The organism is Sphingopyxis sp. MG, from assembly GCF_002953155.1.
Classification (GTDB): domain Bacteria; phylum Pseudomonadota; class Alphaproteobacteria; order Sphingomonadales; family Sphingomonadaceae; genus Sphingopyxis; species Sphingopyxis granuli.
This window is the reverse complement of sequence record NZ_CP026381.1, coordinates 3,163,299-3,624,671: the sequence shown is the minus strand read 5'-3', so window position 1 is coordinate 3,624,671 and position 461,373 is coordinate 3,163,299. Positions and strand designations below refer to the sequence as shown.

The 461,373-nt window shown below is 64.9% G+C and carries 401 protein-coding genes, 5 tRNA genes, 13 pseudogenes and 1 riboswitch (2 of these 420 running past the window's edge); of the genes and pseudogenes, 225 read left to right on the top strand and 194 right to left on the bottom strand.

The genetic code is table 11. The features are described from left to right. Positions 1–1,257: the 3' portion of an L-aspartate oxidase gene (gene nadB / locus C3E99_RS16565; RefSeq protein WP_067186448.1), read on the top strand. 330 nt of this gene lie to the left of the window's left edge; 1,257 of the gene's 1,587 nt are visible here — the last part of the coding sequence; the start codon falls outside the window, past its left edge; it ends in the stop codon at positions 1,255–1,257. A gap of 55 nt (positions 1,258–1,312) precedes the next feature. Here nadB and C3E99_RS16560 read toward each other — a convergent pair whose 3' ends face one another. After that, positions 1,313–1,696, bottom strand: coding sequence for a GxxExxY protein (locus C3E99_RS16560; protein WP_067186446.1), 384 nt, complete (start codon positions 1,694–1,696; stop codon positions 1,313–1,315). A gap of 45 nt (positions 1,697–1,741) precedes the next feature. Then, a complete protein-coding gene (locus tag C3E99_RS16555; RefSeq protein WP_082737383.1) occupies positions 1,742–2,944 on the bottom strand; it encodes a M20 metallopeptidase family protein in 1,203 nt (400 codons plus the stop codon). Between the two features lie 159 nt (positions 2,945–3,103). On the opposite strand from C3E99_RS16555, the gene C3E99_RS16550 reads away from it, so the two are divergent. Further along, the gene (locus tag C3E99_RS16550; protein WP_067186443.1) at positions 3,104–4,375 is read left to right on the top strand and encodes a dipeptidase; all 1,272 of its coding nucleotides are present in this window, start codon (positions 3,104–3,106) and stop codon (positions 4,373–4,375) included. A gap of 9 nt (positions 4,376–4,384) precedes the next feature. Here the strand turns inward: C3E99_RS16550 and C3E99_RS16545 are convergent, their stop codons facing one another. Further along, complete coding sequence (locus C3E99_RS16545) at positions 4,385–4,807, bottom strand: DoxX family protein (RefSeq protein ID WP_067186441.1); 423 nt, start codon at positions 4,805–4,807, stop codon at positions 4,385–4,387. Further along, positions 4,807–6,111, bottom strand: a complete 1,305-nt coding sequence (locus C3E99_RS16540; protein WP_067186439.1) for an FAD-dependent oxidoreductase — start codon at positions 6,109–6,111, stop codon at positions 4,807–4,809. Before C3E99_RS16540 ends, C3E99_RS16545 begins: the two co-directional genes overlap by 1 nt. Before the next feature lie 154 nt (positions 6,112–6,265). On the opposite strand from C3E99_RS16540, the gene C3E99_RS16535 reads away from it, so the two are divergent. After that, positions 6,266–6,339, top strand: a tRNA-Gln gene (locus C3E99_RS16535). A gap of 86 nt (positions 6,340–6,425) precedes the next feature. Here the strand turns inward: C3E99_RS16535 and C3E99_RS16530 are convergent. Continuing rightward, complete coding sequence (locus tag C3E99_RS16530; RefSeq protein WP_067186437.1) at positions 6,426–8,693, bottom strand: FdhF/YdeP family oxidoreductase; 2,268 nt, start codon at positions 8,691–8,693, stop codon at positions 6,426–6,428. Between the two features lie 162 nt (positions 8,694–8,855). On the opposite strand from C3E99_RS16530, the gene fdhD reads away from it, so the two are divergent. Beyond that, the gene (gene fdhD, locus C3E99_RS16525; protein WP_234002516.1) at positions 8,856–9,662 is read left to right on the top strand and encodes a formate dehydrogenase accessory sulfurtransferase FdhD; all 807 of its coding nucleotides are present in this window, start codon (positions 8,856–8,858) and stop codon (positions 9,660–9,662) included. Positions 9,663–9,683: 21 nt separating this feature from the next. Here the strand turns inward: fdhD and C3E99_RS16520 are convergent, their stop codons facing one another. Continuing rightward, positions 9,684–11,012: an ATP-binding protein gene (locus C3E99_RS16520; protein WP_158682344.1), complete on the bottom strand. Its 1,329-nt coding sequence runs from the start codon at positions 11,010–11,012 to the stop codon at positions 9,684–9,686. Between the two features lie 8 nt (positions 11,013–11,020). Continuing rightward, positions 11,021–11,800: a response regulator transcription factor gene (locus C3E99_RS16515; RefSeq protein WP_067186432.1), complete on the bottom strand. Its 780-nt coding sequence runs from the start codon at positions 11,798–11,800 to the stop codon at positions 11,021–11,023. Between the two features lie 89 nt (positions 11,801–11,889). On the opposite strand from C3E99_RS16515, the gene C3E99_RS16510 reads away from it, so the two are divergent. The 8 genes from C3E99_RS16510 to C3E99_RS16475 all read left to right on the top strand — a co-directional run bounded on the left by C3E99_RS16510 (position 11,890) and on the right by C3E99_RS16475 (position 25,226). After that, positions 11,890–14,259, top strand: coding sequence for a TonB-dependent receptor domain-containing protein (locus C3E99_RS16510; protein WP_067186430.1), 2,370 nt, complete (start codon positions 11,890–11,892; stop codon positions 14,257–14,259). Positions 14,260–14,727: 468 nt separating this feature from the next. Next, entirely contained in the window at positions 14,728–17,031 is a 2,304-nt protein-coding gene (locus C3E99_RS16505; RefSeq protein ID WP_067105999.1) for a TonB-dependent receptor, read from the top strand. 26 nt (positions 17,032–17,057) lie between these two features. After that, complete coding sequence (locus C3E99_RS16500) at positions 17,058–18,692, top strand: carboxylesterase/lipase family protein (RefSeq protein ID WP_067186428.1); 1,635 nt, start codon at positions 17,058–17,060, stop codon at positions 18,690–18,692. Then, positions 18,689–20,254, top strand: a complete 1,566-nt coding sequence (locus C3E99_RS16495) for an AMP-binding protein (RefSeq protein WP_067186424.1) — start codon at positions 18,689–18,691, stop codon at positions 20,252–20,254. The genes C3E99_RS16500 and C3E99_RS16495 overlap by 4 nt, the downstream gene beginning before the upstream one ends. A gap of 51 nt (positions 20,255–20,305) precedes the next feature. Next, complete coding sequence (locus tag C3E99_RS16490) at positions 20,306–21,001, top strand: TetR/AcrR family transcriptional regulator (protein ID WP_067186422.1); 696 nt, start codon at positions 20,306–20,308, stop codon at positions 20,999–21,001. 244 nt (positions 21,002–21,245) lie between these two features. Then, a complete protein-coding gene (locus C3E99_RS16485) occupies positions 21,246–22,145 on the top strand; it encodes an SDR family NAD(P)-dependent oxidoreductase (protein WP_067186420.1) in 900 nt (299 codons plus the stop codon). A 72-nt stretch (positions 22,146–22,217) separates the two neighbouring features. Next, positions 22,218–23,882 (top strand): MFS transporter, encoded by a 1,665-nt coding sequence (locus C3E99_RS16480; RefSeq protein WP_067186418.1) that lies wholly within the window; start codon positions 22,218–22,220, stop codon positions 23,880–23,882. A gap of 15 nt (positions 23,883–23,897) precedes the next feature. Continuing rightward, positions 23,898–25,226: a glycoside hydrolase family 1 protein gene (locus C3E99_RS16475; protein WP_234002515.1), complete on the top strand. Its 1,329-nt coding sequence runs from the start codon at positions 23,898–23,900 to the stop codon at positions 25,224–25,226. 201 nt (positions 25,227–25,427) lie between these two features. Here C3E99_RS16475 and C3E99_RS16470 read toward each other — a convergent pair whose 3' ends face one another. Continuing rightward, on the bottom strand, positions 25,428–26,735 hold the full coding sequence (locus C3E99_RS16470) for a hypothetical protein (RefSeq protein WP_067186417.1): 1,308 nt from the start codon (positions 26,733–26,735) through the stop codon (positions 25,428–25,430). Between the two features lie 112 nt (positions 26,736–26,847). On the opposite strand from C3E99_RS16470, the gene C3E99_RS16465 reads away from it, so the two are divergent. After that, positions 26,848–28,485 carry a carboxylesterase/lipase family protein gene (locus tag C3E99_RS16465; protein WP_067186415.1) on the top strand — a complete coding sequence of 546 codons (1,638 nt, stop codon included), beginning with the start codon at positions 26,848–26,850 and terminating at the stop codon, positions 28,483–28,485. Positions 28,486–28,545: 60 nt separating this feature from the next. On the opposite strand, the gene C3E99_RS16460 is transcribed toward C3E99_RS16465, so the two are convergent. Together C3E99_RS16460 and C3E99_RS16455 are read right to left on the bottom strand one after the other, a co-directional pair. Next, entirely contained in the window at positions 28,546–29,724 is a 1,179-nt protein-coding gene (locus C3E99_RS16460; protein WP_067186413.1) for a lipase family protein, read from the bottom strand. A gap of 22 nt (positions 29,725–29,746) precedes the next feature. After that, positions 29,747–32,650 carry a TonB-dependent receptor domain-containing protein gene (locus C3E99_RS16455; protein ID WP_076077347.1) on the bottom strand — a complete coding sequence of 968 codons (2,904 nt, stop codon included), beginning with the start codon at positions 32,648–32,650 and terminating at the stop codon, positions 29,747–29,749. Between the two features lie 203 nt (positions 32,651–32,853). On the opposite strand from C3E99_RS16455, the gene C3E99_RS16450 reads away from it, so the two are divergent. Both C3E99_RS16450 and C3E99_RS16445 read left to right on the top strand, forming a co-directional pair. Then, positions 32,854–33,525, top strand: coding sequence for a TetR/AcrR family transcriptional regulator (locus C3E99_RS16450; RefSeq protein WP_158682343.1), 672 nt, complete (start codon positions 32,854–32,856; stop codon positions 33,523–33,525). Positions 33,526–33,566: 41 nt separating this feature from the next. Next, on the top strand, positions 33,567–34,919 hold the full coding sequence (locus C3E99_RS16445) for an amidohydrolase (RefSeq protein ID WP_067186408.1): 1,353 nt from the start codon (positions 33,567–33,569) through the stop codon (positions 34,917–34,919). Between the two features lie 108 nt (positions 34,920–35,027). Here C3E99_RS16445 and C3E99_RS16440 read toward each other — a convergent pair. From C3E99_RS16440 to C3E99_RS16425, 5 genes are all read right to left on the bottom strand, one after another. After that, positions 35,028–35,103, bottom strand: a tRNA-Glu gene (locus tag C3E99_RS16440). Between the two features lie 89 nt (positions 35,104–35,192). Beyond that, positions 35,193–36,962, bottom strand: coding sequence for a single-stranded-DNA-specific exonuclease RecJ (recJ, locus tag C3E99_RS16435; protein ID WP_067186406.1), 1,770 nt, complete (start codon positions 36,960–36,962; stop codon positions 35,193–35,195). After that, positions 36,959–38,464 (bottom strand): PH domain-containing protein, encoded by a 1,506-nt coding sequence (locus C3E99_RS16430; protein ID WP_076077337.1) that lies wholly within the window; start codon positions 38,462–38,464, stop codon positions 36,959–36,961. The genes recJ and C3E99_RS16430 overlap by 4 nt, the downstream gene beginning before the upstream one ends. Then, the gene (locus C3E99_RS20005; protein WP_067105972.1) at positions 38,461–38,991 is read right to left on the bottom strand and encodes a PH domain-containing protein; all 531 of its coding nucleotides are present in this window, start codon (positions 38,989–38,991) and stop codon (positions 38,461–38,463) included. The genes C3E99_RS16430 and C3E99_RS20005 overlap by 4 nt, the downstream gene beginning before the upstream one ends. Before the next feature lie 24 nt (positions 38,992–39,015). Beyond that, a complete protein-coding gene (locus C3E99_RS16425) occupies positions 39,016–40,977 on the bottom strand; it encodes an alkyl/aryl-sulfatase (protein WP_067186404.1) in 1,962 nt (653 codons plus the stop codon). A gap of 96 nt (positions 40,978–41,073) precedes the next feature. Here C3E99_RS16425 and C3E99_RS16420 point away from each other — a divergent pair, with 96 nt between their 5' ends. After that, positions 41,074–41,559, top strand: a complete 486-nt coding sequence (locus C3E99_RS16420; RefSeq protein WP_067186402.1) for a flavodoxin family protein — start codon at positions 41,074–41,076, stop codon at positions 41,557–41,559. A 46-nt stretch (positions 41,560–41,605) separates the two neighbouring features. Here the strand turns inward: C3E99_RS16420 and glpX are convergent, their stop codons facing one another. The 3 genes from glpX to C3E99_RS16405 form a co-directional block, all read right to left on the bottom strand. After that, entirely contained in the window at positions 41,606–42,577 is a 972-nt protein-coding gene (glpX, locus tag C3E99_RS16415; protein WP_067186401.1) for a class II fructose-bisphosphatase, read from the bottom strand. A gap of 337 nt (positions 42,578–42,914) precedes the next feature. Continuing rightward, positions 42,915–44,234, bottom strand: coding sequence for a homoserine dehydrogenase (locus C3E99_RS16410; protein ID WP_067186399.1), 1,320 nt, complete (start codon positions 44,232–44,234; stop codon positions 42,915–42,917). A gap of 129 nt (positions 44,235–44,363) precedes the next feature. Then, positions 44,364–45,173, bottom strand: coding sequence for a hypothetical protein (locus tag C3E99_RS16405; RefSeq protein ID WP_067186398.1), 810 nt, complete (start codon positions 45,171–45,173; stop codon positions 44,364–44,366). A gap of 344 nt (positions 45,174–45,517) precedes the next feature. On the opposite strand from C3E99_RS16405, the gene C3E99_RS16400 reads away from it, so the two are divergent. From C3E99_RS16400 to C3E99_RS16375, 6 genes are all read left to right on the top strand, one after another. After that, positions 45,518–46,174, top strand: coding sequence for an energy transducer TonB (locus C3E99_RS16400; protein ID WP_067105960.1), 657 nt, complete (start codon positions 45,518–45,520; stop codon positions 46,172–46,174). 123 nt (positions 46,175–46,297) lie between these two features. Then, positions 46,298–47,056, top strand: coding sequence for a MotA/TolQ/ExbB proton channel family protein (locus C3E99_RS16395; RefSeq protein ID WP_067106044.1), 759 nt, complete (start codon positions 46,298–46,300; stop codon positions 47,054–47,056). A gap of 98 nt (positions 47,057–47,154) precedes the next feature. Further along, on the top strand, positions 47,155–47,673 hold the full coding sequence (locus tag C3E99_RS16390) for an ExbD/TolR family protein (RefSeq protein WP_067105958.1): 519 nt from the start codon (positions 47,155–47,157) through the stop codon (positions 47,671–47,673). Between the two features lie 35 nt (positions 47,674–47,708). Next, on the top strand, positions 47,709–48,134 hold the full coding sequence (locus C3E99_RS16385; protein WP_067105956.1) for an ExbD/TolR family protein: 426 nt from the start codon (positions 47,709–47,711) through the stop codon (positions 48,132–48,134). 147 nt (positions 48,135–48,281) lie between these two features. Then, complete coding sequence (locus C3E99_RS16380) at positions 48,282–49,592, top strand: UDP-glucose dehydrogenase family protein (protein ID WP_076077328.1); 1,311 nt, start codon at positions 48,282–48,284, stop codon at positions 49,590–49,592. A 67-nt stretch (positions 49,593–49,659) separates the two neighbouring features. Further along, complete coding sequence (locus C3E99_RS16375) at positions 49,660–50,229, top strand: superoxide dismutase family protein (protein ID WP_076077326.1); 570 nt, start codon at positions 49,660–49,662, stop codon at positions 50,227–50,229. A gap of 199 nt (positions 50,230–50,428) precedes the next feature. On the opposite strand, the gene C3E99_RS16370 is transcribed toward C3E99_RS16375, so the two are convergent. Then, positions 50,429–52,027 carry a spinster family MFS transporter gene (locus C3E99_RS16370; protein ID WP_067186394.1) on the bottom strand — a complete coding sequence of 533 codons (1,599 nt, stop codon included), beginning with the start codon at positions 52,025–52,027 and terminating at the stop codon, positions 50,429–50,431. 118 nt (positions 52,028–52,145) lie between these two features. On the opposite strand from C3E99_RS16370, the gene C3E99_RS16365 reads away from it, so the two are divergent. Next, a complete protein-coding gene (locus C3E99_RS16365; protein ID WP_067186392.1) occupies positions 52,146–52,619 on the top strand; it encodes a low molecular weight protein-tyrosine-phosphatase in 474 nt (157 codons plus the stop codon). Here C3E99_RS16365 and thpR read toward each other — a convergent pair. After that, positions 52,601–53,143 (bottom strand): RNA 2',3'-cyclic phosphodiesterase, encoded by a 543-nt coding sequence (gene thpR, locus C3E99_RS16360; protein ID WP_067187202.1) that lies wholly within the window; start codon positions 53,141–53,143, stop codon positions 52,601–52,603. The genes C3E99_RS16365 and thpR overlap by 19 nt on opposite strands. A 171-nt stretch (positions 53,144–53,314) precedes the next feature. On the opposite strand from thpR, the gene C3E99_RS16355 reads away from it, so the two are divergent. After that, positions 53,315–54,043 (top strand): Bax inhibitor-1/YccA family protein, encoded by a 729-nt coding sequence (locus C3E99_RS16355; RefSeq protein ID WP_067105949.1) that lies wholly within the window; start codon positions 53,315–53,317, stop codon positions 54,041–54,043. Between the two features lie 76 nt (positions 54,044–54,119). On the opposite strand, the gene C3E99_RS16350 is transcribed toward C3E99_RS16355, so the two are convergent. Continuing rightward, positions 54,120–54,755, bottom strand: a complete 636-nt coding sequence (locus C3E99_RS16350) for a glutathione S-transferase family protein (RefSeq protein ID WP_067186390.1) — start codon at positions 54,753–54,755, stop codon at positions 54,120–54,122. A 68-nt stretch (positions 54,756–54,823) separates the two neighbouring features. On the opposite strand from C3E99_RS16350, the gene C3E99_RS16345 reads away from it, so the two are divergent. Further along, positions 54,824–55,582 carry a competence/damage-inducible protein A gene (locus tag C3E99_RS16345; RefSeq protein ID WP_067186389.1) on the top strand — a complete coding sequence of 253 codons (759 nt, stop codon included), beginning with the start codon at positions 54,824–54,826 and terminating at the stop codon, positions 55,580–55,582. Here the strand turns inward: C3E99_RS16345 and C3E99_RS19900 are convergent. From C3E99_RS19900 to C3E99_RS16305, 9 genes are all read right to left on the bottom strand, one after another. Continuing rightward, positions 55,555–55,713, bottom strand: a complete 159-nt coding sequence (locus tag C3E99_RS19900; protein WP_158682342.1) for a hypothetical protein — start codon at positions 55,711–55,713, stop codon at positions 55,555–55,557. The genes C3E99_RS16345 and C3E99_RS19900 overlap by 28 nt on opposite strands. Positions 55,714–55,801: 88 nt before the next feature. Then, a tRNA-Gly gene (locus C3E99_RS16340) sits at positions 55,802–55,875 on the bottom strand. Positions 55,876–56,007: 132 nt separating this feature from the next. Then, on the bottom strand, positions 56,008–58,866 hold the full coding sequence (locus tag C3E99_RS16335; protein ID WP_148650934.1) for a CHAT domain-containing tetratricopeptide repeat protein: 2,859 nt from the start codon (positions 58,864–58,866) through the stop codon (positions 56,008–56,010). Between the two features lie 31 nt (positions 58,867–58,897). After that, positions 58,898–59,491, bottom strand: coding sequence for a hypothetical protein (locus C3E99_RS16330; RefSeq protein ID WP_067186377.1), 594 nt, complete (start codon positions 59,489–59,491; stop codon positions 58,898–58,900). Further along, the gene (locus C3E99_RS16325) at positions 59,488–60,828 is read right to left on the bottom strand and encodes a sensor histidine kinase (RefSeq protein WP_311880232.1); all 1,341 of its coding nucleotides are present in this window, start codon (positions 60,826–60,828) and stop codon (positions 59,488–59,490) included. Before C3E99_RS16325 ends, C3E99_RS16330 begins: the two co-directional genes overlap by 4 nt. A gap of 2 nt (positions 60,829–60,830) precedes the next feature. Next, positions 60,831–61,517 (bottom strand): response regulator transcription factor, encoded by a 687-nt coding sequence (locus C3E99_RS16320; protein WP_067112595.1) that lies wholly within the window; start codon positions 61,515–61,517, stop codon positions 60,831–60,833. 79 nt (positions 61,518–61,596) lie between these two features. After that, complete coding sequence (locus C3E99_RS16315) at positions 61,597–62,475, bottom strand: hypothetical protein (RefSeq protein ID WP_067186376.1); 879 nt, start codon at positions 62,473–62,475, stop codon at positions 61,597–61,599. Positions 62,476–62,588: 113 nt separating this feature from the next. After that, positions 62,589–67,631, bottom strand: coding sequence for a hypothetical protein (locus tag C3E99_RS16310; RefSeq protein WP_104960133.1), 5,043 nt, complete (start codon positions 67,629–67,631; stop codon positions 62,589–62,591). Positions 67,632–67,650: 19 nt separating this feature from the next. Continuing rightward, entirely contained in the window at positions 67,651–68,964 is a 1,314-nt protein-coding gene (locus C3E99_RS16305; RefSeq protein ID WP_076077318.1) for a tetratricopeptide repeat protein, read from the bottom strand. Between the two features lie 175 nt (positions 68,965–69,139). Here C3E99_RS16305 and C3E99_RS16300 point away from each other — a divergent pair, with 175 nt between their 5' ends. Beyond that, positions 69,140–69,688 carry a GNAT family N-acetyltransferase gene (locus tag C3E99_RS16300; RefSeq protein ID WP_067112583.1) on the top strand — a complete coding sequence of 183 codons (549 nt, stop codon included), beginning with the start codon at positions 69,140–69,142 and terminating at the stop codon, positions 69,686–69,688. A gap of 293 nt (positions 69,689–69,981) precedes the next feature. Here the strand turns inward: C3E99_RS16300 and C3E99_RS16295 are convergent, their stop codons facing one another. Further along, positions 69,982–70,452: an Lrp/AsnC family transcriptional regulator gene (locus C3E99_RS16295; RefSeq protein ID WP_067112580.1), complete on the bottom strand. Its 471-nt coding sequence runs from the start codon at positions 70,450–70,452 to the stop codon at positions 69,982–69,984. Between the two features lie 97 nt (positions 70,453–70,549). Between C3E99_RS16295 and putA the strand changes: the two genes are divergently transcribed. Beyond that, positions 70,550–73,642, top strand: a complete 3,093-nt coding sequence (gene putA / locus C3E99_RS16290) for a bifunctional proline dehydrogenase/L-glutamate gamma-semialdehyde dehydrogenase PutA (RefSeq protein ID WP_076077315.1) — start codon at positions 70,550–70,552, stop codon at positions 73,640–73,642. 224 nt (positions 73,643–73,866) lie between these two features. Here putA and C3E99_RS16285 read toward each other — a convergent pair whose 3' ends face one another. Continuing rightward, entirely contained in the window at positions 73,867–74,781 is a 915-nt protein-coding gene (locus C3E99_RS16285) for a tetratricopeptide repeat protein (protein WP_104960415.1), read from the bottom strand. Positions 74,782–75,068: 287 nt separating this feature from the next. On the opposite strand from C3E99_RS16285, the gene C3E99_RS16280 reads away from it, so the two are divergent. From C3E99_RS16280 to C3E99_RS16265, 4 genes are read left to right on the top strand one after another with little or no spacing between them, the layout of a single operon-like run. Then, the gene (locus tag C3E99_RS16280) at positions 75,069–76,508 is read left to right on the top strand and encodes a multiheme c-type cytochrome (protein WP_104960132.1); all 1,440 of its coding nucleotides are present in this window, start codon (positions 75,069–75,071) and stop codon (positions 76,506–76,508) included. A gap of 5 nt (positions 76,509–76,513) precedes the next feature. Next, positions 76,514–78,493 carry a heme-binding protein gene (locus tag C3E99_RS16275; RefSeq protein WP_067186366.1) on the top strand — a complete coding sequence of 660 codons (1,980 nt, stop codon included), beginning with the start codon at positions 76,514–76,516 and terminating at the stop codon, positions 78,491–78,493. 3 nt (positions 78,494–78,496) lie between these two features. Beyond that, positions 78,497–80,395: a hypothetical protein gene (locus tag C3E99_RS16270; protein ID WP_076077310.1), complete on the top strand. Its 1,899-nt coding sequence runs from the start codon at positions 78,497–78,499 to the stop codon at positions 80,393–80,395. 3 nt (positions 80,396–80,398) lie between these two features. After that, on the top strand, positions 80,399–84,631 hold the full coding sequence (locus C3E99_RS16265; RefSeq protein WP_076077308.1) for a hypothetical protein: 4,233 nt from the start codon (positions 80,399–80,401) through the stop codon (positions 84,629–84,631). A gap of 294 nt (positions 84,632–84,925) precedes the next feature. Here C3E99_RS16265 and C3E99_RS20295 read toward each other — a convergent pair whose 3' ends face one another. Then, entirely contained in the window at positions 84,926–85,678 is a 753-nt protein-coding gene (locus C3E99_RS20295) for a cold-shock protein (protein ID WP_067113233.1), read from the bottom strand. Positions 85,679–85,938: 260 nt separating this feature from the next. Here C3E99_RS20295 and C3E99_RS16255 point away from each other — a divergent pair, with 260 nt between their 5' ends. The 7 genes from C3E99_RS16255 to C3E99_RS16225 all read left to right on the top strand — a co-directional run bounded on the left by C3E99_RS16255 (position 85,939) and on the right by C3E99_RS16225 (position 93,172). Next, complete coding sequence (locus C3E99_RS16255) at positions 85,939–86,556, top strand: ribonuclease D (RefSeq protein WP_067186362.1); 618 nt, start codon at positions 85,939–85,941, stop codon at positions 86,554–86,556. Between the two features lie 29 nt (positions 86,557–86,585). Beyond that, positions 86,586–87,224: an LPS export ABC transporter periplasmic protein LptC gene (locus tag C3E99_RS16250; RefSeq protein ID WP_067186361.1), complete on the top strand. Its 639-nt coding sequence runs from the start codon at positions 86,586–86,588 to the stop codon at positions 87,222–87,224. Then, complete coding sequence (locus tag C3E99_RS16245) at positions 87,221–87,805, top strand: LptA/OstA family protein (protein WP_076077307.1); 585 nt, start codon at positions 87,221–87,223, stop codon at positions 87,803–87,805. The genes C3E99_RS16250 and C3E99_RS16245 overlap by 4 nt, the downstream gene beginning before the upstream one ends. A gap of 91 nt (positions 87,806–87,896) precedes the next feature. Beyond that, positions 87,897–89,711 carry an ABCB family ABC transporter ATP-binding protein/permease gene (locus C3E99_RS16240; RefSeq protein WP_076077304.1) on the top strand — a complete coding sequence of 605 codons (1,815 nt, stop codon included), beginning with the start codon at positions 87,897–87,899 and terminating at the stop codon, positions 89,709–89,711. A 109-nt stretch (positions 89,712–89,820) separates the two neighbouring features. Then, positions 89,821–91,461, top strand: a complete 1,641-nt coding sequence (ybaL, locus tag C3E99_RS16235; protein WP_076077301.1) for a YbaL family putative K(+) efflux transporter — start codon at positions 89,821–89,823, stop codon at positions 91,459–91,461. Positions 91,462–91,517: 56 nt separating this feature from the next. After that, complete coding sequence (locus C3E99_RS16230) at positions 91,518–92,009, top strand: hypothetical protein (RefSeq protein ID WP_076077298.1); 492 nt, start codon at positions 91,518–91,520, stop codon at positions 92,007–92,009. A 20-nt stretch (positions 92,010–92,029) separates the two neighbouring features. Further along, entirely contained in the window at positions 92,030–93,172 is a 1,143-nt protein-coding gene (locus C3E99_RS16225; protein WP_076077296.1) for an epoxide hydrolase family protein, read from the top strand. A 228-nt stretch (positions 93,173–93,400) separates the two neighbouring features. On the opposite strand, the gene C3E99_RS16220 is transcribed toward C3E99_RS16225, so the two are convergent. Next, complete coding sequence (locus tag C3E99_RS16220; RefSeq protein ID WP_067107239.1) at positions 93,401–94,651, bottom strand: NupC/NupG family nucleoside CNT transporter; 1,251 nt, start codon at positions 94,649–94,651, stop codon at positions 93,401–93,403. Between the two features lie 126 nt (positions 94,652–94,777). On the opposite strand from C3E99_RS16220, the gene C3E99_RS16215 reads away from it, so the two are divergent. Genes C3E99_RS16215 through C3E99_RS16190 form a run of 6 tightly spaced genes read left to right on the top strand, consistent with a single transcriptional unit; the run spans position 94,778 to position 98,907 of the window. Then, positions 94,778–95,452, top strand: coding sequence for a queuosine precursor transporter (locus tag C3E99_RS16215; protein WP_067107241.1), 675 nt, complete (start codon positions 94,778–94,780; stop codon positions 95,450–95,452). 5 nt (positions 95,453–95,457) lie between these two features. Continuing rightward, positions 95,458–96,357, top strand: a complete 900-nt coding sequence (gene argB, locus C3E99_RS16210; protein WP_076078196.1) for an acetylglutamate kinase — start codon at positions 95,458–95,460, stop codon at positions 96,355–96,357. 45 nt (positions 96,358–96,402) lie between these two features. Next, positions 96,403–96,702, top strand: a complete 300-nt coding sequence (locus C3E99_RS16205; protein WP_067107243.1) for a YggT family protein — start codon at positions 96,403–96,405, stop codon at positions 96,700–96,702. After that, positions 96,702–97,601, top strand: coding sequence for a bifunctional methylenetetrahydrofolate dehydrogenase/methenyltetrahydrofolate cyclohydrolase FolD (gene folD / locus C3E99_RS16200; protein WP_076077293.1), 900 nt, complete (start codon positions 96,702–96,704; stop codon positions 97,599–97,601). The genes C3E99_RS16205 and folD overlap by 1 nt, the downstream gene beginning before the upstream one ends. Beyond that, a complete protein-coding gene (locus C3E99_RS16195; RefSeq protein ID WP_076077291.1) occupies positions 97,601–98,281 on the top strand; it encodes a hypothetical protein in 681 nt (226 codons plus the stop codon). The genes folD and C3E99_RS16195 overlap by 1 nt, the downstream gene beginning before the upstream one ends. Continuing rightward, the gene (locus C3E99_RS16190; protein ID WP_067107249.1) at positions 98,278–98,907 is read left to right on the top strand and encodes a MarC family protein; all 630 of its coding nucleotides are present in this window, start codon (positions 98,278–98,280) and stop codon (positions 98,905–98,907) included. The genes C3E99_RS16195 and C3E99_RS16190 overlap by 4 nt, the downstream gene beginning before the upstream one ends. Before the next feature lie 54 nt (positions 98,908–98,961). Here the strand turns inward: C3E99_RS16190 and C3E99_RS16185 are convergent, their stop codons facing one another. Continuing rightward, positions 98,962–99,651 (bottom strand): OmpA family protein, encoded by a 690-nt coding sequence (locus C3E99_RS16185; protein ID WP_076077288.1) that lies wholly within the window; start codon positions 99,649–99,651, stop codon positions 98,962–98,964. Between the two features lie 217 nt (positions 99,652–99,868). On the opposite strand from C3E99_RS16185, the gene C3E99_RS16180 reads away from it, so the two are divergent. Further along, entirely contained in the window at positions 99,869–101,191 is a 1,323-nt protein-coding gene (locus C3E99_RS16180) for a hemolysin family protein (protein ID WP_104960131.1), read from the top strand. A 15-nt stretch (positions 101,192–101,206) separates the two neighbouring features. Here C3E99_RS16180 and C3E99_RS16175 read toward each other — a convergent pair whose 3' ends face one another. From C3E99_RS16175 to purD, 3 genes are all read right to left on the bottom strand, one after another. Then, positions 101,207–101,500, bottom strand: coding sequence for a hypothetical protein (locus C3E99_RS16175; RefSeq protein WP_104960130.1), 294 nt, complete (start codon positions 101,498–101,500; stop codon positions 101,207–101,209). A 32-nt stretch (positions 101,501–101,532) separates the two neighbouring features. After that, entirely contained in the window at positions 101,533–102,102 is a 570-nt protein-coding gene (locus C3E99_RS16170; protein ID WP_104960129.1) for a hypothetical protein, read from the bottom strand. Positions 102,103–102,246: 144 nt separating this feature from the next. Beyond that, on the bottom strand, positions 102,247–103,524 hold the full coding sequence (purD, locus tag C3E99_RS16165; protein WP_076077283.1) for a phosphoribosylamine--glycine ligase: 1,278 nt from the start codon (positions 103,522–103,524) through the stop codon (positions 102,247–102,249). Between purD and xseA the strand changes: the two genes are divergently transcribed. The 4 genes from xseA (at position 103,523) to C3E99_RS16145 (ending at position 109,520) form a co-directional block, all read left to right on the top strand. Further along, positions 103,523–104,977 carry an exodeoxyribonuclease VII large subunit gene (gene xseA / locus C3E99_RS16160; protein ID WP_076077281.1) on the top strand — a complete coding sequence of 485 codons (1,455 nt, stop codon included), beginning with the start codon at positions 103,523–103,525 and terminating at the stop codon, positions 104,975–104,977. The two genes, purD and xseA, sit on opposite strands and share 2 nt — an antisense overlap. Positions 104,978–105,053: 76 nt before the next feature. Further along, positions 105,054–105,266 (top strand): DUF2093 domain-containing protein, encoded by a 213-nt coding sequence (locus tag C3E99_RS16155; RefSeq protein WP_067107269.1) that lies wholly within the window; start codon positions 105,054–105,056, stop codon positions 105,264–105,266. Further along, a complete protein-coding gene (locus C3E99_RS16150) occupies positions 105,263–106,204 on the top strand; it encodes a M23 family metallopeptidase (RefSeq protein ID WP_076077279.1) in 942 nt (313 codons plus the stop codon). Before C3E99_RS16155 ends, C3E99_RS16150 begins: the two co-directional genes overlap by 4 nt. Positions 106,205–106,472: 268 nt before the next feature. Beyond that, positions 106,473–109,520, top strand: coding sequence for a TonB-dependent receptor domain-containing protein (locus C3E99_RS16145; protein WP_104960128.1), 3,048 nt, complete (start codon positions 106,473–106,475; stop codon positions 109,518–109,520). Positions 109,521–109,734: 214 nt separating this feature from the next. Here the strand turns inward: C3E99_RS16145 and C3E99_RS16140 are convergent, their stop codons facing one another. Beyond that, entirely contained in the window at positions 109,735–110,793 is a 1,059-nt protein-coding gene (locus C3E99_RS16140; RefSeq protein ID WP_104960127.1) for a hypothetical protein, read from the bottom strand. Between the two features lie 80 nt (positions 110,794–110,873). Here C3E99_RS16140 and C3E99_RS16135 point away from each other — a divergent pair, with 80 nt between their 5' ends. Next, positions 110,874–112,067 (top strand): aspartyl/asparaginyl beta-hydroxylase domain-containing protein, encoded by a 1,194-nt coding sequence (locus tag C3E99_RS16135; RefSeq protein ID WP_104960126.1) that lies wholly within the window; start codon positions 110,874–110,876, stop codon positions 112,065–112,067. Between the two features lie 66 nt (positions 112,068–112,133). Continuing rightward, positions 112,134–112,412 (top strand): hypothetical protein, encoded by a 279-nt coding sequence (locus C3E99_RS16130; protein WP_104960125.1) that lies wholly within the window; start codon positions 112,134–112,136, stop codon positions 112,410–112,412. Positions 112,413–112,430: 18 nt separating this feature from the next. On the opposite strand, the gene clpB is transcribed toward C3E99_RS16130, so the two are convergent. Beyond that, entirely contained in the window at positions 112,431–115,010 is a 2,580-nt protein-coding gene (clpB, locus tag C3E99_RS16125; protein WP_104960124.1) for an ATP-dependent chaperone ClpB, read from the bottom strand. Between the two features lie 446 nt (positions 115,011–115,456). Between clpB and C3E99_RS16120 the strand changes: the two genes are divergently transcribed. From C3E99_RS16120 to C3E99_RS16105, 4 genes are all read left to right on the top strand, one after another. After that, the gene (locus C3E99_RS16120; protein WP_199775026.1) at positions 115,457–117,613 is read left to right on the top strand and encodes an acylase; all 2,157 of its coding nucleotides are present in this window, start codon (positions 115,457–115,459) and stop codon (positions 117,611–117,613) included. A 95-nt stretch (positions 117,614–117,708) separates the two neighbouring features. Further along, positions 117,709–120,594, top strand: a complete 2,886-nt coding sequence (locus C3E99_RS16115; RefSeq protein ID WP_076077274.1) for a M16 family metallopeptidase — start codon at positions 117,709–117,711, stop codon at positions 120,592–120,594. Between the two features lie 25 nt (positions 120,595–120,619). Then, positions 120,620–120,922 carry a hypothetical protein gene (locus C3E99_RS16110; protein ID WP_067107285.1) on the top strand — a complete coding sequence of 101 codons (303 nt, stop codon included), beginning with the start codon at positions 120,620–120,622 and terminating at the stop codon, positions 120,920–120,922. A gap of 208 nt (positions 120,923–121,130) precedes the next feature. Next, on the top strand, positions 121,131–122,315 hold the full coding sequence (locus tag C3E99_RS16105; RefSeq protein WP_234002514.1) for a multidrug effflux MFS transporter: 1,185 nt from the start codon (positions 121,131–121,133) through the stop codon (positions 122,313–122,315). A gap of 93 nt (positions 122,316–122,408) precedes the next feature. Here the strand turns inward: C3E99_RS16105 and C3E99_RS16100 are convergent, their stop codons facing one another. The 5 genes from C3E99_RS16100 to C3E99_RS16080 form a co-directional block, all read right to left on the bottom strand. Then, positions 122,409–123,938 carry an amino acid permease gene (locus tag C3E99_RS16100; protein ID WP_076077272.1) on the bottom strand — a complete coding sequence of 510 codons (1,530 nt, stop codon included), beginning with the start codon at positions 123,936–123,938 and terminating at the stop codon, positions 122,409–122,411. 170 nt (positions 123,939–124,108) lie between these two features. Continuing rightward, positions 124,109–126,244 (bottom strand): penicillin-binding protein 1C, encoded by a 2,136-nt coding sequence (gene pbpC / locus C3E99_RS16095; protein WP_076077269.1) that lies wholly within the window; start codon positions 126,242–126,244, stop codon positions 124,109–124,111. A 65-nt stretch (positions 126,245–126,309) separates the two neighbouring features. Next, positions 126,310–132,135, bottom strand: coding sequence for an alpha-2-macroglobulin family protein (locus C3E99_RS16090; RefSeq protein WP_420854279.1), 5,826 nt, complete (start codon positions 132,133–132,135; stop codon positions 126,310–126,312). A 532-nt stretch (positions 132,136–132,667) separates the two neighbouring features. After that, the gene (locus tag C3E99_RS16085; protein WP_076077266.1) at positions 132,668–133,045 is read right to left on the bottom strand and encodes a histidine triad nucleotide-binding protein; all 378 of its coding nucleotides are present in this window, start codon (positions 133,043–133,045) and stop codon (positions 132,668–132,670) included. A gap of 11 nt (positions 133,046–133,056) precedes the next feature. Next, positions 133,057–133,377, bottom strand: a complete 321-nt coding sequence (locus C3E99_RS16080) for a phosphoribosyl-ATP diphosphatase (RefSeq protein WP_442800483.1) — start codon at positions 133,375–133,377, stop codon at positions 133,057–133,059. A 239-nt stretch (positions 133,378–133,616) separates the two neighbouring features. On the opposite strand from C3E99_RS16080, the gene C3E99_RS16075 reads away from it, so the two are divergent. The 4 genes from C3E99_RS16075 to C3E99_RS16060 all read left to right on the top strand — a co-directional run bounded on the left by C3E99_RS16075 (position 133,617) and on the right by C3E99_RS16060 (position 138,470). Beyond that, positions 133,617–136,838 (top strand): TonB-dependent receptor domain-containing protein, encoded by a 3,222-nt coding sequence (locus C3E99_RS16075; protein ID WP_104960123.1) that lies wholly within the window; start codon positions 133,617–133,619, stop codon positions 136,836–136,838. 113 nt (positions 136,839–136,951) lie between these two features. After that, positions 136,952–137,665 (top strand): uracil-DNA glycosylase, encoded by a 714-nt coding sequence (gene ung / locus C3E99_RS16070; protein WP_076077261.1) that lies wholly within the window; start codon positions 136,952–136,954, stop codon positions 137,663–137,665. A 106-nt stretch (positions 137,666–137,771) separates the two neighbouring features. Then, positions 137,772–138,026 (top strand): DUF2061 domain-containing protein, encoded by a 255-nt coding sequence (locus tag C3E99_RS16065; RefSeq protein WP_076077259.1) that lies wholly within the window; start codon positions 137,772–137,774, stop codon positions 138,024–138,026. A gap of 12 nt (positions 138,027–138,038) precedes the next feature. After that, a complete protein-coding gene (locus C3E99_RS16060) occupies positions 138,039–138,470 on the top strand; it encodes an OsmC family protein (protein ID WP_076077257.1) in 432 nt (143 codons plus the stop codon). A 10-nt stretch (positions 138,471–138,480) separates the two neighbouring features. On the opposite strand, the gene C3E99_RS16055 is transcribed toward C3E99_RS16060, so the two are convergent. Together C3E99_RS16055 and C3E99_RS16050 are read right to left on the bottom strand one after the other, a co-directional pair. After that, positions 138,481–139,068 carry a hypothetical protein gene (locus C3E99_RS16055; protein ID WP_104960122.1) on the bottom strand — a complete coding sequence of 196 codons (588 nt, stop codon included), beginning with the start codon at positions 139,066–139,068 and terminating at the stop codon, positions 138,481–138,483. Positions 139,069–139,143: 75 nt separating this feature from the next. Continuing rightward, positions 139,144–139,524 carry a glycine zipper 2TM domain-containing protein gene (locus tag C3E99_RS16050; protein ID WP_104960121.1) on the bottom strand — a complete coding sequence of 127 codons (381 nt, stop codon included), beginning with the start codon at positions 139,522–139,524 and terminating at the stop codon, positions 139,144–139,146. 176 nt (positions 139,525–139,700) lie between these two features. Here C3E99_RS16050 and C3E99_RS16045 point away from each other — a divergent pair, with 176 nt between their 5' ends. After that, complete coding sequence (locus C3E99_RS16045) at positions 139,701–140,588, top strand: arylamine N-acetyltransferase family protein (protein WP_083675174.1); 888 nt, start codon at positions 139,701–139,703, stop codon at positions 140,586–140,588. A 40-nt stretch (positions 140,589–140,628) separates the two neighbouring features. Here C3E99_RS16045 and C3E99_RS16040 read toward each other — a convergent pair whose 3' ends face one another. Beyond that, on the bottom strand, positions 140,629–141,534 hold the full coding sequence (locus C3E99_RS16040; RefSeq protein WP_104960120.1) for a hypothetical protein: 906 nt from the start codon (positions 141,532–141,534) through the stop codon (positions 140,629–140,631). 114 nt (positions 141,535–141,648) lie between these two features. Here C3E99_RS16040 and C3E99_RS16035 point away from each other — a divergent pair, with 114 nt between their 5' ends. Further along, on the top strand, positions 141,649–142,305 hold the full coding sequence (locus C3E99_RS16035; RefSeq protein WP_104960119.1) for a DUF2726 domain-containing protein: 657 nt from the start codon (positions 141,649–141,651) through the stop codon (positions 142,303–142,305). 32 nt (positions 142,306–142,337) lie between these two features. Here C3E99_RS16035 and C3E99_RS19895 read toward each other — a convergent pair whose 3' ends face one another. The 4 genes from C3E99_RS19895 to C3E99_RS16020 form a co-directional block, all read right to left on the bottom strand. Further along, complete coding sequence (locus C3E99_RS19895) at positions 142,338–142,481, bottom strand: hypothetical protein (RefSeq protein WP_158682341.1); 144 nt, start codon at positions 142,479–142,481, stop codon at positions 142,338–142,340. 175 nt (positions 142,482–142,656) lie between these two features. Then, a complete protein-coding gene (gene thiC / locus C3E99_RS16030; protein ID WP_104960118.1) occupies positions 142,657–144,549 on the bottom strand; it encodes a phosphomethylpyrimidine synthase ThiC in 1,893 nt (630 codons plus the stop codon). 40 nt (positions 144,550–144,589) lie between these two features. Beyond that, a riboswitch (TPP riboswitch) is annotated at positions 144,590–144,701 on the bottom strand. 45 nt (positions 144,702–144,746) lie between these two features. Continuing rightward, the gene (locus C3E99_RS16025; RefSeq protein WP_076077247.1) at positions 144,747–146,312 is read right to left on the bottom strand and encodes a flavin-containing monooxygenase; all 1,566 of its coding nucleotides are present in this window, start codon (positions 146,310–146,312) and stop codon (positions 144,747–144,749) included. A gap of 647 nt (positions 146,313–146,959) precedes the next feature. Beyond that, positions 146,960–147,967 (bottom strand): MipA/OmpV family protein, encoded by a 1,008-nt coding sequence (locus tag C3E99_RS16020; protein ID WP_158682340.1) that lies wholly within the window; start codon positions 147,965–147,967, stop codon positions 146,960–146,962. Positions 147,968–148,258: 291 nt separating this feature from the next. Here C3E99_RS16020 and C3E99_RS19890 point away from each other — a divergent pair, with 291 nt between their 5' ends. Together C3E99_RS19890 and dxs are read left to right on the top strand one after the other, a co-directional pair. Next, a complete protein-coding gene (locus C3E99_RS19890) occupies positions 148,259–148,507 on the top strand; it encodes a hypothetical protein (RefSeq protein ID WP_076077242.1) in 249 nt (82 codons plus the stop codon). 61 nt (positions 148,508–148,568) lie between these two features. After that, positions 148,569–150,497 (top strand): 1-deoxy-D-xylulose-5-phosphate synthase, encoded by a 1,929-nt coding sequence (gene dxs / locus C3E99_RS16010; protein WP_076077239.1) that lies wholly within the window; start codon positions 148,569–148,571, stop codon positions 150,495–150,497. An 18-nt stretch (positions 150,498–150,515) separates the two neighbouring features. Here dxs and C3E99_RS16005 read toward each other — a convergent pair whose 3' ends face one another. From C3E99_RS16005 to purE, 11 genes are all read right to left on the bottom strand, one after another. Beyond that, positions 150,516–150,785: a type II toxin-antitoxin system RelE family toxin gene (locus C3E99_RS16005; protein WP_076077237.1), complete on the bottom strand. Its 270-nt coding sequence runs from the start codon at positions 150,783–150,785 to the stop codon at positions 150,516–150,518. Continuing rightward, a complete protein-coding gene (gene relB / locus C3E99_RS16000; protein ID WP_067111430.1) occupies positions 150,769–150,987 on the bottom strand; it encodes a type II toxin-antitoxin system RelB family antitoxin in 219 nt (72 codons plus the stop codon). The genes C3E99_RS16005 and relB overlap by 17 nt, the downstream gene beginning before the upstream one ends. A gap of 71 nt (positions 150,988–151,058) precedes the next feature. Further along, positions 151,059–151,478 (bottom strand): DUF3035 domain-containing protein, encoded by a 420-nt coding sequence (locus C3E99_RS15995; RefSeq protein WP_067111427.1) that lies wholly within the window; start codon positions 151,476–151,478, stop codon positions 151,059–151,061. Between the two features lie 27 nt (positions 151,479–151,505). Continuing rightward, a complete protein-coding gene (gene lspA / locus C3E99_RS15990) occupies positions 151,506–152,039 on the bottom strand; it encodes a signal peptidase II (RefSeq protein WP_067111424.1) in 534 nt (177 codons plus the stop codon). Then, the gene (ileS, locus tag C3E99_RS15985) at positions 152,036–155,005 is read right to left on the bottom strand and encodes an isoleucine--tRNA ligase (RefSeq protein WP_104960116.1); all 2,970 of its coding nucleotides are present in this window, start codon (positions 155,003–155,005) and stop codon (positions 152,036–152,038) included. The genes lspA and ileS overlap by 4 nt, the downstream gene beginning before the upstream one ends. A gap of 234 nt (positions 155,006–155,239) precedes the next feature. Next, positions 155,240–155,530, bottom strand: a complete 291-nt coding sequence (locus C3E99_RS15980) for a GIY-YIG nuclease family protein (RefSeq protein ID WP_104960115.1) — start codon at positions 155,528–155,530, stop codon at positions 155,240–155,242. 47 nt (positions 155,531–155,577) lie between these two features. Beyond that, positions 155,578–156,507: a bifunctional riboflavin kinase/FAD synthetase gene (locus C3E99_RS15975; protein WP_076077234.1), complete on the bottom strand. Its 930-nt coding sequence runs from the start codon at positions 156,505–156,507 to the stop codon at positions 155,578–155,580. Positions 156,508–156,622: 115 nt separating this feature from the next. Continuing rightward, a complete protein-coding gene (locus C3E99_RS15970; RefSeq protein ID WP_076077232.1) occupies positions 156,623–157,804 on the bottom strand; it encodes a dipeptidase in 1,182 nt (393 codons plus the stop codon). 12 nt (positions 157,805–157,816) lie between these two features. Then, complete coding sequence (locus C3E99_RS15965) at positions 157,817–158,311, bottom strand: dihydrofolate reductase (RefSeq protein ID WP_076077229.1); 495 nt, start codon at positions 158,309–158,311, stop codon at positions 157,817–157,819. Continuing rightward, on the bottom strand, positions 158,308–159,405 hold the full coding sequence (locus C3E99_RS15960) for a 5-(carboxyamino)imidazole ribonucleotide synthase (protein ID WP_076077226.1): 1,098 nt from the start codon (positions 159,403–159,405) through the stop codon (positions 158,308–158,310). The genes C3E99_RS15965 and C3E99_RS15960 overlap by 4 nt, the downstream gene beginning before the upstream one ends. Positions 159,406–159,411: 6 nt before the next feature. After that, positions 159,412–159,921 (bottom strand): 5-(carboxyamino)imidazole ribonucleotide mutase, encoded by a 510-nt coding sequence (gene purE / locus C3E99_RS15955; RefSeq protein WP_076077224.1) that lies wholly within the window; start codon positions 159,919–159,921, stop codon positions 159,412–159,414. 182 nt (positions 159,922–160,103) lie between these two features. Here purE and C3E99_RS15950 point away from each other — a divergent pair, with 182 nt between their 5' ends. The 4 genes from C3E99_RS15950 to C3E99_RS15935 all read left to right on the top strand — a co-directional run bounded on the left by C3E99_RS15950 (position 160,104) and on the right by C3E99_RS15935 (position 162,326). Further along, positions 160,104–160,748 (top strand): GGDEF domain-containing protein, encoded by a 645-nt coding sequence (locus tag C3E99_RS15950; RefSeq protein ID WP_067111400.1) that lies wholly within the window; start codon positions 160,104–160,106, stop codon positions 160,746–160,748. 79 nt (positions 160,749–160,827) lie between these two features. Continuing rightward, entirely contained in the window at positions 160,828–161,157 is a 330-nt protein-coding gene (locus C3E99_RS15945) for a hypothetical protein (RefSeq protein ID WP_067186337.1), read from the top strand. A gap of 44 nt (positions 161,158–161,201) precedes the next feature. After that, on the top strand, positions 161,202–161,753 hold the full coding sequence (locus tag C3E99_RS15940) for a hypothetical protein (RefSeq protein WP_234002513.1): 552 nt from the start codon (positions 161,202–161,204) through the stop codon (positions 161,751–161,753). Between the two features lie 117 nt (positions 161,754–161,870). After that, the gene (locus C3E99_RS15935; RefSeq protein WP_083675227.1) at positions 161,871–162,326 is read left to right on the top strand and encodes a Dps family protein; all 456 of its coding nucleotides are present in this window, start codon (positions 161,871–161,873) and stop codon (positions 162,324–162,326) included. 272 nt (positions 162,327–162,598) lie between these two features. Here the strand turns inward: C3E99_RS15935 and C3E99_RS15930 are convergent, their stop codons facing one another. Beyond that, positions 162,599–164,692, bottom strand: a complete 2,094-nt coding sequence (locus tag C3E99_RS15930; RefSeq protein WP_076077219.1) for a RelA/SpoT family protein — start codon at positions 164,690–164,692, stop codon at positions 162,599–162,601. 156 nt (positions 164,693–164,848) lie between these two features. Between C3E99_RS15930 and C3E99_RS15925 the strand changes: the two genes are divergently transcribed. From C3E99_RS15925 to C3E99_RS15915, 3 genes are read left to right on the top strand one after another with little or no spacing between them, the layout of a single operon-like run. Further along, positions 164,849–165,370, top strand: a complete 522-nt coding sequence (locus tag C3E99_RS15925; RefSeq protein ID WP_067111391.1) for a winged helix-turn-helix transcriptional regulator — start codon at positions 164,849–164,851, stop codon at positions 165,368–165,370. A 45-nt stretch (positions 165,371–165,415) separates the two neighbouring features. Beyond that, positions 165,416–166,540, top strand: coding sequence for a sensor histidine kinase (locus C3E99_RS15920; RefSeq protein ID WP_104960114.1), 1,125 nt, complete (start codon positions 165,416–165,418; stop codon positions 166,538–166,540). Then, on the top strand, positions 166,537–167,343 hold the full coding sequence (locus tag C3E99_RS15915) for a LytR/AlgR family response regulator transcription factor (protein WP_076077213.1): 807 nt from the start codon (positions 166,537–166,539) through the stop codon (positions 167,341–167,343). The genes C3E99_RS15920 and C3E99_RS15915 overlap by 4 nt, the downstream gene beginning before the upstream one ends. 181 nt (positions 167,344–167,524) lie before the next feature. Here the strand turns inward: C3E99_RS15915 and ribA are convergent, their stop codons facing one another. The 4 genes from ribA to C3E99_RS15895 form a co-directional block, all read right to left on the bottom strand. Beyond that, the gene (gene ribA, locus C3E99_RS15910; RefSeq protein ID WP_076077209.1) at positions 167,525–168,589 is read right to left on the bottom strand and encodes a GTP cyclohydrolase II; all 1,065 of its coding nucleotides are present in this window, start codon (positions 168,587–168,589) and stop codon (positions 167,525–167,527) included. Next, complete coding sequence (locus tag C3E99_RS15905; RefSeq protein WP_076077207.1) at positions 168,586–169,371, bottom strand: exodeoxyribonuclease III; 786 nt, start codon at positions 169,369–169,371, stop codon at positions 168,586–168,588. The genes ribA and C3E99_RS15905 overlap by 4 nt, the downstream gene beginning before the upstream one ends. Before the next feature lie 405 nt (positions 169,372–169,776). Continuing rightward, positions 169,777–170,433, bottom strand: coding sequence for a LolA family protein (locus tag C3E99_RS15900; RefSeq protein WP_076077204.1), 657 nt, complete (start codon positions 170,431–170,433; stop codon positions 169,777–169,779). Between the two features lie 119 nt (positions 170,434–170,552). Then, positions 170,553–172,865, bottom strand: coding sequence for an FtsK/SpoIIIE family DNA translocase (locus C3E99_RS15895; protein ID WP_076078180.1), 2,313 nt, complete (start codon positions 172,863–172,865; stop codon positions 170,553–170,555). 392 nt (positions 172,866–173,257) lie between these two features. Between C3E99_RS15895 and C3E99_RS15890 the strand changes: the two genes are divergently transcribed. Then, the gene (locus tag C3E99_RS15890; protein WP_104960113.1) at positions 173,258–174,487 is read left to right on the top strand and encodes an FAD-dependent monooxygenase; all 1,230 of its coding nucleotides are present in this window, start codon (positions 173,258–173,260) and stop codon (positions 174,485–174,487) included. Positions 174,488–174,667: 180 nt separating this feature from the next. Then, entirely contained in the window at positions 174,668–175,336 is a 669-nt protein-coding gene (locus tag C3E99_RS15885) for a sigma factor (RefSeq protein WP_104960112.1), read from the top strand. Between the two features lie 104 nt (positions 175,337–175,440). On the opposite strand, the gene C3E99_RS15880 is transcribed toward C3E99_RS15885, so the two are convergent. Both C3E99_RS15880 and C3E99_RS15875 read right to left on the bottom strand, forming a co-directional pair. After that, positions 175,441–176,091, bottom strand: a complete 651-nt coding sequence (locus tag C3E99_RS15880; protein ID WP_076077196.1) for an LON peptidase substrate-binding domain-containing protein — start codon at positions 176,089–176,091, stop codon at positions 175,441–175,443. 7 nt (positions 176,092–176,098) lie between these two features. Next, complete coding sequence (locus tag C3E99_RS15875) at positions 176,099–177,010, bottom strand: tetratricopeptide repeat protein (protein WP_076077193.1); 912 nt, start codon at positions 177,008–177,010, stop codon at positions 176,099–176,101. 207 nt (positions 177,011–177,217) lie between these two features. Here C3E99_RS15875 and C3E99_RS15870 point away from each other — a divergent pair. The 17 genes from C3E99_RS15870 to C3E99_RS15790 all read left to right on the top strand — a co-directional run bounded on the left by C3E99_RS15870 (position 177,218) and on the right by C3E99_RS15790 (position 189,399). Beyond that, positions 177,218–177,292 (top strand) — tRNA-Gly (locus C3E99_RS15870). A gap of 725 nt (positions 177,293–178,017) precedes the next feature. Further along, on the top strand, positions 178,018–178,182 hold the full coding sequence (locus C3E99_RS20000) for a hypothetical protein (RefSeq protein WP_006964003.1): 165 nt from the start codon (positions 178,018–178,020) through the stop codon (positions 178,180–178,182). A gap of 105 nt (positions 178,183–178,287) precedes the next feature. Continuing rightward, positions 178,288–178,767, top strand: coding sequence for a hypothetical protein (locus C3E99_RS15865; protein ID WP_104960111.1), 480 nt, complete (start codon positions 178,288–178,290; stop codon positions 178,765–178,767). 379 nt (positions 178,768–179,146) lie between these two features. Further along, on the top strand, positions 179,147–179,464 hold the full coding sequence (locus C3E99_RS15860; protein ID WP_006964005.1) for a DUF736 domain-containing protein: 318 nt from the start codon (positions 179,147–179,149) through the stop codon (positions 179,462–179,464). Positions 179,465–179,557: 93 nt separating this feature from the next. Beyond that, positions 179,558–179,776 (top strand): helix-turn-helix domain-containing protein, encoded by a 219-nt coding sequence (locus tag C3E99_RS15855; protein WP_013831674.1) that lies wholly within the window; start codon positions 179,558–179,560, stop codon positions 179,774–179,776. A 226-nt stretch (positions 179,777–180,002) separates the two neighbouring features. Beyond that, positions 180,003–180,266: a DNA -binding domain-containing protein gene (locus C3E99_RS15850; protein WP_066283448.1), complete on the top strand. Its 264-nt coding sequence runs from the start codon at positions 180,003–180,005 to the stop codon at positions 180,264–180,266. A gap of 137 nt (positions 180,267–180,403) precedes the next feature. Beyond that, a complete protein-coding gene (locus C3E99_RS15845; RefSeq protein WP_104960110.1) occupies positions 180,404–180,601 on the top strand; it encodes a transcriptional regulator domain-containing protein in 198 nt (65 codons plus the stop codon). Between the two features lie 118 nt (positions 180,602–180,719). Further along, entirely contained in the window at positions 180,720–181,175 is a 456-nt protein-coding gene (locus tag C3E99_RS15840; protein ID WP_104960109.1) for a DUF2285 domain-containing protein, read from the top strand. Positions 181,176–181,294: 119 nt separating this feature from the next. Then, a complete protein-coding gene (locus C3E99_RS15835) occupies positions 181,295–181,546 on the top strand; it encodes a helix-turn-helix transcriptional regulator (RefSeq protein WP_104960108.1) in 252 nt (83 codons plus the stop codon). Then, positions 181,546–182,430, top strand: coding sequence for a replication initiator protein A (locus C3E99_RS15830; RefSeq protein ID WP_104960413.1), 885 nt, complete (start codon positions 181,546–181,548; stop codon positions 182,428–182,430). Before C3E99_RS15835 ends, C3E99_RS15830 begins: the two co-directional genes overlap by 1 nt. Positions 182,431–182,677: 247 nt before the next feature. Next, positions 182,678–183,199, top strand: a complete 522-nt coding sequence (locus C3E99_RS15820) for a DUF2840 domain-containing protein (protein ID WP_104960107.1) — start codon at positions 182,678–182,680, stop codon at positions 183,197–183,199. Next, a complete protein-coding gene (locus C3E99_RS15815; protein ID WP_104960106.1) occupies positions 183,196–183,789 on the top strand; it encodes a S26 family signal peptidase in 594 nt (197 codons plus the stop codon). The genes C3E99_RS15820 and C3E99_RS15815 overlap by 4 nt, the downstream gene beginning before the upstream one ends. Then, positions 183,786–184,118: a DUF736 domain-containing protein gene (locus tag C3E99_RS15810; protein WP_104960105.1), complete on the top strand. Its 333-nt coding sequence runs from the start codon at positions 183,786–183,788 to the stop codon at positions 184,116–184,118. Before C3E99_RS15815 ends, C3E99_RS15810 begins: the two co-directional genes overlap by 4 nt. A 144-nt stretch (positions 184,119–184,262) precedes the next feature. Next, positions 184,263–184,895, top strand: coding sequence for a lytic transglycosylase domain-containing protein (locus tag C3E99_RS15805; RefSeq protein ID WP_104960412.1), 633 nt, complete (start codon positions 184,263–184,265; stop codon positions 184,893–184,895). Between the two features lie 235 nt (positions 184,896–185,130). Further along, entirely contained in the window at positions 185,131–186,885 is a 1,755-nt protein-coding gene (locus C3E99_RS15800) for a relaxase/mobilization nuclease domain-containing protein (protein ID WP_104960104.1), read from the top strand. Positions 186,886–186,919: 34 nt separating this feature from the next. Further along, positions 186,920–188,980: a conjugal transfer protein TraG gene (locus tag C3E99_RS15795; protein ID WP_104960103.1), complete on the top strand. Its 2,061-nt coding sequence runs from the start codon at positions 186,920–186,922 to the stop codon at positions 188,978–188,980. Next, positions 188,977–189,399 carry a ribbon-helix-helix protein, CopG family gene (locus tag C3E99_RS15790; RefSeq protein WP_104960102.1) on the top strand — a complete coding sequence of 141 codons (423 nt, stop codon included), beginning with the start codon at positions 188,977–188,979 and terminating at the stop codon, positions 189,397–189,399. The genes C3E99_RS15795 and C3E99_RS15790 overlap by 4 nt, the downstream gene beginning before the upstream one ends. Positions 189,400–189,685: 286 nt before the next feature. On the opposite strand, the gene C3E99_RS15785 is transcribed toward C3E99_RS15790, so the two are convergent. Genes C3E99_RS15785 through C3E99_RS15765 form a run of 5 tightly spaced genes read right to left on the bottom strand, consistent with a single transcriptional unit; the run spans position 189,686 to position 193,514 of the window. Continuing rightward, the gene (locus C3E99_RS15785) at positions 189,686–190,525 is read right to left on the bottom strand and encodes an alpha/beta fold hydrolase (RefSeq protein WP_104960101.1); all 840 of its coding nucleotides are present in this window, start codon (positions 190,523–190,525) and stop codon (positions 189,686–189,688) included. Positions 190,526–190,562: 37 nt separating this feature from the next. Beyond that, entirely contained in the window at positions 190,563–191,645 is a 1,083-nt protein-coding gene (locus C3E99_RS15780; protein ID WP_104960100.1) for an alkene reductase, read from the bottom strand. 28 nt (positions 191,646–191,673) lie between these two features. Beyond that, positions 191,674–192,075 (bottom strand): nuclear transport factor 2 family protein, encoded by a 402-nt coding sequence (locus tag C3E99_RS15775; protein ID WP_104960099.1) that lies wholly within the window; start codon positions 192,073–192,075, stop codon positions 191,674–191,676. 33 nt (positions 192,076–192,108) lie between these two features. Further along, a complete protein-coding gene (locus C3E99_RS15770; protein WP_104960098.1) occupies positions 192,109–192,711 on the bottom strand; it encodes an NADPH-dependent F420 reductase in 603 nt (200 codons plus the stop codon). Between the two features lie 44 nt (positions 192,712–192,755). Beyond that, positions 192,756–193,514 (bottom strand): SDR family oxidoreductase, encoded by a 759-nt coding sequence (locus C3E99_RS15765; protein WP_104960097.1) that lies wholly within the window; start codon positions 193,512–193,514, stop codon positions 192,756–192,758. A 107-nt stretch (positions 193,515–193,621) separates the two neighbouring features. On the opposite strand from C3E99_RS15765, the gene C3E99_RS15760 reads away from it, so the two are divergent. After that, entirely contained in the window at positions 193,622–194,551 is a 930-nt protein-coding gene (locus C3E99_RS15760) for a LysR family transcriptional regulator (RefSeq protein WP_104960096.1), read from the top strand. A gap of 62 nt (positions 194,552–194,613) precedes the next feature. Here C3E99_RS15760 and C3E99_RS20150 read toward each other — a convergent pair. Then, positions 194,614–194,727 (bottom strand): annotated as a pseudogene (locus C3E99_RS20150) (integrase); the annotation flags it as partial. Between the two features lie 85 nt (positions 194,728–194,812). After that, on the bottom strand, positions 194,813–195,712 hold the full coding sequence (locus C3E99_RS15750) for an AraC family transcriptional regulator (protein ID WP_104960095.1): 900 nt from the start codon (positions 195,710–195,712) through the stop codon (positions 194,813–194,815). A gap of 95 nt (positions 195,713–195,807) precedes the next feature. Here C3E99_RS15750 and C3E99_RS15745 point away from each other — a divergent pair, with 95 nt between their 5' ends. Beyond that, entirely contained in the window at positions 195,808–196,548 is a 741-nt protein-coding gene (locus C3E99_RS15745; protein WP_104960094.1) for an SDR family oxidoreductase, read from the top strand. Positions 196,549–197,024: 476 nt separating this feature from the next. Here the strand turns inward: C3E99_RS15745 and C3E99_RS15740 are convergent, their stop codons facing one another. Continuing rightward, the gene (locus C3E99_RS15740; protein WP_104960093.1) at positions 197,025–197,885 is read right to left on the bottom strand and encodes a nucleotidyl transferase AbiEii/AbiGii toxin family protein; all 861 of its coding nucleotides are present in this window, start codon (positions 197,883–197,885) and stop codon (positions 197,025–197,027) included. Beyond that, positions 197,878–198,564 carry a type IV toxin-antitoxin system AbiEi family antitoxin domain-containing protein gene (locus C3E99_RS15735; protein WP_104960092.1) on the bottom strand — a complete coding sequence of 229 codons (687 nt, stop codon included), beginning with the start codon at positions 198,562–198,564 and terminating at the stop codon, positions 197,878–197,880. The genes C3E99_RS15740 and C3E99_RS15735 overlap by 8 nt, the downstream gene beginning before the upstream one ends. Before the next feature lie 316 nt (positions 198,565–198,880). Between C3E99_RS15735 and trbB the strand changes: the two genes are divergently transcribed. From trbB to C3E99_RS15680, 11 genes are read left to right on the top strand one after another with little or no spacing between them, the layout of a single operon-like run. Then, a complete protein-coding gene (trbB, locus tag C3E99_RS15730; protein ID WP_442800475.1) occupies positions 198,881–199,816 on the top strand; it encodes a P-type conjugative transfer ATPase TrbB in 936 nt (311 codons plus the stop codon). Continuing rightward, positions 199,813–200,145 (top strand): TrbC/VirB2 family protein, encoded by a 333-nt coding sequence (locus C3E99_RS15725; protein WP_104960090.1) that lies wholly within the window; start codon positions 199,813–199,815, stop codon positions 200,143–200,145. Before trbB ends, C3E99_RS15725 begins: the two co-directional genes overlap by 4 nt. Further along, positions 200,145–200,414 carry a VirB3 family type IV secretion system protein gene (locus C3E99_RS15720; protein ID WP_006964035.1) on the top strand — a complete coding sequence of 90 codons (270 nt, stop codon included), beginning with the start codon at positions 200,145–200,147 and terminating at the stop codon, positions 200,412–200,414. Before C3E99_RS15725 ends, C3E99_RS15720 begins: the two co-directional genes overlap by 1 nt. Next, positions 200,411–202,867 carry a conjugal transfer protein TrbE gene (trbE, locus tag C3E99_RS15715; protein WP_104960089.1) on the top strand — a complete coding sequence of 819 codons (2,457 nt, stop codon included), beginning with the start codon at positions 200,411–200,413 and terminating at the stop codon, positions 202,865–202,867. The genes C3E99_RS15720 and trbE overlap by 4 nt, the downstream gene beginning before the upstream one ends. Then, positions 202,864–203,583, top strand: a complete 720-nt coding sequence (trbJ, locus tag C3E99_RS15710; RefSeq protein ID WP_066652640.1) for a P-type conjugative transfer protein TrbJ — start codon at positions 202,864–202,866, stop codon at positions 203,581–203,583. Before trbE ends, trbJ begins: the two co-directional genes overlap by 4 nt. Before the next feature lies 1 nt (position 203,584). Further along, positions 203,585–203,839 carry a putative entry exclusion protein TrbK-alt gene (trbK-alt, locus tag C3E99_RS15705; RefSeq protein WP_066652642.1) on the top strand — a complete coding sequence of 85 codons (255 nt, stop codon included), beginning with the start codon at positions 203,585–203,587 and terminating at the stop codon, positions 203,837–203,839. Next, on the top strand, positions 203,836–205,116 hold the full coding sequence (gene trbL / locus C3E99_RS15700; RefSeq protein WP_104960088.1) for a P-type conjugative transfer protein TrbL: 1,281 nt from the start codon (positions 203,836–203,838) through the stop codon (positions 205,114–205,116). Before trbK-alt ends, trbL begins: the two co-directional genes overlap by 4 nt. 21 nt (positions 205,117–205,137) lie before the next feature. Then, positions 205,138–205,821 carry a conjugal transfer protein TrbF gene (gene trbF / locus C3E99_RS15695; protein ID WP_054109445.1) on the top strand — a complete coding sequence of 228 codons (684 nt, stop codon included), beginning with the start codon at positions 205,138–205,140 and terminating at the stop codon, positions 205,819–205,821. Next, complete coding sequence (gene trbG, locus C3E99_RS15690; RefSeq protein WP_066652649.1) at positions 205,818–206,735, top strand: P-type conjugative transfer protein TrbG; 918 nt, start codon at positions 205,818–205,820, stop codon at positions 206,733–206,735. Before trbF ends, trbG begins: the two co-directional genes overlap by 4 nt. Next, positions 206,732–208,057, top strand: coding sequence for a TrbI/VirB10 family protein (locus C3E99_RS15685; protein WP_066652651.1), 1,326 nt, complete (start codon positions 206,732–206,734; stop codon positions 208,055–208,057). The genes trbG and C3E99_RS15685 overlap by 4 nt, the downstream gene beginning before the upstream one ends. Then, positions 208,054–208,281 carry a DUF2274 domain-containing protein gene (locus tag C3E99_RS15680; RefSeq protein ID WP_006964542.1) on the top strand — a complete coding sequence of 76 codons (228 nt, stop codon included), beginning with the start codon at positions 208,054–208,056 and terminating at the stop codon, positions 208,279–208,281. The genes C3E99_RS15685 and C3E99_RS15680 overlap by 4 nt, the downstream gene beginning before the upstream one ends. Here C3E99_RS15680 and C3E99_RS15675 read toward each other — a convergent pair. After that, complete coding sequence (locus C3E99_RS15675) at positions 208,269–209,165, bottom strand: LysR family transcriptional regulator (protein ID WP_066652654.1); 897 nt, start codon at positions 209,163–209,165, stop codon at positions 208,269–208,271. The genes C3E99_RS15680 and C3E99_RS15675 overlap by 13 nt on opposite strands. A gap of 205 nt (positions 209,166–209,370) precedes the next feature. On the opposite strand from C3E99_RS15675, the gene C3E99_RS15670 reads away from it, so the two are divergent. The 11 genes from C3E99_RS15670 to C3E99_RS20360 all read left to right on the top strand — a co-directional run bounded on the left by C3E99_RS15670 (position 209,371) and on the right by C3E99_RS20360 (position 224,967). After that, positions 209,371–210,135: an NYN domain-containing protein gene (locus C3E99_RS15670; protein ID WP_104960087.1), complete on the top strand. Its 765-nt coding sequence runs from the start codon at positions 209,371–209,373 to the stop codon at positions 210,133–210,135. 143 nt (positions 210,136–210,278) lie between these two features. Next, the gene (locus C3E99_RS15665) at positions 210,279–210,446 is read left to right on the top strand and encodes a type II toxin-antitoxin system Phd/YefM family antitoxin (RefSeq protein ID WP_104960086.1); all 168 of its coding nucleotides are present in this window, start codon (positions 210,279–210,281) and stop codon (positions 210,444–210,446) included. Beyond that, positions 210,439–212,295 carry a class I SAM-dependent DNA methyltransferase gene (locus C3E99_RS15660; RefSeq protein WP_104960085.1) on the top strand — a complete coding sequence of 619 codons (1,857 nt, stop codon included), beginning with the start codon at positions 210,439–210,441 and terminating at the stop codon, positions 212,293–212,295. The genes C3E99_RS15665 and C3E99_RS15660 overlap by 8 nt, the downstream gene beginning before the upstream one ends. Before the next feature lie 86 nt (positions 212,296–212,381). After that, positions 212,382–213,701: a restriction endonuclease subunit S gene (locus tag C3E99_RS15655; protein ID WP_104960084.1), complete on the top strand. Its 1,320-nt coding sequence runs from the start codon at positions 212,382–212,384 to the stop codon at positions 213,699–213,701. Beyond that, complete coding sequence (locus tag C3E99_RS15650; protein WP_104960083.1) at positions 213,698–215,524, top strand: DUF262 domain-containing protein; 1,827 nt, start codon at positions 213,698–213,700, stop codon at positions 215,522–215,524. The genes C3E99_RS15655 and C3E99_RS15650 overlap by 4 nt, the downstream gene beginning before the upstream one ends. Before the next feature lie 2 nt (positions 215,525–215,526). Next, entirely contained in the window at positions 215,527–218,664 is a 3,138-nt protein-coding gene (locus tag C3E99_RS15645; protein ID WP_104960082.1) for a type I restriction endonuclease subunit R, read from the top strand. Positions 218,665–218,742: 78 nt separating this feature from the next. Further along, positions 218,743–220,581: a hypothetical protein gene (locus tag C3E99_RS15640; RefSeq protein WP_104960081.1), complete on the top strand. Its 1,839-nt coding sequence runs from the start codon at positions 218,743–218,745 to the stop codon at positions 220,579–220,581. 1 nt (position 220,582) lies between these two features. Next, a complete protein-coding gene (locus C3E99_RS19885) occupies positions 220,583–221,359 on the top strand; it encodes an OmpA/MotB family protein (protein ID WP_013831710.1) in 777 nt (258 codons plus the stop codon). Then, entirely contained in the window at positions 221,359–222,765 is a 1,407-nt protein-coding gene (locus C3E99_RS15635; RefSeq protein ID WP_104960080.1) for an EH signature domain-containing protein, read from the top strand. The genes C3E99_RS19885 and C3E99_RS15635 overlap by 1 nt, the downstream gene beginning before the upstream one ends. 673 nt (positions 222,766–223,438) lie before the next feature. Next, a protein-coding gene (locus C3E99_RS15625; RefSeq protein WP_104960063.1) for an IS3 family transposase occupies positions 223,439–224,610 on the top strand; the annotation gives its coding sequence in 2 pieces (ribosomal slippage) (positions 223,439–223,703 and positions 223,703–224,610; 1,173 coding nt in all). Between the two features lie 30 nt (positions 224,611–224,640). Then, entirely contained in the window at positions 224,641–224,967 is a 327-nt protein-coding gene (locus tag C3E99_RS20360; RefSeq protein ID WP_442800482.1) for an Arm DNA-binding domain-containing protein, read from the top strand. Positions 224,968–225,091: 124 nt separating this feature from the next. Here C3E99_RS20360 and pcaF read toward each other — a convergent pair whose 3' ends face one another. From pcaF to C3E99_RS15610, 3 genes are read right to left on the bottom strand one after another with little or no spacing between them, the layout of a single operon-like run. After that, a complete protein-coding gene (gene pcaF / locus C3E99_RS15620; protein ID WP_104960078.1) occupies positions 225,092–226,303 on the bottom strand; it encodes a 3-oxoadipyl-CoA thiolase in 1,212 nt (403 codons plus the stop codon). 36 nt (positions 226,304–226,339) lie between these two features. Beyond that, complete coding sequence (locus C3E99_RS15615; RefSeq protein ID WP_104960411.1) at positions 226,340–226,981, bottom strand: 3-oxoacid CoA-transferase subunit B; 642 nt, start codon at positions 226,979–226,981, stop codon at positions 226,340–226,342. 14 nt (positions 226,982–226,995) lie between these two features. Further along, positions 226,996–227,685 (bottom strand): 3-oxoacid CoA-transferase subunit A, encoded by a 690-nt coding sequence (locus C3E99_RS15610; protein WP_104960077.1) that lies wholly within the window; start codon positions 227,683–227,685, stop codon positions 226,996–226,998. A gap of 101 nt (positions 227,686–227,786) precedes the next feature. Here C3E99_RS15610 and C3E99_RS15605 point away from each other — a divergent pair, with 101 nt between their 5' ends. Both C3E99_RS15605 and C3E99_RS15600 read left to right on the top strand, forming a co-directional pair. Beyond that, positions 227,787–228,557: an IclR family transcriptional regulator domain-containing protein gene (locus tag C3E99_RS15605; RefSeq protein WP_104960076.1), complete on the top strand. Its 771-nt coding sequence runs from the start codon at positions 227,787–227,789 to the stop codon at positions 228,555–228,557. A 427-nt stretch (positions 228,558–228,984) separates the two neighbouring features. Next, positions 228,985–231,594, top strand: a complete 2,610-nt coding sequence (locus C3E99_RS15600; protein ID WP_104960075.1) for a TonB-dependent receptor — start codon at positions 228,985–228,987, stop codon at positions 231,592–231,594. Between the two features lie 76 nt (positions 231,595–231,670). Here the strand turns inward: C3E99_RS15600 and C3E99_RS15595 are convergent, their stop codons facing one another. Beyond that, positions 231,671–232,591 (bottom strand): LysR family transcriptional regulator, encoded by a 921-nt coding sequence (locus C3E99_RS15595; protein ID WP_104960074.1) that lies wholly within the window; start codon positions 232,589–232,591, stop codon positions 231,671–231,673. Between the two features lie 324 nt (positions 232,592–232,915). On the opposite strand from C3E99_RS15595, the gene C3E99_RS15590 reads away from it, so the two are divergent. The 6 genes from C3E99_RS15590 (at position 232,916) to C3E99_RS15565 (ending at position 238,577) form a co-directional block, all read left to right on the top strand. Continuing rightward, on the top strand, positions 232,916–233,518 hold the full coding sequence (locus tag C3E99_RS15590) for a flavin reductase family protein (protein ID WP_158682338.1): 603 nt from the start codon (positions 232,916–232,918) through the stop codon (positions 233,516–233,518). Next, complete coding sequence (locus tag C3E99_RS15585) at positions 233,515–233,919, top strand: nuclear transport factor 2 family protein (RefSeq protein WP_104960072.1); 405 nt, start codon at positions 233,515–233,517, stop codon at positions 233,917–233,919. Before C3E99_RS15590 ends, C3E99_RS15585 begins: the two co-directional genes overlap by 4 nt. Before the next feature lie 17 nt (positions 233,920–233,936). Continuing rightward, positions 233,937–235,532, top strand: coding sequence for a 4-hydroxyphenylacetate 3-hydroxylase N-terminal domain-containing protein (locus C3E99_RS15580; RefSeq protein WP_104960071.1), 1,596 nt, complete (start codon positions 233,937–233,939; stop codon positions 235,530–235,532). A 146-nt stretch (positions 235,533–235,678) separates the two neighbouring features. Further along, positions 235,679–236,743, top strand: coding sequence for a maleylacetate reductase (locus C3E99_RS15575; protein WP_104960070.1), 1,065 nt, complete (start codon positions 235,679–235,681; stop codon positions 236,741–236,743). Between the two features lie 16 nt (positions 236,744–236,759). Continuing rightward, positions 236,760–237,671, top strand: a complete 912-nt coding sequence (locus C3E99_RS15570) for an intradiol ring-cleavage dioxygenase (protein ID WP_104960069.1) — start codon at positions 236,760–236,762, stop codon at positions 237,669–237,671. Positions 237,672–237,713: 42 nt separating this feature from the next. After that, entirely contained in the window at positions 237,714–238,577 is an 864-nt protein-coding gene (locus C3E99_RS15565; RefSeq protein WP_158682337.1) for an FAD synthetase family protein, read from the top strand. Between the two features lie 24 nt (positions 238,578–238,601). Here the strand turns inward: C3E99_RS15565 and C3E99_RS15560 are convergent, their stop codons facing one another. Further along, complete coding sequence (locus C3E99_RS15560; RefSeq protein WP_267894976.1) at positions 238,602–239,309, bottom strand: aminotransferase class I/II-fold pyridoxal phosphate-dependent enzyme; 708 nt, start codon at positions 239,307–239,309, stop codon at positions 238,602–238,604. A 36-nt stretch (positions 239,310–239,345) separates the two neighbouring features. Here C3E99_RS15560 and C3E99_RS15555 point away from each other — a divergent pair. The 8 genes and pseudogenes from C3E99_RS15555 to C3E99_RS15520 all read left to right on the top strand — a co-directional run. Next, positions 239,346–239,743: pseudogene (locus tag C3E99_RS15555) on the top strand (transposase); the annotation flags it as partial. Positions 239,744–239,868: 125 nt separating this feature from the next. Next, the gene (gene tnpA, locus C3E99_RS15550) at positions 239,869–240,252 is read left to right on the top strand and encodes an IS66-like element accessory protein TnpA (protein WP_104960067.1); all 384 of its coding nucleotides are present in this window, start codon (positions 239,869–239,871) and stop codon (positions 240,250–240,252) included. Further along, complete coding sequence (gene tnpB / locus C3E99_RS15545) at positions 240,249–240,596, top strand: IS66 family insertion sequence element accessory protein TnpB (RefSeq protein ID WP_104960066.1); 348 nt, start codon at positions 240,249–240,251, stop codon at positions 240,594–240,596. The genes tnpA and tnpB overlap by 4 nt, the downstream gene beginning before the upstream one ends. Before the next feature lie 102 nt (positions 240,597–240,698). After that, positions 240,699–242,210 (top strand): IS66 family transposase, encoded by a 1,512-nt coding sequence (gene tnpC / locus C3E99_RS15540; RefSeq protein WP_104960410.1) that lies wholly within the window; start codon positions 240,699–240,701, stop codon positions 242,208–242,210. Positions 242,211–242,233: 23 nt separating this feature from the next. After that, positions 242,234–243,028, top strand: a pseudogene (locus C3E99_RS15535) (IS3 family transposase); the annotation flags it as partial. Positions 243,029–243,150: 122 nt separating this feature from the next. Further along, positions 243,151–243,540 (top strand): MbcA/ParS/Xre antitoxin family protein, encoded by a 390-nt coding sequence (locus C3E99_RS15530; protein ID WP_104960065.1) that lies wholly within the window; start codon positions 243,151–243,153, stop codon positions 243,538–243,540. Beyond that, positions 243,521–244,237, top strand: coding sequence for an RES family NAD+ phosphorylase (locus C3E99_RS15525; protein WP_199775024.1), 717 nt, complete (start codon positions 243,521–243,523; stop codon positions 244,235–244,237). Before C3E99_RS15530 ends, C3E99_RS15525 begins: the two co-directional genes overlap by 20 nt. Positions 244,238–244,599: 362 nt before the next feature. Continuing rightward, positions 244,600–246,840, top strand: a pseudogene (locus C3E99_RS15520) (strawberry notch-like NTP hydrolase domain-containing protein); the annotation flags it as partial. 107 nt (positions 246,841–246,947) lie between these two features. On the opposite strand, the gene C3E99_RS15515 reads toward C3E99_RS15520, so the two are convergent. From C3E99_RS15515 to C3E99_RS15505, 3 genes are read right to left on the bottom strand one after another with little or no spacing between them, the layout of a single operon-like run. Next, entirely contained in the window at positions 246,948–247,952 is a 1,005-nt protein-coding gene (locus C3E99_RS15515) for a site-specific integrase (protein WP_009823939.1), read from the bottom strand. Continuing rightward, positions 247,949–249,304, bottom strand: coding sequence for a tyrosine-type recombinase/integrase (locus C3E99_RS15510; protein ID WP_009823940.1), 1,356 nt, complete (start codon positions 249,302–249,304; stop codon positions 247,949–247,951). The genes C3E99_RS15515 and C3E99_RS15510 overlap by 4 nt, the downstream gene beginning before the upstream one ends. Continuing rightward, positions 249,301–250,533, bottom strand: a complete 1,233-nt coding sequence (locus C3E99_RS15505; protein ID WP_007015824.1) for a site-specific integrase — start codon at positions 250,531–250,533, stop codon at positions 249,301–249,303. Before C3E99_RS15505 ends, C3E99_RS15510 begins: the two co-directional genes overlap by 4 nt. 130 nt (positions 250,534–250,663) lie before the next feature. Here C3E99_RS15505 and C3E99_RS15500 point away from each other — a divergent pair. The 5 genes and pseudogenes from C3E99_RS15500 to C3E99_RS15480 form a co-directional block, all read left to right on the top strand. After that, a pseudogene (locus C3E99_RS15500) lies at positions 250,664–250,987 on the top strand (hypothetical protein); the annotation flags it as partial. A gap of 147 nt (positions 250,988–251,134) precedes the next feature. Then, positions 251,135–252,061 carry an MFS transporter gene (locus tag C3E99_RS20290; RefSeq protein WP_324787682.1) on the top strand — a complete coding sequence of 309 codons (927 nt, stop codon included), beginning with the start codon at positions 251,135–251,137 and terminating at the stop codon, positions 252,059–252,061. Continuing rightward, positions 251,965–253,076 (top strand): IS3 family transposase gene (locus C3E99_RS15490; RefSeq protein WP_324787723.1). Its coding sequence is split into 2 segments (ribosomal slippage): positions 251,965–252,169 and positions 252,169–253,076, totalling 1,113 coding nucleotides; the frame shifts between segments, so codons are not numbered across the junction. Before C3E99_RS20290 ends, C3E99_RS15490 begins: the two co-directional genes overlap by 97 nt. Before the next feature lie 30 nt (positions 253,077–253,106). Then, a pseudogene (locus C3E99_RS15485) lies at positions 253,107–253,703 on the top strand (DUF7146 domain-containing protein); the annotation flags it as partial. A gap of 319 nt (positions 253,704–254,022) precedes the next feature. After that, positions 254,023–254,964: a DUF2493 domain-containing protein gene (locus C3E99_RS15480; RefSeq protein WP_104960062.1), complete on the top strand. Its 942-nt coding sequence runs from the start codon at positions 254,023–254,025 to the stop codon at positions 254,962–254,964. A 44-nt stretch (positions 254,965–255,008) separates the two neighbouring features. On the opposite strand, the gene C3E99_RS15475 is transcribed toward C3E99_RS15480, so the two are convergent. After that, positions 255,009–255,539 (bottom strand): helix-turn-helix transcriptional regulator, encoded by a 531-nt coding sequence (locus C3E99_RS15475; protein ID WP_104960061.1) that lies wholly within the window; start codon positions 255,537–255,539, stop codon positions 255,009–255,011. A gap of 103 nt (positions 255,540–255,642) precedes the next feature. On the opposite strand from C3E99_RS15475, the gene C3E99_RS15470 reads away from it, so the two are divergent. Next, the gene (locus C3E99_RS15470) at positions 255,643–256,449 is read left to right on the top strand and encodes a COG4705 family protein (RefSeq protein WP_104960409.1); all 807 of its coding nucleotides are present in this window, start codon (positions 255,643–255,645) and stop codon (positions 256,447–256,449) included. Between the two features lie 44 nt (positions 256,450–256,493). On the opposite strand, the gene C3E99_RS15465 is transcribed toward C3E99_RS15470, so the two are convergent. Further along, the gene (locus C3E99_RS15465) at positions 256,494–257,177 is read right to left on the bottom strand and encodes an RES family NAD+ phosphorylase (protein ID WP_104960060.1); all 684 of its coding nucleotides are present in this window, start codon (positions 257,175–257,177) and stop codon (positions 256,494–256,496) included. Positions 257,178–257,180: 3 nt separating this feature from the next. Then, positions 257,181–257,591 carry an antitoxin Xre-like helix-turn-helix domain-containing protein gene (locus tag C3E99_RS15460; RefSeq protein WP_199775022.1) on the bottom strand — a complete coding sequence of 137 codons (411 nt, stop codon included), beginning with the start codon at positions 257,589–257,591 and terminating at the stop codon, positions 257,181–257,183. 438 nt (positions 257,592–258,029) lie between these two features. On the opposite strand from C3E99_RS15460, the gene C3E99_RS15455 reads away from it, so the two are divergent. Next, entirely contained in the window at positions 258,030–258,350 is a 321-nt protein-coding gene (locus C3E99_RS15455) for a DUF736 domain-containing protein (protein ID WP_006966713.1), read from the top strand. A 390-nt stretch (positions 258,351–258,740) separates the two neighbouring features. Here C3E99_RS15455 and C3E99_RS15450 read toward each other — a convergent pair whose 3' ends face one another. Further along, positions 258,741–259,136, bottom strand: a complete 396-nt coding sequence (locus C3E99_RS15450; RefSeq protein ID WP_104960058.1) for a type II TA system antitoxin MqsA family protein — start codon at positions 259,134–259,136, stop codon at positions 258,741–258,743. 153 nt (positions 259,137–259,289) lie between these two features. Here C3E99_RS15450 and C3E99_RS15445 point away from each other — a divergent pair, with 153 nt between their 5' ends. Continuing rightward, positions 259,290–259,661 (top strand): helix-turn-helix domain-containing protein, encoded by a 372-nt coding sequence (locus C3E99_RS15445; RefSeq protein ID WP_104960057.1) that lies wholly within the window; start codon positions 259,290–259,292, stop codon positions 259,659–259,661. Then, positions 259,661–260,893 carry a type II toxin-antitoxin system HipA family toxin gene (locus C3E99_RS15440; RefSeq protein ID WP_104960056.1) on the top strand — a complete coding sequence of 411 codons (1,233 nt, stop codon included), beginning with the start codon at positions 259,661–259,663 and terminating at the stop codon, positions 260,891–260,893. Before C3E99_RS15445 ends, C3E99_RS15440 begins: the two co-directional genes overlap by 1 nt. 166 nt (positions 260,894–261,059) lie before the next feature. Here the strand turns inward: C3E99_RS15440 and C3E99_RS15435 are convergent, their stop codons facing one another. Beyond that, complete coding sequence (locus C3E99_RS15435; protein WP_104960055.1) at positions 261,060–262,325, bottom strand: tyrosine-type recombinase/integrase; 1,266 nt, start codon at positions 262,323–262,325, stop codon at positions 261,060–261,062. A gap of 501 nt (positions 262,326–262,826) precedes the next feature. Here C3E99_RS15435 and C3E99_RS15430 point away from each other — a divergent pair. Beyond that, positions 262,827–264,410 (top strand): ISL3 family transposase, encoded by a 1,584-nt coding sequence (locus C3E99_RS15430; RefSeq protein WP_104959409.1) that lies wholly within the window; start codon positions 262,827–262,829, stop codon positions 264,408–264,410. A 21-nt stretch (positions 264,411–264,431) separates the two neighbouring features. Here C3E99_RS15430 and C3E99_RS15425 read toward each other — a convergent pair. From C3E99_RS15425 to C3E99_RS19875, 10 genes and pseudogenes are all read right to left on the bottom strand, one after another. Beyond that, positions 264,432–264,656 (bottom strand): annotated as a pseudogene (locus C3E99_RS15425) (transposase); the annotation flags it as partial. Positions 264,657–264,716: 60 nt separating this feature from the next. After that, positions 264,717–264,929, bottom strand: a complete 213-nt coding sequence (locus C3E99_RS15420; RefSeq protein ID WP_234002510.1) for a transposase — start codon at positions 264,927–264,929, stop codon at positions 264,717–264,719. 393 nt (positions 264,930–265,322) lie between these two features. Continuing rightward, complete coding sequence (locus tag C3E99_RS15415; RefSeq protein WP_158682335.1) at positions 265,323–266,444, bottom strand: tetratricopeptide repeat protein; 1,122 nt, start codon at positions 266,442–266,444, stop codon at positions 265,323–265,325. An 80-nt stretch (positions 266,445–266,524) separates the two neighbouring features. Next, complete coding sequence (locus C3E99_RS15410) at positions 266,525–267,199, bottom strand: hypothetical protein (protein ID WP_104960053.1); 675 nt, start codon at positions 267,197–267,199, stop codon at positions 266,525–266,527. Next, positions 267,196–267,627, bottom strand: a complete 432-nt coding sequence (locus C3E99_RS15405) for a hypothetical protein (protein WP_158682334.1) — start codon at positions 267,625–267,627, stop codon at positions 267,196–267,198. Before C3E99_RS15405 ends, C3E99_RS15410 begins: the two co-directional genes overlap by 4 nt. Positions 267,628–267,667: 40 nt before the next feature. Next, the gene (locus C3E99_RS19880; protein ID WP_158682333.1) at positions 267,668–268,201 is read right to left on the bottom strand and encodes a hypothetical protein; all 534 of its coding nucleotides are present in this window, start codon (positions 268,199–268,201) and stop codon (positions 267,668–267,670) included. A 45-nt stretch (positions 268,202–268,246) separates the two neighbouring features. Next, the gene (locus tag C3E99_RS15400) at positions 268,247–268,783 is read right to left on the bottom strand and encodes a hypothetical protein (protein ID WP_104960051.1); all 537 of its coding nucleotides are present in this window, start codon (positions 268,781–268,783) and stop codon (positions 268,247–268,249) included. Between the two features lie 44 nt (positions 268,784–268,827). Then, positions 268,828–269,388: a hypothetical protein gene (locus C3E99_RS15395; RefSeq protein ID WP_104960050.1), complete on the bottom strand. Its 561-nt coding sequence runs from the start codon at positions 269,386–269,388 to the stop codon at positions 268,828–268,830. A gap of 39 nt (positions 269,389–269,427) precedes the next feature. Continuing rightward, entirely contained in the window at positions 269,428–275,697 is a 6,270-nt protein-coding gene (locus C3E99_RS15390) for an autotransporter-associated beta strand repeat-containing protein (RefSeq protein ID WP_158682332.1), read from the bottom strand. 53 nt (positions 275,698–275,750) lie between these two features. Further along, positions 275,751–275,897, bottom strand: a complete 147-nt coding sequence (locus C3E99_RS19875) for a hypothetical protein (RefSeq protein WP_158682331.1) — start codon at positions 275,895–275,897, stop codon at positions 275,751–275,753. 482 nt (positions 275,898–276,379) lie between these two features. On the opposite strand from C3E99_RS19875, the gene C3E99_RS19870 reads away from it, so the two are divergent. Further along, positions 276,380–276,775 (top strand): hypothetical protein, encoded by a 396-nt coding sequence (locus C3E99_RS19870; RefSeq protein WP_158682330.1) that lies wholly within the window; start codon positions 276,380–276,382, stop codon positions 276,773–276,775. 32 nt (positions 276,776–276,807) lie between these two features. On the opposite strand, the gene C3E99_RS15380 is transcribed toward C3E99_RS19870, so the two are convergent. The 4 genes from C3E99_RS15380 to C3E99_RS15365 form a co-directional block, all read right to left on the bottom strand. Beyond that, positions 276,808–277,857, bottom strand: coding sequence for a response regulator (locus tag C3E99_RS15380; RefSeq protein ID WP_104960047.1), 1,050 nt, complete (start codon positions 277,855–277,857; stop codon positions 276,808–276,810). Between the two features lie 15 nt (positions 277,858–277,872). Then, a complete protein-coding gene (locus C3E99_RS15375; protein WP_104960046.1) occupies positions 277,873–279,654 on the bottom strand; it encodes a sensor histidine kinase in 1,782 nt (593 codons plus the stop codon). Continuing rightward, a complete protein-coding gene (locus C3E99_RS15370) occupies positions 279,651–280,115 on the bottom strand; it encodes a molybdopterin-dependent oxidoreductase (protein ID WP_104960408.1) in 465 nt (154 codons plus the stop codon). Before C3E99_RS15370 ends, C3E99_RS15375 begins: the two co-directional genes overlap by 4 nt. A gap of 249 nt (positions 280,116–280,364) precedes the next feature. Next, positions 280,365–281,512, bottom strand: a protein-coding gene (locus C3E99_RS15365) for an IS3 family transposase (protein ID WP_104959270.1) whose coding sequence is annotated in 2 segments (ribosomal slippage) — positions 280,365–281,254 and positions 281,254–281,512 — 1,149 coding nt in all. Because the reading frame shifts where the segments join, the coding sequence is not laid out codon by codon here. 16 nt (positions 281,513–281,528) lie between these two features. On the opposite strand from C3E99_RS15365, the gene C3E99_RS15360 reads away from it, so the two are divergent. Then, a complete protein-coding gene (locus C3E99_RS15360; protein ID WP_234002509.1) occupies positions 281,529–282,134 on the top strand; it encodes a hypothetical protein in 606 nt (201 codons plus the stop codon). Positions 282,135–282,438: 304 nt separating this feature from the next. Here C3E99_RS15360 and C3E99_RS15355 read toward each other — a convergent pair whose 3' ends face one another. Genes C3E99_RS15355 through C3E99_RS15345 form a run of 3 tightly spaced genes read right to left on the bottom strand, consistent with a single transcriptional unit; the run spans position 282,439 to position 285,132 of the window. Beyond that, entirely contained in the window at positions 282,439–283,110 is a 672-nt protein-coding gene (locus C3E99_RS15355) for a DUF1275 family protein (RefSeq protein ID WP_234002687.1), read from the bottom strand. A gap of 43 nt (positions 283,111–283,153) precedes the next feature. After that, positions 283,154–284,815 carry a SulP family inorganic anion transporter gene (locus C3E99_RS15350; protein WP_104960044.1) on the bottom strand — a complete coding sequence of 554 codons (1,662 nt, stop codon included), beginning with the start codon at positions 284,813–284,815 and terminating at the stop codon, positions 283,154–283,156. After that, positions 284,812–285,132, bottom strand: coding sequence for a helix-turn-helix domain-containing protein (locus C3E99_RS15345; RefSeq protein ID WP_104960043.1), 321 nt, complete (start codon positions 285,130–285,132; stop codon positions 284,812–284,814). Before C3E99_RS15345 ends, C3E99_RS15350 begins: the two co-directional genes overlap by 4 nt. Positions 285,133–285,260: 128 nt before the next feature. Between C3E99_RS15345 and C3E99_RS15340 the strand changes: the two genes are divergently transcribed. The 7 genes from C3E99_RS15340 (at position 285,261) to C3E99_RS15310 (ending at position 293,143) form a co-directional block, all read left to right on the top strand. Then, on the top strand, positions 285,261–285,752 hold the full coding sequence (locus tag C3E99_RS15340) for a DUF983 domain-containing protein (protein WP_199775021.1): 492 nt from the start codon (positions 285,261–285,263) through the stop codon (positions 285,750–285,752). Positions 285,753–286,136: 384 nt separating this feature from the next. Beyond that, positions 286,137–287,177 (top strand): helix-turn-helix transcriptional regulator, encoded by a 1,041-nt coding sequence (locus C3E99_RS15335; RefSeq protein WP_104960042.1) that lies wholly within the window; start codon positions 286,137–286,139, stop codon positions 287,175–287,177. Between the two features lie 209 nt (positions 287,178–287,386). Then, positions 287,387–288,571 carry a sel1 repeat family protein gene (locus tag C3E99_RS15330; RefSeq protein WP_234002508.1) on the top strand — a complete coding sequence of 395 codons (1,185 nt, stop codon included), beginning with the start codon at positions 287,387–287,389 and terminating at the stop codon, positions 288,569–288,571. A gap of 15 nt (positions 288,572–288,586) precedes the next feature. Further along, the gene (locus tag C3E99_RS15325) at positions 288,587–289,486 is read left to right on the top strand and encodes a tetratricopeptide repeat protein (RefSeq protein ID WP_234002507.1); all 900 of its coding nucleotides are present in this window, start codon (positions 288,587–288,589) and stop codon (positions 289,484–289,486) included. Beyond that, positions 289,483–290,307, top strand: a complete 825-nt coding sequence (locus C3E99_RS15320) for a hypothetical protein (protein ID WP_104960040.1) — start codon at positions 289,483–289,485, stop codon at positions 290,305–290,307. The genes C3E99_RS15325 and C3E99_RS15320 overlap by 4 nt, the downstream gene beginning before the upstream one ends. Positions 290,308–290,320: 13 nt before the next feature. After that, positions 290,321–291,520: a hypothetical protein gene (locus tag C3E99_RS15315; RefSeq protein ID WP_104960039.1), complete on the top strand. Its 1,200-nt coding sequence runs from the start codon at positions 290,321–290,323 to the stop codon at positions 291,518–291,520. A 168-nt stretch (positions 291,521–291,688) separates the two neighbouring features. Further along, positions 291,689–293,143, top strand: coding sequence for a tetratricopeptide repeat protein (locus C3E99_RS15310; RefSeq protein ID WP_234002686.1), 1,455 nt, complete (start codon positions 291,689–291,691; stop codon positions 293,141–293,143). 176 nt (positions 293,144–293,319) lie between these two features. On the opposite strand, the gene C3E99_RS15305 is transcribed toward C3E99_RS15310, so the two are convergent. Together C3E99_RS15305 and C3E99_RS15300 are read right to left on the bottom strand one after the other, a co-directional pair. After that, positions 293,320–293,829 (bottom strand): sigma-70 family RNA polymerase sigma factor, encoded by a 510-nt coding sequence (locus tag C3E99_RS15305; RefSeq protein ID WP_104960037.1) that lies wholly within the window; start codon positions 293,827–293,829, stop codon positions 293,320–293,322. Continuing rightward, positions 293,826–294,275 carry a hypothetical protein gene (locus C3E99_RS15300; protein ID WP_104960036.1) on the bottom strand — a complete coding sequence of 150 codons (450 nt, stop codon included), beginning with the start codon at positions 294,273–294,275 and terminating at the stop codon, positions 293,826–293,828. Before C3E99_RS15300 ends, C3E99_RS15305 begins: the two co-directional genes overlap by 4 nt. 148 nt (positions 294,276–294,423) lie before the next feature. On the opposite strand from C3E99_RS15300, the gene C3E99_RS15295 reads away from it, so the two are divergent. After that, complete coding sequence (locus C3E99_RS15295; RefSeq protein WP_104959562.1) at positions 294,424–295,836, top strand: IS4 family transposase; 1,413 nt, start codon at positions 294,424–294,426, stop codon at positions 295,834–295,836. Between the two features lie 10 nt (positions 295,837–295,846). On the opposite strand, the gene C3E99_RS15290 is transcribed toward C3E99_RS15295, so the two are convergent. After that, positions 295,847–297,190, bottom strand: coding sequence for an ISL3 family transposase (locus C3E99_RS15290; RefSeq protein WP_104960035.1), 1,344 nt, complete (start codon positions 297,188–297,190; stop codon positions 295,847–295,849). A 72-nt stretch (positions 297,191–297,262) separates the two neighbouring features. Here C3E99_RS15290 and C3E99_RS15285 point away from each other — a divergent pair. The 3 genes and pseudogenes from C3E99_RS15285 to C3E99_RS15275 form a co-directional block, all read left to right on the top strand. Next, positions 297,263–297,927, top strand: a pseudogene (locus C3E99_RS15285) (IS3 family transposase); the annotation flags it as partial. A gap of 47 nt (positions 297,928–297,974) precedes the next feature. Further along, positions 297,975–298,763, top strand: a pseudogene (locus C3E99_RS15280) (TrbI/VirB10 family protein); the annotation flags it as partial. Next, the gene (locus tag C3E99_RS15275; RefSeq protein WP_104960034.1) at positions 298,760–298,981 is read left to right on the top strand and encodes a DUF2274 domain-containing protein; all 222 of its coding nucleotides are present in this window, start codon (positions 298,760–298,762) and stop codon (positions 298,979–298,981) included. The pseudogene C3E99_RS15280 and the gene C3E99_RS15275, both read left to right, overlap by 4 nt. Positions 298,982–298,998: 17 nt before the next feature. Here C3E99_RS15275 and C3E99_RS15270 read toward each other — a convergent pair whose 3' ends face one another. Genes C3E99_RS15270 through C3E99_RS20145 form a run of 3 tightly spaced genes read right to left on the bottom strand, consistent with a single transcriptional unit; the run spans position 298,999 to position 300,236 of the window. Beyond that, entirely contained in the window at positions 298,999–299,307 is a 309-nt protein-coding gene (locus tag C3E99_RS15270) for a hypothetical protein (protein ID WP_104960033.1), read from the bottom strand. A 2-nt stretch (positions 299,308–299,309) separates the two neighbouring features. Next, positions 299,310–300,002: a LysR family substrate-binding domain-containing protein gene (locus tag C3E99_RS15265; RefSeq protein WP_234002506.1), complete on the bottom strand. Its 693-nt coding sequence runs from the start codon at positions 300,000–300,002 to the stop codon at positions 299,310–299,312. Beyond that, the gene (locus tag C3E99_RS20145) at positions 300,003–300,236 is read right to left on the bottom strand and encodes a LysR family transcriptional regulator (RefSeq protein ID WP_234002505.1); all 234 of its coding nucleotides are present in this window, start codon (positions 300,234–300,236) and stop codon (positions 300,003–300,005) included. A 322-nt stretch (positions 300,237–300,558) separates the two neighbouring features. Between C3E99_RS20145 and C3E99_RS15260 the strand changes: the two genes are divergently transcribed. Genes C3E99_RS15260 through C3E99_RS15235 form a run of 6 tightly spaced genes read left to right on the top strand, consistent with a single transcriptional unit; the run spans position 300,559 to position 307,723 of the window. After that, positions 300,559–301,167 (top strand): TetR/AcrR family transcriptional regulator, encoded by a 609-nt coding sequence (locus tag C3E99_RS15260; protein WP_104960032.1) that lies wholly within the window; start codon positions 300,559–300,561, stop codon positions 301,165–301,167. Further along, positions 301,164–302,195: a secretion protein HlyD gene (gene hlyD / locus C3E99_RS15255; protein ID WP_104960031.1), complete on the top strand. Its 1,032-nt coding sequence runs from the start codon at positions 301,164–301,166 to the stop codon at positions 302,193–302,195. Before C3E99_RS15260 ends, hlyD begins: the two co-directional genes overlap by 4 nt. Before the next feature lies 1 nt (position 302,196). Continuing rightward, positions 302,197–303,972 carry an ATP-binding cassette domain-containing protein gene (locus C3E99_RS15250; RefSeq protein WP_104960030.1) on the top strand — a complete coding sequence of 592 codons (1,776 nt, stop codon included), beginning with the start codon at positions 302,197–302,199 and terminating at the stop codon, positions 303,970–303,972. Continuing rightward, entirely contained in the window at positions 303,969–305,138 is a 1,170-nt protein-coding gene (locus C3E99_RS15245; RefSeq protein WP_049771264.1) for an ABC transporter permease, read from the top strand. Before C3E99_RS15250 ends, C3E99_RS15245 begins: the two co-directional genes overlap by 4 nt. A 6-nt stretch (positions 305,139–305,144) precedes the next feature. Beyond that, positions 305,145–306,269 carry an ABC transporter permease gene (locus C3E99_RS15240; protein WP_012049893.1) on the top strand — a complete coding sequence of 375 codons (1,125 nt, stop codon included), beginning with the start codon at positions 305,145–305,147 and terminating at the stop codon, positions 306,267–306,269. Continuing rightward, positions 306,266–307,723 (top strand): efflux transporter outer membrane subunit, encoded by a 1,458-nt coding sequence (locus C3E99_RS15235; RefSeq protein WP_012049894.1) that lies wholly within the window; start codon positions 306,266–306,268, stop codon positions 307,721–307,723. Before C3E99_RS15240 ends, C3E99_RS15235 begins: the two co-directional genes overlap by 4 nt. Before the next feature lie 44 nt (positions 307,724–307,767). On the opposite strand, the gene C3E99_RS15230 is transcribed toward C3E99_RS15235, so the two are convergent. The 8 genes from C3E99_RS15230 to C3E99_RS15195 form a co-directional block, all read right to left on the bottom strand. Next, complete coding sequence (locus tag C3E99_RS15230; protein ID WP_012049895.1) at positions 307,768–309,003, bottom strand: TolC family protein; 1,236 nt, start codon at positions 309,001–309,003, stop codon at positions 307,768–307,770. Next, on the bottom strand, positions 309,003–309,302 hold the full coding sequence (locus tag C3E99_RS15225; protein WP_012049896.1) for a DUF3240 family protein: 300 nt from the start codon (positions 309,300–309,302) through the stop codon (positions 309,003–309,005). The genes C3E99_RS15230 and C3E99_RS15225 overlap by 1 nt, the downstream gene beginning before the upstream one ends. Continuing rightward, a complete protein-coding gene (locus tag C3E99_RS15220; RefSeq protein WP_104960029.1) occupies positions 309,295–312,366 on the bottom strand; it encodes an efflux RND transporter permease subunit in 3,072 nt (1,023 codons plus the stop codon). The genes C3E99_RS15225 and C3E99_RS15220 overlap by 8 nt, the downstream gene beginning before the upstream one ends. A gap of 9 nt (positions 312,367–312,375) precedes the next feature. Further along, positions 312,376–313,473 carry an efflux RND transporter periplasmic adaptor subunit gene (locus C3E99_RS15215; protein ID WP_234002504.1) on the bottom strand — a complete coding sequence of 366 codons (1,098 nt, stop codon included), beginning with the start codon at positions 313,471–313,473 and terminating at the stop codon, positions 312,376–312,378. Between the two features lie 71 nt (positions 313,474–313,544). Next, positions 313,545–314,561 carry a sensor histidine kinase gene (locus C3E99_RS15210; protein ID WP_104960027.1) on the bottom strand — a complete coding sequence of 339 codons (1,017 nt, stop codon included), beginning with the start codon at positions 314,559–314,561 and terminating at the stop codon, positions 313,545–313,547. Next, complete coding sequence (locus C3E99_RS15205; protein WP_104960026.1) at positions 314,558–315,235, bottom strand: response regulator; 678 nt, start codon at positions 315,233–315,235, stop codon at positions 314,558–314,560. Before C3E99_RS15205 ends, C3E99_RS15210 begins: the two co-directional genes overlap by 4 nt. Before the next feature lie 74 nt (positions 315,236–315,309). Continuing rightward, positions 315,310–315,999 carry a cytochrome b/b6 domain-containing protein gene (locus C3E99_RS15200; protein ID WP_104960025.1) on the bottom strand — a complete coding sequence of 230 codons (690 nt, stop codon included), beginning with the start codon at positions 315,997–315,999 and terminating at the stop codon, positions 315,310–315,312. A 25-nt stretch (positions 316,000–316,024) separates the two neighbouring features. Continuing rightward, on the bottom strand, positions 316,025–316,771 hold the full coding sequence (locus tag C3E99_RS15195; RefSeq protein WP_104960024.1) for a VIT1/CCC1 transporter family protein: 747 nt from the start codon (positions 316,769–316,771) through the stop codon (positions 316,025–316,027). 118 nt (positions 316,772–316,889) lie between these two features. On the opposite strand from C3E99_RS15195, the gene C3E99_RS19995 reads away from it, so the two are divergent. Next, complete coding sequence (locus C3E99_RS19995; RefSeq protein ID WP_234002503.1) at positions 316,890–317,474, top strand: hypothetical protein; 585 nt, start codon at positions 316,890–316,892, stop codon at positions 317,472–317,474. Positions 317,475–317,538: 64 nt separating this feature from the next. Here the strand turns inward: C3E99_RS19995 and C3E99_RS15185 are convergent, their stop codons facing one another. The 4 genes from C3E99_RS15185 to C3E99_RS15170 all read right to left on the bottom strand — a co-directional run bounded on the left by C3E99_RS15185 (position 317,539) and on the right by C3E99_RS15170 (position 321,812). Then, complete coding sequence (locus tag C3E99_RS15185; RefSeq protein ID WP_234002502.1) at positions 317,539–318,252, bottom strand: energy transducer TonB family protein; 714 nt, start codon at positions 318,250–318,252, stop codon at positions 317,539–317,541. Between the two features lie 6 nt (positions 318,253–318,258). Continuing rightward, entirely contained in the window at positions 318,259–320,484 is a 2,226-nt protein-coding gene (locus C3E99_RS15180) for a TonB-dependent receptor (RefSeq protein WP_104960023.1), read from the bottom strand. Positions 320,485–320,548: 64 nt separating this feature from the next. Continuing rightward, positions 320,549–320,953 (bottom strand): hypothetical protein, encoded by a 405-nt coding sequence (locus tag C3E99_RS15175; RefSeq protein ID WP_234002501.1) that lies wholly within the window; start codon positions 320,951–320,953, stop codon positions 320,549–320,551. Positions 320,954–321,054: 101 nt separating this feature from the next. Further along, positions 321,055–321,812, bottom strand: a protein-coding gene (locus tag C3E99_RS15170; RefSeq protein WP_104960022.1) for an IS5 family transposase whose coding sequence is annotated in 2 segments (ribosomal slippage) — positions 321,055–321,479 and positions 321,479–321,812 — 759 coding nt in all. Because the reading frame shifts where the segments join, the coding sequence is not laid out codon by codon here. Between the two features lie 62 nt (positions 321,813–321,874). On the opposite strand from C3E99_RS15170, the pseudogene C3E99_RS15165 reads away from it, so the two are divergent. Both C3E99_RS15165 and C3E99_RS15160 read left to right on the top strand, forming a co-directional pair. Further along, positions 321,875–322,006 (top strand): annotated as a pseudogene (locus C3E99_RS15165) (P-type conjugative transfer protein TrbG); the annotation flags it as partial. Continuing rightward, entirely contained in the window at positions 322,003–322,878 is an 876-nt protein-coding gene (locus C3E99_RS15160) for a hypothetical protein (RefSeq protein WP_234002500.1), read from the top strand. The pseudogene C3E99_RS15165 and the gene C3E99_RS15160, both read left to right, overlap by 4 nt. Here C3E99_RS15160 and C3E99_RS15155 read toward each other — a convergent pair. From C3E99_RS15155 to C3E99_RS15135, 5 genes are read right to left on the bottom strand one after another with little or no spacing between them, the layout of a single operon-like run. Further along, positions 322,851–323,798: a LysR family transcriptional regulator gene (locus C3E99_RS15155; protein WP_104960402.1), complete on the bottom strand. Its 948-nt coding sequence runs from the start codon at positions 323,796–323,798 to the stop codon at positions 322,851–322,853. The genes C3E99_RS15160 and C3E99_RS15155 overlap by 28 nt on opposite strands. 55 nt (positions 323,799–323,853) lie before the next feature. Beyond that, positions 323,854–324,183, bottom strand: a complete 330-nt coding sequence (locus C3E99_RS15150) for a carboxymuconolactone decarboxylase family protein (protein ID WP_007405944.1) — start codon at positions 324,181–324,183, stop codon at positions 323,854–323,856. A 41-nt stretch (positions 324,184–324,224) separates the two neighbouring features. Further along, positions 324,225–325,490, bottom strand: coding sequence for a TolC family outer membrane protein (locus C3E99_RS15145; protein ID WP_007405958.1), 1,266 nt, complete (start codon positions 325,488–325,490; stop codon positions 324,225–324,227). Then, positions 325,487–325,690, bottom strand: a complete 204-nt coding sequence (locus tag C3E99_RS15140; protein ID WP_007406016.1) for a YgaP family membrane protein — start codon at positions 325,688–325,690, stop codon at positions 325,487–325,489. The genes C3E99_RS15145 and C3E99_RS15140 overlap by 4 nt, the downstream gene beginning before the upstream one ends. A 26-nt stretch (positions 325,691–325,716) precedes the next feature. Beyond that, positions 325,717–326,994, bottom strand: a complete 1,278-nt coding sequence (locus C3E99_RS15135; RefSeq protein WP_007405978.1) for an NAD(P)/FAD-dependent oxidoreductase — start codon at positions 326,992–326,994, stop codon at positions 325,717–325,719. Between the two features lie 83 nt (positions 326,995–327,077). Between C3E99_RS15135 and C3E99_RS15130 the strand changes: the two genes are divergently transcribed. The 6 genes from C3E99_RS15130 to C3E99_RS15105 all read left to right on the top strand — a co-directional run bounded on the left by C3E99_RS15130 (position 327,078) and on the right by C3E99_RS15105 (position 333,425). Beyond that, positions 327,078–327,416 carry a rhodanese-like domain-containing protein gene (locus tag C3E99_RS15130; RefSeq protein WP_007405942.1) on the top strand — a complete coding sequence of 113 codons (339 nt, stop codon included), beginning with the start codon at positions 327,078–327,080 and terminating at the stop codon, positions 327,414–327,416. A gap of 24 nt (positions 327,417–327,440) precedes the next feature. After that, a complete protein-coding gene (locus C3E99_RS15125) occupies positions 327,441–328,520 on the top strand; it encodes an efflux RND transporter periplasmic adaptor subunit (protein WP_007406015.1) in 1,080 nt (359 codons plus the stop codon). Continuing rightward, entirely contained in the window at positions 328,517–331,723 is a 3,207-nt protein-coding gene (locus C3E99_RS15120; RefSeq protein ID WP_007405968.1) for an efflux RND transporter permease subunit, read from the top strand. Before C3E99_RS15125 ends, C3E99_RS15120 begins: the two co-directional genes overlap by 4 nt. Further along, on the top strand, positions 331,720–332,043 hold the full coding sequence (locus C3E99_RS15115) for an ArsR/SmtB family transcription factor (RefSeq protein ID WP_007406003.1): 324 nt from the start codon (positions 331,720–331,722) through the stop codon (positions 332,041–332,043). Before C3E99_RS15120 ends, C3E99_RS15115 begins: the two co-directional genes overlap by 4 nt. A 93-nt stretch (positions 332,044–332,136) precedes the next feature. Then, positions 332,137–332,664, top strand: a complete 528-nt coding sequence (locus C3E99_RS15110) for a Tll0287-like domain-containing protein (RefSeq protein ID WP_007406026.1) — start codon at positions 332,137–332,139, stop codon at positions 332,662–332,664. Between the two features lie 50 nt (positions 332,665–332,714). Continuing rightward, entirely contained in the window at positions 332,715–333,425 is a 711-nt protein-coding gene (locus C3E99_RS15105; RefSeq protein WP_007405935.1) for a hypothetical protein, read from the top strand. Positions 333,426–333,461: 36 nt separating this feature from the next. On the opposite strand, the gene C3E99_RS15100 is transcribed toward C3E99_RS15105, so the two are convergent. Continuing rightward, on the bottom strand, positions 333,462–333,782 hold the full coding sequence (locus C3E99_RS15100; protein ID WP_007405950.1) for a hypothetical protein: 321 nt from the start codon (positions 333,780–333,782) through the stop codon (positions 333,462–333,464). Between the two features lie 51 nt (positions 333,783–333,833). Next, positions 333,834–334,298 (bottom strand): ferritin-like domain-containing protein, encoded by a 465-nt coding sequence (locus C3E99_RS15095; protein ID WP_234002499.1) that lies wholly within the window; start codon positions 334,296–334,298, stop codon positions 333,834–333,836. A 109-nt stretch (positions 334,299–334,407) separates the two neighbouring features. Here C3E99_RS15095 and C3E99_RS15090 point away from each other — a divergent pair, with 109 nt between their 5' ends. Then, positions 334,408–335,928 carry a catalase gene (locus C3E99_RS15090; protein ID WP_053555247.1) on the top strand — a complete coding sequence of 507 codons (1,521 nt, stop codon included), beginning with the start codon at positions 334,408–334,410 and terminating at the stop codon, positions 335,926–335,928. A gap of 71 nt (positions 335,929–335,999) precedes the next feature. Here C3E99_RS15090 and C3E99_RS15085 read toward each other — a convergent pair whose 3' ends face one another. The 6 genes from C3E99_RS15085 to C3E99_RS15060 form a co-directional block, all read right to left on the bottom strand. Next, the gene (locus C3E99_RS15085) at positions 336,000–336,188 is read right to left on the bottom strand and encodes a YgaP family membrane protein (RefSeq protein WP_007406004.1); all 189 of its coding nucleotides are present in this window, start codon (positions 336,186–336,188) and stop codon (positions 336,000–336,002) included. Positions 336,189–336,266: 78 nt separating this feature from the next. Then, the gene (locus C3E99_RS15080; protein WP_050794208.1) at positions 336,267–336,746 is read right to left on the bottom strand and encodes a Dps family protein; all 480 of its coding nucleotides are present in this window, start codon (positions 336,744–336,746) and stop codon (positions 336,267–336,269) included. Between the two features lie 20 nt (positions 336,747–336,766). Beyond that, complete coding sequence (locus C3E99_RS15075; RefSeq protein ID WP_104960021.1) at positions 336,767–337,555, bottom strand: TlpA disulfide reductase family protein; 789 nt, start codon at positions 337,553–337,555, stop codon at positions 336,767–336,769. Between the two features lie 11 nt (positions 337,556–337,566). Continuing rightward, entirely contained in the window at positions 337,567–337,677 is a 111-nt protein-coding gene (cydX, locus tag C3E99_RS15070; RefSeq protein WP_012049918.1) for a cytochrome bd-I oxidase subunit CydX, read from the bottom strand. Between the two features lie 14 nt (positions 337,678–337,691). Next, positions 337,692–338,840, bottom strand: coding sequence for a cytochrome d ubiquinol oxidase subunit II (gene cydB / locus C3E99_RS15065; protein WP_007405983.1), 1,149 nt, complete (start codon positions 338,838–338,840; stop codon positions 337,692–337,694). 12 nt (positions 338,841–338,852) lie between these two features. Further along, entirely contained in the window at positions 338,853–340,439 is a 1,587-nt protein-coding gene (locus C3E99_RS15060; protein WP_007405998.1) for a cytochrome ubiquinol oxidase subunit I, read from the bottom strand. 91 nt (positions 340,440–340,530) lie between these two features. Between C3E99_RS15060 and cydD the strand changes: the two genes are divergently transcribed. Together cydD and C3E99_RS15050 are read left to right on the top strand one after the other, a co-directional pair. Then, on the top strand, positions 340,531–342,111 hold the full coding sequence (gene cydD / locus C3E99_RS15055) for a thiol reductant ABC exporter subunit CydD (protein ID WP_007405954.1): 1,581 nt from the start codon (positions 340,531–340,533) through the stop codon (positions 342,109–342,111). Beyond that, positions 342,108–343,742: an amino acid ABC transporter ATP-binding/permease protein gene (locus C3E99_RS15050; protein ID WP_007405943.1), complete on the top strand. Its 1,635-nt coding sequence runs from the start codon at positions 342,108–342,110 to the stop codon at positions 343,740–343,742. The genes cydD and C3E99_RS15050 overlap by 4 nt, the downstream gene beginning before the upstream one ends. Here the strand turns inward: C3E99_RS15050 and C3E99_RS15045 are convergent. From C3E99_RS15045 to C3E99_RS15035, 4 genes are all read right to left on the bottom strand, one after another. Then, entirely contained in the window at positions 343,727–345,475 is a 1,749-nt protein-coding gene (locus C3E99_RS15045; RefSeq protein ID WP_007405960.1) for a chloride channel protein, read from the bottom strand. The genes C3E99_RS15050 and C3E99_RS15045 overlap by 16 nt on opposite strands. Positions 345,476–345,478: 3 nt before the next feature. After that, a complete protein-coding gene (locus C3E99_RS19865) occupies positions 345,479–345,673 on the bottom strand; it encodes a hypothetical protein (RefSeq protein ID WP_007405956.1) in 195 nt (64 codons plus the stop codon). A 78-nt stretch (positions 345,674–345,751) separates the two neighbouring features. Beyond that, entirely contained in the window at positions 345,752–346,126 is a 375-nt protein-coding gene (locus tag C3E99_RS15040; RefSeq protein WP_007406020.1) for an ArsR/SmtB family transcription factor, read from the bottom strand. Beyond that, positions 346,123–346,788: a peroxiredoxin gene (locus C3E99_RS15035; protein ID WP_037569313.1), complete on the bottom strand. Its 666-nt coding sequence runs from the start codon at positions 346,786–346,788 to the stop codon at positions 346,123–346,125. Before C3E99_RS15035 ends, C3E99_RS15040 begins: the two co-directional genes overlap by 4 nt. A gap of 106 nt (positions 346,789–346,894) precedes the next feature. Here C3E99_RS15035 and trxC point away from each other — a divergent pair, with 106 nt between their 5' ends. The 6 genes from trxC to C3E99_RS15005 all read left to right on the top strand — a co-directional run bounded on the left by trxC (position 346,895) and on the right by C3E99_RS15005 (position 351,124). Then, the gene (trxC, locus tag C3E99_RS15030; RefSeq protein ID WP_104960020.1) at positions 346,895–347,338 is read left to right on the top strand and encodes a thioredoxin TrxC; all 444 of its coding nucleotides are present in this window, start codon (positions 346,895–346,897) and stop codon (positions 347,336–347,338) included. Positions 347,339–347,546: 208 nt separating this feature from the next. After that, complete coding sequence (locus C3E99_RS15025) at positions 347,547–348,191, top strand: peroxiredoxin (protein ID WP_037569318.1); 645 nt, start codon at positions 347,547–347,549, stop codon at positions 348,189–348,191. Between the two features lie 80 nt (positions 348,192–348,271). Further along, positions 348,272–349,192, top strand: coding sequence for an MBL fold metallo-hydrolase (locus C3E99_RS15020; protein ID WP_007406028.1), 921 nt, complete (start codon positions 348,272–348,274; stop codon positions 349,190–349,192). A 4-nt stretch (positions 349,193–349,196) separates the two neighbouring features. Then, a complete protein-coding gene (locus tag C3E99_RS15015) occupies positions 349,197–349,985 on the top strand; it encodes a sulfite exporter TauE/SafE family protein (protein WP_007405941.1) in 789 nt (262 codons plus the stop codon). 29 nt (positions 349,986–350,014) lie between these two features. Next, the gene (locus C3E99_RS15010) at positions 350,015–350,875 is read left to right on the top strand and encodes a class I SAM-dependent methyltransferase (protein WP_007405999.1); all 861 of its coding nucleotides are present in this window, start codon (positions 350,015–350,017) and stop codon (positions 350,873–350,875) included. A 27-nt stretch (positions 350,876–350,902) separates the two neighbouring features. Next, the gene (locus tag C3E99_RS15005) at positions 350,903–351,124 is read left to right on the top strand and encodes a hypothetical protein (RefSeq protein WP_007405995.1); all 222 of its coding nucleotides are present in this window, start codon (positions 350,903–350,905) and stop codon (positions 351,122–351,124) included. A gap of 74 nt (positions 351,125–351,198) precedes the next feature. Here C3E99_RS15005 and C3E99_RS15000 read toward each other — a convergent pair whose 3' ends face one another. Then, positions 351,199–352,467 carry a tyrosine-type recombinase/integrase gene (locus tag C3E99_RS15000; RefSeq protein WP_007406035.1) on the bottom strand — a complete coding sequence of 423 codons (1,269 nt, stop codon included), beginning with the start codon at positions 352,465–352,467 and terminating at the stop codon, positions 351,199–351,201. A gap of 472 nt (positions 352,468–352,939) precedes the next feature. Here C3E99_RS15000 and C3E99_RS14995 point away from each other — a divergent pair, with 472 nt between their 5' ends. The 5 genes from C3E99_RS14995 (at position 352,940) to C3E99_RS14975 (ending at position 360,323) form a co-directional block, all read left to right on the top strand. Further along, positions 352,940–353,488 carry an RNA polymerase sigma factor gene (locus C3E99_RS14995; protein WP_076077191.1) on the top strand — a complete coding sequence of 183 codons (549 nt, stop codon included), beginning with the start codon at positions 352,940–352,942 and terminating at the stop codon, positions 353,486–353,488. Next, the gene (locus tag C3E99_RS14990; RefSeq protein WP_076077188.1) at positions 353,485–354,441 is read left to right on the top strand and encodes a FecR family protein; all 957 of its coding nucleotides are present in this window, start codon (positions 353,485–353,487) and stop codon (positions 354,439–354,441) included. The genes C3E99_RS14995 and C3E99_RS14990 overlap by 4 nt, the downstream gene beginning before the upstream one ends. A gap of 85 nt (positions 354,442–354,526) precedes the next feature. Further along, positions 354,527–358,858, top strand: a complete 4,332-nt coding sequence (locus C3E99_RS14985; RefSeq protein ID WP_104960019.1) for a TonB-dependent receptor domain-containing protein — start codon at positions 354,527–354,529, stop codon at positions 358,856–358,858. A 63-nt stretch (positions 358,859–358,921) separates the two neighbouring features. Further along, positions 358,922–359,407, top strand: a complete 486-nt coding sequence (locus C3E99_RS14980) for a GNAT family N-acetyltransferase (protein WP_076077185.1) — start codon at positions 358,922–358,924, stop codon at positions 359,405–359,407. Then, on the top strand, positions 359,391–360,323 hold the full coding sequence (locus C3E99_RS14975) for a sulfotransferase domain-containing protein (RefSeq protein ID WP_083675172.1): 933 nt from the start codon (positions 359,391–359,393) through the stop codon (positions 360,321–360,323). Before C3E99_RS14980 ends, C3E99_RS14975 begins: the two co-directional genes overlap by 17 nt. Positions 360,324–360,420: 97 nt before the next feature. On the opposite strand, the gene C3E99_RS14970 is transcribed toward C3E99_RS14975, so the two are convergent. From C3E99_RS14970 to C3E99_RS19860, 3 genes are all read right to left on the bottom strand, one after another. Further along, entirely contained in the window at positions 360,421–362,664 is a 2,244-nt protein-coding gene (locus tag C3E99_RS14970) for a TonB-dependent receptor (RefSeq protein WP_104960018.1), read from the bottom strand. Positions 362,665–362,762: 98 nt separating this feature from the next. Then, positions 362,763–364,076, bottom strand: coding sequence for a hypothetical protein (locus C3E99_RS14965; RefSeq protein WP_076077178.1), 1,314 nt, complete (start codon positions 364,074–364,076; stop codon positions 362,763–362,765). Then, on the bottom strand, positions 364,073–364,813 hold the full coding sequence (locus tag C3E99_RS19860) for a GntR family transcriptional regulator (RefSeq protein ID WP_067108136.1): 741 nt from the start codon (positions 364,811–364,813) through the stop codon (positions 364,073–364,075). The genes C3E99_RS14965 and C3E99_RS19860 overlap by 4 nt, the downstream gene beginning before the upstream one ends. 130 nt (positions 364,814–364,943) lie before the next feature. On the opposite strand from C3E99_RS19860, the gene C3E99_RS14955 reads away from it, so the two are divergent. Beyond that, positions 364,944–365,993 carry a serine hydrolase domain-containing protein gene (locus C3E99_RS14955; protein WP_158682325.1) on the top strand — a complete coding sequence of 350 codons (1,050 nt, stop codon included), beginning with the start codon at positions 364,944–364,946 and terminating at the stop codon, positions 365,991–365,993. A 37-nt stretch (positions 365,994–366,030) separates the two neighbouring features. Here the strand turns inward: C3E99_RS14955 and C3E99_RS14950 are convergent, their stop codons facing one another. Genes C3E99_RS14950 through C3E99_RS19855 form a run of 7 tightly spaced genes read right to left on the bottom strand, consistent with a single transcriptional unit; the run spans position 366,031 to position 370,806 of the window. Then, positions 366,031–366,462 (bottom strand): hypothetical protein, encoded by a 432-nt coding sequence (locus tag C3E99_RS14950; RefSeq protein WP_158682324.1) that lies wholly within the window; start codon positions 366,460–366,462, stop codon positions 366,031–366,033. After that, entirely contained in the window at positions 366,443–366,922 is a 480-nt protein-coding gene (locus C3E99_RS14945; RefSeq protein WP_076077171.1) for a hypothetical protein, read from the bottom strand. Before C3E99_RS14945 ends, C3E99_RS14950 begins: the two co-directional genes overlap by 20 nt. After that, positions 366,919–367,350, bottom strand: coding sequence for a hypothetical protein (locus C3E99_RS14940; RefSeq protein WP_104960017.1), 432 nt, complete (start codon positions 367,348–367,350; stop codon positions 366,919–366,921). The genes C3E99_RS14945 and C3E99_RS14940 overlap by 4 nt, the downstream gene beginning before the upstream one ends. Then, the gene (locus tag C3E99_RS14935) at positions 367,347–368,027 is read right to left on the bottom strand and encodes an SHOCT domain-containing protein (RefSeq protein ID WP_104960016.1); all 681 of its coding nucleotides are present in this window, start codon (positions 368,025–368,027) and stop codon (positions 367,347–367,349) included. The genes C3E99_RS14940 and C3E99_RS14935 overlap by 4 nt, the downstream gene beginning before the upstream one ends. Positions 368,028–368,063: 36 nt before the next feature. Next, the gene (locus C3E99_RS14930; protein WP_104960015.1) at positions 368,064–368,699 is read right to left on the bottom strand and encodes an SHOCT domain-containing protein; all 636 of its coding nucleotides are present in this window, start codon (positions 368,697–368,699) and stop codon (positions 368,064–368,066) included. Positions 368,700–368,702: 3 nt separating this feature from the next. Beyond that, positions 368,703–369,995 carry a lysozyme inhibitor LprI family protein gene (locus tag C3E99_RS14925; protein ID WP_158682323.1) on the bottom strand — a complete coding sequence of 431 codons (1,293 nt, stop codon included), beginning with the start codon at positions 369,993–369,995 and terminating at the stop codon, positions 368,703–368,705. Beyond that, positions 369,988–370,806 (bottom strand): hypothetical protein, encoded by an 819-nt coding sequence (locus C3E99_RS19855; protein WP_076077164.1) that lies wholly within the window; start codon positions 370,804–370,806, stop codon positions 369,988–369,990. Before C3E99_RS19855 ends, C3E99_RS14925 begins: the two co-directional genes overlap by 8 nt. Positions 370,807–371,157: 351 nt before the next feature. Between C3E99_RS19855 and C3E99_RS14920 the strand changes: the two genes are divergently transcribed. Then, positions 371,158–372,117 (top strand): helix-turn-helix transcriptional regulator, encoded by a 960-nt coding sequence (locus C3E99_RS14920; RefSeq protein WP_076077161.1) that lies wholly within the window; start codon positions 371,158–371,160, stop codon positions 372,115–372,117. A 125-nt stretch (positions 372,118–372,242) separates the two neighbouring features. Here the strand turns inward: C3E99_RS14920 and C3E99_RS14915 are convergent, their stop codons facing one another. The 3 genes from C3E99_RS14915 to C3E99_RS14905 are packed head-to-tail and all read right to left on the bottom strand — an operon-like array spanning position 372,243 to position 374,804. Further along, positions 372,243–373,130, bottom strand: coding sequence for a hypothetical protein (locus tag C3E99_RS14915; protein ID WP_076077159.1), 888 nt, complete (start codon positions 373,128–373,130; stop codon positions 372,243–372,245). Continuing rightward, entirely contained in the window at positions 373,127–374,092 is a 966-nt protein-coding gene (locus tag C3E99_RS14910) for a TPM domain-containing protein (protein WP_076077156.1), read from the bottom strand. The genes C3E99_RS14915 and C3E99_RS14910 overlap by 4 nt, the downstream gene beginning before the upstream one ends. 22 nt (positions 374,093–374,114) lie before the next feature. Beyond that, the gene (locus tag C3E99_RS14905) at positions 374,115–374,804 is read right to left on the bottom strand and encodes a hypothetical protein (RefSeq protein ID WP_076077153.1); all 690 of its coding nucleotides are present in this window, start codon (positions 374,802–374,804) and stop codon (positions 374,115–374,117) included. 231 nt (positions 374,805–375,035) lie between these two features. Here C3E99_RS14905 and C3E99_RS14900 point away from each other — a divergent pair, with 231 nt between their 5' ends. Then, positions 375,036–376,010: a DUF4424 family protein gene (locus tag C3E99_RS14900; protein ID WP_076077151.1), complete on the top strand. Its 975-nt coding sequence runs from the start codon at positions 375,036–375,038 to the stop codon at positions 376,008–376,010. 19 nt (positions 376,011–376,029) lie between these two features. On the opposite strand, the gene C3E99_RS14895 is transcribed toward C3E99_RS14900, so the two are convergent. Further along, complete coding sequence (locus C3E99_RS14895; protein WP_234002498.1) at positions 376,030–378,174, bottom strand: TonB-dependent receptor plug domain-containing protein; 2,145 nt, start codon at positions 378,172–378,174, stop codon at positions 376,030–376,032. A gap of 74 nt (positions 378,175–378,248) precedes the next feature. Between C3E99_RS14895 and C3E99_RS14890 the strand changes: the two genes are divergently transcribed. Beyond that, positions 378,249–378,794 (top strand): hypothetical protein, encoded by a 546-nt coding sequence (locus tag C3E99_RS14890; protein ID WP_234002684.1) that lies wholly within the window; start codon positions 378,249–378,251, stop codon positions 378,792–378,794. After that, a complete protein-coding gene (locus tag C3E99_RS14885; RefSeq protein ID WP_076077143.1) occupies positions 378,791–379,765 on the top strand; it encodes a cytochrome-c peroxidase in 975 nt (324 codons plus the stop codon). Before C3E99_RS14890 ends, C3E99_RS14885 begins: the two co-directional genes overlap by 4 nt. Here C3E99_RS14885 and C3E99_RS14880 read toward each other — a convergent pair. Together C3E99_RS14880 and C3E99_RS14875 are read right to left on the bottom strand one after the other, a co-directional pair. After that, positions 379,760–380,152, bottom strand: a complete 393-nt coding sequence (locus C3E99_RS14880; protein ID WP_076077140.1) for a winged helix-turn-helix domain-containing protein — start codon at positions 380,150–380,152, stop codon at positions 379,760–379,762. The genes C3E99_RS14885 and C3E99_RS14880 overlap by 6 nt on opposite strands. 89 nt (positions 380,153–380,241) lie before the next feature. Beyond that, positions 380,242–380,655, bottom strand: a complete 414-nt coding sequence (locus tag C3E99_RS14875) for a hypothetical protein (protein WP_104960013.1) — start codon at positions 380,653–380,655, stop codon at positions 380,242–380,244. A 181-nt stretch (positions 380,656–380,836) separates the two neighbouring features. On the opposite strand from C3E99_RS14875, the gene C3E99_RS14870 reads away from it, so the two are divergent. Then, positions 380,837–383,062 carry an adenosylcobalamin-dependent ribonucleoside-diphosphate reductase gene (locus C3E99_RS14870; protein ID WP_076077135.1) on the top strand — a complete coding sequence of 742 codons (2,226 nt, stop codon included), beginning with the start codon at positions 380,837–380,839 and terminating at the stop codon, positions 383,060–383,062. A gap of 53 nt (positions 383,063–383,115) precedes the next feature. Here the strand turns inward: C3E99_RS14870 and C3E99_RS14865 are convergent, their stop codons facing one another. The 4 genes from C3E99_RS14865 to ubiT all read right to left on the bottom strand — a co-directional run bounded on the left by C3E99_RS14865 (position 383,116) and on the right by ubiT (position 386,461). Beyond that, positions 383,116–383,838: a cyclic nucleotide-binding domain-containing protein gene (locus C3E99_RS14865; protein ID WP_067108159.1), complete on the bottom strand. Its 723-nt coding sequence runs from the start codon at positions 383,836–383,838 to the stop codon at positions 383,116–383,118. 162 nt (positions 383,839–384,000) lie between these two features. After that, entirely contained in the window at positions 384,001–384,927 is a 927-nt protein-coding gene (gene ubiV, locus C3E99_RS14860; RefSeq protein ID WP_234002683.1) for a ubiquinone anaerobic biosynthesis protein UbiV, read from the bottom strand. A gap of 5 nt (positions 384,928–384,932) precedes the next feature. Next, the gene (gene ubiU / locus C3E99_RS14855) at positions 384,933–385,934 is read right to left on the bottom strand and encodes a ubiquinone anaerobic biosynthesis protein UbiU (protein ID WP_067186268.1); all 1,002 of its coding nucleotides are present in this window, start codon (positions 385,932–385,934) and stop codon (positions 384,933–384,935) included. Next, positions 385,931–386,461 carry a ubiquinone anaerobic biosynthesis accessory factor UbiT gene (ubiT, locus tag C3E99_RS14850; protein WP_082737365.1) on the bottom strand — a complete coding sequence of 177 codons (531 nt, stop codon included), beginning with the start codon at positions 386,459–386,461 and terminating at the stop codon, positions 385,931–385,933. The genes ubiU and ubiT overlap by 4 nt, the downstream gene beginning before the upstream one ends. A gap of 58 nt (positions 386,462–386,519) precedes the next feature. Between ubiT and C3E99_RS14845 the strand changes: the two genes are divergently transcribed. Both C3E99_RS14845 and mobA read left to right on the top strand, forming a co-directional pair. After that, entirely contained in the window at positions 386,520–386,717 is a 198-nt protein-coding gene (locus tag C3E99_RS14845) for a hypothetical protein (RefSeq protein WP_067186266.1), read from the top strand. 196 nt (positions 386,718–386,913) lie between these two features. Beyond that, the gene (mobA, locus tag C3E99_RS14840) at positions 386,914–387,510 is read left to right on the top strand and encodes a molybdenum cofactor guanylyltransferase (RefSeq protein WP_158682322.1); all 597 of its coding nucleotides are present in this window, start codon (positions 386,914–386,916) and stop codon (positions 387,508–387,510) included. Here the strand turns inward: mobA and C3E99_RS14835 are convergent. Genes C3E99_RS14835 through C3E99_RS14780 form a run of 12 tightly spaced genes read right to left on the bottom strand, consistent with a single transcriptional unit; the run spans position 387,491 to position 401,684 of the window. After that, on the bottom strand, positions 387,491–388,675 hold the full coding sequence (locus tag C3E99_RS14835) for a molybdopterin molybdotransferase MoeA (RefSeq protein ID WP_076077128.1): 1,185 nt from the start codon (positions 388,673–388,675) through the stop codon (positions 387,491–387,493). The genes mobA and C3E99_RS14835 overlap by 20 nt on opposite strands. Next, positions 388,672–389,148 (bottom strand): cyclic pyranopterin monophosphate synthase MoaC, encoded by a 477-nt coding sequence (moaC, locus tag C3E99_RS14830; RefSeq protein ID WP_082797251.1) that lies wholly within the window; start codon positions 389,146–389,148, stop codon positions 388,672–388,674. The genes C3E99_RS14835 and moaC overlap by 4 nt, the downstream gene beginning before the upstream one ends. Beyond that, positions 389,145–389,681 carry a molybdenum cofactor biosynthesis protein B gene (gene moaB / locus C3E99_RS14825; protein ID WP_067186261.1) on the bottom strand — a complete coding sequence of 179 codons (537 nt, stop codon included), beginning with the start codon at positions 389,679–389,681 and terminating at the stop codon, positions 389,145–389,147. Before moaB ends, moaC begins: the two co-directional genes overlap by 4 nt. A 3-nt stretch (positions 389,682–389,684) precedes the next feature. Then, entirely contained in the window at positions 389,685–390,158 is a 474-nt protein-coding gene (locus tag C3E99_RS14820; protein ID WP_067186259.1) for a molybdenum cofactor biosynthesis protein MoaE, read from the bottom strand. Next, positions 390,155–390,424: a MoaD/ThiS family protein gene (locus tag C3E99_RS14815; RefSeq protein ID WP_076077125.1), complete on the bottom strand. Its 270-nt coding sequence runs from the start codon at positions 390,422–390,424 to the stop codon at positions 390,155–390,157. Before C3E99_RS14815 ends, C3E99_RS14820 begins: the two co-directional genes overlap by 4 nt. Position 390,425: 1 nt before the next feature. Beyond that, on the bottom strand, positions 390,426–391,457 hold the full coding sequence (gene moaA / locus C3E99_RS14810) for a GTP 3',8-cyclase MoaA (RefSeq protein WP_234002497.1): 1,032 nt from the start codon (positions 391,455–391,457) through the stop codon (positions 390,426–390,428). Further along, entirely contained in the window at positions 391,454–392,266 is an 813-nt protein-coding gene (locus C3E99_RS14805; RefSeq protein WP_067186257.1) for a peptidylprolyl isomerase, read from the bottom strand. The genes moaA and C3E99_RS14805 overlap by 4 nt, the downstream gene beginning before the upstream one ends. Then, positions 392,259–392,960, bottom strand: coding sequence for a respiratory nitrate reductase subunit gamma (narI, locus tag C3E99_RS14800; protein ID WP_067186255.1), 702 nt, complete (start codon positions 392,958–392,960; stop codon positions 392,259–392,261). The genes C3E99_RS14805 and narI overlap by 8 nt, the downstream gene beginning before the upstream one ends. 3 nt (positions 392,961–392,963) lie before the next feature. Continuing rightward, entirely contained in the window at positions 392,964–393,662 is a 699-nt protein-coding gene (narJ, locus tag C3E99_RS14795; RefSeq protein ID WP_067186253.1) for a nitrate reductase molybdenum cofactor assembly chaperone, read from the bottom strand. Further along, positions 393,662–395,188, bottom strand: a complete 1,527-nt coding sequence (gene narH / locus C3E99_RS14790; protein ID WP_067111361.1) for a nitrate reductase subunit beta — start codon at positions 395,186–395,188, stop codon at positions 393,662–393,664. Before narH ends, narJ begins: the two co-directional genes overlap by 1 nt. After that, entirely contained in the window at positions 395,185–398,922 is a 3,738-nt protein-coding gene (locus tag C3E99_RS14785; protein ID WP_067186251.1) for a nitrate reductase subunit alpha, read from the bottom strand. The genes narH and C3E99_RS14785 overlap by 4 nt, the downstream gene beginning before the upstream one ends. After that, positions 398,919–401,684, bottom strand: coding sequence for a nitrate/nitrite transporter (locus C3E99_RS14780; RefSeq protein ID WP_199775019.1), 2,766 nt, complete (start codon positions 401,682–401,684; stop codon positions 398,919–398,921). Before C3E99_RS14780 ends, C3E99_RS14785 begins: the two co-directional genes overlap by 4 nt. A gap of 209 nt (positions 401,685–401,893) precedes the next feature. Here C3E99_RS14780 and C3E99_RS14775 point away from each other — a divergent pair, with 209 nt between their 5' ends. Beyond that, positions 401,894–402,586 carry a helix-turn-helix domain-containing protein gene (locus C3E99_RS14775; protein ID WP_067111353.1) on the top strand — a complete coding sequence of 231 codons (693 nt, stop codon included), beginning with the start codon at positions 401,894–401,896 and terminating at the stop codon, positions 402,584–402,586. Between the two features lie 116 nt (positions 402,587–402,702). Here the strand turns inward: C3E99_RS14775 and C3E99_RS14770 are convergent, their stop codons facing one another. The 4 genes from C3E99_RS14770 to C3E99_RS14755 all read right to left on the bottom strand — a co-directional run bounded on the left by C3E99_RS14770 (position 402,703) and on the right by C3E99_RS14755 (position 406,829). Then, positions 402,703–403,980, bottom strand: a complete 1,278-nt coding sequence (locus tag C3E99_RS14770) for an alginate export family protein (RefSeq protein ID WP_148650927.1) — start codon at positions 403,978–403,980, stop codon at positions 402,703–402,705. 79 nt (positions 403,981–404,059) lie between these two features. Next, positions 404,060–405,322, bottom strand: coding sequence for a TolC family protein (locus tag C3E99_RS14765; RefSeq protein ID WP_234002682.1), 1,263 nt, complete (start codon positions 405,320–405,322; stop codon positions 404,060–404,062). Next, complete coding sequence (locus C3E99_RS14760; RefSeq protein WP_067111344.1) at positions 405,322–405,525, bottom strand: YgaP family membrane protein; 204 nt, start codon at positions 405,523–405,525, stop codon at positions 405,322–405,324. The genes C3E99_RS14765 and C3E99_RS14760 overlap by 1 nt, the downstream gene beginning before the upstream one ends. A gap of 26 nt (positions 405,526–405,551) precedes the next feature. Beyond that, positions 405,552–406,829, bottom strand: coding sequence for an NAD(P)/FAD-dependent oxidoreductase (locus C3E99_RS14755; RefSeq protein ID WP_067111341.1), 1,278 nt, complete (start codon positions 406,827–406,829; stop codon positions 405,552–405,554). An 81-nt stretch (positions 406,830–406,910) separates the two neighbouring features. Between C3E99_RS14755 and C3E99_RS14750 the strand changes: the two genes are divergently transcribed. The 4 genes from C3E99_RS14750 to C3E99_RS14735 are packed head-to-tail and all read left to right on the top strand — an operon-like array spanning position 406,911 to position 411,850. Continuing rightward, positions 406,911–407,249, top strand: a complete 339-nt coding sequence (locus tag C3E99_RS14750; protein ID WP_067111338.1) for a rhodanese-like domain-containing protein — start codon at positions 406,911–406,913, stop codon at positions 407,247–407,249. A 28-nt stretch (positions 407,250–407,277) separates the two neighbouring features. Beyond that, the gene (locus C3E99_RS14745; RefSeq protein WP_067186246.1) at positions 407,278–408,330 is read left to right on the top strand and encodes an efflux RND transporter periplasmic adaptor subunit; all 1,053 of its coding nucleotides are present in this window, start codon (positions 407,278–407,280) and stop codon (positions 408,328–408,330) included. Then, positions 408,327–411,539, top strand: a complete 3,213-nt coding sequence (locus C3E99_RS14740; RefSeq protein ID WP_104960012.1) for an efflux RND transporter permease subunit — start codon at positions 408,327–408,329, stop codon at positions 411,537–411,539. Before C3E99_RS14745 ends, C3E99_RS14740 begins: the two co-directional genes overlap by 4 nt. Beyond that, on the top strand, positions 411,536–411,850 hold the full coding sequence (locus C3E99_RS14735; RefSeq protein WP_067186244.1) for an ArsR/SmtB family transcription factor: 315 nt from the start codon (positions 411,536–411,538) through the stop codon (positions 411,848–411,850). The genes C3E99_RS14740 and C3E99_RS14735 overlap by 4 nt, the downstream gene beginning before the upstream one ends. A gap of 419 nt (positions 411,851–412,269) precedes the next feature. On the opposite strand, the gene C3E99_RS14730 is transcribed toward C3E99_RS14735, so the two are convergent. Further along, the gene (locus C3E99_RS14730; RefSeq protein ID WP_067186242.1) at positions 412,270–412,644 is read right to left on the bottom strand and encodes an ArsR/SmtB family transcription factor; all 375 of its coding nucleotides are present in this window, start codon (positions 412,642–412,644) and stop codon (positions 412,270–412,272) included. Then, on the bottom strand, positions 412,641–413,297 hold the full coding sequence (locus tag C3E99_RS14725) for a peroxiredoxin (protein ID WP_199775119.1): 657 nt from the start codon (positions 413,295–413,297) through the stop codon (positions 412,641–412,643). Before C3E99_RS14725 ends, C3E99_RS14730 begins: the two co-directional genes overlap by 4 nt. 178 nt (positions 413,298–413,475) lie before the next feature. Here C3E99_RS14725 and C3E99_RS14720 point away from each other — a divergent pair, with 178 nt between their 5' ends. Further along, complete coding sequence (locus C3E99_RS14720; RefSeq protein ID WP_067187187.1) at positions 413,476–415,290, top strand: DUF885 domain-containing protein; 1,815 nt, start codon at positions 413,476–413,478, stop codon at positions 415,288–415,290. Positions 415,291–415,347: 57 nt separating this feature from the next. On the opposite strand, the gene C3E99_RS14715 is transcribed toward C3E99_RS14720, so the two are convergent. The 3 genes from C3E99_RS14715 to C3E99_RS14705 all read right to left on the bottom strand — a co-directional run bounded on the left by C3E99_RS14715 (position 415,348) and on the right by C3E99_RS14705 (position 418,136). Next, entirely contained in the window at positions 415,348–415,779 is a 432-nt protein-coding gene (locus C3E99_RS14715; protein ID WP_067186239.1) for a DUF2497 domain-containing protein, read from the bottom strand. 165 nt (positions 415,780–415,944) lie between these two features. After that, positions 415,945–417,423: a TolC family outer membrane protein gene (locus tag C3E99_RS14710; RefSeq protein WP_234002496.1), complete on the bottom strand. Its 1,479-nt coding sequence runs from the start codon at positions 417,421–417,423 to the stop codon at positions 415,945–415,947. A 50-nt stretch (positions 417,424–417,473) separates the two neighbouring features. Beyond that, entirely contained in the window at positions 417,474–418,136 is a 663-nt protein-coding gene (locus tag C3E99_RS14705; protein ID WP_067186235.1) for a protein-L-isoaspartate O-methyltransferase family protein, read from the bottom strand. Positions 418,137–418,382: 246 nt separating this feature from the next. Between C3E99_RS14705 and C3E99_RS14700 the strand changes: the two genes are divergently transcribed. The 5 genes from C3E99_RS14700 (at position 418,383) to C3E99_RS14680 (ending at position 424,817) form a co-directional block, all read left to right on the top strand. Further along, positions 418,383–418,456 (top strand) — tRNA-Cys (locus C3E99_RS14700). A gap of 166 nt (positions 418,457–418,622) precedes the next feature. After that, the gene (locus C3E99_RS14695; protein WP_104960010.1) at positions 418,623–419,804 is read left to right on the top strand and encodes a tyrosine-type recombinase/integrase; all 1,182 of its coding nucleotides are present in this window, start codon (positions 418,623–418,625) and stop codon (positions 419,802–419,804) included. Further along, positions 419,801–420,868: a hypothetical protein gene (locus C3E99_RS14690; protein ID WP_234002495.1), complete on the top strand. Its 1,068-nt coding sequence runs from the start codon at positions 419,801–419,803 to the stop codon at positions 420,866–420,868. Before C3E99_RS14695 ends, C3E99_RS14690 begins: the two co-directional genes overlap by 4 nt. Positions 420,869–420,886: 18 nt before the next feature. Then, positions 420,887–423,124, top strand: coding sequence for an ATP-binding protein (locus C3E99_RS14685; protein WP_104960009.1), 2,238 nt, complete (start codon positions 420,887–420,889; stop codon positions 423,122–423,124). Between the two features lie 109 nt (positions 423,125–423,233). Next, positions 423,234–424,817, top strand: coding sequence for an ISL3 family transposase (locus C3E99_RS14680; protein ID WP_104960008.1), 1,584 nt, complete (start codon positions 423,234–423,236; stop codon positions 424,815–424,817). 54 nt (positions 424,818–424,871) lie between these two features. Here the strand turns inward: C3E99_RS14680 and C3E99_RS14675 are convergent, their stop codons facing one another. Then, the gene (locus C3E99_RS14675) at positions 424,872–425,423 is read right to left on the bottom strand and encodes an IS3 family transposase (protein ID WP_104960007.1); all 552 of its coding nucleotides are present in this window, start codon (positions 425,421–425,423) and stop codon (positions 424,872–424,874) included. Between the two features lies 1 nt (position 425,424). Continuing rightward, positions 425,425–425,775: a transposase gene (locus C3E99_RS14670; protein WP_104960006.1), complete on the bottom strand. Its 351-nt coding sequence runs from the start codon at positions 425,773–425,775 to the stop codon at positions 425,425–425,427. Positions 425,776–425,933: 158 nt separating this feature from the next. Between C3E99_RS14670 and C3E99_RS14665 the strand changes: the two genes are divergently transcribed. Beyond that, positions 425,934–427,517, top strand: coding sequence for an ISL3 family transposase (locus C3E99_RS14665; RefSeq protein ID WP_104959409.1), 1,584 nt, complete (start codon positions 425,934–425,936; stop codon positions 427,515–427,517). Between the two features lie 146 nt (positions 427,518–427,663). Here C3E99_RS14665 and C3E99_RS14660 read toward each other — a convergent pair. Next, positions 427,664–427,984 (bottom strand): annotated as a pseudogene (locus tag C3E99_RS14660) (ATP-binding protein); the annotation flags it as partial. A gap of 283 nt (positions 427,985–428,267) precedes the next feature. On the opposite strand from C3E99_RS14660, the gene C3E99_RS19850 reads away from it, so the two are divergent. From C3E99_RS19850 to C3E99_RS14640, 3 genes are all read left to right on the top strand, one after another. Then, a complete protein-coding gene (locus tag C3E99_RS19850; protein WP_158682321.1) occupies positions 428,268–429,593 on the top strand; it encodes a ComEC/Rec2 family competence protein in 1,326 nt (441 codons plus the stop codon). A gap of 367 nt (positions 429,594–429,960) precedes the next feature. Next, positions 429,961–432,660, top strand: a complete 2,700-nt coding sequence (locus tag C3E99_RS14645) for a TonB-dependent receptor (protein ID WP_104960003.1) — start codon at positions 429,961–429,963, stop codon at positions 432,658–432,660. Between the two features lie 142 nt (positions 432,661–432,802). Continuing rightward, positions 432,803–433,570 carry an endonuclease/exonuclease/phosphatase family protein gene (locus C3E99_RS14640; protein WP_158682320.1) on the top strand — a complete coding sequence of 256 codons (768 nt, stop codon included), beginning with the start codon at positions 432,803–432,805 and terminating at the stop codon, positions 433,568–433,570. Between the two features lie 32 nt (positions 433,571–433,602). Here C3E99_RS14640 and C3E99_RS14635 read toward each other — a convergent pair whose 3' ends face one another. Beyond that, positions 433,603–434,418, bottom strand: coding sequence for an IclR family transcriptional regulator (locus C3E99_RS14635; protein ID WP_158682319.1), 816 nt, complete (start codon positions 434,416–434,418; stop codon positions 433,603–433,605). Positions 434,419–434,534: 116 nt separating this feature from the next. On the opposite strand from C3E99_RS14635, the gene C3E99_RS14630 reads away from it, so the two are divergent. The 16 genes and pseudogenes from C3E99_RS14630 to C3E99_RS14550 all read left to right on the top strand — a co-directional run bounded on the left by C3E99_RS14630 (position 434,535) and on the right by C3E99_RS14550 (position 453,758). After that, a complete protein-coding gene (locus C3E99_RS14630) occupies positions 434,535–435,551 on the top strand; it encodes an aldo/keto reductase (protein ID WP_104960000.1) in 1,017 nt (338 codons plus the stop codon). A gap of 6 nt (positions 435,552–435,557) precedes the next feature. Then, complete coding sequence (locus C3E99_RS14625; protein WP_199775018.1) at positions 435,558–436,751, top strand: amidohydrolase family protein; 1,194 nt, start codon at positions 435,558–435,560, stop codon at positions 436,749–436,751. Beyond that, positions 436,748–437,962 carry a UxaA family hydrolase gene (locus C3E99_RS14620; protein ID WP_104959999.1) on the top strand — a complete coding sequence of 405 codons (1,215 nt, stop codon included), beginning with the start codon at positions 436,748–436,750 and terminating at the stop codon, positions 437,960–437,962. Before C3E99_RS14625 ends, C3E99_RS14620 begins: the two co-directional genes overlap by 4 nt. 11 nt (positions 437,963–437,973) lie before the next feature. Then, the gene (locus C3E99_RS14615; protein WP_104959998.1) at positions 437,974–438,714 is read left to right on the top strand and encodes an SDR family oxidoreductase; all 741 of its coding nucleotides are present in this window, start codon (positions 437,974–437,976) and stop codon (positions 438,712–438,714) included. 84 nt (positions 438,715–438,798) lie between these two features. Beyond that, positions 438,799–440,055 carry an L-fucose:H+ symporter permease gene (gene fucP / locus C3E99_RS14610; RefSeq protein WP_234002494.1) on the top strand — a complete coding sequence of 419 codons (1,257 nt, stop codon included), beginning with the start codon at positions 438,799–438,801 and terminating at the stop codon, positions 440,053–440,055. After that, on the top strand, positions 440,055–440,390 hold the full coding sequence (locus C3E99_RS14605; protein WP_104959996.1) for an L-rhamnose mutarotase: 336 nt from the start codon (positions 440,055–440,057) through the stop codon (positions 440,388–440,390). Before fucP ends, C3E99_RS14605 begins: the two co-directional genes overlap by 1 nt. 11 nt (positions 440,391–440,401) lie before the next feature. After that, entirely contained in the window at positions 440,402–441,247 is an 846-nt protein-coding gene (locus C3E99_RS14600) for a fumarylacetoacetate hydrolase family protein (RefSeq protein ID WP_104959995.1), read from the top strand. Between the two features lie 2 nt (positions 441,248–441,249). Beyond that, the gene (locus C3E99_RS14595; protein ID WP_104959994.1) at positions 441,250–442,413 is read left to right on the top strand and encodes an alpha-hydroxy acid oxidase; all 1,164 of its coding nucleotides are present in this window, start codon (positions 441,250–441,252) and stop codon (positions 442,411–442,413) included. 79 nt (positions 442,414–442,492) lie between these two features. Then, positions 442,493–445,963, top strand: a complete 3,471-nt coding sequence (gene pyc / locus C3E99_RS14590; RefSeq protein WP_104959993.1) for a pyruvate carboxylase — start codon at positions 442,493–442,495, stop codon at positions 445,961–445,963. A gap of 63 nt (positions 445,964–446,026) precedes the next feature. Next, positions 446,027–447,640 carry an acid phosphatase gene (gene acpA, locus C3E99_RS14585; RefSeq protein ID WP_104959992.1) on the top strand — a complete coding sequence of 538 codons (1,614 nt, stop codon included), beginning with the start codon at positions 446,027–446,029 and terminating at the stop codon, positions 447,638–447,640. Positions 447,641–447,748: 108 nt separating this feature from the next. Next, a pseudogene (locus C3E99_RS14575) lies at positions 447,749–449,064 on the top strand (IS3 family transposase); the annotation flags it as partial. A 62-nt stretch (positions 449,065–449,126) separates the two neighbouring features. Beyond that, positions 449,127–450,274 (top strand): IS3 family transposase gene (locus C3E99_RS14570; protein ID WP_104959270.1). Its coding sequence is split into 2 segments (ribosomal slippage): positions 449,127–449,385 and positions 449,385–450,274, totalling 1,149 coding nucleotides; the frame shifts between segments, so codons are not numbered across the junction. A 170-nt stretch (positions 450,275–450,444) separates the two neighbouring features. Continuing rightward, positions 450,445–450,924, top strand: a pseudogene (locus C3E99_RS14565) (nucleotidyl transferase AbiEii/AbiGii toxin family protein); the annotation flags it as partial. After that, complete coding sequence (locus C3E99_RS14560) at positions 450,921–451,427, top strand: hypothetical protein (protein WP_104959990.1); 507 nt, start codon at positions 450,921–450,923, stop codon at positions 451,425–451,427. The pseudogene C3E99_RS14565 and the gene C3E99_RS14560, both read left to right, overlap by 4 nt. Positions 451,428–451,786: 359 nt before the next feature. Then, positions 451,787–452,689, top strand: coding sequence for an ArdC family protein (locus C3E99_RS14555; protein ID WP_104960397.1), 903 nt, complete (start codon positions 451,787–451,789; stop codon positions 452,687–452,689). Between the two features lie 148 nt (positions 452,690–452,837). Continuing rightward, the gene (locus C3E99_RS14550) at positions 452,838–453,758 is read left to right on the top strand and encodes a nucleotidyltransferase and HEPN domain-containing protein (RefSeq protein ID WP_104959989.1); all 921 of its coding nucleotides are present in this window, start codon (positions 452,838–452,840) and stop codon (positions 453,756–453,758) included. Between the two features lie 372 nt (positions 453,759–454,130). Here the strand turns inward: C3E99_RS14550 and C3E99_RS14545 are convergent, their stop codons facing one another. Beyond that, a complete protein-coding gene (locus C3E99_RS14545; RefSeq protein ID WP_104959988.1) occupies positions 454,131–454,322 on the bottom strand; it encodes an excalibur calcium-binding domain-containing protein in 192 nt (63 codons plus the stop codon). A 433-nt stretch (positions 454,323–454,755) separates the two neighbouring features. On the opposite strand from C3E99_RS14545, the gene C3E99_RS14540 reads away from it, so the two are divergent. The 5 genes from C3E99_RS14540 to C3E99_RS14520 all read left to right on the top strand — a co-directional run bounded on the left by C3E99_RS14540 (position 454,756) and on the right by C3E99_RS14520 (position 457,475). Next, the gene (locus C3E99_RS14540; RefSeq protein WP_234002492.1) at positions 454,756–455,280 is read left to right on the top strand and encodes a hypothetical protein; all 525 of its coding nucleotides are present in this window, start codon (positions 454,756–454,758) and stop codon (positions 455,278–455,280) included. After that, the gene (locus tag C3E99_RS14535) at positions 455,277–455,786 is read left to right on the top strand and encodes a sigma-70 family RNA polymerase sigma factor (protein ID WP_104959987.1); all 510 of its coding nucleotides are present in this window, start codon (positions 455,277–455,279) and stop codon (positions 455,784–455,786) included. The genes C3E99_RS14540 and C3E99_RS14535 overlap by 4 nt, the downstream gene beginning before the upstream one ends. Next, complete coding sequence (locus tag C3E99_RS20355) at positions 455,780–456,355, top strand: RNA polymerase sigma factor (protein ID WP_104959986.1); 576 nt, start codon at positions 455,780–455,782, stop codon at positions 456,353–456,355. Before C3E99_RS14535 ends, C3E99_RS20355 begins: the two co-directional genes overlap by 7 nt. Positions 456,356–456,609: 254 nt before the next feature. After that, entirely contained in the window at positions 456,610–457,110 is a 501-nt protein-coding gene (locus C3E99_RS14525) for a hypothetical protein (RefSeq protein WP_067186234.1), read from the top strand. Between the two features lie 62 nt (positions 457,111–457,172). Then, on the top strand, positions 457,173–457,475 hold the full coding sequence (locus C3E99_RS14520) for a hypothetical protein (RefSeq protein WP_158682318.1): 303 nt from the start codon (positions 457,173–457,175) through the stop codon (positions 457,473–457,475). 64 nt (positions 457,476–457,539) lie between these two features. On the opposite strand, the gene C3E99_RS14515 is transcribed toward C3E99_RS14520, so the two are convergent. Beyond that, complete coding sequence (locus C3E99_RS14515) at positions 457,540–459,135, bottom strand: tetratricopeptide repeat protein (RefSeq protein WP_067186230.1); 1,596 nt, start codon at positions 459,133–459,135, stop codon at positions 457,540–457,542. Positions 459,136–459,213: 78 nt separating this feature from the next. After that, on the bottom strand, positions 459,214–461,373 hold the 3' portion of the coding sequence (locus C3E99_RS14510) for a primosomal protein N' (RefSeq protein WP_067186228.1). 9 nt of this gene lie beyond the right edge of the window; the window shows 2,160 of its 2,169 coding nt (coding positions 10–2,169); the start codon falls outside the window, past its right edge — the gene reads right to left on this strand; it ends in the stop codon at positions 459,214–459,216.

Here is a 461,373-nt window from a genome sequence, read left to right as displayed (position 1 = left end):
CTGACGCGCGAGGGCGGGCATTCGCACCGCCGCATCGTCCATGTCGACGACGCGACCGGCTGGGCGGTGCAGGCGGCGCTGCTCAAGACGGCGGAGGAGCACCCGAACATCACGCTGCTGCCGGGACAGGCGTGCATCGACCTGATCACCGGCCGGCACGAGGAACGCTATTCGGGGTCGGGCCGCGTCTGGGGCGTCTATGCGCTCGACGAGGCGACCGGGCAGGTCCACGCGCATGTCGGCCGCGCGACGATCCTCGCCAGCGGCGGGGCGGGGCGCGTCTATCAATTCTCGACCGCGCCGCGCGGCGCGACCGGCGACGGCATCGCGATGGCGTGGCGCGCGGGCGCGCGCGTCTCCAACATGGAGATGATGCAGTTCCACCCGACCTGCCTCTACAATCTGGAGGTCAAGAATTTTCTGATCACCGAGGCGGTGCGCGGCGAAGGCGGGATATTGAAGCATCCGGTGACTGGCCACCGCTACATGCCCGATTACGACCCGCGCGCCGAACTGGCGCCGCGCGACGTCGTCGCGCGCGCGAACGACGACCAGATCAAGCGCTACGGCCTCGACTATGTCCACCTCGACATCAGCGACCGCGATCCCGCTTTCGTCGCGGGGCATTTCCCGAACATCCACGAAAAGCTGCTGACGCTCGGCATCGACATGACGACGGGGCCGATCCCGGTGGTACCGGCGCAGCATTATACATGCGGCGGAGTATTGATCGACCTCGCCGGGCGCACCGACCTGCCCGGCCTCTACGCCGCGGGCGAATGCACCGAAAGCGGGCTGCACGGCGCGAATCGCCTCGCGTCGAACAGCCTGCTCGAATGCTTCGTGTTCGGCGAGGCGGCGGCACGCGACATCGTCGCGCGCTGGGACGCACTCGACGCGCCCCCGGCGATCCGCCCGTGGGACGAAAGCCGCGTCACCGATTCGGATGAAGAGGTGGTCATCAAGCAGAACTGGACCGAGATTCGCCGCTTCATGTGGAATTACGTCGGCATCGTCCGCACGACCAAGCGGCTCGAACGCGCGCAGCACCGCATCAACATGCTGACGCACGAGATCGAGGATTATTACGGCCATTTCCGCGTGACGACCGACCTGATCGAACTGCGCAACCTGCTACAATGCGCCGAACTGATCGTCCGCAGCGCCCTCCACCGCAAGGAAAGCCGCGGGCTGCACTATACGCTCGACTATCCCGACATGCTGCCCGAGGCGGTCGACACGGTCTTGGTGCCTTGAGGTTGGCGTAGGAAAATCTCACGCAAAGGCGCGAAGGCGCAAAGAAGAAAATATGTCAGCCGCGATAATTGTTCGCGACGCGCCGGATGCCCTCTTTGAAGGTTTCACCGCCAAAGTTAATGAGCAGGCCGAGCGGAAGGTCGAGCAGGCGAAGATAGGTCAGCACCTGTTTGCCGTGCAGCGGCGATAGCCGCTCCACCGATTTGAGTTCGACGAGCAATTTTCCGTCGATCAGAAGGTCGGCCCGAAAGCCTTCGGGCAATTCGACGCCATCATAGCGGATCGGAATCGGCGCCTGTCTCTGAACGCCGAGGCCACGACGTGCGAGTTGGTCGAACATGATCGCCTCATAGACCGATTCGAGCAGTCCCGGACCCAGATTCTTGTGCAAATGAAATCCGCAATCGACGGTGATTCTCGCCAATTCCTCGATATCCAATATCGCCCCTCCTTTGCGCCTTCGCGCCTTTGCGTGAGATTTTCTCTATCCGAACCCCTCGCTCAGAAACTGTTCCGCCAGCGCCGCGTGGAGCGCCGCGCCGCGTGCCATGACCTTTTCGTCGAGCACCATGCGGTTCGAATGCAGGCCGCAGCACGACCGCCAGTCGCTGCCTGCCTCGCTCGCGCCCAGCCAGAACATCGCGCCGGGCACCTTTTCGAGGACGTAGGAGAAATCCTCCGCGCCCATCACCGGATTGTCCATCGTCAGCCACGCCGCCTCGCCGAACGTCGATTCGACCACCGACTGGCCGAAGGCGACGGCGCGGCTGTCGCAGATGGTGACGGGGAAGCCTTCCTCGATATCCACCTCGGCGGTGCAGCCGTGCGCTTCGGCGATCGCGGGGGCGAGGCGCTTCAGTTCCTTCGCGACCATCGCGCGGCAGTGCGGCGACAGGGTGCGGATCGTGCCGAGCATCTCGGCCGTTTCTGGGATGATGTTGTACGTCGTACCCGCCGCGATCTTCGCGACGGTGACGACCGCGGGGTCGAAGACCGAGACGCGGCGCGTCACCATCGTCTGGATCGCGGTGACGATCTCGCAGGCCACGGGAATCGGGTCGACCGCGTCCTGCGGCATCGAGGCATGGCCGCCCGCGCCCTTGACGGTGATCTGGAGCACGTCGGACGAGGCGAGCAGCGGCCCGGCGCGCCCGGCGAAGACGCCGTGCGGTGCGTTGGGCATGATGTGGAGCGCGAAGGCAGCATCGGGCAGCGGATCGAGCAGGCCGTCCTCCAGCATGAAGCGCGCGCCGTGGTGCCCCTCCTCGCCCGGCTGGAACATGAACATCACCGTGCCGGCCAACCGCTCGCGCGCCGCGCACAGCAGCTTTGCCGCGCCGACGAGCATCGCGACATGGGTGTCGTGCCCGCAGGCGTGCATCGCGCCGCTGGTTTCGGACGTGAAATCGAGTCCGGTGTCCTCGACCAGCGGCAGCGCGTCCATGTCGCCGCGCAGCAGCACGGTGCGGCCGTTGGCGGGGCCGCGGAGGATGGCGACCAGGCCGGTGGTCGACGGCCCCTCGCGCAGTTCGAGCGGCAGTCCGGCGAGTGCATCCTTGATCTTCGCGAGCGTCTTCGGATTCTGCAGGCCCAGCTCGGGTTCGCGGTGGATCGCGCGGCGCAGGGTGACGAGGTCGTCGAGAAGCGTCTCGGCTTCGGTGGGCCAGCCTCGGGCCATGTCGGTCATGTTGATATTTCTCCAGACGAAAGATGCGCGGCGAAACGGCAATGCTGCGCCGCGCGGACTCGCGCGTCAAGCCGGACCGCCGCGCCGCGGGGTGCGGCTGGCATCGACGATCGAAATTGGGGCTCGATTTCCGCGTCGCGGCGCTTAAGGTCGCGCCCCATGACCAGAACCATGCTCCTCGGCGGCCTTGCCGCCCTCGCCCTTGTTTCCGTTCCCGCCGCGGCGCAGTCGTCGCCCGAGGCGGTCGCCGAGGCCGCGCTCAAGGCCGCGCCGGTGTTCGACGGCCACAACGACGTGCCCTGGGCGCTGCGCGGGCGCGTGGGCAACATGATCAACGATTTCGATTTCCGCGACACGCAGCACACCGCGAAGCCCGGCGCGACGCCGCCGGTTCAGCCGATGCACACCGATCTTGCGCGGCTGCGCAAGGGGCGCGTCGGCGCGCAATTCTGGTCGGTCTACGTCCCGTCGAACGACGATGAATCCGAAGCGGTCGTGCAGACGCTCGAACAGATCGACGTGATGAAGCGGCTCATCGCGCGCTATCCCGACGACCTCGCTCTGGCGACGAATTCGGCCGAGCTCGAAAAGGCGATGAAGGCGGGCCGGATCGCCGGCATGCTGGGGATGGAAGGCGGCCAGTCGATCGCCTCCTCGCTGGCGGTGCTGCGCGACATGTATGCGCTCGGCGCGCGCTACATGACGCTGACGCACGGCCGGGCGACCCCGTGGGGCGACAGCGCCACCGATGCGCCGGTGCACGACGGGCTGACCGATTTCGGGCGCCAGGTGGTGCAGGAGATGAACCGCCTCGGCATGATCGTCGACCTCAGCCACACCAGCGAGGCGACGATGAAGGACGCGCTCGAAGCGTCGCGCGCGCCGGTGATGTTCAGCCATTCGGGAGTGCGCGGGATCAACGATCATCCGCGCAACGTCCCCGATTCGGTGCTCCCGCTCGTCAAGGCGAACGGCGGCATCGTCATGGTCGTGCTGCTGCCCGGCTTCCTCGATGCCGACGTCCGCGCGCACGGCCTGTCGCGCACCGCCGAGCAGGCGCGGCTGAAGGCGCAGTATCCGGGCGATCCCGCCGCGGCGAAAAGGGCGCTGGCCGACTGGGACAGGGCGAACCCCGCGCCGACGACCGATGTCGCGAAGGTGGCCGACCATGTCGACTATCTGAAGAAAGCGATCGGGGTCGACCACATCGGGCTCGGCGGCGATTATGACGGTATGGATTCGGCGCCGGTCGGGATGGAGGACGTGTCGGGCTATCCGGCGCTATTCGTCGAGTTGGCGAAGCGCGGCTACACGCAGGCCGAGCTTCAGAAGATCGCCAGCGGCAACATGCTGCGCGTGCTGAAGGCGGTCGAGACCTATGCCGCGAGCCGCAAGGGGCAACCGCCGATCGAAACCCCGGTCGTGAAATAGCGCTGCGCGCTATGGTCGGCGTGCGCGCTCGCGGGCGTGCCGTCGCCCGAACGGCCATTCGATTGCGCCGCTCGTCCATAGCGCCCACCAGATGATCAGAGGTTGTGCGGCGAGGCGCGGCGCGTGATATCCCCAGCCCAGCGTCGTGCCGTCGATCGCGATATGATGAACCGCATGATGCACATTGGCGGGCCAGACGCACAGCGCATAGAGGGCGAGCGCCCAGCCGGCCGTCCGGCGCATGGCGGGAAAAAGCAGCCCCGCTGCCCCTGCAATCTCCGCAACGCCGGTCGCCGCGACGACGAAAGCGGGCTGCGGCACCCACGGCGGGGTGATGGCGAGGAAGGGCGCGGGCGTCGCCAGATGTCGGTAGCCCGCATAGGCATAAGCGAGCGCGAGCAGCCAGCGCAGCGCCGCGCGGGCGTGCTCCATCAGCGGCCGATAGCGGCGAGCATCGCCTCGACGCTGGTGAACTTCTCGCGCGGATTGCCGTCGAGCGCGGCCTTGACCTCGGCGTCCTCGATCCGCCGCCAGTCGCGGAAGGTGACGGGCGTCACGCCGCGGCTCGCGAGCAGCGCGTCGAGGCCGGGTCGCCCCGCCTTGCCGGCGCCGCGGCCGATGTCCGCGAGCACCATCTCGGCGATGTGCATGCCGTCGGGCTTGTTGGTGCCGATCGTCCCGCTCGGTCCGCGCCGCGCCCAGCCGACGCAATAGAGGCCGGGCAGGATGCGCCCCTCGTCGTTGGCGAAGCGGCCGCGGCCATGCTCATAGGGGACGCCGGGGATCGGCGGCGTCTGGTAACCGATGCAGCTGATCACCAGCCCCGCCTCGATCGCGTAGCGCTCGCCGGTGCCGTGGCTGCGCAGTTCGGCGTCGAGTTCGGTCTTCTCGACGATGACGCGCTGGACGCGGCCGTTCCCGCTCTCGGTGCCCTCGATCGCGACTGGCATGGCGAAGAAGTCGAAATCGATCGTCACCGGCTTGGCGACCGGATTGGCGGCGAAACTGCGCAGATGCGTCACCGACTTGCGCATGCCGGGTTCGAGCATCGCATCGTCGCCCTCCTGCGGCAGGTCGGCGGGGTCGACGCGCGGGCTGGCGCGCTCGAGATGGCCCAGCTCGCCAAGCTCCTTCGGCGTCATCGCGATCTGGTGCGGGCCGCGGCGGCCGAGGATGTGGATATGCCGCACGCCGCTCGCCGCCAGCGCTTCGCGCGCGTGCGCGACGATGTCGCTGCCGGCGAACTCGGCGGGCGTCTTGGCGAGGATGCGCGCGACGTCGAGCGCGACATTGCCGTTGCCGATCACCGCGACGCCGGGGGCGTCGAGCGGCGGATTCAGGTCGGCGAAATCGGGGTGGCCGTTGTACCAGCCGACGAAGGCCGCGCTGCCGATCACGCCCGGGCGGTCGGCCCCCGGAATCGCGAGCGGCCGGTCGTGCGGCGCGCCGGTGGCGAGCACGACGGCGTCGTAAAGATCGGTCAGTTCGTCGATGCCGACATCGCTGCCGACCGCGACATGGCCGACGAAGCGGACATTGTCGGTCAGCGCGACGCCTTCATAGCGCCGCGACACCGCCTTGATCGACTGATGGTCGGGGGCGACTCCGGTGCGGATCAGGCCATAGGGGACGGGCAGGCGGTCGATGACGTCGATCGCGATATCGTCGGCTTTCTGCAAGGTTTCGGCGGTATAATAGCCCGCCGGGCCCGACCCGACGATCGCGACATGACGCATCAGTCCACCTCCATCGGCGGGGCCTGCACCCGGGGAGCGGCCCCATTGTTATCGACGCGATGCTAGCGGCGATTCGCGCGAGGGCAAGCGTGCTTGTGCATGGGCGTACCGGCCTTGACAGGACGGTCGCGCAATCATATTGCGCCCGCCTCATTGCCCCGTCGTCTAATGGTAAGACTACGGATTCTGATTCCGTCTATCGAGGTTCGAATCCTCGCGGGGCATCCATCGCAAATGCTGCATGATCGAATGCTCGGCCCGCTGCGAAATCGGGCGTCGCGGTCGCCATGGGAATCTCCTGCCGGTGCGGAGGTTCAGGCGGGCACCACGCGGACCGGAATCGATTTGGCCGCTGGCGTGCCGCTCATCCGGTCGTAATGGTCGAGCGGCAGCAGCGGATTGAGTTCGGGGTAATAGCCTGCGACCGCGCCGCGCGGCATCGGATAGTCGATGATCGTGAGCGCATCGACCCGCCGCCGAACCCCGTTGGTGCTGATCGTTTCGAGCGCGACGGTCGCGCCCTTTTCCAGCCCGCGCGCGATGCGGTCGTCCGCGTTCATGAACAGGATCATGCGATCGTTGTAGACGCCGCGATAGCGGTCGCTGTAGCTGTAGATTGTCGTGTTGAACTGATCGTGCGAACGCACCGTCGCCAGCCTCAGCATCGCGGGGTCGTCGACCCGCGCGTCGACTTCCAGACCCGGCAGCAGCAGGAAATTCGCCTTGCCGTTCGGGGTCGGCCAGACCAGCCGCCGCGGCGGGATGTCGAGATGGAATCCCTTCGGGTCCCGGATCCGCGCCGGGAAGTCGGCGTAGATTTCGGGATAGACGTCGGCGATCCGGTCACGGATGAGGCCATAGTCGTGGATATAGGATTCCCAGGGAATCCGGCTGTCGGGAAGCGTCGCCATCGCGATGCGGCAGACGATCTCCACCTCGGACTTCAGATGTTCGCTCGCGGGCTCCAGCACGCCGCGCGACGCCGTGACGTTCGACATCGAATCCTCGATCGTGACGAACTGCTCGCCCGCCGCCGTCTCGATCCGTTCGGAGCGTGCGATCACCGGCAGGATGAGCGCGTCGCGGCCATGGACGAGGTGGCCGCGGTTGAGCTTGGTGGCGATGCCGACGGTCAGCGCCAGCCCGCGCATCGCCGAATAGGCCAGATCGGTATCGGGCACGGCGCGGACAAAATTGCCGCCCATGCCGATGAAGACCTTCGCGGTGCCCTTCAGCATCGCCTCCACCGATTCGACGGTGTGGTGCCCATGCTCGCGCGGGGGTTCGAACCCGAAGACATCGCGCACGCGGTCGAGATAGGCCTGCGAGGGCCTTTCGTTGATGCCGACGGTCCGGTCGCCCTGGACGTTGGAATGGCCGCGGATGGGGGAGATTCCGGCGCCCGGCCGCCCGAAATTGCCCTTGAGGAGAAGGATGTTCGCGACCTGCTGGACGAGCTGCGAACCCAGTTGATGCTGAGTCAGTCCCATGCCGTAGCAGATGATGGTCGCCTTCGAGCGGATGTAGATTTCGGCGCATCGCCGGATCTGGGCTTCCTCGACGCCGGAATGGGCGACGATGTCGGCCCAGTCGAGCGCCATCACCTCGTCGCGCACCGCCTCCAGGCCCGACGTATGCTCGGCGATGAAGGCGTGGTCGAGGACCGGCTCGCCCTGCGCCTCGCGCTCGAACATGACCTTCATCATGCCCTTGAGTATCGCCAGATCGCCGCCGATTCGGACGTGGACGAATTCGCTGGCGATCGGCGTCGAACCGAATGTGGCCATCTGGACGACGTCCTGCGGCTCGGTGAACTTGATGAGCGCGCGTTCGGGCATCGGATTGATCGCCACGATCGGGATGCCGCGTTTGCGCGCCTCGACCAGATTGGTCATCATGCGCGGCGAATTGGTGCCGGTATTCTGTCCGATGATGAAGATCGCCTCGGCATGCTCGAAATCCTCGAGCACGACCGTGCCCTTGCCGACCCCGATGGACGGCGGCAGGCCCCGGCTCGTCGGCTCGTGGCACATGTTCGAGCAGTCGGGAAAATTGTTGGTGCCGAACTGGCGCACGAAGATGGAATAAAGGAAGGCGGCCTCGTTGGGCGTTCGGCCGGACGTATAGAATTCCGCTTCATGCGGGCTGTCGAGCGCGCGCAGATGCTCGCCGATCAGCGCGAAGGCCTCGTCCCATGGGCAGGGCACATATCTGTCGCTCGCCGGATCGTACCGCATCGGCTCGGTGAGGCGTCCCTGCATTTCGAGCCAATAGTCGGATTTCTCCATGAGCGCGGTGACGCTGTGTTCGGCGAAGAACTCGCGCGTCACCCGGAACTTCGTGGCCTCATGCGCCAGCGCCTTCGCGCCGTTTTCGCAGAATTCCAGCGTCTTCTTGCAGTCGGCGTCGGGAAAGGCGCAGCTCGGGCATTTGAAGCCGCCCGGTTGATTCATGGCGAGCAACGCGCGCGACCCCTTGGTGACGACGCTCTGTTCGAGGAGCACCTTGGCGGTCGCCGCGGCCGCGCCCCAGCCTCCGGCCGGGCGGTCGTAGGGCTTGTAGCGCGGAGTGTCGTCAGCCATGATCAGCCATGTCCCATATGTCGGGGCAACTAAGCACGTCGGGCGCTCCTTTTCCACCGGCTATCGCATCCCGGTCTCGTGCGAGAATGGGGAAGCTGCGGCCCCGCGCGCGCCGAACCACGGCCGGTCCGCCAGACGATGCGTGAACGAGGTACGACGATCTTGCCCGAATTACGGACCATCGAACTTGCGGTGCGCCGGATCGGCCTGGCCGATCCGGGCGATTCCGAACTGCGGCGCAGCATTGCGATCGAGATGCCCGTCTCGATCGAGATATGCGGAATCGGCTATGCGGTCATGATGGCGACGCCGTCCGATCTGCGGGATTACGCCCTCGGTTTCGCGCTCAGCGAGGGCATGATCGAGCGGATCGACCAGATCCTTTCGGTCGATGTTCACGCAGTCGAAGGGGGGATGGTCGCCCGCATCGCCTTGCCCGCCGAACATGCCGACCGGGCCTTCGATCGCGCGCGGCTGCGCGTCACCGAAAGCAGTTGCGGCATCTGCGGGATGGAGAATATCGCCCAGGTCCTGAGGCCGCTGCCCGAGGTGAAGGCGCGGATCGCGACCGATCGCGGCGCGATCGCCCGCGCGCTGGCGGCGCTGCACGATCATCAGCCGCTGGGGCAGGCCACGGGCGCGGTGCACGCCGCGGCATTCTGTACGCCCGACGGCGCGATCCTGCGCGCCCGCGAGGATGTCGGGCGGCACAATGCGCTCGACAAGCTGATCGGGGCGCTCGCCGGCGAAGGCATCGACCCCGGCACCGGTTTCATCCTGCTCACCGCGCGTTGCAGCTACGAGCTGGTGGAAAAAACCGTTCGCGCCGGCTGCCCGGTGCTGGTCACCATCTCTGCGCCGACCAGCCTCGCGGTCGAACGCGCGGCGAAGGCGGGCCTGACGCTGGTCGCGCTCGCGCGGCCGGACGCGGCGCTCGTCGTCTGCGACCGTCACGGCAATATCGGATGACGATGCCGGAATCCGTCAGCCTCAAGCCCCTTCGGTGGAATTCGGAAAGGCCAGACGAGCCTTCAGGCCCCCGAGCGGACTGTTGGCGAGGATCAGCTTTCCGCCCATCGTGGCCATGGCGCGGTCGGCGGCCGCGAGGCCGAGACCGGCGCCGCCGGGCCGTTGCGCTGCTCCGACCTCCAGACGCCGGAACGGCAGCACGGCTTCCGCGCGCAGCTCGGGGGCAATGCCGGGTCCGTCGTCGTCGATGTCGATCGCTATGGCTTCGGGGTCGGTGTGCATCGATACGTCGATCCGCCGCGCATGACGGCGGGCGTTGTCGATCAGGTTGGTGATCGCGCGCTTCATCGCCACCGGCCTCGCCATCGTCTCGAACCTGTCTGGCCCCTGATAGCGGATGTCGGCCCCCAGATCCGCGGCCGTGTCCACCGCGGTCGTCACGATGGCCGCAAGGTCGACGAGCCGGGGCGCTTCCTCATCGCCGCTGCGGAAATAGGATAGCGTCGACCCGATGAAATGTTCCATCTCGCGAAGGTCCACGGCCATCGCTTCGCGCGTCTCGGGGTCGTCGATCAGCGATGCGCGCAGATGCAGGCGCTGGATCGGCGTGCGCAGGTCGTGCGACACGGCGATCAGCGATTGCGTATGATCGTCCATCGTCCGGATCAGCCGCGCCTGCATCGCGGAAAAGGCGGCGGCGACGCGGCGGACCTCGGGCGGCCCGTCGATGCGGAAGGCGCCGGTGCGGCCGTGCCCCGTCGCGTCCGCGGCTTCGGCGAGATCGCGCAGCGGTCGAATGAGCGCGCGAACCATCAGAACCGCGACCAGCAGCACGCTCAGCGTCAGCAGCAGGTGCATCGCGACGACCATGTTCGGACGCGGCGGGGCGCCCAGAAAGGGGCTGATGCGAAATGTCACGAACGAGCCGTCGGCAAGACGGCGCGCGCCGAGAAGGTCGCGCCGCCCCGGCGCGGTGGAGGGAATCAGGGTCAGCCGCAACTCGCCCGCGGCCAGGCTCGGCTCGCTGCGGGTCATCCGGTCGCGCATCGCGCCGAGCCGGACCGGCGCCGCGCCGATGTCGGTGATCACGGTCCGCGCCACCCAGTTGAGCGTCATGCCGTCGCCGGCGAGCGCATGCATCGCACGCCCCCGGTCGGGCACCGGCGCGGCGACCGCGACACGCTCCGCCTCGACCAGCCGCGCGGCGATGCGGCGAACCTGGTCCGCCGAAACGAGTTCGGGTTCCTGCCAGCGGTGCAGCGCGATGTTGCCGAGCAGTTCGAGCAGCAGCGCCGCCGCCACGACGAGCGCGATCCGCCCGACCATCCCCATCGATCGCAGGTGCCGCATCGCCATCGTCAGTCGGCGCGGACGTCGACCGCGAGCATGTAGCCGCCGCCGCGGATCGTGCGGATGATCGGCCGCGATTTCCGTCCGTCCCCCAGCTTGCGGCGCAGGCGGCTGATCAGCACGTCGATGCTGCGGTCGTTCGGCGTGCCGATCCGGCTGCGCGTCATCTCGATCAGCCGCTCGCGGCCGATCATGCGCTGCGGATGGCGCAGGAGCGCCAGCAGCAGTTCATGCTCCGCCGCGGTCAGCTCGACCTCCGCGCCCGACGGCGAAATCAGCTCGCAGCGCCGCGAATGATAGCGCCAGCCGGCGAAGTCGAATTGCTCCGGCGCCGGAATGTCGAGCGGCACGTGCGGGTCGCTGACGCGGCGCAGCACCGCGCGCACGCGTGCAAGGACCTCCGCCCGGCCGAACGGCTTGGCGATATAGTCGTCGGCGCCCATGTCCAGGCCCGTGACGCGGTCGCTTTCCTGCCCGCGGGCGCTGATCATGATGATCGGGACTTGGCTGCGCGCCCGCACCATGCGGCAGATGTCGAGGCCGCTTTCGCCCGGCAGCATGATGTCGAGCAGGACCAGATCGACCGGACGCTCGGTCATGGCGGCCTCCAGTTCGCGGCCGTCGGCGGCGCCGGTCACGTCGTAGCCGCATTCGCGCAGGATGCGGGCGAGCAGCGTGCGGACGCCCGCATCGTCGTCGACGATGACGATGTGGTGCGCGATAGCCGGTATCCGGACCGGCCGGTCGCCTGGCGCCAATTGTAACAAAGTGTTGCTCCTGCCTGTCATTCGCGCATTCCGGATTGACCGGACGCCCGCTTGGCATCAGGTCGCGCCCCGACATTCTTGCTAATTATTCGCAATATCGGGGGAATACAATGACCACTATTGTTCGCGCTCGCACGCTCCGCCTCGGCGAAGGCGCAGCCCTGTCCGTTCTGGCCGCGCTGATCGCCGTTCCGGCCTGCGCGGTCGAGGCGGACGATCAGTCCGACGCCATCGTCGTCACCGCGGCGGGCTTCGAGCAGAAGATCACCGATGCGCCCGCCAGCATCACCGTGGTGACCGAGGCGGAGCTGCGCCAGCGTCCCTACATCACGCTGATCGACGCGGTGCGCGACATCGAGGGGGTCGACGTCGGCGAGACGTCGGACAAGACCGGGCAGCGGACGATCAGCATCCGTGGCATGGGGTCCGACTATACGCTGATCATGATCGACGGTCGGCGTCAGAACAATCATGGCGACATCTACCCCAACAGCTTCGGCGGCAACCAGTTCAATCATATTCCGCCGCTCGACGCCATCGAACGGATCGAGGTCATTCGCGGTCCCGCCTCGACGCTCTATGGCGCCGACGCGCTGGGCGGGGTGATCAACATCATCACCAAGAAGGTTCTCGATCGCTGGAGCGGGTCGGCGACGATCGGCCGCAGCATCCAGGAGGATACGGCCTTCGGCGACGACATGACGTTCGACGCCAATCTCAGCGGCCCGGTGGTGCCCGGCGTCATCGGCCTGAAGCTGCGCGGCTCGATCTACAAGCGCTATCCGTCCGAGCCCGATTTCGCGCCGGCGGTCGACCCGGCCGGCGTATCGCACGTTCGCGGCCTGGGTTTCGGTACCGGCGGCAAGACGGTGAAGAACACCAACCGCAGCTATGGCGGCTCGATCAGCTTCACTCCGTCGCCCGACCACAGCTTCGTCTTCGACATCGATTATTCGAAGCAGGTCTATGACAACACGCCGATCGTCAATCCCGGCACCGGCGCGATCACCTATCCGCTCGGGACGCTCGACGGGATCGAGAGCATCTGGCGCGCGAGCGGCGGCGTCGTGCAGCCGCGCGTCGGCTATACCGAAGAACAGGTCTTCGACCGGCTCAACTGGGCCGTCACGCATCATGGCGACTGGGGCTTCGCGCGCAGCTTCGTCTCGCTCGCCTATGTGAAGACGAACAACAAGGGCCGCACCATGCCCTTCTCGGTCGCCGAGCGCCTGCTGCTGCAACAGATGTACAGCGGGACCGGCGCCTATGCCGGGCTGACGACTGCGCAGCGCCGCGCGCTTGCCGAATCCACCTTCCTGCCGCGCCCGCTTCGCACGCTGGAAAGTGCGCAATATACGCTCGACGCGCGCGTCGACATCCCGGTCGAGAATTTCGCCGGCCGGCATCATTTCGTGATCGGCGGCCAATATATCGACGGGGCGCTCGACGACGGGGTCTTCGGCCTCGAAGCATCGGTCGGCGGGATCGACGCCGTGCAGGACCACAAGATCTGGTCGCTGTTCGCCGAGGACAACTGGACCATCGTCGACGGGTTCACGGTCACCGGCGGGCTGCGCTACGACGACCATAATCTGTTCGGAGGGCATCTCAGCCCGCGCCTCTATGCCAACTTCGAGATCAACCCGACCCTGACGCTGAAGGGCGGGGTCAGCACGGGCTACAAGACGCCCAAGACCACCGATCTCTACGACGGCATTCGCGGTTTCGGCAGCCAGGGCACCAGTCCCTTCATCGGCAACCCCGATCTGAAGCCCGAGACCAGCGTCAACAGCGAGATCGCGCTCTACTGGAACCCGTCACCGCACAGCGGCATCAACGTCACGCTGTTCCACAACAAGTTCAAGGACAAGATCGCTTCGACAGTTGTCCAACCCTGCGCGGTGACCAATTTCGTGCGGCCCTGCGCCAATCTCGGCGACTATTGGGCCGTGCTGGGGCTCGGCGGCACGATCAGCGTGCCGATCAACATCGACAAGGCGCGCATCAAGGGCGCCGAGGTGGCGGGGCGCTACCAGTTCTTCCCCGGCCTCTCGATCCGCGCCAACTACACCTATACCGACAGCAAGCAGTTGACCGGCAATTCTGCGGGGCAGCCGCTGACCCAGACGGCAAAGCATATGGCCAATGCGACGCTCGACTGGCAGGTAGCGGATGGCCTGTCGGCGCAGCTTTCAGCCGAGCATCGCTCGCGTCGATATCGTGGTCTTGATGGGAGCGGCAATCATCTTTTCTACAAGAGCTATCAGGTGCTGAATCTGGGTGCGCAATATCGCATCAACGATCACCTGACCTTCGCCGCGCGCGTCAACAACCTGCTGGATCAGGACTTCCGCGCCTATGATGTCGATTTCGGTGTCCCGGATCCGGTGAGCGGTGCCTACTCGCCGACCTACGTTGATCACTACAACAACAAGGACAAGGCGCGCAGCTACTGGGTGAGCCTGAACGCGCGCTTCTAGGACAAGGGGGCCAGGTCCCCGTCGAGAGCAAGGCGAACGCTCCGCCGGTCGGCCGATTCCTTCCTGGGGATCGATCGACCGGCGGTTCTTGTTTGGGGCGTGCTCGTCCTTGAACGAAACATCTTCGTGTCCCCGCCTCCGCGGGAGCGCATGGTTGTCCGCCGTAACGATCACTCCTCGCTTTCGCGCTGGACCCGGAAGTCATTCAGTTCGCAGACCGCATCCGTGAGCAGGGTCCGCCCACCGATGCTTGGAGCGCAAGAAGCTCCGATTCCCGAACCACCCCCAATCCCCGATCGCGACGAATTCCCGGCCGCTCGCCTCATGATCGGCAGGGCTGCGAAGCGCAAAATCGCTCCACGAGAAATTTATTCACGCGCGTGATAGTGAATGTTGACTCATTCGAGAATGTGACGGATAAGAAGGACGGTTCGGCGGCAACGACCGCCAACGGGAGGGAGAGTTTGTATGAAGGCTCAGCTTTTCGCGTCCGCCTCGGCGGTCGCCCTGTTCGCGCTTCCGGTCTCGGCCATGGCGCAGGTCACGGAGGATGAGGCGCCGGCCGCTTCCTCCGCGCAAAGCAATCGCGGCGACAACGACATCATCGTCACGGCGACGCGCCGTACCGCGCGGCTTCAGGACGTGCCGCTCAGCGTCTCTGCCTTCGGGCAGGAGGAACTCGATGATCTGGGCATCGTCGGTTACGAGGGCATCGCCCAGAACACGCCCGGCATCGTCGTCAACCGGCCGACGCAGAATTTCAACAATTTCACCAGCCGCGGCATCAACACCAACGGTTACAGCGCCGGCCTGCAGAGCGCGGTCGCCATCTATGTCGACGAACTGCCGATCTCGGCGAACGGCAACTCGACCATCCTCGATCCGAATCTCTACGACGTCGAACGCGTCGAATTCCTGCGCGGGCCGCAGGGGACGCTGTTCGGCTCCAACTCGCTCGCCGGCGCGATGCGGATCATCACCCGCAGTCCCAACCTCAGCAAGTTCGAGGGATCGGCGAGCGTCGACCTGGGCGTCGTCGGTTCGGGCTCGCTGCGCCAGCGCTACAATGCGATGGTCAACCTGCCGATCATGACCGACGAAATGGGTCTGCGCGTCTCGGGCTATTATCGGAACGAGGACGGCTGGGTCGACAATATCGGCACCGGTATCAAGGATTCGAACAGCCTCGAAGCCTTCGGCGGACGCGCGATCCTGCTAATGCGGCCGAGCGACCGGATGAAGGTGAAGCTGCTCGTCTCCTACGAGAACAGCAAGCCGGCCGATTCGGCGCTGACCAACCCCACCCTTGGCAAGTTCGTGCGCAACTCCGACCGTCCCGACCTGTTCCAGGGCAAGCTCACCAACTATAATATCACGGTCAATTACGAGTTCGATTTCGCCGAGCTGGTCAGTTCGACGACGCTGTCCGACTATGACGCGTCCTTCTATGTCGACCTCGCCGGAACTTTCGCACAGGCTTTTCCCTTCGCGCTCGACGCCTATGGCTATGACGATCTTTTCGTTCAGGAGACACGGCTGGTGTCGCGCCACAGCGGGCCGATCGAATGGGTTGCGGGCTTTTTCTACTACGACAAGCGGCGGACCGTCGATTTCGCCTATCGCTCGTCACTCGAATTCATCGCCCAGCGCAATATCATCGGCATGGAAAATGAGTATTATCAGCGTTTCAACAGCTATACGGACCAGAGGGAGATCGCCGGCTTCGGCGAGGTGACGGCGCATCTCAGCGACAATTTCTGGGTCACCGGCGGGCTGCGCTATGGCAAGACGGACGTCCAGACCTTCACCCGGGGCGGCGGCTATAATTATGTCGTCGCTGCGCTTCCGCAGTTCGGCTATCTGGCGGTCGGCGCCACGCCCGGCTGGAACAATGTCGTCATGCGCAGGGACCCGATTCCCTACGCCGAAGGGCTGAAAGTGTCCGACGACCGCCTGTCGTGGAAGGCCAGCGTCTCGTGGAAACCAGTGCCCGAACTGACCGCCTATGCGACGGTTTCGACGGGTTTCCGTACCCCGGTGGTCAACGCGCGCGCGGGGCTGGTCAGCACGATCAACCCCAGCGACATCGTCATACCCGACGGCGCGAAGTCGGACAGCGTGACCAATTATGAGGTCGGGCTGAAGGGGCGCTGGCTGGGCGGCAATCTGACCGCCAATCTTGCGGGCTATTATATCGACTGGAAGAATATCCAGGTCCAGGCGAACCGCGTGTCGGATTCGATCCAGTTCGCGACCAACATCGGCGCTGCGGAAAGCTATGGCCTCGAGTTCGAAGTGATGGCGCGGCCGCTTTCGGGGCTGAGTCTCGTGCTCAACGGCTCGTTCAACGAGGCGAAGGTGACGAAGCTGTCCGCGATCGAGGCGGCGATCTCCGGTGCCGAGCTGGGCACCCGGCTTGCCTCGCCGCATTTCCAGGGATCGGGAACGCTGCGGTACGATTTCCCGATCGGCAACGGGAAAACCGCCTTCGGGTCGGTCAACGTATCGCACGCCGGGTCCTTCCCGAACCAGTTCCCGAACGTGCCGGGCAATCCCAACGCGGTCAGCCCGACGTATGACCATACCGAGGCGTGGACCAATGTGAACCTGTTCGCCGGGGCGAAGCTGGGGGCGCTGAATCTGACCGCCTATGTCGAGAATCTCTTCGACGACACATCGATCACCTATGTCCATCCCGAAGCCTTCCTCGACGGGCGCTACGCCCGCCTGCGGCCGCGCACGATCGGCGTTCGCGCCGACTATCGCTTCTGATCGGCGCCGGAAGAAGGAAGCCGCCCATGCGTCGCCTGCGGACCCTCGCTCTCGTTCTGGCCGTCCTCCTCCCGGGGGCGGCCGCCGCGGCCGCGGAACCGGTGGTCGATGCGCCCGCGGGCGTCGTGCACGGCGTGCAGGACCGCGATCTGCGCGTCTTTCGCGGCATTCCCTATGCCGAGCCGCCCGTCGGCGAGCGCCGCTGGCGTGCGCCGGCACCGCTGCCGCGTTGGGACGGCGCCCGCGATACTACCCGCTTCGGCGCCGCCTGCATGCAGCCGAAGCCGCAGGCACCCAGCATCTATGGCTGGGACCTGCCGGCGATGAGCGAGGATTGCCTGTCGCTCAACATCTGGGCGCCGCAGGATGCGCGCGGCGCGCCGGTCTTCGTCTGGATCCACGGCGGCGCGCTGGCGTCGGGGTCGGGCGCCGACCCTATTTACGACGGCAGCGCGCTCGCGCGGCGCGGCATCGTCGTGGTGTCGATCAACTATCGCCTCGGCATGTTCGGCTGGTTCGCGCATCCGGGGCTCAGTGCGGAATCGCCCGACCATGTCTCGGGCAATTACGGTCTGCTCGACCAGATCGCGGCGCTCGAATGGGTGAAGCGCAATATCGGCGCCTTCGGCGGCAATGCGGGGAACGTCACCATCGCCGGGGAATCGGCGGGCGCGCTCAGCGTCATGTATCTGATGGCGGCTCCGGCGGCGCGCGGGCTGTTCCACAAGGCGGTGGCGCAGAGCGCCTATATGGTCTCCGCGCCCGGCCTGCGCGACCGGATCAACGGCATGGTCCCTGCAGAGGTGCAGGGCGCCGAACTTGCGGCGAAGCTCGGTGCCGCCGACATCGCGGCGCTGCGCGCATTGCCGGCGGCCGACATCCCGGCCCGGGTCGCCGCGACGGGCTATTTCCCCTTTCCCAATATCGACGGCAAGACGCTGTCGCGCCAGCTCGTCGACACCTTCGATCGCGACGAACAGGCGCCGGTGCCGATCCTCGCCGGCTTCAACAGCGGCGAGATTCGCTCGCTGCGATTCCTGCTGCCCAAACCTCCCGCCGACGCGGCCGCCTATGAAGCCACGATCCGCACCGCCTATGGCGAGTTCGCCGATGCCTTCCTGACCCGCTATCCGGCGAAGGATATCGGTGAAAGCATGCTCGCCGCGACGCGCGACGCCATGTATGGCTGGACCGCGGAGCGGCTGGTGTCGAACCAGGCGGCGCTGGGGCAGGGCGCCTATTTCTATCTTTTCGACCATGGCTATCCGGCGACCGCGCAGTGGAATCTCCACGCTTTCCATGCCGCCGAGCTGCCCTATGTGTTCGGGACCGCGGCGCGGACGCCGCCCCTGTGGCCGAAGATTCCCGACAGCCTGGCAGAGCGCAGGCTGATCGCCGCGATCGGCGATTACTGGGCGAGCTTCGCCACCACCGGCCGACCCGTTGCAAAGGGCGGGCCCGACTGGCCCGACTATGCCGACAATCGCGGTTTTCTGCACATCGCCGACACGCCGCGCGCCGGGCACAATCTGTTTCCCGGTACCGCGGCGCTGCACGAGGCGGTCGTCTGCCGCCGTCGTGCCGCCGGGGACGTGCCGTGGAACTGGAATATCGGCGTCGCGTCGCCGCCGCTGCCGCCGAAGACCGAGGGCTGCCAATGATCGACGGTTCGATGCAATATTACGGCCTGACGCTCGACAAATTCCTATCCCACGCCGCCAAATGGCACCCCGATGCCGAAGTCGTGTCGGCGACGGCGGCGGGCGGCGTGCGGCGGACCGGATACGCCGCGCTGCACGATCGTGCGCGCGGCGTGTCGGGTGCGCTGCGCGCGCTCGGCATCGGCCGCGGCGACCGCGTCGCGACGCTCGCCTGGAACACGCAGGGGCATGTCGAGGCTTGGTACGGCATCATGGGCATGGGGGCGATCTGTCACACGCTGAACCCGCGCCTGACCGCGGCGCAGCTTTCCGCGATGCTCGCGCAGTCGGGGGCGGCGCTGCTGCTGGTGAGCCCCGACCTGCTGCCGCTGGCGCGCGAGGCGAGCGCGAATCTGCCGTCGCTGCGGCGCATCCTGCTGCTCGACACCGACGCGGACGAAGACGGCGCCGATGCCTTCGACCCGCTGGTCGCGGCAGCGCCGCGCGACGCGGTCTGGGGCGATTTCGCCGAGGACACGCCATCGGGGCTCTGCTTCACCTCGGGCAGCACCGGCGCGCCCAAGGGCGTCACCTATACCCATCGCGGCTGCTATCTGCACACGATGCGCCAGCTCCAGGCCGACGTGCTGGGGCCGACCGCGCGCGACGCGATCCTTGCCGTGGTGCCGATGTTCCACGCCAACGCATGGGGATTGCCCTTCGCGGCGCCCGCCGTGGGGGCGAAGCTGGTGCTTCCGGGGCGCCAGAGCGACGGCGCGCATCTCGCGCGGCTCATCTGTTCCGAAGGCGTGACCGCTGCCGCGGGGGTGCCGACCGTCTGGCTCGGCCTCGTCGAGCATCTGGAGGCCGAAGGCGGCGATGTGCCGTCGCTCGAGCGTATCCTGGTCGGCGGGTCGCCGATGCCGCCGGCGCTGATGGACCGGATCGAGCGCCGCCTCGGCGCCGAGGTGCAGACAAGCTGGGGAATGACCGAATTGTCGCCGCTCGGCACCGCCGCGCCGCCGGGCGATCCGCATCGCAGTGCGGCCGTTTCGGGCCGTCCGGCAATCGGCATCGACCTGCTCGTCGCCGACGCCGACGGCCGCCCGCTGCCCGAGCAGCGCGGGACCGAGGGGCATCTGCGCGTGCGCGGCGGCTCGGTCGTCGAACGCTATTTCGGCCAGAGCGAACCCGCCACCGACGCCGACGGCTGGTTCGACACGGGCGATCTCGCGCGGATCGACGACGCGGGTAACCTCGTCATCACCGGCCGCGCGAAGGACCTGATCAAATCGGGCGGCGAATGGATCAACCCGGCGGAGATCGAGGCGATCGTCGGCGCGCTGCCGCAGGTGTCGCTGGCCGCCGTCATCGGGCGCCCGCATCCCAAATGGGGCGAGCGGCCGGTCCTGCTCGTCACCTGCGATGCGGCGATCAGCGACGCCGAACTGCTCGAGCCGCTCGCCGGGCGGGTCGCGTCCTGGTGGGTCCCCGACACGGTCGTGCGCCTCGACGCGATGCCGCTCGCGCCGACCGGCAAGATCGACAAAATGCAATTGCGGCTCGATTACGGACAGGTGTAGGCCGAAAGGCCCCGCCGCCCTGCGAACGAAGGTTTCGAGAGGAATAGAGATTTGGAGTCCAAGGCAAAGAGTCGGACGAAACGGCCATCGAAAGCGGAGCAGCGCGCCGAAACGATCGAGCAGATTCTCGACACCGCCGAATATCTCTTTTCGCGCAACGGACTCTACGGGGTGACGCTCAAGGATGTCGCCAAGCGGGTGGGCGTGCATCACACGCTGCTCAACTATTATTTCGAGGACAAGAAGAAGCTGTTCGATGCGGTGTTCGCCCGCCGCGCGGTGGTGACGAGCGAGCGCCGCATGAAGGTGCTCGACGATTACGAGCGGGCGTCGGGGGGAAAGCCGACGATCGAGGGCGCGCTCCATGCCTTTCTGGACACCGACCTCGACCTTTATATCGAGGGTGGCGAGGGCTGGCGCAACTATGGGGCGCTCAGCGCGCAGGTGGCCAACACGCCCGAATGGGGCGCCGGGATGATGGACGCCCATTTCGACCCGGTCGTGCTGCGGCTGATCGGCATATTGAAGAAGGCGCTGCCAGAGGCGGCGGAGGAAGACATCTTCTGGGGCTATCACTTCGTCACCGGGGCGCTGATGCTGACGCTCGCGCGCACCGGCCGCATCGACAAATTGTCGCAGGGGCTCTGCCGGTCGGACGATTATGCGGCGGTCAAGCAGCGCATGGCGCGCTTCATGGCGGCGGGCTTTCGCGATATCTGCGAACAGCGCGCGAAAGACGGGGACTAGGGCATGATGACGTGGGAAAGACTCGTCATTGCGAGCGGCGAAGCCGCGCGGCAATCCAGAGCGTGCGGTAACTGCTCTGGATTGCTTCCTCCGGATCAGGTCCGGGGTCGCAATGACGAAGTGGGGCAATCCAAAGTCATCAGAGTATAGCAAAGGGCAGGCGGGCGCTTTCCGTCTCCCGTCTGTTTCAATTTTCATTCACTCACAAGTGAGTTATAGTAATTCGGATAGCGAGAGGGGCAGGATGACGAAGGCATTGCAGGACCGGGTGGCGATCGTGACGGGCGCGGGCGGAGGGCTCGGCCGGGCGCATGCGCTGATGCTGGCGCGCCATGGCGCGTGCGTCGTCGTCAACGACAGCGAGGGCGCCGCCGCCGAGCGCGTCGCTGCCGAGATCGAGGCCGCGGGCGGCCGGGCGATGGCGGCGCCGGCGTCGGTCACCGACGCGGAGCAGGTCGCGGCGATGGTCCATGCCGCGACCATGGCCTGGGGCGGCATCGACATATTGGTCAACAACGCCGGCATCCTGCGCGACAGGAGCTTCGCCAAGATGGACCTCGCCGACTTCCGCCTCGTCGTCGACGTCCATCTGATGGGCGCCGCCACCTGTTCCAAGGCGGTGTGGGACCAGATGCGCGAGCGCCGCCACGGCCGCATCGTGATGACGACATCCTCGTCGGGCCTCTACGGCAATTTCGGGCAGGCCAATTACGGCGCCGCGAAGATGGCGCTCGTCGGGCTGATGCAGACGCTCGCGCTCGAAGGCGAGAAATACGGCATCCGCGTCAACTGCCTCGCCCCCACCGCGGCGACCCGGATGACCGACGGCGTGCTCGCGCCCGACGCGCTCGCCCACCTGGCGCCCGAGGCGGTGAGTCCGGGCCTGCTCGCGCTGGTCGGCGACGATGCCCCGACGCGCAACATCCTGTGCGCGGGCGCCGGTCATTTCGCGACCGCGAACGTCACGCTGACCGACGGCGCCTTCATCGGCCGCGCCGACGATGCCGCGCAGCGCGTCATTTCCGAATGGGACCGCATTTCGGATCGGCGGGGAGAGATCGTTCCCGCTTATGGTTTCACGCAGGCCGAGCGCGAACTGGCGAGCGCCGGCTTCACCGCGCCGACGATGGCGGTCAACCGCTGACAACCCCCGGGAGCAGGGCGAACGGGCCGGTGAAAGAGCCCGCCGCCGCTGCCGGGAGAAAGGGAGAAGGATATGGCAACCGACAGCGAAACCCTGCCCGCCGAAGGCAAGGGCCAGAACGAGACTCTCGTCATCGCCGCCTCGTCGCTGGGGACGGTGTTCGAATGGTATGACTTCTACCTCTACGGCCTGCTCGCGAGCGCGATCTCGATGCATTTCTTCGCGGGCGTCAACGAGACGACGGGGTTCATCCTCGCGCTGATGGCGTTCGCCGCCGGCTTCGCGATCCGGCCGTTCGGGGCGCTCGTCTTCGGGCGGGTCGGCGACATTGTCGGGCGCAAGAACACCTTCCTCGTCACCATGGCGATCATGGGGCTGTCGACCTTCGCCGTCGGCTTCCTGCCGTCCTACGACACGATCGGAATCGCCGCGCCGATCATCCTGATGCTGCTCCGCCTGCTCCAGGGGCTCGCGATCGGCGGTGAATATGGCGGCGCGGCGGTCTACATCGCCGAACATGCCCCGCCGGGAAAGCGCGGCTTCTACACCAGCTTCATCCAGACCACGGCGATGATCGGCCTAATCCTCGCATCGACCTTCGTCGTGTCGCTGCGCCTGTTCATGGATGCCGACAGCTTCAATGCCTGGGGCTGGCGCCTTCCCTTCATCTTCTCGATCGTGCTGCTGTCGATCGCGCTCTGGATCCGGCTCCAGCTAGAGGAAAGCCCGGTCTTCCAGCGGATGAAGCAGGCGGGCGCCACGTCGAAGGCGCCGCTGAAGGAGGCCTTCGGCGAATGGCGCAACCTGAAGATCGTGCTGATCGCGCTGTTCGGGGCGGTGGCGGGGCAGGCGGTGATCGGCTTCGCCGCGCATCTCTATCCGCTTTTCTACCTTGAGAAGATCGCGAAGGTCGACGGGGCGACGTCCAATTTCCTCGTCGCCACCGCGCTGCTGATCATCATTCCCAGCTTCGTTTTCTTCGGCTGGCTCAGCGACCGGATCGGGCGCAAGCCGATCATGATGACCGCCTGCGTCATCGCGGTCTTCACCTATTTCCCGCTCTACAAGGCGCTGGTCGCCGCGGCCAATCCGGCGATGGCGGCGGCGGTCGAGCATGCGCCGGTGCAGGTCGTCGCCGACCCGCGCGAATGCTCGTTCCAGTTCGACCCGATCGGCAAGAACAGCTTCGACCGGACGAGCTGCGACATCGTCAAGGCCTATCTGGCGCGCGGTGGGATCAACTACGCCAATATCGATGCGGCCCCGGGCACGGTCGCGACGGTGCGGATCGGCGAGGAGAGCCACACCGCGCCCGACCCCGCGAAGCTGAAGGGCGAGGCGAAGGCCCAGGCGATCGCGGCGTTCCAGGAAGAAGTGCATGCCGGGCTTTCGCGCGCGGGCTATCCCGCCGCCGCCGATCCGGCCGCGGTCGACAAGGGGCGGGTGATCGCGATCCTCTGCGTCTTCGGCCTGCTCGCGACGATGGTCTATGGCCCGCTTGCGGCGCTGCTGGTCGAACTGTTTCCGGCGCGCATCCGCTATACCTCGCTGTCGCTGCCCTATCATATCGGCAATGGCTGGATCGGCGGCTTCATGCCGACGATCGGCTTCGCGATGGTCGCGGCGACGGGCAATATCTATCAGGGACTGTGGTATGCGGTGGTGATCGCCGCCATCACCGCGGTCGTCGGCATCTTCTTCCTGCCCGAAACCTACAAGCGCGATATCGAAGCCTGACGAGGGAGAAGGGTCGTGGCCGAAGCGGACGGATCAATCGGGCGGCGCGACCTGATGCGGGCGGCCGCAGGGGCGGCGGCGGCGCCCGCGCTGCTGGGAAGCGCGCCGGCGCTGGCGGCGCGACGGCCGGCGCCGCCCGGCTTCCTCTGGGGCACCGCGATCTCGGCGCATCAGAGCGAGGGCAACAACACGAACAGCGACGCCTGGCTGGCAGAGAATGTCACGCCGACCCTGTTTCGGGACCGGTCGGGCGACGCATGCGACAGCTATCATCGCTTCGACGAGGATTTCGCGCTTGCCGAACGGCTGGGTTTCAACTGCTATCGGTTCGGCATCGAATGGGCGCGCATCGAACCGAGCAAAGGCCGTGTCTCGAACGCCGTGCTCGACCATTATGCGCGCATGCTGGAGGCGTGCCGCGCGCGCGGGTTGCGACCGATCGTCACTCTCAACCATTTCACGACGCCCCTGTGGTTCGCCGCCCGCGGCGGTTTCGAGGTCGACGACGCGCCGCGCCTTTTCGCGCGCTATTGCCGTATCGTCGCCGAGCGGCTCGGCGGCCTGATGCATCTGGCGACGACATTCAACGAGGCGAACATCGGCCTGCTGGTCGCGCTTTTCCCTGGGTCCGAAGCGGCGATGAAGCTGACCCGCGACGCGAATGCCGCGGCGGTGGCCGCCACCGGGTCGCCGCGCTTCTCGCGCCTCGCCTTCGCCGATCCCGCGATCGCGACGCCGATCCTGCAGGAAGCGCACCGTCAGGCCTATGACGCGATCAAGGCCGCGCGGCCCGACCTGCCGGTGGGTATCACGTTGACCACGCAGGATATTCAGTCGACGGGCGCGCCGTCGCTGGTCGCGCATTACGAGCGGCAGCTTTACGGCGACTGGATCGACGTCGCGCGCAGCCATTCCGATTTCTTCGGCGTGCAATGCTACACCCGCCTGCGGTTCGACGAGCGCGGAATGGTCGCGCCGCCGGCGGGCGCCGAACTGACACTGTCGGGCTATGAATTTTATCCGCAGGCGCTCGCGAACACGATCCGATGGGCTCACCGCGCGATCGGCAAGCCGATCTATGTGACTGAAAGCGGCGTCGCCGTGAACGACGACCGGCGCCGCATCGCCTTCATCGACCAGGCGCTCGACGGGGTGAGGGCCTGCCTCGACGAGGGGATCGCGGTCCACAGCTATATCTATTGGTCGCTCCTCGACAATTTCGAGTGGACGTCGGGCTATTCGATCCCCTTCGGGCTCGCCACAGTCGACCGGCAGAGCTTCAGGCGCACGCCGCGCCCGAGCGCCTGGCACCTGGGCGCGATTGCCCGCGCCAATCGCATCTAGATTTCGATTGGCTTGGGATTGCCCCCTTGCGTCATTGCGAGCGGAGCGAAGCAATCCAGAGCGGTGACCGCCTGCTCTGGATTGCCGCGCGGCTTCGCCGCTCGCAATGACGAAGCTTTCCGGTGGCACCACACCAAAGATGCTGCGTCGAATATCCGACTCGCCATCCTGCTCGACACGAACGGATTTGGGTGATGCAAGCTAGCGCGCGCTGTTTCGGCCGACTGCCACCAGCAGCAGTTCGCGAAAAGCCGCCGCCGCTGCGGCGACGCTTGCCGCGTCGACGCAGCGTTCGTCGTCGCCCTCGACATGGTGGAAGCGATGGACGCCGAAGACTCCCGCCACCGATGGATAGCCTGCCGCGATGATCGCGGTCAGTTCGCCCGCCGACAGCGCTTCGCTGGAATAGGGGTTTTCGAGTCCCGCCAGTCCCGCGAACAGCCGGCGCGCGGCGGGCAGCAGCGGCGGGCTAGCGACCAGATAGCGCTGCGAATCCGCGCCGCTCAGCGGGGCCAGCCCGAACAGCCCTTCGTGCCAGTCGCGCGCCGCGACATTGGCGCCGAGGTGGAGCCAGAAATGCGTCTCCGTCGGTTTCGGCGCCACCGCCTTCAGCGATTCCTCGGCGCCCAGATTCTCATATTCATGCCCGCTGTTGCACAGGAAGGCGAGGTCGTGGTCGGGCAGCAGCGCGGGGGCGGCGCGGGCGAGGTCGAGCCACGCTGCGATGCCGCCGCCGCGCTCGCCGGCACAGCCGAACCAGCCCGAACGCGGCGTCGATATGGTGATCCAGCGCCCCTTGCCGCGATCGAGCCGACCGATGATGTTGAAGGCGGGTCTGCGGCCGCCGCGCCCGGTCAGCGTTACCGTGGCTGTGTCGTGTCGCATCGCCGCGTCGAGGAAGGGGGCGGCCCGAGCGGGCGCGAGCAGACCGACCGGCCCCGCGAACATCGGCGCGCGGCCATCGGCGTTGAGCGCGATGACGCCGCCGGTCGGACCGTTGGTGACGATCACCGCGGCCTTCGCTCCGCCTGCGAAGGCCGCATCGACGGGTGCGCGCACCGGCCTGGCCAGCGCCGAGGACCAGCGGCCATAGGGCAGATCGACCAGCGCGACCGCCCCGGCCAGCGGCGCATCGGCGCGGCCGTGGGCATCGACGCGGACCAGCGGCCCCGACACGCCGCCTGCGGGCGTCGGGATCACGATCGGCTGGGGATGGAGCGGCGCGCGCGCGTCGCCGGCGGCGATCTCGCATCTGCCCGGTTCGAACCAGGGGACGGACAGGGCCGGCTTTTCGGTCGCGAAACCCGCGCGCGCCAGTTCGTCCGCGAGCCAATGACCGCAGGCGTCGTCACCGGGGCCGCCCGATTGTTTGTTGCCGAAGCCGATATAGGTCGCCAGATCGGCGGCGATCGAGTCGGACGCGCCCGCGTCATGGGCCGCTGCGGCCGGGGCGGTGAGGGGCAGCGCCGCCGCCCCGACCAGGAAGCCGCGTCGCGTCGGGTCCGTCATGCTGCACCTCTCCCGTCGTCCATTCGTCCGCACTTGATATTCACTCTCTTGTGAGCGTAAATCGACGGGCGGGCGATGGCAAGCATCGCCGCCGGGAAGAGGAACGAAAGACATGCTGCTGTCCGGACGGGCCTTCGCCCTCGTCTTCGGCGCTCCGCTGCTCGGCGCCCTGGCCGCATTCGCCGTTCCCGTCGCCGCCGCGTCCGGCCGACCGGCGGCCACCGTCGCCGAGGGCCGCGTCGCCGGCAGTCTGGAGGACGGGGTCCGGGTCTTCAAGGGGCTTCCCTATGCGCTGCCGCCGGTCGGGGCGCGCCGCTGGCGCCCGCCCGCTCCGCCTGCTTCGTGGCAGGGTGTGCGCGAGGCCCACGCCTTCGGCCCCGATTGCGTGCAGCCGCCCTATCCCGCCGACAGCGTCTATTTCGAGCCGCCGCGTCCGACGAGCGAGGATTGCCTGACGCTCAACGTCTGGGCGCCGCGCAACGCGGCGCGCGCGCCGGTGATCGTCTGGATTCACGGCGGCGCGCTCCAGCATGGCGGCAGCGCGAGCCCGATGTACGACGGGCGCGAATATGCGAAGCGCGGGATCGTCTTCGTGTCGATCAACTATCGCCTCGGCATCTTCGGCTGGCTCGCGCACCCGGGGCTCAGCGCCGAAGCGCCCGATCGTGTCTCGGGCAATTATGGTCTGCTTGACCAGATCGCCGCGCTCGAATGGGTGAAGCGCAATATCGCGGCGTTCGGCGGCGACCCGGCCAATGTCACCGCGATGGGCGAATCGGCGGGCGCGCTCAGCGTCACCTATCTGCTCGCCGCCCCGCGCGCGAAGGGGCTGTTCGGCCGCGCGATCGTCCAGAGCACCAATATGCGCGCGGTCCCGCGGCTGCGCGATCCGGCCTATGGCCTGCCGTCGGCCGAAGTGATCGGCGCCGCCTTCGCCGAAAGCGTCGGCGCGAAGGATCCCGCCGCCCTTCGCGCCCTCGACGCCGAAACGCTGACCGCCGCGGCACTGCGTGCGCGCTTTGCAGCGCAGCCGACGATCGACGGGGCGCTGCTTCCGGCGCAGATCGTCGACGTCTTCGATCGCGGCGAGCAGATCAAGGTGCCGGTCCTCGCCGGTTTCAACAGCGGCGAGGTGCGGAGCCAGCGCGGCCTGTTGCCCCCGGTGCCCGTCGATGCGGCCGCCTATGCCGCGGGAGCCGCCCGTCGCTACGGCGATCTCGCGCCGGCCTTCCTGCGGCTCTATCCCGCGTCCGATATGGAAGAGAGCCTGATCGCCGCGACGCGCGACATCGTCTATGGCTGGGCCGTCGAGCGGCTCGTGCGGCAGCAGACCGCGGCAGGCGCTCCTTCCTATCTCTATCTGTTCGACCATTGCTACGACGCCGCGCGGGCGCGGAAGCTGTGCGCATTTCACGCCAGCGAGATTCCCTTCATGTTCGGCAGCATCGGTCGCGCCGTTGTACAGGCGGCAAACTGGCCGGCGGCGACGGGGGACGACGATCGCCGGCTTGCCCGGCAGATGGTCGATTATTGGTCCAGCTTCGCCGCGCGCGGCATTCCGTCGGCGGTCGGTGCGCCCGACTGGCGTCCCTATGGAGAGGAGGAATATTTCCTCGAGCTTGGCGCATCGCCGGTGCTGCGCCGCGACCCCATGCCCGGAATGTTCGAATTCCGGGAGGAGATCATGCGGCGTCAGCGCCAGAGGGGCGAACAATGGTTCGTCAATACCGGTCCCGTCGACCGCGAATAGCGCCCGCTTCGTCGGGTCATCCCGATCCGTCCGGTGCCCTCACGCGGCGAGAGCGAACGCCTAGCCGGCGGCCTGCGGACAGGTCCCCGCGATGGCGTGGCCCGCCATGACATGCTGGGCGAAGAGGCGCGAATCGGTGAAGGAGCGGTTGACCGTCCCCGAATGGTCGAGCCCCGGATAGACGTGCCATTCGATCGTCGATCCGGCGTCGCAGGCCCCGTCGACGACCGATTTCTGCATCGCGGCCGGCGTATCGACATCCTCCGCGCCGGTGCCGATGAACACCGGCGTCGCGATGTGCAGCGTCGGATAGCCGGCGTGGGTCAGCATCGGCGCATAGGCGCGCCAGAAATCGGTCTTGAAACTGTTCGCGCGGGTCAGCCCCGCCTCGACCACCGCACCGAACATATCGACGACGCAGGTGTCGGCCGCGCGCCGATAGAGCGGCATCGCGCGATCGGTCAGCACCGCCGTGGGATCGTATCTGGGATCGATCTGTTCCGCCGCGGAGGCGATGTAGAGCAGATAGGCGATCAGGCGATCGACCTTGTCCCCGTCGCCGCCGCTCGTCGCGCCCGCGACGGCGAGGTTGGGCAGGCCGGTGGCGATCGTCCCGCGCACATTGACGTCGGGCGCATAGTCGGCGGCATAGCCCGCTGTCGCGAAAGCCGCACCGGCGCCCTGCGACTGGCCGACGAGCAGCACCTTGTTGGCGAGGCCGAAATCGCCCCCCAGCACCGCGCGCACCGCGTCGAGGGTCGAATAGGCGGCGGCGCGGCTGTTGAGATAGGGATGCGGCCCGGGCCCGCCGAGCCCCTGATAGTCGGTGGCAACGATGGCATAGCCCTCGCCCAGCCAATGGTCGAGATAGGTGCGGTCGCGCGCCGAGCGCGGGTTGCGCGACGGCGCGCAATCGTCGCCGATGCCGACGGTGCCATGCGCCCAGGCAATCAGCGGCCAGCCCCCCGCGGGCGGCGTGCCCTTGGGGATGAACAGCGCGGCGGTCACCGGCACCGTGCCGCTGCCGACGACGCCGTCGGTCGAGCCATAGCGGATCGCGAAGGCCTGCGCCGCACCGTCGAGGCCGAACTCGGGCGCGAGCGGGCCGCTTTCGATCAACGCGCCCGCTGCCGGTGCGGGCGCCGCCTGCGCGGCGGGCGCTTGCGCCGCGAGCGCCGGGGTTGCCGCTGCGAGGCCGAATGCGGCGAGAACTGCCGCCGATCGCATCCATTTCGACATAATCTGTCTCCTGTCCCGTTCTTCAGAAGCGCGCGGTGGCCGCCAGATAATAGGTGCGGCCGAGCACGTCATAGGTGCTGGCGTCGGTCTGGCCGAGCACGCCGCTGACCACTGGCGGCGTCTTGTCGAACAGATTGTTCACTCCGAAGCGCAGGCTGAAGCGCTCGGCCGGGTCGACGCGCAGCGACAGGTCGAAATAGTCGTAGGCCTTGACCCCCGGCGTCGTGCTCGCCGCGTTCGTCACCTTCGACGCGTCGATCATCGCGCCGATGTGCCGCCAGCGCACCAGCGCGTTGAAGCTGTCGGTGCCGAAGGTGAAGGAGGTCGTCGACCGCCAGCGCGGCAGCGTGGTTCCCGATCCGATCGTGCGGCCGAAATCCTGGAACGGCCCGCCGGGAAGGTTCTGAATCTCGAACTTGTCGAGATAGTTGATCACCGACGAAATGCCGAAGCGCCCCGACCCGTCGCCGGCCCCGATATCGGCAAGGCGCACCGACCAGTCGAGCTGCACGTCGACCCCGGCGGTCTTGTAGCCGCCTAGGTTCAGATAGGGCTGCAGCGCGTTGGTGATGCCGCCCGAATTGACGTCGCGGCCGATCAGCGCGCAGAAGAAATTGTTCGCGTCATAGCCGGGGTTGCTGCCATCGGCGTTGAAGCATTTGTTGAGCGACACCGACACCGGGATCGTCGCGATCGCGTCGTCGATCGCGATATTATAATAATCAATCGACGCGCGCAGGTTCGACAGCCAGGGCGAGGCGGCGCGCGGCGACAGCACCGCGCCGACCGTCCAGGTATCGGCCTTTTCGGGCTTCAGATTGGCGTTGCCCGACAGGAAGGCCGCGACCTGCGTGACGTTGTTGATATAGGAGTCGGCAAGCACGTCGGGCATTCCCTGCGCGACGCAGATCGCGCGCACCTGCGCCCCGTTAGCGCCGGTACGGAACGCGCTGCGCGTGTCGCACGGATCGCCGGCGCCGTTGGCGACCGAACCGATGGTCGGGAACAGGCCGGTGGTCGCGGTATAAAGCTCGCCGACGTTCGGCGCGCGGATCGCGCGCTGATAGCCGCCGCGCAGGCGCACGCCGTCGACGACGGTCCAGTCGACATCGACCTTGTAGGTCGAAACCCCGCCGCTCTGCTTGTAGTCCGAATAGCGATAGGCGGCGTCGATCGTGAGGTCCTGAATCAGCGGAATGTCGTGGAGCAGCGGGATCAGCAGTTCGGCATAGGCTTCCTTCGCGCTCGTCGAACCCGCGGTCGGTGAGGTGCGCGCGATGGCGACGATGTTGCCCGTGATCTGCTCGGGATCGGGGGTGAAGGCGAATTCATTGTGGCGATAGCCGACGCCCGCCGCGAAGCGCAGTTCGCCCGCGGGAAGCTGCGCGATGCCGCCCTGCAGGTTGAACTCGACCACGTCCTGCTTCGTTTCGGTGCGGTTGCGCGTCACGCCGCTGATGAAGGCGACGCATTCGGGTGAGTTGGTGACCGCGAACGGATTATAGCCGCCGGAGCAGATCGACGCGCCGCCGTCGGCCGCCGATGCCAGTTGCTGCACCTTGCTGGTGAAGACCGAGCCGTAGGAGATGTCGTCAACGATGCTCTTGCCGGTCGATCCGTACAGCTCCCAGGTGATGCCGCTGCCGCCGAAGGACCCTGATGCGCCGCCGAGGATCTGCCACGTCGTCGCCTCATGATCGACGCTGCGCGGACCGGCTTCGCTATAGCGCTTGGTCACGACGACCGGCGCGGTCGGGTCGGTGCGCGAATCGAGGATGGGGTTCAGCGCGGCCGGGATGAAGGGATTCGACCGCGGAACGCGGATCGTCCACAGCCCGGCGTTCGGGGCGGGGTCCTGGATCGTCGTCGACGTATAGTCGGTATAAAGGCCCTGGACGAACAGCTTGATAGTATCGCTCGCCTCGAAGGTCGCGCGGCCGAAGGTCGAGATGCGCTCGAGCGGAATCTGGGTGTAGGTCGTCGACGGCACCTGCAGCAGCGCCTGCCCGTTATTGTAGAGATAGGGCTCATCGTCGCGATAATTATAGACGCCGCGCCCGTTGGCGAAGAGCGTGCCGTCCGCATTGACCCCGATCCCCGACGAGGGGAGCACCGATCCCGGCGCGATGCCATAGGCGGCGAAGGCGTCGTTGAGCGCGCCCTGGCTGGCGGGGTTCGCGCCCGGGGTGAAGATACCGAACGGAATCGTCCCCGACACGCCCTGATTCCGGCGGAAGAAGGCGCGGCTGTTGATGTTGACCGCATCGCGGTCGGTATAGGCGGCGCCGACGATGATGCGGCCGCGGCCGTCGGCGAAGCGGGTGCCGGCGCCGATCGAAATCTCGCGAATGCCGCCGTCGCCGCGCTCGGTCAGCGTGTTCTGGCCCGAAATCTCGATCCCGTCGAGGTCGCGCACCTTGAAGTTGACGACGCCGGAGATGGCGTCAGAGCCATAGACGGCCGAGGCGCCGCCGCTGATGATCTCGGTCCCGCCGACGAGGATCGATGGGATGGTGTTGATGTCGATGACCTGGCTCGAGTTCGACGGCTGCAGGCGACGGCCGTCGAGCAGCACGAGGTTGCGCTGCGCGCCGAGGCCGCGAAGATTGAGCGTCGCCTGCCCGGTCGCGTTGAGGTCGTTCGAGAAGGCGGTCGAGCCCGCCGAGAATTGCGGAAGCTGGTTGAGCGCGCCTTCGAGCGTTGCCTGTCCGGTCGCCGCGACGGCGTCGGCGCCCAGCGTGACGATCGGGCTCGCCGCCTCGAAGTCGCGCCGCGCGATTCGCGATCCGGTGACGACGATCTCGCTCGGGGCCGCCCCGGCCGTCGCTTCGCCGCCGCCCGGCCCATCCTGCGCGAGGGCGGGGGCGCCGGTGAGCGCCAAGGCCGACGCCGAAACCACGAGCAACAATTTGCGATTGTCCAACATTTTGAAGAGCCCTTCCCTGTTTGCCGGCAACGGCGGTGCGGGCTTGGCCGGTCGGGCGCGCCCCTCGTCATTATCGGTCGCTGCCATGCATGATTACGATACAATCATGCATCGAAAGGGGCTTTGGCGTAGAATCGGTGCGGGTGTCAAGCCTCGAACGGGGGAGGGCGGGGGCCCCGAACCGGCATTCGCGGGCGAAGCCCTTGACCCGCCGCGATATTACGATACATCTATGTATCGATATTATTCGTTCGCCTGGAGCGGTGCGATCGGGCATTGCGAGTGCGGTGGAGATGGAAGTCACGATATTGGGCGACAGGGACACGACGGCGGGACGGCCGCGGCAGGCCGAACTCGACGAGCGGATCAAGGCCAGCGCGGTCGCCATATTGGGCGAGTTCGGCTTCGCCGGCCTGTCGATCAATCGCGTCTGTCGGCACGCGGGCGTTCCCCGCCCGACCTTCTATCGCCGCTGGCCTTCGGCCATCGCGGCGTTCATCGATGCATTCAACGATCGCTTCGACGATGCGCTGCTCGGCGATACCGGCGACGTGGCGGCCGATCTGCTTGCCTTTGCGACCGCTGTTCGCAACCGCTACCATGATCCGGTCATCGCGACCTGCCTGCCCGCCATATACGAGGCACGTCGCGTAGCGCCCGATCTGATCGCCCCGATTGCCGATGCCCAGCATATACGACGCAAGGCCAGTATCACAATCCTCACGCGCTCGCTCGACGTGCAGGACATCCACCCTGTCCTGCCGCCGTTCGAGATCATCTTCACCCTCGCTGCCACCATCGACCAGGGCTATCTCACCGGCCGGCCGCTCGGCGACGATTTCCTCCAGCGTCTGGTGATCGCGCTCCTGCGCTGAGCCAGCCCGCCGCCTTTCCATCCCACAGCGGAGACCGCCCGATGCACAAGATATTGCTCACCCTGACCGCCGGCCTCGCGGCGCTTCCTGCCCTGGCGCAGCCCGCACCGACCGCCCCCGGCTTCGACGTCGCCGCCGCGCTGGCGCGCATCGACGCGACGATCGACAGGCAGTATCCGCATCTCGACGCGCTCTACAAGGATCTCCATGCGCATCCCGAGGTCGGCTTTCAGGAGGTGCGCACCGCCGCCCTGCTCGCGGCCGAGATGCGCAAGCTGGGCTTCACTGTCACCGAAAAGGTCGGCCAGACCGGTATCGTCGCGATCCTGAAGAACGGCGAAGGGCCGACCCTGCTCGTGCGCACTGAAATGGACGCGCTGCCGATGGAGGAAAAGACCGGTCTCCCCTATGCCAGCCGTGCCCAGCAGACCGTCGACGGCAAGCTGAGCTTCGTCGACCATAGCTGCGGCCACGACAGCCACATGGCCTGGTGGGTTGGTGCCGCCGCGGCGCTCGCGGCGATGAAGGATCAGTGGAGCGGCACGCTGATGTTCATCGGTCAGCCGTCGGAGGAAAATGTCAGCGGCGCGAAGGCGATGATCGCCGACGGGCTGTTCACCCGCTGGCCCAAGCCCGATTTCGGCTTCGCCGCGCACGTCGGCCCGATGCCGGTCGGCACGGTGGTGGTGAAGGACGGCGTCGTCAGTTCGGCCTCGGACGCGATCGACATCACCTTCCACGGCGTCGGCGCACACGGATCGATGCCCGACAAGAGCATCGATCCGGTGATGATGGGCAGCCGTTTCGTCACCGACATCCAGACGATCATCAGCCGCGAAAAGGATCCCAAGGCGTTCGGTGTGGTGACCGTCGGGGCCTTCGTCGCGGGGACGGTCAACAACATCATTCCCGACCACGCCGACCTGAAGCTGACCCTGCGCTCGCACGACGAGGCGACGCGCAAGCTGCTCGTCGAAGGCGTCGAGCGCACCGCGCGCTCGGTCGCGGCGATGGCGCGCGCGCCCGAACCGACGATCGCGCAGCCGACGGGCACGAATGCCGTCCGCAACGACGCGGCGCTGTCGGCGCGGTCGGCGGCGATGCTGACGACGGCCTTCGGCAAGGATGTGCAGTTCGTCCCCGCGAGCGCGGCGGGCGGCACCGCCAGCGAGGATTTCTCGGCCTTCATCGACGAAGGCGTGCCTTCGGTCTTCTTCGCGATCGGCGGCTACGATCCGGCGATGATCGCACGGTACGAGGCGGAAGGAAAACCGCTGCCGGTCAACCACTCACCCTATTTCGCGCCCGTGCCCGAACCGACGATCAAACGCGGCGCCCAGACGCTGGCGCTCTCCGCGATGATGATCCTAGCCCGCCCCGATCCGCGCAAATGACGCCACTCGCAACCACGATCCGGGCCGTTAAAACGAGCCGATAAGGGCGCTGGGGCAACCGAATCAAAGGGATCGCTTCATGATCCCAGAACGGCGAAAACTCGCCAATGGTGACCCCTACGGGACTCGAACCCGTGTTTTCGCCGTGAAAGGGCGACGTCCTAGACCGCTAGACGAAGGGGCCGTCAGTCGGTGAAGCGGCGCCTTAGACGCGCGTGTTCCTACGGTCAAGCGCGCCGGTGGCCGGCAGGGCAGAAATATTGCCGGCGCCGGTCAGTCGGCCCAGGCGGCATCCTCGAGGTGCAGTTCGGCGGCGGGGCGGCTGCCCCAGTCGTCGCGTTTCGCGCGGCCTGCGAGCCACAGCTTGCGGCCGCCGCGCGCGTGGAGCAGCGTCTGGCCGAGCAGGCCTTCGGCGCTGCGGAAGGCGATCGCCTTGAAACGCGCACCGTCGTCGCCCGCGACGATCAGGCGCAGGTGATCGGTGCCGACGATCCCCGCCTCGACGATACGCACCGGGCCGGTCGCGACGCGCGGCGCGGGCCAGCCGGCGCCATAGGGCCCCGCGCTGTCGATCGCTTCGCACCACAGCGGGCTGATGCCGCGCGGCGCGAGCACGGCGTCGATCAGCAGCGCCTTGTCGCCGCTCGCCCGCTCGACGTCGGCGGCGAGCCGGTCGCTTAGGAAGGCGCCGAGCGCGTCGATGCGGTCGGCGGCGACGGTCAGTCCCGCCGCCATCGCGTGACCGCCCCCTGCGACGAGCAGCCCCGTCTCCTTCGCGGCGAGCACCGCAGCGCCGAGGTCGACGCCAGCGATCGAGCGGCCCGACCCCTTGCCGATGCCGTCGTCGCCCAGCGCGACGACGATCGCGGGGCGGTGCAGCCGTTCCTTGAGCCGCCCCGCGACGATGCCGATCACGCCGGGGTGCCAGCCCGATGCGGCGACGAGCGCGACGGGGGCGTTGGCACAGGCGATGCTCGCCTCGATCGCCTGGTCGAGCACTGCCGCCTCGATCGCGCGGCGCTCGTCGTTCAGGTGATTCAGTTCCTGCGCGATATCGGCGGCTTCCTGCGGGTCCGAGGTGGTGAGCAGTCGCACGCCGAGGTCGGATTTGCCGACGCGGCCGCCGGCGTTGATGCGCGGGCCGAGCGCGAAGCCCATATCGCTCGCGGTCGGGGGTTTGGTGAGCCGCGCCGCGTCCATCAGCGCCGCGAGACCGATGTTGCCGCGCCGTGCCATTACCTTCAGTCCCTGCGTCACCAGCGCGCGGTTAAAGCCGGTCAGCCGCGCGACGTCGGCGACGGTGCCGAGCGCGACGAGATCGAGCAGGTCGATCAGCGCGGGTTCGGGCCGCGATCCGAAGAAGCCGCGCGCGCGAAGCGTGCGGAGCAGCGCCGCGCCGAGCAGGAAGGCGACCCCGACCGCGGCGAGATTGCCGTGGAGTGCCGCGTCGGGCGCCTCGTCGAGCCGGTTGGGGTTCACGACGGCGAAGGCCTGCGGCAGCGTCGTCGCGCATTGGTGATGGTCGACGACTATCACCTCGACCCCTGCGGCCTTGGCCTCGGCAATCGCGTCGAAGGCCTGCGCGCCGCAATCGACGGTGACGACGAGCCGCGATCCGGCCGCGCCGATCCGGACCAGCGCGGCGCCCGAGGGGCCATAGCCTTCCATCAGCCGGTCGGGGATATAGGCGCCGACGGGGACGTCGAGCGCGCGCAGCAGGCGGACGAGCAGCGCCGCCGAGGTCGCGCCGTCGACATCATAGTCGCCGAAGACGGTGACCGCCTCGCGCGCCTCGACCGCGTCGGCGAGCCGCGCGGCGGCGGCGTCCATGTCGCGGAACAACGACGGATCGGGCATGAAGGCGCGCAATGTCGGCGCCCGCTGGCGCTCGATATCGTCGCGCGGCACCCCGCGCGCGAGCAGGAGCTGGGTGACGAGATCGTCGGGTGCGAGGCTTTCGCCGCCCATCTGTGCGCTGGTCCGCCGCCAGCGCCATGGCTGGCCGAGGATGGACTGCGCGATGCCGAGCGCGGTGTCGGTCATGCCGCGCCTCCCGCCGCGAGGATGCGCGTGCGCAGCGCCTGCGCGACGCCGGCTGGGATAGCGGGGATCGCATGGCTGCCGAGCGCGCTGCCGCCGGGCACCCCGAACACCAGCGTCGCGAGGCCGAGCGGGCGGAGGACGAAGTCGGTCCTGAGGTCGATGCTCTGCACCGAGGCGTGCGGCAGCAGGGTCAGCTTCGGTTTCCACCAGCCGCGGCGGATCGCGACCCGGTCGCCGAGGTCGGCCCACAGGCGGAAGCGCGCGCCGACCAGCGCGACCAGCGCCACAAGGACGGCCGCCGCAATCGTGAGGCTGCCGAGCGGTTCGCCGAGTGCGATCGCCACCGCGCCGCCGAACGCGGCTATCACGGCGCCGAGTAGCCCGCCGAGCGCAACGATATGGTGACTGCGTTCCCAGCGCGTTTCCCCGGGCGGACGATCAATCGCCACGGTCGCGAGCACCGGATCGATCTCGCGCAGCGTACCGAAGGGCACCACCTGGTGGTCGCGCTCCTTCCCGCCGTCGCTTGCCAGGCTCTGGAGCCGCAGCTCGTGCCAGCCAAACCGCTCGCGCAGCCAGCCGGTGACGAGGATCGCGGCCTGCACGCGGCGCACCGGCATCGCGACGTCGGTGCGCGTCGTCAGCCCGCGGGTGCGGCGCAACGCGCGTGTTTCGCGCGTCAGGCGGAAACCCCAGTTGGTGAAAAACATCGTCGCGACCCCGCCGGCAAAGCCGATGAAGAGCAGCGAGATCGCCGCGCCCAGCCCGGCGACCCAGCGATGCGCGACGAGCCAGGCGTCGAGGCCGTAGGCTTCGGCGACATCGATCCAGTCGACCGGGTTGAAGATGTTGAAGTCGAAGGGCAGCAGATTGTCGAAGAACTGCATGGCCGCGCCAAAGACCGCGAGCGCCGCGAGCGAGAAGTTGAACAGCCCGGCGATCAGCAGCCGGCGCGCGCCCATCGCGAAGAGCAGCCGGTCCTCCGCTCCCGGCGCATCGGCCGGGGCAAGCGCGGCAGCCCGTTCGCTGCGGTGCGCGCGGATCGCGCCGCGCAGCGCTTCCGCGGCGTCGAGGCCGACCGCGTCGAGGCTTGCGTCATGGTCCTTTCCGCCGCCCGCTCCGGTCTCGAACTCGACCTTCGCGATGCCGAGCGCGCGGGCGATCAATCCCTGTTCGATGCTGACGTCCTGGATGCGATCGAAGGGGATGGTGCGGTGCTGGCGCGCCAGCACGCCGCTTTCGATGACGACTTCGTCCGCCCCCACCGCGAAGCGGAAGCGCAGCCAGTGAAGCCAGGCCGCGAGTAGCGAGAAAAGCAGGAAGAGCAGGAAGGCCGGCACGATATAGGCCCAGTTGCCGGTGACCCCCAGCGCCGCGATCGCGGGCAGGAAATTGAGCGAGCGCGGCCCGAGCTTCGCGATCGACAGCGCGAGCGTCGCGGGGTGGAGGCGCAGCCAGTGCGGCTCGGCTTCCGCGGCGGGCGGGGCGGCGGCGTCGGTCATGCGAAATCGGTGTGGATATGGCGGCGGATCGTCTCGCGCATCGCGGCGGCAAGGTCGGCGGGCAGGCCGGGCAGCGTCACCGTGCTGTTGTGGGTGCCTGACGTGTGGACGACCAGATGCGCGAGGCCGAACCAGCGCTCGACCGGGCCCTGCCCGACGTCGATATGCTGGACGCGGACGAAGGGGACGATCGTGTCGGTGCGGAACAGCCAGCCGTGCGCGACGCGAAGCTGCCCCTCGCCGACGCGGTAGCCCCAGCGCTGCGCGCGCCGCGACGGCAGGATGGCGACCGCCAGCGCGCCGAGCAGCCAGCCGAGCACGGTCAGCAGGCCATAGGGCCCGTCGATCGCGCGGACGAGGAAGATGTCGGCCAGCATCGCGGCGATCGCCAGCGGCAGCGCGTTGAGCAGCGTCGCGATGCGCAGCACGTGGCGAAAGGCGGGATCGACCGGCGTCAGCCCGTCGACGGCGTTGATCGCCTCGGGCGCGAAGGGGTCGGTGGGGTGGGGGATGGCGGCGTCGCTCATCCCCCTCGATAGGCGCATGCGCCCTTAAGGCACAACCACATTGAAGCGCGGATCGGCGGGCGGATGCAGCGCGAACCACGACAAGAAGGCGGCGCGGTCGCCGTCGATGCGGATCGCACCCGACTGGAGCAGCGCCGGGAATTGCGCCTGCCCCAGCATTACGTCGTCGAGCGTCTTGCGGTCGATGGTGATCGTCGCGGTCGGCGCGGGGTCGGTGACGCCGTGGCGCGGGAATTCGACCCCGCCGCCGACGACCACCGCGACGGCTTCCCGGCTGTCGGGCAGCACGAACTGGAAGGTGCCGGCGAGCGCAGCGCCCTTTGCCGCGTCAAAGCGCGTCGCGAGCGCGTCGAAGAAGACCGCGGTGGGAATCGCGCTGACGAAGCTGCGGCTCTGGCCGTTGCCGGTGAGCGTGTCGAGCTCGGTCCCACGCAGCGTCGCGGCGGCGGCGAGATAATAGTTGCGCCACGCCCCCGATTCGGCCTGATAGCCGAGCTGGTCGTAGGCCGAGGCCAGCGCCGCGCGCGCGTCCTGGCTGTCGGGCTGCGCGAAGACGAGCTTGTCGAGCAGTTCGGCCGCCCAGCGATAGTCGCCCGCCGCGATCGCCGCCTTCCCGGCGGCGAGCAGCTTGTCGGGCCCGCCGGCGAGCGCGACATATTTGGGTGCCGATTGCTCCGGCGGCAGCGGGTTGAAATGCGCCGGATTACCGTCCCACCAGCCGAAATAGCGCTGATAGGTCGCCTTCATATTATGGTTGAGCGTGCCGTAATAATCGCGGGTCGAGAAATCGCGGCCCTGCACCGGCGCCTCGGCCGTCTGGTCGGCGAGTTCGTGGAGCGTCGCGCCGCGGTTGGCGAGGAACAGCGTGCGGTCGTGGACATAGCGATAGGCGTCGCGCTGGTCGGCCAGCCACTTCGCCACCGCGCCCTGCCCCCAAGTGGGCCAGTGGTGCGAGGCGAGCGCGACCTCGGCCGTGCCGCCCCATTTGAGCAGCATCGCGTCGATCACCTTCGACCAGTGCAGCGCGTCGCGCACCTGCGCGCCGCGCAGCGTCAGGATATTGTGGAGGTTGTGCGTGACGACCTCGGTCGTGTGCAGTGCCTTGTAGGCGGGGATGTAGAAGACGAATTCGGCGGGCGCCTCGGTGCCGGCGGCGTCGAGGAAATCGAATACCAGCCCGTCGATCGTCAGCGTCGCGCCCGCGGCGGGCACCGTCTCGGTCGGCTCCATATAGCCGATGGTGCCCGACGACAGCTTCGGCCCCAGCCCGGTGTCGACCTGTCCCGTCGGGCCGGGCGGCAGGATCGCGCCGAACATGTAGAGCGCGCGGCGGCCCATCGCATTGCCAGCGAGGACGTTCTCCGCGGTCGCTTCCTCCGAAAAGCCGTGCGGGGCGATGATGCGGATCTTCTCCCGGCGCACCTGTTCGGGGGTGACGACGCCGCCGACGCCGCCGAAATGGTCGCTGTGGCTGTGGGTGAAGATGACCGCACGGATCGGCCGCTTGCCCGCCTTCGCCTCGACGGTGTCGGCGAACAGCTTCCAGCCCGCCGCCGCCGCCTCTTCGGTCAGCAGCGGATCGACGACGATCCAGCCCGATTCGCCGCGGATGATTGTCATCACCGAGATATCGTAGCCGCGCACCTGCCAGATCTTGCCGGGCACCACCTCGAACAGGCCGTGCACCGCGTTGAGCCGCGCCTGCCGCCACAGCGAGGGATTGACCGTATCGGGCGCCTGGTCGGCGGCGAGGAAGGCGTAGGGGCGGCGGTCCCAGACGATCCGGCCGTCCTTGCCGAGGATCACGCCGTCCGCGATCTCGGCGATCTTGCCGCGGGTCGCGTTCGCCATGTCGGCGGGATCGTCCAGCGGCAGGCGCGCGGCGAGTTCGGCCTGCGCCGCGCGGGTCGCCTCGCTCGCCGCGTCCTGCGCCACCGCACCGCTCGCCCACAGCAGCATTGGTATCAGGCCGATCGCACGCTTCATCGCATCCCCCCTCGCTTTTCGTCCAGCTTGCGCCTCGCCCGGGGAATTGGCAAGCCGATGCCCCCGCACGCCGCACCCCGCGTAGAGGATTCGCCGATGTCGAAATGCAAACTTCTTGTCATTTGGCACAGCCGTACCGGCGGCAGCCGCGCGCTGGCCGAAGCGGCGGCAGAAGGCGGCGGCGCGGCGGCGCGGCTGGTCCCCGCCGGGCGGGCGGCGCCGGCCGACCTGCTGGCGGCGCAGGGCTATCTGTTCGTCGGCCCCGAAAATCTCGCGGCGCTGTCGGGGACGATGAAGGAGATGTTCGACCGCTGCTATTACCCGTGCCTCGGCCGGCTGGAGGGGCGGCCCTATGCGACGATCATCTGCGCCGGATCGGACGGCGAGAATGCGCAGCGCCAGCTCGACCGCATCGCCACCGGCTGGCGGCTGCGGCGCGTCGCCGATCCGCTGATCGTGAACACCGACGCCCAGACGCCCGAGGCGATCCTCGCGCCCAAGACGATCCCCGAAGACCGGCTGGCCGAAGCGCGCGATCTGGGCGCCGCACTGGCCGAGGGGCTGGCGGCGGGGATTTTCTGAAAAAGCAACGCTCCCTTCCCGCAAGCGGGAGGGGAGAATGAGTCGCTCACCCCTCGCGGTGTTCGCCCTTGACCCAGCGCACGGTGCCCGACGAGGCGCGCATCACGATGCTTTCGGTGGTCAGGATGCCGCCGCGGCGATGCTTGACGCCGCGCAGCAGCGATCCGTCGGTGACGCCGGTCGCGGCGAAGATCACGTCGCCCTTCGCCAGATCCTGAAGGTCGTAGACGCGGTCGAGATTCTCGATCCCCCATTTGCGCGCGCGCTGCCGCTCGTCGTCGTTGCGGAACAGCAGCCGGCCCTTGAACTGGCCGCCGACGCAGCGCAGCGCCGCGGCCGCCAGCACGCCCTCGGGCGCGCCGCCCGACCCCATGTAGATGTCGATGTTGGTTTCGGGGTTGGTCGTCGCGATCACGCCGGCGACGTCGCCGTCGGGGATCAGCGCGACGCCGCAGCCGATCGCGCGCAGCTCGGCGATCAGCGCCTCGTGGCGCGGCCGGTCGAGCACGCAAACGATGATGTCGGCGGGCGCCACGCCCTTTTCGCGCGCGATCGCCTCGACATTCTCGCGCACGCTGTTGTCGAAGTTGACGATGTCGGGCGAATAGCCGGGGCCGACCGCCAGCTTGTCCATATAGACGTCGGGCGCGTTGAGCAGGCAGCCTTCCTCGGCGATCGCGAGCACCGCGAGCGCGTTCGGCCCGGCCTTTGCCGTGATCGTCGTGCCTTCGAGCGGGTCGAGCGCGATGTCGATCTTCGGCCCCTTGCCGGGGGCGGCGCCGACCTTCTCGCCGATATAGAGCATCGGCGCCTCGTCGCGCTCGCCCTCGCCGATGACGACGGTGCCGTCCATATAGAGCGTGTTGAAGGCCGCGCGCATCGCCTCGACCGCGGCGGCGTCGGCGGCCTTTTCGTCGCCGCGCCCGATCAGCTTCGCGGCAGCGATCGCCGCGGCTTCGGTGACGCGCACCATTTCGAGCACGAGCACCCGGTCGAGGTTGCTGCTGCTGTTCGTCATTGTCCTGACTCTCCGTCTGTATCCGTGTCGCGCCGCGCGGGCCTGCTGCGCGCCATATGGTCGCCCGCGCCGCTTGTCGAGAAGGCTTCGCCCGATTCGAAGCCGCCTTGACGGCTTTCCCTGCCAGCTGGGTGATGGGCCTTCCGGTGCCGGCGCATGTGGTCGGCACCGCGCCATATGGGTTTCACGCGAAGACGCGAAGGAGAAGAGTTGGGCCGTAAGGCCCCCTTTTCTTTCAGCGGCGCGTCTTGCCGCATGGCTGGACAAAAAGCCGCTTCGCGGCAAGAGCGACTTCTTCGCGCCTTCGCGTGAGATTTTCCTGCACGCCTCCGGCGTGTCAGAGCGCCAGGATCGGCATGTGCATCGGCGTCCCGACGACGTGGTCCGACGCCGACAGCGTCGCCAGCGCCGCGTGGATCGCGCTGGCCGGGCCGGCGTGGGTGACGAGCGCGATCACGACGCCGCCGTCCGCGTCGTCGCCGCGCTGGATGAAGCTTTCGATCGACACACCCGCGTCGCGCATCGCCGTCGCGATCTCGGCGAGGACGCCGATGCGGTCCTCGACGACCAGGCGGACATAATGCTTGCCGACGCGCGCGCCCGCGTCGGCGGTGGCGGCCCGATCGAGCGCGTCGACCGGCATCGCGAAAGCCGGCCCATATTCGTCGCGCGCGATGTCGATGATATCGGCGACGATCGCCGATGCCGTCGGCCCCGCGCCCGCGCCCGCGCCCTCGAAGAACAGCCGCCCGACGAAATTGCCCTCCGCGACCACGGCGTTGAGCGCGCCGGGGACATAGGCGAGCGGGTGGTCGGCGGGCACGAGGCACGGCTGGACATGCTGATAGAGGCCGGTCTCGTCGCGCTCGGCCATGCCGATCAGCCGCACGCGATGGCCGAGCGCTTCGGCCTCGCGGATATCGGCGGCGATCAGGCCGCGGATGCCGGTCGCGGTGACCGCGCCGATATCGAGCTTCGTCCCGAAGCAGAGCGCGGCGAGGATCGACAGCTTGTGCGCGGCGTCGATGCCGTCGACGTCGAAGGTCGGGTCGGCCTCGGCATAGCCTTCGGCCTGCGCGGCGGCGAGCGCGTCGGCGAAGCTCGCGCGCTCGCGCTCCATCAGCGTCAGGATATAATTGCAGGTGCCGTTGAGGATGCCGTAGACGCGCGCGATCTGGTTCGCCGACGCGCCTTCGCGCAGCGCCTTGATCACCGGGATGCCGCCCGCGACCGCGGCTTCATATTTGAGCGGCGTGTCGCGCGCCTCGGCCAGCCGCGCGAGATCCAGCCCGTGATGCGCGATCATCGCCTTGTTCGCGGTGACGAGCGCCTTGCCCGCGCCGAGCGCGGCGCGCGCGAGGGTCAGCGCCGGGCCGTCGGCGCCGCCGACCATCTCGACGACGACATCGACATCGTCGGCAGTGACCAGCGCGCCCATGTCGTCTTCCCAGCGATAGGCCGACAGGTCGACGCCGCGGTCCTTGTGGCGGTCGCGCGCCGACAGCGCGACGATCTCGATCGCCCGCCCGGCGCGGCGCGCGATCAGCTCGCGGTTTGCCTCGAGCAGCCGGACGACGCCGCAGCCGACCACGCCGATGCCCGCCAGCGCCACGCGCAGCGGGGGGCGGGACGCGGTGGGAGAGGGAAGGGGGGACATGCGGCTACTCCGTCGATGGCGCGGGCCATCGCCCGCCGTTGCCAGCGCCCCCTATCGGCTTTTCCGGCGGAAACAAGGGAACAAGCGCGATAGAATTTCTGTTCGCGCCGTCGCGGCGGCTACGGGGCGTCAGCCGCCGACGGGTGCGCGGGTCCGCGTGCATTCGCCGAGCGCGCCGAGGATCATCGCATAGTCGGCGGCGGCCTTCTTGCGGTCCTCGGGCGCGGTGCCCGCCAGCTTGTCGAGCGGCAGCGCCTTGGGCAGGCCGCAGGCGAGGCGGTACCAGGCGAGCGTGTCGCGGCGCGGCACCGCCGCCGACCCGTCGACGATCTCCCCGAAGGCGGCCGCCCAGCGGCGCGATCCATCGGCGGCGGTGATGACGGTCAGCGAAACCGGATCGCCCGTCGCGGTGTTGAGGAACAATTGCGTCTCGCCCTCGCCAGGTAGCGTGCCGGGGACGTGGAAGCCGTTGGCGATGCCGGTGATCGCGGGCGGGGCGCCGGGTTTGACGAGCTCGGTCAGGATCGCGCGCAGCCGCGCCTCGGTCGCGGGGTCCCACGCGAGCTGCGCGTCGGGCGCGACGAGGCGGACGCTGCCGGTGTCGGTCGTCGTGCCGCTTGCGACCGGGCGCGCGAAGATCAGGACGGGCTGCTTGCTCTTCAGCTTCGGCGCCTTGCCGTTTGCCGCGAGCGGCAGGTCGACGAGGTAGGAGATGCGCGCGGCGAGCGGTCCGGAGCCGCGAATCAGGCTGACCACATCGGCTTCGATGAAGAATCGCACATGGCCCGCGGCGAGCCCCGGGGCCTGTTCGGGCTTCAGCGCCGCGGCCTTCCGGATGCGCGCGTGGATCGCCATCGGCGCCGCGACGGCAAGGTCGGCGAGGTCCGCATAGCTGTAGGGACTGGCGGCGGCGGCGACCGCGGGTGCCGGTTGCTCCATGGCAAAAACGCTAGGGATTCCGGAGCTTATCAAAGCGAGGAGAGCGGCGATGGCGGGCGGAGTCATGCGCATGGATCGATCCGTTTCTGTTTGTCGGGGCGCTCGAAAGGCGCGCGGAAACCCTGCATTGGGCTATGGCACATTAACCGCTGATAAAGGGTTTGCGAACTTGCCGCCACCACGATAGGACGGGCGACGAAGCGTCCGGCAAGAACAGAACATGCCGGCTGCTAACCGTCGGGTCTCGCGGAATGGATCGGAAATTATCCGGGCATGTTGGCAACCCAACCCGTCGGGAAGGATTTTTGGTGTCAGGATGATCTAGCAAGGAGCGTCGTCCCTGAATGGCTTATGGTGATAATGTCGACCCTAAAAACAGGGTAGTGGCGATTGTCTTGGTTGGTCTGTTTACGGCAGTTCTGGGTTATGGCCTGGTCAACGGCCTGAATATCAGCATCGTCAAGAAACTCGCCGAGAAACTGGACGTCGTGGACGTCAACGAACCGCCGCCGCCGGAAGAACCGCCGCCGCCGCCGCCGCCGGACAACAAGCTTCCGCCGCCGCCGCCGGTGGTGACGCCTCCGTCGCCGATTCCGCCGCCGGTGACGTCGAACGTGATCCAGTCGGTGCCGAAGGCTCCGCCGGCTCCGCCGCCGCCGATCTATGTTCCGCCTGCGGCTCCGCCGGCTCCGCCGGCCCCCGATCTCAGTCAGGAAGGGACGCCGAAGGGCAACCCCGGGCGTTGGGCGACCAACGACGACTATCCGGCGCGCGCAATGCGTGAAGGCCGCGAAGGCACCACGGGTTTCCGCGTCAGTTACGGTGCCGATGGTCGCGTGACCTCGTGCGACGTGACCTCGTCGAGCGGCCATTCCGACCTCGATGCCGAGACCTGCAAGCTCATCACGCGCCGCGCCCGCTTCAACCCGGGCAAGGACCGCGAGGGCAATCCGAAGGGCGGCTCCTACAGCAACCGTATCCGGTGGCAGATTCCGCAGTAATCCTGCGCGTGTCGGCCACAGGCAACATCAGCTTTCATGAATATCACGATTTTTGAGAGGGAATAACCAATGCTTAATCTGATCGCAAATGCCGCTGCGGCGGGTGGCCATGCCCCGACGGGGATGACCCTGATGCCGGCATCGATGTGCACCGTCGGCGAGGGCGAGAGCCCCTACGGCCTCATCCCGGCGCTGTGCGAAGGCGGCATCGTGTCGCAGCTCACCTTCCTCGTGCTGCTGATCATGTTCGTCGGATCGCTCTACATCCTGTTCACCAAGCTGTTCGAGCAGAACAAGGTGATGAGCCAGGGCAAGACGGTCACCGCCAATTTCTGGCGCGCCCCGACGCTCGCCGAGGGCGCCGCGAAGCTCGAGAAGAACAGTGCCTACCGCCAGGTGGTCGAGGACGGCCTGCGTGCGCATGAAGAGCATGGCAAGCTGACCAACCCGATCGAGGCGCACGACTGGATGCACGGCACGCTCGAGCGGTCGCAGGGCCACATCAACTCGAAGCTCAACGGCGGCCTGTCCTTCCTCGCCACCGTGGGTTCGACCGCGCCGTTCGTCGGCCTGTTCGGTACGGTTATCGGTATTCTCCGCGCGCTGGTGAAGATCGGTGCGTCGGGCCAGGCCTCGATCGACACCGTCGCCGGCCCGGTCGGCGAAGCGCTGATCATGACCGCGATCGGTCTGATCGTGGCGGTTCCCGCGGTGCTCGCGTTCAACTGGCTGCAGAGCCGCAACAAGGCGATCTCGCGCAGCCTGTCGACCTTCTCGAACGACGTTCTCGGCTCGATCATGTCGGGCGGCCAGGTGCGCCCCGTCGCGCCCGCCCCGGCCGGCAAGCCGGCTGCTCCGGCTGCGGCGCCGAAGAAGGCCTGAGGATTCGGCGAACCGACGTCCGGCGCTCCTGCCGTCAGGGCAGGTCGGCGGGCGCCGGGTCGTCCCACGAAATCAATTTGTGACAGGATGCTGATCCTATGGCGATGAGTGTAGGTGAAATTAGCGATGAGGCCCCGATGTCGGAAATCAACGTGATTCCGCTCGTGGACATCATGCTGGTGCTGCTCATCATCTTCCTCATCACGGTTCCCGTGGTGTTGGAGACGGTGAACCTCAAACTGCCCGACGTGCCTTTCGAACCCACGACGACCAAGCCCGAGAACGTCAATATCTCGGTCCGCTCGGCGGACACCGACGGCGATGGCCAGCCCAACGCCGACAGCGCGTCGTGCGAAGTCTATTGGGGCCGGACCCCGGTCGATTCGCGGCAGCTGCTCGAACGCGGGCAGAAGAAGCTCGAGGATCTGATCGAGAAGATCGGCGGCGTGCAGAACATTACCGAAGAGAATTTCCCCGAAGTGCATATCCGCGGCGACGTCAACACGCCGTACCAGTGCATCGGCGGGGTGATCTACACGATGCAATATGCCGGTTTCCAGAAGATCGGGTTCATTTCCGAGCCTGCGCCTGGTTCGGCCACGCTGGGCCGCCTCTAAAGGCGCGATCCCCCCTAGTTTGAAGGAATAACGCCATGTCCGCAGCTGTGAGGGAAGACGGCAATGACGAACCGATGATGGAAGTGAACATGACGCCGCTGATCGACGTCATGCTCGTGCTCCTCATCATGTTCATCATCACCATCCCGGTCCAGACCCACGCGGTAAAGATCGATCTGCCGGTGCCCAACGACGCGCCGACCAATGTTGATCCGGAAAAGAACAAGATCATGATCGACCCGGCCGGGACGATCACCTGGAACGGGACGCCGGTCGATCTGGCGCAACTCACCCAGTATCTCGAGCAGACCAAGACGTTGCCGGTCGAGCCCGAGTTGCAGGTGCAGCCCGACCCCTATGCTCGCTATATCGTCGTCGATCGCGTGATGGCTGTCATCAAGCGCAGCGGCGTCGGCAAGCTCGGCTTCGTCGGCAACGAGCAATATGCCCGCGCCTTCTGATCGCTGATCGGCGCGAGCCGCAAAGAGAACGGGGCCGCGAAGTCATTCGCGGCCCTTTTTCTTTGCGTCTTTTCGCCTTAAGGACGCGCCATCCGCCCGCACCGGTGCGGGGCATCCCACGGCAGTTAGGACAAGAGGTAAGCGCCCATGAAGATCGCCATGATCGGAACCGGCTATGTCGGTCTGGTTTCCGGGGCCTGTTTCTCCGATTTCGGGCACGACGTCGTCTGCGTCGACAAGGACGAAAGCAAGATCGATGCGCTGCACGCGGCCCGTATGCCGATCTACGAGCCTGGTCTCGACGCGCTCGTCGCCGCCAATGTCGCGGCGGGGCACCTATCCTTCACCACCGATCTGGCGACGGCCGTCGCCGGTGCCGACGCGGTGTTCATCGCGGTCGGCACGCCGTCGCGGCGCGGCGACGGCCACGCCGACCTGTCCTATGTCTTCGGCGCCGCCGAGGAACTGGCCGCAACACTTGACCATGACTGCGTGATCGTCACCAAGTCGACCGTTCCCGTCGGCACCGGTGATGAAGTCGAGCGCATCCTGCGCGAGGGCGCGCCGGCGCGTGCGCACAGCGTCGCTTCCAACCCCGAATTCCTGCGCGAAGGCGCGGCGATCGGCGACTTCAAGCGCCCCGACCGCATCGTGATCGGTACCGAGGATGCGCGCGGTGAGGCGGTGCTGCGCGAAGTCTATCGCCCGCTGTTCCTCAACGAGGCGCCGATTCTCGTCACGCGCCGCCGCACCGCGGAATTGATCAAATATGCCGCCAATGCCTTCCTCGCGACCAAGATCACCTTCATCAACGAGATCGCCGATCTGTGCGAGGCGGTCGGCGCCGAGGTGCAGGACGTCGCGCGCGGCATCGGGCTCGACAACCGCATCGGCGCGAAATTCCTCCACGCCGGACCCGGCTATGGCGGAAGCTGCTTCCCCAAGGATACGCTTGCGCTGCTCAAGACCGCGCAGGACCACGACGTGCCGCTGCGCCTTGTCGAGGCGACGGTGCAGGCGAACGATCTTCGCAAGCGCGCGATGGGTCGCAAGATCGTCCAGGCGATGGGCGGCAGCGCGCGCGGCAAGACCGTCGCGCTCCTCGGCCTGACCTTCAAGCCGAACACCGACGACATGCGCGATTCGCCCAGCCTCGCGATCGTCCAGACGCTACTCGACGCGGGCGCGCGGGTGACGGCCTACGATCCCGAAGGCATGGCCATCGCGGCGCCGATGATGCCCGAGGTCGAGATGCAGCAGAGCGCCTATGCCGCGGCCGACGGCGCGCATGCGGTCGCGATCGTCACCGAATGGGATGCGTTCCGCGCGCTCGATTTCGGCCGGCTCGGCGGGGTCATGGCCGATCGCCTGCTCGTCGACCTGCGCAATATCTATCGTCGCGACGAGGTGCTGCGGCACGGTTTCCGCCATATCGCTATTGGAAGCAGCGCCGAATGAGGGCATGATCGCGGACCGAAGCCGTCCGTCCACGCCGGCGGCACCGTGGCAGCAAGGGAGCATCGGAATGATCGAGCATCGGCGGATCGCGCATAGTCTGGTCTGGAGCACGGTCGCGCTCGGCGCGCTGGCGCTGACGGGGTGCGCCACGACGGACAAAGGCGGGTCGAGCAACCTCCCGACGCCCGATGCCTATGCCGAACTGCGCGACGCGCGCGGCGCGGACCGCGGGCGCGTCGACATCTTCCGCGATTCGTCCGGTCTACGGCTGGAGGTCGTGGCACGCGGCTTCGGACCCGGCACCTATGGCATGCATGTCCATGCGGTCGGACAGTGCGCGGCGCCCGATTTCAGCAGCGCCGGACCGCACTGGAACCCGACCGGCGCGCAGCACGGCCGCGACAATCCGATGGGTGCCCACCATGGCGACCTGCCCAATCTGGTCGTCGAATCGGGCATGATCGGCCGCGCGACGCTGCACATGGTCGGATCGCGGCTGACCGGCGAGGGCGGGCTGCTCGACGCCGATGGCGCGGCGTTCGTCATCCACGCCGGCCCTGACGACATGCGGACCGACCCGGCGGGCAACAGCGGCGGGCGCGTCGCCTGCGGCGTGATCGCGACACCGGCGGGCTGAGCGCGTCGGTCTGATTTCCGCGCCTCGCCGATCGGCCTCGCGCCACGCTCCCGGGGCGTGACCTTCTAAATTTTCCGAGCTTCGTGCTCACGCGAAGGTGGGAGCTTGGAGCGGCGAAAGACCTGCGCAGGCGTCAGAACGCTCTGGGTCCCCGTCTGCGCGGGGACACGGCGCTATCCTATTCGAGGATGATCATTCTCTAAACCGGTTCGCCCGCCGAGCGCGCGCGCTCGATGACGTGGGCGGCGGCGTCGGGAACGCGCCGATAGGCGATGACGAGCGCGACGAGGCCGAAAGGCACGATGACCAGCGTCGACAGCACCCCGGTCGACAGGCTGCCGGTCATCGCCGACACCTGTCCGGCCATATAGGGGCCGAGCGCGAGGCCGACGAGCGTCGTTGCGAGGAAGAAGGTCGCGGTTGCGGTGCCGCGCATCCGCGGCAGGACGAGGTCCTGCGTCGTCGCGGCTGCGGCGCCGAGCGCGCTGCTGGCGAGCAGGCCGCCCAGCGAGGCGAAGACGGTGAAGCGGATGAAATCGCCGTTGCCGGGCGTCGACGGCGTCGTGAAGGCGATCACGATCGGGACGATCGGCGCGATCAGGCCGAAGGCGACCACGAGGATGCGGCCCGCTTCGTTGCGCAACCGCAAGCGGTCCGACATGCGTCCGCCGAGGATGACCCCCAGGAAGCCGGCGAGCGCGCCCGAGCCGCCGACCCAGAAACCGACCGTACCGGCATCCTCGCCGAGCGCCTCGAGCGCATAGACCGGCGCGAAGGCGCTCGACGCATAGGAGATGAAGGCGACGGTGCCATAGCCGAGGATGGTGGCGAGGAACGCCTTCGATTCCCAGATCAGGCGAAAGGTCGGGGCGTCGCGGCTGCGCAGCGAACTGGCCCAGGAAAAGACCGCGTAATAGCCGAAGGCGATGCAGATCCATTGCAGCGTCGCGCCGGTCAGCCGGATCATCGCCAGCGCGCCGAGCGCGAGCAGCGCCGCCGCGCCGAGGTTGATCGCCAGCGCCCGCCCGCCGCGCGCCATCGCCGATAGGATGGTGAAGGGCGGGATCACCGCGTATAATTCTTCGAAAAAGCCCTTGAACGGCGTCGGCGAAGGCTGGGTCGGCACGCCGTCGACCAGCCCGCGCACCGGTTCGCGCAGCGTCGCGACCCACGCGGCGAGCAGCAGACCGGGGATGCCGACCGCCATGAACGCCGCCTGCCAGCCGACGAGCCCGAAGGGGCCGCCCTGCGGATAGGCTTCGTTCCAGCCTTCGACGATGAAGCCGCCGATCATCAGCGAAATGCCGCCGCCGAAATAGAGCCCGGCCGAATAGATGGCGAGCGCGGTCGCGCGCATATTCTTCGGGAACAGGTCGGAGATCAGCGAATAGGCCGAGGGGCTGGCGGTCGCCTCGCCGATGCCGACCCCCATGCGCGCCCCGGCAAGCTGGAACTTGTTCGCCGCGAGCCCCGATACTGCCGTCATCGCCGACCAGATGGCGAGGCCGGCGGTGAGCAGCCGGACGCGGTGCCAGGCGTCGGCGAGCCGGCCGAGCGGGATTCCGAACAGCGCATAGAAGACCGCGAAGGCGGTGCCGTAGAGAAAGCCGATATCGGCGTCATCGAGCCCGAGGTCGCGCTTCAGGTCGGGCGCGAGGATCGTGATGATCTGCCGGTCGATGAAATTGAGCACATAGACGAGAAAGAGGATGCCGAGCGCATACCAGGCATAGGAGCGTGAAGGAGGAAGCGGCGCTACGCCAGCGGTCGATTCTGTGTCGCGCGCGGTTTCGACCATCTGGCAAGCCTCTCCCTGACCCGTTATCGCTTTGTCGCCTTCGCTAGCAGAGCCATGGGGGCGCGCAAAGTTGAAAACCGGTTCAACTTTATTTTCTTTCCAGGAGCCAACACAGACCATGATCGACCGGCCCGCAATCCTTTTTCTTTGCCTCGGCAACATCTGCCGCTCTCCACTGGCGGAAGGGGCGGCGCGCGCGGCCTTTGCCGCGGCGCGGATCGAGGCGGCGCTCGATTCGGCGGGCACCGGCGACTGGCATGTCGGCCGCGCCCCCGATCCGCGCGCGCAGGCAGAGGCACGCCGCCGCGGGATCGACATCGGCGACCTGCGCGCCCGCCAGCTCGGGCGCCTGGATTTCCGGCGCTTCGACCTGATCCTCGCCGCCGATACGGCCAATCTGCGCGATGCGCGCGCACTGATGCCGATCGACGCGAGGGCGCGGCTGGCGTTGATGCTCGATCTTGTCCCGGGGCGCGCGGGGCAAAGCGTCGCCGATCCCTATTATGGCGCGGAGGATGGTTTTGCCGCGACCTGGGACGATGTCAGCGCAGTGGCCGCCGCGCTGGTCGCGACCTATGGTTCGAGCGAATAGCGCGCGACCGGATGATAGCGCGAGCCGTCATGGCCGAGTTCGCTTTCGTAGAGGACGACATGGTCGAAGGCGAAGGCGGGGCTCGCCAGATCGCCGTGTTGCGCGAGGAAGGCCGCGACCGGCCCCGCCGCACGGTTCAGGCGCGCGATGGTGATGTGCGGCACGAAGGCGCGCGGTTCGGGGGCGAGACCGACGCGCGCGAGGCGCTGGTCGACCTTGCGATGCAGCGCGGCGAGCGGCGCATGCGGCTCGACGCCGACCCATAGCGTGTGCGCTCGTCCCTGCCGTTCGAACAGTCCGACCCCGGCGATGCGTGCGGTCACGGCGGAGGCGTGCAGGCCGCCGAGCGCCGCGGCGATGTCCTCGGCGCGATGGTGGTCGACCTCGCCGATGAAGCGCAGGGTGAGATGCAACTGGTCGTCGTCCTGCCAGCGCGCCGCCGAAACGCCGTGCATCGCCGCGAGCAGCATCGCGCGAATCGGGCGCGGTGGGCGCAGGGCGACGAACAGGCGATGCGTGGACATGGCGCCAGCATAGGCCGGGCGGCGGCCGATGCCATCCCGCTCGTCGCGCGGCAGCGGGCGCGGCGGGGAATGTCCGATGGCGTCTTGTCCGGTTTCGCTTGAAACGGCGGCGCGAAATGCCGATATTGCCCCCATGGCCGGTATGCCCTGGCCAGATATGGAGTAACAACAATGGCTAATTGGAACGACCCCAATATGGCGGCGTCCGGCTTTCCTGGCACCGCGCGCGGGATGGATCAGGCCGTCGATGCCGGCCTGCGGTCGTACATGCTGTCGGTCTACAACTATATGGGATCGGGCGTCCTGCTGACCGGTATCGTCGCAATGCTAGCCTATTCGACGGGCTTCACGCTGTCGCTGGTCGGCAGCCCGCTGATGTGGGTGGTGATGCTGGCGCCGCTGGCGTTCGTGATGGTGCTGAGCTTCGGCATCAACAAGCTGTCGACCGGCGCGGCGCAGGCGCTGTTCTGGGCTTATGCCGCGATCATGGGCCTGTCGATGTCGACGATCTTTCTGGCCTTTACCCAGACGTCGATCGCGACGACCTTCTTTGCGACGGCCGCGGCCTTCCTGGGCCTCAGCCTCTACGGCTATACGACCAAGAAGGATCTGTCGGGCTTCGGCACCTTCCTGATCATGGGCGTGGTCGGCATCCTGGTGGCGATGCTGATCAACCTGTTCGTCCAGTCGAGCGCGCTGAGCCTGGCGATCAGCATCATCGGCGTCCTGCTCTTCGCGGGCCTGACCGCCTATGACACGCAGAAGATCAAGAGCATGTACTTCTATGTCCGCGGGACCGATTTCGTCGGCAAGTCGGTGGTGATGGGCGCGCTGACGCTCTACCTCGACTTCGTGAACATGTTCACCTTCCTGCTCAACCTGCTGGGCAACCGCGAATAAGCGGACGCACGAGGCAAAAGGAGAAAGCCCGGCGGAGCGATCCGCCGGGCTTTTTCTTTCGGGTCGGGCGTGGCGCTCAGGCCGGCCCCGCCGCCTGCATGTCCGCGATCAGCGCATTGTCGATCTCCTTCGCGCGCTTGTAGCCCGTGCGCTCGCGCAGAGGCGCGATATAGGCTTCGAACGCCGGGCGCGATGGGATGGTGCCGAATTGCAGGCCCCAGTCGATCTGGCTGCCGACATAGACATCGGCGGCGCTGAAGCGGTCGCCGGCGACGAAGGCCTTGCCCGCGACCGCGCCTTCCAGCGCTTCGAGCACGGATGCGAGCGAGCCGAAACCCGCCATCCGTTGCTGATCGGCCTCGGGTTCGAACCCGAACTGCTTTGCGGTGATCGCCTGTTCGAGCGGCCCGGCGGCGAAGAAGAGCCAGCGGTAATAATCGGCGCGATCGACCGGCGCGGGCGCGAGGCCCGCGTCCGGGAAGGCGTCGGCCAGATAGGCACAGATCGCCGCGCATTCGGTGACGGTCCTGCCGGCATGGACGATCGCCGGAACCTTGCCCATCGGATTGATCGCCAGATAATCGGCGCCCTTCATCGTCGTCCCATAGTCGAGCAGCCGCGTTTCATGGGGCGCGCCGACCTCTTCGAGCATCCATCGGACGATCTGCCCGCGCGACATGGGGTTGGTGTAGAAGATCAGTTCGGCGGCCATCGCGCACCTTCCTTTCATGGCATATCCGGCACCCTTGTTTTGTCATGGCAGCAGGTTAAGGCAAGGGGATGAGCGACGAACGCATCTGGACCGCCGCTGTGCTGGTGATCGGCGACGAAATCCTCTCCGGCCGCACGCAGGACAAGAATGTCGCGCAGATCGCGACCTGGCTCGACGTGCAGGGGATCCGCCTGCGCGAAGTGCGCATTGTCCCCGATGACGAGGCGGAGATCGGCGACGCGCTGAACGCGTTGCGCGCGCGCTACGACTATGTCTTCACCACCGGCGGCATCGGGCCGACGCACGACGACATCACCGTCGATGCGGTGGCGAAGGCGCTGAAGGTCGCGGTGGTGATCCATCCTGAGGCGCGCGCGATCCTCGACCGCTATTACACCACGCGCGGCGGGCTGACCGAGGCGCGGCTGCGCATGGCGCGCGTTCCGGACGGCGCCGAACTGATCCCCAACCGCATGTCGGGCGCGCCGGGCATCAGACTGGGCAACCTGTTCCTGATGGCGGGGGTTCCGCACATCACCGCGGGGATGCTCGATGCGCTGACCGGTACGCTCGAGGGCGGCGCGCCGCTGGTCGCACACACGATCGGCGCCTGGGCGCCCGAAAGTGAGATCGCCGACGTCCTGCGCGCGGCCGAGCGCGATCATGCCGGCGTCGCGATCGGCAGCTATCCCTTTTTCCGCGAGGGACGCACCGGCGCCAATTTCGTCATCCGCTCGACCGACGGCGCGGCCGTCGCCGCTTGCGTCGCGGCGCTCACCGTGGCGATCGAGGCGGCGGGCTATGCGGTGACCGACGGCGGCATCTGATCGCCCGTCTCGCCCGCCGACCGCGTAACGCGCGGCAGGCGGCGCAGCATCGCGACGGCGAGCAGGCCGAAGGCCGCCGCGACGAAGGCGCCGAACGTCGCGGCGTCGCGGTCGCCGAAGCGCGCGACCATCGGCAATCACCGGGAGCCAGAGAATGCCCAAAAATAGTCAGTTTTCTGGGTTTTTTCAACCATCAGCGCCCGCGCGCAGTCGTCAAGATGGAGCGGGTGAAGGGAATCGAACCCTCGTCGTAAGCTTGGGAAGCTTCTGCTCTACCATTGAGCTACACCCGCGTTTCAAAGGCTTAACCGTTAGCTCGCTTGCTGTTTCACAGTGCGTTTCACGGTTGCCTTCGCGATGCGTCGCCTTTGCCGCCAAAGCGGGCGCCGGTCAATCCACAGAATGCGGCTGCGGCCCGCACCCGTTCAGCGCGAGAAGAGCTCGAAGGGGGCCCAGAGCGCGGGGTGATCGGCGCGGGGTTCGCCGTCGCGGCCGGTGCGGACCGCCGCGATGGCGGCGCGCAGCGCGGCGGGGGGATCCTCGCCCGCGCGCATCCCCTTGACCATGCCGACCGACAACCGCCGCGCGATATCGTCGCGGACCGGCCAGTGACTGGCCATCACCCGCTCGGCCCCGGCGAGAAAGAAGCCCTCGACCAAGCCCGACAGCTGCGGGCGGTCGGTTCCCGCCGCCCCCGCGGTGTTGCATGCCGACAGGATGACGAGCCGGGCCGGCAGAGTCATCCCGCCGATCTCGCTGGGCTTGAGCAGGCCGTCGTCGCCGCCCGCCGGGGTCAGCAGCAGCGCGGGTTCGTCGAGCCCGTCGAGCTCGCCCGACAGCAGGCCGTGGGTGGCGAAGGCGAGCACCGCGCCCTGCGGTACCGGCATCGCCCGAAGCTGCGCCTCGGTCGCGTCGTCGCCGATCAGCAGCCGCGCGCCGTCGTCGCCCAGCGCCGCGGCCAGCGCCGCCAGTTCGCGCGGCGCGCCGGGCAGTGCGGGCAGCTCGTCGATCGCGCGCGCCGTCCCTGCCGACCGCATCGCCATCAGCGTCCCGGCGCGCCCGCTCTCGACCCCGCCGAGGCCGATCAGCACCGCACCCGCCGGCCCGGCATCGGGCCCGGCGTCGCCCGCGCGCGGCGCGCGCACCATCCGGCTGACCGTCGTCCGGTCGGCCAGATAGCCGGGCTTCCCGGCGTCGGGAACGAGCAGCCCGAACGGCAGGGCGCCGAGCGATCCGTTGGCGATCACGGCCAGCCTGCGCGTCGCGGCGAGCCATTTCGCCGTCGCGCCGGGAAAGAGGCGGGCATGAAGTTCGGCGGCGGCAGCGCGGTCGAAGGCGTCCTTCTCGCCCGCGTCGATCGAGGCACGCAACCGGCCGACGAGCGCGTCGACCGGTGCGTCGGCGGCGATCAGATATTGCTGCGCCTTGCCGCCGCCGGCCGCGGTGACGAGCCAGGGTCCGCCAAGGTCGGTGATCATGACGGTTGCGGCCGCGCGCGAACCCGCCGCTTCGAGATCCGCCAGCCGCGACGGCATGAAGAGGAGCGCCGCCCGCTGATCGAGCGTCAGCGTGGCGTCGAGCGCGGCGATCGCCTGCCGGTTACCGTCCAGCTCGCGGGTCAGGCCCGCGAGGTCGAAGGCGGCATCCGGGCGCATCAGATTGGCGTCGAGCTTCGCTTCCAGTCCCTGGCGCGCGGCGAGGAGCTGGCGGCGCTTCCCCGCGATGGCGGCCAGCGCCGGATCGGCGGCGGCGGCGCGTTCGCTGGCGGCGACGGCGAGCGCATCGTCGAGGCTGCTGCGCGCCGCCCATTGCTGCGCCTCGAACGCATCCTCGACCGCGCCGCGCCGTGCGAAAATCTCCGCCAGCCAGCCATAGGCCGGGCGCTGCCGCTCCGCCTGCGCCGAGCCGCGCGCGAGATGGGCATTGCCGGTTAGCGCATCGAACAGCGCGCGCGCGTCGGCGACCAGATCGGTGGCCGGCCGGGCATCGCCGCGATCCTCGGCGCGCAGCAGCAGCGCGCGGCCGAGCAGCAGGTCGGGATGATCGGGCGGCAGCATCCCGGTGCGCAGCGCCACCGCTTCGCGCGCGGCGCCCGCCGCCGCGGCCCAGTCGCCGTTCGCGAAGGCCGCCTTCGCCAGATTGTCGCGGGCGTTGGCGCGGTCGCGGTGCCCCTCTGGCAGGCGCGCGTCGCGGACGGCGATTAGGCCGCGCGCCAGCGCCTCAGCCTCGGCGCCATGGCCGGTGGCGATCAGCGCGATCAGCCGCGTGTCGCGCGCGGCGAGCGCGCGGTCGCTCTCCGCGCCGAGCTGCGCATCGATGATCGGCGTCGCGGCGTCGAGAAAGGCGATGGCGTCGTCATATTGGCCGGCGCGGATCAGCGCCTGCGCGAACTGCACGCGCATCGCCGCGCTGTTCTGGTTGGGGCCGCCGCCCGCTTTCTCGATCAGCTCATAGGCGCGGCGGATCATCGGCATCGCATCGTGCGGCCGGTTCAGCCGGAACAGGATCGCGCCCAGATTGGCATAGAGGTTGGCCATCATCGGGTGATCGGCCCCGATCGCGTTGCCGAGGCGTCCGATCGCCTCCTGCGCGGTCGCGATCGCTTCCTCGGTGCGTCCCGACGAATAGAGGTAGACGACGCGGTTGGCGTTCCAGATCGCGACGTCGCCCGGCACCGGATCCAGCGTCAGACCGACCGCGATCGCTTCGGCATTGCGCTCCAGCGCATCGTCGAGCCGCCCATGCTCCAGATAGGAGGCGGCGAGATTGGACAGGGTGGTGGCATGGTCGCGCGGCGCGACGCCCGCGGGATTGGCGGCATAGTCCGCGACCAGCCGTTCGTTGATCGCCAGCGACGCGGCGTGATCGCCCTTGAAATTGAGGATATAGGCCCGCAGGTTCAGCGCGTTGCGCCAGTCCGCGCGATAGGCGGGGGCGGCGGCGAGGATCGGGATGATCCGGTCCGCCTCGGCAAGCGCCTGGTCCATCTCCCCGGCCGCCGCGCGTCCCATCGCGACGTAGAGCGAGCGCGCGGCGATTTCGGGATGGTCCGGGGGATAGAGCCGGCGCGCCTCGGCGAGCGCGTCGGCCGCGGCGGCGCGATAGGCGGCGGGGTCGGCTTCCGAATCGGCGGCCTCGAAACGCGCGATCAGCGCGTCGAGCCTTGTGCGGTCGGGCGGGCGGTCGAGCGCGGCGGCGGGGGCGGCCGGCGCGGCGGCGCTCCATGCCAGGCCCACCGCCAACAGCGCCGCGCGCGCGGGCCTCTTGCCCATTCCCCTGGTCATTGCGTCCCCCCTTTTGGTCCCCGTGACGGCCTCAATCGACCACCAGATAATAGCGCGCGGCTGCGGCGCCCGCGTTGTTGAGTTCGATCCGATAGCGCTGCGTGAAGACCGGCGTGAAGCGGCAGTCGCGCGCCGACGCCGGCGCGCGTTCGCAGACCAGCTTGCCTGCGGCGTCGTAAAGCCGCAGCCGCAGGTCGTCCCGCGGCCGCGAATTGGCGGCGACCGTCGCCGCCTGCCCCGACAGGAAGAGCTGTTCGAGCTGCGTCGCCGCCCCGGGCGCCAGCGTGCCGCGAACATAGCCGGGACCGAGCGCGCGGCCGCGCAGCGGCGGGACGTCGCCCGGCACCGCCGCGCGCCACAGCGGCACCGGATCGGGCGCCCCGGGGTCGAGCGGGCGGGCGCTGCGCCGCGTGATGCGCGTCAGCGCCGCGACGAGCGCCGGCCTGTCCTGCGCCTCGAACGCCGTATCGGCGGCGGCGAGGTCGGCGGCGAGCTGGCTGGCCCGCGATTCGGCGGCCGCGGCGGTGCGCGCCGCCGGCGGCTCCGAGCCGTGCGCGGCGCATCCGGACAGCGCTGCCCCCGCAAGGCCGATGCCCCATGTCCGTCCCCATTGGCGTCCGTTCATGCCGCTCCCTCTTTCACGACGAACCTGGCGCCCCGGTCGGATGGCATCAGGCGGATGGTCAGATCGTGGCGCTCGGCGATCGCGCGCGCAAGCGCGAGGCCGAGGCCGCTTCCCGGTATATCGTGCCGGGTGCCCGCGACGCGGTGGAAGCGCCGGAAGATTTTCTCGCGCTCGGCCTCGGGGACGCCCGGGCCGTCGTCCTCGACCGTCAGCACCGGCCCGGGCGCGAGCCCGAGCCGCACGCTGCCGCCTGCGGGGACGTATTTGAAGGCGTTGTCGAGCAGGTTGGTGACGAGCTGGCCGAGCTGCGTCTCCTCGCCGTCCATCGTCACGCCGGGTTCGACGACCCAGGTGAAATCATGCCCCGATTCCTCGGCGCTGTCGGCGTAAAGCTCGCAGATGCGCGTTACCATCTCGCTGAGGTCGACGGGCTTCAGCCCGTGCCGGTCGCCCTGCCGCGCCTTGCTCGCGGCGATGTCGAGCAGTGATTCGAGCATCGCGACGAGCCGCTTGATGTCGACGCGCGCCTCGATCAGCCGTGCCGCGACCGTCTCGCCCGGCCCCGCGGCGAGCGCCTTGGTCAGCCGCCCGTCGAGATGCATCAGCGGGGTGCGGATCTCGTGCGCGATCTGGTCGGTGGTTTCGCGATAGGCCTCGATCAGCCGCTTCTGCCGCGCCAGCGCCGCGGCGCTGTGCCCGGCCAGCTCGTCGATCTCGTCGCTTTCCGCGTCGGCGGTCATCGCGATCAGCCGCTCTTCGTCGGGATCGCGGAAGGCGTCGTTGATGCGCTCGATCCGCCAGTGCAGCCGCCCCGCCGCGATCTTGCCGAGGGTGCCGACGAGCAGCACGAACAGCGCGCCGCCGGCGAGGAAGACCAGCGCGACGCGCCAGCGCAGCGGCGCGCCGCCGCGCGTCTCGCGCGCGACGATCAGTTGCAGGTCGGGGCCGAGCCGCGTCGCGCGGGCATGGGCGCGCGTGCCTTCGCCGAGGCGGATCGACCCGCTTTCCGAGATCGCCGGGTCGAGCCGCGGCCAGGTGCGGATATCGCCCGCGATCCATCGCCCCCGCGCGTCGGCGAGCATATAGTGCGGCGCGCCGCCGTCCGACGGCGTGATCGCGAGCCGGTCGCGAATCCGGCGTTCGAGTTCGGCCCGGCCGCTCGTCGCATGGATGTCGGCAAGCCCCGCGAGATCAACGTCGACCGCCTTGTGCGCCGATTCGGCGACCGTCGCGCGGATGGTCTGGTCGGTGAGCGCCCACAGCGCGGCGAGCAGCACCATCGACAGCAGGATCGCGGCGAGGACGATCCGCGAAAAGATCGAGCGGCGCGCCGCCACCCTCAGCGCCCGTCGAGCAGGCGGTAGCCCGAGCCCCAGATGGTTTCGAGCGCGGGGGCGCCGAAGCCGTCCTCCAGCTTGCGGCGCAACCGGCCGACATTGACGTCGACGACGTTGGTCTGCGGGTCGAACGACATGTTCCACACGTCGCGCAGCAGCATCTCGCGCGTCACCACCTCGCCCGCATTCTCCATGAAATAGCGGAACAGCTCGAACTCGCGCGGGCTGAGCGCGAGGTGGCGGTTCTGGCGAAAGGCGGTGCGCGCCTTCACATGGCATTCGAAGGCGCCGTAGAGGATCACCGCGCTATGTTCGCGCCCCGACGCACGGCGATAGAGCGCGCGCAGCCGCGCCATCAGCTCCTCGGCCTCGAACGGCTTGGCGAGATAATCGTCGGCGCCGGCGTCAAGCCCTTCGGCGCGGTCGCTGGTGCGGCCGAGCGCCGACAGCATCAGCACCGGGGTGCCGACGCCGCTTTCGCGCAGGCGCCGGAGGATGGTCAGCCCGTCGAGATCGCCAAGCATGCGGTCGAGGATGATGACGTCGAACTTTTCCATCCCGGCGCGCAGCAGCCCGCCGGTGCCGCTATTCTCCCAGACGAGCGTATCGCCGCGCGCCGCCGCGAGTTCCTGAATCTCGCCGGCCGCGCGCTGGTCATCCTCGACATACAGGATCTTCAGCGTTTCCATGCTGTTGGCGCCATCTTCCCCCAGGATAAGCGACCCCGGCCCTTCTGGCATAGCCAGGGGGCCGGGGCAAGCGGGGCGCTCAGCCAAGGTCCTCGACCGACACCCAGCCCTGGGTGCCATAGCTGTCCTTGACCTCGATGAAGAGGCCGTTGCGCTGGCCGGTGGGGACAAGGTCGGTCCCGGCGCGCAGCGCGCGCACCGTGGCGGCGTCGGCGGCGGGGGCCGCGCGCATCACCGTGTCGATCGCGACCTGTGTTCCCGCTGACGCCGCGGCGGCCTGCGCCGGCCGGGCCTTCGGGATCGCGGCGATTGCCGAACCCTGTGCCGAGACGGCGTTGAACGCCTTGACGAAGGCCTCGACCAACATCTTGCCGTCCTTGCTGCCGGCGTAGCCGCTCGCGTTCGCCGCGGCGGACCAGGCGTTGGCGCCGCCGAAGCTGATCGACGTCTTGCGCACTTCGCCGGTGCCCGCGACGATCGCCTGGCCGGTCGCGGGGCTGAGCAGCTTGATGCCCGCCGCGACGCGCTTCTTCTTGCCGCCGAGGCCGCCGAAGGCGCCGAACAGGGCACCGCCCACCGGCACCTTGGAGATGATGCTGGTCGCGGCGCCCGATCGGACGAGACCCTCGACCGCCGCCGACTTCGCCATCTCGACCGACTTGTCGACCTCTTCCGAATCGCCCGCAACGACGTTCATCAGGAAATCGGCGGGGGTGCCGCTCGCCGGGCTGTGCGGGGTGAAGCAGCCCGATTCGATCGCGAGCGAATTGATCAGCTCGCGCGGGGATCCGAGGCCGTAGTCGGACCAGCCCTGCGTGTCGCCTTCGACCACGGCGATGGAGCCATAGCTTTGCGCGCATTTGTTGAGCGCGACCGCTTCCTGCTCGGCGGCCATCGCCGATGGGGCGGTGCCGGCGAGCAGCGCGGCGGCGGTGATCAGCGTAACCTTCGTCTTCATGGAAATTCCCTCCCTTGGCTTGTGGGTCGCGCCGATCATGCCGGGCACGGCCGGCGCGGCCCACACACCAAGGCTGTCAGAGAGATGACAATCGCCGTTAGGGACCGGCGATCTCAGGGCACCGGGGGCGCGGGGGGTTGCGCGGCGAAGGTCGCGACGCCGCTGACCGCCAGGCTTCCGTCCTTGATCGCATAGCCGAGGCCGACATGCGATGCCCCCGGTCCGAACAGGGCGCCGCGCACATCGCTCGAACAGCTGACCGTGCAGCTCGCGGCGGTCGTTCCGCTGATCATCGGGGCGCCTTCGAACGCGGTCCGGTCGAGTCCCAACAGGTTCTGGCCGCCGTTGGCCGGGTTGGCCGCGCCGCCAGCGGTTCGGACTTCCCATCCATATTGATCGATGGCGACGGCGAAATCGAAACCGACCTTTTTCGTCGCGAAATCGACCGCAAGGTTGCCGGTGAAGGTGCCGGGTTCCAGATTACCCGCGCGGTCGACCGGCCGCGTCTGGCCGATCAGTTGATATTCGACCCCGCCGCTGGTCGGCAGCGCCGATGCCAGCGTGCCCGTCAGGATTGGATTGCCCGAATTGGGCAGCTTGGGGTTGCCGGCCCCGATATTATTGACGTCGAGCCAGCGTGCCCAGCCGATCACGCCGTTGACGCTGCCGCTTTCCTCTGCCGGCCCGCGATGCTCCGGCAGGACGCCGACCGGCGATCCGTTGCTGCGCGTCCATTGGGTGACCATCCCGTTCGCGTCATAGGTGACCTTTGAATTATAGGCGGAGTCGTTGGTCCGGGCGTAGGTCACGTTGAGCACATATTGGTTGGTATATTCGCCGGTCGAGAAGGTCGGGGCGGGCTGTGCCTCGAAGGCCGCGACGCCGATCACCTCGTTGGTCGAGGTTCCCAGCTGGACGACATATTCGAGGCCCATTTCCTTGCCCGCGGGGCCCGCGAGGAAGCCGCTCCAGATCGCCCGGCAGCTGGTGGTGCAGGTGCCGCCCGTGCTCGTCACATTGCCGTTCGCGCCAATGGCATAGAAGGCCCCGTTGGAGAGCGAAAGCTCGCTCGCCGACAGATTGGCGAGCCCCCCGGCGGTCCGGGCCGTGAAGCGATCGCTGTTATAGTCGAACACCAGGTCGATCCCGACCTTGGCCTGCGTGCCGAACTGCACCGCCGCGGCGCCGCTGACCAGCGTGCCCGGCGCAGCCGCGCCATAGCCCTGCGTCGGCCGTGTGCCGCCGACGAGCTGATAGTCGACGCGCCCCGAAGCGGGCAGGTTGGTGGCCGGGGCTCCGACGATGAAGTGATAGCCCTGGTTGTCGGACAGCGTGACGGGCCCGCGACCGCCGGTGCCGGCGTTGCGCCGCATGTCGAGCAGGCCGCCGGTCCAGCGCGTCCATTGCAGGACGCCGCTGTCGCTCGCCCCGCTGTCGGCGTGCGTCGCGGTGCCGATCCGGTCGTACCCGCCATAGGTGCCGATCGTGCGCACGCCGACGATCGCGCCGCTCGCGTCGATCTCGTACCCCTGGTTCGCATTGGGGCTGGAGGTGACCGACAGGTTGATCGGGTGGATGGTATAGGCGTCGTAGGTCGAGCTGAGCCGTGCCTCCGAACTCAGAAGGTTGGCGGTCACGAAGGTCGGCTCGGGCGGCGGACCGCCCGAAAGCGTGCCGTTGCCGAAGATCGCCGCGCCGATCGCCGCCTTGGCGCTGCCCAGATCATTATGGGCGGCATAGGTCAGGCCGAGCTGGTTCGCGTTGCCGGCAAAGACGCCGCTGGCGTCGAACTGGCAATTGGTCGTCTGGCAATCGGCCCCGGCGACGCCGGGGACGAGGATGCGGAAATTGCCGCCGCTCGCCAGGGTCAGCGCGGTCTGGGACTGGGTCGGGTCGGTCACGCCGCCGGCGGTCGCATAGCGGAACGTCCGGTCGGGCTGACCGACGAGGCCGGGCATCGTCACCGTGGCGTCGAAGGCGACCTTGGGCGCGGCGCCGAGGACGATCGCCATGTCGCCGGCGAAGCCGCCCGCCGGCAGCGAGCCGTCGACCATCGTCGGCCGCGTCGCGGCGAGCAGGTCATAGGCGATGACGCCCTGCGCAGGCAGCGCGAAGCCCGCATCGACCGGCCGCGCGAGCAGATAGTGGAAGCCTTGGGCTGCGCTGAGCGTGAAGGGATTCGCGCCCGTGCTGACGCCGTCGCTCCAGCGGCCGATCACGATGTCGGCGTTGCCCGATATGTCGGTGACCGTCGTCGTCCCCCTGGTGCGTGTGACGCCGCCCGCCCGCGTGTAGCTGGTCAGGCCGCCGTCGCCGTCCAGCGCATAGGCGGTGGTCGTGAAGCCGGCTTCGCTGCCGGGCACCGTCTGCCCGTTGCCGACGTTCAGCGTGGTGACGAAATTGACCGCCGCCGTCGCCGGATTGAAGCCGCCCGCATAGGCAAGCCGCGGCGGCTGGGGGACGCTATTATATTGCGGGTCCGGGGGCGTGTTGACCGGCAGGCCGGCGAACTGGTCGGGGTCGGCGCCGGTGCCCAGCCAGGCGAGATAGTCGGTCAGGAAGACGAGCGCCGTGTCGGAAAGCTGCGCCTGAAGCACCCCCGCGTCGCCGAGCAGCGCCAGATAGGTTTCGATCTGTTCGGGGGTCAGCGCCGCATAGTCGGACGGCCGCCCACCGCCGAGAACGAAGGCGTACCAGGCCTGCACGGCGGCGAGATAGTCCGAATAGACGGGCAGGGCGGCATATTTCAGCGGATCGCCGCCGGCGCGCACGAAGGCGTAATATTGCGCGAAGAAGGCGTTGAGGCTCGCGTGCGAGGCGAAGCCACCCGCCGCGTCGAGCGCCGCGAGATAGGCGTTGATCTGCGCCTGCGTCAGCGCCGCATAGCCCGTCGGCAGGCCGCCGCCGGCGAGATAGGCGTAATAGGCGTTCAGCGCCGCGACATAGTCGGCATAGACGGGCAGCCCGGCGAAGCCGTTGGGCGCGCCGCCGCCGGCCAGATAGGCGAAATAGGCGTCGAGCAGCCCGGCATTGGCGCCGAGCAGGTCGCCCGTCTGCCCCGCCGCGGCGATCGCCGAGAGATAGGCGCGCAGCGTCGCGAGGCTCTGCGCGTCATAATCGGCGGGCAGTCCACCGCCCGCGAGGAAGGCCGCATAGCCGTTGAGCGCGGCGGCGAAGGCGGGATAATCGGGCGGCACCGGCAGTCCGGCGAACAGGTCGGGATCGCCGCCGCCGGCGACGAAGGCGAAATAGCCGGCATAGAAATCGGCGAGGCTGTCGAGGAAGGCCCCGCTCGCCCCCGCGCTGTCGAGCGCGGCCAGATAGGCGCGGATTTGCGCCTGCGTCAGCGCAGTATAGCCCGACGGCACACCGCCGCGCGCCAGATAGTCGTAATAGGCCGCGAGCGCCTGAGCATAGCCCGTAAAGACGTTTGCGTTGAGCCCCGCGAAGGCATCGGCCTGGCCGCCTCCCTGAAGGAACGCCAGATAGGCGGCGAAGAAATCGGCCCGCTCGCCGAGGAAGCGGTCGAGCGCGCCCGCCGCCTGGAGCTGCGCGAGCCAGGCCTGGAGCTGCGCGAGATCGGCGCCGCTGTAGGCCGAGGGCAGGTTGCCCGCGGCAAGAAAGGCGAAATAGGCGTCGAGCTGGCTGGCATAGCCCGCGAAGACATTGGCGGGCAGGCCGGCAAAGGCGTCGGGCGCGCCGCCGCCCTGGAGGAAGGCGAGATAGGCGGCATAGAATTGCGCCTTGTCGCCCGCCAGCGTCGTCAGCAGCCCGGCGCTCGACAGCGTCTCGAGATAGGCGCGCAGCGTCGCCGCGTCGAGCGCGGCATAGCCGCTCGGCAGGCGGCCGCTTGCCAGCCATGCGAAATAGGCGTCGAGCGCGTTGCGATACTGGCCTGCGAAGGCGAGGCCGCCCTTGTCGAGATAGGCGGCGAGCAGCGCGCGGTCGGCCGCGCTCAGCGCCTCGGCCAGCCCGCTGTCGGACAGGAAGCGGATATAGGCATCGAGCGTCGCGGCGCTCGCCTGCGTGAAATCGGCCGGCACGCCGCCGCCGCGGATGAAGGCGAAATAGGCCTGCGTCAGTTCGGTGAAGCCTTGCCCGAAGCGGTCGGGATCGCCGCCGCCGCGCAGGAAGGCGAGATAGGCGTCGACCAGCGTCCGGTCGCGTGCGGCGAGTTCGGCGAGCCGTCCGCTGCGCGCCGCATAGGCGAGGAAGGCGTTGATGTCGGCAAGGCTCGCGCGTTCGAAGCGCGACGGCGCCGCGCCTGAGCGGATCAGGTCGAGATACTGGCCGAGGAAGCCGGCATAGGCGGTGAGGAAGTCGGCACCGCCGCGCCCCGAGGCGAGCCAGCCCAGATAGGTGCGGATGATGTCGGCCTGCGCGGCGGGGAAGGGCGTGCCGCCATAGGCGCGCTCCAGCCCGCCCGCGGCGGCGACCAGCCGCGCGAGGTCGCCGCTCGGAAAGCGTTCGATCGCGGGGTTGGCGACCGCGGCGTCGACGCGTCGTGCCGCCGCCAATATGTCGCTCGACGCGCCCGCTGCGGCGAGCGCGTCGCCCAGCGTCACCGGCACGCCGTTCTGCGCCGCCGCCGCCGGGCCGTCCGCCGCCATGTCGGCGACCTGCGCCGCATCATCGCTCGCGTCGGGGGTGGTCTGCGCCCCGTTTGACACGACTAGCTCGGGCTTCCTGCCCGGCGCGACGGCGAACATCTCGCCGGTGCCGAAACGGCGCAGCGCGTCGGCGCGGCCGATGAAGGCCTGTCCGGTCAGCACATGGCCGCGCGCGGCGCCGTCGGCGGCGACGCTGAAGCTCGCCGCCGATCCGCGCCCGGTCACGCGGCCCTCGACCCCGTCGGGCATCCGCACGATCGTCGTGGCGTCGCCCCCGGCGACCGTCACGCTGCCGGCATAGAGGTCGACCGACCCGTCGGCATTGATGCGATAGTCGGCGGTGTCGAGCACCGACACGACGGCGCCATTGTCCAGCCGGACCTGCTTCAGCCCCGCGATCTGGTTGACCCGCTCGCCGATCTGCGGCTGCGTCTCGCCTTTCGACGAGAAGAGGATGTGCGCGGCGAACGCGGGGGTGGCGAGCGACAGGCTGGAGGCGGTGACCATCAGCGCGGCGCCGAGGCGAAGCTTCGGATTAGGGGTCATGGCGATATTCTCCCGCGGATCAGAATTCGAGGCGGAGGCCGGCCGACACGGTCCAGCGCTCGTAATCGTAAAGGGCGATGTTGCTCCAGTTGCGCGACCAGGTGGCGCGCGGCTGGAAGAAGAGGGCGTCGGTCAGCGCGACCTTGACCCCGGCGGTCAAATCGACCCGCTCGTCCTTGCGGCGGGTCAGGAACAGCGCGTCGGGCTGGTCGTAGCGGCGCAGGTCGAAGGCGGCGCCGGCGACCAGCGCCACCTTGGCCGCGACGGGAAATTCACCGCCGATGTTCGCGCCGGCGAACCAGTTCGATTCGGCGTCGCCCACCTGCCGGCGCGTCTCTTCCTTGCCGCCCGACACGCCCGCGGCGAGCGTGCGCGTCACATAGCCGACGCCGACGGCATAGCGGTCGGCGTCGCGCAGCGGCGCGCCGTCGTAATCGAACCGGTTCCACTGCGCCGACAGGGTCAGCGCGCGGCCGCCGGCGAGCGGTTTCGTATATTGGCCGATGACGCCGTAAGAGGTGCGGTAGCCGTCGTGGCCGAGCCAGAATTTCTGCACCTGCCCCGACAGCGAGACGACGTCGCGGTTGGCGAAGCTGTGGGCATAGCCCGCGGTGCCGGTCAGCGCCGCCTGGTCGAAGGCGCGGCTGTCGACATTGTCGCGCCAGTTGCCGAGCGCGCTGGCGAACAGCCGGTCCTGCCGCCCGATCGCGGTGACGCCCGATACGCCGCCCTGTATCTCGTAATATTCGTCGCCGCGCGCCACCGCGCCCGGCCCGAGCGTGCCGGGGCCGAGGAAGCTGAACAACGGGATGACGATGGTGGTCAGGTCGGTCGCGGCGTTGATATTGTCGTCATAGCCGGCGCGGACGTCGAGGAACCCCGACACGTCGGACCCGCCGCCCCCGATCTGCCGGTCGAACTGGCGAACGAAGCCGGTGAAGCGCTGGCGCACCGGATCGGGCAGGCTGGGATCGTCGACCACGGTCGCGAATTCCTGCCGCGCGGTGTCGATGTCGCCCGCCATCGCATAGGCGCGCGCCAGTTCGGCGCGCGCCGGCGCATTGCCGGGCTGCACCGCGAGGACGCGCTGCAGCGCGATCACCGCCTCGCCATAATGGCCCGCGTCGAGCGCGGCGATGCCGAGCCGATAGTCGAAATCGGGATCGCCGGCACGCCGGTCGGCTTCGGCGGCAAGTTCGGCATAGACGCCGGCGGCCGGGTTGGCGGGGGCGGCGGTTGGGGGCGCTTGGGCCGCGAGCGCCGGCTGCGCGGCCAGCGGCGCGAGCAGCGCCAGCCCGATCGGCGCGGCAAGGGTCAGGAATCTGTTCGGCATAGGGTGAATCCGTCCGGTCGTTGGGTCCGGCACGATCTAGGATTCGGGCGGGGGTCCTGTCCGGTGACGATGTTCGTCGCAATGATGACAAAGGCTGACAGGAGATGGGAAAACGGGGCTTGCGGGTCGCGGTCCGAAGGCGCAGGGCGGTTTCCTCTTCCTCCCGATGGCTGCCATGTCCGACCTGTCCTGCCGCCTTGCGACCTTCGACGATCTTGCCGCGATGCGCGGGGTGATGACCCGCGCGATCGACGAGTTGCAGCAGGGTTTTCTCGATCCCGCGCAGGTCGCCGCGAGCCATGCGATCATGGGGCTCGATCGACAGCTCGTCGAGGACGGCACCTATTTCCTGGTCGAGATCGACGGATGCGTCGCCGGGTGCGGGGGCTGGAGCCGGCGCGCCACCCTCTATGGCAACGACGCAAGCGCGGGGCTGCGCGAACCGCGCCTGCTCGACCCGGCGCACGAGGCGGCGCGGGTACGCGCCATGTATACCCACCCCGATTTTACGCGGCGCGGGGTCGGACGCCATATCCTGGCGGCGGCGGAGACGGCGGCGGCCGCGGCGGGTTTCCGCGCGGCGGAGCTGATGGCGACGATGGCGGGCGAGCCGCTCTATCGTGCCTGCGGCTATCGGCCGAAGGAGGCGGTGCTCGACCGCGTCGGAAGCGTCGACATCCCGCTGCTGCGCATGGTCAAGCCGCTTACCCCTGCGGCGCCCTGACGCCTTTCGCTGCGGCCTCCGATGCGCGTCGGAGCGCGTGAATCAAAACCGGTATCTTATGATCTGTCCTGTCCAGGTTGAGGCGGCCTGATAAGCCCCTCCCCTTCAGGGGATGGGTTCGATTTCAAGCCAGACAGGACAGAGTCTGGCGGCGTCATCATGTCTGGATGAACCACGCCGTGTCCCCGCGAAGGTGGGGACCCAGAGCGATGTGATGCCGGCCCCGGCTCTTCGAAGCTCTGGGCTCCCGCCTGCGCGGGAGCACGCGGCTCTGCAAGCCAGGACGATCCGTCCTAGCGCGCCGATTCGCAGATCGTCTCCATCGCGACGAAGGTCGATGTGCTCGCGACGTGCGGCAGGCTCGAAATCTTCTCGCCCAGCACGATGCGATAGCGGCGGATGTCGGGCGTGCGGACCTTGAGCAGATAGTCGAAGCCGCTCGCGATCATGTGGCATTCCTCGACCTCGGGAATCCGGCGTACCGCCGCGTTGAATTCGCGCAACGCCTCCTCGCGCGTGTCGGAAAGCTTGACCTCCGCGAAGGCGACATGGTCGAGGCCGACCTTGGCGGGATCGACGATCGCCCGGAAACCGATGATCAGCCCGCTGTCGACCAGGCGCTTGACCCGCTGCTGACAGGGCGTCTTCGACAGGCCGACGCGCTGCGCGAGCTCGGTATAGGTGATGCGTCCGTCGCGCCCCAGGATCGCGATGATCTTGCGGTCGAACTCATCCAATTCCACTATGATGCCGTCTTTCTTCATCCATTTTGCCTAACTTCTGTCCATATTTTGGTCAAACCGTAAAATAATTGCTTCATATCAGGGCAGATCGACCAATGGCTTTCTGTTATGACGGGCCATGACCATCGCCCCCGACCGCGCGGCTCTTCGCGCCCTCGCTCGCCGTCCCGAAACCGAAATCGTCACCGATCTGCGGCGTGCGCTGGCGGATTCGCCCGCGACTGTCGAGGCGACGACGCGGCGTGGTCTCGCGCTGATTCGCAAGGCGAAGGCCGAGGGCGAGCGCGAGACGCTCGTCGCGCAGCTGATGAATCGCTACCGTCTTTCGACCGAGGAAGGCGTCGTGCTGATGTGCCTCGCCGAGGCGCTGCTGCGCGTTCCCGACAGCGCGACCGCCAATGCGCTGATTCGCGACAAGATCGCCGGACGCCGCTGGAACGAGGGCGAGGACGAGGACAGCCCGCTGATCGTCGCGCTGTCGGCGCGCGGCCTGTCGCTCGGTTCTGCGACGCTGATGCTCGACGCGCTCGGCAGCAAGGCGAACCCGCTGACCCTGCTCAAGGCGATGGTCAGGCGCTCGGGCGAGCCGGTGATCCGGCAGGCGGCACTCGCGGCGATGAAACTGCTCGGCCAGCAGTTCGTGATGGGCCAGACGATCGATGCCGCGGTCAAGCGCGCCGACAAGGCGAAGACGGAGCTCGCGAGCTTCGACATGCTGGGCGAGGCGGCGCGCACCGCGGAGGATGCGCGACGCTATTACGACAGCTATGCCGCGGCGATCGCGCGCATCGGCCGCGACGCCCGACCGGGCGATCCCTTCGCCAACCACGGCATATCGATCAAGCTGTCGGCGCTCCACCCGCGCTACGAATATCTGCAGGGCGATCGCGTCCGCGACGAGCTGGTCCCCAATGTCGTCGAACTCGCGCGCGCCGCGCGCGCGGTCAACATCCCGCTGATGATCGACGCCGAGGAAAGCGACCGGCTCGAACCGCATATGGACGTTTATGCCGCGCTGATCGACGCGGGGCTGGCCGACGACTGGGCCGGGCTCGGCATCGTCATCCAGGCCTATCAGCCGCGCGCGCCCGAAGTGATCCGCTGGGTCGCCGCCAAGGCGCGGGCGCGCGGCGTCAAGCTGTCGATGCGGCTCGTCAAGGGGGCCTATTGGGATACCGAGATCAAGCGCGCGCAGACGCTGGGCCTCGATGATTTCCCGGTGTTCACCGCGAAGAATCACACCGATCTCAACTATATGGTCTGCGCGCAGATCCTGCGCGAATGCCAGGACTGCCTGTTCCCCGCCTTCGCCAGCCACAATGCGATGACGCTGGCCTTCGTCGCCGAACTGTTCGACGGCGCCGATTATGAATTGCAGCGCCTGCACGGCATGGGCGAGGGCGCCCACGACGCGATCCTCGCGCTGTCGCCGCCGCCGCGCCCGGTGCGCGTCTATGCGCCGGTGGGCACGCACCGCGACCTGCTCGCCTATCTCGTCCGCCGCCTGCTCGAAAACGGCGCCAACTCCAGCTTCGTGCACCAGTTCTCCGATCCTGAGGTGACCGCGGAAGACCTTGCGGTCGACCCGCGCAGCATCGCGAGCGTCCCGACGACCATCCCCACCGGGCTGCACCTGTTCGACCCGGCGCGGCGCAATTCGCGCGGCTACGACCTCGGCGATCCGGGGGTGCCCGAGGCGCTGATGGCCGCGATCGCCGGGGCGCGGCGTGGCGACGTGGTCGCCGCGCCGATTGTTGGCGGCGCGGTGCGGGATGGCCGGCCCGAGCCGGTGCGCAATCCCGCGACCGGCGCGACCGTCGGCCAGGTGATCGAGGCCGATGCCGCGGCGGTCGACGCAGCGGTCGCGACGGCGCGCGCTGCGCAACGCGACTGGAGCCTCGCCGGCGGCGCCTTCCGCGCCGAACGGCTCGAACGCGCCGCCGACCTGTTGGAGGAGCGCGACGCCTTCTTCCTCGGCCTTGCGATGGACGAGGCGGGCAAGACGCTCGCCGACGCGATCGCCGAGGTACGCGAGGCGACCGATTTCCTGCGCTATTACGCGGCGCAGGCGCGCGCCGATTTCGCCCATCCCGTCGCGCTTCCCGGCCCGACGGGCGAGCGCAACGAACTGATGCTCGAAGGCAAGGGCGTCTTTGCCTGCATCAGCCCGTGGAACTTCCCGCTCGCCATCTTCCTCGGCCAGGTGTCGGCGGCGCTCGCCGCGGGCAATGCGGTGCTCGCCAAGCCCGCCGAACAGACCCCCCTGATCGCGCATGCCGCGGTGGCGCTGCTGCTCGAAGCCGGCGTGCCGGGCGACGTGCTCCATTATCTGCCCGGACGCGGCGAAACGGTCGGCACGGCGCTGACCGGGCACCCGGACCTGATCGGCGTCGCCTTCACCGGGTCGACCGAGGTCGCGCGGATGATCAACCGCGGCCTTGCCGGGCGCGACGGCCCGATCGCGACGCTGATTGCCGAGACCGGCGGCGCCAACGCGATGATCGTCGATTCGACCGCGCTGCCCGAACAGGTGGCGCGCGACGCGGTGGCGTCGGCCTTCCAGTCGGCAGGGCAGCGCTGCTCGGCGCTGCGCCTGCTGTGCGTGCAGGAGGATGTGGCGGAAACGATGATCGCGATCGTCGCGGGCGCGATGGCCGAACTGAACGTCGGCGACCCGGCGATCCTCTCGACCGACGTCGGCCCGATCATCGATGCTGAGGCGCAGACGAATATCGCCGCCTATGTCGCCGAGGCGCGCAGCGCCGGCCGCGTGATCGCCGAAGCCGCGCGGACGGTGCTGCCCGATGGCGGAACCTTCGTGCCGCCGGTGATGATCCGGCTCGACCATGTCACCGACCTCAAGCGCGAGATTTTCGGCCCCGTGCTGCATGTCGCGACGTGGAAGGGCGGCGAACTCGACGCGCTGATCGATGCGATCAACGCCTCGGGCTACGGCCTGACGCTCGGCATCCACACCCGCATCGACGCGGTCGCGGCGCATGTCGCGGCGCGCGCGCAGGTCGGCAACGTCTATGTCAACCGCAACCAGATCGGCGCGATCGTCGGCTCGCAGCCCTTCGGCGGCCGCGGTCTGTCGGGCACCGGTCCGAAAGCCGGCGGCCCGCACTATCTGCACCGTTTCGCGGAGGAAAAGTCGATCTCGACCGACATCACCGCCGCAGGCGGCAATGCGGCGCTGATGGCGGGGTAATATACGGCGCCCCGGCGAAAGCTGGGGCCGCTATCGGCCTGCTACGACGCCAGCGATCCCGGCTTTCGCTGGGATGACGTGGCTGGCTAGACTCTGATGACTTTAGATTGACCCCCTTCGTCATTGCGAGCGGAGCGAAGCAATCCAGAGCGGTTTGCGCACACTCTGGATTGCCGCTTCGCTTCGCTCCTCGCAATGACGATTCCAACTCATGTCATCATCTTCTAGGCCCCCGGCACGCCCAGCATTCGGGCCTGCGCCTTGATCCGCGCCGCCGCCGCGGGGTTGGCGGCGACGCCGTCCTTCAGCGCCTGCGCCGCCTTCGCCGTCTCGCCCAGCGTCATGCGGCTGCGCATCAGCATGATCCAGCGGTCGACGTCGGACGGGTCGGCCTTCAGCTTCGCTTCGAGGCTGGCGACCATGCCCTCGATCATCGCGTCCTGCTGGCCCTTGGGAAGCTGCGAGGCGGCTTCCATGTCGGCGCGGCTGGGGCCGGGGATCGCGCGCGCGGCGACGGGCATCTCCTCGGCTTTCAGCGGGCGCGCCCGCGTCGCGGCAAGGCGCGGCGCGACGTCGATCTTGTGGATCGCGCCGACCTGCTCGATCGTGCGGCGCAGATCGGCTTCCCACGGTGCGCCCTGCGGCGTGTCGGCGAGCAGCGCGAACCAGGCGTCGATCGCGCCCCGGTGGTCGCCCGCCAGATCCTTTTTCACCGCCATGAAATAGCGCGCGCGCGGGTCCTGCGCATCGAGCGCGATCGCCTTTTCGAACGCTTCGAGTGCCGCAGGGGGCAACGGGTCGCGCTTGCTCGCATAGGCGCGCGCCTCGCCGAGCGCCGACCACAACCCCGCCGATTTCGGCGCGAGGGCGACGGCCCGTTCATAGGCTTCGGCGGCCCCCGGATAATCCTCGAGGTCGAAGCGCGCCGCGCCAAGCGCGGTCCATGCCTCGGCGTCGCCGGGGTTGCTTCGGGTCCGCGCCTCGAGCGCGACGAGGCGGTCGGATGGCGGCGCGTCGGCGGCGGTCATTCCCGCCGGGACGCCGGCCGCGGACCGCGCATCGCGCCACAGCGCATAGCCGACGGCGCCCGCGAGCAGCAGGAAGGCGGCGATCAGGATCGCACGATTGGTGGCCGTCATCTTCTTGCTCTCGTTCATTTTTGCCCCTCGAAAATCCCGGCTGTGATCGCAGGCATATTGCCTTTGCGCGGCGATGGTGTAGCCTTTGAGGATCAAGGTCGGTCAACGATAAAATCGCAAAACAAGGGGTCGCACCGGATTTCCCGATTTGCAGGGGGCAGGTGCCATGGCAGTTTCAGACCACGTCGATCGATCGACGGTGACGGAGGGCGACTCCGCGACCCGGTCGCTTGCGCGGCGCCGGTCCAGACCCTAGGGCACGAACGGGGCAACGGGGGATGGCGGGAATGAGGATGCACGCTGGCACGGGGCGCAGCGCCCGGCCGTGGGCCGCGATGGCGGCCCTTGCGGCGCTGCTGCTCGCGCTGACGGCGGCAGCCCTGATCGCCGCGCCGCCCGCGCGGTCGCAGGGCGAAAGCGGCGGGCGCTTCCTGGGCGTCGCGTCCTGCGCGGGCTCGACCTGCCATGGCCGGATGGAAGGCGACGGCACCGTCGTTCGCCAGGACGAGCTGATGCGCTGGCAGGACCCCTCCACCCCCGGCGGCGCGCACAGCCGCGCTTGGGCGGTGCTCGGCAATGGCCGCAGCCAGTTCATCGCGCGCAACCTCGGCATCGGGGATCCGGCGCGGGCGCCGATGTGCCTCGGCTGTCACAGCGACGCTGCCGTCAGCCGCGGCACCGCGCCGCTCGCCGACGGGGTGAGCTGCGAATCGTGCCACGGTCCGGCGGGCGGCTGGATCGCGAGCCATTATGCCGGCGTCGGCACCAACGCCAATCCGGGGGCGGAGATGCGCGAGAAGCATCTGGCGAATCTGCGTGCTGGCTTGCGCAAGCTGGAGGACCCGGTGGTGCGCGCCGGCGTATGCGTCGATTGCCATTTCGGCGCGGCGGGCGAGGGGCAGTTCGTCACTCACCGCATCATGGCCGCGGGGCATCCGCGCATCGCGTTCGAACTCGACCTCTTTTCCTCGCTCCAGGCGCATCATCAGGAGGATGAGGACTATGGCTGGCGCAAGTTCGGGGCGCCGTCGGCGCGCACCGACCATGTCCAGATGTGGGCGGTGGGGCAGGCGACCGCACTCGAACGCAGCCTCGCGCTGTTCCAGTCGAAGCGCGGGACCGAAGGGATTTTTCCCGAATTCTTTTTCCTCGACTGCCACAGCTGCCACCGCCGCATCTACGACCAGGCGAAGCCGGTGAAGACGGGCCTCGACAATCCGGGCCGCCCCGGCATTCCCGAGGGCATGCCGCCCTATAATGACGAGAATCTGATCATGCTGGCGGCGGCGGCGCGCGTCGCGGCGCCGGCGCTGGCCGACCAGCTCGCGGTGCGCAGCGCGGCGTTCCACCGGGCGATGGCGACCGACCGGCCGAGCGCCGTCGCCGCGGCGGCGCAGCTCGCGCAGACGGTCGCGGCGCTCAAGGGCGCCTTCGCCGCGCGCCGTTTCGCCGGCACCGATACGTTCACGATGGTCGACGCGATCGCCGCGAAGGCGGTCAGCGACCGCTTCACCGACTATGCGGGGTCGCAGCAGGCGGTGATGGGGGTCGACACGCTGCTCGGCGCGATGGTCTCTTCGGGGCGCGTCACGGTCGGCGCGGCGGCGGGCATCCGCAGCGACATCGACCGCGCCTATACCGCGGTCGCCGACCCCAACAGCTACAAGCCGTCCGAATTCCATGCGGCGCTGGGCCGCGCGGTGCAAGCGATCCGGGCGCTGCGGTGAGGGCGATGACGATCCGCGCGCGCCTGTTCCGCGCCTCCGCGCAGGCGGTCATGGCCTCGCTGCTGCTCGCTTCGTGCGGGGGTGGTGGCGGCAGTTCGACGCCGACCCCGTCGCCCGCTCCGACCCCGGCCCCCACGCCGACGCCGACCGGCGTCTATGTTCCGCCCGCCGCCGAAGCGCTGAGCGTCGCCGACGTGCAGACGATCCTCGCGCAGGCGATTGCAGAGGCACAGGCGCGCGGCCTGCCGTCGGTGATTGCGGTGACCGACCGCGTCGGCAATGTCCTGGGCGTCTTTCGCATGACCGGCGCGCGCGCGACCGCGACGACCTCGCCGGCGCCGAACGGCGACAGCATCGACGCGCAGAACGTCACCTTCCCCGCTGAAGGCGGCGCGATCGCCAAGGCGATCACCGGCGCCTATCTGTCGAGCGGCGGCAACGCCTTTTCGACCCGCACCGCGAGCCAGATCGTCCAGCAGCATTTCCCGCCCGCGCCGACCACCGTGGGGCTGGAAAGCGGGCCGCTGTTCGGGGTGCAGTTCAGCCAGTTGCCGTGCAGCGACCTGTCGGCGCGCTTCGGCGCGGCGGGCGGCGCGGCGCTGATCGGGCCGAAGCGCTCGCCGCTCGGCCTCGCCGCCGATCCGGGCGGCTTTCCGCTCTACAAGAATGGCGTGCTCGTCGGCGGCATCGGCGTGATGGGCGACGGCGTCTACGGCAGCGATCCCGACATCCTCGACATCGACGACGATGCCGAGGAGGCGATCGCGCTCGCCGGCACGCGCGGGTTCGAGGTGCCGGCCGGCATCCTTGCCGACCGGATCAGCATCGACGGCACGACCCTGCGCTTTTCCGACGCCAGCTATGCGGGGCTGAAGGCGGGCGGCGGCGCGAGCTTCGCGAGCCTGAACGGCACCGCCGGCAATCTCGTCGCGGTCATCGGCTATGCCGGCGCGGCGGTCGTCGCCGGGACCGCCTATGGCAGCGAGGCGTCGGGCATCCGACCATCGACCGGCGCCGAATTTTCGAACCGCGACGCGTTCGTGCTGTCGGACGGCAGCGGCGCTAACCGTTACCCGATCCGCGCCGGCACCGACGGCGCGACCAACGGCGCGCCGCTCACCGAGGCCGAGGTGCGCGCGGTGCTGGAAGAGGCGTTCGCGGTGATGAGCCGCGCGCGCGCGCAGATTCGCCGTCCGCTCGACAGCCGTGCACAGGTGTCGATCAGCGTCGTCGACACGCACGGCGCGCCGCTCGGCATCGTGCGCTCGCCCGACGCGCCGATCTTCGGCACCGACGTCAGCTTGCAGAAGGCGCGCACCGCCGCCTTCTTTTCCGGGGCGCAGGCGGGCGCGGAACTCAGCGCCAACGCCAGCGCCGACGTGCGCCAGTTCGTTCCCGCGCTACGCAGCTTCCTGAACGATCCGGCGGCGCTGACCGGCACCATCGCCTTCCCCGACCGCGCGAACGGCAATCTGTCGCGCCCCTATTTCCCCGATGGCGAGGTCGGGCGGCCGAACGGGCCGCTGTCGCGCCCGATCGCGCAGTTCAATCCCTTTTCCACCGGGCTCCAGTCGGCGCTGATCATCGGCAATCTCGGCCAGCACCTCGGCTTCGTGTCGGGGGCGAGCGCGACCGACACGCCGCAGCGCTGCACGACGCTGCCCGATGTCGCGCCGGGCATGAACCGTCTGCAGAACGGCATCCAGATCTTTCCGGGTTCGGTCCCCATCTATCGCGGCGACCGGCTCGTCGGGGCGATCGGGGTGTCGGGCGACGGCATCGACCAGGACGACATGATCAGCTTCCTCGGTGCGCACAACGGCGGCGCGCGCGCCGGCGGCATCGGCAATGCGCCCGCCGCGATGCGCGCCGACCGGGTCGTCGTGCGCCTCGCCGACGGCAAGACGGTGCGCCTGCGCTACATCGCCTGTCCGTTCGCGCCCTTCCTCGACACGGCGCAGCAGAATGTCTGCGACGGGCTGTAGGCGATGAGCGCGGGGGCAAGCCTTTGGCCGATCGTCGCCAGCCTGGCCGCACAGGGCGCGCCCGCCGGCGAGCCCCCCTCGGCCCCGCCCGCCGCCGCAGCGCCGCAAGCCGACGAACCGGTGCCGCCCCCGCCGCCGGTCGAGTGGAAGGAAATGCTCGACGACGATTTCGTCACCCGGATTCTCGACGGGCGTCGCCGGCCGGGGTATCGCCCCGACCTTCCCGAACGATCCAGCCAGGACAATGTCGGCGCGCTGCGGCCGCCGCCGCCGCAGGCCTTTCCGGGGATCGAGGATCAGCTTCCGATCCCCGACCGCTGGCGGCTGATCGAGACGCTGGGGGTGGTCAAGGAACGCTGGTTCGACCCCTATCACCAGAACACGCTGAAGGGCGACCGGCCGATCGACCGTGACAAGGTGAAGTGGCTGCCGATCCGGGGCGACGACTGGTTCTTCGTCGCCAACCTGATTTCGGACGCGGTAGTCGAACCGCGCACCTTCCCGATCCCGAACGGCATCCAGACGTCGGCGCGCCCGGGCAGCCTCGATGTGTTCGGCAAGAACCGCAGCGTCGTGCTGTCGCAGACGCTGATCGGCGGCTTCGCGCTGATCAAGGGCAACACCGCATTCAAGCCGCCCGACGTCGAATATCGCCTGACGCTCGCCTATAATGTCAACCATGTCGACGTGCCCGAACGGCGCGTGCTCGACGTGCGTCCGTCGCGGCCCAGCCATCGCACCGACGCGTTCCTGGGGGTGCAGGAAGCCTTCGTCGACAAGCATCTGGGCAACGACAGCGATCGCTACGACTTCCATTCGATTCGCGTCGGCATCCAGCCGTTCCAGAGCGATTTTCGCGGCTTCCTGTTCAACGACAGCCAGCTCGGCATCCGGCTGTTCGGCAACCGCGACAACAACCGCTTCCAATATAATCTCGCGGCCTTCTGGCGGCTGGAAAAGGATACCAACAGCGGCCTCAACGACGTCACCCAGACGCCGCGCGACGATTTCGTCCTCACCGCCAATCTCTATCGGCAGGATTTCCCGTTTGTCGGCCTGACCAGCCAGATCAGCGCGACGTGGAACATCAACCGCGAACGCGACGACATCCAGATCGACCATAACGGCTTTCCCGTGCGACCGGCGCTGCTCGGCGATCTGCGCGGGCGATCCTACGACGTCGTCTATTTGGGCTATGGCGCCGACGGGCGTATCGGGCGCCTCAACCTGACCGCCAGCCTCTATGCCGCGCTGGGACGGGATCGCAACAGCATCTTCACCAGCCGCCCGGCGCGGATTCGCGCGGGGTTTGGGGCGGCCGAGCTCAGCTACGATCAGGATTGGATGCGGTTCCGCCTCTCGGGCCTCTATGCGACCGGCGACGGCGATCCCTATGACGACGTCGAAGGCGGCTTCGACGCGATCTTCGAAAACCCGGTCTTCGCCGGCGCCGATACCAGCTACTGGATCCGCCAGACGATTCCGTTCGCGGGCGGCGGGCGCGCGATCTCGATCAACGGCCGCAACGGCATCCTCAATTCGCTGCGCTCGTCGAAGGAAGAGGGGCAGTCGAATTTCAACAACCCCGGCACGATCCTGGTCGGCGCGGGGGGCGATTTCGACCTGTCGCCCGAGATGCGGGTCAGCACCAATTTCAACCATCTGTGGTTCCAGGATACCGCGACGCTGCAGGTGCTGCGCAGCGAAGGGTCGATCCCGACCGACATCGGCTGGGACCTGTCGGTCGCCGGCATCTGGCGGCCCAGGGCGACGCAGAATATCGTCGGGCGTCTGAGCGCCGCGGTCCTGCTCCCCGGCAAGGGGTTCAGGGACCTGTTCGAAAATAAGGCGCGGGACGATGCCTATGTGTCGATCCTCGCCAATCTGGTGCTGAGTTTCTAGCCGATGATCCGCACGCTCCTCGCCCTCTTCGCCTTCGTGCTGACGATGCTCGCGGTCGGCCCGCATGCCGCGCGCGCGTCCGAGGGAGAAAAGCCGGTCAAGGTCGAGTATCGCTTTACCCCGCCCGCCCCGCGCGAACAGAGCGAGGCGGAGATGATTGCGAAGTCGGAGGGCTGCTACAGCTGCCACGTCCGCACCGACCGGCCGACGATGCACGCGAGCCCCGCGGTGCGGCTCGGCTGCACCGACTGCCACGGCGGCGACGCGGCTCAGGTCGGCGACCCGCGCCTTGGCTACGACGATCCGCGCAACCGGGCGGTGATGGCGCGCGCCCACCCGCAGCCGACGCTGCCGGGCGCGTGGGGCGACACCTCGGCGAACCCGAAGCGCAGCTACACGCTGCTCAACAAGGAGGCGCCCGAATTCATCCGCTTCGTCAACCCCAGCGACTATCGCGTCGCGCGCGAGGCGTGCGGCGCCTGCCATCAGGAGACGATCGAGGCGGCCGAGCGGTCGCTGATGGCGACGGCGGCGATGTTCTGGGCGGGCGGCGCCTACAACAACGGCATCCTGCCGTTCAAGAACTCGCTGTTCGGGGAAGCCTATACGCGCGAGGGCGTGGCGGCCTGCCTATTGTCGCCCTCTTCGCTGCTGACCGCTGAAGAGTATAAGGAGGCTTGCAAGCCGAACTTCGGCTTCGACAAGATATTGACCGACGCGGAAAAGAAGCGCGGCGCGCTCGCCAAAATCTATCCGCTGCCGCGCTGGAACGTCATGCCGCCCAGCGACGTGTTCCGCGTCTTCGAGCGCGGCGGGCGCAACGTCAGCACCCAGTTCGCCGAGGTCGGGCTACCCAACCCGACGGGGCAGATCCAGCGGCTCGAGGAGCCGGGGCGCCCCGACCTCAAACAGTCGAACCGCGGGCCGGGCACCGGGCTGCGCGTCGCGATCGCGGTGCTCAACATCCACAAGACGCGCCTCAACGACCCCTATATGTGGTTCATGGGCACAAACGACCAACCCGGCGACTACCGCCATTCGGGCTGCGCGGGGTGCCATGTCGTCTATGCCAACGACCGCGAGCCGCGGCACAGCCTGATCTATGCCCAATATGGCCGCGACGGAGAGAGTGCGACGATCGACCCGACGATCGCCGGCAAGAAGGCGAAGCCCGAAGGCGACGGCCATGATAGCGGCCACGGCGCGCTGATCGACCCGGCGGCCCCGGCGCGCGAGCGGGGCGAATCGGGGCATCCGCTGACCCACGCCTTCACGCGCGCGATCCCGACCTCGCAGTGCATGACCTGCCACATGCACCAGCCGAACATCTTCCTGAATTCCTATCTCGGCTACACGATGTGGGACTATGAATCGGACGCGCCGCAGTTGTGGCCCGGCCCGGACAATACCGCGCCGCGCCCGCCGGGGATGAGCGACGCCGACTATCAGCGCCTCTACAAGCAACAGCATTATCCGACCGCGGCCGAGGTGCACCGGACGCTCGAACGCAACCCGGAAGGGGCGGGACCGCGCGGGCTGTGGTCCGACGTCGAGTTCCTGCGCGACGTTTATGACGTCAACGACACGAACAGGGTGACGCAGTTCGCCGACTATCACGGCCACGGCTGGAACTTCCGCGGCGTCTTCAAGCGCGACCGCAACGGCAATCTGCTCGATGCCGAGGGCAATATGGCGACCTACGGCACCGACACGGCGCATATCGTCGACCCGAACGATCCCGAGAAATGGCGCAAGAACTGCGCGAGCTACAGCGATGCGAAGCAGCGCGACCTCTGCCTGGCGAGCGCCGATCTGGGCCGGCCGGGGGTCGAAGGCAAGTTCGTGCCCCCCGGCCTCAACCCCGGCAAGACGGTCCACATGATGGACATCCACGCCGAAAAGGGCATGCAGTGCGCCGACTGCCATTTCGCGCAGGATTCGCACGGCAACGGCTATATCCAGGGCGAGGTCGCCAATGCGATCGAGATCGGTTGCAAGGATTGCCACGGCACCGCCGACGCGCTGCCCAACCTGCTGACCTCGAATGTCGCGGCGCGGCCGCAGGGCACCAACCTTGCGCTGCTCCGCAACCCCGATGGCCGGCGCCGCTTCGAATTCCGCTATGACGACGACGGCGAGGTCACGGGCCTGATCCAGCGCTCGATCGTCGATCCGAAGCTCGAATGGCAGGTCAGCCTCGTCAAGCAGGCGGTGACGCCGGGGCCGCATTTCAACGCGAAGGCGGCGCGCGCCAAGCTGATGTCGCGGTCGGGCGCCGACGACGGCAGCTTCGCCTGGGGGCCGGGGGTGGCAAAGGCGGATCGCGCGCATGGCGACGACCGCATGACCTGTTTCACCTGCCACCTGTCGTGGACGACGAGCTGCGGCGGCTGCCACTTGCCGATCGAGGCGAACTGGAAGACCAGCTCGCACCATTTCGAAGGGGAGGAATCGCGGAACTTCGCCACCTACAACCCGCAGGTGGCGCGCGACGAGATGTTCCAGCTCGGCCGGCACCAGCTCACCAAGCCGGGCGAGCCCGACACCGACGGCAACCCGCGCGGTATCATCGCGCCGGTGCGCTCGTCGTCGGCGCTGATCCTGTCGTCGACCAACGTCAACCGCGAGCGCATCTATGTGCAGCAGCCGCCGATCTCGGCCGCGGGCTTCTCCAGCCAGGCCTTCGCGCCGCACTTCCCGCACACGGTCCGCCGCCAGGAAACCAAGCAATGCACCGACTGCCACCTGTCTGCGGCCGACGACAATAATGCGATCATGTCGCAGCTGCTGCTGATGGGCACCAATTTCGTCAACTTCGTCGGGCTCAACGTCTGGTCGGGGCTGGAGGACGGTTTCCAGGCGACGCGCGTCACCGAATGGGACGAGCCGCAGGCGGTGATCGGCAGCTATCTGCAGAAATACGCCTATCCCGACTATTGGCGCCTGCACGTCGAACGGAACGGGCGCGAACTGAAGAACTGGGTGCGCGGCAAGACCTTCGACAGCAAGGGGTCGGGCGAATCCCGCGCACTCGAGGAATTCCGCAATATCGTGCAGGGGACGAGCGGCCGGGTGAACTGCCTCCAGCAGCGCGGCGAATATATGTTCGTGGCAGAGGGCAAGGGCGGTTTCCGCGTCTATGACGTCGCCTCGATCGGCAACAAGGGCTTTTCCGAACGCATCACGCGCGCGCCCTTCTCGCCGCTCGGCCACGACACGCATGTGAAGACCCGCAATGCGACCTGCATGGCGATCGGCACCAACCAGCCGATCAGCATGGAACGCAACGATTTCATCCGGAAGCACTTCCCGCAGAATCACGAGCAGGCGCTGCACCCGCTCTATCGCTATGCGGTCGTCACCGACAGCGTCGAGGGGCTGATCCTCGTCGACATCGACACGCTGGCCGACGGCGAGTTCCGCAACAACAAGCTGTCGCGGGCGCTGACCTGGAACCCCGACAATCTGCTTGCAGGGGCGCGGCACGTGACGCTGGCGGGCGACCACGCCTATATCGCCGCCGACAGCGGGCTCGTCGTGGTCGACCTGTCGACGCCGCTCGAACCGAAGGTGACGGCGCGGCTGCCGCTGACCGGCGCGCGCGCCAGCGCGGCGCAGTTCCGCTATCTGTGGGTGAGCGATGCCGAGGGGGTGAAGCTGTTCGACATCACCCGCATGGACCGGCCGGTGCCGGTGCCCGAAGGGACGGTGCGGCTCGCCGATGCGCGCAAGCTCTATGTCGCGCGCACCTATCTGTATGTCGCGGCGAAGCAGGACGGGCTGGTGATCGTCGACGTGACGCGGCCTGCGGCGCCGGTCGCGTGGCCGGGGCTGACCTTCGGCGGCGCGATGAGCGATGCCGAGGACGTCATCGTCGGATCGACCAACGCCTCACTCTTCGCCTATGTCGCCGACGGGCGGAACGGCATCAAGGTGCTCCAGCTCACCAGCCCCGACAATCCGGGCCTCTACGGCTTCTCGCCGAAGCCGACGCCCGAGCTGATCGCGTGGGCGAAGACGCCGGCGCCCGCGCTCGCGCTGTCGAAGGGGCTCGACCGCGACCGCGCGGTCGATGAAAGCGGCGGTCAGATCGCGATCTTCGGCCGCATCGGCTCGCGCCCCTTCACCCGGCCCGAGATGGAGAAGCTGTTCCTCAACGGCAAGGGCCTGGTCTACAAGGTCAGCGACGCGGTCGACGAAGCGGGCTGGCGCCCGCCGCTGCGCTGGGGCGATTAGGGCCGGGGTCCGAGCTGGAGCGTCGAGCCCTATATCTGACTCACCCGATCGAAACGGCGCAGATTTAGAGCATGATGACATCGGTTGAGTTCGTCATTGCGAGCGGCGAAGCCGCGCGGCAATCCAGAGTCGCGTAAACCGCCCTGGATTGCTTCGCTCCGCTCGCAATGACGAAGCGGGTCAATCCAAAGTCATCGCTCTATATGCTCCGCGCAAGACCCGCCAGCGAGGAGCCCCGAAACGCAAAAGGGCGGCCCGCAGGCCGCCCTTTCGTCGTTTCGCTGTGGCGAAGGCTTATTCGCTTGCGGGCTGGAGGTTGACCGCCGCGAACTTGCCGCGATCGTCGACCTCGATGTCGAAGGCGACGCGGTCGCCCTCTTCGAGGCCGGCCATGCCGGCGCGCTGTACCGCGCTGATGTGGACGAAGGCGTCGGCCTGTCCATCATCGCGCGCGATGAAGCCGAATCCCTTGGTCGTGTTGAAGAACTTGACCGTGCCCGACGTGCGCTCGCCGGTAAGCTGGCGCCGACCGCGCGCGCCGCCGGGGCGCTCGCCGCCGCGATCGTCGCGCCGCGGCGCGAATTCCTCGACCGGCATCGGTTCGCCCTCGATCTTGAGGTCGATCGCCGACACCTTGCCGTTGCGCTCGACGAGCGTGAAGCCGAGCGGCTGGCCCGAGGCGAGCCCTTGCAGCCCCGCCTGCTCGACCGCGCTGATGTGGACGAACACGTCCTCGCCGCCGTCGTCGCGTGCGATGAATCCGAATCCCTTTGCCGGGTTGAAGAATTTCACCTGGCCCTGGCCCTCGCCGACGACCTGCGCGGGCATGCCGCCACCGCGTCCGCCGCCGAAGCCGCCGCGATCGCCGCCGCCGAATCCGCCGCGGTCACCACCGCCGAAACCACCGCGATCCCGATCGCCGAACCCGCCACGGCCGCCGCCATAGCTGTCGCCGCTGTAGGGCGCCGGTTCGAAACTGTCGAAATTGCCGAAGTCATCGCGCTTGCCGCGTCCCCGATGGCCGCGGCGATCCTTGTTGAAACTCATTGCTTAGTAGTCGCTTTCGGTTCGTCCACACCCCATTTACCGGCTCATTGCGCCGGACGGGGACGCAGTTCACCATGAGCACAGACTCGTCCCGTGCCGCTTGCGGCGCAATATATAGCCTATATGAATGGCTTCTGCGAACAGAAAATGCACGGCGTCGGTGCCCGGTTTCGCACGCTTTGCCGCGCGACGCGGAAAGCCCGGCGCGGCCGCGCAAACCAGTCATTGAGCGACGCGGCCGCTTCGCCTAAGGCGGGCGCATGAGCGTATATTTCCACGAAGAAGACCTGCCCGAAGGCGTGCTGGGGCCCGGCGCCGTCGCGATCGATACCGAAACGATGGGGCTCAACCCGCTGCGCGACCGGCTGTGCCTCGTCCAGATCAGCGACGGTTCGGGCGACGAGCATCTCGTCCGCTTCGGCCCCGGCAGCGCCTATGACGCGCCGGTGCTGAAGGCGATACTGACCGACCCCGGCCGCCTGAAGCTCTTTCATTTCGCGCGTTTCGACATCGCCGCGCTGCAGCATGCGCTGGGGGTCGTCACCGCGCCCGTCTATTGCACCAAGATCGCCTCGAAGCTGGTGCGCACCTACACCGACCGCCACGGGCTCAAGGAACTGGTGCGCGAACTGCTGGGGCAGGAAGTGTCGAAGCAGCAGCAGTCGAGCGACTGGGGCGCCGCCGAACTGACCGAGGCGCAGCGCGACTATGCCGCGAGCGACGTGCGCTTTCTCCACGCGATGAAGACCGTGCTCGACGCGCGGCTCGCGCGTGAGGGGCGTACCGAACTGGCGCAGGCCTGTTTCGACTTCCTGCCGGCGCGCGCGGCGCTCGACCTCGCGGGCTGGCCCGAGGTCGACATCTTCGCGCATACGTGATGACGATGAGCGAGCGAGCCGGCTGAGCCATGTCCGAACGCGCCGACCTTGATCGCACGATGCGCCGCATGTGGGCGGCGCGCGGGTCGAACCACGACCGCGTCGTGCGCCTGCTGCGCTTCGCGCTGCCGGTCGTCATCGGCGTCATCGCCGCGGTGCTCGTCTTCTCTCCCTTCACCCAGCGCGCCGAGGTGAGCTTCCTGCTCGCCAAGGACAAGGTCGAGGTGGCGCAGGAACGGATGCGCGTGACGCGCGCCGAATATCGCGGACAGGATGCGAAGGGACAGCCTTTCGCGCTGGTCGCGGGCAGCGCGGTGCAGAAGTCGAGCGCCGAGCCGATCGTGCGGATGACCGACCTGTCGGGTGCGATCCGCCTCGCCGACGGGCCCGCGACGATCGCCGCGCGGCAGGCGCAATACGACATGGACAGCGAAAAGGTGTCGGTGCCCGGCCTCGTGCAGGTCAAGAGCGCCGACGGCTATCGGATCGATGCGCAGGGCGTCGCGATCGACCTCAAGAACCGCAGCCTCGCCGGCGGATCGGGGGTCGACGGGACGCTCAACATCGGTCATTTCTCCGCCGATGAACTCTATGCCGATCTGGACCGGCGGATCGTGCGCCTGTCGGGCAACGCGCGGCTGAGGATCAACCAGGGAGTGCTCAAATGAACCGTCCGTCATCCGGCTGGAAGGGTTTCGCGCTCGGCGGCGCGAGCTTCGCGCTGACCAGCCTTGCCATCCTCGCCGCGGGGCAGGGCGGCGGCGCCGCGCATGCGCAGGCGCTCGCGAATCACAACAGCGGCGCCCCCGTCGATTTCTCGGCCGGCAGCATCGAGGTGCAGGATCGCGCCGACCGCGTCGTCCTCGCCGGCAATGTCCGCGTGACGCAGGCCGGGCTGACCGTCACCGCGCCGCGCATGACCGTCGCCTACACGCGGCAGGGCGGCACCGACGTCAACCGGCTCGACGCGACCGGCGGCGTCACCGTGACCAAGGGCGACGAAACCGCGAAGGGCAATGTTGCCATCTACGACCTCGACCGGCGGCTGATCACGATGGTCGGCAATGTCGAGTTGCGCCAGCGTGGCAACCGCCTGTCGGGCGGGCGGCTGCTGATCGACCTCAATTCGGGGCGCGCGACCGTCGACGGCCGTGGTGCCGCGCGCGGCCCCGACGGCACCGCGGTGCAGGGCGGCACTGGCGGCCGCGTGACCGGTACCTTCACCGTGCCGGAGCGCAAGGGGCAGTAACCGGGCAGGCCGGCGGAGCCCCCTTCCGGTAGGGGAGGGCGGTTTATCCGTGCCTTGGCGTTCGCGCCCCGCGCCCCTACATGGGGCATTCATGCCGCCCGACACGATCTCCTCTGCCGATGCGGCACGCGAACCGCCCGTTCTTGCGACGCTGAAGCGCTTCCTGCCCTATCTGTGGCCGGTAGGGCATCGCGGGCACAAGGTGCGCATCGTCCTCGCCGCGCTGATCGTGCTCGCGTCGAAGGGGGTGCAGCTTTCGATGGGCTTCCTCTACGGCGCCGCGATCGACCGCATGGCGCCGGGGATGGAGGAAGGCGTGGCGCTCGCGATCGGGCTGGTGCTCGCCTATGCCGGCGCGCGCTTCGCGGGCGTGCTGTTCGACAATCTGCGCAACGTCGTCTTCGAGCGCGTCGGGCAGGACGCGACGCGCGAACTGGCGACCGCGACCTTCACCCATCTTCACGCGCTGTCACTGCGCTTCCACCTCGCGCGGCGCACCGGCGAGGTGACGAAGGTGATCGAGCGCGGGACCAAGAGCATCGATACGATGCTCTATTTCCTGCTGTTCAACATCGCGCCGACGCTGATCGAGCTGGTCGCGGTGCTCGTCATCTTCTGGAGCAAGTTCAGCTTCGGCCTCGCGGGCGCGACCGCGCTGATGGTCGTCGTCTATATCGTCTTCACCCGCCGCGTCACCGACTGGCGCAACGCGCTACGGACCCGGATGAACGATCTCGACACGCTGACCGTCGGGCGCAGCGTCGACAGCCTGCTCAATTACGAGACGGTCAAATATTTCGGCGCCGAGGCGCGCGAGGCGGCGCGCTATCGCGACGTCGCCGACCAATATGCACGCGCCGCGGTGAAGAGCGAGAACAGCCTCGCCTGGCTCAACGTCGGGCAGAGCCTGATCACCAACGCGGCGATGGCGGGGGCGATGGCCTATACGGTGTGGGGCTGGTCGAAGGGGCAGTTCGCGGTCGGCGACGTGGTGCTAGTGAACACGCTGCTTGCGCAGCTCTTTCGCCCGCTCGACATGCTCGGCATGGTCTATCGCGTCATCCGCCAGGGGCTGATCGACATGGAGGCGATGTTCCGCCTGATCGACACCCCGCCGGAGATCGCCGATGCCCCCGATGCCTGGCCGCTGGTGGTGGCCGGCGGCGCGGTGACGTTCGACAATGTCGTCTTCGGCTACGAACCCGACCGCACGATCCTGAACGGGGTCAGCTTTGCGGTCGGGGCGGGCGAGACGCTGGCGATCGTCGGGCCGTCGGGGGCGGGCAAGTCGACGATCGCGCGGCTGCTGTTCCGCTTCTACGATCCGCAGCAGGGGCGCGTCCTGATCGACGAACAGGATATCGCGCAGGTCACGCAGGCCAGCCTGCGCGCTGCGATCGGCATCGTCCCGCAGGATACGGTGCTGTTCAACGACAGCATCGGCTACAATATCGCCTACGGCCGCGAGGGTGCGAGCGCCGGGGCGATCGCGGCGGCGGCCGAGGGTGCGGCGATCGACGGCTTCATCGCGCTGCTGCCGCAAGGCTATGACACCGAGGTGGGCGAGCGCGGGCTCAAGCTGTCAGGCGGCGAAAAGCAGCGCGTCGCGATCGCGCGCACCCTGCTCAAGAACCCCCCGGTGCTGATCCTCGACGAGGCGACGAGCGCGCTCGACAGCCGGACCGAAGCGGCGATCCAGGCGACGCTCGACCGCATCGCCGAACGGCGCACGACGCTGGTCATCGCGCACCGCCTGTCGACGGTGACGGGCGCCGACCGCATCATCGTGCTCGAAAAGGGGCGGGTGGCGGAAACCGGGACGCACGACCAGCTGCTGGCGATGCGCGGCCTTTACGCCGACATGTGGGCCCGCCAGCAGGCGGAGAAGGAAGAGGGGACGGTCTAGGGCCGATATCCGAAGCGACATTGATGCCTTGCCGCGGGCTTTCTGCCCAATCGCAACGGAATCACTTGAGTTGCTTGACCGGCCGCCGCGCCGCCCTTTAGGCTGGGCCATGCCGCACGACACCAGCCTGATCGGAACCATCGTCGCCGGGCTCGGCGTGGCGTTCCTGATGGGCGCGCTCGCGCATCGGCTGCGCGTCGCGCCGATCGTCGGTTATCTGCTCGCCGGGGTGATCGTCGGGCCGTTCACGCCGGGAATCGTCGCCGACACCGGACTGGCGCTTCAATTGGCCGAGATCGGCGTGATCCTGCTGATGTTCGGGGTCGGGCTGCATTTCTCGCTCAAGGACCTGCTCGCGGTGCGCGGGATCGCGGTGCCCGGGGCGATCGTCCAGATCTCGGTCGCCAGCGCGCTCGGCATCGCGCTGGGCCTGTGGCTCGGCTGGCCGTTCGCCGGCAGCGCGATCTTCGGCCTCGCGCTGTCGGTCGCGAGCACCGTGGTGCTGCTGCGCGCGATGCAGGCGCAGGACCTGATCGAGACCGAAAGGGGGCGGATCGCGGTCGGCTGGCTGATCGTCGAGGATCTGGCGATGGTGCTGGCGCTGGTGCTGCTCCCCGCGATGCTCGGTTCGCGCGGCGACGAGGCGAACGCGATGGGGCTGCTGCGCTCGACCGCGATCGTGCTGCTCAAAGTGACGGGCTTCGTCGCGCTGATGCTCGTGTTCGGGCGGCGGGTGCTGCCCGCGGTGCTGCACTGGGTCGCGCATTCGGGATCGCGCGAGCTGTTCCGGCTGTCGGTGCTGGCGATCGCGCTGGGCGTCGCCTTCGGCGCCGCGGTGATCTTCGACGTGTCCTTCGCGCTCGGCGCCTTCTTCGCCGGGATGATCCTGGGCGAGACGCAGCTTTCGCGCCGCGCGGCGGAGGAGACGCTGCCGCTGCGCGACGCATTCGCGGTGCTGTTCTTCGTGTCGGTGGGCATGCTGTTCGACCCCCGCGTGATCTTCGAACAGCCGGGGCCGCTGATCGCCACCGTCGCGATCATCATGGTCGGCAAGTCGGCGGCGGCGTGGGGGATCGTGCGCGCCTTCGGCCATTCGAACCAGACCGCGCTGACCATCGCCGCCAGCCTCGCGCAGATCGGCGAATTCTCCTTCATCCTCGCCTCGCTCGGCGTCGGGCTGAAAGTCATGCCCGACGCGGCGCGCGACCTGATCCTCGCGGGGTCGATCCTCTCGATCCTCTTCAACCCGCTCGTCTTCACGCTCGCGATCCGGTGGACGCGCGGCGAGGAAGCGGAGGCGCCGCCCGATGCCCCCGATTCGCCCCCGCCCGAACGCGAGGCGGCGCGCACGGTGCTGATCGGCTACGGCCGCGTCGGCAGCCATATCGGCACGCTGCTGTGCGGGCGCGGCGAGGCGCTGACGGTGATCGAGGACCAGAAGGACCGCGCGGCGGCGGCCGGCGAGGCGGGGGCGATCGTGATCGTCGGCAACGCCGCGAGCGAGGCCGTGCTGCGCCAGGCGCGGATCGACAGTGCCGCGACGCTGCTGATCGCGATCCCCGAGGGGGTCGAATCGGGCGCGATCGTGCGGCGCGCGCGCGCGATCAACCCGAAGCTGCTGATCGTCGCGCGCGCGCATTCGGACGAAGAGGTCGATGATCTCGTGCGCCGCGGCGCCGATCATGTCGTGATGGCCGAACGCGAAACCGCCGCGCGGATGGCCGAGCGGGCGCTGCGAGCGCGCGGTTAGGGAGCCGAATCGCGCCTTCGTGCGTTGATCGGCCGAGTCATCAGGGAGATCATGTCATGCTCAAGGCCGGGGTTTTCGCATTCGCCGCCGCCGCGCTGTCGCTATCCGCCGCGTCGGCGCTCGCGCAACAGGGCGCGCCCGACGAACCGACGCTCAAGAAGACCGGCGATTCGGTCACCGAACCCTTCGACGGCAAGGAAGCACCGGAGAAATTGAAGGCGATTCAGGACGATCCCTATTCGCTCGCCGGTCTGGGCAAATGCGCGGCGATCATCCGCGAGGTTCAGGAACTGAACGCCGTCCTCGGCCCCGACGTCAACGAGCGCGTCGACAAGAGCCTGGCGAAGAAGCGCGAGGAAACCGCCGGCCGCGTCGCGGGCACCGTCGCCGGCTCGGTCATCCCCTTCGGCGGACTGATCGGCGAGGTGACGGGCGCCAATGCCGAACGGCGGCGCTATGCCGAGGCGGTCTATGCCGGCACCGTCCGGCGCGGCTTCCTGAAAGGCGTCGGGCTTCAGCGCGGTTGCAAGGCGCCGGCGCGGCCCTAGGATCGGGGGAACGGGGGAACATGAACGTCGAGGATATCCGTCCGTTCCGCGTCGCGGTGCCGCAGGCCGCGATCGACGACCTGCGGGACCGGCTCGCGCATACGCGCTGGCCGGAGAAGGAGACCGTCGCCGATTGGGACCAGGGCGTTCCGCTCGCCTATGCGCAGGAGCTTGCCGCCTGGTGGCGCGATCGTCACGACTGGCGCGGGGTCGAGGCGCGGCTCAACGCGTTGCCCAATTTCCTCGCGACGATCGACGGGCTCGACATTCATTTCCTGCATGTCCGGTCGGCCAATCCCGCCGCGCGGCCGCTGGTCCTGACGCACGGCTGGCCGGGGTCGGTGCTCGAATTCCTCGACGTCGTCGAACCGCTGTCGGCCGACTATCATCTCGTGATCCCGTCGCTGCCCGGCTACGGCTTTTCGGGCAAGCCCGATGTCGCGAAATGGGATGTCGAGCGGATCGCCGCCGCGTGGGACGCGCTGATGCGCGCCCTCGGCTACGACCGCTATTTCGCGCAGGGCGGCGACTGGGGCAGCGCGGTGACCTGCGCGCTCGGCATGCATCATGCGGATCATTGCGCCGGCATCCACGTCAACATGGTCGTCGGCCAGCCCGATCCCGCGACGATGGCCGACCTCACCGATGCGGAGAAACGCTATCTCGCGCGCTTCGGCTGGTATCGCGACAAGGACAATGGCTATGCGACCCAGCAGGGGACGCGGCCGCAGACGATCGGCTACGCGCTCACCGATTCGCCCGTCGGCCAGATGGCGTGGATCGTCGAGAAATTCCACGGCTGGACCGATTGCGGGCACCGGCCGGGCGAGCAGTCGGTCGGCGGCCATCCCGAAAAGGCGCTGTCGCGCGAAGCGATGCTCGACACGGTCAGCCTCTATTGGTTCACCGCGAGCGCGGCCTCTTCGGCGCGGCTCTATTGGCACAGCTTCCGCAGCTTCGCGGCGGGCGCGATCGACGTGCCGACCGGGTGCAGCCTGTTCCCGAACGAGATCATGCGCCTGTCGCGCCGCTGGGCCGAGGGGCGTTATCGCAACATCGTCTACTGGAACGAACTCGACCGCGGCGGCCATTTCGCGGCGTGGGAACAGCCGGGCCTGTTCGTCGCCGAGCTTCGCGCCGCCTTCGCCCTGATGACGCTCTGACGCGCCTTTCGGAAGAGGCATCACCCTTTCTGCCGTTCGTGCTGAGCTTGTCGAAGCACCGTCCTTCTTCTGGCGTCCCCGAAAGAAAGGACGGCCTCCTTCGACTGCCTTGCAGGCGCTCAGGACAGGCTTCGACAAGCTCAGAGCCTGCCCCCGCGAAAGCGGGGGGCAAACGGTTCAGATTTAACGCACGATGCTTTGAGGGGCGGTGGAGCGCCGCGGCGGCGGCTACAGCGGCGCGGTGAAGGACAGCATCAGCCCGGCGAGCGCCGCCGACATCAGGTTCGACAGGCTGCCCGCGAGCAGCGCCTTCAGGCCCAGCCGCGCGATCATCGGGCGCTGGTTCGGGGCGAGGCCGCCAGTCACCGCCATCTGGATCGCGATCGAGCTGAAATTGGCGAAGCCGCACAGCGCGAAGGTCGCGATCGCCACCGAGGTCGCCGACAGCCCGCCCTGTATCTTGCCGAGGTCGATGAAGGCGACGAATTCGTTGAGCACGACCTTGGTGCCGAACAGCCCGCCCACCGACGCGCTCTCGTCCCACGGCACCCCCATCAGCCACATTACCGGGCGAAAGATCGCGCCGATGATCGCCTGGAACGACAGGTCGGGTTGGCCGAACCAGCCGCCGACCCCCGCGAGCAGCCCGTTCGCCAGCGCGACCAGCGCGACGAAGGCGAGCACCATCGCGCCGACCGCGACCGCCAGCCGGACGCCGGTCTGCGCGCCCTGCGCCGCCGCCATGATGATGTTCGCGGGCTTCTCCTCGTCATGGCTCGCCTCGGGCATGATCACGGGTTCGATGCCGATGTCCCTGGGGTCGTCGGGCATCATGATCTTCGCCATCAGGATGCCGCCGGGCGCCGACATGAAGCTCGCGGCGAGCAGATAGGGCAGCAGCTGCTCGCCGATCATGCTCGCATAGGCGCCGAGGATCGTCCCCGCGACCCCCGCCATCCCCACGGTCATCACCGTGAAGAGCTGCGACGGCGTCAGCCCGGCCAGATAGGGGCGGATGACCAGCGGGCTTTCGCTCTGCCCGACGAAGATGTTCGCGGCGGCGCCCAGGCTCTCGACCTTGGTGATGCCCGTCACCTTCTGGATTGCGCCGCCGACCCATTTGATCACGAGCTGCATGATGCCGAGATAATAGAGGATCGAGATCAGCGAGGCGAAGAAGATGATCACCGGCAGCGCGGCGATGGCGAAACTGTTCGCGCCCATTTCGGGCGAGGCGAGCGGCCCGAAGATGAAGTCGGTGCCCGCCTTCGCATAGCCGAGCAGGTTGGAAACGCCGTTCGACATCGCCTGGATCACCGCGCGCCCCCACGGCGTGCCGATCACCAGCAGCGCGAACCCCGCCTGCAGCAGGAAGGCGGGGACGACGACGCGCAGGCGGATCCAGCGGCGGTTCGAGGAAAAGAGCACGGCGATCGCGAGCAATGCGACGATGCCGAGCAGACCGATCAGGCGTTCCATGGATAGAGTGCGTCCCCCGCAAGGTTGTTTCGCCTGTCTAGCGGGCTTTGGCGGCGGGGCAAGGGGCGCGCGCCGAGCCGTGTTTCTCGGCCTTCCCTGTCCTGGCAAAACCGACTATCGGGCGGCATGACCGACACCACATCGACGGCGTTGCCGCGCACGCTTTCCCCATCGCTGTTCCTGTTCTCGATCCTCTACGGCGGGATGGTGGTGCTGGCGGGCGTGCTCGGGAACAAGCAGGTGGCGCTGGGAAGCTGGCTGGCGGTCGAGGCCGGAATATTCGCCTTCCTGCTGCTGGTCGCCCTGTCGAGCGCGGTGTCCGAACTGCACGGACAATCGGTCGCCAATCGGCTGGTGCTGTGGGGGTTCGTCCCGCTGGTGCTGTCGATCATGCTGACGGCGCTGGTGCTCGCGCTGCCCGCGTCGCCCGAAATGCAGCCCGAACGGCTGGCGGCGTTCGACATGATCCTGGGGCAGAGCCCGCGCCTGATGGCGGCGGGCATCGTCGCCTACGGGACGTCGCAATTCCTGAACGTCACCATCTTTTCCCGGCTGCGCGGCAGCGTCGGGACAGGCACGTCGACATGGCTGGCGATCCGCGGCGCGATCGCCAGCGCGCTCAGTCAGATCGTCGACACGCTGCTGTTCGTCACCATTGCCTTTTACGGCGTGTTTCCGATCGCGAACCTGATGGGCGGCCAGATGCTCGCCAAGGTCGCGCTGTCGGTGCTCGTCATCCCGTTCGTGATTACCGGCCTTGTCGCTCTCGGCCGCAACCTCGATGCAAAGACCGCTGGATGATATCGATGACCGACCCTTCGAAAATGCCCGACCTGCTTGCCAAGGCTGAAACGCTCGTCGAGGCGCTGCCCTATCTGCAACGCTATGCAGGCCAGACCTTCGTCATCAAATATGGCGGCCATGCGATGGGCGATCCGGAGGCGCAGCGCGACTTCGCCGAGGATGTCGTGCTGCTGAAAGCCGTGGGGATCAACCCGGTGGTCGTCCATGGCGGCGGCCCGCAGATCGGCCGGATGCTGAAACAGCTCGGGATCGAATCGACCTTCGTCGGCGGACTGCGCGTCACCGACGCCGCGACCGCGGAGGTCGCGGAAATGGTACTCGCGGGCAAGATCAACAAGGAGATCGTCGGTTGGATCGCCGGGCTCGGCGGCCGCGCGGTCGGCCTGTCGGGCAAGGACGCCAACCTCGTCCTCGCCGAAAAGGTGCGCCGGACCGAACCCGACCCCAATTCGGGGATCGAGCGCCATGTCGACCTGGGCTTCGTCGGCGAGCCGGTGGCGGTCGATCCGACGATCCTGACCAATCTGGCGAACGACAATTTCATTCCGGTGGTGGCGCCGGTCGCGCTCGGCGCCGACGGTGCGACCTACAACATCAACGCCGACACCATGGCGGGGGCGATCGCCGGCGCGCTCGGTGCGAAACGCTTCTTCCTGCTCACCGATGTCGCGGGAGTGCTGGGCAAGGACGGCGCGCTGCTCACCGATCTCGACCGCGGCGGGGTCGAGGCACTCAAGGCCGACGCGACGATCACCGGCGGCATGATCCCGAAGGTCGACACCTGCCTGGCGGCGGTCGACGCGGGGGTCGAGGCGGCGGTCATCCTCGACGGTCGCATCCCGCACGCGATGCTGCTCGAAATTTTCACCGCAAGGGGTGCGGGCACGCTCATTCACCGCTAAGAAAGCGGACCAACGCCTCTAGACGGAGACCCTGCCTTGCTTCTCATGCTCCTCCAGATCGTCGACATCCTGCTGACGGTCCTGTGGTGGTTCATCATCGCGCAGGCGGTGATGTCGTGGCTGATCGCCTTCAATGTGATCAACACGCACAATGATTTCGTCGGCCAGCTGTGGATGGTGCTCGACCGGATCACCGAACCGCTCTACCGGCCTTTCCGCCGCATCATGCCCGATTTCGGGGGCATCGACCTGACGCCGATGCTGGTGCTGATCCTGATCATCATCCTGCAGGGACCGGTGCTCGGCTATCTCGCGCGCTTCGCCTACACCAACGGGCTCGCGTGATGGGGGCGGGGGCGCACATCATCGACGGCAAGGCGTTCGCGGCGGGCCTGCGGGCCCGGATCGCAGAAGCGGTGCCGGCGTTCCGCGCCGCGACCGGGCGCGCGCCCGGACTGGCGGTCGTGCTCGTCGGCGACGATCCGGCGAGCGCGGTCTATGTCGGCTCGAAGGGCAAGGCGACGGTCGCCGCGGGCATGGAAAGCTTCGAGCACCGCCTGCCCGCCGATGCGACGCAGGAAGAGGTCGAGGCGCTGCTCGCCTCGCTCAACGCCGACGACGCGGTCGACGGCATCCTGCTCCAGCTTCCGCTGCCCGGCCATCTCGACGAGCAGCGCGCGGTGGCGACGATCGATCCCGACAAGGATGTCGACGGGCTGACCCCGGTCAGCGCCGGGCGCCTCGCGCTCGGCATAGCCGGCATGGTGCCGTGCACGCCCTATGGCTGTCTGCTGCTGCTGCAGGACCGGCTCGGCGACCTCAGCGGCAAGGATGCGGTCGTCGTCGGCCGCTCGATCCTGGTCGGCAAGCCGATGGCGGCGCTGCTGCTCGGCGCCAACTGCACCGTCACCGTCGCGCACAGCCGCACGAAGGACCTGCCCGCGCTCGTCCGCCGCGCCGACATCGTGGTCGCGGCGGTCGGGCGGCCGGAAATGGTGCGCGGCGACTGGATCAAGCCCGGCGCGGTGGTCATCGATGTCGGCATCAACCGCCTGCCGCCCACCGACGGCGCGGCGAAGGGCCGGCTGGTCGGCGACGTCGCCTATGCCGAGGCGGCCGCCGTCGCCGACGCGATCACCCCGGTGCCGGGCGGCGTCGGTCCGATGACCATCGCCTGCCTGCTCCGCAACACGCTGGTCGCGGCGCACCGCCGCGCCGGCCTCGCCGACCCGGAGGGATTCTGATGCGGCGGCTCTGGGTCGCGGGCGCCGCGCTCGCGCTGCTCGGCGGCTGCGCCGGGCCGGGGTCCGACATGCGGAACCGGCCGCTCGCGCCCAATCCGAGCGGCTTCGTCGCCGCCGAACTCGCCTTCGCGCGGCTTGCGCAGGACAAGGGGCAATGGACGGCGTTCCGTGAGACCTCGGCGCCCGATGCGGTGATGTTCGTGCCGGCGCGGGTCAATGCGAAGGCCTGGCTCAAGGGGCGCGCCGACCCGCCGGCGTCGGTCCGCTGGCAGCCGCACGCGATCTTTTCGAGCTGCGACGGCAGCGCAGGCGCGACGACCGGGGCGTGGCAGCAGCCCGGCGGCAGCACCGGCTATTACACCACCGTCTGGCTGCGCGACCCATTGAAGGGCGAACTGCGCTGGGTGCTCGACCATGGCGACGGGCTGGCGTCGCCGCGCGAAGCGCCCGAGTTCATCGCATCGAAGCAGGCGGCGTGCGGCGCCCGCCCGGCGGTGGGAATCGAAGCCGGCGGTGAGGGCGACGATACCGCGGTCGGCCTCTCGCGCGACCAGACGATGAGCTGGACCTCGACCGTCCGGCCGGACAAGTCGCGGCGCGTCACCATCCGCCTCTGGGACGGCGAGGCGATGGTGCCCGTCGTCGACGACGTGGTCGCGGCGCCCGGCGCGGCGGCATGATCGACCTCTTCATCTCCGCCTTCGTCACGCTGTTCGTGGTGATCGACCCGCCCGGCTGCGCGCCGATCTATGCCAGCCTGACGACCGGCGCGGGCGCGGCGCAGCGGCGCTCGATGGCGTTCCGCGCGGTCGCGATCGCGGGCTGCATCCTGATCTTCTTCGCGATGTTCGGCGAGGCGCTGCTCAGCTTCCTGCACATCGACCTCGACAGTTTCCGCATCGCCGGCGGGATCATGCTGTTCATCATCGCCATCGACATGGTGTTCGAGAAACGCACCGAACGACGCGAACAACGCGCCGAAAAGGTCAAGGCCGCCGCCGAGGTCGACGATGTGTCGGTGTTCCCGATGGCGATGCCGATGCTTGCGGGTCCCGGCTCGATCGCGTCGGTGATGCTGCTCGTCGCGCAGAACAACGGGCTCGACCGCGCGCTGGTGATCTTTGCCGCGCTGCTGCTCGTGCTGCTGCTGACGCTGGCGGCGCTGCTGATGGCGGGGCCGATGATGCGGCTGATCGGCAACAAGGGCGAAGCGGTGATTACGCGCCTGCTCGGCGTGCTGCTCGCCGCGCTTGCCGCGCAGTTCGTGATCGACGGGCTGAAGGCGAGCTTCCCGACGCTGGCCTGACGCAGGCCCCGCCCGGCATCCCGAAGCGCGGGAGGCCGGACGGGGGAGCAAGGCTTACCGCGCGGCGTTGACGTCGTTCTGCGTCACCGGCGCGATGCGGATTTCGACGCGGCGGTTGCACTGATAATCGGCCTCGCTGCGTTCGGGCGCACATTTGAGCTGCGATTCGCCATAGCCGATCGTCGCCATGCGCGCGCGGTTGACGCCCCGGCCAGCGAGATAGTCGGCGACCGACGAGGCACGCCGTTCGGACAGGCCCTGGTTATAGCTGTCGCTGCCGGTCGAATCGGTGTGGCCGTAGACGTCGACATAGGTGCTGGGATATTCGGAGAGCGTCGAGGCGACGCTGTCGAGCGCGCTGCGGAACTGCGATTTCACGACCGCGCTGTTATAGTCGAAGGTCACGTCGCCGGGCATGTTGAGGACGAGCTGGTCGCCCTGGCGCTCGACGTCGATGCCGGTGCCGGCGGTGCGTTCGCGCAGCTTCTTTTCCTGCTGGTCCATGTAATAGCCTGCGCCCGCGCCCGCCACGGCGCCGATGCCGGCGCCGACGATCTTTTCGGTGCGGTCGCGCTTGCCGCCGATGAGGTCGCCGAGCAGATAGCCGCCGAGCGCGCCGCCGACGCCGCCGATCGCGGCCTTGGAAATGCGCTGCTGTCCGGTCTCCGGATCGGTCACGCAGCCGGTGAGCATCAGCGCGCCGACGGCGGTAAACATGGTGAGCTTGATCGTCCTGTTCTTCATGGGTCGCTCCCTTTCATGGGCGCCGCCGGCTGGTCTTGCGGCGGCCGCCCTCCATGGCGATAACATATGGCCGCGCATCTGGTTCCAGAATCTTGCTGAACGGCGGCTGAGCCGGCCGGTGGAGCATATTGTTGTGCAACGCGGCGGCTTTGCCGTATAGGGGCGCCATGACCGATCCTTGCAGGGGCCAGGCGCCGGAGCGCCCGTTGCCCGTCCCATGACGCCCTTCCCCTGGTCGGACGTCGCCATCATCGCGATCCTCGTCCTGCTCAACGGCGTTTTCGCCATGTCCGAACTGGCCATCGTGTCGTCGCGCGACCCGCGGCTGCAAGCAGCCGAGAAAAGAGGGAGCAACGGCGCGCGGATCGCGCGTCAGCTCGCCGCCGATCCGGGCCGCTTCCTGTCGACGGTGCAGGTCGGCATCACGCTGATCGGCGTTCTGACTGGCGCCTATTCGGGCGCCAGCCTGGGCCAGCCGGTCGCCGACCGGCTGGCGGCGCTGTTCGGAATCGACCCGCAGACGGCGTTGAGCGCGGCCTTTGCCATCGTCATCGCGCTGACCACCTATGCCTCGCTGATCGCCGGCGAACTGGTGCCCAAGCAGTTCGCGCTGCGCTCGCCCGAGCGCGTCGCGATCATCGTCGCGCCCTTCATGTACTGGCTGTCGCGCATCGCCGCGCCGCTGGTCTGGCTGCTCGACACCAGTTCGAGTCTCGTCTTTCGCCTGCTCGGCCTCAACCGCGAATCGGAGGACCGGGTGACGGCGGAGGAATTGCACCTGATCGTCGCTGAGGCGTCGAAATCGGGGGTGATCGAGGAAAGCGAGCGCGCGATCATCTCGGGCGTCGTGCGGCTGGCCGACCGGCCGGTGCGCGAGGTGATGACGCCGCGCAAGGACGTCGACTGGATCGACGTCGCCGCCGACGCCGCGGCGGTGCGCGCCAAGCTGCTCGAAACGCCGCACACGCGGCTGCCGGTGGCGCGCGGATCGGTCGACGACATCGTCGGCGTCGTGCAGGCGCGCGACATCGCCGCCGCGCTGTTCCGCGGCGAAACGCTCGCGCTCGAGACGCTGACCCGCCATGCGAGCGTCATCCATGATCAGATCGACGCGATGGACGCGCTGGAAGGCCTGCGTGCGGCCGACGTGCCGATGCTGCTCGTCCACGACGAATATGGGCATTTCGAGGGGCTGGTGACCCCCGCCGACCTGCTGTCGGCGATCGCCGGCGAATTCGCGTCCGACCAGGATATCGGCAGCGAGCCCTTCGTCGTCGAGCGTGACGACGGCAGCCTGCTGATCGCCGGATCGATGCCCGCCGACCAGATGGCCGAGCGGCTGGGGATCGAACTCGACGACGACCGCGATTATGCGACCGCCGCCGGTCATGCGCTCGCGGTGCTCAAGCGCCTGCCCGAGGAGGGCGAGCATTTCACCGACAGGGGCTGGCGTTTCGAGATCGTCGACATGGACGGGCGCAAGATCGACAAGCTGCTGGTCAGCGAAGCGCGGGCGCGGGAGGACGACAGGGAGGAGTGATGCGCCGCAGCGGCGCTACGGCTCCCGCCAATGTTGCAGTTCATGGGGCTGGGCGCGAATGGCTTTCCAGACCGCGCGCAACGTGCGGAGGGTGGAATAGGTCATCCGCGCGAACATCATGCCGATCGACAGCCAGAATATGGGCCACAGGATCGCTTGCCATATCGGCCTGTTTCCGATGAGCAGCAGCAGCATCAGCGCCATCATGCCGGGTGCCAGCAAGGCCGCGTAGACCGCCAGCGGCCGCGAGAGGGCCCAGCGGCGGCTTGCGCCTTCCCATCGATAGAGCCGGTCAAACAGGCCGAACATCACGCGCCCCTTTCATTGCGGGAAGAGGATGGTCAAAGCTCCCCGCCCAGCGCGCCATATTTCGCCTCGAACCCGGCTTTGTCGCCGCGCGCCAGATAACTTGCCTGATCGACCAGATTGTCGCGCGCGATGCGGCCCTGAAATGCACCAAGCTGCGCGTCGATCGCGGCGATGTCGGCGTCGCTCCAGTCGGCGATCTGCTGGAAGCGGGTGATGCCGAGGCCGCCGAGCAGCGCGGCGAGTTTCGGGCCGACGCCCTTCAGCAGCCGCAGATTGTCGCTGGTCGCCGCCGGCTGGGCGGGCGGCGGCGGGGCTTCGACTGGAGCCGGAGCCGGGAGCGGCGCTTCGGCGGTCGGGGCGGGCGGCGGGGGCGGTGCGGGGGGGATGGGGGCCGGGGCCGGCTCGACGGGCTTGAAACGCGCGGGCTCGGCGGCGACGATGTCGGGCTTCGCCGGTTCGAGCGGCTTGCGCGGCTCGGCGGGCGCGACGGTCGGCGGCGCGGCCTCTTCGGCTTTCGATCGCCCGAACAGCCACCAGAGGAGCGCGATCGCGACGACGAGCCCGACGACCGCGATGATCCAGTTTTCCTGTAGCCACGTCATGATGATCTCCCTGCTTCGCCGTCAGTTTATGCGGCGGCGCGCGGCGCGTCCAGTCCGGGAGGGGGCTTGCCGATGGCTGGAGATTGCTTCGTCGCCTGCGGCTCCTCGCAATGACAATTGTCTCTGAGGTGCACGCACAGCCCCTTAGCGTGCCTCGCGCGCGACCTCGCGCCAGCCGATGTCGCGGCGGCAGAAGCCGCTCGGGAAATCGAGCCGGTCGACCGCGGCATAGGCGCGCGCCTGCGCCTCCGTGACGCTGTGGCCGGTCGCGGTGACGCTGAGCACGCGGCCGCCGGCGGCGACGATCGCGCCGTCGGTGCGTGCGGTGCCGGCGTGAAAGACGCGCACGCCGCCCGCCTCCGCATCGGCGATGCCGCGGATGGCGCCGCCCTTTTCGGGGGTGCCCGGATAGCCGTTCGCGGCCATGATCACCGTCAGCGCATAGTCGCCCGAAAAGGCCGGCGGCGGCGCGTCGGCGAGGCCGCCGGTCGCGGCGGCGTGGAGCAATCCGGCGAAATCGCCGAGAAAGCGCATCATCAGCACCTGGCATTCGGGGTCGCCGAAGCGGCAGTTATATTCGATGAGCTGCGGCCCCGTGTCGGTCAGCATCAGCCCGGCGAACAGCACGCCGACATAGGGGGTGCCGTCGGCGGCGAGCGCCGCGACTGTCGGGCGGACGATGCGGTCCATCACCTGCGCCTCGAGATCGGGGGTCAGCACCGGCGCGGGGCTGTAGGCGCCCATGCCGCCGGTGTTGGGGCCGGTGTCGCCGTTGCCGACGCGCTTGTGGTCCTGCGCGCTGCCGAAGGCGATGACGTCGGTGCCGTCGGACAGCGCGAAGAAGCTCGCCTCCTCACCGGTCAGATAGTCTTCGAGGACGACCTCCGCCCCCGCGCCGCCGAAAGCCCCGGCGAACATGTCCTCGATCGCCGCCTCTGCCTCGGCGCGCGTCGCGGCGATGATCACGCCCTTGCCCGCGGCGAGGCCGTCGGCCTTGATGACGACGGGAATCGAAAAGCCGTCGAGCAGCGCCAGCGCCTCCTCGGCCGAGGTGGCGCGGGCGTAGGCGGCAGTGGGGATGCCGGCGCGCGCACACAAATCCTTGGTGAAGCCCTTCGACCCTTCGAGCCGCGCCGCGGCGGCCGAGGGGCCGAAGACCGCGACGCCGATCGCGCGCAACCGGTCGGCGAGGCCGGCGACGAGCGGCGCTTCCGGTCCGACGACGACGAAGTCGACGGCGTGCGTCCGGACGAAGGCGACGAGGCCGTCGAGGTCGTCGGCGGGAATCGGCACGCATTCGGCGTGCGCCTCTATCCCCGGGTTGCCGGGGGCGGCATAGAGCTTGGCGCAGCTTGGCGATTGTGCCAGTTGCCAGCTCAGCGCATGTTCGCGGCCCCCCGACCCGATGAGCAGGATATTCATGGCAGTCCCTTTTCCCGATCCGGCGTCCGACAGCGAAGCGCCCGCGCGGCTGTTAGCCGAGGCAGGCGCGCGCGACAATGCGTCCGCGGCATCCGGGGCATCTGGCGCGCCCGCGATGACGGTCAGCCAGTTGTCGGCGGCGATCAAGCGCGCGGTCGAGGATGGATTCGGCCGCGTCCGCGTTCGCGGCGAGCTGTCGGGCACCAAGCGCGCGGCGTCGGGGCATTTCTATGCCTGCCTGAAGGACGACAATGCGCTGATCGACATGGTGATGTGGAAGGGGCAGGCGGGCCGCCTCGCCTTCCGGCCCGAGGACGGGATCGAGGTGATCGCGACCGGCAAGCTCACCACCTATCCCGGCCGCTCCAAATATCAGCTCGTCGTCGAATCGCTCGAGGTCGCGGGCGAGGGTGCGCTGATGCTGCTGTTCGAGAAGCTGAAGGCGCGGCTCGGCGCCGAGGGGCTGTTCGACCGCGAGCGCAAATATGACCGGCTGCCCTTCCTGCCGCGCACGATCGGGGTCGTGACATCGCCGACCGGCGCGGTGATCCGCGACATCCTCCATCGCCTCGCCGACCGCTGCCCGACGCATGTGATCGTCTGGCCGGTGCTGGTGCAGGGCGAGGGCGCGGCGGCGCAGGTTGCGGCCGCGATCCGCGGCTTCGACGCGCTGGAACCCGGCGGTCCGATACCGCGCCCCGATCTCGTCATCGTCGCGCGCGGCGGCGGCTCGATCGAGGATTTGTGGGCGTTCAACGAGGAGGTCGTGGTGCGCGCGATCGCCGATTGCCGCATCCCGACGATCAGCGCGGTGGGGCACGAGACCGACGTGACGCTCGCCGACTATGCCGCCGACGTGCGCGCCCCGACCCCGACCGCAGCGGCCGAGATGGCGGTGCCGGTGCGTGCCGAGCTGATGGCGCAGCTGGCGACGTGGCGCGGTCGGATGCTCGGCGCGGCGAATCGCCATCAGGGGCTGGCAGGCGAGCGGCTGACTGCGCTGGCGCGGCACCTGCCGCGGCGCGAGGCGCTCTATGCGCCGCAGCGTCAGCGGCTCGACGATGCCGGGGACAGGCTCGACCGCTGTCAGCGCCACCGGCTCGCGGTCGTCGGCGAGCGGCTGGCGAGCCGGTCGGCGGCGCTGCGTCCGGCGCTGCTGGCGCGGGCATGGGATCGCGACCGGGCGCGGCTGTCGGGGCTGGCGCGGCTGCTCGCCTCGCTCGACCCGCGCGCGCTGCTGTCGCGCGGCTATGCGATGGTGCGCGATGCCGGCGGGACGATCGTGACGACCGCGGCCGGCGCGCGCGCGGCAGGGCATCTGCGGCTCCAGTTCGCCGATGGCGAGGTGCCGGTGCAGGCGGCGGCCGACGGAGCGCCGCCGCCTCCCGCGCCGAAACCCGCCCGCAAGCCGCCGCCCGCTGCGCCCGGACGCGGGCAGGGCGAGCTGTTCTGACGGCGGCGGGGGTGGCCGCCGGGGCCGGAGCTGCTATAAGCTCTGCCATGATTTACGCTCGAACGGACATCGAATCATGCTGATCGCCAGCCGCAACCGCCTCGCCCGCCTGCAATACGGCCCGAACGGCTTTCGCACCCTGTCGCCCGGCGACCATGTGCTGTGCGCGGTCAGCGGCGCGCCGATCGGGCTCGACGAACTGCGCTATTGGTCGGTGGCGCGGCAGGAACCCTATGCGAGCGCCGCAATCGCGACGCGGGCGATGCTGGACGCGGTGCCCGGCGCATGACGGCACGCGGGGCGCGGCCCCGGGGCCCGGTCTTCCTGTCGCTGCTTGGCGTGATCGCCGTCGCCGGCTGCGTTCCGGTGGCGGAGGACGCGCCGCCGGCCCCATCTCCGCGACCGCCTGCGCCTGAAGCGCCCGTCCCGACGACACCCGCCCCACCGCCTTCCGTCGCCGGGCCCGCCGATTTCCATTTTCGCGGTACCGCCATCCAGGGCGGTGCGCTGATCGGGCAAGCGCCCGGCGGCACGCGCGCGCTGGCGCTCGATGGCGAAGCGGTGGAGCTCGCCGCCGACGGGGCATTCCTGGTCGCCTTCGACCGCGACGCGCCCGCGACCCAGCGCCTCGTCGCGACGCTGTCCGACGGGCGCCGGGTCGAACGGACGCTGGCGGTCGCTGCGGGGCAGTGGCGGATCGAGCATGTCAACGCACCCTGGCGCGGCAGCGCGGCGAGCGACGCGGAGTTCGAGCGGCGGCGCCCCGACGAGCTGGCGCAGATTCGCGCGGCGCGCGCGGTGCAGGCCGATTCGGACGGCTGGCGCCAGACGTTCCGCTGGCCGGCGACCGGCCGCCTGTCGGGTTTCTTCGGATCGCAGCGCGTCTATCAGGGCAAGCCGGGGAGCTATCACAGCGGCACCGACGTCGCGGTGCCCACCGGCACCCCCTTCCACGCCCCCGCCGCCGGCATCGTTGTGCTGGCGGCCGCGGTCCCCTTCACGCTCGAAGGGCATCTGCTCATCGTCGACCACGGCATGGGCCTCAACAGTGCCTTCCTGCATTGCGAGCGGCTCGACGTGGCGGTCGGCGACCGGGTGGCGCAGGGGCAGGTGCTGGGAACGGTGGGCCGGACCGGCCGCGCGACGGGGCCGCATCTGCACTGGGGCCTGATGTGGCGCGGCGCGCGGCTCGACCCCGGCACGCTCGCGGGTCCGATGCAGCGCTGACCAACGGGAGCCGGGCCGCAAAATCGTAACCGTTGAAACAAAATAACGCAAAGCGGCCGCCCCGGCGCATAGTGTTTCGCGGCGTCTCCGGGTTGTTGCAAATACGTCACAATCGCTGGCGAAACGGCAGAAAGCGCCGGGAATTTCCTTTACTCCAGATGAATGACCGGCCATCCCGCACGCTATCGGGGTGTCTATGCGGGGGCGTTGAATCGTCCACGCCGTGTATGCCCGGGTATCTCGATCCATCAGAGCAAGGGACTGCACTGTGAAGAAAACCCAATATTCGAAGCTGAAGCTGGGCGCTGCGCCGCTGGTGCTCGGCGTCGCCCTCGTTTCGGCTCCTGCCTATGCGCAGGACGAAGGCGCGACCAGCAGCTCGGAAATCGTCGTGACCGGCACGCTGATCCGCAACCCCAACCTCGAACAGGCCATGCCGGTGTCGGTCATCGGTGCCGACGCGATGGAACTGCGTCAGGCCTCGGTCGCCGAAGAGCTGCTGCGCGAGCTTCCGGGCGTCACCCCGTCGATCGGCTCGGCGGTCAACAACGGCAACGGCGGTGCGTCGTTCGTCAACCTGCGCAACATGGGCTCGAACCGCAACGTCGTCCTGCTGGACGGTGTTCGCATCGTTCCCGCCGAACTCGGCGGCCGTTTCGACCTTAACAACGTTCCGCTCGCGCTGATCGAGCGCGTCGACGTCCTGACGGGCGGCGCTTCGACGACTTATGGCGCCGACGCGGTCGCGGGCGTGGTCAACTTCATCACGCGCAAGAATTTCGCCGGTGTCGAAGCTAATCTGTCGACCGGCATCACCGAACGCGGCGATGGGCATAGCTTCCGTGCCGACGTGACGATCGGCGCCAATTTCGATGACGGTCGCGGCAACGCCGTGCTGAGTATCGGTTATCAGGAATCGGACGCCGTCTATCAGGGCTCGCGTCCCTGGGGCGAAGTCGCGATCTTTTCCGACGACGGCGGCGCCGGCGGTTCGGGCACGTCGGTTCCGACGCGTTTCTCGCTGCCCGGCCTGGGCTCGCCGCAGCTCAATCCCGACGGTCAGTCGTTCAACATCGGCGGCGGGGTCATTCCCTATAACTATAACCCGCTGAACGTCTATCAGACGCCGTTCCAGCGTTTCAACATGTATGCCGCCGCGAATTACGAGGTTTCGGACAGCGTCGAAGTCTATACGCGCGGTATCTTCTCGAAGCAGACGGTTTCGACCATCATCGCGCCGTCGGGCGCGTTCGGCCTGCCGGTCAATCTGCCGCTCAACAATCCGTTCCTGTCGGATTCGGTCCGTAACAGCTTCTGCGCCGCCAACGGCATCTCGGCGGCTGCCTGTGCTTTGGCGGCCAATGCGTCCGATCCGTCGGTGCCTGCACGCATCCCCGATCCGGATGACCCGGAAGCGACCATTGCCAACCCCGCTTATCGGCCCGGCTATCAGACGGTCCGCACGGCTATTTCGCGCCGCGCGGTCGAAGTCGGTCCGCGTATCAGCGATTATGACACGACGCTGTTCGACTATCGTCTCGGCTTCCGCGGCGACCTCAGCAGCTCGCTCAGCTGGGACGTTTTCGGTAGCTACGGCCAATCGGAAAATATCCAGACGATTCAGGGCTACACGCTGAACTCGCGCGTTCAGGACAGCCTGATGGCCAACACCACCGACAGCTGCTTCAGCGGCACGGCTGCCGGCTGCGTTCCTGTCGACTGGTTCGGTCCGACCGGCAATGCGACCTGGACGCCGGAGGCGATCGACTTCCTCAGCGACAATTCGACGGTTCGCACCAAGGTGTCGATGGCGCAAGTTCGCGGCACGCTCAGCGGCGACGTCGGCTTCACCAGCCCGCTCGGCAGCGAACCGATCGCCTTCGCGGTCGGCGGCGAATATCGTCGTTACACCGCTTCGCAGCAGTCCGATACGCTCGCTGCGGCGGGCGATCTGGGCGGTTCCGGCGGTGCGTCTCCGAACATCAGCGGCGGCTATGACGTCTATGAAGCGTTCGGCGAACTCATCGTTCCGCTGATTCAGGACAAGCCCTTCTTCGAAGACCTGACCATCGAAGGCGGCATCCGCTATTCGAGCTACACGGTCGACACGGCCGGCAAGCCGGGCTTCAACACGACGACGTGGAAAGTCGGCGGCAGCTGGACGCCGGTTCGCGACATCAAGTTCCGCGGCAACTATGCCCGTGCGGTTCGCGCGCCGAACATCAAAGAGCTGTTCTCGCCGATCAACACGAACCTGACCAACCTGGCGGACGATCCCTGCGCCTCGCGCGACGGCAACTTCAACGTCATCCGTGACGTGCCGACCGGGACGCTGCGCGAGGTCTGCCTTGCGCAGGGCGCGACGGCCGCCACGGTCGACACCATCATGGTTCCGACGTCGGGCCAGGCCAACTATACCGGCGGCGGCAACCCCGCGCTCAAGCCGGAAGTGGGCACGACCTGGACGGTCGGCGCCGTGATCGAGCCGTCGTTCATTCCGCGGCTCGCGCTGACGGTCGACTATTACAACATCAAGATCACCAAGGCGATTTCCGCGCCGGTGCCGGGCGACGCCATCACGGCCTGCTTCGGCGATCCGACGGGAACGAATGCCTATGGTCGTCTGACCTATACTCCGGCGGCCGGTGCCGCCCAGTCGGAGGCTTGTACGTCGATCGACCGCAGCGACAGCGCGGGCGCTCTCAGCGGCGAATATTCGGAAACCAAGGGCCTGCCGCTCTACAGCTCGAACCTCGGCAAGATCAAAGCGAGCGGTATCGACGTGTCGCTGAACTATGCGCATGACATCGGCTTTGCCGATCTGCGTTTCAGCGGCATGTTGAACTGGACTGAAAAGTCGGTGTTCCAGTCGAATCCGATGTCCGTCCCGCTCGATTGCGTCGGCTATTACTCGGCCGACTGTGGCCAGCCGATTCCGGAATGGAACTGGTCGCTGCGCACGACGCTGGCGTTCGATGCGGTCGATGTTTCGGTGCTGTGGCGCCACATCGGCGGCACCAAATATGACGGCACCGGCATGTTCGCGGGCACGCTGGACGAAGACGTCGGCACGCTTGCTGGCAAGCAGGTCGATTTCGGCCGCATCAAGGCGCATGATTATTTCGACCTGACGACCCGCTGGTCGATCGGTGACACGGTGACGCTCGTCCTCGCTGTCAACAACCTGTTCGACAAGAAGCCGCCGCTGGTTGGTGGTGAAGCCGGTTCGACCGCTTACAACAGCGGCAACACCTTCCCGTCGACTTACGACGCGCTGGGTCGCCGTTACACGGTTTCTGCCCGCCTCCGCTTCTGATCGGACGGACAGACTGAAAAATCGGGGGCGGACCTTCGGGTCCGCCCCTTTTTTTGCCAAAAAATTCCTCCCCGGAACGGGGAGGGGGACCGCGAAGCGGTGGAGGGGTCGGGACGGTGCATCAGAACGAGAGGTTTCGACCCCTCCGTCAGCCCTGCGGGCTGCCACCTCCCCGTTCCGGGGAGGAGCGATGTGTCCTGCCCGCCGCCCGGCGTCAGCGCAACAACAGCCCCTGCGCCGGAAAGTCGAACATGATCCCCGCATTATCCGCTACGGCGGCCGCCCATGGCATGACCGCATCGACTTCCTCGCCATAGGCTTTTTCGGCGGCGGCGCGTTCGGCCAGCCGGTCCTGCGCGTCATAGCGGTCGCCGGACTTGCTGTGCCGCGTGAAGGCGGGGCCGCTCGCGATGCGGGCGGCGGCGTCCGCGTCGATCGGCAGGCGGAACAGGGCTCCCGCCGCCGCCAGCGCCTCGGCCGGGCGGTCGAGCAGCTTTTCGCTGTCGATGATCCGCACGCGCTTGCCGTGCGTGGCGATCAACTGGGCAAAGATGCGATGCTGCACCAGCCAGCCGACGGCGGCGACCTGCAAGTCGGTCAGGCCGAAATAATCGCGCGCGTCGAACCCCATGTCGATCACCTGATCGGTAATCTGCCCTTCCAGCAGCTTGCGGACCCACAGGCGGCACGACAGCCCCTTGCGCGCCACCCCGACCAGAAAGGGCCGCAGCGGCGAATAGAGCAGGATCGCCCCGGCATCGGGCCGCAAGGACAGCATCAGATGCGCCAGCGGATTGAGAATACTCGACGGCTTGACGACCACGGCCCCGCCCTTTTCCTCCCCGTCCTTGTCCCAGGGCCGCGCCAGCAAGTGCAGCGCATCGTCCATCAGCCGCGCGACTTCGGGCGGCGGCATCTCGCCCCGGCGGCGGATGCCGACGACATCGTTCAGCAGCACGGGCTCCGACAATCCCATCGAAACGCCCTCTATATCCAGCGCTCGCGTCAACAGCGTCGAGGCGCAGAAGGCGGAATGGAACAGGAAATGGATCGGCCCGCTCGCCAGCCGCGCCGCCGCGACGGCCCGCGCGCGCGGCCAGTCCACTTCGGGCGCGGCGCCGACCAGCTCGTCGGTCAGGAACGGCCCTTCGCCATGCCGCGCGCGCGGCACATGGCGATAGCGGACGGCGTCCCCGGCGCGGTCATAGCGATGCGCCAACCATGCGGGGTCCGCGGGGTCGAAGTGGAGATCGGGGGGCGGGGCGGCGGCCATGGCGATTCCATGCCCCAAGCCCGCTTCGCCCGCAAGCTTGCCTCTTGTCGCGGGTACCGAACCTGCCTAGTCCTGCTCGCATGACCAGCATTGCCACACCCGATGTCCGGGACATTAACAGCCGCGGCATCGCCGCGATGCGCGCCGGCGATTTCAAGGCGGCCGAGCAATTGTTCGAGCAGGCCGTGGCGCTCGATCCCAAGGGCGGCGGGCTGTGGCGCAACCTCGCCCATGCGCGGCGGGAGCAGGGCGATGACGCGGGGGAGCGCGCGGCGCTGCAATCGGCGCTCGACCTCGACCTGCACGACCTGTCGGCGCTGATCCGCATGGCGGAGCTGCTCGAACGGACGAAGGAGACTCGCGACGCCATCGTCTCGTGGGAAGGCGTGCTGCACATGATCCGCGCCATGACGCCCATTCCCGACAATCTGAAGCCGGTGCTGGACCATGCGATCGCCTATTGCAGCGCGGAGCGGGACCGCATCGCCGCCGGTATCGAGGTGGAACTGGGCGATGCCGTCGACGGTCTCGACCAGACGGCGCGGCGGCGCGCGCGGGCGTTCATCGAACATGCCGTGGGCGGGCGGCCCATCTATCGCAACGAATGCCTGGGCCTCTATTATCCCTTCCTGCCTGCCGACGAATTTTTCGACGATCGGCATTTCCCGTGGTTCGCCGACATGGCCGCGGCCGCCCCGGACATCAGGGCAGAGCTGGAGGCGCTGCTCGCCGACCCCGGCGACCTGATCAAGGCCTATGTGCGGCAGGACAAGGGGACGCCGGAAAATAAATGGACGTCGCTCGACCATAATCTCGACTGGAGCGCGATTTTCCTGTGGGAGTTCGGGGTTCCGAACCAGCCGGTTCTCGACCGCTGCCCGCGCACGGCGGCGGCGCTCGATGCGATTCCGTCCGTCCGGGCGCGGATTCCCGCACGTGCGCCCAGCGCGATGTTCTCGCTGCTCAAGCCGCATACGCGCATCCCGCCGCACACCGGCGTCAGCAACACGCGCGCGGTGGTCCACTTGCCGCTGGTCGTGCCGCCCGGCTGCGGCTTTCGCGTCGGCGGCGAAACCCGGCAATGGGTGGAAGGCGTGCCCTTCGCCTTCGACGACACGATCGAGCATGAAGCGTGGAACGACAGCGACCTGCCGCGCACCGTCCTGATCTTCGACGTCTGGAACCCGCATCTGACGCGTGAGGAGCAGGACGTCATCGCGCGCTATTATGCGGCGACCGACCGGCTGACGGCAGGCGGGGCGGCGGTGGAATAGATTTGCGCCGCCCTGCCGGTCGCGATAAAGTCGCGCTATGACGACAGCTTGTCGGATGGAGATATTATGCGCTTGTTTCTGATGGCCGCTGTTCTGGCCCTTTCCCCGGCAACGGCGGCGCAGGCCGCATCGGGCGGCAAGTCCGACGCCGAGGCGAAACCCGTTGCGGCGACAGCCGTGTCGGACGACGACAAGGAATGTCGGCGCATCGCCATTACGGGATCGCTCGTGCGCAAGGCGCGCGTCTGCAAGTCGCGCGCCGAATGGCGCCGCCTCGACGCAGAGGGCAATGACGGCGCCCGCGACATCATCGACGCGAGCCGCGGGCGCCCAAGCGGCCAATAAGCCGCCTGCCGGCCCCGGCTATTCCGGGGCCAGCACCAGCGCGCCGTCGCCTTCGTCCACTTTCACCGTCGCGCCGTCCCTGATCTCGCCTTTCAGGATCAGGTCGGCGAGCGGGTCCTGCAGATATTTCTGCACCGCGCGCTTCAGCGGGCGGGCGCCGTAGACGGGGTCGTAACCGACGCGGCCGAGCCAGCTGCGCGCCGCGTCGGTGAGGTCGAGCGTCACCTTGCGGTCGGCGAGCAGTTTCTGCACGCGCGCGACCTGGATGTCGACGATGCCGCCCATATGCTGCTGGCCCAGGCGGTGGAACAGCACGATCTCGTCGAGCCGGTTCAGGAACTCGGGCCGGAAATGGGCGCGGACGACCTCCATCACCGCGGGTTCGGCCTGTTCGACCGGCGCGTCGTCGGGAAGCGCGGCGATCGCCTGGCTGCCGAGGTTCGAGGTCAGGATGATCAGCGTGTTGGTGAAATCGACCGTGCGGCCCTGCCCATCAGTCAGCCGCCCGTCGTCGAGCACCTGGAGCAGGATGTTGAACACGTCGCCATGCGCTTTCTCGACCTCGTCGAACAGCACGACCTGATAGGGGCGGCGGCGCACCGCTTCGGTGAGCACCCCGCCTTCCTCGTAACCGACATAGCCGGGGGGCGCGCCGATCAGCCGCGCGACGCTGTGCTTTTCCATGAATTCGGACATGTCGATGCGGACCATCGCATTGTCGTCGTCGAACAGGAAGCGCGCGAGCGCCTTGGTCAGTTCGGTCTTGCCGACACCCGTCGGACCGAGGAACAGGAAGCTGCCGAGCGGGCGGTTCGGGTCCTGCAGCCCGGCGCGCGCGCGGCGCACCGCGGTCGAGACCGCGCGCACCGCCTCGTCCTGCCCGATCACGCGCTGGCCGAGATGCGCCTCCATGCCGAGCAGCTTCTCGCGCTCGCCCTCCAGCATCCGGTCGACCGGGATGCCGGTCCAGCGGCTGACCACCGCGGCGATGTCGTCGGCGGTGACCTCCTCGCGCAGCATCGCATTGCCCGCGACGGCCTGCGCTTCCTCTAGCTGCTTTTCGAGCGCGGGGATGGTGCCGTAGCTGAGTTCGCCCGCCTTGCCGAGGTCGCCCGCACGCTGCGCCTGGTCGAGCGCGACGCGCGCGGCGTCGAGCTGTTCCTTGATCTTCGCCTCGGCGTGGATCTTCTCCTTTTCGGCCTGCCACTTCTGAGTGAGTTCGGCCGACTGCTGTTCGAGGTTGGCGAGTTCGGCCTGCAGATTCGCAAGCCGGTCGCGCGACGCGTCGTCGCTTTCCTTGCCGAGCGCGGCTTCCTCGATCTTCATCTGGATGATGCGGCGGTCGAGCGTCTCGATCTCCTCGGGCTTCGATTCGACCTCCATGCGGATGCGGCTCGCGGCCTCGTCCATCAGGTCGATCGCCTTGTCGGGCAGGAAGCGGTCGGTGATATAGCGGTTCGACAGCGTCGCCGCGGCGACGATCGCGCCGTCGGTGATCCGCACGCCGTGGTGCAGCTCGTATTTCTCCTTGAGCCCGCGCAGGATGCTGATCGAATCCTCGACTGTCGGCTCGCCGACGAACACCGGCTGGAACCGCCGCTGGAGCGCGGGGTCCTTCTCGACATATTTGCGATATTCGTCGAGCGTCGTCGCGCCGATGCAGTGGAGTTCGCCGCGCGCGAGCGCGGGCTTGAGCAGGTTAGAGGCGTCCATCGCGCCCTCGCCCTTGCCGGCGCCGACCAGCGTGTGCATCTCGTCGATGAACAGGATGATCTCGCCCTCGGCCGACTTGACCTCGTCGAGCACGCCCTTGAGGCGCTCCTCGAACTCGCCGCGATATTTGGCGCCCGCGATCAGCGCGCCCATGTCGAGCGCGAGCAGGCGGCGGTCCTTGAGGCTGTCGGGGACGTCGCCGTTGGCGATGCGCAGCGCGAGCCCTTCGGCGATCGCGGTCTTGCCGACGCCGGGTTCGCCGATGAGGACGGGGTTGTTCTTGGTGCGGCGCGCGAGAATCTGCACGGTGCGGCGGATTTCCTCGTCGCGGCCGATGACCGGGTCGAGCTTGCCCTCGCGCGCGACTTCGGTGAGGTCGCGGGCATATTTCTTGAGCGCTTCGAAGCTGTCCTCGGCGCCCGCGGTGTCGGCGGTGCGGCCGCGGCGAAGCTCGTTGATGACGGCGTTCAGCGCGTCGGCCTTCACGCCGGCGTCGGCGAAGGCCTTGCCGAGCGGGGTCGTCGCGGCGAGCACCATGGCGAGCAGCAGCCGCTCGACGGTGACGAAGCCGTCACCGGCCTTGGTGGCGACCTGTTCGGCCTGATCGAGCAGGCGCACCGCGTCATTGTCGAGCCCCGGCGTGGCCTGCGCGCCCGATCCCGACACGGCGGGCACCTTGGCGAGCAGGGCGTCGATGCCCTGCACGGCGCGCGCGGCGTCGCCGCCGGCGCGCTGGATCAGGCCGGCGGCCATGCCGTCCTTGTCCTCGAGCAGCGCCTTGGCGATGTGCTCGGGGCCGATCCGCTGGTGGTTCATGCGGATCGCGATCGTCTGCGCCGACTGGAGGAAACCCTTGGCGCGGTCGGTGAATTTTTCGAGGTTCATGTAAAGGATCCCCTTTCTTGCCGACAGAGATAGTGTTGCCGTTATGCAACACAAGAGCGCGTTTCGAGATTCGCGTGGAGAGGGGGAGGTGCGGCGAAAATCGGCCGGGAGGAGCGCAGGGTTGGGGAAGATTCGCGCAGAGGCGCAGAGATCGCAGAGAGTTTGAATCGGGTTCACGCGGAGCCGCGGAGACGCGGAGAAATCGCGCTTGCCGCGAAGCGGCTTCTTCTCGCCCACCTTGTCGTCAGGCGCCGAGATCGGGAAAATATGGGGCCTGTCGGCCCTAACCATATCTCCGCGCCTCCGCGGCTCCGCGTGAACATGATCTCTGCGATCTCTGCGCCTCTGCGCGAATCGTTTCCGAAGCCCCCAGGCGACACAGCCGCTTGCCTTCGCACCGTTCGCCCGCCACACCATCGCGGCCGAAGACAGGAAGGATGGCGGACATGCTGCGACGGGCTTTGCTGGGATTGCTCCTGCTGCTGGCGGCCGCCGCGCTGGGGCTGGCCTTGTGGGAGCCGCTGACGGCGCAAGCGCCCGCCGCGCCCGCCTTCCGACCGACCGACGTCCAGATCGCGCGCGACAAATTCGGGGTGCCGCACATCTTCGGCAAGACCGATGCCGACGTCGCCTATGGCGTCGCCTATGCCCATGCCGAGGATGATTTCTCGACCCTGCAGGAGGTGCTTGCGATGACCCGCGGGCGCGCCGGGGCGATGCTGGGCGAGGATGGGGCGAAGATCGACTATGTCGCCGAACTGCTCGGCGTGCGCGCGACCACCGCGCGCGACTGGCCGCGCCTGCCTGCGGACGTGCGGGCGCTGTTCACCGCCTATGCCGCCGGGCTCAATCATTATGCCGACAAGCATCCGGGCGAGGTCCGCCTGTCGGGGCTGTTCCCCGTCACCGGCGAAGATGTCGTCGCAGGCTTCGTGCTGCGGTCGCCCTTCTTCTTCGGGCTCGATTCGACGATCGGCTCGCTCGCCGAGGGCACGCCGCTGGCGCGAGAGGGCGGGCCGGCGCTCGACCCCAAGGGGCAGCCGGTCGCGCGCGACCTGACCCCGGTCGGGCGCGATCCCGACTACAATGGCTCGAACGCGATGGCGGTCGCACCGTCGCGCTCGACCGACGGCGCGACGCGGCTCGTCTCCAACTCGCACCAGCCGTGGACGGGCGGCGTCGCCTGGTACGAACTGGTCGTCCATTCGGGCGAGGGCTGGGATTTCGCCGGGGCGAATTTTCCGGGGTCGCCCTATCCTTTCCTCGGTCACAACAAGTATCTCGGCTGGACCAACACGGTGAACCGGCCCGACCTGATCGACGTCTACCAGCTGGCACTCGATGACAGCGGCGAGAATTACCGCTTCGACGGGAAGTGGGTGCCGCTGGAAACGAAGCGGGTCTGGCTGCGCGTCAAATATGGTCCCTTCGTGCTGCCGGTGCCGCGCACCGTCCATCGCTCGGTGCACGGGCCGGTGATCGTCGGTGCCAAGGGCGCCTTCGCCATCCGCTATGCCGGGATCGACCAGGCGAACATGGTCACGCAATATTACCGGCTGAACAAGGCGCGCGATTTCGCCGAGTGGCGTGCGGCGATGGCGGGGCAGGGCGTGCCGGCGACCAATTTCGTCTATGCCGATGCCAGGGGCAATATCGGCTTCTTCTATAATGCGATGTTCCCCGACCGGCCCGCCGGCTATAATTGGCGCGGCGTCCTGCCGGGCGACACATCGGCGAATTTGTGGACGAAGGCGCTGCCCTTCGACCGGGTGCCGGCGCTGGTCAATCCGCGCTCGGGCTATGTGATGAACGCGAACAACACGCCGTGGGTCGCGGCGGGGCCGGGCGACGAGCTCGACGCTGCGGCCTTTTCGCCCTTGCTGGGGATCGAGGACGACATGACCAACCGCGCGGCTCGGCTGATCGAGCTGTTCGAGGCGTCGGGGCTGATCGACGAGGCGCGGCTGAAGGCGATCAAATACGACACCAGCTATGCGAAGACCGGCTATGCCAAGGCGTGGATCGACCGGCTGCTCGCGCTCGACGTCAGCGGCGACCCGGCGCTGGCCGAGGCGCAGCAGCTGCTGCGCAAGTGGGACTGGAACCTCGACGGCAAGGGGCATGGCGATGCGCTGGCGCTGATGCTGCTGCGCCCCGCGGGCGGGCGCCATTACCAGCGACGCCCGCCGCCCGACCCGCTGACCGTGCTCAAGCAGACGGTCGTGCATCTGCAGGACCATTTCGCGACGCTCGATCCGAAGCTGGGCACGGTGCTGCGGCTGCGGCACGGTGAGGGACCGCACCGTGTCGACCTGCCGCTCGACGGCGGCAACGACACGATCCGCGCCTCGACGCTGTGGGACGTCGAGCCCGACGGACGGCTGAAAGTGCGCCACGGCGACAGCTTCATCCTGTTCGTGACGTGGGACCGCGACGGGCGGGTGCATTCGGAATCGATCCAGCCCTTCGGGGCCGCGACGACGCGGCCGGACAGTCCGCACTATAACGACCAGGCGCCGCTGTTCGTGGCGCACAGGTTGAAGCCGGTGCTGTTCGACCCGGCGGCGCTGCGCGCCAGCGGGGCGCGTTTCTATCGGCCTTGAAAGCCCCGCACGGCCGTCCTACACCATTGATACACTGCCGTTCGGCACGGCCGGTCCGCAGGCCGGCCGGTTTCTCCCCGTTCGAGAGGATGTCCATGCCGCGTCTTTCCCGTCTCGCCGCCGCCCTTGCCCTGTCGACCGCGCTGGTCGCCGCCGGTCCCGCGCTCGCCAAAAGCAAGGCGGCGCAGCCTGCGCCGGTCGCCGAACTGGTGAAGGCGGTCGACATTCCGTGGCAGGCTTTCACGCTCGACAACGGCCTGCGCGTGATCGTGCACGAGGATCGCAAGGCGCCGGTGGTCGCGGTGTCGGTGTGGTATCGCGTCGGGTCGAAGCATGAGCCGAAGGGCAAGACGGGCTTCGCGCACCTGTTCGAGCATCTGATGTTCAACGGATCGGAGAATGCGCCCGGCGATTTCTTCGAGCCGCTGCAACAGGTTGGCGCGACCGATTTCAACGGCACCACCAGCATGGACCGCACCAATTATTTCGAGACGGTGCCGACCGGCGCGCTCGACCGCGCGCTGTTCCTCGAAAGCGACCGCATGGGGCATCTGCTCGGCGCGGTGACGCAGGACAAACTCGACAACCAGCGCGGTGTCGTCCAGAACGAGAAGCGGCAGGGCGACAACAATCCCTTCGGCCTGCTGCGCTACGAGATTTTCGAGAATCTCTTTCCCACCGGTCATCCCTATCATCACAGCACCATCGGTTCGATGGTCGACCTCGATTCGGCGTCGCTCGACGATGTGAAGCGCTGGTTCACCGACCATTACGGGCCGAACAACGCGGTGCTCGTGCTCGCGGGCGACATCGATGTCGCGACCGCGAAGGCGAAGGTGACCGAATGGTTCGGCGACATTGCGCAGGGCCCCGCGGTGACCGCGCCGCCGGTGTCGGTGCCGACGCTGCCCGCGCCGCTCGCCAGGGAGGTCCGCGACCTGATCCCGACGACGCGCCTCTATCGCATGTGGGCGATCCCCGGCCTCAACGATCCCGAGGCGGTACCGCTGCAGATGGCGGCGACCGTGCTCGGCGGTCTGTCCTCTTCGCGGCTCGACAATGCGATGGTCCGCAAGGACCCGGTCGCGGTCGCGGTCGCCGCCTTTGCCCAGACCTTTGAGGATGCCGGCATATTGATCGTCCAGGCCGATGTGAAGGAAGGCGTCGATCCGGCGCTGGTCGGTCAGCGGCTCGATGCCGAGATCGCCAGATTCCTCGAAACCGGGCCGACCGCCGACGAACTGCAACGCGCGGCGGCGAGCTATCTGGGCGGCACGATCGCCGGGCTCGAATCGGTCGGCGGCTTCGGCGGCAAGGCGGTGACGCTGGCCGAGGGCGCGCTCTATTCGAACGATCCGGATCATTACCGGACCGAGCTCGACCGGCTGGCGAAGACGACCCCCGAGCAGGCGGCGGCGGTGGCGCGCAAATGGATGGCGCGACCGGCCTTTTCGCTCACCTACACGCCCGGCGAGCGGACCGAGGGCGGCGAGAATCGCGGCGGCGCGGTGACGGCGGGCAAGGCCGCGGTGGCTGTCGCGCCCGACCGCTACTGGAACGCGGCGCTCGGCGACGTCGGACCCGACACGGGCGCGATGGGCGCGACGGCGATCGCCGACCGGTCGCAGCTGCCGGCGGTGAGCGGGCTCACCGCGCTCGACTTCCCGGCAATCGAGCGCACGACGCTGCGCAACGGGATCGAGGTCGTCTTCGCGCGGCGGACCGCGGTGCCGACGGTGCAGGTCGCGGTCAGCTTCGACGCCGGCTATGCCGCCGACCCGCACGATGCGCTGGGCACCCAGTCGCTGATGCTCAGCCTGATGGACGAGGGGACGACCAGCCTCGATTCGATCGCCTTCGCCGAGGCGAAGGAGCGGCTCGGCGCGCAGATCGACGGCACCGCCAACGCCGACGAGACCGTGTTCAGCCTGTTCGCGCTCAAGCCCAACCTCAGCGCCTCGCTCGGCCTGCTCGCCGACTATATCCGCCACCCGGCCTTCGACGCGCACGAGCTAGAGCGGGTGCGCGCGCAGCAGCTCAACCGCCTGAAGGCCGAACTCAACAACCCGAACGCGATCGCCTCGCGCGTGCTGCGGCCGGCGCTTTATGGCGCCGACCATCCCTATGGTATCCCGCCCTCGGGCCTCGGGAATGCCAAGGCGGTCGCGGCGGCGACGCGCGACCAGCTCGTCGCCTTCCATTCGGCGTGGATCCGCCCCGACAACGCCCGCATCTTCGTCGTCGGCGATACCACGCTCGCCGAAGTGCGGCGGCAGCTCGACGCGACGCTCGGTCAGTGGAAGCCGCCCGCGGCGCCGAAGGGCGAGAAGCATTTCGACATCGCCATCCCCGCGCCGCAGCCGCGCATCCTGCTGGTCGACCGGCCCAAATCGCCGCAATCGGTCATCATGGCGGGCAAGGTGCTCGCCGCAAAGGGCTCCGACAGCCTCGAGGTGCTGCGCGCCGCGAACGACATTTTCGGCGGCGACTTCCTGTCGCGCTTCAACATGAACCTGCGCGAGACCAAGGGCTGGTCCTATGGCGTGCGTTCGGCGGTCTCCGCCGACAAGGATCGGCTGACCTGGGTCGTGGTCGCGCCGGTGCAGGCCGACCGCACCGGCGATTCGATCCGCGAGTTCCGCAGCGACCTCCAGACCTTCCTCGGCGACAAGGGGGTGACGGCGGCGGAGCTGGAGCGGACGGTCAACGGCAGCGTCCGCGAATTGCCCGGCAGCTTCGAGACGTCGGGCGACGTGCTCGGCGGGCTGCGCTCGATCGTCAAGTTCGATCGCCCCGACGATTATTACGAGACGATCGCCGCGAAATACGAGGCGATGTCCATGCCCGCCGTCGACGCCGTGGCGCGCGAGGCGCTGAGCGTCGACGATCTCGTCTATGTCGTCGTCGGCGACGCCTCGATCGTGAAACCACAGCTTGACGGACTGGGTTTGAACGTCGAAACAGTGGCTCCAGCTAATTGACATTAGTTTCAGTAGGAGGGTTTCGATGTCTCAAGTCGACGGCAGCTATGATTGCGTGACCAAGTCGCCGATGGGCGACCAGAAGTCGGTCTTCACCGTGAAGAGCGAGGGCGACAGCTTCACCGGCCAGAACGCCGGCACGATGGGATCGCTCGACGTCGAGAACGGCAAGGTCGACGGCAACAAGCTGAACTGGACGATGAACATGAAGGTGCCGATGCCGATGACGCTCGAATGCGAAGCGACCATCGACGGCGACACGCTGACCGGCACGATCAAGGCCGGTCCCTTCGGTTCGATGGCGATGACTGGCACCCGCCAGGCCTGACCGTCCGGTCCGGACCATATTTCCGGCGAAGGGGCCGTCCCGGGCGATCGGGGCGGCCCTTTGCTTATGGGGCCGTCCAGTCTTTCGCCGGCCGGCACGTGGATAGGGGCTATCCAAAGCGGCGGCATGTGCATACATTGTTGCAATGCACAAAATGACAGAGCCTTCGCCGCGGTTGAGCCTCCCCGGCGATCGTGAAATGGTGATCATGATGGCGATGGTTATGGCGCTGAACGCGCTCGCCATCGATTCGATGCTGCCCGCGCTGCCCGCGATCGGCCGCGGGCTGGAGGTCGCGGTGGCGAACCACCGCCAATATGTGATCTCGGTCTATCTGCTCGGCATCGGGATCGGTTCGCTCGTCTATGGCCCGCTCGCCGACCGCTTCGGGCGCAAGGGGGTGCTGGTGCCGGCGCTGGTCGGCTATGTGATCCTGTCGATCGGCTGCGGGCTCGCGATGAGCTTTCCGATGCTGCTCGCGCTGCGTTTCGGGCATGGGCTGGTCAGCGCTGCGCTGGGCGTGATCGTCGTCGCGGTGATCCGCGATCTCTTTTCGGGCGATGCGATGGCGAAGCGCCTGTCGCTGATCTTCCTCGTCTTCATGGTCGTGCCGATCATCGCCCCGACGATGGGCGCGGGGGTCGAGGCGGTCGCCGGCTGGCGTGCGATCTTCATCGTCCTCGCGGTGATGGGGGTGGTGATGATCCTCTGGCTGCGCCGGCTGCCCGAAACGCTCGCTCACGCCGACGTGCGCCCGCTCGACTGGCGCACGATGGTTGCGGGCTGGGCGACGGTGACGCGGCACCGCCGCGCCGCGGGCTACATGATCGCCTCGGGCATGATGCAGGCCGCGCTCTATGGCTATCTCAATAGTAGCGAGCAGATCATCGCCGACGTCTTCGACGCGCGAAGCCTGTTTCCGTTGGTCTTCGCCTGCGTCGCCATCGGCATCGCGGCGGCGAATTTCTCGAACGCGGCGATCGTCGAGCGCTTCGGTGCACGGCGCGTGTCGCAAAGCGCCGTCTTCGCCTTCATGGCGACGTCGATCGCACAGATCCTCGTCGCGCTGAGCGGCGGCGAGACGCTGTGGATGTTCACGGTTCTGATGATGATCAACGTCGGCCTGATCGGGTTCATCGGCAGCAATTTCGGTTCGATCGCGATGGAGGATTTCGGCCATATGGCGGGCGTCGCCTCCTCCTATCAGAGCTTTGCGAAGACGCTGCTCGCCGCGGGGGCGGGGGCGCTGATCGGGCAATTGTACGACGGGACGACGCTGCCGCTCGCCTATGCCTTCTGCGCCTGCGCCGTGATCGGCCTGGCGCTGGTCCTGTGGGCCGAGCGCGGCAAGCTGTTCACCCGGCCGGGGACGGCGGCCAAAACCCCCTTCTGATGCGCCGGACGGCGCCCCCGCACAACAGAATAGGACACGCAAGAGAAAGGGGGCGCGAGGCCCCCTTTCGTCTTTCGAGTTCCGATCGCCGGCTCAGGGGATCGGGGGCACCGGCTGCGGCGGTGCGTCGGGGTCGTCTTCGTGCACGTCGATGATCCCGCGGCCGACATAGCTGCGCGAGCGGCTGTACATGAAATAGACGACGAGGCCGACCGCCGCCCAGATCAGGAACAGCGTGATGCTCTTGTGATCGAGGTTGAAGAACAGATAGATGCAGCCGAGGACCGCGATCGGCGCCGTGACGAAGATCATCGGCGTCTTGAACGGCCGGTGCCGGGTCGGATCGGTGCGGCGGATCGTCATCACCGCGATCGACACGGCGGCGAAGGCGAACAGCGTGCCCGAGTTGGAGATGTTGGCGAGCTGTCCGACCGGGAAGAAGGCGGCGAACAGCGCCACGGCAATGCCCGTGATGATCGTGATGACATGCGGGGTGTGGAACTTCGGGTGAATCCGCGAGAAGGCCTGCGGCAGCAGCCCGTCGCGGCTCATCACGAAGAAAATGCGTGTCTGGCCGAACATCATCATCAGGATGACCGACGGCAGGGCGAGCCCGGCGGCGAGGCCGATCAGGTTGCCGATCTGCGGCCAGCCGATCTCGCGCATCGTCCAGGCCAGCGCCTCCTTCGAACAGACGACCGCCTGGTCGCCGATCGCGCCGCATGCCGACGCCAGCGCGCGGCTTCCGGGTTCGAGCGCTTGCCCGGTGGCGGCGTCGATGCCGACCGGCTGCGCGCCGACGGTGCCGATGACGCCCGCGGCGACGAGGAGGTAGAAGATGGTGCAGATCGCGAGGCTGCCGATCAGGCCGATCGGCATGTTGCGTTGCGGGTTCTTGGTTTCCTCCGCCGCGGTCGACACGGCGTCGAACCCGACATAGGCGAAGAAGATGGAGGCGGCGGCGGCGCCGATCCCCCCGATGCCGAGCGGTGCGAAGGGCTCGAAATTCTCCATGTTCATCACCGGCACCGCAAGCGCGATGAACAGCGTTAGCGCCGCCACCTTGATGACGACGAGGATCGCGTTGACGGTTGCGGATTCGCGCGTGCCGATCACCAGCAGCCAGGTGACCAGCCCCGCGATGGCCATCGCCGGCAGGTTGATCATCCCGCCATCGAACGGCCCGAGCACCCATGTGGAGGGTATGTCGATCCCCAGCGCATTCTCCGCCAGCCCGACGACATAGCCCGACCAGCCGACCGAGACCGCGCCCGCGGCCACCGCATATTCGAGGATCAGCGCCCAGCCGACCATCCAGGCGATCAGTTCGCCCATCACCGCGTAACTATAGGTATAGGCCGATCCCGAAACCGGCACCATCGCCGCCATTTCGGCATAGCAGAGCGCGGCAAAGGCGCAGACGAAGCCGGCGATGATGAAGCTGACCATCATGCCCGGCCCGGCCTTTTGCGCCGCCTCGGCGGTCAGCACGAAAATGCCGGTGCCGATCACCGCGCCGATCCCCAGCATGGTGAGCTGGAAGGCGCCTAGCGAACGGTGCAACGATTTCTTTTCCGCCGTCGCCAATATGGCGTCCAGCGGTTTGACACGACCAAATATCATGCGAGTGTCCCCTTGTCGGGCGGCAAGGGCCGCCGCCCGTCTCCTGGCGGCGCAGACTAACCGCTCCGCCGGTCAGCGCAACATAATTTCATGGGGAATGGCTTAACTTCGCTTCCATCGCTCCGCCGTGAATTCGGCGGCTCCGGGCGGGGTTCGGTGGCCGGCCTGTCCTATCGCACCGTGAAGCGCACGCGGTCGATCGTCCGCCCGCCGGGATCGGTGAGGGTCAATATATGGCTGCCGGGGCGCGGCACGATCTGCTGTCCCGCGTCGGCGTCGCCGAGCACCTGCTTGTCGAGAATCAGGCGGAAACCCGTGACCTCGCCGCTGACCATGACCGCGAGTTGCTGGCGGCCCGCCGGGATGTCGGGGTCGAGCGCATAGACGCTGCCGCTGACCGGGCTGGTGATGCGCGGGCGGCGCGCGGCGGCTGGGGCGGCCGCCATCTCGGCCTGCGCGGTGCCGCGCAGGAAATATTCGCGGCGCGGCGGCTCGCGCGTGCCCGGCAGGCTGACCCGGCGCGCCTCGACATCGGCGGGCGGCGCGGGCGGCCTGCCGGGGCGGCCGGCGTGGAGCGCGAGCATCACGTCGCGCCACACCGGCGCCGCGCCCGACGTGCCCGACACCGCGCGCATCGAATCTCCCTCCAGATTGCCGACCCAGACCGCGACCGTGTAGCGGTCCGAAAAGCCGACGCACCAATTGTCGCGCATCCCCTTCGACGTCCCCGTCTTCGCCGCGGCCCAGAAGGGCAGGCGCAGCGCGCTGTCGGCGCCGAAGGCGTCGGCGCGCGCCGAGGCGTCGGCCATGATGTCGGCGACGATGAAGGCGGCGCCGGGATCCACGATCAGGCGCTCCTCCCCCCGTGCCGTGCCCTTCACGAAACGGACCGGCGACCAGCGGCCCTGGTTGGCGAGGGTGCGGAAGGCGTTCGCCTGTTCGACGAGGCTGACCTCGGCCGACCCGAGCGCGAGGCTGAAGCCGTAATAATCGCCATCCTCGACCAGCCCGCGATAGCCGAGCGCCCACAGCCGGTCGCGGAACTGCTGAACGTCGTCGATCACAAGCGCGCGCACCGCGGGGACGTTGAGCGACGCCGCGAGCGCGTGACGCACGCTGACCGGCCCCTTGAAGCTGCGGTCGTAATTCTTGGGGACATAGAGGCCCGAGGCGGTGTCGAGCTGCACCGGGCTGTCGTCGAGGATCGAGGCGGCGGTGAGCCAGCCCTTTTCGATCACCTGCGCATAGAGGTGCGGTTTGAGCGTCGAGCCCGCCTGCCGCCGGGCGTTGGCGCCGTCGACCGCGGCGGCGGTCGATTTCAGCCCAACCCCGCCGACATAGGCGAGCACGTCGCCGGTGGCGTTGTCGAGGACGACCACCGCACCGTCGCGCACCCGATCGGCGCCGAGCCCGGCGAGCTGACGGCGCATCGCGACAATCGCCGCGCCCTGGATGCGGCGGTCGATCGTCGTCGTCACGCGCTTGCCCGGCGCGTCGAGCAGGCGCACGGCGAGGTGCGGCGCGAGCGCGGGGTCGAAGCGCGCGGCGCGCTCGCCCGACACCAAAGTCGCGGCGGCGGCGCGCAGCGGGGCGCAGTCGGCGGTGCGCGCGAGGCGGCACGCGCGCCGCCCGAGCGCCCCGGCGTCCGCCGCCGGATTGGGGAGCAACGCCGCGAACAGCACGGCGTCGGTGCGCGTCATCTGCGCCGGCGGCTTGCCGAACAGGCTGCGCGCGCCGGCGCCGACCCCTTGGACCTCGCCGCGCAGCGGCACGAGGTTGAAATAGGCCTCGAGCATCTGTTCGCGGGTCCAATGCGATGCGAGCGCCTGCCCGGCGCGCATCTGGCGAAGCTTCGCGCGCCAGCCGCGCTGCCCCGGCTGCGCAAGCTCGGGCGCGAGGAAGGCGGCGAGCTGCATCGGCAGCGTCGAGGCACCGCGCGACCGGCCGCCACTCCAGCGCGCGCGGGCCGCGCTTGCTATCGCGAGCCAGTCGACGCCGCCGTGCGACCAGAAGCGTTTGTCCTCTGCCGCGACCACCGTGTCGCGCAGCGCGGGATTGATCGCCGCCAGCGGCACCCACGCCGTCCGCCGCCGCTCGAAATCGACGCGCTCACTGTCGAGGAGGCGGCCGTCACGGTCGTAGAGCCACGCCTCGCTCGGCTTCCAGCCGGCGCGCACCGTTTCGTAATCGGGCATCGCGGGCGGGCGGGTGAGAAGGTGCGCGATCGTGACGAGGACGAGCGTGGCGAGCGCGGTCCACAGCAGGGCGTTGCGCCAGCGGCGTTTGCGGGGGACGTGCTCAGCCATTGCCAGACTGCGAGCTTGCGATGCGTGCCATCATCACGGCGATTGAAGGATGTGTTCCGGCTCCATCACTTCGCCGCCACCGTCAGCGGCGCGTTCGGCCACTGGCCGCGGATCGCGGGCGAATACATCGCCTCGACCCGCGTCGCGGGCAGGGTGAAGCGGCCCGAGCCGTTGAGACGCACGACATATTCGACCGCGTGCGTGCCCGCGGGCATCCAGCCGAAATAGCCGCGCCAGCTGTCGCGCCCGCGCTCGACATAGCTTGGCTGCCAGTCTGTCCCGCTGGCCTGATCGGCAAGCATTTCGGACTGGCCGCCGAGATTGCCGACGATCGTCGCGCCGGGCGGGATCGGATCGTTGACGATCACCCATGTCCGGCCCGCGGCCGCGGTGATCTCGATCCGCACCTTGACGACGTCGCCGCGCGTCAGCCGGTCCTTGTTCGCCGCCTTGACGATGTGCATCGACCGCTTGATGCGATAGCCGGCGTTGAGCGGTTCCTTGAGCGGCACTGCCGCCCGGACGCGGACGGTCGCCCATGGCGCTCCGCTGCCCTGGTGGGCGAGCGTCATCGGCGCGGCGGCGAGCGGAAGGCGCAGCGGCGCGGCGTCGGCGGGCAGCGGCCAGCCTTGCGACGCGCTGGCGCCCGCGAGGCCGACGGTGGTGGTGCCGGTGATCGCGCTCGCCGGATAGAGATCGGCGAAGCGGCGCACCGTCACTGCGCCCCAGGCGTTGGCGGGAGTGGTGTCCCAATGGCCCTTGCGCTGGCGCTGCGCGACGCCGACCATCAGCCGGCCCGCGTCGTCTTCCCAGCCCTTGCGGCCGAGCACGGCTTCGAGCGTCTTGATCGCCATCTCGTCGCCGCTCGTCATCATCCACCATGGCGCCTTCGCGTCGTCGACGAGGTCGAGACGCATGCCTTCGTAGACGAGCCGCTTGCGCAGTTCGGCCTCGGCGGCGGTGCGCAGCGCGGCCGCGCCCCGGACGCCCGGCGTCCGCTCGATCGCGACGAGCCAGTCGGCGAGCGTGCCGGTCGCCATGTCGGCGGGCGCCATGTCGATCGCGGCCACCAGCGCGGGGCTGGCCGCATTATTGCGCGCGAGCGCCGCCAGCGCGGCAACGCGCACCGGCCGGATGTCGTAGGGACCATATCCCTTCCGGGTCAGCCGTCCCTCGACGACCGCCTGCAGCGCCTTGACCATCTTTGTCTTCGATGCCTCGGGGATCGCGAAGCCGTTCGCTGCGGTAATCGCGAGGACATAGGCGGTCAGCTCGGGCGAGCCTTCCAGCCGGCTGCTCGGCCAATAGCGCAGCAGGCCGTCGTCATCGAGATAGGTCGGCATCGCGCCCGCGAGCGCTTGCCAGCGGCCGAGGTCGCCGAGCGCGACCGCGCGCGAAGTCGATTGCTCGAAACAGTCGTAGGGGTAGATCGCCATATAGTCGCGCACCCCGGCAAGCGGCGGCGCGAGCGTGCCCGCCAGCGCGATGTCGACGGTGCCGCCGGGCAGAGCCCCCGCCGGAATGGCGATCGGCAATGACGTGTCCGACCCGACGCGCAACAGGCTGGCGGCCCATGTCTCGACCGGCACGGCGGGTTCGACCTGCTGCGCGAAAACCAGCCGGTCGCGTTGCCGGCCGTTCTTCGACACCGCCTCGATCGTCCATTCAAGCGGTCCCGATTCGGCGGGGGCGGTCATCGACCAGCTGATCGGCACCGCGCCGCCCGCCGGGATGGTGACGGTCAGCGACTGGCCGGTCGCCACCGCGGGCGACAGCGTCGGGGTCGCAACGACCTCCATCGGTCGGTCGGTGCCGTTGCGCAGCGTGAAGCGCGCGTCATAGGTGTCGCCGGTGCGCACCAGCTCGGGAAGCCCGGCAAAGACCGCGAGGTCCTGCACGGTGCGCACGCTCGTTTCGCCGGTGCCGAAATATTGCGCGCCGTCGGTGGCGATCGCGACGAGGCGGAAGCCCGACAGATTGTCGGACATGGGCACCTCGACCGTCGCACGGCCCTTTGCGTCGAGCGGGACATGCCCCTTCCACAGCAGGACGGGACGGAAATCCTCGCGCGTCAGGCCGCTGAGGTCGCCGCCGCCTCCGCCGGGGGCGAGTGTTTTGCGGCCATAGTGGCGTTTGCCGACCACCTGCATCTGCGCGGTCGAGGTCAGCACGTCGAGCGTGCGGTCGCCCATCATCGCGTCGAGCAGCGCCCAGCTGTCGTTCGGCGCGAGCTGGAGCAGCGCCTCGTCGACCGCGGCGAAGGCGACGTCGGCGCCCGCGGCGGGCTTGCCGTTCGGGGTCCTGACCTCGATCGCCACCTTCGCGGTTTCGCGCACCGCATATTTCTCCTTGTCGGCCTTCACCTTGACGCCGAGCCGGTGGCCTTCCCAGCCGACCTTGATCCGCGCGATTCCCATGCGATAGGCGGGCTTGGCGAGATCGACGAGCGCGGTCGGCGGCGCGCCCTCGCTGTTTTCGATGCGGAAGCCGACCGCGCGCTTCATCTTGCGGAACCAGCTTTCGCCGCCGGTCACGCGCCCGCGCACCGCCATCACCGAGACATAGACGTCGGGGGCATAGGTCGCGGGCAGCTTGACCTTCACCACCGGGTCGGTGCCCTTCAGCGGCGTGACGAAGCTCGACAGCACGCCCTCGCGCTCGACAGTGACCAGCGCGGTCGCCTCGCGGAACGGCATGCGGACCTGGAAGGTCGCGGTGTCGCCCGCGGCGTAGCGCGGCTGTTCGGCGATCACGTCCATGCGGTCGCCATTGTCGCCGCCGAACCACCAGTCGTCGTCGCCCGCGAGCCAGACCGAGCGAACCGCGCGCGCTTCGTTGCCGTCGGCGTCGGTCGTCGTCGCGACCACCGTGACCTCGCCCGAGACGCCGGGCGCCATCGCGCAGCTCGCGCGGCCGAGGCTGTCGGTCGTCGTGCTGCACGTGGCATCGAGCTTCGTCGTACGCATCTGGTTGTCATAGGCGTAGAAACCGCCGATCAGCCGCCGCCGCGCGGTGATGATCTCGCGATTGTAGAGGGTCACCGCGACGCGCTGGCCGCGGATCGGCTTGCCGTCCAGATCGAGCGCGATGAATTTCAGGCGCAGGTCGTTGTCGCGCATCAGCCAGCCGTCGGTCCTGACCCCCAGCCGCACCGCCGACGGATAGAGGGTGATGCGCCGGCTGCTGGTCAGCGTCTCGCCGTTCGCGTCCTGATAATCCATCTCGACCGCCATCTGGGTCGGCCGGACGATCGGCTGGTCGACGATCACGTTCGTCGATGCGGTGCCGTCGGCGCCGAGGGTGATCGGCACCGACCGCGCGAGTGGCATGTCGGCTTCGGGTTCCTCGCCGCTGTCGTCGAGCTGGACCACCCCTTCGCGGACCGGCTGGCCGTCGAAATCCCAGTCGCGATAATCCTCCGGCGGCGACCAGCGCGGGGTGAAGGCGGTGCGCACCTCGACGGGCAGGTTCCCGGCGGGGCCGCCCGACAGATAGCCGACGAACAGCGCGAGCGGGACCGCGGTCGGGCGGACGAGCGCCGATTTGGGCCCGGTGACCGTCGCCTTCATCGTCGGCAGGCGATATTCGTCGACGCGGATCGACGCGTCGCTCCAGATCGTCTTGTCCTCGCCATCCTTGTCCTTGGTGACGAAGACGAGGTCATAGTCGCCCATCGGCGCCGAGGCGGGGACGTTCCATATCGTGTCGCCGCTGCCGCTCGCGTCGATGGCAAAGGGCATTTCGAACTCGGTGTCGGAGCCGCGATGGACGAGGCGGAGCCGGCCCGCCATCGGCTGCGGAACCGCGAAGCCCGTGCCCACGGGGCGGCGCAGGACATGCTTCATGTTGACCGTCTCGCCCGCCTTGACGAGCGCACGGTCGAACAGGGTGTGGAGGATGTCGCCGCGTTCGGACCAGCCATAGGGCAGGTCGAAATCATAGGGGCGGATGCCGCTGCCCCAGTCGGTGAGGGTGAAGCTGAAATCGTCGCCCGCGCGCGCGGTGACCATCAGCGCATGACCTTCGCTGTTCGACGGGTCGGCGTCCGTGTCGCAGCTCGACCAGGTTTCGGGCTGCGGCAGGCCGTTCGGGAAGGCGAGGCGGCCCGCCTTGTCGGCGGTGCCGCGTGCGAGCAGGCGGCCGGTGCAGCTGTCGCTGACGCGAATTTCCGCACCCGCGACGGGCAGGCCGGTGTCAAGCGCCGTCACCCAGGCGAGCGAGCTTTCGCGGCCCCATTTGAAATGCACCGCCATGTTGGTGACGAGCGCGGCGGTCGCGACATAGCGCGTCGCCTTGCGCCCGAGCAGCGCGGCGCCGAGTTCGGGGCTCGCGATCTCGACGACGTGAAAGCCCTTTTCGGTCAGGGGGATGCCGACGACCTCGAAGTCCTTGCCGCCGCCGGGGGGCGACAGCGTCAGGTCGCGGCGCTCGCCGCCCGCCGGCGCGCCGTCGAACACCGATGTCGTGCCGGTGTAATTGACGGTGACCTCTTCGCCGCGCGCGTTCTTTTCCTCGCGATAGTCGGTGTCGTCGGCGTCGTCGACGCGCTTCAGCCAGCGCGCGACCGCCGCATCGTCGTCGCCGACCTTCAGCGCGGTCGCCGGTATCCTGAGGTTCGCCTGGACGAGCGACGATTCGACCCCGCGCACCGTGACGGGCAGCACGCCGCCCTCCTTCGCCTCCAATATGCCGAAGCTCGCGGCGAACTTGACCAGCGGCGGGGCGCGGTCGATGTGGAATTTCAGCGGGAAGTTCGACGCGTTGGCGAGCTTGCGGCCGCTCTGGTCGACGACGTCGGCGGGCAGGGTCAGCGTCGCGTCGACATTCTGCGGCAGCGGCCCGGCGAAGCGGACCTGGGTCAGCCACCGATCATTGGCATCGTCGGCGTCGGCTTTCGCGGTCAGGCGCTTGCCATCGGCGGTGGCGAGCGTCGCGGCGAGTGCGGTCTCGCGCGCCACCGGCGAGGCGAACTTGACCACGACGTCCTTGATCGGGTTGCAGCCCGCCTGCGGATTGACGCGGCTGCACGCCATCTTGGCGGTGAAGGCCGGGCGCACATTATAGTCGAAGCGCTGGTCGCGACCGGCGGTACGGCCGGGGACGCCGGCCTGCTGGATGCGGGCATCCCAGACGAGCGCCATCTCGCGGCCCGGCGGCAGCGGCCGGCGGCACTTGACCGGCACGATGCGATCGAGCGCGGCGTCACGATCGGCGCCGGCCGCGGGCAGGCGCAGCGGCAGGCCGGCGTCATAGGCGAAGGACTGGCGCGACCAGTCGCCATCGCCAAGCCCGGTCAGAATCCGCTCTGCGGTATCGCGCGGCAGCACGTCGACCGGAATCTTCTCTCCGATCCCGTCGACCGCGCAATAGGCGAAGCGGCCGACCGAAGCGCGGTCGGCGGCGACGTTGGTGGCGACGAGGAAGAGCTGATCCTCCTCGATCCCGTCATAGGTCCCCCCGGCGAGCACGGCGCGCGCCGACGGACCGCCGGTGTCGATCGCGAAGCGGCCGTTGCCGACGACCGAAACGCCGCGCGCGGTGACGAGGTCGGAGCGCAGTTCGACGTGGCAACGCTTGCCGCCGGGCAGCGGCGCGTCGAATTCGAGCACCCACGTCCGCGTATCGACCCAGCGTCCGGTGCCGGGTACCTTGCAGTCATGGGTGGCGGGCGCCTTCGCGCGCGGATCGCCGAGCGGCACCATGTCTTCGGAGAAACGCAGTGTGAAGCGGCTGATCGCGCCGTCACCGCCGCTGGCGCTGCCCGGCGTCGCGAGCGTGACCTGCGGCACCGTGTCGCCGCCCGCCGCCGCGAGCGCGAGACCGAGCGGAACCAGCAGGGCCAGCCGCATCTTTCCGGCCAGGCGTGTGCCCAGGCCCTGCCATCGCTGCATCATCGCCTCAACTCTCCTGCGCCGGCTGGCGTATCTATCCTGCTGGAAACAGGGGCAGGAGTCCACCCGCTGCCGCGCGGTGCACAGGATCCGCCACGCGCGGCGTCATCGCTGTGATCGCGATCATTGCGAGGCGGTGGGGGTGCTGTCCTGGAGCGTGATGACATCGAATGGAGATGACATCGAATGGAATCGTCATTGCGAGCGGCGAAGCCGCGCGGCAATCCAGAGCAGGCATAAACCGCTCTGGATTGCTTCGCTCCGCTCGCAATGACGAAGGGGGTCAATCCAAAATCATCAGAGTTTAGAGCATTGAGCCTTAAATCTGCCGGATAAGGGTCGTTGCAGGTTTATGGCACGCCGCGCTATGGCCTGTGGAGATTCAGTTTTTCCGCAAAACAAAACCAGGTTCTCCCGCGAAGGCGGGAGCCCAGAGTGGAGGAAATCAGGGTTTGCGTCCCACCGCACTGGGTCCCCGCCTTCGCGGGGACACGCCCCTATGCGTCCGCAAGCGCCCGAATCCCCACAGGCCCTAGCGGACGAGCATCGGGCCGAGCCCATGTCCGCCGAACAGGTGGACGTGCAGGTGCGGCACCTCCTGCCCGCTGTCGGGACCGACATTGGCGAGCAGGCGATAGCCGGGTTCGACGAGGCCGAGGTCGCGCGCGATCTTTCCCACCGCGCGAACGAAGCCCGCGATTTCGACGTCGCTCGCGCGCGCCGAGAAATCGTCCCAGCTGACATAGGCGCCCTTGGGAATCACCAGGATATGCGTCGGCGCCTGCGGGTTGATGTCGTGAAAGGCGAGTGCATGCTCGTCCTCGTAGACGGTCTTCGCGGGCAGTTCGCCGCGCAGGATGCGGGCGAAGATGTTACCGTCGTCGTAGGGCAGCGTCGCGTCGATCGCCATGTCGGGGGCTCCTATGATTGTCGGGCGGCTTTTTCGGCGTGGCCCGAGACGCCGTCGCGCCGGTCGAGCTCGGCGGCGATCGCATCCCAGCCGAGGCCCCGCTCGGCGAGCAGGACCGTCAGGTGAAAGACGAGGTCGGTCGCCTCTCCGGCCAGCGCCGTCCGGTCCTCGGCCAGCGCCGCGATGACGGTCTCGACCGCCTCTTCCCCCAGCTTTTGCGCGATCTTCGCCGGACCTTTGGCGGCGAGGCTGGCGACATAGGAGGTGTCGGCGGTGCCCGAATCGAGCCGCTCGCGCACGGTCGCCTCCAGACGCGACAGCGCGGCGCCGATCAGCGGCGTGTCGGTTCTCAGGCTTGTGGTCGCGCTGCTCATGGTGCGACCGTTAGCGGCGCCGTCGCGACACAGCAAGGCGGCTGGATCGACGCCAGGAAAGCAGGTGTCGCATTTCGGCCACACCCGCCACTTTTTTTCCGGCGAAACGGATAGTCAACCCGCGTTAGGCATTTATACCGAAGTCGTGGGGCAAAACACGGGATCGCGCATGCGATTCAGACAACCGGGGATGCAGTATGAAAATTGGAACAAGGACGTCGGCGATCCTGACCGCAACGGCATCGCTGATCGCGATCACCATGTCGGCCGCGCCGGCACAGGCGCAGCAGGTCGAGGATTGCGCGGCCTATGACACGCAGGCCGAGCGTGATGCCTGCGCCGATCGCGTCAACACGACCGTTGCGAGGCCGGACAGCGTCAGCAGCGACGACGGGGCCATCATCGTCACGGGCTCGCGCATCCGCAAGAGCGAGTTCAACAGTCCCGACCCGATCCAGATCATCAACCCCGACCTGGGGCAGAAGCAGGGCCAGAACCAGCTTGCCGATATCCTCCAGTCGTCGCCGGTCGCGGCGGGCTCGATCCAGATCACGTCGGCGATTTCGAACAGTTTCGTCACCAATGGCGGCGCCGATGCGCAGACCGTCTCGCTGCGCGGTCTCGGCGCCGAGCGCACGCTGGTGCTGCTCAACGGTCGCCGCGCCGGCCCCGCGGGCGTCCGCGGCGCGGTGTCGTCGTTCGACCTCAACGTGCTGCCGCTGTCGGTCGTCAAGCAGGTTGAGGTGCTGAAGACCGGCGCCTCCTCCATCTATGGCTCCGACGCGGTCGCGGGCGTGGTGAACATCCTGACCAAGACCGACACCGACGGCTTCGAGGTCGGCGGCTTCACCTCGGTTCCGGTGCACGGCGGCGGCGAGACCTATGATTTCAACGTCACCTGGGGCAAGCGCTTCGACCGCGGGCATGTGCTGGCGACGGTCGATTATTACCAGCAGCAGAATCTGCGCCGGAACGACCGCAAGTTCCTGGGCTGTCAGGAGGAATATCTGACGCGCGAGGACGGGACGCGCGCCGACATCGTCGATTTCCGCACCGGCAAGCCGGCGTGCAACGGCATCATCGGCAACCTGATCCTGACCAACAATGATTTCAGCGGCGACCCGATCGTCAACGATGACGGCGACCTTGTGGGGTTCCAGCCGACGCTGCTGGCCCCCAACGGCCAGCAATTGTTCATCGGGCAATATGGATCGCAATTCGGTCAGGTCGGCATTTCGTTCAACGATTACGGGGCGTTCGGCATATCCGCCCCGACCGATTTCTTTGGGCTGAACTTCGACGGTCCGTCGACCGGCGCGACGAATCAGTATCTGCCGCTCGAGCAGATGTCGGACGTGTTCTCGAAGGTCACGCGTCTCACCGGTTATCTCGACGCGTCCTACGAACTGACCGATAATGTCGAAATCTACACCGAACTGCTGTTCAACAACCGCAAGTCCTACAACAACAGTTTTCAGCAGGTCAGTGTGTTCCAGTTCACGGGCGATTCGACCCGAACCGGGGCCCTGCCGGTTCCCATCACCCTGCTGTTCTGCGACCCGTCGGTGTATAACTGCACGCCCGGCGACCTCGGCGATCCTTTCAACACCGAATTTACCGGGGCTTTCCTGCTCCGCCCGCTGGTTCTGACCAAATCGGACTTCAGCACCGACGTCGACTATTATCGCGGCGTGCTGGGTCTGCGCGGCGACTTCGGCGGCTTGCTGTCGGGCTGGAACTGGGACGTCTACGGCCAGTACAGCCGGTCGGACGCCAAATATACGCAGGACGTCGTCTATCAGGATTCGCTCGATTCGCAGACCTTCCGCACCCGGTCGTGCGTCGGGCTGACGACGGCGATCCGCGGCGTGCCGTGCATCGACATCGACTTCACCGATCCCAGGGTCCTGAACGGCGATTTCACGCCGCAGGAACGCGCCTTCCTGTTCGGCAAGGAAACCGGCCGCACGCTGTTCACCCAGACATCGGCCGAAGCCACCTTGGCGGGCGATCTGTTCGAACTGCCCGCGGGCAAGGTCGGCGCGGCGTTCGGCGCGCAGATCCGGCAGGACAAGATCAACGATACGCCGGGCGAGGTGACGCTGGCGGGCAATGCCGCGCTGCGCACCTCGTCGGGGATCACCGCCGGCAAGACGGTCAGCAAGGAAGTCTTCGGCGAACTCCAGATTCCGCTGATCCACGACACGCCGCTGATCCAGCGCCTGACGCTGTCGGGCGCCGGCCGCTATACCAGCGTCGACGCCACGCGCCGCGACGGGGTGAAGGACAGCTTCAGCGACGCGACCTGGAAAGCCGGGCTCGACTGGGAGGTCACCGACTGGCTGCGCTTCCGCGGCACCTGGGGCACCTCGTTCCGCGCGCCTGCGCTGTTCGAGCTGTTCCTCGAGAACCAGACGGGCTTCCGCGATCAGCAGGACATCGACATCTGCCTCAACGCCGCGACCAAGCTTGCCGCGGGTACGATGAGCCAGCGAGTCTACGACAATTGCATCGCGGCGGGTGTTCCAGCCAATTTCACCGGCGCGACGGGATCGGCGACCGTGGTGTCGGGCGGTGGCATCGGGCAGCTCAAGCCCGAAACCTCGACCGCCAAGACGGCGAGCGTCGTCCTGACGCCCGACCTGTCGGGCGTGCTGTGGAGCGGCCTCAAGACCAGCCTCGCGGTCGATTATTTCGACATCAAGGTGAAGGACGAGATCACCACGCTTGGCGCCGCGAGCATCATCAGCGGCTGCTACAATTCCGAGTTCGGGCTCGACGATCCGCTCTGCGACCTGATCACGCGCGCGCCGTCGGGTCCCGAGGAGCATAATATCACCGATGTGCGCGACACCTATGTGAACATCAACCGCCAGCGCAACCGCGGCATCGACGTGACGCTGCTGCTCGATCAGGACCTCGGCAACCTCGGCTCGCTGGCGTTCCGCGCCCAGATGACGTGGCAGATCGAGGACAAGGTCGCGCTGTTCGACGGCTTCGTGATCGACGACAATGGCGAGGCCGGCGATCCGAAATGGGTCGGCGATTTCAACCTCGCGTGGGAAAAGGGGCCGTGGACGCTCTTCTACGGTCTCGACGTGATCGGCGGCACATCGAACCAGCAGGACCTGCTCGACGAGCAGGGCAGCGCATGCCGTACCTCGATCTTCCGCCCCGGCGGCACCTTCTGCCCCGACACGCGGCTGGCGCCGACCTTCTATCATTCGATGTCGGTGACGCGCGATGTCACCGACCGTTTCGAGATCACGGTCGGCGTGGCGAACATCTTCGACACCGCCCCGCCGCGGGCGTCGACGATCTACACCAGCGTTTCGGCCCTCGGTCAGGCGCCGGTGTTCGGTTCGCAATATGATTATCTCGGCCGCCGGGTGTTCCTGCGCGCCAGCGGCCGCTTCTGACGCGCGCCGACACGAAAGCATCGGGCGGCGGGAGCGATCCCGCCGCCCTTTTTATGCCCGCGGCGGGCGAAGCATGCTGGACAAGCGGCGCCGGCTCTGGTCGAACGGCGCGCATGGCGGACGTCAAGCTTCATCCCGACTGGCTCGCACGGATCGGCGGCGAGTTCGATCAGCCCTATATGGGCGCGCTCAAGCAGTTCCTCGCCGACCAGCGGGCGAAGGGCAAGCGCATTTATCCGCGGCCGCGCGACTGGTTTGCGGCGCTCTACGCGACGCCGCCGCAGGACGTGCGCGTCGTCATCCTTGGGCAGGACCCCTATCACGGCCCCGGGCAGGCGCATGGCCTGTGCTTCTCGGTCCAGCCGGGGGTCCGCGTGCCGCCGAGCCTCGTCAACATCTACAAGGAGATGCAGAGCGACCTCGGCATCCCGCCGGCGCGCCACGGCTATCTGAAGCACTGGGCCGAACAGGGCGTGCTGCTGCTCAACAATTGCCTGACCGTCGAGGCGGGGCAGGCCGCCTCGCATCAGGGCAAGGGGTGGGAGCGTTTCACCGACGCCGCGGTCGCCGCGGTCGCCGCCGATCCGGCGCCCAAGGTCTTCATCCTGTGGGGCAGCCACGCGCAGCGCAAGGCCGCGAACGTGCCGGGGCTGGGACCGGGCACGCCGCACCTGATCCTGCGCGCGCCGCACCCGTCGCCGCTGTCGGCGTCGAACGGCTTTTTCGGATCGCGGCCGTTCAGCCAGGCGAACGCCTTCCTGGCGGAGCACGGCCGCGGTACCATCGACTGGCGCCTGCCCGAGACGGCGGAGGTCGCCGTCGGCTGACCGCCGCGCCGCGCGGACGAATCGATCAGAGTGAGCGAAAGCGTGCGTTGGCGCGGCGCCGTGCATCGGGTCTATCCCATGCCCTTGCCCCGCTGGAGACGCGCCGATGCCGACCGACCTGATGAAGACGCTGACCTATTTGTCGCTGCACCTCGCGATCGGCTTCGGCGTTGCCTATGCGCTGACGGGATCGGTCCGGGTGGCGGGCGGGATCGCACTGATCGAGCCGTGCATCAACGCCGTCGCCTTCTTCTTCCATGAGAAGGCGTGGCACCGCGCCGATGCGATACGAATCGCCGTGCCCGCCCGGCCGCGCGGGAACCCCGGCCGCCCCGGCGCCGTTGCACTGCTGTGTCGATGAAGGAGAAGAAGCATGACGGTGAACAGCGCAAGCGCCCGCTACGAAGGGCTGGGCAAGGACGGCAAGGGCCATATCTGGACCAAGCGCGGCACGCTCGACGGCGCGCCCTACGGGTTCGTCTCGCGCTTCGAGGACGGGCCGGGCACCAACCCCGAGGAACTGATCGCCGCGGCGCATGCCGCCTGCTTCACCATGGCGCTGTCCTTTGCGCTGGCGCGCGCCGGCCATAGCGACGGTCAGCTCGACACGCGCGCCGACGTCACGCTGGGCAAGGACGGCGATGGCTTCGCGGTGACGAAATCGGCGCTGACCCTGACCGCGAAGGTGCCCGGGATCGACGCCGACGCCTTTGCCGCGATCGCGGCCGATGCCAAGGCCAATTGCCCGATCTCGAAGCTGCTGAACTGCGAGATCACGCTCGAGCACAGCCTCGAAGGCGGGTGAGCGCCGCGGTTCAGCCGGCGCCGAACTGGCAGTTGCCCTTGCGCCTTTCCTCCTTGCCGCCGGCGAGGAACCAGCGCGCATCGCTCGCCGACGCGGCTTCGTCATAATAGCAGACGTCGGTCGCGCCGGTCGCGGGATCGACCAGCACCGCCCATTGGTGCGGTCCGCAATTATGCTGCTGGCACGCCCAGGCCATGACCTTGCCGTCGTGCATCTCGATCGGCGCCGCCGGACCCTCCAGCGTCTGGATGGCCTTCAGCACCTTCGCGTCCTTCACCGTCGCGGCGAGCCCCGCCTTGACCGCGGGATGATCGTTCCATGCGACACCGTCGACCTTGTCGAACGGATAATTGCCGACATAGGCGGCGAGGCCCTTCGCGTCGCCGGCTTTCGCGGCGGGCGCCGCGTCAGTCGGCGCGGGCAACGCGGCAGCTTCCGACGGCGCCGCCGGTCGGTCGGCAGCGGCTTGCGCGTCCGCACCTTGCGCATCGGCGGGGGACGGCGGAGCGGCATCGTCGCCCGAGCCGCAGGCGGCAAGCGCAAGCAAGGCGGCCCCGGCGAGCACGGGAAAGAGCGGAAGGCGGCGGAATGGCGTCATGGCAGGTCCCCTTTCGCGGGCGATCATGCCACGGCCCGGCGGCCGCCGATACTCTTTTCCACCGGCGGCGGTGCGTCAGCGACAGCGCACGTCGTCATCGCCGCTCTTGTCGATCGCACGGCCCGCGACCGCGCCGCCGATCGCGCCGAGCACGGTGCCGAGCGTCTTCGAATCGCCCGGCGCGATGACGTTGCCCAGCGCGCCGCCGGCGATGCCGCCGATGATCAGCCCGGTCGTGCCGTCGGAGCGCTTGCAATAATAGCGTCCGTCGCGCCCGCGATAGATGCGGTCGCCCTTGCCGAGGCGGCGCTCGCGGTAATCGCCGTCGCGATAATGGTCGTCGGCATACCAGCCGCCGCCGCGGCGCGGTCCGTCGTCATAGCCATAGCCGGTCGAGGCGCAGCCGCCGACGAGCGCGGTCGCGGCGACGAGCGGGGCGAGCAGAAGCTTGTTCATGGGACATTCCTTTGCAGGTGGGCCGCGGGACGGCGGACTTTCTGCCTGATAGACACGCGGGGGCGGCCCGAAGTTCCGGCGGCGGCCGCTTTTCGCCCCGCGCCCTTATCGCTTGACCTCAAGCGCGGTTGAGCTTGCATCAGGGGGGCAGACGATTCGCGAGACGGAGATCTGCCATGCTGTACCGCCCGACATTCGAAGCCTCCGACGGCCCCGCCGCCGCGCGCCCGACGCCGGGCGGCGACCTGTTGCCGCGCTATTTCGCCCGCATCGGCTACGACGGGCCGGCCGAGCCGACGCTGGCGGTGCTGCGCGCGCTGCACGCCGCGCATATCGCGGCGATTCCGTTCGAAGCGATCGACGCGCTGGTCGAGGGCCATGTCGACATCGGCGCCGAAGCGGTGGCCGCGAAGCTGATCGAAGGCGGGCGCGGCGGCTATTGCTTCGAGCAGAACGGCCTGTTCCTGCGCGTGCTGCGCGCGATCGGCTTCGAGGCAGAGGGCCTGCTCGGCCGCGTGCGCTGGCTGCGCGACCCGGCCGCGCCGCCCGCCCCGCGCAGCCATATGGTGGTGCACGTCCGCGTCGACGGTCGCGCCTGGCTGGCCGATGTCGGTTTCGGGTCGGCGGTGCCGCCCGCGCCGCTGGCGATGGACGGCGCGGCGCCGCAGCCGACCGCGCACGAGACCTATCGCGTCGCGCGCGGCGATGCGGGGCCCGGCATCTGGGCGGTGTCGATCGCGATCGGCGACGACTGGGCGCCGCTCTACGACATCGACGACGCGCCCGCGCCCGCGATCGATTACGAGGTCGCCAACTGGTACACGTCGACCCACCCCGATTCGCATTTCCGCCACCAGCTGATCGCCGCGCGCACCACCGCCCGCGCGCGCTATGCGCTGCGCGACAACCGGCTGACGATCCGCCACGCCGACGGGGCGAGCGAGCGGCGCTATCTGACCGCCGACGCGATCGAGGCCGCGCTCGCCGAGCTGTTCGGCCTGGCGGTGCGGCCGCACTGGCGCGCGGCGATCGAGCGCGCCGCGACCGCGGAGGTCGATGGGTAGGCGGTCCGAAAGGTCACGGCGAAAGGTCACTAAGGTCACGCTACGTGGTATCTCTTTCGGCTCTCTCTGCCGAGGGAAGGTTATCGGGGCCGGAGGCGGCGCGGCGTGCCTGTTCGTGGTCGGCAAGGCGGTTGAATTCCGCCTCCGATACTCCGGCGGGATCGATCCCCAGCCCCTTCAGCCAGCCCAGCACCGCGATGGAGGCAAGCAGGCGGGCATCGGTCTCCTCCTGTGTCGCGGGCGGCGGCAAGGCGGCGGCGCGGTCGACCAGATCGGCCTCTGCATCGGTCAGCCAGCGGACGCCGTCCTCCTCGCGCTCTCGATCGACGATCGCCCCGAAGCTCGTGTCCCATGCATCCTCTGCGACATGGTTCGTCCAGCTGTCGAGGGCGATCGCCCGTGCATCGGGGCGGCGGCGCGGTTCGCGCCGGTCTCGCCATGCGCCATAGGTGTCGGGGTCGCGATAGCGAAGCAGGAACATCGTCAGCCGTTCATCATAATATTGCCGCTCGCCCACCTGTTCGCCCTGAAAGAAGACAGGGCGGGTGACGCCGTACAAAGCGCGCGAAAAAGCAGCGTCGGACAGGCGGCGAACCGCATAGTCGAGCGCCGCGTCCCACGCCGCGCGAAAGCTGTAGGCATCGACGCGGCGGCGCAGGCGATAGGCGGTGGAGGGCGACAGGCCGACGCGCTCGCACGCCTCTGTCACGCAGGCGCATTCGGCCAGCGCCTCGATGAACGCGACCTGCTTTTCAGGCGTCCAGCCGTCGTGCCGTTCGCGCGGCGAGGCGGGGATGAAGGCGGGGGCCGACCCGATCTTGCGGCTGTCGTCGGGTGGCGGCCGGCGCGCCTTGGTGATGCGGATCGGCCCGCGCGGCTTTTTCGCATGGGTCAGGGCGTGGGTCCGGACGCCCTCAGGCGTCGGGGGTACGGTTTCCTGCTTCATCCGACAGGGTGAACCAGAGCGAAGTAATGTAGGAAAGGGATTTCTGTCAGCGATGTGTAAAATAGGATTTGGGACCTTACGCGATGGTAACCATCGTCGCGCTATACGGCGATCATGCCGCCCGAGATCGCAGCCCTGATCGATGAGCCGATATTGCTGGCCATGGTGCTGGCCGTCGGGTCAGCCATCGGTGTCGGCGCCGAGCGGGTTGTCGAGGGCTGGAAGCGCGCCGAACGACGCGAGCGATGGCAGAAGCGCGGGAAGCGAGGCCATCTGACGGGCGGTAAGTCGAATGCGGTGTCGATCGCCCCGACGCCGGGGGCAAGGAACCCGGTCGCGGTTGCCACCGAACAATTGCGCGTCGTGATGGAAGCCGATTTCACGGCGCGGCCGTTACTCAATCGTGGCGAACGCCGCTTGCTCACCGTGCTCGACAAGGTGCTGGCCGAGGAAAGCCCCGGCTGGCGCGCGATGGGGCAGGTCTCGCTGGGCGAGATATTGGCAAGCCCACATGAGGCGGCCTTTTTTGCGATCAATTCGAAGCGTGTCGACCTGTTGATCGTCGATGCCGAATTCCGTCCGCTTCATGCGGTCGAGATGCAAGGTGAAGGGCATCACAAGGGCAGCACAACTGCTGCGCGCGATGCGGTGAAACGCGAGGCGCTGCGCCGTGCGGGCGTCGGTTATGTCGAGGTGGTCAGCGGCGATACCCCAGCAGAAGTGCGGACGATGGTGCGAAAGCTGGTGGGGCGGGTTGGCGCGGTGGGGTAAACTGTCGCCGAAACGGGGGTGGCAGTGACGGTTCAGTAATCCTGTATCAGCGAGGGCAGGAGATAGGCAGGCGGGCGCGTATGCTTGCTTTGCCCAATCGACACGTTCGGTGGCCGGAAATTACCGGCATGGCTCGACAATCCGTCGAGCGCGATGCGGTGCAGGCCGAAGATCATCGACGTCCGCTACCGGGAGGGGCGGATATCACGTACCACTTCGTCGATCGGCTTCCTTCTTGCACCAGGATCTGCCGATCAGTCCGGCAGGTCAGGCGGATAGCGACAAATAATGGTAGCATTGGGCCGGTTTAGCCTTGCCAGACCAATTATCGCTTCCATGGGTTGACGTCGTTCAATCATGCTCCCGACCACCCGCGCCCATGTACAACTCCCTTCCCGTTTCCTCATAAACCTCGCTCATCTGCGCCATGCCCTTCTCGGCCTCTTCCGCCGCAAGGAAACCCGCGCTGTCCTGATTTTGCAGCTTCGCGAACTCGCGCACTTCCTGGCTGATCTTCATCGAGCAGAATTTGGGGCCGCACATGCTGCAGAAATGCGCCGACTTGGCGCCTTCCGCGGGGAGGGTCTGGTCGTGGTATTGCTCGGCCGTGTCGGGGTCGAGGCTCAGGTTGAACTGGTCGCGCCAGCGGAATTCGAAGCGTGCCTTCGACAGCGCGTCGTCGCGGACCTTGGCGGCGGGGTGGCCCTTGGCGAGGTCGGCGGCGTGGGCGGCGAGCTTGTAGGTGACGACGCCGACCTTCACATCGTCGCGGTCGGGCAGGCCGAGATGCTCCTTGGGCGTGACGTAACAGAGCATCGCGGTGCCGTACCAGCCGATCATCGCGGCGCCGATGCCGCTGGTGATATGGTCGTAGCCCGGCGCGATGTCGGTGGTCAGCGGCCCAAGCGTGTAGAAGGGCGCCTCGCCGCACGCCTCCAGCTGCTTGTCCATATTCTCCTTGATCTTGTGCATCGGGACATGGCCCGGCCCCTCGATCATCACCTGCACATCCTGCTCCCACGCGCGCTTGGTGAGTTCGCCGAGCGTGTAGAGTTCGGCGAACTGCGCCTCGTCGTTTGCGTCGGCGATGCTGCCGGGGCGCAGGCCGTCGCCGAGGCTGTAGGCGATGTCATAGGCCTTCATGATCTCGGTGATCTCGTCGAAATGGTCGTAGAGGAAGCTCTCCTTGTGATGCGCGAGGCACCATTTGGCCATGATGCTGCCGCCGCGGCTGACAATGCCGGTGACGCGCTTCGCGGCGAGCGGGACGTAGGGCAGGCGGACGCCGGCGTGGATGGTGAAATAGTCGACGCCCTGCTCGGCCTGCTCGATCAGCGTGTCGCGGAAAATCTCCCACGTCAGCTCCTCGGCGATGCCGCCGACCTTCTCCAGCGCCTGATAGATGGGGACGGTGCCGATCGGCACCGGGCTGTTGCGGATGATCCATTCGCGCGTGTCGTGGATGTTGCGCCCCGTCGACAGGTCCATGACGGTATCGGCGCCCCAGCGGATCGACCAGACCATCTTGTCGACCTCGGTCGCGACGTCGCTCGCGACCGCGCTGTTGCCGATATTGGCGTTGATCTTGACCAGGAAGTTGCGGCCGATCGCCATCGGCTCGCTTTCGGGGTGGTTGATGTTGCTGGGGATGATCGCGCGGCCGCGCGCGACCTCTTCGCGGACGAATTCGGGGGTGACATAATCGGGGATGCTGGCGCCCCAGTCCTGCCCGTCGCGGACATATTCGGCGAGTCGCTCGCGACCGAGATTCTCCCGCGTCGCGACATATTCCATCTCGGGCGTGACGATACCGCGGCGGGCATAGTGCATCTGGCTGACGTTCGCGCCCGGCCTGGCGCGCAGCACGGTCTTGCGGACGTTGGGGAAGGCGGGGACGCCGCCCGAACGGTCGGGGCCGAGCTGGCCGTTGTCCTCCGGCCGCACCTCGCGCTGCGCCACCTCCTCGACGTCGCCGCGCGAGCGGATCCAGGCGCTGCGCAGTTCGGGAAGGCCCTGCGCGATGTCGATGCGGGCGTTCGGGTCGGTGTAGGGGCCGCTGGTGTCGTAGACGCGGACGCTGGGCTCGCCGCTGTGCGGGTCGAGGTCGATCTCGCGCATCGCGACCCGGATGCCGCTGCCGGTGGGGCACGCGACATGGACCTTGCGGCTGCCGCGGATCGGGCCGGTGGTGACGCCGATGCGGGCGGCGGTCGTCTTGTCGAGGCGGGAATCGATATCGGCCATGGCAGTCGCTCCATTGCTACGGAGCAAGGCCTGGGATTCCGCGCGGAACGCCAACCCTCCCTCCGCCCGAGTTACCGGGATCAGGTTCGACGGGTCGCGGTCTATTCCGCTCTCAACCTGCGTTTGCGCGCCAGGCTCCCCGGGGATGGCATCACCTTAGCCGCGCGGGCGCGCGCTGTCCATCGGGCGGTTCCGGGTTACTCCGCCGCCACCGCCTCGCGCTTCGTCGCCCGCTGGCCGTCGTAGACGAAGGCGGGGTCCGTCAGGTCGATGTGCGGGAAGGCGTCCTTTTCGGCCCAATAATCCTGGTTGTGGCGCCATTCGGACTTGTCGCCGCGCTTCGGCATCTTCGACAGGCCGCGCATCAGATAGCCGGGGTTGAAATTATCCTCCTCGATCCACGGCAGGATGTCCATGCCCTGATCCTCGGGACGCAGCGCGACCTCGACCTTCTTTGCGCCGATGTCGTCCATGTGACCCAGCAGGTTGCAGACGAAGTCGCCCATCATATCGACGCGCAGCGTCCAGCTCGCGCGGAAGTAACCCATCACCCACGCCAGATTGGGCACCCCGGTCATCATCATGCCGCGATAGGTGACGGTCTCCCCCCAATCGACCGTCCGCCCGTCGACGCTGAAGGGAATGCCGCCCATCACCGACAGGTTGAAGCCGGTCGCGGCGACGATGATGTCGGCCTCGATCTCGGTTCCGTCCGACGTGCGGACGCCCGTTTCGGTGAAGCGGTCGATGGTGTCGGTGACGACGGTCAGCTTGCCCTCGGTCGCCGCGCGGAAGATGTCACCTTCGGGGCAGAAGGCCAGCCGCTGCTGCCACACGCGGTAGCGCGGGGTGAAGTGCGGTTCGAACTGGAAGTCCGGGTTGCCCGAAAAAAGGCGGATCAGCTCTTTCAGATCCTCGAACACGGCATCGGGTTCGGTCTGGGCGCGGCGGGTGAGCTGGTCCTGATCGTACATGATCTGCGCGCGCACGACGCGGTGGATCGTCGGTTCGTCGATCCCGACCTCGCGCAGCCGGTCGGCGAGCTCGTTCTTGTTCTCGGAACAGAAGAAATAGGTCGGCGAGCGCTGGAGCATCGTCACATGCGCGGCCTTTTCGGCGAAGGCGGGAACGACGGTCGCGGCGGTCGCGCCCGACCCGATGACGAGGATGCGCTTGCCCGCATAATCGGTGTCCGGGTCCCACAGCTGGGCGTGGACGAACTGGCCCTTATAGTCCGACAGGCCCGGCCAGTCGGGAACATAGGGCTTTTCATGGTCGTAATATCCCTGGCACATCCACAGGAAATCGGCGGTGAATGTGACGGCGACGCCGTCCGCCTTGCGCACCGCCTCGACCGTCCAGCGATTCTCGTCGCTCGACCAGCGGCAGGCGGTGATGCGGTGGCCGTAGCGGATATGATCGCCGATGCCGTTTTCCTCGATCACCTCGCCCAGATATTTGAGGATCTCGGCACCGCTGGCGATCGGCGCGCCGACCCACGGCTTGAAGCGATAACCGAAGGTGTAGAGGTCCGAATCGGACCGCACGCCGGGATATTTATGCGTCTCCCACGTGCCGCCGAAACTGTCCTTCATCTCGAGGATCGCATAGCTTTTGCCCGGGCATTGCTGTTGCAGGTGCCAGGCCGATCCGATGCCCGAAATGCCCGCGCCGACGATCAGCACGTCGACGTGAGTCGGTTCGGCGGCCGTGCCGGGGGTGGAGGTGGCGGCGGCCGACGCCGCCCCGATCGCTGTCGTCATGGTCTGTTCCGCTCCCATATTATCTGGCTAGGGTTTATGCCCTAATCTGTCGCGCGAGTCACGTCTGTGCATTGATCGAGGTCAAAGCCGGGGTGAGGTTCAGCCTTCCGTAGGCTGACCCGTTCCTTCGTCATGCTGAACTCGTTTCAGCATCCATGGCCAGGCCTTCCTTTTTGCGTCGCCTTTTTATTGGAGGGCAGACCATGGACCCCCGGATCGGGTCCGGGGCAGGCTCTGAAACAAGTTGGCAATTATCCCCTTTCGACGGGTGAGCGTTCCCCGGCGAAAGCCGGGGTCCAGATGACACAGCGCTGCATCGCATGGACCCCGGCTTTCGCCGGGGATCACCAGCGTTCCTGTCTCAAGGGTATAAACGCCAAACAAGTTCAGGGTGACGGAAATAGAGTCATCACAGCCTGGCGCCACACTGATGGGTGTCTCGACTTCGCTCGACACGAACGGGTTCGGGTCGGGTCTTTCCCTAGGACGGATCGACATTCAGCTCTGGCGGCCTGCAAATGGCGGCTTTTCGCGCTTCCGCTGCTCACGTGCCGTCAGCACGCTGCGCTCCGGGTCCCGAAAATCCACCATTTTGACCTGTGGTCGTCTTCGACTCCGGCTCGCCATCTTCTGAATGTCGATCCGTCCTAGAATTGATAGGCGATGCCGACGCCGCCGACCCACTGGTCGGCGCTGCCGGCGTCGCGGACGATCGGCGAAGCGGCGAAACGGCCGGTCATGCGGCCGTATTGTGCGCCGCCGAGCAGCACGAATCCCTTCCGCAGATCGCCCGACAGCGCCCAGGCGCCGGCGAGGCCGATCGTATATTTGCCCGCGGTCGCCTTGCGCCCGGCGCGGTCGTAGACGGGCAGGCCGCTCGCGGCGCTGCCGAGCGGATCGACGTCGTAATAATAACGGCCGAAGCCCTTGCCATAGATGTTCAGCGACGCCGAGACGCCGACATAGGCGCGCTTCGACAGCGGAGTGCCATAGTCGATCGTCGGCGAGACGAACCAGCTTCCGTGCCGCCCCGAAACATCGGCGAGCCCGACGACGCGGACGCCGAGCTGGTCGTAGCGGCTGGTGAAGATGCCCTGGCGGGTGACGCCCATCGCCAATCCCGCCTCGACCGCCAGCTTGCGTTCGCCGAGCGCCTCGACCTGCGCATCCTTGATGCGGCCGGTGCGGTCGCTGCGCAGGCCGATGATCGGGCCGAACTTGAAATCGGTGCGCTGGCCGCGCTTCTGCCGGATCAGGTCGACCTGGAAATTGGTGCCGCGGGTCGAAAAGGCGAAGCCGCTGACGCGCCCGCGCAGATAGAAGGCGGGCAGGACGGTGCGCTCGTCGGAGCCGTTGTAGCTCGGCACGCTGATCACTCCGGCGGCGACAGCGAAATGGTCGCGCGCCCATCGGCGGTCGCCGTCCTCGTCGCGGTCGCGCGCTGCGGGTAGCAGGATCGAGTCGTCGATGTCGCCGCGATCCTGCGCATAGTGGGCGGGGGCGGGATCGCGCCCAGTGCTCAAGCTGCGGTCCGCGGGCGGCAGGTCGTAGGGCAGCGCGGCTTCGTCCGCGGCGGCGGGCGACGTCGTCCCGATCGCGGCGGCGAGGAGGGCGAGGAACGGCAGGCAAAACAAGCGAAGGGCGGGCGCGACCATGGACGGTTTATCTTCCTGTCGTGGTGCCCCTCTCGGCGCAATGTGTAAGTCATTGACGCCGCAATGCAATGGGGTAGCGGTGACTGGAATCGGGCCGCCGATCTCCGCATCCGCGTGCATCGGACGTCATTGCGAGAGGCGAAGCCGCGCGTCAGTCCAGAGCAGGTGCAAGCCGCCCCGCCGGCTGCCAAGGCTTCGCCTTGCGATGGCGGGCTTTTCGTTCCACCATGGCGGCATGTCCGATCGTCGCGCCTTCGCTTTTCCATGTCGCGTCCGCGGCGCCGGTGCGGCATGAGCCGGGCGCCGCGCCTTGCCGGCTATGCGCTGATGGCGGCGGCGGCGCTGCTCGCGCTGGCGATGCGACGCGCGGGGCTGGAGGCGGTCGGGCCGTTTCCCGCCGTCGCGGTCGCGCTGTTCGCCGGAATGATCGGTGTGATGCTGGTGTTCACCGACCTGATGGTGCGCGGCCTCTATGCGCAGATCGACGCGGTCAAGCGCGGCACGGACGTGGAGACCGACGAAAAGGCTCCGCCTCTTTAGGGGGAGAGCGGGACCGGCTTTTCGTTCGACAGTTTCGGTGCTTGGCGGTATGAGGCGGCAAATGACCGACCGTCCGCATACGCCGCTGCTCGACACGGTGGATGTCCCCGCCGACCTCCGCAAGCTGAAGCCCGAACAACTCCGCCAGTTCGCCGACGAACTGCGCGCCGAGACGATCAGCGCCGTCGGCGCGACCGGCGGGCATCTCGGCTCGGGGCTGGGCGTCGTCGAACTGACCATCGCGCTCCACTATGTGTTCGACACGCCGCGCGACAAGATCGTGTGGGACGTCGGGCACCAATGCTATCCGCACAAGATCGTCACCGGTCGCCGCGATCGCATCCGCACACTGCGCCAGGGCGGCGGGCTTTCGGGCTTCACCAAGCGCAGCGAGAGCGAATATGACCCGTTCGGCGCCGCGCACAGCTCGACCTCGATCAGCGCCGCGCTGGGCTTCGCGATCGCGAACAAGCTGAAGGACGAGCCCGGCCGCGCGATCGCGGTGATCGGCGACGGGTCGATGTCGGCGGGCATGGCCTATGAGGCGATGAACAATGCCAAGCAGGCGGGCAACCGGCTGATCGTCATCCTCAACGACAACGACATGTCGATCGCGCCGCCGGTCGGCGGGCTGTCGGCCTATCTGGCGCGGCTGGTGTCGTCGCGGCCGTTCCTGGAACTGCGCGAGGTCGCGCGGCGCTTCGCGCGCCGGCTGCCGCAGCCGCTGCACAAGGCGGCGCGCAAGACCGACGAGTTCGCGCGCGGGCTGGCGATGGGCGGGACGCTATTCGAGGAACTGGGCTTCTACTATGTCGGGCCGATCGACGGGCATAATCTGGAGCATCTGATCCCGGTGCTGGAGAATGTCCGCGACAGCGACCATGGCCCGGTGCTGATCCACGCGGTGACGCAGAAGGGCAAGGGCTATGCCCCCGCCGAGGCGGCGGCCGACAAATATCACGGCGTGCAGAAATTCGACGTTATCACCGGCGAGCAGGCGAAGGCGCCGCCGGGGCCGCCCGCCTATCAGAATGTGTTCGGCGAGACGCTGGCGAAGCTGGCCGACAGCGACCCGCGCATCGTCGCGATCACCGCCGCGATGCCGTCGGGCACCGGGGTCGACAAGTTCGCGCGCGCGCACCCGGACCGCGCCTTCGATGTCGGGATCGCCGAACAGCATGCGGTGACCTTTGCGGCGGGCCTCGCGGCGCAGGGAATGCGGCCGTTCGCGGCGATCTATTCGACCTTCCTCCAGCGCGCCTATGACCAGGTCGTGCACGACGTCGCGATCCAGAACCTGCCGGTGCGCTTCGCGATCGACCGCGCCGGGCTGGTCGGCGCCGACGGATCGACGCACGCGGGCAGCTTCGACGTCACTTATCTGGCGACGCTGCCCAACATGGTGGTGATGGCGGCGGCCGACGAGGCCGAACTCGTCCACATGACCTATACGGCGGCCGAATATGACGACGGCCCGATCGCTTTCCGCTATCCGCGCGGCAACGGCGTCGGCGTGCCGCTGCCCGCGGTGCCGGAGAGACTGGCGATCGGCAAGGGGCGCGTCGTGCGCAGCGGCAAGACGGTCGCGATCCTGTCGCTCGGCACTAGGCTTGCCGAGGCGCTGAAGGCCGCCGACACGCTGGAGGCGCGCGGGCTGTCGACCAGCGTGATCGACCTGCGCTTCGCCAAGCCGCTCGACGAGGAGCTGATCCGCCGCACGCTGGCGAGCCACGAGGTGTGCGTGACGATCGAGGAAGGCAGCATCGGCGGGCTGGGCGCGCACGTGCTGACGCTGGCGAGCGACGCCGGGCTGATCGACGCGGGGCTGAAGCTGCGCACGATGCGGCTGCCCGACAGCTTTCAGGATCAGGACGCGCCGCACGCGCAATATGACGCGGCGGGGCTCAACGCGCCGCAGATCATCGATACGGTGCTGAAGGCGCTGCGCCACAACAGCGCGGGCGTGGAGGAAGCGGGCGCGCGGGCTTAGTCCGGCCCGCTTTCCATCTCAAGCGCGTCGATAAATCTCGCGCCGGTGGCCGATCGCGACGACGAGGATCACCATTCGGCCGTCCTCTATCTTTGCGATCACGCGATAATCGCCGATGCGATAGCGCCAATAGCCGGTGCGTTCGCCGACTAGCGCCTTGCCGCGCTGGCGCGGGTTTTCGAGTGCGGCGACCTGCTCCAGCCCGGCAAGGATGCGCTCGCCGGCGCTGCGCGGCAGCTTGCGGAGTTGCCGCCGGGCCGCCGCGTCGAACTCAAGCGTCCAGGCCAAGCTCGCGTCGCATCTGTTCGATCGAAACGGTCTTGCCTGCGTCGGGCTGATTCAACGCTTCTTCGAGAAGCGCGATATCTTCGAGGTCCTCGATATATTCCTCGATCGCCTTGCGCGCGAGGGCGGTCTTGGTCCGGCCCGACCGCCTGGCGGCGGCGGCGAGCCGTTCTTCCAATTCCTTGTCGAGGCGGATGGCCAGCATGGCAAAGCTCCTTTGCTATACATGTATAGCAAAGTTGCCAATTCTGCAATCCGACGGTGTGAAAACCGCGGCTACGCCCCTGGGATCGCGGCGCTGGCGTCGCGGCCGTCGCCTTCGGGGGCGGCGATGATGTCGCGGGTGACGAGGCCCTTGTCGACCACCTGCGTGTCGGGGCTGCCGATCTGGCTGCGGATGCCGGCGTCGGCGCGCGGGCCGTCGGCGCTGCCGATGATCGCCGATTCGGTCGCGCTGCGCGGCGAATCGCCGCCGAACAGCGCGCGCAGCGTCTGCTCCGCGGTGGTTTCGTTGCCGGGGCGCGCGGCGCCGGGGGCGGGCGGGGTCAGCGCGAAATCGGGCGGCACGACGAGCGGCGCCTGGCGCGACACCGCGAATTCGTCGGGCCGGTCGCGGCTGAACAGGCTGTTCGACCCGCAGGCCGAAAGCGTCGTCGCGAGGAGCGAGGCGGCGAGGATGACGGTGGTCCGGTTCACGTGAAAAACTCTCCTGATGCGCCCCGTTTAATCCGCGGCCGTGCCGTTCGCCGAACGGTCGGCGGCCGAAGGCGCCTTTTCGCGCAAGAGCAGCGCGCGCGCAACCAGCAAAAGCACGCCGATGGTGATGCAGGCATCGGCGACGTTGAAGATCAGGAACGGCCGGAAATCCCCGAAATGCAGGTCGGCGAAATCGACGACGAAGCCGTGGCGGACCCGGTCGACGATGTTGCCGAGCGCGCCACCGAGGATCAGCGCGAGCGCGACGACGTCGCCCTTCGCCTGCTCGCGCGTCATCCAGAAGGCGACCGCGGCGGCGACGAACGCAGTGACGGCGACCAATGTCCAGCGCGTCGTGTCGTTGCAGTCGGAGAACATCGACAGCGAGATGCCGCAATTCTCCGCCCAGGTCAGGTTGAAGATCGGCAGCACGCCGATGACGCGCTTCGCCTCGAGCGACATCGGGCCGATGACGACCCACTTGCTGACCTGGTCGAGCAGGAAGGCCGTCGCGGCGACGAGCAGGCCGAAGCGCAGATAGGGGGAGCGTTTTCCGGTCATCCCCCGTCCAATACCGTCTCGCAGCGATTGCACAAGCCGCCGTCCTGCGCGACCTCCGGCAGGTGGCGCCAGCAGCGGCCGCATTTGTGGTCGGTGGTGGGGACGATTTCGATCTGCCCGTCCGGTCCGTCCCGCCGGACCGCGCCTGTGATGAAAATTTCGGCGAGCTGGGCATCGCTGCCGTCATCCGGCGCCACGAAGCCGCCGCCCATGACGACCTCGGCTTCGAGACTGGAGCGGATGATCTTCTCGCGCCGAAGCGGTTCGATTGCTTCGGTCACCTTGGTCCGTGCGTTGCGGATGCGCGCCCACTTCCGTTCGATATTGTTGAGGCCGTCCATGTCTCGCGAGCCGACGTCGCTCTGCGGCAGGGCGGGAAGCGCGGGCCATTCGAGCAGATGCACGCTGCCCGCGTCGGGATAGCGCGTGCTCCACACCTCTTCGCTGGTGAACACCAGCACCGGCGCGGCGTAGCGGACGAGCGCGTGGAACAGCGTGTCGAGCACGCTGCGATAGGCGCGGCGGCTGTCGGTGCCGAGCGGTGCGGCGGGGCCGAGGTCGCAGTAGAGGACGTCCTTGCGGATGTCGAAATAGAAGGCCGACAGATCCTCGTTGCAGAAATCGGCGAGGCTGCGCGTGTAGCTGTTGAAGTCGAAATCATCGACCGCCTGCGCCAGCTTCGCATCGAGTTCGGCGAGCAGCGACAGCATGTAGCGTTCGAGCTCGGGCATCGCGGCGACGTCGGTGACGCGCTCCGCCTCGCTGAACCCGTCGAGTGCGCCGAGCAGGTAGCGGAACGTATTGCGCAGCTTGCGATACTGGTCGGCGACCCCGGTCAGGATCTCCTTGCCGATGCGGTGATCCTCGGTGAAATCGACCGACAGCGCCCACAGGCGGAGGATGTCGGCGCCATAGTCGCGCATCAGGTCGATCGGGCTGATTGTGTTGCCGAGCGACTTGGACATCTTCATGCCCTTGGCATCCATGGTGAAGCCGTGGGTCAGCACCGCGCGATAGGGGGCGTGGCCGCGCGTGCCGCAGCTTTCGAGCAGCGACGACTGGAACCAGCCGCGATGCTGGTCCGATCCCTCCAGATAGAGGTCGGCGGGGAAGGGCGAGCCGTCGTGGCGGACGAGCGCGGGCCAGCGGCCGCTTTCGAGCACGAAGGCGTGAGTCGATCCCGAATCGAACCAGACGTCGAGAATGTCGGTGATGCGCTCGTAATCGGCGGCATCGCGATCGGGGCCGAGATACTCCTGCGCGCGCGCGTCGCTCCACGCATCGACCCCCGATTCGCGGATCGCCGCGACGATGCGGTCGCCCACCAGCGGATCGTTCAGATACTGGCCGGTCTTGCGGTCGACGAACAGCGTGATCGGCACGCCCCATGCGCGCTGGCGCGACAGCACCCAGTCGGGGCGCGTTTCGACCATGCTGCCGATGCGGTTGCGGCCCTTGGCGGGGACGAAGCGCGTATCCTCGATCGCCTGCATCGCCGCCTGCCGCAGCGTCGGCGCGTCGCACCGCCCTTCCTCGGCCGGGTTGATCGCGCCGCCCTCATTTTCCCAGCGCTTTTCGCCGGGGGACTTGGGCGAGATGTGGGCCATCACCTTGTCCATCGGCACGAACCATTGCGGGGTGCAGCGATAGATGACCTTCGCCTTCGAGCGCCAGCTGTGCGGATAGCTGTGCCGGTAGTCGGCCGACGCCGCGAGCAGCGCGCCGGCTTCGCGCAGGTCGGAGCAGATCGGGCCGTCGGGGGCGTTGAACTTCGGGTTGATGACGCTGCCCTGGCCGCCGAGCCACGCCCAGTCGGCGCGATACTTGCCGTCGCCCTCGACCGCGAATTGCGGTTCGATGCCGTTCGCCTTGCACAGGTCGAAATCGTCCTCGCCATGGTCTGGCGCCATGTGAACGAAGCCGGTGCCGCTGTCGGCGGTGACGAAATCGCCCGTGAGCAGGGGACGGGGCCGCGCGAAAAAGCCGCCGAGATGGTGCATCGGATGGCGCAGTTCGATGCCTTCGAAATCGGCACCGCTGTAGAGGCCCGCGCCGACGTTCCACTTGCCGCCGGTTCCGTCAAGATCGCCGAGGCGCTGCATGACTGACGCGGCAAGATCGCGCGCCACGAGATATTCGACCCGCTGGACATGGCCGGCGTCATCGGTCCATCCGTAATCGATGAGGATATATTGCAGCTCAGGATTGTAGGCGACGGCCTGGTTGACCGGGATCGTCCAGGGGGTGGTCGTCCAGATCAGCAGCTTCTGACCGGGAAAGATCTTTCCATTGCCTTTGGTTACTTCGAACGCCACGTCGATTTGGGTCGAGACGATGTCCTCATACTCAATCTCGGCCTCGGCGAGGGCGGTCTTTTCGACCGGGGACCACATCACGGGCTTGGCGCCGCGATAGAGCATGTCGTTGGCAGCGAATTTGAGCAGCTCGCGGACGATGGTCGCCTCGGCCTCGTAATCCATCGTCAGATAGGGGTGGTCCCAGTCGCCGCCGATGCCGAGGCGCTTGAGCTGCTCGCGCTGGGTATCGACCCAATGCTGGGCATAGGCGCGGCATTCGGCGCGGAATTCCTCGACCGGAACCTCGTCTTTGTTGAGCTTCTTCTTGCGATACTGTTCCTCGACCTTCCACTCGATCGGCAGGCCGTGGCAGTCCCAGCCGGGGACGTAGGGCGCGTCCTTGCCCTTCAGCGTCTGGGTGCGGACGACCATGTCCTTGAGGATATGGTTGAGCGCATGACCGATGTGCATGTCGCCATTGGCATAGGGCGGGCCGTCGTGGAGGATGAACTGGTCGCGACCCTTGCGGCTTTCGCGAATCTGCCCCTCGAGATTGCCTTCGAGCCATTTGGCGAGAATTGCCGGCTCCTTCTGCGGCAGGCCGGCCTTCATCGGGAAGTCGGTCTTGGGCAGGAAGACGGTGTCGCGATAGTCAGGAGCGTCGGTCATGGCCCGGGCGCTTAGCGCAGTTTTGCGGGCGCGCAAAGAAGGGCGAGCGGCTGCTTTTGGAAAAGATTCGCGCAGAGGCGCAGAGAAAAGGAAGAATGAAGGCGGCGGAGCCCCGATCTCTTGTCAGTGCTATCCTGCCGAACTTCGCTTTCGGACGCTGGACCCCGGCTTTCACCGGGGAACAGCTCACGCCTAAAGGATTACGTTCCCCGGCGAAAGCCGGGGTCCAGAGCTCTAACGCATCACGTCCGGATAAAGATCGCGCCATGTGGGATTCAGGGCTTCGATCGCCTCGACCTTCCAGGCGCGTTTCCATTCCTTCATCTGCACCTCGCGGCGCCTCGCATCTTGGAGATCGTCGAAATGGTGATACCAGACGAGCGTCTTGAGGCCGTATCGCTTTGTAAAGCCTTCGATCAGACCTTCGCGATGTTGCCAGATGCGCTGGCCAAGGTTGCTGGTGACGCCGATATAAAGCGTGCCGTTCCGCTTGTCGGTCAGGATATAGACCCAGCCGGACTTCATGGACGCGGTGTCGCTACTGGACCCCGACTTTCGTCGGGGAACAGGTTTCAGACATGGGCCAGCAGCGTCTTCGCCTGATCGCAGTCCGCCGCGATCTGGGCCATCAGCGCGTCCATCGTGTCGAATTTCGCCTCCGGGCGGAGGAAGGCGTGGAAGGCGACGTCGATCGGCTGGCCGTAGAGGTCGCCCGAGAAATCGAAGAAATGCGGTTCGAGCAGTTCCCTGGGCGGGTCGAAGCTGGGGCGGATGCCGAGGTTGGCGGCGCCTTTCAGCACGCGGCCATCGGACAGCGTGCTGGTGACGGCATAGATGCCGTAGCGCGGGCGCAGATAGCTGCCCATGTCGATGTTCGCGGTCGGGAAACCCAGCAGGCGGCCGTTCTTGTCGCCGTGCTGGACGATGCCGCGCACGGTGAAGGGGCGGGTGAGCAGCCGCGCGGCGGTGGCGCAGTCCCCGGCGCGCAGCGCATCGCGGATGCGGCTCGACGAGACGGCTTCGGCGGCGTCGTCGACCGGCGCCACCATCTCGGTGAAGAAGCCGAGGCGGCGGGCGTGGTCGGCGAGCGTCACGACATTGCCGCCGCGCCCCTTGCCGAAGACGAAATCGGCCCCGGTCACCACCCCCGCCGCGCCGTAGCGATCGAGCAGCAGTTCGGTGATGAAATCCTGTGCGCTGGTGTTCGCCAGCCCGGCATCGAAGGGGAGGACGAGCATCGCGTCGGCGCCCGCGGCGGCGAACAGTTCCTGCCGCTGGTCGAGCGTGGTCAGGCGGAAGGGCGGCGCGTCGGGCTTGAAGAAGCGCACCGGGTGCGGATCGAAGGTTGCGACGATCGCCGGGCGGCCGTCATCCTTCGCATGATGGACGGCGCGGCCGACCACCGCCTGATGCCCGGCGTGGAAGCCGTCGAAATTGCCGAGTGCAATGACGCCGCCGCGCAGGGGGGCGGCGATGCGGTCGTGGCCGTCGAGGCGGATCACGCGCTTTCCTCTCTCCGTTTGCCCTGAGCGTGTCGAAGGGCCGCTCTTTCTTGCCACGGTGAAGGAAAGAGCAGTGCTTCGACAAGCTCAGCACGAACGGACTGAGAAGGCGGGGTCATTTCGCGGCGGCCAGCGGGACCAGCCCCGCGCGGATGACGCGGATCGCGTTGCCGCCCATCGCGGCGCGGATTTCGTCGTCGGTGAAGCCCGCGTCGATCAGCGCCTGCGTCACCTGCACCAGCTTCGACGTGTCGAAGCGCACCGTCGTCGCGCCGTCATAGTCGCTGCCGAGCGCGACATGGTCGATGCCGACGAGGTCGCGGACGTGTTTCATCGCCTTCGCGACGCTCGTGGGCGAGGTGTCGCAGACCGCGGCGTCCCAATAGCCGATGCCGATCACGCCGCCGGTCGCGGCGACCCCGCGAATCTCGTCGTCGGAAAGGTTGCGGTTGACCCCGCACGTCGCCTGCACCCCGCCGTGGCTGGAGACGACGGGGCGGCGCGCCATCGTCAATATGTCGGCGACGCAGGCGTGGCTGCAATGCGCGATGTCGACGATCATTCCCTTGGCCTCCATCCGCTGCACGACCTGTCGGCCGAGCGGGGTGAGGCCGCCCTTTTTCAGGCCGTGCATCGACCCGGCGAAGATATTGTCGAAGAAATGGGTGATCCCCGCCATTCGGATGCCGGCGGTGTAGAGCTTGCCCAAATTGTCGATGTCGCCTTCGAGATCGTGGAGCCCCTCGACGCTGAGCATCGCGCCGACCGGCGGCGGCGCCTTGGTGCGCCGCGCCGCGAGCAGCGCGTCGAGCTGCGGCTGCGTCGCGACCGCCATCAGCCGGCCCTGCGACGCGGCGACGGCGCGGTGCAGTTTCTCGGCGTGCCACAGCGAGCGTTCGAGCAGCGAGTTCCACGTCCGCACCGGTTGAAGCTGCGCGATGACGAGACTGGTGACGATGTCGGTGTCGTCGCCGTTGGCGTCGTAATTCTGCCCCTTGGGCGCCTTTGTCGTGCTCGACAGGATCTGGAGCGCGACGTTCCCTTCTTCGAGGCGCGGCAGGTCCATGTGGCCGCGATCCGCCCGCTTCAGGAAATCGCGGCTCCACAGCAGGCTGTCGCTGTGCAGGTCGACGATCGTCAGCGTCTTGTGCAGCGCCTTCGCGTGCTCGTCGACCTGAAGCAGCGGCTTGCCGTCGATCTTGTTCGTGCCGCGCTCGATCATGCCCGGCGCGAAGAGGAAGAAGGCCGCCGCCGCGACGAGCAGCAGCGCGAGAAGTCCGATCAGCCAGCGGCGCATTCTTCTTCTCCCTTATCCGGTCCTGCGGGTGAAGGTGACAAAGCTGTAGGCCGGCCGTCCGGCTTCGCCCGGGTGATCCTCGCGCGCGATTTCCTGCCATTCGCGGGCGTCGGGATAGGCGATGGTCGCGTCGCCCGCGGGTTCCAGCACCACCTCGGTCAGCTCGATGCGCGTCGCAAGCGGCAGGAACAGGCGATAGATGTCGGCGCCGCCGATCACCATCGCCTGCGGCGCGTTGGCGAGGCGCAGCGCCTCTTCGACCGACCCGGCGGGCTCGGCGCCCTCCTCGTGCCAGTCGGGATCGCGGGTGAGGACGATGTGGCGCCGCCCGTCGAGCACCGCGGGCAGGCTGTCGAAGGTCTTGCGCCCCATGATCATCGGACGGCCCATGGTGAGCTGCTTGAAGCGGCGCAGGTCGGCGGGCAGGTGCCACGGCATCTTTCCGTCCGCGCCGATGACGCCGTTGGCGGCGCGGGCGAGGATCAGCGTGATGTCGGGACGCTTCATCGGGGCGCGGCCTCCGGACCGACCCCCGGGCCGACCCACGTGACGTGACCGAGCTTGCGCCCCGGGCGCACCTCGGTCTTGCCATAATGGTGGACGTGCGCGGCGCCGTCGGCCAGCAGGTCGGGGACGCGGTCGATGTCGGCGCCGATCAGATTGTGCATCGTCACCGGCAGCCGCGGCACGGCGGTGCTGCCGAGCGGCAGGCCGGCGACGGCGCGGACATGATTTTCGAACTGGCTCGCCACCGCGCCCTCGATCGTCCAGTGGCCGCTGTTGTGGACGCGCGGCGCCATCTCGTTGAACAGCGGCCCGGCGTCGGTCGCGAAGAATTCGCCGGCGAGCACTCCGACATAATCGAGCGCGTCGGCGACCTGCGCCAGCAACGCGCGCGCCTCCGCCTGCTGGTCGAGGACGATCGGCGGCGGCGGCAGCGTCGAGGCGCGCAGGATGCCGGCTTCGTGGACGTTGAGCGGGCTGTCCCAGACGCGCGTCTCGCCGTCGAGGCCGCGCACCAGGATCACCGAGAATTCGTGCGCGAAGGCGACGAAGCCTTCGAGGATCGCGGCGCGCGCGCCGATCGCCTGCCACGCCGCATCGGCGTCGGCCGGGTCGGACGAGGCGATCCGCGCCTGCCCCTTGCCGTCATAGCCCATGCGCACCGTCTTGAGGATCGCGGGCGCGCCGATCGCCGCGAGCGCGGCGTCGAGCACGGCGCGGTCGGGCACCGCGGCGAAGGGCGCGGTGCGGCCGCCGAGACCGGCGACGAACGCCTTTTCGGCGAGCCGGTCCTGCGCGACCTCCAGGCTTTTCGCGCCGGGGCGCACCGCGACATGTCCCGACAGGAAGCGCACCGTGTCGACGGGAACATTCTCGAACTCGAAGGTCACGACGTCGCAGGCGGCGGCGAAGGCGGCCAGCCGTTGCTCGTCGTCCCACGCCGCGCGCGTATGCATCGCCGCGACTTCCGCTGCGACGCTTTCGCGGTCGGGGGCATAGACATGGGTGCGATAGCCGAGCCGGGCGGCGGCGGCGGCGAGCATGCGGCCGAGCTGGCCGCCGCCCAATATGCCGATGGTCGAGCCGGGCGGCAGCATCCGCGATCAGCCCTCGCGCACCGGAACCGGGGCGACGCCCCCGGTTTGCGCGGCGCGCCAGGCGTCGAGCCTTTGCGCAAGGCCGGCGTCGGCGTTCGCAAGCAGCGCGGCGGCGAACAGGCCGGCGTTGGTCGCGCCCGCCTTGCCGATCGCGAAGGTCGCCACCGGCACCCCGCCGGGCATCTGGACGATCGACAGCAGGCTGTCCATGCCGTTCAGCGCCGCCGACTGGACGGGGACGCCCAGCACCGGGACGCGCGTCATCGATGCGATCATGCCGGGCAGGTGCGCGGCGCCGCCGGCGCCGGCGATGATTGCCTTCAGCCCGCGGTCCGCCGCTTCGCGGGCATAGGCGACGAGCCGGTCGGGGGTGCGGTGCGCGGAGACGATCCGCACCTCGTGCGCGATTCCCAGTTCCTCGAGGACCTGCACGGCATGCGCCATGGTCGGCCAGTCCGACTGGCTGCCCATGATCACGCCGACGCTGATGCCGGTGTCCGGCGCCGCTTCGCCCATCACCCCAATCTCCCTGCCGCGGCGATTCACCGCCGTCCGGTCCCCCTAGCGGGTCGGGAAGGCGGGAGCAACGCCGGCTTGGGACCCCGTTTACCGATTGGTATCAAGTGGCGGCTATCGTCGATCCACGCAGCCCGCCGGCGCCCGGCCGGGGGGGCGGGGGTTCGCTTCGGGGACGATGGATGGACAGCATGGGGGGGGCACGGATCGCGGTCGACCGGACCGGCGTCATATCCGTCGACTCCATCGAAGATCAGCTCCGCGACATGCGTCGCGAACGCGACGCGCTGCGCCGCGAGAACCGCATCTTGAAGATCGCCGTCGCCGAGCTCGAACGCGTGTCGGAACGCGATACGCTGACCCCGCTGTTCAATCGCCGCTATTTCCTGACCGCGATCCACCAGCGCATCGCCCGTTTCGAGCGCCATGCGGAGAGCGCGGCGATCGTCTTCGCCGACCTCAACCAGCTCAAGCGGATCAACGACAGCCTCGGCCACGCCGCGGGCGATTTCGCGCTGCTCGAAGTGGCGAAGCGGATGCAGGAATCGATCCGATCGACCGACGTCGCGGCGCGGATCGGCGGCGACGAGTTCGGGCTGATCCTCGACCAGTCGAGCGAGGCCGGCGCGCGCGCGCAGGTCGAACGGCTGCAGCATGTGCTGGCGGCGACGCCCGCCGTCTACGATGGGCATGCGATCACCCTGTCGGCCTGTTTCGGGGTCGCGATGCTGCGGACCGGGATGACCGAATCGGACATACTGGCCGCCGCTGACCGCGACATGTACAGCTGCAAGCTGGCGCTCGGCAGCGCCATGGGACACCGCTGAACCGTCTCGCGGAGCGGCCGCCTCAACCGCCTGTTAACCAAAAGCGCGCATGATCCGCCCGAGGGGGAGGGGATGCGTCATGCACGGCCATAGCGACCCGGTTCATCACATCCAGCGCCGGATCACCGGCCAGATCGGCGCGCTCGCCGACGCGCTGCCGCATTGCGCGCTGTCGCAGTTCGTCGAAGGCGTCGACGATATCCGGCGCCTCGCGCGCGACCATGGTTTCGCGATGGTCGAAACGCTGGCGAGCCGGCTCGAATCGGCGGTGGCGGCGGGCGGCTTCCAGGCCGCGATCCGCACCTATCTCGACGCGATGAGCGACGCCGCCGGCGCGCCGCCGGGACCGCTTCCCGCCGCGGCGCAGGAGGCGTGGCTCGCTTCGGTGGCGACCCGGCTCGGGCATTGACGCCGCGCCGCTGACGCCGCACATCGCCTGTCATGGATGCCATCATGCTCGCCCTCGTCGCGGTGGCGCTCGCCAATGCCGACGGGCGCGCGGGGCGTTTCCTGTCGGACCTGCTGGCCCGGCGTGCCGACCGGCGCCGCACCGTCGCCATCGCTTTCGGGGCCTTCGGCGCCAACGCGCTGATCGCCGCGGTCGCGGGGAGCATCGCCAACCGCATGGTCGGACAGGGCGTCGTCGCGCTGCTGCTGGCCCTTGCCCTGCTGACCGCAGCGGGCGCGCTCGCCTGGCGCGGCGCGGCGGCATCTCCGGCGGAGCGCGAGGCGGAACTGCCGGCGCCGCTGCTGGCGGCGCGGCTGTTGCTGGTCCAGTTCGGCGATCGCAGCCACGTCCTGATCGGCGCGCTCGCGGCGACGAGCGGCGCGGGCGTCTGGGCCGCTGCGGGCGGCTTCATCGGCTGGGTGCTGGCGCTGCTGCCCGTGCTGGCTTTCGGTCCCGGGCTCACCGCGCATCGCTCCGCATCGGTCATCCGATGGGGCGCCGCCGCGATCCTGCTGCTGTGGGGCGCGCGCGCGGCGATGACCGCCTTCGGCTTGTAGGTTTCTCCCGTTTTTCCGTCGGTCATCGAATTTTTCGATGACAGCGGCCAAGAGGTTCCATGGGAACTTTTGACCGGCTTCGGCTATATGAAGGAAAAGCAGACGAAAGGACGATATATGCCCCAGAAGAACCAGCCCGCGATCGCCGACGCGCTCAATGCGCTCCTCGCCGACAGCTTTGCCCTCTATCTCAAGACCAAGAATTATCACTGGCACGTTCAGGGCCCGCATTTCCGCAGCCTGCACCTGCTGTTCGACGAACAGGCGGCCCAGATTCTGGCGACCACCGACCTGATCGCGGAGCGGGTGCGCAAGAATGGCGTCACGACGCTGCGCTCGATCGGCGATATCGGGCGGCACCAGTCGATCAAGGACGACGACAAGGCCGGGGTCGACGCCGACACGATGGTCCGCACCCTCGCCAAGGACAATGAGACGCTGCTCGAACGGCTCCACGAAGCCAAGGACGCGGCGGAGGCCGAAGGCGACATCGCGACCAGCGGGCTTGTCGACGGCTGGGCCGACGAGACGCAGCAGCGCATCTGGTTCCTCAAGGCGACCGAGGGTTATTGAGCCCCGGGGCGCCCCTCTTCTTCGTGGTGCGAGCGCGGCAATCTCCGGTCCCGGCAGGGCCGGAGGATGGCTGGAGATTGCTTCGCTTCGCTCGCGATGACGATGCGGGCTGAGGGCGGCGCCGTTAGAGCCTGATCATCTTGGCTTGCAAGGCCACGTGCTCCCGCGAAGGCGGGAGCCCGGAGCTTCGAAGAGCCAAGGTCGGCGCCATGTCGCTCTGGGTCCCCGCCTGCGCGGGGACACGGCGTGGTTCATCCAACATGATCGCGCTGCTAAAGCCGCTCCGCCTGCACCACCGTGTCCGAGGCGCGCAGCGCCGACAGGATGCGCATCACATGATGGACGTCGCGCACCTCGACGACGACGTCGTAGGTGTGAAAGCCGCCCTCGCGGTTCGATAGCCGCAAATTGGTGATGTTCGCCGAATTGGCGGCGAGGATGCCCGACATTTCGGCGAGCGTCCCCGGCTCGTTCATGATGACGACGCACAGCCGCGCGTTGCCGCCCTCGCTATTCTCCTGCCAGCGCAGGTCGATCCAGTCGGCGTCGATCCCGTCGGCGAGGCTGGGGCAGTCGATGACATGCACCTCGATCCCCTCGCCGGGCCGCGCGAGGCCGACGATGCGGTCGCCGGGAACCGGATGGCAGCAGGCGGCGAGCTTGTAGGCGACCCCCGGCGTCAGCCCCGCGATCGACACGGCGGCGCCCTGTCGCAGCTTGCCGGGCTTGGTCTTCATCTCGGCGGTGATGCCGGGCACCAGCGCCTCCATGACGGCGTTGTCCGATAGCTGGCGCTTGCCGATCGCGACATAGAGCGCGGTGTCGTCGTCGAGCTTCAGCCGCTCGACCGCGGCGGCGCGCGCCTTGTCGCCGATGCGGCCGGGCAGGCGCTGGACGATCTCCTCGTAGATCTTGCGTCCCAGCGCCGCGAGCTCGACGCGCTCCTTCGACCGCACATGGCGGCGGATCGCCGCACGCGCCTTGCCGGTGACGGCGAAGCCCAGCCACGCGGGCTGCGGCGTCTGCTTGTCCGACGTCAGGATTTCGACCGTGTCGCCGTTGACGAGCTGGGTGCGCAGCGGGACGAGGCGGCCGTTGACCTTGGCCCCCACCGTCCGGTCGCCGAGCCCGGTGTGCACCGCATAGGCGAAATCGACCGGCGTCGCGCCCTTGGGAAGCTGGAACAGGCTGCCCTTCGGCGTGAAGGCGAAGATGCGGTCCTGATACATGGCGATGCGGGTGTTTTCGAGAAACTCGTCCGGATCGTGCGTCTGTTCGAGGATTTCGAGCAGGTCGCGAATCCAGCCCGCCTGCCCGTCGGGGCCGCTGCCGCCCTGCTTGTAGGCCCAGTGCGCCGCGAGGCCATATTCGGACTGCTGATGCATTTCGCGGCTGCGGATCTGGATTTCGATCCGCATGTTCTGCTGGTGCATGATCGTCGTGTGCAGCGACTTGTAGCCGTTGCGCTTCGGCGTCGAGATATAGTCCTTGAAGCGGCCGGGGACCATCTTCCACTTGCGGTGGAAGAGGCCGAGCGCGGCATAGCAGTCGGCGTCGGTCGGGGTGATGACGCGAAAGGCGATGATATCGGTCACCTGTTCGAAGCTGACGTGGCGTTCCTGCATCTTGCGCCAGATCGAATAGGGATGCTTCTCGCGCCCCGACACGTCGGCCTCTATGCCGTTCTTTGCCAGCAGGTCCTTGAATTCGCGGCTGATCGCGGCGACCTTGTCCTTGCCGCCGGCGGTCAGCTTGGCGAGGCGGCCGGTGATCGTCGCATAGGCCTCCGGCTCCAGCTCGCGAAAGGCGAGCAGCTGCATCTCGCGCATATATTCGTACATGCCGATCCGCTCGGCGAGCGGGGCATAGATGTCCATCGTCTCCCGGGCGATGCGGCGGCGCTTTTCGGGCTTCTGGATGAAATGCAGCGTGCGCATGTTGTGCAGCCGGTCGGCCAGCTTGACCAGCAGCACGCGGATGTCGTCCGACATGGCGAGCAGGAACTTGCGCAGATTCTCGGCCGCGCGCTCATTCTCGGTCTGCGCCTCGATCTTGCTGAGCTTGGTGACGCCGTCGACCAGCCGCGTCACGTCGGGGCCGAACAGCCGCTCGATCTCTTCGGGGGTGGTCAGCGTGTCCTCGAGCGTGTCGTGGAGCAGCGCCGTGACGATCGTCTCGCTGTCGAGATGCAGGTCGGTCAATATGCCCGCGACCTCGACCGGGTGGCTGAAATAGGGGTCGCCCGACGCGCGCTTCTGGCTGCCGTGCTTCTGGACGGTGAAGACATAGGCGCGGTTGAGCAGCGCCTCGTCGACGTCGGGATCGTAGGCGCGCACGCGTTCGACAAGTTCATATTGCCTGAGCATTGCCGTCAATGTCGTGCAAGCGCCGCCAATTGCAATGCGAAAATGCGTCGCGGCGTTCGAACGGGGTATCGGTCGGGCGGCGGCGCGCGCCATAAACTTTTGGCGTTGGCACGGATAATGCGTTAGTGCCGAGTCATGGGAAAAAGTGCTGGGTCCATGGAAAAGCTGCGCGAACCGTTGAACGATCTGGTCGGGGGGCAATGCGCGTTGCCGCTGGCGCTCGAAGCGATGGGCGAGAGATGGTCGTTCATGATCCTGCGCGCCGCCTTCAACGGCGTGCATCATTTCGAGGAATTCCAGCACGAACTGAACATCGCGCGCAACATATTGTCCAACCGGCTGTCGCGGCTGGTCGACCATGGCATCATGGCGCGCGAGGTGATGGCCGAGGATCGCCGCAAGGTCCGCTACGAGCTTACCGAAAAGGGTCTGGAACTGCTGCCCGCGATGATCGCGCTGCGGCAATGGGGCGAAAAATGGGGCGCCGGCGTGCCTTCGACCCCGGTGCTCGTCGACGTGCGCGACGAACAGCCGATCGGCCCGGTGACGATCACCGCGCACGACGGCAGGCCGCTGGGGTACAAGGAGCTGCTGTGGAAGCACCGGTCCGAACTGCAACCGCTCGGCCAGGCGCGGGTGCGGGCCGACGCGCGCGTCGATCCGGTCGCGGCCGAATGAGCCGCGCACGCGCCGCCCGCTGATCGTCCGGACTCCGCCTCTCTCATGCCGCTGTTCGGACTGACCTCGCCGGGGCCCTTTTTCGGCAACAAGATTCGCGCCTTCTGGAACCTCCAGATTCTGGGCTGGCTCGCCTGGTTCGGGCTGCGCGCGATGTCGGGGTTTGCGGGCGGGCAGACCTTCGATTTCCTTGTCCTCGTCGTCGTTTCGGCGGTCACGGGCTTTTCGCTGACGCTGCTGCTGTCGGTCTGCTATCGCGCGCTGATCAATCGCCGCACCATCCTGATGTGGGGGGCGTGCTTCGGGGTGCTGGCGATCGCGACCGCGATCTGGGCCTTCATCGACGCCTGGTTCCTCCAGATATTGAAGCCCGACAGCGACACGAGCTTCACCGGCCTGCTGCTGGTCGCCATCTATATCGACGCGACGACGCTGGCCGCCTGGTCGGCGCTTTATTTCGCGATCAACTATTTCCTCCAGCTCGAGGAGCAGAGCGACCGCGTGCTGCGGCTGGAGGCGCAGGCGGCGTCGGCGCAGCTCGCGATGCTGCGCTATCAGCTCAATCCGCATTTCCTGTTCAATACGCTGAACAGCATTTCGACGCTGGTGCTGCTCAAGCAGTCCGAACCGGCGAATGCGATGCTGTCGCGCCTGTCGGCCTTCCTGCGCTACACGCTCGCCAACGAACCGACGGCGCAGGTGACGCTGGCGCAGGAGATCGAGACGCTGAAGCTGTATCTCGATATCGAGAAGATGCGCTTCGAGGACCGGCTGCGCCCGCATTTCCACATCGATCCCGGCGTCGCGCGGGCGCGATTGCCCTCGCTGCTGCTCCAGCCGCTGATCGAGAATGCGATCAAATATGCGGTGACGCCGCAGGAAGAGGGCGCCGATATCACCATTTCCGCACAGCTTGCCGGTCAAAAGGTTCGGATTACCGTGTCCGACACCGGCGCGGGATTGTCAGCCGACGGCGCGAACCCCACGACGGGCATTGCAACGGAATCGACGGGCGTGGGTTTAGCGAACATCAGGGACCGGCTGGCCCAGGCGTTCGGCGACCAGCACAGGTTCGATGCGCAGTCGGGCGATGACGGCGGTTTTACGGTGACGATCGAGTTTCCGTTTCAGCCCGATGGACAGGCAAGGATTGGAACCGAAGCGACATGACGATCAGAACCATCCTGGTGGATGATGAAAAACTGGCGACCCAGGGCCTGCAACTCAGGCTCGAAGCGCACCCGGATGTCGAGGTTGTCGACACCGCCCTGAACGGCCGCGAGGCCATCCGAAAGATCAAGACCCACAAGCCCGACCTCGTCTTCCTCGACATCCAGATGCCGGGGTTCGACGGCTTTTCGGTGATCCAGGGGCTGATGGAGGTCGAACCTCCGCTGGTGGTGTTCGTCACCGCCTATTCGGACCATGCGATCCGCGCCTTCGAGGCGCAGGCGGTCGACTATCTGGTCAAGCCGGTCGAACCCGAACGGCTCGCCGACGCGCTCGACCGCGTCCGCCAGCGGCTGACCGAGAAGCGCGGCGCCGCCGAGGTCGAACGGCTGAAGACCGTGCTCGCCGAGGTCGCGCCCGAGGCGGCGGAGGAATTCGAGGGCGAGACGGCGGCCGAGGCGCCCGCCGCCGACCGCTATGAAAAGATGATCAACATCAAGGATCGCGGCCAGATTTTCCGCGTCGACGTCGACAGCATCGAGCGGATCGATGCCGCGGGCGATTACATGTGCATCTATACCGCCGACAACAGCCTGATCCTGCGCGAGACGATGAAGGATCTGGAAAAGCGGCTCGACCCGCGGAATTTCCAGCGCGTGCATCGCTCGACGATCGTCAACCTCAGCCAGGTCAAGCAGGTCAGGCCGCACACCAACGGCGAATGCTTCCTGATCCTGGGGTCGGGCGCGCAGGTGAAGGTCAGCCGCAGCTATCGCGACGTGGTGGCGCGGTTCGTGCATTGAATCGGCTCGCACGAAGACACGAAGACACCAAGACTGGACACCGATCGCCCTGAGCTTGTCGAAGGGCCGTTCTTTCTTTTGGGCGCCGCAAGAAGGACGGTGCTTCGACAAGCTCAGCACAAACGGGTCGAGGGAAATCCCTTCGTGTCTTCGCGCGACCCATGTGGCACGAGGGGCCGCGTTAAAGTTGATGCCCCGTCCGGTCGCGCTTGGTCGCGAGATAGTGTTCGTTGTGCGGATTGGTCGGCAGCGCGAGCGGGATGCGTTCGACCACCTCGACGCCTTCCTTTTCCAGCCGCGCGACCTTTTCGGGGTTGTTGGTCATCAGCCGGATGCGCGCGATGCCCAGCAGGTCGAGCATCCGCCCGGCGATCGCGAAGTCGCGCGCCTCGACCGGAAAGCCTAGCCGCAGGTTGGCGTCGACCGTGTCGTAGCCCTGATCCTGCAACGCATAGGCGCGCAGCTTGTTGACGAGGCCGATGCCGCGCCCTTCCTGCCTGAGGTAGAGCAGCACCCCCCACGGCGCGTCGGCCATCGCGTGGAGCGCGGCGTGAAGCTGCGGCCCGCAATCGCATTTGAGGCTGCCGAGCACGTCGCCGGTCAGGCATTCGCTGTGCAGGCGGACGACCGGCGGGTTGGCGTCGCGCTTGCCGATGACGAGCGCGACATGGTCCGACGCCTCCTCCGGGCTGCGGAAGGCGACGATCTCGGCGGTCTCGCTCGCCGCGACGGGCAGGCGCGCGCGCGCCGCGATCGCGAGACGCGCGGGGTCGAGCAACGCGGCGACGTCGCCGTCGGTGCATTCGGCCTCGACGTCGCCGGCGGCCGGGCGCACGAAGAAGGCGGGAAGCAGGCCGGCGTGGCGCGCCATCGTCATCGCCGCGGCGGCGGCCGCTTCGCCGCCGGTCGCGACGGTGCGGAACGGCCCCTTGAGCGGATGCGCGAGGTCGAGCGCGGGATCGGCGACGGCGAGCGCGGCGGCGACGCTGTCGCCCGCCCCGGCGAGCCGTACCGGCCCCGGCGTCGCGGCCGCGCGCTGGTTGGTGAGCTTGAGCGTCACCGCGCGCTCGCCCGACAGCAGCATGTCGGTCCCGCCGAATTCGGCCAGCGCCGCATCGGATGCGCTTTCGACCGCGAGCAGATCGAGCGTCCCGTCGGCGCCGCCGACGCGCAGCGGCCAGCCGCGGCGCAGCGCGTCGATCGCACGCGCCGCGCGGCGCGCGCCCGCGGCGGCGGCGTCGTTCAAAAGGCGAACTCCGTGATCAGCGGAATATGGTCCGACGGCCGCTCCCAGCTTCGCGCCGGCTGGACGACGCGATGCGCCTGCGCGCGGTCGCCGAGGTCGGGCGTCACCCACATATGGTCGAGCCGGCGGCCGCGGTTCGACGCCGCCCAGTCCTTCGCGCGGTAACTCCACCAGGTGTAGAGCGGGGTCGGGGCGGCGATGAAGCGGCGGCCGAGATCGACCCAGTCCGACGCCGCCTGCAGCCGCGCCAGCGTCTCGACCTCGATCGGGGTGTGGCTGACCACGTCGAGCAGCGCCTTGTGGTTCCACACGTCGCTTTCGAGCGGCGCGACGTTGAAGTCGCCGGTGAGCACGGTCGGCTGGTCGAGCGCGCCCGCCCAGTCGGTCATGCGGCCGAAGAAGTCGAGTTTTTGCCCGAACTTGGGGTTGAGCGTCCGGTCGGGAATGTCGCCGCCCGCGGGAATGTAGACATTGTCGACCCGCACGCCCGACGGCAGCGTCACGCCGACGTGCCGCGCCTCGCCATTCGCCTGCCAGTCATATTTGCGCACGTCGGTCAGCGGCAGGCGGCTGACGATCGCGACGCCGTGGTGCATGCGCTGGCCGTTGGTGACGATGTGGGTGTAGCCGAGCCGGTGGAACATGTCGGCGGGGAAGAGGCCGCATTCGACCTTGGTTTCCTGAAGGCAGAGGACATCGGGCGCTTCTTCGCGCAGCAGCTTCTCGACGATGCCGATGCGGGCGCGGACGCTGTTGATGTTCCAGGAGGCGATGCTTGTCATGCGGCGGCTCTATCGGGGGCGGATGCGGTTCGCAATGCCGGGCAGCCCGAAGAAGAGCGAGAGCCATGGCCCGGAAAAACATAAACCCCCGTCCCAGGGGCGGTGGGACGGGGGCTCAAGGTCAGCGTTCGTCACGCTCTTGAAAGAAGGTGCCGGGCCATCCGGATGGGGCAACAGGGGGAAACCCAAAACCGGGAGCCGTGTTGGCGCCTTCGAGGGTTGGAATAGCCGCTTTTCCCTGTCGCCAAGCTGAACGAAACGGTGCGCCGCAAGCCCGTGCCTTCCGTTCGTCGGCGCCAGAACGCCGCTCGTCGAACATCGGCCCGCCTTCCCGTGAGGAAAGCGGGCCGGTGCCGCGCGACGATGGGCAGATGGGGGGGCGGGATGGGCCGGAAAGAGTGCGCGTCAGCGGCCGCCGCGCTTCTTCGGGCGCGGGTCGGTCCAGCGGAAGGCCGAATCGGCCACCGCGACGTTGAACTTCTGGTTGCTGAGGTCGATGCGGGTGCGGTTGTTCTGCGAATCGAGCGCGACCCAGCCGCGCAGGCGCAGCCCCGCCGGCGCCGCCGCGTCGCGGATGAACACCATCGTGATCGTGCCATATTCGGGGCGCTTCGGATCGTGCACCTCGACGCTCAGCACGTCGCTGCTGTCGGTCGGCAGGACCTTCGCATATTTCGACAGGTCGCGGTCGGGGTCGAGCAGCGCGCCGAGCGGCGAATTCTTCACCGGCCAGCGCTGCACCTGCTTCACCTCGTAATCGATCATCGTCAGCGCGCTGCCGTCGCCGACGATCAGCATCGGCACGCCCTTCTGATACTGGAAGCGGATCTTGCCGGGGCGCTTGAGGGTCAGCGCGCCGGACAGCCGCTGGCCGTTGCGGTCGGTCTGCACGAAATCGGCGGTCATCGAGCTGGTCGACTTGAGGTGCGCCTGCACCGCCGCCAGCGTGCTCGACGCCTGCGCAAGCGCCGGGGCGCCGGCGGCAAGGCCGACGACCGCCGCGGGCGCGAGCGTCCAGGCGGCGAGGCGGGTCAGGCGGCGGCGGAAGGTCTGTTCGGTCATCGGGCTCTCGTCATTGTGGAATCCGGGCCTTCATTGGACGACGGGCCTTGAACCCGTCCTGAACCCCGGTTTTACCTGTCGTTCAAATCGCGGGCGGGCGCTTCGGTTCCCGCGTTCCGCTATCGCGGCTGGCCATATTGATCGGTCAGCACGTCGCGCCGCCCGACATGGTTGGGCGGGCTCACCAGCCCTTCCTCCTCCATCCGCTCGATCAGCCGCGCCGCGCTGTTGTAGCCGATGCGCAATTGTCGTTGCAGCCAGCTCGTCGAGGCCTTCTGGCTCTCGGCGACGATCTGGCACGCCTTCGCGTACATGCGGTCCTCGGCGCTGTCGCCGCCCGCCGGGGCGCCCTCCATCGCGAAGCCGCCGTCCTCGGGTTCCTCGGTGACGCTCTCGACATAGTCGGGCGCGCCCTGGCCGCGCCAGTGATCGGCGACCGCGCGCACCTCGTCGTCGGAGACGAAGGGGCCGTGGATACGGGTGATCTGCTTGCCGCCGGGGACGTACAGCATGTCGCCCTTGCCAAGCAGTTGCTCGGCGCCACCTTCGCCCAGGATGGTGCGGCTGTCGATCTTCGAGGTGACGTTGAAGCTGATGCGCGTCGGCAGGTTCGCCTTGATGACGCCGGTGATGACGTCGACCGACGGGCGCTGCGTCGCAAGGATCAGGTGGATGCCCGCCGCGCGCGCCTTTTGCGCGAGGCGCTGGATCAGGAACTCGACCTCCTTGCCCGCGGTCATCATCAGGTCGGCGAGTTCGTCCACCACCACGACGATCTGCGGCAGCGGCTGATAGTCGAGCGTCTCCTCCTCATAGACCGGCTGGCCGGTGTCGGGATCGTAGCCGGTCTGGACGCGGCGCCCGAGCGATTTGCCCTTGGCGAGCGCAGCGCGGACCTTGTCGTTGTAGCCCGCGAGGTTGCGGACCGACAGCGACGACATCATCCGATAGCGGTCCTCCATCTGCTCGACCGCCCATTTGAGCGCGCGGATCGCCTTCTTGGGCTCGGTGACCACCGGTGCGAGCAGGTGCGGGATGCCGTCGTAGACGCTGAGTTCCAGCATCTTCGGGTCGATCATGATCAGCTTCACCTGATCGGGGCCGAGCCGGTAGAGCAGCGACAGGATCATCGCGTTCAGCCCGACCGACTTGCCCGAGCCGGTGGTGCCGGCGATCAGCAGGTGCGGCATCGGCGCGAGGTCGGCGATCACGGGATCGCCGCTGATGTTCTTGCCGAGGATGATCGGCAGCGACCCCGTCTGTTCCTGAAACAGCGCGCTGCCGATCATCTCTGACAGCACGACCGATTCGCGGTGCGCGTTGGGCAGTTCGATGCCGATCACGGTGCGCCCCGGGATCGGCGCGATGCGCGCCGACAGCGCCGACATGTTGCGCGCGATGTCGTCGGCGAGGTTCGAGACGCGGCTCGCCTTGGTACCCGGCGCCGGCTCCAGCTCGTACATGGTGACGACGGGGCCGGGGCGGACTGCGGTGATCACGCCCTTGACCTGAAAATCCTCGAGCACCGATTCGAGCAGGCGCGCATTGCGTTCGAGCCCCGCCTTGTCGACCTGGCCGGTCGGGCCCTCGGGCGCCGGGGCAAGCAGGTCGATCGAGGGGAGCTGGTAGTGGGTGAACAGCTCGGTCTGCGGCTTGGGCTTGGGCTTCGACGGTGCCGAGCGCTGCGCGGGATCGGCGATCTCGGGCGGCGCGCGGTCGCTCGGCTCGGCGCGCGGGCGCGGACGGATAACGCGCTCGACGAGGTTCGGCGCCTTCGCCTCGGGCTCCTTCACTCGCGCCGGTTCGAGGATGCGGCCGCCTTCGGGCGCGGGCAGGCGGAAGCGCTGGTGCCAGCCCTTTTCGAGCCGCAGCGCGCGCCATGCGAGCCACAGGCCGAGCACAACGAGCAGCAGGATGGTGCCGAAGCGGATCAGCGCCGCCGCCGGCTCGCCCGCCTGATCGAACAGCGGCGCGATGGCGCCGCCGACGACCAGCGCGAGCAGCCCGCCCCAGCCGGCGGGAAGCGCCGCACCCGAAGCGGGCGCCCACAGCTCGATCCCCAGCCCGACGAGCAGCACGCCCGCGAAGGCGTAGGCGAGTTGGCGCGGCCAATAGGGCTGCGGCTCGCCGATCCACAGCCGCCACGCGATCAGCCCGAACAGCGGGACGAGCAGCGCGATCGGTGCGCCGCCGACCGACAGGCCGAGGTCGGCGAACCAGGCGCCGGTGCTGCCCATCCAGTTGGCGGCGTGGCCGCCCGCGGCGGTGTTGAGCGCTGCGTCGGTGCTGTCGTAGGTGAGGAGCGCGAGCGCGAGGAACAGGGTGAACAGCGCGAGCGCCGCGGCGGCGGCGATCACCAGCGATCGTGCGATGCTCTGCTTGAAAAGGGTGCGCCAATCGGCCTTTGCGGCGACGGGCTTGCGGCTGGCCATGCTGGTTTCGGTCCCCATCAGAGTGAATTCCGGCGATATGCGCATGCGCCGGACTCGCCGTCAAGCAGCCCACGGCGAGGTGCGCGGGGTCGCGGCGCGGAATCGGAGCGTGTCGCCGGGCGGGGCGAGTGCCGAGTGTCAGTCCGGAACGGACAGGGATCGCTGAAGCGGCTGCTTTTGAAAGTAGGAAGCCGTCGTTCGTGTCATCCACTGGTTTCCCCTCCCGCCTGCGGGAGGGGCAGCGAGAGTTGCGAGCTTGCTCGCTACTCGCAGCGGGGTGGGCCTCTGCGCCGCCGCTACCCACCCCCGCCCCCTCCCGCAAGCGGGAGGGGATGCAAAAGGGGACAATGCGCCCGCTTCCCAATCGCGCCGTTGCGGTCTAGGGCAAAGGCATGAGCGAACCCCTGCGCAGCGATGTCCTGATCTCGGGCGGCGGCCTCGTCGGCCAGGCCCTTGCCCTCGCCCTCGCCCATCACGGCCTGTCGTCGCAGATCGTCGACCCCGCCGACCCGGTCGCGACGATCGCGCCGGGCTTCGACGGGCGCGCCTCGGCGATCGCGAGCGCGGTGTGGCAGATGTTCGGGGTGATCGGCGTCGCCGACCGGCTGGCGGCGCACGGCTGTCCGATCCGCGCGATCAAGGTCAGCGACGGCGGGCAGGCGGGCGAACTCGATTTCGTCGCCGCCGAGGATGCCCCCGCGCTCGGCACGATGGTCGAGAATCGCCAGCTTCGCCTCGCGCTCGCGGCGGCGCTCGCCGATGCGCCGCTGGTGCGGCTGTTCATGCCGGCGAAGGTCGTCGACCGCGCGGTCGACGCGCACGGCGTGACGCTGACGCTCGCCGACGGCACGCGGCTGACGGCACCGCTGCTGATCGTCGCCGAGGGACGCCGCTCGCCGACGCGCGACGCGGCGGGCTTCACTATCGCCAATTGGTCCTATCATCATCACGCGATGATCGGCGCGGTCGCGCACACGAAGCCGCACGATCGGGTCGCGCACGAGATATTCTTTCCCTCGGGTCCGTTCGCGCTGCTGCCGCTCGTCGACGACGAGCAGGGCCGCCATCGCTCGGCCTTCGTGTGGACCGTGTCCGAAAAGGACGGCCCCGCCTTTGCGAAGCTGGGCGACCGCGGCTTCCTTGCCGAACTGGGCAAGCGCGCCGGCGGCATTCTCGGCGACATGGATCTGGTCGCGCCGCGCATGACCTATCCGCTCGGTTTTCACCACAGTGCACGGATCGTCGCCGACCGGATCGCGCTCGTCGGCGACGCCGCGCACGGCATCCACCCGATCGCGGGGCAGGGGCTCAACCTCGGGCTGCGCGACGTCGCGGCGCTGACCGAGGTGCTGGTCGAGGGGGCGCGGATCGGGCTCGACCTCGGCGATGCGGCGCTGCTCGCGCGCTACCAGCGCTGGCGCGGGCTCGACAATCTGATGGTCAGCCTCGCGACCGACGGGCTGACCCGCCTGTTCGGCATTCCCGGCCGCCCCGCCTCGCTCGTCCGCCGCGCCGGGCTGGGCGCGGTGCAGCGCATGCCGCTGCTCAAGCGCTTCTTCATGGACGAGGCGCGCGGCGAGGCGGGCGACCTGCCGCGCCTGCTCGCGGGGGCGGAGATTTAGCGGGCTGGGCGGAAGCTGGCGCGCGATGGTTTTGGACGGACTCCTGTCCATCCGCTCGACACGAATGGGTTTAAGTCAGGTCATCCGGTTCTACGTATTATCCCTTGGTCGCATGGCAGGCCGCGATTCAGCATGATGGTCTATCCCCACCGGTAACGCAGTCGTTGCCGGGAGGGGCGCATGTCGGCGAAGAGCGAGGCGATCGAGGCGGCGGCGGAGGCGCTGATCGCGGCGCGCGCCAAACAGGAGGCGGCGCCCGGATCGCGGACGCGCGCCGGGGTCGACCGCGCCTTCGCCCGGTTGATGGTGCTCGCGGCGCCGCGCATCCGCTATTTCATCCGCGCCCATGGCCTTTCCGACGTCGCGGAGGATGCCGAACAGGCGTGCGCGATTGCGCTACACTGCGCCATCGAGCGCTACGATCCGCGGCGCGCGCGCTTCGCCACCTATATGGCGTGGCCGATCCGCGCCGAGTTGCAGGCGCTGCGCCAGCGGCTGCGCGGCGGGTCGGCACGAGCGGGCGTCCCGCTCTCGCTCGATACATTGGCGGGGGAGGGGGCCGACGGCTGGCTCGTCGACCCGCGGGCTGAGGCGGCGACCGAACGGGCGGCGGCCGACCGCCTCGCCGATGCCGCCGCCGACCGCCTCGTCGCGGCGTGGTCCGCGCGGCGGCGGCTGGCGCCCGGCGCGCGGGCCCCGCACCGGACCGACACTCGCCTCGCCGCCGAGGAGGTGCTCGTCCGCCGTTATCTCCTGCCTGTCGAGGCGGGGCCGCGGCTCTGCGAAAGCGACCGCCACATCGTGCGCCGCGCGCTCGCCGACATCGCGCGCCACGCGGCGGCGGGCTGAGCCGCTAGAGTACCGGTTTTGATTCAATCAAAACCGGGCACTCCAGATTGTTTTTTACCGCGTTTTCCGAGTCGTCAGGCGGTTCCGCCTGACTTGAAAACACTCTATTGCAGCGTCGCGCGGCCGTCGTCGCTGTCGAAGCGGCCGAAGAATTGCATGAACTGGATGACGAGTTCGGCGCGCGCGCCGACCGGCGTCACCTCGAGCAGCGCCTGCTTTGCCGCGGCGTCGAAGGGGGCGACCTGCGCGATGCCGTTGACCAGCGTCGCATCGTCGAGCTGGCCGACCGAATCCCAGTCGACGACATAGCCCTGGCGCTGCGCGAAGCGCTTCGCCTCGCGCTCGAGGCTGGCGCGCTCGACGCTGGACAGCACCGCCTCCTCCTCGCCTTCGGCCTCGATCTCGGCTTCGACCTGACGAAAGGGGGTGGTGACGTCGAGCTCGCGGCGGATGCGAAAGCGCGCCACGCCCTCGAGGACGAGGTTGAAGCGCCCCTCGTCGAGCGCTTCGACATCGACGATGCGGCCGACGCAGCCGATGTCATAGAGCGCGGGGGGCTCGCGATCCTCCTCGCCCGGGATCTGGCGCGGCTGGATCATCCCGATCTGCCGGTCGCGCGCCAGCACCTCCTGCACCATCGCCTTGTAGCGCGGCTCGAAGATGTGGAGCGGCAGGTGCAGCCCCGGGAACAGCACCGCACCGGGCAGCGGAAAGATCGCGATCCGCTGGATGGTGAGGGGCGCGGTCTCGTCCATGCCCGGCCTAACCGAACAGGATCAGCGACAGGCGGCGGCGCTGCGCCGCGACCCACGCGTCTTCGAGCCCCACCGCCTCGAACAGCGACAGCAGCTTCGCGCGCGCCGCGCCCTCGTTCCATTCGCGGTCGGCGGCGATGATGTGGAGCAGATTGTCGGCGGCCGCGTCGCGCTGTCCGGCGCCGATCTGCGCCACCGCGAGATCGAAGCGCGCCTGATGGTCGGCGGGGTCGGCGGCGACCGCGGCTTCGCGCGCGCCGAGCTCGCCCGCGTCGGGCGCATCGGCGGCGAGCGCCAGCGCGCTGCGCGCCTGCGCAATCGCGGGGTCGCCGGCGATTTCGGCGGGCAGCGCGTCGAGCACGCCCTGCGCGCCCTCGCGGTCGCCCGCGAGCAGCATGGCGCGGATCAGCCCGCCGTGCGCGGCGGCGTTGTCGGGCGCGATCTCGACGATCTGGCCGAAGATGCCGACGGCGCGCTGGCCGTCGCCCTCGGCAAGCACCGCCTCGCCCATTTCGAGCAGCGGCGCGATCTCGACCGCGCGGGCGCCCGCATCGCTTTCGATCGGAAGCTGCGCAAGGAGCTGGTCGAGCATGGCCTTGAGCTGGCTCTCGCTGCGCGCATTGGTCAGGTTGGCGACCGGCTGGCCCTGGAAGATCGCATAGACGGTGGGGATCGACTGGACCTGGAACTGGCTGGCGATGAAGCGGTTCGCGTCGACGTCGACCTTCGCCAGCACGACGCCCTTGTCGGCATAGTCGGCGGCGACCTTTTCGAGCACGGGGGCGAGCTGCTTGCAGGGCCCGCACCATTCGGCCCAGAAATCGAGGATGACGAGCTTGCTCATCGAGGGATCGACGACGTCGCGGCGGAAGGCTTCGACGGCTTCCTTGTCCTGCGCATTGAGACCGAGCGTGGCCACGGATGATTGCTCCTGCTTTTGTCGTTCTGCCGGGCCCGGTGCGGCTGATGCAGCGCCGGGCCGGACTGTGTCGATCCGCTTATGTGGGAATTGGAGGCGGCTTGCCAACCCTTGCGCGAAAAAGCGCAAACAGGGCTTGCCGACTCTCCGAGCCGATGCTAATCGCGCGCCTCACCCGCTGGCACCACCCGGTCGCCAGCCGCCAGAGCGGGCGTAGCTCAGGGGTAGAGCACAACCTTGCCAAGGTTGGGGTCGAGGGTTCGAATCCCTTCGCCCGCTCCAGTTTTTCCAAGCAAAATCAATACTTAACGGCGCAAGCCGAGATTGATTTTCTTATTACGCGCCTCAAATTTGGCCCCGCGTAACAGTGACGTAATATGCCGGGAAGAAATGGCCGGATGGCCGTAGCGCAGGTTCGGACAGCCGTTTCGGCGTGACCAAAACTCTCCCACTCATTCTCGAACCCCATCGCCTGATAGCGGTCTGGGTTTTCAATCGCCGCCCGCAACGGTTTCGGTTCTGGACGCTGCTGTTGGAAGGTCACTCTGTCCCCAGCGCGGATGCGACTCGATAGGAGCTGAGCGCTTGCTGACCACAGGCAGGTTGCATCTTCCCGCCATGCTTCCACGCAAAGCTGCGGCGCTCAATCGGCATAGGTGCTGGGATGCTCGATCATATGAACCTCAATGCCGGATATGACGGTCATGCAATGGCTTCGCGACTGCGATACCGGTCATCATCGTTTTGAAGTGATGCCTAGATCAGCATCGGAGAGAACCGCGAAATTAGCTGGTCGCAATTGGCATAGCTCGAACCGCCGCAGAACCACTCGCTCGCAATAGCCGCTGATCCCTGGGCTCGAAGCCTGTCCTCCTTCAATCAACCCGTAAAGGGTCCGCTACGCGTGCGCGTGCGGCCGCAGCTTTGCTGCGGTGATTGCGGCCAGCCCCCGGCCTGTGGGGCGACTGTCGAGCGGGGTGGTCCCGCTCCTAGGCAGGAGCCGCAACATGCCACTGGCAACCGCACAATCGCTTGGCTGGAACCTCTCCCGGACGCTGATGACGGTCATCGTCCTCATCGAAACCAATCAGGGCTACTTCGTCATCCCCGCTGACGAATTTGACGGTGACCCCGAACAAGTAGTTCGCGAATATGACCCCTTCAGCCGCTAATCTCAGGCACATTTCGGCTTTTCGGCCTGCGCCCTGCCGTGCTATTCTTGCACCGCAGATTGCGCTGAGGAGGTGGTGGCGAGCGCGTCCAGACAAGGGACGCTTATGACCATTTTTCTCATCCTCGGGGCCGTTGCTGGCCTTTATGTGCTCGCGCTGCTCTTCCGCCTCGCCAGCTACGCGCTGCCTGTCTATGCCGGGCTCACTTGTGCTTTCCTGCTGCTCGGCCACAATGTTGGCCATCTCGGAGCAATCCTAGGCGGACTGGCGGCAGGCATTGCCACGCTTCTGATTGGGCAGGGCCTCATTGCCTTCATCCGCTCTCCCATGATCCGTGTCGGGATCGCGTGCCTCTTTGCCATACCCGCGGGCTTCGCCGGTTTTCAGGCCGCGCACGCGCTTGGATCACTGGCAACGGACAACAGCATGCTGCTGGCGATCCTTGGCTCCATCGCTGCTATGGCGACATCCCTCTCGGCATGGCGAAGCGTGACGATGTCGGAGCGTGATACGCACGTCACCTCACAGTTTGCCGGTCCCGTGGCTGGGCAAGCCTCTACAGGCCAATCCATGTCGGCCGAGTGATGGCGTGAGGGGGCAATACCGGCGGTCCAGACGCTTCCTTTGCTTGGCCGATTTTGAACCGAGGGTTCAGGGCCAGCATTCACCCGAGCCAGTGCATGCGATCAGCAAATGGCGTCCTTCCCGGCAGAACCGACCAGTGCGGCCTCTTTCGATCCGCGCCCATGTCAGCAAGACGCTTCGCTTGGCAGGCTTGCCGCAACGGTGCTTGCCGAACTTTCTTCCCCCGGCGTTCCGCCGTTCCTCGCGAGACAAGAAAGCCCGGCCACACCGTCCTTCGCTAACGCTGCGGGCTGACGCTGCGGCGCCTGCCACTGGCTGCCCCTTATCCGCGCATCGAGGCCGCACTGGCGCGGTCCCGTCCAACGGAAAGGAAATACCCATGGCAAAGATCGGCAACTTCAAGATGGTTTCGGGCGAACTCCGGGGCCAGATCGTCACTCTCGCCCTTCAGGCCAAATCGGTCAGGATCGTCGCGGAAGAAAACACCAGCGGCAATGCCCCGACCCACCGGGTCCTCATCGGCGAAGTCGAAATCGGCGCAGCCTGGAAAAAGCACACCCAGGACGACCGGCCGTACCTCTCGGTGAAGCTCGACGACCCCAGCTTCATGGCGCCCATTTTCGCCCAGCTGTTCGAAGCCGAAGACGGCAGTCACGATCTGGTCTGGAACCGCCCGAGCCGCCGCAACGACCATTGAATCGGCCAAGTCATCGCCCGGGCCACTCCGGGCGATGACGAATCCCTAGTATATTGGGTGGCAGTATATTAGGGTTACGCCGACCCACGAAGCATGAGGCTTCGGGAGATTTTTGGGACGAATTTAAGGCGATTGCGACACGCCAGTGGGCTTTCGCAGGAGGAATTGGCGCATCGTGCCGGAATCAACCGAAACTATGTCGGCCTTCTCGAACGCGCAGCCAATTCGCCGACGCTCGACACTATCGAGCGACTCGCAGAAGAACTTGCCGTCGATCCCGTGCGATTTTTCGAGAAACCTGGCGGTCGTTGAACGCAAACCCACCGCCATCCACCGAATCTCAGCAGCAATTTTACAATTTCTGAACTACAACAGGCAGATCATTGCCTCTGGGAATGTTTTGTCCCGGCAATCTGGGCTCGGCATTATCCCGTGCTGGGGATAGCGCACTGCCTGATTGGGGATAAGTTCACCCTGCTTCTCTGCGCGTGTTGCAGGGGCGCAGTCACTAAACAGGTTTTGCTACAAGGAGAGACCCATGTCGGCTCCTGAGTTTGCCGATGAACCACCGCAGTCAGACCGATTGAGCGCTTATGATGAGCGCCACCTTGTCACCTATCTTCGCCTGCTGGATGCCGAAAAGGACGAGGCATCATGGGAAGAGGTGGTTTCGATCATCTTCGCCATCGATCCTGCCAGTGAGCCGGATCGCGCGCGAAGGGTCTATGATACCCATCTCGCCCGCGCCAGGTGGATGACGCAACACGGCTACAAGCACCTGATGGTCCCGCGAACCCAATAAAACTGGGCATTTAGCACCAATCTGGCGCAATCGATTGTGCCTTGCCGCGGGGGAGCCCGGAACTGACTCGAGCACTTCTCTCGTCACGGCTCCGACGTGATCGTTCGACTCCAAAAAAACCTCATAGGAGAGGTGCGATGGAGAAGCCGCCCGACTGGCGTTCGGAGAATTACGCCAAAGCGTATGAAAACTATGACCGCACGGATTTCGCGCAGGAATTCCTGCGCCGCAATCCTGAATACCGCGACCAATATGCTGAAGCCGTTGACGCTGCGCCTCTCGCGCTGAGTCGTCTGGCCCGGCACTGGGGGTTGGTCTTTCGCTGCGGACCCTGACCTCCCGGCCCACCATCTCCCGATCATCTGGCACCCATCTACAGCGGCCAGCGTCATCCTTCTGCGCCCGGCACCATTCCCTTGTGACGGTTGCAGCCAAGCCGAAATTGTCGGGAGCATGGATATCGCGGCCGAGCACCGCGATGATGAAGGGCGGCATCTCGTCCTCTCGACGGCGAAGCGCCGCTACCGCCTGAATATTTGCGGCGAGACAACAGAGACCGAACCGCTCGCCTATGTTCTTCCGGGCGACGCATTTTGGGAAACACGGCAGGCCGCTGTTTCCGACTTTCATGAGCATCGCCATCTCGGACATGTGAAGAAGCTCCCGTTCTGCCTTGCGCCCGGTCCGTCAGAGCACTGGCGTCTGGTCCAATGGCTTCGGTTGCTCGATGCGCTGTCCAGCGGTGCAACCACACGCGAATTGGCCATCGAACTTATCGCCCGCGATGCCCGTCGATATTCGGCCGCCGAATGGGACACGTCGAGCGAGCGTAAGCGGATTGCGCGCTGGCAGCGACAGGCGCTCGCTATGCGCGACGGCGGCTATCTCGCCCTGTTGAGCGGCCACTGATCGGGACATTCGGCAGGGCTGCCCTATGTCCGTTCACCGACAAGCTGCAAGCATCCAAATCTCACCTCCCGCCCGCCTGACCTGTCGCCAGTGTCCGGCATACCATCAGGAGGTTCTCGATGATCGAAATTGCCACATCTGCGGTCCAGCGGTTTCTCAAGACGCCCGACGCAGCTATCCATCTTGGCCTGTCCGCCCGAACGCTCGAGAAACATCGCTGTTACGGAACCGGCCCCGTCTACCGAAAACTGGGTGGGCGTATCGTTTACGCGATTGCTGACCTCAACGCCTGGGCCGAAATCGGCCGACGAAATTCGACGTCAGATCCCGGCACAGGTGTTTGCCTCCCCGCGCGTCCGGTGCGGCGCTGATGCGAAGTTCTGCTGCCTCTTCCGCGCATGAAAAATGTGCGCAGCTCGACCTGTTCTACACGATGCCCGGTGACATTGCCGCGCGCGATGCTCAGGATCTGATGTCCTGGCCCTTCTTCAGCCTTGCCAAGTCGCGGCGCTCCGCACCGATCGACTTCGCAATGGGGGCCACATGGATCTCGGTCGAAGCCGTAGCCGAACACGGCATGGCGACCATCTGGGATGCCGACATTCTGATTTGGGCGGCGAGTCAGCTCGTCGAAGCGCGCGACGCAGGCTGCCCGACATCTCGGTACATCGCCGCCCGTCCGCACGAGATTCTGACCTTCATCGGGCGTGGGACTGGCAAGGACCATTATGAGCGGCTGCGCGCAGCGCTCGACCGCTTGCAATCGACGACCGTTGCCACGTCGATCCGCCAGCAACACCAGCGCCGACGCCACCGCTTCTCCTGGATCAACGAATGGCGGGAGACACTCGACGACCGTGGCCGAGCCGTTGGCATCGAGCTCATCCTGCCCGATTGGTTCTATGCGGGTGTGCTCGATCGCGGCCTGATCCTGACAATCGACCGCGCCTACTTTGCGCTGACTGGCGGCGTCGAGCGCTGGCTCTACCGTATCGTGCGCAAGCATGGTGGACATCAGCGCGGTGGCTGGAGCTTCGACGTTCCGCACCTTCATCTCAAATCAGGTGCGCTTTCGCCTCTCAAGCAATTCGCATTCGAGCTGCGGACCATCGTCCGGCGGCAGTCTCTCCCGGGCTACCATCTGAGCCTCGAGCACAGCTTCGGCCGCGAGCGGCTGATCTTCAAACCCATCCCCGTCGACCCGTTCGTTGCCGCTGCCCGGCGCGTCGGTTTCCCTGTGGAGAAGTTGGCATGACATTCGGCCTATTAAAAACCGTCGGACTCGGCCCATCGGAAACCCGATCCTCGGCCTATCGAAAACCGGGACCATGCGGAAACCCGCAGAATTCTGCGGCAAATCGGCGCTCCTCTAACGATGCTAATAGAAAAGAATCCTTCGGATTCTTGCTAACCCTTTTTCAGCCTGTGGATAATCTCGGTGCGACGGGCCTGCTCAACGTCCGCGTCAAGCTTGTCGGGTTCGCGGTGGCAAGAGCGCGGCCATGAGCGAGCCAACTGCGCAGCGGCACAGCTCCTCGCACGCCATCAGGTCAGCAACAGCCAGCGCCCTGACCGAGGTCGAAGTGACCTGGATCGAGAAGCGCTACGAACAATGGATCCGCTTCGGGCGCATCGCGGCTGACACGATCATCAACCGCCGCACGCGCGTCATCGCCTTCCGTCCCGGCGCGGTCTTCGCCTTCGTGCGCTGGTCCTCGAACGACTATGGCACCATCCATTCATGCATCGACATCGTGACGGCAGTGGCACCGGGCGAGGCCTACACGACGTTGCCTTTTGTCCGTCCCGGCGCTGACATTCTGCTGCACATCGAGGGCTGGCCCAAGGTCGCACAGGTGTTGCAAGCCATCGATGCGGTCGAAGCCGCCGGGGTTGATCCGTGCGACGCATCGCCCGATCACTGGCGCCACGTCGGCAACCGGCTGAACGCCGGAATGCCGTTCCGGGCTTACACAGCTGAACGGCACGCAGCCTGGCTCCGGCGCAAGGCGCTCGAAGCATGAGTCGCCGCCGCTATGTTCGCGCCACGATACTGTGGGCAGGTTTGTTCAGCGCCGGGTTCGCAGCAGTCGCCATGCTGTCGCCGCGACCGAGACTGATGTGGAACGCGAGCGCCAGTGCGCCCGTCGGCCTCTATCGCCTCGTGAGCGACACACGCCCAAGGCTCGGCGAACTGGTCGCCATTGCGCCGCCGACTGCGACCGCGCGGATGATGGCCGATCGCCACTATCTGCCGATCGGCGTACCGCTCATGAAACATGTCGCGGCTCTGCCCGGGCAATGGGCGTGCCGCGCCGGCGCTGTCGTCTCGGTGGACGGCAAGCGTGTCGCCATAGCCAAATCGCACGACAGAATGGGTCGGCCTTTGCCAAGCTGGCAGGGCTGTCGCCGCGTTCGGACAGACGAATTGTTCCTGTTGAACCCGGCGCCCGACAGCCTTGATGGGCGCTATTTCGGCGCTCTGCCAGCAGCCGGTCTTATCGGCACGGCACACCCCATCCTTACCCGTGATGCACCTGACCAGCCCCTGCGCTGGCGAGGCTTTGGTGCATCCGCCGCTTCCCCAACCACCAACCAGGAGCACAGGCCATGATGATCGGCGTCTTTCATTCCGCGCAGGACAGTTTCACCGGGCAAATCCGGACCCTCACGCTCGATGCTGTCGTGGCGCTCGTCCCGGCTCCATCGAACGACAGCGACAATGCACCCGACTGGCGCGTGCTGCTCGGCGATGCCGAAACCGGCACTGAAATTGGTGCTGGCTGGAACCGCACAGGCGAGCGCGCCGGTGCCTTTGTCGCGGTGCAGATCGACGACCCAGCCTTTGCCCAACCCCTGCGCGCCAACCTGCTTCGCTCCATGTCCCGTGACGACGAGCATCACCTGCTCTGGTCGCGTCCGACCAATCGCGATCGGAAATAGGCCATGACCGTTGCTTCGCTTCGCCGTCGCAGGTGTTCCGTAGTCCGGATTGCCGTTCGGCTGCGCCTTCACCTTCTCCTTCCCGGCACTTGTTTCGCTCTCGGTCTGGCAGCGGCGACTTCTCCGGTTGCCGCAGTTGCGACGGTGCCTGACCAGTTTGCAGCGCATCCCTATGCGCCGCATGTCGCAGAGGCATCGCAGCGCTTCGGCATTCCCGAGCTCTGGATATGGGCGGTGATGCGGGCGGAAAGTCGCGGCAATTCGCGTGCGGTTTCTCCTGCAGGAGCCATCGGGCTGATGCAGATCATGCCCGGCACTTGGTCGATGCTGAGCGCGCAGCATGGCCTTGGCTCTGACCCGTTCAATGTGCGTGCGAACATCCTTGGAGGTGCGGCCTATCTGCGCGCCATGTGGGATCGGTATCGCAATGTCAGCTTGATGCTGGCGGCCTACAATGCGGGACCAGGCCGTGCCGATGACTATGCTGCCGGTCGTCGCAGTCTTCCGGCAGAAACCGTCAACTACGTCGCCCAGATCGCGCCAAGTCTTGGAATGGCTAGCATCGCTTCGCCTGCTGCCATGCCACCTGCCAATGCTCATCCCTGGCGTCAGGCTACATTGTTCACACCGCGCGGCGATGGAGAAACGAGCAGCAATGACGGTGCTGCCGATGTGCAGCCACAGCGCACCCAGCTTACGTCGCCGTCGGCCTCTTTGCCGTCACCGAACCCCGCGCCGCACCCCCTGTTCGTCTCGCTTTCACCGCGAAATCCGTGATGGGTTACACCAGCGCATCTCTGACGGTTCGGGCGTCGTGTCGGAAAGGTACGGCGGGGAAGCATGTGTTTAAGCGAGATGGCAATTTTGGAGGGCAAGATAAAAGGAGTGCCAGCACCTGGCCCTCATGTGGTTGTTGTAGCGCGAGAATTTCGTATGGCACCGGACATAACCGGCCATACAATGTTTCCCACGCGCCCGGAAATCTGCCGCGTAATCGTCTGGCACCTTCAAAATGAGCCGCGACGACAATGAATTTCGGGTGCGGCCGGGAAGAAGCAGGGACAGCGGTGCAGCCTCTGGACGGCGAAGCCAGAAGCTGGCGGCTCAGGTCCAGCGTGCCGCCAACAAGGCGGGCCATGCGGGTTCACGGCGAGCGGGTCTGAAACGCGGCAGTGGTAGCGGCAAAGCCGCGCGCGGGCGTCGGACGGTTGCCGCGATGCGCCGCACACCTGGCCGACGCCGCGTTACTGTTATGGCGCGCATCGCTCGCCATAAAGGTGCGCATTACCGCGCCGCACCGCTGGCAAAGCACATCAAGTATCTTGAGCGTGACGGCGTGTCCCGCGACGGGCGCGATGCCTCGATGTTCGATGCCCAGACCGACAGGGCTGATCGGGATGCCTTTGCAGGGCGTTGCGAAGATGACCGGCACCACTTTCGTTTCATCGTCTCGCCCGAAGATGCAGGGGACATGGAAGACCTGCGCAGCTTCACCCGCGAATTGATGGCTGACGCGGCCAAGGATCTGGGCACCGAACTGGACTGGGTCGCCGTTGACCATTGGAACACCGACAATCCGCACATCCATGTGCTGGTGCGCGGCGTTGCCAGTGACGGCACCGATCTTGTCATTGACCGGGGCTATATCAGCGAAGGTCTGCGGTTCCGGGCGGAAGAGCGGGTGACGCTCGAACTGGGGCCGCGCACCGAGCTGGACATCCGCACCGCGCTCGAACGCGAGGTCGATGCAGAGCGCTGGACCAGTCTTGACCGGCAGCTTGAACGCTTGGGTCAGGATACCGCAGGCCTTGTCGATCTGCGTCCAGGCGGCGACGCCGATCCCGAAATGCGCCGGCTGCTGCTGAGCCGCGCCGCCAAACTAGAACAGCTGGGACTGGCCGCGCGCGAAGGGCCTGCGGTGTGGGCTCTGGAGCCCGGTGCAGAAACCACATTGCGCGACCTTTCGGTGCGCAACGACATCATCAAGACGATGCACAATGCCATAAGCCGCGACGGCGGGCGGTTTGATGTATCGGTATTGGCCCTGCATCAGGACGTTCCAAGCGAACCGGTCATCGGACGCCTGGTCGAACGTGGCCTCCACGACGAGCTAACGGGCAGCGCCTATGCCATCGTCGACGGTGTCGATGGTCGAACGCACCATCTGCAGTTCAAGGACATGGAGATGACCGGCGATGCCAGAGCCGGATCTATTGTCGAACTGCGCTCATGGGAGGATGCCAAAGGGCATGACAGGCTGTCGCTCGCCACACGATCAGACACACCCCTTGAGGCACAGATTAAAGCACCTGGCGCGACGTGGCTTGATCGCCAACTTGTGGCCCGCGATCCCATAGCAACGGGCAATGGTTTCGGGCGCGAGGTGCGCGATGCACTCGATGCCCGCGCCAGCCATCTCGAATCGCAGGGGCTTGCCCGTCGGCAGGGCCAGCGGGTCATCCTTGCTCAGGATCTCGTTGGGACGCTGAAGAATCAGGAACTGACGGCCGCCACTCAGGCCATCGCCGCGCGCACGGGGCTTGAGCACAAACCTTCGAGCGCAGGCGAATATGTCAGCGGCATCTACCGGGAGCGCGTGACGCTTTCGACGGGCCGCTTCGCGATGATCGACGAAGGGCTGGGCTTCCAGCTCGTGCCCTGGCGCCCGGCGCTCGATCAGCACCTCGGCCAACACATCACCGGCACCATGTCGCCGGGCGGTTCTGTCGACTGGGCCTTGGGCCGCGGACGCGGGATCAGCCTTTGACCCTCATTCACCCCCTCATCAGGAGCAACCTTCAATGAACGCCACCCGTATTCTCTGGGGTCAGGTCATCGCCGTCATCAGCGTCACCTTGCTTGGCATCTGGTCTGCCACCCAATGGACGGCCCACGCCCTTGCGCATCAACCCGAGCTCGGCGAGCCGTGGTTCTGGCTTGGACCTTGGCCAATCTACCCGCCTTATGCCTTCTTCTGGTGGTGGTTCTCGTTCGACGCCTATGCGCCAAAGATCTTCCAGACCGGGGCATTCATCGCGGTCTCGGGTGCCATGGCCGCCATAGTCATCGCGATCGCAATGTCGGTGTGGCGCGCGCGGGAGGAGAAGCAGTCAGAGACCTACGGTTCCGCGCGCTGGGCGACCGACAGGGAAATCCGCAAGGCTGGCCTTCTGAAACAGGACGGCGTGGTGATCGGCTCGCACAAGAACCGGTATCTGCGGCACAATGGCCCCGAGCATATTCTCTGCTTTGCGCCGACCCGTTCCGGCAAAGGCGTTGGTCTCGTCATCCCGTCGCTGCTCGCCTGGCCGGGCAGTTGCATCGTCCACGATATCAAAGGCGAGAACTGGGATCTGACGGCGGGCTTTCGCGCCCGGCATGGCCGCGTCCTGCTGTTCGATCCGACCAACCCCGCATCCAACCCCTACAATCCGCTGCTCGAAGTCCGGAAGGGCGATTGGGAGGTGCGTGACGCCCAGAACATCGCAGACATATTGATCGACCCCGAAGGATCACTGGAAAAGCGCACGCATTGGGAGAAGACCAGCCACTCGCTACTCGTCGGCACCATCCTGCACGTCCTCTATGCCGAGAAGGACAAGTCGCTGGCCGGGGTCGCTGGCTTCCTTTCCGATCCGCGCCGTTCGATCGAGACCACGCTGCACCGCATGAAGACGACCCCGCACCTCGGTAAGGACGGTGTCCACCCCGTTGTAGCAGCCGCCGCGCAGGAACTGCTGAACAAGTCCGACAATGAGAGGTCTGGCGTCCTGTCGACGGCCATGTCGTTCCTCGGCCTCTACCGCGACCCTGTGATTGCGCAGGTGACCGGAGCCTCTGACTGGCGCATCACCGATCTTGTCGATTCAGCGGCACCTGTGTCGCTCTATCTGGTCATACCTCCTTCCGATATCAGCCGGACCAAGCCGCTCGTGCGCCTGATGCTCAATCAGATCGGTCGCCGCTTGACCGAAGAACTGAGAGTCAAGGGTCGCCGACAGCGCGTGATGTTCATGCTCGACGAATTCCCGGCTCTGGGGCGGCTAGACTTCTTCGAAAGCGCACTGGCCTTTGTTGCAGGCTACGGGATCAAGGCATTCCTGATCGCGCAGTCGCTCAACCAGATTGAAAAAGCCTACGGATCGAACAACGCCATTCTCGACAACTGCCATGTCCGCGTCGCGTTTGCGGCCAATGATGACAACACCGCCAGCCGCGTCTCAAATGCGCTCGGCACCGCCACTCAGATGCGGGCGATGAAGAATTATGCCGGACATCGGCTCTCGCCATGGCTCGGCCATATCATGGTCTCACGGACCGAGACCGCGAGGCCGTTGCTGACGCCAGGCGAAGTTCAGCAATTTTCGGAGCACGAGGAGATTGTTCTGGTGGCCAGCACGCCGCCGATCCGCGCGGAAAAGGCAAAATACTTTCTCGACCCACGGTTTCGCGCGCGTCTTCTACCCGCACCCACCCCGAAACCGCTGCACCCGAAAAAACGGCCAAAGGACGACTGGTCTGCGCTCGCACCCATTGCGGCACCGCTGCCGACCAAACCAGCCAAGGCAGAAGTGAAAAGCTCCGAACAGCCGTCAGCCCCTCAGCCAAAGCCGGATGTGCCGTCAGATGCAGATGGGGCCGAATCCGAAAATGATACGGCGAACTCCGGGATCAGGCGAGAGCCCGAACTGGGGGAACATGAGGATGTCGCTCCCGCCCCCAAGCCACCGGTCAACGAGTTCGATCTTGATCGCGATGCGCCCGAGGATGACGCAGCCAGGGCGAAACGGGAAGCTGATCGCACTATGAACCGCAATGCCCGCAATGCATCGCTTGACCCCGATGACGGCATCGACCTGTGAGGAAGAAGCCCCACAGCAAACAAACCTTCCGGCTCGATATCGAACTGGCCAAATTGCTGGAGGAACGCGCTCTTGCCCGCGGCGTCTCGCGCACCGAAGTGGTGGAGGCGGCGTTGATGTCCCTGCTGCAGTCCGATCAGGATGAGCGGATGGAAGCCGCTCTGGCGAGGCGGCTCGATCGCCTGTCGCGGCAACTGGATCGGCTCGAATGGCATGTGGAATTGACGAACGAAGCGATTGCCCTGTTCGTGCGCTTCTGGCTCACCAGCAATCCGCCGTTGCCCGACGCAGCAATGAAGGCGGCGCAGGCGACCGGGAAGAAAAGGTGGCAAGGGTTTGTGGAATCACTTTCGCGGCGGATGGAGGCGGGGCCGAAGCTGCGGGATGAAGTCGGGCGCGTGGATCAGGAAACAGCCTGATCTGTTGGACACTCCGAAACGGCAGGTGCCGAAATGCGGAGGCGCGCAAACTGACGTTTCAGAGGCCAAATGACGGGGTCAGCTGGCGACTACCTCCGGCCATTCACCCGAAGGCTGGCGATTGACCGCTTCCGTTGGAAGCAGTCATTGGGAAGCTTTGACAGGATATGCAGGGGCGCGCCTCCACTTTGTTGGTCGGGATGGTGCCGCATCACCCCGTGGGCGGACTTCCTGTGGCCATTGCACTTTGTCTCGACACGCAAATTGGCCAACAGCAAATTTTTGATCAGCGCTTCACGAATTCCAGCATGTCGGCATTCAAGATATCAGCATTCACCGTCAGCATGCCGTGCGAATAGCCTTCATAGATCCGCAGGGTGGAATCGAGGAGAAGTTCTGCCTGCAGCACGCCGGCATTGCGATAGGGCACGACTTGATCCTCATCGCCGTGGAGCACCATTGTTGGGACGCTCACGGCCTTGAGATCGTCGGTCTGGTCCGTCTCCGAGAACGCCTTGATGCCATGATAGTGGGCGAGCGCGCTGCCCATCATGCCCTGGCGCCACCAGTTATCGACGACAGCAGGCTGTATTTCAGTCCCGTTGCGATTGAACCCATAGAATGGCCCCGAAGCAACATCGCGGAAAAATTGCGCCCGGTTGGCGGCGAGGCCGGCACGCAGGCCGTCAAAGACCTCGATCGGAAGGCCGCCGGGGTAGCGATCAGTCTTCAGCATGATCGGCGGCACAGCGCTTACCAGAATCGCCTTGGCTACCCGGCCCTGCGGTATACCATAGCGGGCGACGTAGGCTGCAGCTTCACCGCCGCCGGTTGAGTGGCCGATATGGATCGCATCGCGAAGATCGAGTTGTTCGGCCAGCGCAGCGGCATCGGCTGCATAGTGGTCCATGTCGTGGCCGAAATCGACTTGTGCAGACCTGCCGTGCCCGCGCCGGTCATGAGCGATCACTCGATAGCCTTGCGCCAGGAAGAACAGCATCTGTGTGTCCCAGTCGTCGGATGACAGCGGCCAGCCATGGTGGAAGACAATAGGCTGCGCATCTTTCGGACCCCAGTCTTTGTAGAAGATTTCCGTGCCGTCAGACGTGGTGATGAAGTTGGTCATGATGGTTCTCCTGATTCAAGATTGATGATCCGGGTTGTCAGCGGCGCTGATCTTTGGCGGCATTTTCTAGGGAAGGATAATCGACATAACCGGCATCGCTGCCGCCAAAGAAGCTCGCGCGGTCGCCTTCATTGAGAGGTGCATCGGCCTTGATGCGTTCAACGAGATCGGGGTTCGCTAGCACCATGACGCCGTAGGATTCGAGGTCGGCCAGGCCTGAGGCGACGTCGGAACCAATCGTATCGCGCGCCCGTCCGGGGCGATTGAGGATGAAGGTCTGGTGCCATGCCGTCCGCAATTCCCGCAGCAGGTCATCGGGTACATCATGCGTAATGTGCAGATAGGCGAGGCCAAGGTTGTCGAGTTCCGCCACCAGATGGCGATAGAGGTCGGCGCTGTCCGGTCCCTCATCAATGCCCCACATCGCCATGCCGGGTGACAGGCGAATGCCCGTGCGATCGGCGCCGATTTCGTCCGCCACTGCCGCTGCAACTTCGATGGCGAACCTAGCGCGGCTTTCGATCGATCCGCCGTAACGGTCGGTCCGGGCATTGGCGCTGGGTGCCAGAAACTGATGGATCAGATATGCATTGGCACCGTGGATCTCGACCCCGTCGGCTCCTGCTTCGATGGCGCTGCGCGCGGCGTGGCGGAATTCGGCAATAATCTGGTCGATGTCGGTCTGCGTCATGGCGCGCGGCACGGGAATGTCCAACATGCCCTTTGCAGTGAACATGGGCGTACCCGGCGCGATGGAGCTTGGGGCCAGCGCCTGACGGTGATGCGGCGTGTTGTCAGGATGCGACATCCGGCCGACATGCATGAGCTGGATGAACAGGTGACTGCCCCGGGCATGCACGGCATCGGCAACTTTGCGCCATCCGGCAACATGGGCAGGCGTGTAGATGCCGGGCGTGGTCAGATAGCCCTGCCCATCGTCGGACGGCTGCGTGCCTTCGCTGATGATGAGGCCAATGCTGGCGCGCTGGCCATAATAGAGCGCGGCGCTGGCGCCGGGGGTGCCGTCGCTTTGCGCACGGCTGCGCGTCATCGGGGCCATGACGAGGCGATTGGAAAGCTCAAGTCGGCCGAGGCGATAGGAGGAGAAAACATCGGTCATGACAAACGTCCTTTATGGAAAGTGTGTTTCAGCTGTTCGGGGCGAGATCAAGCAGCACCCAGAGCCGGGCAATACGGCCGTCGATGATCTCGGCGGTGTCAGCCCCCATGACCGTTGCGGGATTGGCGGGGGTGCCGGCGTGCCAGCGCAGCATTGCCATCCCGTGATGGCCCAGACCCTTGCCTTCGGGCACAAAGGTGAATTCCGGGCCGAAGTTTTCAAGCAGCTTCCCGGCGATGTCCGAGATCGCGTGACGTCCGGTCACGATGGCGTCCGGCTCGTACATCACGGGATCGGCCACATAGAGGTCTGCGATCGCCGCGTCGCGCCGCACCGGGTCCCGCTCGTTAAAAACACGCTGAAGATTGGCGCGAAGCAGGGCGTCATAGTCCGGCACTGCGTCGGGGTTGGTGGCTGTGGTTTCGGTCATGGCGCATTCCTTTCTTTCTAGGTGGCCTAGAGGTCAGCCAAACTTGACAAGGTTGAGGGCGGGCAAGGGACCACCCGGAAACTGCACGAGGCGGGCACCGATTGCGAGCGAACCCAGATCGATTCCAGCAAAGCCAAGCCGGTCGATGAGTGCGCCGACTTCTCCCTTGGCTGCCACATCGTCGCCCGAGTAGAACAGCACGCGCTTGCCGCCTTCGCTCTGCGGATCGGCGGACAGCAGTTGAGGCTGCAGATGGTTGAATGCTTTGACCAGTCTGGCGCCACGCGCCAGCCCGGCTACCACCTCCGATGAGGCGACCCCGCCCAGATCGAATGGCTTGAACAGCGGTGCCTCAATGGGATTGTTGGCGTCCACCACGACCCGCCCGCCAAAATCGGGCAGGGTGGCGAACAATTCGGGTAAGCGCGACCAGTTCACCGCGACGAAGACGATGTCCTTCGTGGCGGCCTCTGCGACGGTGCCGGCTGTGATAGCAGGTCCGACCTCGGACAGAAAATCCCGAAGGCTTTCGGGTCCCCGGCTGTTGGCGATGGTTGCGGGAATGCCCTTGTTGGCCAGCGCACAGGCGATGGCGCTGCCGATCTGCCCCGCGCCGATGATTCCGATGCTTGTCATACTTCTTATCCTTCAATTTGCGTAAACGGAGGGGGAGCGCGCAATCAGGCGATCTGACCGCCATCGACGTTGAGCGTGGCACCGGTGATATAGCTGGCGTCCGGTCCGACCAGGAACGCGATGGCGTTGGCAATATCTTCTGGCTGCCCATAGCGGCCCAGCGCAGCAAGGCTGCTCAGCATGGCCGCAAAGTCGCCGGTTTCCGGATTCATGTCGGTGTTGATTGCGCCGGGCTGGACCACGTTGACGGTGATGCCACGCGGACCAAGATCGCGTGCCCAGCCACGGCTATAGGCTGCGACCGCCGCCTTGGTTGCGATGTAATCCGCCGCGCCGGGGAACGGGATATGGACCGCCCCGGTCGTGCCGATCGACACGATACGTCCGCCATCGCTGAGGAGTGGCACGGCCGCCCGCACGGCGGTCGCGACGCCTTTGACATTGACCGCGATCTGACGGTCGAACGCCGCAAGGTCAGCCTCGGCATCGTCGACCATTCCGGTCACAAAGATGCCTGCAGAATTGATGAGAATGTCGAGCTGGCCAAATGCGGCATGGGCAGCCTGCACAAGCGCAGTGACCTCAGCGGCGACTGCCTGATCGGCGCGGATGGCCAGAGCGCGACGACCGAGCGCCTCGATTTCCTGCACGAGAGCGGTGGCCTGATTCGCCGAAGCGGCATAGCTGAACACCACGTCAGCGCCATCGCGAGCAAGGCGGCGGACAATGGCTGCGCCAATACCGCGCGTGCCGCCGGTGACCAGGGCGACCTTGCCGATGAGGGGTTGGGAATAAGCTGTCATTGTCTTCACTCCATCTGTGTTGGTGAAGCCAATATGACCCATGTTATAATCAAGGATTAGCCGTATATGGCTTGCATTATCTTCAATGAATGGTTGAAGATGGGATTATGGAGACGCTTGCCAACCTCGAGTCCTTCGTGCGCAGTGCCGACCTTGGCAGCTTTTCGGAAGCGGCGCGTCGACTCTCGCTGACCCCGGCAGCGGTCAGCCGCAATGTCGCGATACTGGAACGCAATCTGGGCGTTCGCCTCTTCCACCGATCGACGCGCAAGCTGACGATGACGGAAGCAGGCGAAGCATTCCGGCAGGCGATTTCAGGGAACCTGGCCGACATACAGGCGGCAATTGCAGGCATCGCCACCGCCAATGGCGAGCCATCGGGCGTGCTCAAGGTGAGTATGGCGCCGACCTTTGGCACCATGCACATCCTGCCGCTCCTGCCCGGCTTCATCGCGCGCTATCCCGCCATCCGTCCCGAATGGCATTTCGAAAACCGGCCGGTCGACATCATCGCCGAGGGCTATGATGCGGCAATCGGCGGCGGCTTTGACCTGTCGCCTGGCGTCGTGGCGCGCAATCTGGGGCCCGCCCACATCATCGCGGTGGCATCGCCCGCATATATGGAAGGCCGCAGAATGCCCGCGGGTCCGACTGATCTGGCGCAGTTGGACGGCATCGTCATGCGCTCGCTCCAGTCAGGGCGGATACGGCACTGGACAATGCGTGACGCAGCGGGAGAGCAAATTCCGGCACCGCTCAAGGAGGCGTTCGTGGTCAACGACCCGGCAGCAATGCGCCGTTCGGCTTTGCTGGGCCTGGGCGTCACAATGTTGGTAGTGGCAGATATCATCGATGATCTCGAAAGCGGCGCCCTCATTCGTCTTTTGCCGCGTTGGTACGCCGACGCGGGAGCGATCTCGATCTATTTTGCCTCGCGGACCCTGCTACCTGGTAAAACACGCGTATTCGTCGACTATGTGGTCGATGCCTTCAAACAGCGCCGACTGGCGGAGCGATTTGCCGGCAGCCTGGGATGATCGGGCGATGGCCGTAATTCGCCGTGAAGTTGGCCCCCGCCCGGAGGCGAGGAGCCAGCGGGTCAAATTTCTGCATTTTCGCCACGGGCAAGCGCGTCTTCCACGTCGATCCCGAGATAGCGCACCGTATTTTCGATCTTGCTATGACCTGGCAGTATCTGGACTGCACGAAGGTCAACCGCCGGATCCGACAATGCGGCCGCTCGCCATACCGTCCCGCACCGTTCGGCAGTCCCGTTTTTCTATCTCGAGCGGATGGGCTCAAGCCTCGGCACGTGCGAACTTGCCGGGCGGGCATCCGAGTCGCTTGCGAAACGCAGTGCTGAAGGCGCTTGCTGACTCATAGCCTATATCTTCTGCGATCTGACTGAGCGTCATTTTGCCGCGAACCAGCGCGTCCTTCGCGATCGCCATGCGCCAGCGCAGAAGATACTCGATTGGCGCGCATCCGATCAGTTCACTGAACTTGGCCGAGAAGACAGAGCGCGACATGCCCGCCACGCTTGCGAGTTCTGCCACTGTCCAGTTGGAGCGGACATCGGCATGGATCGCCTGCAATACGCGGGTGATCGCCGGGTCCTGCATCCCGTTCAACAAGCTCGCTGGCGTAGCCTCGTTGCCAAGGCTGCGCCAGCGAAGCGCCTCGACAAGCAACGCCTCCAACATTCGCTGAATGATCAGCTCTTTGCCAGGGTAATCGGTGGCGCATTCCTCCGCCATCAGGTCGACAAAACGCCCGAACCGTGTCGAACGGCCTTCAGATGCCGGAATGTGGATACGCTCGGGCAGAAGTGAGAGCAGAAGAGGAGCATTCACTCGCTCGAAAGCGAAGCTCCCGCCCAACGCCATGAAGTCAGGCGCACCATCAGGGTCGCCATGCCGGACGGCTTCGTCACGCGGCGTGACGCGTGTGCCGGGAATATGACGTTCGCTTGCCAGCGAGAAGGGCGGCGTGGTCGGCAGCAAGAGAAAATCTCCTTCACTCAGGCGAAGCGGTTCCTTGCCATCGAGGGTCAGCCACGCCTCGCCCGAGAGGACGATCGTAAAGCCAGGCGCGTCATGCGCGTCATAATGAACAGCCCAGCGCCCCTTTCCGGAGATCGGCTTCGACACTGCAGCGCTCGGGCGCAACAAGGCGATCATGTCGCTGAGAGGATCCATATTCCTGGACGATTCATAAACAAATACAGATCATCGATTATAGATCATGCGGATCACCTCGTCTACTTCTGATCAACGAACAGAAGGAGACTGATATGACCAAGACCATCCTCATCACCGGAACCTCGTCGGGCTATGGCAAGGCGATCACCGAACATTTCCTAGCGCAGGGCTGGAATGTGATCGCCACGATGCGGCGGCCTGAGGCGGCCAATTTTGATGGCGACACCAGCCGTTTGCGTGTTCTGCCGCTCGACGTCACTGACGAAGCGAGCATTGCGGTGCTGATTGAGACCGCTGGTCCCATCAATGTGCTGGTGAACAATGCTGGCATCGGCGCGGTCGGGGCCTTTGAAGTGACGCCAATGTCGCTGGTGCGTCAGCTGTTCGAGACCAACACGATCGGCGTGATGGCGATGTGCCAGGCGGTCATCCCACAAATGCGTGCGCGCCGCTCAGGCATCATCGTCAATGTAACATCGAGCGTCACGCTCGGCTCCTTCCCGCTGGCAGCCGCCTATACCGCGAGCAAACAGGCGATTCAGGGCTTCACAGGCTCGCTTGCGCATGAGCTCGCCTACTTCGATATCTCGGTGAAGCTGGTCGAGCCCGGTTACGCCCCAACCACCAACTTCGGCGCGAACGCCATCATTCCGTTCGACCAGTTGCTCCCGGGCGAGTACGCCGATTTCGCAAAGCCAATCATGGAAGGCTTCGCCGCGCCGAAGCTGACCACTCGTGAGAGTGATGTGGCCGAAGGCGTTTGGAACGCTGCGCATGATGTAACTGATCGGCTTCGGTTTCCTGCGGGGCCAGATGCTGTAGCGCTCGCGTAAGCCAACTGACCGCCATCCTGTGCCGCGTCTCGGGACAGGCATGGAACCATCCTGTCCTGACGGTGGCTTGGGGCGCTAGGGACTAGGCCGCGGGGAACCCCGGCTTGCTGCCGAGATCAGACCGGGTCGGCAGCAGATCGACTGCTTGATCGCCGTTGTAATCGGAAAGTCGGCTCCCGCCCGGCTGCCGCGGCCGTGCTTAGCCCGCAAATCGAACGCTGGGTGTCGGGTATTGGCAATGTCCCTGCCGCAGGACACCTCGCGTCGGAACGGCAGAATTGTCCCAGACCAAGTCCCTCAGGCCGACCCTCTGCCCGATGATCGTATGGCAAATTCTGAACGCTCCATCCTGAGCCCTGAACGTCCAGAATGTCAGCGGAAGCTGCCAACTAGACCGTTCGCTTGAAGGACGCACCGGATTTTGACAGCCAATACTGCCGTATCCGTTAGCATTTTGCGCATGAGCGAGCTTTGCCTTAACCGTCGGCAATCCTGGCCAGCTTATCGACCTTGGCGAGGAAAAAGCGCTCACTCCACAGATCAACCGATTTGAGATCGGCAGGACGCAGGAAGCGCTCGACATCCTTTGCCGCTTCCTTCCACTCGATCCGAGTGATTGCGCCAGAAAGCGCAGCATTCAACCATGACATGTCGACGTGGAGCGACCCGTCACCGGCCCATGGTCCTGCCTGAACGAGCGCGTTTTGCAAAAGGACGAAATTGGGTTCGAGCCCGCGCGAAACATACCAGGAGAAGTCGAACCAGTCGCGACCTTTGAGGAAGCCTCGGCATAGAAGGGCATGAATCTTCAGCGCGAAATTGGATGCCAGATCCTGATGGCGCACCTCATAATCTGCTGGAAAATCAAGATACGTGGTCACCTCGGCCGATCCTGCGGGCGGGTTCACATCAATTTCCAGCTTGATCTTGATCGCCTTGCGATGGCCGGTGCCTGCGAATGACAAGTCGAGCTGGCTGGCGATGGAATCGTCCTTGAGCAGCGCTTGGCGAATGGCCGTATCCATACGCGGCTTGGGCTGAGCTTCCAGTGCCAGCCCGAACTGGCCGAACACCTCGGTCATCCCCTCGAGGTAAGGGGACCAGTCGAAGTCCATGTTCGGCACGCGCAGGAGAAAGTCCAAGTCCTCGGAAAAGCGTGGCAGGCCGTGCAGAATGCGCAGGCTGGTGCCGCCCTGGAACAAGGCACAATCGAAGAAATCGGCGCGCCACAGCGCGTATAACGCAATCTCCTGGAGGATCTCCTTGAGCGCGTTGTCCTCTTCAAGCGCATTGGTGGCGCCATAGCGGCCGAGCTTTTCCTTGATGATGTCAATCATGCAGCGATCCCCTGCCTTGAGCCCGTTTTGTCGTCAGAACCACATCTTCAAGCTCGGAAAGGAAGGCGTTGACTGCCTTGTGCTTGTAGACCGACTTCACTGCGGCAAAGTCTTTTTGCGTCAATGCCAGAAGCGCCTCGTCATCGATCCGCATGCCACTGGTCAGCCAATCGAGGCTAGACCATTCCACCTTGCGCAGGGCGACAAGATCCATAAGGGCGCGCAGCGGCCTAGCGACAAAGGCGGTGAGCTTGTCGAAGGTCACCCGTTCGACGCCGCCAAGGAAGCAATAATCGGCAATGGCGAGCGGATGATATTTGAAGGAGCCGAATTCGGTAGCCGGGATCCCCAGCGTTTTACGCCCCGGCGTCACGCTGGCAGTGACAAGCACGGCTTCAGGAATCCAGCCATGGTAAGCCAGCGCGCTTTCAAAGGAAATATAGCTCCCGGGAAGCAAAGCCTGCGCCACCGCGAAGGGATGCACAGGAGCGCCCCGATACGCCTTGGCAAGCGTATAAACCCCGCGCTTCAAGCGAATGAGCGACCCGTCCTTGAGGGCGCGGTTGACGAGGCCATAACGCCGCGCATCGCCTCCCCCCAGCAGTTCGCTGAGCTGGCGTTCATTGAAGACCCGATCGCGCAGCGCGCTTGCGGATACCTGTTGCGCTAGGCTGGACATAAAATTCTCAATACTTCCTAATAGTGAAAGTTTCAAGAATTTCTCTATCTCCGCCTTTGCGCACCGTTCGCGCTGCAATTGACTCCCTCAGGCGTGCGTCGGCGGCGCACAGGCCATCGTCAAAGCACTGCGAACTACGCTCCTCCCTGTTTTTCTATCCCCCACTGCTACGACGCTAAATCCTTGTTGAACTAGCCCCTTTTCTGCGTCTCTTACTCGTCCCCGTCGAGCCGGACGAACCTGTCCCGCTCCCGAAGCGGGGTATCCGATGGGCGCTGAGCCAGTCCGAATTGAAGCACGTTCACGCGGCGCTCGCATGCTGCGCACGGCGATGGGCGCATCGATCGCGACCTGGCTGGCTGACCCCAAGGTCATCGAGATCATGCTCAATCCTGATGGACGCCTTTGGGTCGACCGGTTGGGCATCGGACTGTCCGACAGCGGTGAACGCCTGACCGCAGCCGATGGTGAACGCATCATCCGATTGGTTGCCCATCATGTGGGTGCCGAAGTTCACGGCGATGCACCGCGCGTGTCAGCGGAGCTGCCGGAAAGCGGAGAACGGTTCGAAGGCCTCCTGCCACCGGTGGTGGCGGCTCCCACCTTTGCCATCCGCAAGCCCGCCGTCGCGGTATTCCTGCTCGAGGACTATGTCAGTGCAGGAATCATGTGCGCCTCTGCAGCGGACAGGCTTCGTTCGGGCGTTGCAGAGCGGCTGAACATTCTTGTCGCTGGGGGCACTGGCACCGGCAAAACGACGCTCACGAACGCCCTGCTCGCCGAGGTCGCCAAAACCACCGACCGGGTCGTTCTGATCGAAGATACCCGCGAGCTTCAATGCCGCGCGCCAAACCTTGTGGCGATGCGGACCAAGGATGGCGTTGCCTCGCTATCCGATTTGGTCCGCTCGAGCCTTCGACTTCGCCCTGACCGGATTCCGATTGGCGAAGTGCGCGGCGCCGAGGCGCTCGATCTCCTCAAGGCCTGGGGCACCGGCCACCCCGGAGGAATCGGGACGATCCACGCCGGAAGCGCGATTGGTGCCCTGCGGCGGATGGAGCAGCTGATCCAGGAAGCGGTCGTCACCGTCCCGCGCGCCCTGATCGCCGAGACCATCAACCTCATTGCCGTGCTGGTGCGCGATGGCACCGGGCGGCGCCTCACTGAACTGGCCCGCGTCGACGGGCTGGACCCGGTCACCGGCGACTATCGCCTGATTTCCGCCAACCAAACCCAAGGAGACTCCCTATGATCCATGCCCTCCGGCGCGGCACCAATCGTGTTGCGCTCGCTGCGACTGCTGCTTTCGTGATGGTGGCCACTGCCACTCCAGCGCATGCCGGCGGTTCGTCGATGCCGTGGGAAGCTCCGCTGCAGTCGATCCTCGAGAGCATCGAGGGGCCAGTCGCCAAGATCGTGGCGGTGATCATCATCATCGTCACCGGCCTCAGCCTTGCCTTTGGGGACACGTCGGGCGGCTTTCGCCGGCTGATCCAGATCGTGTTCGGCCTCTCCATCGCCTTTGCCGCATCGAGCTTCTTCCTGAGCTTCTTCAGCTTCGGCGGCGGAGCGCTGATCTGATGACATCAGCAGACGACATCCCTGGCTTCTATGCCCCGGTCCACCGCGCACTGGCCGAGCCGATCCTGCTCGGCGGTGCGCCGCGTGCACTCGCTATCGTCAATGGCACGCTGGCGGGCGCGATTGGCCTCGGCTTGCGGCTCTGGCTCGCTGGCCTTGCCATCTGGGCAATCGGCCATGTGCTTTCGGTCTGGGCTGCACGCCGCGATCCGCAGTTTGTCGATGTCGCGCGCCGCCATCTCAAATATCCGACCTGGGTGCGGCCATGATGTCGCTTCAGGAATATCGGACCAAATCCGCCAGTCTCGCAGACTTCCTCCCCTGGGTCGCACTGGTGGGGCCGGGTGTGGTGCTCAACAAGGACGGATCGTTCCAGCGGACAGCGCGCTTTCGCGGTCCCGATCTCGACAGTGCCACGCCCGCCGAACTCGTGGCCGTCACCTCCCGGCTCAATAATGCCCTGCGGCGGTTGGGCTCGGGATGGGCGGTTTTCGTCGAAGCGCAGCGCACCGCGGCGCAAGCCTATCCGCAATCCCGCTTTCCCGACCCCGTATCGGCGCTGGTCGACAGGGAACGCCGCGAACAGTTTCGTGAGGAAGGCGCGCATTTCGAAAGCGGCTATTATCTGACTCTGCTGTGGATGCCGCCGCCCGAGGAAGCGGCGCGCGCCGAAGGCTGGCTCTACGAAGGCAAGGCGTCGACCGGGGTCGATCCCAAGGAACTCGTCAAATCCTTCGCCGATCGTACCGACCGCGTGCTGCATCTGGTTGAGGGTTTCATGCCCGAGGCAGCGTGGCTCGATGACGCCGCCACGCTGACCTATCTCCACAGCACGGTATCGACCAGGACGCAGCGCGTCCGCGTGCCCGAAACGCCGGTCTATCTCGACGCGCTGCTGGCCGATGAGCCGCTGACCGGCGGTCTCGAGCCCATGCTTGGCGCCCATCATTTGCGCACACTCACCATCACCGGCTTTCCGACGGCGACCTTTCCCGGGCTGCTTGATGAGCTCAACCGGCAGGCCTTCCCATACCGCTGGTCGACGCGGGCAATCATGCTCGACAAGACCGATGCCACCAAGCTGCTCGCGAAGATTCGGCGGCAATGGTTCGCCAAGCGCAAATCGGTTGCTGCCATCCTCAAGGAGGTGATGACCAACGAGCAGTCGGTGCTGATGGATTCGGACGCCTCGAACAAGGCGGCTGATGCCGACATGGCGCTGCAGGAACTCGGCGCAGATCATGCCGGCATTGCTTATGTCACTGCGACGGTCACGGTCTGGGACCGCGACCCGGCGCTGGCGGCGGAGAAACTAAGGCTGGTCGAAAAGGTCATCCAGGGCCGCGACTTCACCTGCACGATCGAAGGCATGAATGCGATCGAGGCATGGCTCGGATCGCTCCCCGGCCATGTCTACGCCAACGTCCGGCACCCGCCCATTTCCACACTCAATCTCGCCCACCTGATCCCCCTGTCAGCGGTATGGGCGGGAGCGGAACGGGACGAGCATTTCGGTGACGCCCCCTTGCTTTACGGCAAGACCGAAGGCTCGACCCCGTTCCGCCTTTCCCTTCATGTCGGCGATGTGGGCCACAGTCTGATCGTCGGCCCGACAGGGGCAGGCAAATCCGTACTGCTGGCGCTGATGGCGCTGCAGTTCCGGCGCTACAAAGGCAGCCAGATCTTCGCCTTCGATTTTGGTGGATCGATCCGCGCTGCCGCGCTTGGCATGGGCGGTGACTGGCAGGATCTCGGCGGCGCGCTGTATGCCGAAGAAGGCGACAGCGCTGCCGTCGCCCTGCAGCCGCTTGCTCGGATCGACAACGCCGGCGAACGCGCCTGGGCCGCCGAATGGCTGGCGGCGATGCTGGCCGGCGAAGGCGTGGTGATTGACCCTGCTTCTAAAGAACATCTCTGGTCGGCCCTGACATCGCTTGCGTCCGCACCACCTGCCGAGCGTACACTCACCGGTCTCGCGGTCCTGCTGCAATCCCAGGAATTGAAGCAGGCCCTCGCCCCATATCTCATCGGCGGTCCATGGGGACGGCTGCTCGATGCTGAACAGGAACGTCTGGGTGAGGCGTCCGTGCAGGCCTTCGAAACCGAAGGTCTGATCGGCGCGTCATCGGCCGCAGCTGTGCTCGCCTATCTGTTCCACCGAATCGAGGGGCGGCTCGACGGCTCGCCGACCATGATCATCATCGATGAAGGCTGGCTCGTGCTCGACAGCCCGGCCTTCGCCGCGCAGCTACGCGAATGGCTGAAGACGCTGCGCAAGAAGAATGCGAGCGTCATCTTCGCGACCCAGAGCCTTGCCGACATCGAGACGTCGGCCATCGCGCCTGCCATCATCGAAAGCTGCCCGACGCGCATCTTTCTGCCCAACGAGCGCGCGGCCGAACCGCAGATCGCACGGGTCTATGAGCGGTTCGGCCTCAATGATCGCCAGATCGAAATCCTGAGCCGGGCTACCCCGAAACGCGATTATTATTGTCAATCGCGGCGCGGCAACCGGTTGTTCGAGCTGGGACTCGGCGATGTCGCACTCGCCTTCAGCGCCGCCTCTTCCAAAACCGACCAGATCCGCATCGCCGAGATTGTCGCAGCCCATGGCCGCGAAGGATTTGCAGCGGCCTGGCTCCAGAACCGCAGCCTCGGATGGGCGGCCGAGCTGCTTCCTCCCCCGCCGCCCGCACTAACGGACAAGGAAAACCGCCCATGAAAATGCCCTTCCTCCGCCGCGCTATCATGGCGACGGCGATCGCCACTTCGCTGGTATCAGGCACCATGATCGCCGCGCCAGCGCAGGCCCAGTTTGGCGGGATCGTCTATGATCCCAGCAACTACGCGCAGAACGTGCTGACCGCCGCCCGGACGCTGCAGCAGATCAACAATCAGATCCAGCAGATCCAGAACCAGGCGACCAGCCTCATCAACGAGGCCCGCAATCTTGCCAGTCTGCCGGTCTCGACGATCCAGACGCTGCAGCAACAGGTCGACCAGACCCGCCAGTTGCTGAACCAGGCCCAACGCATCGCGTATGACGTGACCGACGTGCAGCAGGTGTTCAACGGCCGTTACAAGGGGGCGGCACTGACCGGCGGGCAAGCCCAGATGGTCGCCAACGCCAATGCGCGCTGGCAGGACAGCGTCGGCGCCTTCGAAGATGCCATGAAGGTGCAGGCCGGGATCGTCGGCAATCTGGGTGCGACCCGCAGCTCGATCACGACATTGGTCGGTGCCAGCCAGTCAGCGACCGGGGCTTTGCAGGCGGCACAGGCCGGCAATCAGCTACTGGCTTTGCAAACCCAGCAACTGGCCGATCTGACCGCCGCCATTGCGGCGCAGGGCCGCGCGCAGTCGATCGAGGCCGCGCGCAATGCCGCGACCGAGGCCGAGGGCCGCGAGCGTTTCCGCCGCTTCCGGACCCGGAACTGACATGAGCCGGTCGGTCAAGCTGGCGGCAGCCGCTGCTTTTGGCGGATTGCTGATCGCGGTCGCGGTTGTTTCGGCAACGCGGCCGCCGGCTCGGCACGACACAACGACCTATGTCGCGGACGAGTCAGGATCTCCGAACCCTCACGCCGCAGAACTCAAGCGCTGCAGCACGATCACCATGCCGGAATCGGGATGCGATACGGTCTGGGAAGCTGAGCGCCGCCGATTTTTCCATGGAAGGGACCGGCAGCCATGAATGATACCGGCGTCATCGACCAGTTTCTGACGGTCTTCACCCAGTATATCGACAGCGGCTTCGGCCTGCTCGGCGGCGAGGTCGGCTTCCTGTCGACCACTCTCATCGTCATCGACGTGACCATAGCTGCCTTGTTCTGGGCCTGGGGCACCGATGAGGATGTGCTGCAGCGCCTGATCAAGAAGACGCTCTACATCGGCACTTTCGCCTTCATCATCGGCAACTTCTCGAATCTCGCTGGCATCATGCTCCAGAGCTTTGCCGGGCTTGGCCTGCAGGCCAGTGGCAGCGGCATGGCCATTGGCGATTTCATGCGCCCCGGCGTTGTGGCCGCGACCGGTCTTGATGCCGGGCAGCCACTGCTCGATGCGACCGCCGATCTTGTCGGGCCGGTGGGCCTATTCACCAATTTCGTGCAGATCCTGATCCTGCTGATTTCCTGGCTGATCGTCGTCATCGCCTTCTTCGTGCTGGCGATCCAGGTCTTCGTCACCATAATCGAGTTCAAGCTGGTGACGCTTGCAGGCTTCGTGCTGCTGCCGTTCGCCTTTTTCGGGCGCACCGCCTTCATGGCCGAGCGCGTCCTTGGCCACATCATTTCCTCCGGCATCAAAGTGCTCGTGTTGGCCGTCATCACTGGCATTGGCACGACCCTGTTCTCGCAATTCATCAACGCCGGGATCGGGGTTGAGCCAGACATCCAGCAGGTGATGGCGATTGCGCTTGCTGCCCTGACCTTGCTCGGCCTCGGTATCTTTGGTCCCAGCATCGCCAACGGCATTGTCTCGGGCGGCCCGCAGCTCGGCGCAGGCGCGGCAGCAGGTACGGCGATCGCCGCTGGCGCGACGATTGCGGGCGGTATCGCAGGTGCCAAGCTCGCCGCAGGTGCCGCTGGCTCGGCTATGGCGGGCACGGCCACGAGCGGTGCCCGCGCGGCAGGCGGCGCGTCGGGTGCCTATGCAGCCGGAGCCGCTGGCAAAACCGGACGGGCTGCGGCTGCTTCGGGTCTCGCCAACGTCGCAAAATCAGCCGCAAGCAGCGCGGCGTCACCGCTTCGCCGGGCCGCGGACAGCCTCAAAGCGAACTATGCCGCTGGCAAGGCCGGGACGCCCACCAATTCGGCAGCGACCGGCGCCGCCGATGGCCCTCCTGCATGGGCCACCGCGATGAGGCGGCGTCAGGCGATGACGCAGGGCGCCAACATGGCCTCGCATACCCTCAAGGGCGGCGACAGCCACGGCGGCGGCTCTGGCCCCGACATCTCCGACAAAAGCTGAAACTTCCGAAAAGGATCCGACATGTTTCGACGCCCCTCTATCCGCTACGGGACCAGTCCCGAGCCCGTCACGCCCTATCAACGCGCGGCCCAGGTCTGGGACGACCGCATCGGTTCAGCACGGGTGCAGGCGAAAAACTGGCGGCTCGCCTTCTTTGGTTGCCTTGCGCTTTCGGGAGGGCTGGCAGGCGGTCTCGTCTGGCAATCGGCGCGCGGCACGATCACGCCCTGGGTGGTCGAGGTCGACAAGCTTGGCCAGGCACAGGCCATCGCGCCTGCCGATGTCGATTATCGCCCGACCGACCCGCAGATGGCGTTCCACCTTGCTCGCTTCATCGAACAGGTGCGCGCCATTCCCGCCGATCCGATCGTGCTGCGGCAAGACTGGCTCAGGGCTTACGACTTTACCACCGACCGCGGCGCGCAGGCGCTCAATGACTACGCGCGCAACAACGATCCCTTTGCCCAAGTCGGCAAGGTGCAGGTCGCGGTCGATGTGTCGAGTGTCGTTCGTGCGTCGAACGACAGCTTTCGCGTCGGCTGGACCGAGCGGCGTTACCAGGATGGCGCCCTTCTCGAGACTTCGCGGTGGTCAGCGATCCTGACCACCGTCGTGCAGCCACCTCGCACTCCCGATGCCCTGCGCAAGAATCCGCTCGGCCTGTTCATCAACGCCATCAACTGGTCAAAGGAGCTTAGCCAATGATCCGCCCGACGCGCGCCCTGCGCACATCGATTATGCTCTCAGCGGTAACACTGATCTGCATACCTGCCCAAGCCATGGCGCGCGAACAGCGCGCTCAGCCCCATCCAATTCCTGCTACATCGGCGCAGACCGTTGAGCCTGCCGACCCGCGCACCCGTGTTGGTAGAGCCAACGCCGCAGCGCGGGTGGAACCGGAGCGCACCAGCTATTTCAATGCCATCCAGCAATATGCCTACTCCGATGGAGCCCTGTTCCAGATTTACACCGCACCGGGGCAGATTACCGACATCATGCTCCAGGAAGGCGAAGAACTCGTTGGACCGGGGCCGGTCGCATCGGGCGATACGGTCCGCTGGATAATCGGCGACACGGTGAGCGGTGCCGGAGCAGCGCGCCGGGTTCACATCCTCGTCAAGCCGACGCGGGCCGACATTCGCACCAACCTCATTATCAATACCAATCGGCGCACCTATCATCTCGAACTCAGTGCGACGAACTCGACCTATATGGCCGCAGTCTCCTGGACCTATCCGCAGGACGCCTTGATCGCCCTGCGTACTGCCGAGGCCGAGCGTGAACGCACGGCACCGGTGGCCTCGGGTATCGACTTCTCAAGCCTGAACTTTCGCTACCGCATCGGGGGCGATCATCCCGGATGGCGACCAGTGCGGGTGTTCGATGATGGCCGGCAGGTGTTCATCGAGTTTCCGGGCGACATTGCGAGCGGCGATATGCCGCCGCTGTTCGTGATCGGCGCGGACCAGGCAGCTGAGCTGGTGAACTACCGTGTGCAAGGCCGCTATATGGTTGTCGACCGGCTGTTTGAGCGTGCGGAATTGCGGCTTGGCGCAGGCAACAGCGCCAAGCAGGTTCGCATTGAGCGTGAACGCGCACGCCGCCGGAGCCGCTCATGAACACGAGACCGCAGGATGATGGCGTGCGACCGGTCTCCAACCGGATTGTTGAGGCTGAAGTCGAGACTGACGTTGAAACAGACGTTGAGGTCGATGCCGAAGGCGACGAGCCTGACGGCGAGCGCCCGGTTGCACCGGCCAACCCCGACGGGTTTCGCCTTGGCGGGGAGCCGCCGCGCGTCATGCGCTTGTCGCGCAAGGCATTAGCGACTCTTGGTCTCCTCGCCAGCGTCGGGATTGGCGGTGCGCTGATCTACGCACTGCAGCCCCAGAACCACCTGCCAGCAGAGAATCTCTACGACACGAACAGCCGCAACCGCGCGGACTCGGTCAACGGCGCACCCGCCAATTACGGCGACGTGCCCAAGTTGGGGCCTGCACTGCCCGGCGACCTCGGCGGCCCGATCGTTGCCGCACAGCGTGGCGGACAGAATGTCCCGATCCCGCCTATTGGTGCCGCCCCGGCCGCAGGACAGCCCGATCCGCGGATTGCCGCCGCCGAGCAAGCGCGTGAGCGCGCCGCGCAGGAGCGTGACAGCGCCCGGACCAGTCGCCTGTTTCTTGCCGGAGAGACCGGAACGACCGACAGTCGGTCTGCAACCGCAGTAGGGCCAGCGCCATCAGCTTCGATACCGGGTGCCGATCCGGCTCTACCGTCTGCACCAACAGCCACGTCCAGTCGCCGCGCCTTTCTCGATCAGCGCGGCAACCGCAGCACGGAAAGCCCTGAGCGCATCATGCGCCTTGCATCGCCTTACGTTGTGCAGGCCGGCAGCGTCATACCGGCGGCACTCATAACCGGCATCCGGTCAGACCTTCCAGGCCAGATCACGGCGCAGGTTACGCAAAATGTCTATGACAGCCCCACCGGCAGGATCCTCCTGATCCCCCAAGGCTCAAGGCTGATCGGTGAATATGACAGCGAGGTAGCCGCCGGACAGAACCGCGTGCTGCTGGCGTGGGACCGCCTCATCCTTCCCGGAGGTCAATCGATCCTGCTTGATCGCCTGCCCGGCGCTGATGCTGCTGGTATGGCCGGCCTTGAAGACCAGACCAACTATCATTGGGGCAACATGCTCAAGGCCGCGCTCATTTCGACATTGCTGGGCGCTGGTACAGAGCTCATCTCGAACGGTGATAGCGATCTCATTCGGGCGCTGCGTTTCGGCACGCAGGACACCATAAGCCAGACTGGCAGGCAGGTCGTGCAGCGGCAATTGAACGTGCCGCCGACACTGACCGTGCGCCCCGGATTTTCGCTGCGCATCATCGTGACGCGCGATCTGGTGCTCGAACCGATGCCTGCGGGAGGAACTCGATGACCCGTCTCAAACTGGCTGATCTGGCCGATGAAAAGCCAGTGCGGCTGACCTTGGAGCTCTCTGCACGACTTCACCGCGATCTGGTAGCTTATGCGCTCGCGGTAAACGGCGGGGATGCCAAAGGTGCGCCGACCGCCGAGCGGCTCATTCCGCCCATGCTTGAGCGGTTTATCGCAACCGACCGGGCTTTTGCCAAAGCGCGCAAGACACCTCAGACGGGGTAACGCTCGTTGATCAGGGTGAAGAAGCGTTGCAGCGCCGGATTGTCATTGTCTTCGCGCCAGTAAACCGAAAATTCGAGGCGCGTCGTGCCGTTCTGATCGTGGATATCGCGGAAATGGAGATCCGGCCATGTCACCCCCTGCGAGGCTTCGGTTGCGATTGATATAAAGCGGCCGACCGACACAATGCTCAGCACGCTCTCGAGGCTGGTATTCTGCACGATGATGTTCGGCCGCCCGCCTTGCCCGGTCAGCCGCGCAGCAAGCAGATTGGCTAGAGTCGGACCAATGCCGCCGCCCGGCACCACGAACACTTCGCGGCGCAGATCACTCCAGTAGATCCGGTCGCTTTCGAGAAGCCGGTGGCCCGACTGCAAGGCGACCATCAGCCTGTCAGACCAGACCGAGCGCGCCAGAATGCCGCTCTCTTCCATTCCCGCCGGTGCCACCGCGACATCGATGGTCCGCGACTGCAAGGCATTCAGCAGCTTTTCGGGAGCGGCTTCCTCGCCATCGAACTGGACGTCAGGAAATCGGGTCAGATACTCGGAGAAGGTCTGCTTCAGATTGCCTGCCATCAGCGAGGAGCTGTAACCGACGGCGAGACGTCCTTGTTCACCGTAGCTGACCGCTCGAGCGGTGGTTTGCAGATTGTCGATGTCGGTGATGATGCGCCGCGCGGACTCCAGGAAGACCTGGCCCATCTCGGTCGGCTCAGCTCCCCGCGTCGAACGCGTAAACAACTTGATGCCGAGTTTGTCCTCAAGTTGCGTAACCCGCAGGCTCAGCGTTGCCTGCTTCATGTTGAGCGCCGTGGCAGCACGGGAAAAGCTGCGGGTATCTGCGGTCAGAACGGCGTATCGGAGTTGCCGGACCTCGATCGTCATGCTGCCAATGCTCCCCATTCTCTTTCTTGACGACATTGAGGCGCAATCAGACTGAAATCGCAATATAAATTCGCGATAATGGAATGAGGTCAGAGATCGATCCGTAAATTTACTTGCCCAGTCAGGCGGATGCCGGAATTTAACTTCAAATCTGTTTGATCTATTTTGGAGACAAATCTTAACGGCGGCGTGGTAAGGATTCGACATGTCGAATGAACCCCGTGCTCCGCGTCTTGCTGTCCTCATCGACGCTGACAATGCCTCCTCCCGTATCGCTACCCGTCTGTTCGAAGAGATCGCCAAGATCGGTGAAGCCAGTGTGCGCCGGATTTATGGCGACTTTTCTGGAACCCGCCTCAAATCCTGGGCAGAGGTGCTTTCAACCCACGCAATCCGGGCGCAGCAAAATTTCGCCTACACCACCGGCAAGAATGCGTCTGACATTGCGCTCGTGATCGACGCCATGGACCTGTTGCATACCGGGCGCTTCGACGCCTTCTGTCTGGTATCGTCTGACAGTGATTTCACAGGGCTGGCGGCACGAATCCGCGAGCAAGGCATCGATGTCTATGGCTTCGGCGAGCAGAAAACTCCCGAGAGCTTCCGCCAGGCTTGCCGACGCTTCATCTACACGGAAAATCTTCTTCCTGAGGCTCCAACCTCGGAAGAGCCAGAACGCGCCGACCTGCGTCCCGCGGCAGCCAAACAAGCCCCAAGCGCGGCCGCCCCGCTTATTCGCAAGGCCATCGCGCAGCTGGACGATGACGGTGGCTGGGTTCCCTTGGGCCGAGTGGGCCAGCGTCTCGCTGAACTCGCGTCGGATTTCGATCCGCGCACCTATGGTCAGGCCAAGCTCAGTGATCTCGTCGACAAGGCGGGTGTGTTTGAATCGCGCCGCACTGAATCGGGCCACGTCCAAATTCGCTTGAAGGTGTCGGGCGGCAAATCAAAAGCTACGCCTCCCAGATAGCAAGCACAATCTAAGGACAGAGATCTGCCGCTTTGAAACGGCGGCAAGGACTGTTGCCATTTGATTTTGTCAGCAAGGCAAAATGCCTTTGCATTTATGGCCACTTTGGCCAAAAGTGGCGCATCGAGCGCGGGCGTTAAACCATGCAAATTCTATCTGCCAAGGATGCGAAGTATAACTTCGGCAAGCTGATCGACATGGCGCGGGCTGAACCCGTTACTGTCGAGAAGCATGGTCGGGCTGTGGTTGTTGTACTGGCGGTCGAAGAATATGAACGCTTGAAGGCAATTGAAGTGGGGCAGAATGGTTGATCAGGCGAACAAGGACGGGTTTCTGGAGGCGTTGACGCAGCTTGGCGGCTCAGCCGGGAATGTGCGCCTGCGTGACACTCTGCAATGGGACGAAGAAGTCTACTCCAACGTCAAAGACGCACTGATCGAATCTGGCACGATCCTGACCGGGCGGGGACGCGGTGGGTCCGTTTCATTAGCAATCATAGACAGCAGTGAGGTTCAGGCACGCTCCCCGTCCGTACCTAAGCCCCAGAAGGCCAAGGCGGCTAACGCAAGCAGCAATTCCGGCGGCGATCTTGGCTTCGAGGCGGATCTGTTCAAGGCGGCGGACAAGCTGCGTGGCAATCTGGAACCGTCAGAATACAAGCATATCGCGCTTGGACTGATCTTCCTGAAATACATTTCTGAGGCCTTCGAAGCTCAGCACACCAGGCTCTCGGGCGAAGACTACGCCGACCCGGAAGACCCCGAGGAATACCTCGCCGCCAATGTCTTCTGGGTGCCCCCAGAGGCGCGCTGGGCGCACCTGCAGGCCAATGCCAAGCGGCCCGAGATCACCTTTGTTGATGTTACCACAGGGCGCGAGAAGAAGGGCGACATCGGCGGGCTGATCGACAACGCCATGGAAGCGATCGAACAAGCCAACATCAAGGTCCTGAAGGACGTCCTCCCAAAGAGCTATTCACGGCCCCAGCTGGACAAGACCATGCTGGGCGAGCTGATCGACCTGTTCTCCAACGTCGACATGCGCGGCGATCACGGTCAGGCCCGCGACCGCCTGGGTCGGGCCTATGAGTATTTCATCTCGCAGTTTGCGGGTGCCGAAGGCAGGCGTGGCGGCGAGTTCTACACGCCCCGTTCGGTCGTTCAGACCATTGTCGAAATGTTGGAGCCCGGTCAGGGGCGCGTCTACGATCCCTGCTGCGGGTCGGGCGGCATGTTCGTGCAGTCCGAGCGGTTCATCGAGGACCACCAGGGTCGGCGCTCCGACATCGCCATCTATGGGCAAGAGCGGAACCACACCACTTGGCGCCTGTGTCGGATGAACCTGGCGGTTCGCGGCATCGACGCCGACATTCGCTGGAACAATGAAGGCAGTTTCCTGCGTGACGAGTTCGCCCAGACCAAGTTCGATTTCGTCATGGCCAACCCGCCGTTCAACATCTCCGACTGGTGGCAGCCGCAGCTGGAGGGCGACGCCCGCTGGACTTTCGGCACGCCGCCGCAGGGCAATGCGAACTTCGCCTGGCTGCAACACATCCTTCACCACCTTGCTCCGCGCGGCATGGCCGGGGTGGTGCTGGCTAACGGCTCGATGTCGTCGCAGCAGTCCGGCGAAGGCGAAATGCGCAAGGCCCTAATTGAGGCTGATCACATTGACTGCATGGTCGCGCTGCCGGGCCAGTTGTTCTACTCGACTCAGATCTCCGCCTGCCTGTGGTTCTTGGCGCGAGACAAGAGCGCCAACGGCCACCGTGACCGCCGAGGTGAAATCCTTTTCATCGACGCCAGCAAGCTGGGTCATCTTGTTGATCGCACGCGGCGGGAATTTTCCGATGCCGACATTGCCCTGATCTCGGATACCTACCACCGCTGGCGGGGAACGCCGGATGCGTTAGCGGCGGCGGGCCTGGAGCCCTACGCCGACGAACCCGGCTTCTGCCGCTTGGCGACGCTGGAGGAGGTGCGTTCGAGGGGCCACGTGCTGACGCCCGGCCGATTTGTGGGCACGGCGGACGTCGAAGATGACGGAATATCCTTTCCTGAGAGGATTGCAGGTCTGAGGGAGCAACTGTTGTCCGGCTTCGTGGCAGGACGCGACCTCGAAATCAGGATCAGTGAATTGCTTTCTGGGGTGTTCCGGTGACGCAAACGGAGCGCGAAGGTCGCCGCCTTGGTGGACGCGAAGCCACCTCTGCGCGTATTGAAGGGGCCTATGCTCTCGCTGTAGGCATGCCAGAATTGCCTGCGCCCGAAGGTTGGAAGTGGCGGCTCCTGACAGACCTAGCCCGGCTGGAAAGCGGACACACGCCGAGCCGGCGGCGGCCGGACTATTGGGGCGGCGATATTCCATGGATTGGCATTAGAGACGCCACTGGAAACCACGGACTAACGCTCGCCGAAACAAATGAAAATACAAATGAGCTCGGCATTGCTAATTCAGCGGCGCGGGTGCTGCCGACAAACACTGTCTGTCTCTCGCGAACTGCGTCTGTAGGATACGTAGTCGTCATGGGAAGGCCCATGGCTACCAGCCAAGACTTCGTGAATTGGGTTTGCTCTGATCAGCTAGACCATCAATTTCTCAAGTACGTGCTGATCGCCGAAGGAGACGCGTTGCTGCGATTTGCCAGCGGAAGCGTTCACCAAACCATCTATTTCCCCGAGGTGAAGTCATTCCACATCGCGCTGCCCCCAATCCATGAGCAACGGGCAATCGTCGATACTTTGAAGGCCCTTGACGACAAGATCGAGCTGAACCGGCGGATGAACGAGACGCTGGAGGCGATGGCCCAGGCGATCTTCCGCGACTGGTTCGTCGACTTCGGCCCCGTCCGCCGCAAACTGGAAGGCACCACAGACCCGGTCGCGATCATGGGCGGGCTGGTGCCTGATCCCGCACGCGCGGCTGACCTAGCGGAGTTGTTTCCGGATGGGTTCGGTAAAGATGAGCTTCCGGTGGGGTGGAGCGAACGTCCGCTGGATCAGATCGCCGAGTTCTTAAACGGCCTTGCCCTACAGAAATTCCCCGCTCGGCCCGGAGAGCCAAGCCTTCCGGTCATCAAGATCGCCGAGCTCCGGGGCGGGCTCACCGAAAAATCAAACCGTGCAGCGACAGACCTCCCAGAGCGGTTCATCGTGCGCGATGGCGACTTCATTTTTTCTTGGTCAGGAAGCCTGATGGCGAAGGTCTGGACCGAAGGCGCCGGGGCTCTGAACCAGCACCTCTTCAAGGTGACGTCGACAGCCTACCCGCAGTGGTTCTTCGCGCGATGGGTGCTCCACCACATGCCAGAGTTCCAGAGCATCGCCGCGTCGAAGGCAACGACTATGGGTCATATTCAACGCGGGCATCTAAGCTCGGCCGCAACGGTATGTCCTCCGGAGGCGCTGCTCAACAAGATGTCTCAAGTCATCGGGCCGCTTTGGGAACGCACGATCCATAATGACCTCGAAAACCGCACCCTCGCCGAAACCCGCGACTACCTGCTGCCCCGCCTGATGTCCGGCGAAGTCCGGGTGGGTGACGTTCAATCGGAGACCGCCGCATGACCGAGCCGAGCATCGTCTCCCAGGACATGACGCTCAAGCGCCTGTTTCAGGACTTCTATCGCGTCCCCGATTATCAGCGGGAGTATGTCTGGGGTGAAAGCGACGCCCGGGGTGAAGGCGGCGATCAGGTCAATCAGTTCCTGGCCGACATCCACGCCGAGTTCGAAGCCGCGACCCAGCATTTTGCCCCGGAGTATTTCATCGGCACCATCGTTGTCTGTGCCGGCGATGATCAGGTCTTCGAGCTGATCGATGGGCAGCAGCGGACGACCACATCCTATCTGACGCTTTGCGCAATCCGCGACGCTCTGCAGGAAATTGGCGGCGCCTTGCCCGATGATCTGGCCAGCCAGATCGCGGCCAGCTCCACCGATTGGCAGGGCGTGACGACGCACCGGTTCCGGCTGGACGTGCAGTATGACGACGCCGGCGGCGTGTTGGCTGAATACGCCAATGGCAACGCAGCTCAGACTGTCCGGGATGGGTCACGATCGATCCGCAATCTGGGCGGCGCCTATGACACGATCCGCGAGTTTCTCGCGGCCACCTTTGAAGGTGATCGTGCATCGATCCTGCGGTTCTACGGTTACCTGACCAACAAGGTGAAGGTCATCCGGATTGAGACGCCGACCATCGCCAAGGCGCTCAAGATCTTCGAGACGATCAACGATCGCGGGGTCGGGCTCGATGCTATGGACCTGCTCAAGAACCTGCTGTTCATGAACGCTAAGGACCAGGAGTTCGCCGAGCTCAAGAGCGTCTGGAAAGCGCTGACCGACGAGATTTACGCGGTCGGGGAAAAGCCTCTTCGTTTTTTGCGCTATTACCTGCTCTCCACCTTCGATCTAGACAGCAAGATTCGCGAAGACGGGATCTACGACTGGTTCCAGAAGAACGCTGGCCTGACCGGCCACACCACTGCGCCGGTGGCTTTCGCAAAACGACTGCGCGAAGCGGCCAAAGCCTATGCGCATCTTTCCAAGGGGCAGAATCCCGCTGGCACCGCGGAGCCGGGCATCGAGAACACCCGGCTTCTGGGCGGGCAATCAATAAAGCAGCACTTCGTATTGCTGCTGGCGGCACGTCATTTGCCAGCGGCGCTGTTCGCTCGGCTTGCGACCGAAATCGAAAAGACGATGTTCGTCTGGCTGATCACGGGTACGCCGGCGAAAGATTATGAGCGCAGCATCGTCGATGCCGCCCGCAAACTCCGGGCGGTGGGTCCGGACAACTTCGATGCCTTCGTCGATGAGACCTTCGCCAAGGAGCGAGCCGATCTCGCGCACAGGTTCGATCGGGCGATGAAAGGGCTGCGGACCTATTCGGTGCGTCAGTTCCGCCTGCGATACCTGATTGCCAAGATCACCCAACACATTGATCTGCAAGCCTACGGTTCGAGTGAGTCACGCGATCGGCTGGCGGACTACACGGCAGGCGGCAACGATATTGAACATATCCTGGCAGGCAGCGCCGATGCGGACGCGGTCGAGGAGTTCGGCGATCGCGGGCAGGATCAGGAGGTGATCCAGAGCCTAGGCAACTTGCTGCTCATTGAGAAGTCCATCAACAGGTCGATCTCAAACCGGCCGTACTCCGAGAAGATCAAGAGCTACGGGCAGTCCAAGTTCCTACTGACACGGTGCCAGGCCGACACGGATGCCCAGATGGTTGGCGTCGCCGACAAGATCACCAAAGCGGTGCAGGCGCTCGACCATTGGCCGAGTTGGTCTGCTGCAGGTGTTGAGGTTCGTCAGTCCTTCCTGACGAAGCTCGCTTGCCAAGTCTGGGATGTACCTACCATCCCCGAACCCAAGGCCAATTGAGCATGGCCGGCATCTCCGAGGACATAGTCGAATATGCCGGGATCGAGATCCTCAAGGACCTCGGTTGGGAGTATCTGCACGGAATGGTGATTGCGCCCGACGGCGCGAATCCCGAGCGGCAGGCGTTTTCGGATGTGATCCTGCTGTCGCGCCTGGAAAAGGCCGTTGCAGACCTGAACCCAACTCTTCCTGAAACGGCCAAGTCAGAAGCCATCCGGCGGCTGCTGACCAGCGACACCGGGTCATTGGTGGAGGAAAACCGCCGCATCCACCGGCTGCTGACCGATGGCGTCGCGGTCGAATATCGGGCTCCGGACGGCCGCATCGTCGGAGACAAGGTCTGGCTGCTCGATCTGGACAAGGTCGAGGCCAACGATTGGCTGGTTGTCAACCAGTTCACCGTGGTTGAAGGCAACCAGAACCGCCGGCCCGACGTGGTCCTGTTCGTCAATGGACTGCCCTTGGCGGTGCTCGAGCTCAAAAACGCGGCAGCAGAGAACGCCACGATCGCGGATGCCTTCAACCAGCTGCAGACCTACAAGACTCAGGTTTCCAGCCTGTTCCGCTCTAATGCCGTGCTGGTGACCTCAGATGGGATCGAAGCACGAATTGGTTCTCTGACTGCCAACCAGGAGCGTTTCATGCCTTGGCGAACGGTGACCGGCGAGGACTTCGCCCACCGCGGCCAGCCGGAGCTGGAGACCTTGCTGCGCGGGGTGTTCAACCGCGCAAACTTCCTGGCCCTGATCCGTGACTTTGTCGTGTTTGGCGATGCGGGCGCGGGGCCGTTCAAGATCATCGCCGGCTACCACCAGTTCCATGGCGCGCGCAAAGCCATCCGCGAGGCGATCGATGCGAGCGGTCCGGACGGCGACCGCAAGATCGGCGTGATCTGGCACACGCAGGGATCGGGAAAGAGCTTCCTGATGGCGTTCTTCGCCGGGCTGGCGGTTAAGTCGCCGGAGCTTTCGAACCCGACGATCGTCGTGCTGACCGACCGCAACGACCTGGACGACCAGCTCGCCTCTACATTCAGCCTCTGCAAGGACCTTCTCCGCCAAAACCCCGAACAGGCCGAGAGCCGCGAAGATCTGCAGCGTCTGCTGGCGCGGGCCTCTGGCGGGGTCATCTTCACGACGATCCAGAAGTTCTCGCCCGAACGCGGGGAAGAGAGCTTCCCGATGCTGACCGATCGCCGCAACGTGATCGTCATGGCCGACGAGGCGCACCGGAGCCAGTACGGCTTCGACGCCAAGCTGGACGCCAAGACGGGCGCGAGACGTTACGGCTATGCGCACTACATCCGCCAGGCAATGCCGAACGCCTCGTTCATCGGCTTTACCGGCACGCCGATCGAGGCGGCGGACGTCAACACCCCGGCGATTTTCGGCCAGTACATCGACATCTACGACATCAGCCGTGCGGTCGAAGACGGCGCGACGGTGCCCATCTATTACGAGAGCCGTCTTGCCCGGATCGAACTGGACGAGGACGAGAAACCGCTCATCGACGCCGAGATCGAAGCTCTGGTCGAGGATGACACCCTGACCGAAGCGGAGAAGGCCAAGGCCAAATGGTCAACGGTCGAGGCCCTGGTCGGCTCGGACAAGCGCTTGAAGCAAATCGCCGCCGACATGGTGACCCACCTTGAGGCGCGCACTGACGGCACCGAATACAAGGGCATGGCTGTCTGCATGAGCCGGCGGATCTGCGTCGCCCTCTACAACGAGATCATCGCCCTTCGTCCGGACTGGCATTCCGATGACGATGCGACCGGTCTGATCAAGATTGTCATGACGGGTGCGGCATCTGACCCGCTCTCCTGGCAGCAGCACATCGGCAACAAGCGTAGGCGTGACGGTCTGGCCAAACGAGCCCGGGACCCGAAAGACCCGCTGCGACTTGTGCTGGTGCGAGACATGTGGCTGACCGGCTTTGACGCGCCGTGCATGAACACGATGTATGTCGACAAGCCGATGCGGGGCCATGGCCTGATGCAGGCGATCGCGCGTGTGAACCGGGTGTTTCGTGACAAGCCCGGCGGGCTGATCGTCGACTACATTGGCATCGCGCAGAACCTGAAGAAGGCGCTCAGCGACTATACCGACTCCGACCAGGAGAAGACCGGTATCGATGAGGCTGATGCCGTCGCCGCCTTGCTGGAGCGATACGAGATCGTCAGCGGCATCTTCCATGGCTTCGATTACCTGCCAGGCATCCACGGCGCACCGATGGAGCGCCTGCAGTGCCTCGCCGGCGCCATCGACTGGGTGCTCAAGTGGGCTGAAATCGAGGCGGGCAAGGCCCAGTCACCGGAGGACAAGAAGAAGGCTCATCGCCGCTATCTCGATCTCGTGCTGGAGCTGACCAAGGCCTATGCTCTCGCTTCGGCCAGTGACGAGGCCCGAGAAATCCGAGACGAGATAGGGTTCTTTCAAGCTGTCCGTGCTGCGATCGCCAAAAGCACGGCCACCGGCAAACTTAGCCAGGCGGACAAGACGTTCGCTGTCCAGCAGCTCATTGACCGCGCCGTCGCTTCGGCGGAAATTGTCGATATCCTTAAAGTTGCAGGCATCGACTCCCCAGACATCTCCATTCTGTCCGAAGAGTTCCTGCTGGAAATCCAGGGCATGGAGAAAAAGAACCTCGCCTTGGAAGCGCTCAAGAAGCTGTTGGCCGGAGAAATCACCAGCCGCATGCGGACCAACGTCGTTGAGAGCCGCGCATTCTCCAGACGGCTTGAGGATGCTGTGGCCCGCTACCATGCGGGTGCTTTGTCGGCCGCTGAGATGATCAATGAGTTAATCGCGTTAGCCAAGGACATGAAAGCTGCGCAGCGACGCGGCGAGGACCAGGGTCTCTCGCCTGAAGAAATTGCCTTCTATGACGCGCTTGCCGAGAACGAGAGTGCTGTCGAGGCTATGGGTAGCGAACAGCTACGCCTGATTGCTCATGAGCTGCTGGAACAGCTCCGACAAAACGTGACAGTCGACTGGCACCATAGGGAAAGTGCCCGTGCCCGAATGCGGGTTCTAGTGAAGCGCATTCTCAAACGGTATGGTTACCCACCCGATCTTGCTGACGAGGCAGTGCAGACTGTGCTTGCCCAAGCAGAAGTACTTCTCAAAGAGGTTTCATAATAAAGTGCGACACTTATCGCACCTCTTTGTTGGCTGCATTTTCATGCAAGCGAGCGGATCATTAGACAGGTGAATGGAATGGATGGCTTGCTTGAAAACGTCTTGGCTGGTGTTGGGGCACCTATTCACTGGGCCAGTCAGGCGCTTCTATTCTTTCTGCGCTATGACGCCAGCGTTTTCGTTTTGTGTGCCTTGGGGGCCTTCTGGTGCTGGCGTTTCATCAACCGCAATAAAAAATTGCATTATGACGAGGCAATGGCTGCGCTGCAGAGCCGGGAGGAGGCCTTATCGAAGATAAGCACCGCACAGGATCCTGTTGAGGCCCAAGTCTGGTTTTCAGAAGATTTCGACAGCATCGCTGAGGTCATGGCGCGACCAGATCGACGGGAACTGGCGCTCGCATGGGAGCAATTCCGTGAAACATTCATCGACGAGAGCGAACCGACCATTCGGACGACGGCCAGAGCAGAGTCCTATTTTCTGCATCTCGCGGATGACACACGGGTGCTCGCTTGGGGAGCTAATATCGCCGTTGCCATAGGGCTAACAGCCACTTTCTTGGGTCTAATCGCCGCCCTCACCTCGGCGATGGGGACACTTTCAGGTGCTACGAACGGCACCGAGACGACCCAAGCTCTTCAAGGCCTCCTACAGATAACTGCTGCCAAATTTTGGACTTCGGTTACCGGCATTATCTGTTCAATCGTTTTGAGGCGGACTGACCGGAGTTGGCACGAGAAGCTTCAGCATCGTCTTGAAAATATTTGCCAACTGCTGGACAGGGCGACCCTGTATACACCGCCGCAACGGATCGCAGTTGATCAGCTCCGTGAAATGAAGCGCCAAACTGAAGCGTTCCAGGTTCTGGGTACAGATCTGGCCACAGCTATCGATAATGCGCTGAACAATCGCATGTCACCAGTCGTGCAAGTCCTCGGTGACATCAGCACCAACATCGAGCAGTTTCGCAGCGGTGGGTTTGATCGCATCAGTCAGGACCTGGGATCAGCTCTGCGCGAGCACGCTGGACAAGAGATGCAGGCGTTGGCGCAATCGCTGACGGGCATGACAAGCAAGTTTGAGACGCTGTCGAGCGGGCTTGCCAGTGTGCCACAGTCTCTGGAAACAAGCCTTCGTGACATTCGTCAGTCGTTCGAGACAGAACAGGAGGAAACGCGCCGTCGCCAGCGCGAGGCAGGCGAGCAAATGGCTGGTCAGCTGGAGCAGGTTGCCGCAAAACTGGAAGGCGTCACGGGTCAGTTCTCCGAAGATCTGGCGGGAAAGCTCAAAAATACCATCGAGACAGCAGCCGATACCAGTGGCGCAGCTCTTTCAGGCGCATTTGCGAAGTTCGGGGAGCAAATGTCGCAGTCCGCAGATGAACTGGTTAATCGCTTGGCCCTTCTTGCAAACAACGCAGGGCCCCTCAGCGAAGCCATGGCGCGCGCAGCGGATTCCACAAATCAGCAGGCACAAAGACTGGAGATTGCCGGACGATCTACTGAAGAGGCCGGGACCAAACTGTCAGCGGCAATAACTGAGCTGAACGCAGCTCTGGCACCAGTGGCCTCGGCAACCCGCTCTGTCAGCGAAGCCGCTACCTCGATTTCTTCGGCTTTGAAATCGCACGAGTCCGCTACTGAAGAGCTCACTGGTCAGTTGATCGCTACAGCGAGTTCCGCGGAGAAGGCTTGGGAAAACTACGAAGGCCGTTTTGCCGGCGTCGACGATGCGTTGGGCAAGACGCTCGATGGACTGGTGTCTGCAACTGCCGAACATGCCACAGCCGTCAACCAACAAATCGGTGAGCTAGATAGCGAGCTGGCGAAGGCAGTAAGTAATCTCAGGGACGCACTTGAGCCGCTCGAGGAGCTTGCCGACGAAATTTCAGCCCTCCTTGAAAAGCTGAAGTCCTGACATGAGCGACACTTCGTTCCGACGCAGGCAAGGAGAGCCAGAAGAAGAGAGCTACTTCATCTCCATGTCCGACATGTTGGTAGGCCTCCTTTTTGTATTCATAATTTTGCTTGTTTATTTTGCAGTTACATTCAAGCAAAAAGAAGATTACTTAGTTGGTGCTGGAGAAGCCCGACGACGGCTATTGGAGCAGCTTGAAAAGGACATCGAGCAAAAGCTTCCAGGCGTGGATATATCGATTAATACAGAGACAGGCATTCTAAGACTGCCTGAAGAGGTACTTTTCAATTCTAACGAGTTTGAGCTTAGTGACCGCGGACGCGAGGCAGTTAGCCTCGTGGCGCAAGTACTCGCCATGCGCTTACCTTGCTACACAAGATCCACAAACTCAGCGCTGATTCGGTGTAACGGCCGAGAAGAAGAGCACAAGATCGATACACTTCTTGTCGAAGGGCACACTGACCGCGACCCCATCCGGGGGGACACGACTGGACTGGGCAATCTCGATCTTTCTGCCCGACGAGCTACACGGACCTATCTTGCCCTGACCCAAGCCCAGCCCGGTTTGGCGATACTGACAAACGGCGATGATGTTTATCCCACGCCAGTTCTCGGCGTTGCAGGCTATGGTCCATATCGACCAGTTTTGGGAGCAGGGGGGCGACCTTTGCCGGAAACGGAGAAGGCACGTCATCGCCGCATTGACCTTCGCTTTATCATGGTAACGCCTAAGAGCGATGCTGCCCAGGAAGCTGCCCAAATGCTGAGGTCCAAATAATGGCTGGCTTGCTCGCTGTTAGTGCGAAAATCACTAGCGATTGGGCAATGCCCCGCCCGCCGCAGATCCGGGCTCTGGCAAAGCTGACACGTGAATGGGGCGCGATGGGCATTGACGAGCGCGTCGACGCAGAGCCATGGCATCAATTTGTTCTGCGGGTAAATCCGTACAAGCCGTCCGAACTGGCTCGAAGAGATCTCAGGCGCTTGGCCAGCGAAATTTGGGACCACCCAGACTTAGAAGACTGTGTTCCCGACCTTCTTAGACACTGTTCTGCAATCGCGAAACGGACACTGGATCGACGGCTTGCCCGCGCATATTGGAATCGATTCAAAGTCGGCGTTCCATTATTTGTAGAACTCGGATTGTACTGCAAAAGTCGGCAAAAGCAGTTGGGTTCTCCATGGAGCGAACTCTCACACACTATTCCAATTTGGGATTCCGAACTCGGTCCTGCTCGACTGGGCGACAGACTTTTGCGAGCCGAGGATCGCGAAGCATTCCTGGCAATGGCAAATCTACGCGTCCAAGACCTCAGCGGCGGCTTTGTCGACGCCGCGTTCGGTGCCCTCCTAAAGTCTCTCGCTGCAAAGCAGAATGTCCCACAGTCGCGGTCGGTCGGTCAGGTCGAGGGAGAGGGCATTCTGAGCCTGGGTGCATCACTCGGTGAAAGCACGATCAAGGCGAATGCCGAGTTACTCGCATATGTTCTGCTAAAGCCCTGGATAGCGATGGATCCCGACGATGCCTATCGGGACAAAGTCATGGCGCTACTCCTGGACAGGCTTGGCGACCCCCGGACGTCCCAAAACAATTGGGATACCTTGGCTGAAAGGCTGTCACGCATCCAAGGCCTTCGTGATGCGGCCGAAGTTCTAAGGGTGCTGCATCAGTGGATCACCGAGAAAACAGTCCGACTCTTTTTTGATCTCATTGCTCGGACGACGGATCGCCCCGATCAGTGGAAAGAGAGGCGCGCATTCTGGGAGGCTTATCTCGACAATAAGTTTGTCGAACGTGCCTGGTTCGCTCTCGGCCAAGATGCGCGAGGTCTGGCCCAGATCGCAAAGTCATCGCATGGACTGCTATTCGGTCGGGTAGGCGGCAGCGGTGCAGCATCCAGCCAGTCCGTTCTGCTCATGAAAATCGGCGACCTTATTGTTGCCGAATGGAGCGACAACGGCCGCGCGCGCTTCTGGGTCGATGCGGCAGAGAACTCGAGATTTTTGCCAAAATTCAACAGCAAATACTATGAAGGCCAGACGCTGCGTTCGATGAGTGGTGGAACGGGGTTTGAAGCGATCGCTCACCAAGGCAAATGGTACAGAAAGTTTGCAGATCACATCGCGACCACAACACGCATACCTTACAAAGGACCAAGGCCAGTATCGCTATGGGGATGGTAGGATTTTCGTCGAAGGCGGTTCCTGAAGGCGAACTGCTCACACTGATCGGCCATACTGGCGAAACTGTGCCATTCGACGATTGGACACTCAAAGCACCAGCGCATTCGCGCGGCATCGCTGCTGACTTGCTCGATCGTTGGGCCAATGATGCTCGCGGCGTTGACGGGGCGCCTTTGATCACCCCAACAGATGATGGCTCTGTGCTCCTCCACGGTTCCGTTGTTGCGGCATTTTCGGAGCAGGAAGCAGCAGCTCTCGCACTCCCACCTGCAATTCGCATTCAGTTGGAGATCGAAACATCAGGCGTGTTTGGTCGTCCAGGATTCCGACTGGAAACACGATGGGTTCGACCAGGTGGTCTGGCTGCCCGCGTAACTCCGGTTGCTGGTCGCCTGCGCTTCAATGCCCAGGATTGGCGGTCACCCGTAATGCTTCGGCGCATGAAGAGCGAAGTCCTTGACGGTCTGCCCCAGAAGCGGATCGTCAAGCATCAGATCTATATGCCGCCCGCCCAGGCGGACCGCTACTCTCGCGCAATCGAACAAGCGGTAGCACTGCGCGGAAGTGGTCAACGGGGCTTGATGCTCAAGGTGTTACACGAACTGCGGAGTGACCTGCCCCCTGCTGAGTGGCCCAGAGACTATGATAGTCAGGACCACGAAAGGGACGATGAATGCCAAGCAAGAAGCACAAGCCGGAAGAGATTATCGGCAAGCTGCGTGAAGTTGAGATTGTGCTGGCGCAGGGTGCATCGACAGCAGAAGCCTGCCGGCGGATTGCGGTCAGCGAGCAGACCTATTATCGCTGGCGCAAGGAATATGGCGGCCTGAAGACCGATCAGGCGCGCCGTATGAAGGACTTGGAGAAAGAGAATCAGCGGCTTCGCCGGGCGATCTCCGATCTGACATTGGACAAGTTGATCCTTCAGGAAGCTGCACGGGGAAACTTCTGAGCCCCGCGCGGCGACGGCGCTGCATCGATCATGTGCGACGAGAGCTTCCGGTGTCCGAGCGACGGATCTGCCGGGTGCTGGGTCAGCATCGATCGACGCAGCGCAAAGTGCCACGCGGGGCGGATGACGAACAGGCGCTGACCCAGGACATCATCGCGTTGGCGAAGCAATATGGTCGCTACGGCTATCGCCGGGTAACGGCGTTGCTGTGCCATGCGGGATGGACGGTGAACCATAAACGGGTCGAGCGGATCTGGCGACGTGAGGGGCTCAAGGTCCCGCAGCGCCAACCAAAGCGTGGCAGGCTGTGGCTCAATGACGGATCATGCATCCGCCTGCGCCCGGAGTATCCGGGGCATGTATGGGCCTACGACTTCGTCGAGGGTCGTACGCATGATGGCCGCAAGTTCCGCATCCTGACAATCATCGACGAGGCCAGCCGAGAATGCCTGGCGCTCATCGTGGCACGTCAGCTGCGTCATGAGGATGTGCTGGCCGCCTTGGCGGAGTTGTTCATCATGCGTGGCCCGCCCGCGCACATACGCTCGGACAACGGCGCCGAATTTATCGCCAATGCCGTCCAGAAATGGCTCGGCCAGATCGGTGTGAAGACGCTCTACATCGCACCGGGATCACCATGGGAGAATGGCTATAATGAAAGCTTCAACGGGTCGCTTCGCGACGAACTGCTCAATGGCGAGATCTTTTACAGCCTTGCCGAGGCAAAAGTGCTCATCGAAGCATGGCGGCGTCATTACAACACCGTCCGTCCACACAGCAGTCTGGGCTACCGGCCACCGGCGCCAGAAACGGCTTCACCGCCATATCCGGCCTCCGGTTCCGCTTCGCTCCACCTCCACCCGGATATGGCGGCGGTGAACATAATCCACTAACACAACAACCGGTCCACTCGGTGGGGGCAGATCATTGGGGGGCGCTGTTCCGATGGCAACGGATTGATTCTCAACGTCGGCCCCACTGCCAACAAGAATTGGGTCTTGCGAGTGCAGATCAACGGCCGGCGCGGGGATATAGGCCTTGGCAGCGTGGAGAATGTCTCACTGCGCGAGGCGCGTGAAGCGGTGGCCGAAAACGCAAGGTGGCGCGCACGGGCGTCGATCCGCTCGAGGCGCGCAACAATGCCAAGTCCGAGCGGGTCGTCCCAACGTTCGAGGAAGCATCAAAGCGGGTGCACGCCGAACACAAAGGGAGCCGCGCAAGGTCCAGCTTTATCACATGGCGGGATATGAACAGCGCATAATGAGATAGGTGACCGGCACAAACCGTTACAAGTCCACGCGGCCTCCCTCTCCGTCGTGGTGGTCGCCGATGTCGTAGCTTACGAATATGCCGACACTATCCCAGCTGCGGATATCATACTCGTTGAACGGCAAGTGATAGACCCATCCCAACCCCGACGCATAAGGTCGCGAGGCCCAGCCGCCCACCGGTGCGCTCGAGCTGGCGGACCAGTGTCATTGCTATTCTGGCCCCTGACATTCCCAACGGATGGCCAAGGGCGATGGCGCCCCCATTGGCGTTCACATGAGGGGCATCGTCTGGAATCCCCAGACCGCGAAGAACGGCCAGTGACTGACTGGCGAATGCTTCATTGAGTTCGATGGCGTCAAAATCCTCAATCTTCAGCCCCAGTCGTGCCAGTAGCTTTTCAGTGGCGGGGATTGGACCGACGCCCATGATCCGCGGCTCCACCCCAGCGGAAGCCAGACCCAGGATCCTGGCACGAGGCGTCAGACCCTGTGCCCTTGCCGCCGCTTCGCTCGCGATGAACATCGCCGCTGCGCCGTCATTGATACCGGAAGCATTGCCAGCGGTTACACTGCCTGCTTCCCCGAACAGAGGCTTCAACTTCTGAAGATGCTCTAACGTGGCACCGGCGCGGATGTGCTCATCGGCGCTGAATTGCCTTTCTTCGGTGGATTTTGCTTTGGCCGGGAGTCTGACCGGCACAATCTCCTTGGCGAGAAAGCCCGATGCGTCGGCCGCAGCGGCACGCTGCTGGCTACGCAGTGCGAATGCATCCTGATCCTCTCGGCTGATGCCATATTGGGCTGCCACGTTATCGGCGGTGCGCGGCATCGAATCGGTGCCATAGAGCGCATCGAGGGCAGGATTGACGAAGCGCCACCCCATTGTCGTGTCTTCGATCACCTGGCTGCGTGCAAAGGATGTCGATGCCTTACCCATGACATAAGGCGCGCGCGTCATGCTCTCTACACCCCCAGCGAGCGCGAGCGCCATTTCCCCTGAGCGGATCGAGCGCGCAGCAGCACCGACCGCTTCCAACCCGGAAGCGCATAGGCGATTTAGCGTCACACCCGGCACCGTTGGCGGTAGCCCTGCGAGCAGGAGGCTCATGCGGGCGACGTTCCGATTGTCCTCACCCGCCTGATTGGCGCAGCCGCAAAAGAATTCCTCGACAGCGGCCGGATCGAGGTCAGGATTGCGCTTCAGGAGCGCCTCTATCGGGACTGCCCCCAGATCGTCGGCGCGCATTTCGGCGAGGCTACCGCCAAACCGGCCAATCGGAGTGCGTATGGCGTCACAGATGAATGCTTCCGTCATCAGGCTTCCTTGTCCATTCTGTCTGGTGCCCGTGCGTTATGCCGCGCTGTCGATAGCGACGCCGGTCAGCCTGCGAAGTTCATCGATAGCCAGTCCGTCGACCATTTCGACGACCCGGGCACCAAATGGGCCAACATCGATAACCGCCAGATCAGAGTAGATCCGGGATACACATCCCAGACCCGTCAGCGGATATGTGCATAGGTCGACCAATTTGCTTTCACCCTGCTTGGTGAGCAGGTCCATCATGACGAAGGTCTGTTTTGCACCAATTGCGAGGTCCATGGCACCGCCGACAGCGGGAATGGCGCCAGCTTCACCAGTGTGCCAATTCGCAAGATCGCCCTTTACCGAAACCTGGAAAGCGCCAAGCACGCAGATGTCGATATGGCCCCCGCGCATCATGGCAAAGCTGTCAGCATGATGAAAAAAGCATCCGCCCGCCAGTAGCGTTACGGCCTGTTTCCCGGCATTTATCAGCTCCCAGTCTTCATCGCCCGGCGCGGGTGCTGGCCCCATCCCGAGAAGGCCATTCTCGCTTTGAAGAAAGATGTCCCGATCTGTCGGCAGATAATTGGCGACCTTAGTCGGTAAGCCGATGCCCAAATTGACATAGGCTCCTTCGGGAATATCCTGGGCGACGCGGGCCGCTATCTGGTCGCGGCTGAGGCGTTTCATGCGGCTCATCGCGTTCATGCCGCGGCGGCCAGAGTGGTGGCGGATGCTATTTCAACCAGCCGTTGAACAAAGATGCCGGGCGTAACGATTGCTTCCGGGTCAAGTGTGCCGAGCGGTACTACCTGTGACACCTGAGCGATGGTGCAGTTGGCGGCCATCGCCATGATCGGGCCGAAATTGCGGGCGGTCTTGCGGTAAACCAGATTACCCCAGCGGTCCCCCTTATGCGCCTTAATCAGGGCAAAATCAGCGCGGATAGGAAGCTCAAGCACATAGTGTTTACCGCCGATTTCCCGGGTTTCCTTTCCTGCGGAAAGTTCAGTTCCAAAGCCTGTCGGCGTGAAGATCGCGCCAAGGCCTGCACCAGCGGCATGAATGCGCGCCGCAAGATTTCCTTGCGGCACGAGTTCCAGCTCAATTTCACCGGCGCGGTACCGCGCATCGAAATGGTGCGAATCTGACTGTCTGGGAAAGGAGCAGATGATTTTGCGGACGCGGCCTGCTTTTACAAGCGCGGCAAGACCGCCTTCGCCGTTTCCTGCATTATTGCTGATAATTGTGAGATCACCGACCTGCCGAGCGATGAGCGCTTCAATCAGTTCGTCAGGCATGCCGGCTGTTCCGAACCCACCAACCATCACTGACGCGCCATGGGGGATGTCCGCAATGGCTGCTTTGGCCGATCCGACTTCTTTATCGATCATCGCGCGTCTCCGTTGACGTATTGACGCAATCGAAATTTCACGACTTGGAGTCAACCGATTATCGATCTACTATCCGATAATCGGTTATAAAAAGGTATGCTATGATTGAACCCGAAAAACTTGAGCGCCCGGATGACCCGGAGTTTATGACGTCTCTGGCACGGGGACTGGCGGTCATGCGTTGCGTGGCAGAGGCCGAACGACCGGTAACAATCGCCGAGGCAAGCCGCCGCACGGGGATCAGTCGTGCCGCGACGCGACGTTGCCTCTACACGTTGATCGTCCTGGGATATGTCGGTCAGGAAAAGCGCGGTTATTCCGTGCGCCGACAGGCATTGGCCCTGGGCCACCCCTATTTGTCGCTGACCGCGCTCGCTGCCCGCGCGCAGCCGATGCTCGATCAGCTTCGGGACGCGCTCGGAGAATCCTGTTCCCTTGGGGTGCTGGAGGACGACCACCTTTATTATGTGGCGCGGGCGGAGGCATCGCGGATCATGTCGGTCGGCCTCAAGGTGGGCAGTCGATTGCCGGCTTACCCGACGTCGATGGGGCGTATCCTCCTCGCCGGTCGCTCTGAAGAAGAGCAAAGGGCATATCTTGATCGGGTTGAGCTGATCGCGCAAACGCCGATGACGGTCGTAAATCGCGAGGCGCTGAGTTTCTCTATCCGAACCGCCGGAGCGCAAGGCTATACCATCGTCGATCAGGAGTTGGAGATCGGACTTCGCTCGGTGGCCGTATCGGTGACGGTTCGCGGAAAGGTCGTCGCCGCACTCAATGTCGGAACGGCGGCGGCCCGCATATCCCTTGCCGATATCCATGAGCGCATCTTGCCTGCGCTTCTCGATGCCGCCAGAAAAATGAGTGGATAAGGCTTCGGGCGCCCCGACCATAACAGGACTGCCTTTGGCGCGGATATTCTGTCGATCAGCATCGGCGATATCGGAAAACGCGGTGCAAATTCGGGTATCTGGTTATCATTGTCGACCAGATAAGGTATCGATGATGTCGATAGCTTCCATGATTAATATTGGTTGGACAGGAGGTTCGCGCCGTTCATAAGTAAAGCGATCGGCCGACTAGTTGGTCCTTTTTCAACGGATCCAGCAACTAGGCCTTCGGGGTAGTAAACTCAAGTCTAGACTTTCACTCGTCTTTGGAGTGATCGTCGCGATGTGTACTTTAATTATCGAATTCAGCCAGTAATGCACCGTTCCCGACAGAACGGCGTGCATCTTGCTGTGGACTCAAAAACAAGAGGAACGTGATCAGGCGCAATTAAAAGCGAAAGGGGAAACAATGTTGATCAAACACATATTGCTGAGAAGCGTGAGCATTTTTGGACTCGGGGTGATGGGAGCATCCGCGGCGCTGGCGCAGGAGGCCGGCGGCATTGATGAAATAGTCGTCACCGCCCAGAAGCGCGAACAGAGCGTACAGCAGGTACCTATCGCCATCTCCGCTTTCGGCGACAAGGCGCTTCAGGAGCGCGGGGTCAACAATGTCGGTCAGCTATCTGCAATCTCGCCCAACGTCACACTTGATTCCAGTGCCCCCTTCTCCGGTTCAACCGCTGTACTATCTGCCTTTATTCGCGGTATTGGCGCGGACGACTTTGCTTTTAATATCGACCCGGGAGTCGGCATTTATGTCGACGGCGTCTATCTCGCCCGTTCGGTGGGCGCAAATCAGGATCTCCTCGACGTCGAACGAATTGAGATATTGAAAGGGCCTCAGGGCACCCTGTTCGGCCGCAATACAATTGGCGGCGCGGTTTCAATCGTCACCCGCAACCCCGGCCGCGTCTTTGCTGCCCGCGGAGATGTGACCGTTGGCAGCTATCATCTGCTACAGGCACGGGGATCAGTCGATATCCCGCTTTCCGACTCGCTTTTCTCATCGGTGACGTTCGGGCTGAAATCACGCGATGGCTTTGTCCATCGTGTACCCTATCCCAGCGCACTGACAGGCAATACACCGCCCTATACGTCTTTTGCGGCGGCCGGGTACCATTCTCCGGATCGCGAGGGCGACGAAGATAATCGCAACGTCCGCATCAAGTTGAACTACGACAATGGCGGGCGGCTGACGGCGACCCTGTCGGGTGACTACACCTATAGCACTGGCGGGGCGCCGAATACGCTTCTTGGCACGGCAGAAAACCTTCCCGGACCTTTCGCGCCATCAAGTGGTGCCATCCCGGGTACTGCATTTGATCCGACGCAGCAAAACGGGTTCCTGTTTGCCGGTCTTTACAACTTCTGCATCTCCGCTACGTCCGCACAGATTGCTGGCCGGAATGCGCAGGCTCTCTGCGGCCGGACAGGCACCCAATATCCTTCGCTCAATTTCGGAAGCTCGACGCCGGTAAACAACCTGCCCGGGTTCGGGGCTGCCAACTCGGGTAATCCGCTGGCGGCTCGCCTGCCGTATGACGCGCGCTTCATCACCAATGATATCGACAAGAGCTATGCCACGGGCAACAGCTTCTCGCGCCTCGAAAATTGGGGGCTGAACGCCACTGTCAATTATGAGTTCGGGGCGAACGCGTCACTCAAGTCAATCACGGCCTATCGCAAGCAAAAATGGTCGAGCGGCATTGATGCCGATGGATCACCCCTCAATATCCTTCAACTCAGTTTCCGGCAGAACCAGTGGCAATTCAGTCAAGAACTTCAGTTGGTTGGTACGGCTGTCGATGACAAGCTGAACTACGTTCTGGGCGGATATTATTTCAAGGAAAAGGGCGGTATCCACGATTTGGTCACCTTTGGCGAAGGGCTGCTGCAGGTGGACGGGCCAAACAAGCTCGAAACGGAAAACTATGCCGTGTTCGGCCAAATCGATTTCAAACCGGTGGAGTGGCTCGGCTTTACAGCGGGAGGGCGCTACACCCATGAATCAAAGCAGTTCGAAGCGGGCCAGCAGGATCTAAATGGCCTGTTGTATAAGGCGTTTAACTGCGTCGATGCACAGGGCAACATTACGCCAGGCGCTCAGGCTTCCTTCGCACCGCCGGGCGTTACCTGCCAGCAGGCGCTCCATTATCCGAATCCAAACAACCCGCTCCAAATGTATCCGGGTGGGGTTAACTATCTGACGTTCAACAACTTTTCCCCTAAACTGGGTGTCCAGATCCATCCTGAAGAAGCCATCATGCTCTATGGATCATGGTCCAAGGGGTACAAGACGGGGGGGTGGACAACGCGCTATACCGCCCCACAGACCACGGTGAGCAGCTTTAAGCCCGAAAAGGCCGAGACTTGGGAGGTGGGTGTCAAGTCAACCTTCCTCGATCGCCGATTGCAGATCAATGCGGCTGCCTTCAGCACGACGTTCAAGGATATCCAGCTCAATTTCCAGGTGGGCACATCGCCTACCATCGGCAATGCGGGCGATGCCAAGATACGCGGCTTCGAGATCGAAACGGTCTTGCGGCCGTTCCGCTCGCTGACTCTGACGGGATCGGTTGGCTACATCGATGCGCATTACACCTCTTTGACGCCGGCCGTTCTCGCCGTCAGCGGTGCAAATCCGTATCAGGAAGGCGCCGCGGTGGGCGGTGACTTACCAAAGACGCCGCATTTCAAGGCGAATTTCAGTCCCCGTTATGAACTCCTGTTGGCCAACGGCTCTCGGCTGGTTCTAACCGGCGACTATACTCACACGTCAACGCTGGGCAATGATGTCGCTTTGACCTACTTGTTGAGACGCCAAGCCCTCGACCAAATCAATGCAAGCGTGATGTACAGTCTCCCCGGCGACCGCATTACCCTCACGATCGGCGGCACGAACCTGACCAACCAACGGTATCTGGTGTCCGGGGCCAGCAACCTTGCGGCGGGTGTCGTCTACGGAACGTATAATCGCCCGGCCGAATGGTACGCCAGGTTAGCGTTTAAATACTGATCGGGTCGCGCAGCCGGACATCGTGCCAAACCCCAGGCGCGGTGTCCGGTTGTGTGTTTGCACAAAACCCGGACGGTCAGCCAGCGACGACATCGGCGGCAACAGCCGCGAGGCGCTCTCGAAGCCAGCGATGACCGGCATCGCTCGTGTGGCGGGAATGCCAGTACATCGTCTCCAAAATTTCGGGCAACGGGTATGGCGGCTCTATTGTTTGTATCTTCGCCAAGCCCGGAAAAAGCTGGGCGACCCGTTCAAGAGCGAGTGCCATAAGCTGAGTCCCCTGGATCAGCATCGGGACCAGCAGAAAACTTTCCACAGTCACTTCGATCCTGCGCCGCACGCCGATCTGCAGCAGATATTGGTCGGCCAGGCTCAATTGTCGGTCGGCACCGATGCCATAGACCGCATGAGGGGCGTCCAGGAACTGAGCCTTGGAAATGCGCTTCTGTGCTGCCAGCGGATTCCCTGCCGCGACCGCGCAGAGCCAACGGTCCTTCATCAGTGGTTGCGAAGGAAAGTCAGTCTCGCCGAAGAGAACATCAGGTTCGATCACGATATCGGCTTGGTTGGCTCTCAACATTCCGGGCGCATCGCGCGATCGCGGCAAGAGATGGATCGTGATGTTCGGCGCCTCTTCCGAGAGCGCTCGCACCAAGGGCGAAAGCAGCACGAGAATAGCATAATCGGAAGCGGCAATCGAAAAGGATCGCGCATCGGATTTGGGATCAAACTCCCGATTGAGCAGTAACGTATGTTCTATCGCCGCCAAGGCCTCGCGTAGCGGGATGATCAGCGCCTCGGCATTCTGTGTGAGGATCAGACCGCGCCCCACCCTTACCAACAGAGGATCGTTAAACAGATCCCGCAATCGTGCGAGGGCGGCGCTCATCGCTGACTGGCTCAACCCGATTCGCTCGCCGGCGCGACTGACGTTCTGCTCGGCAAGCAGGGCATCGAGGATCACCAGCAAGTTAAGGTCTACATTGCGCAGGTTCATTCCCAATCTCCTGATTTGCGAAACTGCGCCTGCGCCTCTGCATGAGGCGGACGGAACCACGTTCGCAGGCCTGCACCAAAGCCCTGCAAAACCGGCGGACAGCTTGGGCGCACATCACAATCTGGCCGACGGAAACACGGTAATTCACTATCCATCAGAATCATAGTTGAAATTTTAAATATCGATTAGACGGATGGTTGGTCGCCCCATATCGTCACTCATGCAGCGGGAGGAGAGCCCGCAGCCAACGTCGGCAAGCTCGACGTCAACCGCTCAACAAAAGCGCGTGCAGTTGCATCAACAACAGACGTGAGGATGGCGCCAATGCTGAAGGAACACCAATCCCCAGTCCAGGTCATCGCCCCCGCGGCCGACGAGGCCGAACCCTATTGGCACGTGGACAGCGGGCAGGATACGGATGCGTTTCGGGAAGCCATGCGCCGGGTCATAACCGGTGTCACGGTGATTACGACGGTGCATGACGGCAAGCCGTGGGGTATGACGGTCAGCGCCTTCACACCGGTTTGCATGACGCCCCCGACCCTTCTGGTGTGCGTCAACGAGAACACGGTGACGGCAAATGATATTGCCGAAGATGGACGTTTTGGGGTGAACCTTCTCAGCCAGTCGCAGCTCCACGTCTCGCAGTTCTGTTCGCGGCCGGGCGAAGACAAGTATCTTCACGGGCATCTTGTCGACGATGGCGAGCTGCCGGAACATGTATCGGTTCCGGTCCTGAGGGATTCGATCGTCACATTTCAATGTCGTGTCGCGAACATGTCCGTTGTCGGTACGCACCATGTAGTCATCGGAGCCATCGAGGCGATCCTCGCGCCCCGCCTCCTGCCGCCCCTGCTATATGGTCAGGGCGCGTATCTTCACGGTATCGCACTGGATACTACAGTGATGCGGAGCCCCGGGGCATGATGCTCGAGGGCATCGCTGCTTCGTTATACGAAGCCTATAATCGCCATGATGTCGATGCCGTCGGCGGGCTCTACGCTGCTGATGCCTCTCATCAGGATATTGCGCAGGCCCATGGGCGGATCGGCCCCCAGGCCATTTCGGCAGGCCTACAGAAATTCTTCAGCTGGTTCGCGGACGCTCACTGGGCCCCCGAGCTCGTATTGCATGGTGCCCACGGCGAAGTGGCGGTGAGCTATCTGCTCACCGCTACCTTGACCGCGAACATGGGCCCCTATGAAGCGCGCGGCCAGCACATCTCCTTGCGAGGCGTCAACATCCTCCGAGTGACCGACGGATTGATCCGTCGCAGCGAAGATTATTGGGATGGGGAAACTTTCAAGCGTCAGCTCAACACGGTTTAAAGGTCGGAGGAATAATCATGAGGACTGGTAAGGAATATCTCGAATCCCTGCGCGACGGTCGCAAGGTTTATGTCGGTGGCGAGATCATTGAAGATATCACCACGCACCCGATGACAAAGGGCTATGCTCACGCGATCGCCGAGTATTACGATCTCCATCTCGCGCCCGAAAACGAGGAAATCTGCACTTTCGTCGATGAAAAAGGTCAGAAGCAGTCGATGCACTGGTTCATTCCGCGGTCGAAAGAAGACGTTATCAAGCGTCGGAAATATACCGAGTTCCTCTGCCGCCATTTTAAGGGAGGCATTTTCACCCGTCCGCCCGCCGGCATGAATGTGGTAATGATCACGCAGGTCGACGATCAGGAACCATGGGCACAGAATTCGCGCTTCAAGAACGGTCAGCGTAACTTGTCAGGCAACATCCAGCGCCAGTGGGACGAGGTGACGTCGAAGGACCATGCGATTTCGCCAATGTTCCTCGACGTTCAGTATGATCGCGGGCGCGACGATGCGATGGCCGAGACGCCGATGCTGAGCATTCTTGAGGAGCGTGAGGACGGCATCGTTGTACGCGGCTGGAAGGCCATCGGCACGTCCGTTCCCTTCGTCAACCATCTCCTGATCGGCAATCTGTGGCGCCCGGGCCAAACCCCGGAGCAGACGGTCTATGCGCTGGTGCCGGTTGCTACACCCGGTGTCGTCATCGTTGCCCGGAAATCGAACGCACAGCCGGACGCCGATCCCTATGACCGGCCGCTCGCGACCATTGGCGACGAGCTCGACGCAATGGCATATTTTGATGATGTTTTCATCCCATGGGCGCAGGTGCAGCATGTCGGCAATCCCGACCATGCGAAATGGTATCCGCAGCGTCAGTTCGACTGGGTGCATCTTGAGACGCAGATACGTCATTGCGTCCACGCCGAACTCATGGTCGGCCTGGGCCTCCTGTTGACGCAGTCGCTCGGCACCAGCACGAACCCGGTTGTCCAGGTCCAACTCGCCGAACTGATCCGTTTCCGCGAGACGTGCCGCGCATTCATGATTGCAGCCGAAGAAACCGGTTTCGCGACGCCGGGCGGCCTGTTTAAGCCGAACAATATCTATATCGACTTCGGCCGTGCACATTATCTGGAAAATCAGCACAAGATGGTGAACACGCTGATCGACTTCTGTGGTCGCAGCGCGGTGATCCAGCCGACGAAACGTGAATTGGACGACCCTTATATCGGTCCGAAGTTGGCCGAGGCGCTGCGGGGGTCGGAAATCAGCGCACGGGATCGGATCAAGATTTTCCGTCAGATCAGCGAGCGTTTCCTCACCGAGTGGGGCACCCGCCACGAGATGTTCGAAAAGTTTAACGGAACACCTCTCTATCTGGTCAACCTTCTGACGATGCAGCGCACCGAGTATCAGGTCGATGGTCCGCTTACCCAGCTGGCACGGGACGTCCTCGGATTTGGCGATACCGCTGATCTCGGCAAGCGCGCCAAGGAAGCGGAGCTGGCATCGCATTATGCGAGCGTTCGCTTCCAGCCTGAATATGCCCGTGCGCAGGACGTGCGAGATGGCTATATCGGGGATGATCACGACGAAATCGCGGCCGAATAAAGTCCAGGGCCTCCGAAGGAAAATCCCTTCGGAGGCCTTGTTCTCATTTTTCTTATAGCAATGCGATGAGCCGCGAAGCTAGCTGATCCGTGTTCCTGCCATCTTTCTGATTTACCAGTGATGGCCTGACCATATGCGAGGCAGATATGCGCCCATTTGAATACTCGCCTCTCCCCAGCCGGGTCATATTCGGTTCTGGAACCCTCACCCGGCTGGACGAGCTGCTCGGTGAACTGGGTGCAACGCGGGCTATCGTCCTCTCGACGCCGGGGCGTCGCGATCTCGCGCTAAAAGTCGCCGCGCAGATTGGCGCGCGCTGCGTCGGCATTTTCGATGGCGCCGTCATGCATACGCCCATCGAGACAACCTTACAGGCGCTTGAGCGAGTAACCGCGCTCGGTGCAGACATCGTCATCGCCATTGGCGGCGGATCAACGATCGGACTTGGCAAGGCGATCGCGTTACGCACCGATCTTCCACAGATCGCGATCCCAACGACCTATTCGGGATCTGAAGCGACACCTATCCTGGGCGAAACAGTTGCGCGCAAGAAGACAACTCAGCGATCACCCAAAGTTCAGCCGGAGGTCATTCTTTACGATGTAGAGCTGACTTTGGCGCTGCCTTATGCGCTGAGCGTCACATCCGGGTTCAACGCAATCGCCCACGCGGTGGAAGCCCTTTATGCCCGAAATGGAAACCCGGTCGTAGACTTTTTGGCCGAACGTGGAATAGCAGCATTTGCGACGGCATTGCCCGCCCTCCAGAAAGATCCCGGTGACCGGACGGCCCGTACTGAAGCGCAGTTTGGTGGATGGGCATGCGGCGTTTGTCTGGGCAGCACCGACATGGCTCTGCACCACAAGCTCTGCCACATCCTCGGCGGGGCGTTTAATCTGCCGCACGCAGAAATGCATACAATACTCCTGCCCCACGCACTCGCTTACAACGCGGCGGCGGCACCCGACGCGATGATGCGAATAAGCAGGGCATTGGGCACCGCTGATCCGGTCGCAGGATTGGTGCGTTTGCTGGATCGCCTTGGTGCTCCCCGTGCACTCAAGGACATCGGCATGCCGTCAGACGGTATCGATCTGGCCGCAAAACTCGCGGTCGAGAATTCTTATCCAAACCCGGAACCACTGACAGAGATCGGTCTGCGGGGCTTGCTGGCACGAGCTTTCGACGGCCAGCCGCCCGCTGCAGCTTGACACACAGGAGGAATAAATGCGCGACTTCGACGAACAGACGATCACCCAGGCAGTCCTCACGAGCTTTGAGAACACCCCGGATCCGCGGCTGCGGCAGATATTGACGAGCCTGACGCGTCACATTCATGATTTCGTTCGCGACATCGAGCCGTCATTCGCCGAGTGGCGCGACTGCGTTGATTTTTTGACGCGTACCGGCCAGATTTGTGACGAAAAGCGGCAGGAATTCATCCTGCTGTCGGACACGCTCGGCATCAGCATGCTGGTCGATGCAATCAATCATCGCATGCCAGAGGGTACGACCGAAACGACTGTGCTTGGGCCGTTTTTCGTTGTCGGCGCACCGGCGCTGCCGCTGGGAGCTGACATTTCGGACGGCATGAGCGGAGAGCCGCTCTACGTCGAAGGAAAAGTGGTTTCGGCGAGCGGTATCCCGCTTGCAGGGGCAACGATCGACGTCTGGCAGTCCGACGGCGAAGGTTTTTATGATGTCCAGATGCCGGAGCGGGACAACATGGCTTTGCGCGCGCAATTCTCCGCTGATGCTGACGGACGCTTCCATTTCTGGTCGGTGAGGCCGTCATTCTATCCTATCCCCTATGACGGTACGGTCGGCGACATGCTCAAGGCGACATCGCGCCATCCCAATCGTCCGGCTCATATCCACTTTATGATCAGGCATGACGGTTATGAACCTTTGGTGACCCATTTGTTCGACGCCGAAAGCCTTTATCTCGACAACGATACGGTCTTCGGCGTGAAGGACTCGCTGATTGTTCCTTTCGAGCACAAAAGTTCCGGTACTGCGCCAGATGGCAAGGCGATGGACGGAAGCTGGCATGCGCTGAACTATGCGTTCGGACTGAAGCCAGCCGCCGGCAGCGTCGCTGCGTCTGTGGCGAGTGCCTTGGCTCCGGCAGCCGCTTGAATGTGCATGGCGGCTCCGGTGCCCGTCAGCGGAAGTAAGCCGGTGGTAGCGCTGGGCAACTTCGACGGCTTCCACCGGGGGCATCAGGCGGTGCTTGAACGCGCCATGACCCTAGCCCGCGCGACCGGCGCGCAACTGGTGGTGGCGACGTTCGATCCGCATCCGGTCCGCTATTTCAGGCCGGAAATGCCAGGCTTCCTGCTAACGACGATTCCCCAAAGATCGATGCTTTTCTCTGCCTTCGGCGCAGATAGTACGGTGGCTATTCCGTTCGATGAAAAGCTCGCCGCTTTGTCGCCGGATGCCTTTGTTGAGGAATGGCTGTCCAGCAGGCTGAATGCTCGGGCCGTGGTAACAGGCGCAAATTTCAAGTTTGGTTGCCATCGCTCCGGCAACACGACAGAATTGAGAAAGCTCTGCGCCGAGCGCGGTATCATGGCCGATGTAGTAGACACGTTCGAGGCGTGTGGTGGGGCTGCATCCTCCACGCGCGTGCGGCAGCATTTGATGGCAGGCGAAATCGAGCGCGGGTCGGCGCTGATGGGGCGACCCTATGTTATTCAAGGGGCTATGGAACGATGCCGCACTGGCGCTCGCAACGTCCCGGTCGTCAGCCTGGCGGAATATCTTTCGCCCATGCCCGGTACATATTCGGCGCTCTTGTCGCTGCCCAATGGTCGAACCCGTACCACCATCGTCGAAGTCCGCGGCCCGACCGGCGGGCATGAACCGTGTATTTGCCTTGCTGACCTGCCCCAAGGATTGGCGACATATGGGCAAACGATTTGTGTGGAACTGGGAGTACTTATGGACCCTAGCAATCGTCGGGCTGGCGATTGTGACGGGAAGTCATTGCCTGATTATCCGCCTGCCAAGATACCGGTTGAAACGGCGGTTCACAGCTGAACTGTCCAGGATCGAGATACTGAATTAAACCAGCGAAATTCTTCTGGAAGCGTCGGACGCAGTCAGCGCACCCAGTAAGCGCAAGCCGCGTTCCAGCCGGTCGCGCGAAATTGCGCCGCCGATCGATACGCGCAAAGCGGGCGTTGCTATTGATCGATCGACGGCGAAGACGTCGCCGCTCACGATGGCTAGTCCATGTGGACGCAGCGTGTTCACGATCTCTCCCGGATTGGCGTCGTGATGCAGCGGCATCCAAAGATGGTAACCTTCGGGCTGAGCCGTGAAGCTCGCGGCATCCAGAAAGCGGGCCGCGATGGACTGTCGGGCGACGGCTTCGGCACGGACGGCATCGGTCAGCTGTCGAAACACACCGCTCCGGACCCAGTCCGCGACAATTGCGGCATTCAACGGCGGTGCCATTATCGCCGTTTCATGCATATCGGCAGCAAGTCGCCACGCCTTTGCAAGGGATGGAGCCCGTAACCACGCCACACGAAGACCCGGCGACAGAATTTTGGAAACGCTCGCGATGTGCCAGGTCAGTTCGCCGGCAAAGGATGCAATTGGCGGTAACGGCTGCTCGGGCAACAGGCCGTAAGCGTCGTCCTCAATCACCATCAGTCCGTGCCGCTGAGCGACGTCCGCCAATTCCTGGCGCCGCTTCACGCTCATCGTAGCGGTCGTCGGATTATCGTTCGTCGGGACTGACCTGCCCCCTGCTGAGTGGCCCAGAGACTATGATAGTCAGGACCACGAAAGGGACGATGAATGCCAAGCAAGAAGCACAAGCCGGAAGAGATTATCGGCAAGCTGCGTGAAGTTGAGATTGTGCTGGCGCAGGGTGCATCGACAGCAGAAGCCTGCCGGCGGATTGCGGTCAGCGAGCAGACCTATTATCGCTGGCGCAAGGAATATGGCGGCCTGAAGACCGATCAGGCGCGCCGTATGAAGGACTTGGAGAAAGAGAATCAGCGGCTTCGCCGGGCGATCTCCGATCTGACATTGGACAAGTTGATCCTTCAGGAAGCTGCACGGGGAAACTTCTGAGCCCCGCGCGGCGACGGCGCTGCATCGATCATGTGCGACGAGAGCTTCCGGTGTCCGAGCGACGGATCTGCCGGGTGCTGGGTCAGCATCGATCGACGCAGCGCAAAGGTAAGCGGGGTCTGACGGCCGCCTTGCATGCCGGGCATTCGCCGGGATGATTGCCGCTCTTTGAGCGGGGTGGCGGGTGTCGGACGAGATCGGGGATTCAGCGAGCTGTGCAGCGACTACTCATACGAGCGGTCGTATGAGTAGTCGGATAGAAGTCGTTAGCCGGGTGTCGGGCCGGCGGCGCTGGACGGTGGATCAGAAGCTGGCCGTGCTGCGGGATGCATTTGGCCCGGAGGGCTGCGTGCGCGCGGCCTGTGAACGCCATGATGTCGGCAGCGGATCGATCTACACGTGGCGGCGACAGGCGATGTCCGGTGAACTGGCCGGGGTACGCAAGCCGATCGAGCCCGTTTTTGCGGAGGTGCAGATCAGCGAGCAGCCAGCCTTGCCCGCCCCAACGCTCGCGGCGCGCAGCGGCAGCGTGATTGGCATCGAGCTGCCGTCAGGTATCAGGGTGAGCGTGGATGCCACCGTCGATGCCGATGCCCTGTCGCGGGTGATCGGTGTCCTGACACGATGATCCCGCTGCCACCATCGACGCGGATATTCCTGGCCTGCGGCGCGACAGATATGCGCAAGGGTTTTGACGGCCTTGCCGTGATGACGCAGCAGGTCCTGGAGCAAAGCCCGCATTCCGGCGCGCTATTCGTCTTTCGCGGCAAGCGCGGCGATCTGGTGAAGCTGCTCTGGTATGACGGCCAGGGCATGTGCCTGTTCTCCAAGCGGATGGACCGAGGGCGCTTTGTGTGGCCGTCGACGAAGATGGGGTCGGTGGTGATGACCGCAGCCCAGCTTTCGATGCTATTGGAAGGCATCGACTGGCGGCGACCGGAACGCACTTTCACCCCTTCATTGGCGGGGTAAAGCGCCCATTTTCTGGCACTTTTATTAGCATTTTTGCTGCTGATCTGCTATGTAAATGCAGTGTCGGACCCAGGCCTTTCCACCCCTGATAAAGACGCTCGGATCGCCGAGCTTGAAGCCGCATTGGCCGCCGCCCATGCCGATATTTCCGCCCGCGACATCCTGTTCGACACGCTGCGCGTGCAGATCGCGCGCCTCAAGCGGATGCAGTTCGGCAAGTCGTCTGAGAAGCTCGATACCCAGATTGCTCAGCTTGAGCTGGCCCTTGAAGAGCTCGAAGGCGAGGCCATCGTCGCCGCCGCGCGTCGAGGCGATCCGGTAGCCGTCGATCGGCCATCACCGGTTCGGACGCTGCCAGCTCATTTGCCGCGCGAGGAGCAGCGGATCGAGCCCGATCAGGGTAACTGCACCTGTCCCGACTGCGGCGGCGCGTTGCGGCCGCTGGGGCAGGATAGCGACGAGATGCTCGATGCCGTGCCGGTGCAGTGGCGCGTCGTTCGGACCATCCGCCCCAAGTATAGCTGCCGGTCCTGCGAGAAGATCGTGCAGGCGCCCGCGCCGGTAAAGGCGATAGCGCGGGGCAAGGCGACCTTCGGCACGCTGGCCCATGTCGTCGTCTCCAAGTTCGACCATCATCTGCCGCTTTACCGTCAGGCCGAGATAATGGCCGCCCAAGGCATCGAGATCGACCGCTCGACGCTGGCAGGGTGGGTCGGGCAAGCATCCGTGCTGCTCGACCCGATCGTCAGTCGCATCCGCGAGGTCGGACTGACGGCTTCAAAGATTCACACCGACGATACGCCGGTCCCTATGCTCGATCCGGGACGTGGCAAGACGGCAACCGGCAGGCTCTGGGCCTATGCCGTCGACGATCGCGGTTCTGGTGCGACCTCACCGCCGTTGGTCTGGTATGAGTTCACCACCGACCGGACAGGCGCACATCCCCAACGGCAGCTGGCCAGTTTCACCGGCTATCTTCAGGCGGACGGCTATGCCGGATACGACAAGCTCTACGACACCAACCGCGTCACCGAGGTCGCCTGCTGGGCGCATTTCCGCCGCAAGATATTCGACATCCACGCGACCAAGCCGACACCGCTCACCACTGATCTGCTGGAACGCATCGGCCAACTCTATGAGATCGAAGCAGAGGTTCGCGGCCATCAGCCTGATATCCGACGACGAAGCCGACAGGACCGCACCAAGCCATTGATCGACGAACTGCACGAGGCGCTCGACGATGCGCTGCGCCGTCTTTCGCCCAAGTCGGAGATGGCCAAGGCGATCGCTTATGGCCGCAAGCGCTGGGTCGCGCTCACGCGCTTCCTCGACGATGGCCGACTGGAGATTGATAACAACATTGCGGAGCGCGCCATGCGCTGCGTGGCCCTGGGCCGCAAAAACTGGCTGTTTGCAGGATCAAAGGCGGGCGGTGATCAGGCCGCTGCCATCTACTCCATCATCGAGACTGCCAAGCTCAATGGCCTCGAACCGCAGGCCTACATCGCCGATGTCATCGCCAAGATCGCTGGCGACTGGCCTGCCGCGCGCTGGGATGAACTCATGCCTTGGAACTGGCAGCCAGATCAGCAACCGATCGCCGAAGCCGCCTGATCTGCGGCCTCCAGCCCACGCTTACGCGCAAAGTGCCACGCGGGGCGGATGACGAACAGGCGCTGACCCAGGACATCATCGCGTTGGCGAAGCAATATGGTCGCTACGGCTATCGCCGGGTAACGGCGTTGCTGTGCCATGCGGGATGGACGGTGAACCATAAACGGGTCGAGCGGATCTGGCGACGTGAGGGGCTCAAGGTCCCGCAGCGCCAACCAAAGCGTGGCAGGCTGTGGCTCAATGACGGATCATGCATCCGCCTGCGCCCGGAGTATCCGGGGCATGTATGGGCCTACGACTTCGTCGAGGGTCGTACGCATGATGGCCGCAAGTTCCGCATCCTGACAATCATCGACGAGGCCAGCCGAGAATGCCTGGCGCTCATCGTGGCACGTCAGCTGCGTCATGAGGATGTGCTGGCCGCCTTGGCGGAGTTGTTCATCATGCGTGGCCCGCCCGCGCACATACGCTCGGACAACGGCGCCGAATTTATCGCCAATGCCGTCCAGAAATGGCTCGGCCAGATCGGTGTGAAGACGCTCTACATCGCACCGGGATCACCATGGGAGAATGGCTATAATGAAAGCTTCAACGGGTCGCTTCGCGACGAACTGCTCAATGGCGAGATCTTTTACAGCCTTGCCGAGGCAAAAGTGCTCATCGAAGCATGGCGGCGTCATTACAACACCGTCCGTCCACACAGCAGTCTGGGCTACCGGCCACCGGCGCCAGAAACGGCTTCACCGCCATATCCGGCCTCCGGTTCCGCTTCGCTCCACCTCCACCCGGATATGGCGGCGGTGAACATAATCCACTAACACAACAACCGGTCCACTCGGTGGGGGCAGATCAGGATCGTCCTCGAGTCCCGATGTGGACTATCTATATCGGGACTATTTTTGGTTTCAAGTCCAAATTTGGATGAGAGGGAGAATTATGCGTGGTTAAGCTCAAACCCACCGCCCAAGCGGGCGAGGGGCAATCTGTGATTCCGGCGGCAATGGAGGCATTTCAGGGGCTGGCGGATTTGTGGCAGCTGTCGACTGAGGACCAGTTGCTACTGCTTGGATCACCCGGCCGATCGACCTTTTTCAAATGGAAGAAGGATGGCGGATCGCTCCCGCGCGACACGGTTGAACGGATTTCTCACCTTCTAGCGATTCATAAGGCGCTCGAGATTTTGTTGCCCGAAACCCGCGCCGCCGATGGTTGGATTCGGCGACCCAACGCACAGTTCAATGGGCAAAGCGCCCTTGATGTCATGCGGGGCGGCCAGGTGATAGATATCTATCGCGTGAGGCAATATGTGGATGCGCAACGTGGCGGATGAATTTGTAGCCGAAGATATCGAGAAGCTCTTCTTCACTCTCATTCCATCGCGCTTTCCGACGATCGACGTGTTCGCGCGCGTCGCAAATGATCGCAGCAGTGAGCTGGCTGAGATTGAGTCGCTCACCAATCCGCGCCTACGGGAACGCGACCGTATAATGAACGGTGCTCAGGTGGTGGACGACAACGGCTCCCTTCTGCAAAACTGGAACCACGCGCCATTTACTTATCCTAACCCGGACGGGACGCGTTTTTTCGACGCAGATCGTCCCGCACTTGAGCTAGCTGCAGACATGCAGACAGCCTTGGCGATCTCGATAAGAAGGCGCGAGACATTCCTCAGCAAGACAGGTGAAGCGCCAATAGGCTTGGAAATGCGTGAGCTCTCGCGACGCGTGAAGGGACGGTTTGCGAACGGCCTTGATTGGGATCCCCAACTTGACTTTGACGAACGCCGTCGTCGCGGGCGCCTGATTGCCGACGCAGGCTTTGATGGGGTAGTCTTCAGACCTGTGGAACGACCGTCAGGATTATGCGTAAGCGTGCTTAAGGGGCATGTTTTGGAGCGCGCCGTTCAGCGCGATCACTTCAAATTTGTTTGGGATGGTAGCCGCGTTAGCACAGTCTACTCGTTTGGTTCCGGCGTCCAATATTCCCCGAAGGACTTGTGCGGGATGGACCAAGTTCTTGCGGCTTAACCAAGATGCGATGGATTGATTAGGCAGTCCTGATAACCCTGTTCCTAAAATGCTTCCCGTGAGAATGCGACGAATCCGGCAAAGATAGAATCTGACTGGAACTGGATGACGACCAACCGGCCATTTCAACCAACGACCGGTTTGGACGGCATGATCTACTGCCACGAACGTCTGCTCTGTCAGCGAATCCTTCCGCAAAATGCTAATCCCCTCTTGTTGGCCACACACAATTTTCGCCAACCCGACGGAGTAGGATCGTCAAATTAGAGCCAGAGCCTTGCCGGGAGCGGGCGAACCGCCCGGGTTTGAGAGAGAGTGTCCGGGCGTGATCCGCCCTTTCTTCTCTCCCGGAGATCCCACCAATGGCCCACATCCTTACGGACGCAGCGCTTGGCGCTGCGCCGCTCGCCCCGCATTGCGCATTTGATGAGCGTGCGCGTGCGCTGCTGACCGCAGCAACCTCGCTTCTACCCCTGCTCGAAATCGGGCGGCCCGTTGAATCCGCACATTTGCGCGATGCGATGTCGGTAACCTTTGGCGGCACCGATGCTGAAGGCGCATGGGATTGGAAGAGCGCCTACGATGCCTGTGAGGTTGCACAAACCCTTTTCCTGCGCCGTTTTGGCCCGGCAATCTTGGCGCGCAATGGCTCCCGATCTCGCTCCCTTGCGCTGATTGAGCGGGTATCGGCTCTCATGCCGACCCACACCCGGCGCTCTGAAACCAGCCAGGCCTTGCAACAGTATTCGACGCCCGCTGGCCTGTCCTTCGTGGCCGTTGTCGCTGCTTCGATTAGCGCAGGTGAAACTGTGCTCGAACCTTCTGCTGGCACAGGCATGTTGGCGATTCAGGCCGAACTGGCCGGTGCACAGCTCGTGCTGAATGAACTCGCTGAAGGCAGGGCAGCGCTGCTGTCGCACTTGTTCTCAGGCGTGGCCGTCAGCAGACATGACGCCGCGTCGATTGATGATCGTTTGCCCATTTCGGCACGCCCCAGCGTTATCCTCATGAACCCGCCATTTTCGGCAGTCGCGCATGTTGAACGGACGATGAAGGACGCTGCGCTTCGCCACATCGCTTCCGCCCTGGCCCGGCTCGAACATGGGGGCCGTCTGGTGGTCATTACCGGCGCTGGCTGTTCTCCTGATGCTCCAGCATGGCGCAATGCTTTCATCCGGTTGCAAGGGGCCGGACGTGTGGTCTTCACCGCCGCCATCGACGGCAAGGTCTATCGCAAGCACGGCACAACGATCGACACCAGATTGACAGTGATCGACAAGTTGCCCGCTTCCGATCCCACGACTTTCATTCCGAGTGCAGGGACTGCTTCTGATACCGCGACCTTGCTCAAATGGGTCGAAGCGCAAGTGCCACCGCGCGGACCGATTGCCCCATTGCCCGGTGCAGGACTGCATTGCGCTTCTTCGCCGTCGCCCGCGAGCCCCGCGGTTGCTCGAACTGCCCCGATCAATCCCGTGGTCGATGCCGATGCGCCCGAACTCACTTATTCGACTGCTGACTGGGCTCCGCCCGAGGGGCAACTCGGTGACAGCATCTACGAACGATATGGACTTCAATCGGTCGTCATTCCCGACGCATTGCCGCACCCGACGCCGCTGGTTCAATCCGCGTCAATGGCCTCGGTGGCCCCGCCAAAACCAACCTATCGCCCGCACCTGCCCGAGCACCTGTTGGGTGACGGCGTGTTGTCCGACGCGCAGCTGGAATCCGTAATCTACGCTGGCGAGGCCCATACCGGGCATCTGGCAGGCGCATGGACCGTTGACGGCACATGGGATCTGGTCTCGGCGGCAGCTGAGGAAAACGATGCTGCCGTCCGCTTTCGCCGGGGCTGGTTTCTGGGTGACGGCACGGGCGCGGGCAAAGGCCGTCAGGTCGCAGGCATCATTCTCGACAACTGGCTCAAAGGCCGCCGCCGTTCGCTCTGGGTTTCGGTATCGGACCGCCTGCTTGAGGATGCTCAGCGCGACTGGTCGGCTTTGGGGCAGGAACGTCTGCTGGTGACGCCCTTGTCACGCTACCGGCAGGGTTCACCCATCAAGCTGGCGGAAGGCATCTTGTTCACGACCTATGCGACCCTGCGTTCGCAGGAGCGGGGTGGCAAGGCGAGCCGGGTCCAGCAGATTGTCGAATGGCTTGGCCGTGACTTTGACGGTGTCATCATCTTTGACGAGGCGCACGCCATGGCCAATGCCGCAGGCGGCAAGGGCGCGCGCGGCGATGTCTCAGCTTCGCAGCAGGGCCGGGCGGGCCTGCGGCTGCAACATGCCCTGCCCAATGCCCGCATCGTCTATGTCTCGGCCACCGGTGCCACGACGGTACAGAACCTTGCCTATGCCCAGCGGCTCGGGCTGTGGGGCGGCGAAGACTTCCCTTTCGCCTCACGCGCCGACTTCGTGGCCGCGATTGAGGATGGCGGCGTTGCTGCTATGGAGGTGCTGGCCCGCGATCTGAAGGCGCTCGGCCTCTACGCTGCCCGCTCTTTGTCATTCGACGGCGTCGAATATGACCTGCTCGAGCACCAACTGACCCCTGAGCAGGTGCGGATCTACGACTCCTATGCCGGGGCATTTCAGGTCTTATGCGCAGCTCGCCATAAGATGCCTTATCGCGAGGAAGCGGTAATGCGGAGGAACGCGGCGTAGTCCTGCAAAGCTGCGGAACATTTCGCCACGTCCTTCACATTATTCTATAGGGTGTCGAGCCATCCCATCAGATTGGCATCTCGCTTCCACGAAGGTGGCACGTTGCTCGCCGCCGGGGCGCCAACCTGTTCCAGCGCCTTTCGTTTGGTCTCCAGATTGGCCTGAGCATAGTGATTGGTCGTATCGAGACTGACGTGCCCGAGCCAACTGCGGATGACGGTGATATCGACCCCGGCGGCAACGAGGTGGACGGCGGTCGCGTGCCGGAAGCTGTGAGGCGTAACGTGTTTTGACTGGAGGGTCAGCGTCGATTTCGCGGCTTGTTCCACGTAGGCGTTGAGCTTGAACCGCACCCCTGACGCCCCTAGCGGTTCACCGTATCGATTGACGAAGATCCGCTCATCGGGCGCACGCGGCTGTCGCTCCAGTAGCTTCCTGAGCAATGCCACGGTTTCTGGCCAGAGCGGGCAGATGCGTTCCTTGCGCCCCTTGCCGTAAAGACGCACGAAGTTCGGTGCATCGAACCGGATTGCTTCGGGACAGAGGTCAAGCGCCTCTTGGATTCGCGCGCCACTGTTATAGAGGAACGAGAGCAGTACATGGTCGCGCAGCCCTTCGAGTGTCGATCGGTTGGGCTGGGCGAGGATGGCCTCGACCTCCTCGGGCTCGAGGTAGCACGGCGCGGAGGTGGGCTCCCGCTTCAACGGAACAGCCAGGACCTCTGAGCACTGCGCGATGTATTCCGGATTCTTGTCCGCCACGAAGCTGAAGAAGCTGCGGATGGCGGCCAGTCGGCAGTTCCGCGTGCCGATCGTGGTCTTGCGGCCATGCTCGGTATGATGAAGGAACGCGCGCACCTCGCCGGCCGAGACGTCGGTGAGCGTCAGCCGCGCGACCCCGCAGCCTTTTCGCTCCGCGACGAACCGAAGCAGCAGCCGCCAGGTGTCGCGATAAGAGCGGATCGTGTGGATTGACGCGCTGCGCTGCTCGGCCAGCCACTCCTGGAAGAACGCCCGCAACAACGCGGGCAATGGATTGCCTTTCCTCATGGCCGCGCCTCCGTGACAAGGCACGGGGCGCCGAGCGCGCGGAACCGTTCACTGGCTTCCTGCAACAGATCCTGCGTGACGGTGATGTAGACCAGCGTGGAGTGGAGATCCCGGTGCCCCATGTAGGTCGAGAGGAAGTGCAGTTTTTCCTGAGGGTTAATGCCGGACCGGTACCACTGGAGGATGCGGTTCACCACCATCGAGTGACGAAGGTCATGGACCCGCGGCCCGGTCCGGCCCGAAGCGGGCTTGAGCCCAGCACGGCGCATGACGTTGGTAATCATTGTCGTAACCGCCTCGGGCCTGTAGCGGTCATTTAAGTGGGCATGCCAGAACAGCCCTGATTTCGGGTTCTGTGGGCCGCCAGCGCGCCGCCTCGCATCGATGTACGCGCGCAGTTCGACCGCGACACTGTCGGATAGAGGCAAGATCCTGGTCTTGTAGAACTTCGTTTCCCGGATCGTGATCGTGCTTGATTGCAGGTCCACGTCACCAAGATCGAGCCATGCCAGCTCGCTTCGCCGTAGCCCGGCACAATAGGCCAGCATGATCATGGTGTAGAGGGTCAACGGCCGCAGCGGAGCGTCCGGCGACGGATAAGTCCGTGCGGTATCGAGCATACGCCGAACGTCAGCCGGGCTGAAGATATGCGGTTGCCGATGCTCCCGCGCTACTTCCCGCTCTGGCCGGGGATTGAAGCGCTTTGGCGGGATAGTCGGATCGAGGCGGAACCGCGCCTTGGTCAGGATGCGCGCCAGCTTCTGGCATTCAGCCGCGTGGTTGCGGGTCGGCTTGGCAGCCGCCCAGCTCGCAATCATTGCCTCAAGTGGTTGCTCCGCGAGGTCGGGACGGGCCTGAAGGAACCGATCGAACCGCAGCAGCCAGTGAGCCTGCGCTTCATATTGATATCCCCGGCTGCGCATCAGCATGACATGGTCTTGCATGAAGTCACCCAGCACGCTGCCGAAGGGCGCAGGCCGTCGTAACGCGGCCAAGGATTCGTCGGGATTCGGGGAAGCCAAGGCCCGCCAGATCGGCTTGCTTTGCTTGACGTTGTACCGACGGCGAAGTGCAGCAACAGGGTTGTCGGCGATCAGCCCGATTTCGACGAGGTGGTCGAGGAAGCGGTCGACAATGCAGACCTGATTGAGCAGCGTCGACAATCGCCAACGTTTTTGCATCTCCTTCAGCCAGGCGTCGAGCATCTGCCGGTCCACCGCCGGATGCCGGCGGGCAACATCTTCGAAGGTGCAAAGGAACCAGCGATATGTCGGTACGCTTCCCGGCCGGAACTGCGATTTTACCAGGAAGGCGTCGACGACGGTGCGATCGGGATCGTGCCAGGCGCTCATGACAGCACCTCCATTCCAGGCACCTCGAGTGCCACGGCTCGGAGATCATCTGTTGCCAGTTTGAGATAAGTATTGGTGGATTCGGTGGATCGATGCCCGAGCACGTCGCCGATGATCTTTTGCGGGACCGATGCCCGCAGCATTTCGACCGCACGTGCGTGGCGGAAGACATGCGGCCCCCGCTTTCCTGCTGGCACTACGCCTGCGGCGGCCAACCGACCGCGGATCATGCCGTACAGGTTCGTCATTGCGATATAGGGTGCGCAGGATCGGACGAAGATTTCCCGCACTTCAACCTGGGGCCGCCCAAGGCGCAGATAATCCAGCAGCGCTTCACCAACAGTCACCATTAGCGGCATGTACGAGTACGCGTTGGTCTTGGTGTGGCAGATCCGGAGGGATTCTGCGCGCCAGTCCACGTCATCGAGCCGAAGGCGGCATATCTCACCTTCGCGCAGCCCATACGTGGCAAGCAGCTGAAGTATCGCATAATCGCGTAGTCCGCGTGGCGATCTGTCCTCCTGCGTTGTCGCCAGAACCGCGGCGATTTGGCTCCTTTCCAGCGTCGACGGCACATCTTCGTAGGCATAGAGCATGGGGCCGATGATGTGTGGCGTCAGATCGGTCGGGATGCGACCCGTCCGATGCAGATGGCGAACCACCGAACGGAGACGCTCAGCGACATCGGCCAATGATTTGCGCCGTAAACCAGGCGCGCGCATGTCCATGTAGAGATCGATGTCCACGATGCTCAACGTTTCGAGGCTGGCGGCACCGGCCCGGTCGAACTGCCATCGCAGGAAGTTTCGCGCCTCCCACATCAGCGCCGCAATGGACGCGCTTGCCAAACCGCGCTCCTCGCGCAGCCATGCCTCGTATTCGCGGCAAATTTCATGTCGATGCTCGTCATCGGGACCGATCATTTCTGCGTCCGGGGGCCAATTGCCTTGAGCAAGCCGGAGGAGCTTGGCGATCGCGGTGCGGGGCAACATGTGCCAACGCGCACTGGGAGGCCGACCGTACTGGATCTCAAAATCCTGAACCGCATAGCCAAAATACTGATCGACCTGCTGCGGCGTCACAGTCTCGACCTGTATATCGCACTCGGCCAGATAATCGAGAAACGCGCGGGCGTAGAGACGGTGGTTCGCCACGACCACGGGATTGTAATTCTGTGTGGTGAGCGAATTCGAGAGTTCGGTGATCAACTCGTCATGCAACTTCAACATGATTGCCTCCTCAGCTGGTCCAGGGACCGCCGAGGTTCGCAACCAATATAATGCGCAGCAACTGCGCACACTATCATGGGAATTCGCCGGTTACGCCGCGCTCCTCCGCATTACCGCTTCCTCGCGATAACAGGTCATTCACACCCATCTCGATGCGGCGCTCGAAGCATCGGGCGTTACCAGTGCATCCCATGGGACCTTGAACGCACAGGCCCGGTCGGCAGCGCGATCAGCGTTCGAAAGCGCCAAGCAACGCTTCTTCAATCACCTGATCACCGCAATGCAGACGCCAAGCACCATTCAGACGATGCAGCGCGATCTTGAGGCCGGCCATGCCTGCGTTGTTCAGATCGTCTCGACGGGCGAAGCTCTGCAGGAGCGGCGGCTTGCCGAAATCCCGACCGACGAATGGGACGACGTTTCCGTGGACATCACGCCGCGTGAAACGATGTTATCCGGAGATCCGGATAACACATATTCTTTGCAGTCGAGATTTATGTCGAGCGGTTCGCGCGCAGGCGCAGAATTGCGAGATGAAGACATCGATTCTACTCCAGATAATTAAGGTGATACCGCGCTGGACGCGAGGTCAGGAGCGGTGATGGAATTTGAGATTCGGAGAGGTTGGGGATGGCTGCTCCTTGCGGCGTTGGCTGTTTCAACGGTCGGCGATGAGGTCACGCTGATCACGTTGATGTTTCGGACTGCTGGTGACCAAGCTTCACTCGCAGTGCCGCTATTGCTGATCGCACAGCTTGTTCCGGGGCTCATTGCCGCGCCCTACATCGGAAGGCTGACCGATCGTCGGGACGCTGGGCTGCTGCTAATTGTTGCCTCGCTTCTGCAGTCGGTGGTGATCGCATGGATTGCTTTCAGTCCAGGCCTCGTCGCCACCATTCTCGGGGCGGCCGCCCTTGGCCTGTTGTTCGCCGTCAGCGGTACGGCGACATTCGCCCTCATCCCTGTCCTGGCTCAAAGATTGGGCATGCCTCTTGCCCGAGCAAATGCGGCTCTGGAGATCGTGAGGAGCAGTGGGATGCTGATAGGCCCTGTGCTCGGCGGACTGTTGGTGGCTTGGGGAGGAAGCTCAAACGCGTTGCTGCTTGATGCCGCGAGCTTCATTGTTCTGGCACTAGTCGTCCGGGGCAGTGGGCTGTCGCGGCGTATAAGTCCTCCCTCCGAATCTTCTACTACCCCACCAACCCTACTTTCCGAGTATCTTCCTCTTCTTCACGACCGACGTATCACGATCATGGTGGGTGCCTTGTCGTTGGAAGTGTTCGCAACGGCGATTGCCGATGTAGCGTTTGACCTGCCCCCTGCTGAGTGGCCCAGAGACTATGATAGTCAGGACCACGAAAGGGACGATGAATGCCAAGCAAGAAGCACAAGCCGGAAGAGATTATCGGCAAGCTGCGTGAAGTTGAGATTGTGCTGGCGCAGGGTGCATCGACAGCAGAAGCCTGCCGGCGGATTGCGGTCAGCGAGCAGACCTATTATCGCTGGCGCAAGGAATATGGCGGCCTGAAGACCGATCAGGCGCGCCGTATGAAGGACTTGGAGAAAGAGAATCAGCGGCTTCGCCGGGCGATCTCCGATCTGACATTGGACAAGTTGATCCTTCAGGAAGCTGCACGGGGAAACTTCTGAGCCCCGCGCGGCGACGGCGCTGCATCGATCATGTGCGACGAGAGCTTCCGGTGTCCGAGCGACGGATCTGCCGGGTGCTGGGTCAGCATCGATCGACGCAGCGCAAAGTGCCACGCGGGGCGGATGACGAACAGGCGCTGACCCAGGACATCATCGCGTTGGCGAAGCAATATGGTCGCTACGGCTATCGCCGGGTAACGGCGTTGCTGTGCCATGCGGGATGGACGGTGAACCATAAACGGGTCGAGCGGATCTGGCGACGTGAGGGGCTCAAGGTCCCGCAGCGCCAACCAAAGCGTGGCAGGCTGTGGCTCAATGACGGATCATGCATCCGCCTGCGCCCGGAGTATCCGGGGCATGTATGGGCCTACGACTTCGTCGAGGGTCGTACGCATGATGGCCGCAAGTTCCGCATCCTGACAATCATCGACGAGGCCAGCCGAGAATGCCTGGCGCTCATCGTGGCACGTCAGCTGCGTCATGAGGATGTGCTGGCCGCCTTGGCGGAGTTGTTCATCATGCGTGGCCCGCCCGCGCACATACGCTCGGACAACGGCGCCGAATTTATCGCCAATGCCGTCCAGAAATGGCTCGGCCAGATCGGTGTGAAGACGCTCTACATCGCACCGGGATCACCATGGGAGAATGGCTATAATGAAAGCTTCAACGGGTCGCTTCGCGACGAACTGCTCAATGGCGAGATCTTTTACAGCCTTGCCGAGGCAAAAGTGCTCATCGAAGCATGGCGGCGTCATTACAACACCGTCCGTCCACACAGCAGTCTGGGCTACCGGCCACCGGCGCCAGAAACGGCTTCACCGCCATATCCGGCCTCCGGTTCCGCTTCGCTCCACCTCCACCCGGATATGGCGGCGGTGAACATAATCCACTAACACAACAACCGGTCCACTCGGTGGGGGCAGATCAATCTGTCCGGCATAGATCAGCTGCGTTTCCATCCGCGCTGCTACTATCGGCCTGCTGAAGATGATGTCCCTGGTGTGCGGGAGGCATGGCCCGCCATGATCGCTGCAGTCACCGACAATGAGGGCACTATCACGGGGGTTCACCGCACTTGGCTTGATCCACAATCCCACGACAAAGCCGCTGTCGCATATCCACGACGCGCCATGGGGCACTTGCTCGGCTCGGGCGTCCGGTTCGGCAAAGCGGATGGTGTCATGGTTGCCGGTGAAGGCCTCGAAACCCTGCTGTCACTGCGACAGGTGATGCCATCCATGGCGATGATCGCAGGGCTATCGGCCGCCCACCTCGCTGCCATCCAGTTCCCTGCCGCGCTGCGCTGCCTCTATGTCGCGCGCGATGATGATCCAGCCGGGGCAACGGCATTGTCGACCTTGACCGAGCGATGCGAGCCGTTGGGCATTGCGGTCATACCGCTTGAACCCCGGCTCGACGATTTCAACAGCGACCTTACCGCCTACGGCCACGAGCGGTTGGCAGCGGCCATTCGGGTGCAGCTCTGCGCCGCCGATGCCGTGCGGTTTCTCAAAGAGTGAGCGAAGCTGGCCGGTAAGCGGGGGATTTTCCGGGGCAGTGGGGCGCATGGCTACCTCTCCCGGTCCTTGAAGGTCGCCACGCCCTCGGCCTTCGGGAGGGGGCGACTGCGGCAGCGAACACGGGCACCGCAATGGCTGCGCTGCGGCTATTTTCCGCCGGGGCTGCGCCCCTTTGCATCGCGAAACAAAATTGCCTTGCTTCGCCATCCTCCGCTGGCGCTCCGGCCGCGCGTTTCCGCGCGGTGCAGACCCGTGCCCGCCGCCGCTGGTCGTCGCCACGAAGGCCGCGAGAGGCGCGGCTCAGGACACGGAGACCATCATGGCAAGCGCCCCAGATCTTCCCCTTGAAGACACCACCCCCGAACTCGGCTCAACCGCCTATCTCCTCCAGGAAATGCAACTCTACGGCTATCGACCCTTCGAAGACGAACCTGATGGCAGGCCGCTCCCCGATGCCCGCCTTGCAGGTGGCGCGGTCGCCGACATGTTCGACGGGCTTGTCTCGGCTTTGATCGACACCCGCATTGAACCCGATCTCGAAGACCTGCTCTGGAACGTCGTCAACATCTTCCACCGCGCCGGCGAGCGGATCGAACGCGATCTTGACGACAATGAACAGGCGCAAAAACGCCTTCAACGCGAACAGGATGGCAGCGAAGTGCGCTCTGTCGAACTTGAGCGCCAGATCGCCGAAGGCATCTCACTCATCGAACGCCGAGACACGATGGAATTCTTCCGCGAAGCCGCCGCCGATCAATTCCGCATCCACGCCCGCAAGGCCTGGACGCCCCGCACCGGATCCCGCGTCAACCGGAAGGCCATGACCTCAGCCATCATCGACAGCCGCGACTTTCTCGACAAGCGTGCCAGAGAAAATGCGCGTGTACTATTGCCCGAAGGCACGCGTATCGCCTTCACCGGTGGCCCCGATTGCAACGATCACTCGGCCATCTGGGATGTCCTCGACCGAGTTCATGCGCGTCATGCCGACATGGTCTTGCTCCACGGTGCCACACCCACCGGTGCCGAACGCGCCGCCGCTTGTTGGGCTGATACGCGCCGCGTGCCGCAGGTCGCCTTCCGGCCTGACTGGAACCGACACAAGAAGGCCGCGCCGTTCAAGCGCAACGACCGGATTCTTGAAGCTCTGCCAGTAGGTCTGGTCGTATTTCCGGGCACCGGCATCCAGGACAATCTGGCTGACAAGGCGCGCAAGATGGGCATTCCGCTCTGGGATTTCCGGGAGCGTCGGTCAGGATAAGCGCCGCTTGGACGCCGGTCTAAAGCCATTCGCAGTTCAACATTCTAGGGCCTGGTTGGAGCGTCCAGAAGGTCTTCGATGAAGAGTGATACCAGCATCGCCTGGCTGGTAACTCCAGCCTTCGAGTAAATCTGACTTAATTGCGAGCGCACGGTGCCTGTAGCGACTCCTCTCAGCTCTGCAATTTGTGCGACATCGCACCCTTTCAAGGCAAAAAGGGCAACATCGCCTTCCCCCGGCGTCAATCCCCATTCCTGAAAACGCACGGCCATATGGTCCATGAGCGCGCCCTTCGCGCGGGCGAGCGAATGCTCGTTCCAGCGCAACTCTCTGGTCAAATGAACGACGTAGCGCGAACTCAGGAAAATACCGCCGAGCAAGGCCACGGCGATGAAAAATTCGATCGCCGTCGCGAGACTGAAACCATGCTTTGCCTCAACGAGATAGTCCTCGATAGCGTCCACCGCGAAGAAGGCGGCCGCAACAATTTGCAAAACAGTGATCGCCACCGGGAAAGCCCGGCGATCTGTTAGTTTTCGGACCTTTTCGGGTATGGTTGTTTTGCGTTGGGGCATCGGGCATTCGTTGATGGTGGGGATATAAGCGCCTGCTTATAGGCAGATGCCTCGCGACGGCCTAGCCGCGAACGCGACTATCGTTCGAGGCAGGTACGAAACCATGACTGAAGATTTGAAAACTGCATTGACCAAAGTCCCTGCACTGACGCTGGGCTTCTGGATTATCAAGATTCTGGCGACGACCTTCGGCGAAACCGCCGGAGATACCGTCTCGATGTCGTGGCTGGGCGAAACCACCGCCAATGCAGCAACTTCCTTCTGGCAAGGTGGCTATCTGATTGGCACCGCGATTTTCGCGTCAGTGCTGGCGGTGCTGGTTATCCTGCAAATCCGCGCAAGCCGCTTCAATCCCTGGCTCTACTGGGCAACGATTATAGCTTCGACAACAGCCGGGACGACTCTGGCCGACTTCGCCACCAGATCGCTGGGCATTGGCTATCCCGGCGGTTCGATCTTGCTGCTCTCACTCGTACTGCTTTCCCTGTTCGTCTGGCACCGTGCGCTCGGCACGATCTCGGTCAGCTCGGTGCATGAACCTAGGGCCGAACTCTACTACTGGCTGACGATAACCTTCTCGCAAACGCTCGGCACCGCGCTCGGGGATTGGATTGCCGATGGGCCACTCGGCTATCTCGGATCAGCCTTGATTTTCAGTTCTTTGCTCGCGTTGCTCGCTTTGGCTTATTGGCGCACGAGCATCAGCCATGTCGCGCTTTTCTGGGCAGCGTTCATCCTTACCCGTCCGCTCGGTGCAGTTGTTGGCGATTTTCTCGACAAGCCGATCGCCAAAGGCGGCTTGGAGCTGAGCCGAGTGAGCGCATCGGCAGTTTTGATCATCGCTATCGTGGTTCTCATTTCAACAATCAGGCAGAGGGCAGCTAGCACCGGCACCAGTCAGGCGGCTTGAGTTGAGTAAGAGCGGCCGACGCTAGGCGCGATCTTGTCCACGCATCAGCTCTCCAGCAAACGCTTTTCATAGACCGTCCTGATCTCGCTACCGTCCCACACATAGCACAAATGCCGTTCCTGGCGGCAGTTCGATAACAACCGAGGCCCGAACACAGCGGCACATTCGCCGCCGGGATCGCGGACGCTTTCATAGACAATCCCGTCCGACCCTGCATCGCGCAAGGTCCGCGCGGTTTCCTGCGACAGGGCATAACTGCTCGGATGGTACAGCGCGGGCAACGCCTCTCGCTGCCCGCGGATGTCATGAAGGCTCGCGTCGAGATCGACGGCATAAACCCGCATGTCCAGTTCCTGCGCCGGTTCGTCGGTCGCCTCAAGGAACTGCGTGCGGTGATGCCTGGTTTCGGCAATTGCGGTTGCCAGTGTCAGTCCAGCATAGAAGACACCGTAGCTACCGTCGGTGAAGCGGTCGCCGACTGGATTGAGATGGGTGAATGCCGCCATAATCGGCGAGGAGCCGGGGCCTGAGACGCGGTCCTCGGGCGGCACTAGGGACAATTCGCCTGCCTCGTCGCGCAGGCGGTCATTGGTCATCGCCTCGATGGCGTAGACCGCTTCAAGATCTGCAGGATCGGCAACCGCCTCAAACAGCGAGATCGGCGGAAATCGGCTCGGGATGATGCGGTAGCAGGGCGTCCAACGGACTTCAGACGTGGGAATGTCCACGGGTCAGCCGCGCTGCCCGTCAACATACTGGCGCACGACATAGAGGTCGGCGACATTGCCCGACATCATCCGGTCAAGCGCCGAGGCGCCGCCGAAAACCTGCGCTTTGTTGGGTTTGCGCACCCACTCATCGGCTGTCTTGGGCAGCAGGATTTGGAGGCCTTTGTAGATGCCCATGACATAAGAAATCCGCTCCAGCGCATCCTTGGGCAGCGCCGCGACCACACCGCGTTTCCATGACTGGAAGGTCGAGCGGCTTTCCAGGCCGAGCAAACGCATTTGCTCTTGCTCTTTCAGGCCCCAGGCATCGGCAATGCGGAAGAACGTCCGCAGGGCTGGTCCCGTCAGATCCTTGCGGTCGAGGCTCTTGGCAAGTCCCTTTGCAGGCGGTTTGGCTGCAGCTTGGATACCCATGGCGGCACGTCCTTTCATGGCTCCATATGCTTATATTCTGCACAAAAGTCAATATGAGGGCTGATATTGCACATTACAACCTGTGTGCTGCAGCGAAAACTTTCCGCTGTTGCTCGTCCGCTGCCCAAGGCAACGACGCCTCTCGATCAGCCATTGGCTGCGTGTGAGGGATGATTGCTGCTGCGCTCCATGCAATGATCCGGAGGAGAGGAAGCCTCCGACTTTTGGTCGATGAAAACGGCGATTGCCCACTGACATTCGTTCTCGGGCGGAGCGAAAACCACCCCTCCTTGTCGCCTGCCTGCGGGTCTCGTCTCGCCTAATACCGTCAACCCCGTGCGGGGTTCGCCCTTCGCTGACGCTGCGGTGACGGCGGCTCCCGGCCCCTTCTTTTGGCGCCATCGGGGATGGTCCCCGACCACCTTTAGGAGAAACAACATGGCTACCATCGCAAACCTCACCGTGAAGTCCGACGACAGCTTCGAAGGCAACCTCGCAACGCTGACCGTCTCCGCACCGATCGCCATCATCCCCAACAACCGCAAGACCAAGGACAGCGAACCCGACTACCGCATCGTCAGCCGCAAGAACGGCTTCGAGCTGGGCGCAGGCTGGAAGCGCTTCTCGCAGAACACCGGCGCCGAATATGTCTCGGTCTCGCTCTCAGCTCCTGAATTCGGCACCATCTATGGCAACATCGCCAACGCTCCCGGCGATGACCCTTCGAAGAAGGTCATCATCTGGAACCCGCCGAGCTAAGGCGCCAGCGTCGGCCCCGCCTTCGTGCGGGGCCGAGCTAACGCCAATGCAAGAAAAGCAGCATGTTCGACGCCACGCGCATTGCCTGGAAATAATGGGCGATGCAGAGCGAATGGCGACTATGACGGCGTCTGCATCGACATATAGGTCTCGCGCGAATTGGACGAGATCGTCGGCTTGCGCGCGCTTGGCATCGATCGCCTTGCCAGCCAGATGTATGGTCGCGGAATTATCTCGCATCTCACATGCGCGATAATTCCGAAATCTGGAGCGCGCCGAGCTGGGGCATCGGCCCCGCCTTCGGGCGAGACCATCTGTGCTTGGTCCCGCTGCATGTCCGAAATACGTGTGCGTTTTTCGGACAGCGCCCTGGAAGCGCCTCTTACTGGCCTACCGTCGGATATTGCGGAGAGTTGTCACCTCTTCCGGATGGCGATCAAGAATCTCAATCAAGCCGACCGCAGCTTCGCTGGGCTGCATTGTACCACGCTCATACTTTTGGAACGCTCGCCGTCCGCCTCCAATGATCCGGCCAGCTTCCTCCTGGGTCAGACCCAGCTTCTTACGAACGGCCTTGATCCGCGCCGCATAAGCCACGCGCAGTTCGCGATAGGCGCAATCTACAGCTTGCAAATCTTCGCCGGAGTGGACCGAATCGCTATCGTCCTCCGGATACCAGCCGTGGACATCGACATCTCGCGACAAAGATCCCACGCAAACCGTTTGTGCGCGGGCATCGCGGCGCAGGAGTTTGCCGGTATCAGGGTGAATTCGCGTTTGGGCCATAGGTCACGAATACACCTTCAAGGTTGTTTCGGCCATTGGAAATCGAAGTGCCGTGTTGCCTCAGTTTGCACCATGGCATCCCGACTTGCGACAGATTACAGTATGTCATATATGGATATTAAAATCTTTTAGAAGTTCATATATGGGTGTTTTATGGGTTCTCCGAAATCGAAGTTGGCCTTGGAGCGGCTGGGACAGGACATTCGTGGCGCTCGTCTCAGACGCGGCATAGCCATTGCCGATCTCGCCGTAAGGTCCGGAACATCGCCGAGTTCCATCGCGCGCTTGGAAAAGGGGGATTCAGGTGTCGGGATCGGCACACTGGCCGACGTTCTTGTGGCACTTGGCCTCATCGAAAGGCTCAGCGATCTCGTGGATATCCGCAAAGACGATTTGGGCTTGGCGCTGGCAACGCAGCAACTGCCCAAACGGGGCAAGACCTTTGCGTCTTCAATGCGCAAGCAGAAGTCGCAGAGCGATGGCAATGGCAACACGGACTCTGATCCCGAAGGCATTGGGTTTTGATGGCTCAGTTTCATGCCCACGTCGCACTTGGCGAGTCGTTGGCGCCCGTCGGCCAATTGCGCTTTACCCAAGCAGGTCCGCGTCAATTTTCAGCATTCATGTATGACAAATCATGGGTCGACGATCCACGAGCTTTTGAAATCCAACCCGGCTACTCGCTTGATAGCGGGCCATTCCACACTTCCGGGCAGGCGGGTTTGTCCCGCGACGCCCTTGCTGGCGTTTTTGCGGATGCTGCACCCGATAGTTGGGGACGACGCCTTCTTGAATTGGCCTATGGCAAGGGCTTGTCCGAGTTTGAGTATCTGACGCTAACCGATGATCACTGCCGCCAGGGCGCGCTTCGTTTTCTGGGTGACAATGGTGCCATCATTCGCGGAGCCGCTGTTGATGCCGTACCCAGGGTCATCGATCTTGAAACGATCACCACCATTGCCCGCGCCTATGAGCAAGGCCATGATATCAGCCACGAGGAAATGCGGGCGCTGGCCGGAGCTGGCGGGTCAGGGGGAGCGAGGCCCAAGGCAAATGTGAGGGATGGAGAAGATCTCTGGCTGGCGAAATTCACCTCAGTCCACGACCAGCAGCCGATCGAACGGGTGGAGGTGGCAACAATCAGACTGGCGAAGGCCTGCGGTATCAGAACGCCTGATGTGCGGCTGGAACTAGGAGACACCCCTTTTCCGGTCGCCTTGGTCAAGCGCTTCGATCGCCGAGGCACAGCCCGTATACCCTACATTTCGGCGCGCACTGCTTTGGGCAAGACTGGAACCGAACTTGGGTCATACACTGAAATCATAGACTTCATGCGCGCCAACTCGGCGGATCCTGCCGCTGACTTCCGCGAACTTTTCCTCCGCTTGGTATTCACGATCCTCGTATCCAACAAAGATGACCACCTAAAAAATCATGGGTTTCTGTACGTGGGCAACAACCGTTGGCGCCTGTCGCCAATGTTTGACGTGAACCCGGCGCCGGACCGGAACCCGCATCTTGAAACTGCCATCCTGGAAGGCGGTACGCACGAGCGCTCAATCGCAATGGCGCTCGAAGCCTGCGCATTTTTCGAAATCGAAGAACCTGTTGCTCGAACGATTATTCGGCAAACAGCAGAGCAGATATCGCAAAGTTGGCGCGTTGCCTTACGAGAGGAAGGTGTTTCTGGGGCTCTTGCACGGGCGTATGAACCAGCCTTTGCAAACGATCAGATGGCAACAGCACTCACACTATAACGCCATATTTGAAAGATAAAATGCCACTATAATTCACATATGATGGACAAATAGCTTTGCGGACCTGTCGTGGTCATGCGGTCCCATATGGGTGACGGCGGCGCAGCATTGGTTATAAGATCATCACGCCAGCGCCGCGGGCATATCCGCTAGCTTTCGCTATGGATTAGGCTTGAGGCAGCTTTTCCAATCGCTTTGCACCCATTTCGAGCAACCGGGCGATTTCATCGGATGTCCGCTGGACGGCAAGCTTGAGTGCGTCGTCAATGTGGATGTAATCCTGCGTCACATTCTGCGAGGCATGGCCCAACATGGCGCGGATCGTCAGTTCGGAGAACCCGAGTTCGCCGGCCATACTGCCGAATGTGTGCCGCAATGTATGAGGCGTAACGCCTTTCAATTCGACGAGCTGACAAACACGCTGGAGCACCGAGCCGACGGCGGTAAACGGTCCGTCTGATGACATGGACGGGAACACATAAGGGCTGCCCGCCACCTCTGGCTGCGTCATAACGACTTTGGCGGCTTCGGGTCCTAGCGCGCGGATCTGCGCATCGCTTTTCGTGTCAGGGAAGGCCACATAAAGGCCATGTGCATTGACCCAGGCGCGCTGCATCGCCTGCGCCTCCTCTCGCCGGTAGCCGGTAAGAATAAGGGTGCGGATGACCGCAAGGCCTGTCGGACTGTCTCCTCTGCGTTCGGCGTAGGCTAAGCCCTTGCCAAGCATTTCGATCTCTTTCGAGCTCAGGCGCCGGGTCCGCTTCTGGGTCGCAAGCTTTTTAGCGCCCTTGGTAGGATGCTGATCAATCAGGCCCTTGTGCTTGGCGTGGCCAAGGATCGCCTGCAATGTGCCGACGCAGCGGCCTGCTACGCCGGGGCCACCGGTGGCTTTCCCACCGCGGCCGCCAGATCGCAGCTTCGCGGTTTTGCCGTGCAGAACGTCGGTCTGCATCTTCTCGACATCGGCAATCGTCAGGTGCCGCGCTTTGCGGTTACCGAGCAGCGGCTTGATGTGCGTCTCAATGCGGCTCTCATCCATGTTCAGGGAAGACGTCTTGATCGGACGGTTCCGGCGGCCAAGCAGATTTCCGGCGCGAGCCTCCTTCAGATACCAGTCGCACATCGCCGTGACCGTCATCTCTGCGCGCGCCGCGATCACCTCTTCTGCTGGGTCCAGGCCCGCCGCAACTTCACCCAGTTTGATCTTGGCCAGATCGCGGGCCTGCTCGACGGTGATCAAACCAAAACGCCCGATCTTGACCCGGCGAATACGCCCTTCCTGGTTCACATATTGGATGACGAACGACTTCACGCCGCTCGCTCCAACCCTAATTCCGAACCCTTTGATCTCGGTGTCCCAAAGGAAGCTCTGTCCGGATGCCGGAATCGATAAAGCGTCGATATTCCGCTTGTTTAGCTTCGCCAGTGCCATTCAGACCTCCAAATCATATTACGCGGACCCTGCCGGAGGGCAAAAGTAACAGTAACGTAATAGGATTTTATCGTTTCGAGGCCAAGAGACGGAAATGCGCTTCGGCGTAAAAACTCATAAACCGTTGTTTTATAGTAATATCTACAACCGCCGGATACTGCGGAAAAGGCTGACCCTAACGTTGCCAAGGTTGGGGTCGAGGGTTCGAATCCCTTCGCCCGCTCCAGTTTTCCATATAATATCAGCCATTTAGGCAGCGCGGCGTCCGGCGCTGTTTGATGCGTATTTCATCGGGCTACCACCGGGCTACCACGGCGGCGGGCCGTTCACCGCTGTCTCGCGTTGTGTTTTGGTGGCCGAGCAACTGTTTGTAATTGGCTCATCTTCACGGCAGTATTATCTCTTGCCCGAGGATGTGGATCGGCGTGCAAAAAGGGCTCTGACTCACTTTTGGTGCAAGTGCGTTGATAATGGCGAGTTTCCCCGAAGGAGGATATCGCCATGCATGGGAGCGGTTTTCGCGAAGCCATTGCGCCAATAGGATTGGTGATCGACAAGGTCGAGTATGCCGCCGATCAGATACTGATCACCGGGCGATCCCGATTTCGAGTTTCGATCTGCCCGAACTGCTGCCGCCCATCTGCGCGTGTCCACAGTCGATATCACCGTACACTCGCCGATCTACCATCTCATGGCCGGCCGGTTCGGATTACTCTTGTCGCCCGGCGTTTTCGTTGCGCCACATCCCGCTGCACCACGCGTATCTTCGTTGAACGCTTTCCTCCGGATGTGACTGCAACATTTGCCCGGCGTACGACCCGCCTGGATTCTATCGTACATCACCTTGGGCTGGCGCTGGGTGGGCGTCCGGCGGCCAGCTTGGCGCGCCGCCTTCTGATGCCGGTCAGCAAGGACACATTGCTTCGAACTGTGCGTCGGCGCTTCAAGGGCGCTCAGGTTAAGCCTACGATCATCGGCATCGACGACTGGGCGTGGAAGCGCGGACAGCGATATGGCACGATCGTCTGTGATCTGGAGCGCCGACAGATTATCGACCTCCTCCCCGATCGTGGCGTCGCCACCGTAGAAGCGTGGCTCAAGGCCCGGCCGGAGATCTGCATTATCTCGCGTGATCGCGGTGGCGGGTACCGGCATGCGGCCGCGCGCGCCTTGCCTGACGCCCTGCAGATTGCCGATCGCTGGCATTTGATGGAGAATGCCAGCCAGGCGTTCCTCGACGCTGTCCGTAAATCTATGCGCGCCATTCGCCAGGCACTTCAATCCGCCGAACCCGATCCAGAACTCCTCACCTGCGCTGAGCGGCTTCAATACGAAGGCTTCAAGCGGCGTCAGGATGCCGATGATGCGATCCGTGTGCTGCTTGGAAAAGGGGCGTCCATCAAGGCGGTCGTTCGCGCGACCGGCTATGCCCGCAAGACCGTACGCCAGGTCGCTCGTGGCGGACGATCCGATATGTTCCGCACCCGGCTTAGCTCTCTCGACCCGTGGCTCGGGACGCTCGATGCCGAATGGCGTTCCGGTTGCCAAAATGGTGCCGAACTCTGGCGGCGGCTCAAAATCATCGGCTTTAACGGAAGCCTGCGTGTCGTTGCAGAATGGGCGACGCGGCGGAGGCGCAACGAGGCAGCTCCGAACAACGTGTCGCGCGTCATTCCATCAGCCCGTGTGATTGCCCGGCTTATGACGATGGCACGCGATCAACTCTCGCAATCAGAAGCCACGCTTATCGCGACGATTGAAGCCGCCGTCCCGGCGCTCGTCGTCGTTCGAAATCTTGCCGACCGATTCCACCGGATCATCAGGCAACAGAAAGACTTCGAGCTCGCCACATGGATCGACGAAGCCCGGAAAACGCCGCTTCGTTCGTTTGCCAATGGCTTGAGCGACGACTGGAATGCGGTGAAGGCCGCTATCGTAGAGCCCTGGTCCAACGGGCAAACGGAAGGGCAGATCACGAAGTTGAAGCTCGTCAAACGCCAGATGTATGGGCGCGCCAAGCTCGATTTGCTGCGGGCGAGGCTGATGCCACCTCTCGATCATCCCTCTTTATTGCACCAAAAGTGAGTCAGAGCCCCTTTTGCGCGCCGATAGGGGGTCCCGTTTGCACGCCGATTGACACTCCAGGTCCTTCATCCGGCGCGCCTGATCGGTCTTCAGGCCGCCGTATTCCTTGCGCCAACGATAGTAGGTCTGCTCGCTGATCGCGATCCGACGGCACGCCTCGGCGGTCGTGGCGCCCTGCGCCAGCACAACCTCCGCTTCACGCAGCTTGCCAATAATCTCTTCCGGGCGATGCTTCTTGCTCGGCATTCCGTATCTCCTTCGTCGTCCAAAATATCATCAATTTTGGACCACTCAGAAGGGGGCAGATCATGCGGCAATCCGCGCCTCATATTCCTGGATCAGATCTGCCGCCCGCGCATCTTCATCGAGAGCACCGGCCTCGTACTTCTCCACCCAGATGCGGATCAGCTGCCGGGAAATGTCATGGCGCTTGGCAAGGCCGTGAAGCGTCTCTCCGCTGAGAAACTCCTGCGCGACCTGACGCTTGAACTCGACGCTATGGGATCGGTGTCTTGCCATGGGCTCTTCTCCAAAAGCCCGGCCAACCGGTCAATCCAACTATGCTCCCCTGTCCGGCACAAGGGGCCCACTCCAATCGGGGGTCCCTTTTGAACGCCGTTTGACACCTCGGTCATCGGGAACTCCTCTTCGTCACGGTTGAAGTGTGCAAACTCCACCATAACGATGAGCCCGGTGGCCACCAGCGACGCCGTATTCCGGGGTGGGGCATGCCCCACCCCGGAATACACCATCGCCTACACCGGAAATTACACCACGAGCGCGGACGCTAACCACCGCTATCTCAGCTAGACGCCGGAACTCTTGTGCGGATGTGTGTGCCGATGGGCGGACCAAGGTAGCGATTGACGACGATGGTCTGAAGTATCCATGCGATCACGGTCAGTCCCCCAGCTAGCAATTATTCACGTAGCGCCATTGTTGGCGACCGCGTGTTTGCGCCTCGGTTGATCGCGCAACACGGCGCAGGCATTCACTTCGCGCGCGCGCTTGCGACCAGAATTGCTCATCGTTCTGGCCGCTGCCGTAGAGGCTCCAGATCCGGGCCATATTCGCCGCTTCCGCACGCGCATTGTGATCACGCCGCCACTGGTTCTCGCGCGCCCGCAGGGCGGTGCAGTTCGGCCCGCGCAGGGTGCAGTATTGGGCGACATCGAAAGAAAAGCTTTGCAGGCTCGACGCATCCGGCCCGTAGCGGTCGATGTGATCGATATAGCGGGCCTGGGCGATATTCGGCGTGATAAGGACAATCAGATCCTGCGCATGCTCATATCCCTGTTCGGCCGAACGCGTGAGCCAGTCAGCCGCCGCCAGATAATCGCGCGAGACGCTCTGCCCATAGGCGTACATGAAACCCACCGCATATTGCGCCGCCGACTCGCCACCTTCCGCATGGGGGCGCAGGAGACGCATCGCCTCGCCAAAGCGGTCAGCGTCAAAGGCCTCCAGCCCGGCACGCAAGCTTTCGGCCGTGACCGGCCCGGCATCGAACTTGGCGAGGTTTTCGCACGCCGGCGCTTCACCCGCATTGCAGGCCTGCTGATAGAGCGAGCGGGCACGCGGCTTGTCCGCCGGGCCGCCCTGCGCTTGTTCCAGCATGACGGCAAAGCCGTTACAGCCATTCGCGATTCCCGCATTGCATGACGCCTCGAACCCCGTTCGGGCGACAGCGAAATCGACCGCGCCCCCTTGGCCATTAAAGGCCATACGGGCAAGATTGAAACATCCTGCCACATGGTCGAACTGGCAGGCCTTGTCGTAGAGCCAGCGCGCATGTTCCAGATCCGGCTCGCCCCCGACCAGTCCTTGATAGGATATCACTCCGTAATTGTAGCATCCCCGGCCATGTCCGAGATCGCAGGCGCGGCGGAAATGGTCACGCGCGGTAGTCATGTCCTGAGCACGATAGGCACGCGCGCCCTGATTATACGACTGTTCGGCCGATTGCGCCTGCGCGGGATAGACGAAGCCTACGGTCATGAGGGCGGAGATGACAAGCAGGGTCAAACGATACATTGGCAGCTCCTTTAATCGAATCCTATTCGATGAGTATCCGAATCCGGGGGTTCCCATGTCTCTCTCCCTTCAGCCGCGAATTATTGCGAGAACCAGGCGACATCTTCCGGCAGCACGTCGACAGTGTCGATAATCATGTAGGTTTCCTGATCGGCGCCGGACCAGGATTCGATGAAATCGACGATACGGTTGCGGATGAGATTCCAGCCGGGTCTGAAACGGATGGCATATTCAACCGTCACCTCTGCATCTCCGGACGGAACAAGGATTTCCCATGAGCAGATTCCCTGAACCTCGGCCTCTCCCTCGGCATAGACAAGCTGGAGATACGTGCCTTTGGTCATGGGCGCCTGTCCGTGGTTCAATCTCCACACGGCCATCTCCTCGGAATCCGCGATTGCCAATGCGCGCTCGTTTCCGTCCCCCGACAGGGCGAGGGGCACAATCGGTGTTATCCCGGTGCTTCCATTGACGATCTGAACCGTATTCGCGCGGCATGTATCGAAGGTTTGGGAAACGGTCTGTTGCGATGGCGGGGGAACGATCGGCTCCATGACAATCTGGCCCTCGGCATCGATGGTCCCGATGTTCCTCAAAGCGCTGCTGTCCTCGAAATCCATGATCGCCAGGGCCTGCGCCCCGTGAATCCAGTTTCGAATCTTTCCGGCGGCAATGTCCGTATCAGCCTGCGCCCGTCCTTCGCTCGCCATAACCCCGGCAATCAAGGCAATGCTGGCGAGGCGCAGCGCACTCACTGCACCTGCCGGCTGATGTCGATCTGGATCATATAATCATCCGCCCCTTGAGGTCTGGATATGGCGATCTGGCCGCTTTCCACATCGAGACCATTGAAGAGCAGGCCGCCATTGGAAGCACTCTCGGTGACGGAATAGCCAGCTGTTTCGAGGGCCGCCTTCCAGCCCGGAACTTGCGCCGATGGATCGTCGGGAACGCTGACTTGCAGGAGTTGCGTCCTTGTCCCGATACTGCTGTTCTGAAGCACGGTATGCGGCTCAGGCAAGGCAAGGCCCGCCGGAAGCCAGTCGATGTCTTGGGAACCACCGGCAATCGCGCTTCCATTGTCATCGTCGACAATGCCATTGGTATCGGTGTCCGTCCCGCAGGCCGACAGCAGGAGCAAGGCGGCGACCGAAGCGATTTTCGCCAAGGGAAGCTGTTTCACAGAAATCTCCTCAGTAAAATCCGGGGCCAGCTTTCGCCAGTCACCCGCCCAGAATGGTGTTTGCATTGTCAGGGCACGCCGAACGCACTTTCTCCCCGACCAGATCGGTAATTCGCTTGTCATAGTCGGCCACATCTTCCCCGGTGCCTTCGAAAAAGGATCCAAGCGAACTGCGGTGAACAGGCAAAGCCCTCAGCAAACTGATGCATTGCTGCGGGCCGGGATTTTCGATGGATAAGGTCGTATCGACAAAGCGGGCCATCGAACGCACATAACAGGCATCGAGTGCCGCAATCGCATCCGCGCGATCGTGTGCTGCGACATCCGCATTGTTCAGGACGGTGGTTGCTTGCCCCACAACACCCGCGCAAGCTCCTGAGGGGGACGTCCCTTCGCCTGCCTTCCGCCACGCCTCGTCAAGCGATGACCGATAGGTTTCGGCGACGGCGGGCACACCTGATCGGGCAGCCGCAGTCATCCGGGTATCGCTATTGTTTTCTTCGGCATTGCCTTGTTCGCTGGAGCAACCGGCAATCAGCAGGCAGACCGGAACAAGAGTCATGAAAATTCGCATATTGCCTCCTCCATGTATCTTTCGTGTGACAATTGGGCGATCGTCCTAGAGGCGGCTCATGATCCGCTGGGCGAGCAGCTTCAGCCCGGTCGTGCCCTGCTCACGCGTCAGCAGGTTTTCCTCTTCGATCGCAGCCGGCGACAGACCCAGGGACAGTGACTTCCCGCCCGCGTTCAGCGCGATGACATGGATGCCATTAAATACATGCGCTTCCGTTCCGGCATCGAACGCTTCATGCGTTCCGCCAGTCTGGCGCATTTGAGAATCCTTGCGCGAGGCGAAGTCCTCGGCATCGCCGATGTTGAAGTTGATCCGGTTGTTTGCGCCCTCGTCCAGAAAGAGCATGCAACCGGCCACCTCATCTCCCATAGCCGCTACGGTCGTATCCTTCACGGTCAGGAGGCCGCCGAAGGCTTCCGCGACATCGGCGCTGCCGAGCAGGCCGCCGCATTCTTCGCTGGCGACGGCGCCAGCATCCTCTGCGGCTATGGTATCGCCCTGGCTATCCCCGGAACAGGAGATGGTGAGCGGCATGATCGCGGCAGCCGCAAGGATGGTTTTCAGGTGATGATATCTGCTCATGATCGTAAGAACCCCTGTTCAGGAATAGTCGATTTTCGAACCCGTCACGCTTGCGGTGACGCCTGCATGTTTGCCAGAACCTCACCGCCAGCTCTTTCGATGCCGGCCGCAATCTCCTCGCTAGAAAGGGGCGGTTCTCCGCCAAAGACGACAAGCGACAGGCCGAGTGAGATGGAGCGGTTCTGATCGTCGATGGCGATGAGTTGCGCATCGTTGACCACGAAGGCTTCCCTGCCCAGGTTCACAGGCACCAATTTCAAGCCCTGCGAGTGGTAGGCATCCTTCCGGACCGCGTAATCTGCGGCATCACCGACCTGAAGGATGACCTGGCTTTCTTCGCCCTGTGCAACGGACACGGTGCATCCGCCTCCACGCGCGCCCCGACCGCTCATCCCCGTGAAAGTCAGCTTGCCTGCGAAAGTCTGCGCGAGGGCATCGAGATCGAGTAGATCGCAGTCACCCTGTGCCGCTTGTGGGGGAGTTGGCGACACCTCGGTATCGCTTGCGGAATCCGCCAGGGCGGATTGCGAGTTATTACCGTCGGAACAGGCCGCTAAAACAAGCGCGAGAAGCCCGGTAGCCAGTGTCGCCTTTCTGCCTTTCACGTCTTGCCTTTCCTGCCGGACAATTCGGAGTTCTCCCGGTCAGAAGGCAAAGGATATGCCAGCCCTGAAGGCGTGGTTTTCATATTGGTTCGCGAGATCGGCATTGTAGCCGAATGACAGGCTCGCCCGGTCGGACAACGCCAACCTGCCGCCAAGACCCAGCGACAGGGCATTCTCCGCGATCGGAGCGCCCGCCACGGCGAAGGGGGCGCCGCCTGCACGCAGCGCTTGGACCGATGCTTCCGGCTGATCGAAAGCGTGCCGCCAGCCGATCTCTGCGCCGAATTCCGCGCGGGACTGGCCAAGATCGATCTCTGTTCCCATCCGCAGGCCGAGCGTGGAGAACGTCACGCTGGTATCTACCTTTTCCGCATCCAGCGCCGCCGGGCCGCCCGTTTCCGCAAAGCGTTCCGACGAGTGCCAGACATGGGCGATCTCGCCGAACGGCGTGAAGGTCACGGAACCGGCGCTTAAGGCATAGGACATTCTGCCGTAGAGTTGGCCCGTGCGCGCCGAATAGGCGCTTTCCAGACTGTCCGAATAACCCGGGAAATTCACCTGCCTGCTGGCGTCGATATCGTGCCAGCTTATGTCGGCACCGACTTGCAGGCCGAAGCCGCCCCACTGGCCGGCCCCATATGCCCCCAGATGGGTGCTGCCCAAAGATGCGGTTGAACCCCTGTCGGTAGCTCGGACGTCGGAATCGGTATAGCCGGCAAAGGCGCCAACACGCAGATTGCTCCCGATATTCGTATCTGCGCCCAGCAGGAAGCCATAGCGGTTGTTTTTCAATGCCGCGGTGTTGGCCGTTCCATCGGTCCGCTGGTTGCCGGCAAGCCCTTCGATCCACAGTTCCACGCCTTCCCGGCGCGAGATCCGGTTGCCTCTTGCAAAGGCAGCATCGCGGGTGACGCGGCTTTGCTCCACCAGCGTGGCGGTTAGCGAGGCATGAAGCTCGCCGGTCAGGCTGTCTAATGCATGGCGGGCCGCGCCCTCGTCAGTCTGACCGAGCAGGGCGCTGACGATGTCATTGCCGCCATCGAGCGCGTCGAGCGTCGCCGCGATGCCCGCCTGGTTGGCCGTCAGCGCAACATCGGAGAAATGAGCGATCCTGTTCGAGATCAGATAGACGGCCGAGAGGTCGTAATCGAGGGCGAAATCGAGGAAGACGTAATCGTCCGTCACCCCGTCGAAGGCTCCGCTAACGCCGCCATCCGCCGCCAATATCGTATATGTGCCCGGCAGATAGGTTTCGCCCGTATCGGTTCCGTTATCCGGGGTGACATGCACGGTCCCGCCAATCAGGGTCGCGCTGCCCGTGACGTGGATCGCGTCATGGTTGACGCCGGGCACGAAGCCGCCATCGTTCAGTTCCACTTCGAAGACCGATCCGGCCTCGAACGTCACGCTGGCCGCATTGCTCTGGCCGATCGAATTGCCCGGCGCGAAGGTGCCGCCTTGCCCGGTCGTGACGTTCCCGAAGGTTCCCGTTCCCTTCAAGGCCCCGCCAGACACGGTGATGTTTCCGCCAAGGCTGCCATTGACGGCCAGCACACCGGCCAGAATGTCGGTCTGCCCGGTGAAGTTCGACGCATCCCCCGTCAGCGTGACGGCCCCGGTGCCATCCTTGATCAGGCTGCCGGTTCCCCGCAATTCGCCATCGAAGCTGCCGTTGCTATCCTGATCGAACTCCAGCCTGCCATTGTCATAGACCACGATAAAGTCCCGCAGGTTGTCAGTCGTGCCCGACAGGGTGCCTCCGAGAATATGCGTGCCACCTGTGTGGCTGGTGGTCCCGGCAAGGTACACCTCACCAGTGCCATCCTTTATCAACCTTCCGTCCCCGCTGACGCTGCCTGCAAAGGTGCCATTGCTGTCCTGATCGAAGATCAGGTTGTTGGAAGCGGACAAGCCCGTATCGATATTCCCATGCAGGCTATCCGTGTCGCCGCGCAAACCGCCCTCGTGGATGACGGTGCCGCCGGTATAATTGTTGGAGCCGGTCAGATGCAGTTCGCCGGTGCCGACCTTGTGCAGCATTCCGAAGCCAAGGATCTGGCCGGAAAAGCTACCGTTCCCGCTCTGACTGAAGATCAGCGCGGTATCTTCCAGCATGGTAATCATGCTGCCTGTCAGGCTCTGCGTGTTGCCGTGCAGCGCACCTTCGCGGATATCGGTCCGCCCGGCAAAACTGTTCACGCCCGTCAGGCGCAGGATGCCATCCCCTTCCTTGATGAACAGACCGCCGCCATTCCCGGACAGACGCCCCGCATAGGTCGCATCGTCATTTCCCGTGATCGTCAGCGTGCCGTTGGCAGCGATATCGCCGACAAGCGTATCCGCCGTGCCTTTCAGATGTCCGGGTGATCTGACGACAAAGCCGCCCCGGCCAATCGCCGCCTCCGCCACTAGCGTGCCATTGCGAACCTGCACTTCGCCCAGGAAGCTATCGTAGGAATTTGCCTGACCCGTCACGGTCAGCACGCCTTCGCCCGCCTTCGCCAGATTGCCGCTTCCCGCCAGCTCGCCATCGAAGCTGCCGTTGCTGTCCTGATCGAACAGGAGCGTGGCGTTGCCAGAGATCCCGATACCGCCTTGGAGGCTATCGGTCGTCCCCGACAATGTCCCTGCAATGACCTGCGTTCCGCCATCATAGGTGTTGGTGCCCACCAGCTGGACCAGACCTTCCCCTTCCTTGCGGAGACGTCCGCCTCCACTGATGTCGCCGAAATAGGTGCCGTTGCTGTCCTGATCAAAGATCACGATGATATCCGAGGAGAATTCGGTTTCGATATCGCCTCGAAGGCTGTTCGTATCACCGCGCAAGAAGCCCTCATGGATAACGGTGCTGCCGGTATAATAGTTGGCGCCCGTCAGATGTAGTTCGCCTGCGCCAGCCTTGTGCAGCGTTCCGAAGCCCAGAATCTCGCCAGCGAAAGTGCCATCCCCGCTCTGGTTGAAGATCAGCGCGGTATCTTCCGACATGTTATATACGCTGCCTGTCAGGCTCTGCGTGTTGCCGTGCAGCGCGCCTTCGCGGATATCGGTCCGCCCGGCAAAACTGTTATCGCCCGTCAGGCGCAGGATGCCATCCCCATCCTTGATGAACAGACCGCCGCCGTTCCCGGACAGACGGCCCGCATAGGTTGCATCGTTATCTTCCGTGATCGTCAGCGTGCCGTTGGCAGCGATATCGCCGCCAAGCGTGTTCGCCGTACCTTTCAGATGTCCGGGAGAACCGATGACAAAGCTGCGCGGGCTGATCACCGTTTCTGTCACCAGCCTGCCGTTGAGGACCTGGACATCGCCTGTAAAGAAGCTGTTATCCCCTGTCATGGTAACGGTTCCGAGGCCGGTTTTCACCAGGATAGCTCGGTTTCCTCCCAGTATGCCCGCGAATCTTCCGTCGGCCTCCTGGTCAAACACCAGCATCGTGCCATCCATCATCACGATCTCGCCCTGAAGGCTGTCGGTCGTGCCCGACAGCGCGCCCTCGGTCAACTCGGTGCCGCCAGTGTGGCTGGTAACCCCGTCAAGATGCACGAGGCCGGAACCATGTTTCTCCAGCCTGCCTTGTCCCGTGATGTTGCCGGAAAAGACGCCATCGGCATCCTGATCGAAAATCATCTTGCCATGAGTGCCAATCTCGATTTCACCCTGAAGGCTGACCGTATGGCCTATCAAGGCGCCATCCTGAATGAAGGTGCCGCCGGTATAGCTGTTGGCACCTGCGAAGGTGGTCTCGCCGGCGCCGGTCTTCGTGACGGCCCCGGTGCCGATCATGTTACCCATGTATACCGAGGCGGTATCCTCGCTGAATTCGACGATGCTCTGGTTGACGATATCGCCTGGCAGGCTGTTTCCATTGCCCACCAGCACACCGGCAATAACCCTGGTTCCGCCGCGATAGCTATTGCCTTCGCCCGTCAGGACGAGCGTGCCGAGATCGTCCTTTATCAGCATGCCCCAGCCGGTCAGGTCGCTGTCGATGTGCGCGGTATAGGCGGCGCCTGCCGCTGTGCCGTCACCGACCCGGATCGTGACAGCGCCATCCAGCGCGATTGCATCGCCTGCGATGGTATAGTCCGGCACGGCGAACTGCATCCCGCTTGTCGTGATCGGGCCTTCGCTGCCATCCACGGTCACGGTGTAGCCAGGCGTCCCGGCGAAGATCAGCATCGCATCAGGGTCATACACGCCGGACTGCGAGCCATCCGCATTGGTCCAGTTGGTTCCGGTGGCGGACCATGTGCCCGCTCCGCCCGCGATGCTGCCGTTCGGGGTCGTCTGTGTCCCGTTCCAGAACTGAAATGCGCCCGGATCGCCACCCGGATCATTGCTTTCGCCGACAAGCAGGTTGATTTCCCCGGCAATGGCCGTCTGGACGGTGAGGTTGGTGTCATCATAGCCTGTGGGCAGACGGCTGCCGATGGCCAGCCCGTTATCGGTCAGCGCGCCGCCATAATCGATCAGGCGATACAGCCCTTCGCCAAAGCCGCCGACATCGGTGACTTCCAGCGTGCCGTCGAGGACAAGATCGCCCCCTACCACCAGAAGATCGCTGTCCACGCCCGGCGTGCCGGACGGGGCGCCCAGATCATAGCGCAGCGTCGCCCCGCTTCCCAGCGTGAGGTTGCCGTCTATCGTCAGTGTGCCTTGCTCGAGACCGGGCCGCAGCAACCCGCTCGTAACGGTCAGATCGCCGGTCAGCCTGCCGGTTCCGCCCAGCCCCGCAAGATCGGGACCAAGGCTGTCCAGCGAAACGGAGCCGCCCAGCACCCCTGTCAGCAAGACGGTTCCACCCGATACCTGTGTCGCGCCGGAAAATCCCGAACTGTCGCCGGTCAGGACGGTGGTGCCAGCGCGATGGGACAGGCTGCCTTGTCCGTCGGCCACACTGCGAAGCGACGTATCGAACAGATGCGCGGTGCCGGTGTGATTGAAGACCAGCGTGCCGTCGCCCTGTCCAAACAGGATTTCGTCTGCACTCACCGTTCCGGCCGCGGCAGGTGCCGTATCGCCGCCGATATAGACTGTGCCGGTGCTGACGCCCAGTTCAGCGATTTGGAGGGTTCGGCCGACAGCCACATGACCACCGTCGCTCACTGTCAGCGAGCCTTCGCTCGCCTCTGTGAACGACGAACTCCGTCCTCCAACTTTCAGATCGCCAGAGATATTCCATTGCGACTGCGCGCCGTCAACCAGCGCCGTGCCAGTTCCTCCGGCGCTTTCCCCCAGAAGTCCCGTCGTCGCCGTCACCACCGCGCCATCGGTTATGGCAAGCGTTCCGGCGTTGTATATCCCGACACGGATCATCCCGTCGATGTTCCAACTTGTTCCCACCCCGCTGACCGATGCGGCGCCAATACCCCACATCCCGATATTGGTTGACAGGCTGTCCACCTTGCCGCCGTCACTGATGGCGAGAGTGCCGGTCCCGCTTCGACGGATTGCACCGTCTCCACCGATGAAAAAGGTGCCGGACCTCAGATATGAATTCGCGCCGGTAACGGTGACGGTGCCCTCACCGCCTCCCTCCCTGCCGACATAGACAGTGGATGGACCTGCGCCGAGAACGGAACCCCCATTCTCGATCGTCAGAGAGCCGTTGCCAGCGCTGCCGACTATCATTACGGAGCCGTAAGCTGGGTCATCTTGCAGCATTGCCCAGGTCGAATTCGACCCGCTGACCGTAACATGCCCCTCGCTCCCGGCATAGCTGCCGATCAGGGTATCCGTGCTTTCAAAGGTCGCCCCTCCGTCAATGACAAGCGAGCCTTCACCATATCTACCGATTTCGACCGGCGATCCCCCATTGTCCAATCGAAAGTTCGACCCGTCGCCGCTGACGGTGAGCAAGCCGCGCGATCCAGCCTGTTCACCTATCCTCAGCCGACCTCTACCCGAACCACCTCCCGAATAAGAGCCGCCGTTACGAACGGTCAGTTCGCCATTTCCCGTCGAGCCGATGGTGATACGGGCGGACTCTGCCAGGCGGTCGGGATTGCTGAAGAATTCGATCACCGGCGATTGCGGGCCTTCGGCATCGATAATCACGTGAAAGCCGTCGCCGGTTGGGCCATTGTGGGGGTGCACGCCCTCCGACCAGTTTTCATCCTTATACCAGTCTTGGTCCGCATCGCCCTGCCAGACATTCTCTTGCGCCCAGGCGGTGGAAGGATGGAAGGAAGCCGCGGCGACAAGAGCGGCTGCGCTTGTCATCAGGTGTGACCGGACGGAACGCCCCTTGCGCGCCCGACATGCCGCTGCGCCATGCTGCCTGCTTACCTGCTTCACAAACTTCCCCATATCTTCACGTCCCATGATGCAATCGTGCCAAAGGCTGGTGCGCCTGTCGGTTTTCAGTCGGGCCTGTTGCCGCGCGGCGGCCCGTCATACATGTCGCCCGGCAGGGCAGAGGGGTTCGCGGGGCGCGGCTCGTACATGTCGCCCGGCAGCGTTCGCCCGCCCTGCCGAATGCGCGGGTCATCCAGCCGGGGGACAGGCATTTCCGCCTGTTCGCCGGCTGGCGGCCTGTCGGACGATGGTTGCCCCCGCGTCGTTCTGGTGCGCGACGTTCTGCCGGTCGCCGCAGGGGCGGGGTCCTTCGTTGAAGTCGCGGACCGGTCCGCACGGGCGGGATCGGCGGTCCGCTGCGCCAAGGCGGCACCCGGCGCCGCCAGGGCAAGGACCGAAAGGCCAATGACGGCAAGTTTCAGACTGGTCATGCGATCGTCCCCCAAGACACGCCTGCTGACAGGCATTGGTCCAAACAGCGATACATCGCGCCGGACTGGCGCGCCCCGTTCGTTTGAAGGGGATGGACAATTTCTGCCCCTCAAAGGTCAGCGTCATATTGAAACGCCAGCCGTCCCGCATCAGGGAAACAGGCGGGGACTCGCCCTTTCGCATCGCCATACACATGGGATTAAGATGTCCGGACTAAGAGTAGAAAGCAGATCACGGAAAAATCTTGATGAGGGAGGCTCTCTTGGCAAATATCCTTTACCCACGCCTCGGCCTTTCGGTGCGGCCACTTGTGGCTATCGCATCTTTACTGGCATTTTCAGCCAGCAGTCCGGCCACGGCCCATCAGGGCGAACCCGAAAATGCAGCCGCCAATGCCAGTGCGACAAGGCAGGCGCACGACAGCGACGCCGATGGCGACGGTCACGCATCGCGGGCGAAATTCAAGGGGGGCAAGGCGCTCGCCGATACGGTCAAGCATCATAGAGACCAGCCTGCAAGTCCCGAACAGCCCGGTGGCAGCGGGGCAGCAAGCCCGCAAACGAGCCGCACTGTGGAGCGCGAACCAGCCCGTAGGGCAGGCGATCCGATCCCCGGCATCGACATTACCGTATCGCAATCGCCCGACACCGCAGAGTAGACCGCAAGCGCAGGGAGACGTGAACAGACGGTTTACAGAATACTCGCCGGTGACGTCAGCAACAGGGCAACCAGCTGCGCCTGCCGGTTGACGCCCGTTTTCTGAAAAATGTTGCGCATATGAAAGGCAACGGTCGTCTGGGCGATATCCAGCGAAGCGGCAATATCGACCGGGCGCTGCCCCCGCGCCAGTTCCACGGCGATGAGGCTTTCCGTCGCCGTAAAGCCGAACATTTCGGACAATATGCCCGTCGCCAACATGGCCGATTTGTTCGCCTTGGCGATGAACAGGGCCAGTTGCAGCCCCTCCTCTCCATCGCTTCCCAGACGGCACCCGACCATCCTGAAGTCCTCATCGCCTGTGTGGCAATGCATTGTGAAGGTGGAGACATTGTCCTCATCACCTTGTTGAAGCAAGGCATCCACCCATGCCGCGAACCCGTGTTTCGCAGACACCGTTCCCGCACAATTGGAAAGAGCGGAAGAAAGTTCGATGCAACTGTCTTTCATCTCACGTGCAGCGCGATTGAGGAAAACCGGCACCGCATGGGGGTCTATCAGCACGATCGCTGTCGAGATCAGGTCGAGCACAGCTCCGAACCCTGATGAAGGAGAGATATCAGTCCCTGAGAGCACGGCAAGCTGCCGCTCCACCCTGTCGCCCGCCGGCATCGGGTGTGCCTTCATCCGCCGTATCTGGCGCAGGCGGGCCTGAACCGTGGCCAGCAGAAGGTCGAAATCGATGGGCTTGGTCAGATAATCGTCGGCGCCGCGCAATTTGCCTTTCACCACGTCACGACGATCTGCCAGCGCGGACATGAACAGGAACGGGATTCCCGCATAATCGTCCGGCCTTTCCTGCGTCGCGCGCAGAAGATCGTAACCGTCCATGTCGGGCATGCAGATATCGCACAGGATAAGGTCGGGCCGCACCGCCTCCAACTGGGCCAGCGCATCCCTGCCATCTGCCGCCTCGATAACGCGATAGCCGGCTTCGACCAGTTCCTCGGCAATATCTCGTCTCAGCGTATCTTCATCCTCGACACACAAGATAAGCGGGTGGGCAGTGGCAAGCTCGTTCATCGCAATACCGGGCCTTTACAGGCCGGCCGGGCAGGCTGCTTCCGCCAGCGGCAGGACAAGCGTGAACGCGATCCGGCTATCGGGTAAAATCTCGAAAGAAAGCTTGCCATACTGCAATTGCGCAAGGCTGTGCGCCATATACAAGCCAATTCCCACGCCTTTCTTATCACTGGCATTCTTCCCCCGGAAAAAGCGTTCAAAAAGATGTTCCCGATCATCGGGATCGATATGCCCCTCGTTGATGATCCGGCAACCGGCGTAGCCATCAACCGACACCATCTCCACATCGACAGCCGTTCCTGGAGGGGCATATTTTGCTGCGTTCGACAGCAGGTTCACGACGATGTGTTCGGTATATACCGGATCGCAAAGGACAAGGCTTGGGCCACCACTCACATAGCGAACTGTCCGGTCAGGCATTTCGTTCGCCTGCCGATCGACCACGTCCGCAATCAGCCTGTCGAGATCCCAGGCCACGCTGTTCTGCTCAATCTGTCCGGCCTCAAGCCGGGCGATATCGAGCGTGCTGTCGACAAGCTGCACAAGGTTGCGGATCGCCGACCGCGCCTGTCCACCCCGTTCCAGCACTTCGTCCGGCTCAAGACGGTTCGACCGCCTCATCAGCCGCTGCAAAGAGGAATCCACAATCGCAAGCGGAGTGCGGAACTGGTGCGAGATCATCGCCGCGAAATTGCGATAGATCGCGGTAGCGGAACGTTCCCGTTCAAGCGCAGCGTGCAGTTCCTTCGTCCTGAGCGCAACCTGTTCTTCCAGATAGTCGCGCCGCTCGCTCAGATCGCGCCTAGCATAATACTGTTCCGTAACGTCCGAAAAGAACATGATCGCCCCGATAACTCCGGTCCCATCCCGCAGAGGAAAACAGCGGAGTTCGAGATAGATCGCGCTGACATCGGCCTTACGGGAAAATGGCAGGTCTCTCAGCACTACTGAATGGCCATCCAGCGCCCGGTTGATAACGGATTCGACCCTTTCCTCGCTGAAAATCCCGGATATAGCGGTCAGGCGGCGATGCAATGTTTTCTCTGCGGTGATGGCAAACAGTGTCGCTGCCGCGTCGTTCAGAAGCGTTGAGCGCCGCTCTCGGTCCACGGCGATGATTGCCTCTCCGCTCGATGTTACGAGCAACTGCGACAATGCCTTTTCGCTTTCCAGCAGCTGCGCCCTCGACCGGGCAGATCGTGTGGCCCTAACCAGATAAAACGTCATGCCCGCGCCGGTCAGCGCGATCACGATCAGCGACAGGATGATGTGCGAAACTTCCTGCCGCGAATTGTCCAGCTTGCTTCCAAGGCTATCCCACTCGGCGGTCATGGCCTTGTTCGCGGCACGCGCTAGATCTGCGTCATAGGGCGACAGGATCGCATGAAGCCGGGACAGCGAAGTTTCATCGCCAGTTTCAAGCTCCGACACGATCTGCCGTAGCTCTGCCTGTTGCGCCTCTATTGTATCCAATGCATCGGCAAATCCCATTTCGACCATCTGCCGCCGTTGCGGTCCATGGTTGAGAATATTGTGATGACTGAGGAAATTGTTGAGGCGGCGTTCTACCTCAACAGGCGTGTCCATGCCCCTGACATGTGTTGAGGCTGCTGTCTGCAATTTCAGGCTGGCAACCTGCGATCGCGCGATGACCCACAGCATGTTCTGCGTCGCCTCGATCCGCATGTCTTCTTCGGTCGCCGAGAGGCGCACGAGCGAAAAAGCGATCAGGACGGCAAATATCCCGATCGTAACCGACGGGAGCACTATACCGAGTGCGCCCTTGCGGATGATCATTGGACTTCCAGAGCATTCAATTGCCAGACCCACCGGTAGTCGTAACGAATATCCTGCAACTCCGGATGGGCATCTCGCGGGTAGACGATCCAGAGAGGCCCCTTGTCCTGGAGGGACAGCGGCTCTCCATCCATGCTGTGCGCGACAATGACATCGAAGCGTTCAATGTCTGACATGGGGATGTCGACGACATAGTCGTTCAGGGCACTTGCGCGGACGATCGTGCCCGTGGCGCCCAGCCCGGACAGGAAGTCACGCAGCAGGAAGCCTTCGAAATCGCTGCTTCCGTCCGTAACCGAAGTGCCTGTGGAAAGACTGACGGTCGACAGCCCGCGCAGCATGGCCATGTCAAACTGCGCGCCATTCTCGCCGTTGCGAACGGCGATGGCACCGGAAACCTCCAGGACAATATCCCCCGCCGGTTGGGAAAGATCGAACAGCTCCGTATTCCCCTCGCTCACGGGGTCACATGCCGTCACCGTGCCGCCCGTAAGCACCAGGATTACAAGTAATAATACCCTATACATGCAGACTGATCACTCCATGGTTGAGCTTGCCTAGATTTGCCTGCCACGCCTGCTCCGCCAATGATCCTACCAGACCATACATCCTGTTGTAAGCGGAGGCGTGACCCCACCTTGCGGGAGTGACGCGCAGCGCCGAGTGTCCGTGGCCTGCTGCCGGTTTGATGGACACCGAGATAGGTTCATTCAGGCTACCCCAGCTTCGCGTTCGAAGTCGATAGGACTGAGGTAACCCAGGGTCGAGTGACGCCGGGTCGGGTTGTAGAAGCATTCGATATAATCGAACACGTCGGCCTTCGCCTGCGCCCTCGTGCGGTAGACCTTCTTCCCGATCCGCTCGGTCTTGAGCGAGGAGAAGAAGCTCTCCATGGCGGCATTATCCCATACATTGCCGGACCGGCTCATCGAGCAGGTGACCCCATTATCGGCCATGAGCCGCTGGAACTGCTCGCTGGTATATTGGCTTCCCTGATCCGAGTGATGCAGCAGCGCGTCGGGCTTGCCGCGCCGCCAGATCGCCATGATCAGCGCGTCGGTGACGAGCTGTGCCGTCATGTTGACGCTCATCGACCATCCGACCACCCGGCGCGAGAACAGGTCGATCACCGCGGCGACATAGAGCCATCCCTCGGCTGTCCAGATATAGGTGAAGTCGGCCACCCACTTCTGGTTCGGCCTGTCGGCCGTGAACTGGCGATCGAGCACGTTGCCGGCGATGACCGAGCGATCGCCATGATCCTTGGGAAGCCCGCGTCGCCGCGGCCTGGCTCGCAGACCCTGTGCCCGCATGAGCCGTTCGATCCGGTGCAGGCCGCAGGATATCCCGTCGGCCAGCAGGTCGTGCCAGACACGGCGCGCACCATAGGTGCGATAGCTTCCTACATGGCTGGCGCGGACCTTCGCACCGATCACCTCGTCGTCGCGGGCACGCTGCGACGGCGGGCGGATCAGCCAGGCATGGAAGCCGCTTCGCGAGACACCGAGCGCCCCGCACATCCATGCCACCGGCCAGATCCCTCGGTGCTTCGCGATGAACTGGAACTTCATATCGAGTCCCTCGCGAAGTAGGCGGCGGCTTTTTTTAGGATGTCGCGCTCCGCCTTCAGCTTGGCCAGCTCGCGCCGCAGGCGATCGATCTCCATCTGCTCCGGCTTCATCTGACCGTGACCGGGAAAGGCATGACCCGGATCGGCGGCAAGCTCCCGAACCCATTTACGCAGCACGTTCGCATGCACATCCAGATCGCGCGATGCCTGGGCGATCGTCACCCCGCGTTCGCGGATCATCCTCACCGCCTCAAGCTTGAACTCGCGGCTGAACTTCCTTCTTTGCATTGTGGACCTCCGATAGGTGGAAACACCCTATCTCGGTGTCCACCAAACCGGCAGCAGGCCAGTGTTCAACGAGATGCACTTCTACGACCTGCCCTGGCCCACTGCGCTGCTGCAGGGACTTGAGAACGAGATCGTCACTCTGAAGGTGACGTTGTCCTACTTCATCGAACCCAATCTTTCCGGCCGGGCCGCGACCCGCCCCGACACCTACCGGTCATTCGCCCTTCGCTTCGAAATGAAGAAACGCACCGAGACCGCGGTGAGCTTTCGCAGGCGGCTCACCCAGAAGCGCGAAGGGAGTGAACCGGCGCCGAACGAGGGCAGCCACTGGCTACTGGGTCCCAACGCCTTCCAGGCAGGTTCGTTGCACTGTGACCTTTGGAGAGGCGCTGCCGTCGATCTCGCGTCCCATGACGAGATCGCTGTCTATCCGGTAGGGGGGTGGTGGAAATCGCACATCGGGCAACAGCGGATGAACGACAAAGGGCGATATGCGCTGGTGCTGTCGCTTTCCGCGCCAGGACAGGCCGTGGACCTCCATGCGCAGATTGCCGCTCAAGTTGAAGCTCAAGTCGCTGCGGTCGAAGCCGGCCAGATCTCGATCGCGGGTGAAGACTCATAATGACACGTCAGTGCTGATTGTCTTTCGGACTTCGACACACCGTATCGCCAATCTCGCCATGCCGGTCGATCTGCGGCAGTCTCAATCCTCACTGTGGATTAGCGTCAGAGTGGGACCCCGCCCTCACGGAGGCTATGACTTTGATTTTTAATCCTAAACTGGCGCATGAAAGGGGTCCCGATAGGCGCCGTTTGGAACCCCAATCAAAACCGGCTTGTTACGCCAATTCAAGATGATAGATCGCAAAATGGGAGGGGCCCGCTCCAACGCCGATCCACAAACATAATCATTATCGTTGGTCATTTCATGCTCCATTGGGGTTGGACGGTCCGTCGTTCGATCGAAGCCGCTCGATTTGCTGTGCGCCGATGGCCGCGCAAAAGGCGAGGCCCGCCGCCAGCGCAAGCGCCCAGCGCCCGGCCAGGTACCAGGCGCCGGCACCAAGCATCCCGCCGACGACGAAAGCGAACCAGAACGACAGCGGCCGCCTTGCCTCGCGCAGCCTGCCAGCGGCGAGTGCCTCGCCCAGACGCACCGCCTGGACCGAGGGCAGCAAGGTGTCGCGGAGCGGCTCCGCATCCCGTTCGAACACGCAATGGGCCGCACCCATCGCGGCGGCGATGAGGAGGATGGCCCCATATGTCGGGCCGGCGTAAAGGAGGAAGAAGCCGCAGCTTAACAGCAGACCGGCAACCAGCAGCACGAGGCTGCGGCGGAAGCGCGTCGAACGACCGGTCATCAAGCTGGTCAGCACGACCCCCGCGAGCAGGGCCAGCACCGCACCGCCAGCATGTAATGCGATGCGGCCGCCGTCTGCCAACGCAACCGCGGCAACAATGCTGTTCGCATCGGGCGAGGCGAGAAACAGACCGCCGAACGCGAGAAAACCCAAGGCATCGGCAAAACCGGCGAGCGCCGTCGCGGCAAAAGCAAGCCGTAGCAAGCCGCGCTGGGATAGCGCTTGAACAATGGGCATGGTCAATGTTCCCGTCCTCGCTTCAACGGAGCACCCACCGCGTTCATGTCTGCTCGAGCAGCTCGACGGCGAGCGACTGCGCGTGCGCATAATCGACCGCGTGCGAGAGCCTGGTCGACGTTTCGCCAAGTCCGACGCGATCGAGCATCGAATGGGGCTGCGGCTGCACGCCTGAAAGGATAATCTGGGCACCGGCGAGCCGCGCCTGCTCGACAAACTCCTCGAGCGCCTGCGCCCCGCTCGCGTCGAGAAGCGGCACGAGCCGCATGCGCAGGATGATGACGCGCGGCGACTGCCCCACCCGGCGCAGCGTGTCGAGCAATTCGCCCGCAACGCCGAAGAAGAAGGGACCGGCGATCCGGAACACTTCCACTCCCGGCGGCAAATCGTCGCGCTGGTCGAGATCCTCGGCATCGAGTTCGGGATCGCGCTTGCCGCTGCCATCCACTTCAACCGTTTCGGCCATGCGCGCCATGAAGAGCAGCGACGCGAGCGTCACGCCGACAGCGATCGCGACCGTCAGGTCGACGAGCACCGTCAGCCCGAAGGTGAGCAGAAGAACGGCCCGGTCGCTGTTCGGCATGCGCAGCAAGGCGAGGAAGCGCTGATACTCGCTCATGCCCCAGGCCACCATGAACAGGATCGCGGCGAGCGCCGCCATCGGCACATAGGCCATCAGGTCGGTGCCGAAGAGGATGAATAGCAGCAGGAAGACCGCGTGCATGATGCCCGCGACGGGGGTCTTCGCGCCTGAACGGATATTTGTCGCGGTGCGGGCGATCGCCCCCGTCGCCGGGAGGCCACCGAACAGCGCCGAGCCGAGATTGGCGACGCCTTGGCCGATCAGTTCCTGGTTCGATCGGTGCCGCGTCCCGGCCATGCCGTCGGCGACGACCGCGGACAGCAGCGCCTCGATCCCGGCGAGAAAGGCGATGGTGAAGGCCGACGGCAGGACGGCCGTGATCTTCGCGAATGAAATCTCCGGGAAAGACGGCATCGGCAGGCCCGCCGGCATGTCCGGAAAGCGCGAGCCGACCGTTTCGACCGGAAGCTTCAGCAGCACCACGACGAACGCGCTGACCACCACGGCAATCAGGAAGCCGGGAAGTCGCGGCGCCAGCCTGCGAAGGCCAATGATGATCGCGAGGGCACCGATGCCGACGCCGATGGCGGCCCAGCTCGCACTTGGCAAGGCCGCCCAATAGGCCTGCCATTTGGGCAGGAAGTCGGCGGGCACCTTGTCGATGGCGAGACCGAGGAAGTCCTTGACCTGGCTCGAGGCGATAATCAATGCGATCCCCGCGGTGAAGCCGGTCACGACCGGATGCGGGATATATTTGATCATCTGTCCTAGGCGCAGCACCCCGGCGAGGATCAGGATGAGCCCCGCGAGCAAAGTGGCGACGAGCAACCCGTCATAGCCATGGATGGCGATTACATTGAAGATCACGACGACGAAGGCGCCGGTCGGGCCGCCGACCTGGACGCGCGATCCACCAAACGCCGAGATCAGGAAGCCGGCGACGACCGCGGTGATCAGCCCCTTGTCGGGCGATGCGCCGCTGGCGATACCTAGCGCCATCGCGAGCGGCAAGGCGACGATCGCGACGGTCAGGCCGGCGATCGCATCGGCGCGGAAGGCGGCGGCGGAATAACCCTCGCGAAAGACCGTCAGGAGCTTCGGCGTATAGGCCTCGGGTTTCACCGAATTTCGGGCCGGCTCGGAAATTTGGCAGAAAGAAGCCCGCGCCCGGGCCGCTTGGGATCGGTATCAGCCGCTTCACGCAACCGCACGCCGCGTCCCGTCCCGGCGCTCGAAGAATATTCACCAAGCAGTTCGATGCCGTTGCTTTCGAGCGCGCCGATCACCTTCACCAGCGTATCGACGACACCGCGAACCTGGCCGTTTGATGCTTCCATCCGTTGGATCGTCGGAAGCGAAAGGCCTGCCAGTTCGGCGAGCTCACGCTGGTCGATCCCGAGAAGGGCACGCGCGGCGCGCATCTGCTGCGACGTGATCATATCAGCTCCTTGATGTTTCAGACATCATTTATCAATCTTAACACCATCATCTAATACTGTATATATGGATGATGCCAAGCAATCGATCAAATCGCGCGCCATCCAGACGCGGGCAGCGGGCATAGCCGATGCCCAATTTCATGCAGACGCCCTTCGACCGGCCCATTGTAAGGAAGACGCCTCCCCCCGCACCCGACCATATCCCTGAAGACGCGTGCCCCGCACTCCCTGCCACGGGCCGCGAGGCGATCGTCCGCGGCATTCGAGGCCGCTGCCCGCGTTGCAACGAGGCAAGGCTGTTTACCCGCTTCCTCAAGCCGGTCGCGCACTGTCCCCACTGCGCCCAAGACTGGACGCGCCAGCAAGCCGACGATTTCCCGGCCTATGTGTCGATCTTCCTCACCGGCCACATCATGGCGCCGGTCATTATCGCGCTCGTTCAGGAAACAGCGCTGTCGCTAGCCGCGCTGGCCGCAATCATCGTCCCGCTGATGCTCGCGCTGATGATCGCCTTCCTTCAGCCCGCGAAGGGTGCGATCATCGCCCTGCAATGGTGGTTCGGCATGCACGGGTTCCAAAAGGAGAGGCCAGCCGTGCGTGACGGTGGAAACGACGAATAGCGCATTTCGTGGGAACAGCGGTGCGGCGCCTTCGGACAGAATTGGGTTTGGTGTCGGCGATATAGGGGTTTGAGTAGCAACGGAACAGAAAACCTACATAAGGCGCGCCTTCAGGTGTGGATTAGCGTCAGAGTGGGACCCCGCCCTCACGGAGGCTATGACTTTGATTTTTAATCCTAAACTGGCGCATGAAAGGGGTCCCGATAGGCGCCGTTTGGAACCCCAATCAAAACCGGCTTGTTACGCCAATTCAAGATGATAGATCGCAAAATGGGAGGGGCCCGCTCCAACGCCGATCCACACGCCAGATAGAAGAATGCTGTCGATGGTGGGGAGTTAAAAATGCAAGATGAACTTGTTGATCGAATATATGAATGTTCCGTCATGCCGGAGGCATGGCCTGCGGTTCTGGATGAGGTCGCCGGGCTTTCCGGATCAGCGGGTGGCCTGCTGTTTTCCGCCCGCAAGGCGCTGAACTGGACTGCGTCAGAAAGCGTCGCCGACGTTTTTGCAGCCTATGTTGAGGATGGCTGGTTCGGCAAGTGCAGCCGCCGCGTCTGCCTGATGGGGCAGGAGTCGCCCTCCTTTTTCTCCGAACATGATTTCTGGAGCGATCAGGAGCTGGACGCCGACCCGATTTATCGCGACTTTTTCCGGCCGCGCGGATTGGGGTGGTCGGCGGGAACGGCCGTGTCGGTCCCGACCGGCGACAATATCGTATTCAGCGTCGAGCGCGCCTTCGACGATGGGCCTATCGATTCGGCAACCATCGACCAGCTCAACATGCTTCGCCCGCATCTCGTCCGCAGCGCGCTGATCAGCGCCCGCCTGCAATATAAGCGCGCGCAGGGCGCAGCCGAGGCGCTGGCGGCGCTGCAACTCCCCGCCTTCCTGCTCGGTATGGGGGGCGAAGTGGCGGAAAGCAGCCCGCTAGCGAGCACAGCGGAACCGCATGTGATATGGGGAGCGCAAGGGCGGCTGCGCCTTGCCGACCGCCAAGCCGACCGCATTTTGAGGGAAGCGCTGGAAGCGCTGGCCGCTCAATCGGACGACGGGGTTCGATCATTTCCGATCCGCGACAGCCTAGGCGTGCCGCAGCAGGTCGCACATATGATTCCCGTTCGCCGCAGCGCGCATGACGTGTTCGGCGACAGCTATGCCCTGCTGTTTTTAGTCCCCGTGGCGTCCGACCGCGTTCCGTCGGCGACGCTGATGCGATCGCTGTTCGATTTGACGCCATCGGAAGCCCGCGTCGCCAGCGGTATCGCCCGCGGTGACACGCCCGACGACATCGCCGCTGCCGGCGGAGTCGCGATCAGCACGGTGCGAAGCCAGCTTCGCCGGGTGCTGGAAAAGACCGGCGCGTCGCGGCAGGCCGATCTCGCGGGCCTGGTCGGCCGCATCGGCGCGACGACACCGAACTGAAATTCTGCGAATAAATCTTCGGCTTCCTCCATATGGAGGATGAAATGAACGGGCAATTCGATTGAATTGCGATCGCTGACGGCGACCTGCGACCCATAGCCGGCAGTCGGCGACGTCGTGACCAATGCGGACCACGACGTCGCTGTCTCAACACCAGCATCCATCGTCGCATCCTGTCGGTTGCGGGTTTGCGGCGGCCTTCGACCAGCTTGGTCGGTGCCAAATTTCAAGCTATTCTGGGGGGGCGAGCGATTTTTAGCATATTGTGGAGGATTGCGACCTGCGTCCTGACTTCGGTCGCTGTTCCTGTCCTGCTGTGGAACGGACCGGCAAACGCCGCCTCGTTCAATCCGGACCTGACGGCCGTCGGCCAACTTTGCGATGCGGGCGACGCCTCAGCCTGTTGGACGGCGGGTCGCACTTTGTCCGATCCCGCGCACGCCGACTATGATCCGTTTTTGAGCCTACGCTACCTGCAAACGGCCTGCGCCGCCAACGAAGCGGCGGCATGCGGGCGACTGGCGCTGATTTTCTTCGCCGGCGAAGGCGAAGTGGAACGCAACCTGGCCAGCGCCGGAAATTTCGCGGTCCGCGCCTGTTCGTCGCAGGACCGCGACGGCTGCGAGGTCGCCGAAGCCATCTTTACCGACGGCGCATCGGAGCAGTTCGACGCGGCAAAGGCGCTTCGCTATCGCCGGGTGAATTGCGACTTTGGAAATCGGCAGTCGTGCATCGACCTGGCCCGCATCCTCTACAATATGGACGATTACCTGCCCGCCGAGCAGATAGCGTTGAACGCCTGCAAACCCGGCGACCCTTCCAGCCGCGAGAGCTGCCAGTTCGGCACGCAACTCCGCGATCGCAGGCACGCCATCGAAGCGCGACAGCAAGCCTCTCGCCGGGCGGCGCAGGAAGCACAGGCAAAGAAGCAAGCGGTATTCGAAAGCTTCATGGCCGAGCGCAATTATGACAGCGCGCTCTATTACGCACTCTATTACAGCCGGTCGAAGTCGCAGGCCGAAACGGCCACGCTGGCCGCCGCGCGCGCGGGCGCGATGTCGGGCATATTCAAAGATCATCTTTACGTGCTGGAATATTGGTTCCCCTCCGGGCCGGTCGCCGGAATCGCCGCATCGGAGATCGCGAAACGCAAACGCGGGCAAGATTGCGGGATTTACAATTGTACCAACATGCCGGGCGCCAGCACGCGGCGCTGGCAGGCTCAGAACGGGTCGGCGGGCGGCAATTATTCGTCCGGCAGACGGTCGCCGTCTTTCGAGCCCGTTCGCACCCCCAGCAGCGCCGAAATCGCGAAGCAAACCCGCGATCGATACCGATCATATAATTGCACCGGAAGCCGCCGCCTGAGCAGCAGCCACCCGGTTTGCCAATAACAGGGGACTAAAGACATGAGAGCATTTACAATCGCGCTGGTGGCATTGGCCGCGATGACGGGGGCCACGATGACGTCCGGTACGGCGACCGCGCAGGCCAGCGACAAGGTGACGGTCGAAGCGGGAGGCAGTGGCGCCAGCATGGAAGCGCAGGCAGCCTTTAATGCGGGCGATTTCGCTACCGCTCGCACGAAATATGAGCTCGGCTGCTTCACCGATGGCAATGGTGCAGGATGCAACAATCTCGGCGCGATGGCATTCAAAGGCCAGGGCGGCGCCAAAGACCTGCCGCTGGCGCGCCGCGCTTATCGGCAAGGCTGTGCCAAAAGCATCGCCAAATCCTGCGAAGTCTATGGATCGATGCTGAAATCCGGATCGGGCGGAGCACCGGATCCGGCTGGCGCGATCGCACCACTGACAGCGGCGTGCAACGCCAGGCTCGCCAACGCCTGCTACGACCTTGGGACGACCTATTTCCATGGCCGGGTCGGCGGCGGACCCGACTTGGCAAGGGCGCGGCAATATCTGGCCCGGTCCTGCCCGGGCAACTCCGCGGACGGCTGCTATGCGGTGGCGCTTCTGCAGCGGGACGGACAGGGCGGCCCAGTCGACGCAGCGGGCGCAGCGAAATCGTTCGACCTGTCGTGCAAGGCGGGGAAATCCGACGGGTGCCTCGAATATGGCGTGGCGCAATATAATGGCGCCGGTGTCGCGAAAGATCTGACGGGCGCGCGGTCGAGCTTTGGCAAGGCCTGCAATACGGGCAATGCCGGCGCGTGTATGAACGCGGGGATCATGTCGCGCGACGGCCAGGGCGGCCCCGCCGACAAGGCCGCCGCGAAGCGCTATTTCGGACTGGGTTGCAAGCTCGGCATCAAGGACGGCTGCACATTGGCCGGACAGATCACCGCATGATCGCTCTGAGGGGGGTGAGGCTGGCCGCCGTGGCGCTGAGCGTCATGGCGGTCAGCGCCAGCGCCCAGGGAGATGCCGACGCGGTCGATATCCCGCAGGAATTCAACGAGCCGACCATATATGTTTGTCCGGACGGCAAATATCAGAGCGACTGCACCGCTGAAGACGTCGAGCGCGCTGTCCGGATCGATCAGGACATGGTGGCTAAGCTCGAGAGCCAATGCCTCTATCGCAGCGAGGCACGTTGCTACCCGATGGCGTTCGGCGGCATCATGTCGGTCGAACAGGGGCGGCCGTTGACATGGCAGCATATGGCCCTGTTTCCGAAAGATGGTCCGCGCGTCGAAATGCTGGTGATTGCCGAAGGCGCCGGTGCGCTCGACTGGACGATCCTTGCCGCGCGCCAGACCGATGGCTGGTTCGCACCGCCGGCGCTGGTCGAGAACAGCAAGGCGTTGATGCTGCTCCACGCACCCGGCCGACGGGCGGGCAGCGGGTCGGGCAATGCCGACATATTGTTGTCGCGCCATGACCAGGGCTGGACCAGTTTCGACGTCAACGACCTGCTCGACGAAGCCGCCGCGCTGCTTCCGGACGGCTTTTCGCGGGGCGGCGGGGTGCAGTTCGATTTCCGCGAGATGTTCGCTGCGGTTCCGGTGAAACGGGCCAGCGACGGCGGCTGCTGCGCGACCGGCGGCACCATGTTCATCGACTTCCACATGCCGCGGGGCAACTGGATGGAGGTCGCATCCATCCGGTTCGAGGAAACGCAGCCGGTCAACACGCACCGGTCGCGCCCTCCGCGCGCCACGCCCGACTGACAAAGGAAAGATCGTGAATAAAATTGCCGCGATCGTCGCATCGCTCGCCCTCGTCGGACAAGCTCCACCGGCTGTCGCGCAGGCGGGCAATGCTCAGCACGTTCAGTCACTCGCCAATATTTACGCCCTCACCGACTATGCGCTCGGCGCGAATGAAGGCTGCGACCTGTTCACCCTGGGCGCATATCGCGCGCTCGCACAACTGCGCTTGACGGTGAAATCCGATTTGCGGCGCGCGCTGAAACCCGAACAATTGGCCAAGATCGCGAGTTTCGATAAGGGCAAATCCGAATGGCGCGGATGCCTGGCGCGCGCGGCCCGACCCGACCCATGGAAGCTGATAGACAGTGCCAAACTGGTCGCCGACGCCCTGATCGCGGCGCCGAGCAAGGTCAGCGGCGAGCCGAAGGATTGCCAGGTGGACGGGGAATATGCCGCGCTCAGCAAAATAGAATGGTCCTATCCCGCCAACGCCGTCCTGCGCCACTATGTCGATGCCCCGCGCAAGGCGGAGTTCGAAGCGCTGTCGAAAGACTTTGCCGCAATGATCGACGCCGAGTGCAAACGGACGAAATATTCGGCGCTGATGCAGGCCGGATATGAATCGCTTTTGCACAGCGAAGACCTGCTTTTGATGTTTCAGAAAGGGCCGGGACCGAAGCGCGTGTTAACCTCGGCCGGGACGCGCGTGGCGCTGCGGCCATTGTCGCTCGAACTGGGAGTATGGCGGTCGCGCCGGGGTGGATTTACGGGATCGCGGCTGTCGGCGGGATTGAACGTCTATCGCATCCTCGACCGGGCGGACAAAGACGTCGTCTTCTTTCACCTGTCGCGGCCCGGCACCTTCGACCCCCGCGGCATGATGTACATCACCCGAACCGGGCGCTGGGTGGCGCGGATGAAGAGCAATATCGACGAGCTTGAACTGCGCCTGTCCGACGGCAGCCGCCTGCCGTTTACGAAGCAAAACGGGAGCGGCAACACGGCGGTTGGCGCGGCAGAATTCACCCTGCCTGCCGTCCACCAGGCCCGACTGGGCCGCGCAGCCGATGATCACACGGCCACGCTGGCTTATCGCGTTAGGGGCAAGGAGTGGACCGAGTTCCTGGACATCGGCCGCGACCCTGGCGTTCAAAAGCAGAAGATCGGCGACATCAGGGCGAGCCTCGCGTGGGCCAATGCCCCCATGCCGGCGAAGGAGGATCGGCAATGACGGTATCAATCGCACGGCTCGCCATCCTATTGTCGCTATTGGTCGCCGGCTTTGGTGCCAACGCCGAAGCAACCGCTGCGGAGAAGGTTGAAGCGACGGACAATGCAGCAGTGTGCAACATCCAGCGCGACGCAAAAACGGCATTCGCAAGGGCGTGCAGCCTTGGCCATGACCAATCGTGCCGCAGCACAAACGGCGCTTCGGCGACGCAGGAAACACGCGCAACGGGCGCAAACAGGGAGTGAACGGGCAATGGCTATTCTAAACGGACGCGTGGCCCTCGGTCTGGCGTTAGCGATCGTCGCCGTCCCGGCGCATTCGCAGTCGGGCGATCTCGGGATCGGCATAGGCAGCGTTTCGCCCGAAGCGCTGAAAGCGTCGGAGGCACGGGTCAAGGCCTGGTACGCCAAGCCCGATATTCTCGCGCTGAAGGCCGAAGCCGACGCGGGAAAGGCCGCCCCGCAGGTGCGGTTCGCCGACCGCATTCGCGATGACCTGCTCGGCGAAAGCTGGTCGCGCGACAAGATTCGCGAAAATATGATGAAATATTACGCGATGGCGATGGGCCAGAAATATGCGCCCGCCTTCGCGCGCGTCGGGCTGCTCGCCGAGTCGGTCGAATATGGCATGCGCGACCTCGATGAATCGCTCGATTATTACCGGCAAGGGGCCGAGGCCGGCGATCGCGACGCGGTCGCCGGCTATGTACGCCTCGCCTTCAAGCCCGGCTTTTGCAGCTTTTGCGAAGATGGCGGCGAGCTCAAAACCGATCATAAAAAGCTGATGAAACTAGGTCATGGGAGCAAGAAGCGGCCCGAGATCTTCGCGCTCTACCGCACAGAGAAGCGCGATATGATCGTCAAAGCGGTCGCGTTTGCATTGGTGGCGCGCCCGCGGCCCGGCGATGAAGCCAGCCATTTACTGGCGGGCGCCTTGCAAACCGGCATTGCCGTCCCTCAACTCGCCCGCGAACAGCAGGGCGCAGACAAGCCGTTCAGCTTTTCCGACTACGCCGCGAACAGTGCCGAGCGCGGAAAGCCGCAATGGCTGCTCGAGCCTGACCTCGACCAGGCGGTCACCATTCTTTCCAACCTGTCCGGTCGCGGCGACATTCTGGCCAGCCGAAAGCTGGCCGACATATATCTCACCGGGCGTATCGGCAGCGGCGGGAGGGTCGTCAAAGACCCTGGGAAATATGTCTTCTACATGAAACGCGCTGTCGATGCAGGCAGCATATTGGCGGCCTATGGCCTCGGCTTCGAACTGCTTTCGGGACGCACCATCCCGGCCGATCATGTCCAGGGCTTTGAATATGCCGCCAAAGCTGCACTGGCGGGATTCGGCCCCGCCCAGGTGACCGCCGCCTACGCCTACCGCGAAGGGCGCGGCGTGGCAAAGAACGAAGCCTTTGCACTCGCGCTGTTCGAAAAGGCCGCCAACAACAGCCAGCTCGATGGCGCCGAACAGGCCGCCGCCATGCACCGTGCGGGACGCGGCACGCCGGGCGGGCGGGTCCAGATCCCGGACGCGGTCTTCTGGGAAAAGAAAGCCGCCGCGATCAAGGCGCTCAATCCGGTAATGGCAGAGGCCGTCCGCCGCGCGCATTTCGACAAATTCGAATAGGGAATAGTCGTGCGTGTGATCGGGCTAACGCGGCGGAAAGCAAGTCACGGTCGAAGCATTACCTAGGCGCTTCCCGAACGCCCCAATGTAGGATAGCCAACGACCGATCTTAAGCTTTGTGCAGCACTGGCTTGAACGGCTGATCTCAGGCGCTAAGCGGTCGAAAGGTCGATCGCTTATTCCAGACGCGCAGCCGCCCGCCGACACCGACTCAAAGCCCGCATCATATGATATTCAACGCCTTTTTCGCCGACGCCGACTTCCTCCGCGATTTCCCGATAGGACATGTCCTTGAGCCGATGCATCAGGAATATCCGCCGCGTTCTGCGCGGCATCGCGAGAAGCGCCCGTCGATACGCCCGACGCAATTCCGCCGACTGAATTCCACATTCCTGGTCAGGCCGGACCGCAGCATCCCGCGCTTCATCCAAAGGATATAAAACGCACCCCTTCCTCCGCCAGGTCCGGTATCTTTCGATGAGCAAATTTCGGGCCGTCCGGGTCAGATATGCTTGAGGGTTCTCGACTCTCTCAAACGCCCCACAGCGGAGCATTCTCATGAAAGCTTCCTGCACCAAGTCTGGCGCCGCCTCGCGGCCGACTTTGCGTCTGAAGAAGTGGAACAGCCGTACATTCTGCGATCGGTAAAATTCGTCGAACGACGTGAATGGTCCGGGGGCGGTCATGGCCGTTCCTCCCGCTGGTCGCGCGAGGGCAGCGGCGCATCGCGCGAAGCGCGGTAAAGGGTGATGCCGGCCTCGATCCGATCGAGAATGAAAGTGTCCCGCTCGGCCTTCGCGTTGCGAATGTCGGACTTCAAATAGATCTCGATATCCACGGCGCAGCGATTGCCGAGTTCCCGGTCGATCGTCGCCCGTGCCCGCCGCCAACAGCGTTCGTCCGTGAAGAGGGGATGATTGACGACGACCCAGAATTCGTAATCGGAAAATTCGATCGTCCGGCTGTCTTCGTACCAGGATCGCCGCGCATAGGGACCGATGAGGATGATCCGCTTGATCCGTCCCGGCTCGGGTGCCTGGACTTGCGAAGGATCGAACAGCCCGCGCAAAATGCGGGTGATCCGTTCGATTTCTCGCTGCTTGCGCCGGATGAGATGGCCGACGCGCGCCATCACGACTTCGCGCGCGTAAACGTCGTTTAGATCTTTCAATTACCCACAACTCGTCGTTGGCGTGATTCCGTTGGTCGCATGGCCGTTGCTTGCCCGGAATCGGACATGATTCCTTTCCTGGCACCTGAAACGGTTGGTGGGGTGCACAATGAGCAATTCTGTTTTCGATGCGGTCAAATGGGCCGATGAGGAAGTCGATCTCGGCGCATTTCGCGATAAGCGCTTGGGCGAGCGGCTGCGCACGATGCTGGGACAGATGGCGGGAGCGATTGGCGCGCCGATCCCGATGGCCTGTCAGGACTGGGCAAATACCAAGGCAGCGTACCGCTTTTTGTCGAATAGTTCGGTAAACGAAGGCAATATCCTCGCGGGCCATCTCCAGGCGACGCGGGCCCGCGTTGCCGCGACTGATGGGCTTATCCTCGTTCTGCAGGACACCACTGAATTCTCCTATCAACGGCGCGATCCCGAAAGAATCGGTGCCATTAGCCTGGTTCCCAGCCGACGCGATGAAAATGGTCGGCTGCGGCTTCATACGGTCTGCGGGCTGCTCATGCACTCCAGCCTTGCGGTCACGCCCGAAGGATTACCGCTTGGGCTGACGGCGGCGAAATTCTGGACCCGCACCAAGTTCAAGGGCACCAACGCGCTGAAGCGCCGGATCAATCCCACCCGCGTGCCGATCGAGGAAAAGGAGAGCTACCGCTGGCTCGAAAACATGCGCCAGTCGGCCGCCCTGCTGGGCGAGCCCGATCGCCTGGTCCATATCGGCGACCGCGAGAACGATATTTACGAATTCTTCTGCGAGGCCCAAGCGATCGGCACGCATTTTCTTGTCCGCACCTGTGTCGATCGCCTGGCCGGCGACGGTGATCACACCATTGCCGACGAAATGAGCGAAGTGTCCGTACAGGCGATACATCGGGTCGCCGTCAGCAAGGATGATCATGCCGACATCGAGCTACGCTATCGGCGTATCCAGGTCTTGCCGCCGATCGGGAAGCAAAAGCGCTATCCGCCCCTCAGTCTGACCGTCCTGCATGCCCGTGAATGTGGGGCCCCCGAAGGCCGGGCTCCTGTCGACTGGCGGCTTATCACCGATCTACCAGTGACGACGCCTGACCAGGCCATCGAAAAGCTCGACTGGTACGCCCAGCGTTGGAAGATCGAGCTCTTCCACAAGATACTCAAATCCGGCTGCCGCGCCGAGGATGCACGGCTCCGGACCGCCGATCGCCTTGCCAATCTGATCGCGATATTCTGCATCCTATCCTGGCGACTGTTCTGGGTGACCATGATCAACCGCGCCGCGCCTGCCGCATCCCCCAAACTCGCATTGACTGATGATGAAATCGCCCTGATTGATCACCTTGCGGCTTCTCGAAATAGGGCGCCCATGGGCAGAACCCTCTCCGATTACCTGACCCAGATCGCGCGGCTCGGCGGTTACCTGGCCCGAGCCCATGATCCGCCGCCTGGCAACATCGTGATCTGGCGCGGATGGTCCCGGCTTATGGATATCAAAATCGGCGCTAACGCCATCCGTTCGACTTATGGGTAATTGAAAGCGTTTAGATGTGGGGTAGCCATTTGCAGCTCGCACCGCGGCGGTCCGCGCATCGCTGCGCTGATGGGCAAGCGGTGTTCGCTGTCGGGCCGCTGGTGCGGCTAAGCGTGGCTTCTGATTGCGAGAGTTGATCGCGTGCCATCGTCATAAGCCGGGCAATCACACGGGCTGATGGAATGACGCGCGACACGTTGTTCGGAGCTGCCTCGTTGCGCCTCCGCCGCGTCGCCCATTCTGCAACGACACGCAGGCTTCCGTTAAAGCCGATGATTTTGAGCCGCCGCCAGAGTTCGGCACCATTTTGGCAACCGGAACGCCATTCGGCATCGAGCGTCCCGAGCCACGGGTCGAGAGAGCTAAGCCGGGTGCGGAACATATCGGATCGTCCGCCACGAGCGACCTGGCGTACGGTCTTGCGGGCATAGCCGGTCGCGCGAACGACCGCCTTGATGGACGCCCCTTTTCCAAGCAGCACACGGATCGCATCATCGGCATCCTGACGCCGCTTGAAGCCTTCGTATTGAAGCCGCTCAGCGCAGGTGAGGAGTTCTGGATCGGGTTCGGCGGATTGAAGTGCCTGGCGAATGGCGCGCATAGATTTACGGACAGCGTCGAGGAACGCCTGGCTGGCATTCTCCATCAAATGCCAGCGATCGGCAATCTGCAGGGCGTCAGGCAAGGCGCGCGCGGCCGCATGCCGGTACCCGCCACCGCGATCACGCGAGATAATGCAGATCTCCGGCCGGGCCTTGAGCCACGCTTCTACGGTGGCGACGCCACGATCGGGGAGGAGGTCGATAATCTGTCGGCGCTCCAGATCACAGACGATCGTGCCATATCGCTGTCCGCGCTTCCACGCCCAGTCGTCGATGCCGATGATCGTAGGCTTAACCTGAGCGCCCTTGAAGCGCCGACGCACAGTTCGAAGCAATGTGTCCTTGCTGACCGGCATCAGAAGGCGGCGCGCCAAGCTGGCCGCCGGACGCCCACCCAGCGCCAGCCCAAGGTGATGTACGATAGAATCCAGGCGGGTCGTACGCCGGGCAAATGTTGCAGTCACATCCGGAGGAAAGCGTTCAACGAAGATACGCGTGGTGCAGCGGGATGTGGCGCAACGAAAACGCCGGGCGACAAGAGTAATCCGAACCGGCCGGCCATGAGATGGTAGATCGGCGAGTGTACGGTGATATCGACTGTGGACACGCGCAGATGGGCGGCAGCAGTTCGGGCAGATCGAAACTCGAAATCGGGATCGCCCGGTGATCAGTATCTGATCGGCGGCATACTCGACCTTGTCGATCACCAATCCTATTGGCGCAATGGCTTCGCGAAAACCGCTCCCATGCATGGCGATATCCTCCTTCGGGGAAACTCGCCATTATCAACGCACTTGCACCAAAAGTGAGTCAGAGCCCTTTTTGCACGCCGATCCACAGACCTGGAGAAAGAGAATGCGCGGCTTCGCCGTGCGATATCCGACCTGACGCTGGACAAGCTGATCCTGCAGGAAGCTGCCCGGGGAAACTTCTGAGCCCCGCGCGCCGAAGGCGCTGTATCGACCACATCAGAAGGATGATGCCGGTGTCCGAGCGGCGGCTCTGCCGCGTGCTCGGGCAATACCGATCGACACAGCGCAAGGCGCCTCGCGGGGCGGATGACGAAGCCGCTCTCACCGAGGATATCATCGCGCTGGCGCGGCAATATGGTCGTTATGGCTATCGCCGGGTGACGGCGTTGCTGCGCGATGCGGGGTGGCATGTGAACCGCAAGCGGGTTGAGCGTATCTGGCGCCGCGAAGGGCTGAAGGTACCGCAAAGGCAGCCGAAGCGCGGGCGTCTGTGGCTGAACGACGGATCGTGCATCCGGCTTCGGCCCGAGTATCCCGGCCATGTCTGGTCCTACGACTTCGTCGAAGGGCGGACCCACGATGGTCGCAAATATCGGATCCTGTCGATCATCGACGAGGCGAGCCGGGAGTGCCTGGCGCTGCCGGTCGCGCGCAAGCTCAGGAGCGATGACGTGCTGGCGGCACTCTCCGAGCTGTTCGTCACGCGTGGGCCGCCGGCGCATATCAGGTCGGACAACGTCCTATGTTGGGAAGCAGCGGCGGGAACAGGCCAGCAGATCTCGTTGCGCCGAGTGTGAGCGGCGTGTTCCTTGGAGGAAGCAGCGCCGGGGCTGCCGCGATGCCTTCCATCCCGGCGCTGCCGAATCTCGCAGCGGGAGGAGCAGGCGTTATCGAGGCTCCGCGGGCGCCGGTGTCTGCACAGACCGACCAGGGTGCAAAGAGCGCTTTCATGGCGCAGGCCTCCAGTCAGCGCACTGTCAGCGTTGAGCGCCTGACCGCGCCAGCATCGCCCAACACCATCCAGGCGGGCAGCATCATCCCGGCCGCGCTCATCACCGGCATCCGTTCGGATCTGCCCGGCCAGATCACCGCCCAGGTGACGCAGAATGTCTATGACAGCATCACCGGCCGCATCCTGCTCATTCCGCAGGGCGCCCGGCTGATCGGTGAATATGACAGCGAGGTCGCCGCCGGGCAGACCCGCGTGCTGCTGGCCTGGGACCGGCTGATATTGCCGGACGGCCGTTCGATCGTTCTGGAACGCCAGCCTGGAACTGACGCCGCAGGATTTGCGGGGCTGCAGGATCGCGTCAATCAGCATTGGGGCAATCTGCTCAAGGCCGCCGCCGTCTCGACGCTGCTCGGCCTGGGAGCCGAGCTGGGCGCGGACAGTGAGGATGATCTCACCCGCGCGGTGCGGCGAGGCTCGCAGGACACCATCAATCAGACCGGCCAGCAGATCGTGCGGCGGCAGCTCAATGTGCAGCCCACGCTCACCATCCGGCCGGGGCACCCGTTGCGGGTGGTCCTGACACGCGACCTCATATTGGAGCCGGTTGGAGGCGTACGATGAGTAAATTGAAGCTTGGGCCGCTGGCTGACGATCGGCCGGTCAAACTCTCCGTGGAGCTGCCCGCCGCCGTGCATCGCGATCTTGTTGCCTATGCCGCCGCGCTCGCCGCCGAGACCGGAGGAGCACCGGTCCCGCCCGACAAGCTGATCGCGCCGATGCTCACCCGGTTTATGGAAACCGACCGCGCCTTTCGCCGGCACCGCGCGCAAGGGAAGTGAGCGCACGCCGCGGGCCGTCAGTTGCCCATGAACTTCTTGAAGCGGTCACGGCCTTCCACCTCGATTACCGCTTGCTCGGCGTTGGCGCACTCGTCGCCGCGCACAGAACCTTCCGCGCATTGCGTCACGATTTGTCGCGCGTCATCGAGATGCGCCGCGAAATACTGCTTGCCGCGCGCCTCGGCCGGTATCGGAGCGATAGGAACTGGTGTTGCGAGTACGGGCGCGCTTTCGACGGGGACGATCACCGGCCGCAGTACGAAGCCCGCACCAAATCCGATGACCAGCGCGACCAGCACGATGATGAGTGTCTTGCCCTCTGCCATGGCTATTCCTTTTTCGGTTGCGGCGTCGGAATAGACGGCAGCGAATAGCGACCACCCACCAAATCGAGAAACCGGTGCAAGACCGCATTGTTGTTGTCGGCACGCCAATAGCCCGAAAACCCGGTCCGTATGTGGCCGCCGGTCTCATGGACCTCGCGGAACACGACGCCTGGAATCTGGATGCCGAGCGCCGATTCCGCGACGATCGAGATATGGCCGCCCAGCGCGATGGCGCTTAGCACTGTATCGCGGCCGATGTCGTCCATTTCGATTTCGGGCGTGTAGCCCGGCATCCCGATCTTCCCCAGCAGCATGTTGCGGGTCTCAGGGCCGGGATCACGCTTGGTCAGCAGGAAGCGCTCACCGCTCAGGTCCGGCCAATGGATGCGTTCGCGCGCGATAAGAGGATGGCCTGCGGGCATCGCTACCAACATGCGCTCGCTCCAGAAGGGACGGCTCATCAACCCCCGATAAGGCGTCTCCCCGGTCATGATCGCGATGTCGAGCAGGCCATTTTCGATCCCGGCCAGCAGCATATCCCGATCGCGTTCAAAGCCGGATACTTTCACCTCGGGATAGCGTTCGCCGAACTCACTCAGCGTTGCCCGCAAGTTGCCGGCGGAGAAGGACGTGTAAAAGCCCACCGCCAGCTTACCGACATGGCCGTTGTTCGTGGCGCGGACCCAGGCATTCAACTACTCGAACTCCTTGATGATGCGCTGCGCGGTCCGGAGATAGGTTTTGCCATTCGGTGTTAGCGTAGCGCCACGCGTCTTGCGGTCGAACAGCGCCATGCCCAACCGCTTCTCGATTTCGAGGATATGTCGACTGAGCGTTGCTTGTTTGATATTCATGTTGCGCGCTGCGCGACTGAAGCTCCCTGCTTCTGCAGCTGCCATCAGATAACGAAGCTGCCGGAGCTCGATCACCTATCATCTCGCTTCAGTTTACGCTGTTTTCTGATCGGCCGATCGACTCGAAGCTAATGGTAGGCTCTTGCAGCGCCACCGCGCCGTCCGCGTGTGCATATTGCAGTCTGGACGCTGATCGAGATGAGAATGTCATGGCCATTTAGGCTCGGTCACGCTCACAGTGAATCAGGAACGTGGCCAACAGCGCAGCCCAGCCGACCGCGGGTGATTTCCATACATTGTCGACAATTGCCCCCCTCGCTTCCCACTCTTCCGTCTTGCAACTGCTATGCATCGCGGATAGATAGTAATAGATTACTTTCTTTTGAAAGGGCAAGCAATGAGTGGACGCCCCAAGCATCTCCCCGCAGATGAGCGACGCGCGGCAACCGTGGAGGCGGTGGTCGATCTGGCAGCAGAACAGAACCCGAGCGACATCACCACGACGGCCATCGCGCAGCGAATGGGGCTGACCCAAGGGGCGCTGTTCCGCCATTTCCCGAGCAAAGACGCCATTCTGGAGGCCGTCATGTCGTGGGTGGCCGCGCGTTTACTCGCCCGCGTTGATGAGGCGGCGGATGGAGCCACATCTCCGAAGGCCGCTCTTGAGGCGGTCTTCATGACGCATATCGATTTCGTGTCGGATCATCCCGGTGTCCCGCGAATGCTTTTCGGGGAGTTGCAGCGACCGGGTGAGACTCTTCCAAAGCGCATGGTCCAAACGCTGATCCGGCACTACGGAGAGCGGCTTCGTAGCTTGCTTGAGGCGGGAAAGGCGCGAGGCGAGTTGCGCGCGGACCTCGATCCGGATGCCGCAGCCACCCTTTTTATCGGCACGATCCAGGGACTCGTCATGCAATCAATGCTGGCGGGCGATGTAACCCGTATTCGTGGTGATGCCCCCGGCGTGTTCGCTATTTATCTGCGCGGTATCGGAGCCTCGCAATGAAGCGCATCCGTCTGTCGGGCGTTGCAAGGTGGATTGTCATTGTTGCCATCGTCGTCGCGATCGCGACTGCCGGATGGCTGTGGATGCAGCGTGGCGACCGAAGCGACGAAGCATTGCGCCTCTATGGCAATGTCGACATTCGCGAAGTGCAACTGGCCTTCCGGCAATCGGGCCGTGTGGCACAGATGCACTTCGATGAAGGGGACCACGTCGAAACGGGCGCCCACATGGCCACTCTTGATGCGCAACCCTATCGCGAGGCGTTGGCGGCGGCTGACGCGGCCGTCGCAGTTGCGCAGGCAGATGTCGACAAATTGCACCGCGGCCTACGCCCGCAGGAAATCGCCCAAACGCGCGAGGCGCTCAATCAGGCGCTGGTGGGCGTCCGGGAAACTCAGCGTAACTTCGATCGCCAGAGCCAGTTGCTCGCGTCAGGTGCGGCCAGCCAGAAAACGGTCGATGCCGCCCGTGCCGCGCGCGATCAGGCCGCGGCTGGCGCCAGTGCCGCCCGCGCCGCCCATTCGCAGGCGGCGGAAGGCTTTCGCAAGGAAGATGTCGCCGCAGGGCAGGCCCGGCTGGCCGCCGCCCAAGCGGCACGGGCGCAAGCCGCCACTGCGCTTGCCGATACCGTGCTGCTTGCGCCGCGCCCCGGCACTGTGATTGCCCGCGTGCGCGAACCCGGCAGCATGGTCATCAGCCAGACCCCGATCTACAACGTGAGCCTTAATGCGCCGGTTTATGTGCGTGCCTACATCGGAGAACTGGATCTGGGGCGCATCGCGCCCGGGATGCGGGTGCGCGTCCGTAGCGACTCGTCCGACAAGGTTTATCAAGGCCAGATCGGGTTTATTTCACCGCGCGCCGAGTTCACGCCAAAAACGGTAGAAACCACGGATCTGCGCACGGATCTGGTCTATCGCTTGCGGATTGTGGTCACCAATGCAGATGCCGCGCTGCGCCAGGGTATGCCGGTGACCATCGACGTGGATGCCGGGCAAGTATCCAGCGCCCACACCAAAGGTCGGTGACGTGGCATCCGCTTGCGCAACATCGCACCCGCCATCTGATCCGAACGCGGTCGTCATCGACGGGGTGAGCAAGCATTTCGGCAGCGTGCAGGCATTGCAGGGCCTGAACGCCCGTATCCGGTTCGGCCGCCTTACCGGGCTGGTTGGACCGGACGGTGCGGGCAAGACCACCCTGATGCGCATTCTGACCGGTCTGCTGGCGCCGAACAGCGGCCACGCCACGGTGGCGGGCTTTGACGTGGTGGACGACAATGATGCCATCCATGCCGCGACCGGTTACATGCCGCAGCGCTTTGGTCTCTACGAAGACTTGTCGGTCATGGAGAATATGCGGCTCTATGCGCAGTTGCGCGGCATGGATGCTGACCGGAACGTCGAACTATTTTCCGAATTGCTCGACTTCACGCGCCTGGCTCCCTTTACCCAACGCCTCGCGGGCAAGCTCTCCGGCGGCATGAAACAGAAACTCGGCCTGGCCTGCGCCCTGATGGCGCGGCCTGCCGTTCTGCTCCTGGATGAACCAAGTGTCGGCGTCGATCCCGTCAGCCGTCAGGATCTGTGGCGCATGGTACAGGCGCTGACCGACGAGGGCATGGCCGTGGTCTGGTCGACCGCCTATCTCGACGAGGCCGAGCGTTGCGACAGCGTGCTGCTGCTCAACGAAGGGCGGCTTGCCTATGACGGGTCGCCCGGAGAACTGACCGGGCGCCTTGCCGGCCGCAGCTTTCGTCTGGAACAAGTTGGCGATGAACGTCGGACCGTGCTGGCCGAGGCGCTGGACCTGAGCAGCGTGGGCGATGGCGTGGTTCAGGGCGCCGGTGTTCGCATCGTGTTGCGCCCCGGCGCGGGAACGGGCCAGATAACCGCTCTTGCCGATCGGATCGCGGCGCAGCTAAGGGCGGTGCCCGCCCGTTTCGAGGACGCTTTTATCGATCTGCTTGGCGGCGGCCCGGGCGGTACATCGGCTCTCGCCGAGGGGCTCCCGCCTGTCCAGCTTGAGTCGGACATCGCCGTTTCCTGCCGGGACCTGACCAAGCGCTTCGGCGATTTCACGGCCACCGACAATGTCAGCTTCGAGGTGCGCAAGGGCGAAATCTTCGGTCTGCTCGGTCCGAACGGTGCTGGCAAATCAACCACCTTCAAGATGCTGTGCGGCCTACTCAAACCTACCAGCGGTGAGGCGCATGTGGTGGGGCTTGATCTGCGCCGCGCGACCGGCGCGGTCAAAGGTCAGCTTGGCTATATGGCGCAGAAGTTCTCGCTCTATGGCTTGCTGTCCGTGCGACAGAATCTGGAGTTCTCCGCTGGCGTCTATGGTCTGGACGGCGCGACGCAGCGGGCGCGGATCGAGGAAATGATCGAAATCTTCGGCTTGCAGCCCTGGCTGTCGTCAGCGCCGGACTCTCTGCCGCTCGGATACAAGCAGCGCCTGGCGCTGGCCTGCGCGGTGATGCATCGCCCGCCGGTGCTGTTTCTGGATGAGCCGACTTCGGGCGTCGATCCGATTACGCGGCGGGAGTTCTGGACCCACATCAACGGCCTTGCCCGCAAGGGCGTGACTGTGATGGTCACCACCCATTTCATGGACGAGGCGGAATATTGCGACCGGGTAGCGATGCTCTATCGCGCCCGGCTGATCGCGCTGGACACGCCGGACGCTCTCAAACGCGGTGCCGCCAGCGATGCCCGGCCGGACCCGACCATGGAAGACGCGTTCATTCATCTGGTCGAAGCCGAAGATCTCGCCGATGTCGCCCGTAGCGAGGTCGCCGCATGAACGACGCGGATGGATCGCGCCGGGATCGCCGAATGCCGCCGGAGGCCATGCGCCGCTTCGACCCGAAACGCCTTTGGGCGCTGGTGGTCAAGGAGAGCCTGCAGGCGGTCCGCGATCCGTCCACGCTGCTGATCGCCTTTGTCCTTCCGGTGGTCCTGCTGCTTCTGTTTTCCTATGCGGTGTCACTGGACGTGCGGGCAGTGCGTATCGGCGTCGTGCAGGAATCCGAATCTGCCTCGGCGCAGTCACTGGCCGCCGCATTCGCCGGAACCCGTTATCTGGACGTGACTTTCGCCCATGATCGGCGCGAGGTGTCCGACCGGGTCGTTTCGGGCGAATTGCGCGGATTTGTAGTCATTCCGCAGGATTTCGAGCAGCGCCTGGCCGATCGCGGCGCGCGGCCCCTCGTACAGATCATCGCCGATGGCTCGCAGCCCAATACCGCCAACTATGTCACCAACTACGCACAGGGCGTCGTCCAGACTTGGCGGGGCGGCCTCGGTATCGAGGCATCTCAGGCGGGCGTAACACTGGAGCCGCGATACTGGTTCAACGCCGAACTGGAGAGCCGCCGTTCGCTCGTGCCCGGCGCCATCGCCATCGTCATGACCATCATCGGCACCATGTTGACCGCACTGGTGGTAGCGCGCGAGTGGGAGCGCGGCACGATGGAGGCGGTACTCTCCACGCCCGCATCGGTCGCGGAAATCCTGATCGGTAAGCTCCTGCCTTATTTCGCGCTCGGGATGCTCGCCACGCTTGGGGCCACGGCGCTGGCGGTCTTTGCGTTCGGCGTGCCGCTGCGCGGGTCACTGGCCGCACTCCTTTTGCTTTCGGCGACATTCATGGTGCCTGCGCTGGGCCAGGGACTGCTGATCTCCTCCATCACCCGCAATCAGTTTCTGGCCGCGCAGATTGCCTTGTTCTCGGGCTTTCTGCCCGCATTCATGCTGTCGGGCTTTCTGTATGAGATCGACGCCATGCCGGCGCCGATCCGGGCTATCACCTGGTTTATCCCGGCGCGCTATTTCGTTTCTTCCTTGAAGACCGTGTTTCTGGCCGGGGACATCTGGGTGGTCTTTGTGCCGAACCTGCTGGCGATGGCTGCCATCGGCTTTCTGTTTTTCGTCCTGGCAAAACGCGCCACGCGCAAGAATCTGGAGTGAGGAGCCATGGCGCAACACAATAGCCATTTCGCTTTCACCCGGCTGCGGGCGCAGTTCATCAAGGAAGTGCTGAGCATCCTGCGCGACCCGCGCAGCCGCATGGTGGTGCTTGTGCCGCCGCTGTTGCAACTGCTGGTGTTCGCCTTCGCCGCGACGCTGGAAGTGCGCAATGTCGATATCGCCGTTCACAATCAGGATTCGGGGCGCTGGTCCTATGAACTGATCACGCGGCTCGACCGGGCCGACTTCATTACGCAGGTCTATCGCGTGAACGACAGCCAAGAGCTGCGCGATCTTATCGACCAGGGCAAGGTGATCGCGGCGCTCGATATCCAGCCGGACTTTTCGCGCGCAATCGCCACCGGCGACAATGGTCGCGTTCAGATGCTGATCGATGGCCGGCGCAGCAATTCAGGGCAGATCACCGCTTCTTATCTCTCCGCCATCGCTGCCGAGGTTGGCGCGGAAGCAAACGCCGGCAGTGCGCCCGCATCGGCGGTGGCGGTGCGCAACTGGTTCAATCCCAACCTGACCTACCGCTGGTTCATCGTGCCCGGCCTCTCCGGTATCCTGGCGTTCTTCAGCGCGCTGCTCATCACCTCGCTGTCGATCGCGCGGGAGCGCGAACTGGGAACATTCGACCAGTTGCTGGTGTCACCAACCTCCACGCCGGAAATCATTATATCCAAATCCCTGCCCGCTCTGGTCATCGGCACCATGCTCGGTCTTCTGATGATGGCGGCCGCTGCGGGTCCGTTCCAGATTCCGTTCAACGGCTCGTTTGGGCTGCTGTTCGTCAGCCTGGTTCTGTTCATCCTGTCGGTGGTGGGCATCGGCCTGATGATATCCGCGATCAGCGCGACCCAGCAGCAGGCCATCCTTGGCGCCTTCGCCATCGGCGTGCCATCCGTTCTGATGTCGGGCTTCGCTACCCCGGTCGAGAATATGCCCACGCTGCTGCAATGGCTGGCTCAGGCGATCCCCCTCACCCATTTTCTGATCATCGTGGAAGGCAGCTTTCTGAAAGCAATGTCGCCCGGCGATATTCTTGCGAGCCTTTGGCCATTGGCGCTGATCGCCCTGGTGTCGCTCACCACGGCCACCATCTTCGTTCGAGGACGTCTGCAATGATATTTCCCCCTCATCGACAGTTGCGTCTTGCGGTGGTGCTATTCAGCTGCATTTCGTTGACCGCCTGTGTCGTCGGCCCCGACTATCACGCGCCGCCTTCCGTGGACACGGGCAGCGGCTGGACCCAGGCAGCGGCGGGGGCGTCCGCCCCTGCCGACCTTGTCCGCTGGTGGTCAACGCTGGGCGACCCTGAACTGGAGAGACTGGTCGACACTGCACTGGCGCAAAATCTCGATATCCGTCAGGCAGCGGCGCGGATCGATGAAGCGCGCGCTCTGCGCGATCGGGCCGCTGGTCAGCAACTGCCCGCTGTTTCCGCAGGCGCCAGCGTGAACCGCCGCCGACAAAGCGAGAATGGCCCACTGCCGGTTGGTTCCATTCCGGGACTAGATGCGTCGCAGACAATCTATGATGCCGGCTTCGATGCTGCGTGGGAAGTCGACCTGTTTGGCGCCAATCGCCGGGCGCTGGAAGGCGCCAGCGCGCGGTTGCAGGCGACCCAAGCCGAAGCGCAGGGTGTACGTATGCGGATCGCGGCGGAGGTCGCTCGCACATGGTTCGAGGCGACTGGCGCCGGGGAAGAATTGCTTACGCAGCAGGCGACGGTCGCAACGTTGCAACAGACGCTGGACCTCATGCGCAGCCGTGCCGCTCTCGGCGATGTTTCCCGCGCCGATGTGGACGCAGCCTATGAGCGGTGGGCTGCCGCCAATGCCATGCTACCGGGCATTGCGGCGCGTCAGCGCGGAGCCGTGCTCGGTCTTGGCGTCCTGCTCGGCGCACCCCCGGAACGGGAACTGAAGCTGCTCGATACCGCCGCGCCGGCGCGCGTCCTGCCGGCACTGCCCGTAGGGGAACGCGCCGACATATTGCGTCGCCGCCCCGATGTTCTGGCTGCTGAACGGCGGCTTGCTGCCAGCACCGCTGATATCGGCGTCGCCACCGCGGAGCTTTTCCCCAAGCTGTCCATTGGTGCCGGCGGCGGCTTCCAGGCGCTCAGTCCGGGCGACTGGTTCGATTCGTCCAGCACCCGCTACTCCATCCTGCCGCTCATCTCTTGGCGATTGTTCGACGGCGGCCGTGTGCGCGCGGAGATACGTGTCCGGGAGGCTGCCCAGCGGCAGGCCGCGCTGGGTTATGAGCAGGCCGTGCTGGCGGCACTGGGAGATGCCGAGCGCACCTTGGGCGATTATAATGCAAGCTTGGATACATTGACACGTCATCAAGCGGCGCTGGATGCCTCGCGCCGCAGCTTTGATCATGCTGAAGCGCGCTTTGCCGCAGGCGATATCACGCGAATTGAGCTGCTTGCGGCCCAGCGCCTCCTTCATGAGGCCGAAACCGCAAATCTGCGCGCGCGGACGACAGCCGCTGTGCAGATGGTCGCATTATACAAGGCGATCGGAGGGGGTTGGAACCTGGCCGATACAGCTTTCGCTGCTCCCGGTTCGTGATCCTCGGACGTCCGACAACAGAGGGTGAAGCCACCGTGGTTCGATCACTCCCTGTCGACCGCCGCCCAGATGCTGTGCGAGTCGATTTCGAGCCTGAGTAGCGCCCGGTTTGCTTCGGAGCGGGCATCGATCTCCATGCGGCGCGCGTCATTGGTCTGCCGCTGCGCATAAAGGAGATCGGCCAGGTCGATCTGGCCAAGTTGATAGCCGCGAGCCGTCCTTGCGGCGGCATCGCCGGCGCTGCGGGCGGACGCTTCGGCGTTGGACCAGGCATTGAACCGGGTACGGGCGTTGGAAAGACCAGCATTGGCCATCGCCTCGACGGTGCGTGTCACGGCCGCCAGTTCCATGCGCGCGGCATTGGCCTCGGCCGAGGCCTGGTCGGCCGCCGCACGGCGATAACCGCCGCCCAGCGAGATCGAGGCGACGACACCCGCCCCTGTTTCCGTACCGCCGCGCTCGCTGAACAGGCGGACGCCGAAGGAAGGATCGGCGACGCGGTCGGCGCGAACCCGGCGTGCGGTGACGTCCAGCCGTTGCGCCTCCTTATCGGCGGCACCGATTTCGTGGCTGCGTTCGATCACCAGATCGCGCATGGCTTCCAGCCCATCGGCAGGCAGCACGGGTATCGCCAGCTCCGGCGGCTCGGGCGGAAGTGGAATGTCCGGAAAGGTCGCCACAAGCGTAACGCGCGCCTGTTCGCGTGAGGCGAGCGACGAGGCCGCCTGCGCGCGTGCCTGTGCCAGCGCGGCGGCAGCCTGATCGAGGTCAAGCTGCGCGGCATCCCGCAGCGCCACGCGCCGCGCTACGGCCGCCATCGATGCCTCCAGCCCCCGGACGGTGTCGAGATCGTTGCGATAATGGCTCCCGGCGGTCAGCCAGTCATGCCACAGGCCGGACAGGATGAGCGCCGTCTGGTGGCGGACATCCTCCATCTGGTTCTGAGCCACCTCAACGCCCAGCGCGCCCACCTGACGATCGAGCGCCGCCTTGCCGGGCAGGCGGAAGGGACGGCTGATCGTCGTGTCGAACTCATTGAACCCGCCTTCCCGATCGACGGTGCGGCGAACATAGCTGCCGCTGACAGTCACCTCATGCGATCCTCTGCGCAGCATATCGCCTCGTGCCCGCGCTGCCTCGACGCGGGCGGCGGCTGCGGCAACGCTGGGATGATTGTCCAACGCCTCGTTCACCTTGTCGGCGGGCGGCAGATCGGTGCGCTGTGCCAGGGCTGGCGATGCGGACAGCAGCAGGCCGCAGGCGAGGAGCATGGCCCGCATCAGGCGATCCTTCCATGATCGAGCAGGCAGGTGGTTCGCCAGCGGACCGGCAGGTCACGCCGGGCTTCCTCCACGGCCTGAAGAAGATCGGGCATCCTGTCCGCGCCGAAGATCAGTTCGAGCGTAGTCCGCTTGAGCTCGCCGGACACTTTCTCCGCCGTTCCGGCATCGCCATAGTCCTGGCCGCGGACCGATTCCGCGCGGATGTGGATCGGCGCTGGAGACACGGTGCGGATGGCGCCCAGCACCGCTTCGGTATCGCGGACGGCGCAATGGAGGGTGAACAGAAGGTCAGACATTCGCGATTTCCTCAACGCTTTCGCCGAAGCGCTCGAACAGGATCGGCAGCAGGATCAACGTCAGCAAAGTGGAGGTGATGAGACCGCCGATCACTACGATCGCCAGCGGCCGCTGGATTTCGGATCCCGGTCCGCTGGCGAACAGCAAGGGTACGAGGCCGAAAGCCGTGATGCTGGCGGTCATCAGGACGGGCCGCAGTCGCCGCTGCGCACCCAGCCGCACCGTTTCGGCCATGCTCAGCCCCTCGGCGCGGAGCTGACGAAAATAGGCGACCAGCACCAATCCGTTGAGCACGGCGATGCCGAGCAGCGCGATGAACCCCACCGATGCGGGAACGGAGAGATATTCACCCGAAAGCCAGAGCGAGAGCAGCCCGCCGACCATCGCGAACGGGATATTCGCGAGGATGAGCAACGATGCCCTGAGCGATCGGAGCGTTGCCAGCAGGACGAAGAAGATCAGTGCCAGCGCGATCGGGATCACCAGCATAAGCCGCGCCGACGCGCGCTGCTGGTTCTCGAACTGGCCGCCCCAGACGATGCTGTAACCCGCAGGCAGCCTGACCCTGGCAGCGACGGCTGCCTTGGCCTCATCGACATAGCCGACCAGGTCGCGTCCCGAGACGAACGCCTGCACCAGAGCGAAGCGCGAGCCGTTCTCATGGTCGAGCTTCACCGGACCCTGTGTCCGTTCCACCCGCGCCATGTCACTGACCCGCGCCAGCGTGCCGCCCGGCGTGCGCAGTTGCAGATCGGCGAAGCGGGCCGGGTCATTGCGGATGGCATCATCGCCGCGGATCACGATAGGCACGCGCTTCTGCCCATCGGCGACGATCCCGGCGTGAACACCTTCAACCTGCGCGCGGAGCGCATCCTGCATCTGGTCGACCGGCATTCCGAACCGTCCCGTCGCCGCGCGATCGATATCGAGCTGGAGATAATCCACGCTGTCATTGGCGACCGTCAGCACTTCCGAGGCGCCCTGGATGCCGGACAGCGTGTGCTGGACCTGGCCCGCCAGATCGGCGAGCATCTGTGAATCTGGACCAAATATCTTCACCGCAAGATCGCCGCGCGCGCCGGTCAGCATCTCCGAGACGCGCATTTCGATCGGTTGGGTGAAGCTGGCCTCAATGCCGGGCAATCCCTCGAGCGCCTTGCGGATTTCCTCGACCACGAAGTCCTTGTTGCCCCGCCACTCAGATCGCGGCTTCAACTGGACGAAACTGTCGGTCTCATTGAGGCCCATGGGGTCGAGCCCGATCTCGTCGGAACCGACGCGCGCGATCACATCCTCGACCTCCGGCACGGTGAGGAGCGCGCGCTGCACGGCCATGTCACCGGCGACCGACTGACTAAGGTTGATCGACGGCAGCTTGGTGAGCTGGACGATCACCGAACCCTCGTCCATCGTCGGCATGAACGTCTTGCCGACCGCGCCATATGCCAGACCCGCCAGCACCAGCCCGGCGGCGGACAGGCCATAGACCAGACGCTTGCGCGCGAACGCGCCGTCCAACAGCGCGCGATAGCGCGGGCCAAGCTGGCGCATGATCCACGGATCGCCATGATGGCCGCTCCTGAGGCCGAAGGAGGCGAGCACCGGCACAAGCGTCAGCGCGAGCAGCAAAGACCCGAGCAGGGCAAAGACGATAGTGAGCGCGACCGGCGCGAACAGCTTGCCCTCCAGCCCCTGCAACGACAGCAGCGGCAGGAACACCAGCGCGATGATGACGATGCCCGCCGACACCGGCGCGATCACCTCGCTGGTCGCGCGGAATACAAGGTTCAGCCGGGGCGTATCCTCGCCATGCGCGTGCCCCAGCCGCTCGACGACATTCTCGACCACGACCACCGCGCCATCGACCAGCAGCCCGATCGCGATGGCGAGGCCGCCCAGGCTCATCAGATTGGCGGACAGCCCCATGCCGCGCATGAACAGGAAGGTGATGAGCGCCGCCATCGGCAAGGTCACCGCGACGATCGCGGCGGCTCGCCAGTCGCCGAGAAACAGGATCAGCAGCACGACGACCAGTACGGTCGCCTCCAGCAACGCCTTCTCGACCGTGCCGACCGCGCGCTCGATCAGATCGGAGCGATCATAGAAAACGTGGATCTCCGTGCCTTCAGGCAGGCCACTCTGCATCTCGGCGAGCCGTGCCCGCACGCCATCGACCACCTGGCGAGCATCCGCGCCGCGCAGCGCGATGACGAGGCCCTGCACGGCTTCGGCCTTGCCGCCGCGCGTGACCGCGCCATAGCGGGTGAGACTGCCGGTGCCGACGGTGGCGACATCGCCGAGCCGGACGATCCGTCCGTCGCGGCTGGCGATGACGAGCGACCCCAGATCCTCGACGGTGCGGATCGCGCCCACCACGCGAACAATCAGGGCTTCCTCGCCGCTCGCGAGGCGGCCCGCGCCGTCATTGCGGTTGCCGCTTTCGATTGCGGTGCGCAGATCGGTCACGGAGAGTTTCGCGCTCGCCAGCGCGACCGGATCGGGCCTGACCTCGAACGTGCGGACATAGCCGCCCAGCGCGTTGACATCGGCGACGCCGGGCACGGTGCGCAGCGCGGGCCGGATCGTCCAGTCGAGCAGCTCGCGCTTCTGCTGGAGCGACAGTGGCCCTTCGATGGTGAACATGTAAACGTCGGAGAGCGGTGTCGAGATCGGGGCAAGGCCGCCGCTCACGGATGTCGGTAGATCGCCCATGACGCCCGAAAGACGTTCGGTGACCTGCTGCCGCGCCCAATAGAGGTCCGTGCCGTCGGTGAAGTCGATCGTGATGTCGGCAATGGCATATTTGGCGGTCGAGCGCAGGATCGCCTGATAGGGGATGCCGAGCATCTCCGTCTCGATCGGTGTGATGACGCGGCTTTCGACCTCCTCCGGCGTCATGCCGGGAGCCTTGAGGATCAGCTTCACCTGCGTCTGCGCGATGTTGGGATAGGCATCGACGGGCAAAGTGGTGAAGGCCCAGACGCCAAGCCCCGCCGTGATTGTGGCGAGCACGAGAACAAGCAGGCGGTAGGAAAGCGCCGTAGCGACAAGCGAACGCAGCATGGGCCGGACCTATTGCGCGGTGGCGAGCGCTTTCAGCGCGCTCGTGCCGGAAACGACGATCTGTTCTCCCGGCCTGACGCCGGAGAGCAATATGGTGCGACCATTGCTGTTCCCGCCGCTTATTACGGGCCGGACCGCGAAGCCGCCGCGCTCGGCGACAAATACCATGGACTTGCCGTCGATCATGGTGACGGCCGCATCAGGCACGCTCACCGCACCCGCTGGCGCCGGGCCGGCGATCACGATGCTGGTGGCGCGGCCCGCGACGACACCTGGACCGGCGGAAATCTCCGCCTTCAGGCTCGCCGAGCGGGTCGCCGGGTCGATGGTAGAGCCTACCGCAACGATGCGGCCCGTAAGATCGGGAAGCAGCCGCACGCTCATGCCGGGGCGGACCTGGCCGATCAGCCGCTCGGGCAATTGCCCTACCACTTCATAGCGATCCGCTGCATCGATCACGTAAGGCGCGGTGGTGCCATCGACCGGATTGCCCGCCTGGATCGCAGCGCTGGTGATCCGGCCGGCAATGGGAGCGGTGAGCGTGTAGGAGCCGCTGCCGCCATGGCCATTGACCATCGCCAAAATGCGGGATTTCTCGGAAACGTCGGCGCGCGCTTCAGCGGCGATCGCGTTCGCTTCATCCGCACGCGCGCCGGCGATAATGCCTTCCCGGCTGAGCTGTGATAATCGCGCCGCATTGGTCTGCGCCACGCCGCTGCGCGCGCGTGCGCGGTTGAGATCGGCGCCGATCGTAAGCACGTCACGGCTCGCGATGACAGCCAGCGGCTGACCGCGCCGCACGCTGTCGCCTTCGACAACCAGGGTCCGCACGACCGTGCCGGGAAACGTCGCCGCAACCGCTACGCGGGCATTGGCGGGAGGCTGGATCATCGCGGGGATGGTAGCGAGCGGCGCTTCATCGGCTGCTACCGCTGGTGCGAGGCGGATGCCCATTTGCGCCGCACGGCGAGCATCCACGGCCAGAATCCCGCGTTCAGGCCGGGCAACGCTTTCTGGCGCGGCGGAGCTTGATCCGCTTGGCTGCGAGGACAGCCACCACAAGCCGGTGAGGATCAGGGCAAGCGTGGCGGCGCCCGAAAACAGCATAGTTCGTCTGGACATGTTGCCAGACTAGAGAGCGTCCCTGACCAAAGCCTGACGAGGTGCTGACCGGAAGATCAGGGAGCGGGGAAGCGTAAAGCGAGTTCGCGGATGGCCGGATCTGTTGTGAGTCTGCCACCATGGGCGCTCATGATCCGCTCGACGATGGCAAGACCAAGCCCCGCGCCGGTCTTGCTCGCATGGTCGGCGCGGCGGTGACGCTGCACCAGGTCGCGTAGCCGGTCCGGCGTTAGTCCCGGCCCTTCATCGCGCACCGCCAAGGTTGCGTCCGGGCCGACCCGGACCTGGATCGTGCCGCCAGCGGGGGTGACGCGCATCGCATTTTCGATGAGGTTGCGTAGCGCCGCCGCGACCGCCTCACGCCGGACATTCACGATCGGCGCGTGCTCATCGGCATCGAGCGAGATCATCTTACCTTCGGCGATAATCCCCGGTGCGATGGAGCCGACCACGTCACTCGCCACATCGGCAAGCGACACCAGCTCTGGCGCGATCTGTGCCGCCGCTTCGGCGTCGATCTGTGCCAGCAGCATAAGCTGGTCGATCAGTCGGCGCATCGCGGCGACATCTGTCTTGAGCCGGACGGCATCGTCACGATGGAGCCGGTCGAGTTCGAGTGACAGCAACGCCAATGGCGTGCGTAGTTCGTGCGCGACATCGGCCGCGAACGCCTCCTGCCGCATTGCGGACTCATCGAGACGCGTGAGCAGGTCGTTGACCGCTTCGGTGAAGGGCACTGCCTCAGCTGGCATCTGCGAGGCGTCGATGCGAAAGCCCCGTTCGTGTCCGCGTGCCGCCTCGATCTCAGCGGCGGCTTCTGCCAGTGGCACGAAAGCCTGACGGATCACCCGCAGCACCATGATCGTCACGGGCACCAGCAACACGATCAGCGGCAGCGCGACATGCTCCAGCATCTCCTTGATCGCTCGCATCATCGCGGCTTGCGGATCGAGATGGGTGAAGGTGAAGCTGTAGAAGAAGGCGACCGCCGCCAGCAGCAGGACGGTGCCGATCAGGCCTATGATGCCCAGTCCGCGCCGTAAACGCCGGGAAACCGATCGGCGCTGCGTCATGCGGGAATGTCCTTCAGCATATAGCCGACGCCCCGAACCGTTTGGAGCGTGCCGGTCACTCCCGCCTCTTCGAGTTTGCGGCGCAGCCGCGAGACAGCGGCTTCCACTGCATTGGGGGTTACCGGGTCGTTGAAGCTGTAGAGGGCGTTTTCAATGACGTCGCGGCGGACCACTGTTCCCGCCCGGCGCATCAACAGCTCCAGCAGATCAGCTTCGCGGCGGGAGAGGTCGACCTTGCGATCCGCGATGCTTGCGGATCGGCTCGCCGTATCGAAGCGAAGCGCGCCTACCTTGATGATCGGCTGCGTCCGGACGCCGGGGCGGCGCAGGAGGGCGCGGATACGCGCGGCGAGTTCGTCGACTTCGACCGGCTTGACGACATAATCGTCCGCGCCCGCATCAAGCCCGGTGATACGATCTTCCAATGCCCCGCGTGCCGTCTGGATGATCGCGGGCGGCATCTGGTGATATTTACGGCGACCGGCGAGCCAGTCGATCCCGTCACCATCGGGCAGACCGAGATCGAGCACGATCGCGTCATATTGCGCGCCGGCCATGGCATCGTCAGCTTGTGCAAGGTTCAATGCCACATCGCAGACGAAACCCCGGCGCTGGAGGCCATCGGCGATCAGCGCCGCCATCCGGTCATTATCTTCGACGACGAGAAGGCGCATGTCTTTGCGGGCTTTCAAGGACGGATGATCAGGATCAGGCATGACGTCTTCTATCAAGTCATGACCATAAGTCGTTAGTCCCGTTCGTCATGGGCGCCGTGATGCGCCTCGCGGTGCTGGGGTGAAAATGCCATCGGCTCGACCTGAAGGATCGCGAGGCTTGTCAGGACGATCGCCACGAGGCCAAGCAGCATTGCGAAGACACCCGGTGACCGTGCATCCCGTGCGCCGGGATGGAGGTCGCGTTTCTTGCGGCCGCCGATCATGGCGCGAACCAGGTTTTCGCGGGTAAGCAGCGACATTAGCAGCACCGCGCCGACATGGATGCCGACGAGGACGAGCAGGCCATAGGCAAGGACCTCGTGGAGATCCTCGTCCATGCGGCCTGCCGCGACAGTGATCCCGCTCCACAAAACGATCCCGGTAAGCCCAAGAAGAGCGATCACCGCGATCCCGCCCAACGGATTATGTCCGATGGCGCGCTCGGGCCGGCCCACCAGCAGTTCGCGGACGTGCGAGGCGATTGCCGAGGGCCTGACGAAATCCGCGAAGCGGGCATGCTCGCCGCCGATCAATCCCCAGACCAGGCGAAAAGCGATCAGCACGGCCGCGCTCCATCCAGCGACCATGTGCCAGGCGGCGATCGGGCTATCGCCTTCGGACGACAGGAAGGCGATCGTGATCGCCGCAACCAGCAGCCAATGGAACAGCCGCAGCGGCGCGTCCCAAACCTTGAATGTCTCTGCGCGATCAAAATGTGTCATGATGTTCGCCTTTCCAGGCGAAGGGCTAGGAACATAGGCTGACCGAAACCTGACGAAATCCGATGCGATTCCTAAACCACGTTCCGAACAGCCGCCCGATCCCTGCGGTCACCGCCAGCGCCAGCGCACCCCAGAAGGTGACCCGCAGCACTGATCGCACAGGCGGGGCACCACCGGCCCAGGCCCCAAGCGCACCGAGAATGGCCAGAAACAGCAATGTGGCCGCAACCTCGATCGGCACAAGGCTGGCTTGCGGCGCGATGGTGACGAGAAGCAGCGGCATGAGCGCGCCGGCGCTGAAGGTCAGAGCCGAGGTCAAGGCGGCCTGGAGCGGACGGGCGCTCACCACTTCGGAAATGCCCAGCTCATCGCGCGCGTGCGCACCCAGCGCGTCGTGAGCCATAAGTTGATCCGCGACTTGCCCGGCCAGACTCTCATCCAGCCCACGCGCGATGTAGATGTCCGCCAGTTCCTGGCGTTCGGAATCGGGCAGACCGGCAAGTTCACCCGTCTCGCGCGCGATATCGGCTTTTTCCGTGTCGGCCTGAGAGCTGACCGAAACATATTCGCCGGCCGCCATCGACATGGCCCCTGCTACCAGCGCCGCGGCGCCAGCGACATAGATGCTGGTCTTGTCAGCTCCGGAAGCCGCGACACCGACGATCAGGCTCGCGGTCGAGACGATCCCGTCATTGGCGCCCAGCACCGCCGCGCGCAACCAGCCGATGCGGGATACCGTATGGCGCTCGGGATGGGATCTCAATCGGCTCATATGCCCCTCATGGAAAACAGCAAGCGCACCAGCCTTTGCTGACAAGACCCTGACGACGAATATATTGCTTCGCTCTTACAAATCTCCGCCTATATCGCTCAGCTATTGGTCAATTTGGATGATTATGACGTCCTGCCTCATCCTGTTTCTGGTTGTTCTGGGTATCAATCTCTTGCCCGCGTTCGGCCCTCCGACCTGGTCGATCATCGTCTTTTATGGCCTCAACAGCGATCTGCCCTTAGCCTTGATCGTCGTCGTCAGCGCGTTTGCTGCGGCAGCCGGACGCTTGCTGCTCGCTTACGGGTTCCGGTTTCTCGGGCGGTGGTTGCCCCAGAAGCAGAAGCGCAATCTTGCCGCTGCGGGCGAGGCTCTGGAGGCGCGGCAGAGCAACGTGATCCTTGGTCCGGGACTGTTCGCACTCTCGCCGCTGCCTTCTGCGCAATTGTTTGCCGCGGCGGGGCTGGCGCGTGTGCGCCTGCTGCATTTTACCGCAGCCTTCTTTGCGGGACGCCTCGTCTCCTATTCCCTCTACGCGGCGAGCGCCAAGGGGCTACGTGGAACGAGCTTCGGCGACGCCTTTGCGGGCACGCTGAAAAGCCCATCGGGGATCGCTCTTCAGGTCGGCATGATCCTCCTGCTGATCCCACTTATGCAAATTGATTGGAGCCGGTTCCTGCCCATGACTCCCACATCGGAAACGTAGGCTTGGGCAAAAGGGTGCGCGTTACGTTGATGACGATTGAGAATGTGTCGCCTGCCTCGCATCGTCAATGAAAGCTGAAGGGTATCGTAAAAACGAGCTGCTCCTCTTCTACCGTCGCAGGAGGCGGAGGAAAGGGGCTAGCATTGCGCACCGTTCGGAGCGCCAAACGATCCAGTGCTGTGTTTCCGCTGCTTGCGGCCAGTTCGACGGCAACCAGCGCGCCGTCACCTCCGACAGTGAAGCGGACCGCCGCGACCCCGACGAGGCGAATCCCTACGGGCTTGCGCGCCGCTATCCGTGCCCAGAGCTGCCGCTGATAGGCCGCGAGCGCGGTTTGGTTTTTATCGTTTTGAGCCTGTGGCGGCGCAACAGGAGGTTCCGGCGTCGAGGGTCTGCTTGCCGTCGTGACGGTGAGCAAAGGGACGATTGCCGGAGGAACGGGCAAAGGCGACGCAATCGATCCGCCCTTTTCGTTCGTCGGGACCGGTTCGGTCGGGCGAGAAGGACGCGGTTCCGGCGATCGCGGAGCCTCGCTTGTCCGCAAGCGCGGCTCCGCTGAAGGCGGCTGCGGAGGCGACGGAGTGAACAGCGTGAAGCTGCTCACCCCAGCCGGCTGTGTCGGCCGCAGAAGTCCCGAGAGATTGGCATCGAGCACCGCCAGCATCAGCAGGCAGCAGGTCGCGGCCGCCAGGCCCGCGCCGAGACGTCGCGACCAGGCGGAGGGCTGACCATAGCCCGCCCTCCGTCCATCATCCTTGCCGGTCCAGCGCGGACGCATCGGTTTTTAGAACGCGACCGTGACGCCGGCGTTGACCGACCGCCCACGGCCCGGGACCGGACGAACCACGCCGGTCGCCTTCAGATCCCCGAGCGACATGCCCCCGAGTGGAGCATAATAGGCCTTGTCGAACAGATTGTCCGCGCCGAGCGTCAGTCGCACATTGTCGATACGATAGGCAAACTGGACGTTGAGCAGCGCATAGCTCCCCGTCCGCGGTTCGTTGCGGGTCGGATCGGCACGATCCTTTTCTGTCACGATGTCGAGGTCAATCCGGGTTTCGAGGCCGCCGATCCGATGTTCGAGGCCCAGCGCGGCGTTGAACGGCATCTGGTGATAGAGCGGTCCATGATCGGTGAGGTTCTGCCCACGCAGCCAGCTCGCGCGCCCGGTTAGGCGCGCGGTGCCCGCCGAAGAGGACGTCCAGAGCGGCACGGCGCCCGATATGTCGATGCCGTAGATTTCCGCCTTCTGGTTGACGAACTGCAGCTGATCGAATCCGGTCGGATTACCCATCATGTCGGTGAAGCTCGCTAGCTTCACGGCATCGATATAGTCGTCGACATGGGTGTAATAGGGCGCGATCTTGAACGACCAGCCATCCTTGCCGCCGCCGGAGATCGATAGGGCGGCGCTCAGTGTATCGGCCTTTTCCGGACGAAGCGCGAGGTTGCCGACATAGCCGTTGCCGTCGCCGAACCATCCGATCATCCGGCTCGCCATGCCGCCCCGGCCCCAGCTATAACGTTCGTAGATATTGGGCGAGCGTACCTTGCGGGCATAGCCAGCCTCGATTTCCACATTGTCTGAAAGAGCATAGCGGGCCAGCACGCTGCCGCTCCAGTTGCTATCGTGGCGTTTGCGGTCGGCCGCGTTGAACGCGGCCGCCGCCATGACGTCGGCCATCTGCATCATTCCCGTGCCATAGGGCGCGACCGTGCCGGTGTTCATCCAGAGCTGATCGTTGCGGATCCCGGCGATCAGCGTGAACCCGCGATCCCAACTCTTTTCCCATTCGAGGAAAGTGCCGAGGCGATCCCGCTTCGCGCCGTTGATGTTGATGAACACATTCGGCCCCATCATCATATTGCCCGCGACGGGCGGCCAATAATCGTTGAGCCATTGATGCTGGAATTCGTTGCCGACGCGCAGCGTGCCGGCGGCGCCGAGCAATATGTCCGCCTGCACGGCATAGCCCGCGCTGTGAACCTCCGTGTTCATGGGCATCCCGCCGGTCGCGGCCCCCCCCTTGTCGTCGAGGAAGTTCATGACGTGATCGGTGTCGCGCCAGTTCGCCCGCAGATCGAGATTGCCCCAATCGAAGACGCCTGCATAGTGCCCGTTCAGGAACCAGGACTTGTTGGACGTCATGTCCATATATTGGTTGGGGAACCCCTCATAGGGCGCGAAGTGATAACCGCCTTTCAGCTCGATCAGCCCGCTGCCGACCTGTGCGGCGAGATTCAGGCTGTGATCGGTCTTTGCATATTCGCTCGACCGCACGATGCCCAGCGCATCGCCGCCCTTGAAATTGTCGGCCTGGGTATAGGATCCGTTATAGGTCAGGCTGATCCTGTCGCTCGCCGCCGTCACCGAGAGCGAGCCGCCAAAGCCGTCACCATTGCTGCGGTAGAAGGCCGATGCTTCGCCGGTCAGCAGCGTTTCGCCTTCCTGTGCGAACCGGGGCGGGGCGCTTTCGACACGGATGATGCCGCCGATGCTGTCACCGCCATAGCTGACGGGCGACACGCCGGTAATGACGTCTATCGCGCCCACTGTCTGAGGATCGGTATAGGACAGGGGCGGATTCATATCGTTCGGACAGGCCGAGGCGATCGCCACGCCGTCGACCAGCACGGTCAATCGCTGCGATTCCAGGCCTCGGATCACCGGCAAGGTCGAGAAGCCCCCGGCTCCATAGCCGCTGACGCCGGGCACAGTTCGCAGGATCGCGGCGGTATCGCTCAATCCGGTCTGAAGATCGCGCAGGCGAGAGGCGGAAACCCGTTCGCCCGAAATCGTTGGTGCCGTGTCGTCGGCCGAACCGACGTCGATCTCGGGTAGCGTAATGCTGTCCTGTGCATAGGCCGGCGAAAGCGGGCAGCACGCTAGCGCGGCGACGAAGGCGGGGGCAGCAATATTGAGTGCCAGGCGGGTCTTGCATGCGCTAGCGCCGGTAGAAGCACGCGCCATAGGGGCCGCGCGCCGCGCAGCATAAAGCAAAGTCGTCATGTCGAAATCCTGATCACATGGGACGCCCGATAGGGCGCCAATCAACGCGGAAATGTTGAGTGGATCAGGTGGAAGGCGGTCCGATCGCCGGTGGACGAAGGTAGATGCCGCGCCAGAGGACTATGCGCGGCGGAAGACGGAAACCCGTGGCGAGAATGAAGGCGATGACGAGCGCGAGCAGCAGAGGGTCGGCCGCCGCCAGCGTCGGCGACGACAGGCCGGTAAAGGCACAAGGCGCGTCCGCTTTCTGGTGCCCGTTCCCCTCGTCCTCATGCTCGCCGATCTTGCCCGGCAACTCCAGGGCGATTGTCTGCGGCCCCTGACCCGAGCAAAGCTGAACGAGGATCACGCCATTGGAAACAACGGGCATGAAACCCGCTGGCATCAACGCCTTGACGATCAGTGTGGCGCACAAAAGAAGCGCGCACAGCCAATGGTGCCGAACAAGGAATTTGCGGGCGCGAGTCACGAGGCACCGTCTATGCAGATATTGCCTCCATGTCGAGAATGCTGCGCGATGAGACGCTTATGCTCCGCACTATTGAAGTTGTTAGGGTCAGGACTCACTGATCAGAGCCAGAAGATGACGGTGGCTGCCAGGGCGATGGCGGAGAAGAAGACCGTTGGACAGCGGTCGTAGCGGGTAGCGACGCGGCGCCAGTCCTTCAGGCGCCCGAACATGATCTCGATACGGCTGCGGCGTCTGTACCGGCGCTTGTCGTATTTGACGGGTTTGAGTCGAGATTTTCGACCTGGGATGCAAGCTTCTATACCCTTTGCTTGTAAGGCATCCCTGAACCAGTCGGCGTCATAGCCACGATCGCCCAGCAGCCATCGCGCCTTCGGCAGATCATCCAGCAGCGCCGCCGCACCCGTGTAATCGCTGACTTGACCAGCGGTCATGAAGAAGCTGAGCGGGCGGCCGTTTGCGTCGGTGACGGCGTGGAGCTTCGTGTTCATGCCGCCCTTGGTGCGGCCGATCAGCCTCCCGAGATCCCCTTTTTAACCCGCAGGCTCGATGCCGTGCGGTGCGCCTTCAAATAGGTCGCATCGATCATGACTGTCTTCGGATCGGCGCCCTCGACAGCCAGTCCTTCCATCATGCGGAGGAAGATACCCATCTCACCCCAGCGCTTCCAACGGTTGTACAGTGTCTTGTGCGGACCGTAGTCCTTGGGCGCATCCCGCCAGCGCAGCCCATTGCGATTGACGAAAACGATGCCGCTCAACACCCGCCTATCATCAACGCGCGGTTTGCCGTGGCTCTTGGGAAAATAGGGCCGCAGACGCGCCATTTGCTCGTCCGTCAGCCAATACAGGTCGCTCATCTTCGGTCTCCTCACGGAGCCTGAATCAGATTGTGCGCCTCACATCAATGGGTCCTGACCCTAATTACCGCGTGCAGGGCCGCTACATGGTGGTGGACCGGCTGTTCGCCGCCGCCGAGCTGCGCCTGGGCGACCGCCGCAGCGAGCAGCGCGTCCGCATCGTGCGCGACGAAGGGCGCAGGGGGCGGCCGTGACCGATCCCGCCGACAATTCCCCGCCCGAGGCGGCCGCACCGCAAGCGCCGCGCCCCGATCCGCAAGCCTTCCAGCTTCGCGGCGACCCGCCGCGGGTCATGCGCCTGTCGCGCAAGGCGCTGGCCGCCCTCGGCGTCGTCGCCGGCCTCGGGATCGGCGGCTCGCTGATCTATGCGCTCAAGCCGGCCGGCGAGAAGGAGGCCAAGGAGCTTTACAACACCGACAGCCGCGCCACGTCCGAGACCATCACGTCGGGACCGCGCGACTATAGCCAGGCGCCGAAACTCGGCCCGCCGCTTCCCGGCGACCTCGGCCGCCCGATCGTCTCGGCCCAGCAGCGCGGGGAGAATGTCCCGGTCCCGCCGGTCGGCGCCCAGCCCGATCCGCGCGCGCAGGCTGAGGAAGCCGCCCGCCAGCGCGCGCAGCAGGAGCGCGACGCGGCGCGCATGAGCGGCGTGTTTCTCGGCGGCAGCAGCGCCGGGGCGTCTGCGATGCCGTCTCTGCCGAACCTCGCGATGGCGGCGCCCGACGCTGCCGCTCCGCAGCTCGCCGAGGCTGCGCAGGGCGACCAGGCCGCCAAGCGGGCCTTCATGGCGCAGGCGTCCAGCCAGCGCACCGTGAGCGTCGAGCGCCTGACCGCGCCGGCCTCGCCCAACATCGTGCAGGCGGGCATGCGCCGCGAAATACTGCGTCCCGCGCGGCGCGGCCGGCGCCGGGGCGGCGGCAGGCGGGCCGGCGACGATCGCCGTCCGTTCGACGGGAACGATCACCGGACGGAGAACGAAGCCCGCTCCGAATCCGATGATGAGCGTGACCAGCACGATGATGAGTGTCTTTCCTTGCGTCATGACGGCTCCTTTCCCGGTTGCTGAGAAGATGGCTGCGGCCCAGGCACGGACGGCATCGAATAGCGGGCGGTGACGAACTCAAGAAACCGGCGCAGCACCGGATTCTCATTGTCCTCGCGCCAATAGCCGGAGAAGCCGATCCGCGTGTGCCCGTTGGTCTCGTGGACCTCGCGGAAGACCACGCCGGGGACGTGGATGCCGAGCGCGGATTCCGCGACGATCGAGATATGTCCGCCGAGCGCGATGACGCTCAGCACGGTATCCCGCCTGATGTCGTCCATGTCGATCTCCGGCGAGTAGCCCGGCATCCCGAGCTTGCCCAGGAGCATGTTGCGCGTCTCCGGGCCGGGATCTTGCTCGGTGAGCAAGAACCGCTCGCCGGTCAGGTCGGTCCAGTGGATGCGTTCGCGCGTCGCAAGCGCGTGCGCTTCCGGCATCGCCACCAGGATGCGCTCGCTCCAGAAGGAGCGGCTCATCAGCCCCGGATGGGGCGCCTCGCCGATCATGATCGCGATGTCGAGCAGCCCGCTCTCGATGCCGGCCAGCAGCATATCGCGGTCGCGTTCGAACCCGCGCAGCTTCACCTCGGGATGGCGCCCACCGAACTCGCTCAGCGTGGCCCGCAGGTTGCCGGCCGAGAAGGAGGTGTAGAAGCCCACCGCCAGCTTGCCGGCATGGCCGTTGGTCGTGGCGCTGACCCAGGCGTCCAGCTCGTCCCACTCCTTCATGATCCGCTTGGCGACCCGCAGATAGGTCGCCCCGTCCGCCGTCAGGGTGGCGCCGCGCGTCTTGCGGTCGAACAGCGCCATGCCCAGCCGCTTCTCGGTTTTGAGGATGTAACGGCTCAGCGTCGGCTGCTTGATGTTGAGGTTGCGCGCCGCTCGGCTGAAGCTGCCCGCCTCAGCCGCCGCGATCAGGTAGCGGAGTTGGCGCAGCTCGATCATCGACGGCATCCGCTGCTGGACATCGTAAGCGGGCTGTAGGTTCCATCTACCGATCTCAGGTTCGATCCCCAGCGAATTGATCGAAGGCTTCCACGGCCTGGGCGGCATACATGAGGCTGGGACCGGCGCCCATGTAGAGGGCCATCCCCATCGTCTCCATCACCTCGGCGCGGGTCGCGCCCTTCTTGACCGCCGCCTTGGCATGAAAGGCCACGCAACCGTCGCAGCGGATCGCCACCGAGATGGCGAGGGCGTTCAGCTCCTTGGTCTTTACATCGAGCGCGCCGGCCTTGGTCGCCGCCTCCGCCATCGCGGAAAAGGCCGTCATCACTTCGGGGGTGCCGAGCCGCACTTCCTTGATGGCGCCGTTCAGTTCGGCGGCCATCTGAGGCCAATCCTTGTGCATAATGTCTCCCTTGGAAAAATTCAGCGCCCGAGCAGGGCGAGCAGCCGGTAGGCGGCAACGATACGATCACCCTGCGCCCTGGTTTCGCTCACGGCGGCCGCGGTCGCTTCGCGTTCGGCGTCGAGCAGATCGATTTGTGGCTTCATGCCGACGCGGACCTCATGGCGAACGCTGTCGCGGGCCTGCGCGGCGGCAAGGGCCTGCTGGCCTGCGGCGGTTTCGACCAGCATGGCGGAGCGCACGCCCTGAAAGGCGCTGATCGTCTGTTCGTCGACGGCGGACCGCGCCGCGCGCACGCGGGCGTCGGCGGCTCTGACCGCGCTGTCGGACTCGGTGATCTTCGCCGAGACGCGCCCGCCCGAGAACAATTGCCAGCGCGCCCGCACGCCCACCGTAGCACCATCGGCGCGATAGTCGGGGAAGAACTGATCGCGGATCGTCGAGCCTTCGGCGAACGCGCCGACCGTGGGGAGGCGTTCCGCTCGCGCACCTCTCGCACCAGCGCGAGCGGCCTCCAATGCAGCTTCAGCCTGGGCGAGAGCCGGGTTGTTTGCCCGCGCAATATCGAGCGCTTCATCGAGCGATCCGGGCATGGCCGGGTTTGCCGGAAGGGGCTGCAAATCCTGCGGCGCAAGGCCGGTCAGGTTGGTGAACCGCGCATCGGCCGAGACGGCAATCCCGCGCGCCGCTTCAAGCGCGGCCTGGGCTTCGGCGAGACGCGCGGTGGCCTGGGCGACGTCGGTGCTGGGGCTTTCGCCGGCCTTGAACCGAAGTCGGGCCTGGCGCTGGATCTCCTCCATCTGACCGACCATCTGTTCGTAAAGCGCGACCATCCGGTGCGTGGTCAGCACGTCGCCATAGGCTTGAACCGTCGCGACGACGATCTGGCTGCGCGTCATGCTCTCGCCAGCGTGCGCGGCCTCGCTCCCGGCTTTCGCCTGCGCGATCCCGGCGCTGACCCTGCCGCCCATGAACAAGGGTTGCTCGATGGTGAGCTGCGCGGTGCGGGGGGTGACGTTCGCAGCCGGAAGCCCGAAATAGCCCTGCGGATCGAGACGGCCATAACCGATCGTCCCGCTCAGCGTGGCGCTGGGGAGGCCCTGGCCTCTGGCTTCCTTGATCCGGGCATCGGCGGCATCCGCATCCGCACGCGCCGCTTCGATTTCGGGCGCATGGTTCATGGCGGCCGCGATCGCCTCTTCGAGCGTCGTCGCCTGGGCTGGCATGGCGACGCTCGCGAGCAGGAAGGCCAAGAGGGGGAAGGGGATCGCCCGCTTGCGGATCATTTGAAGGCGGTCCCCGGACGGATGCCCAGCGCCTTGAACACCATCGCGGCGGGGCAGAAGCCGGTGAAACTCGCCTGGATCATGTTGAGGCCGGCGAAAGCGGTGAGCGCGATCCACCATGGATGGACGGTCAGCGACAGGACCACACCCAGCAGCACGACACATCCGGCGAACGCCATCACGGCACGATCGAGAGTCATCTTTGCACTCCTTCGCTAAACGACGATCAGAAACGCAGCTTGCGGATGCCCATGACGTGGAGCGCCAGCTTCTCGTAGAAAGGCTCGCTCTCGCCCTTGCGGACTTTGCGCAGGAAATATTTCTCGAAGCCGATCTTGGCCAAATGGACCCATTTGCCACTGGCGGACCAGTTGACGTTGCGCGGCGGAATCTGGGGCTGGGCGACGAAGGCCACGCCGCCATCGCCGAAATCGGCGAGGCAGACCGCGTTCCATGTCGCTTCGGCGGTCGGCTCCTTGCCTTCGAGGACCGAGGCGAGGTTGGCGGCGATCGCCGTCACCATGGATTCGATCATGAAGCCGGTCTTGGGCACGCCCACCGGCACCGGGGTCGGACCCGTCGGGGGAATGGCGACGCAGACGCCGAGCGCGAAGACTTCGGGGAAGGCGGGATTGCGCTGGTGCTTGTCGACGATGATGAAACCGCGCGGATTGGTCAGGCCCTCGATGTCGCGGACGGCGGGGACGCCGCGGAAGGCGGGAAGCAGCATCGAATAGCCGAACGGCAGATCATGCGCCTTCTTGACCGAGCCGTCATCATTCACTTCCTCGACGTGCATGACGCCGGCGTCGACCTTGTTGACGCGGGCATTGGTAATCCACTTGATATGACGGTCGCGCAGCTCGCTTTCGAGCAGCGACTTGGTGTCGCCGACGCCATCGAGGCCGAGATGTCCGATATAGGGTTCGGCGGTGACGAAGGTCATCGGCACCTTGTCGCGAATCTTGCGGCGGCGCAGCTCGGTGTCGAGGATCAGCGCGAATTCATAGGCAGGGCCGTAGCAGGACGCGCCCTGGACCGCGCCGACGACGATCGGGCCGGGATTTTCCACGAAGGCGTCGAAGGCATCGGCCGCGTCGGCGGCATGGGCGGTCTGGCAGACCGAGACGGTATGGCCTTCCGGCCCGAGGCCTTCGATCTCGTCGAACGCCAGATCGGGTCCGGTCGCGATTACAAGATAGTCGTAACTGATTGATGTTCCGTCATTGAGTTCGAGTCGCTTTTCGCTCGCATGGAGCCGCTTGGCGCCGACCGAGGTGAAGCCGATCTTCTTTTTCGCGAACACCGGGGGGAGATGGACCTGTATCGCTTCCGGCTCGCGCCAGCGCACGGCGACCCACGGATTGGAGGGGATGAAACTGTATGTATCGGTGTCGGATACGGTCATCACGTCGGCGCGACCTTTGACGGCGGCCTTGATCTCATAGGAGGCGATCGTGCCTCCCAGACCTGCGCCCAATACCACGATCAACGGCTTGCCCATCTGCGATCCTTCCTCATCTCAATGACATTGACTAATATAATCATTACACGTTATATGCAATCCACAAACTGAAAGAGGCAACCATGTTCGGATTCAAGAAACGTGATGCTCACCGCGAGATCGGCCCCGCCGAGCTGGACGCCATGCTGAAGGACGGCAAGGCGCTGCTGATCGACGTGCGCGAGGCCGGCGAGTTCGCGACCGGCCACATCGCAGGCGCAGTAAACATGCCGCTGTCGGGCTTTTCACCTCGTAACATCCCTGATCCCGAAGGCCGGACGGTCGTGCTCCAATGCGCGGGCGGGCGGCGTTCAGGACAAGCGCTTGACCAGTGCGTGCAGGCCCAGAGCGCGATCGACACGCATCTCGCCGGCGGCATCGGCGCATGGAAAGACGCCGGTTTGCCGGTGGTCGGCGGCTAAGCGCGAAAGAGGGGAATGAGTGGCATGATGAGCGGCGGGGGCAAGTGGCTCTGGTTGGCAAGCGCCGCGCTGGCGCTGTCGGCGTGCGGTAGCAAGCCGGAGCAGGAACAGGCGGCGGCGACATTGCCCGCAGGCGACATGGTGCGACTCGTCCCCAAGGAGATCGCGGACATGAAGGCGGTTGGCGCGGAGATCGCCACCCGCGACCAGGCCGAAGTCCTCGCCCGCATCCCCGGCATATTGACCTCCCTTTCGGTGCGCGCCGGAGACACGGTGCAGAAGGGCCAGCGCATCGGCATGATCGTCGACTCGCGGCTTGGCTATGAGACGAGCGCCTATGGTGCGCAGGCCGCCGCCGCTCAGGCCGAAGCCGCGCGTGCCAATGCGGACCTCGCGCGCATCCGCGACCTCTACAACAATGGCGTCTATGCGAAGGCGCGTCTGGATCAGGCCGTCGCCGCCGCTCGCGCAGCCGACGCGCAGGTTGCCGCCGCGCGCGCGCAGCAGGGCGCGAGCGCCAGCGTCGCGGGGCAGGGGGCGGTGATCGCACCTGCAAGCGGGCGGGTCTTGCGCGCCGATATTCCCGCAGGCGCGCCGGTCGCGCCGGGCATGTCGATCGCCACCGTCACCGCAGGCCCCCCGGTCCTGCGCCTGATGCTGCCGGAATCGGTCGCGGGGAAGGTCCGCCCCGGCGCGCGCGTGATCGTCAACGACACAGCCCTAAATGATACAGGCTTGAATAATGCAGGGGTGCCTTCTGGGTCGCACCAGGGCAGCGTGACGCAGGTCTATCCTGCGATCACCGGAGGCCAGGTTCGCGTCGATGCGACGCTGCCTGGCCTCTCAACCCAATTTGTCGGCCGCCGCGTGAGCGCGTCGGTCGAGATCGGCACGCGCAAGGCGCTGGTGGTGCCGCGCACGTTTGTCACGACAAGCTATGGGATAGATCAGGTCCAGGTGGTGAGCGAAGGCAAAAGGCTCAGCATGGTGCCGGTGCAGATCGCGCCCACAGCCGACCCCGCCATGGTCGAGATATTGAGCGGCGTGTCTGCCGGCGACACGCTGTTTGCCCCCGGTAAGTCTGCCAAGGCTGCGCGCCCATGAATCTCGGCATTTCCGGTCGCCTCACCAGGGCCACCATTGCCTCGCCCTTGACGCCGCTGTTCCTTCTCGCGGCGATCGCCGTTGGTCTGCTGGCTCTTCTTTCCATCCCCCGGGAAGAGGAGCCGCAGATCAGCGTGCCGATGGTGGACATTCAGGTGATGGCCCCAGGCCTCTCCGCCGCGGACGCGACCGAACTGGTCGGCATCCCGCTCGAGACGATCGTCAAGAGCGTCGATGGCGTCGAGCATGTCTATACGCAGGCGCAGGATGACGGCGTGCTGGTGACGGCGCGCTTCCTCGTCGGATCGAACCCCGAGGACGCGGCGATCCGCATCGAGGAAAAGCTGCGCGCCAATTGGGACAGGAAGCCCGTCGGCATCCCCGATCCCAAGGTTACGGTGCGCGGCATCAACGATGTCCCCACGGTTGTCCTGACCCTGACGCCCAAGCCCGGAGCGGCGGGTCAATGGAACGACGCGAGCCTCTACGAGCTGGCCTCGAAGTTGCGCACCGAGATCGCCAAGGTCGATAATGTCGGCATCAGCTTCCTCGTTGGCGGACGCCCCGAGGAAATCCGCATCGCGCCGGACCCGGCGAAGCTGCGCCAATATGGCGTGCCGCTGGGCAGCGTGATCGAGGCGGCGAGCCAGGCCAACCGGAGCTTCCCGCTGGGCAACATCCGCGAGGATGGAAAAGCCGTCGGCGTGACCGCGGGCCGCACGCTGTCGTCGGCGCAGGAAGTGGGACTGCTCACCGTGCGGTCCGGCACCGGCGCGCCCGTCTATCTGCGTGATGTCGCGAGCGTCACGCAGGGGCCGCGCGAGGATCAGGCCCGCGCGTGGCGCTGGGCGAAGTCCGAGAATGGAAAGTGGAATTCGGCGCCTGCCGTCAGCATCGCTTTCGCCAAGCGTGCAGGGGCCAATGCCGTTGTCGTCTCCGACGCCATCCTTGAGCGCGTCGAGAGCCTGAAAGGCAAGCTGATCCCCGATGATGTCACGGTCGCGGTCACGCGCAACTATGGCGAGACGGCAAACGAGAAGGCGAACGAGCTGCTGTTCCATCTGGCGCTGGCGACCGTTTCGATCGTGGTGCTGATCGGCTTCGCGATCGGTTGGCGCGAGGCCGGTGTGACCGCCGTGGTCATCCCGACGACGATCCTGCTGACCATGTTCGCTTCGAACCTCATGGGCTACACGATCAACCGCGTCAGCCTGTTCGCGCTCATCTTCTCCATCGGCATCCTCGTGGACGACGCGATTGTGATGATCGAGAACATCGCCCGCCATTGGGCGATGGACGATGATCGCAGCCGCACCCAGGCGGCGATCGAGGCGGTGGCGGAAGTCGGCAATCCGACCGTGGTCGCGACCCTGACCGTTGTCGCGGCGCTGCTGCCCATGCTGTTCGTGTCGGGTTTGATGGGGCCGTATATGGCGCCGATCCCGGTCAACGCTTCGGCCGCGATGATTTTTTCCTTCTTCGTCGCCGTCGTCATTGCGCCGTGGTTGATGATCCGCTTTGCCCGCAAAACGCTGGCAGCGGGCCACGGCCACGATGAAAGCGGCGGTAAGCTGGGGCAGCTCTATGCGCGCGTCGCGCATCGCGTGATCGACACCCGCAAGTCGGCGCGCAACTTCCTGATCGGCGTCGGCGTAGCGACGCTGGTCGCCTGTTCGATGTTCTACTTCAAGGCTGTGACTGTGAAGCTGCTCCCCTTCGACAACAAGTCGGAGGTTCAGGTCGTGGTCGACATGCCCGAGGGCACCGCGCTCGAAAATACGGGCCGCGTGCTGGAAGACGTTGCCGGCATCGTGCGCGGACTGCCCGAGGCGACGTCGATGGAGGCCTATGTCGGCACATCGGCGCCGTTCAACTTCAACGGCCTTGTCCGGCACTACTTCCTGCGCTCGCAGCCCGAACAGGGAGACGTCATGGTTACGCTGCTGCCCAAGGGCGACCGCAGCCGGTCCAGCCACCAGATCGCGCTTGACCTGCGCCAGAGATTGAAGGCGCTGAAGCTGCCTGAAACCGCGTCGATCAAGGTGGTCGAGACGCCTCCGGGGCCGCCCGTGCTCGCGACCTTGCTCGCCGAGGTCTATGGCCCCGATGCGGCCACGCGCGAGAAGACGGCGACCGAGCTTGAGAAGATTTTCAAGTCCGTCCCCTTCATCGTCGACGTCGACAACAGTTTTGGAACGCCGCGACCCAAGCTGCGCCTCGACATCCAGCGCGACCGCATCGACTATTATGGCCTCTCGCAGCGCCAGATCGCCGACAGCATCGGGATGCTCATGGGAAGCCAGACGGTTGGCTATGCGCCGCGCGGTGATGGCCGCACGCCGCTTCCGATCACCATCGCGCTCGAACAGAAGGATCGGAGCTGGACGCAGGCTTTGTCGAGCACGCCCGTCGCGCAAACGCCGGGCGGCCAGCTCATCGACCTGGGCGCGGTGGTCGATGCTCGCACCGAGACGGGAAGCCCCGCCATATTCCGTCGCGACGGCCGCTATGCCGACATGGTGACGGCCGAGCTTGCCGGGGCCTATGAAGCGCCGATCTACGGTATGTTGGCCGTCGATCGCGCCGTGGACGACCATGATTGGGCCGCGAAAGGCCTGGTGAAGCCGCAAATCCGCCTCAATGGGCAACCCGAGGACGAAAGCGTGCCGTCGATGCTCTGGGACGGCGAATGGGAGATCACCTGGGTCACGTTCCGCGACATGGGCGGGGCCTTCATGGTCGCCTTGCTGGGGATCTACATCCTTGTCGTCGCGCAGTTCAGGAGCTTCCGCCTGCCGCTGGTCATCCTGACCCCGGTGCCGCTTACCCTTGTCGGTATCGTCATCGGGCACATGCTGTTCCGCGCGCCGTTCACCGCGACGTCGATGATCGGCTTCATCGCACTCGCCGGCATCATCGTGCGAAACTCTATCCTGCTGGTCGACTTCATCAGGCATTCGGCCACTCCGGACAAATCCCTGCGCGATGTCCTGATCGAAGCGGGGACGATCCGGTTCAAGCCGATCGTCCTCACGGCCGTCGCGGCGATGATCGGCGCGGCCGTGATCCTGACCGACCCGATCTTTCAGGGCCTCGCTATTTCGCTGCTGTTCGGCCTTGCGTCCTCGACGCTGCTGACCGTGCTGGTTATTCCGGCCATTTACATTGTGCTCCGAGATGATGGGAAGCCCGCAACCAGATGATGCCGCTCGATACGCCCTTCGCGCTCCTCGCTCAGCACGCCGCCCAAGCGGCGAGTGTGCTGAAGCTGCTTGCCAATGAACAGCGCTTGCTGATTCTGTGCCGGTTGACGCAGGGTGAATTTGCCGTCGGGCAGATGGTGGAGCTGTGCGAGCAATCGCAGTCCAGCGTATCGCAGCATCTTGGGAAGCTGCGCGAAGGTGGCTTGGTCAAGACCCGCCGTGATGGCACGACCATCTACTACAGCCTCGCCGACGACGACGTTCGCAAGCTGATCGACATGCTGTGCGATCGCTTCGGGCCGGCTGCTGGGCAGTCCTGAGAAATCCCGATGCGCCGCGTGGCCCTTCCGTTGCTCTCTGGCCTGGCGTTATCGGCCTGCGCGTCGCACGAGCTGGGGGACGATCGGGCAAGGATGGCCGAGGAAGCGGGGGAACGGTCCGAGATCCTGGCCGATCGTTTCCAGAAGGAATTGCTGAGCGCGCTTACGGCCGCGATGGCGGCAGAGGGGCCGCAAGGTGCTATCGGCGTCTGTTCGAGCATCGCCCCGGCACTTGCGGCGCAGCTCTCGGAGGAAAGCGGCGCGAGTGTGCGGCGCACGGCGCTCAAGACCCGCAATCCCGCAGCCAAGGCCGATGCGACGGAGCAGCGCATCATGGCGAGCTGGGCCGCCGCGCCGCTCGACGATGAAGGTCGACCCAAGCGCTGGACGGCACGGGAGGGCGGCGAATATCGCTATATGCGCGCCATACCCACCATGCCTATGTGCCTTGCCTGCCATGGCGAAAACGTCGCGCCCGAAGTGACGGCGGCTATCCGCACGCATTATCCCGAAGATCAGGCGACTGGCTTCGCACCGGGCCAGCTTCGCGGAGCCTCCTCAATTCGGTGGGATGATGCCGCCCTGTCGCGCGCGATCAGGAATGGGGGTGAAAGCCAATGAGGTTAGGCGCTCTTGCCCGTCTGTCGGCGCTTATCCTTGCCGGCCTTCCCGTGACGGCCGCGGCCGAGCCGACCGATCTTGTCATTCGCGTCATCAGCGAAGGCGGCAAATTTGTCGGCACGTCGATGGGCGGGGCCGAGATCGTCGTGCGCGACGTGCGCAGCGGCGAAGTGCTGGCACGCGGCCGCACGGCGGGATCAACCGGCGACACGGCCCGGATCATGGCAGGAGGCCCGCGCGGCACGCCTCTCGCCGATGAAGCATCGGCCGCCTTCAGGACGCGGATCGACATCGACGAACCGAGGTTGGTCGAGGTCGAGGCCTATGGCCCGCTCGCACAGCCGCAGGCAGCGGTGCGCGTCACCGCCCAACGCTGGATCGTGCCGGGACGTCCAGCGGCGCAGGGCGATGGCTGGGTTCTCGAGCTGCCCGGCCTCGTCGTCGATCTTGTCGAACCGGCTGCACACCAGCGCGGGGCCGCGGGCGCCAGCGTGCGGCTCGCAGCCAACGTCGCCTTGATGTGCGGTTGCCCGATCGAGCCTGGCGGTATCTGGGATGCGGCGCGCTACGACGTGCGGGCCACGATCCTACGCGACGGTCGGCCCGCCGGTGAAGTCCGCCTGTCCTATGGTGGCCGAACCGGCTATTTCACCGGCGCATTCCCCGCTGACAAGGCTGGTGCCTATGCCGTCACCGTGACGGCCATCGACACCAAAACCGGCGCGACCGGCGTCGACGCGAGCAGTATCCTCGTTCCCTGATCGCACCGATCCAACGTCGCCACCCGCCAGTGAGGCTCACTTCCAGTCGGTAAGTGCTTCGAGCCTGTCAAAGTCAATCCCGCCATGCCACTCCCCACGGGTCTGACGCCAGCAGCAGTATCCAAGGAAAAACTCTTCGCGCGTCTCGAATAGGAAATGTGCCCAACTGATACTCAGAACGTCTTCCGACATTTCGCCAAACGCACCGCCAAGGGCCAGGTCGCCCCAATGCGCCAGTTCCGGATAAAGGGCACGGAGCTTCGCGATTTCGGCGCGGGCTTCGTCAGAATATTCGCCTGGGTCTGTCTCATGCCCGGGCCGCACAAAGGTCGACGCATCAAAAACAAACTTGGTCACACTTCATTCCTTCAAGCCCTCGCTTTCGATATTACGAGCAGCTTCCATGTATCACACGCGGCCTCGATCTTGTTCGCGTTCCAGGCATCGCTTGAAAGCCGGAAGGTGGCGCTCGCGCGAGGCGGCTTGCAGATTTTCCATGACCTGTCGTGCCGAAGGATCGTCGATCATCGGAATCAGCCGATCGTAGAGCGCGATATTTTCGATTTCGCCCTCGACCGCGCTTTCGCACGCCTCTTTCAACGTCGCCGGTGCCGATACCTTTCCGGTCCACGGATTGGGCGGCACGGTCAGTCCCAGGCGTCGGAGCTGGCGTTCGAGCGCCGAAGCGTGGCGTTGTTCGGCCTCGATTATGTTGGAGAAGGGCCGGACCGGGCCGAACTTGGCGATCACGGCCGCATAGGTCGCCTCCGCCTTCCGCTCGTCGTCGAGCGCGTCGAGCAGGATCTTCGCCAGCTCTATCGAAGCCATCGCCTTGTCCTTACACCGTTGGAGATTCGGACGGCAGTCTAGCATGCTTACAGAATTACCCTATCTTTGTATTGAGGCTTAGCCAGTTCAGCGTATGATTGGCTGTTCGCAGGGAGTCGGCGGACTGCCGCCCTGCCGGAGAGGGAGAGCAGCCATGCCAGATACCAATAATGCTACCGGATCGACGATGAGCACTGGCGCGCCGGCGCCGAGCGACCGCAATTCGCTAACCATCGGGGCCGATGGCCCTATCCTGCTGCACGATGTTCATTTCCTCGAGCAGATGGCGCACTTCAATCGCGAGAAGGTTCCCGAGCGCCAGCCCCACGCGAAGGGATCGGGCGCTTTCGGTGTGTTCGAGACGACCGAGGACGTTTCCGCCTACACGCGCGCGGCCTTGTTCCAGAAGGGCGCTTCGACCGAAATGCTCGCGCGTTTTTCGACCGTCGCGGGCGAGGCGGGCAGTCCCGACACCTGGCGCGACGTGCGCGGCTTCAGCCTCAAATTCTACACCAGCGAGGGCAATTACGATCTCGTCGGCAACAACACGCCGGTCTTCTTCATTCGCGACACGATGAAGTTTCCGCATTTCATTCGCAGCCAGAAGCGGCTCCCCGATTGCGGCCTTCGCGACAATCATATGCAATGGGACTTCTGGACGCTGAACCCGGAATCGGCCCATCAAGTCACTTATCTCATGGGCGATCGCGGCTTGCCGCGGACTTGGCGCAACATGAACGGCTACGGCTCGCACACCTATATGTGGATCAACACCCAGGGCGAGAAATTCTGGGTCAAATATCACTTCCACAGCAATCAGGGCACGGCCGAGTTCACCAATGCCGAAGCGGCGGCGATGGCGGGAGCCGATGCCGATTATCACCGCCGCGACTTGTTCGAGGCGATCGCGCGCGGCGACCATCCGAGCTGGACGCTGTTCGTGCAGATCATGCCCTATGTGGAAGCGAAGACCTACCGTATCAATCCGTTCGATCTCACCAAGACCTGGCCGCACAAGGACTATCCGCTCATCAAGGTCGGCACGATGACCCTGAACCGGAATCCCGAAAATTTCTTCGCGCAGATCGAGCAGGCGGCCTTCTCGCCGGGGAACACGGTGCCGGGCATTGGCCTCTCGCCCGACAAGATGCTGCTGGGCCGCGCGTTCGCCTACAATGACGCGCAGCGCAACCGGATCGGGACGAACTTCCACCAGCTCCCCGTCAACCAGCCCAAGGTGCCGGTGAACAGCTATATGTTCGACGGACAGATGGCCTATCAGCACAGCGGCAATGCCCCGGTCTATGCGCCCAATAGCGGCGGACGGAGCTGGGCCGACGAAACCGGGCCGGTGGCCGATGGCTGGGAAACCGATGGCGACATGGTGCGGCAGGCCTACACGCTTCGGGCCGATGATGACGATTTCACGCAGCCCGGCATCTTAGTGCGTGAAGTCTTCAATGACGCGCAGCGCGATCGGCTCGTGGATACGGTCGCCGGCAGCTTGCTTGGCGGTGTCCGCTCGCCGGTGCTGGAACGCGCCATCGACTATTGGAAAAGCGTCGACGCCGATGTGGGCCGCCGCATCGAGGAATGCGTGCGCGCTGGCGCGGCTCCTGCGCCAGCTCAGGGAATGGGCGAAGGCTCCGAGCAACACGCCGCCCCGGTTTCCTGATCCAGCGACCGCCCTGGCCGCTCGCATCGCGGCGGCCAGGGCTTCATTTCAATGCAATCCGACCGATTTCGTCAGCGTCTCGGGCAAGTGTTGATGCCGAGCAACGAATAGATGGGGCACATACCGACAAGCCCGGTCAGCAACGGAACGACGCCGATCCACCCCCACGCAGAGCGCGGACCGACGAAGACCAGTGCGATCAGAACAAGGCCGACGATCACCCTCAACAGTCGGTCTATGGTGCCTTCATTTCGGAACATTCCAATTCCTCCTTATCATTGCGGGTGATCCGGCGCGGCCGCGATTGGGCGCGGTCATGCCCTGTCGCCCATTCCGCCTCAGTCTTCGAGTAGGGCGCGTAGCATCCAGGCGGTTTGCTCATGCTGCGCGATTCTCTGGGTAAGTAGATCCGCGGTCGGCTCGTCACTCGCCTTCTCGACCAGTGGGAACAGCGCGCGCGCCGTGCGGGCCGCCGCTTCGTGGCCCTTGGCGAGAATGTCCACCATGTCGAGCGCCTTGGGCGGCGATTCGGGCGCGTCAGGCAGGGAGCTGAGCTTGGCGAACTGCGCGTAGGAACCGGGCGCGGGTTGCCCCAGCGAGCGGATACGTTCAGCGATCGGGTCGATCGCGTTCCACAGCTCGGTATATTGCGTCATGAACATCGTGTGGAGGCTGTTGAACATCGTCCCCGTCACGTTCCAGTGGAAATTGTGCGAGGTCAGATAGAGGGTGTAGGTGTCCGCCAGAAGGCGGCTCAGGCCTTCGGAGATCGCAACCCGATCTTCCTCGCCGATCCCGATATTCACTTGTCTGGTCATGGGTTTCTCCTTGGTCAAAATTAATCCAGTTCCCGCAATCCCGCGAGCAGCGCGGCGCGGGAGATTTCGCCGACATGCGCCGAGCGGATGACGCCCTTGCTGTCGATGAACAGCGTCGCGGGAAGACCCGCGGACCCGATCGCGGCGGCGGTGCTTTGATCGCGATCCAGGAGGATATGCGTCGAGGTCAGGCGTTGGCCGTCCAGCCAAGTCCGCACCTTCGCCGCGTCCTCGCCCTGGTTGGCGAGCAGGATCGGCACGGGCGAGCGCGCGGCCTCTTCGATCAGCATCGGCATCTCGCGCCGGCAGGGCGGGCACCAGCTCGCCCAGAGATTGATGACGAACGGCTTGCCCTTCCGATCGTCGAGCGCGCTTGCTTCACCTGCAAGCGAGTGGAGGACCAGGCCTTGCGGCAATGGAAGCTGTGCCGAGGCGAGGAACAGCGCCGTGGCGGTGAGCGCGGCGGCGGCGCTGCCGGCGAAGGCCGCGCCCATCGGTAGCCGCGCGGGCGACCGACGCAGCGAAAGCACCAGCGAGATCGCGGCGGCCAGCAGGCCGATCAGCGGCGAGAAGCCGCCTTGCCAGACATAGAGAATGCTTAAAGGTTCAAGCGCGAAGGCGGACCAGTTTTCCGCGACGAATCCCAAGCGCGCGGCGATGAGGCCGACGAGGAGAGCGCGCCATGCGGCTTTGTCACTGTCCTTGCCGTGGCGACGGGCAATCCAGTTCGCGGCCGCCATGAAGACGATGATTCCGAGGGCCGCGAACAGCCGCTCCAACGCCAGCGCGAGAGGGCCGACGCTAATCATCAGATCGGCCTTCAGGCGGCCGCGTCGTCATCGGGGTCGGAATGAAATTCGTGCCACATGCCGTTGAGGATGCCGAAACCGACGGCGAGGCCGACACCCAATACCCAACTGAAATACCACATCGAAGTCGTTCCTTTCAGTAATAGTCGGGGTTGGTGTCGACGTCCCGCAGCGTGATGCGGCCGAACAGCACCTTATAGACCCAGGCCGTGTAGATGAGCACGATCGGCAGGAAGACGACCGTCACCGCCAGCATGATGAACAGCGTCACATGGCTGGACGAGGCGTTCCACACCGTCAGGCTCGAGGCCGGATCGATCGAGCTGGGCAGGATGAAGGGGAACATCGAGAGGCCCACCGTCGAGATGATACCCACGGCGCCGATCGACGAGCCGCCGAACGCCAGCGCCTCGCGGCCCTTGCGGATGCCGATCCATGCCAGCAGCGGCCCCACGAAGCCGATAATGGGCGCGATCAGCATCCACGGATATGCCCGGTAATTGTCGAGCCAGGCCCCCGGTGCCGCGACCGTTCCCGACAGCAGCGGGTTAGAGGGGCCGAACGGATCGGCGCCGTGCGTCAGGCGAAAGCCATAGCCCATGGTCGCGACCATCACGCCGCCCACAGCGAACAGCAGGATCGAGGCGATCGCCGCGACCTGTCCGAAGGTGCGGGCGCGATCGTGGACCGCGCCGCGCTCGATCTTGATCGCGAGCCAGCTCGCGCCGTGCAGCACGATCATCGCGACCGAGAGCAGGCCGGCGACCAGCGAAAAGGGGTGGAACAAGCCGAGCAGGCTCCCCTCATAGAAGGAGCGCAGATCGGTATCGAGGCGGAAGGGAATGCCGGTCAGCACATTGCCGACCGCGACGCCGAACACCAGCGCGGGCACGAACCCGCCGATGAACAGCGCCCAATCCCAGCGCGAGCGCCATGCGGCATCGGGTTTCTTCGAGCGATATTTGAACCCCACGGGCCGCAGGATGAGCGCCGCGAGGACGAGGAACATCGCGAGGTAGAAGCCCGAGAAGCTGACCGCATAGACGAACGGCCATGCCGCGAAGATCGCGCCGCCTCCGAGGATGAACCAGACCTGGTTCCCCTCCCACGTCGCGCCGATCGAGTTGATGACCATTCGGCGTTCGGCATCGGTCTTCGCGACGAACGGCAAAAGGGCGGCAGTGCCAAGATCGAAGCCGTCCGTCAGGGTGAAGCCGATCAGGAGGACGCCCATCAGGAGCCACCAGATCAGCCGGAGCGTTTCATAGTCGATGGGAGGTGCCATGACCTGTTCTCCTTATTCGGCAGGAATGGGAGCGTAGCCGTTCGGCGACGCTAGTGCCGGCGCAGGCGCGCGATGCTCGTCAGGCCCCTTGCGGATAGCCGCCAGCATCAGGCGCACTTCGATCACCGCGAGAGCGCCGTAGAGCAGCGTGAAGCCGACGATCGTCGTCCAGAGCTGCGCGACGGTCAGGCTCGAGGCGGCAAGGAATGTTGGCAGCACGCCTTCGATCGCCCAGGGCTGGCGGCCGATTTCAGCGAGCAGCCAGCCAAATTCAATCGCGATCCACGGCAAGGGAATGATCCAGACCGCTGCGCGCATGAAGGTGCGGCAAAAGCCGTTGTCGCAGCCGAAACGCCGCACCGACGCCATCCAGAAGGCGGCAGCGAAGAAGGCGATGAAGAAGAAGCCGAGGCCCGCCATGACGCGGAAGACCCAGAACATGACGGGCACGTTCGGCACAGTCGACCATGCCGCCTTCTCGATGTCCTGGGGCGTCGCCTGGCGCGGATCTGCAACGAAGCGCTTGAGCAGCATCGCATAGCCGAGATCGGCCTTGGCTTCCTCGAACTCAGCGCGGGCGGCCATGTCGTTCTGATTGACCTTCAGCCGCTCAACCGCGTCATAGGCCTTGATCCCATGTTCGATGCGATCCTGCGCCTTGGCGACCAGCTCGAAAATGCCCGAGACTTCGCCGGTCAGGCTGCGCGTGGAGATCAGGCCCAGCACATAGGGGATCTTCACTTCATAGCGGGTTTCGCGCCCTTCCAGGCTTGGGATGCCGAAGATAGCGATACCCGCAGGAGCCGGCTCGGTGTGCCACATGGCTTCGAGCGAGGCGAGTTTCATCTTCTGGTTGTCGGTCAGCGCATAACCGCTCTCGTCGCCCAGCACGACGACCGATAGCGAGGAGGCTAGGCCGAAGGCCGCCGCTACGGTGAAGCTGCGCTTTGCGACGGCAACCCACTTGCCCTTGAGCAGATACCAGGCCGAGATGCCGAGCACGAAGACCGAGGCGCAGACATAGCCGGCGCTTACCGTATGCACGAATTTCGCCTGCGCGACGGGGTTGAACAGCACCGCCATGAAGTCCGAAACTTCCATCCGCATCGTCGCGGGATTGAAGCGGGCGCCGGTCGGATGTTGCATCCAGCCATTGGCGATCAGAATCCACAGCGCCGAGAGGTTCGATCCCAATGCGACCATGAAGGTGGTGAAGAGGTGGGCCTGCTTGGACAATTTGTCCCACCCGAAGAACATGAGGCCGACGAAGGTCGCCTCGAGGAAGAAGGCCATCAACCCTTCGATGGCGAGCGGCGCGCCGAAGATGTCGCCGACATAGTGGGAATAGTATGACCAGTTGGTGCCGAACTGGAATTCCATGGTGATGCCGGTGGCGACGCCGAGCACGAAGTTGATACCGAACAGCTTTCCCCAGAAGCGCGTGACGGTGCGCCAGATCTCGCGGCCCGTCATCACATAGATGCTCTCCATGATGACGAGCATGAAGGAGAGGCCGAGGGTCAAGGGGACGAAAAGAAAGTGGTAGAGTGCCGTCAGCGCGAATTGCAGCCGGGAGAGTTCGATCACGGCCATGTCCATGGCAAGACTCCTTGCATTCCGGCCCGGCTTGTCATGCTTGCCTTGAGTCGGTTGAAAAGATTATGATTAGCCATTACTCGTAACTGAGTATATGAGCAACCGATTTGATCGACGGGGCGCGGCCCTTTTCTGGACCGCCGATAGCGGCGCGGCAATCCTTGTGGCGGGCGCGCTTGCTGCCGGCGTGGCGGCGGCGGCGCGTGGAGATCATGACGCTTTGCTGCTCGACGTCAGCGGATTGATTGTGGCCGCTGTGCTGCGCGCGGCGATACAGATCGGTGCGACCGACGCCGGCGAGGCCGCGGCGGTCCGTGCCAAGACAAGCTGGCGGAATCGGGTCTATCCCCGCATCCTCGTCGCGGCGCCGGGAGATCGCCGGATGCTGGGTGAGGCGGTGGCCGATGCTGTCGACCGGATCGAAGACCTGGGCGGCTTCCATGCCCGCTTCCAGCCTCTCCGCCGCGCGGCGGTCCTGTCGCCCCTCGTCATTGCGGTTGCCGCCGCCTTCGGAAGCTGGGTGGCCGGTGCGATCATGCTTGCGACGCTCGTGCCGTTCGCGCTTGGCATGGCGCTCGCCGGCACCGCCGCCGCGCGCGCCGCTGCCCGCCAGCTCGACGCATTGAGCCGCCTGTCCGGCCTGTTCGTCGACCGCGTGCGTGCGCTCCCCGTGATCGTCGGTTTCGGCGCGCAGGACCGCATCGGCCGCCATCTTGCCGACGCCACCGGCGAGGTCGCGACCCGCACGGTCGACGTGCTGAAGATCGCTTTCGTCTCGAGCGCCATCATCGAATTCTTTGCCGCGCTCTCGGTGGCGCTGGTCGCGCTCTATTGCGGCTTCAACCTGCTGGGCATCCTCCCTTTCCCCGCGCCTGAGACGCTGACCCTGGGCCAAGCCCTGTTCGTTCTCATCCTCGCGCCCGAATTCTACCTCCCCATGCGCCGCCTTGCCGCCGCCTATCATGACAAGCAGGTCGGAGAGGCCGCGATCGAACGCCTAGAAAAGATCGCTCCCCCGTCCCCGTCTTCCTCTCCCTGCGCGATCGAGGCTCCGCCTGCGCTGCGCTTCGACGGCGTGGTCATCGACTATGGCGAGACGGCCATCGGTCCTTTCACGCTGGACGTCGCGGCGGGCACTATTTTCGCGCTGCGCGGGGCGACCGGCGTCGGCAAGTCCAGCCTGCTCCACGCGCTGCTGGGGCTTGCGCCCATCGGCAGGGGACGGATTCTCATCGACGGCCGAGACACGAAGGCAGTCGCGCTTCCCGGCCATATAGGCTGGGCGGGACAATCGGTCGCGTTCATCCCCGGAACGCTCGCCGACAACATCCGCCTTGCACGCCCGGATGCCGACGACTCCGAAGTTGAAGCAGCCGCGCGTTCTGCCGGGCTTGGACCGATGATCGAGGCGCGCGGGGAAGGCTTGGGGCTAAGGCTCGACCACCGCGGATCGGGCCTGTCGGGAGGCGAGCGCCGCCGCGTCGGCGTCGCAAGGGTGCTCTTGAAAGACGCGCCGCTCTGGCTGCTCGACGAACCCACGGCGGATCTCGATGCGAGATCGGCGGCCGACATTGCCGGGATATTGGCTTCGACCGCCACAGGCCGCACGGTCCTCATGGTGACGCACAGCGCCGAGCTGGCCGCGATCGCCGACAGCGAAATGGTGCTTGCATGAGCCGCGCGGATATCGACCGGCTGCTGACAGAGGCCATCGGCCCCGAGCGCCGCGCTTTCCGCATCGCGGGCGCGCTCGCCGCCGCCGCGACGATCGCCGCGGTCCTGCTGCTGGGCCTGTCGGGATGGTTCATCACCGGCGCTGCGCTCGCCGGTCTTGGCGGGGTGCTCGCCGCACAGGGCTTCAACTATCTCGTGCCGAGCGCAATGATCCGGCTACTCGCGATCGTCCGGACGACGGCGCGCTATGGCGAACGCCTCTATGGTCATCGCGCTGCCCTGATGGCGCTCGCCACGGTCCGCGCGTGCCTGTTCGACCGCATCCTGTCGGTGCGCGATGTGCGGGCCGTGTCGGCGGGCGATACCGTGACGCGGCTCGTTCAGGACATTGGCGCGCTCGAAGACAGCCTGGTCCGCAGGCCCGCGCTTCCCGCCGCCCTTGCCGGCGCGGTGATCGGGCTTGTCCTCGCATGGCTTGCCAGTCCCTGGGCCAGCCTTGCCTTGCTGGCGCTGATCGCCGGCCTCGCCTTGTGGGCGCATCTGGCGACGCCCCGTTTTCTCACGATCGCCGCCACGGACATTGCGGCGGCGCTGGCGCGGTTGAAGGCAGGCATGGTCGATTATGCGTCGGCCTCGCCCGAAATCCTGACCTACGACCTGGCCCCCGCGATCGAGCGAAGCCTTGCCGTCGAGACGGCCGAGCTGGACAGGGCGCGGCGCCGTTTTGCGCGCGGGGAAGCGATCATAGACGCGGGGCTAACCCTTGGCGGGGGCGTCGCGATGGGCGCGGTCCTTGCCATCTCCAACGCCCCTTTGCCCATGACGGTGCTCGCCGTGCTGGCAGCGGCGGGCGCGATCGAGGCCCTGTCCGGCTATGTTCGGGGTGTGTCGCGGGGCGCGCTCGTGACGGCCGCCCTCGCGCGGTTGGAGAACATGGCGGGGCAGCATAATGCTGCCATCGGAGCAGAGAGTGCATCCGGGCCGGTCGGGCGGAGCATCGCCCTGGATCGAGGTGGTGTGCATGTGCGGCTCGAAGCTGGCGAGCGCCTGGGGATTGCGGGGCAATCCGGCAGCGGCAAGACCAGCCTTCTCGAAACGCTCGCAGGCATTCGTCCGCCGGATCGGAATTCAGGCATTCGGCTTGATGGCCAGCCTATCGAGGCGCTTCCGCCTGAGATGGTGCGAGCGGCCTTCGCGCTCTCGCCGCAGGATGCCCAACTCCTGTCGGGAACGGTGCGTGACAATCTGCGCGTGGCCCGTCCCGGCCTCAGCGACGAGGAGCTATGGGCGGCGTTGGAAGTCGCCTGCCTCGCAGTCGATGTGCGCGCGATGCTGCACGGGCTTGACCAATGGGTCGGCGACGGCGGCGCGCGCCTGTCAGGCGGTCAACGCAAACGCCTGTCGATCGCGCGCGCCGTTCTCGCCGCGAAGCCGTGGCTGTTGCTCGACGAGCCGAGCGAAGGCCTCGACATAGTAACGGAAGCCCGGCTTGCACGGCGGCTAGACACCTGGCTGCGCGATACCGGAACCGGCCTTGTCGTCGTGAGCCATCGACCGACGCTCCTCGCGCTCGCCGGCAAGGATGGCGGGTCGATCCTCGAGATCGGTGCGCTAAGTCAATCCTCACCGTAGAGTTCGCGCTGCGCCCGGTCCAACTCGTCGGCATAGCGTTTGCGGACATAGCGTTCAGTCAGCATTCCCACGATCCGGCCCTGAGCGTCGACCACGGCAAGATCGTCGGCCGCGCTGCTGTCGAAGAGCTCCATGATCGGCACGATCGACATATCCGGTGAGAGCGTGACATCCTTGAGGATTGCGAAGTCGGACACCGGCTTTTCGATCGGCCCCGGATCGGCGAAGGCCGCCGCCGTGGGAACGAGGCCTGCATAGCGACCGTGTTCTTCCTGAAGCAGCACGCGGCTTGTCGAGCCGAGCGGAAATTGCTCACGAAATGCCTTGACCGGCATCGCCGGCGACGCGGTGGCGGGCGCGGTCCGCATCATGCGCCACGCGGTTAGCGTTCGCATCCAGCCAATGTCGCGCGCGCTGCGAACCACCTCGCCGCGCAGATGCAGGCGCCATGTCGAGAAGGAATAGCCGAACCGTTCGCGGACCAGCGTGCTCGAACAGAGCGCGGCCGTCAGCACGACCGCCGTGATCTCGAAATCATGCGTGGCTTCGAGGACGAGGAAGGACATGGTCATCGGGCCGCCGACGACCGCGGCCGCCAGCGCGGCCATGCCGACCAGCGAGGCATCCATCGGCGACAGGGGAATGCCATCGGGGACGAACGCCCACAGGCGCGCGAATATCTGTCCCAGCACCGCGCCGAGAAATAGCGAGGCGAAGAACAGACCGCCCCTAAAGCCGAAGCCGAGGGAGACGATCGACGCAAGCGACTTGAGCGCGAAGATCAGGATCAAGGCGCCCAGCGCGATATTGCCGGCGATGGTCAGGTGCAGCGCGCCGTGCCCTGCCGACAGGACATGCGGTGTCGTGAGCGCGAGCGGGATCAGGATAGCGCCGCCCAGAGCGGGTCGCAGCCATTCGGGAATCGCGGTGCGCCGAACCCCCGCTTCCGCGAGCGAGACGAGCCGCATGATGGCGATGCCGAGCAGGGCCGCGATCAGCCCCAGCCCTGCGTAGAGGATATAGTTGGCGGCCGAGAGATGCTGGCTGCTTTGCGCCGCGATCAGATAGGGGGTTGCGCCCAGCGTCCTGGCGGTGATGACCGCGGAAATCGTCGCAGCCACGACAGGGGCGATGCTTGCCGGGGTATAGGCGCCGATAACGATCTCGAAAGCATAGAAGGCGCCGGTCAGCGGCGCGCCGAAGGCGGCCCCGATCGCTGCGCCCGATCCGGCGCCGACCAGCACGCGCAGATCGCCGCGCCGTAGATTGAGCCATTGTCCGATCAGCGAGGCGATGCCGCCCCCGGCCTGCGCATAGGCGGCTTCCAGGCCGACCGATGCACCAAAGCCGTTGGAGATCAGCGTTTGCCCGCAGACCATCGTGGTATCGCGCAGGGGAATCCGTCCGCCATGAAGCGCGTTGGCTTCCACGACGTCGATCGAGGTGCGTTTCTTGCGACGTGTGAACAGCACCAGCGCGCCCAGCACCAGGCCGCCGATCGGCAGCGCCAGCAGGCGAGCGGGCGAAATCGAGACGAGGCCGCTCAACCGGAGGCCCGTGCCGAGGCCGTAGAGCAGCGATTGCATGATCCAGGCGGCTTTACCCAGAAGCGACGCCAGCAGGCCGGCAAGGATACCGACGCCGACCGCCAGCAGGATCAGGCTGGCTTCGCTGGACCGGAACAGCCGCCTTGCCGCCGATACGAGGGCCGTGGCCCGTATCAGACCAGCCACGGTTCAGGGCGTCCAGCTTGGAGCGTCGCTCGCCGGGAAAGACTCTATGCCCGCTTCCTCGACCGGATCGAGCGGTGCGGCTTCATTGGGTTTGCCGCTCTTCCCGGTGTTGCCCGCACCGGGCTTCTTGCGGCCCGCTTTGGGCGGTTTCTCTTTTGGATCGTCAGGCTTTGCGCCGTTGCCGGAATCCTGCGTCATCCTGCGTCTCCTATGATGGCCGGTGTCGCGGGACGAAGCGGCCGATCCGATGTCCCCCAGCCTATCAATGACGCGCGATCACAAGATCCGGGCGAAGGTTGCAGCCGATCCCCGTGCGCGCGACACGGCGCCTTTCACCCCGGGCTGCACATCGTTGGCGGAAATCCCCGACAAGGCGCAGAGGAGTTTTGCCGTGCTTTCCAGCGCATCCGGCGCGAGGCTGTAGAAGACCAGCTTAGCATCACGGCGCGTCTGCACCAGCTCCGCTTTGCGCAGGATGGCAAGCTGTTGCGACAGGCCCGGTTGGCCGATCCCGGTCATGGTTTCGAGTTCACCGACCGACTTCTCGCCATTCTCGAGCAGCGTCCGCATGAGCTTCAGCCGCACGTCATGCCCGAGCGCCTTCAGAATGTCGGTGATCGCGTCGAGTTCGGTATCGGTGAATGTCGTCACTTGCCTGCCTTTTTGTGCTTGTCGGGCCGCGTCCGGTGGAACCAGCAGGCATCGCCTGCCGCATCGAGCGCGGAATCCTGATCCTGATAGGGCGGGAGCAGCACGTCATCGCCGGGGCGCCAGCCTTCGGGCGTGACCACATTGTCGCTGTCGACCATTTGCAGCGCGGCGACGACGCGCAGCAGCTCCTCCACCGATCGGCCAATGGTGGCCGGGTAGCAGAGCTTGGCGCGAACGATGCCGTCAGGGTCGATGAAGAAGGTCGCACGGAGCGTCGCTGCGTCGGGCGCATCGTCGGCGATCATTCCGTAAGCACGGCCGATGACCATCGAGGGATCTTCGACGATCGGAAAACCGACCGTCACACCGAAATGCTCATGGATCGCCCGTATCCAACCGAGATGGGAATAGAGGCTGTCGACCGAAATCGCGACCAGCGCGCAGTTGAGAGCTTTGAACCGCTCCCCGGCGCGCGAGAGCGCGACGAATTCACTGGTGCAGACTGGCGTGAAGTCCGCAGGGTGCGAGAACAGCAACACCCAGCGGCCGCGATAGTCGGACAGGCTCATTTCGCCCATGGTCGTGCGCGCCTGAAAATTGGGCGCGGCGTCGCCGATCTGGACCGGCGAACAGACGCCACTCTCATTTGCGCTGGGATTCAAATTTCCTACTCCTGAAGGGAGGCAAGTCTTGAACCCCCTTTCTTACACGGTTACATCATGCGGGTAAACGATTAAGCAGCGATAGCGTTCCATAGGAGATGTCCGCATGTCCGAGTCCCAGCTAGTGGTTTGCCCGGTCTGTGCGAGCATCAACCGGGTTCCGGCTGCGAAGATCGGCGCCGCGCCCAATTGCGGGCGATGCTCGATGCCGCTGTTCCAGGGCCAGCCTGTCGACGTCGATGCGACTGCGTTCGACCGCCACGTGAGGCGCGGAAGTCTGCCTGTTCTCGTGGATTTCTGGGCGAGCTGGTGCGGGCCGTGCCGAGCTATGGCGCCCGCGTTCAAGGCGGCCGCCGCCGAACTGGAGCCGCATGTCCGACTGCTGAAGGTCGACACCGAGGCCGAGCAGGGTATTGCGGGGCGCTACCACATCCAGTCGATCCCGACGCTAATACTCGTCAAGGGCGGCCGCGAGATTGCGCGGCAGGCGGGCGCGATGGACCGCGCGCGACTCGTCGCATGGGCAAGACAGGCTCTCGCCGCCGCCTGATTCGGGCCAGGATCACCCTATAATTAGGTTAAATGATGCTTTGAAGCGCTTGTGCGCCCGCTTTCGCGCGCCGCGAATCCGGCCTTTGCCGCCGCTTTCGGAAAAGATTGAAAAATCCGATCAGAGGAATTAGGTTTATCGTGTTCTCACGATTAATAGAAGTGTGTATCTAATGTCTGTCACCCACTCACTCACAGGAGACGATAAAATGACAGACGTGGCCGCCCCCTCGATGCCCCGGATCAACGAACCGGCGCCGGCCTTCGAGGCAAAGACCACCCACGGCGAACGCTCGCTCGACGATTACAAGGGCAAGTGGCTCGTCCTCTTCTCCCACCCCGCGGACTTCACCCCGGTCTGCACGACCGAGTTCATGGGCTTCGCGAAGGCGGCCGACCGCTTCAAGGCGCTCAATTGCGAGCTGCTGGGCCTCTCCATCGACTCCGTGCATTCGCACATCGCCTGGATGCGCAGCATCGAGGAGAAGTTCGGCGTCGAGATCACCTTCCCGATCATCGACGACCTGTCGATGAACGTCGCCAGGGCCTTCGGCATGATCCATCCCGGCGCGTCGGACACCTCCGCCGTGCGGGCGACCTTCCTGATCGACCCCGAAGGCGTCATCCGGGCGATGGTCTATTACCCGATGTCGAACGGTCGCTCGGTCGACGAGTTCGTCCGCCTGCTGACCGCGCTTCAGACGTCCGATGCGAACAAGGTCGCGACGCCCGAAAACTGGCAGCCCGGTGAACCCGTGATCGTGCCGCCGCCCGCGACCGCCGAGGCCGCCAAGGCGCGCAAGGACGAGGGCTACGACTACACCGACTGGTATTTCAGCAAGAAGACACTCTGAGCCGGTCGGGCCGGCTTCGCGCGCCCCTCCCCTTTAGCGCGAAGCCGGCACATCCGCTTATCGAATGAAAGGACAAGGCCATGACCGATCCGCAAATCCGTGAAGCCGCCCGGATCGTCGAGGCCGCGAGCAATGCGCGGCCCGCGGTCATCCGCAGCTTCTTCGACGAGGACACGTTCACCGTGACCCACGTCATCTCCGATCCCGCGACCGCCAAGGCTGCGATTATCGACAGCGTGCTCGACTTCGATCCCGCTTCGGGGCGCACGTCCTTCGCGTCCGCCGACAAGGTGATCGCCTATGTCGAGAGCGAAGGCCTCGAGGTCGAATGGCTGCTCGAGACGCACGCCCATGCCGACCATCTCTCGGCTGCGCCCTATCTTCAGGAGAAGCTGGGCGGTACGCTGGCGATCGGCCGCCATATCCTCACGGTGCAGGAGGTGTTCGGCAAGATATTCAACGAGGGCACGCGCTTCGCCCGCGACGGCTCGCAGTTCGATCGCCTGTTCGATGACGGCGACCGCTTCAGGGTCGGGTCTATCGAGGCGATCGCGCTGCATGTCCCCGGACATACCCCCGCCGACATGACCTATGTGATCGGCGACGCGGCATTCATCGGCGACACGCTGTTCATGCCCGACTATGGCACGGCCCGCGCGGACTTCCCGGGCGGCGACGCCCGCACGCTTTTCCGGTCCATCCGGCGCCTGCTCTCGCTGCCCGATCAGACGGGCCTCCATCTTTGCCACGACTACAAGGCCCCTGGGCGCGACACCTATGCCTGGGAGACGTCGGTGGGCGAGGAGCGCGAGCATAATGTCCATGTGCGCGACGGGGTGAGCGAGGACCAGTTCGTCGCCATGCGCGAGGCGCGGGACGCGACGCTCGGGATGCCGAGGCTGATCCTGCCGTCCATTCAGGTCAACATGCGCGGCGGCCATATGCCGGAGCCGGAAGACAACGGCACCAGCTATCTGAAGCTGCCGGTCAACACGCTGTAAGGCCATGACACTCGAATCTGTCCAATATCTGCTCGGAGCCGGATCGGGTTCGCTCGTCGGCTTCACGCTCGGCCTCGTGGGGGGCGGCGGGTCGATCCTCGCCGTTCCCCTCATGGTCTATCTGGTCGGCGTCGCCTCGCCCCATGTCGCGATCGGCACCAGCGCGCTCGCGGTTGCGGCGAACGCCGGCGCCAATCTTGTTCCCCATGCCCGCCAGCGCACGATCAAATGGCGCTGCGCGGGCATGTTCGCGGCCGCAGGCGTCGCGGGGGCCTATGCCGGATCGACGCTTGGCAAGGCGTTCGACGGCCAGAAGCTGCTGTTCCTCTTCGCGCTGCTGATGATCCTGGTCGGCGCGCTGATGCTGAAAAAGCGTGGCGATCCCGGCAATCCCGACGTCCAGTGCCGCCGCGAGAACGCGCCCAAGGTCATCGGCTATGGCGGCGCCACCGGCCTGTTCTCCGGTTTCTTCGGCATCGGCGGAGGCTTCCTGATCGTGCCGGGGCTGATGGCTTCGACGGGTATGCCGATGCGCAATGCCGTCGGATCGTCGCTGGTCGCGGTAACGGCCTTCGGCCTCACGGCCGCGCTCAATTACGCCTTTTCCGGGCTGGTCGATTGGGGACTTGCCGCCGTGTTCATCGGCGGCGGCATCGTCGGCGGCATCGTCGGCGCAGCTCTTTCGCACCGGCTGTCGGGTCACAAGGGCGCGCTCAATACGATCTTCGCCGTGCTGATCTTCGTGGTCGCGGCCTACATGCTCTGGCGCAGCGCGGCCGCAATCTGGAACTGATTTTTCGCAACTATGATGGGAGGACTTTGATGGACGATGCTGGCGAGAATCTGGACGGCCTTGCCGCGCATGATTGGGCAGGCCAGGCAGGCACGCGCTGGCTCGCCCAGCTCGACCGTTTCGAAAGCATGATCGAGCCGATCGGCAAGGCGCTGCTAGCCCAGGCCGCCTATACCGCCAGCGAAACCGTGGTCGACGTCGGGTGCGGCGGAGGCTGGACGACCCGGCAGATCGCCGCGGCCGTCGGAAATACCGGATTTGCGCTGGGCCTCGACATATCGGCCGATCTCGTGGCGGCTGCGAGCGAACGGGCAACGCGCGCAGGCCTCGCCAATATCCGCTTCGAGCAAGGCGATGCGGCGATAGCCATGCCGGAGGAAGCGCCCTTCGATCGGCTGTTCTCGCGCTTCGGCTCGATGTTCTTCCCTCAGCCCTACCCTGCCTTCGCCAATCTGCGCCGGATGCTCCGCGAAGGCGGGCGGCTCGACATTGCGGTCTGGGCGCCGGTCGCCGAGAATCCCTGGCAGCGCAGCATCATGGGGGTTATCAGCGAGCATATCGACTTGCCGACGCCTCAGCCGCGTGCGCCGGGGCCATTCGCGCTGGCCGAACAGGACTATGTGATCGACCTTCTGCAAAGCGCGGGATTCTCCGAAATCCAGTTCGACGTCTGGACCGGCGATCAGCGCATTGGCGGACCCGGTAGCGATGCCGAGAGCGCCGCGCGCTTCGTGCTCGACGGGATGCACATCGGCGATCTCGTTCGGCCGAGCGGCGCAGAGGTGCGTGAGGCCATTCAGCGGGATCTTGCCGCGCTGTTCGAGCGCAACCGCGACGATGACGGCGTTCGCATGGGCGCCAAGGCTTGGCTGGTGAGCGCCAGCGCGTGATCGGCATATCTGGGGGAGGACGACATAATGGATAGAAAGAAACTGTCGCTGCGGCTGAAAGCGGGCGACGCGGGCAATGAGGCGGTCCTGAGCGACGAAATCATTACCGCGCAGACGTTGCTCGAAACACATGGGCCGCGACCTGGACAAGTGCTTGTCGATGAAGCGCAGGCCGCCATCAAGGCCGGCGACGACAGCCGCGCTTCCTTTCTGGAAAGGGTGCGTGTCGCCATGATGACGATCATGTGACCCGCTAGCCAGCAGCCCGCAACTAGAGGCGGTTAGGCAATTGCGAGCGGGCCGCCCCTTGCAACTTTGCGCGATTACGCGGCGAGTCTCAGTGTTTCCAGCTTCGCGGCGCCCTCGGCAAGCAGCCGTTCGATCTCATCGGAAGTCCGCCGCACGGCGAGCTTGAGCGCCTCGTCGATGTGGATGTAGTCTTGGGTGACGTTCTGCGAGGCGTGACCAAGCATGGCGCGGATCGTTAACTCCGAGAAGCCGAGATCGCCCGCCACGCTGCCGAAGGTGTGGCGCAGCGTGTGCGGTGTAATGCCCTCGATCCCGGCCAGCTTGGCAACGCGCTGGAGGCAGGCGCTGACTGCGGTGAACGCCCCCCGCCCGACTTCCGAAGGGAAAGCGTGCGGATTGCCCACGATCACCGGCTGGCTCTCGACAGCCTTGACGGCCGCAGGGCCGATCGCCCGAATCTGCGCGCCGCCCTTCGTGTCGGGGAACGCCACATAGCCGCCCGCTCCATTGACCCAGGCGCGGTGCATCGCCTGGCCTTCCTCGCGGCGGTATCCGGTCAGCAAGAGCGTGCGCAGCACACCGAGGGCGACAGGATTCTCGCCATTGCGCTCCGCATAGGCCATCGCCTTGCCCATCAGCACGATCTCGGCGACGCTCAGGCGCCGGGTCTTCTTCTTCCCGGCCAGCTTCTTCGCTCCCTGCGTCGGGTGAGCATCCAGCAGGCCCTTATGCTTCGCATGTCCGATGATGGCCTGGAGCGTGCCGACGCAGCGCGCCGCCACACCGGCGCCGCCGGTCGCCATGCCGCCCCGGCCGCCGCTGCGCGGCTTCGCCGTCTTCCCGTCCTTCACATCGGTCTGCATCTGCTCGACATCGGCGATGGTCAGATGCTTGACGATCCGCTTGCCCAGGAGCGGCTTGATATGCGTCTTGATCCGGCTCTCATCCATGTCGAGCGACGACTTCTTGATCGGCAGGTTCTTGCGGCCGAGGATGTTGCCCGCCCGAGCCTCGGTCAGATACCAGTCGCACATCTCCTCGACCGCCATTCCCTTGCGCGCCTGGCGGACCTCATCGGCGGGGTCTTCGCCGCCGATGACTGCCGCCAGCTTGAGCTTGGCCTGGTCGCGTGCCTGATCGACCGTCAGCACGCCATAACGCGCGATGTTGATGCGGCGCTTGATGCCCTCGGCGTTGCGATACTGGACGATGAACGTCTTGAGGCCGGACGGCAGCACGCGCACGCCGAAGCCTTTCAGCTCGGTATCCCAAAGGACGGTCTGCTTCTTCGCCGGCGGCACGAGCGCATCGACCGCGCGCTTGGTCAGCTTGCTGGTTGGCATCGTGATCCTCCAGTTGGAGACAAAGCCCGGCGAAAGGGGCGTTGTCTCCAAATTGTCTCCATGCGGCGCCCAATTGCGCCCAGCAGCAGGATACGATAGGAAGGACTAAGTATCAAGAACTATTAAAGAAATCGTAGTGTGGCGTAGCCTTGGAAAGTATGGAAAAGCCGCTTATCGAAGTTGCCAAGGTTGGGGTCGAGGGTTCGAATCCCTTCGCCCGCTCCAGATTTCCGACAGATCAGAATGAGACCGGCGCCCGATGCGGCGTCGTGCTGCGCGCTGTGTTATGCGGTCGTCACGGCCCCTGCTGCTGTGGCCGTCGCGCCTTCGTGAAGGTCCGCGCCGACAATTTTCGCCGACCGCGAAAGGAAAATTCGCGCTCGTGGCTCTTATGGGCGCAAGACGATAGAATCCCGGGGAGAGGGAGGCAAAGCCCACGACCAAGGGCGTGAAGTTCGAGCGGCGACGCCGCATGGCCGCGTGGGTGACCGAGCACGTCATTCCCCACGAAGCGGCCGTGCGCGCGTGGCTGGCCCGCACGCGCGCGTCCCAGGAGGATATCGACGAATTGATCCAGGAATCCTATTCGCGGCTGGCGGCCTTGGAGAGCGTCGATCATATCGACCGTCCCGATGCCTATTTCTTTTCGATCGCCCGCAATCTTCTCGTCCGCCGTCTGCGGCGCGCCCGCGTCGTGCCGATCGAGGCGATCGCCGAGATCGACGCCTTTCAGGACGACATGCGCCCGTCGCCCGAGCGCGAGGCGGGAAGCCGGATCGACTATCGGCGCCTGCTGGCGCTGATCGACGCCTTGCCCGAGCGTCGCCGCCGCATCGTCCGCATGCGCAAGCTGGAAGGCTGGTCGCAGCGCGAGATCGCGGCCGCGCTGGGCATCAGCGAAAGCATCGTCGAGAATGAGATCTATCAGGGCGTGCAGGCGGTCCAGCGCGCGTGGCGCGACGGCGAAGCGCTGAGCGCGGCGCGTCTCGCCGCCTTCGAAGGCGGGGAGCGGCCGCGATGACCGGGCGGCGAGCCAGCGACATCGATGCCGATGCCGCGCGCTATGTCGCGCGGATGGACGGCGACGACTGGTCCGATGCGCAGGAGCGGGAACTCGAACGCTGGCTGGCGCGCGATCCCAGGCATGCCGGCGCGCTGCTGCGCGCCCAGGCCGCCTGGATGACGCTCGACCGGCCGTTCCCGGCGCAATCGGCGGTGCGCGAGGATGCGGGCGTCCGGGCGGGATGGAGCCGCCGGCGCGTGCTGGCGGGCGGCGGCGCGGCGGTCGCCGCGGCGGTCGGCGGCGGCGTGCTGCTGTTCGGCGGCACCAGCTATGCGACTGCGGTGGGCGAAATCCGGCGCGTGCCGCTAGCCGATGGCTCGATCGCCGCGATCAACACCGCCAGCGCCATCGACGTCAGTCTCGATGACGCGGCGCGCAACGTGCGGATCGATCGGGGCGAAGCCTGGTTCCAGGTCGCGCGCGACAAGCGGCGCCCCTTCGTCGTCGCGGCGGGCCGCGCGCGCATCCGCGCGGTCGGCACGGCCTTTTCGGTGCGCCGTCGCGCCGGGGGCGCCGACGTGCTCGTCACCGAAGGCGTGGTCGAGGTCTGGGCCGAGGGCGCGGAGGGCCATCGCGTCCGCTTGAAGGCCGGGTCGCGCGGTTTCGTCGCGGACGATGCCGCGATCGAGCAGGCGCCCGCCGCGCCGTCCGCGATCGACCGCGCGCTCGCATGGCGCAACGGCAAGGTCGACCTCGCCGGCGACCGGCTCGACAGCGCGGTGGCCGAGTTCAACCGTTACAACCGCCGCCAGCTGGTCGTCGCCGATCCCGTCGTCGCGGCGGAGCGGTTCGACGGCGTGTTCCGGACCGACGACCCCGAAGGGTTCGCGCAGGCGGTCGAGGTCAGCCTGGGGGTACCCGTCGACCTGTCCGATCCCGCGCAGATTCGCATCGGCCGGCCCGGTCTTTGAAGAATCGGCGCGCCGGAAAAGGAAAATCCGGGCCGGTGTCTCTTGTGGGGCAGGGGCGCAGGGAAGCGCCCGACAAGGGAGGGACATGATGGGGATTGGAATCGGCCGCGCCGCGCTGATGGCTTCGACCGCGATCGTCTGCGTCGCGACGGTGAGCCCGGCGCAGGCGCAGAGCAAGACTTTCGACGTGCCGGCGCAGGCGGCGGCAACGGGGATCGCGGAACTCGGCCGACAGGCGGATATCCAGATCGTCGCCGCGCGGCGCTATACGCAGAACAAGAAGACCAACGCGGTGCGCGGCGACATGACCGCCGACCGCGCACTGGCCGTCCTGCTGAACGGGACCGGGCTGGTCGCGCAGCGCACGGGGCCGCAGACCTATTCGGTCGTTCCGAAGGCGGCTCCCGCCGAAACGTCGGAGACCGACGCCGGCACCTATCGCGACGACATCATCGTGGTCACGGCGCAAAAGCGCCAGGAATCGATCCAGGAGGTGCCGATCGCGATGACGGCGCTCAGCCAGGAGGATCTGACGACGCGGCAGGTCGCGGGCGGTCCCGACCTGATCAGCCAGGCGCCGAACATCACCTTCAGCAAGACCAATTTCACCGGCTACACGATCCAGATCCGCGGCATCGGCACGCAGGCGGTGTCGGCGACGACCGACCCGGCGGTGGCGATCGCGTTCAACAACACCCCCTTTGTCCGCAACCGCTTCTTCGAGCAGGAATTCTATGATGTCGAGCGGATCGAGATTCTGCGCGGCCCGCAGGGCACGCTCTACGGCCGCAACGCCACCGCGGGCGTCGTCAACCTGATCTCGGCCAAGCCCGAATATCACCCTGACGCGTTCGCGTCGGTCGATGTCGGCAATTACAAGAACCGGCGGGTCGAGGGGATGATCAACATCCCGCTGGTCGACGACAAGGTCGCCTTCCGCCTCGCGGGCGCGCTGACCAAGCGCGATGGCTATGCCACGAATGAGTTGACTGGGAGGCAGATTGATGGACGTGACCTGTGGTCGCTACGCGCCTCGTTGCGCCTTGAACCGACATCGTGGCTGCGCGCCGATTTCGTCTACGAACATTTCCAGGAAAATGACGACCGCCTGCGTAGCGGCAAGCAATTGTGCAAGAAGGACCCGGGGCCGGACGAAGTAAATGGTATATCATTATCGTCGGAGTTGGGCGGGACATTCGGGAACAGAACGTATCTTAGCCAAGGATGTCTGCCCGTATCGCTATATTCGGATGAAGCTTTTCAGACGCCTAACGGATATGCCCTGCCATTCTATGGACCAACGGGCAATCTGGGCAATCCCGTTTACCAAAACCGCGACCCCTATGCCAGTACATTTCAATCGCGCGACCTACGCGTTATCGAATCAACCCTTGAGCCGCGATATCGAGCGAAAACAGATATCTTCGAACTGCAACTCGGCATGGACATCGGTGATACGCTGACACTGAACTCAGAAACTGCCTATAGCACGGACAGCTTGTTTTCCACGCAGGATTATAACCGCTTCAATACCAAACCCGGCGCGTTTAACCCCGACAACAGGGTTGGCGCTATCGGAGTTCGGCCTGGCACATTTGATGAAAACGGCATGTTCTGCGACCCACAACTCGGCTGCTCCGATCGATTATTGCTTGGTGATCTGTCGACAGCCAAATCCAAACAATTTAGCCAGGAATTACGTTTATCGTCGGATTTTGACGGACCGTTCAATTTTAGTCTCGGTGCCAATTATCTGCGCTACAAGACCGAAGATAGATACTATGTCTTCGTCAACAGCTTGACTCTTTTCGCATCCCAGCAATGGGGTAGCTATGCCGCTGGAAATCCATACATAGCAGGGGTTTCGGATAACAGCGAGTGCCAGGGCGCCCCCACGGGCGCACCGCCCGATCCGAGCGGTCAATATGCAATCACCAGTTGCGTCTATATCGATCCCAATCCGATCGATAGCCTGAACGGCGAGGGGCGCAATTATTTCCTAAGCCGCAATCCCTATACGCTGAACTCTTATGCAGCATTTGGTGAAGCTTATTATAATATCACACCCAACCTGAAATTGACCGGTGGTCTTCGTTTCACGGTTGACGAGAAAAAGGCGCCTCAGATTCCAAGCTGGTTGCTGGCATCGAGTGTCACCGGCGAATATCCCACAAAGAAAATTATCGCGCAGAAATGGAGTGAGCCCACCGGGCGTATCGCGATCGATTGGCAACCAGATTTGGGGTTCACCGATCACACACTGATCTATGGATCCTTCGCGCATGGCTACAAGGCAGGCGGAGCTAACCCGCCACCGCCGGTGATTGCAACCTATGGTGGTTTTGATCCCTCCACTATCGCACAGCTTCAGGGTGCACCTGAAACTTTCAAGGCCGAATATGTCAACGCCTTTGAAATCGGGACCAAAAATACATTGTTTAACGGCGCCTTAACGTTAAACCTCGGCGCCTTCTATTATGATTACAAAGACTATCAGACGTCCGAAATCGTCAACCGGTCGGCGGTAAACTCTAACTTTGATGCTGAAATATGGGGGCTTGAAGTCGAGGCCGATTGGAAACCGACGGACCGTTTGCGCTTGGGCTTCAAGGGAGGGTATCAAAAGACGCGCATCGCCGATGGGGCAAGCGCCATTGATCTGATGGATCGAACTGCTGGCGACCCCAATTATGTCGTAGTGCGACCGTTCCCGACGATCCCGTCCAACTGCATATTGCCAACCTATGTCGTTACGGCCGGAGGCGAAATCAATGTCCGTCCCGGCTATAGCAATGTTAGCCCTAACGGCATTTGTGTTGATGCCTATTATTCGGGGTTGGACCCCGTCACGGGTTTGCCCTATGTAGCCAATCCGACGTTGCAGCGTGGGCTTCAGCCAGGTACCACTGCGCCTCTGGATCCAAGATATGCGGGCTATATTGGGTTTGATCCTTCCACGGTTCCCAACGGTGGCCAAGGTATTTCCAAGGATTTGAGCGGCAACGAATTGCCCAACGCACCGCGCTACACGGCGACGGTGACGATGGATTATACGATCCCGCTCGCCACCGACTGGGACCTGACGCTGCACGGCGACTATCATTACCAGTCGAAAAGCTGGGCGCGGGTGATCAACAACAATCCCTATGACCGGCTGCGCGGCTATTCGACGGTCAATGTCGCGGCGATCCTGAACATTGCCGACAGCTGGCGGATCATGGCCTATGTCAAGAATGTCTTCAACAAGACGGCATTAACCGGCGCTTTTCTCAACAGCGATGACACCGGGCTGACTACTAACGTCTTCCTGACCGAGCCGCGTCTCTATGGTCTGCGCATCAACAAGAGCTTCGGCGAAGCCTCACTGCCCTGGGGCAGCGGCTGGCGGCAGCGCGGGCCGGGTGAACGCTATCCGGTCGAGCTGGAATTCGGCATGGGTGCGAACAGCATGACGGCCAAAAACGCCCTGTATAAGCCAGGCTTTCTGGACAGCTATCTCGAGAGCCTGCCCTTTGCCGATACCGCGACGGCGACGCAGCGGGCTGATATGGGCATCAGCCATGTCCGCGACGCCAGGATCACCTTTAACATGCCCGACGGCTGGCACGTTTGGGGAGCGTATCGCGGCAGGAAGTTCGACGCGCGGCATAAGGGCATCAGTTCTGAACAGGCGAAGGGGGGCTATGCTCAACCTTTCTTGCCCACCGATCCGCCGCGCTATGTTACCGCTGAGAATTTTGGCACCATTGAGGTCGACCAATTTGAAGATCACAGCATCGTCGATTTCATGGTGGGGAAGGATGTCGGTCTCGGCCTGATGGGAGAGGGCGGCACGTCGGCTATTGGTCTGGGGATGACCTATGCCCAGTTCCGGTCCGCCAGCGACATTGACATGGTCGGAGTTCCCGATCGCTATTTCGCCGATTACACGGAAATCAAATATCCTACCCAGCACCGCAGCCTGTACAATTCTTCTCTGGCCAGCAAACGCAAGTTTGAAGGCTTTGGCCCCTCGTTGTCATGGGAAGCGTCGAAGCGGTTAGCCGGGAACGACACGGACGGCAGCCTCGCCCTCGATTGGCGGGTCAACGGCGGCCTGCTGTTCGGAAAGCAGACCATGGCCAGTCGTGAAGAACGCGACGGCACCTATTATCACTTTGAACCCAACAGACCGAATCCGCCGCAGCTCAAGGACAGCCTCTACGACGAGCAGATCGACCGCAGCCGGTCGCGGCGCGTTACCGTGCCGAACCTCGGCGCCAGCATGGGCCTGTCCTATCGCGTCGGCGGGGTGAAGGTCGCCGCCGGCTATCGCTGGGAACGCTTCTTCGATGCCATCGACGGCGGGATCGACAAGGCGCAATCCTTCGACCGGACGATCCGCGGCGCCTATGTGAAGTTCGGCATCGGCTTCTGATCGTGGCGGCCGTCCGATCCTTTCGCTTGTCGCGCGATCCGATCGGCGGATAGGATGGCTGACATGGAACCGTTGGAAATCGTTCAGGCATGGCGGCGCGACGATCCGCGTTGCGTCGCCGACGCCAAGAGCTTCTGGCGCGAGATCGGCATGCCCGACGATGTCGCGGCGGAACGCGCCGCCGAACTGTGCGTCGTCGCCTATCTCGGCGGGCGGCTGGCGGGGGTTTCGACGGCGCGGCTGGGCGATTTCCCGCCGCTGAAGGGGCGGTTCGCCCATCTGCGGTGCGCGGTGTCGCCCGCCGCGCGGCGCAAGGATGTCGCGGCGCGGATCATCGGCCACACCCGCACGGTGCTGGAAGCCTGGGCGGCCGACCATGTGCAGGAAAATCTGCTGGGCATGGTCGCGATCCTGCAATCGGGGGAGTTGCGCGAAAAGCAGCGCGAGCCGATCTGGCCGATCTATGGCATCGACCTGACGCTGATCGGCTATACGCCGCGCGGCGAACAGGTGCGCGTCGGCTGGTTCCGTCATGCCCGCCTCGATTGAGCGGGACGAGCGCCGCGACCGCGACGAGGCGCCGGGGACGGCGGCGGCGCCCAGCGGCATCCTGTGGATCGCCTCCTACCCCAAGTCGGGCAACACCTGGACGCGGGCGTTCCTCAACAACCTGCTGAAGATCATGCAGGACGACGAAGCGGGCGCGCCGCAGAGCATCAACCGGATGACCGAATATACGCTGTGGGACATCGCGGCCAAACCCTACGAGCGCCATCTGGGCAAGCCGGTCACCGAAGCCGACCGCGACGAGATCGCGCGCATCCGCCCCGCCGTGCAGGCCGAGATCGCCGAGCGCACCGAGGGGCTGGCGATGGTCAAGACCCACCATGCGCTGGTGGCCGACCGCGGCGTGCCCGCGATCAACTTCGCGGTGACGTCGGGCGCCGTCTATATCGTGCGCAATCCGCTCGACGTCGCCATATCCTATGCGCACCACCTGGGCAGCGACATCGACTATGCGATCGGGGAGATGGCGCTGCGCAACAAGGAAACCGGCGTTTCGGACAAGAGCGTCTATGAGATCTACGGATCGTGGAGCCAGCATGTCGAAAGCTGGACCCGCTCGCCGCATCGCGCGATTCACGTCATGCGCTACGAGGACATGCTGGCCGATCCGGCCGCGGCGTTCGGGGCGCTCGCCCGCCACCTGCTGCTTGCGCCCTCGCCCGAACAACTCGCCACCGCCATCGAGCGGTCGTCCTTCGCGGCGCTGAAACAGCAGGAGGATGCGGCGGGGTTCAGCGAAAAGCCCGACAGCGCCGAACGCTTCTTTCGCGAGGGGCGTGCGGATCAGTGGCGGGACAGGCTGACCCCGCGTCAGGTTCGCGCGGTCGTGACCGCCCATCACCGACAGATGCGCCGCTTCGGCTATCTGACCGACGAACTGCTGCCGCTGCTCGAATAGCCGCCACCGATCGCGTTCCGGTCTTCTCCGCCCCACCACTGGGGAAACCTTGGGCCGATGCCATGCCTGCCCGTGCAGGCCAGCATCGGCCCGTTTTTCAGAAGCTGTACCGGGCTTCGAGACCGACGACGCGCGGCTGGCTGTAGCGGTTGATCGTCGGCGCCTGCGCGACATAATAGACCTTGTCGAAGACGTTGTTGGCAAAGGCGGCGATGCCGAACCCGCCGAATTCGACGCCGAAGCGCAGGTTGACGAGCCGATAGTCGTCGAGGTCGACCGAGGTCGGCGTCAGTTCCTGTTTGCCGCCCCATTGCGCGCTCACCAGGATATTCCCCGTAAGCATCACGTCGCGCGCGATCGGATAGCGCAGATTGAGGTTCGCCGACGCCAGCCAGTCGGGCACCTGCGCCAGGTCGAGACCCGCGTAGCGTCCGCTTTTGACCTCGCCGCCCTGACGCGAACCGCTGAGCGCGAGGCGCCCGCTTCCCGCGCCGATGTCGAATCCCTGGCTGTATTCGGCCTCGATGCCCCAGCTCTTCGCATTGCCGGCATTGGTCAGATAGCTGACCGCGGCCACCGGGCAGGTCGGATTGGTCAGGGCGCAGCCGTCGTCGACCTGCGCGATCAGGTCGCGAAGATCGGTGTAATAGCCCGCGATCGCGAAATAGCCGCGGCGGGCGGGCTGCCCCTTGATCCCGACCTCATAGCTCGTGCTGTTCTCGTTGCCGAACAGCACCTCGACCGGGCTCGGCGCGCGCGGGTCGGACAGGCGCGTGTTGAACCCGCCGGCCCGATAGCTGCTTCCGGCCTTGGCATAGGCGAGGATGCGGGGTGCGAGCTTGTAGGACAGCGTCGCATTGTAGGAGAGGTTGTCGGCTTCGATGCTGTCGTCGATGACGCGGGTCGGTCCACCGGTCGGAAGCCCGGTCCCCAGATCGTAGAGCCGGGCGCTGATGCTGCGGCTGTCGCGGGTGTAGCGCAGCTCGCCGGTCAGGTTGAGCCTGTCGGTGAGGTCGAGGCCGAGCGAGCCATAGGCGGCATAGCTTTCGAAATGGAGCCGCGCGGGCGCGACGTTGCCCGGCGATGGATTGGCCAGCGTCGGCGTGCGGGTCGTCGTCACCGAGAAGTCGCTGTCGAGCAGCATCGCCTCGACGCCGAACAGCCAGGTCAGGCGGTCGCTGCCGCCGGTGACGTGCAAATCCTGCGACAGCACGTCGGTCGTGTCGACGACATAGGAGGCGCTGCCAGGATCGATCGGCGTCGCCGGCCCGACCTGCCCGGCGGCGCGGGCGCGCGCCAGCTCCGCGGCGCTGACGCCGTCGTTGTCGAGATCATATTCGCTGTGCCGCTTGCGGAAGAAGGTCGTCGCGTTGAGCCGGGCGCCGCCAAGGTCAACGCGCACGATCGCCTGCAGCCCGTCGATGTCCTGGCTGGCGCGCGGCGCGGTGCTCCAGGGATAGCGGAAGCGATCCTGGATATAGCCGCCGGGAAAGCCCGGCGTGCCGGCCGGAATGAAGATCTGATAATGGATCGCGGGGGTCGTCAGCCGCTGCGTCTCGGCGAGCAGGACGATGTCGACGGGGCCGCGCGCGAGGCGAAGCTGGCCGCGCAGGCCGTGCCCCTTCTGCCGGTCGAAATAGACATCGTTATCGGGGTTGTAGAAGAAGCCCTTGTCCTGCTGGACCAGGTCGCCGCTGATGCGCACGGCCGCGCCCTCGCCGAGCGGGACGTTGACCGCGCCCTGCATCTGGAAGCTGTTGGTCTCGAAGCCGTAGCGGGCGCTCGCCCAGCCGGAGAGGTCGAATCCGGGCTCGGCCGAGATGATGTTGATCGCGCCGCCGACGGCGTTGCGGCCATAGAGCGCCCCCTGCGTGCCGCGCAGCACCTCGACCCGGCCGATGTCGAGCATGTCGAGGCGGCTGAAATTGCGCCCGCCGACGGCACCGCCGCCGATATAGGACCCGTTGCGATAGAGGCCGACGCTGGGGTCGCCGTTGGTCGCGCGCGCGGTCGAGGAGGCGCGGATCGATATTTCCGAGGTCACCGACGAACTGAGGTTGTTGAAGCGGATGCTCGGCTGATCGGCGAGCAGTTCGCCGCTCGTCTGCGCGCCGCCGCGATCGGTCAGCGCGGCGGCGTCGATCACCGACGCCGCGGTCGGAATGTCCGACAGACGCTCTTCGCGGCGCCGCGCGGTGACGACGATGGCGCCGTCGTCGCCCGCCTCGGACGCCGCGTCGGCCGGGAGCGCCGCGGGCGCGACGTCCTGCGCGAAGGATGGGCCGGCCATCGCGGTCCAGACCGCGGTCGCGCAGAAAAGAAGATGCGTCTTGCGTTTCATGAATCCCTCCCAAAGGCATTGTGCAATTATTATCGATAATTTTGTGCAATCGGCAAGCGCGAGTCAAGCCGGAAACATCGCGATGCCGGCGGTGGCGGTCAGCGGTCGGCGGGAATGGCGGCGGTCAGAAGATCGCGAAAGCCGCGCGCCGTAGCGGCAAGCGGTTCGGCCGCGACGGTCGACAAATCGTCGGTCGCGGCATGATGGTGGCGATGGGCGCCGAAGATTCCGGCGTGGCGGGGGTAGCCCGCCCGGACGACCTCGGCCAGTTCCCCCGCCGCGCCCTCGCCGGAGGGATAGGCCATTTCGATCCCCGGCTGCCCCTTGAAGATCCGCCGCGCGGGTTCGACCAGATCGGGCGACGTCATCAGGAAGCGATGGCTGTCCGCACTCGGCAGCGGCAGCAGGCGGCCCGGGATCTCCTGCCAGTCGCGCGTCGCGGCGTTGGCGCCCAGGTGCAGCCAGAAATCGCTCTCGCCCGGCGGCGGTGCGATCGTCTCGACCAGGTGTACGGCCCCCAGATTCTCATATTCGTGACCGCTGTTGCAGACGAAGAGCAGATTGTGCCGCGGGAAGGCGCGCGGCGCCCACCGGGCGAGTGCGAGCCAGATTGCGATCCCCGGCCCACGCTCGCCGGCGCAGTCGGTCCAGCCCGATCGCGGCGTCGACACGATGATCCAGCGCCCCGCCGATACCCGGCGCCGTCCGACGATATTCTCGGCGATCCGCCGGCCGCCGCGCCCGGTCAACCGCAGCGTCGCCTGGCCCCCGTACCGCGCGGCCTCGATCGCGGGTGCCGCGCGCTTCGGCGCCAGCAGGACGATCGGCCTGTCCGCGAGCGGCTTGTCGGCGGGGGCATTGAGCAGCAGCGCCTCGCCCGTCGGGCCGGTCGTGACGAGGATGACGGCGGCCGCCCCGCGCGCGATCGCGTCGGCGATCGGCGCCCGCGCCGCCGGTTCGAGGAGGCTGGACCAGCGACGGTGCGGCAGCCGGACGAGCGCGATCGCGCCGTCGAGGCGCCCCGCCGTCTCGGCCAGCCGCAACGGCGCGGACAGGCCGTCCGGCGGCGTGGGGACCGCGAGCGGCTGCGCGGTAGACGCAATTGCGAGGTCGCCGATCGTCAGCGTGCAAAGCGATGCCTCGAACCACGGCACCTCGAACGCCTGCCGCTCGACCGCGAAGCCCGCCGCGTCAAGCCGGCTCGCGGTCCAGTCCGCGGTCCAGCGATCGCCCGCGCCGCCCGACTGCTTGTTGCCCGCTTCGGCATAGGCCCGAACGTCCGCGAACAAGGTGTCGGGGTCGAACAGCGCGCCATCGGCCGGGGTCGCCATGGCGGGCGGCGCCTGCCACGCGATCGGTGCCGCGAACCCCGCCTTCAGCAGCGTGCGGCGGTCGGTTCGGCCGCGCTTCACGATCGCGCCCGGCGGCGGCCCGTTTTCGGCTTGCCGCGCCGCGCCTTGTACTCTGCGAGCGCCTCGGCGAAATTCTGCTGCGACGTCGCGATCAGGTCGCGCGCCACCCGGTCGGCGTCATCGGGCTCGCGGGCGACGATATGGCGGCAGAGCTGTTCGTAGAGCACTGCCGAGCGCCGGCCGACCTCTCCCTCGCCATGCGCCGCGACGAACTCGTCGGTGTAGACATTGTGCTGCCACCGGGCGAGCAGCGCCAGCCGGTCGAGCAGTTCGAGCGCCAGCGGCGCGTTGGAGCGCTTGGCGATGAAGCGGCCGATCCGGTTCGACACTCGCAGATGCTCGGCCGAGTTCGTCGTCCGCTCGGTCACATCCTTATATTCGACGAGCCGGTGCATGAGCTCGCGCCCGTCGCGGTCGCTCATCGCCGTGCAGGCGAGGCGGCAGACGACGCCGAACAGCGCCTTCCACAACTCGTAGATCTCGTCCGCGCCATGATCGTCGACGTCGATCGCGAACGCGCCGCGCCAGGGCACGACCTTGATCAGGCCGATGCTCGCGACATGGCGGAATGCCTCGCGAACGGGGGCGTGGCTGACCCCGAAGCGGGCAGCGATCTCGCGCTCGCGGAGCCATGAGCCCGGCGGAATGCGCCACGCGACGATGTCGTCGATCAGCAGCCGCGCAATGACGCGGTCCTGCGTCGGTGCATTGTCCTCGTCGCTCGTCGTGACGGCCATGATCCCCGATCGTTTCTGTTGAACGCCCCATCCTAGCTTGCGCGCCCGACAGGACAATCTTCGATTGCAGTCGCACTTATTATCGATAATAAATGCGAACACAACCCAGCGCATGTGGAAAGGGCAGGCCATGATCGGGCGTCTTCTTCTTCTGACCGTCGCCGTGGCGGCGACCCCCGTGGCGGCCGGAAGCGCGCCCGCCGCTCCCGTGCCCACGGCCGAAGGCGCGCGGCCCGGCTGCGCCGCGGCGATCGCCTATTCGGATGCGCACAAGGGGCTCGCCGTCCTCGTCATCCGGAATGGCGAGGTCGTCTGTGCGTCGCAGGACACCGCCCGGCCCCACGAACTCTGGTCCGGCACCAAGAGCCTCGTCGGCCTGATGGCGGCGGCGGCGGTGCAGGACGGGCTGCTCGCGCTCGACGAACGGGCGTCCGACACGATCGCCGAATGGCGGGACGATCCCGGCAAGGCGGCGATCACGCTGCGCCAGCTGCTCGCCATGACCAGCGGCCAGCCCTCGGCGATCGGCCGCCCGCAGGGCTATGCCGATTCGCTGCGGGTCGCGCTGACCGCGGAGCCCGGCACCCGCTTCCAATATGGCCCGACGCCGTTGCAGATCTTCGGCGAGGTGATGCGGCGCAAGCTGGCGGCCGCGGGGCGCGACGCCGATCCGCGGCGCTATATCGAGCGGCGGTTGCTGACGCCGCTCGGCGTGACGGTCGGCGAGTGGAGAAACGGGCCCGACGGGCATCCGCTGATGCCGCAGGGCCTCGTCCTTGCCGCCACCGAGTGGGCGAAAATCGGCGAGTTCGTCCGCATGGGCGGCAAGGTCGACGGCAAGCCGCTCGTCGACGCGGCGACCTTTGCCGAGCTGTTCGAGGGGAGCGAGGCCAATCCGGCCTATGGCCTCACCTGGTGGCTCCCGCGCGCGACGCCGTCCGACGACCCGGTCACCCGCTCGACCGACATCACCGATCCCGCCGCGGGGCTTCCCGCCGATCTCGTCGTTGCCGCGGGCGCCGGCGACCAGCGGCTGTACGTCATCCCCTCGCTGGGATTGACCATCGTCCGCCAGGCCCGCCTCGACGTCGCCGCGCTGCTCGCGGGCCGCAAGAGCGACTGGTCCGACCGGCGGTTCCTTGCGACCCTGCTCGCCCCCCGAAGCGCGCCGGTCGATTGAGCCGGTCGATTGAACCGGGCGAGGGCGCGCGCCCGCCTCAATCGTTCGGTCCGACCTCGGTGAACCGGAATCCGTCCTGCGTCCTGTGGAAATAATATCCCAGATCGCCGCAGAAGATCACGAAGGTCTCGCCGCCATCGGGCTCGCGATCGTGGATGGCGTTCCGGCGCGCAAGGCATCGGCGCGCCTTCGCGGCCAGGAAGCGCGGATAGCTTTCGGCGCGAAACGCGGCGGCGTCGCTGCTGCCGCCCTCATCGAGATATGGCATGAACGGGAACTGCGTCATTCCCGCGACCGCGGTCGCATCATCGGCCGCGAGCGCGGCGCGGAATCGGGTCAGGAAGGCGTCGAATTCCTGCTGCACGGCCGCGGATGCAACAGGCTCCTCCTCCGCCGACGCCGGAACGGACGAGGCGAGCAGGATGCCGGCCAGAACGCCGGGGAGCGGATTAATTTTCAACGACATCATGGTCTCGCCTTTCAGGATCGGCACTGGATATGCGGCGGCGCCGGCGCAGCATCGACCGCAACGCCGAAAACAGCAGTCCGGCGGCGGTATAGATCAATGTCGCCACGGCGATCGCGGGGATGGTGACGTCGCGCGGCTCGCCATCCTCTCCCGCGCACAGCAGGTTGCGCGTGACGCCCTGCTGCCCCGGCCTATAGCTATAGTCGCGCGACAGCGTGTCGAGGCCGCCCGGGCAGACGATGGGTTCGGCGACCGTCGACACGATCGGCGGATAGACGGCGCCGCCCGCGACCGCGAACATCATGGCGAGGAAGCCCCAGCCCGCCGCGGCGGGGAGGATGTCGAGCGGCCGGAACAGGCGCGAGCGATGCGTCTTGCGAAAATCCTCCAGCCCGGCGAGCAGGAAGATCAGGCCGAAGATCGCGGCGACGATCCCCGGTCCGATCAGCGCGCGCATCATTCTCGCTCTCCTTGCATTCCATCCGGCAACAGCGGGACGGACGGCGCCTCGCACGTGCAGGCGGCCTGTTTCGCGATCGGGGCCTCGATCGGGCAGGTGCAGAGATATTCGGCCCTGTGCCCGCATCCGGCGGCGCGATATCCCTCATAATAGCCGTCGAAGCCGGGCGAGACCCGATGACTGTCGGTCCACTGGGCGAACCGCGCGGGGTCGGCGCGGATTTCGGCGGGCGGGTCCGGAATGGGGGTCGCACGCTCGAGCACTTCGCTCCGGCGCACGCCGTCGACTTTGGTCGCCGTTACGCGTTCGATCGGGCAAGTGAACCGCTCCGCGAACGTATCGCGCGCCGCTCGCTCGCGGCTGGCGCAGCCCGCGACGGCGGCCGGGAGCAGGACCGCAAGACACAGGAGGACCCGGCGGCGTATCACAGGCCGCCCAATATCTCGGCGCGCTTGGCCTGATATTCCGCTTCGCTGATCAGGCCGCCCTCGCGCAGCGATTGCAGGTGGAGCAGCCGATCCTCGACGCTCCCGCCGCCTGCGTCGGGCGGCGCGGCGGGGCGGCGCACGATGTCGGCGTCGGTGTGCAGCCTGTCGGCCATTTTTTGCCGCAACTCGGCGAGGGACGGCGAGTCGATGCCGGCGGGACGGCGCGGCTTCAGCAGCCGAAAGAGAAACAGCAGCACCAGCGCGACGGCGAAGCAGATCAACGTGTAATAGATGGTCGCCGCGCCGATCGCGCGCAGCGTGATGTCGCGCCGCTCGCCGTCGGCGCCGATGCAATAGATATTGCGCGCGACGCCCTGCTGCCCCGGCTTGTAGCTGTAGTCCCGCGACTGAAGCTCCAGCGCCCCGTCGCAGGCATAGGGCGCGGCGGTCATCACCAGCGGCGGGTGGACCGCCCCGCCCGCCGTCGCGACCATCAGGCCGCAAAAGGCACAGATGCCGAGCAGCACCGACAGTCCGCACCCCCAGCGCGCGGCGGGCCCGGGCAAGGCGCCCTTGGCTATGCCGCGCACGGTCATGCGCCCGATCAGGCCCACGACCAATATGATCGCCGGCCCCAATAGCATCATGCCCATCATGAATATGGTCGCGTCGTTCATCGCCTGTCGCCTCATCCCACTCGCCGGGCCGCGCTCTCACAGCCCGGACAAGATGTCTGCCCGTTTGGCCTGATATTCCGCTTCATCGATCAGGCCGCCGTCGCGCAGCGACTGGAGGCGGCGCAGCCGGTCCTCGGCATCCTGCGCGGCCTCCTGACCCGCAGACGCCGAGCCCCGTCCGGCGACCCGTCCGTCGCCGTTCAGGTCCATGCCCGTCATGGCTTCCAATGCGGCGATGGTTTCGCTCGTCGCGGGCTGTCCATTGACGGTGATGCTGTCGTACATGCCGGATCGGTTTCCGCTCGCGCCCGGCTCCGCCCGGTCCCCGGCGTTGAGCCGGTCGGCGATCTGCCGTGCCCGTTCCGCGCCGCTCTCTGCGCCGGACGAGAATCGATCCCACAGGATCGCATATCTTCGCGGATCGGTCCGCTCGGCGAGGACGGGCAGAACCGCGCCGGGCATCGGCCATTGCGACAGCTTGACGATGCTCGCCTTTCGGACCGCCACGCTGGGCTGCCCCGGCACCGTGACGACGAGGTTCATCACGCACATGCCGCCGCCGCGGCTGTGATAGGGCGGCATGGAGGACGACACGACCTGCGCCGTGCCTTGCACCGGGTCGGTAAGCCTCGGCTTCGAGAATGCATCGAACAGGTTCGCGAAAAACCCCATGGCTCACCCGCCGCCCGTCATCGCGGCGAGGCAGAAGCGTTCGGGCGCGTCGGGGTCGGGCTCATGCTCCTCGCCGCAGGCGTTGCGCGTCGCCCACAGCAGCGTGCCCTGATCGGCGGACACGGCATAGGGCAGGTCGCCGCGCCATGTGCCCGCGATGCGGCGCTCGGTGCGGGTCGCCATGTCGAAGCGCACGATGCCGACGTCGGCGGGATAGGTCAGGCGCGAGCGCGCGTCGTCGAACAGGAAGGATGCCAGTTCCCACCCACCCCACGCCACCAGATAAGGCGCGCCCAGCGGCTTTCGCGTGCGGATATGGAGGTCGACGGTGCCGCGGCCCCGATCCGCCGTCCAGACCAGCCAGCCGGCATTGCCGCGCAGCGAGTCCACGGCGTCGAGGTCGTCGGAAAATTCGTCCTCGCGGTACACGAGGCCGCCCGTCACCGATTCCCACAGATTGTCCGCTTCGGCCGGCTTGTCGCGCAGGCGTCGGCTGCCCGCGACCGTCGCGGCGTAATAAGCCTGTGGGCCGTCGAGGCCGTCGCTGCCGTCACCCCACAGCGAGGCGATGGCGAACAGCGTCCCGCCGCGCCAGGCGAAGCCGGTGATCAGGGCCACGGCGTCGGCGGGATGTTTCGCGCGCGTGTCGGGAGGCGGCGTCACGGGCACCAGCTTGTGGTCTGCCACGCGATAGAGCCACAACTGGTCGGGGCCGTCGAGTTCCTGACTGGGCAGCAGGATCGCGACATGGCTGCCGTCGGGCGACAGGCGCATCCCCGCGACCGGCACGCGCCCGTTCTCGGCCAGTTCGGGCCGCGCGCGGGCGATGGGGCGAAGGTCGATCTCGCCGATCACGCGCGTCGCGACCGGCGCGGCGGCGCGGTCGCCCAATTCCTGGCGGCGGCCGAGATAAACGACCATCATGCAGTCATAGGCCTGGTCATGAACCCACGACGCGGGATCGTTCAACTCGGCGAAGCTGCGGTCGGCGGCACAGCGGCGGTCGCGCTCGCCCACCCAGTCGCGCTGCTCCGCCACCAGCGCCGCGCGCGCCGGGCCGGCCAGTTTCGCCAGCACGGCGCGATAGCTGCGCGACAGGGCGAGGTCCTGCCAGCGCAGCGCGGCGTTGGCGCAGATGAAGCGATCGACCGCGCGCGTCGCCTTGCCGCAATCGAAGCTCGCTGGAACGGTGACGGACGGCGCCGGCTGCGCGGTCGAAGGGGCCGCGCCGCCCAGCGCCAGCGCGCAAAGAAACGGGCCGCCGAGGCGTGCGCCCGATTTGTGCCGCTCAGTCATGGACGATGATGCGCGGGTCGTCGCACAGATCCTGCTGGGCGATGGGGATGGGGTCGCTGCAGCAATCCTCTTCCTTTTCCTCGAACAGGACGGAGATTTCATAGGTGCAGACGCCCGCGCCGCCGGGGATGGTGAAGGTCCGCGTGCGGCCCGGGGCCAGTCCGTCATAGCCGAAGGCGTCCGAATCGCTTTCGATGCCGTCGGGTTCGCGCAGCGCGAGTTGTTCGAGGCGGCGGCGGCTCCTGTTCGTGACCGCGACCTTCAGGTCGGCGGCGGGCGCCGCCCGCGCGGCGGTGCCGCACAGCGCGATCAACGGCCGCGCCGCTGCCGCAACGCCGTCCAGCGGATAGCGCGCCGATGATCCGGCGACGCTGACCGACATCCGGTCGTCCGCCGCCAATATCGATTCGAACGATGCGTCGAGCGGCACCTGCCCCCGCAGGCGCAGCAGGCCGTCCGCCTCCGGCGGCTGAACCGTGGCGGGAAAGGTCAGCGTCGCGCTGCCGTCGCTCAGGCGGACCGGCACGCTCGTCCCGGCCGCGAGGCGCACCGGCGGGTGGGTGATATAGGCCGACAACTCCGGAACGCCCTTGTCGCAGATGAAGTTCAGCAACGTCATGCCGCCGTCGGGCACGCCAAAGACGAGCCGCGCCTGCTGGGCGCCATGATCGACGCCATACCAGCGCGGCCGCTCGTCCTGCGCTGCGGCGGGTGCGGCCGCGAGAGCCAGCGCGGAAGCGAGCAGGATGCGCCGATACCGCCGCGTCGGCGATCTGGGAAATCCGGCCTTTGTTCGCCCTTTGCGGGTCATGGTATCTGTCTCCAGCCGGTTCGGATCAGGGGCCTGTCCGTGCCGCACAAGGCACGGACAGGCCCGACGGGAGCGGCCGAACCGGGGTGGAGGGAAGCCGATCGGCAGTGTCCCCCTGTCCGGCCAGCAGATACGCCGACGGGTCGCTGTCGACGCACCCGTTCCCGCATCAGCGTCCGGGCGCCTGCGAGGGGGCGGCGGGCGTCGGATCAGGCAATGGATGTTCGCGCATCGGAGTCTCCCTGTCCCACCGTGATGCCATGGACAGCGAAAGCCTGTCTCGGACCAGAAGGAACGCGAGGTGGACCAGACGGCACTTCGGCGATACGGTGCGCCGGACGGGAGGGGGACATGGACGCGACCGGTTTTTCCCAGATATTGTCCACCGCCTCGGTGCCGGAGCGCGAGCGGCTGCCGATGTGGCGCGAGCTATTCGGGCAGGCGATGGTCCGGCTCGACATAGAACCGGCCCGGAACGTGCCCTTTCACGCCGAAGGGACATTGTGCGCGCTGCCGGGGGCCGCCTATGCCTCGGTTTCCGCATCGCCGGTGCAGGTCACGCGGACGCACCGCCTGATTGCCGCCGATCCGGTCGAGATGCTCTATCTGATCACCGCCGACGCGCCGCTGGAACTGCGCCAGCGCGGGCGCGAGCATGTGCTGGCGGTCGGCGACTCGATCTTCGTGCGCGGCGGAGAGGTCAGTACCATCCAGTGTCGGAAGCGATGCCGTTTCACCAACATCGCGGTGGCGCAGGACGACCTGCGCGCGCTTCTGTCGGGGGCGGACGATCTGGCGATGCGCGTCGTCCCGCGGCAAAGCGATCTGCTGGGGCTGCTCCACGCCTATGTCGACATGCTGCGCCTGCGCGCCGACGCGGCGTCGGGCGTGGCGGCGGCGCTCACGGCCGGGCATATCCGCGACCTCATCGGCGCGGTCGCCGCCACGGCAGCCGAAGATGGCGCGCCGGAGCGGCCCGGCGTCAAGGCCGCGCGGCTGCGGGCGATCAAGGCCGACATCGCGACGCGCTCGTGCGATCCGCGTCTCGACATCGTGGGCGTGGCCACGCGCGCCGGGATCAGCCCGCGCTATGTCCGCCGCCTGTTCCAGGATGAGGGAAGCAGCTTTTCGGCGCATGTGCTGGGCGAGCGTCTCGACCGCGCCCATCGTCTGCTGCTGCATCCGGGGCAGGCGCCGCGAACGATCGCGGCGGTCGCCTATGCCTGCGGTTTCGGCGACCTGTCCTATTTCAACCGCACCTTCCGCCGCCGCTTCGGCATGACCCCGTCGGATCTGCGCGGCGCGGGTTGAATGCCATCCATTTCCCGTTCGTGTCGAGCGAAGTCGAGACACCCATCAGCGTGGCGCAAGGCCGACAAGTGTCTCGACTTCGCTCGACACGAACGGAACGATAGGCGGATTTACGGCCCGACGCCCTAACGGCAGCTCCGCTGCCAGTCGAAGAACACGCCTTGCCATCCCCATCCCGACTGGTGGACCACCTCGGTCAGCACATGCGCCAGATTGGCGGGGTCTGCCGCGGCTTCGCCGTCGCCCGCGATCTCGACGCGATCGTCGGCGATGCGCGGGGCGATGCGGCGCCGAATCACTTCGCTCGGCGGGGTCAGCGTCAGGCTGGCGTCATAGATCAGGTCGGCGTCGGGGTGCGTGCCGTCGCGCGGGCGCAGGCTGCTGCTCATCCGCGCCTCGCCGGCGTTCATCGGCTTGTCGCCGCGGACCAGCGACACCTCGCGCGCCCGCACGCAATGACCGGCGGAAACGAAGGTCAGCCGCACCCCGATCGTCCGCTTGCCGCCCCGAAAGTCGCGCGTCACCAGCAATTGCTGCGGCTGGTCCGCCGGGCGCTCGACGCGCAGGTTCAGCCCGGCATTTGCCAGCGATTCGATCCGCCGCTTCAGGCGATGCTCGGGCAGCGGCATGGCGCCGGGCGCGGGCGGCACCCACGCCGTCCAGGCGGCGAGCCACAGCATGAAAACGGCCATGATCGCGAAATAGGCGACGCCGAAGGCCACCATGAACCGCCATTGCGCGAACCAGTTATCGGGGCCGCTTTGCATCACGTAAACAGCGGGGACGAGCGCCCCGAACATGGTGAGCGCCCAGGCCGTGATGCCGATCTGCGAACGGTCGGTCCCCCACGCGGTCATACCCGCGATCAGCAGCGCGACCGGCAGGAACAGGATGACGATCGCGGTCGGCGTCATCCGGCCGTCGCGCAGCCACAGCCAGCCCAGCGCGCCCGCGCCCGCGAGGAGCAGCAGCAGCGCGGCGACGATCACCGGCGGGCTCGACAGCCGGCTCATCGCGTCTCGCCGCCCGTCACCCGGCCGGTGATGGCAACCGCGCCCGCCTCGATTCCGCCGGGGATGTCGCCGCGCCGGAAGCGGGGCAGGATCACGCTGTCCATGATGGCCTGCGCGGCGGCGTCGGGCAGGCGGTCCGACAGCTCGCGCCCGACCATGATCCGCGCCTGCCGTTCGTTCGGCGCGACGAGCAACAGGATGCCGCTGTCCGCCATGCCGCGGCGGTCGGCGATTGTCGCGGCAAAACGGGCAATGTCGATCCCGCCGAGCGAGGGCGTGGTGACGATGACCAGCGGATGTCCGCTTTGCTGGTCGAAGGCCGTCAATACCGCATCGAGCCGCGCCTTGCTGTCGGCGGACAGGATGTTCGCTTCGTCGGCGATGCGCCCCTGCACGATGCGGAAGGCGACGCCGCCTCCGCCTTGTCGCACGGCATCGGCGGGGCTGCTGGCGCCCAGGTCGATGCGGACGATGCGCGGCGGCTTGTCGGGGCCGTCGATCGGCACATACCGGATGCGCGCGGCCATCCCGTTCGCCAGCCGGACCGCCGGTTTCTCCTCGGTGCTGCCGCGATTGGCGAAGCCCGCTTCCAACGCGCCCCAATTGATACGGAACGCGACGGGGCCGACGGAAAAATATTCGTAATGGCTGTAAGCATGGGCGTCCGAACTCTTGCGCTTCCTGCTCACACGTTCCAGGCGCCAATCATGGATCGGCCCTTCGACCTGCCGGGCCTCTCCGTTCGCCACCGCCTGCGTGACGCGGCGGTAATCCCACCACGGCACCGCACCCGACGCGAGGACTGTGAAGACGCCGATCGCCATAAGCGGATAACTGGTCCAGCCCGCTTTGCCGAAACCCCATTTCATCACCGCGCCGGCAATGATGAATGCCAGCCCGATCAGCGGGAACTGCAAGCCCACGCTGTCATTCGCAATGTCATAGACGGTCGTATAGGTCATGGCCGCGCCCCGTTCGCGCGCCTCAATCCTTCAGATAGCGGTCGCCGCATGCCGCCATCACGGCGACCGGCGGCCCCAGCCGCACCGCCTTGGCCAGCGCGCGCATCGCGATCTCGCCGATATGGTCGTCATCCTCCGCCGGATAGACTTCGCTGTTCGACAATTGCTCGAGCTGGCCGTTGAGCTTGACCCAGGTCGCGGTGCGGGTATCGGGCGCGATATCGCTTTGCGCGAAGATCTGAAGCACCACGGTCGACAGCACATAGCATTGGATGCGCGTGTCGCGGGTATCGGGCGGCAGGCCCTTGAACGCGTTCGCCTGCGTTTCCGGGAACGCCTTGGCGCAGGGGTCGGTGTAGCTTGCGGCATTCTTGTCGGCGACGAACCTGTCCTGCAATCCCTTGTCGTGCGTGCCGATGCGCTCGATCCTGGCGACGACCCTGGCCGGGTCGTCGAGGTCGCCGTCCGTCCCGGCGAGCAGCGCGAAATGCAGCGCCTGGCTCGCGGTGTCGAGCGGGACGGACCCCTTGCCGATCTTTTCCTGCGCCAGCGCCATGGTGGCGCCATAGCAGAGCGAGGCGCTTTCCGTCCGGTCGGCGGGCAGTTGCACGTCGGGCGCGCCGCCGCAGCCGGAGAGGGTCAGGCCCGCGCAGGCCGCGATTCCCAGCGCCGCGCTGTACCACGTCGTCGTTCGGTGCGGCTTGCCATGCATCTCGATTCCCCCGCTAAACTCTGGCCTCGCGTCTGCCGACCATGGGCGCGGGATCGTCCGCTGTCATGGACCATGCGGAACCGGCATGGGATTTTACGGCACTCGCGGCCTCCGCCTCACGGGAGAGGGGCCGTGCCGGTGCGTCCGCATCGGGTTCCGCCCCGTCCGCGACGGCGGACCGCGAAGGCGCTACGATGAACCCGTGGCGCCGATCGATGCGGAGGAAAGCGAATGCCCCATGCCCGATGGATCGCGGTCGGCGGTGCGATCGCGCTGGCGGCGGTCGCCGCGCCGGCCGGGGCGGAGGATGGCGGACGCGGCGTCGGCTATGCCGCCGAAGGACCCGCCTTCGACCTGCCGGCCGACATGCGTGTCGAACGGCAGGAAACGCACGTCGCGCTCGATTCGATCCGGCTCGTCTATGTCTTCCATGCATCGACGCGCCGGACCGTGCATTTCCGCTTCGTGCTGCCCGCCATGCCGGTCGATGCCAGCCCCGACGCCATCGGGCTCGACGGGACGGGCGAGGTCACCGGGCTTGCCGCCGACCGGCGCCCGCTCAACTATCTGGACCTGTCGGTGCGCGTGAACGGCGCGCCGCTGGCGCTCTCCGGTCGCGGGCGCGCGCTGCATCGGGGCAGGGACGTGACGCGGCAATTGCTCGATGCCGCCGTGCCCCTGCTTTACCATTTGGACGAAGAGGCGCCGTGGCGTCGCCTTCCGGCCCGCACCCAGGCGATGCTCGACGCCGACGGCCTGCTCGTGCTCGACACCGCGGACTGGAGCTATCAGGCGGATTTCGAATGGGATCAGCGCTTCGAGCCGGGGGATACGCGGGTCGAGATCCGCTATGTCCCGGTCGCCGATTACTGGAGCGACATCAATTCCGCCGAATTTCCCGAGATCGCGCCCGGCGGCCCGGCGACGCGGACCTATTGCATCGACGACGCGCTGCGCCGGGCCTATTTCCGCCATCCGGCCTACGAACTCTATACGATCACCCACGGCGCGGCCGCACCGGCCGGCCGGCACGGCCGGGCCGCCCACTATCGCCTGGTGGTCGACAAGGGCGCCGCCGCCAACATGGTCGCCTTCTGTCCCGCGGCGGCCCGAAAGACCGCCCCGACGACATTCGAATGGTCCGCCGCCGACGTCACGTCGGACCGCCCTTTCGGCGCCCTCTTCTTCATCGCGCCCGATAGATAGGAGCGCGAGAGAACCCCGATCAATAGCGGGCGCGCAGCGTCAGATAGAGCGAACGCCCCGGCTCAGGAAAGCCGTCGGTCAGGCTGTATTCCTCGTCGAACAGGTTGCGCGCGCCGACGCCGACCTCGATCTTCTCGGTGACGGCATAGTCGATGCGCAGCGCCGTGTTCACATAGGAACCCGTGCGGTAATAGCGCGCCGGCTGCGATGCGGGCGTTGCGGTGAACAGCGTCCAGCGGCTCGATGCGATCTCGACGCTCGGCTGGACGTGCAGGCCCGCCAGCGGCGCCCAGTCGGCATAGATCAGGCCCTTGTGCGTCGGCACCCCGGTGGGCCGGAACCCCGGATTGGCGGCATAGGACAGGTCGCGCTTGATGACCGTGTAGTTGGCCCCGAGGTCGAGTCCGGGCGCCAGCGTCGCCGACAGCGACGCTTCGGCGCCATAATATTCGCCGCTGCCGACGTTCCGACTCTGGTTGAGGTTGGTGAGCACGCAGCCGGGAGTCGGCGTCGCGGGCGGCGTGGTCGATGCGGTGCACGGGTAGCCCGGCGTCAGGACGCCGAAGATCGCTTCGTCGACCCAGCTGTAGAAGAGCGCGCCGTCGACCCGCACGCCGCCGGCCGTCCAGCTTCCGCCGATTTCGGCGTTGGTCGCGCGTTCGGCCTTCAGTTCGGGGTTGGGGATGGCGGTGTTGAACCGCTGGCTGAAGCGCTCGAAGATCGTCGGGAAGCGCGCACGCGACGACAGGCTGGCGTGCAGCGTCAACGCGTCGCCCGCATCCCAGTCGAACCGGCCCTGCAGGTTCCAGGCGTCGGCGTCGCGGCGCGGATATTGATAGATGACCGCCGGGGTGCCCGAGGTTCCGAGCGGCGAACCGAACTCCTCGGCACGCTTGAGGTCGCGCCAGTCGAAGCTGCCGCCGACCGTGAAGCGGAGCGCCGTCGTCAGGGCAAGCTCGTTTTCGAGCGCGATGGAGAAGGTGTTTTCGGTCTGCGTCTGCCGCGGCTCGGTCGACGGCACGCCGGCCGTCGAGAAGCTCGTCTGCGCCTCGACATGCTTGTCGTGACGGTAATGGAAGGCAAGCCGCAGCGTGTCGGCGTCGCTCATCCGGAAATCGAGCTGCGCCGACCCGCCCCAGGCCTTGTCGAAATAGGGGCTGTCGAATGCGAAGGGGCGGCTCTGCGTGGATTGGGTGCGGTCGTTGAACGAGCGCAGCATCGAATCGAAGCGGTTGTAATAGGCGCGCGTCTTGAGCGTCGCGCGGTCGCCGAGCGCCGTGGTCGACAGGAAATAGATGGATTCGATTTCCCACTTCGGCCAGGTCCAGAAACGCGGCGTGTTGACGAGGTCGCTGACGTGCAGCGGCGCGTTCTTCGATCCGTCCTGCCGCGTGTAGCTGATCGCATATTCGTCGCTTTCGTCCGGCGTGAAGCCGAGCTTCACATTGGCGCGCCAGTCGCGGGTCCGCGAAAAATCGCGCTCGCCGCCGTCCTCGAGCGTCGGGACGATCGGCGTGAAGCTGTCCGGCAGATCCCAATGGTCGGTGAAGCTGCGCGCATAGCTGGCCTGCGCATACCAGCGCTCGTGCCGCGTCCCGATCAGCGCCGACGCCGAATAGCCGGCATAATCGGCGTCGTTGTCGAACGTGACCATGCCGCGCACGTCGATGTCGAGCGCCTTGGTCGGGCGCCGCGTGACGAGGTTGATCGCGCCGCCCATCGCACCCGGCCCGTCGAGCACCGACGCATAGCCCTTCGCCACCTGCACCTCCGAGATGTCGGTGGTCAGGAAGCGGCCATAGTCGAGCCGGTTGTCGGCGGGCAGATACACGCGGATGCCGTCGATCGAGAGCGGCACCTGGAACCGGTCGAAACCGCGGACGAACACCAGCCGTTCGTTGCGCGTGCCGCCGCTGTTGCCCGCGACGACGCCGGGCATCAGGTTGATCGCATCGTCGAGCGCGGTGCGGTTGAACTTGTAGATCGCCTCGCGCGACAGGCTTTCGCCGTCGATGCCGATCCCTTCGCTTCGCGGCGCGGTGACGACGATCTGCCCGAGGGCGAAGCGATCGTCGCCGGTATCCGGCGCATTCTGGTCCTGGGCCTGTGCCTGCGAGGTCGCGAGGCAGCCTGCCGACAGCAGGAGGGAGAGTATGGTCCGCATGATTTACCCCTTTTTTTCTCACCGAATCACTATATACGGCCATATATAGTGATATCGCACGGAGGAAAGATGTGATGCGCCCTTCTCTGCTTTTATTTTCCCTTGCTCTCCCACTGGCTCTCCCGCTGGCCGCCGGCAGCGCGCTGGCGCAGGCCTCGGCCGGCGCCGATCCGGCCTGTGCCGGAAAGCCGCCGGCGGCGCTGCCCGCCTCGCTCGCCGATTGGCGGACGCCCGACGCGATGAAGGCGGCGGGGAATGCGAAGACCGCGGCAAAGGCTGCGCTGAAGCCGGGGGCTGCGGTCCGCGCGACGCTGCTGCCGACGCCGAAGGTCGCCTATCCGGTCCGCCCCGAAAAGCCGGGGGGAACGGTCAGCTATGGCGGGCTGTTCCGCTTCACGGTCGCCCGCGAAGGCGTCTGGCGCGTCGCGCTCGGGTCGGCGGCCTGGGTCGATGTGGTCCGGGACGGCAAAGCGATGCGGTCGGTCGCGCACGGCCACGGCCCGGCCTGTTCGGGGGTCCGCAAGATGGTCGACTATCGCCTGACCCCCGGCACCTATACGCTTCAGGTCGCGGCGAACGGTTCGGACAGCCTGACCCTGCTGGTCACGCCGCAACCGTGAGACGGTTGTGGGCCGCGGCGGCGCTACTGCTCGTCGCGGCCGTCGCGCCCGGCTGGCAATGGCCGCAGGACACCGGGTTCGATCCGCCACCGGTGCCCGCCGACAATGCGATGAGCGCCGCCAAGGTCGAGCTCGGCCGACGGCTCTTCTATGATGCGGACCTGTCGAGCGACGGGACGCTGGCCTGTTCGAGCTGTCACGAGCAGCGGCACGGCTTCGCGGACAGCGTCGCGACGCGGTCGGGCGTCGGCGATCATGCGGGCAAGCGCAACGCGCCGGGCCTCGCCAATGTCGCCTGGCTGCCGCGGCTGACTTATGCCGACCCCGGTGCGACCAGCCTCGAAATCCAGGCGCTGACCCCGCTGCTCGGCAAAAATCCCGTCGAGATGGGGATGAAGGGACGGGAGGCGGAGCTTGCGCGGCGGCTGAAGGCGGATGCCTGCTATCGCCGGTCGTTCGCCAAAGCCTTCCCCGATTCCCGAATCACCCTTCCCAACATCGTCGCCGCGCTGGCCGCGTTCCAGCGGACGATGATTTCGTCCGATGCGCCTTATGACCGCTTCCGCCGCGGTGACGCCGCCGCGCTGACCGGGCCGCAGCGGGAAGGCGAGCGCCTGTTTCGGACCAGCGGGTGCAGTTCGTGCCACGCGGGTCCGCACCTGACCGACGCCGCCTATCATCGGCTTGGCGATCCTGCTCCGTCCGACGCGGGGCTGGTCGAGCAAACGGGGCTGGAGGAGGATCGCGGGCGCTTTCGCACGCCATCGCTGCGCAACGTCGCGATCACCGGCCCGTGGTGGCACGACGGCACGGCGACCAGCCTGGAGGACGCCATCCGGCGCCATCCGATCCCCCTGGCCGATCGGGACATCGCGGCGCTCGTCGCTTTCCTGCATGGCCTGACCGACGAACGGTTCCGCACCGATCCGCGGCTTGCGCGGCCCGATACGGCTTGCGGCAAGCGATTATGAGGTCTCGGTCTGATGTGCCGCGGGAAGCGGTTCGGACCGTATCATCCCGGCCAGGCGATCGCACGACGGCCCTGTGATGCTGGCGCGTGCCGACGCCTGTATGGCCCGATAGGCGGCAAGCACCTGCTGTCCGGTATCGGTCAGCCGGGCGCCCCGATTATGGCTCCCTCCCGCCACCGTCTGGACCAGCCGCTCGTTCCAGCAGCGATTCATGACGTCGACGAGCAGCCAGGTGCGCCGATAGCTCATGCCCAGCGCGCGGCCGGCCGCCGAAATCGAACCATGGTCCTGAATCGCTTCGAGCAGATCGGCCTTGCCGGGGCCCATCGCGATTTCGTCGCCGCACAGGAACTGGATCTTGATCTTGAAGGGAGGTTTTCCGGACATGCCGCATGATAGGCTCGAAATGGCGCCTATCGCAATCGACGTTACCATTCGCCGGGTTTCGGTCCCGGATAGCCGTGCGCAAGCCGGGGTCAGCAGGGAAGAGCGGCTCCGCCGAAACCCCGGCGCGCCCGCGCCAGCAGCACGCGGGTCGAACGCACCGCGCTGTCGAGCATTGCGGCCACGGCCCCCGTATCGGCGAACCGCCCGCCTTGGACACCCGCCCCGTCGAGCAGGCCGAGCAGCATCCGCTCGTCGGCGGACAAGGCCGCCGACTGGCCGGCGACGAGGCGGCGGCCGAGCGCCAGTTCGTACAGCATCAGCAGGCTGTCGAATGCCGGGGCGAGCATCGCGCCGCGCGCCGGCGCCAACAGCTTGTGCAGGCGCTGCTGCACCGGCGCGCCGGCGTCGCGCGCCGCCCGCCAGCATCGCAGCGCCGCCGGAACGAGCGTCGCTCCGGGGTCGGACAGGTCGGCGATCGGGGAAACCGGACGAAGCGCAGCCATGGCCTTGCCTTCCTTTGCGGGGGTGTCCGTTCCCGATATAATATTTGCGAACGATTCGCAATAATAAACTGTGCGCCGACGGTGCGATCGCCGCTTTTTATGTCGGAAGTGCGCTGGATCAATTTCGGCCGGAGCGAAACACCCTACTCTTTGCTTCCAACAGCCAAGGGGCGAATGCGGCATGTTCGACACATCACTGGCAGAGCAGATCTGGACCAAGAAATATCGCTTTCAGCCGACCGAGGGCGGCGGCGACGACAGCGTGCAGGCGACATGGACGCGCGTTGCCCGCGCCATCGCCGCGAACGAGGCGCCGGCCGAACAGGCGCGCCGCGAGCGGGAGTTTCTGGAGGCGCTGAGCGATTTCCGTTTCATTCCCGCCGGCCGTATCCTGGCGGGGGCGGGGACGGCGCGCAACGTGACGCTGTTCAACTGTTTCGTGATGGGGGCGATTCCCGACGATCTCGACGGCATCTTCGAGCATCTGCGCGAGGCGGCGGTGACGATGCAGCAGGGCGGGGGGGTCGGCATGGACTTCTCGTCCATCCGCCCCGCCGGCGCGGCGGTTCGCGGCGTCGGCGCACAGGCATCGGGTCCGCTCAGCTTCATGGACAGCTGGAACGCGATGTGCGGCACCATAATGGCCGCGGGCCAGCGGCGCGGCGCGATGATGGGGTGCCTGCGCATCGACCATCCCGACATAGAGGCGTTCATCGACGCCAAGCGCGACCCGGCGCGCTTCCGCAATTTCAACCTGTCGGTGCTGGTCAGCGACGCCTTCATGAAGGCGCTCGCCTGCGACGGCGAATGGCCGCTCGTCTTCGGCGGGGCGGTGCATCGCACGGTCGGCGCGCGCGACCTGTGGCGGCGGCTGATGCAGGCGACCTACGACGTCGCCGAACCGGGGGTCATCTTCATCGACCGGGTGAACCAGCAGAACAATCTCGCCTATTGCGAGGATATCCTGGCGAGCAACCCGTGCGGCGAACAGATGCTGCCCGCCTATGGCGCCTGCCTGCTCGGCTCGATCAACCTCGCCCGGCTGGTCCCGCAGCCCTTTTCGGCGCATGCCGCGCTCGACGAGGAGGAACTGTCGGCGCTGACCGCGACCGCGGTCCGCTTCCTCGACAATGTGATCGACATCTCGCGCTATCCGCTGCCGCAGCAGGAGGCCGAGGCGAAGGCGAAGCGTCGCATCGGGCTCGGCGTCACCGGGCTCGCCGATGCGCTGCTGTTCTGCAACACCGTTTATGGCTCGGCCGACGCGATCGCGCTGACGCAGCGTTGGCTGGGCACCATCAAGCAGGCCGCCTATCGCGCGAGCGCGCATCTGGCGGCGGAAAAGGGGCGGTTCCCGCTCTACGATCCGGCGATCCTCGACCGGCCGAACCTGCGTTCGCTCGACGAAGCGACCCGCGCGCTGGTCGCGGAAAACGGCCTGCGCAACGGCTGCCTGACCTCGATCGCGCCCACCGGCACCACGTCGCTGCTCGCGGGCAACGTCTCGTCGGGCATCGAGCCGGTCTTCGCCTACAGCTACAGCCGCAAGGTCCGCCAGGCCGACGGTTCGACGCATGAGGAGGCGGTGGAGGACCACGGCTATCGCGTGTGGAAGCAGGTGAAGGGCGATGAGGCGCCGCCCGACGCGCTGTTCGTCAGCGCGCAGTCGCTCGACCCGTCGGACCATCTGGCGATGCAGGCGGCGGCGCAGCCCTTCATCGACAGCTCGATCTCCAAGACCGTCAACTGCCCCGAGGACATCGATTTCGAGGCCTTCGTCGACATCTATTCGGAGGGCTATCTGCTCGGCTGCAAGGGGCTGACGACCTATCGCCCGAACGACACGACCGGATCGGTGCTGAGCGTCGCCCCGGCGGCGCCCGCCGCGCCCGCGGCCGAGGCCGAATTGCAGCCGCGCCCCGAATCGCTCCACGGCACGACCTACAAGATCAAATGGCCCGACAGCGCCCATGCCGTCTACGTCACGATCAACGACATCGATAGCGGCGGGACGCGGCGCCCGTTCGAGATCTTCATCAATTCCAAGAATATGGAGCATTATGCATGGACGCTGGGGCTCACCCGGATGATATCCGCGGTGCTGCGCCGCGGCGGCGACATCGCCTTCGTCGCAGAGGAACTGAAGGCGGTGTTCGATCCGCGGGGCGGAGCGTGGATGGGGGGCCGTTACGTTCCGTCCCTCCTCGCGGCGATCGGCGACCTGTTCGAGCGGCATCTGGAGGCGCTCAGCGGCCGTGAGGGGCCGCGTCCCGATCCGGTCGACGGCACCCCGGCCAAGGCGCGGGTCGCGGTTCCCGCGATCTGCCCGCAATGCAGCGCGGCGGCGGTGCAGCGCACCGAAGGCTGCGACAAATGCCTCGAGTGCGGCTATTCGCGATGCGGCTGACCGGCCGGGCCTGACGCCCCGCGCGGAGCGTCACGCGGGGCCTGCGGCCGGGGTCAGGCGGCGAGGCCGCAGGCCAGCGCGCCGATTCCGCGCGGGTCGAGGATTTCGATCAGCGTCAGCGAATGCGAGCGGATGACCCGCGCCTTGCGCAGGTTGGTGAGTTCGCGGCTCACCGTTTCCTTGGTCAGCCCCAGATAGTCGGCGATATCGCCCCGGCTCATCGGCAGCGGAACCAGGTTCGCCCCGTCGCGGCCGCGGAATCCGGCGCGGCGCTGAATATCCGACAGGAAGCCCGCGAGCCGTTCCGCCGCGGTCTGGCGGCCGAGCGTCACCATCCTTTCCTGCGCGATGGCCAGTTCGGCGGCCGCGCGCCGATAGCGCGCCTCGGCCAGCGCCGGATAATGATCGACGAACCATTCGAACCGCCGCTTCAGGACGCGGCACAGGGTCGTGTCGCCGATCGCCTCGGCCGCGAAGCCGTGGCTTTGCTGCGTCTCGAAGCCGACGAAATCGCCCGGGAACAGAAAGGCGACGATCTGCCTGCGTCCGTCCGACAGGATCGCGTAAAGCTTGACGACGCCGCTGGTCAGGCTGAACACGCAGTCGGCGGGGTCGCCCTGGTGGAACAGCGTCTGCCCGGCGGTCAGGTGCAGCCGGCCCCCCTGGTTGCGGAAATCGGCCAGCGTCTCGACATCCAGCGCGCGGCACAGGGCCTCGGCGCTGACGTCGCAACTGCGGCAGGGGTGGTCCTTCGACAGCATCGCGCGCTTCGTCATGATCGGCTTTCCCGCGGCATGTTTCTCCCTGCCGCTCGCCCAACGGGGCGGCTTTCGCAATCGCAAATCGCCGTCCGATTGATATGAATCAAGTGCAGGATGCGCGGCCGCCCGGACGCCGCGCGCCGGTCGTTTTCGCTCTTTCCCGTCGCCGCCTTTTCGTCAGGTCGAGGCGGCGTGCAGCCGGGCCGGCCAATAGCGATGCCCGGCGATTCCGTGCCAGAATCCGTTGGAAAAGGGCGCCCCGATATCGAGGGCCTCGATCCGCTCGGCCGCCTGCGCGGCATCGGTGCGCCCGGCGGCGCGGTCGGCGAAGATCGTCGCCACCGCCACCATGTCGACGCCGTGCGGCATCAGGCGATAATGGTCGATGCCCATCGCCCGCATCTCGTCCAGCTCGGCGATCAGGTTGACATAGCTGTGCGACAGGGTCTGGATGCCGTTGATCGCCAGCATGTCCTGGCCGTCGAGGGTACGCAGCGGCATGCCGTCGGGGTCTTCGCCGCAGACGAACTGGCAATCGTCCTTGGTGCGCCGGTGCGCGCGCGCGTGGTAGCAGCGGGCCGAGACCGCCAGCGAAGCGCGTCCGAACACCTGCACCTCGGTCGCTGCGCCGAGGTCGGCGGCGGTCCGCGCCAGCCCCTCGGCCGCGCCGCGCGGCAATTCCGCGGGCAAGGTGAAATGCGCCGCCCCGGCGCGCGCGAGATACGCCATCGAGCGTTCGTTGTAGACGTTCATCATCGGCCCGATGCGGTGCGGCCGGCCGCTGGCTGCCGACAGGCCGGCGGCGTTGTTGATCTCGACCGGATAATCGGTCTGCGCGCACAATTCGGTGATCGCCCGGCGTTCGCGCGGCAGCACCACCTCCGCCAGCGTCGACAGCACGACCTGCTTGCCCGCGCGTTCGAGCCGCTCGATCACCTCGGGATAGTGGCGGTCGAAGAAGGGGCTGCGCTTCGAACAGACGACTTCGCCCAGATAGACGGTGTCGATCGGGGCCTCGTCCGCGATCCGGGCATAGAAATCGCGCTTCCGGTCCGCGTCCCAGTGGAACAGGATCGGGCCGAGGGTCAGTTTCGCCGTGGACATCGCCGTCACCGCCATTTCTTGGTCGCAAAGGCGCCGTGGGTCTGCTTCTGCCCCTCGGTCAGCGCGATCAGGTCGGCGGATGGCGGCGTCTGCCCGGCCATCACCGCGTCGATCGCGGCGCGAAAGGCGCCGACCACCGCGCCGACATAGGCGCGCGACCGCTGCCGCCCCTCGATCTTGAAGGCATCGACGCCCGCGCCGATCAGGCTGGGCAGCATGTCCATCAGATTCAGGCTGACGGGCTCCTCGAAGGCGTAATAGGGATCGTCGCGCACCGGCGCGCGATACCGCCCCTTGCAGATCGTCGGATAACCCGCCTGCTGCCCGGCCTCGAAGCGGTCGATGACGTGACAGCCCAGCTGCGCGGTGAGGGCGCCGTTCTCCGCCCGCTGATAGTGGACTTCCGAAGCCGGGGAACACACCCCGTCCATGTTGGTCGAGCGGCCGACGGCATAGTTGGTGAGGCTGCACCGGCCCTCGACCATCAGGCCGTGATTGCCGAACACGAACGTCTCTATCTCGCACGGAATCTCGGACTTGAGCTGGCGGATTTCGGGCACCGTCAGGATGCGGGGCAGCACGACGCGCCGGACGCCGAACCGCTCGCAATAATAACGGATCGCCTCGGGGCTGGAGGCGGCCGCCTGCACAGACAGGTGCAATCGGCAGCCGGGATGATGATCGGCCAGATAGGCCGCCACCCCGATGTCGGCGACGATGAAGGCGTCGATGCCCATCGCCGCCCCGTCGTCGGCCGCCTGCTTCCACAGGTCGAACCGGCCCGCCGGGGGAAAGGTGTTGAGCGCGAGCAGCACTTTCGCGCCCCTGGCATGGGCATAGCCGACCGCCGCCTGCATCTCATCGGGCGTGAAGTTGAGGCCGGAGAAGTTGCGCGCGTTGGTCGCATTCTGGAAGCCGCAATAGACGGCGTCCGCCCCGGCATCGACCGCCGCGCGCAGCGTCGCGGGGGTTCCCGCCGGACAGATGAGCTCCGGGCTGCCGGTCATCGGCCGCCCCCGCGGTTCGGCCGGGCGTGGCGCCGGCGCAGCAACGCCCAGGCGATCCGGCTGGCCGGTCCCAGCGCGTCGGCCACCCGGTCCGCGATCGACCCCTCGACATCGTCGATCGCGTTGCGCAGGCACACCACCGCCTCCAGATCGCCGCCGATGTCGAGGTCGCGCGAGAAGAAGAGCGCGTCGCCGTCGCGCTGGGCGTCGATCAGACCCAACAGGTCGCGGAGGCGGCCCGATATGCGCGTGTCGTGCGGCGGCTCGGCGCGGCGCGGCCAGGCGACCAGTTCCGGCCGGTCGGGGTCCGGCCGCAGCAGCAGCACGAAGGGCAGGTCGCGGGCGTCGATCAGGAATCGGCTGTGCCGATGCGGGCCGAGCCGCTCGAACAGTTCGGGAAGCGTGCGCGTGACGTCGCGGACGATCCGGTTCAGGATCGGCTGGATCATCACCCGTATCGGCGAGGGCGGAGGCGACCGAAGCGGCTCGAACCGCCGGCGCGGGGGAAGGGTGGGCGCGATCAACATGCGGCACGCCTATCACGCCGCGCGACACCCGGAGTGACATGGATCAAGCGGCTCGCATATGGCGGGCGGCGAAGCGGGTTTGCGCGGGCCACCGCTATCCCTCGTCATGCTGAACCTGTTTGGCAATTATCCCTTTTCGACAGGCAACCGTTCCCCGGCGAAAGCCGGGGTCCACGCGGCGCAGCACTATGCCATCTGGACCCCGGCTTTCGCCGGGGAACAGCTCCTTACTTGCCTGACGGAATCCCTGATCTGACCCCGCGACAAGCACCGCGTAAACCGAAAAGGCGGACCGTGGATGCTGAAACAAGTTCAGCGTGACGGATGGGGGAATGACGACGGATTCCACTGAACCCACCACCGTGGCCCACGCGCCGTTGACCGCTCCGACCGGGCGTGGAAGGATCGCAGGGTGATCGCCGCTCCCATGCCTCTTGCCGCCGTCCCGTCCCTTGGCCTTTGAGCGTCCCGCCATCGTGATCGCGGCGGGCGGGGATGGCGCGCGCATCGGCGGCGGCAAGCCTGCGCGGATGCTCGGCGGGCTGCGGCTGATCGACCATGCGGTGGCGTGGGCGCGCCGCCACGGCGATGCGGTCGCGCTGGCGGTGCGGCCCGGCGACGGCGATTGGGGCACCGGCTGTCCGCTCCTGTTCGACGGTCACCGCGATATCGGGCCGATCAGCGCGCTGGCGAGCGCGTTCGATCATGCGCGCGCGCAGCGCCGCCCCGCCGTGCTGATGATCGGCTGCGACATGCCCTTCCTGCCCGACGATCTGGTTGAACGCCTGTCGTCGGCGCTGGACGGCCACGGCGCCGCGCTTCCCGTCAGCCGCGGGCGCCTGCATCCCACCGCCGCGCTGTGGCGACCCGACAGCGGCGCGCTCGACGCCTATGTCGCGCGCGGCGGCCAGTCGTTGCGGCGCTTTGCCGGAGAGGTCGGGATGGCCGAAGTGGCGTGGGACGCCGCCGGGCCCGATCCCTTCGCGAACATCAACGATGCGGCGGCACTGGCGGCGGCCGAAGCGCGGATCAGAACGCCAGCGCGCTGACCGGTGCGCCGGGCTCCAGCGCCGCCTGGTCCGGCGGGCAGCGGATCAGGCAGTCGGCGACGGCGAGCGCCGCCTGCGCGCCGCTGTCCTGATTGCCGAGCGGCGTCAGGCCCGCCTCGTCCCATCGCGCGCGCGCGAAGGTTTCGCGCGAGCCCGTCGCGGGGAGCGGGGCGGCGAGCGGAAGCGTCCGCCAGCGTAGCGCCCGCTCGACGCCGCGCGCCTGCAACTGCGCGAGCAGCGGCACCAGGAACAGCCGCGCCGTGACCATCGCCGACGTCGGATTGCCCGGCAGGCCCAGCACCCATCGGCCGCGCGCCCGGCCCAGCCACACGGGCTTGCCGGGCTTGATCGCGACCTTGGCGAACAACAGGTCCAGCCCGTGCGGCGCGAACATCGGTTTGGCGAAATCGCGTTCGCCCACCGATGCGCCGCCCGTGACGATCACCACGTCGGCCTGATCGAGCGCGCGGTCGGCCAGCGCCTCGAGCGTCGGCAGGTCGTCGACGCCCGTCGCGCGGCTCACGACCAGCGCGCCCTGTGCCTGCGCCATCGCCATGACGCCGAAGGTCACGCTTTCGGGAATCGCATCCTCGCGCTCCAGCGCGCTGCCCGGCGGCGCCAGTTCGTCGCCGGTGCCGACGATCGCGACGCGCGGCTGCCGGATCACCGCCACCTGCGCGGTGTCGGCCGCGGCGGCGGCGATCATCGCGCGCGGCGTCAGTTCCGTGCCGGCGTCGAGCAGCAGCACCCCCGCCGCGAAATCGCTTCCCGCCGCGCGCACGTGCCAGCCGGGGCCGTATCCTTCGGCGAAGATGACGCTGTCGCCTTCGCGCCCGGCATATTCCTGCATGATGCAGCGGTCGGCGCCGTCGGGCATCGGCGCGCCGGTGAAGATGCGCACCGCCTCGCCCGGCGCGACGCGCCCCGCGAACCCCGCCCCGGCACGCGATTCGCCGATCACGCGCAGCGGCGCCCCCGGCTGCATGCCCGCGTCGACGATCGCATAGCCGTCCATCGCGGCGACCGCCCGGCGCGGCGCGGCGGCGCGCGCGCGCAGCGGCTTGGCCAGCGTGCGACCCGCCGCTTCGGCCAGATCGACCCGCTCGGCGGCGAGCGGCCGGACCTCGCGCGCGATGCGCGCCACCGCGTCGTCGAAACCCGTCATGGCTTGCGCATCGCGCCCGATCGCCCGCCATCCTTCGCCGTCACCCGGATCGCCTCGATCGTCATCGTCTTGTCGACCGCCTTCAGCATGTCGAACAGGGTCAGCGCGGCGACCGAAACGGCGGTCAGCGCTTCCATCTCCACCCCGGTCTGCCCGCTGGTGCGCACCTCCGCCCGGATGCTGAAGCCGGGCAGGCTGTCGTCGATGGCAATCTCCACCAGCACCTGCGACAGCGCGAGCGGATGGCACAGCGGGATCAGCTCGGCGGTGCGCTTGGCGGCCATGACCCCGGCCAGTTCGGCGGTGGCGATGACGCTGCCCTTGGGCGTTTCGCCGGCGCGCACCTTGTCGAGCGTCGCCGGCGCGCAGAGGAGTTCGCCCCGGCTCTCGGCCCGGCGCGTCGTCACCGGCTTGTCGCCGACGTCGACCATGCGCGCGCGCCCGGCGGCATCGATGTGCGACAGGTCGTTCATGCGCACAGTCCGGCGAGGCGCGGCACCTGTCCGGCGATCGAACAGGGACGGTGGCGGCTGTCGAACTCCGCGGCGAGCACGAGGTCCCACGCATCGCGGCAGGCGCCGGTCGAACCGGGCACGCAGAAGATGAAGGTATCGTCCGCCTGGCCCGCGAAGGCGCGCGATTGCAGCGTCGATACGCCGATGGTTGTCATGCTCGCCTGGTGGAAGACGACGCTGAACCCGTCCATCACCCGGCGCAGCAGCGGCATCACCGCCTCGGGCGTCACGTCGCGCGGCGTGAAGCCGGTGCCGCCGGTGCTGACGATGATGTCGATGCCGGGGTCGGCGATCCACGCCGCCATCCGGTCGCGGATCGCCTGCACCTCGTCGGTGACGATGGCGCGCGCGGCGAGCTTGTGGCCGGCCGCCGTCAGCCGCCCGGCGAGCAGCGCGCCGGAGGTGTCGGTCTCCATCGTGCGCGTATCCGACACGGTCAGCACCGCGATATGCAGCGGGTGGAAGGTCAGGCTGTCGTCAATTCCGGGCATGCGTCATTCCCATGTTGCGGCTTCCCAGCGCGCGACGGCCGAACGGTCGGCGTCGGTGGGTTCGATCCAGCGGCTTCCCTCGGGCGCCTCCTCGCGCTTCCAGAACACCGCTTCGGTCTTCAGCCGGTCCATCAGATAGTCCGCGGCCTCGAAGGCGGCGCGGCGGTGCGCGGCGGCGGTGGCGACGAAGACGATCGCCTCGCCGGGCAGGATGCGCCCCGCCCGGTGCACGACGAGGCTGCGGGTGATGCGAAAGCGCGCCCGCGCGTCGGCCGCGATCGCCCGCATCGAGGCGAGCGTCACGCCGCGATAGCTTTCCAGCACCAGCGAGGCGAGCGGCGCGCCGTCCTTTGCCGCGGCGCGCGCGTGGCCGGTAAAGCTGACGACCGCGCCCTCGCCGGAGAGCGAGGCCGTGAATGCCGCCAGCCGCGCCGCCGGGTCGATCGCGTCCGGCGTCAGTTCGACCTCGCCGGTCATCCGCCCGACACCGGCGGGAAGAGCGCCACGAGGTCGCCGGGCGCGACCCATGCGTCGCGCGGCGCCACGACCTCGTTGATGCAGGCGCGGATGCGGCCGCGCGCCAGCGGCTGCCGCAGCGCGGGATGCGTTTGCTCAAGCGCGGCGAGCATCGCCGTCACCGACAGGCCCGCATCGGGAACGGCGATCTCGACGACCCGCCCGCAGGGGTCGGCCAGCCGTCCGCACAGTTCAATCTGCAACCGGGCTTCCTTTCCGTCCGTCATGTCAGCCCCCGATGGATGCGAGGTGCGGCGTCGCGCCGCTGTTGTTCTGGTGCAGCCGGTGCGCCGGCGCCTTGGTGGCGGTGAGCGCGCGGATGCGTTCGATCAGCGCCTCCGCGTCGGCATCCTGCTGCAAAAGCGGCCGCAGGTCGAGCCCCCCGTCGCCGAACAGGCACAGATGCAGCTTGCCGTCGGACGCAATGCGCAGGCGGTTGCAGCTGGCGCAGAAGTCCCGGGCATAGGGCGCGATGATGCCGATCCGGCCGCGCGAGGCGGGGTGCGCATATTCGACCGCCGGCCCGGCGCCCGCCGCGCGCGGCAGCCGCCGCCAGCCGGCCTGCTCCAGCCGGTCGATCACCGTCTGGCCGGCGAGGTGGCGCGCCTTGAAGAAAGCGGTGTTGTCGTTGGTGCGCATCACCTCGATGAAGCGCAGCGACAGGTCGCGCTCGGCGATGAAGTCGGTCATCGCCGCCAGTTCGTCGTCGTTGACCCCGCGCATCAGCACCGCGTTGATCTTGATGCTGTCGAACCCCGCCGCGCGCGCGGCCTCGATGCCGCGCAGCACCTCGGCCAGCCGGTCGTGCCCGGTGATCGCGGCGAAGCGGGCCGGATCGAGCGAGTCGACGCTGATGTTGATCGCGCTCACCCCCGCGTCGCGCCACGCGGCGGCGCGGTCCGCGAGCCGATAGCCGTTGGTGGTCATCGCGATCCGGCGGATGCCGGGCACCGCCGCGATCGCGCGCGCCGCATCCTCGAAATCGGGGCGCAGCGTCGGCTCGCCGCCGGTCAGCCGCACCTTCCACAGCCCGAGCCGGGCGAAGGCGCCGACCGCGCGCCGCATCTCCGCCACCGACAGGTCGGCCGGGCGCCCGTGCCGCTTGCGATAGCCGTCGGGCAGGCAATAGGTGCAGCGAAAGTTGCAGACGTCGGTCAGCGACAGGCGCAGATATTCGAACCGTCGCCCGATGGCGTCGGTCAGGCCGCGGTCGCCGTCCGGCGCCGTGGTCAGCCGGTCGCGGATGCGCTCGATCGTCACTGCACCAGCGGCCCGTCGGCCATCGGCAGCGCGACGCCCTCGACCGTCGTTTCGCTGGCGATGATGGACAGATATTGCGCCATGGCGCGGCGCGTGCTCGCTTCCTCCAGATAGTCGCGGATCGTCGCCTCGACCGCATCGAAGGGAAGCTGCTGCCCGTCGATCCGCCGCCCGGCCCGCACCACATGCACGCCATAGGGGGAGCGCACGGGCTCGCGGCACAACTCGCCTTCGCCAAGGCCGAACAGCGCCTGCTCGAACGCGGGCACCGTCTGGCCGCGCCCGATCTGGCCGAGGTTGCCGCCCTGCGCCTTCGACGGGCAGGCGGAATGCTCGCGCGCCAACGCGGCGAAGCAGGCGGGATCGGCCTCGATCTTGCGGATCAGCATCCGGGCGTCGCCGACCGCCAGCCCATAGGCGAAGGAATCGGCGGGGTCCGCCGACAGCAGGATATGCTCCGCCTCGATCAGCGTCTCGCTGGCGAAGCGGTCGCGGTGGCGGTCGTAATAGCGGCGCGCCTCCACGCTGGTCGCTTGGGGGACGCGCACCGCGCCGGCCAGCAGCGCGTCGATGCGGGCGTCCTCCTCGGCCAGCGTGCGGCCGTCGGCGTCGGTGCGCTCGTCGGCCACGATGCCCTGGCGGTCGGCCTCGTCGAGCAGCAGCTGGCGGATGACGAGCGCTTCGGCGGCCGCCGTCCACGCGCTGTCGGCGTCCTGCGCCGGGTGGTTCTGCGCTTCGGCGGCGATCGCGGCGGCCGGGATTTCCACCCCGCCGACCCGCACCGCGGCGCGTTCTAGTGTGTCAGCCATGGCTCATGCTCCGCCGCGACCGGACGATCTGATAGCCGCCGCGCCACAGATAGCGCACGGGGGCCGAGAGCATGTGGACGAGGCGCGTGAAGGGGAAGATCAGCAGGATCGTCAGCCCCAGGAACAGGTGCGCCTTGAAGATCGGGTGCACGTCGGCGATGTAGTCGGCGGCGCCCGCGCGGAAGGTGAAGATGCCCTGCGCCCAGTTCATGAACTTGACCATCTCGCTGCCGTCGAGGTGCCCCGCCGACAGCGGGATGGTGGCGAGGCCGAGCGCCAGCTGGATCCACAGCAGCAGGATGACCATATTGTCGCTGAAATTCGATGCCTTGCGCACGCGCGGATCGAAGAAGCGGCGGTGGATCAGCATCGTCGCGCCGACGATCGCCATCACCCCTGCGACACCGCCGGCGACGATCGCCAGCAACTGCTTCGCGCCGTGGCTGATACCGAGCGCATCGAACAGCACGATCGGCGTGAGCAGGCCGACCAGATGGCCGAAGAAGATGAACAGCACCCCGATATGGAACAGCACCGATCCCCACATCAGCTGCCTGCGCCGCAGCAGCTGGCTCGACCCCGACCGCCAGCTATAGGGCTCGCGGTCGAACCGGATGATCGAGCCGATCGCCAGCACCGCCAGCGCGATATAGGGATAGATGCCGTAAAACAGATTGTTGAGAAAGGCTTCCATGGCTCAATTCCTTGCTGGCGTCGGGGCGGGCGAAAGCATGCGGTCCAGCATGCCGCCCACCTGCGGGCAGGGGGCATTGGGGTCGGGCGCGGCGTCGGCGGTGAAGCGGATTTCCTCTTCGGCCCATTGCCGGTCGAGCGCCTCCAGGTCGGCGGGGTCGTCGACGGGCGACAGCGCCTTCTGCGCGTCCTCGTCCTGCTCGACGCCGGCGATGTCGCAGAGCAGCGCGAGCAGCGGCGCATAGTCCGACTCGCGCTCGGCCAGCCGCGCCGCCAGCGCGACCAGCACCACGCCCGGTTCGGCCAGCGCCTCGCGCGCCGCCTCGGGCGGCAGCGTCGAGCAATAATCGAGGAAGAGCGGCAGATAGTCGGGCAGCTCGTTCCCCGTCGGCTCCAGCCCCGCGCCCAGATAGCGTTCGCGCAGGTCGACCATCGCCTGGCCGCGGTCGCGGCTTTCGCCGTGGACATGCTCGAACAGGTGCAGGCTGTGCGCCCGGCCGCGGTCGAACAGCTCGACATAGGCTTCCTGCGCGGCATAGATGTCGCTCGCGGCCAGCCGGGTCAGCAGCGGGTGAAGCCGGCGAACGGTGTCCGGCGGCAGGTCCGCGTCGGCCGCCAGCCGCTCGCGAATCTCGCCGCAGACGGCCTGCAGTTCGGGCGTCGGATATTGCAGCAGCAGCGACAAGAGGTGCAGCGCGCGCATCAGAACACCTCCGTCGGCGTTTGCAGCTTCTTGCGCGCCGGGGCGCCGAACAGGTTCGTCTCGCTGGTCCCGCTCGAACAGCCGTTGCCGAACGAAAAGCCGCACGATCCGCGCTCGTCGAACATGTCCTCGGCATCCTCGCGGTGGCCCGTCGGGATGACGAAGCGGTCCTCATAGTCCGCCAGCGCCATCACCTTGTACATCTCCTCGATCTGCGCGCCGGTCAGGCCGACGGCCGAGGCAATGCCCTCGTTCCGCACGCCCTCGACGGTCTTCGCGCGCATGTAGCCGCGCATGGCGAGCATCCGTTCGAGGCAGCGCGCGATCGGCTCCTCGTCGCCTGCGGTCAGCAGGTTGGCGAGATATTTGAGCGGGATGCGCAGCGACCGGACGTCGGGCATGCCGTTGTTGACCGAAATCTGCCCCGCGGTCGCCGCCGAGTTGATCGGCGACAGCGGCGGCACGTACCAGACCATCGGCAGCGTGCGATATTCGGGATGGAGCGGGAAGGCGACCTTCCATTCCATCGCCATCTTGTAGACGGGCGAATGGCGCGCCGCCTCCAGCCACGCTTCGGGGACGCCGTCCTTGCGCGCCTGTTCGATCACCGCCGGATCGTGGGGATCGAGGAAGATGTCGAGCTGCGCCTGATAGAGGTCCTCGACGTCCTCGACGCTCGCCGCTTCTTCGATGCGGTCGGCGTCATAGAGCATCACGCCCAGATAGCGGATGCGCCCGACGCAGGTTTCGGAACAGACCGTCGGCTGCCCCGCCTCGATGCGCGGATAGCAGAAGATGCACTTCTCCGACTTGCCGGTTTTCCAGTTGTAATAGATTTTCTTGTAGGGACAGCCCGACACGCACATGCGCCAGCCGCGGCATGCCTCCTGGTCGATCAGGACGATACCGTCCTCCTCGCGCTTGTAGATCGCGCCCGACGGGCAGGCCGCGACGCACGTCGGGTTGAGGCAGTGCTCGCACAATCGCGGCAGATACATCATGAAGGTGTTCTCGAACTGGCCGTAGATTTCCTTCTGGACGCCCTCGAAGTTGTAATCCTCCGACCGCTTCGCGAATTCGCCGCCCAGTATCTCTTCCCAGTTTGGGCCCCATTTCACCTTTTCCATCCGTTCGCCCGAAATCAGGCTGCGCGGCCGCGCGGTGGGGAAGGCCTTGCTTTCGCCCGCCTGCTGGAGGTGGGCATAGTCGAAGGTGAAGGGCTCGTAATAATCGTCGATCTCGGGCAGGTCCGGGTTGGCGAAAATCTTGGCCAGCAACCGCCATTTGCCGCCCATGCGCGGGCGGATCGAACCGCCCGCGGTGCGGACCCAACCGCCGTTCCAGCGCTTCTGATTCTCCCAGTCCTTGGGATAGCCGATGCCGGGCTTGGTCTCGACGTTGTTGAACCAAGCATATTCCATGCCTTCGCGGCTGGTCCACACATTCTTGCACGTCACCGAACAGGTGTGGCAGCCGATGCACTTGTCGAGGTTGAGCACCTTGCCGATCTGGGCGCGAATCTTCATGCTACCGTCTCCCCTTCGGCGAGGGCCCCTTCGAGCCAGTCGACCTTCTGCAATTTGCGGACGATCACATATTCGTCGCGGTTGGACCCGACCGTTCCATAATAGTTGAAGCCATAGGCCAGATGGGCATAGCCGCCGATCATGTGCGTGGGCTTCAGGACCGCGCGCGTCACTGAATTATGGATGCCGCCGCGCTGTCCGGTCAGCGGCGATCCGGGGACGTTCACGATCTTCTCCTGCGCGTGATACATGAACAGCGTGCCCTCCTTCATGCGCTGCGAGACGACGACGCGCGCGACGAGCGCCCCGTTGCTGTTGAAAACCTCCACCCAGTCGTTGTCGACCAGCCCCGCCTTGGCGGCGTCGACCTCGCTCATCCACACGATCGGCCCGCCGCGCGACAGCGTCAGCATCAGCAGATTGTCGGTGTAGGTCGAATGGATGCCCCATTTCTGGTGCGGGGTGATGAAGTTGAGGATGACGTGCGGCGCATCCTTCGCCTCGTCGATCATCGGCTTCACCGCCTTGGTGTCGATGGGCGGGCGATAGACGCAGAAGCCTTCGCCGAAGGCGCGCATCCACTTGTGATCCTGATACAGCTGCTGCCGCCCGGTCAGCGTCCGCCACGGGATCAGTTCGTGGACGTTGGTATAGCCGGCGTTGTAGCAGACATGCTCGCTCTCCAGCCCCGACCAGGTGGGGGAGGAGATGATCTTGCGCGGTTGCGCCTGGATGTCGCGGAACCGGATCTTCTCCTCTTCCTTGGGCAGCGCCAGATGGGTGTGGTCGCGCCCGGTGTTCTGCGACAGCGCGCCCCAGGCCTTCACCGCGACCTCGCCGTTGGTTTCGGGCGCGAGCATCAGGATCACCTCGGCCGCGTCGATCGCGGTGTCGATCCGCGGCAGGCCCTTCGACACGCCTTCGTCGAGCACCGCGCCGTTCAGCGCCCGCAGATTCTCGACCTCGTGGTCGGTGTTCCAGCCGATGCCCTTGCCGCCGTTGCCCAGCTTCTCCATCAGCGGGCCGAGCGACGTGAAGCGCTTGTGGAGATTGGGATAGTCGCGCTCGACCAGCGCGACGGTCGCCATCGTCTTGCCGGGGATGGGCTCGATTTCGCCCTTGCCCCAGTCAGCGACGTCGAAGGGCTGCGCGATCTCGTTGGGGCTGTCGTGCTGGATGGGGGTCAGCACCACGTCGTGCTCGACCCCCAGCACCTCCGGCGCGACCTCGGAGAATCGCTTGGCGATGCCCTTGTAGATTTCCCAGTCGCTGCGCGATTCCCACACCGGGTCGACCGCGGCGGACAGCGGATGGATGAACGGGTGCATGTCGGACGTGTTGAGGTCGTCCTTTTCATACCAGCTCGCGGTCGGCAGCACGATGTCCGAATAGACGCAGGTCGTCGACATGCGGAAATCCAGCGTGACCAGCAGGTCCAGCTTGCCCTGCGGCGCCTCGTCGCGCCACACGACTTCCTTGGGCTTCTGCCGGCCGGCCTCGCCCAGGTCCTTGCCCTGGACGCCGTGCGCGGTGCCAAGCAGATGCTTCAGGAAATATTCGTGCCCCTTGCCCGACGAGCCGAGCAGGTTCGAGCGCCAGACGAACATGTTGCGCGGCCAGTTGGCCGGATTGTCGGGGTCGAGGCAGGACAGTTCCAGCTCGCCCGATTTCAGCGCCGCGGCGACATAATCCTTCGCCTCCTTGCCCGACGCCCTGACCGCCTTGCCCACGTCCAGCGAATTGGTCTTGAGCTGCGGCGCGGACGGGAGCCAGCCCATGCGCTCGGCGCGGACGTTGTAGTCGATCAGGCTCGCGTCCCAGTCGCCCTCCGGCGCGGTGGGGGACAATATCTCCCCGACGTCCAGCGTCTCGTAACGCCACTGGTCGGTGTGGGCATAGAAGAAGCTGGTGCCGTTCATGTGGCGCGGCGGCCGGTTCCAGTCGAGCGCGAAGGCGAGCGCGGTCCAGCCCGTCTGCGGCCGCAGCTTCTCCTGCCCGACATAGTGCGACCAGCCGCCGCCGGACTGGCCGACGCACCCGCACATCACCAGCATGTTGATGATGCCGCGATAGTTCATGTCCATGTGGTACCAGTGGTTCAGGCCGGCCCCCAGGATCACCATCGACTTGCCCCTGGTGATCTCCGCATTGTGCGCGAATTCGCGCGCGATGGTGATGATCTGGTCGGCGGGCACACCGGTGATCCGCTCCGCCCACGCGGGCGTGTAGGGCATGTTTTCCGCATAATCGCGCGCGACATTCCCGCCGCCCAGCCCCCGGTCGAGGCCATAATTCGCGCAAAACAGGTCGAACACCGTGGCGACATAGGCCTTGCCGTCCTTCAGCGCCATTTCGCGCACCGGCACGCGGCGGGGCAGCACGTCTGAATGCTCGGTGCCCTTGAAATGGTCATGCTCGCGGTTGCCGAAATAGGGAAAGGCGACATCGACGACATCGTCGTGATCGCTATCGAGGATCGCGGTCATGCGCAGGTTCGTGTCCGCGCCCCGTCCGTCCTTTTCCTCGAGGTTCCACTTGCCCTGCTCACCCCAGCGGAAGCCCGCCGAGCCGAGCGGTGCCACCGGTCGGCCGGTGTTGGCGTCGATCGCCACCGTCTTCCATTCGGGGTTGTTGGCCTCGCCGAGCGCATCGGCGAAATCGGATGCGCGCACCAGCCGTTCGGGGACCAGCCCGCCCTTGCCGGGCACAAGCCGGACCAGCATCGGCATGTCCGAATATTTGCGGCAGTAGTCCTCGAAATATTCGGCCTGCCGGTCGAGGTGGAATTCGCGCAGGATGACATGCCCCATCGCCATCGCCAGCGCGGCGTCGGTGCCCTGCTTGGGATTGAGCCAGAGGTCGGCGAACTTGGTCGCCTCGGCATAATCGGGGGAGACGACGGCGACCTTGGTGCCGCGGTAGCGCGCCTCGGTCATGAAATGGGCGTCGGGCGTGCGTGTCTGCGGCACGTTGGAGCCCCACATCATCAGGAAACCGGCGTTGTACCAGTCGGCGCTTTCGGGGACGTCAGTCTGCTCGCCCCAGGTCTGTGGGCTGGACGGCGGCAGGTCGCAGTACCAGTCGTAGAAGCTGAGGCAGGTGCCGCCGAGCAGCGACAGATAGCGCGCGCCCGCGGCATAGGAGACCATCGACATCGCCGGGATCGGCGAAAAGCCGACGACGCGGTCGGGACCGTGGGCCTTGACCGTATAGGCGTTGGCGGCGGCGATGATCTCGTTCACCTCGTCCCAGGTCGACCGGACGAAGCCGCCATGGCCGCGGATCGCGGTGTAGCTCTTGCGCTTCGCCGGATCCTCGACGATCGACGCCCAGGCGGCGACCGGCGTGCGGATCGCGCGCGCCGTGCGCCACAGCTTGAGCAGGCGCGAGCGCACCATCGGATATTTCAGGCGCTGCGCCGAATAGATGTACCAGCTGTAACTTGCCCCGCGCGGGCAGCCGCGCGGTTCGTGGTTGGGCAGGTCGGGCCGCGTGCGCGGATAGTCGGTCTGCTGCGTTTCCCAGGTGATGATCCCGCCCTTGACGTAGATCTTCCACGAACAGGAGCCGGTGCAGTTCACGCCGTGCGTCGAGCGCACGATCTTGTCGTGCTGCCAGCGCTTGCGATAGCCGTCCTCCCAGTCGCGGCTCTGATTGGTGGTGACGCCGTGCCCGTCGGCAAAGCTTTGCTTCGTCTTGCGGAAGAAGGTCAGGCGGTCGAGCAGCTGGCTCATGCGGAAACTCCCTGGGTGAGGGTGGATGGGGCGACGGGGGCGGGAACGCGTCCCCGCTCGATATCATACAGCAGTCCGCCGCGCCGCGTGTAGACGAACCAGGTCAGCGCGGCGCAACTCGCATAGAAGGCGAGGAAGCCGATCAGCGCCGCCAGCGGCGACCCCGTCGCCGAAATGGAGGAGCCGAAGCTCTTGGGGATGAAGAAGGCGCCATAGGCCGCGATGGCGGAGGTAAAGCCGACGATCGCCGCCGATTCCTTCTCCGCCTGCCGCAGTTGGTCGGCTGCGGACAGATGCGGCATCAGGCGCGGCACCTCCAGCCGCATGATGTTGGGGATCATCTGGAAGGTGGAGGCGTTGCCCACCCCGGTGACAGCGAACATGAACACGAACATGCCGAGGAAACCCCACCAGCTTTCGGCTTCGAGCGCATAGATCACGCCGACGACGCCGGCCATCATCAGCAGGAACACCCACAAGGTGACCCGTGCGCCGCCCCAGCGGTCGGAAATCCAGCCGGTCGCCGCACGACTGATCGCACCGACGAGTGGGCCGAGGAAGACGAACTTCAGGACGTCGATATCGGGGAACTGATGCTTGGCGAGCAGGGGAAGGCCTGCGGAAAAGCCGATGAACGACCCGAACGTGCCGGTATAGAGCCAGCTCATCAGCCAGTTGTGCTTGCGCTGGAAGATCACCGCCTGCTCGGCGAAGCTCGCCTTCGCGTCGGCGATGTCGTTCATCCCCAGCCAGGTGAGGATCGTCGAGGCGATGATGAAGGGCACCCAGATGAAGCCCGCGTTCTGGAGCCAGAGCTGGCTGCCGTCCGTGGCGATCTGCGGCGTGCCGCCGAGCGCGCCGAACACCCCCGCGGTAATGACGAGCGGGACGCCGAACTGCATCACCGACACGCCCAGATTGCCGAGGCCCGCGTTGACGGCCAGCGCGCTGCCCTTCTGCGCCTTGGGAAAGAAGAAACCGATATTCGCCATCGAAGAAGCGAAATTGCCCCCGCCGAACCCGCACAGCAGCGCCAGCACCAGGAAGATGAAATAGGGCGTCGCGGGATTCTGCACCGCATAGCCGATCCCGAACGCGGGGATCAGCAGCGATGCCGTGCTCAGCGTCGTCCACAGCCGGCCGCCGAAGATCGGCACCATGAAGCTGTAGAAGATGCGGAAGGTCGCGCCCGACAGGCCGGGAAGCGCCGCGAGCCAGAAGAGCTGGTCGGTGGTGTAGTTGAAACCGATCAGCGGCAGCTTTGCCACGACCACCGACCAGACCATCCACACCGCGAACGCCAGCAGCAGCGCGGGCACGGAAAGCCATAGGTTGCGGTGCGCCACTTTCTGGCCGACCTCCTTCCAGAAGGCGGGGTCTTCGGGCTGCCACTCCTTGAGCACACGCGGCGAGCCGGTCGCGGCGTGAACGGCCTGCTGCGCCTTGACGCGCTCGGCATGGACCTTCGCCAGTTCGGGGAAAGGCGGCAGGGTGGTCGCTTCGGCGGCTTCGCGCTCCATCTGGCGGACCGCCGTGTGCATCCAGATGAAGGCGACCGCCACCAGCAGGAACAGCACGACGAAGCAGCTCGTCCAGATGCCGGTCAGGTCGCTGACGGCGCCGAAGACGATCGGCAGCACGAACCCGCCCAGCCCGCCGATCATGCCGACGAGACCGCCGACCGAGCCGACATGGTCGGGATAATAGACGGGGATATGCTTGTAGACCGCCGCCTTGCCGAGCGACATGAAGAAGCCGAGGATGAAGATCACGACCACGAAGGGGACGAGCCCCATCGAAGTCGAGAAGCGGATGTCGCCGTGGATGCCGTGAACCGTATAGTCGGTCGCCGGATAGGAGAGCATGAACAGCAGCACCAGCGACATGCCGAAGGTCATGTACATGACGCGCCGGGCGCCGAAGCGATCGGACAGCATGCCGCCATAGGCCCGGAAGACCGAAGCGGACAGCGAGAAGGCGGCCGCCAGCATGCCGGCGACCTTCACGTCGACGCCGTAGACTCCCATCAGATATTCGGGCAGCCACAGCGCCAGCGCGACGAACGCGCCGAAGACGAAGAAGTAATAGAGCGAGAAGCGCCAGATCTGCTCATTCTTGAGCGGGGCGAGCTGTTCCCGGAACGAACGCGGCGGAGTGCCGCTGCGTCGCCGGGCCGCGAGCGCCGGGTCGTCCTTCGCGAACAGGAAGAACAGCACCGCGACCGCGGCGAGCCCCGCCGCCCAGAACTGCGCCACAGCCTGCCAGCCGAGCGCGACCATCACCCAGGGCGCGAAGAATTTGGTGACTGCCGCCCCGACGTTCCCCATTCCGAAGATACCGAGCGCCGACCCCTGTTTTTCGGGCGGATACCATTTGGACACATAGGCGACGCCGACCGAGAAGCCGCCGCCCGCGACACCCATCCCCAGCGCGGCGAGCAGCATCAGCGGATAGGTTGCGGCGTGCGACAACAGGAAGGTCGCCCCCGCCGATGCCAGCATGGTCAGCGGAAAGACGATCCGGCCGCCGAACTGGTCGGTCCACACGCCCAGAAAGACGCGCACCAGCGACCCGGTCAGGATCGGCGTGCCGATGAGCAGGCCGAACTGGGTCTCGCTGAGGCCGAGCTCCCTCTTGATCTCGATGCCGACGATCGCGAAGATCGTCCACACCGCGAAACACACAGTGAAGGCGACGGTGCTGAGCGTCAGCGCGCCGTTCTGCTGGCTTCGGGTCGGTTGCACCTGTGCTGTCGATGCCACTTTATTTTCCCCTTCGGGCATATGGTGGCCGTACCCATGCCGACGGGGCCGAAAAGCGCCGTTGACCTGCGTCAAACTTCGTCGGCATCAGCGGTAAAATCGCCCCCGCCTGATGCGGCGCAATCCAGACTTCGTCGAAAGCTGAAAATAGGGTGATAATAGTCAATCGAATGATTGACATTGCGCAATCATCTACGTAGCCGAGGGTGATGCGCAGCGAAGAAATCCCTGAAATCGCGACCCTGCCGATGTTTGCGGCGATGCAGCCCGAATTACGCGATTCGGTCTTTGCCGCCGCCTTCCTTCAGGTGTTTCCGCCCGCCCTTCGTCTGTTCGAGGTTGGCGCGCGCGCCGATTTCCTGCATATCCTCGTCGACGGGCTGGTGGAACTCTATACCGCGAGCGCGGGACGCGAGGTCACGGTTCAGCTGGTGCGGCCGGTTTCGAGCTTCATCCTGGCCGCGGCCTATACCGATCAGCGCTATCTGATGTCCGCGCGGACGTTGTCGGCGTCGCGCATATTGATGATCCCGTCCTCGCTGCTGCGCGACGCCATCGTCCGCGACAGCGCATTCGCGCAGAGCGCGCTGACCGAAATCGCATTGCGCTATCGCACCGTGATTCGCGCCCTCACCGACATGAAGGTCCGGCAGACGCTCGAACGCCTCGCCAATTTCCTGTTGCTGGAAAGCAAGGCGCAGGGCGGTGCGGCCCAATTCACCCTGCCGGCCGAAAAGCGCGTGATTGCCTCGCTGCTCGGCATGGCGCCGGAAAATCTGTCGCGCGCCTGCGGCGCGCTGGCCGATCATGGGGCGCTGATCAACGGACCGACGGTGCGGATCGTCGATCGCGCGAAGCTCACCGCCCTTGCGCGGCCCGACATGGTCATCGACGACCAGTGACTATCGGGTCGCGCAAGGTGCGAAGGAATTGGGGTGGGATCGCAATAGGCCGAAGGACCCCACCCCGCCCGCTCCCCTGAAGGGGAAGGGGAATATCGTGCCGGCTGGGCCTGTCTCTAATAACGCGCCTCGATCGACAGCCACGCCTTGGTGGTGTCGCTGGCGAATCGCTGCGCATCGTAATGCGACAGCTTGAAAGAGGTCGTGATCCGCCGCGTCACCGGCACGGTCAGCCACGCCCCGGCTTCGCGACCGTAGTTTCGGCCGCCGTGCGTCGCGTTGAAATCGTGCCACTGCAAACGCAGCGTCGCCGGCGCATCGGTGAACACCGGACCCAGACGCCATTGCAGATCGCCATACAGGTCGCGCAGACCGTCGGCGGGCGTCGTCAGGAAGCGGTCGGTCCAGCCGTTGAACGCATGCAGCGTGGCGAGCGGGGTCTGAAGCGCCGTCGTGCCGTCGCCCTCCAGCCGTTCATAGCCGACGCGCGCGACGACCGGCCCGACCCCGAGGCCCGGCTCGATCAGCCAATAGTCGTGGCCGATGCGGCGCGGATTGGCGCCATGGCTTCGCTGATGCGCATATTCGCCGGCCATATACAGCTTGACGCCGCCGTCCATGGCATGATCGCCCGCGAAGCGGACGCCCAGCGTGCGTGACGACAGGGCGGGCGCGGCGGGCAGGTCGAGCCAATAGCCATAGGCGGTCAACGTGCCGGCGGTCGGCACCGTCGCCGAGCCGCGCAACAGGTGGATGTTCGAATCGCGCCAGATTCCCTGCGGCGAATCGGGCCCGAACACGCGGTTGACCCGCCAGCTGTGCACATAGTCGATCCGCGCGCCCGCCGCGGGTGCGATCCCGACCCGCACCGCGTCGAGCGTCTGGTCGTTCTGGCGCCAGTCGACGCTGCCGACCCAGCGCTGGTTGTCGAGATTGACGGTCTGCCGTCCGGCGACGACGTCGAGTTCCCGCGCCGGCTGCCAGCGCACATAGGCCTGGTTGAGCAGGACGTCGGTCGGGTCGGGCACGGCCGGATAGGCGGTGCGGCCGTTGACCGTGTCGTTATAATCCCTGGGGCCGAGTCGCACGACCGCCTCGCCCTCGACCAACGCGCTCAGCCCGTTCCAGACCGCGGTGCGCAGCCCGGCGCGCAGCCGCAGCGTGGATGCTGTGGCCGACTGGGCGATGTCCGCCTGATCGACCGTTTCGAGGCGATAGCGGGCGTGCAGATAGGGGGTGATCGGGTCGGGCGAGGCGGGCGATACCGCGGGCGCCGATGGCGCGGACGTGCCCTGTGCCGCGGCGCTCGACCATGGCGTGACCGATCCGATCAGGACCATCGCCAGTCCATGGCGCCAGATCAGGGATGAGGATGCGGATCGGTTCTGTATCATGGCGGCGCTCTTGCACCTTCGCGCGCTTTAGGAATTGATATCCGTCAATTGCGGTCGGGAATATCGACCCGGACCCGTCTCAGCGTCCGATCAGCGCGAGGAGGCGGTAGGCGGCGACGATACGGTCGGCCTGTGCCACGGCCTCGCCAACCGCCGCCGCGGTTGCCTCGCGCTCGGCGTCGAGCCAGTCGAGCTGGGGTTTCATGCCCACCCGAACCTCGTGGCGGACGCTTTCGCGCGCCTGGTCGGCGGCGAGCCGCTGCCGGGCGGCGGCGGCTTCGACCAGTTCGGCGGTCCGAACATCCTGAAACGCGCCGATCGTCTGTTCGTCGACGGCGGACCGCGCCGCGCGGACCCGGGCGTCGGCCGCCCGGACGGCGCCGTCCGATTCGGCGATCTTCGCCGCGACGCGCCCGCCGGCGAACAATTGCCAGCGCGCGCGCACGCCGACCGTGGCGCCGTCGGCGCGGTAGTCGGGGAAGAACTGGTCGCGCAGCGTCGATCCTTCGGCGAAGGCTCCGACCGTGGGCAAGCGTTCGGCGCGTGCACCCCGCGCCGCCGCGCGCGCGGCCTCCAGCGCCGCCTCGGCCTGAATAAGGGCGGGGTTGTTCGCGCGCGCACTGTCGAGGGTCTCGTCGAGCGACGCGGGCATCGCCGGATTCGCCGGAAGCGGCCGCAGGTTCTGCGGCGCAAGACCGGTCAGGTTGGCGAAGCGCGCGTCCGCCGAGACGGCAAGGCCGCGCGCGCGTTCGAGCGCCGCCTGCGCCTCGGCGAGGCGCGCGGCGGCCTGGGCGACGTCGGTGTTGGGGCTTTCGCCGGCAGCGAAACGAAGCCGGGCGTGACGCTGGATTTCCTCCATCTGCCCGACCATCTGTTCGTAGAGCGCGATCATGTGCCGCGCCGTCAGTACGTCGCCATAGGCGCGGACCGTATCGACGACGATCCGGCTGCGGGTCATCGCCTCGCCGGCGCGCGCGGCCTCGCTGCCCGCCTTCGCCTGCGCGATCCCCGCGCCGACCCGGCCGCCCGTGAACAGCGGCTGCTCGATGACGAGCTGCGCGGCGCGCGGAGTGACGGTCGCCGCCGGAAGGCCGAAATAGCCCTGTGGGTCGAGCCGCCCCTGGCCGATCGTCCCGCTCAGCACCGCGCTGGGCAGGCCGTGACCCTTGGCCTCGGCAATGCGCGCGTCGGCGGCGTCGGCATCGGCGCGCGCAGCCTCGATCTCGGGCGCGTGGGTCATGGCGGCCGCGATCGCTTCTTGCAGCGTCGTCGCCTGCGCAGGCATGGCGACGCTCGCGAGCAGGCCGGCCAGCGTGGGGAGGGCGATCGACCGCACGGACATCACCGGAAGGCGGCCCCCGGACGCACGCCGAACGCCTTGAACAGCCGGGCGGCAGGGCAGAAGCCGGTAAGGCTCGCCTGGAGCATGTTGAGGCCGGCGAAGGCCGTCAGCGCGATCCACCACGGATGCACGGTGAGCGACAGGGCGACGCCGATCAGCACGACGCATCCGGCGAACGCCATCACGGCACGGTCGAGGGTCATCTTTGCACTCCTTCTTTTGCGGACAGTCAGAAACGCAACTTGCGGATACCCATGACGTGAAGCGCCAGCTTCTCGTAGAAGGGTTCGCTCTCGCCCCGGCGGATCTTGCGCAGGAAATATTTTTCGAAGCCGATCTTGGCGAGATGGACCCATTTGCCGCTTGCCGACCAGTTGACGTTGCGCGGCGGAATCTGCGGCTGGGCGACGAAGGCGACGCCGCCGTCGCCGAAGTCGGCGAGGCACACGGCGTTCCACGTCGCCTCGGCCGCCGGTTCCTTGCCGTCGAGGATTGCCGCGATGTTGGCGGCGATCGCCGTCACCATCGATTCGATCATGAAGCCGGTCTTGGGAACGCCGACCGGCACCGGGGTCGGACCCGTCGGCGGAATGGCGACGCAGACGCCGAGCGCGAAGATTTCGGGAAAGGCGGGGTTGCGCTGGCAACTGTCGACGATGACGAAGCCGCGCGGATTGGTCAGCCCCGCGATGTCGCGGATGGCGGGGACGCCACGGAAGGCAGGGAGCAGCATCGAATAGCCAAAGGGCAGGTCGTGCGTTTTCCTGACCGCGCCGTCCTCACCCACTTCTTCGACATGCATGACATCGGGCTCGACCCCGGTCACGCGCGCATTGGTGATCCATTTGATGTGGCGCTCGCGCAGTTCGCTTTCGAGCAGCGACTTGGTGTCGCCCACGCCGTCGAGGCCGAGGTGCCCGATATAGGGTTCGGCGGTGACGAAGGTCATCGGCACCTTGTCGCGAATCTTGCGGCGGCGGAGTTCGGTATCGAGGATCAGCGCGAATTCGTAGGCCGGGCCGTAGCAGGAAGCCCCCTGGACCGCGCCGACGACGATCGGCCCGGGGTTTGCGACAAAGGCGTCGAACGCATCGGCCGCGTCGGCGGCATGGGCGGTCTGGCAGATCGAGACGGTATGGCCCTGCGGCCCCAGCCCCTCGATTTCGTCGAAGGCGAGATCGGGACCCGTTGCGATTACAAGATAGTCGTAATTGACCGATGTTCCGTCCTTGAGTTCGAGTCGCTTCTCTTCGGCATGAAGCCGCCGGGCACCCACCGCGGAAAAGCCGATCTTCTTCCTTTCGAACACGGGCGGGAGATGGATCTGGATTGCCTCCGGTTCGCGCCAGCGCACCGCGACCCAGGGGTTGGAAGGCACGAAACTATATGTATCCGTGTCGGACACCGTCATCACGTCGGCGCGATTTCCGACTGCCGCCCTGATCTCGTATGCGGCGAGCGTGCCGCCAAGTCCGGCGCCCAATATCACGATCAGCGGCTTGTCCATCTGCAATCCCTCCGTCCCATATGTTGACTATATAAGATTTACATATTATATGCAACTATCAAGTCAAAAGGGGGAAAATCCATGTTCGGGTTGCGAAAGCGCGACGCTCACCGCGAGGTCGGACCCGCCGAGCTGCGCGCGATGCTGGAGGCCGGCCGGGCGCTCCTGATCGACGTGCGCGAGGCGGGCGAGTTCGCGACCGGCCATATCGCGGGCGCAGTAAACATGCCGCTGTCGAGCTTTTCACCTCGTAATATCCCTGATCCCGAAGGGCGGACGGTCGTGCTGCAATGCGCGGGCGGGCGGCGCTCCGGGCAGGCGCTCGATCAATGCGCGCGGGCGCGCAGCGCGATCGATACGCATCTCGCAGGCGGCATCGCCGCGTGGAGGAATGCCGGGTTTCCGGTGGTCGGCGGCTGAATGTCGCCGCGAGAAGGGATATAGCGGGATGGGCAAGGGCTATTGGTTGGCGGGCGCCGTTCTGGCGCTATCGGCCTGCGGCGGCGAACCGGAGCGCGGCGCGGCGGCCGCGGCGCTTCCCGCCGGTACCACCCTACGCCTTGCGGACGCCCAGATCGCCGACATGAAGGCGGTGGGCGCGGAGATTGCTACGCGCGATCAGGCCGAGGCGTTGGCGCGCATAGCCGGCACGCTCGTCACCCTATCCGTCCGCGAAGGCGACACGGTCGAAAAGGGCCAGCGCATCGGTATGATCGTCGATTCGCGGCTCGGTTACGAAACGAGTGCTTATGGCGCGCAGGTCGCCGCCGCCCAGGCCGAGGCCGCGCGCGCCAATGCCGATATTGCCCGCATCCGCGACCTTTACGGGCACGGAGTTTATGCAAAGGCGCGGCTCGATCAGGCGGTGGCTGCGGCGCGCGCCGCCGATGCGCAGGTCGCGGCGGCGCGCGCGCAGCAGGGCGCGAGCGCCAGCGTCGCGGGGCAGGGCGCGGTGCTCGCACCCGCGAGCGGTCGCGTGCTTCGCGCCGATATTCCGGCGGGCTCGGTCGTCGCGCCGGGCATGTCGATCGCGACCGTCACCGCGGGCCCCCCGGTGCTGCGCCTGATGTTGCCCGAATCGGCCGCCGGGCAGGTTCGTCCCGGCGCTCGGGTGATCGTCGGCGATATGGGGTCGAACGATGCGGGCGCGCCTTCCGGGCCGCGCGAGGGCAGCGTGACGCAGGTCTATCCCGCGATCACCGGCGGGCGGGTCCGCGTCGATGCGACGCTGCCCGGCCTCGACACCCGGTTCATCGGCCGCCGCGTGAGCGCCTCGGTCGAGGTCGGGACGCGTCGGGCGCTGGTGGTGCCGCGTGCTTTCGTCACCACGCGCTATGGCATGGATCAGGTCCAGCTCGTTACCGGCGGCAAGCGGCTGAGCATGGTCCCGGTCCAGATCGCCCCCACCACCGATCCGGATCGGGTCGAGATATTGAGCGGCGTGGCGGCGGGCGACACGCTGTTCGCTCCCGGAAAGCCCGTCAAGGCCGTGCGCCCATGAACCTCGGCATCTCGGGCCGCCTGACAAGGGCGACGATCGCGTCGCCTTTGACGCCGCTGTTCCTTCTCGCTGCGATCGCCGTCGGCCTGCTCGCCCTCTTCTCCATCCCGCGCGAGGAGGAACCGCAGATCAGCGTACCGATGGTCGACATCCAGGTGATGGCCCCCGGCTTCTCCGCCGCCGATGCGACCGAACTGGTCGGCATTCCGCTCGAGACGATCGTCAAGAGCGTCGACGGTGTCGAGCATGTCTATACGCAGGCGCAGGACGACGGAGTGATGGTGACGGCGCGCTTCCTCGTCGGGTCGAACCCCGAGGATGCCGCGATCCGCATCGAGGAGAAGCTGCGCGCCAATTGGGATCGGAAACCCGTCGGCGTTCCCGATCCCAAGGTGACGGTGCGCGGCATCAACGACGTGCCCGCGGTCGTCCTGACGCTGTCGCCGAGGCCGGGCGCCGCGGGGCAATGGAACGACGGCAGCCTTTACGAACTGGCGGCGAAGCTGCGCACCGAGGTCGCCAAGGTCGACGACGTCGGGCTGACCTTCCTCGTCGGCGGCCGTCCGGAGGAAATCCGCATCGCCCCCGACCCCGCGAAGCTGCGCCAATATGGCGTGCCGCTGGGTAGCGTGGTCGAGGCGGCGTCGCAGGCCAACCGCAGCGTTCCGCTCGGCACCGTCCGCGAGGACGGCAAGGCGGTCGGCGTGACTGCGGGCCGCACGCTGGCGTCGGCGCAAGAGGTGGGGCTGCTGACGGTGCGGTCCGCCGGCGGCGCTCCTGTCTATCTTCGCGACGTCGCGAGCGTCACACAGGGGCCGCGTGAGGATCAGGCGCGGGCGTGGCGCTGGGCGAAGTCGGACGATGGAACCGGGGACGGCAAGTGGGACAGCGCGCCCGCTGTCAGCATCGCTTTCGCCAAGCGGGCGGGGGCCAACGCCGTTGTCGTCTCCGACGCCATCCTCGAACGCGTCGAAGGCCTGAAAGGCAAGCTGATCCCCGACGGCGTCGAGGTCGCCGTCACCCGCAACTATGGCGAGACGGCGAACGAAAAGGCGAACGAACTGCTGTTCCATCTGGCGCTGGCGACCGTTTCGATCGTCGCGCTGATCGGCTTCGCCATCGGCTGGCGCGAGGCGGCGGTGACGGCCGTGGTCATTCCGACGACGATCCTGCTCACCATGTTCGCGTCGAACCTGATGGGCTATACGATCAACCGCGTCAGCCTGTTCGCGCTGATCTTCTCGATCGGCATCCTCGTCGACGACGCGATCGTGATGATCGAGAATATCGCGCGCCACTGGGCGATGGATGATGGTCGCAGCCGCGCCCAGGCAGCGATCGAGGCGGTGGCGGAGGTCGGCAACCCGACGGTGGTCGCGACGCTGACGGTCGTTGCGGCGCTGCTTCCCATGCTGTTCGTTTCCGGCCTGATGGGCCCCTATATGGCGCCGATCCCGGTCAACGCCTCGGCGGCGATGATCTTCTCCTTTTTCGTCGCCGTCGTCATCGCGCCGTGGTTGATGATCCGCTTCGCCCGCAAGGCGCTGGTCCACGGCCATGACGAAAGCGGCGGCAGGCTGGGGCAGCTTTACGCCCGCGTCGCGCATCGCGTGATCGACACGCGGCGGTCGGCGCGCAATTTCCTGATCGCGGTCGGCGTCGCGACGCTCGTCGCCTGCTCGATGTTCTATTTCAAGGCGGTTACGGTGAAACTGCTCCCCTTCGACAACAAGTCGGAGGTTCAGGTCGTGGTCGACATGCCCGAGGGGACGGCGCTCGAAAACACCGGCCGGGTTCTGGAGGACGTCGCGGGGATCGCGCGCACGCTGCCCGAGGCGATGGCGATGGAGCTTTACGCGGGCACATCGGCGCCGTTCAACTTCAACGGCCTCGTCCGCCATTATTTCCTGCGCGCGCAGCCCGAACAGGGCGACGTGATGGTGACGCTGCTTCCAAAGGGCGACCGCAGCCGGTCGAGCCATGAAATCGCGCTGGACCTGCGTCAGCGGTTGAAGGCGCTGAAGCTGCCGGACAGCGCCTCGATCAAGGTGGTGGAAACGCCGCCGGGGCCGCCCGTGCTCGCGACTCTGCTTGCCGAAGTTTACGGCCCGGACGCCGCCACGCGCCGAAAGACGGCGACCGAACTGGAGGCGATCTTTCGATCCATCCCCTTCATCGTCGACGTCGACAACAGCTTCGGCGCGCCGCGGCCCCGGCTCCGCCTCGACATCCAGCGCGACCGCGTCGATTATTACGGGCTGTCGCAGCGGCAGGTCACCGATAGCATCGCCATGCTGATGGGCAGCCAGACGGTGGGCTATGCCCCGCGCGGCGACGGGCGCACGCCGCTTCCGATCACTATCGCGCTCGAACAGAAGGACCGGAGCTGGACGCAGGCGCTGTCGAGCACCCCCGTCGCGCAGGCCCCGGGGGGCCAGCTCATCGACCTGGGCGCCGTGGTCGAAGCGCGGGCCGAGGCGGGAAGCCCCGCCATCTTCCGGCGCGACGGCCGCTATGCCGACATGGTGATGGCGGAACTGGCGGGGACCTATGAAGCGCCGATCTATGGCATGCTGGCGGTCGATCGGGCGGTGGAGGCCCATGACTGGGCCGCGAAGGGGCTGACGAAGCCCGCCATCCGCCTCAACGGCCAGCCCGCCGACGAAAGCGCCCCGGCGCTGCTGTGGGACGGCGAGTGGGAGATCACCTGGGTCACGTTCCGCGACATGGGCGGCGCCTTCATGGTGGCCTTGCTGGGCATCTATATCCTCGTCGTCGCGCAGTTCCGCAGCTTCCGCCTGCCGCTCGTCATCCTGACCCCGGTGCCGCTGACGCTGGTCGGCATCGTCATCGGCCACATGCTGTTCCGCGCGCCGTTCACGGCGACGTCGATGATCGGCTTCATCGCGCTGGCCGGCATCATCGTGCGCAATTCGATCCTGCTGGTCGATTTCATCCGCCACGCCGCGACGCCCGACAAAGGCTTGCGCGACGTCCTGCTCGAAGCGGGGGCGATCCGGTTCAAGCCGATCCTGCTCACCGCGCTCGCGGCGATGATCGGCGCGGCGGTGATCCTGACCGACCCGATCTTTCAGGGTCTCGCGATTTCGCTGCTGTTCGGCCTTGCCTCCTCGACGTTGCTGACAGTGCTGGTTATTCCCGCGATCTACATCCTTCTTCGAGACGACGGGAAGCCCGCGACCAGATGATGCCGCTCGACACGCCCCTGGCCCAACTCGCCCAGCACGCCGCGCATGCCGCGAGCGTGCTGAAGCTGCTCGCCCACGAACAGCGTCTGCTGATCCTGTGCCGGCTGATGGAGGGGGAATATGCGGTCGGACAGCTGGTCGAGCTGTGCGGACAATCGCAGGCCAGCATGTCGCAGCATCTGGGACGGCTGCGCGAGGGCGGGCTGGTCAAGACCCGCCGCGGCGGCACGACCATCTACTACAGCCTCGCCGATGACAGCGTCCGCAAGCTGATCGACATGCTGTGCGACCGCTTCGGGCCGCCCGACTGAGGCCGTTGGAGCAGGCTTCGGTCCCGTCGTTGTCGCTTAAAGCCACAAAAGCCCCACATGTGCATGGTGATTCTGCGTCCTTTGGGGATTCGGGCTTCGGCGAGCCGCCTCATCCGTTCGTCATGCTGAACTTGTTTCAGCATCCATGGCCGGACCTTCCCTTTTGCGCCGCCTTTCAGTCGAGGGCAGGCCATGGACCCCCGGATCGGGTCCGGGGCAGGCTCTGAAACAGGTTGGCGTTTATACCCCTGAGACAGGGACGCTGGTGATCCCCGGCGAAAGCCGGGGTCCATGCGAGGCAGGCGCACGTAGCTGGACCCCGGCTTTCGCCGGGGAACGCTCACCTGTCGGAAGGGGATAATTGCCAAACAGGTTCAGGGTGACGAGAAGATCCGCCGCTATCCGAATCCCCACAAACCTCAAACCATCTTGGCGAAGCTGGCTGCCGAACTCCGCACGCGCGATCGTGCGCCCGCCTGCTCCGGCCCGGGCGCTTCGTGCGGAGAGGTTGACAGGGCGCGGAGCAATTTTGCCGTGCCTTGCAGCGTTTCGGGGACGAGGCTGTAGAAAACGAGCTTCGCGTCGCGGCGCGTCCGCACCAGCTCCGCCTTTCGCAGAATCGCAAGCTGCTGCGACAGGCCCGGCTGGCCGATGCCGGTCAGGGCTTCCAGTTCGCCCACCGACGTTTCGCCTCTTTCGAGCAGCGTGTGCACCAGCTTGAGCCGCACGTCATGCGCAAGCGCCTTCAGGAGCGTCGCGATCGTACCGAGTTCGGTCTCCGTGAAGCGCGTCACCGGCTTGCCTTTCCATCGCTGTCGGCCCGCGTCTGGTGGAACCAGCAGGGCCCTTCCGCCGCATTGAGCGCCGACGCCTGGTCCTGGCAGGGCGGCAGCAGCACGTCGTCGCCCGGGCGCCAGCCTTCGGGCGTCACGACATTGTCGCGGTCGACCCGTTGCAGCGCGGCGACGACGCGCAGCAGTTCCTCGACCGACCGTCCGACGGTGGCGGGATAGCAGATGCGGCAGCGGACGACGCCGTCCGGGTCGATGAAGAAAGTCGCGCGCAGCGTCGCCGCGTCGATCGCGTCCGCCGCGATCATCCCATAGGCGCGGCCGATCACCATCGACGGATCCTCGACGATCGGAAAGCCGACCGTCACGCCGAAATGGTCGCGGATCGCACGGATCCAGCCCAGATGCGCATAAAGGCTGTCGACCGATATCGCGACGAGCGCGCAGTTCAGTGCATCGAACCGATCGACGGCGCGCGAGAGGGCGACGAATTCGCTGGTGCACACCGGCGTGAAGTCGCCCGGATGCGAGAACAGCAGCACCCAGCGGCCGCGATAGTCGGACAGGCGCAATTCGCCCATCGTCGTGCGCGCCTGAAAATCGGGCGCGACCTCACCGATCCGAAGCGGCCTGGAACTCAGGCCGGGGTCGTCCATGCTCGCGCTCAATATCGGCTCCCGTCAGGTTGAAGAGTGAAGGAACGACCTACACGCTTACACCATCATGATAAACGACGAAGCCAGCGCACGCGACGGAACTGCCGCCAAATTCGACGAGCGGCAATTGCGCCGGGCCGAAGCGCGGTTACAAGCGATACCATTCGATCAGGAGAATATGATGCGTCTGGCCCTTGCTCTGTTGCTGTTCCCCGCGCTGCCGTTCGGCCCCGCGATCGCCCCCGCGCTGGCGCAGGTGGCGCCGGCGGGCACCCAGGACGAAGCGCTGCTTGAATTTCTCGACCGCGCCTATGACGAGCGGGTGAAGCTGAGTCCCGAGGAGCAGACGCGGCTGGGGTTCAAGACCGACTATGAGCGGCTCGACGATTATACCGATGCCGCCGCGGTGCGCGAACAGGCACTGGCCGAGCGACAGCTTCAGGACCTGCACGCCCGCTTCCGGCCTGAACAACTCGGCGAGCGCGCCCGGGTCAGCTACCGGCTGTTCGAATATGAGGTCGAACGCGGCCGCGAATCGGCCCGGTTCCGCAAACTGCGGTTCCCGGTCACGACGAATGGCAGCCCGGCGGGCCAGATTCCCGTGCTGCTCATCAACAACCACAAGATCGACAGCGTCGCGGACGCCGAAGCCTATATCGCCCGCCTGCGCGATACAGAGCGCGTGATGCGCGAGGTCGCGGCGTCGATGCGCGAGCAGGCCGCGGCGGGAATCGTGCCGAACAAGGTCAATTTCGCGCCCGCGCGCGCCGATGCGCGCAAGGTCATCACCGGCGCGCCCTTCGATGGCGGCGCCGATTCGACGCTGATGGCGGATTTCCGCAAGAAGGTGACCGCGCTCGACGCGCCGGCCGCGGCGAAGGACAAGCTGTTGCAGGAAGCCGGCGCCGCGCTGACTGGGCCGTTCCAACGCGGCTACGACGCGCTGATCGCGGCGCTCGACGAGATCGAGCCGCAATCGAAGGGCAATTTCGGTGTGTGGAGCCTGCCCGATGGCGAGGCCTATTACGCCGACCGACTGAAGCGTTCGACGACCACCGACCTCACCGCCGACCAGATTCACGGGCTGGGCCTCGCGCAGGTGGCGGCGATCCGGCAGGAGATGGAGGCGATCAAGCGCGAAGTCGGCTTCGACGGCACGCTCGAGCAGTTCTTCGACCACATCCGCACCGACCCCCAGTTCAAATATCCGAACAGCGAGGCCGGCCGCGAAGCGTATCTGCACGATGCGCGCGGGGTGATCGCCGCGGCGATGGCGGCGGCACCGCGCTATTTCTCCGTCCTGCCCAAGGCGGCGCTGGAGGTGCGCGCGGTGGAGAAGTGGCGCGAGGCGACCGCGTCGACCGCTTTCTACAATTCGCCGTCCGCCGACGGTTCGCGTCCCGGCATCTATTACGTCAACCTGATCGACATGAACCAGACGCAGAAGGTGCAGGTTGCCGCCATCGCCGCGCACGAAGGCGCGCCGGGGCATCATTTCCAGATCGCGCGCCAGCAGGAACTGGCGGGACTGCCCAAATTCCGCCGGTTCGGCGGCTATGGCGCCTATATGGAAGGCTGGGGACTCTATTCGGAGCGGCTGGCGAACGAGATGGGGCTGTACAAGGACCCCTATGACCGCTTCGGGATGCTGTCGCTGCAGGTATGGCGCGCGATCCGGCTGGTGCTCGATACCGGCATCCATTCCAAGCGCTGGACCCGCGAGCAGGCCATCGAATATTTCCGGTCGAACAGTTCGGTGTCGGATACCGACATCGCGCGCGAGGTCGACCGCTATTTCAACTGGCCGGGACAGGCGACGAGCTACATGGTCGGCCAGCTCAAGATCGCCGAACTGCGCGCGCGCGCTGAACGCGAACTCGGTCCCCGCTTCGATATCCGCGAATTTCACGAGGCGGTGCTGGGCGAAGGCGCATTGCCGCTTGACCTGCTGGAAGATCAAGTGGAGCGGTATATCGCAGCTAAGCGCTCCTGAGAGCGGGCGGACGAGGTCGCGTCCGCCTTCGCTTTCCCAGCGTTCGGAGAAGACCGCCTAGAGCCGGTGGCCGGTGATCCGGCTGATCTCCTTTGCGACCATCGTCTCGACGATCGCCGGCAAGTTGGCGTCGAGCCAGTCCTTCAGCATCGGGCGGAGCGTGTCGATCACCACCTCTTCCATCGTGCGGCCGCCGGTCGGCGGTGCGGGCGATGTGGCCGTGCCGGGCGCGACGGCGGCGGTCAGCGCGTCGAGCGACTGGCGCGCGGCATCGGCGCTGGCGGCCGACACGAGTTCCTCGCCGCCCGGCGCCGCTGTCGCGGCATCCTGAGGCGCGTCCACCGCTGCTTCTTCCTCCTGCAGGTCGAGGATGTCGTCGGCCGGGGTGCGCGTGGCGCGCGCCGTGCCCGGCGCCTCGTCACGGGCGATGACGCGCCGGATCGACGACAAGATATCTTCCATCGACGGCTCTCGCGACAGATCGCCCATCCTTGCCCCCTTCGGTGAACCCGCGCGGCGGGCGTTAACCACGATCATAAAGGTCCGGGGCGGGGCTTGCCAAGCCCCAGATTGCGGATTTCACGCCCGGCGCCCCGGATTTGCGTTTTGCCGCGTTTTCGGGGTCGTCGGCCGTTTTCGCCCTGCTGGAACGCCCTATTGGTGCGGCAGGTTGCTGGCGTCGGCCGGGACGCCGGCATCGGCGGCGGGCACCGCGCGCGTATCGGTCGCCTGCTGCTGCGGCGCGGGATCGTCGGCCCAATCCCAGATCTGGCCGCGCACGCGCTCGTAATTGACCGCCGGATCGTAGAGCGGGCCGCCCTCGATCCCCAGGTCGCGCGCCTCGGCCTTGCCCATCGCCGCGAGGACCGAGAAGGCCGCGACATAGCTGTTGCGCCGCGCCGAGACGAGCTGGACCTGCGCGTTCAGATATTCCTGCTCGGCATTCAATATGTCGAGGATCGAGCGGGTGCCGACGCTGTTCTCGGCGCGAACCCCTTCCAGCGACAGCGCGTTGGCACCGACCGCCTGCTCGGTCGCGGCGATGACGCGCTCGTTCGCCTGCCATGCGGCATAGGCGCCGCGCGTCTGCGCGATCACGTCGCGCTCGGTCGCGACATAGGTCTCGATCGCCTGGCTCGTGCGCGCCTGCGCCTGACGGACCTGCGCCGACGGCCGCCCGCCCTGGAACAGCGGCAGCGTCAGCGTGACGCCGGCGGCGGCGCTGGTCTGGCTCTGCGACACGCCGACGCCGGGAACGCCGCTCGACGCCGAGCCGAGGAAATTGGTGTAATTGCCGCTGACGGTGCCGTCGAGCTTGGGCATGCGCGAGGCGCGCGCGACGCCGATGTCGGCGCGCGCGGCGTGGACGAGCTGGTCCGCCGCGTCGATGTCGGGATTGTCCCGCAGCGCGATCGTGACCGCGTCCTCGGCGCTGGCGGGCAGGCCGGGCAGCGGCGGCGGCGGCTGGAGGTCGACCGGCGCCTCGCCGACGAGGCGGATATAGGTTTCGCGGCTGGCGATCAGATTCGCCTCGGCGCTGCGCAGGTCGCCCTCGGCGAGCGCGAGTCGCGCCTGCGACTGGGCGACGTCGGTGCGCGTCAGGTCGCCGATCTCGAACCGGTCGCTGGTCGCCTGCAAATTGGTGCGGAGCACCGACACATTCTTTTGATTGAGCTGGACGATCGCGGTGTCGCGGATCACGTCCATATAGGCGCCGACGACCTGCGCGAAGACGCTCGCCTCGGTCGCGCGCAGGTCCGCCTGCCCGGCCTCGACGCGATATTGTGCGGCGCGCACCGCGTTGCGCACCGCGCCGCCCTGATAGATGGGGACAGAAAGCCGGCCGCCGGCGTCGATCAGCCGCGTCGGTGAGGAAAAGCTGTTGCCGGGCTTCACCAGATTTTCGCTATAATCGCCCTGCGCGCCAAGCGACGGCAGGCCCTGGCTCCGCTGGATCGGGACATTCTCGTCGTTCGCCCGCTGTCCGGCGCGCGCGGCGGTCAGCGTCGGGTTGTTCTCATAGGCCTTGGCGAGCGCGCCCTGCAGCGTCTCGGCGGCGGCCGGCGTCGCGGTCAGCAGGAACGCCCCGGCGGCGATGCCGGCAAGCCAATATCCCCGGCGAACGGGTTTCATGTCGGAGTCGTGCATCCTGTTGCCAGCCTGAACCAGAGGGAAGGGGAGAATCAGAAGCGGAAGCCCCGGGGCGCCGCGAATCCCGGCAGCGGCGCGACGTCCATGTCGGCAAATGGGCGCAGCGCCAGCGTGCCGTCGGTCTTGATGCCCTGCACCAGCCGCGTAACCGTGCCGTCGCGCCGTGCTGCGACCAGACGGCCGCGCCGTGCGAGCTGGCCGACCAGCGTGTCGGGCAACTGCTCGATCGCGCCGTCGATGATGATGCGATCGAAGGGCGCGGCGTCGGGCGCGCCGGCGGTGAGGGGCCCCTCGATCCAGCGGATGTCGGTGTCGGCCGCGGCGGCGCGGGCGACCGCGATCAGCTCTGGCGATTCCTCGACCGCATGAACCTTGGCGCCCAGCATGGCGAGCAGCCGCGCCACATAGCCGGTCGCGCCGCCGATCAGCAGCACCTTCTGCCCCGGCTGGATATCGGCGGCGACGAGCATCCGTCCGGTGACGAGCGGCGGGTTAAGCATCCGGTCGCCGCCGAGCGCGATCGCACGGTCGATATAGGCGACGCTCGCCAACTGCGCGGGCACATGCGCCTCGCGCGGGACGGCCCCCATCGCTGCGACGATGGCGGGATCGATGACATCGCTGGTGCGAAGCTGGCTGTCGACCATCGCCGCCCGCATCGCCGCCGCGCTCAATTCGCTGTATTTGGTTGCCATCAGCCGGTTTCCGATTCTGCTGTTTCGTTCGTTTCCGCCGGGAGCTTCTAGCCCATGCCGCGCTGTATTGCAATGATAATACAGCAACGAAGTCCGGCTGCCGCCGCGCATAGCCGTCCGGACGCCCTGCGCCAAGCCTCGTCGCGGCCGAAGCGGCGGCGTGCTACCGAAAATTGCGCAACAAGCGGATTGCCAGTGCGCGACGAAATCGCTAGGGGCGCTTCTCCACGCATTTTGAGCGCCTGAGGCCCGATGGCGGAGTGGTGACGCAGCGGACTGCAAATCCGTATACGCCGGTTCGATTCCGGCTCGGGCCTCCAGAATCCTGTCAGCAGAAGCGTGCTGATGGTTGAAAAAACCTTAGATTTCAGCTAGTTTATGGGCATTCGCTGATCGTCGGCGATTGCCTCTGTTTGCCTGTAAATGTGGCTGATGGGGGCAAGATTGGGGGCCTCGCAAGGCCCCCCACAGAAGCGAGGCCCCCAAATGGCGCTGACCGACACCGCAGTCCGCAAAGCGAAGCCCAAGAGCAAGCCCTACAAGATCACGGACGCGCAAGGGCTTTACCTGCTGGTCAATCCGAGCGGTAGCAAACTCTGGCGCGTCAAATATCGGATCAACGGCGTGGAGCGAAAGCTGGCTTTGGGGTCGTATCCCGAAATCACGCTGGCGGAGGCGCGTTCGGCGCGTGATGCGGCCCGAAGGCAACTTGCCCATGCGATTGATCCTAACGCCGCCAAGCGTCAGGCGCGTATTGAGGCGAGCATCCGCGCCAACAACAGTTTCGCCAGCGTGGCCGAGGAACTGATTGAGAAGAAAACGCGGGAGGGGTTGGCAGAGCCGACGCTGAAAAAGATGCGGTGGTTCGTGAAGCTGCTCGGCAGCGATTTCGGCAAGCGCCCCATCGCGGAAATCACGCCGCAGGAACTGTTGCACGAACTGCGTAAGCATGAACGGCGGGGCCGGTTGGAAACGGCGAATCTTCTCCGGGCGTTCGCCAGCCGAGTGTTTCGCTATGGGGTAGCGACAGCGCGGGCCGAGCGCGATCCGGCCCAACTGCTGATAGGCGCGCTGACGACAGCGAGGGTCAAGCATTTCCCCGCAATCACCGATCCGGTGGCTTTCGGGGCATTGCTCCGCGCGATTGAGGATTATCAGGGCGATCCCGCCGTCATGTATGCCTTGAAACTCACGCCCCACGTTTTCCAGCGTCCCGGCGAAATCCGGCATATGGAATGGACGGAGGTGGATTTTGAAAAGGCGGTCTGGATCATCCCGGAAGGGAAAATGAAGATGCGCCAGCCCCATTCGGTGCCGCTATCGCGGCAGTCGCTCGCGATCCTCGCCGATATGCGCTCCCTGTCCGGCTCCGGGCTTTATGTGTTCCCGTCGGTCAGGACGCGCGAAAGGCCGCTCAGCGAGAATACGATCAACGCCGCCTTGCGCCGCATGGGCTTTCCCAAGGACCAGATGACCGCTCACGGTTTCCGCACGTCCGCATCTTCGCTTTTGAACGAATCAGGCAAATGGAACCCCGACGCCATCGAGCGCGCGCTTGCGCATACCTGCAACATTCCTTCTGGTTCCTGCCCAACGTCTCCGCTTGTCACGCTATGGCGAATTTGCTGGCCGAGAAGCATAATGTATTCTGGCACGATTACACCATGATCGTGTCGGCAGGTGCCACGGCGGGCATCGGTCTGGACGCATTGCCGCCCGTCCGGCAGGCGGTCGGTAGCGGCTTTGACACCAAGACCATCACCCTGTCATGCGGCAAGCTGACCACCGGCGTCACCGTGGCGCAATGGTCGTCCATCCTGATGCTGCGCAACCTCAAATCCCCCGAAACCTATTTTCAGGCGGCGTTCCGGGTGCAATCGCCCTGGTCGATCAAGAACCCCAACGGCGATAACCCGAACGAGGAAGAAATCCTCAAACCCGTTTGTTTCGTGTTCGACTTCGCGCCGACGCGGGCTTTGCGACAGTTGTCCGAATATGGCATTGGCCTGTCACCCGGCGAGGCGAACCCCGAAAACGCCGTGCGTGAGCTTGTCTCGTTCCTGCCAGTTCTCGCCTATGACGGCGCGAACATGACCCAGATTGACGCGGGCGGCATCCTCGACATTGCGATGGCCGGAACGTCGGCCACGCTGCTAGCCCGCAAATGGGAATCCGCACTGCTGGTCAATGTCGATAACGACACCTTGCGCCGAGTGCTGGACAACCCCGAGGCGATGGCGGCGGTGGAGCGCATCGAGGGCTGGCGCTCCCTTGGCGACAACATCATCGAAACCATCATCAACAAGTCAGAGGTCGTCAAAGACCTGAAGGACAAGGCCAAGGCCAATGGCGGAGAATTGTCGGCGAAGGATAAGAAGGAGCTGACGGAGGAGGAGAAGGAATACAAGTCCAAGCGCAAGCTGGTTCAGGAAAAACTGATTAAGTTCGCTACCCGCATCCCAGCCTTTATGTATCTGACAGACTTTCGCGAAAACACGCTACAGGATGTAATCACCAAGCTGGAGCCGGACTTGTTCCATTCCGTCACTGGCCTCACCGTTGCCGACTTCCATCTTCTGGTGCGGCTAAAGGTGTTCAACACCGAGCGGATGAACGAAGCCGTCTTTGCCTTCCGGCGCTACGAGGACGCATCCTTGAGATACACGGGCATCGAGAGCCACGAGGGGCTGACCCATTACGGCCTCTACGACACGGTTGTGGCGAAGGAATAAAGGGGATCGGGGGGCGACATGACTTCTGACGCCAGAATCCGCGCGGTCCTTCTTGTCGTCTATCTGGCGATACTGATGGCGGTCCAGGCACAGTTTATCAGCACCGGCCTTGCTCTTGATAATAAGGCGATATGGCTGGTGAGCGGAATCATCAGCCTTCTCTTTGGCAGCAGGCTCATCAACCCGCACTTCACGCCGCCAGCGGATTCACTAACCAACGCCGTTGCCGCGTTGCTCGCAATCCTGCCAGCCGTGCCCGTCATCGTGAGTTGGACGCCCGATGCCTGGGTGCTGGGCTTTGCTGTTGGCCTGTTCGCCCTTGTGTCTGTCACGTCCTTGCTGGTCCTGATCTTCCGGCCTTCGCAGGGGATCGAACCGGGCCTGGTCTGGCGTCTGTGCGAACGGGCGGTGAAGGGGCTTGGCAGTCCCAACATTGTCTTCACCGCCCTTATCATCGTGGCTGTCTGGTTATTCCACCGTGACCAGCCTGTTGAGGTATTCGCTATCCTGACCACGCTTGCGGTCATCGCGATCATCCGACCGCTCGAATCCATCGTGGACTACGTCGCTTCGTTCTGGAACCGCAAAGCGCCCCTGCGCCGCGAGGACATCGTAGGGACGGTGGCAGCCCACCAATCGCCCGGCATCGTCCTTGTCCGGCAGATCGAACCCAAGACAGTAACACGTGGCACCCCAATGGTCGTTGCCGACCAACACGGCCCCGAACAGCTTGGCGTCGCCCTCAACTACGTCGGGCGCGATGAAGGGAACCTGTTGCGTGTCCTGACCGCGCCGCTGCCAAAATTGCTGGCATCTTACGCCGACCAGCTTCCCGCGAAATCTCAGGACGCCATCGCGCTTTCGATCACGGTGCCCGAGGAAGCAGCCGCGCAAATTCCTTCGCTGCAATGGATCGGTCGCCTTTGCGGTATCGTCGATAGCGACACCAGCACTGAATATATGCAATTCGAGGTCATTAACGACTCCGGCCTCGCCGAAGGCAGCCTCATCGAAGCCCGCATCGGCGACGAGCGGCGTGTCATCTATCAGGTCGTTGACGGCCTGACGCGCGAAGAAATCGTGCAGCAGAAAAACAAATACGGCTATGCGCGGGCCAAGGCGCGCAAGATCGGATCGTGGGATGCCGACGCGCGGAGGTTCAGTCCCGTGCCGTGGATGCCGCGCATCAATGCTCCGGTGTTCATGCTCGACAACGAAGAGGCCGCGCCGGATGACGATTGCGTGGGACATTTCCCATCCACCCCATACGGCGTGCGGCTCGACCCGTCCGAGTGCGTCACGCACAACACTGCGATCCTCGGCATCCTTGGTGTCGGCAAGAGCTATCTGTCTATCGAGTTGGTCGAGCGCATGATCGCGCGGGGCATCAAGGTTCTCTGTCTCGACCTGACCAATCAGTACGAACAGCTATTGGCTGACTTTCTTGATCCCGCCCATGAGCAGCGCATACGCGATGCTCTGGTTGCCTCTGGGCAGGGTGGGGCGGCGCATCAGAACCGCGAGCAGGGCGGCTCCCGAAACGCCTTCAAGCGCGCCGTCCTCAATCAAATGCGGCAGTTCATGGCCGCCGATGATGACCATTATCTGTGGGTGCTCAATCCCGCGCAGTTCCGCGTGACCAAGCAGGTGTCCGGCATGTTTCAGGGCAATGCCGACCTGGCCCACCTGACCGCCGCCGAGATCACCGCGATCTTTTCTAACGCGGCGCTTTATGTCTGTCAGGAGATGGGCATGACCGACACAGCCCGGCTTTGCCTGATTTATGAGGAAGCTCATACGCTTGTGCCTGAATGGAACTCGGTCGCCGCTGAAGGCGACCGCATGGCTACGGCGACAAGCGCACGCGCCATCCTGCAAGGCCGCAAATACGGCCTTGGCTGTCTTCTCATCACGCAGCGCACGGCCAATGTGACCAAGACGATCCTCAACCAGTGCAACACGATATTCGCCATGCGGACCTTCGATGACACAGGCAAGGAGTTCCTTGGCAACTACATCGGCTCCGATTACGCCAAAGTCCTGCCTTCGCTGCAACCGCGCCATGCAGTGATCTTCGGCAAGGCGTCGTCCTGCGAAAACCCTGTCCTGATCCGGTTGAACGACCAAGCCGCTTTCCGGGAGCGGTTCAGGCCCACAAATCCGCCTCGCCAGCCACAGCCTGCACCGGCGGAGGATGCCGTAGCTCCTGCCGCCGAAGCGGTAGCAGCCGACGATGGCGCTGCGCCCGAAGTCTGAGCTATCGGGCAGATTAGGGACGTGTCAAACGGCGTTCAAAAGGGGCTCTGACTCACTTTTGGTGCAGGCGGGATGATAATGGCGAGATTTTCCGCAGGAGGATATCGTCATGGGAGACAGCGCGCTTCGCGATGCCATCGCGCCGACAGGACTGGTGATCGAGAAGGTCGAGAACGTCAGAAGTCAGCTCCAGATCACCGCGCGGTCGCTATCTCGGACGTCTATCTGCCCAGGATGTGATCGCCCATCGGCCCGTGTGCATAGTCGATATCACCGCACCCTTGCCGATTTGCCAGCTCATGGCCGTCCGGTTCGGATCAGCCTTGTGGCCCGCCGCTTTCGCTGCGCCACGTCGCGCTGCCGCACACGCATTTTCGTCGAACGTTTTCGAGCAGATGTCGCAGCGACATTTTCCCGGCGTACGGCCCGCCTCGATTCCATCGTGCATCACCTCGGGCTGGCGCTGGGCGGGCGTCCGGCGGCCAGCCTGGCTCGCCGGCTACTAATGCCTGTCAGCAAGGATACATTGCTGCGCACCGTCCGCCGCCGTTTCGACAAGACGCAGGTGAAGCCGACGATCGTCGGCATCGACGACTGGGCATGGAAGCGCGGGCAGCGATATGGAACGATCGTCTGCGATCTGGAACGTCGGCGGGTTATCGACCTTCTTCCTGATCGCAGTGTTTCCACAGTCGAAGCCTGGCTCAAGAAAAGACCGGAGATCACTATTATCGCACGCGATCGCGGTGGCGGTTACCGTCATGCCGCTGCCCGCGCCTTGCCACACGCCAGACAGGTTGCGGATCGTTGGCACTTGATGGAGAATGCCAGCCAGGCATTCCTCGACGCCGTCCGTAAATCCATGCGCGCCATTCGCCACGCGCTGCAGCGGGCTGAACCTGACCCGCACCTTCTCACCCGCGCTGAGCGGCTTCAATATGAAGGCTTCAAGCGGCGTCAGAACGCCGACGACATGATCCGCACGCTGCTCCTGAAGGGCACGTCAATCAAGGCGATCGTTCGCGCAACTGGCTATGCCCGCAAGACTGTGCGGCAAGTTGCGCGCGGCGGACGATCTGATATTTTCCGTACGCGTATCGGCTCTCTCGACCCCTGGCTGGTGACGCTGGACGCTGAATGGCATGGCGGTTGCCACAATGGGGCCGAGCTTTGGCGGCGCCTCAAAGGGCGCGGCTTCCAAGGTGGCTTGCGTGTCGTGACCGAATGGGCGACCCGGCGTCGACGCGACGAAGCTGCGCCCGGTCGCGGGCCACGCGCCGTTCCATCGGCGCGGGTGGTTGCCCGGCTCATGACGGCGGCGCGCGATCAGCTCTCGATATCGGAAGCCAGGCTTGTGACCATGATCGAAGACGCCGTCCCGGCGCTCGTCTCCGTTCGCAATCTTGCCGAGCGTTTCCATCGGATGATCAGGCAACAAACCGACTGCGACCTCGCCACGTGGATCGAAGAAGCCCGCGAAACGCCGTTCCGTTCGTTCGCCAATGGGCTCAGCGACGACTGGGATGCTGTAAGAGCCGCCATCACCGACCCTTGGTCCAACGGACAAACGGAAGGACAAATCACCAAGCTAAAGCTCGTCAAACGGCAAATGTACGGACGCGCAAAGCTCGACCTTCTTCGAGCGCGACTCATGCCACCCTGCGATCAGCCCGCTTATCTGCACCAAAAGTGAGTCAGAGCCCAAAAGGGACCCCCTATTGGAGTGGGCCCCTTGGGCCGGACAGGGTCACGCAGCTGATTTGACCATGGGCCGGGAGTGTTGCTGCTCGAACTGCGCGGGGCTGACATAGCCGAGCGCGGAATGTAATCTGCGTTGATTATAGATGTCGTCGATGAACCTGGGAAGCTGGCCGGCGACATCATCGAAGGTTTCGAACGCCATGGGGTAAACCGCCTCGACCTTGAGTGTCTTCATGAAGCTTTCCGCCTTGGCATTGTCATAGGGGTTGCCCCGCCGGCTCATCGAGCCGATCAGCCCATGATCGGCAAGCATCGCTCGATAGATGCGGGATGCGTATTGCGATCCACGGTCAGAATGATGCACGCATCCTGATCGCGGGCGCCGTCGTTCGATCGCCACCTTCAGCGCCGCCATGGCGAGCCGCGCATCGATCGACCTTCCGATCGCATATCCGACCACGCGGCGCGACCAGGCGTCGAGGATGATCGCGACATAGGCAAAGCCGCCAATGATGGCGACGTAGGTCAGGTCCGCTACCCAGAGCTGATCGGGACCATCAAGAATCATGTCCTTTGAGCGATCCGGAAAGACCGGCAGGTCATGATCGCTGTCGGTGGTCGCGGTATCTCGCCGGGCCGGTGATCACGGATGTATCGACGCTTCTCGGCCGCGGTGCGTCGCGCAGAGCCCCCTTTAAAAACTCCAGTTCCAGCGCCTGTTTGCCGACAAGGCGTTCGAGTGCGGCAATCCGCGCCTCATATTCCTGGATCAGATCCGCCGCCCGCGCATCGTCATCGAGAGCACCGGCCTCATACTTCTCCACCCAGATGCGGATCAACTGCCGGGAAATATCGTGCCGCTTGGCAAGGGCGTGAAGCGTCTCGCCGCTCAGAAACTCCTGCGCGACCTGACGCTTGAACTCGACGCTATGGGATCGGTGTCTTGCCATGGGCTCTTCTCCAAAAGCCCGGCCAACCGGTCAATCCAACTATGCTTCCCTGTCCGGCCCAAGGGGCCCACTCCATATCGGCGTCGAAGAGGGGCTCTGACTCACTTTTGGTGCAAGTGCGTTGATAATGGCGAGTTTCCCCGAAGGAGGATATCGCCATGCATGGGAGCGGTTTTCGCGAAGCCATTGCGCCAATAGGATTGGTGATCGACAAGGTCGAGTATGCCGCCGATCAGATACTGATCACCGGGCGATCCCGATTTCGAGTTTCGATCTGCCCGAACTGCTGCCGCCCATCTGCGCGTGTCCACAGTCGATATCACCGTACACTCGCCGATCTACCATCTCATGGCCGGCCGGTTCGGATTACTCTTGTCGCCCGGCGTTTTCGTTGCGCCACATCCCGCTGCACCACGCGTATCTTCGTTGAACGCTTTCCTCCGGATGTGACTGCAACATTTGCCCGGCGTACGACCCGCCTGGATTCTATCGTACATCACCTTGGGCTGGCGCTGGGTGGGCGTCCGGCGGCCAGCTTGGCGCGCCGCCTTCTGATGCCGGTCAGCAAGGACACATTGCTTCGAACTGTGCGTCGGCGCTTCAAGGGCGCTCAGGTTAAGCCTACGATCATCGGCATCGACGACTGGGCGTGGAAGCGCGGACAGCGATATGGCACGATCGTCTGTGATCTGGAGCGCCGACAGATTATCGACCTCCTCCCCGATCGTGGCGTCGCCACCGTAGAAGCGTGGCTCAAGGCCCGGCCGGAGATCTGCATTATCTCGCGTGATCGCGGTGGCGGGTACCGGCATGCGGCCGCGCGCGCCTTGCCTGACGCCCTGCAGATTGCCGATCGCTGGCATTTGATGGAGAATGCCAGCCAGGCGTTCCTCGACGCTGTCCGTAAATCTATGCGCGCCATTCGCCAGGCACTTCAATCCGCCGAACCCGATCCAGAACTCCTCACCTGCGCTGAGCGGCTTCAATACGAAGGCTTCAAGCGGCGTCAGGATGCCGATGATGCGATCCGTGTGCTGCTTGGAAAAGGGGCGTCCATCAAGGCGGTCGTTCGCGCGACCGGCTATGCCCGCAAGACCGTACGCCAGGTCGCTCGTGGCGGACGATCCGATATGTTCCGCACCCGGCTTAGCTCTCTCGACCCGTGGCTCGGGACGCTCGATGCCGAATGGCGTTCCGGTTGCCAAAATGGTGCCGAACTCTGGCGGCGGCTCAAAATCATCGGCTTTAACGGAAGCCTGCGTGTCGTTGCAGAATGGGCGACGCGGCGGAGGCGCAACGAGGCAGCTCCGAACAACGTGTCGCGCGTCATTCCATCAGCCCGTGTGATTGCCCGGCTTATGACGATGGCACGCGATCAACTCTCGCAATCAGAAGCCACGCTTATCGCGACGATTGAAGCCGCCGTCCCGGCGCTCGTCGTCGTTCGAAATCTTGCCGACCGATTCCACCGGATCATCAGGCAACAGAAAGACTTCGAGCTCGCCACATGGATCGACGAAGCCCGGAAAACGCCGCTTCGTTCGTTTGCCAATGGCTTGAGCGACGACTGGAATGCGGTGAAGGCCGCTATCGTAGAGCCCTGGTCCAACGGGCAAACGGAAGGGCAGATCACGAAGTTGAAGCTCGTCAAACGCCAGATGTATGGGCGCGCCAAGCTCGATTTGCTGCGGGCGAGGCTGATGCCACCTCTCGATCATCCCTCTTTATTGCACCAAAAGTGAGTCAGAGCCGAAGAGGGACCCCCTTTTCGGATATGATGCCGGTTAGTTGAAGGTCGCCTTGCGCTGCGTGCGGCGGAGGGCGGGCGTAGCCCGACCGGAGGCGCGCGCAGCGCAAGATAGATTTTTGAAGGCGCCGAAGGTGGCGGTCAGCTGCGGTTTTTGAAGCGCCAGCTGTCGTTGCCCGTCTCGATGATATCGCAGTGGTGGGTGACGCGGTCGAGCAGCGCCGTGGTCATCTTGGGATCACCGAAGACGGTAGGCCACTCGCCGAAGGCGAGGTTGGTGGTGATGATGACGCTGGTGCGCTCATAAAGCTTGCTGATGAGGTGGAACAGCAACTGCCCTCCCGAGCGGGCGAACGGCAGATAACCGAGCTCGTCGAGCACGATCAGGTCGAGCCGCGACAGCTGCGCCGCCAGGGTCCCGCCCTTGCCGATCCGGGTCTCCTCTTCGAGGCGTGTCACCACCTGACCGGAACGGATAACGGCATTTGGTGAGAGAGAATACCGCCTCTTGGAAGGGTGTGGAACGGTCGGCTCTGGCCGACATTTCATCGCGTTGCCATCCCGACTGGGATGGAAGCGGCCGCATCGCGAGCTTTGGTTGCTACGATTTTATTGTCACCAGTAAAAATACATTCTACCTATGACCACGGACTTTAAGATCCAGAAGGTTGATCGACGGTGGATCGGACAAGCGTAAGTCCAGGGCAGTCAAGCCGTCGCCGAGTCGCGATTGAAAGGCAGGCAAATGTTCAAAGCACGCGCGGCGTCGAGACGATTACTGGGGTGGATTCTCGCCGGCGCGGTGATCGGAGCGCATTCATCGGCGTTCGCGTTCGAACCGGCTGTGGAAGGGCGCGGCAGTCCCGTTGCTCGTGAGATACTCCCTTCGTGGCACGAAGGTCTGCTGGACATTCATCACATCAATACAGGGCGGGGGAATGCGGCATTTTTCGTGCTGCCCGACGGGACGAGCATCTTGTTCGACGCAGGAGACATCGAAGACGACTTCGAGGAAAAATATGCCCCTTTGAAACTCGGACCCGCCGTCCCCGATCGCAGCTTGCGTCCCGGCCAGTGGATTGCAGATTATATCAGACAGTTTGCGCCCAAGAGCATGACGGCCATCGACTATGTTTTCGTTTCACATTTTCACACTGATCATTACGGCACCGTGTTACCGGAATCCCCTGTGTCAGCTCATGGTCCATGGAAGCTGACTGGCATCATGGATGTGGCAGAAGTCTGGCCGATCAAGATCCTCATCGATCGTGGCAATCCAGACTATAGTTTCCCCCGACCTCTTCGAGAGCAGCAGGATGAAAGTCTGCTCAATTACCTGCGATTTATCGATGCGGGCGTTCGTTCTGGACGGTTGAAAACGCAGGGGTTCGCGGTTGGACACGACGATCAAGTGCTGCTTCGTCATGACCGGAAGCGCTATCCGACCTTTTCGATCCGCAATATTGCCGCGAATGGCGAGATATGGACCGGCATAGGTATGGAGAAGCAGTCCACGCTGAGGGCTGATGAAATCGTTGATCGGAACGGCAAGTTCAATGAGAACCCGCTCTCCTTGGTCCTGAAGATCAATTATGGCGATTTCGACTATGTGACCGGTGGCGACATCACCGGTGTGAGCGAACCCGATCAGCCCGCCTGGTTCAATATGGAAAGCAAAATTGCGCCGGTGGTGGGCGAGGTTGATGTGATGACGATGAACCATCACGGCAACCGCGACGCCACGAACGCAGATTGGCTTCGCAATTTGAAGCCTCAAGTGCTGGTCGAACAAACCTGGACCTCGGATCAACCCGGCGGTGAGGTTGTGGCGCGGGTGACATCGAAGCATCTTTGGCAAGGGCAAAGACACATTTTCGCGACGCACATCCAAGAAGCAACGAAAGTCGCGATCGGTCCGTGGCTCACGCGCAATTATCAAAGCATGAAAGGCCATGTCCTAATTCGCGTTCAACCGGGCGGCAGCGTGTTCGACGTCTATATTCTCGACGATCATAGTCGGGAACGGCCCATTAAATCGCATTTTGGCCCATTCGTTTCGCGACCGGAATGAGTTGGAGATCACCCCGCTGATTTGATCCGGCCACTTGGATGACGGCCACTTGTGCGAAAGTACCGCGTCATACTCACGCCATGAACGAACCGTGCCGGGTGCGTGTTTGAGCGCGCTCTGCCAGGCAGCCGAGCGCATTTCGTCGCTTATCAAGCGCGAGTTCGCGCCTCGCTGGGCCGACTTCCGCTTCGTCCTTTCGACCGGCATCTTGTCGATGCCTGACGAGGCGTAGTTCCTGACACCATTATGCGCGCCCCGCGGCGACCTTGACGAAAGGGGGATCGATGAAGTCGCCACCTTTGAGCTGATATTGTGCCCTTGCAAATTAATTGCATATGTGTGATACGATTCCGCATATGAAACTAAAATGACAATGGCATTTACAAAAGTGGGGAGAGGGACGGCCATGCGGCACGCTTGGAAATGTGGAATTTCGTTTTTTGCTCTGGTTGTCGCGGTCCAACCGGCACTAGCTCAAAGTGAGCCTGCTGCAGATTCGTTGAAGGCCGAACCGGCGGGCCCGGAGGACTCCACCGCGCAGGGCGAGATCATCGTGTCCGGCTTTAAATTGCAGGCGCAGCGAGCGGTCGAAGCCAAGCGCGACAATCTACAGATTAGTGATAGCGTGACGACCGACGACATCGCTTCTCTGCCGGATTTCAATCTGGCAGAGGCGCTGCAACGCCTTCCAGGCGTCAACACGGATCAAGATAATGGCGAAGAGCGCTTCCTGACGATCCGTGGGATGAACAAGGAATATAATTTCACCACGGTCGATGGGCTGGTGGTGCCGTCGACGGATGAAGGGTCGAGAGGTGTTCTGCTTGATACGATTCCATCGTCCGTCGCCAAACGTGTCGACGTAAATAAATCCTTCACTGCCGATATGGATGGCCAAGCGATCGGAGGACGCATCGATCTCAAGACGCGGAGCGCCTTCGATCGAAACGGGATGCTTCTTGCCGCCAACGCCTCGATCGGCTTCTATGAGAACAATGACGAAGGGCCCATCAAGGTCAACCCGTCCATCCAGGCCTACGGCGTCTTTTCCCAATCCTTTGGAGCCGACCATAATTTCGGGATCGTTCTAGGAGCCAGTTACTGGAAGCGGGAAAGCTACACAGAATCTCCGACCAACGCGGGTAGCACCGGATATTATTGGTTTTCCCAGGATGGGGTGGGTGGCGAGACGCCTGACGTCAACCCGGTCCCGCGTGACCCATATATGTATCTGTATTACAACAAGCGTGAGCGAACCGGTCTCTTTGCAAAGCTGGAATATCAGTCCGACGACCGCAATTTCTATGCTTATGTGCAAGGGTATCAGTTCAATCGCGACGACTGGGAACGGCGAGACGTCGCGCGTATATCCAATAAGGACTATAAGAATATCCCGGCCGATATCACGCCGACGAGTGGACACGTCCTGGGGCGCGTAGAGCCGTTGGTCGAATCCGCGTATGATATCTTCAGAGACAGAACCAGGGGCGTAAACGCGGGCTTCAATTACCGTTTTGCCGAGAGGCACCTCCTGGAAGCCAGGATCGGCTATTCGAAGGCCGATCTGGACCTCGATGTTCAAAAGGCGAGATTTTATCGTACGCAGAACAAGGATCTTTCGTACACTTATAATAGGCTCGATGACGGGGGTTATTATTACACTTTCGACAATCCCGGAATCTTTTCGGACCCAGCTGCGTACAACAATTTTCACTATATCAGCCTGGAACCGCGCAGCAATGACGAGCGTGTCAAGGAAGCGCATCTCGACTATAGCTATAATCTGGACAAGGATTCGCGTGGCTTTGGCGTCAAGGCAGGCTTCGTCGCCCGATCGACGGAGCGCGAGCGATCACAATCCTATAGCGAATACCGGGCCAAATCGGGCGTAGTCGTTTCTCTCAAGGACTATGTACTTGAAGATACATTTCAGACCCCAATGTTTTCAGATCCCATGATCTTTATAGATCTGGACAAAATTCTGGATTACTTCGACAGCAACCAGGATAAGTTCAAATTGCAAGCTGCAAGTGCAAAGCTGACTCAATACGATATCAATGAAGATATTCTCGCCGGATACGCTATGGGGGTATTCAGGACGGATAGCCTTCGCGTCACAGCTGGTGTGCGATATGAGCATACAAAGATCGAGACGTCATCGCCGAATGCCGACACAAAACTCGGCCCCGATTATTTCAACAACAAATATGGAACATGGCTTCCGCGTGCCGATCTGGCCTATGATATAACGAACAGCCTGCGCCTCCGTCTTGCTTACAGCAAATCGGTAGGCCGCGCTAATTATGATAATCTCAGCCCCGTGACCATCGTCTCCGATAGCGGGCCTGAGGTCGTCATAACTGGTGGAAATCCGGGTTTGAAACCACGAATTTCCAATAATTATGATATGACTCTCGAATATTACTTCCCGACCATAAAAGGATTGGTCGCGTTGGGTCTCTTTCACAAGGATATCGACAACGAAATCTATCGCAACCAGGTTCGCGGTACGATCGAATATGATGGCGTTCAACGTGATGCGATCTTCGTCAATCCCCAGAACGCACAGAGCGCAAGCCTGACCGGAATTGAAGCCGGGATTATTCTGGATTCATTGGCTCCCCTGTCGTCAGCCCTCGAGGGTTTCGGCCTGTCAGCGAATTATGCCTATATTCATAGCAAGGCAGAGATCGGCTATACGTCCGGCGGTCAGAATTTGACGAGAGAGATCTACGGACTCTTCTATCAGCCCAAGCATATGGGGAATGTGGCCCTTACCTATGAGACGGGGCCGTTTGACGCAAAAATCGCATATACATATCAGGGCATGCAGATGAAAAGCATTGCTGTGGAGGACAAGCCTGGCTTCGATCACCTCTACGCGGCGCGGTCGAGCGTGGATCTCCAACTCCGTTATTGGCTGGCAAAGAAGGTGCAGTTGGTTCTGCAAGGCAAGAATCTGACGGACAATAAGCCGCATGAGATTGTTGGCGAGGAGCAGCGGTTGCACCATACGTTCCGCGATGCCGGACGATCATATTGGGCTGGACTTTCTTTCAAATTCTGAGCCGATCGTATCGCCGCTATTTCCTGCTGCATGGATGGATGGGTCAGCTCATGGCGCTTAATATCATCTTTGGTGAATCTCACCGGTATTCAACAGAATGCCGGTGAGATCGGCCCTAACTGCCATCGCGGCTTCAGTAGCCATGGCCAGTTCGCCCGCCTACGCGGTCGGCCGTTGCCCTGCGGGGCAGGAAGCCGCGATTCAGCCCGTCCGTATCGGCGCCTTCAACGTGATGTTTGGAGAGCGTGGTACGCCGGAGGAGGTCGCGCGTTTGCTGTCTCCCTACCATCTAGATTTAGTTGCATTTGCGGAGGTGCCTGATGGTGATTGGACGGAACGCGCCGGTAAAGTCTTGGGCCTGCCTTACGCATATGTAGGAAAGATATCTTCAGCAAATCATAAGGATAAGTATAAATCGATACTCAGCTCCGCGCCGTTATCCGACATTGGCGAGACGAGGTTGGATTCTGGCACCGGCTGGAAGCCGGCATCCGCGGTTCACGCGGTTACGACCATAGGCGGTCTGACGTTGCGCTTTTATGCGCTGCATGTGGCCGCGAGCCGCGGAAGGAGCGGTCAACTCTACGAATTCCTGAGAAAGGAGGCACTTTCGCCGAACGATGAAACTATGGTTGTTGCCGGAGACTTCAACAATGAGATTGGTGACAGTGCGATTTCGAACCTTCGACGATTTGGCTTCAAGTCGGTCTGGTCTGGAGCGGGCGTGAATCCACAGCGGCAATCCACCGTTGTTGCGCCTTCAAGGATCGGGATTATCGATCATATCTTTTATCGCTCCTCCGCGAAGGTGACGGTTCCCGCGGCAGCCGTTGTTGAAGCCGGTCCACCGTTATCCGACCATAGGCCGACCGTTGCGGAACTACGGTTTGAGACCTGCCGAAGCGAATGAGCGGCTAGCGGCCGCGCGGCCGCTGGTTGAGATCACAGCTCCTCATAACCGAGCTCCATCGAAATTTCCCGAACCGTCTCGAGCAGCAGGCGACGAGTTTCTTCCAGGCGTGTTTTGTTGTCCTGATCTTTGCGGTAGAGAAACGGGACGACCAGCGCAGCGGATATTGTGCCGCTATGGCTAAAAATAGGTGCGCCGACGTCCGTTATCCCCTCGATCTGGTTGCTGGGCATTTCCAGAATTTTGCTCGCCCGAATTTGTTTCTCCAGTCCGCTGATCTTTTTCGCGAGTGCGATATCACCGCCATCCTGGGCGATATTCGTCAGGAGAGTTTCACGGGCGGCATCATCGGAAAGCGCGAAGAAAATGCGACCGGAACATGACGTCAGAATCGGCGCTTCCGCTCCCACTTTGATGCTAAAATTACGATCCCGGTAGCTGCTCTGCTGCGCGATCGCCACCATCTTCGAATCTGAGTGTATCGCGAGATGGCATGACTGTCCGCTTTGCAACGCCAAGCGCCGCATCGGTTCTGCCGCGGCTCGCGTCAAGACGTTGACCGGCAAGTGCCAGTGCGCAAGTTGAAACAGCTTCATGCTCAGCTGGTAACGCTCCGTACCCTGCTGCGTTCGAACGAACCCGCGCTGCTCGAGAACCGCGAGCATACGGAAAATCTCGCCTACCGAACGCTGCAGGCGTTCGGCGATCTCCTTGAGGCTGATTGCTTCGGGCTCCTTCGCCAGGAGTTCGATGATGTCGAGGCCCTTCTCGAGCGCCGGCGCGCTGTATGTTTTTCGGCGCGTCGCTTTGGCGCGGGCGCTCGGCTGTTCCGTCTTGCGGCGTGGCATGGCGTGTCTTTCGATGTCCTGAAACCCAATTGTATTGATGGAATCTCGCTGTCCAGTCTTTTTGTGTTGCATATATACAAGATAGTTTTATATTTGATTGAGAAAGGAATGAAAACGTGGTTGCAGCCGTTGTCGAATCGTTGCCCAGGCTGGGCTTGGGGTGCGCGTCACTCGGCAATCTGTATCGGGCGATTACCCGCGATCAGGCATTGGCGATCGTCGACGCCGCGTGGGACGCGGGATGGCGCTATTTCGACACCGCGCCCTATTATGGCCTTGGTCTGTCCGAACGGCGTCTCGGCGATGCGCTGCGCGAGCGGGAGCGTGCGGATTATACAATATCCTCTAAGGTCGGCAGGTTGCTCGATCCCGACACGGCGACGGATATCGCGGCGGAGCGCCATGGCTTCGTGACGGCGATGCCGTTCAAGGTCCGCTACGATTATAGCTATGATGGTGTGATGCGATCCTACGAGGCCAGTCTGCAACGGCTTGGCTTGGCGCGCGTCGACATCTTACTGGTTCATGACATCGGCATTGCGACGCACGGATCCGATAATGAACGCCATTTGGCCGATTTGTGGGATGGCGGCTATCGCGCGCTCGATGAATTACGAGGCAGCGGGGCGATTTCCGCCATAGGCCTCGGTGTCAACGAGTGGCAGGCGTGCGCAGATGCCATGGAGAAGGGGCGGTGGGACTGTTTCCTGCTGGCAGGTCGATATACGCTCCTTGAACAGGAACCACTCCACGACTTCCTCCCGCAATGCGAAGCTCATGGGGCAAAGATTATCCTGGGCGGGGCCTATAACAGCGGCATCCTTGCTACCGGCACACGGCGGGGTGGAGAGCTCCACTACAATTACGCGCCAGCTCCGCAATCTGTCATCGACCGCGTCGTCAGAATTGAGGAAATATGCGACGCCCATGGCGTCACTCTGGCTGCCGCTGCGCTTCAATTTCCGCTGGCTCATTCCGTCGTGCAGAGCGTCATTCCCGGCTTGGGGGAGGCGCGCCGTCTCAGGCAAACCGAACGGCTGATGTCCCAAGCGATCCCGTCGGCATTCTGGCAGCAGCTCAAGCGGGAAGGGTTGCTCGATCTTGAAGCGCCCGTACCGGTAGGACGGGACTGATTTAATATGGCCGAGTCCCAATGCGTCGATATGGTCGCGCCACGCGCCTTCATGACCGTCGACGCCCATCAACACTTCTGGACCTTGTCGAACCCTTTCACGGTTTGGCCTACACAGGATCTGGCCAGCATCCATCGGGACTATGGTCCCGATGATCTCGCGCCTGAACTCGCGCGTACGGGAGTCGACGGAACGATTCTTATCCAGGCAGCCCCTAGCGTCGAGGAGAGCTTATATCTCCTCGATATTGCGAACCGATGCGACTTTGTGCTCGGCGTCGTTGGCTGGGTCGATTTTACGGCCGATGATAGCATCGCCCAACTCGATCGCCTCGCGGCGAGTCCCTGGTTCAAGGGTGTGCGCCCGATGCTCCAGGATATAGACGAGCCGGATTGGATTCTTTGCGACAGGTTCGCCCCGCTTTTCGATGCGCTTCTTGCTCGCGGCTTACGCTTCGACGCGCTGATCCGCCCGAGGCAACTACCTGTGATAGCCGAACTCGCACGTCGCTATCCGGCCTTGCCGATCATCGTGGATCACGGCGGCAAGCCGTCGATTGCGGACGGAGAGTTCACGACATGGGCCGAAGGAATTCGAGTGCTTGCGCGAATGCCGCTGGTCTCTTGCAAGTTATCGGGCCTTTGGTCCGAAGCGGGGAGCGACATATCCGAACCGCGCATTCGGCCCTATGTCCGGCATCTTTTTCACTGCTTTGGTGCAAAGCGACTGATCTGGGGCAGCGATTGGCCCGTGGTTCAGTTGGCCGGGAGCTATCAGGCCTGGTTTTCGCAATGCCAAGCTATGCTCGCTGACCTGGGACCTGAGGATCAAGCTGCCGTCTTCGGCGGCAACGCAATGCGCTTCTATGGCGCCGCGGACCATGCGCCGGCAAATGTCGGATCGCTATTGTTGCTTCATCCAAAGGACAATGTGCTGATTTGCACATATGGAGCCAAGGCAGGCGAACTCGTCGAGATCGATGGTACTGGCTGCCCGCTGATGCAGGATATAGGCCTTGGCCATAAGGTCGCCCGCATCGCGCTGGCGGCTGGCGATAAAGTCTATCGTTATGGCGTTCCGATCGGCACGATGACGGCGCCCGCGCAGCCGGGCGAGCATGTTCATAACCACAATCTGGTGAGCGATTACCTGCCGGCGCATGGTCGCGGCGCAGCACGTGCAGAGGAGAAGCGGTCATGACCGACGCGGTGAGCTTCTCCGGCTATCTGCGCGACGACGGGCGCTTGGGCATCCGCAATGCGATCCTGGTTATCTATCTGGTCGAATGTGCACATCATGTCGCGCGGCGTATCGTGACAAATGCGGATGACCCGTCGGTACAGCTGGTTGGTTTCCCCGGCTGCTATCCCAATAGCTACGCCTTTCAGATAATGAAGCAGTTGGCCACTCATCCCAACGTCGGTGGTGTGCTGATCGTGTCGCTCGGTTGTGAAGGTTTCGACCGCAACGCGCTCTATGATGCCGTGATCGCCAGCGGTCGGCCGGCGGAGGTCCTGGTGATCCAGCAGACTGGCGGCACGCGGGCGACCATCGATGCCGGCATTGATGCCGTCGCCCGCCTCAAGGCGGTCGCCGACCGGGTCAAACGGGCCCCGATGGGGATTGCCGATCTTGTCGTCGGGACGATTTGCGGCGGATCCGATGGAACCAGCGGCATTACTGCCAATCCGGCGGTCGGTCGCTGCTTCGATAAGTTGATCAAGGCCGGTGGTACCTGCATGTTCGAAGAAACGGGCGAACTAATCGGGTGCGAGCAGGTTATGGCCGCCCGGGCGGTAACGGCTGAGCTTGGGCGGGAGATTGAAGCGGCCGTCGCCAAAGCTGAACGCTACTATGCCACGCTTGGCTATGGCAGTTTTGCGCCGGGCAATGCCGAGGGTGGACTCACGACCCAGGAGGAGAAGTCGCTCGGCGCTTATTCCAAATCGGGAGATTCCCCTATTTCCGGCCTCATCAAGCCGGGCGAAGTTCCACCGGGTCCGGGCCTCTATCTTCTCGATGTCGTGCCGGACGGGGAGGTGCGCTTCGGTTTCCCGAACATCTCCGATAACGCCGAAATCGTCGAGCTGATCGCTTCCGGTTGTCATCTCATTCTGTTCACTACCGGCCGCGGCTCGGTCGTGGGTTCGGCGATTTCCCCCGTCATCAAGGTCTGCGCAAATCCGGAAACTTATGCGAGGCTGCCCGAAGATATGGACATCGACGCCGGGCGGATTCTTCAACACAAGGCCGGTCTGGACGAGGTGGGTTCAGAGATCTTCGATCGGGTCATGGGGGTCGCCGACGGGCAGCCCAGTGTTTCCGAGGCGCTCGGGCACCAGGAATTCATTCTGACATATAAATATTTCGAAGCGAGCGGACCTGCGTGCCTGCCCATTTCGCGTCCTTAGGAGATGAACTCATGACACACGGATTCTCGCTGAAAGGCAAGCGTGCGATCGTGACCGGCGCGGGGCAGGGTATCGGCAGGGCTAGTGCAGAAGCCTTTCGCGATGCGGGGGCGGATGTGCTGGCAACCGACGTGAACGAGGACAGTCTCGCATCGATCGAGGGATGCCGCACCATGATGCTAGACGTCCTCGATACGCAGGCGATCACCGGTCTCGCGGAGACCGGGGATGGCTTCGACATTTTGTTCAACTGCGCCGGCTATGTGCATTCGGGAACAATATTCGAGTGCGATGAAAAGGACTGGGCCTTTTCCTTCGATCTGAATGTCACCGCGATCTATCGGATGATCCGTGCCTTGCTACCCGCCATGGTGGCGCGTGGCGGAGGCTCGATCATCAATATGGCGTCGGTCGCGGGCTCCATCATCGGCGTGCCCAACCGTTTCGCTTATGGGGCGAGCAAAGCGGCCGTGATCGGCCTGACCAAGGCCGTTGCCGCCGATTTCGTCGACCAGGGCATCCGCTGTAACGCCATTTGTCCCGGCACGGTCCAATCTCCGTCGCTCGAACAGAGGCTTGCCGCGACAGGCGATTTTGCAACGGCGCTCGCGGCATTCACGGCGCGCCAGCCGATGGGCCGTATCGGACAGCCCGAGGAAATTGCGGCATTAGCCCTGTATCTTGCCAGCGACGCATCGGCCTTCACGACAGGCCAGTGTCACATAATTGATGGCGGTTGGTCCAACAGCTGAAACGGGGATAGGAGGGGGAGGGGCATGGCGTTGCCATCACAATCGTTGCAGGGATCGTCCGCATCGTCTGCGAGAGCACCTTTGGTGCAACGATCCTATGTCTTGGCTTTTTCCCTGGTGACGACGCTCTTTTTCATGTGGGCGGTTGCCAATAATTTCAATGATATCCTGATAAAGCAGTTCCAGAAGGCGCTTGACCTCACGCGCATGCAGTCGGGCCTGGTGCAGACCGCCTTTTATCTTGGCTATTTTACCATTGCCCTGCCTGCTGGCTGGGTGGTCACGAAGGTCGGCTATAAAAATGGCATCCTGATCGGCCTCGGCCTGTACGCGTTGGGGGCGTTGCTATTCTTTCCCGCAGCTGACATCCGGCTGTTCGGTTTCTTTCTTGTGGCCCTGTACACGATTGCGGCTGGCCTCGCTTTTCTGGAGACTTCGGCAAATCCGTTCATTGCCGTTATGGGATCGCCGGCAACCGCCGCGCAACGGCTGAACCTGGCGCAGAGCTTTAACGGTTTTGGGGGTTTTGTGGCGCCGTTTCTGGGAAGCGCATTGATCCTTTCTGGCGTGGAGCACGGTACGCAGGAACTCGCTGCCATGTCGCCGCAGGCGCTTGAGGCCTATTATGCCAGCGAGGCTCAGGCCGTTCAATTTCCCTATCTCGGCCTGGCGGCCGTCGTTCTGATGCTGGCATTCGTCATCTGGCGAACCCGCTTTCCCGAAATCATAGAGGATTTCGGTGATGATGCCGAGAAAGCGTCAGCCGGTCGACGCTCGATCTGGTCGCATCGGCACTTGCTCGGCGCGGTGATAACGCAGCTATTCTATGTCGGAGCGCAGGTCGGCATCTGGAGTTATTTCATCAATTTTGTTCAGGATCTGACGGGCGCCGGAGAGAAAAGCGCCGCGCACCTTCTCGGTTTCAGCCTGATGGGCTTCATGCTTGGTCGTTTCATGGGCACGGCGCTCATGCGCTTTCTCGATCCTGCCCGGATGTTGGGAATTTACGGCGTTGTCGCGGCGATGCTGTGTGGGGCGGCGATGCTGACGGAGGGCTGGACGGCAGTGTTCTTGCTGGGATCGACGAGCGTGTTCATGTCGATCATGTTCCCGACGATCTTCGCACTCGGTGTTCAGGATCTGGGGAAATCCACCAAGCTCGGTTCTTCCCTGCTTGTCATGGCGATCGTGGGCGGCGCGCTTTTTCCTCCGCTGGTCGGAATGATTGCCGACAGGACGCAATCGATACAGATGGGGATGACGGTGCCTTTGGTCAGTTTCGTCGTGGTGGCGTTATTCGGCGCCTCGATGCAGCGTCGTGGGAAGATGGGCAGGGCGTGATGGCTCGTGCGGTCTATCTCCTCGATCTTCGTGATGCCGACCTTGCCCAGGAATATGCCGACTGGCATCGGCCCGGCCGCGTACCTTCCGCCGTACTGTCCGATATCCGCGCCACAGGGATCATTGGCATGGAAATCTTCCACTCGGGAAATCGGCTCGCGATGGTCGTCGAAACGCGCGGAAATATGAATCCCGGTCGCTTGCGCGCCGGTCCGGAGACGCGGGCATGGGAGGAGTGCATGGATGCCTATCAGCAGCCGCTCTCCTGGGCGCCGGAGACCGTCAAATGGCAACTGACGAACCGCATATTCAATCTTTCCGATCATGAGATTTAGGGGACACTCATATGAAGTTGCTACGATACGGCGCCAGGGGGCAAGAGCGCCCGGGATTGCTCGACACCAATGACGCCGTTCGCGACCTGTCGGCACATGTCGGTGACATCGACGGCGCCGTTCTGACTCGTGAAGGCCTTGATCGCTTGCGAGCGATCGATGTTGAAACTCTGCCGGAGATCGCTGACTTCGAGCGCTATGGTGCTTGCGTCGGCAGCGTCGGCAAGTTCATCTGCATCGGCCTCAACTACAGCGACCATGCTGCGGAAAGCGACATGGAGGTTCCACCCGAGCCGGTGGTTTTCATGAAAGCGACCAGCGCGATCAGTGGCCCGAATGATCCGATCATCCAGCCGCGCGGAAGCACCAAGCTCGATTGGGAGGTCGAACTTGCCGTCGTGATCGGTGCCCACCTCGCCTATGCTGACGAAGCGGAAGCAGCTGCCGGCATTGCCGGTTATTGCCTGTGCAATGATGTGTCGGAGCGCGCGTTCCAGCTTGAACGGCATGGTCAATGGACCAAAGGCAAGGGGTGCGACAGCTTCGGTCCCATAGGGCCTTGGCTCGTAACGGCGGACGAAGTTTCCGACCCGGATAATCTTGCGATGTGGCTCGACGTCAATGGCAAACGCTTTCAGGACGGCAATAGCCGCACCATGATCTACAAGCCCGCCTTTCTGGTCAGCTATCTGTCCCGATTCATGAGCTTGCAACCTGGCGACATCATTTCGACGGGCACGCCCGCCGGGGTCGGATTGGGTCAGCGACCGCCCGTCTATCTGGAGGTCGGCGATGTCGTCGAATTGGGGATCCAGGGGCTTGGAACGCAGCGCCAGATCGTGGTCGCGGCGGCATAGCGATGACAGGTCTCAAACGCTGCTTCAATGTTGAGGACGTTCGTTTGAAGGCGATGAGCCGCCTCCCGGCACCGATGTTCCACTATATCGACGGCGGTTCGGACGACGAATGGACATTGCGGCGCAACAGTCGGCGCTTTACCGACTATGTGCTGTTGCCCGAGGTTCTGCGTGACGTGGCCGAGATCGACCTGTCTACCGAACTTGTCGGCCAGCGGATCGCCTTGCCTTTTTTCCTTGCGCCGACCGGCATGTCGCGGTTGTTCCATCATGGCAAGGAACTCGCCGTAGCGCGTGCAGCAGAGAAATTCGGGACTCTCTATTCGCTCTCCACGCTTGGTACGACCTCTCTCGAAGAGGTCGCTGCGACGATCGCGACGCCCAAGATGTTCCAGATCTATATCCTCAAGGATCGGGAACTGACTCGGGAGTTCGTTCAACGCTGCAAGGCAGCGGGATATGAGGCGCTTTGCCTGACGACCGATATGGCCATGGCCGGCAATCGCGAACGCGACCTGCGGACAGGAATGGTCATGCCTCCGCGCTTTGGTCTCGGCAGCCTATGGAGCTTCGTTGCGCATCCTCACTGGTCGCTCAATTTTCTGGCGCATCCCGACTTCCGGCTCGCCAACGTCGCACATCGCGTCGATGCGCTTGGCGGGGGAGCGATGGGACTTATCGACTATGTAAACAGTCAGTTCGACCGCAGCGTCACGTGGCGCGACGTGGAATGGCTGCGCGGCGAGTGGGAGGGACCGCTTGTCGTCAAAGGCGTTTTGTCGCCTGCCGATGCAGAACGAGCCTGCGCTGCCGGTGCGAATGCGTTGATGATCTCGAACCACGGCGGCCGACAGCTGGACGGTGCGCCTGCGCCGGTGGATCTGGTCCGCCCGATCCGTGACCGCGTAGGCGATGCTGTTCAACTCATTGTCGATGGCGGAGTGCGTCGTGGCACCGATATCGTCAAGGCGATCGCGCTTGGTGCCGACGCCTGTTCGATCGGCAAGGCCTATCTCTATGGTCTAGCGGCGGGCGGTCAGGAGGGTGTCGAGCACGTTCTCGGGTTGCTCAGAACCGAGTTGGTCCGCGCGATGACACTGCTTGGGTGCGCCTCAATCGACGATATCGGGGAGAGGCATGTGGCCGCATTGGGCGAAATTTCATGACAATATGTTCGTCCAAAACCGCACTGTTCGATAAATCTGCATCGGCATACCCAAGACCGTACTCCGGGCTGCCCTTGTGATGGAGCGAACCCGGTCCGCCACGCGCGTCTTCCGGAAGATATTGGTGGCGAACCGTTCGGAAATCGCGATCCGCGTTTTTCGAGCGGCGACGGAACTCGGCATTGCCACGATCGCGATCTATGCGGAGCAAGACAAACTCTCGCTGCATCGGTTCAAGGCGGATGAAGCCTATCGGCTCGATCCCGAGAAGGGACCTGTCGAAGCCTATCTGGCAATCGATGACATTATCTCGATCGCGAAGGAGGCGGACGCCGACGCTATTCATCCCGGATACGGACTGCTGTCTGAAGATCCCGAATTTGCCGAAGCATGCGCAGAGGCGGGAATCACATTTATCGGCCCTCGCCCGGAAATCATGCGCCAATTGGGGAACAAGGTGTCGGCGCGCCATATCGCGATTGATGCCGGCATTCCCGTCGTTCCCGCCAGTGACCCGCTGCCTCGGGAAGATGCCGCGATAATGCAGCAGGCGGAGAAGATAGGTTACCCGCTGATGCTCAAGTCGAGTTGGGGCGGCGGGGGGCGCGGAATGCGTGTCATCGCCGATGCAGACCAGCTCCTCAGTCTCGTTCATGAAGGTCGCCGCGAGGCGCGAGCAGCATTCGGGCGTGACGAAGTCTATGTCGAGAAACTGATTGCCGACGCCCGTCATGTCGAAGTGCAGCTTCTCGGGGATAAGCATGGCAATCTCGTGCATCTCTTCGAGCGGGACTGCACTATCCAGCGACGCAACCAGAAGGTCATCGAGAGAGCACCTGCGCCCTATCTGGACGATGCGCAACGTCAGGCAATTTGCGATGCGGCACTGAAAATCGGCCGACATGTCGGCTATGACAACGCGGGTACGGTAGAGTTCCTTTTGGATCGCGCGAGCGGCGAATTCTATTTCATTGAAGTCAATCCGCGCATCCAGGTCGAACATACGATCACAGAGACGATCACCGGACTCGATATCGTCAAGGCGCAAATCCGGATCGCGGCGGGCGCGCGGTTGGGCGTGGCTGAGGAATGCGGCATTCCTGCGCAGGAATCGATCATCATGTCGGGTCACGCCATTCAATGTCGTGTCACCACCGAAGATCCTGAAAATAACTTCATCCCCGATTACGGCAAGCTCGTCACTTATCGCGGCGCGTCCGGCTTCGGGATTCGCGTGGACGGAGGGACGGCTTATTCCGGCGCAATCGTCACACGATTCTATGATTCACTGCTCGAGAAGATAATCGCCTGGGCAGCGACCCCTGATGAAGCGACGTGTCGAATGCTGCGGGCGATACGCGAGTATCGAATTCGCGGGATCAGGACGAATCTTGGCTTTCTCGAAAACCTCCTCGCACATCACGCGTTTGGCGACCTCGACTATAACACCCGGTTCATTGACAGCCATCCCGACCTTGCGCGCATACGCCCGCGTCGCGATCGCGCGAGCAAGCTCCTGGCATATATCGCCGATGTCACGGTGAACGGCCACCCCGACGTCAGGGATCGTTCCATGCCATCGTCCAGCGTGACGATGCCGATCGTGCCCAAATCGCGGGGCGGCACCCCCTCTGGTACGCGCCAGATACTGGAACGGTTGGGACCGAAGGGCTTTTCAAGGTGGCTCCGCGAACAACAACCGGTATTGCTCACGGATACGACGATGCGCGACGCGCATCAGTCACTGCTGGCGACGCGCGTGCGTGGTTTCGATATTGCACGAATCGCCGACTATTATGCGCGCGCCTTTCCTGATCTTCTATCGCTTGAATGCTGGGGCGGCGCGACCTTTGATGTTGCTCTGCGTTTCCTCCAGGAAGATCCTTGGGAGCGGCTTTCTCTGTTGCGTGAGAGGATACCAAACATCCTGACGCAAATGTTGATCCGAGGCGCCAACGGCGTCGGCTATGCCAATTATCCCGACAATGTCGTTCAGCATTTCATCCAGCAGGCTGCGGCTAATATTGATGTTTTCCGGATATTTGACTGTTTCAATTGGGTAGAGAACATGCGGGTCGTAATCGACACCGTGGCGGATTGCGGTAAAATTGCGGAGGGGGCGATCTGCTACACGGGCGACGTCTGCGACCCGGCGCGCACTCGTTTCGACCTCTCCTATTATGTTGGCGTCGCACGCCAGCTCGATGAAGCCGGGTGCCATATTCTCGCGATCAAGGACATGGCGGGGCTTCTGACGCCACAAGCCATCCGAAAGCTGCTCAAAGGATTGCGTGACGCGACCGATCTGCCGATTCACCTGCATACCCACGATACATCGGGAGCGGCGGCGGCGACACTGATCGCCGCTGCGGAAGCCGGGGTCGATGCGATCGATGTGGCGATGGACAGCTTTTCTGGCCTGACATCGCAGCCTTGTCTGGGTTCGGTCGTCCAGGCACTCCGTCATGGAGAGCGTGATCCTGAACTGGATGCGGATAATATTCTGCTCGCGAGCGCCTATTGGGAACAGGTGCGGGCGCAATATGCCGCGTTCGAAAGCGATCTCAAATATGGCGCGTCAGAGGTCTATCTGCACGAAATGCCGGGTGGGCAATTCACCAATCTCAAGGAGCAGGCGCGATCCATGGGGCTTGGTACGCGCTGGCATGAGATTGCGCAGGCCTATCACGCCGCCAATCTGTTGTTTGGCGACATCATCAAGGTGACGCCGTCATCCAAGGTCGTCGGCGATATGGCCTTGATGATGGTGGCTCAGGACATCTCGGCAACGGACCTGTTGGAGAACAGGCGCGACGTTGCCTTTCCTGCATCGGTCCGTGCGATGTTAAAAGGTGATCTTGGACAGCCGCAAGGCGGCTTTCCGACGGAGATTCAGGCCTTGGCGCTCGGCGGCGGCGCGCGAGCGTGCACCGAACGGCCGGCGTCGTTGCTGCCACCGGCCGATCTCGTTTCGGCGCGTGCGCAGGCCGAGGAGAAATGTGGCCGGGCGCTGAGTGAGACAGAGTTCGCTAGCTATCTAATGTATCCGGATATCTTTGCTGATTACGTGGCTGCCGAGGGCAAATACGGACCGGTGTCGCGTCTTCCCACACTTTGCTTCTTCTATGGCATGAAAGTGGGCGAACAGATCACGGTTGAGATTGACCGGGGTAAAACCCTTCACATCACCTTGCTGGCGATCGGTGATCTCGATGACGAAGGAAGGCGAACGCTTTTCTTCGAGCTGAATGGGCAGCCACGCAACGTCGCGATTGCTGAACGGGGCGTTGGATCGGCGACACGCGACGTTCGTATGGCCGAAAATGATAATCCGAGTCATGTCGCCGCGCCGATGCCCGGCATGGTCTCCCTCCTGGCGGTGTCCGTCGGCGCCATGGTCCGGACCGGAGATCGGTTGATGTCGATCGAGGCGATGAAAATGGAATCGGCTGTGACGGCCACGCGGGACGGGATCGTGTCGGAGATATGTGTGAAGCCTGGCGCCATGGTCGATCCCAAACAACTATTGTGCGTGATTGTGGACAACTGACCGCAGCCATTGCGGCGTAATGCTGCGGCATGTCTCCTGGCGCGTTTCCGAGGGAGGATTGCGATGCATGATATCGATCGTCGGTCACTATTGACCGGCATGGCCGCCACGGGCCTCGCGGCGACGATGAGCGCCGACGAGGCTTCGGCGAGAACGAGGCGCGATACACACTTCGACAGGCGTCTCCGTGCCGCGATAGATACGGTGGTGGTCATCTATGCGGAAAACCGGAGCTTCAACAATCTATTCACCGGCTTTCCAGGCCTTGAGCAGCCACTGGAGCAAGTACCGGTCGATCGCACGCGGCAGCGTGATCGCGACGGTGGTTTGCTACCGCACCTGCCACCTATCTGGGAAGGGCTGGTTCCGGTAAAGCAGACAGTTCAGCACCGTGAATTCCTAATCGGACCAAACGATCTGCCGCAATTGGCGAACGAACCGTTCCAACTTTTGACGACCGATGGCGACCCACTGCCGCACGGTGTCATCACCCGCGACCTGGTCCATAGCTTTTATAACAATCAGTTACAGATAAATGGGGGGCGGAATGACGGTTTTGTCGCCTGGGGCGACAGTGGCGCATTGGTGATGGGGCATTACGGAGATTCCAGTGCCGTGCTGCGCTTGTGGCAGATCGCGCGTGAATTCACCCTGTGCGACAATTTCTTCCAAGGCGCGTTCGGCGGCTCCTTCTTTAACCACCAATATCTTATTGCGACCAGCCCCCCCTATTATCCGGATGCGGACAAAGGGCCGGCGCGCGAAAAGATCGTTCAATTTGACCCGGACTTTCCCGACGAACTTCGTCCACTCATCAAAACCGGCACGCCATCCAGCGCCATGGACGGGCCGGTACGCTTTGTAAGCGACACGCTTTCGCCTGACTTCTACGCCGTCAATACGATGCTGCCTCCCTATATGCCCAGCTACCAGCCCGATCCCGATAGGCCAGGCTACTCCAGAGCAAGCAGCTCGCTGACCATGCCCGCACAACACCACCCGACGATTGGTGATCGCCTATCGGCACGAGGCATTGATTGGGCGTGGTACGCCGGCGGCTGGGCTTTGGCATATGAGGGAAAGTCGGACAGCCGGGATTTTCCTTCGCGCCCTAATTTCCAGCCGCACCACCAACCCTTTAATTACTTCGCGCGTTTCGCGCCAGGCAGTGTCGATCGCGATCGGCATCTGCGGGATGGAGGCACGGGCGAAACGGCGCGGACGAATCGTTTCCTTGCGGATGCGGTTGAGGGCAAGCTTCCATCAGTCAGCTTCTACAAACCGCAGGGCGATCTGAACATGCATGCGGGCTATTCGGATGTCGATGCAGGCGATCGTCATATCGCGGGCGTGATCGACACGCTGTGCAAATCCCCTCAGTGGAACAGGATGATGATCATCGTCACGTTCGATGAAAATGGCGGTTGGTGGGACCATGTGCCGCCCCCCAAAGGCGATCGATGGGGTCCCGGAACGCGAATCCCGGCGGTAATCATATCCCCCAGCGCCAGGAAGGCGCATGTCGATCACACCATATATGACACTGGCTCGATAGCGCGCTTCCTGGTCCGCCGCTTCGGACTTGAGTCGCTATCGGGCCTCGTCGAGCGCGATCGAGCGATGATCGCACATGGCGGCCCACCGTCCGGCGACCTTACAGCTGCGCTCGACCTGTGAACTCCCGATCATGCCCGGTCCATTGTCCGCCGTCAGCACCAATGGCACAGATTTGAGGTTGTGATTTAAGGAGGATCTGGGCTTCGTCGTAGTGACGAAGGAACGAAGATGAAGCCCAGATCCTCCAATGTAAAATCGCCGGCCAAGGCCCCAGCAGAGCGGGTAGTGAAGGACATCCGCCGACAGACCCGGCGCCACTTTTCGGCCGAGGACAAGATCCGCATCGTGCTGGATGGCCTGCGCGGGGAAGACAGCATCGCCGAGCTATGCCGCAAGGAAGGCATTGCCCAGAGCCTGTATTACACCTGGTCGAAGGAGTTCATGGAGGCCGGCAAGCGCCGCCTGGCCGGCGACACCGCCCGTGCCGCGACCACCGGAGAGGTCCAGGACCTGCGCCGCGAAGCCCGGGCCCTGAAGGAATGCGTGGCCGATCTGACACTGGAAAACCGTCTGCTCAAAAAAAGCATGGTCGCGGATGGGGGCAACGACGAATGAGGTATCCCGCATCCGAGAAGCTCGAGATCATCAGAACCGTCGAGCAGTCGCACCTGTCGGCCAAGCGCACGCTGGACCAACTCGGCATCCCTCGTCGGACATTCTACCGCTGGTATGATCGCTACCTCGAAGGCGGGCCGGAGGCGTTGGAAGATCGGCCATCGGCGCCGAGCCGGGTGTGGAACCGCATCCCGGCGGGCATCCACGACCAGATCATCGAGCTGGCGCTGGAACAGTCTGAGCTGAGCCCCCGGGAACTGGCCGTGCGCTTCACCGATGGGCAGCGCTACTTCGTGTCGGAATCCACGGTTTACCGCCTGTTGAAGGCCCACGACCTGATCACCAGCCCGGCCTATGTCGTGATCAAGGCTGCCGATCAGTTCCACACGAAACCCACGCGGCCGAACGAGATGTGGCAGACCGACTTCACCTACTTCAAGATCATCGGGTGGGGCTGGATGTATCTGTCGACCGTGCTCGACGACTTCTCGCGCTACATCATCGCCTGGAAGCTGTGCACCAACATGCGAGCCGAGGACGTCACCGACACGCTGGACCTCGCCCTGGCGGCTTCTGGTTGCGACAGCGCCACGGTGCTGCACAAACCCCGGCTACTCAGCGATAATGGCCCCAGCTACATCGCGGGTGAGCTGGCGGAATACATCGAGGCCCGGAAGATGAGCCATGTCCGCGGCGCCCCGTGTCATCCCCAAACCCAGGGCAAGATCGAGCGCTGGCACCAGACCCTGAAAAACCGCATCTTGCTGGAAAACTACTTCCTGCCCGGCGACCTCAAAGCCCACATCGAGGCCTTCGTCGAGCACTACAATCACCAGCGATACCACGAGAGCCTGGCCAACGTGACGCCTGCCGACGCCTACTTCGGCAGGGCTCCGGCAATCATCAAACTGCGCGAAAGGATCAAGCAACTGGCCTGCTGCCGGTTTGGTGGACACCGAGATAGGGTGTTTCCACCTATCGGAGGTCCACAATGCAAAGAAGGAAGTTCAGCCGCGAGTTCAAGCTTGAGGCGGTGAGGATGATCCGCGAACGCGGGGTGACGATCGCCCAGGCATCGCGCGATCTGGATGTGCATGCGAACGTGCTGCGTAAATGGGTTCGGGAGCTTGCCGCCGATCCGGGTCATGCCTTTCCCGGTCACGGTCAGATGAAGCCGGAGCAGATGGAGATCGATCGCCTGCGGCGCGAGCTGGCCAAGCTGAAGGCGGAGCGCGACATCCTAAAAAAAGCCGCCGCCTACTTCGCGAGGGACTCGATATGAAGTTCCAGTTCATCGCGAAGCACCGAGGGATCTGGCCGGTGGCATGGATGTGCGGGGCGCTCGGTGTCTCGCGAAGCGGCTTCCATGCCTGGCTGATCCGCCCGCCGTCGCAGCGTGCCCGCGACGACGAGGTGATCGGTGCGAAGGTCCGCGCCAGCCATGTAGGAAGCTATCGCACCTATGGTGCGCGCCGTGTCTGGCACGACCTGCTGGCCGACGGGATATCCTGCGGCCTGCACCGGATCGAACGGCTCATGCGGGCACAGGGTCTGCGAGCCAGGCCGCGGCGACGCGGGCTTCCCAAGGATCATGGCGATCGCTCGGTCATCGCCGGCAACGTGCTCGATCGCCAGTTCACGGCCGACAGGCCGAACCAGAAGTGGGTGGCCGACTTCACCTATATCTGGACAGCCGAGGGATGGCTCTATGTCGCCGCGGTGATCGACCTGTTCTCGCGCCGGGTGGTCGGATGGTCGATGAGCGTCAACATGACGGCACAGCTCGTCACCGACGCGCTGATCATGGCGATCTGGCGGCGCGGCAAGCCCGACGCGCTGCTGCATCACTCGGATCAGGGAAGCCAATATACCAGCGAGCAGTTCCAGCGGCTCATGGCCGATAATGGGGTCACCTGCTCGATGAGCCGGTCCGGCAATGTATGGGATAATGCCGCCATGGAGAGCTTCTTCTCCTCGCTCAAGACCGAGCGGATCGGGAAGAAGGTCTACCGCACGAGGGCGCAGGCGAAGGCCGACGTGTTCGATTATATCGAATGCTTCTACAACCCGACCCGGCGTCACTCGACCCTGGGTTACCTCAGTCCTATCGACTTCGAACGCGAAGCTGGGGTAGCCTGAATGAACCTATCTCGGTGTCCATCAAACCGGCAGCAGGCCAAACAGACCATCGAACATCGGCGCTTGCAGCACCGCAAGTTCGCCGCCTAACATCAACCCCCTGACGAGGTCCGCACTCCGCTAATCTACGCCGCGAGTTGTGCCGAATGTTCTGACGACGGACACTCTACGCGGGCAAGATCGTGGCGGCGCTCGACCGCCAGCATCCCCGCGACCTCTTTGACGTGCGCGACCTGCTCGCGAACGAGGGCGTCACGAACGAATTGCGCCGCGCCTTCCTGGTCTATCTTGCCAGCCATAACCGCCCGATGGCCGAAGTCCTGGCCCCGACTCGCAAGCCGCTCGGCGACGAGTTCGAGCGCGGCTTTGCCGGGATGACGCAGGAGCCGGTCGCGCTTGCAGAGCTTGAAACCGCGCGCGAGGCGATCATCGCTGCGGTGGTCACCGATATGCCGGACGATCACCGGCGCTTTCTTCTCGGCTTCAAACGCGGAGAGCCGGACTGGAATCTGCTTGGGCTGGCCGATGCGCAGAACCTGCCCGCCGTCCTCTGGAAACAGCGCAATCTTGAGAGGCTGCCCGCCGACAAGCGGAGCGAGCTGGCCGACGCTCTTGAGAAAGTGCTGTTTCCTGCGGGACACGACAAATGACGGACGGTGGCTTGGGACCAGACAACGCCATATGGGATGACGGCGAATGGGTGAGCTGGGACGAGATCAACCAGCAAATCCAGTATAAAGAATGGCGCGCGCGTTATCCCAATGCAGACCTGTCACTGGTATCCGTCTTTGAATCCCTGATCGGCACCGCCGAGGAATACTACCACCTCACTGGCAGGCACTTGCAAGTCTATGGCGACATTGGCGAGCTGTATGGTGCGATCACGCACGGTATCAAGCTGCACCGCAATTACGCCAAGGGATCTGACGGTCGCCTTGGCAACGATTTTGTCGAGATCAAAACTATCACGCCGTTCAAGAACTGCGATACGGTCGAGATCAACCTCGACCGTCATTTCAGCAAAGTCCTGATCGTGAAGATCAACGCCGATTTTGAGGTGCGGGGCAAGCTGGTTGACCGCAAAGCCCTCCCCCAAGGCAAGGTGCGGGGCAATCGCCTGTGTATCGACTGGTCGCTTGTCGAAGCGAAATAACCGGCACGATTCCAATAGCGACAGATTGCAGGCGTCCCCTCGGCCAGGCTTTATGGCTTCGCCACGGAACCCACCTCGCGGTTTCCGCCCAATCGGTGACAATCCCTGACGCGGAATAGGGCGGGCAAGCCCGCCCCGCATTGAGCGCCGCTGGCGGCGCACCTTCAACATTTGATCGAGGAAGAAAGAGGCGCTGCCTCTCTCTCCCTGCAAGGTGCCGCTTTGGGGCCGTGGCTCGCTGCGCTGCGCCCGCACCACCCCGGTACCGGACCTTGCCCCCACTCTCTCCGCCCCTCGCCGGGTCGGCAGGGGTCATGCGCGGCATGACCCGCTGCGCGGATTGGAAGGGAGTGAACATCATGACCAAGCAAGACCCTCACAGCCGCATCACGGACCGCATCTTGGCCGAGCTTGAGCAGGGCACTCGCCCGTGGCTCAAACCGTGGAGCGGCGGTGACATGGCCACATCAGGCCAGACCCGCCCCTTGCGCGCCACCGGTCAGCCCTATCGCGGGATCAATGTGCTGCTATTGTGGATCGAGGCGCAGGCGTCCGGTTTCGTCAGCCCTTCATGGATGACCTACAAGCAGGCGCAAGCCTTGGGCGCGCAGGTCCGCAAGGGCGAGCATGGCGCAACCGTGGTTTACTATGGCGACGGCAGCAATACCGTCCGCGACGAGGCCAGCGGCGAGGAGCGGGAGCAGGCGTTTCGTTTCCTGAAAACCTACACCGTGTTCAACGTGGCTCAGATCGACGGATTGCCCGAGCGATTTCATATCGTTCCGGCACCCGCGCCGGAGGTGGAGCGCATTGAAGCGGCGGAGGCGTTCTTTGCCAGCATTCCGGCAACCGTGAACCACGGCGGCGACAAGGCATATTATATTCCGTCAGCCGACCGCATCCAGCTTCCGCCGTTCGCCGCGTTCCACGATGCCCACGCATATTACACCACGAGGGGCCATGAAACCGTGCATTGGACTCGCCATGAGAGCCATCTTGATCGCAGCTTTGGCCGCGAGAAATGGGGTGATGAAGGCTATGCCCGCGAGGAGCTTGTTGCGGAGCTGGGCGCCGCTTTTCTTGCCGCCGACCTTGGGCTTTGCATCGAGCCTCGCCCCGATCATGCCAGCTACATCGCGAGTTGGATCAAGGTGCTGCAAAACGACACGCGCGCCATCGTGCAGGCCGCCGCCCATGCCGAGCGCGCCGTTGCCTATCTTCATCAACTGGCGAACCCCGAGGAGGCGAAAGAGGCGGCATAGCCGCCGATCGGCGAGGCCGCCCCAGACAGGGGCGGCCACTTCGTTTGCCCTCCCACCCAATCCCGTGCGCAGGCCGCTCCCTTCGGTCGCGGCCTGGTCGCGATAACTCTTGCTAATAGTCAGCGATTGCTCGAAGATTCGCAGGTCTATGCGCACCGACATCGATCATCTTCCTGCCGCGAAGCAGCGCGAGCTTGAGCGCATCGTCGCGATCATCTTCGACGAATTCGGCACGGCAACGGAAAATGCGACCGGCCCGCGCAAGGGCGCGCGCATACTCAAGATTATCCTGTTCGGCAGCTACGCTCGGGGCGATTGGGTCGATGCGCCGACATCGGCGAACCAGTATAAATCTGACTATGATATTCTCGTCATCGTCAGCCAGAAGGAACTGACCGACCGCGCCGCTCATTGGGCGAAGGCCGAAGATCGGCTGATCCGAGCCTACACGATCGAGAGGACGCTCCAGACGCCGGTCAACTTCATCGTCCATTCGCTGCATGAGGTGAACGACGGGCTGGCGCATGGCCGCGTCTTCTTTATGGAGGTCGCGAAGGACGGGATTGCACTTTACGACGCCGATGATCGGGAATTGGCGACACCCAAGCCGAAGACGCCCGAGCAAGCACTGGCCGCGGCCAAGGAATATTTTGACGAATGGCTTACCAGTTCGTTGGATTTCTATGATCAGGCGAAACACGCGATGGGAAAGGGCCGTGCCAAGATCGCGGCCTTCGAACTCCATCAGGCCACCGAGCGCCTATACTCATGTGTTCTGCTCACGCTGACGTTCTATACGCCTTACAACCATAACATCGCCTTTCTGCGATCGCTCGCCGAAGGCCTCGACCGACGCTTGTTTGGCATTTGGCCTGAGGCCAATCGCCGCGAGCGCGCGATGTTCCAGAAGCTGAAAGAGGCCTATACCAAAGCCCGCTATTCGAAGCATTACAAGATCAGCGAAGAAGAGTTGATTTGGCTCGGCGAACGCGTCGAGGAACTCGGACGCGTCGTGCATCAGGTCTGCAGCGACAGGATCGCCGAACTCGAAGCCAGAATTCGCAGATAGCGAACGGCAAACTTGGGGTGGGAAGCCGACGCCAATATCGCTAAGCTCTCGCCGTGGACTTCTCGATCATCCTTGTCTTTCCTTTCAGCGCGTTGATTGCGTTCACGACCCTAATCGGTGCTACCCTCGCTAAAAGACCAAGGCCGCGATTGATGTGGTCCTTCGCATTTTCGACGATTTTGGCTGCGTCTGAGTTTGTAGGCCCACCGGAAATGGCCCGGTTGGGCTTCTGGTTTCTTGACCTCGCGTTAGTGGCACTGTGGGCCGCGTTCGGGACCGTTCTTGGTGCACTTGCAGCAAAGCTGACAATCTCTGCGACCCGATGGCTTTCCCGTTGAGCGACCGCAACGGTCACTTTAAGCCGTCTCGCCTTCAGCGATAAGGCTCGCACGCAATTCCATCGCTGTCGCCGTCCATGCCCTCGCGGTATCCCGGCTCCCCGCGATAAATCGGGGCGGTTCCTGCGGCGCGCGCATCGTCGCAGCCGCGCCAGTAATCACCCTTTTGGGGGGCACGTTCGCGCATCATGCCCGTGGAGACGGCAATATCCCTGGCATTCGCCATGAAAGCTTGTCGTCCGTCGGGAGTGGTGACCGACCAAGCTGTCCCTGCGGCAACGCCGAGGAGGAGCGCGCCAACGAAATAGCTACCGACCGGCCGCGAGCGTTGGCGTCGTCGTGTCCTCGCGGCGGCGTAACGGCGCGGCTCATGATAACGATTGTACCGACGATGCTTCATGCGGTCGACTTAGCTCAACATCGGTAAACGATCGGTGAGGCTGGCGTGGCTACCCTCGGCGTGTCTGCCGAGGGACTGGCCGCCACCGGGCTTGCCGTGACGTCCCGATTCTGGCATGATTCCGCTCACGGGATGGAAGACTGGCGGCCATCCCGAGGATCGTCCTGCCAGCATCATGCAGGTCCGGCCAAGGGTCGGGCAGTTGCTGTAGACCGCTTTAGCGGCGTACAGCGGACACCGCTTGCACATTCGCGCATGAATGCGCGAACCGCCGCTGTGCGAGCTGCAAATGACTACCCCAAAACCGAAGGACTTCTACGCGCGCGAAGTCGTGATGGCGCGCGTCGACCATCTCATCCGCCGCAAGCAGGGCGAGATCGAGCGGATCACGCGCATCCTGCGCGCTTTCTTCGATCCCGATCAGGTGCAGGCCCCCGAGCCGGGCCAGATCAGGCGGATCATCCTGATTGGCCCCTATGCGCGGCGATCGTGGTATGAAGACGACCAGACGATCAACTTTTCCGATTACGAACTGTGGATCGTCGTCAATCATCCGCTCTTCAAAGAGGAATGTTGCTGGACCCGCGCCCGCGAAATCATCGGCAGCGAGCTTGGCGATCGCTGCGCGGTCAGCCTCGAACTCTATTCCCGCGCCGACATTCGCATCGCCAAGGCCGAGCGTGACACTTTCATCCTCGACCGGGTCGAAGCAGGCATCACCCTTAACTTGGCCTCGCGCGATGCGCCGCTGGGTGAGCGCGAATGCAAGGGAGCGCGGGCATGATCGCGCCCGCTTCGACCGCCGCCGTCGAGGACCTATATCGCACCGAGTATAGGCGCTTGTTGCGTAAGCTGCGGCGCCGGGTCGGCTCCGACGAGGCGCCCGATCTGGTGCAAGAGGTGTTCGCGCGCTTTCTGCGCAGCGAGGCGCTGGGCCGCGTGGAAAACCCGGCCGCCTATCTTTCCCGGATCACCCGCAACCTGCTGATCGATCGCGCGCGCCGGAAACGGCACGGCATGCCGATCTTCTTTCCATTCGACGACGAGCGCGACGCGTCGTCGCGTGCCGACCAGACATGGCGGATCGAAGCGATCGACCTGTTTCGCCTCTACCGGCAGACCGTTCGCGCCATGCCGCCGAAGACCCGGCGAGTGTTCGTGATGCGCAGGGTCAAGCGCATGAACTGCAAGGAGATCGCGGCCAGGCTCGATATCAGCATCGCGACCGTCGATTATCATATGGTGCAGGCGCTCGCGCGCTGCCGCGCTGCGGTTGCCGCACAATGGTGACCGAGACATATGTCGGGCGCGACCGCACCGCCGACGTTCGAGAACGGGCCGAAACTCGTGCCTCGCCCGGTTCGGGGACTGATTTCGCGGCCTTCTATCGCGCCGAGCGAGGGTGGCTGTTCCATTATTTCCGAAGGAGGATCGGGCGCGATGCCGCGCCCGATCTTGTGCAGGAAGCTTTCACGCGGCTGCTTCGCAGTGGCGCGTTCGATCGGGTCGAATATCCGCGCCCCTATCTGGCGCGGATAGCGCATAATCTGCTGATCGAGCGAGCGCGTAAGATTATGCGCGAGGGAGGCACCGCCTGTCAGTTCGACGAAACCTGCGATGCGCCCGTGGCGCCCGAGCAGGAACGGCACGTCGAGGCGATGGAATTGCGGAGGGCCTACCGGCAAGCGCTCCGCCCCCTGTCGCGAAAGACCCGGCGCATATTCCTAATGCACCGCCTGCGCGGCATGACATATCGGAATATCGCCGACGAACTTGGAATCAGCAACAAGACCGTCGAGAAGCATATCGGACGCGCACTCGCACGGTGTCGCAGAGTCGCGCGCGCGCATCGGGAGTAGGATCGCGCATCCACTACTGCGCATGCTCTTGGGAGTCGGTTCGATTACTTTTTTGAGGAAAAAATTCTCGGGGCCTAAGTGGGGGCATCCTTGCCGCATGTAATGAACTATCTAGCTGTAATTAAATCAGAAAATTTGAGCTCTTCGATTCCGGCTCGGCCTCCAAATATCGCATGAGCGCGCACTGGCGCTGGCCCCCCGCTCATGTTGACTGCGATGCGCGCGCGGACATCCGGCGGACAAAGGGGAGGGGCATGCTGTATTTTCTGCTGATGAGTCCGGTGCCGCCGTGGATTCCGGATCCGGAAAACCTCACCCAGCCCATCGTCCATTACCAATGCGAAATGGTGAACGAGCGGTTCGACCGTCACACGCTCAAGTTCAGGCGCGAGGGCGGGCGCGGTTATTGGCGGGCGCCCGGCGAGGCCGCCGTTACGTCCGGAAAACATGTCATTGAAGAAGATGGCATGGGGTTGTTTTCGGGGATGATAGAGGTCCCACGGCCGGAGAGCGAAAGGCGGGGCGCCTATTTTCGCGACACCGAACGGATTGCCGATGCATCCAGAGCAATCGTCATGGAAGAGGTGACGCCGATATTGAAGATGCTGGAAGACGGCCTGAGTTGGCGGGCGAGTCTCGTCCTGACGATCGACCACGGTTTGCGCGTCGAGCGCGTCGTAGGATTTTGCGATGTCCGTCCCGAAGATCAGGATCCGCTGGACGAAAAGGAAACGCGGGACCTGCTGGCAGGTTGAACGGACAGGCGCCGAATCTCGTCTTCAGGGCGGGACACATCGTGGGGGAGGGGATGGTGGCCGTGCTGGACTGGCTGTTGAGTTGGTCGGGCGTGCTGGGATTCGCAATGGTCCTCGCCGCGCCGGTTTTCGTTGCCCGTTACGGCGTCGCGGGCGCCGGATGGTCGATGCTTCTCATCGGGCTGCTGAGCGCCGCTAGCTTCTGCCATTTCTGGACGGCTGATATCGAGGACGAGGCGCTCATCGGCCATTCGAACGCGGTGGGATTGCTGATGTCGGTCCTGCTTGCCGTTCTCGGTTTCGCGGTCGTCGCCGTCACGCTCGGAATCCGCAAGCTCATGTCGTCCGGAGACGATGCTCCATAGGCGTCGCCTCGTCACGGTTTCGCTTCGCTCGCCGTGACGAAGGAAAGCCGGGACGGCGGCGATCCTAGCCTTTCCTGCCTTTCTGCCGGTCCTCGGCTTCCTTGAAGATTTCGGCCAGCTTGGCGCGGGCTTCGTCGATCTTGCTCTCGTCGATCAGGTCGACGGTCGCGCGAATCTTGTTTTCCTTTTCGGTGCCGTGCGCGGCGAAGGCGATCGGCGACAGCACCGATCGCGCGAGGTCGCCCTTGTTCTCGTCGAGCAGCTGGCGCGCCAGGATCAGCCGATAGAGCGCGTCATATTTGGCATAGTCCCACGCGCTTTCGAGGATGACCAGCGCGTCCTCGGGAATCGGCTCGCCCGCCTCGCGATAGGACATGTAATAGCCGATCATCGGCCGCGGGTCCTTCTGGTCGAGCTTATGCGCCTTGACCAGCCACGGGCGTGCCTGGGCATACAGCGCCTTGTCCTTGTTTTCGTCGGCACGCGCCAGGAAGATCGAACCCATCAGGAAATTGGCGAAGGAGCTGTCGGGCGCCAGCGCCAGCGCGCGCTTTGCCGCGGCTTCGGCCTCGTCGAAATTCCTCGCGTCCAGATGCGCCTCGGCGACGATCAGCTGCGCTTTCAGATTGTCGGGATAGGCCGCGCCCTTGCCGGACAGGTCGCGCGCGACATCCTTTGCCTCCTTGCGGTCGACGCCGCGCTGCGAACGGATATATTCGCGCATCAGCGCTTCCTCGGCCGGGGGCAGCTGGCGCAGCGCCACCGCGGGCTCGGGAACCGCGTTCGGCGGCGAGACCATCACCGGGAACTGGTTGCGGCCCTTGTATTTGCGCAGCTCGGCCTGCAGCGTGTCGAGGTTGCCGAAGATCCGTTTCGCTGCGGTCAGGCTGTCCTCGCCCTTGTTGAGCGCCGCCAGATAGGCGGGAAGCTGCCCCCGGCGCTCTTCGTTGAAGTTCAGATAGTGCGACAGCAGCCAGCCGAAGGCGTAGGATTGATACTGCTCGAGCCCGGTCAGCTTCACCTTGTGGTCGAACAGGCGGGACAATCGCACGTCGGGCAATTGCTTGAGCGCGGCGCCGCGCGCCTGCGGCACCAGCCCGCCGACGAAGCTGCCGTCGTCGCGGAACTCGACCGTGCTGTACAGCTCGGCGAACCCTTCCGAATACCAGGCGGGATAGGCGGTGCTGAAATTGGTCAGCATGAAATGGTGCGTATATTCGTGGAACAGCACCTGTTCGGTGTCGAGGGTCGGGCCGCTGCTGCTGCGCCGGACGCTGCTCATGTCGCGGCGCTTTTCGCGCGCGGGGACGAAGGCGACGGTCGAGCCGGCGCGCGGGATATAGAAACCCGCGATGCCCGACCCCGGCGCTCCGGCGACATAGGCGATGTCGTCGATGTCGCCGCTGCGGAACACTTTCACCTTGTTCGCCTCGCCCATGTCGGGCCCCGGAATCGGATAGCCCTGAAGATAGCGCAGCGCATTGTCGTAGCGTTCGAGCAGGCGCGCGAACTGTTCGGCGTCGTCCTTCTTGCTTTCGGAATAGACGATGAAATGCGCGGTTTCAGCCTGCCACCATTCGGCGCGCGCGCTGGCACCGATCGCCATCGCCGCCAATGCCGTTCCGACGCCGATCGCGCGTACCCAGCCCTGCAATTTCACTCGCCCGCTCCTCGAACAGATGTCCTGAAGCCGAGGGCTAGCAACTACGGCCCGCGATTCCAATGCCCCGATCGGTCGTCAGACGAAGCTGTAGGGGTCTATGTCGATCGCGAGGCGCGCCTTGGCGGGCCAGTCGATGCGTCCGACCCAGTCGCGGATCGCGCCCTGCAGGTCGAAGCTGCGCGGGGCGTGCAGCAGCAGGCGGAAGCGGTGCCGTCCGCGCAGCATCGCGAGCGGCGCGGGGGCGGGGCCATAGATGGCGAGACCGTCAGCGACCGGTGCCTTCTCCCCCAGCCGCTGCGCGACGCCGCGCGCCACCTCCATCTCCTCCGACGAGATGACGAGCGCGGCGAAGCGGCCATAGGGGGGTGCCCCCGCCTGCCGCCGCGCGGCGGCCTCCGCGGCGTAGAAGCCCTCGCGGTCGTTCGCGACCAGCGCCGCCATCACCGGGGCGTCGGGGACGCGCGTTTGGATCAGCACCTCGCCCGGCTTCACCCCGCGCCCGGCGCGTCCGGCGACCTGCGCGATCTGCTGGAAGGTGCGTTCCGACGCGCGCAGGTCGCCGCCGTCGAGGCCGAGGTCGGCATCGACCACCCCGACCAGCGTCAGGTTCGGGAAATGATAGCCCTTGGTGACGAGCTGGGTGCCGATGATGATGTCGACGAGACCGCCCTCGACCGCGTCGACGAACTCGGCCGCCTTGGCGGGCGACCATAGGGTGTCGCTGGTGACGATGGCGGTGCGCGCTTCGGGAAAGCGTTCGGCGACCTCGTCGGCGATCCGCTCGACGCCGGGGCCGCAGGCGACGAGGCTGTCCTCGTCCTCGCACTCGGGGCACAGGCGCGGCGGTGGCATGACATGGCCGCAGTGATGGCAGGCGAGGCGATGGACGAGCCGGTGCTCGACCATCCACGCGGTGCAGTTCGGGCACTGGATGCGATGACCGCAGGTGCGGCAGAGCGTCAGCGGCGCGAAGCCCCGCCGGTTGAGGAACAGCAGGCTCTGCTCGCCCTTCTGCAACCGGTCGGCCAGCGCGTCGACGAGCGGCGGCGCCAGCCAGCGGCCGCGGTCGGGCGGATCGATCCGCATGTCGATCGCCGCGAGGTCGGGCAAAGTCGCGCCGCCATAGCGCGCGGGCAGGACGATGTGGCGATAGCGTCCCGCCTCGACCTGCGCGAGGCTTTCGAGCGCGGGGGTCGCGCTGGCGAGGACCACCGGCAGCTTTTCGAACGCCCCGCGCATCACCGCGACGTCGCGCGCGTGATAATGGACGCCGTCCTCCTGCTTGAAGCTCGTTTCGTGCGCCTCGTCGACGACGATCAGGCCCAGCCGGGCATAGGGCAGGAACAGCGCCGACCGGGCGCCGACGACGATCTTCGCGTCGCCGCGCGCGATCGCGTGCCAGGCGCGGCGGCGCTCGGTCGAACGCAGCCCCGAATGCCATGCGACCGGCTCGCAGCCGAAGCGCGCGGCGAAGCGCGTCAGCATCGGCTCGGTCAGGGCGATCTCGGGCAACAGGACGAGCGCCTGCCCGCCCGCTTCGACCGCGGCGGCAATCGCCTCCATATAGACTTCGGTCTTGCCTGATCCCGTGACGCCGTCGAGCAGCAGCGTCTCGAACCGTGCGGCGGCGACGGCGTCGCGAAGCTCGCCGGCGGCGGCGGCCTGCTCGGCGGAGAGGGCGGGCGGTGCGAAGGCGGGGTCGGGCTCGGGATAGGGGGCGTCGGCCGACACGCTCACCGCTTCGAGCGCGCCCGCCTGGACGAGGCCGCGGATCACTCCGTCGCTGACCTCGGCAAGCGCCGCCAGCTCGCGCACGGTGCCCTGCCGGCCGCCGATCTTCTCGAGCGCCACCGTCCGCTGCGGCGTCATCCGCGGCGGAAGCGCGCCCGTCGCGCGATATTCGACGATCGGGCGGCGCGCGTCAGCAAAAGCGGCGCCGGGCAGCACCATCCGCAGCACCGCGCCCGGCGGGGCGAGATAATAGTCGCTCGTCCATTCGACGAGGCGGCGCAGCGGCGCGGGGACCGGCGGCACCGGCACGACCTCGTACAGGTTGCGCAACCGGTTGTCGCCGACCGGATCGGGCGCGCCGAAGCTCGCATCTTCCCATACCGCGCCGCCCATGCGCCGCGGCCCGAGCGGCGCGACGACGACGCTGCCGAGCGGCGCCTCGGTGCCCTGCGGCACGCGATAGTCGAGCGGCCCGAGGGCGGCAGTGAGAAGGAGGACGCGGGC

Bases quoted from the DNA above. Each gene is read 5' to 3' on its own strand.
- C3E99_RS16265 (WP_076077308.1), top strand. From the start codon at position 80,399: ATGATCCGCACGCTCCTCGCCCTCTTCGCCTTCGTGCTGACGATGCTC.
- C3E99_RS15580 (WP_104960071.1), top strand. From the start codon at position 233,937: ATGAGGACTGGTAAGGAATATCTCGAATCCCTGCGCGACGGTCGCAAG.
- C3E99_RS15510 (WP_009823940.1), bottom strand. From the start codon at position 249,304: ATGAGCGCCTGGCACGATCCCGATCGCACCGTCGTCGACGCCTTCCTG.
- C3E99_RS15270 (WP_104960033.1), bottom strand. From the start codon at position 299,307: ATGGCAGAGGGCAAGACACTCATCATCGTGCTGGTCGCGCTGGTCATC.
- C3E99_RS16500 (WP_067186428.1), top strand. From the start codon at position 17,058: ATGCGTCGCCTGCGGACCCTCGCTCTCGTTCTGGCCGTCCTCCTCCCG.
- C3E99_RS15025 (WP_037569318.1), top strand. From the start codon at position 347,547: ATGACAGACGTGGCCGCCCCCTCGATGCCCCGGATCAACGAACCGGCG.
- purD (WP_076077283.1), bottom strand. From the start codon at position 103,524: ATGAATATCCTGCTCATCGGGTCGGGGGGCCGCGAACATGCGCTGAGC.
- C3E99_RS16455 (WP_076077347.1), bottom strand. From the start codon at position 32,650: ATGTTGGACAATCGCAAATTGTTGCTCGTGGTTTCGGCGTCGGCCTTG.
- C3E99_RS15205 (WP_104960026.1), bottom strand. From the start codon at position 315,235: ATGCGCCTTCTCGTCGTCGAAGATAATGACCGGATGGCGGCGCTGATC.
- C3E99_RS15275 (WP_104960034.1), top strand. From the start codon at position 298,760: ATGAGTAAATTGAAGCTTGGGCCGCTGGCTGACGATCGGCCGGTCAAA.
- C3E99_RS16280 (WP_104960132.1), top strand. From the start codon at position 75,069: ATGAGGATGCACGCTGGCACGGGGCGCAGCGCCCGGCCGTGGGCCGCG.
- C3E99_RS15865 (WP_104960111.1), top strand. From the start codon at position 178,288: ATGACCATTTTTCTCATCCTCGGGGCCGTTGCTGGCCTTTATGTGCTC.
- C3E99_RS16495 (WP_067186424.1), top strand. From the start codon at position 18,689: ATGATCGACGGTTCGATGCAATATTACGGCCTGACGCTCGACAAATTC.
- C3E99_RS16135 (WP_104960126.1), top strand. From the start codon at position 110,874: ATGACCAGCATTGCCACACCCGATGTCCGGGACATTAACAGCCGCGGC.
- C3E99_RS15590 (WP_158682338.1), top strand. From the start codon at position 232,916: ATGCTGAAGGAACACCAATCCCCAGTCCAGGTCATCGCCCCCGCGGCC.
- folD (WP_076077293.1), top strand. From the start codon at position 96,702: ATGGGGGCGGGGGCGCACATCATCGACGGCAAGGCGTTCGCGGCGGGC.
- C3E99_RS15200 (WP_104960025.1), bottom strand. From the start codon at position 315,999: ATGACACATTTTGATCGCGCAGAGACATTCAAGGTTTGGGACGCGCCG.
- glpX (WP_067186401.1), bottom strand. From the start codon at position 42,577: ATGACGAACAGCAGCAGCAACCTCGACCGGGTGCTCGTGCTCGAAATG.
- C3E99_RS16170 (WP_104960129.1), bottom strand. From the start codon at position 102,102: ATGACGTGGCTACAGGAAAACTGGATCATCGCGGTCGTCGGGCTCGTC.
- C3E99_RS16105 (WP_234002514.1), top strand. From the start codon at position 121,131: ATGATGGCGATGGTTATGGCGCTGAACGCGCTCGCCATCGATTCGATG.
- C3E99_RS15665 (WP_104960086.1), top strand. From the start codon at position 210,279: ATGCAAATTCTATCTGCCAAGGATGCGAAGTATAACTTCGGCAAGCTG.
- C3E99_RS14820 (WP_067186259.1), bottom strand. From the start codon at position 390,158: ATGACCGGCGAGGTCGAACTGACGCCGGACGCGATCGACCCGGCGGCG.
- C3E99_RS15820 (WP_104960107.1), top strand. From the start codon at position 182,678: ATGAGCGAGCCAACTGCGCAGCGGCACAGCTCCTCGCACGCCATCAGG.
- C3E99_RS15130 (WP_007405942.1), top strand. From the start codon at position 327,078: ATGTTCGGATTCAAGAAACGTGATGCTCACCGCGAGATCGGCCCCGCC.
- C3E99_RS15260 (WP_104960032.1), top strand. From the start codon at position 300,559: ATGAGTGGACGCCCCAAGCATCTCCCCGCAGATGAGCGACGCGCGGCA.
- C3E99_RS20355 (WP_104959986.1), top strand. From the start codon at position 455,780: ATGGTGACCGAGACATATGTCGGGCGCGACCGCACCGCCGACGTTCGA.
- C3E99_RS15295 (WP_104959562.1), top strand. From the start codon at position 294,424: ATGAGCAATTCTGTTTTCGATGCGGTCAAATGGGCCGATGAGGAAGTC.
- C3E99_RS16060 (WP_076077257.1), top strand. From the start codon at position 138,039: ATGACGGTGAACAGCGCAAGCGCCCGCTACGAAGGGCTGGGCAAGGAC.
- C3E99_RS15890 (WP_104960113.1), top strand. From the start codon at position 173,258: ATGAGCGAACCCCTGCGCAGCGATGTCCTGATCTCGGGCGGCGGCCTC.
- C3E99_RS14665 (WP_104959409.1), top strand. From the start codon at position 425,934: ATGCATGGGAGCGGTTTTCGCGAAGCCATTGCGCCAATAGGATTGGTG.
- C3E99_RS16375 (WP_076077326.1), top strand. From the start codon at position 49,660: ATGATCGAGCATCGGCGGATCGCGCATAGTCTGGTCTGGAGCACGGTC.
- narH (WP_067111361.1), bottom strand. From the start codon at position 395,188: ATGAAGATTCGCGCCCAGATCGGCAAGGTGCTCAACCTCGACAAGTGC.
- C3E99_RS15725 (WP_104960090.1), top strand. From the start codon at position 199,813: ATGATCCATGCCCTCCGGCGCGGCACCAATCGTGTTGCGCTCGCTGCG.
- C3E99_RS14605 (WP_104959996.1), top strand. From the start codon at position 440,055: ATGGCTCGTGCGGTCTATCTCCTCGATCTTCGTGATGCCGACCTTGCC.
- C3E99_RS15050 (WP_007405943.1), top strand. From the start codon at position 342,108: ATGAGCCGCGCGGATATCGACCGGCTGCTGACAGAGGCCATCGGCCCC.
- C3E99_RS15210 (WP_104960027.1), bottom strand. From the start codon at position 314,561: ATGACGCAGCGCCGATCGGTTTCCCGGCGTTTACGGCGCGGACTGGGC.
- C3E99_RS16075 (WP_104960123.1), top strand. From the start codon at position 133,617: ATGAAAATTGGAACAAGGACGTCGGCGATCCTGACCGCAACGGCATCG.
- acpA (WP_104959992.1), top strand. From the start codon at position 446,027: ATGCATGATATCGATCGTCGGTCACTATTGACCGGCATGGCCGCCACG.
- C3E99_RS14930 (WP_104960015.1), bottom strand. From the start codon at position 368,699: ATGGGGTTTTTCGCGAACCTGTTCGATGCATTCTCGAAGCCGAGGCTT.
- C3E99_RS15575 (WP_104960070.1), top strand. From the start codon at position 235,679: ATGCGCCCATTTGAATACTCGCCTCTCCCCAGCCGGGTCATATTCGGT.
- C3E99_RS14945 (WP_076077171.1), bottom strand. From the start codon at position 366,922: ATGATGCGCGCGCTGATCGGACCGGGGATCGTCGCCGCGATCTTCGGC.
- C3E99_RS15015 (WP_007405941.1), top strand. From the start codon at position 349,197: ATGACACTCGAATCTGTCCAATATCTGCTCGGAGCCGGATCGGGTTCG.
- C3E99_RS14910 (WP_076077156.1), bottom strand. From the start codon at position 374,092: ATGACCTATACGACCGTCTATGACATTGCGAATGACAGCGTGGGCTTG.
- C3E99_RS14925 (WP_158682323.1), bottom strand. From the start codon at position 369,995: ATGACTGAGCGGCACAAATCGGGCGCACGCCTCGGCGGCCCGTTTCTT.
- C3E99_RS15010 (WP_007405999.1), top strand. From the start codon at position 350,015: ATGGACGATGCTGGCGAGAATCTGGACGGCCTTGCCGCGCATGATTGG.
- C3E99_RS16470 (WP_067186417.1), bottom strand. From the start codon at position 26,735: ATGACGGACCCGACGCGACGCGGCTTCCTGGTCGGGGCGGCGGCGCTG.
- C3E99_RS16055 (WP_104960122.1), bottom strand. From the start codon at position 139,068: ATGACGCCATTCCGCCGCCTTCCGCTCTTTCCCGTGCTCGCCGGGGCC.
- C3E99_RS15135 (WP_007405978.1), bottom strand. From the start codon at position 326,994: ATGGGCAAGCCGTTGATCGTGGTATTGGGCGCAGGTCTGGGAGGCACG.
- dxs (WP_076077239.1), top strand. From the start codon at position 148,569: ATGACCGACCGTCCGCATACGCCGCTGCTCGACACGGTGGATGTCCCC.
- C3E99_RS15835 (WP_104960108.1), top strand. From the start codon at position 181,295: ATGATCGAAATTGCCACATCTGCGGTCCAGCGGTTTCTCAAGACGCCC.
- C3E99_RS16220 (WP_067107239.1), bottom strand. From the start codon at position 94,651: ATGGAACGCCTGATCGGTCTGCTCGGCATCGTCGCATTGCTCGCGATC.
- C3E99_RS15585 (WP_104960072.1), top strand. From the start codon at position 233,515: ATGATGCTCGAGGGCATCGCTGCTTCGTTATACGAAGCCTATAATCGC.
- C3E99_RS16550 (WP_067186443.1), top strand. From the start codon at position 3,104: ATGACCAGAACCATGCTCCTCGGCGGCCTTGCCGCCCTCGCCCTTGTT.
- C3E99_RS15605 (WP_104960076.1), top strand. From the start codon at position 227,787: ATGATTGAACCCGAAAAACTTGAGCGCCCGGATGACCCGGAGTTTATG.
- C3E99_RS15850 (WP_066283448.1), top strand. From the start codon at position 180,003: ATGTCGGCTCCTGAGTTTGCCGATGAACCACCGCAGTCAGACCGATTG.
- C3E99_RS15400 (WP_104960051.1), bottom strand. From the start codon at position 268,783: ATGAGCAGATATCATCACCTGAAAACCATCCTTGCGGCTGCCGCGATC.
- C3E99_RS16445 (WP_067186408.1), top strand. From the start codon at position 33,567: ATGCACAAGATATTGCTCACCCTGACCGCCGGCCTCGCGGCGCTTCCT.
- C3E99_RS19885 (WP_013831710.1), top strand. From the start codon at position 220,583: ATGAGCGACACTTCGTTCCGACGCAGGCAAGGAGAGCCAGAAGAAGAG.
- C3E99_RS15230 (WP_012049895.1), bottom strand. From the start codon at position 309,003: ATGCGGGCCATGCTCCTCGCCTGCGGCCTGCTGCTGTCCGCATCGCCA.
- C3E99_RS16025 (WP_076077247.1), bottom strand. From the start codon at position 146,312: ATGACGACAGCGATCGGGGCGGCGTCGGCCGCCGCCACCTCCACCCCC.
- C3E99_RS14895 (WP_234002498.1), bottom strand. From the start codon at position 378,174: ATGCGGACCATACTCTCCCTCCTGCTGTCGGCAGGCTGCCTCGCGACC.
- C3E99_RS15770 (WP_104960098.1), bottom strand. From the start codon at position 192,711: ATGACAAGCATCGGAATCATCGGCGCGGGGCAGATCGGCAGCGCCATC.
- C3E99_RS19865 (WP_007405956.1), bottom strand. From the start codon at position 345,673: ATGACGCAGGATTCCGGCAACGGCGCAAAGCCTGACGATCCAAAAGAG.
- C3E99_RS15880 (WP_076077196.1), bottom strand. From the start codon at position 176,091: ATGGACGAGACCGCGCCCCTCACCATCCAGCGGATCGCGATCTTTCCG.
- C3E99_RS16345 (WP_067186389.1), top strand. From the start codon at position 54,824: ATGAGCGACGAACGCATCTGGACCGCCGCTGTGCTGGTGATCGGCGAC.
- C3E99_RS15940 (WP_234002513.1), top strand. From the start codon at position 161,202: ATGCTCGCCCTCGTCGCGGTGGCGCTCGCCAATGCCGACGGGCGCGCG.
- C3E99_RS14915 (WP_076077159.1), bottom strand. From the start codon at position 373,130: ATGAGCCGGCTGTCGAGCCCGCCGGTGATCGTCGCCGCGCTGCTGCTG.
- C3E99_RS16315 (WP_067186376.1), bottom strand. From the start codon at position 62,475: ATGAAGACGAAGGTTACGCTGATCACCGCCGCCGCGCTGCTCGCCGGC.
- C3E99_RS14980 (WP_076077185.1), top strand. From the start codon at position 358,922: ATGGAACCGTTGGAAATCGTTCAGGCATGGCGGCGCGACGATCCGCGT.
- C3E99_RS16175 (WP_104960130.1), bottom strand. From the start codon at position 101,500: ATGTTCGGCCTGTTTGACCGGCTCTATCGATGGGAAGGCGCAAGCCGC.
- C3E99_RS16090 (WP_420854279.1), bottom strand. From the start codon at position 132,135: ATGCAGCGATGGCAGGGCCTGGGCACACGCCTGGCCGGAAAGATGCGG.
- C3E99_RS16410 (WP_067186399.1), bottom strand. From the start codon at position 44,234: ATGTCCCCCCTTCCCTCTCCCACCGCGTCCCGCCCCCCGCTGCGCGTG.
- C3E99_RS15750 (WP_104960095.1), bottom strand. From the start codon at position 195,712: ATGGATCCTCTCAGCGACATGATCGCCTTGTTGCGCCCGAGCGCTGCA.
- C3E99_RS14540 (WP_234002492.1), top strand. From the start codon at position 454,756: ATGCGCGAACCGCCGCTGTGCGAGCTGCAAATGACTACCCCAAAACCG.
- C3E99_RS20290 (WP_324787682.1), top strand. From the start codon at position 251,135: ATGGAATTTGAGATTCGGAGAGGTTGGGGATGGCTGCTCCTTGCGGCG.
- C3E99_RS14720 (WP_067187187.1), top strand. From the start codon at position 413,476: ATGATGCGTCTGGCCCTTGCTCTGTTGCTGTTCCCCGCGCTGCCGTTC.
- C3E99_RS19995 (WP_234002503.1), top strand. From the start codon at position 316,890: ATGATTATGACGTCCTGCCTCATCCTGTTTCTGGTTGTTCTGGGTATC.
- C3E99_RS15780 (WP_104960100.1), bottom strand. From the start codon at position 191,645: ATGACCGATGTTTTCTCCTCCTATCGCCTCGGCCGACTTGAGCTTTCC.
- C3E99_RS16225 (WP_076077296.1), top strand. From the start codon at position 92,030: ATGAACGTCGAGGATATCCGTCCGTTCCGCGTCGCGGTGCCGCAGGCC.
- C3E99_RS16120 (WP_199775026.1), top strand. From the start codon at position 115,457: ATGCTGCGACGGGCTTTGCTGGGATTGCTCCTGCTGCTGGCGGCCGCC.
- C3E99_RS15900 (WP_076077204.1), bottom strand. From the start codon at position 170,433: ATGACCGAACAGACCTTCCGCCGCCGCCTGACCCGCCTCGCCGCCTGG.
- C3E99_RS16045 (WP_083675174.1), top strand. From the start codon at position 139,701: ATGCTGTACCGCCCGACATTCGAAGCCTCCGACGGCCCCGCCGCCGCG.
- C3E99_RS15080 (WP_050794208.1), bottom strand. From the start codon at position 336,746: ATGACCAGACAAGTGAATATCGGGATCGGCGAGGAAGATCGGGTTGCG.
- C3E99_RS15685 (WP_066652651.1), top strand. From the start codon at position 206,732: ATGAACACGAGACCGCAGGATGATGGCGTGCGACCGGTCTCCAACCGG.
- C3E99_RS16305 (WP_076077318.1), bottom strand. From the start codon at position 68,964: ATGCCGAACAGATTCCTGACCCTTGCCGCGCCGATCGGGCTGGCGCTG.
- C3E99_RS15195 (WP_104960024.1), bottom strand. From the start codon at position 316,771: ATGAGCCGATTGAGATCCCATCCCGAGCGCCATACGGTATCCCGCATC.
- C3E99_RS16020 (WP_158682340.1), bottom strand. From the start codon at position 147,967: ATGGTCGCGCCCGCCCTTCGCTTGTTTTGCCTGCCGTTCCTCGCCCTC.
- C3E99_RS14890 (WP_234002684.1), top strand. From the start codon at position 378,249: ATGCGCCCTTCTCTGCTTTTATTTTCCCTTGCTCTCCCACTGGCTCTC.
- C3E99_RS15920 (WP_104960114.1), top strand. From the start codon at position 165,416: ATGCCGCTGTTCGGACTGACCTCGCCGGGGCCCTTTTTCGGCAACAAG.
- C3E99_RS16545 (WP_067186441.1), bottom strand. From the start codon at position 4,807: ATGGAGCACGCCCGCGCGGCGCTGCGCTGGCTGCTCGCGCTCGCTTAT.
- C3E99_RS15020 (WP_007406028.1), top strand. From the start codon at position 348,272: ATGACCGATCCGCAAATCCGTGAAGCCGCCCGGATCGTCGAGGCCGCG.
- C3E99_RS16420 (WP_067186402.1), top strand. From the start codon at position 41,074: ATGTCGAAATGCAAACTTCTTGTCATTTGGCACAGCCGTACCGGCGGC.
- C3E99_RS15470 (WP_104960409.1), top strand. From the start codon at position 255,643: ATGACTGAAGATTTGAAAACTGCATTGACCAAAGTCCCTGCACTGACG.
- C3E99_RS15885 (WP_104960112.1), top strand. From the start codon at position 174,668: ATGTCGGCGAAGAGCGAGGCGATCGAGGCGGCGGCGGAGGCGCTGATC.
- C3E99_RS16485 (WP_067186420.1), top strand. From the start codon at position 21,246: ATGACGAAGGCATTGCAGGACCGGGTGGCGATCGTGACGGGCGCGGGC.
- C3E99_RS15840 (WP_104960109.1), top strand. From the start codon at position 180,720: ATGGATATCGCGGCCGAGCACCGCGATGATGAAGGGCGGCATCTCGTC.
- C3E99_RS16390 (WP_067105958.1), top strand. From the start codon at position 47,155: ATGGCGATGAGTGTAGGTGAAATTAGCGATGAGGCCCCGATGTCGGAA.
- C3E99_RS14865 (WP_067108159.1), bottom strand. From the start codon at position 383,838: ATGACGAAGCGCGCGATGCTGTCGAAGGACCACCCCTGCCGCAGTTGC.
- C3E99_RS15810 (WP_104960105.1), top strand. From the start codon at position 183,786: ATGATGATCGGCGTCTTTCATTCCGCGCAGGACAGTTTCACCGGGCAA.
- C3E99_RS15445 (WP_104960057.1), top strand. From the start codon at position 259,290: ATGGGTTCTCCGAAATCGAAGTTGGCCTTGGAGCGGCTGGGACAGGAC.
- C3E99_RS15420 (WP_234002510.1), bottom strand. From the start codon at position 264,929: ATGGCAAGACACCGATCCCATAGCGTCGAGTTCAAGCGTCAGGTCGCG.
- C3E99_RS15635 (WP_104960080.1), top strand. From the start codon at position 221,359: ATGGCTGGCTTGCTCGCTGTTAGTGCGAAAATCACTAGCGATTGGGCA.
- trbB (WP_442800475.1), top strand. From the start codon at position 198,881: ATGCTGCGCACGGCGATGGGCGCATCGATCGCGACCTGGCTGGCTGAC.
- C3E99_RS15855 (WP_013831674.1), top strand. From the start codon at position 179,558: ATGAGGCTTCGGGAGATTTTTGGGACGAATTTAAGGCGATTGCGACAC.
- C3E99_RS14595 (WP_104959994.1), top strand. From the start codon at position 441,250: ATGACAGGTCTCAAACGCTGCTTCAATGTTGAGGACGTTCGTTTGAAG.
- C3E99_RS16460 (WP_067186413.1), bottom strand. From the start codon at position 29,724: ATGTCGAAATGGATGCGATCGGCGGCAGTTCTCGCCGCATTCGGCCTC.
- C3E99_RS15095 (WP_234002499.1), bottom strand. From the start codon at position 334,298: ATGCTAGACTGCCGTCCGAATCTCCAACGGTGTAAGGACAAGGCGATG.
- C3E99_RS15615 (WP_104960411.1), bottom strand. From the start codon at position 226,981: ATGAAACGCCTCAGCCGCGACCAGATAGCGGCCCGCGTCGCCCAGGAT.
- C3E99_RS15220 (WP_104960029.1), bottom strand. From the start codon at position 312,366: ATGCTGCGTTCGCTTGTCGCTACGGCGCTTTCCTACCGCCTGCTTGTT.
- C3E99_RS15380 (WP_104960047.1), bottom strand. From the start codon at position 277,857: ATGAACGAGCTTGCCACTGCCCACCCGCTTATCTTGTGTGTCGAGGAT.
- narI (WP_067186255.1), bottom strand. From the start codon at position 392,960: ATGGAAGCCTTTCTCAACAATCTGTTTTACGGCATCTATCCCTATATC.
- putA (WP_076077315.1), top strand. From the start codon at position 70,550: ATGACCATCGCCCCCGACCGCGCGGCTCTTCGCGCCCTCGCTCGCCGT.
- hlyD (WP_104960031.1), top strand. From the start codon at position 301,164: ATGAAGCGCATCCGTCTGTCGGGCGTTGCAAGGTGGATTGTCATTGTT.
- C3E99_RS16320 (WP_067112595.1), bottom strand. From the start codon at position 61,517: ATGGAAACGCTGAAGATCCTGTATGTCGAGGATGACCAGCGCGCGGCC.
- C3E99_RS15765 (WP_104960097.1), bottom strand. From the start codon at position 193,514: ATGACAGCTTATTCCCAACCCCTCATCGGCAAGGTCGCCCTGGTCACC.
- C3E99_RS15660 (WP_104960085.1), top strand. From the start codon at position 210,439: ATGGTTGATCAGGCGAACAAGGACGGGTTTCTGGAGGCGTTGACGCAG.
- C3E99_RS19895 (WP_158682341.1), bottom strand. From the start codon at position 142,481: ATGATCTTCGGCCTGCACCGCATCGCGCTCGACGGATTGTCGAGCCAT.
- C3E99_RS15895 (WP_076078180.1), bottom strand. From the start codon at position 172,865: ATGGCCAGCCGCAAGCCCGTCGCCGCAAAGGCCGATTGGCGCACCCTT.
- C3E99_RS15185 (WP_234002502.1), bottom strand. From the start codon at position 318,252: ATGCGTCCGCGCTGGACCGGCAAGGATGATGGACGGAGGGCGGGCTAT.
- C3E99_RS16195 (WP_076077291.1), top strand. From the start codon at position 97,601: ATGCGGCGGCTCTGGGTCGCGGGCGCCGCGCTCGCGCTGCTCGGCGGC.
- ubiV (WP_234002683.1), bottom strand. From the start codon at position 384,927: ATGTCCACGGCGAAACTGACCCTCGGCCCGATCCTGTTCCACTGGGAC.
- C3E99_RS15000 (WP_007406035.1), bottom strand. From the start codon at position 352,467: ATGCCAACCAGCAAGCTGACCAAGCGCGCGGTCGATGCGCTCGTGCCG.
- C3E99_RS15435 (WP_104960055.1), bottom strand. From the start codon at position 262,325: ATGGCACTGGCGAAGCTAAACAAGCGGAATATCGACGCTTTATCGATT.
- C3E99_RS15245 (WP_049771264.1), top strand. From the start codon at position 303,969: ATGAACGACGCGGATGGATCGCGCCGGGATCGCCGAATGCCGCCGGAG.
- C3E99_RS15650 (WP_104960083.1), top strand. From the start codon at position 213,698: ATGACCGAGCCGAGCATCGTCTCCCAGGACATGACGCTCAAGCGCCTG.
- C3E99_RS16155 (WP_067107269.1), top strand. From the start codon at position 105,054: ATGCTGATCGCCAGCCGCAACCGCCTCGCCCGCCTGCAATACGGCCCG.
- trbJ (WP_066652640.1), top strand. From the start codon at position 202,864: ATGAAAATGCCCTTCCTCCGCCGCGCTATCATGGCGACGGCGATCGCC.
- C3E99_RS15455 (WP_006966713.1), top strand. From the start codon at position 258,030: ATGGCTACCATCGCAAACCTCACCGTGAAGTCCGACGACAGCTTCGAA.
- C3E99_RS14985 (WP_104960019.1), top strand. From the start codon at position 354,527: ATGATGGGGATTGGAATCGGCCGCGCCGCGCTGATGGCTTCGACCGCG.
- pyc (WP_104959993.1), top strand. From the start codon at position 442,493: ATGGAGCGAACCCGGTCCGCCACGCGCGTCTTCCGGAAGATATTGGTG.
- C3E99_RS16205 (WP_067107243.1), top strand. From the start codon at position 96,403: ATGCTCCTCCAGATCGTCGACATCCTGCTGACGGTCCTGTGGTGGTTC.
- C3E99_RS14680 (WP_104960008.1), top strand. From the start codon at position 423,234: ATGGGAGACAGCGCGCTTCGCGATGCCATCGCGCCGACAGGACTGGTG.
- C3E99_RS15290 (WP_104960035.1), bottom strand. From the start codon at position 297,190: ATGCATGGGAGCGGTTTTCGCGAAGCCATTGCGCCAATAGGATTGGTG.
- C3E99_RS16295 (WP_067112580.1), bottom strand. From the start codon at position 70,452: ATGAAGAAAGACGGCATCATAGTGGAATTGGATGAGTTCGACCGCAAG.
- C3E99_RS19860 (WP_067108136.1), bottom strand. From the start codon at position 364,813: ATGGCCGTCACGACGAGCGACGAGGACAATGCACCGACGCAGGACCGC.
- C3E99_RS15670 (WP_104960087.1), top strand. From the start codon at position 209,371: ATGTCGAATGAACCCCGTGCTCCGCGTCTTGCTGTCCTCATCGACGCT.
- C3E99_RS15450 (WP_104960058.1), bottom strand. From the start codon at position 259,136: ATGGCCCAAACGCGAATTCACCCTGATACCGGCAAACTCCTGCGCCGC.
- C3E99_RS14750 (WP_067111338.1), top strand. From the start codon at position 406,911: ATGTTCGGGTTGCGAAAGCGCGACGCTCACCGCGAGGTCGGACCCGCC.
- C3E99_RS15480 (WP_104960062.1), top strand. From the start codon at position 254,023: ATGGCAAGCGCCCCAGATCTTCCCCTTGAAGACACCACCCCCGAACTC.
- C3E99_RS14975 (WP_083675172.1), top strand. From the start codon at position 359,391: ATGCCCGCCTCGATTGAGCGGGACGAGCGCCGCGACCGCGACGAGGCG.
- C3E99_RS14635 (WP_158682319.1), bottom strand. From the start codon at position 434,418: ATGCCACGCCGCAAGACGGAACAGCCGAGCGCCCGCGCCAAAGCGACG.
- C3E99_RS15300 (WP_104960036.1), bottom strand. From the start codon at position 294,275: ATGGCGCGCGTCGGCCATCTCATCCGGCGCAAGCAGCGAGAAATCGAA.
- C3E99_RS15140 (WP_007406016.1), bottom strand. From the start codon at position 325,690: ATGACTCTCGATCGTGCCGTGATGGCGTTCGCCGGATGTGTCGTGCTG.
- C3E99_RS14755 (WP_067111341.1), bottom strand. From the start codon at position 406,829: ATGGACAAGCCGCTGATCGTGATATTGGGCGCCGGACTTGGCGGCACG.
- C3E99_RS16405 (WP_067186398.1), bottom strand. From the start codon at position 45,173: ATGGAGCAACCGGCACCCGCGGTCGCCGCCGCCGCCAGTCCCTACAGC.
- C3E99_RS16140 (WP_104960127.1), bottom strand. From the start codon at position 110,793: ATGGCCGCCGCCCCGCCCCCCGATCTCCACTTCGACCCCGCGGACCCC.
- C3E99_RS14805 (WP_067186257.1), bottom strand. From the start codon at position 392,266: ATGGCTGACACACTAGAACGCGCCGCGGTGCGGGTCGGCGGGGTGGAA.
- C3E99_RS15060 (WP_007405998.1), bottom strand. From the start codon at position 340,439: ATGGACATGGCCGTGATCGAACTCTCCCGGCTGCAATTCGCGCTGACG.
- C3E99_RS15745 (WP_104960094.1), top strand. From the start codon at position 195,808: ATGACCAAGACCATCCTCATCACCGGAACCTCGTCGGGCTATGGCAAG.
- C3E99_RS14935 (WP_104960016.1), bottom strand. From the start codon at position 368,027: ATGAACGACGCGACCATATTCATGATGGGCATGATGCTATTGGGGCCG.
- pbpC (WP_076077269.1), bottom strand. From the start codon at position 126,244: ATGGCTGAGCACGTCCCCCGCAAACGCCGCTGGCGCAACGCCCTGCTG.
- C3E99_RS16335 (WP_148650934.1), bottom strand. From the start codon at position 58,866: ATGACCAGGGGAATGGGCAAGAGGCCCGCGCGCGCGGCGCTGTTGGCG.
- C3E99_RS15760 (WP_104960096.1), top strand. From the start codon at position 193,622: ATGGAGACGCTTGCCAACCTCGAGTCCTTCGTGCGCAGTGCCGACCTT.
- C3E99_RS16425 (WP_067186404.1), bottom strand. From the start codon at position 40,977: ATGAAGCGTGCGATCGGCCTGATACCAATGCTGCTGTGGGCGAGCGGT.
- pcaF (WP_104960078.1), bottom strand. From the start codon at position 226,303: ATGACGGAAGCATTCATCTGTGACGCCATACGCACTCCGATTGGCCGG.
- ubiT (WP_082737365.1), bottom strand. From the start codon at position 386,461: ATGTTGATCGCGCCCACCCTTCCCCCGCGCCGGCGGTTCGAGCCGCTT.
- trbF (WP_054109445.1), top strand. From the start codon at position 205,138: ATGTTTCGACGCCCCTCTATCCGCTACGGGACCAGTCCCGAGCCCGTC.
- C3E99_RS16270 (WP_076077310.1), top strand. From the start codon at position 78,497: ATGAGCGCGGGGGCAAGCCTTTGGCCGATCGTCGCCAGCCTGGCCGCA.
- moaB (WP_067186261.1), bottom strand. From the start codon at position 389,681: ATGCCCGGAATTGACGACAGCCTGACCTTCCACCCGCTGCATATCGCG.
- C3E99_RS15155 (WP_104960402.1), bottom strand. From the start codon at position 323,798: ATGATCGAGCTGCGCCAACTCCGCTACCTGATCGCGGCGGCTGAGGCG.
- C3E99_RS16215 (WP_067107241.1), top strand. From the start codon at position 94,778: ATGACCGACACCACATCGACGGCGTTGCCGCGCACGCTTTCCCCATCG.
- C3E99_RS15680 (WP_006964542.1), top strand. From the start codon at position 208,054: ATGACCCGTCTCAAACTGGCTGATCTGGCCGATGAAAAGCCAGTGCGG.
- C3E99_RS15720 (WP_006964035.1), top strand. From the start codon at position 200,145: ATGACATCAGCAGACGACATCCCTGGCTTCTATGCCCCGGTCCACCGC.
- C3E99_RS16330 (WP_067186377.1), bottom strand. From the start codon at position 59,491: ATGAACGGACGCCAATGGGGACGGACATGGGGCATCGGCCTTGCGGGG.
- C3E99_RS16240 (WP_076077304.1), top strand. From the start codon at position 87,897: ATGCCGCCCGACACGATCTCCTCTGCCGATGCGGCACGCGAACCGCCC.
- C3E99_RS15515 (WP_009823939.1), bottom strand. From the start codon at position 247,952: ATGAGGAAAGGCAATCCATTGCCCGCGTTGTTGCGGGCGTTCTTCCAG.
- C3E99_RS14970 (WP_104960018.1), bottom strand. From the start codon at position 362,664: ATGAAACGCAAGACGCATCTTCTTTTCTGCGCGACCGCGGTCTGGACC.
- C3E99_RS15800 (WP_104960104.1), top strand. From the start codon at position 185,131: ATGAGCCGCGACGACAATGAATTTCGGGTGCGGCCGGGAAGAAGCAGG.
- recJ (WP_067186406.1), bottom strand. From the start codon at position 36,962: ATGACCGACACCGCGCTCGGCATCGCGCAGTCCATCCTCGGCCAGCCA.
- C3E99_RS14615 (WP_104959998.1), top strand. From the start codon at position 437,974: ATGACACACGGATTCTCGCTGAAAGGCAAGCGTGCGATCGTGACCGGC.
- C3E99_RS15655 (WP_104960084.1), top strand. From the start codon at position 212,382: ATGCCAGAATTGCCTGCGCCCGAAGGTTGGAAGTGGCGGCTCCTGACA.
- C3E99_RS15325 (WP_234002507.1), top strand. From the start codon at position 288,587: ATGAGAGCATTTACAATCGCGCTGGTGGCATTGGCCGCGATGACGGGG.
- C3E99_RS16110 (WP_067107285.1), top strand. From the start codon at position 120,620: ATGTCTCAAGTCGACGGCAGCTATGATTGCGTGACCAAGTCGCCGATG.
- C3E99_RS15460 (WP_199775022.1), bottom strand. From the start codon at position 257,591: ATGGGTATCCAAGCTGCAGCCAAACCGCCTGCAAAGGGACTTGCCAAG.
- C3E99_RS15430 (WP_104959409.1), top strand. From the start codon at position 262,827: ATGCATGGGAGCGGTTTTCGCGAAGCCATTGCGCCAATAGGATTGGTG.
- C3E99_RS16355 (WP_067105949.1), top strand. From the start codon at position 53,315: ATGGCTAATTGGAACGACCCCAATATGGCGGCGTCCGGCTTTCCTGGC.
- C3E99_RS19900 (WP_158682342.1), bottom strand. From the start codon at position 55,713: ATGGTCGCGCGCTTCGGCGACCGCGACGCCGCGACGTTCGGCGCCTTC.
- C3E99_RS15005 (WP_007405995.1), top strand. From the start codon at position 350,903: ATGGATAGAAAGAAACTGTCGCTGCGGCTGAAAGCGGGCGACGCGGGC.
- C3E99_RS14690 (WP_234002495.1), top strand. From the start codon at position 419,801: ATGATCGTGTCGGCAGGTGCCACGGCGGGCATCGGTCTGGACGCATTG.
- C3E99_RS15345 (WP_104960043.1), bottom strand. From the start codon at position 285,132: ATGATCACGTCGCAGCAGATGCGCGCCGCGCGTGCCCTTCTCGGGATC.
- C3E99_RS14955 (WP_158682325.1), top strand. From the start codon at position 364,944: ATGATCGGGCGTCTTCTTCTTCTGACCGTCGCCGTGGCGGCGACCCCC.
- C3E99_RS16385 (WP_067105956.1), top strand. From the start codon at position 47,709: ATGTCCGCAGCTGTGAGGGAAGACGGCAATGACGAACCGATGATGGAA.
- C3E99_RS14555 (WP_104960397.1), top strand. From the start codon at position 451,787: ATGACCAAGCAAGACCCTCACAGCCGCATCACGGACCGCATCTTGGCC.
- C3E99_RS15235 (WP_012049894.1), top strand. From the start codon at position 306,266: ATGATATTTCCCCCTCATCGACAGTTGCGTCTTGCGGTGGTGCTATTC.
- C3E99_RS14765 (WP_234002682.1), bottom strand. From the start codon at position 405,322: ATGTCCGTGCGGTCGATCGCCCTCCCCACGCTGGCCGGCCTGCTCGCG.
- C3E99_RS15125 (WP_007406015.1), top strand. From the start codon at position 327,441: ATGATGAGCGGCGGGGGCAAGTGGCTCTGGTTGGCAAGCGCCGCGCTG.
- C3E99_RS15915 (WP_076077213.1), top strand. From the start codon at position 166,537: ATGACGATCAGAACCATCCTGGTGGATGATGAAAAACTGGCGACCCAG.
- C3E99_RS20005 (WP_067105972.1), bottom strand. From the start codon at position 38,991: ATGAGCGACGCCGCCATCCCCCACCCCACCGACCCCTTCGCGCCCGAG.
- lspA (WP_067111424.1), bottom strand. From the start codon at position 152,039: ATGACCGGAAAACGCTCCCCCTATCTGCGCTTCGGCCTGCTCGTCGCC.
- C3E99_RS16150 (WP_076077279.1), top strand. From the start codon at position 105,263: ATGACGGCACGCGGGGCGCGGCCCCGGGGCCCGGTCTTCCTGTCGCTG.
- C3E99_RS16480 (WP_067186418.1), top strand. From the start codon at position 22,218: ATGGCAACCGACAGCGAAACCCTGCCCGCCGAAGGCAAGGGCCAGAAC.
- C3E99_RS14640 (WP_158682320.1), top strand. From the start codon at position 432,803: ATGGCCAGTTCGCCCGCCTACGCGGTCGGCCGTTGCCCTGCGGGGCAG.
- C3E99_RS15310 (WP_234002686.1), top strand. From the start codon at position 291,689: ATGACCAATCGTGCCGCAGCACAAACGGCGCTTCGGCGACGCAGGAAA.
- C3E99_RS15845 (WP_104960110.1), top strand. From the start codon at position 180,404: ATGGAGAAGCCGCCCGACTGGCGTTCGGAGAATTACGCCAAAGCGTAT.
- C3E99_RS14760 (WP_067111344.1), bottom strand. From the start codon at position 405,525: ATGACCCTCGACCGTGCCGTGATGGCGTTCGCCGGATGCGTCGTGCTG.
- trbE (WP_104960089.1), top strand. From the start codon at position 200,411: ATGATGTCGCTTCAGGAATATCGGACCAAATCCGCCAGTCTCGCAGAC.
- C3E99_RS15525 (WP_199775024.1), top strand. From the start codon at position 243,521: ATGCGCAACGTGGCGGATGAATTTGTAGCCGAAGATATCGAGAAGCTC.
- C3E99_RS16505 (WP_067105999.1), top strand. From the start codon at position 14,728: ATGAAGGCTCAGCTTTTCGCGTCCGCCTCGGCGGTCGCCCTGTTCGCG.
- C3E99_RS16510 (WP_067186430.1), top strand. From the start codon at position 11,890: ATGACCACTATTGTTCGCGCTCGCACGCTCCGCCTCGGCGAAGGCGCA.
- C3E99_RS15905 (WP_076077207.1), bottom strand. From the start codon at position 169,371: ATGACAAGCATCGCCTCCTGGAACATCAACAGCGTCCGCGCCCGCATC.
- C3E99_RS14995 (WP_076077191.1), top strand. From the start codon at position 352,940: ATGGCCGCGTGGGTGACCGAGCACGTCATTCCCCACGAAGCGGCCGTG.
- C3E99_RS16400 (WP_067105960.1), top strand. From the start codon at position 45,518: ATGGCTTATGGTGATAATGTCGACCCTAAAAACAGGGTAGTGGCGATT.
- C3E99_RS15960 (WP_076077226.1), bottom strand. From the start codon at position 159,405: ATGCTGCCGCCCGGCTCGACCATCGGCATATTGGGCGGCGGCCAGCTC.
- C3E99_RS15120 (WP_007405968.1), top strand. From the start codon at position 328,517: ATGAATCTCGGCATTTCCGGTCGCCTCACCAGGGCCACCATTGCCTCG.
- C3E99_RS14600 (WP_104959995.1), top strand. From the start codon at position 440,402: ATGAAGTTGCTACGATACGGCGCCAGGGGGCAAGAGCGCCCGGGATTG.
- C3E99_RS19880 (WP_158682333.1), bottom strand. From the start codon at position 268,201: ATGCGAATTTTCATGACTCTTGTTCCGGTCTGCCTGCTGATTGCCGGT.
- C3E99_RS14740 (WP_104960012.1), top strand. From the start codon at position 408,327: ATGAACCTCGGCATCTCGGGCCGCCTGACAAGGGCGACGATCGCGTCG.
- ung (WP_076077261.1), top strand. From the start codon at position 136,952: ATGGCGGACGTCAAGCTTCATCCCGACTGGCTCGCACGGATCGGCGGC.
- C3E99_RS15970 (WP_076077232.1), bottom strand. From the start codon at position 157,804: ATGCGCCGCTGGCTGATCGGACTTCTCGCGCTGCTGCTCGTCGCGGCG.
- C3E99_RS16255 (WP_067186362.1), top strand. From the start codon at position 85,939: ATGAGCGTATATTTCCACGAAGAAGACCTGCCCGAAGGCGTGCTGGGG.
- trbG (WP_066652649.1), top strand. From the start codon at position 205,818: ATGATCCGCCCGACGCGCGCCCTGCGCACATCGATTATGCTCTCAGCG.
- C3E99_RS15115 (WP_007406003.1), top strand. From the start codon at position 331,720: ATGATGCCGCTCGATACGCCCTTCGCGCTCCTCGCTCAGCACGCCGCC.
- C3E99_RS16230 (WP_076077298.1), top strand. From the start codon at position 91,518: ATGCTCAAGGCCGGGGTTTTCGCATTCGCCGCCGCCGCGCTGTCGCTA.
- C3E99_RS14620 (WP_104959999.1), top strand. From the start codon at position 436,748: ATGACCGACGCGGTGAGCTTCTCCGGCTATCTGCGCGACGACGGGCGC.
- C3E99_RS15645 (WP_104960082.1), top strand. From the start codon at position 215,527: ATGGCCGGCATCTCCGAGGACATAGTCGAATATGCCGGGATCGAGATC.
- C3E99_RS15085 (WP_007406004.1), bottom strand. From the start codon at position 336,188: ATGTTCCGAAATGAAGGCACCATAGACCGACTGTTGAGGGTGATCGTC.
- C3E99_RS16115 (WP_076077274.1), top strand. From the start codon at position 117,709: ATGCCGCGTCTTTCCCGTCTCGCCGCCGCCCTTGCCCTGTCGACCGCG.
- C3E99_RS14670 (WP_104960006.1), bottom strand. From the start codon at position 425,775: ATGGCAAGACACCGATCCCATAGCGTCGAGTTCAAGCGTCAGGTCGCG.
- C3E99_RS14645 (WP_104960003.1), top strand. From the start codon at position 429,961: ATGACAATGGCATTTACAAAAGTGGGGAGAGGGACGGCCATGCGGCAC.
- C3E99_RS16040 (WP_104960120.1), bottom strand. From the start codon at position 141,534: ATGAAGCAGGAAACCGTACCCCCGACGCCTGAGGGCGTCCGGACCCAC.
- C3E99_RS16100 (WP_076077272.1), bottom strand. From the start codon at position 123,938: ATGATATTTGGTCGTGTCAAACCGCTGGACGCCATATTGGCGACGGCG.
- C3E99_RS14880 (WP_076077140.1), bottom strand. From the start codon at position 380,152: ATGTCCGGAAAACCTCCCTTCAAGATCAAGATCCAGTTCCTGTGCGGC.
- C3E99_RS14550 (WP_104959989.1), top strand. From the start codon at position 452,838: ATGCGCACCGACATCGATCATCTTCCTGCCGCGAAGCAGCGCGAGCTT.
- C3E99_RS14735 (WP_067186244.1), top strand. From the start codon at position 411,536: ATGATGCCGCTCGACACGCCCCTGGCCCAACTCGCCCAGCACGCCGCG.
- C3E99_RS15830 (WP_104960413.1), top strand. From the start codon at position 181,546: ATGCGAAGTTCTGCTGCCTCTTCCGCGCATGAAAAATGTGCGCAGCTC.
- C3E99_RS15145 (WP_007405958.1), bottom strand. From the start codon at position 325,490: ATGATCCGCAAGCGGGCGATCCCCTTCCCCCTCTTGGCCTTCCTGCTC.
- C3E99_RS16365 (WP_067186392.1), top strand. From the start codon at position 52,146: ATGATCGACCGGCCCGCAATCCTTTTTCTTTGCCTCGGCAACATCTGC.
- C3E99_RS15505 (WP_007015824.1), bottom strand. From the start codon at position 250,533: ATGTTGAAGTTGCATGACGAGTTGATCACCGAACTCTCGAATTCGCTC.
- C3E99_RS14990 (WP_076077188.1), top strand. From the start codon at position 353,485: ATGACCGGGCGGCGAGCCAGCGACATCGATGCCGATGCCGCGCGCTAT.
- C3E99_RS14950 (WP_158682324.1), bottom strand. From the start codon at position 366,462: ATGATGTCGTTGAAAATTAATCCGCTCCCCGGCGTTCTGGCCGGCATC.
- C3E99_RS15110 (WP_007406026.1), top strand. From the start codon at position 332,137: ATGGCCGAGGAAGCGGGGGAACGGTCCGAGATCCTGGCCGATCGTTTC.
- C3E99_RS15965 (WP_076077229.1), bottom strand. From the start codon at position 158,311: ATGAAGCGTCCCGACATCACGCTGATCCTCGCCCGCGCCGCCAACGGC.
- C3E99_RS14770 (WP_148650927.1), bottom strand. From the start codon at position 403,980: ATGATACAGAACCGATCCGCATCCTCATCCCTGATCTGGCGCCATGGA.
- C3E99_RS15415 (WP_158682335.1), bottom strand. From the start codon at position 266,444: ATGTATCGTTTGACCCTGCTTGTCATCTCCGCCCTCATGACCGTAGGC.
- C3E99_RS16540 (WP_067186439.1), bottom strand. From the start codon at position 6,111: ATGCGTCATGTCGCGATCGTCGGGTCGGGCCCGGCGGGCTATTATACC.
- C3E99_RS14745 (WP_067186246.1), top strand. From the start codon at position 407,278: ATGGGCAAGGGCTATTGGTTGGCGGGCGCCGTTCTGGCGCTATCGGCC.
- C3E99_RS14785 (WP_067186251.1), bottom strand. From the start codon at position 398,922: ATGAGCCAGCTGCTCGACCGCCTGACCTTCTTCCGCAAGACGAAGCAA.
- C3E99_RS15980 (WP_104960115.1), bottom strand. From the start codon at position 155,530: ATGAAGTCCGGCTGGGTCTATATCCTGACCGACAAGCGGAACGGCACG.
- C3E99_RS14685 (WP_104960009.1), top strand. From the start codon at position 420,887: ATGACTTCTGACGCCAGAATCCGCGCGGTCCTTCTTGTCGTCTATCTG.
- C3E99_RS16380 (WP_076077328.1), top strand. From the start codon at position 48,282: ATGAAGATCGCCATGATCGGAACCGGCTATGTCGGTCTGGTTTCCGGG.
- narJ (WP_067186253.1), bottom strand. From the start codon at position 393,662: ATGCGCGCGCTGCACCTCTTGTCGCTGCTGCTGCAATATCCGACGCCC.
- C3E99_RS15740 (WP_104960093.1), bottom strand. From the start codon at position 197,885: ATGATTGACATCATCAAGGAAAAGCTCGGCCGCTATGGCGCCACCAAT.
- ybaL (WP_076077301.1), top strand. From the start codon at position 89,821: ATGCCGCACGACACCAGCCTGATCGGAACCATCGTCGCCGGGCTCGGC.
- C3E99_RS16250 (WP_067186361.1), top strand. From the start codon at position 86,586: ATGTCCGAACGCGCCGACCTTGATCGCACGATGCGCCGCATGTGGGCG.
- trbK-alt (WP_066652642.1), top strand. From the start codon at position 203,585: ATGAGCCGGTCGGTCAAGCTGGCGGCAGCCGCTGCTTTTGGCGGATTG.
- C3E99_RS15860 (WP_006964005.1), top strand. From the start codon at position 179,147: ATGGCAAAGATCGGCAACTTCAAGATGGTTTCGGGCGAACTCCGGGGC.
- C3E99_RS14710 (WP_234002496.1), bottom strand. From the start codon at position 417,423: ATGAAACCCGTTCGCCGGGGATATTGGCTTGCCGGCATCGCCGCCGGG.
- C3E99_RS16275 (WP_067186366.1), top strand. From the start codon at position 76,514: ATGACGATCCGCGCGCGCCTGTTCCGCGCCTCCGCGCAGGCGGTCATG.
- trbL (WP_104960088.1), top strand. From the start codon at position 203,836: ATGAATGATACCGGCGTCATCGACCAGTTTCTGACGGTCTTCACCCAG.
- C3E99_RS15935 (WP_083675227.1), top strand. From the start codon at position 161,871: ATGCCCCAGAAGAACCAGCCCGCGATCGCCGACGCGCTCAATGCGCTC.
- C3E99_RS16350 (WP_067186390.1), bottom strand. From the start codon at position 54,755: ATGGCCGCCGAACTGATCTTCTACACCAACCCCATGTCGCGCGGGCAG.
- C3E99_RS14705 (WP_067186235.1), bottom strand. From the start codon at position 418,136: ATGGCAACCAAATACAGCGAATTGAGCGCGGCGGCGATGCGGGCGGCG.
- C3E99_RS14815 (WP_076077125.1), bottom strand. From the start codon at position 390,424: ATGACGGACGGAAAGGAAGCCCGGTTGCAGATTGAACTGTGCGGACGG.
- C3E99_RS14525 (WP_067186234.1), top strand. From the start codon at position 456,610: ATGCTGTATTTTCTGCTGATGAGTCCGGTGCCGCCGTGGATTCCGGAT.
- C3E99_RS16515 (WP_067186432.1), bottom strand. From the start codon at position 11,800: ATGACAGGCAGGAGCAACACTTTGTTACAATTGGCGCCAGGCGACCGG.
- C3E99_RS14845 (WP_067186266.1), top strand. From the start codon at position 386,520: ATGGCGGGCGGCGAAGCGGGTTTGCGCGGGCCACCGCTATCCCTCGTC.
- C3E99_RS15075 (WP_104960021.1), bottom strand. From the start codon at position 337,555: ATGATTAGCGTCGGCCCTCTCGCGCTGGCGTTGGAGCGGCTGTTCGCG.
- C3E99_RS14900 (WP_076077151.1), top strand. From the start codon at position 375,036: ATGCCCCATGCCCGATGGATCGCGGTCGGCGGTGCGATCGCGCTGGCG.
- C3E99_RS16245 (WP_076077307.1), top strand. From the start codon at position 87,221: ATGAACCGTCCGTCATCCGGCTGGAAGGGTTTCGCGCTCGGCGGCGCG.
- C3E99_RS15570 (WP_104960069.1), top strand. From the start codon at position 236,760: ATGCGCGACTTCGACGAACAGACGATCACCCAGGCAGTCCTCACGAGC.
- C3E99_RS15150 (WP_007405944.1), bottom strand. From the start codon at position 324,183: ATGGCCGCCGAACTGAACGGCGCCATCAAGGAAGTGCGGCTCGGCACC.
- C3E99_RS16130 (WP_104960125.1), top strand. From the start codon at position 112,134: ATGCGCTTGTTTCTGATGGCCGCTGTTCTGGCCCTTTCCCCGGCAACG.
- purE (WP_076077224.1), bottom strand. From the start codon at position 159,921: ATGGGCGAAGCGGCGCCGGACACCGGCATCAGCGTCGGCGTGATCATG.
- C3E99_RS19875 (WP_158682331.1), bottom strand. From the start codon at position 275,897: ATGCCTGTCCCCCGGCTGGATGACCCGCGCATTCGGCAGGGCGGGCGA.
- C3E99_RS15180 (WP_104960023.1), bottom strand. From the start codon at position 320,484: ATGACGACTTTGCTTTATGCTGCGCGGCGCGCGGCCCCTATGGCGCGT.
- C3E99_RS15355 (WP_234002687.1), bottom strand. From the start codon at position 283,110: ATGCCCATTGTTCAAGCGCTATCCCAGCGCGGCTTGCTACGGCTTGCT.
- C3E99_RS15390 (WP_158682332.1), bottom strand. From the start codon at position 275,697: ATGGGGAAGTTTGTGAAGCAGGTAAGCAGGCAGCATGGCGCAGCGGCA.
- C3E99_RS14545 (WP_104959988.1), bottom strand. From the start codon at position 454,322: ATGGCGAATGCCAGGGATATTGCCGTCTCCACGGGCATGATGCGCGAA.
- C3E99_RS19855 (WP_076077164.1), bottom strand. From the start codon at position 370,806: ATGACCCGCAAAGGGCGAACAAAGGCCGGATTTCCCAGATCGCCGACG.
- C3E99_RS15775 (WP_104960099.1), bottom strand. From the start codon at position 192,075: ATGACCGAAACCACAGCCACCAACCCCGACGCAGTGCCGGACTATGAC.
- C3E99_RS15795 (WP_104960103.1), top strand. From the start codon at position 186,920: ATGAACGCCACCCGTATTCTCTGGGGTCAGGTCATCGCCGTCATCAGC.
- C3E99_RS14835 (WP_076077128.1), bottom strand. From the start codon at position 388,675: ATGACGGGTTTCGACGACGCGGTGGCGCGCATCGCGCGCGAGGTCCGG.
- C3E99_RS15815 (WP_104960106.1), top strand. From the start codon at position 183,196: ATGAGTCGCCGCCGCTATGTTCGCGCCACGATACTGTGGGCAGGTTTG.
- C3E99_RS16035 (WP_104960119.1), top strand. From the start codon at position 141,649: ATGCCGCCCGAGATCGCAGCCCTGATCGATGAGCCGATATTGCTGGCC.
- cydB (WP_007405983.1), bottom strand. From the start codon at position 338,840: ATGGCACCTCCCATCGACTATGAAACGCTCCGGCTGATCTGGTGGCTC.
- C3E99_RS16300 (WP_067112583.1), top strand. From the start codon at position 69,140: ATGTCCGACCTGTCCTGCCGCCTTGCGACCTTCGACGATCTTGCCGCG.
- cydX (WP_012049918.1), bottom strand. From the start codon at position 337,677: ATGTGGTATTTCAGTTGGGTATTGGGTGTCGGCCTCGCCGTCGGTTTC.
- C3E99_RS15640 (WP_104960081.1), top strand. From the start codon at position 218,743: ATGGATGGCTTGCTTGAAAACGTCTTGGCTGGTGTTGGGGCACCTATT.
- C3E99_RS14535 (WP_104959987.1), top strand. From the start codon at position 455,277: ATGATCGCGCCCGCTTCGACCGCCGCCGTCGAGGACCTATATCGCACC.
- C3E99_RS15335 (WP_104960042.1), top strand. From the start codon at position 286,137: ATGCCGGAGGCATGGCCTGCGGTTCTGGATGAGGTCGCCGGGCTTTCC.
- C3E99_RS14560 (WP_104959990.1), top strand. From the start codon at position 450,921: ATGACGGACGGTGGCTTGGGACCAGACAACGCCATATGGGATGACGGC.
- C3E99_RS15930 (WP_076077219.1), bottom strand. From the start codon at position 164,692: ATGCTCAGGCAATATGAACTTGTCGAACGCGTGCGCGCCTACGATCCC.
- C3E99_RS19890 (WP_076077242.1), top strand. From the start codon at position 148,259: ATGAGCCGGGCGCCGCGCCTTGCCGGCTATGCGCTGATGGCGGCGGCG.
- C3E99_RS16465 (WP_067186415.1), top strand. From the start codon at position 26,848: ATGCTGCTGTCCGGACGGGCCTTCGCCCTCGTCTTCGGCGCTCCGCTG.
- C3E99_RS15600 (WP_104960075.1), top strand. From the start codon at position 228,985: ATGTTGATCAAACACATATTGCTGAGAAGCGTGAGCATTTTTGGACTC.
- C3E99_RS16555 (WP_082737383.1), bottom strand. From the start codon at position 2,944: ATGACCGACATGGCCCGAGGCTGGCCCACCGAAGCCGAGACGCTTCTC.
- C3E99_RS16520 (WP_158682344.1), bottom strand. From the start codon at position 11,012: ATGCGGCACCTGCGATCGATGGGGATGGTCGGGCGGATCGCGCTCGTC.
- C3E99_RS15240 (WP_012049893.1), top strand. From the start codon at position 305,145: ATGGCGCAACACAATAGCCATTTCGCTTTCACCCGGCTGCGGGCGCAG.
- clpB (WP_104960124.1), bottom strand. From the start codon at position 115,010: ATGAACCTCGAAAAATTCACCGACCGCGCCAAGGGTTTCCTCCAGTCG.
- thpR (WP_067187202.1), bottom strand. From the start codon at position 53,143: ATGTCCACGCATCGCCTGTTCGTCGCCCTGCGCCCACCGCGCCCGATT.
- tnpB (WP_104960066.1), top strand. From the start codon at position 240,249: ATGATCCCGCTGCCACCATCGACGCGGATATTCCTGGCCTGCGGCGCG.
- C3E99_RS14870 (WP_076077135.1), top strand. From the start codon at position 380,837: ATGTTCGACACATCACTGGCAGAGCAGATCTGGACCAAGAAATATCGC.
- C3E99_RS16190 (WP_067107249.1), top strand. From the start codon at position 98,278: ATGATCGACCTCTTCATCTCCGCCTTCGTCACGCTGTTCGTGGTGATC.
- ileS (WP_104960116.1), bottom strand. From the start codon at position 155,005: ATGACCGACGCTCCTGACTATCGCGACACCGTCTTCCTGCCCAAGACC.
- argB (WP_076078196.1), top strand. From the start codon at position 95,458: ATGACCGACCCTTCGAAAATGCCCGACCTGCTTGCCAAGGCTGAAACG.
- C3E99_RS15610 (WP_104960077.1), bottom strand. From the start codon at position 227,685: ATGATCGATAAAGAAGTCGGATCGGCCAAAGCAGCCATTGCGGACATC.
- C3E99_RS16395 (WP_067106044.1), top strand. From the start codon at position 46,298: ATGACCCTGATGCCGGCATCGATGTGCACCGTCGGCGAGGGCGAGAGC.
- thiC (WP_104960118.1), bottom strand. From the start codon at position 144,549: ATGGCCGATATCGATTCCCGCCTCGACAAGACGACCGCCGCCCGCATC.
- C3E99_RS15340 (WP_199775021.1), top strand. From the start codon at position 285,261: ATGCCCAATTTCATGCAGACGCCCTTCGACCGGCCCATTGTAAGGAAG.
- C3E99_RS16370 (WP_067186394.1), bottom strand. From the start codon at position 52,027: ATGGTCGAAACCGCGCGCGACACAGAATCGACCGCTGGCGTAGCGCCG.
- C3E99_RS15305 (WP_104960037.1), bottom strand. From the start codon at position 293,829: ATGACCGCCCCCGGACCATTCACGTCGTTCGACGAATTTTACCGATCG.
- C3E99_RS14695 (WP_104960010.1), top strand. From the start codon at position 418,623: ATGGCGCTGACCGACACCGCAGTCCGCAAAGCGAAGCCCAAGAGCAAG.
- C3E99_RS16050 (WP_104960121.1), bottom strand. From the start codon at position 139,524: ATGAACAAGCTTCTGCTCGCCCCGCTCGTCGCCGCGACCGCGCTCGTC.
- C3E99_RS15375 (WP_104960046.1), bottom strand. From the start codon at position 279,654: ATGATCATCCGCAAGGGCGCACTCGGTATAGTGCTCCCGTCGGTTACG.
- cydD (WP_007405954.1), top strand. From the start codon at position 340,531: ATGAGCAACCGATTTGATCGACGGGGCGCGGCCCTTTTCTGGACCGCC.
- tnpA (WP_104960067.1), top strand. From the start codon at position 239,869: ATGAGTAGTCGGATAGAAGTCGTTAGCCGGGTGTCGGGCCGGCGGCGC.
- C3E99_RS15925 (WP_067111391.1), top strand. From the start codon at position 164,849: ATGGAAAAGCTGCGCGAACCGTTGAACGATCTGGTCGGGGGGCAATGC.
- C3E99_RS15595 (WP_104960074.1), bottom strand. From the start codon at position 232,591: ATGAACCTGCGCAATGTAGACCTTAACTTGCTGGTGATCCTCGATGCC.
- C3E99_RS14725 (WP_199775119.1), bottom strand. From the start codon at position 413,297: ATGGACGACCCCGGCCTGAGTTCCAGGCCGCTTCGGATCGGTGAGGTC.
- C3E99_RS16430 (WP_076077337.1), bottom strand. From the start codon at position 38,464: ATGACCGACGCCGCCGCCCCGCCCGCCGCGGAAGCCGAGCCGCACTGG.
- C3E99_RS14775 (WP_067111353.1), top strand. From the start codon at position 401,894: ATGCGCAGCGAAGAAATCCCTGAAATCGCGACCCTGCCGATGTTTGCG.
- C3E99_RS14625 (WP_199775018.1), top strand. From the start codon at position 435,558: ATGGCCGAGTCCCAATGCGTCGATATGGTCGCGCCACGCGCCTTCATG.
- C3E99_RS15215 (WP_234002504.1), bottom strand. From the start codon at position 313,473: ATGCTGTTTTCGGGCGCCGCCACGCTTGCCCTGATCCTCACCGGCTTG.
- ubiU (WP_067186268.1), bottom strand. From the start codon at position 385,934: ATGACCGGCAGCCCGGAGCTCATCTGTCCGGCGGGAACCCCCGCGACG.
- C3E99_RS15785 (WP_104960101.1), bottom strand. From the start codon at position 190,525: ATGACCAACTTCATCACCACGTCTGACGGCACGGAAATCTTCTACAAA.
- C3E99_RS15440 (WP_104960056.1), top strand. From the start codon at position 259,661: ATGGCTCAGTTTCATGCCCACGTCGCACTTGGCGAGTCGTTGGCGCCC.
- C3E99_RS19850 (WP_158682321.1), top strand. From the start codon at position 428,268: ATGTTCAAAGCACGCGCGGCGTCGAGACGATTACTGGGGTGGATTCTC.
- C3E99_RS16180 (WP_104960131.1), top strand. From the start codon at position 99,869: ATGACGCCCTTCCCCTGGTCGGACGTCGCCATCATCGCGATCCTCGTC.
- C3E99_RS14875 (WP_104960013.1), bottom strand. From the start codon at position 380,655: ATGGCTGCGCTTCGTCCGGTTTCCCCGATCGCCGACCTGTCCGACCCC.
- C3E99_RS15735 (WP_104960092.1), bottom strand. From the start codon at position 198,564: ATGTCCAGCCTAGCGCAACAGGTATCCGCAAGCGCGCTGCGCGATCGG.
- C3E99_RS16085 (WP_076077266.1), bottom strand. From the start codon at position 133,045: ATGGCGATCGACGCGACGCTGCCCTACGACGACGGTAACATCTTCGCC.
- xseA (WP_076077281.1), top strand. From the start codon at position 103,523: ATGGCAGTCCCTTTTCCCGATCCGGCGTCCGACAGCGAAGCGCCCGCG.
- C3E99_RS15945 (WP_067186337.1), top strand. From the start codon at position 160,828: ATGCACGGCCATAGCGACCCGGTTCATCACATCCAGCGCCGGATCACC.
- C3E99_RS15950 (WP_067111400.1), top strand. From the start codon at position 160,104: ATGGACAGCATGGGGGGGGCACGGATCGCGGTCGACCGGACCGGCGTC.
- C3E99_RS16530 (WP_067186437.1), bottom strand. From the start codon at position 8,693: ATGGCTGACGACACTCCGCGCTACAAGCCCTACGACCGCCCGGCCGGA.
- C3E99_RS16185 (WP_076077288.1), bottom strand. From the start codon at position 99,651: ATGAAGAACAGGACGATCAAGCTCACCATGTTTACCGCCGTCGGCGCG.
- C3E99_RS14920 (WP_076077161.1), top strand. From the start codon at position 371,158: ATGGACGCGACCGGTTTTTCCCAGATATTGTCCACCGCCTCGGTGCCG.
- relB (WP_067111430.1), bottom strand. From the start codon at position 150,987: ATGCTGGCCATCCGCCTCGACAAGGAATTGGAAGAACGGCTCGCCGCC.
- C3E99_RS16285 (WP_104960415.1), bottom strand. From the start codon at position 74,781: ATGACGGCCACCAATCGTGCGATCCTGATCGCCGCCTTCCTGCTGCTC.
- C3E99_RS20295 (WP_067113233.1), bottom strand. From the start codon at position 85,678: ATGAGTTTCAACAAGGATCGCCGCGGCCATCGGGGACGCGGCAAGCGC.
- C3E99_RS15320 (WP_104960040.1), top strand. From the start codon at position 289,483: ATGATCGCTCTGAGGGGGGTGAGGCTGGCCGCCGTGGCGCTGAGCGTC.
- C3E99_RS15475 (WP_104960061.1), bottom strand. From the start codon at position 255,539: ATGCCCCAACGCAAAACAACCATACCCGAAAAGGTCCGAAAACTAACA.
- C3E99_RS15090 (WP_053555247.1), top strand. From the start codon at position 334,408: ATGCCAGATACCAATAATGCTACCGGATCGACGATGAGCACTGGCGCG.
- C3E99_RS20000 (WP_006964003.1), top strand. From the start codon at position 178,018: ATGCCACTGGCAACCGCACAATCGCTTGGCTGGAACCTCTCCCGGACG.
- C3E99_RS14905 (WP_076077153.1), bottom strand. From the start codon at position 374,804: ATGCATGGCAAGCCGCACCGAACGACGACGTGGTACAGCGCGGCGCTG.
- C3E99_RS16310 (WP_104960133.1), bottom strand. From the start codon at position 67,631: ATGACCCCTAATCCGAAGCTTCGCCTCGGCGCCGCGCTGATGGTCACC.
- C3E99_RS15225 (WP_012049896.1), bottom strand. From the start codon at position 309,302: ATGTCTGACCTTCTGTTCACCCTCCATTGCGCCGTCCGCGATACCGAA.
- C3E99_RS14715 (WP_067186239.1), bottom strand. From the start codon at position 415,779: ATGGGCGATCTGTCGCGAGAGCCGTCGATGGAAGATATCTTGTCGTCG.
- trxC (WP_104960020.1), top strand. From the start codon at position 346,895: ATGTCCGAGTCCCAGCTAGTGGTTTGCCCGGTCTGTGCGAGCATCAAC.
- moaC (WP_082797251.1), bottom strand. From the start codon at position 389,148: ATGAACGACCTGTCGCACATCGATGCCGCCGGGCGCGCGCGCATGGTC.
- C3E99_RS15675 (WP_066652654.1), bottom strand. From the start codon at position 209,165: ATGACGATCGAGGTCCGGCAACTCCGATACGCCGTTCTGACCGCAGAT.
- C3E99_RS16065 (WP_076077259.1), top strand. From the start codon at position 137,772: ATGCCGACCGACCTGATGAAGACGCTGACCTATTTGTCGCTGCACCTC.